The 361,191-nt window shown below is 41.2% G+C and carries 316 protein-coding genes, 18 tRNA genes and 1 other RNA gene (1 of these 335 running past the window's edge); 179 read left to right on the plus strand and 156 right to left on the minus strand.

Annotation, left to right across the window (positions count from 1 at the left end):
- From L1266_RS03110 to L1266_RS03125, 4 genes are all read right to left on the minus strand, one after another.
- A protein-coding gene (locus L1266_RS03110) for a ligand-binding sensor domain-containing diguanylate cyclase (RefSeq protein ID WP_235376837.1) crosses the window boundary here: on the minus strand, positions 1–710 show its beginning. Its footprint begins 2,197 nt before the window's first position; only the first 710 of its 2,907 coding nucleotides appear in the window; the start codon lies at positions 708–710; its stop codon lies off the left edge, out of view.
- Positions 711–840: 130 nt separating this feature from the next.
- Positions 841–1,497, minus strand: coding sequence for a CatA-like O-acetyltransferase (locus tag L1266_RS03115; protein ID WP_268842690.1), 657 nt, complete (start codon positions 1,495–1,497; stop codon positions 841–843).
- 133 nt (positions 1,498–1,630) lie between these two features.
- Positions 1,631–2,671 carry a Leu/Phe/Val dehydrogenase gene (locus L1266_RS03120; protein WP_055021514.1) on the minus strand — a complete coding sequence of 347 codons (1,041 nt, stop codon included), beginning with the start codon at positions 2,669–2,671 and terminating at the stop codon, positions 1,631–1,633.
- Positions 2,672–3,073: 402 nt separating this feature from the next.
- Positions 3,074–4,600, minus strand: a complete 1,527-nt coding sequence (locus tag L1266_RS03125; RefSeq protein WP_235376839.1) for a fumarate hydratase — start codon at positions 4,598–4,600, stop codon at positions 3,074–3,076.
- A gap of 181 nt (positions 4,601–4,781) precedes the next feature.
- Here L1266_RS03125 and pabB point away from each other — a divergent pair, with 181 nt between their 5' ends.
- From pabB to L1266_RS03140, 3 genes are all read left to right on the plus strand, one after another.
- On the plus strand, positions 4,782–6,125 hold the full coding sequence (gene pabB / locus L1266_RS03130; RefSeq protein WP_054551615.1) for an aminodeoxychorismate synthase component I: 1,344 nt from the start codon (positions 4,782–4,784) through the stop codon (positions 6,123–6,125).
- 17 nt (positions 6,126–6,142) lie between these two features.
- A complete protein-coding gene (locus tag L1266_RS03135) occupies positions 6,143–6,721 on the plus strand; it encodes an NUDIX hydrolase (protein WP_138602569.1) in 579 nt (192 codons plus the stop codon).
- 101 nt (positions 6,722–6,822) lie between these two features.
- Positions 6,823–8,199, plus strand: a complete 1,377-nt coding sequence (locus tag L1266_RS03140) for an L-serine ammonia-lyase (protein WP_054551617.1) — start codon at positions 6,823–6,825, stop codon at positions 8,197–8,199.
- A gap of 45 nt (positions 8,200–8,244) precedes the next feature.
- Here L1266_RS03140 and cysB read toward each other — a convergent pair whose 3' ends face one another.
- Positions 8,245–9,222, minus strand: coding sequence for an HTH-type transcriptional regulator CysB (gene cysB, locus L1266_RS03145; RefSeq protein ID WP_054551618.1), 978 nt, complete (start codon positions 9,220–9,222; stop codon positions 8,245–8,247).
- 297 nt (positions 9,223–9,519) lie between these two features.
- Between cysB and L1266_RS03150 the strand changes: the two genes are divergently transcribed.
- Entirely contained in the window at positions 9,520–10,278 is a 759-nt protein-coding gene (locus L1266_RS03150) for a hypothetical protein (RefSeq protein WP_235376840.1), read from the plus strand.
- 26 nt (positions 10,279–10,304) lie between these two features.
- Here L1266_RS03150 and L1266_RS03155 read toward each other — a convergent pair whose 3' ends face one another.
- Positions 10,305–11,597 (minus strand): NCS2 family permease, encoded by a 1,293-nt coding sequence (locus L1266_RS03155; protein WP_054551620.1) that lies wholly within the window; start codon positions 11,595–11,597, stop codon positions 10,305–10,307.
- Positions 11,598–11,718: 121 nt separating this feature from the next.
- Between L1266_RS03155 and L1266_RS03160 the strand changes: the two genes are divergently transcribed.
- Positions 11,719–12,183, plus strand: a complete 465-nt coding sequence (locus tag L1266_RS03160) for a sel1 repeat family protein (protein WP_235376841.1) — start codon at positions 11,719–11,721, stop codon at positions 12,181–12,183.
- Between the two features lie 23 nt (positions 12,184–12,206).
- Here L1266_RS03160 and L1266_RS03165 read toward each other — a convergent pair whose 3' ends face one another.
- From L1266_RS03165 to dnaQ, 10 genes are all read right to left on the minus strand, one after another.
- Complete coding sequence (locus tag L1266_RS03165) at positions 12,207–12,929, minus strand: helix-turn-helix domain-containing protein (RefSeq protein WP_235376842.1); 723 nt, start codon at positions 12,927–12,929, stop codon at positions 12,207–12,209.
- Between the two features lie 279 nt (positions 12,930–13,208).
- Positions 13,209–13,285: transfer RNA gene (locus L1266_RS03170), tRNA-Asp, on the minus strand.
- A gap of 50 nt (positions 13,286–13,335) precedes the next feature.
- A tRNA-Asp gene (locus L1266_RS03175) sits at positions 13,336–13,412 on the minus strand.
- A 31-nt stretch (positions 13,413–13,443) separates the two neighbouring features.
- Positions 13,444–13,520, minus strand: a tRNA-Asp gene (locus L1266_RS03180).
- 37 nt (positions 13,521–13,557) lie between these two features.
- Positions 13,558–13,634: transfer RNA gene (locus tag L1266_RS03185), tRNA-Asp, on the minus strand.
- 30 nt (positions 13,635–13,664) lie between these two features.
- Positions 13,665–13,741 (minus strand) — tRNA-Asp (locus tag L1266_RS03190).
- Positions 13,742–13,782: 41 nt separating this feature from the next.
- A tRNA-Asp gene (locus tag L1266_RS03195) sits at positions 13,783–13,859 on the minus strand.
- A gap of 27 nt (positions 13,860–13,886) precedes the next feature.
- Positions 13,887–13,963 (minus strand) — tRNA-Asp (locus tag L1266_RS03200).
- A gap of 98 nt (positions 13,964–14,061) precedes the next feature.
- Entirely contained in the window at positions 14,062–15,435 is a 1,374-nt protein-coding gene (locus tag L1266_RS03205; protein ID WP_235376843.1) for a TIGR03503 family protein, read from the minus strand.
- A 9-nt stretch (positions 15,436–15,444) separates the two neighbouring features.
- Positions 15,445–16,155 (minus strand): DNA polymerase III subunit epsilon, encoded by a 711-nt coding sequence (gene dnaQ, locus L1266_RS03210; protein ID WP_054551624.1) that lies wholly within the window; start codon positions 16,153–16,155, stop codon positions 15,445–15,447.
- Positions 16,156–16,223: 68 nt separating this feature from the next.
- Here dnaQ and rnhA point away from each other — a divergent pair, with 68 nt between their 5' ends.
- On the plus strand, positions 16,224–16,691 hold the full coding sequence (rnhA, locus tag L1266_RS03215; RefSeq protein ID WP_054551625.1) for a ribonuclease HI: 468 nt from the start codon (positions 16,224–16,226) through the stop codon (positions 16,689–16,691).
- Positions 16,692–16,780: 89 nt separating this feature from the next.
- A complete protein-coding gene (locus L1266_RS03220; protein ID WP_187490762.1) occupies positions 16,781–17,644 on the plus strand; it encodes an MBL fold metallo-hydrolase in 864 nt (287 codons plus the stop codon).
- Here the strand turns inward: L1266_RS03220 and L1266_RS03225 are convergent.
- Positions 17,615–18,373 (minus strand): class I SAM-dependent methyltransferase, encoded by a 759-nt coding sequence (locus tag L1266_RS03225; protein ID WP_054551627.1) that lies wholly within the window; start codon positions 18,371–18,373, stop codon positions 17,615–17,617. The genes L1266_RS03220 and L1266_RS03225 overlap by 30 nt on opposite strands.
- Before the next feature lie 53 nt (positions 18,374–18,426).
- Here L1266_RS03225 and gloB point away from each other — a divergent pair, with 53 nt between their 5' ends.
- Together gloB and L1266_RS03235 are read left to right on the plus strand one after the other, a co-directional pair.
- On the plus strand, positions 18,427–19,200 hold the full coding sequence (gloB, locus tag L1266_RS03230) for a hydroxyacylglutathione hydrolase (RefSeq protein WP_194441626.1): 774 nt from the start codon (positions 18,427–18,429) through the stop codon (positions 19,198–19,200).
- Positions 19,201–19,346: 146 nt separating this feature from the next.
- Positions 19,347–20,933 carry a LysM peptidoglycan-binding domain-containing protein gene (locus tag L1266_RS03235; protein WP_138601830.1) on the plus strand — a complete coding sequence of 529 codons (1,587 nt, stop codon included), beginning with the start codon at positions 19,347–19,349 and terminating at the stop codon, positions 20,931–20,933.
- 81 nt (positions 20,934–21,014) lie between these two features.
- Here L1266_RS03235 and speB read toward each other — a convergent pair whose 3' ends face one another.
- From speB to L1266_RS03260, 5 genes are all read right to left on the minus strand, one after another.
- Positions 21,015–21,938: an agmatinase gene (gene speB, locus L1266_RS03240; RefSeq protein ID WP_166338923.1), complete on the minus strand. Its 924-nt coding sequence runs from the start codon at positions 21,936–21,938 to the stop codon at positions 21,015–21,017.
- Between the two features lie 3 nt (positions 21,939–21,941).
- A complete protein-coding gene (gene speA / locus L1266_RS03245) occupies positions 21,942–23,855 on the minus strand; it encodes a biosynthetic arginine decarboxylase (protein ID WP_135924153.1) in 1,914 nt (637 codons plus the stop codon).
- A 262-nt stretch (positions 23,856–24,117) separates the two neighbouring features.
- Positions 24,118–24,564, minus strand: coding sequence for a hypothetical protein (locus L1266_RS03250; protein WP_138617787.1), 447 nt, complete (start codon positions 24,562–24,564; stop codon positions 24,118–24,120).
- Between the two features lie 61 nt (positions 24,565–24,625).
- Entirely contained in the window at positions 24,626–25,087 is a 462-nt protein-coding gene (locus tag L1266_RS03255; RefSeq protein ID WP_054551633.1) for a GNAT family N-acetyltransferase, read from the minus strand.
- Positions 25,088–25,595: 508 nt separating this feature from the next.
- On the minus strand, positions 25,596–26,573 hold the full coding sequence (locus L1266_RS03260) for a transposase (protein ID WP_235376844.1): 978 nt from the start codon (positions 26,571–26,573) through the stop codon (positions 25,596–25,598).
- A 271-nt stretch (positions 26,574–26,844) separates the two neighbouring features.
- Between L1266_RS03260 and cysZ the strand changes: the two genes are divergently transcribed.
- Positions 26,845–27,555 (plus strand): sulfate transporter CysZ, encoded by a 711-nt coding sequence (gene cysZ, locus L1266_RS03265; protein WP_206004105.1) that lies wholly within the window; start codon positions 26,845–26,847, stop codon positions 27,553–27,555.
- A 24-nt stretch (positions 27,556–27,579) separates the two neighbouring features.
- Here the strand turns inward: cysZ and L1266_RS03270 are convergent, their stop codons facing one another.
- From L1266_RS03270 to hemA, 14 genes are all read right to left on the minus strand, one after another.
- Positions 27,580–28,080, minus strand: a complete 501-nt coding sequence (locus L1266_RS03270; protein WP_235376845.1) for a hypothetical protein — start codon at positions 28,078–28,080, stop codon at positions 27,580–27,582.
- The gene (locus tag L1266_RS03275) at positions 28,080–31,655 is read right to left on the minus strand and encodes a PKD domain-containing protein (RefSeq protein ID WP_235376846.1); all 3,576 of its coding nucleotides are present in this window, start codon (positions 31,653–31,655) and stop codon (positions 28,080–28,082) included. The genes L1266_RS03270 and L1266_RS03275 overlap by 1 nt, the downstream gene beginning before the upstream one ends.
- A 16-nt stretch (positions 31,656–31,671) precedes the next feature.
- A complete protein-coding gene (gene rlmM / locus L1266_RS03280; RefSeq protein WP_138602676.1) occupies positions 31,672–32,757 on the minus strand; it encodes a 23S rRNA (cytidine(2498)-2'-O)-methyltransferase RlmM in 1,086 nt (361 codons plus the stop codon).
- Positions 32,758–32,766: 9 nt separating this feature from the next.
- The gene (locus L1266_RS03285; protein WP_235376848.1) at positions 32,767–33,135 is read right to left on the minus strand and encodes a DUF423 domain-containing protein; all 369 of its coding nucleotides are present in this window, start codon (positions 33,133–33,135) and stop codon (positions 32,767–32,769) included.
- Entirely contained in the window at positions 33,132–33,776 is a 645-nt protein-coding gene (locus tag L1266_RS03290; RefSeq protein ID WP_235376850.1) for an alpha/beta family hydrolase, read from the minus strand. The genes L1266_RS03285 and L1266_RS03290 overlap by 4 nt, the downstream gene beginning before the upstream one ends.
- Before the next feature lies 1 nt (position 33,777).
- A complete protein-coding gene (locus L1266_RS03295; protein ID WP_063706073.1) occupies positions 33,778–34,674 on the minus strand; it encodes a transcriptional regulator GcvA in 897 nt (298 codons plus the stop codon).
- 108 nt (positions 34,675–34,782) lie between these two features.
- On the minus strand, positions 34,783–35,637 hold the full coding sequence (gene kdsA / locus L1266_RS03300) for a 3-deoxy-8-phosphooctulonate synthase (protein ID WP_054561809.1): 855 nt from the start codon (positions 35,635–35,637) through the stop codon (positions 34,783–34,785).
- 9 nt (positions 35,638–35,646) lie between these two features.
- A complete protein-coding gene (locus L1266_RS03305) occupies positions 35,647–36,900 on the minus strand; it encodes a DUF819 family protein (protein ID WP_054551643.1) in 1,254 nt (417 codons plus the stop codon).
- 15 nt (positions 36,901–36,915) lie between these two features.
- Positions 36,916–37,743, minus strand: coding sequence for a tetratricopeptide repeat protein (locus tag L1266_RS03310; RefSeq protein WP_054551644.1), 828 nt, complete (start codon positions 37,741–37,743; stop codon positions 36,916–36,918).
- Between the two features lie 132 nt (positions 37,744–37,875).
- Complete coding sequence (locus L1266_RS03315) at positions 37,876–38,250, minus strand: SirB2 family protein (protein ID WP_235376852.1); 375 nt, start codon at positions 38,248–38,250, stop codon at positions 37,876–37,878.
- 21 nt (positions 38,251–38,271) lie between these two features.
- Entirely contained in the window at positions 38,272–39,810 is a 1,539-nt protein-coding gene (locus L1266_RS03320) for a response regulator (RefSeq protein ID WP_054551646.1), read from the minus strand.
- A 45-nt stretch (positions 39,811–39,855) separates the two neighbouring features.
- Complete coding sequence (gene prmC / locus L1266_RS03325; protein ID WP_235376854.1) at positions 39,856–40,698, minus strand: peptide chain release factor N(5)-glutamine methyltransferase; 843 nt, start codon at positions 40,696–40,698, stop codon at positions 39,856–39,858.
- 2 nt (positions 40,699–40,700) lie between these two features.
- A complete protein-coding gene (prfA, locus tag L1266_RS03330) occupies positions 40,701–41,786 on the minus strand; it encodes a peptide chain release factor 1 (RefSeq protein WP_054551648.1) in 1,086 nt (361 codons plus the stop codon).
- A 7-nt stretch (positions 41,787–41,793) separates the two neighbouring features.
- Entirely contained in the window at positions 41,794–43,050 is a 1,257-nt protein-coding gene (gene hemA, locus L1266_RS03335; RefSeq protein ID WP_054551649.1) for a glutamyl-tRNA reductase, read from the minus strand.
- Between the two features lie 83 nt (positions 43,051–43,133).
- Between hemA and lolB the strand changes: the two genes are divergently transcribed.
- The 17 genes from lolB to L1266_RS03420 all read left to right on the plus strand — a co-directional run bounded on the left by lolB (position 43,134) and on the right by L1266_RS03420 (position 50,795).
- Entirely contained in the window at positions 43,134–43,721 is a 588-nt protein-coding gene (gene lolB, locus L1266_RS03340) for a lipoprotein insertase outer membrane protein LolB (protein WP_235376855.1), read from the plus strand.
- A gap of 2 nt (positions 43,722–43,723) precedes the next feature.
- Positions 43,724–44,590, plus strand: coding sequence for a 4-(cytidine 5'-diphospho)-2-C-methyl-D-erythritol kinase (ispE, locus tag L1266_RS03345; RefSeq protein ID WP_235376857.1), 867 nt, complete (start codon positions 43,724–43,726; stop codon positions 44,588–44,590).
- 79 nt (positions 44,591–44,669) lie between these two features.
- Positions 44,670–45,617: a ribose-phosphate pyrophosphokinase gene (locus tag L1266_RS03350; protein ID WP_054551652.1), complete on the plus strand. Its 948-nt coding sequence runs from the start codon at positions 44,670–44,672 to the stop codon at positions 45,615–45,617.
- A 152-nt stretch (positions 45,618–45,769) separates the two neighbouring features.
- Positions 45,770–46,381: a 50S ribosomal protein L25/general stress protein Ctc gene (locus L1266_RS03355; protein ID WP_138619876.1), complete on the plus strand. Its 612-nt coding sequence runs from the start codon at positions 45,770–45,772 to the stop codon at positions 46,379–46,381.
- Positions 46,382–46,400: 19 nt separating this feature from the next.
- Complete coding sequence (pth, locus tag L1266_RS03360; RefSeq protein ID WP_082389177.1) at positions 46,401–46,985, plus strand: aminoacyl-tRNA hydrolase; 585 nt, start codon at positions 46,401–46,403, stop codon at positions 46,983–46,985.
- Positions 46,986–47,019: 34 nt separating this feature from the next.
- Entirely contained in the window at positions 47,020–48,111 is a 1,092-nt protein-coding gene (gene ychF / locus L1266_RS03365) for a redox-regulated ATPase YchF (protein WP_054551655.1), read from the plus strand.
- A 618-nt stretch (positions 48,112–48,729) separates the two neighbouring features.
- Positions 48,730–48,806 (plus strand) — tRNA-Met (locus L1266_RS03370).
- A 137-nt stretch (positions 48,807–48,943) separates the two neighbouring features.
- Positions 48,944–49,028, plus strand: a tRNA-Leu gene (locus L1266_RS03375).
- A 36-nt stretch (positions 49,029–49,064) separates the two neighbouring features.
- Positions 49,065–49,139, plus strand: a tRNA-Gln gene (locus L1266_RS03380).
- A 4-nt stretch (positions 49,140–49,143) separates the two neighbouring features.
- Positions 49,144–49,220 (plus strand) — tRNA-Met (locus L1266_RS03385).
- 163 nt (positions 49,221–49,383) lie between these two features.
- A tRNA-Leu gene (locus L1266_RS03390) sits at positions 49,384–49,468 on the plus strand.
- A 40-nt stretch (positions 49,469–49,508) separates the two neighbouring features.
- Positions 49,509–49,583, plus strand: a tRNA-Gln gene (locus L1266_RS03395).
- A gap of 70 nt (positions 49,584–49,653) precedes the next feature.
- Positions 49,654–49,738, plus strand: a tRNA-Leu gene (locus tag L1266_RS03400).
- A 40-nt stretch (positions 49,739–49,778) separates the two neighbouring features.
- Positions 49,779–49,853, plus strand: a tRNA-Gln gene (locus L1266_RS03405).
- A 66-nt stretch (positions 49,854–49,919) separates the two neighbouring features.
- Positions 49,920–50,004 (plus strand) — tRNA-Leu (locus L1266_RS03410).
- Between the two features lie 38 nt (positions 50,005–50,042).
- Positions 50,043–50,117: transfer RNA gene (locus L1266_RS03415), tRNA-Gln, on the plus strand.
- A 276-nt stretch (positions 50,118–50,393) separates the two neighbouring features.
- Positions 50,394–50,795, plus strand: coding sequence for a hypothetical protein (locus L1266_RS03420; protein WP_235376858.1), 402 nt, complete (start codon positions 50,394–50,396; stop codon positions 50,793–50,795).
- Positions 50,796–50,865: 70 nt separating this feature from the next.
- On the opposite strand, the gene L1266_RS03425 is transcribed toward L1266_RS03420, so the two are convergent.
- Entirely contained in the window at positions 50,866–52,035 is a 1,170-nt protein-coding gene (locus L1266_RS03425) for an FAD-dependent oxidoreductase (protein WP_235376859.1), read from the minus strand.
- Positions 52,036–52,293: 258 nt separating this feature from the next.
- On the opposite strand from L1266_RS03425, the gene miaB reads away from it, so the two are divergent.
- The 5 genes from miaB to lnt are packed head-to-tail and all read left to right on the plus strand — an operon-like array spanning position 52,294 to position 57,728.
- Positions 52,294–53,739, plus strand: a complete 1,446-nt coding sequence (gene miaB / locus L1266_RS03430; RefSeq protein ID WP_054551657.1) for a tRNA (N6-isopentenyl adenosine(37)-C2)-methylthiotransferase MiaB — start codon at positions 52,294–52,296, stop codon at positions 53,737–53,739.
- A 49-nt stretch (positions 53,740–53,788) separates the two neighbouring features.
- Positions 53,789–54,841: a PhoH family protein gene (locus tag L1266_RS03435; protein ID WP_054551658.1), complete on the plus strand. Its 1,053-nt coding sequence runs from the start codon at positions 53,789–53,791 to the stop codon at positions 54,839–54,841.
- Positions 54,838–55,293 (plus strand): rRNA maturation RNase YbeY, encoded by a 456-nt coding sequence (ybeY, locus tag L1266_RS03440; protein ID WP_054551659.1) that lies wholly within the window; start codon positions 54,838–54,840, stop codon positions 55,291–55,293. The genes L1266_RS03435 and ybeY overlap by 4 nt, the downstream gene beginning before the upstream one ends.
- Positions 55,294–55,315: 22 nt before the next feature.
- Complete coding sequence (gene corC / locus L1266_RS03445; RefSeq protein ID WP_054551660.1) at positions 55,316–56,200, plus strand: CNNM family magnesium/cobalt transport protein CorC; 885 nt, start codon at positions 55,316–55,318, stop codon at positions 56,198–56,200.
- Positions 56,181–57,728, plus strand: coding sequence for an apolipoprotein N-acyltransferase (gene lnt / locus L1266_RS03450; RefSeq protein WP_235376860.1), 1,548 nt, complete (start codon positions 56,181–56,183; stop codon positions 57,726–57,728). Before corC ends, lnt begins: the two co-directional genes overlap by 20 nt.
- Before the next feature lie 95 nt (positions 57,729–57,823).
- Here lnt and L1266_RS03455 read toward each other — a convergent pair whose 3' ends face one another.
- The 4 genes from L1266_RS03455 to L1266_RS03470 form a co-directional block, all read right to left on the minus strand.
- Positions 57,824–58,738: a hypothetical protein gene (locus L1266_RS03455; RefSeq protein ID WP_235376861.1), complete on the minus strand. Its 915-nt coding sequence runs from the start codon at positions 58,736–58,738 to the stop codon at positions 57,824–57,826.
- Positions 58,739–58,967: 229 nt separating this feature from the next.
- Positions 58,968–59,444, minus strand: coding sequence for an FKBP-type peptidyl-prolyl cis-trans isomerase (locus L1266_RS03460; protein WP_235376862.1), 477 nt, complete (start codon positions 59,442–59,444; stop codon positions 58,968–58,970).
- Entirely contained in the window at positions 59,441–61,843 is a 2,403-nt protein-coding gene (locus tag L1266_RS03465; protein ID WP_062564353.1) for a Lon protease family protein, read from the minus strand. The genes L1266_RS03460 and L1266_RS03465 overlap by 4 nt, the downstream gene beginning before the upstream one ends.
- A gap of 69 nt (positions 61,844–61,912) precedes the next feature.
- Positions 61,913–62,371: a zinc ribbon-containing protein gene (locus tag L1266_RS03470; RefSeq protein WP_054551664.1), complete on the minus strand. Its 459-nt coding sequence runs from the start codon at positions 62,369–62,371 to the stop codon at positions 61,913–61,915.
- A gap of 186 nt (positions 62,372–62,557) precedes the next feature.
- Between L1266_RS03470 and leuS the strand changes: the two genes are divergently transcribed.
- The 13 genes from leuS to lipA all read left to right on the plus strand — a co-directional run bounded on the left by leuS (position 62,558) and on the right by lipA (position 75,267).
- Positions 62,558–65,146: a leucine--tRNA ligase gene (leuS, locus tag L1266_RS03475; RefSeq protein WP_235376864.1), complete on the plus strand. Its 2,589-nt coding sequence runs from the start codon at positions 62,558–62,560 to the stop codon at positions 65,144–65,146.
- A 1-nt stretch (position 65,147) separates the two neighbouring features.
- Positions 65,148–65,636 (plus strand): LPS-assembly lipoprotein LptE, encoded by a 489-nt coding sequence (locus L1266_RS03480; RefSeq protein WP_062564351.1) that lies wholly within the window; start codon positions 65,148–65,150, stop codon positions 65,634–65,636.
- Positions 65,636–66,676, plus strand: coding sequence for a DNA polymerase III subunit delta (gene holA / locus L1266_RS03485; protein WP_235376866.1), 1,041 nt, complete (start codon positions 65,636–65,638; stop codon positions 66,674–66,676). Before L1266_RS03480 ends, holA begins: the two co-directional genes overlap by 1 nt.
- Positions 66,677–66,688: 12 nt before the next feature.
- Entirely contained in the window at positions 66,689–67,324 is a 636-nt protein-coding gene (nadD, locus tag L1266_RS03490; RefSeq protein WP_235376999.1) for a nicotinate-nucleotide adenylyltransferase, read from the plus strand.
- A gap of 56 nt (positions 67,325–67,380) precedes the next feature.
- On the plus strand, positions 67,381–67,698 hold the full coding sequence (rsfS, locus tag L1266_RS03495; protein ID WP_054551669.1) for a ribosome silencing factor: 318 nt from the start codon (positions 67,381–67,383) through the stop codon (positions 67,696–67,698).
- 27 nt (positions 67,699–67,725) lie between these two features.
- Positions 67,726–68,196, plus strand: a complete 471-nt coding sequence (gene rlmH, locus L1266_RS03500; protein WP_036967350.1) for a 23S rRNA (pseudouridine(1915)-N(3))-methyltransferase RlmH — start codon at positions 67,726–67,728, stop codon at positions 68,194–68,196.
- Positions 68,197–68,204: 8 nt separating this feature from the next.
- Complete coding sequence (mrdA, locus tag L1266_RS03505; RefSeq protein ID WP_138602636.1) at positions 68,205–70,085, plus strand: penicillin-binding protein 2; 1,881 nt, start codon at positions 68,205–68,207, stop codon at positions 70,083–70,085.
- Positions 70,082–71,188 (plus strand): rod shape-determining protein RodA, encoded by a 1,107-nt coding sequence (rodA, locus tag L1266_RS03510; protein ID WP_054551671.1) that lies wholly within the window; start codon positions 70,082–70,084, stop codon positions 71,186–71,188. Before mrdA ends, rodA begins: the two co-directional genes overlap by 4 nt.
- Positions 71,188–71,955 (plus strand): septal ring lytic transglycosylase RlpA family protein, encoded by a 768-nt coding sequence (locus L1266_RS03515; protein ID WP_054551672.1) that lies wholly within the window; start codon positions 71,188–71,190, stop codon positions 71,953–71,955. The genes rodA and L1266_RS03515 overlap by 1 nt, the downstream gene beginning before the upstream one ends.
- A 54-nt stretch (positions 71,956–72,009) precedes the next feature.
- Positions 72,010–73,170: a serine hydrolase gene (locus L1266_RS03520; protein WP_054551673.1), complete on the plus strand. Its 1,161-nt coding sequence runs from the start codon at positions 72,010–72,012 to the stop codon at positions 73,168–73,170.
- Between the two features lie 183 nt (positions 73,171–73,353).
- Positions 73,354–73,632, plus strand: a complete 279-nt coding sequence (gene ybeD, locus L1266_RS03525) for a DUF493 family protein YbeD (RefSeq protein ID WP_054551674.1) — start codon at positions 73,354–73,356, stop codon at positions 73,630–73,632.
- A 19-nt stretch (positions 73,633–73,651) separates the two neighbouring features.
- The gene (gene lipB, locus L1266_RS03530) at positions 73,652–74,305 is read left to right on the plus strand and encodes a lipoyl(octanoyl) transferase LipB (protein WP_082389180.1); all 654 of its coding nucleotides are present in this window, start codon (positions 73,652–73,654) and stop codon (positions 74,303–74,305) included.
- The gene (gene lipA / locus L1266_RS03535) at positions 74,302–75,267 is read left to right on the plus strand and encodes a lipoyl synthase (RefSeq protein ID WP_054551675.1); all 966 of its coding nucleotides are present in this window, start codon (positions 74,302–74,304) and stop codon (positions 75,265–75,267) included. The genes lipB and lipA overlap by 4 nt, the downstream gene beginning before the upstream one ends.
- A 56-nt stretch (positions 75,268–75,323) precedes the next feature.
- Here the strand turns inward: lipA and L1266_RS03540 are convergent, their stop codons facing one another.
- A complete protein-coding gene (locus L1266_RS03540; RefSeq protein WP_054561833.1) occupies positions 75,324–75,917 on the minus strand; it encodes a TetR/AcrR family transcriptional regulator in 594 nt (197 codons plus the stop codon).
- Positions 75,918–76,092: 175 nt separating this feature from the next.
- Here L1266_RS03540 and L1266_RS03545 point away from each other — a divergent pair, with 175 nt between their 5' ends.
- A complete protein-coding gene (locus L1266_RS03545; protein ID WP_235376868.1) occupies positions 76,093–77,112 on the plus strand; it encodes an MBL fold metallo-hydrolase in 1,020 nt (339 codons plus the stop codon).
- Between the two features lie 127 nt (positions 77,113–77,239).
- Complete coding sequence (locus L1266_RS03550) at positions 77,240–78,865, plus strand: M28 family metallopeptidase (protein WP_235377000.1); 1,626 nt, start codon at positions 77,240–77,242, stop codon at positions 78,863–78,865.
- A 61-nt stretch (positions 78,866–78,926) separates the two neighbouring features.
- Here the strand turns inward: L1266_RS03550 and L1266_RS03555 are convergent, their stop codons facing one another.
- From L1266_RS03555 to fabB, 4 genes are all read right to left on the minus strand, one after another.
- Positions 78,927–83,558 carry a FimV/HubP family polar landmark protein gene (locus L1266_RS03555; RefSeq protein WP_235376869.1) on the minus strand — a complete coding sequence of 1,544 codons (4,632 nt, stop codon included), beginning with the start codon at positions 83,556–83,558 and terminating at the stop codon, positions 78,927–78,929.
- A 321-nt stretch (positions 83,559–83,879) separates the two neighbouring features.
- The gene (locus L1266_RS03560) at positions 83,880–84,896 is read right to left on the minus strand and encodes an aspartate-semialdehyde dehydrogenase (protein ID WP_054551679.1); all 1,017 of its coding nucleotides are present in this window, start codon (positions 84,894–84,896) and stop codon (positions 83,880–83,882) included.
- Between the two features lie 32 nt (positions 84,897–84,928).
- Positions 84,929–86,050 (minus strand): 4-phosphoerythronate dehydrogenase, encoded by a 1,122-nt coding sequence (locus L1266_RS03565; protein WP_235376870.1) that lies wholly within the window; start codon positions 86,048–86,050, stop codon positions 84,929–84,931.
- A 145-nt stretch (positions 86,051–86,195) separates the two neighbouring features.
- Positions 86,196–87,410 (minus strand): beta-ketoacyl-ACP synthase I, encoded by a 1,215-nt coding sequence (gene fabB / locus L1266_RS03570; RefSeq protein ID WP_235376871.1) that lies wholly within the window; start codon positions 87,408–87,410, stop codon positions 86,196–86,198.
- A gap of 179 nt (positions 87,411–87,589) precedes the next feature.
- Here fabB and mnmC point away from each other — a divergent pair, with 179 nt between their 5' ends.
- Entirely contained in the window at positions 87,590–89,638 is a 2,049-nt protein-coding gene (gene mnmC / locus L1266_RS03575) for a bifunctional tRNA (5-methylaminomethyl-2-thiouridine)(34)-methyltransferase MnmD/FAD-dependent 5-carboxymethylaminomethyl-2-thiouridine(34) oxidoreductase MnmC (RefSeq protein ID WP_235376872.1), read from the plus strand.
- A 22-nt stretch (positions 89,639–89,660) separates the two neighbouring features.
- Here the strand turns inward: mnmC and L1266_RS03580 are convergent, their stop codons facing one another.
- Positions 89,661–91,118, minus strand: coding sequence for an OmpA family protein (locus tag L1266_RS03580; protein WP_235376873.1), 1,458 nt, complete (start codon positions 91,116–91,118; stop codon positions 89,661–89,663).
- A 142-nt stretch (positions 91,119–91,260) separates the two neighbouring features.
- Here L1266_RS03580 and L1266_RS03585 point away from each other — a divergent pair, with 142 nt between their 5' ends.
- From L1266_RS03585 to L1266_RS03595, 3 genes are all read left to right on the plus strand, one after another.
- Positions 91,261–91,896, plus strand: a complete 636-nt coding sequence (locus L1266_RS03585; RefSeq protein ID WP_235376875.1) for an SDR family oxidoreductase — start codon at positions 91,261–91,263, stop codon at positions 91,894–91,896.
- 248 nt (positions 91,897–92,144) lie between these two features.
- Positions 92,145–92,981 carry a substrate-binding periplasmic protein gene (locus L1266_RS03590; protein ID WP_235376877.1) on the plus strand — a complete coding sequence of 279 codons (837 nt, stop codon included), beginning with the start codon at positions 92,145–92,147 and terminating at the stop codon, positions 92,979–92,981.
- A 7-nt stretch (positions 92,982–92,988) separates the two neighbouring features.
- The gene (locus tag L1266_RS03595; RefSeq protein WP_235376879.1) at positions 92,989–94,467 is read left to right on the plus strand and encodes a methyl-accepting chemotaxis protein; all 1,479 of its coding nucleotides are present in this window, start codon (positions 92,989–92,991) and stop codon (positions 94,465–94,467) included.
- On the opposite strand, the gene L1266_RS03600 is transcribed toward L1266_RS03595, so the two are convergent.
- Positions 94,457–95,230 (minus strand): sulfite exporter TauE/SafE family protein, encoded by a 774-nt coding sequence (locus tag L1266_RS03600; protein ID WP_055020932.1) that lies wholly within the window; start codon positions 95,228–95,230, stop codon positions 94,457–94,459. The genes L1266_RS03595 and L1266_RS03600 overlap by 11 nt on opposite strands.
- A 205-nt stretch (positions 95,231–95,435) precedes the next feature.
- Between L1266_RS03600 and L1266_RS03605 the strand changes: the two genes are divergently transcribed.
- Positions 95,436–96,152 (plus strand): enoyl-CoA hydratase/isomerase family protein, encoded by a 717-nt coding sequence (locus L1266_RS03605; protein ID WP_199528685.1) that lies wholly within the window; start codon positions 95,436–95,438, stop codon positions 96,150–96,152.
- A gap of 87 nt (positions 96,153–96,239) precedes the next feature.
- On the opposite strand, the gene ssrA is transcribed toward L1266_RS03605, so the two are convergent.
- Positions 96,240–96,598: a transfer-messenger RNA gene (gene ssrA / locus L1266_RS03610) on the minus strand.
- A gap of 277 nt (positions 96,599–96,875) precedes the next feature.
- Between ssrA and L1266_RS03615 the strand changes: the two genes are divergently transcribed.
- Complete coding sequence (locus L1266_RS03615) at positions 96,876–98,501, plus strand: FapA family protein (protein WP_235376881.1); 1,626 nt, start codon at positions 96,876–96,878, stop codon at positions 98,499–98,501.
- Here L1266_RS03615 and rnt read toward each other — a convergent pair.
- Complete coding sequence (rnt, locus tag L1266_RS03620) at positions 98,485–99,165, minus strand: ribonuclease T (protein WP_138601594.1); 681 nt, start codon at positions 99,163–99,165, stop codon at positions 98,485–98,487. The genes L1266_RS03615 and rnt overlap by 17 nt on opposite strands.
- Before the next feature lie 216 nt (positions 99,166–99,381).
- Here rnt and L1266_RS03625 point away from each other — a divergent pair, with 216 nt between their 5' ends.
- Positions 99,382–100,260, plus strand: a complete 879-nt coding sequence (locus L1266_RS03625; protein ID WP_235377001.1) for a flagellar protein MotY — start codon at positions 99,382–99,384, stop codon at positions 100,258–100,260.
- A 21-nt stretch (positions 100,261–100,281) separates the two neighbouring features.
- On the opposite strand, the gene L1266_RS03630 is transcribed toward L1266_RS03625, so the two are convergent.
- Positions 100,282–101,187 (minus strand): DMT family transporter, encoded by a 906-nt coding sequence (locus L1266_RS03630; RefSeq protein WP_235376883.1) that lies wholly within the window; start codon positions 101,185–101,187, stop codon positions 100,282–100,284.
- 406 nt (positions 101,188–101,593) lie between these two features.
- Between L1266_RS03630 and L1266_RS03635 the strand changes: the two genes are divergently transcribed.
- A complete protein-coding gene (locus tag L1266_RS03635; protein WP_082389182.1) occupies positions 101,594–102,796 on the plus strand; it encodes an aromatic amino acid transport family protein in 1,203 nt (400 codons plus the stop codon).
- Between the two features lie 222 nt (positions 102,797–103,018).
- Here L1266_RS03635 and ggt read toward each other — a convergent pair whose 3' ends face one another.
- Both ggt and L1266_RS03645 read right to left on the minus strand, forming a co-directional pair.
- Positions 103,019–104,677, minus strand: a complete 1,659-nt coding sequence (gene ggt, locus L1266_RS03640; RefSeq protein WP_235376884.1) for a gamma-glutamyltransferase — start codon at positions 104,675–104,677, stop codon at positions 103,019–103,021.
- A gap of 76 nt (positions 104,678–104,753) precedes the next feature.
- A complete protein-coding gene (locus L1266_RS03645; RefSeq protein ID WP_235376885.1) occupies positions 104,754–105,299 on the minus strand; it encodes a GNAT family N-acetyltransferase in 546 nt (181 codons plus the stop codon).
- 49 nt (positions 105,300–105,348) lie between these two features.
- Between L1266_RS03645 and L1266_RS03650 the strand changes: the two genes are divergently transcribed.
- Positions 105,349–105,717 carry a hypothetical protein gene (locus L1266_RS03650; RefSeq protein WP_187490101.1) on the plus strand — a complete coding sequence of 123 codons (369 nt, stop codon included), beginning with the start codon at positions 105,349–105,351 and terminating at the stop codon, positions 105,715–105,717.
- A 41-nt stretch (positions 105,718–105,758) separates the two neighbouring features.
- Here L1266_RS03650 and L1266_RS03655 read toward each other — a convergent pair whose 3' ends face one another.
- On the minus strand, positions 105,759–107,981 hold the full coding sequence (locus L1266_RS03655; protein WP_055196989.1) for a TonB-dependent receptor: 2,223 nt from the start codon (positions 107,979–107,981) through the stop codon (positions 105,759–105,761).
- Between the two features lie 389 nt (positions 107,982–108,370).
- Between L1266_RS03655 and L1266_RS03660 the strand changes: the two genes are divergently transcribed.
- Positions 108,371–109,213, plus strand: coding sequence for a VOC family protein (locus L1266_RS03660; RefSeq protein WP_235376886.1), 843 nt, complete (start codon positions 108,371–108,373; stop codon positions 109,211–109,213).
- Positions 109,213–109,365 (plus strand): hypothetical protein, encoded by a 153-nt coding sequence (locus tag L1266_RS03665; protein WP_166338975.1) that lies wholly within the window; start codon positions 109,213–109,215, stop codon positions 109,363–109,365. The genes L1266_RS03660 and L1266_RS03665 overlap by 1 nt, the downstream gene beginning before the upstream one ends.
- A gap of 41 nt (positions 109,366–109,406) precedes the next feature.
- On the opposite strand, the gene L1266_RS03670 is transcribed toward L1266_RS03665, so the two are convergent.
- The 8 genes from L1266_RS03670 to rlmE form a co-directional block, all read right to left on the minus strand.
- A complete protein-coding gene (locus L1266_RS03670) occupies positions 109,407–110,351 on the minus strand; it encodes a general glycosylation pathway protein (RefSeq protein WP_235376887.1) in 945 nt (314 codons plus the stop codon).
- 197 nt (positions 110,352–110,548) lie between these two features.
- Positions 110,549–110,633: transfer RNA gene (locus tag L1266_RS03675), tRNA-Leu, on the minus strand.
- A gap of 76 nt (positions 110,634–110,709) precedes the next feature.
- On the minus strand, positions 110,710–111,057 hold the full coding sequence (gene secG / locus L1266_RS03680) for a preprotein translocase subunit SecG (protein ID WP_054551698.1): 348 nt from the start codon (positions 111,055–111,057) through the stop codon (positions 110,710–110,712).
- A 1-nt stretch (position 111,058) separates the two neighbouring features.
- The gene (gene tpiA, locus L1266_RS03685; RefSeq protein ID WP_235376889.1) at positions 111,059–111,808 is read right to left on the minus strand and encodes a triose-phosphate isomerase; all 750 of its coding nucleotides are present in this window, start codon (positions 111,806–111,808) and stop codon (positions 111,059–111,061) included.
- A 69-nt stretch (positions 111,809–111,877) separates the two neighbouring features.
- On the minus strand, positions 111,878–113,233 hold the full coding sequence (gene glmM / locus L1266_RS03690; RefSeq protein ID WP_235376891.1) for a phosphoglucosamine mutase: 1,356 nt from the start codon (positions 113,231–113,233) through the stop codon (positions 111,878–111,880).
- Entirely contained in the window at positions 113,226–114,074 is an 849-nt protein-coding gene (gene folP / locus L1266_RS03695) for a dihydropteroate synthase (protein WP_235376892.1), read from the minus strand. Before folP ends, glmM begins: the two co-directional genes overlap by 8 nt.
- A gap of 114 nt (positions 114,075–114,188) precedes the next feature.
- Entirely contained in the window at positions 114,189–116,126 is a 1,938-nt protein-coding gene (ftsH, locus tag L1266_RS03700) for an ATP-dependent zinc metalloprotease FtsH (RefSeq protein WP_054551702.1), read from the minus strand.
- 66 nt (positions 116,127–116,192) lie between these two features.
- A complete protein-coding gene (rlmE, locus tag L1266_RS03705; protein WP_054551703.1) occupies positions 116,193–116,822 on the minus strand; it encodes a 23S rRNA (uridine(2552)-2'-O)-methyltransferase RlmE in 630 nt (209 codons plus the stop codon).
- Between the two features lie 89 nt (positions 116,823–116,911).
- Here rlmE and yhbY point away from each other — a divergent pair, with 89 nt between their 5' ends.
- On the plus strand, positions 116,912–117,208 hold the full coding sequence (yhbY, locus tag L1266_RS03710) for a ribosome assembly RNA-binding protein YhbY (protein ID WP_054551950.1): 297 nt from the start codon (positions 116,912–116,914) through the stop codon (positions 117,206–117,208).
- A gap of 106 nt (positions 117,209–117,314) precedes the next feature.
- Here the strand turns inward: yhbY and L1266_RS03715 are convergent, their stop codons facing one another.
- Entirely contained in the window at positions 117,315–118,463 is a 1,149-nt protein-coding gene (locus L1266_RS03715) for a serine hydrolase domain-containing protein (protein ID WP_054551704.1), read from the minus strand.
- Positions 118,464–118,577: 114 nt separating this feature from the next.
- Between L1266_RS03715 and L1266_RS03720 the strand changes: the two genes are divergently transcribed.
- From L1266_RS03720 to L1266_RS03745, 6 genes are all read left to right on the plus strand, one after another.
- Positions 118,578–119,384, plus strand: coding sequence for a hypothetical protein (locus tag L1266_RS03720; protein WP_235376893.1), 807 nt, complete (start codon positions 118,578–118,580; stop codon positions 119,382–119,384).
- A gap of 163 nt (positions 119,385–119,547) precedes the next feature.
- A complete protein-coding gene (locus L1266_RS03725; protein WP_166338989.1) occupies positions 119,548–120,387 on the plus strand; it encodes a MipA/OmpV family protein in 840 nt (279 codons plus the stop codon).
- Complete coding sequence (locus L1266_RS03730; RefSeq protein ID WP_138601568.1) at positions 120,377–120,766, plus strand: DUF3019 domain-containing protein; 390 nt, start codon at positions 120,377–120,379, stop codon at positions 120,764–120,766. Before L1266_RS03725 ends, L1266_RS03730 begins: the two co-directional genes overlap by 11 nt.
- Before the next feature lie 13 nt (positions 120,767–120,779).
- Positions 120,780–121,487, plus strand: coding sequence for a response regulator transcription factor (locus L1266_RS03735; protein ID WP_235376894.1), 708 nt, complete (start codon positions 120,780–120,782; stop codon positions 121,485–121,487).
- A 12-nt stretch (positions 121,488–121,499) separates the two neighbouring features.
- Complete coding sequence (locus L1266_RS03740) at positions 121,500–122,810, plus strand: sensor histidine kinase (RefSeq protein WP_235376895.1); 1,311 nt, start codon at positions 121,500–121,502, stop codon at positions 122,808–122,810.
- 187 nt (positions 122,811–122,997) lie between these two features.
- A complete protein-coding gene (locus L1266_RS03745) occupies positions 122,998–124,350 on the plus strand; it encodes a sodium-dependent transporter (protein ID WP_166338993.1) in 1,353 nt (450 codons plus the stop codon).
- Positions 124,351–124,381: 31 nt separating this feature from the next.
- Here L1266_RS03745 and L1266_RS03750 read toward each other — a convergent pair whose 3' ends face one another.
- Complete coding sequence (locus L1266_RS03750; RefSeq protein ID WP_235376896.1) at positions 124,382–124,819, minus strand: GNAT family N-acetyltransferase; 438 nt, start codon at positions 124,817–124,819, stop codon at positions 124,382–124,384.
- 65 nt (positions 124,820–124,884) lie between these two features.
- Positions 124,885–125,628, minus strand: coding sequence for a sporulation protein (locus tag L1266_RS03755; RefSeq protein WP_054551711.1), 744 nt, complete (start codon positions 125,626–125,628; stop codon positions 124,885–124,887).
- Positions 125,629–125,849: 221 nt separating this feature from the next.
- On the opposite strand from L1266_RS03755, the gene L1266_RS03760 reads away from it, so the two are divergent.
- The 3 genes from L1266_RS03760 to L1266_RS03770 all read left to right on the plus strand — a co-directional run bounded on the left by L1266_RS03760 (position 125,850) and on the right by L1266_RS03770 (position 128,343).
- Positions 125,850–127,421, plus strand: coding sequence for a cation:proton antiporter family protein (locus L1266_RS03760; protein WP_235376897.1), 1,572 nt, complete (start codon positions 125,850–125,852; stop codon positions 127,419–127,421).
- Between the two features lie 283 nt (positions 127,422–127,704).
- Entirely contained in the window at positions 127,705–127,986 is a 282-nt protein-coding gene (locus L1266_RS03765) for a hypothetical protein (protein WP_054551713.1), read from the plus strand.
- A gap of 138 nt (positions 127,987–128,124) precedes the next feature.
- Complete coding sequence (locus L1266_RS03770) at positions 128,125–128,343, plus strand: DUF3820 family protein (RefSeq protein ID WP_054551714.1); 219 nt, start codon at positions 128,125–128,127, stop codon at positions 128,341–128,343.
- A 108-nt stretch (positions 128,344–128,451) separates the two neighbouring features.
- Here L1266_RS03770 and L1266_RS03775 read toward each other — a convergent pair whose 3' ends face one another.
- The 6 genes from L1266_RS03775 to ilvY form a co-directional block, all read right to left on the minus strand.
- Entirely contained in the window at positions 128,452–129,699 is a 1,248-nt protein-coding gene (locus L1266_RS03775) for an ATP-binding protein (protein WP_235372755.1), read from the minus strand.
- A 6-nt stretch (positions 129,700–129,705) separates the two neighbouring features.
- Positions 129,706–130,398 carry a response regulator gene (locus L1266_RS03780; RefSeq protein ID WP_235376898.1) on the minus strand — a complete coding sequence of 231 codons (693 nt, stop codon included), beginning with the start codon at positions 130,396–130,398 and terminating at the stop codon, positions 129,706–129,708.
- A gap of 14 nt (positions 130,399–130,412) precedes the next feature.
- Complete coding sequence (locus tag L1266_RS03785; RefSeq protein ID WP_054551716.1) at positions 130,413–130,799, minus strand: DUF3019 domain-containing protein; 387 nt, start codon at positions 130,797–130,799, stop codon at positions 130,413–130,415.
- Between the two features lies 1 nt (position 130,800).
- Complete coding sequence (locus L1266_RS03790) at positions 130,801–131,580, minus strand: MipA/OmpV family protein (RefSeq protein WP_138617086.1); 780 nt, start codon at positions 131,578–131,580, stop codon at positions 130,801–130,803.
- A 225-nt stretch (positions 131,581–131,805) separates the two neighbouring features.
- Positions 131,806–132,855, minus strand: coding sequence for a GGDEF domain-containing protein (locus L1266_RS03795; RefSeq protein WP_235376900.1), 1,050 nt, complete (start codon positions 132,853–132,855; stop codon positions 131,806–131,808).
- A gap of 179 nt (positions 132,856–133,034) precedes the next feature.
- Positions 133,035–133,937 carry an HTH-type transcriptional activator IlvY gene (ilvY, locus tag L1266_RS03800; RefSeq protein WP_054551718.1) on the minus strand — a complete coding sequence of 301 codons (903 nt, stop codon included), beginning with the start codon at positions 133,935–133,937 and terminating at the stop codon, positions 133,035–133,037.
- 146 nt (positions 133,938–134,083) lie between these two features.
- On the opposite strand from ilvY, the gene ilvC reads away from it, so the two are divergent.
- The 4 genes from ilvC (at position 134,084) to L1266_RS03820 (ending at position 139,736) form a co-directional block, all read left to right on the plus strand.
- On the plus strand, positions 134,084–135,556 hold the full coding sequence (gene ilvC / locus L1266_RS03805) for a ketol-acid reductoisomerase (protein WP_235376901.1): 1,473 nt from the start codon (positions 134,084–134,086) through the stop codon (positions 135,554–135,556).
- A gap of 144 nt (positions 135,557–135,700) precedes the next feature.
- A complete protein-coding gene (locus L1266_RS03810; protein WP_235376902.1) occupies positions 135,701–137,614 on the plus strand; it encodes a methyl-accepting chemotaxis protein in 1,914 nt (637 codons plus the stop codon).
- Between the two features lie 84 nt (positions 137,615–137,698).
- The gene (locus L1266_RS03815; protein WP_199528696.1) at positions 137,699–138,883 is read left to right on the plus strand and encodes a tetratricopeptide repeat protein; all 1,185 of its coding nucleotides are present in this window, start codon (positions 137,699–137,701) and stop codon (positions 138,881–138,883) included.
- A 7-nt stretch (positions 138,884–138,890) separates the two neighbouring features.
- The gene (locus L1266_RS03820; protein ID WP_235376903.1) at positions 138,891–139,736 is read left to right on the plus strand and encodes a M20/M25/M40 family metallo-hydrolase; all 846 of its coding nucleotides are present in this window, start codon (positions 138,891–138,893) and stop codon (positions 139,734–139,736) included.
- Here the strand turns inward: L1266_RS03820 and L1266_RS03825 are convergent, their stop codons facing one another.
- Positions 139,737–140,054, minus strand: coding sequence for a GIY-YIG nuclease family protein (locus L1266_RS03825; protein ID WP_235376904.1), 318 nt, complete (start codon positions 140,052–140,054; stop codon positions 139,737–139,739).
- 117 nt (positions 140,055–140,171) lie between these two features.
- Here L1266_RS03825 and L1266_RS03830 point away from each other — a divergent pair, with 117 nt between their 5' ends.
- Positions 140,172–140,534, plus strand: coding sequence for an outer membrane protein assembly factor BamE (locus tag L1266_RS03830; RefSeq protein WP_054551724.1), 363 nt, complete (start codon positions 140,172–140,174; stop codon positions 140,532–140,534).
- A gap of 41 nt (positions 140,535–140,575) precedes the next feature.
- Here the strand turns inward: L1266_RS03830 and L1266_RS03835 are convergent, their stop codons facing one another.
- The gene (locus L1266_RS03835) at positions 140,576–140,902 is read right to left on the minus strand and encodes an RnfH family protein (RefSeq protein WP_138601550.1); all 327 of its coding nucleotides are present in this window, start codon (positions 140,900–140,902) and stop codon (positions 140,576–140,578) included.
- On the minus strand, positions 140,899–141,339 hold the full coding sequence (locus tag L1266_RS03840) for a type II toxin-antitoxin system RatA family toxin (RefSeq protein ID WP_054551726.1): 441 nt from the start codon (positions 141,337–141,339) through the stop codon (positions 140,899–140,901). The genes L1266_RS03835 and L1266_RS03840 overlap by 4 nt, the downstream gene beginning before the upstream one ends.
- Before the next feature lie 133 nt (positions 141,340–141,472).
- Here L1266_RS03840 and smpB point away from each other — a divergent pair, with 133 nt between their 5' ends.
- Complete coding sequence (gene smpB / locus L1266_RS03845) at positions 141,473–141,952, plus strand: SsrA-binding protein SmpB (RefSeq protein WP_054551727.1); 480 nt, start codon at positions 141,473–141,475, stop codon at positions 141,950–141,952.
- A 265-nt stretch (positions 141,953–142,217) separates the two neighbouring features.
- Positions 142,218–144,743 (plus strand): TonB-dependent receptor, encoded by a 2,526-nt coding sequence (locus tag L1266_RS03850; protein WP_235377002.1) that lies wholly within the window; start codon positions 142,218–142,220, stop codon positions 144,741–144,743.
- Between the two features lie 68 nt (positions 144,744–144,811).
- Here the strand turns inward: L1266_RS03850 and L1266_RS03855 are convergent, their stop codons facing one another.
- Positions 144,812–145,417 (minus strand): peroxiredoxin C, encoded by a 606-nt coding sequence (locus L1266_RS03855; protein ID WP_054551729.1) that lies wholly within the window; start codon positions 145,415–145,417, stop codon positions 144,812–144,814.
- Between the two features lie 279 nt (positions 145,418–145,696).
- On the opposite strand from L1266_RS03855, the gene L1266_RS03860 reads away from it, so the two are divergent.
- On the plus strand, positions 145,697–146,578 hold the full coding sequence (locus L1266_RS03860) for an NAD-dependent epimerase/dehydratase family protein (RefSeq protein WP_199528700.1): 882 nt from the start codon (positions 145,697–145,699) through the stop codon (positions 146,576–146,578).
- 51 nt (positions 146,579–146,629) lie between these two features.
- On the opposite strand, the gene fadR is transcribed toward L1266_RS03860, so the two are convergent.
- On the minus strand, positions 146,630–147,343 hold the full coding sequence (fadR, locus tag L1266_RS03865) for a fatty acid metabolism transcriptional regulator FadR (protein WP_054561887.1): 714 nt from the start codon (positions 147,341–147,343) through the stop codon (positions 146,630–146,632).
- A gap of 232 nt (positions 147,344–147,575) precedes the next feature.
- On the opposite strand from fadR, the gene nhaB reads away from it, so the two are divergent.
- On the plus strand, positions 147,576–149,156 hold the full coding sequence (nhaB, locus tag L1266_RS03870) for a sodium/proton antiporter NhaB (protein WP_054551954.1): 1,581 nt from the start codon (positions 147,576–147,578) through the stop codon (positions 149,154–149,156).
- Positions 149,157–149,244: 88 nt separating this feature from the next.
- Here the strand turns inward: nhaB and tyrA are convergent, their stop codons facing one another.
- The 6 genes from tyrA to ffh form a co-directional block, all read right to left on the minus strand.
- Complete coding sequence (gene tyrA / locus L1266_RS03875) at positions 149,245–150,378, minus strand: bifunctional chorismate mutase/prephenate dehydrogenase (RefSeq protein ID WP_138601546.1); 1,134 nt, start codon at positions 150,376–150,378, stop codon at positions 149,245–149,247.
- Between the two features lie 268 nt (positions 150,379–150,646).
- A complete protein-coding gene (gene rplS, locus L1266_RS03880) occupies positions 150,647–151,006 on the minus strand; it encodes a 50S ribosomal protein L19 (protein ID WP_054551733.1) in 360 nt (119 codons plus the stop codon).
- 33 nt (positions 151,007–151,039) lie between these two features.
- Positions 151,040–151,807 carry a tRNA (guanosine(37)-N1)-methyltransferase TrmD gene (gene trmD, locus L1266_RS03885; RefSeq protein WP_054551734.1) on the minus strand — a complete coding sequence of 256 codons (768 nt, stop codon included), beginning with the start codon at positions 151,805–151,807 and terminating at the stop codon, positions 151,040–151,042.
- Entirely contained in the window at positions 151,807–152,340 is a 534-nt protein-coding gene (rimM, locus tag L1266_RS03890; protein ID WP_054551735.1) for a ribosome maturation factor RimM, read from the minus strand. Before rimM ends, trmD begins: the two co-directional genes overlap by 1 nt.
- Before the next feature lie 17 nt (positions 152,341–152,357).
- Positions 152,358–152,606 (minus strand): 30S ribosomal protein S16, encoded by a 249-nt coding sequence (gene rpsP / locus L1266_RS03895; protein ID WP_054551736.1) that lies wholly within the window; start codon positions 152,604–152,606, stop codon positions 152,358–152,360.
- A 240-nt stretch (positions 152,607–152,846) separates the two neighbouring features.
- Positions 152,847–154,223, minus strand: coding sequence for a signal recognition particle protein (gene ffh, locus L1266_RS03900; RefSeq protein WP_054551737.1), 1,377 nt, complete (start codon positions 154,221–154,223; stop codon positions 152,847–152,849).
- Positions 154,224–154,466: 243 nt separating this feature from the next.
- On the opposite strand from ffh, the gene L1266_RS03905 reads away from it, so the two are divergent.
- The 3 genes from L1266_RS03905 to L1266_RS03915 all read left to right on the plus strand — a co-directional run bounded on the left by L1266_RS03905 (position 154,467) and on the right by L1266_RS03915 (position 157,604).
- Positions 154,467–155,270, plus strand: a complete 804-nt coding sequence (locus L1266_RS03905) for a cytochrome C assembly family protein (protein WP_054551738.1) — start codon at positions 154,467–154,469, stop codon at positions 155,268–155,270.
- Between the two features lie 61 nt (positions 155,271–155,331).
- Positions 155,332–156,600: an HlyC/CorC family transporter gene (locus tag L1266_RS03910; RefSeq protein ID WP_138601544.1), complete on the plus strand. Its 1,269-nt coding sequence runs from the start codon at positions 155,332–155,334 to the stop codon at positions 156,598–156,600.
- A gap of 164 nt (positions 156,601–156,764) precedes the next feature.
- Complete coding sequence (locus L1266_RS03915; protein WP_235376905.1) at positions 156,765–157,604, plus strand: mechanosensitive ion channel family protein; 840 nt, start codon at positions 156,765–156,767, stop codon at positions 157,602–157,604.
- A gap of 44 nt (positions 157,605–157,648) precedes the next feature.
- Here the strand turns inward: L1266_RS03915 and L1266_RS03920 are convergent, their stop codons facing one another.
- Both L1266_RS03920 and gshA read right to left on the minus strand, forming a co-directional pair.
- Positions 157,649–158,257, minus strand: coding sequence for a transglycosylase SLT domain-containing protein (locus L1266_RS03920; protein WP_054551741.1), 609 nt, complete (start codon positions 158,255–158,257; stop codon positions 157,649–157,651).
- A 136-nt stretch (positions 158,258–158,393) separates the two neighbouring features.
- Complete coding sequence (gshA, locus tag L1266_RS03925) at positions 158,394–159,968, minus strand: glutamate--cysteine ligase (RefSeq protein WP_054551742.1); 1,575 nt, start codon at positions 159,966–159,968, stop codon at positions 158,394–158,396.
- 386 nt (positions 159,969–160,354) lie between these two features.
- Between gshA and L1266_RS03930 the strand changes: the two genes are divergently transcribed.
- Complete coding sequence (locus tag L1266_RS03930; protein ID WP_235376906.1) at positions 160,355–161,902, plus strand: methyl-accepting chemotaxis protein; 1,548 nt, start codon at positions 160,355–160,357, stop codon at positions 161,900–161,902.
- A gap of 59 nt (positions 161,903–161,961) precedes the next feature.
- Here L1266_RS03930 and clpB read toward each other — a convergent pair whose 3' ends face one another.
- From clpB to rluD, 3 genes are all read right to left on the minus strand, one after another.
- Entirely contained in the window at positions 161,962–164,538 is a 2,577-nt protein-coding gene (clpB, locus tag L1266_RS03935; RefSeq protein WP_138601533.1) for an ATP-dependent chaperone ClpB, read from the minus strand.
- Positions 164,539–164,647: 109 nt separating this feature from the next.
- Positions 164,648–165,370, minus strand: coding sequence for a peptidoglycan editing factor PgeF (gene pgeF / locus L1266_RS03940; RefSeq protein WP_235376909.1), 723 nt, complete (start codon positions 165,368–165,370; stop codon positions 164,648–164,650).
- A 5-nt stretch (positions 165,371–165,375) separates the two neighbouring features.
- Positions 165,376–166,353, minus strand: a complete 978-nt coding sequence (rluD, locus tag L1266_RS03945; RefSeq protein ID WP_054551746.1) for a 23S rRNA pseudouridine(1911/1915/1917) synthase RluD — start codon at positions 166,351–166,353, stop codon at positions 165,376–165,378.
- Between the two features lie 129 nt (positions 166,354–166,482).
- Here rluD and L1266_RS03950 point away from each other — a divergent pair, with 129 nt between their 5' ends.
- Positions 166,483–167,241, plus strand: coding sequence for an outer membrane protein assembly factor BamD (locus L1266_RS03950; RefSeq protein ID WP_235376910.1), 759 nt, complete (start codon positions 166,483–166,485; stop codon positions 167,239–167,241).
- A gap of 96 nt (positions 167,242–167,337) precedes the next feature.
- Here the strand turns inward: L1266_RS03950 and glnB are convergent, their stop codons facing one another.
- Entirely contained in the window at positions 167,338–167,676 is a 339-nt protein-coding gene (gene glnB / locus L1266_RS03955) for a nitrogen regulatory protein P-II (RefSeq protein WP_036967074.1), read from the minus strand.
- Positions 167,677–167,850: 174 nt separating this feature from the next.
- On the opposite strand from glnB, the gene L1266_RS03960 reads away from it, so the two are divergent.
- Together L1266_RS03960 and L1266_RS03965 are read left to right on the plus strand one after the other, a co-directional pair.
- Complete coding sequence (locus L1266_RS03960) at positions 167,851–168,402, plus strand: GspH/FimT family pseudopilin (RefSeq protein WP_235376911.1); 552 nt, start codon at positions 167,851–167,853, stop codon at positions 168,400–168,402.
- A gap of 80 nt (positions 168,403–168,482) precedes the next feature.
- Complete coding sequence (locus tag L1266_RS03965; protein ID WP_235376912.1) at positions 168,483–169,013, plus strand: GspH/FimT family pseudopilin; 531 nt, start codon at positions 168,483–168,485, stop codon at positions 169,011–169,013.
- Here the strand turns inward: L1266_RS03965 and L1266_RS03970 are convergent, their stop codons facing one another.
- The 13 genes from L1266_RS03970 to murJ all read right to left on the minus strand — a co-directional run bounded on the left by L1266_RS03970 (position 169,014) and on the right by murJ (position 183,999).
- Positions 169,014–169,436 carry a type IV pilin protein gene (locus L1266_RS03970; RefSeq protein WP_268842693.1) on the minus strand — a complete coding sequence of 141 codons (423 nt, stop codon included), beginning with the start codon at positions 169,434–169,436 and terminating at the stop codon, positions 169,014–169,016.
- Between the two features lie 16 nt (positions 169,437–169,452).
- Positions 169,453–172,650, minus strand: a complete 3,198-nt coding sequence (locus L1266_RS03975) for a PilC/PilY family type IV pilus protein (RefSeq protein ID WP_235376913.1) — start codon at positions 172,648–172,650, stop codon at positions 169,453–169,455.
- A gap of 1 nt (position 172,651) precedes the next feature.
- A complete protein-coding gene (locus L1266_RS03980; protein WP_235376914.1) occupies positions 172,652–173,182 on the minus strand; it encodes a pilus assembly PilX family protein in 531 nt (176 codons plus the stop codon).
- Positions 173,170–174,180, minus strand: a complete 1,011-nt coding sequence (locus L1266_RS03985; RefSeq protein WP_235376915.1) for a PilW family protein — start codon at positions 174,178–174,180, stop codon at positions 173,170–173,172. Before L1266_RS03985 ends, L1266_RS03980 begins: the two co-directional genes overlap by 13 nt.
- 1 nt (position 174,181) lies before the next feature.
- Positions 174,182–174,739: a type IV pilus modification protein PilV gene (pilV, locus tag L1266_RS03990; protein WP_235376916.1), complete on the minus strand. Its 558-nt coding sequence runs from the start codon at positions 174,737–174,739 to the stop codon at positions 174,182–174,184.
- A gap of 181 nt (positions 174,740–174,920) precedes the next feature.
- Positions 174,921–175,631 carry a LytR/AlgR family response regulator transcription factor gene (locus L1266_RS03995; RefSeq protein ID WP_268842694.1) on the minus strand — a complete coding sequence of 237 codons (711 nt, stop codon included), beginning with the start codon at positions 175,629–175,631 and terminating at the stop codon, positions 174,921–174,923.
- Positions 175,628–176,653 (minus strand): sensor histidine kinase, encoded by a 1,026-nt coding sequence (locus tag L1266_RS04000; RefSeq protein ID WP_138601504.1) that lies wholly within the window; start codon positions 176,651–176,653, stop codon positions 175,628–175,630. Before L1266_RS04000 ends, L1266_RS03995 begins: the two co-directional genes overlap by 4 nt.
- Before the next feature lie 38 nt (positions 176,654–176,691).
- Entirely contained in the window at positions 176,692–177,621 is a 930-nt protein-coding gene (gene ispH, locus L1266_RS04005) for a 4-hydroxy-3-methylbut-2-enyl diphosphate reductase (protein WP_235372772.1), read from the minus strand.
- On the minus strand, positions 177,621–178,061 hold the full coding sequence (fkpB, locus tag L1266_RS04010; protein ID WP_054551758.1) for an FKBP-type peptidyl-prolyl cis-trans isomerase: 441 nt from the start codon (positions 178,059–178,061) through the stop codon (positions 177,621–177,623). Before fkpB ends, ispH begins: the two co-directional genes overlap by 1 nt.
- Positions 178,058–178,558, minus strand: a complete 501-nt coding sequence (gene lspA / locus L1266_RS04015) for a signal peptidase II (RefSeq protein ID WP_054551759.1) — start codon at positions 178,556–178,558, stop codon at positions 178,058–178,060. The genes fkpB and lspA overlap by 4 nt, the downstream gene beginning before the upstream one ends.
- A gap of 9 nt (positions 178,559–178,567) precedes the next feature.
- Entirely contained in the window at positions 178,568–181,393 is a 2,826-nt protein-coding gene (gene ileS, locus L1266_RS04020; RefSeq protein WP_235376917.1) for an isoleucine--tRNA ligase, read from the minus strand.
- A 25-nt stretch (positions 181,394–181,418) separates the two neighbouring features.
- A complete protein-coding gene (gene ribF / locus L1266_RS04025) occupies positions 181,419–182,345 on the minus strand; it encodes a bifunctional riboflavin kinase/FAD synthetase (RefSeq protein ID WP_054551761.1) in 927 nt (308 codons plus the stop codon).
- A gap of 73 nt (positions 182,346–182,418) precedes the next feature.
- Positions 182,419–183,999 (minus strand): murein biosynthesis integral membrane protein MurJ, encoded by a 1,581-nt coding sequence (gene murJ / locus L1266_RS04030; protein WP_268795023.1) that lies wholly within the window; start codon positions 183,997–183,999, stop codon positions 182,419–182,421.
- 243 nt (positions 184,000–184,242) lie between these two features.
- On the opposite strand from murJ, the gene rpsT reads away from it, so the two are divergent.
- Positions 184,243–184,503: a 30S ribosomal protein S20 gene (gene rpsT, locus L1266_RS04035; RefSeq protein ID WP_036967030.1), complete on the plus strand. Its 261-nt coding sequence runs from the start codon at positions 184,243–184,245 to the stop codon at positions 184,501–184,503.
- Positions 184,504–184,600: 97 nt separating this feature from the next.
- Here rpsT and L1266_RS04040 read toward each other — a convergent pair whose 3' ends face one another.
- Positions 184,601–184,984: a response regulator gene (locus tag L1266_RS04040; RefSeq protein ID WP_054551762.1), complete on the minus strand. Its 384-nt coding sequence runs from the start codon at positions 184,982–184,984 to the stop codon at positions 184,601–184,603.
- Between the two features lie 151 nt (positions 184,985–185,135).
- Between L1266_RS04040 and L1266_RS04045 the strand changes: the two genes are divergently transcribed.
- From L1266_RS04045 to smrA, 3 genes are all read left to right on the plus strand, one after another.
- On the plus strand, positions 185,136–185,579 hold the full coding sequence (locus L1266_RS04045) for a hypothetical protein (protein ID WP_054551763.1): 444 nt from the start codon (positions 185,136–185,138) through the stop codon (positions 185,577–185,579).
- Positions 185,580–185,679: 100 nt separating this feature from the next.
- Entirely contained in the window at positions 185,680–185,925 is a 246-nt protein-coding gene (locus L1266_RS04050) for a hypothetical protein (RefSeq protein ID WP_054551958.1), read from the plus strand.
- A 409-nt stretch (positions 185,926–186,334) separates the two neighbouring features.
- Positions 186,335–186,916, plus strand: coding sequence for a DNA endonuclease SmrA (gene smrA / locus L1266_RS04055; protein ID WP_054551764.1), 582 nt, complete (start codon positions 186,335–186,337; stop codon positions 186,914–186,916).
- Positions 186,917–186,977: 61 nt separating this feature from the next.
- Here the strand turns inward: smrA and L1266_RS22235 are convergent, their stop codons facing one another.
- Together L1266_RS22235 and L1266_RS04060 are read right to left on the minus strand one after the other, a co-directional pair.
- Positions 186,978–187,112: a hypothetical protein gene (locus L1266_RS22235; RefSeq protein ID WP_262387613.1), complete on the minus strand. Its 135-nt coding sequence runs from the start codon at positions 187,110–187,112 to the stop codon at positions 186,978–186,980.
- A 95-nt stretch (positions 187,113–187,207) separates the two neighbouring features.
- A complete protein-coding gene (locus L1266_RS04060; protein WP_138616949.1) occupies positions 187,208–188,128 on the minus strand; it encodes a 2-hydroxyacid dehydrogenase in 921 nt (306 codons plus the stop codon).
- Positions 188,129–188,252: 124 nt separating this feature from the next.
- Between L1266_RS04060 and L1266_RS04065 the strand changes: the two genes are divergently transcribed.
- Entirely contained in the window at positions 188,253–189,971 is a 1,719-nt protein-coding gene (locus L1266_RS04065; RefSeq protein ID WP_138616947.1) for a lysophospholipid acyltransferase family protein, read from the plus strand.
- A gap of 47 nt (positions 189,972–190,018) precedes the next feature.
- On the opposite strand, the gene dapE is transcribed toward L1266_RS04065, so the two are convergent.
- Positions 190,019–191,197: a succinyl-diaminopimelate desuccinylase gene (dapE, locus tag L1266_RS04070; RefSeq protein WP_235376918.1), complete on the minus strand. Its 1,179-nt coding sequence runs from the start codon at positions 191,195–191,197 to the stop codon at positions 190,019–190,021.
- A gap of 70 nt (positions 191,198–191,267) precedes the next feature.
- Entirely contained in the window at positions 191,268–192,668 is a 1,401-nt protein-coding gene (locus tag L1266_RS04075) for an MATE family efflux transporter (protein WP_235376919.1), read from the minus strand.
- 233 nt (positions 192,669–192,901) lie between these two features.
- Here L1266_RS04075 and L1266_RS04080 point away from each other — a divergent pair, with 233 nt between their 5' ends.
- The 9 genes from L1266_RS04080 (at position 192,902) to L1266_RS04120 (ending at position 213,943) form a co-directional block, all read left to right on the plus strand.
- Positions 192,902–193,555, plus strand: a complete 654-nt coding sequence (locus tag L1266_RS04080) for an OmpW/AlkL family protein (RefSeq protein ID WP_054551769.1) — start codon at positions 192,902–192,904, stop codon at positions 193,553–193,555.
- Between the two features lie 327 nt (positions 193,556–193,882).
- Positions 193,883–196,096, plus strand: a complete 2,214-nt coding sequence (locus L1266_RS04085; RefSeq protein ID WP_235376920.1) for a CapA family protein — start codon at positions 193,883–193,885, stop codon at positions 196,094–196,096.
- A gap of 9 nt (positions 196,097–196,105) precedes the next feature.
- Positions 196,106–198,016 (plus strand): hypothetical protein, encoded by a 1,911-nt coding sequence (locus L1266_RS04090; RefSeq protein WP_138601489.1) that lies wholly within the window; start codon positions 196,106–196,108, stop codon positions 198,014–198,016.
- On the plus strand, positions 198,016–201,129 hold the full coding sequence (locus L1266_RS04095) for a poly-gamma-glutamate biosynthesis protein PgsC/CapC (RefSeq protein ID WP_235376921.1): 3,114 nt from the start codon (positions 198,016–198,018) through the stop codon (positions 201,127–201,129). Before L1266_RS04090 ends, L1266_RS04095 begins: the two co-directional genes overlap by 1 nt.
- Entirely contained in the window at positions 201,116–203,380 is a 2,265-nt protein-coding gene (locus L1266_RS04100; RefSeq protein ID WP_235376922.1) for a hypothetical protein, read from the plus strand. The genes L1266_RS04095 and L1266_RS04100 overlap by 14 nt, the downstream gene beginning before the upstream one ends.
- Positions 203,370–204,116: a hypothetical protein gene (locus L1266_RS04105; RefSeq protein WP_235376923.1), complete on the plus strand. Its 747-nt coding sequence runs from the start codon at positions 203,370–203,372 to the stop codon at positions 204,114–204,116. The genes L1266_RS04100 and L1266_RS04105 overlap by 11 nt, the downstream gene beginning before the upstream one ends.
- Complete coding sequence (locus L1266_RS04110) at positions 204,101–208,378, plus strand: hypothetical protein (protein WP_235376924.1); 4,278 nt, start codon at positions 204,101–204,103, stop codon at positions 208,376–208,378. The genes L1266_RS04105 and L1266_RS04110 overlap by 16 nt, the downstream gene beginning before the upstream one ends.
- Positions 208,368–212,459 (plus strand): poly-gamma-glutamate synthase PgsB, encoded by a 4,092-nt coding sequence (locus tag L1266_RS04115; protein ID WP_235376925.1) that lies wholly within the window; start codon positions 208,368–208,370, stop codon positions 212,457–212,459. The genes L1266_RS04110 and L1266_RS04115 overlap by 11 nt, the downstream gene beginning before the upstream one ends.
- Before the next feature lie 242 nt (positions 212,460–212,701).
- Positions 212,702–213,943 carry a DUF642 domain-containing protein gene (locus L1266_RS04120; RefSeq protein ID WP_235376926.1) on the plus strand — a complete coding sequence of 414 codons (1,242 nt, stop codon included), beginning with the start codon at positions 212,702–212,704 and terminating at the stop codon, positions 213,941–213,943.
- A gap of 60 nt (positions 213,944–214,003) precedes the next feature.
- Here L1266_RS04120 and L1266_RS04125 read toward each other — a convergent pair whose 3' ends face one another.
- On the minus strand, positions 214,004–214,534 hold the full coding sequence (locus L1266_RS04125; RefSeq protein ID WP_138601468.1) for a thioesterase family protein: 531 nt from the start codon (positions 214,532–214,534) through the stop codon (positions 214,004–214,006).
- Positions 214,535–214,644: 110 nt separating this feature from the next.
- Here L1266_RS04125 and L1266_RS04130 point away from each other — a divergent pair, with 110 nt between their 5' ends.
- Complete coding sequence (locus tag L1266_RS04130) at positions 214,645–215,133, plus strand: hypothetical protein (RefSeq protein ID WP_054551777.1); 489 nt, start codon at positions 214,645–214,647, stop codon at positions 215,131–215,133.
- 62 nt (positions 215,134–215,195) lie between these two features.
- Here the strand turns inward: L1266_RS04130 and tyrR are convergent, their stop codons facing one another.
- Positions 215,196–216,752: a transcriptional regulator TyrR gene (gene tyrR, locus L1266_RS04135; RefSeq protein WP_054551778.1), complete on the minus strand. Its 1,557-nt coding sequence runs from the start codon at positions 216,750–216,752 to the stop codon at positions 215,196–215,198.
- Positions 216,753–217,251: 499 nt separating this feature from the next.
- Between tyrR and L1266_RS04140 the strand changes: the two genes are divergently transcribed.
- The 5 genes from L1266_RS04140 (at position 217,252) to L1266_RS04160 (ending at position 223,441) form a co-directional block, all read left to right on the plus strand.
- Entirely contained in the window at positions 217,252–218,715 is a 1,464-nt protein-coding gene (locus L1266_RS04140) for a peptide MFS transporter (protein ID WP_235376927.1), read from the plus strand.
- Positions 218,716–219,163: 448 nt separating this feature from the next.
- The gene (hppD, locus tag L1266_RS04145; RefSeq protein ID WP_194441700.1) at positions 219,164–220,210 is read left to right on the plus strand and encodes a 4-hydroxyphenylpyruvate dioxygenase; all 1,047 of its coding nucleotides are present in this window, start codon (positions 219,164–219,166) and stop codon (positions 220,208–220,210) included.
- A gap of 143 nt (positions 220,211–220,353) precedes the next feature.
- Positions 220,354–221,667: a fumarylacetoacetase gene (gene fahA, locus L1266_RS04150; RefSeq protein ID WP_054551781.1), complete on the plus strand. Its 1,314-nt coding sequence runs from the start codon at positions 220,354–220,356 to the stop codon at positions 221,665–221,667.
- A 150-nt stretch (positions 221,668–221,817) separates the two neighbouring features.
- Positions 221,818–222,969, plus strand: a complete 1,152-nt coding sequence (locus tag L1266_RS04155; RefSeq protein WP_054551782.1) for a M23 family metallopeptidase — start codon at positions 221,818–221,820, stop codon at positions 222,967–222,969.
- A complete protein-coding gene (locus L1266_RS04160) occupies positions 222,959–223,441 on the plus strand; it encodes a bactofilin family protein (protein ID WP_235376928.1) in 483 nt (160 codons plus the stop codon). Before L1266_RS04155 ends, L1266_RS04160 begins: the two co-directional genes overlap by 11 nt.
- Here L1266_RS04160 and L1266_RS04165 read toward each other — a convergent pair.
- Positions 223,438–223,914: a hotdog fold domain-containing protein gene (locus tag L1266_RS04165; RefSeq protein WP_194441701.1), complete on the minus strand. Its 477-nt coding sequence runs from the start codon at positions 223,912–223,914 to the stop codon at positions 223,438–223,440. The two genes, L1266_RS04160 and L1266_RS04165, sit on opposite strands and share 4 nt — an antisense overlap.
- A gap of 177 nt (positions 223,915–224,091) precedes the next feature.
- Between L1266_RS04165 and L1266_RS04170 the strand changes: the two genes are divergently transcribed.
- The 4 genes from L1266_RS04170 (at position 224,092) to L1266_RS04185 (ending at position 228,531) form a co-directional block, all read left to right on the plus strand.
- Positions 224,092–225,264: a multidrug effflux MFS transporter gene (locus L1266_RS04170; protein WP_235376929.1), complete on the plus strand. Its 1,173-nt coding sequence runs from the start codon at positions 224,092–224,094 to the stop codon at positions 225,262–225,264.
- 222 nt (positions 225,265–225,486) lie between these two features.
- Positions 225,487–227,328: a S8 family serine peptidase gene (locus L1266_RS04175; RefSeq protein WP_235376930.1), complete on the plus strand. Its 1,842-nt coding sequence runs from the start codon at positions 225,487–225,489 to the stop codon at positions 227,326–227,328.
- Between the two features lie 97 nt (positions 227,329–227,425).
- Positions 227,426–228,058 carry a LysE family translocator gene (locus L1266_RS04180; protein ID WP_138601443.1) on the plus strand — a complete coding sequence of 211 codons (633 nt, stop codon included), beginning with the start codon at positions 227,426–227,428 and terminating at the stop codon, positions 228,056–228,058.
- Between the two features lie 8 nt (positions 228,059–228,066).
- Positions 228,067–228,531, plus strand: a complete 465-nt coding sequence (locus L1266_RS04185; RefSeq protein WP_054551787.1) for a methylglyoxal synthase — start codon at positions 228,067–228,069, stop codon at positions 228,529–228,531.
- A 32-nt stretch (positions 228,532–228,563) separates the two neighbouring features.
- Here the strand turns inward: L1266_RS04185 and yegD are convergent, their stop codons facing one another.
- The 6 genes from yegD to L1266_RS04215 all read right to left on the minus strand — a co-directional run bounded on the left by yegD (position 228,564) and on the right by L1266_RS04215 (position 236,402).
- A complete protein-coding gene (gene yegD / locus L1266_RS04190) occupies positions 228,564–229,931 on the minus strand; it encodes a molecular chaperone (RefSeq protein WP_235376931.1) in 1,368 nt (455 codons plus the stop codon).
- A 67-nt stretch (positions 229,932–229,998) separates the two neighbouring features.
- The gene (locus L1266_RS04195; RefSeq protein ID WP_235376932.1) at positions 229,999–230,838 is read right to left on the minus strand and encodes a DNA ligase; all 840 of its coding nucleotides are present in this window, start codon (positions 230,836–230,838) and stop codon (positions 229,999–230,001) included.
- A 92-nt stretch (positions 230,839–230,930) separates the two neighbouring features.
- Positions 230,931–231,587 carry an HAD family hydrolase gene (locus L1266_RS04200; protein WP_235376933.1) on the minus strand — a complete coding sequence of 219 codons (657 nt, stop codon included), beginning with the start codon at positions 231,585–231,587 and terminating at the stop codon, positions 230,931–230,933.
- 48 nt (positions 231,588–231,635) lie between these two features.
- Positions 231,636–231,935, minus strand: coding sequence for a hypothetical protein (locus L1266_RS04205; protein WP_054561952.1), 300 nt, complete (start codon positions 231,933–231,935; stop codon positions 231,636–231,638).
- A gap of 109 nt (positions 231,936–232,044) precedes the next feature.
- On the minus strand, positions 232,045–234,339 hold the full coding sequence (locus L1266_RS04210; RefSeq protein ID WP_199529110.1) for a TonB-dependent receptor: 2,295 nt from the start codon (positions 234,337–234,339) through the stop codon (positions 232,045–232,047).
- 368 nt (positions 234,340–234,707) lie between these two features.
- On the minus strand, positions 234,708–236,402 hold the full coding sequence (locus tag L1266_RS04215; protein ID WP_235376934.1) for a mechanosensitive ion channel family protein: 1,695 nt from the start codon (positions 236,400–236,402) through the stop codon (positions 234,708–234,710).
- Positions 236,403–236,558: 156 nt separating this feature from the next.
- On the opposite strand from L1266_RS04215, the gene L1266_RS04220 reads away from it, so the two are divergent.
- On the plus strand, positions 236,559–237,107 hold the full coding sequence (locus tag L1266_RS04220; RefSeq protein ID WP_054551794.1) for an HdeD family acid-resistance protein: 549 nt from the start codon (positions 236,559–236,561) through the stop codon (positions 237,105–237,107).
- A 22-nt stretch (positions 237,108–237,129) separates the two neighbouring features.
- Here L1266_RS04220 and L1266_RS04225 read toward each other — a convergent pair whose 3' ends face one another.
- Positions 237,130–238,002 (minus strand): mechanosensitive ion channel family protein, encoded by an 873-nt coding sequence (locus L1266_RS04225; protein WP_054551795.1) that lies wholly within the window; start codon positions 238,000–238,002, stop codon positions 237,130–237,132.
- Positions 238,003–238,200: 198 nt separating this feature from the next.
- Here L1266_RS04225 and L1266_RS04230 point away from each other — a divergent pair, with 198 nt between their 5' ends.
- From L1266_RS04230 to L1266_RS04260, 7 genes are all read left to right on the plus strand, one after another.
- The gene (locus L1266_RS04230; RefSeq protein WP_138616917.1) at positions 238,201–238,410 is read left to right on the plus strand and encodes a hypothetical protein; all 210 of its coding nucleotides are present in this window, start codon (positions 238,201–238,203) and stop codon (positions 238,408–238,410) included.
- A gap of 217 nt (positions 238,411–238,627) precedes the next feature.
- Complete coding sequence (locus tag L1266_RS04235; RefSeq protein WP_235376935.1) at positions 238,628–240,766, plus strand: M3 family metallopeptidase; 2,139 nt, start codon at positions 238,628–238,630, stop codon at positions 240,764–240,766.
- 147 nt (positions 240,767–240,913) lie between these two features.
- Complete coding sequence (locus tag L1266_RS04240; protein WP_235376936.1) at positions 240,914–241,792, plus strand: amidohydrolase family protein; 879 nt, start codon at positions 240,914–240,916, stop codon at positions 241,790–241,792.
- Positions 241,789–242,340 carry an amidohydrolase family protein gene (locus L1266_RS04245; protein ID WP_235376937.1) on the plus strand — a complete coding sequence of 184 codons (552 nt, stop codon included), beginning with the start codon at positions 241,789–241,791 and terminating at the stop codon, positions 242,338–242,340. Before L1266_RS04240 ends, L1266_RS04245 begins: the two co-directional genes overlap by 4 nt.
- Before the next feature lie 98 nt (positions 242,341–242,438).
- A complete protein-coding gene (locus L1266_RS04250) occupies positions 242,439–243,296 on the plus strand; it encodes a carboxylate/amino acid/amine transporter (RefSeq protein ID WP_235376938.1) in 858 nt (285 codons plus the stop codon).
- A 35-nt stretch (positions 243,297–243,331) separates the two neighbouring features.
- Entirely contained in the window at positions 243,332–244,561 is a 1,230-nt protein-coding gene (locus L1266_RS04255; RefSeq protein ID WP_235376939.1) for a glycerophosphodiester phosphodiesterase family protein, read from the plus strand.
- A gap of 89 nt (positions 244,562–244,650) precedes the next feature.
- Positions 244,651–245,388 carry a dienelactone hydrolase family protein gene (locus L1266_RS04260; protein WP_138601422.1) on the plus strand — a complete coding sequence of 246 codons (738 nt, stop codon included), beginning with the start codon at positions 244,651–244,653 and terminating at the stop codon, positions 245,386–245,388.
- Here L1266_RS04260 and L1266_RS04265 read toward each other — a convergent pair.
- Positions 245,385–246,296: a LysR family transcriptional regulator gene (locus L1266_RS04265; protein WP_138601419.1), complete on the minus strand. Its 912-nt coding sequence runs from the start codon at positions 246,294–246,296 to the stop codon at positions 245,385–245,387. The two genes, L1266_RS04260 and L1266_RS04265, sit on opposite strands and share 4 nt — an antisense overlap.
- Before the next feature lie 134 nt (positions 246,297–246,430).
- Here L1266_RS04265 and L1266_RS04270 point away from each other — a divergent pair, with 134 nt between their 5' ends.
- Both L1266_RS04270 and L1266_RS04275 read left to right on the plus strand, forming a co-directional pair.
- A complete protein-coding gene (locus L1266_RS04270) occupies positions 246,431–247,117 on the plus strand; it encodes a type 1 glutamine amidotransferase domain-containing protein (protein ID WP_054551802.1) in 687 nt (228 codons plus the stop codon).
- A gap of 112 nt (positions 247,118–247,229) precedes the next feature.
- Positions 247,230–247,820 (plus strand): rhomboid family intramembrane serine protease, encoded by a 591-nt coding sequence (locus tag L1266_RS04275; protein ID WP_235376940.1) that lies wholly within the window; start codon positions 247,230–247,232, stop codon positions 247,818–247,820.
- A 22-nt stretch (positions 247,821–247,842) separates the two neighbouring features.
- Here L1266_RS04275 and L1266_RS04280 read toward each other — a convergent pair whose 3' ends face one another.
- Positions 247,843–248,862, minus strand: coding sequence for an endonuclease/exonuclease/phosphatase family protein (locus L1266_RS04280; RefSeq protein ID WP_235376941.1), 1,020 nt, complete (start codon positions 248,860–248,862; stop codon positions 247,843–247,845).
- Positions 248,863–248,870: 8 nt separating this feature from the next.
- On the minus strand, positions 248,871–249,245 hold the full coding sequence (locus L1266_RS04285; protein ID WP_054551805.1) for an STAS/SEC14 domain-containing protein: 375 nt from the start codon (positions 249,243–249,245) through the stop codon (positions 248,871–248,873).
- Between the two features lie 111 nt (positions 249,246–249,356).
- On the opposite strand from L1266_RS04285, the gene yghU reads away from it, so the two are divergent.
- Genes yghU through L1266_RS04300 form a run of 3 tightly spaced genes read left to right on the plus strand, consistent with a single transcriptional unit; the run spans position 249,357 to position 251,975 of the window.
- Positions 249,357–250,196 (plus strand): glutathione-dependent disulfide-bond oxidoreductase, encoded by an 840-nt coding sequence (yghU, locus tag L1266_RS04290; protein WP_054551806.1) that lies wholly within the window; start codon positions 249,357–249,359, stop codon positions 250,194–250,196.
- A gap of 35 nt (positions 250,197–250,231) precedes the next feature.
- Positions 250,232–251,530: an MFS transporter gene (locus L1266_RS04295; RefSeq protein WP_054551807.1), complete on the plus strand. Its 1,299-nt coding sequence runs from the start codon at positions 250,232–250,234 to the stop codon at positions 251,528–251,530.
- Positions 251,531–251,588: 58 nt separating this feature from the next.
- A complete protein-coding gene (locus tag L1266_RS04300; protein ID WP_235376942.1) occupies positions 251,589–251,975 on the plus strand; it encodes a hypothetical protein in 387 nt (128 codons plus the stop codon).
- Between the two features lie 52 nt (positions 251,976–252,027).
- On the opposite strand, the gene L1266_RS04305 is transcribed toward L1266_RS04300, so the two are convergent.
- On the minus strand, positions 252,028–253,950 hold the full coding sequence (locus tag L1266_RS04305; protein WP_054551809.1) for an alpha/beta hydrolase family protein: 1,923 nt from the start codon (positions 253,948–253,950) through the stop codon (positions 252,028–252,030).
- Positions 253,951–254,136: 186 nt separating this feature from the next.
- Here L1266_RS04305 and L1266_RS04310 point away from each other — a divergent pair, with 186 nt between their 5' ends.
- Complete coding sequence (locus tag L1266_RS04310) at positions 254,137–254,736, plus strand: FMN-dependent NADH-azoreductase (RefSeq protein ID WP_235376943.1); 600 nt, start codon at positions 254,137–254,139, stop codon at positions 254,734–254,736.
- 43 nt (positions 254,737–254,779) lie between these two features.
- On the opposite strand, the gene L1266_RS04315 is transcribed toward L1266_RS04310, so the two are convergent.
- On the minus strand, positions 254,780–255,247 hold the full coding sequence (locus L1266_RS04315; RefSeq protein WP_235376944.1) for a hypothetical protein: 468 nt from the start codon (positions 255,245–255,247) through the stop codon (positions 254,780–254,782).
- Positions 255,244–255,531 (minus strand): EF-hand domain-containing protein, encoded by a 288-nt coding sequence (locus L1266_RS04320; RefSeq protein WP_054551812.1) that lies wholly within the window; start codon positions 255,529–255,531, stop codon positions 255,244–255,246. The genes L1266_RS04315 and L1266_RS04320 overlap by 4 nt, the downstream gene beginning before the upstream one ends.
- A 169-nt stretch (positions 255,532–255,700) precedes the next feature.
- Here L1266_RS04320 and L1266_RS04325 point away from each other — a divergent pair, with 169 nt between their 5' ends.
- From L1266_RS04325 to L1266_RS04340, 4 genes are all read left to right on the plus strand, one after another.
- Positions 255,701–257,197, plus strand: coding sequence for a cryptochrome/deoxyribodipyrimidine photo-lyase family protein (locus tag L1266_RS04325; protein WP_235376945.1), 1,497 nt, complete (start codon positions 255,701–255,703; stop codon positions 257,195–257,197).
- A complete protein-coding gene (locus L1266_RS04330; protein ID WP_138601387.1) occupies positions 257,187–257,339 on the plus strand; it encodes a DUF2256 domain-containing protein in 153 nt (50 codons plus the stop codon). Before L1266_RS04325 ends, L1266_RS04330 begins: the two co-directional genes overlap by 11 nt.
- An 89-nt stretch (positions 257,340–257,428) precedes the next feature.
- Entirely contained in the window at positions 257,429–257,857 is a 429-nt protein-coding gene (locus L1266_RS04335) for an OsmC family protein (protein WP_054551814.1), read from the plus strand.
- A gap of 126 nt (positions 257,858–257,983) precedes the next feature.
- Entirely contained in the window at positions 257,984–258,775 is a 792-nt protein-coding gene (locus tag L1266_RS04340) for a putative porin (RefSeq protein WP_235376946.1), read from the plus strand.
- 65 nt (positions 258,776–258,840) lie between these two features.
- Here L1266_RS04340 and L1266_RS04345 read toward each other — a convergent pair whose 3' ends face one another.
- On the minus strand, positions 258,841–260,331 hold the full coding sequence (locus L1266_RS04345; protein WP_235376947.1) for a dipeptidase: 1,491 nt from the start codon (positions 260,329–260,331) through the stop codon (positions 258,841–258,843).
- 156 nt (positions 260,332–260,487) lie between these two features.
- Here L1266_RS04345 and L1266_RS04350 point away from each other — a divergent pair, with 156 nt between their 5' ends.
- Positions 260,488–260,634, plus strand: a complete 147-nt coding sequence (locus L1266_RS04350; protein WP_082389188.1) for a DUF2986 domain-containing protein — start codon at positions 260,488–260,490, stop codon at positions 260,632–260,634.
- Positions 260,635–261,740: 1,106 nt separating this feature from the next.
- Here the strand turns inward: L1266_RS04350 and L1266_RS04355 are convergent.
- Positions 261,741–263,876 (minus strand): TonB-dependent receptor, encoded by a 2,136-nt coding sequence (locus L1266_RS04355; protein WP_235376948.1) that lies wholly within the window; start codon positions 263,874–263,876, stop codon positions 261,741–261,743.
- 104 nt (positions 263,877–263,980) lie between these two features.
- Positions 263,981–264,832: a universal stress protein gene (locus tag L1266_RS04360; RefSeq protein WP_235376949.1), complete on the minus strand. Its 852-nt coding sequence runs from the start codon at positions 264,830–264,832 to the stop codon at positions 263,981–263,983.
- 267 nt (positions 264,833–265,099) lie between these two features.
- On the opposite strand from L1266_RS04360, the gene L1266_RS04365 reads away from it, so the two are divergent.
- The gene (locus L1266_RS04365) at positions 265,100–266,299 is read left to right on the plus strand and encodes an MFS transporter (RefSeq protein ID WP_235376950.1); all 1,200 of its coding nucleotides are present in this window, start codon (positions 265,100–265,102) and stop codon (positions 266,297–266,299) included.
- Positions 266,300–266,385: 86 nt separating this feature from the next.
- On the opposite strand, the gene L1266_RS04370 is transcribed toward L1266_RS04365, so the two are convergent.
- Together L1266_RS04370 and L1266_RS04375 are read right to left on the minus strand one after the other, a co-directional pair.
- Positions 266,386–266,577, minus strand: a complete 192-nt coding sequence (locus tag L1266_RS04370) for a helix-turn-helix transcriptional regulator (RefSeq protein ID WP_054551820.1) — start codon at positions 266,575–266,577, stop codon at positions 266,386–266,388.
- Entirely contained in the window at positions 266,574–267,002 is a 429-nt protein-coding gene (locus L1266_RS04375; protein WP_054551821.1) for a hypothetical protein, read from the minus strand. Before L1266_RS04375 ends, L1266_RS04370 begins: the two co-directional genes overlap by 4 nt.
- 238 nt (positions 267,003–267,240) lie before the next feature.
- Between L1266_RS04375 and L1266_RS04380 the strand changes: the two genes are divergently transcribed.
- From L1266_RS04380 to L1266_RS04395, 4 genes are all read left to right on the plus strand, one after another.
- A complete protein-coding gene (locus tag L1266_RS04380; protein WP_235376951.1) occupies positions 267,241–270,495 on the plus strand; it encodes an nSTAND1 domain-containing NTPase in 3,255 nt (1,084 codons plus the stop codon).
- A gap of 23 nt (positions 270,496–270,518) precedes the next feature.
- Positions 270,519–270,896 (plus strand): DP-EP family protein, encoded by a 378-nt coding sequence (locus tag L1266_RS04385; RefSeq protein ID WP_138619565.1) that lies wholly within the window; start codon positions 270,519–270,521, stop codon positions 270,894–270,896.
- Between the two features lie 150 nt (positions 270,897–271,046).
- Complete coding sequence (locus tag L1266_RS04390) at positions 271,047–272,027, plus strand: GGDEF domain-containing protein (RefSeq protein ID WP_316247573.1); 981 nt, start codon at positions 271,047–271,049, stop codon at positions 272,025–272,027.
- A 135-nt stretch (positions 272,028–272,162) separates the two neighbouring features.
- The gene (locus L1266_RS04395) at positions 272,163–274,682 is read left to right on the plus strand and encodes a TonB-dependent receptor plug domain-containing protein (protein WP_138619563.1); all 2,520 of its coding nucleotides are present in this window, start codon (positions 272,163–272,165) and stop codon (positions 274,680–274,682) included.
- Positions 274,683–274,740: 58 nt separating this feature from the next.
- On the opposite strand, the gene L1266_RS04400 is transcribed toward L1266_RS04395, so the two are convergent.
- The gene (locus L1266_RS04400; protein WP_212751208.1) at positions 274,741–275,586 is read right to left on the minus strand and encodes a dioxygenase family protein; all 846 of its coding nucleotides are present in this window, start codon (positions 275,584–275,586) and stop codon (positions 274,741–274,743) included.
- 204 nt (positions 275,587–275,790) lie between these two features.
- Here L1266_RS04400 and L1266_RS04405 point away from each other — a divergent pair, with 204 nt between their 5' ends.
- From L1266_RS04405 to L1266_RS04415, 3 genes are read left to right on the plus strand one after another with little or no spacing between them, the layout of a single operon-like run.
- Positions 275,791–277,263, plus strand: coding sequence for an ATP-binding protein (locus tag L1266_RS04405; protein ID WP_235376952.1), 1,473 nt, complete (start codon positions 275,791–275,793; stop codon positions 277,261–277,263).
- 4 nt (positions 277,264–277,267) lie between these two features.
- Entirely contained in the window at positions 277,268–277,963 is a 696-nt protein-coding gene (locus L1266_RS04410) for a response regulator transcription factor (RefSeq protein WP_235376953.1), read from the plus strand.
- 59 nt (positions 277,964–278,022) lie between these two features.
- Complete coding sequence (locus L1266_RS04415) at positions 278,023–278,571, plus strand: hypothetical protein (protein WP_054551827.1); 549 nt, start codon at positions 278,023–278,025, stop codon at positions 278,569–278,571.
- Here L1266_RS04415 and L1266_RS04420 read toward each other — a convergent pair.
- Positions 278,568–279,437 (minus strand): hypothetical protein, encoded by an 870-nt coding sequence (locus L1266_RS04420; RefSeq protein ID WP_235376954.1) that lies wholly within the window; start codon positions 279,435–279,437, stop codon positions 278,568–278,570. The two genes, L1266_RS04415 and L1266_RS04420, sit on opposite strands and share 4 nt — an antisense overlap.
- A gap of 306 nt (positions 279,438–279,743) precedes the next feature.
- Positions 279,744–281,096, minus strand: coding sequence for a magnesium transporter (locus L1266_RS04425; protein WP_054551829.1), 1,353 nt, complete (start codon positions 281,094–281,096; stop codon positions 279,744–279,746).
- A gap of 259 nt (positions 281,097–281,355) precedes the next feature.
- On the opposite strand from L1266_RS04425, the gene L1266_RS04430 reads away from it, so the two are divergent.
- From L1266_RS04430 to L1266_RS04440, 3 genes are all read left to right on the plus strand, one after another.
- Positions 281,356–284,115, plus strand: a complete 2,760-nt coding sequence (locus L1266_RS04430) for a cadherin-like domain-containing protein (protein WP_235376955.1) — start codon at positions 281,356–281,358, stop codon at positions 284,113–284,115.
- A gap of 258 nt (positions 284,116–284,373) precedes the next feature.
- Positions 284,374–287,031 carry a TonB-dependent receptor plug domain-containing protein gene (locus L1266_RS04435; RefSeq protein WP_235376956.1) on the plus strand — a complete coding sequence of 886 codons (2,658 nt, stop codon included), beginning with the start codon at positions 284,374–284,376 and terminating at the stop codon, positions 287,029–287,031.
- On the plus strand, positions 287,024–288,094 hold the full coding sequence (locus L1266_RS04440) for a cytochrome-c peroxidase (RefSeq protein WP_235376957.1): 1,071 nt from the start codon (positions 287,024–287,026) through the stop codon (positions 288,092–288,094). Before L1266_RS04435 ends, L1266_RS04440 begins: the two co-directional genes overlap by 8 nt.
- A 36-nt stretch (positions 288,095–288,130) precedes the next feature.
- On the opposite strand, the gene L1266_RS04445 is transcribed toward L1266_RS04440, so the two are convergent.
- Together L1266_RS04445 and L1266_RS04450 are read right to left on the minus strand one after the other, a co-directional pair.
- On the minus strand, positions 288,131–289,129 hold the full coding sequence (locus tag L1266_RS04445) for a helix-turn-helix domain-containing protein (RefSeq protein ID WP_235376958.1): 999 nt from the start codon (positions 289,127–289,129) through the stop codon (positions 288,131–288,133).
- Entirely contained in the window at positions 289,113–290,030 is a 918-nt protein-coding gene (locus tag L1266_RS04450) for a GGDEF domain-containing protein (RefSeq protein WP_187489936.1), read from the minus strand. The genes L1266_RS04445 and L1266_RS04450 overlap by 17 nt, the downstream gene beginning before the upstream one ends.
- A 284-nt stretch (positions 290,031–290,314) precedes the next feature.
- On the opposite strand from L1266_RS04450, the gene L1266_RS04455 reads away from it, so the two are divergent.
- Together L1266_RS04455 and L1266_RS04460 are read left to right on the plus strand one after the other, a co-directional pair.
- Positions 290,315–292,615 (plus strand): TonB-dependent receptor plug domain-containing protein, encoded by a 2,301-nt coding sequence (locus tag L1266_RS04455; RefSeq protein WP_187489937.1) that lies wholly within the window; start codon positions 290,315–290,317, stop codon positions 292,613–292,615.
- 58 nt (positions 292,616–292,673) lie between these two features.
- Positions 292,674–294,602 (plus strand): phytase, encoded by a 1,929-nt coding sequence (locus L1266_RS04460; RefSeq protein ID WP_187489938.1) that lies wholly within the window; start codon positions 292,674–292,676, stop codon positions 294,600–294,602.
- A gap of 56 nt (positions 294,603–294,658) precedes the next feature.
- Here the strand turns inward: L1266_RS04460 and L1266_RS04465 are convergent, their stop codons facing one another.
- The 3 genes from L1266_RS04465 to L1266_RS04475 form a co-directional block, all read right to left on the minus strand.
- Positions 294,659–296,245, minus strand: a complete 1,587-nt coding sequence (locus tag L1266_RS04465) for an L-lactate permease (RefSeq protein WP_235376959.1) — start codon at positions 296,243–296,245, stop codon at positions 294,659–294,661.
- Between the two features lie 94 nt (positions 296,246–296,339).
- Positions 296,340–296,924, minus strand: a complete 585-nt coding sequence (locus L1266_RS04470) for a YqaA family protein (RefSeq protein WP_235376960.1) — start codon at positions 296,922–296,924, stop codon at positions 296,340–296,342.
- A gap of 59 nt (positions 296,925–296,983) precedes the next feature.
- Positions 296,984–297,892, minus strand: coding sequence for a GGDEF domain-containing protein (locus L1266_RS04475; RefSeq protein ID WP_054551839.1), 909 nt, complete (start codon positions 297,890–297,892; stop codon positions 296,984–296,986).
- 236 nt (positions 297,893–298,128) lie between these two features.
- Between L1266_RS04475 and L1266_RS04480 the strand changes: the two genes are divergently transcribed.
- Entirely contained in the window at positions 298,129–299,361 is a 1,233-nt protein-coding gene (locus tag L1266_RS04480; protein ID WP_235377005.1) for a TMEM143 family protein, read from the plus strand.
- Positions 299,362–299,502: 141 nt separating this feature from the next.
- On the plus strand, positions 299,503–301,542 hold the full coding sequence (locus tag L1266_RS04485; protein WP_138599923.1) for a S9 family peptidase: 2,040 nt from the start codon (positions 299,503–299,505) through the stop codon (positions 301,540–301,542).
- A 32-nt stretch (positions 301,543–301,574) separates the two neighbouring features.
- Here the strand turns inward: L1266_RS04485 and L1266_RS04490 are convergent, their stop codons facing one another.
- Positions 301,575–302,705 carry an ROK family transcriptional regulator gene (locus L1266_RS04490; protein ID WP_235376961.1) on the minus strand — a complete coding sequence of 377 codons (1,131 nt, stop codon included), beginning with the start codon at positions 302,703–302,705 and terminating at the stop codon, positions 301,575–301,577.
- Between the two features lie 155 nt (positions 302,706–302,860).
- On the opposite strand from L1266_RS04490, the gene fucP reads away from it, so the two are divergent.
- The 8 genes from fucP (at position 302,861) to L1266_RS04530 (ending at position 312,617) form a co-directional block, all read left to right on the plus strand.
- On the plus strand, positions 302,861–304,138 hold the full coding sequence (fucP, locus tag L1266_RS04495; RefSeq protein WP_235376962.1) for an L-fucose:H+ symporter permease: 1,278 nt from the start codon (positions 302,861–302,863) through the stop codon (positions 304,136–304,138).
- 150 nt (positions 304,139–304,288) lie between these two features.
- Positions 304,289–304,669 carry a hypothetical protein gene (locus L1266_RS04500; RefSeq protein ID WP_171041543.1) on the plus strand — a complete coding sequence of 127 codons (381 nt, stop codon included), beginning with the start codon at positions 304,289–304,291 and terminating at the stop codon, positions 304,667–304,669.
- On the plus strand, positions 304,669–305,049 hold the full coding sequence (locus tag L1266_RS04505) for a hypothetical protein (RefSeq protein WP_054551843.1): 381 nt from the start codon (positions 304,669–304,671) through the stop codon (positions 305,047–305,049). The genes L1266_RS04500 and L1266_RS04505 overlap by 1 nt, the downstream gene beginning before the upstream one ends.
- A gap of 84 nt (positions 305,050–305,133) precedes the next feature.
- The gene (locus L1266_RS04510) at positions 305,134–305,892 is read left to right on the plus strand and encodes a substrate-binding periplasmic protein (RefSeq protein WP_138619536.1); all 759 of its coding nucleotides are present in this window, start codon (positions 305,134–305,136) and stop codon (positions 305,890–305,892) included.
- Positions 305,892–308,108 (plus strand): tetratricopeptide repeat protein, encoded by a 2,217-nt coding sequence (locus L1266_RS04515; protein WP_235376963.1) that lies wholly within the window; start codon positions 305,892–305,894, stop codon positions 308,106–308,108. Before L1266_RS04510 ends, L1266_RS04515 begins: the two co-directional genes overlap by 1 nt.
- A gap of 160 nt (positions 308,109–308,268) precedes the next feature.
- Entirely contained in the window at positions 308,269–310,152 is a 1,884-nt protein-coding gene (locus L1266_RS04520) for a propionyl-CoA synthetase (protein ID WP_235376964.1), read from the plus strand.
- A 112-nt stretch (positions 310,153–310,264) separates the two neighbouring features.
- Positions 310,265–311,932, plus strand: coding sequence for an asparagine synthase (locus tag L1266_RS04525; protein WP_235376965.1), 1,668 nt, complete (start codon positions 310,265–310,267; stop codon positions 311,930–311,932).
- A 115-nt stretch (positions 311,933–312,047) separates the two neighbouring features.
- Positions 312,048–312,617, plus strand: a complete 570-nt coding sequence (locus L1266_RS04530) for a DUF2799 domain-containing protein (protein ID WP_187489945.1) — start codon at positions 312,048–312,050, stop codon at positions 312,615–312,617.
- Here the strand turns inward: L1266_RS04530 and L1266_RS04535 are convergent.
- The 5 genes from L1266_RS04535 to L1266_RS04555 all read right to left on the minus strand — a co-directional run bounded on the left by L1266_RS04535 (position 312,603) and on the right by L1266_RS04555 (position 321,397).
- A complete protein-coding gene (locus L1266_RS04535; RefSeq protein WP_235376966.1) occupies positions 312,603–314,285 on the minus strand; it encodes a sensor domain-containing diguanylate cyclase in 1,683 nt (560 codons plus the stop codon). The genes L1266_RS04530 and L1266_RS04535 overlap by 15 nt on opposite strands.
- A 130-nt stretch (positions 314,286–314,415) precedes the next feature.
- A complete protein-coding gene (locus tag L1266_RS04540; protein WP_235376967.1) occupies positions 314,416–315,729 on the minus strand; it encodes a DASH family cryptochrome in 1,314 nt (437 codons plus the stop codon).
- A 96-nt stretch (positions 315,730–315,825) separates the two neighbouring features.
- Positions 315,826–316,299: a VOC family protein gene (locus L1266_RS04545; RefSeq protein ID WP_054551851.1), complete on the minus strand. Its 474-nt coding sequence runs from the start codon at positions 316,297–316,299 to the stop codon at positions 315,826–315,828.
- Positions 316,300–316,438: 139 nt separating this feature from the next.
- Complete coding sequence (locus L1266_RS04550; RefSeq protein WP_235376968.1) at positions 316,439–319,999, minus strand: ImpA family metalloprotease; 3,561 nt, start codon at positions 319,997–319,999, stop codon at positions 316,439–316,441.
- Positions 320,000–320,143: 144 nt separating this feature from the next.
- Positions 320,144–321,397 carry an MFS transporter gene (locus L1266_RS04555; protein WP_235376969.1) on the minus strand — a complete coding sequence of 418 codons (1,254 nt, stop codon included), beginning with the start codon at positions 321,395–321,397 and terminating at the stop codon, positions 320,144–320,146.
- Between the two features lie 251 nt (positions 321,398–321,648).
- On the opposite strand from L1266_RS04555, the gene L1266_RS04560 reads away from it, so the two are divergent.
- The 3 genes from L1266_RS04560 (at position 321,649) to L1266_RS04570 (ending at position 325,836) form a co-directional block, all read left to right on the plus strand.
- Positions 321,649–324,018: a TonB-dependent receptor domain-containing protein gene (locus L1266_RS04560; protein ID WP_054551854.1), complete on the plus strand. Its 2,370-nt coding sequence runs from the start codon at positions 321,649–321,651 to the stop codon at positions 324,016–324,018.
- Positions 324,019–324,176: 158 nt separating this feature from the next.
- Entirely contained in the window at positions 324,177–325,097 is a 921-nt protein-coding gene (locus L1266_RS04565) for an alpha/beta fold hydrolase (RefSeq protein ID WP_235376970.1), read from the plus strand.
- Between the two features lie 43 nt (positions 325,098–325,140).
- Positions 325,141–325,836 carry an ATP-dependent Clp protease proteolytic subunit gene (locus tag L1266_RS04570; RefSeq protein WP_138599910.1) on the plus strand — a complete coding sequence of 232 codons (696 nt, stop codon included), beginning with the start codon at positions 325,141–325,143 and terminating at the stop codon, positions 325,834–325,836.
- Here L1266_RS04570 and L1266_RS04575 read toward each other — a convergent pair.
- From L1266_RS04575 to L1266_RS04590, 4 genes are all read right to left on the minus strand, one after another.
- Complete coding sequence (locus tag L1266_RS04575) at positions 325,833–326,909, minus strand: hypothetical protein (protein WP_235376971.1); 1,077 nt, start codon at positions 326,907–326,909, stop codon at positions 325,833–325,835. The two genes, L1266_RS04570 and L1266_RS04575, sit on opposite strands and share 4 nt — an antisense overlap.
- Before the next feature lie 142 nt (positions 326,910–327,051).
- Positions 327,052–328,419 carry an alkaline phosphatase PhoX gene (locus L1266_RS04580; RefSeq protein WP_194442746.1) on the minus strand — a complete coding sequence of 456 codons (1,368 nt, stop codon included), beginning with the start codon at positions 328,417–328,419 and terminating at the stop codon, positions 327,052–327,054.
- A 112-nt stretch (positions 328,420–328,531) separates the two neighbouring features.
- Complete coding sequence (locus L1266_RS04585) at positions 328,532–329,185, minus strand: hypothetical protein (RefSeq protein ID WP_235376972.1); 654 nt, start codon at positions 329,183–329,185, stop codon at positions 328,532–328,534.
- A 15-nt stretch (positions 329,186–329,200) separates the two neighbouring features.
- Entirely contained in the window at positions 329,201–330,013 is an 813-nt protein-coding gene (locus L1266_RS04590; protein ID WP_187489952.1) for a MipA/OmpV family protein, read from the minus strand.
- Between the two features lie 404 nt (positions 330,014–330,417).
- On the opposite strand from L1266_RS04590, the gene L1266_RS04595 reads away from it, so the two are divergent.
- The 9 genes from L1266_RS04595 (at position 330,418) to L1266_RS04635 (ending at position 340,648) form a co-directional block, all read left to right on the plus strand.
- Complete coding sequence (locus L1266_RS04595; protein WP_235376973.1) at positions 330,418–331,314, plus strand: sensor histidine kinase; 897 nt, start codon at positions 330,418–330,420, stop codon at positions 331,312–331,314.
- Between the two features lie 3 nt (positions 331,315–331,317).
- On the plus strand, positions 331,318–331,953 hold the full coding sequence (locus L1266_RS04600; protein WP_054551862.1) for a response regulator: 636 nt from the start codon (positions 331,318–331,320) through the stop codon (positions 331,951–331,953).
- Between the two features lie 89 nt (positions 331,954–332,042).
- Positions 332,043–332,513: a DUF4920 domain-containing protein gene (locus tag L1266_RS04605; protein WP_138619679.1), complete on the plus strand. Its 471-nt coding sequence runs from the start codon at positions 332,043–332,045 to the stop codon at positions 332,511–332,513.
- A complete protein-coding gene (locus L1266_RS04610; protein ID WP_054551864.1) occupies positions 332,506–333,075 on the plus strand; it encodes a PepSY-associated TM helix domain-containing protein in 570 nt (189 codons plus the stop codon). The genes L1266_RS04605 and L1266_RS04610 overlap by 8 nt, the downstream gene beginning before the upstream one ends.
- A 464-nt stretch (positions 333,076–333,539) precedes the next feature.
- Positions 333,540–335,084, plus strand: a complete 1,545-nt coding sequence (locus L1266_RS04615; protein WP_054551865.1) for a pyridoxal phosphate-dependent decarboxylase family protein — start codon at positions 333,540–333,542, stop codon at positions 335,082–335,084.
- Positions 335,077–336,369 carry a lysine N(6)-hydroxylase/L-ornithine N(5)-oxygenase family protein gene (locus tag L1266_RS04620; protein WP_054551866.1) on the plus strand — a complete coding sequence of 431 codons (1,293 nt, stop codon included), beginning with the start codon at positions 335,077–335,079 and terminating at the stop codon, positions 336,367–336,369. Before L1266_RS04615 ends, L1266_RS04620 begins: the two co-directional genes overlap by 8 nt.
- Complete coding sequence (locus L1266_RS04625; protein WP_235376974.1) at positions 336,366–337,553, plus strand: MFS transporter; 1,188 nt, start codon at positions 336,366–336,368, stop codon at positions 337,551–337,553. Before L1266_RS04620 ends, L1266_RS04625 begins: the two co-directional genes overlap by 4 nt.
- A gap of 19 nt (positions 337,554–337,572) precedes the next feature.
- Positions 337,573–339,972 (plus strand): GNAT family N-acetyltransferase, encoded by a 2,400-nt coding sequence (locus L1266_RS04630; RefSeq protein WP_054551868.1) that lies wholly within the window; start codon positions 337,573–337,575, stop codon positions 339,970–339,972.
- Positions 339,947–340,648, plus strand: a complete 702-nt coding sequence (locus L1266_RS04635) for a (2Fe-2S)-binding protein (protein ID WP_235376975.1) — start codon at positions 339,947–339,949, stop codon at positions 340,646–340,648. The genes L1266_RS04630 and L1266_RS04635 overlap by 26 nt, the downstream gene beginning before the upstream one ends.
- A gap of 46 nt (positions 340,649–340,694) precedes the next feature.
- Here the strand turns inward: L1266_RS04635 and L1266_RS04640 are convergent, their stop codons facing one another.
- Positions 340,695–341,144 (minus strand): Lrp/AsnC family transcriptional regulator, encoded by a 450-nt coding sequence (locus L1266_RS04640; protein WP_054551870.1) that lies wholly within the window; start codon positions 341,142–341,144, stop codon positions 340,695–340,697.
- A gap of 99 nt (positions 341,145–341,243) precedes the next feature.
- Here L1266_RS04640 and L1266_RS04645 point away from each other — a divergent pair, with 99 nt between their 5' ends.
- A complete protein-coding gene (locus tag L1266_RS04645; protein ID WP_235376976.1) occupies positions 341,244–341,834 on the plus strand; it encodes a LysE family translocator in 591 nt (196 codons plus the stop codon).
- 59 nt (positions 341,835–341,893) lie between these two features.
- Here the strand turns inward: L1266_RS04645 and L1266_RS04650 are convergent, their stop codons facing one another.
- The gene (locus L1266_RS04650) at positions 341,894–343,075 is read right to left on the minus strand and encodes a hypothetical protein (RefSeq protein WP_054551872.1); all 1,182 of its coding nucleotides are present in this window, start codon (positions 343,073–343,075) and stop codon (positions 341,894–341,896) included.
- A gap of 254 nt (positions 343,076–343,329) precedes the next feature.
- Positions 343,330–343,995: a penicillin-insensitive murein endopeptidase gene (locus tag L1266_RS04655; RefSeq protein ID WP_235376977.1), complete on the minus strand. Its 666-nt coding sequence runs from the start codon at positions 343,993–343,995 to the stop codon at positions 343,330–343,332.
- 177 nt (positions 343,996–344,172) lie between these two features.
- Between L1266_RS04655 and L1266_RS04660 the strand changes: the two genes are divergently transcribed.
- The gene (locus tag L1266_RS04660) at positions 344,173–344,916 is read left to right on the plus strand and encodes a hypothetical protein (RefSeq protein ID WP_138599894.1); all 744 of its coding nucleotides are present in this window, start codon (positions 344,173–344,175) and stop codon (positions 344,914–344,916) included.
- A 47-nt stretch (positions 344,917–344,963) separates the two neighbouring features.
- Positions 344,964–345,878, plus strand: coding sequence for a hypothetical protein (locus tag L1266_RS04665; protein ID WP_235372868.1), 915 nt, complete (start codon positions 344,964–344,966; stop codon positions 345,876–345,878).
- Here L1266_RS04665 and L1266_RS04670 read toward each other — a convergent pair.
- Positions 345,875–347,161, minus strand: coding sequence for a S8 family serine peptidase (locus L1266_RS04670; protein WP_235376978.1), 1,287 nt, complete (start codon positions 347,159–347,161; stop codon positions 345,875–345,877). The two genes, L1266_RS04665 and L1266_RS04670, sit on opposite strands and share 4 nt — an antisense overlap.
- A gap of 170 nt (positions 347,162–347,331) precedes the next feature.
- Here L1266_RS04670 and L1266_RS04675 point away from each other — a divergent pair, with 170 nt between their 5' ends.
- The 5 genes from L1266_RS04675 (at position 347,332) to dps (ending at position 350,320) form a co-directional block, all read left to right on the plus strand.
- Positions 347,332–347,823: an RNA polymerase sigma factor gene (locus L1266_RS04675; protein WP_235376979.1), complete on the plus strand. Its 492-nt coding sequence runs from the start codon at positions 347,332–347,334 to the stop codon at positions 347,821–347,823.
- Positions 347,820–348,512, plus strand: coding sequence for a hypothetical protein (locus L1266_RS04680; RefSeq protein WP_054551884.1), 693 nt, complete (start codon positions 347,820–347,822; stop codon positions 348,510–348,512). Before L1266_RS04675 ends, L1266_RS04680 begins: the two co-directional genes overlap by 4 nt.
- Before the next feature lie 11 nt (positions 348,513–348,523).
- On the plus strand, positions 348,524–348,988 hold the full coding sequence (locus tag L1266_RS04685; RefSeq protein WP_235376980.1) for a CC0125/CC1285 family lipoprotein: 465 nt from the start codon (positions 348,524–348,526) through the stop codon (positions 348,986–348,988).
- Positions 348,989–349,154: 166 nt separating this feature from the next.
- On the plus strand, positions 349,155–349,574 hold the full coding sequence (locus L1266_RS04690) for a CBS domain-containing protein (RefSeq protein WP_235376981.1): 420 nt from the start codon (positions 349,155–349,157) through the stop codon (positions 349,572–349,574).
- Positions 349,575–349,801: 227 nt separating this feature from the next.
- Positions 349,802–350,320 (plus strand): DNA starvation/stationary phase protection protein Dps, encoded by a 519-nt coding sequence (gene dps / locus L1266_RS04695; RefSeq protein WP_054551887.1) that lies wholly within the window; start codon positions 349,802–349,804, stop codon positions 350,318–350,320.
- Between the two features lie 60 nt (positions 350,321–350,380).
- On the opposite strand, the gene corA is transcribed toward dps, so the two are convergent.
- Together corA and L1266_RS04705 are read right to left on the minus strand one after the other, a co-directional pair.
- Positions 350,381–351,337: a magnesium/cobalt transporter CorA gene (gene corA / locus L1266_RS04700; protein ID WP_054551888.1), complete on the minus strand. Its 957-nt coding sequence runs from the start codon at positions 351,335–351,337 to the stop codon at positions 350,381–350,383.
- An 86-nt stretch (positions 351,338–351,423) separates the two neighbouring features.
- On the minus strand, positions 351,424–352,197 hold the full coding sequence (locus tag L1266_RS04705) for a GGDEF domain-containing protein (RefSeq protein WP_235376982.1): 774 nt from the start codon (positions 352,195–352,197) through the stop codon (positions 351,424–351,426).
- A gap of 181 nt (positions 352,198–352,378) precedes the next feature.
- On the opposite strand from L1266_RS04705, the gene L1266_RS04710 reads away from it, so the two are divergent.
- From L1266_RS04710 to L1266_RS04735, 6 genes are all read left to right on the plus strand, one after another.
- Positions 352,379–353,188 (plus strand): heme/hemin ABC transporter substrate-binding protein, encoded by an 810-nt coding sequence (locus tag L1266_RS04710; protein ID WP_054551890.1) that lies wholly within the window; start codon positions 352,379–352,381, stop codon positions 353,186–353,188.
- Positions 353,185–354,243 (plus strand): FecCD family ABC transporter permease, encoded by a 1,059-nt coding sequence (locus tag L1266_RS04715; protein WP_235376983.1) that lies wholly within the window; start codon positions 353,185–353,187, stop codon positions 354,241–354,243. The genes L1266_RS04710 and L1266_RS04715 overlap by 4 nt, the downstream gene beginning before the upstream one ends.
- Positions 354,236–355,024, plus strand: a complete 789-nt coding sequence (locus L1266_RS04720; RefSeq protein ID WP_235376984.1) for a heme ABC transporter ATP-binding protein — start codon at positions 354,236–354,238, stop codon at positions 355,022–355,024. Before L1266_RS04715 ends, L1266_RS04720 begins: the two co-directional genes overlap by 8 nt.
- Positions 355,021–355,743 (plus strand): HugZ family pyridoxamine 5'-phosphate oxidase, encoded by a 723-nt coding sequence (locus tag L1266_RS04725; RefSeq protein WP_235376985.1) that lies wholly within the window; start codon positions 355,021–355,023, stop codon positions 355,741–355,743. Before L1266_RS04720 ends, L1266_RS04725 begins: the two co-directional genes overlap by 4 nt.
- A gap of 24 nt (positions 355,744–355,767) precedes the next feature.
- A complete protein-coding gene (gene azu / locus L1266_RS04730) occupies positions 355,768–356,208 on the plus strand; it encodes an azurin (RefSeq protein ID WP_235376986.1) in 441 nt (146 codons plus the stop codon).
- Positions 356,209–356,424: 216 nt separating this feature from the next.
- A complete protein-coding gene (locus L1266_RS04735; RefSeq protein ID WP_138599884.1) occupies positions 356,425–357,075 on the plus strand; it encodes a tellurite resistance TerB family protein in 651 nt (216 codons plus the stop codon).
- 204 nt (positions 357,076–357,279) lie between these two features.
- Here the strand turns inward: L1266_RS04735 and L1266_RS04740 are convergent, their stop codons facing one another.
- Both L1266_RS04740 and L1266_RS04745 read right to left on the minus strand, forming a co-directional pair.
- Positions 357,280–357,507 carry a hypothetical protein gene (locus L1266_RS04740; protein ID WP_054551896.1) on the minus strand — a complete coding sequence of 76 codons (228 nt, stop codon included), beginning with the start codon at positions 357,505–357,507 and terminating at the stop codon, positions 357,280–357,282.
- 91 nt (positions 357,508–357,598) lie between these two features.
- Positions 357,599–357,847 (minus strand): hypothetical protein, encoded by a 249-nt coding sequence (locus L1266_RS04745; RefSeq protein ID WP_054551897.1) that lies wholly within the window; start codon positions 357,845–357,847, stop codon positions 357,599–357,601.
- 157 nt (positions 357,848–358,004) lie between these two features.
- Between L1266_RS04745 and L1266_RS04750 the strand changes: the two genes are divergently transcribed.
- Positions 358,005–358,451 carry a carboxymuconolactone decarboxylase family protein gene (locus L1266_RS04750; protein WP_138599883.1) on the plus strand — a complete coding sequence of 149 codons (447 nt, stop codon included), beginning with the start codon at positions 358,005–358,007 and terminating at the stop codon, positions 358,449–358,451.
- Positions 358,444–359,214 (plus strand): AraC family transcriptional regulator, encoded by a 771-nt coding sequence (locus L1266_RS04755; RefSeq protein ID WP_187489969.1) that lies wholly within the window; start codon positions 358,444–358,446, stop codon positions 359,212–359,214. Before L1266_RS04750 ends, L1266_RS04755 begins: the two co-directional genes overlap by 8 nt.
- Here the strand turns inward: L1266_RS04755 and L1266_RS04760 are convergent.
- The 3 genes from L1266_RS04760 to L1266_RS04770 are packed head-to-tail and all read right to left on the minus strand — an operon-like array spanning position 359,211 to position 360,714.
- A complete protein-coding gene (locus tag L1266_RS04760) occupies positions 359,211–359,417 on the minus strand; it encodes a helix-turn-helix domain-containing protein (protein ID WP_054551900.1) in 207 nt (68 codons plus the stop codon). The genes L1266_RS04755 and L1266_RS04760 overlap by 4 nt on opposite strands.
- Complete coding sequence (locus L1266_RS04765; protein WP_235376987.1) at positions 359,417–359,974, minus strand: DUF2975 domain-containing protein; 558 nt, start codon at positions 359,972–359,974, stop codon at positions 359,417–359,419. The genes L1266_RS04760 and L1266_RS04765 overlap by 1 nt, the downstream gene beginning before the upstream one ends.
- Complete coding sequence (locus L1266_RS04770) at positions 359,971–360,714, minus strand: alpha/beta hydrolase (RefSeq protein ID WP_235376988.1); 744 nt, start codon at positions 360,712–360,714, stop codon at positions 359,971–359,973. The genes L1266_RS04765 and L1266_RS04770 overlap by 4 nt, the downstream gene beginning before the upstream one ends.
- A gap of 101 nt (positions 360,715–360,815) precedes the next feature.
- Between L1266_RS04770 and L1266_RS04775 the strand changes: the two genes are divergently transcribed.
- Positions 360,816–361,191 (plus strand): transposase (locus L1266_RS04775; protein ID WP_235376989.1); only part of this gene is annotated, 376 nt, incomplete at its 3' end.

Consider the following 361,191-nt stretch of genomic DNA (forward strand, 5'->3'; position numbering starts at 1 on the left):
GGATTAATAGCAACAAACTTATTTTTTTTCTTTTGCCATGCCCCTTTTTCAGTGCCGACAATTAAAGTGCCTGACTCCGTTAGTAACAAGGTAAACACAGAAGCATTTGGAAGCCCTGAGTCTTCATTGATCTTACTAACTTGCTTATTCTCTATTTGATAAAGACCATCACTGGTCGCAGCCCAAATCACGCCTGTTTTGTCTTGTAAAAGGCGGTAGGCACTTAACTTATCAAGCCGTTTTTGCTCAGTGGCAGTTTCAGAAGCGCGGTATACAATACCTTGCCCTTCAAGTGCCAACCAAAGCTCACCTTGTTCAGTAACAAGTGCATGATTAACCATGGCTGATGAGCTTGGTAATGCGCGCCACCCTCCTTGTGAGCGAAGCGCAATGCCACCACGGGCGCCCACGATATATAAATCGCCATTTTCCATTGCAATAAGGCTACGTAGGCCAGAATCAGGTAAGCCAGGTATTTCTGTTCGAGTAAAGAGTTTAAACTCGCGACCATTAAAACGGGCAAGCCCTTCCCAAGTTGCTATCCAAATGTAACCATCTTTGGTTTGCGCTACACCATTGATACTATTGTGAGGAAGGCCGGCGCGAGTACTCCAAGTCTCTGTAAAATAGTCACTTAAAGAGAGGCGTGCAGATTCTGCAACTGCGCTGAAACATAAAAAAAGGAAAATACAACTAACTACCCGCACCATTAAACTAAAACCCTGATATTTATTATCGTTCTATTCAGTGATGTAGTTATGCGAAGTAAAGTCATCCCTAACTTCAGATAACACTACATTAGTTGCAATTTTTACTTACTTCGATAACATTTAGCAAGAATCAATTACAAAAATTCGTAATTTTTTCTTGCAGTATTTTCACAAATCTTGCTACATGCAGGCCATCCATCAAAGCATGATGCACATCGATTGAAAGCGGCATCTTGCCAGTTTGTACGTCATATTGGCCAAACACAAACTTGGGTATACCTAGACCATGCCCTTCACTCACCGCATGCGAGAAGCCGGTAAAATTAAGCCATGGGAGCACTGAGATATGAATAAGATCAGGCTGCCCTTCTGTTGCAGCAAATGCATCAGAGAAAAATGGTTTTGCTTTACTTGTTTTACCCACAGCAATCGCGTGCTTTGAAAAATCTTCCATCGACGCTTGTTTTTCAAAATAACTAAAACGAAAAGTTTCATCTTCTGCAAGCTCTACCACACTGCCTCTTACCGATGACAGTTGTACCGGCAACGAATCAATAATACGTTGGCGCATTGGTGCATAGTCATGACATGCTTCAAGTGTTAGGTAAACATAGCTGTGAAAGAACGAATACGGTTCTGCTTTGCACTTGTTATACAGAGCCGCCATATCGAGTGAAACACATACATTAAAATATGGCAGAGAAAATTCTTTGAAAAAAGCGAAATGCTGCTTACGAGGCCAAGTATCAAGATTGATTGGGGTTATTTCACAAGGCTGAGTTTTCATTAGGCGTCCTCGAGATTTAAAAACCGAGTGTACCGAGATAGTTAGCCTTCGTCATTTTGTTGCGATAAATAACAGAGACAAAAAAGGTGCGACTTGCGCACCTTTTTACCTGTAAATTTATCGATTTACTAAATTATAAGCCGTTTTCGATGATTTCTAATGCGAGTTCATCGGCAATTAAATGCGTCGACTTTTGCTCTTTTTCAGAGCGAGCAAAGATTTCTGTTAGCGTATCAAAAATGCCTTCAACGTGCTTCGTTGATGCTTCTGCACTATAACCTTCTGGTGCAGTTTCGTAATAAACGTTGATGATACCACCTGCGTTAATGACGTAATCTGGTGCGTATAAAATACCTTTTTCGCGGATGATCTCACCGTGACGAGACTCTGCTAATTGGTTATTCGCACAACCTGCAATAATTGTTGCTTTTAAACGCGGGATAGTCGTGTCATTCACCGTTGCGCCAAGTGCACATGGTGCATACACATCAACATCTAAGTCGTAGATTTCATCAATACCCACAGCCGTTGCATTGAAGTCATTTACAACACGCTCAACAGCTTGTTCGTTGATATCTGTTACAAATAATGTTGCGCCCGCTTCATGTAGGTGTTTACAAAGGCCATATGCTACTGCACCTAAACCTTGCACCGCTACTTTGATACCAGCAAGATCTTGATGACCTCGTTGATGTTGTAACGCCGCTTTAATACCTAAGAATGTACCATATGCTGTGAACGGTGAAGGGTTACCACTTTTACCTTCAAGGCCTAATACATAGTTAGTTTCTTTATTCATGATAGCCACATCATCACAAGTGATGTTTACATCTTCAGCTGAATAGTAGCTACCACTTAAACGCTCTAACTGACGACCAAATGCACGGAAAAGTTGCTCTGATTTAATTTCTTTAGCATTACCGATGATCACTGACTTACCGCCACCAAATGGTAAACGTGCCACAGCATTTTTGTAGGTCATACCTTTTGATAAGCGAAGTGCATCAGTAACAGCATCTTCATCAGTTGTGTAGTCCCACATTCTGCAACCACCAACCGCTGGACCTAACTTGGTATTGTGAACCGCGATAATAGCTTTTAGGCCTGATTCTTTATCTGAACAAAACACCACTTGCTCGTGGTTATCAAAGTCGACTTTATTAAATACAGCCACAGTTAAATACTCCGAAATTTTCTTACCCTAAAGGGGTGTGAGCGCTGAAAGTGCCGAGACTTTATCACTTCGTATGCTCCCTTACCACTAAATGAGATGATAAAACTAAGCAAAGTTCTCAGGCCGAAATAACAACTCAAAAACTAACACTTTATGGAAAAAATATACCAGTCAACGTACGCATTAAGCATTGTTAATTCAAAACAAAATATTAACATCGCCAACTTTATTACGTGAACGTAAAGGTAAAGTATAGCGTAAAGAAAAAATGACAAAAAAATTATGCCGATAAAGCCAAGTAAAATCAGCTTTTAAAGAGATGTTAGAGAAATAGCTGAGACTGGTCAGAGCTGAAAAAAAACGGCGCAGGTGCGCCGTTTTATGAAAAGAGTTTCAAGATAGTTACTTTAATTTGCCATCAAGTTCTTCGATTTTTGCTTTCCAAATAGCAGGGCCTTGCGTATGCGCATTGGCACCTTCACTATCAACAGCAACGGTTACTGGCATATCTTCTACTTCAAACTCGTAGATTGCTTCCATACCTAAATCTTCGAACGCAACAACACGTGCTTTCTTGATTGCTTTAGATACAAGGTAAGCTGCACCACCTACTGCCATTAAGTAGATAGATTTATTGTTTTTGATTGATTCTACTGTAGCAGGACCACGCTCTGCTTTACCAATCATACCGATGATGCCCGTTTTTTCTAACATCATATCAGTGAATTTATCCATACGAGTCGCAGTTGTAGGGCCAGCAGGACCTACCGCTTCATCACCCACTGCATCTACAGGGCCAACGTAGTAGATAAACTTGTTATCAAAATCAACGCCTTCAGGTAAACCTTCACCTGATTGGATCATATCTTGTAAACGTTTATGCGCGGCATCACGACCCGTTAAGATAGTACCAGACAGAAGAACCGTTTCACCCATCTTCCATTCTTGCGTGTCTTCTTTAGTCAGTGTGTTTAAATCAACACGACGTGTACCTTCACCTACTTCAAATGTAACTTCTGGCCAATCTTCTAGTTTAGGCGCTTTAAGATCGGCTGGGCCTGAACCATCTAACGTGAAGTGTACGTGACGCGTTGCTGCACAGTTCGGGATCATTACCACTGGTTTTGATGCTGCGTGAGTTGGTGCCGTTTTAACTTTCACATCAACTACGGTTGTTAAACCACCAAGACCTTGAGCACCAATACCTAACTTATTAGCACGTTCGAAGATATCGATACGCATTTTTTCTTCAGTTGTTTCAGCGCCGCGCTCAATTAGCTCGTGAATATCAACCGGATCCATTAATGATTCTTTAGCAAGTACCGCAGCTTTTTCTGCAGTACCGCCAATACCTATACCTAGCATGCCAGGTGGACACCAGCCCGCCCCCATGGTTGGTAATGTTTTCTCAACCCATGCAGCCACATCATCAGATGGGTTAAGCATAACCATTTTCGTTTTATTTTCTGAACCGCCGCCCTTCGCTGCCACCATTACTTCTACTTCAGCGCCTGGCACTAAGTCAATATGAACAACTGATGGTGTGTTGTCTCTAGTGTTTTTACGCGTACCAGCTGGGTCTGCAACAATTGATGCACGTAATGGGTTATCTGGGTTTAAGTATGCGCGACGTGTACCTTCATCAACCATTTGCTGTACAGTCATGTCTGTTTTATCCCACTTAACATCCATACCTACTTTTACGAAACAAGTAATGATACCTGTATCTTGGCACAGTGGACGTTTACCTTCAGCAGACATACGAGAGTTAATTAAAATTTGCGCAATGGCATCTTTTGCCGCTTTGCTTTGCTCTTTGTTGTAAGCTTTTTCTAAGGCTTGTACGAAATCGAGAGGGTGATAAAAAGAAATGTATTGCAATGCATCTTCAATGCTATCAATGAAGTCTTGCTGACGAATTGTACTCATTACGGGTTCCTTAAGTTTTTATCGCGTAGCGCTGTACGTGATCCTGAGTAAACCGGTGACGAAGATTTACTCTACGGGTTAGTCATGGCATCACTATAAAGGAAATCATAACGCTGCCAATCAAATTTAACTTATGATACCCTCCTCGCCCGTTTCGGGCTAGTTATTCAGGGCAATGTAGATGATAAACGATGAAAATTTGTGCATAAAATTAGATTTAAGTGGTGATTGCATCGCGCTATTTAGTCATTTTGCTCATTTGCCCCATGCCGTGTTGCTCGACTCAGCCAATAGCGAACATGTGAATAGCCGCTTCGATATCATCGCTATTGCCCCATTAAAGCAATTAGAAGTGCGTGAAAATACCTGCTTTGTCGACGGTAAAGCACAATCAAGTGATTGTTTTAGCTTGATGAAAGAAGGCCTTCAGGAATTTAATCACACAGCAAACTCTAATAACCTGCCTTTTACAGGTGGTTGGCTTGGCTATTTTGGTTATGATTTAGGTCGCGTGATTGAAAGCATGCCAACTACTGCCGAAAACGACATTAACATGCCGCAAATGGCTATTGGCCTTTATCCAGATGCCCTTATTTATGATAAGCAACAGCAAAGCTGGTTTTACGTCTGTCAGCCAAATCATAATCGCTTAGCGCTATACCAGCAGCACCTAAACGAAACACCAGCAAGTGCAGAGTTCGCGCTACAAAGCGACTGGCAATCAAACATGAGTAAAGCCAGCTACAGCGAAAAGTTCGAGAAAATTCAAGCTTATTTAAAAAGTGGTGACTGCTATCAGATCAACCTTGCACAGCGTTTTAAAGCTGAGTTTTCTGGTTCAACATGGCAAGCCTATAAACAACTTCGAGAAGCGAATAAAGCACCGTTTTCAAGCTATATAAATCACCCTGATGGCGCTATTTTATCTATCTCCCCTGAGCGTTTTATTGCTATTAATCAGGGCCAAATAGAAACCAAGCCAATTAAAGGAACCCTCCCTCGTTTGGCTGACTCTGAACAAGACCAAGCGCAAGCAACCCGTTTACAACAATCTGAAAAAGACCGCGCAGAAAATGTCATGATTGTTGATCTGCTACGCAACGATTTAGGCAAAGTGGCTCGCCCAGGTAGCGTCACCGTTCCCTCGTTATTTGCCATTGAAAGCTTTCCGGCTGTGCATCATTTAGTAAGTACTGTGCGCGCAGAATTAGCGGATGGCAAAGATGCCGTTGACCAAATTCATGCCGCTTTCCCGGGTGGTTCAATTACCGGAGCGCCGAAGATTCGCGCTATGGAAATTATAGAAGAGCTCGAGCCGCATCGTCGTAGTGTGTACTGCGGCTCAATTGGCTACTTGAGTGCCTGTGGCAAGATGGATACCAGTATCACAATCCGTACTTTAGTGTGTCACAAAGGTGCAATCTATTGCTGGGCTGGCGGTGGCATTGTGGCTGATTCAAAGGTCGACTTGGAGTACCAAGAAACTTACGATAAAGTAAATAAAATACTACCTTTATTAAAGTAAAAGTTGAAGTAACTACCTTGAATAGCCAGCAAATAATTGCCCGTTTTAGTTTAAGTCAAACCACAGAGCGCCCAGCTAGCATTCGCTTTAATGCCGAAAAGCGTGCCAGTGCCGTAATGTTACCTCTGCTTGATGTTAACGACGAAGCGCATTTGTTATTGTGCAAGCGACCAAGTTATTTACTTCATCACCCGGGGGAGATTTGCTTACCAGGTGGAAAGTATGAAGAACAAGATGACACGTTAATGCACACAGCCCTTCGAGAGCTCAATGAAGAGCTTAATATTGGCAAACATCAAGTGACTGTCCACGGTAAATTACATCAATACGCGACTCTAACCGGTTTCACTATTGAACCTTTTGTGTGTGTCCTTAGTGAGGGCACAACATGGCAAGCAGATCCCAACGAAGTTGCTGCCAGTTTTTTACTACCCTTATCTTATTTAAGTAATCAACAAAATTGGCAACCCCTCCCCTTTGAGCGAAATGGTAAAACCATTACTTTGCAAGGCTTGATGACCCCCCATGGTCTGCTTTGGGGAGCAACAGCAAGCATTATTAATAACTTTATCAAGCAGCTCGCCCTACCAGTTTAATTATCCTGCTTTTAGGGTTACACAGACACGTTTAAACGTTATCATGTGGCACCGTTCAAAGGCAGGTAGTATGCCGTTAATAGAAAAATGAGTAGCAAATTATGATCAGTGCATTCGATATGTTTAGTATTGGTATTGGCCCATCGTCATCTCACACAGTTGGTCCGATGCGCGCTTCGCGTTTATTTGTAAACGAACTAGAAGAAAAAAACTTACTTGCAAACGTCACCGATATTAAAGTTGAGCTATTTGGCTCACTCGGTCAAACAGGTATTGGCCATGGCTCTGGTAAAGCTGTGATCTTAGGCCTTGCCGGTTATGATCCAGAAACCATTGATGCTGATTTAGTCGACGATATCCTCGCAAAAATCGAAAAAGAGCAGGTTATTTATTTAAACCAAAGCCATAAAGCCAATTTCCCTAAGCAAGGTGCGATTGTATTTCATCGTCGTAAAACTCTACCAAAACACTCAAATGCAATGGAAATCATTGCTAGCCAAAATGGCGAAAAGTTATTCAGCAAAGTGTATTACTCAATCGGTGGCGGCTTTATCGTCAGTGATGAAGAGTTCGAGAACGAAAAACAAAAAGCACTCGAAATTCGCGAAGAAAACCCAGCGCCTTATCCGTTTAACACAGCTAAAGAGTTATTAGAGCTATGCCGTGAATCAGGGTTTAGTGTATCAACACTTATGATGCATAACGAAAAAACCCTGCGCAGCGAAAAAGACATCAAGGATGAGCTGTTTAATATTTGGCAAGTAATGAAAGCCTGTATTGAGCGTGGCATGCGCACAGAAGGGATTTTACCCGGTGGTTTGAAAGTAAAGCGCCGTGCCCCAAGTTTACACCTTAAATTAAATATTGAAGTAAACAACGACCCATTACGTGCTATGGATTGGGTTGATTTATTTGCCCTTGCAGTAAACGAAGAGAACGCTGCCGGCGGCCGTGTTGTTACCGCACCAACCAATGGTGCTGCAGGTATTTTGCCAGCGGTATTAATGTATTATCACACTTTCATTAAAGAAGTAGATCGTGATATTGCAACACGTTACTTATTAACGGCGGCAGCAATTGGTATCTTATATAAAAAGAACGCGTCAATTTCGGGTGCTGAAGTTGGTTGTCAAGGTGAAGTGGGCGTTGCTTGCTCAATGGCAGCGGGTGCACTAACTGAAATCATGGGTGGTAATGTTGTACAGGTTGAAAACGCTGCCGAAATCGGCATGGAGCACAACCTAGGCTTAACCTGTGACCCGGTTGGCGGTCTTGTACAAGTACCATGTATTGAACGTAATGCAATGGGCTCAATTAAAGCAATCAATGCGTCACGCCTTGCTATGCGTGGTTCTGGCGAGCAAAAAGTGACCCTTGATAAGGTCATTAAAACCATGCTCGACACAGGTAATGATATGAAAACGAAATACAAAGAAACCGCTCGCGGTGGCTTAGCAGTTAATATCATCGAGTGTTAATTTAAGCACAATAAAAAAGCCGCTTTAAAGCGGCTTTCTTATCTCTTATTTTACTGGTAACTCAATGTTTTCGAATAGCTTATCAACATCTTCTTGGTTACGTAATAAACTTGCTCGTTCAACCAGCTCTTTCGTTAAGTGCGGGGCAAAACGCTCAATAAAGTCATACATGTAGCTACGTAAGAAGCTGCCTTTTCGAAAACCAATTTTAGTGGTGCTCGCTTCAAATAAGTGACTTGCATCAATACAGACTAAATCAGTATCTGTTATTTGATCAATCGCCATAGACGCCACAACACCCACACCTAGCCCTAAACGAACATAAGTTTTAATGACATCAGCGTCCGTTGCAGTAAAGACAATATGCGGCTCAAGGCCATGAGCATTGAAGGCTTTATCTAATTCAGAACGACCAGTAAAACCAAACACATAAGTTATCAGTGGGTATTTAGCCACATCGGCAACCGTTAAGTTATCAGCCTTTTGCGCAAGCGGGTGTGTTTTTGCCACAACAATACTGCGATTCCAGTGATAGCACGGCAACATAACTAAATCAGAGTATAAATGTAGTGCCTCAGTCGCAATGGCAAAGTCAGCATCACCGCGTGCTGCCGCATCAGAAATTTGCTGTGGCGTTCCTTGATGCATATGCAGAGAAACTGCCGGGTACTTTTTCATAAAGCCTTGAATAACATTCGGTAATGCGTAACGAGCCTGAGTATGAGTAGTCGCAATGTTAAGTTTACCTTGATCAGGCAAAGTATGCTCATTAGCAACCGCTTTAATACCTTCAACTTTCGACAATATCTCTCGCGAAATATTAATTATTTCGTTACCGGCACTGGTTACATGGGTAAGGTGTTTGCCACTACGGCCAAAGATCTGTACGCCCAGTTCGTCTTCAAGCATACGAACTTGTTTCGAGATCCCCGGTTGCGAGGTAAATAAACTTTCGGCTGTCGCTGAGACATTCAGTTTATGATTTTGGACTTCGACTATATATCTGAGTTGTTGTAGTTTCATGGCTGCATTGTAAACGTTGTTATTGTTTATTTATAAAGGCTGCAAAGCGCAATGCCAAGCGATATTTCATCGCGCTATACATTTATATCGATTGTTTCTAAGGCTAACACATTAAATTAATGCTCGGTAGCCGTGTTTACTCGCAAAATATTCAATAAAGATGTTAGTTTAGCGCTATACTCATTATAAAGTAGTAAACTTAATAAGTTTATTCGAGATAACTACCGCAAAACTGTTCAGATCTAATCTTTTTAAGGTAATATAAAAAAATTAGATAGTTAAAACTGAGATTTAGTAATGATTGTTTCTATCATCATCATGCTCATTGTTGCATTAATTGTGATCGCATTATGGGTCAGTGCTGTGCAACAACACAAAGAAAAACAAGAAGCAGAGCGCCGCAAAGAGTTAACTAAGCAAAAGAAAATCATTGAAGAAGCAGAAGACGTGCTGCTTAACAGTGCCAATATTCCCATGTCTGAGAATATTCTACGTATTATTCAGCGCCGTATATATGATGCTCTTGCAAGTATGGTACAACTCTCTCCAAGTTCTAAGGAACTCAAAAGTCGCTTAAATGAAGCTAAACAGCGTTTAGGGGGTCCAATTGAGGCGAATAATAGCGACTCATTAGTGTTACCAGACAACGATAAGCAGCTTATTTCTTTAATTCAAGGAATAAAAAAACTAAGGGCAGTGCTACGCTCTGAACATAGTAAAGGTAAAATCGAGAGTCAAATATTTGTTGCCGAAGATAAACGCCTTGAAAAATTGCAGTTAAGAATCAATGTAGAAAGCCAAATTAAGCGCGGGATTTCAGCTCGCTCAGCAAATATGGTGGGCTCTGCCAGACAGTATTTCGAAAAAGCACTGGCAACGCTTAACTCAGTTAGCTATAGCGATGAATATGTAAACTCGAAAAGACAAGAAGTTGAAGGTTATTTAGAGACGATTAGCTCTGAGTTGAAAGCATCAAATGCGACGTCACTAAAGAAAAAAGCAGAACAAGAGCAGGACGATTTAGACGTGTTATTCGCACCAAAGAAAAAGTGGTAAACCACTTTTTCTTTGCTTTGTGAAAATTAAGATAAAAACGCAAACTTAACAATAAACAGCGCTGTTAATACCCACACACTAATACTGATTTCATCTTTTTTACCACATACCAACTTCACTGCAGTATAAGAAATAAAACCAAGCGCAATACCGTGAGCAATCGAGAAAGTTAACGGCGTCATTAATAATACTACGCTCACTGGAATGGCATCTGTCATATCATCCCAATTTACCAGCTTTAAGTTTTGCATCATTAACACAGCTACATATAAAATTGCACCTGCCGTTGCATAAGCTGGGATCATGCCAGCAAGTGGCGCAAAGAACATCATTAACAAGAAACAAATGCCTACAACAACAGCAGTTAGACCTGTACGGCCGCCCACAGACACACCTGCTACTGATTCAATGTAAGACGTTGTTGTTGACGTACCAAGCATTGAGCCTGCAATGGTAGCTGTGCTGTCAGCGCTTAATGCACGACCTAAACGAGGCATTTTACCTTGTTCATCAGCAATACCTGCTTTTTGCGTTACAGCAACTAAAGTGCCTGAAGTATCAAACAAATCAACAAATAAGAACGCAAATACCACTGTTAGCATTGAGATTTCGAATGCTGCTGCAAAATCCAATTGCATAAAGGTTGGTGCAATTGAAGGCGGCATTGAAATAATTCCTTGATACTCCACAAGGTCTAAACCAAGCGCAATTGCGGTTACTAATAAAATACTGATAAGTACGCCGCTTTTCATATCGCGGTATAACAGTGCTGCAATAACAAAAAAGCTAAAAATCGCAAGTAGTGGACCTGGGGCTGTGATATCGCCTAACTGCACTAAGGTTGCAGGGCTTGCTACGATAATCCCGGCGTTTTTCAATGCAATAAGCGCTAAGAAAGCACCGATACCTGTGGCAATGGCTCGCTTTAATACCAGTGGAATAGCGTCTATGATCCACTCTCTCACCTTAAATAGGCTTAAGAATAAGAAGATACAGCCAGACATAAAAACTGCACCTAATGCAGCTTGCCAAGTGTAGCCCATGCCCAAAACAACACCATAAGTGAAGAAGGCGTTCAAGCCCATACCCGGAGCCAGTGCTAATGGGTAGTTTGCCCATAAACCCATGATAAAACAGCCAATTGCAGCAGCAATACAGGTTGCTACGAATGCCGCACCTTGGTCCATTCCCGCTTCTGCAAGCATTGCAGGGTTAACAAATACAATGTAAACCATGGTAATGAATGTTGTGATGCCAGCAATAGTCTCGCGGCGCACAGAGGTGTTGTTTTCAGTGATTTTGAAAAGTCTTTCGAACATGTTGAACTTTAAGTTGAGATTAATTGGCTAATTTTATCATATTTTATCTCAATAAGAGGACATTTTACCTTGCAATGTTCTAAACTAATAAGGTCTTTTATTTCAAGAAAATAACTAAACTATGTCTGATAATTCGCCAGTAGGCTTAGATTTAGAGCAACAGCTTGATAATGTACTTGCCTTTATTACCCAACCCGATAAAGGGTCGGCGCCAAATAAAAGTACTCAATCTGTTGAAAACGTACTAAACAAAGCTTTGTATTATTTAAAAAATGAACAGCCTCCCCTTGCTGCCAAATGGATGCGCTTAGCAGCTATGGCAGGTAACCATAGGGCGCAATTTTATATGGGGCTGTTTTTCATCAAAGGGCAAGGTGTACCGCACAGTGTTTTTCATGGCGCGGTGTGGTTAAGTCTGGCAAGTAGCCAAGGTTATGAACCTGCAACGGCTGCACTTGATGATCTTAGAAAACACATCAGTACGCGTAGATTACATGATGCGCGAAGCTATGCAGCTACACTATATGAACAAATCCACCAGCAACAGTTTGCTCATTTAATTCCTCGTGATCCTGACGCCAGCTAACACGCGTCAGGTTCTACAACTCATTAATGCTGTCTTGTCAGTTTACTCTCAAATGTGATGAGACCTGCACCAACCACAAACAATAAGATACCTATAAACTCAAGCCACACATGACCTTTATGGGGCTTGATAATAGGTGTTTTTGAAGTAAGGCTATATAAACGCCTGCCTTGCTCGCCAGATTCTACAAACGAAATACCTTTATAGTCCGCTGAGATAATAAACTTAAAATCATGCCTGCTGATCATTTCTCGACGTTTTGCATCTATTTTCTCGCGGCTTTGTTCTACGAGTAGCGTTCGCCAATCATGAAAAATGCCATCTGGTTCATTATCTTTTACTACACCATATGATTTGTACTCATAGAACGTTGTATTGAATAGCTTTTCTTGATGCCCTAAATAAAACATGGCACAACCTAGCGCACTTAACAGTATCGCAATATAGATTAATGAGCGCTGTTTAATGAATTGCTTATTACTTTGTTGCTTATACCAAGCTTCAATGTCAGGCACATTAATCAATCTCGCTTTATCTACAGAATGTTTTAATGGCTCCATAAAGTCGCAAATTGTTAGATTGAGCGCCGTTAATATTGAACGAAATGTGTCGTTTGAAGGCACTGATTTATCGTTCTCAAGTTTTGAAAGGTAGCTTTGCTCTATTCCAACTTGCTCAGCAAATTCTGGTTGGCTTAGTTTTAGCTCACTGCGATAGTGTTTTAGTTGTGTTCCGAATGTACTCATAACGCATTTCCTTTTTGTTGTGGAGCCGCCATTCTTTGCTATTCATGCTGATATAAGAAGCTGAATAAATAGGAATAATGAAGAATATTAGCAAGATAGGAAGAAATTTACGAGATACGAGATACGAGATACGAGATACGAGATACGAGATACGAGATACGAGATACGAGATACGAGATACGAGATACGAGATACGAGATACGAGATACGTTTTCAGTATAAGGAAATTCTAAGGCGTAGTGTAAAGACTTATATAATCATTTGCTTGAGGAAAACAAATGGCGGAGTGGACGGGACTCGAACCCGCGACCCCCGGCGTGACAGGCCGGTATTCTAACCAACTGAACTACCACTCCGCAGTGGTATGTGCATGGGGTAATGCACTTAATTTGTTTATGATATCAAATGGCGGAGTGGACGGGACTCGAACCCGCGACCCCCGGCGTGACAGGCCGGTATTCTAACCAACTGAACTACCACTCCGCAGAGATATCATTGTTATTACTTAATTTGTTGGCGGAGTGGACGGGACTCGAACCCGCGACCCCCGGCGTGACAGGCCGGTATTCTAACCAACTGAACTACCACTCCGCGATACAAATTTTGTAATAAAATAGCGTTTAAATAGTGGCGGAGTGGACGGGACTCGAACCCGCGACCCCCGGCGTGACAGGCCGGTATTCTAACCAACTGAACTACCACTCCGCAGTATTTAATACTATTTATTTTTCCTATTGGCGGAGTGGACGGGACTCGAACCCGCGACCCCCGGCGTGACAGGCCGGTATTCTAACCAACTGAACTACCACTCCGCAAAGGAAAATGTTTTACAACCATAAGTTGTGCAAGTAATTGGCGGAGTGGACGGGACTCGAACCCGCGACCCCCGGCGTGACAGGCCGGTATTCTAACCAACTGAACTACCACTCCAGCGCATACTTACAAATTGTCGAAAATTGGCGGAGTGGACGGGACTCGAACCCGCGACCCCCGGCGTGACAGGCCGGTATTCTAACCAACTGAACTACCACTCCACATTTTCGTTGCTGACTGAGTCTCCCCTGACAGCGGCGTGAATAATACGAATCACCCTCTAGTTCGTCAAGGGGTTTTTTGTATTTTTACAGGTTTTTTAGTCATCTGACATCGAAAGGTTTAAAATTTCACCTGATTTATCATTTTTTGAGCCGTTTTTGCCAACTTCATTTTCATTCGTTGCTTGCTCATCATTTTCGGTTTGATTTTTTTTCTTTAAAAACGGTAAAGAAATTTTAAATTTCAGCGGTTTCTTCTGAACAAAAATTCTAATTGCCAGCCAACCTAATAAAAGTACGGTTAAATTTCCAACAACAATTAAGGTCACCATCAGCATGGTGGACGCTTTTTGTTCTTCTTCAAGAATTCGTTGTTGCTCAGCTTGCGCTTCTAAATCAATTTCAGGGCGAACAATTTCTGGAACAGCTTCAATTGGTCGCTCAATTTCAAATTTATACGTCGGTAACGTCGCCATAAATTCACGGTCATTTATGTTGCTACCAAATACAGAGAGCTCAACACTGTATCGTCCCCAATCATAATTTTTAATGGCCAGTTCCCGTGTCTGCGATTTATCAGCATCTAAAGAGAACATTTGCTCTTCATTATTGGGGTAATAAATTTTCCCTTGAATGAGCACAGTTTCTGGTTTGACGATTTCAGGGTTTAAGGTGATTGTTAAAATGTGGTCATCTTCATCTTGCTCAGCAAGGGCTATTTCATAATCAAAAGGCGGCTCATGCACGACTATCGGTTTTTGCACCACGGTACGCTTTAGTATAGGTGTTTCTATATATAGCTCTGGCTGCCACTCACCTGCCGGAAAGACCAGTTTAAACTCACCGGTAAACACACCATCAAGCGGACGCTCATCAAAGCCACGGCCATCATCTTTAAAGTCAGTAACACTTTGCGTACCGGCACCAAAGTTTGCGTAATCACTATTATTAGTGCTGACAAAATCAACGTGCAAACTAATCACATCTCTAAACTGACCAACTTCTATTGGCTCACCGTCATTTAATACGCGGCCCGTTAGTTTTACTGTTTCGCCACGAAACAGCATGGGCGGGAGTGGATCAACATTAAGCTCTATTTCACCCAGCACCATAATACGGCTATCAGGCAAGATATTGCCGACCACTTGCCAAGGGCCTGGCATTGGGTTGCTTATCGTTACCAGGTCATAGCTCAATTCATCATACCAGTCGAGGTCATCATTTTTAACTGAGTCAGTCGCATAATACTTAGTGCCGTCAGGGCGAACTAACACAACGGCAGGGGCACCGCGCTTACGAAAGAAGAGTAAAGTTACTTTATCGATTTTGTGATCGATACGAAAACGGTTCTCTAGCAGGGGAATTTCATTTTGCACCCCATCACGTTCTAATGGGGTTATTTTATTTTGCTCATTGGCAAATCCCGTGAAGGGAATTAAACACACTAATCCTGCTAGTAGTTGTTTTCTCATTTTATTACCTTATTCTGCACGCCATAGGCATTGGCCACCCTTTGCAACCAAGTCTAAACGCTCTTCGTGAGCGGCGTGCTCTTGTTCTGTTGCTCTTAATACTACAAGTGGTGCTCTATCAGCACTTAGTCGGCGAATACCACCAGCTTGTTGAGTTGAGCCTTCATCTTTATTTTGATTAAGATTCAGCTTTACTTGCCCTCCCGTCATCGACAGGTAAACATCGGCTAAGATCTCAGAATCCAGTAATGCGCCGTGTAAAGTACGCTTTGAGTTATCTATATCGTAACGACGACAAAGTGCATCAAGGTTATTCTTTTGACCTGGGTGCAAGTCACGCGCCATCTTTAACGTATCAAGTACACTACATACATCGGCAGTATTCGGAAAACCTTGATTTAACAATGCAAACTCATTGTCCATGTGGCCGATATCGAACGCTGCGTTATGAATAACAAGCTCTGCACCACGAATATACTCTAAAAACTCATGGGCAATTTGGTGGTACAGGGGTTTATCACGCAAAAATTCATTGGTGATACCGTGTACGTCTATTGCTTCTTCTTCTATTTCACGTTGTGGATTGATATACACATGAAAGTTGTTGCCAGTAAGACGGCGATTTACAAGTTCAACACAACCGATTTCAATAATGCGGTGGCCTTGCTTTGGGTCAATACCCGTGGTTTCTGTATCTAAAACTATTTGTCTATGTGCCATATCGTCTTAAGCCTGACTCTGGTATCTTTCTATATTCACTTTATTGTACACAATATCAAGGTAAAACAGTGCAGAAAACCGTAGAGATTTACACCGATGGATCATGTTTAGGAAATCCAGGGCCTGGAGGGTATGGCATCGTGATGCGATACAACGGTCACGAAAAGCAATTAAGCCAAGGCTATACCCTAACAACAAATAATCGGATGGAAATGCTCGCTGCTATCGTTGCACTTGAAACCCTCACCCGCTCTTGTCACGTCATTTTGACAACCGATAGCCAATATGTGAAACAAGGTATTGAGTCATGGGTTGATAATTGGAAAAAGCGCGGCTGGAAAACCGCGGCTAAAAAACCAGTCAAGAATGTCGATTTATGGAAACGACTCGATGCGGCCTGCCAACAACACAGCGTAGAGTGGCGTTGGGTAAAAGGCCATAGCGGCAATAAATACAATGAGATTGTTGACGATCTTGCCCGCGAAGCAGCTGGCAGCGATCAATTACTTGAAGATACTGGTTACGACGGTAATTAAAGCCCCTTGAAATAAACTTGGCGCAGGTCGTTTTATATTTTTGTTATATGTTATAAGATTTGGCTATAACAAAATATAAAGGATTCATTATGGCTCTGCGCATTCACTCTTTTTTTCATCAACAAAGCGCCACTCTCTGTTACTTAGTCAGTTGCGAAAGCACTAAGCAGTGCTTGCTGATTGATGCGCCAGCTGATTTTGATATGCCAAGTGGTGAGTTAAGTTTTATCACAGCCAATGAGATCATCAGCTACATAAAGACTGAGCAGCTGACATTGCAATGGCTCCTTGAAACTCATGCCCATGCTGACCATATCACCGCAGCAAGTTATATAAAGCAGCAATTACACGACACACACCCTTGTAAACTCGGCACGGGTGAAGGGATCACACAAGTGCAACAGCACTTTAGCCAACTTTATAATCTTGATATGCCATGTAATGGTGAACCTTTTGATGCTCTATTTACTGATAAAGCACAATTTCAATTAGGTGATTACACAGTAGATGTAATTGCCACACCGGGCCATACCCCTGACAGCGTGTGTTTTCACATTGATGGCAATGTATTTGTTGGTGACACCTTCTTTATGCCAGACAGTGGCACTGCCCGCTGTGATTTCCCAGGTGGCAGTGCCGGTGAGTTATATGACTCACTACAGCGAATTTTAGCGTTTCCTGACGATACGGTACTTTGGATGTGTCATGACTATCAACCAGATGGCCGACCGCTGGCGAACAAAACCACAGTGAAAGAGCAGCGTGAGCAAAACATTCATTTAAAAGGCGATAAACAAAGCTTTATTGCGACTCGGGAAGGCCGCGATGCAACCTTGGCAGTACCAAAACTGTTGCACCCTTCTATTCAATTAAATATTCGTGCAGGTCAGTATCCAAGTAAAACAGACACGCAACAACACTATTTAACTATCCCGCTCACAGTGCTGCTTTGATGTTTGCCTGAGCCCAGCTCCTTTCACTGGCGAAAATTGCGGCCTTGCATGCCATTTAGGTTTAATTGGTGTCAGCGGGGCCACACGTTTTCGAGCCACCAGCATATACACACTGCCCATTGGCTTTAAATATTGCTGGCCAAAACTGCGCCACGCCGCAAAACGTGACAAACGGTTGCCTCTTGCAAGCGATGAATGGATAAATCGCTCGTCCGAAATAATCTCAAAGCCTAATAGATTCAACCAGTCTTTTACTCGTGATGGCGTAAAAAAGCGCCCTGTCCAAGGTAACTTTTGGCGACTAAAAGGTAAAAGCTGCGCCAAGCCACACAAGCTAAACGGATTAAAGCCCGTGATCACCAGATAACCACCGGGAATTAAAGTACGATGTGCTTCGCGTAAGATGTGGTGTGGATCAGAATGATATTCTAAGCAATGCGACAATATGCAAGCATCAACACTGTGCTCATAAAAAGGTAGCTCGTCTACATCAGCAATAACACCGGTAAATAACCCCTGCTCTGCGACACAAACTTGATGCTTTATAGGACTTTCACTGGTTGCCAGCTCACCACTTAAATTACCAAGTTTGAGCATGTGATAGCCAAACATGCGTGGCAGCCATGGCGTTAGCTTACGTTCAATTTCAGCACGTAAATAGTCACCATGAGGGAACTGCTGCCAAGTGTATGGCTTAGGACCTTCTTGAAAACTAAGGGCTGGTTTCATTTTCTGAGCTCGTTATACTGTGTGTTAACTGTCACTTTATAGAGCAATTAAACATGGTGCAAGTTAAAGCAATTAAAGCCTTTTCTGATAATTACATCTGGTGCATCAGCAATGAAGCTGAGCAAACAGCCTGGGTCGTCGACCCCGGTCAAGCAGAGCCTGTTTTAAACTATCTGAGCGAGCATAACTTAACACTTAGCGGTATTTTGATTACTCATCACCATTATGATCATACCGATGGTGTGGCTGCACTGGTTAAGGAATTTCGTGATATTCCGGTTTATGGGCCAAGACATAGCCCTTTTAAAGGTATTACTCATGGCGTATCAGAAGCGGATAAAGTCACTGTGTATGATTACACCTTTACCGTGCTTGCAACACCTGGTCATACCCTAGACCATATTTGTTACATTAACGACGAATTAAGTTTTACTGGCGACACCTTATTCAGTGCTGGCTGCGGACGATTATTCGAAGGCAGCGCAGAACAAATGTGGCACTCGTTATGTAAGCTAAGAGCCCTGCCAGATGAGTGTAAAATCTACTGCACCCATGAATACACGCAAGCCAACTTAGCCTTTGCAAAAGCCGTTGAACCAAACAATGAGTACTTACTCAGCTACAGTGATGAAGTTGATACTCTGCGCGCCAAAGACGAAATAAGCTTGCCAACCCAGTTAGGCGTGGAAAAACAAATAAATCCATTTTTACGTAGCAATATAGCAACAATCACTGATGAGCTGCCTGATGAGCTAAAAATTAATTTGGATCTGAATGAACCTTGGCAACGCTTTGCAGGTCTCAGAGCCTGGAAAGATAACTTTTAAAAAACGTAAACGCCGGTAGTTACAATTTTGTATATTTAGATCAGCATCTTGCAATAATAAGCTGACATAAACTGGTCATAAAGTGGCAATATGTTCTCAGAGCAGGTAATATTCGCCGAGTTTTTTTACCTGATGTATGGGTATATATGTATAAGTCTCCTTTAGTTTTATCACTTGCGCTGATTTTAAGTGGCTGTCAATTAACAGCTTCTGATTCAGCAAGTACAGATGTTGCGAGCAATAATGTTGAGCAACAATTAGACGGCGCAAGTCCGAGCGACATCAATGATGCATTGATGATCAACGCTCAATATCAACAATTAACCGATATTGATGAGCCGCCTCCTGTATTTGATGATGTGTGGGAACGTATTCGTTATCAGCTTTCGATTGATGTGCCACAAAACCGCCCAGTTGTTGCTGAGCGTAACTATTATGCACGTCATCAGGCCTATTTAGATCGTATCTCTAAACGCGCTGAGCCTTACTTATACTTTATTGTAGAAGAAGTCGAAAAGCGTCAAATGCCAATCGAAATTGCGCTTTTACCTATTGTTGAAAGTGCGTTTGATCCATTTGGTTATTCACATCGCAGTGCTTCTGGCATTTGGCAATTTATGCCACAAACCGGTGAGCGTTTCGATTTGAAACAAAACTGGTGGTATGACGGTCGCCGTGACATTGTGCAATCGACCCGTGCAGCGCTAGATTACTTATCATATCTACACAAAACCTTAGAAGGCGATTGGCTAAATGCCATTGCAGCCTATAACTCAGGTGAAGGTCGTTTACTGCGTGCCATTAAAAAGAACCGTAAAAAGCATTTACCAACGGATTTTTGGTCACTTGATTTACCAAGAGAGACCACTGCCTACGTACCTAAGCTGTTAGCGCTGTCTGATCTGGTAAAACGCAGTGACGAATTTGGTGTTAAGTGGCAGCCAATAATTAATGCTCAAGTCGTTGAAGCAGTTAATGTAGGGAGCCAAATTGACTTAGCACTTGCCGCTGACATGGCAGGCATTAGCTTAACAGAGCTTTATCGTTTAAACCCTGGCTTCAATCGCTGGGCGACGGATCCTAATGGCCCACACTTTTTATTATTACCGTCTGATAAAGTTGAAGCGTTTACTGACAAGCTAGCTAAAACAGAGCAAAAAGACCGCCTACGCTGGCAGCAATATATTGTTGCGCGCGGTGACAGTTTATCTGTGATTGCGAAGAAGTTTTCGACAAGCACAAACGCGATTAAAACACTGAATAAGCTTTCATCGAATACTATTCGTGTTGGTCAGCAATTACTTGTGCCACTAAGCGATGGTGAGATTAATAGCCAGCATTTACCAAAGTCAGTGCGTATGGCAGCTAATAAAGCAACACGTAAAAAACTTAGCCATAAAGTGGCCAGTGGCGATACACTGTGGGATATCAGCCGTGAGTACGATGTCACCATAGCTGAACTTGCAACATGGAATAAGCTGAAAAAAGACGCGGTACTGCGTGTTGGTCAAAAGCTAACTGTGTATAAACAGGAAAAGTCGCAACTTGCTGCTACACAAATCAAAGAGCGCACCATTACCTATAAAGTTCGTCGTGGTGACTCGTTAGCGCGCATTGCTGCTAAGTTTAATGTGTCTGTAGAAGATATTATTAAATGGAATTCATTAGCTGGGCAAAAATACATTCAACCTGGGCAAAAGCTTAAATTAAAGGTTGATGTTCGAAGCGCTTAATTGCTTAATTGCTTAATTGCTTAATTGCTTAATCTAATATCAAAAAAAAGAGCGCCTAATGGCGCTCTTTGTCTCTCTCATTTAGTATTTATGCTTCAAAGTCCATAAGTGTAATAACTCATTGGCAATGGTCGCTGCAGCAATCGCTGTTAGTTCACTTTGGTCATAGGATGGAGATACTTCAACCACATCCATACCGACCATATTAATGCCTTTCAATGCACGAAGTACTTTGAGTACTTTATCGCTGGTTAAGCCACCACATACTGGAGTGCCTGTCCCTGGAGCGAATGCGGGATCAAGGCAGTCAATATCAAAGGTTAGATACACAGGTAAGTCACCCACACGTGCTTTAATTTGCTCTGCGATATCTTGTGCAGGCAAATCATTAGCTGCCATTGCATCAATCACTGCAAACTCATGTTTGCTTTGATCAAAATCAGTACGAATACCGATTTGAATACTGTGATCAACATCAATAAGCCCTTCCATCGGCGCATGATAAAACATGGTACCGTGATCATAGCGAGAGCCATTGCTGTAAGTATCTGTATGGGCATCAAAATGCACTAATGCCATCTTACCATATTGCTTAGCATGGGCACGCAGTAGCGGCAAAGTCACAAAGTGGTCGCCACCTAAACCTAATAATGTTTTACCTTGACGAAGAATTTGCTCAGCGGCTAATTCTAACTGCGCGGTAAAATATTCTGGGTCGCCTACTGGGTAAGTAAAATCACCCGCATCAGCTAATTTTAAACGCTCAAACAACGGAAACGTCCATGGGTACTTGGTTTCTTCCCATGCCAGGTGCACTGAAGCTCGACGAATTGCGTCAGGCCCTAAACGTGCACCAGGGCGACCTGAGGTCGCCAAATCAAAGGGTAAACCTAGCACCACTACATCCGCATCGATTGCAGTGATGTTTTGCACCATCGGCTGACGTAAAAACGTCATGCCGTTTGAATATAATGAATGATCTGTGTGGTCAAACAATGTCGACATTGCTTATAACTCTTCTAAATAAGTGTAACCATTTAAGCCAGTTTGCAGCTCATCTAATACGCTTTGCTGCTCAGTTTCTGGCAATTTAGCTGCCACCAGCTGGGCGTAAGACTGCTGGAAGCTTTCTACATCTAAATGTACGTAACGCATCATGTCTGCAACGGTATCACCTTCGTTAACTTCAGTGATTTGCGCTTGACCTTGCTCATCCATTTTTATAATTGCACTGTGTGTGTCGCCAAATAAGTTATGCATATCACCTAAAATCTCCTGATAAGCACCCACTAAGAAAAAACCCATTAAGTAAGGTTTTTCTTCGCTAAATGCTGGCACAGGTAATGTGCTTTCAATACCTTGGCCGTCTACATAGTGCTCCATAGCACCGTCTGAATCGCAGGTAATATCAAGTAACACGGCGCGTTTTTGTGGTGCTTCTGTTAAACCACTTAGCGGTAGAACAGGAAACACTTGGTCAATACCCCATGCATCCGGTAATGACTGGAACAATGAAAAGTTCACAAAAAACTTATCTGCTAAACGCGCATTTAATTCATCAATAATCGGGCGATGAAAACGGTTTTTGTTATCCATATGTTTGTTAAGTTCATAACATACACGTAAGTTAACTTGCTCCGCCCATGCTCGCTCTGTTAAATCTAACAAACCAAGTGCAAACTGATTATGTGCTTCGGCTAAATCGCCTTGGCTATCGTGATAGATTTCGATTAATGCACGGTCGTCATTGTCATCACTTAACTGCTGCCATGATGTCCACATGTTTTTTAATAATAGTGGTGCATCAGCGGCTGGCGCTTGAATGTCTTCAGGTACATAGCTTTCGGTGCCGATAACATTCGAAATCAATACAGCATGGTGCGCTGTTAACGCACGACCTGACTCAGAAATAATGCGCGGCATTGGTTGCTCATATAACTTACAGGTATCACCAATGGTGTATACGATGTTATTAGCGTATTCACTTAGGCTGTAGTTCATTGAGTTATGTGACTGGCTACGAGTACCGTCATAATCTACCGCTAAACCGCCACCCACATCTAAGCAATCGATTTGTGCACCTAATTTACGTAACTCACAGTAAAAACGCGCAGCTTCACTCACACCTAAACGAACATCGCGGATGTTTGCCATTTGCGAGCCAAGGTGAAAGTGTACAAGTTGGATCAGATCAAGTTGATCAGACGCTTTTAAGCGATTGACCACACTGAGTACTTGCGATGCCGACAAACCAAATTTTGATTTTTCGCCACCACTTGCTTGCCACTTGCCCTTACCTTGCGACGCTAAACGTACACGAATACCAATGCGTGGCTTTACGTTTAACTCTTTTGCTTGGCTAAGCACCATGTCTAGCTCAGACAGTTTTTCAAGAACAATGTAAACCTTGTGGCCTAGCTTTTCGCCAATCAGTGCTAAACGAATGTATTCTTGGTCTTTGTAGCCATTACACACAATGACAGCACTGGTTTTTTCTGCCATTGCTAATACAGTTAATAGCTCAGGTTTACTGCCCGCTTCTAGGCCCAATTGTTTCTTTTCAATATCAGCTTGGCTTGCAACAATTTCTTCAACAACTTCACGCTGTTGGTTTACTTTAATTGGGTAAACAAGCAAATAGTCTTTCGGATAACCATAATTTTCAATCGCCGTGTTAAATGCCTGACATAAGCTATGTACACGATGATGTAAAATTTGTGGAAAACGAACCAACGCAGGCAAGCTTAAGCCTTTGTCTTGTAACTGCTGTGCGATATCAATTAGTGCAATGGTTTGCTCTGGGGCATGGGCCTTTGGCGCAACATACACATCACCTTGATCATTAATACCAAAGAAACCTTGGCTCCAATGACGAACATTGTAACTCGTGCGAGCTTGTTCTAGTGATGTTGTTTCTTTCATCTATCTTTCTCTTTTATTTTAGTAATGCCGAAATCGGCAAGGGTTGTTGCCGCGCATTAAAAGAAAAATAGTGACTCAAGTCCAACAAGAATTTTTACTCGTAACGAGTGATTTTTGATGTGAAAAGCTAATCAACATCCCTAAATGTTTTTAAACCATATTTCAAGGGACAGTCACTGAAAATAGTATTTAATAGGATCACATTTAAAGGGACAGTCACTGTAGAATATATGTACTGGTAAATTACCTTTTCATATTGATTTTAATGGGCTGGTATTACTTTTGTGATTTCATCAGCGGCTGAAGAATTTGACCCTAACCATCTCCACGCTTCATATTGCTCGTTATCATGCCAAGTAATACCTATGTACTCTTGCCAGTTTTCGAAGTCTTTTGTGCGATATTTTTCAACCCCGCAACCTCCTGCGCCAAAAGAGGTGCGGCAAATTCTTACAGTGAGATAGGTGCCATCAAAATTCAGCTGCGATTGCTTATCAGCGCAAATACTTAAAGGACGAGTAGGAAATATAAGAATAACTTTTGTTTTTATAGTGCCATTATGGTTGAAGACACCAGAAAGACTGTAGCATGAGTTTAAATAGAGCTTAGTACTATTAATAATAAGGTCTGGTTGCCTACTCTGAGAAGTAATGGATACCTGTGAACTATCACCACAAGCAGCAATCAGAAAGAGCGTAACAAAGCCCAATAGTTGTAAGGTGAATTTATAAATAAAGATGACCTCACTAAAACATAGCTTACCACCTAAATTACTGATTTAGCCCAAGCTCCATAAACAAACTTTGTGGATTTTCGTTGTAATTACCAAACGGACCACAACGATTAAAACCTAAGTTTTCATATAAGCTAATTGACTCTGTTTGTTTAGGACCTGTTTCAAGACGAATAAGCGGTATTAGTTGCTCACCAGCTTGATGTAATAATATCTGCATAATTCGACGTGATAACCCTTTACCACGGTAGCTTGGTTTTACATATAAGCGGCGGATTTCACCATAAGGAGGGTTGCCTTCTTGCATAACGATTGCGCCACATGCAACGATACCATCTTCATTTTTTAAGCCTATAGCATAAACATTAGGCTCAGCTAGCTCTTCAACACTTAAAGATTGAGCGGTAGCAACAGGGTATAGTGAGTTTATGAGTCGGTCTATATCAGAAAACACGCTTACTACTTCAGGATCATGTGGATTTAAATCGACTAACTGCATAAAACTCCCATTTTTATATGTCTTTTTTGTTAACTATGTGAACAATAGTATCGGATATTTCCATTATCCTCTACTGTAGTTTTCAATAATGATTTTATAGGTACTGTTCGGACCGACATACTATCTCTAAGTTCAACAGTATGTAACCAAAAAAACGCCAAGTTGATAAAAACTAAAGTCTAAACTACACCACACCATTCAAGGTTAATAATTTATACCTATAGATTTTTTCCCAGAGATCACTTCAGAGTTCGTAAAGCCTTTTTAAAGGGACAGTCATTTAAAACCAACAACTACTGTATTTTTAAAATCTGAAGGCAGTGATTTAAAAATATAAAGGTTGAGTCAAAAAAATTACTAAACTTATTCTGTAATTATGTTTAGCGAGTGTGCTTCAGAGAGAATAGAGCTTTGACTTTAGCCTTTTAGGGCTAATTATTTCAAACAATTAAATTTAAAGCGTGACGATACTAGCGATTTGAAATTACGTTAAAATAAACCTAGAAACTTAACTCGCTAATAAAGTTCGGCTATTTGTAATGTTACTTCGTCGCTTGCGAGCTGTTTTAATACAATAACTTTCAATAGCACCCACTCGACCTGCAGCTCCATGAAATAAGTTTTCAAACTGAGTTGTTAGCGTTAACCAGTTTTCAGCTTCGAAATTCAGTCTTTCAAGAATAGGAGGTAAATGATGCTCTATATATCCAGGCTTATCCGCGCTGATACAACGCCCAGTTTGCTCCACAAGTAGCAGGTATGACTTTAACTCAAAAGGTATTCCCTTTGATTTATACTTACTCATGCCACCAATAAAACGAGCTAGTAATTTAGGTTGCTTTAACTCCTTCGCGCTTTCGCATCGCTTTTTAAAACTGGTATAGTCCGATTGCTCCGGCGTGCTCGCAGCTTTAGCACGAACAGGGTTTAAATCAACATAGGCCATGCAGGCTAAAAGCGCTGATTCATCAAGGATAGCTTGGCTTTTAAAGCGCCCTTCCCAAAAATGCCCAGTACATTCATCTTCTTTATTTGCCCGTCTGGCAATATATTCATTTAGCATTCGCATGAACCAACTAATGCTCGAAAGGCGCGCTCTGTATTCTGCAACCTCTTTATTTAAGAAGACTTGTTGACCATCACTTAACGGCTCACCATGAAGGGCTTTTTGAACTAAAGGCGTCATTTTACTGAGCTTAAACCAGCGTAAAAGGATGGCTTTATCCGATAACCTATTTGCTTTTTTATCATCAACATAAAGCACAAGATGCGTATGATTGCTCATCACCGCATAAGCACACACATCAATGCAAAATACCTTTGCAAGAGCAAGCAGACGCTGTTCAACCCACCCTCTGCGGTGTTCATATGATTTGCCTGTGAGTGCGTCTTCTCCACAAAGGTAGGCACGTCTAACACAGCGAGATACACAATGATAATATTTGGTATTCGACAAACAGATTTGCCGCTTCCTTGCTAAAGCCATCGTCCACTCCTTGAACTGATAATCTGAAATGCATTAGCTGTAATTAAAGTGTAGACAAAGTTTTCTGTGCCGCAAGAGCAATAAATACAGTGACTGTCCATGTAAAGTTAAATTTTATTAAGAATTAGAGTGCCTATCCGACTTAAAGTGACTGTCCATGTAAAGAGTTAAACACTTTGTTACGGAAAAAAGCTGTTCAAATATCGTCAAAACCCTATACTGCAAACAACAAGAAATAAGATGAGGTTTTCTCGTGCAGTTCACTCAAGGTATGGAATACTTCTTTTCTGGCTTTAAGTTAATTAGCCAAAAAGGGTTGAAACGTTTTGTACTTATTCCTTTATTAATCAATATTCTGCTTTTTGGTAGTTCGCTGTTCTTTTTGTATGGCTGGCTCACCGATGGCTTTGCTTACATGAACTCGTTATTACCAGAATGGCTTAGCTGGCTCGAGTGGCTAATGTGGCCAATTGCTGTGCTGGTGATTTTATTTAGTTACAGTATGCTCTTCACAGTTATAACAAACTTTATAGCAGCCCCATTTAACGGCCTACTCAGTGAAAAAGTCGAGCTTTATCTCACTGGGCAAAAAATTAATGACGATAGTCTTTTCGATACAATGAAAGATGTGCCACGCATGCTCGGCCGTGAGTGGACAAAACTTTGCTATTACCTGCCGCGCGCTATAGGCTTTTTTATCTTACTGTGGATTTTACCTGTGATCGGTCAAGTTTTATGGGTGTTATTCACTTGCTGGATGTATGCAGTACAATATGAAGACTATGCGTTCGATAACCATAAAATTAGTTTTAACGAAATGAAAAATGACTTAAAGCAAAAGCAAACATTATCTTATGGCTTTGGTTTAGCTGTCATGATTTTAACTGCTATCCCATTCGTAAACCTAATTGTTATGCCCGTTGCTGTTTGCGGTGGCACACGGTTATGGGTTGAAAACTATCGAAGCCAATATCGAAGTTAAAATGTTTGAAAAGCCAGTAGAAAACTATTGGCTTTTCAATACACTATAATTAAATTTAACTGGTAAAGGATCTGATAACTCGGTGCCAAAGCGAGGTTCATCAAATTGACTAATAACCACCGTAAATCTTTCTTCCCCCATATTGAGTATAAATGGGGTCCCTATCTTTGCTAGCTCTGAAATTTGTTTGTGTTTATTTTCTAATAAAACAGTGCCTAAACCTTTATTTTTAACTAAAAGTGCATGTGCGTTATTCCCTAAAACAATCCTAGCTTGATGTGATTCGCGATATTCAGCCCGCCATTGCCCTCTTTGGTATAGAGTGTATATGATTGAGATCCCATCGGGTTCAACGATACGTCCCTCTTGAATTTTACAATGTTGGCAACCAATTACTGAGCCTGATTTCCAGTTTACTGGCTGCCCATCATAATTTAATCTAGATGACATATGCCATTGAGGTTCAACATCTGGTGTGCATGCAACACAACATATCAACATAAAAAATATAACCAGATACTTCACTACTTAATCCCTTGCTTTTCTCTAGCAGCTTTAATTTCACTAAGAAGTTTTAAAGGTGGCGCTTGCTCTTCAATCATTCGTTGTTGTATATGCTTCGACACATCCTTTTGATCGCTATCTTGCTGATGAACACCGAAGCGATTGCCAGAGAAAAAGGTATAAAAACGAAGTTCAATCAAACTCCACTCATCAACATCATTTAGCACAGTTACGGCGGTATCATCATTCGTATCTTGGCTTAGAGTTTCAGTCAAATCAGCATTACAATTAAAATCTACAGCAGCAGAGCCGGGATACCTTAAACCATTAGCCTCTATTATATTATTTTCGTCTATGGAACTTCCGAGTCCATGCGAATAAGACATTACAAAATTTTCAGGAGAGTCAAATGGGCTATTAGTCAAATCCGCAGTTTGTACGGCACAATTGGCATTCTCACGATAGCGACTCGAATAATAGCGATCTCCCTCATTATTCCCTATCGTCGGTAACCCTCTCAACTGATAAAGGTAATTCATAATACTCAAATGATTTGGTTTATAGTTTGTACTTTCATCACCACCATGCTCTAAACCTAAATTATGGCCAAGCTCATGCATTATCGTTGATGCTTGGTAGTTGAAGGTTAAATTTCGAGATATTTCGTTATCAAGTGATAACCCCCAATTCCCCATACTTATCATCAAATCGTTACCACTTAATTCAGCAACCCCTGAAGAACCCGCACTGCCATCAATGTTTCGACTATTAGCCATTAACATATAATGAAATATCGGCTTACGTCTCATGTCAAAGTTTGCCATTTTATAATGAAACAAACTCTCAACACCTTGGTTAAAGTTATAAGGTGTATATTGTCTAAAGGTTACTTGATCACCCCCACCTAAATCATGATCTTGTACAGATATTCCCCCTGCTTGGTGGTACAAATCCCCCACATCAAAGTGAACAACAATGCCTTGCTCAGCGAACGAGCTTACCACTTTTTCCAATGCTGTTTGGTGCGGTATTATTCCCGCATCACTGCTATCCATATAATCCACTTCAATAAAGATATCTTTTTGATTAACTCTAGCTCCCCAAGCATGCAGAGGTAGTCCAGAAAAAGTTGACCCAGGGAGTTCTGAACAGTCAGGAATACCATCTTCATCACTGTCATCTTCGCAGCTAACATCATTAACACCCGCCGGTGTCGTAAATTGGCTATAGTGCCAATCAGATGATGAATTAGTATCTGTGTTATCTATATCTCTTTTAATACTTGAGCCAGTTACATTAGAAATGACAGGTGCTGATCCTGTTTGCCATTGTCCTGCCGTCAGAGGCTCAGTAGTGTCATTGCCAAATCGAACAAAATCCACAGTACTTCCCGAGTCACGCGTTAGTAATTCAACAAACCCATTCAAAAACCAATAAGGGCGAACCGTTGAGTCAATATCACCAATAAAAGCGATAGATTTATTTTGCTCAGTTGTATCGTAAAATAATTGATCACCAAAACCACTATGAACTATGAGATATTCCTCAGGAGCAATCACTTGGTCAGGCAAATTAAAAATTGTTGCGGCCGAAATACTATTATCAGAACTGTCACGACTTTTTACTCGTACACTGTAATCAGCTAAATTAACACTACTATCGGTTCCGTTATAAAGTTCAAACCAAGGCGTGTCGTTGCTAAAACGAATAGCGACAACCTCAGTTATCTTTAAATCATTACTTCCAGTTGTAAAAGTAGAAACTACTTGGGCTAAAGCAGGTGTATCAGCAAAATTAACTAAGTCTTCGGTTAATCTTAACGCATATTCTGTTGCTTGATTAAAAGCAGCTGTAAACTCAATATTGTTAAAATATTCATTGTCATTTCCTTGTGGTCCCGTCATCTCTAATGAGTCGATTGCTAAGCAAGTTTCAAAATTATCAGCTGATAATTGCACACTTCCCTCACATACACCATTGGCGCTATTAACAACTAAACTCGATGACTTCATCACATCAGACATCGATAACATAACTCGAGCATTTACACTCACAGCAGAGGCTGCATCTTCAGGGCTTACATTTACAACAGTGGCTGCACTAGTATCTGTAATTGTCACGCTCACTGTCGCTTGGGCACTCTGAGTTCCATCCGATACAGTTACAGTAAAAGGCGCTTGCGATATGCTATTTGATGCAGGTTGATAAAGATAACGAAAAGTTGTTGCATCAACTAAAGTGATACTCGCCCCAGCTAACTGCTGAGAAAAACTAATAGTTAACTCATCCCCATCAATATCACTCGCGTCAATAGTAAATTCTCTACTTTCATTAAACTCTGTAGTAATAGCAATATCAGACACTGTGGGTGGTTTATTAACATGAATGATCATAAATGTGAGGCTTGCTGAAGATATTGCTCCTTGATCATCTACCGCAGTGATCCGAAATATCACCTCGGCATTTTCAGACACTTCTGGCGCTGTGAAAGTAATAGTTTCTCCATTTTGCACAAAATCTACTGATGGCCCACTTAACTGCTGCCACTCAATATCTGCTATAACCCCGTCGCTGTCTGTAACAACCACAGAGACAGAAGCTTGCGTTAACTCAGTAATATCAGCAATCGCATCGAGGGTAATGACAGGCGCAAGATTTATGTAATTTTCAACCACAACACTAAATTCTGCAGAGCTTGTAGCTCCATCATCATCAGTTGCTGATACTTGGAAGGTAATTTCATCATTTGTTTCTACTTCAGGGGCCGTATAATTTATTAAATTATCAGTTGCAGTAAAATCGGTAATCGGGCCTGAAGTTTGCACCCAACTATAGCTAATAATACTACCATCACTGTCTGTTGCCGTAGCTGTTAATACTCCTTCAGCCCCTTCTTGAATATTTTGCGAACCAGTTATACTCACTGATGGAGCACTGTTTGCGCTTACATCTATAGTAAAAAGCGCCGTGCTTTGTTCACCAAAACTATCAGTAACTGTCACCGAAAAAACAAGCTGAGTTAAGGTTGCAACATTTGGTGTGGTAAAACTAATTGTGCTCGATCCATTTTCAAACTCTACATCTGGACCAGCCGTTTGCTGCCAATCATAACTAATAACCTCTCCATCAGAATCTGAGGCATTTGCACTAAGAGAAATATTGTTACTAGAAGAGGATATCTGAGGGCCAGCAACCGATATTGTCGGGGCTTGATTAACATTAATAATGGTAATAGTGATACTGGTTGTAGCTGTTGCGCCTTGATTATCAGTAACGCGCAAAGAAAATGAGACATCTGTGTCAGTATCTACTGCAGGAATTGATACATTGATTTGTTGACCGTTTGCTGCAAAATCGATAGAAGGGCCACCAGTTTGCTGCCAAGAAAAGTCGGCTATAGAACCATCACTATCGTTGGCTGACGCACTTAATGAAAGTGTTGCCAGCTCATTGACCTCAGTATCACCAGAAATACTTACTTGTGGCGCTTGGTTCTCAGCATTATTAGACTCTTCACTCCCTCCACCGCCTCCACAAGCCGTTAAAAAAATGGAAAATAAAATACTAAGCCCAAGTAACTTTATTCTATTCTCCATTTTTAAGCCCTCGCGATTAACTGTATAAACTTTGTGGCACCTTAGTTACATTTAAATGAACCGTGACCTCTTCACGGTCATGGTATAAGTGCTTAGCTTGCAGTTCGTAACTTACGCCATATTTATCAAGCTCTTCTTTAATCATTTTTAAACACTCGTAAACGCTATCAAAACGTTTTTTCATCGGTAGTTTAAGATTAAAAATAAGCTCTTTTGCGTAGGCGTTCACCGCCCAATCAATCATAAGGTTAGTCACTTTTGCTGGCTTTTCCACCATGTCACAGACTAACCATTGGATATTGCGCTTTTCTGGACGGTATTTAAAACCATCGACCCTAAAGTGCTTAACTTGCCCTGTTTCCATCAAGTCATCGTTCATAGGACCATTATCAATTGCGCTTACAAACATACCTCGGCGCACCAATTGATATGTCCAGCCCCCTGGGCAAGCACCTAAATCAACGCCTCGCATGCCAGGTTGCATACGTTCTTCAGCTTCATGAGGTGGAATAAACACGTTAAAGGCTTCATCGAGTTTTAACGTTGAGCGGCTCGGCGCATCACTCGGCATACGTAAACGCGGGATACCCATAAAGAAAGGCGAATTATTGAATGTATATGAATAGCCAACATAAGCACTGTCGTTTGCTAAAAATAACACATGCATAACAGGTTTTTTCTCAGCAATTTCGCGTGTTACCTTCGAGCGCTTTTCAAGCGATTTTTTCAGAGGTGTAGAAATCTTTTTGCAGAACTTACTTAGCTCTTTACCTTCGTTGGTATCTGGCGTTTCTACGCGTAGGTCACCACATTCAGGAAACTCAGCGGCAGCATCAACAATAGCACTAACGCGGTCTTCAAGTGGCATGTTATCGACTAAGGCGCCAGTAAACCATTGGCGAGCAAATACCATATTTTTGAAATCGACTTTTTTGATGATTTCTTCACCGTGGCTTGCATCAAAACATTCGTAAACAACAATGCCCGTATTTGGTTTTGTTTTTACGTAACCTGCAAAGCCCTGTTCAGCAGCCTGAAAAGTAATTTCAGCAGCGGCATCATTTTCAAAACCACTGCGACAATAAATAACTACACTCGACATAGATAACCCTTAAAACTTATATCGTGCTGCTTGAACTAACAAAATAGCCCAACCAATAATAAAACAAACACCGCCAATTGGGGTGATAGGCCCAAGCCACTTCATGCCCGTTAGTGCGAGTAAATACAAACTACCGCTAAATAACACGGTACCTGCGATAAAAAATCCACCAGCCCAGCTTAAGTTCATGCCCCATTTAACTAAGATAGCAATTGCTATCAATGCAAGGCCATGCACCATTTGGTATTCAGCAGCGGTTTTAAAAATTCCAATCGCATACTCAGAAACGCGGCTTTTTAAACCATGAGCAGCAAATGCGCCAAGCATTACCGAAAGCATGCAAAATAAGCTACCAATCATTAAATAGAGTTTGATCATTGCGTATCTCCAGCCGCTAAATTCAAAATAAACTGCGCTGCATAATCTGCAGCTTGCTGTAAGTTTTCTTGTTCTGAAATGCCACTTTTTTTACGAGGTTTTAATGAGTGGTCACCATCTTTGAGAAATTTAATCTCTGGCGGATTAACCATTTCAAGTTCAGCGAGTTCTTGCTGATTCCCAAATGTATCACGCTCACCTTGCAGGACTAAAAAAGGGCATGGCATATCAACAAAATGATCTATACGCAGTTTATCGGGTTTACCCGGTGGGTGAAACGGATAGCCAAAAGCCACAACACCTGCAATTTGAGCTTGGTCTTGCTCAGTACAAAGCATCGAAGCCATACGCCCACCCATAGATTTACCCCCAATAAAAAGCGGCAATTCTGGCTGGCGCTCGGCTAAAACTTCACCAAAGTAGGCAAGTAACTTAGGAGCGCGCTCGGGTGGTCTACGCTTGCCTGTTTCTTTTGCAATTTGCATATACTGAAAATCAAACAAGGCTACATCAATCCCATGCTGACTAATCAAGTTAGCCATTGTTTGCATAAACTCAGAATCACTGCCTGCCCCTGCACCATGGGCAAATATAAACTGTGCACGCGCCTTGCCCGTTGTACTTTTAAACCACTGTAACATGTTAATACTCTTGTTCTTGTTCAACTAAGCTCAGCATCCAGTCTTTGAAAGACACTATTTTGCCAAGCTCTGTTTGCGATTCGCGGATCACTAAATAGTATGCATTTTTACTTTCTAATGAGTGATTAAATGGAATAACTAGACGACCCGCATCAATATCAGGTTTTGCTAAAACGCTATTACCAATGGCAACCCCCTGTCCATGCACCGCGGCTTGCAATACCATAGATGAGTGACTAAAAATCGGCCCTTGGTTAACTTGTACATTACGCACACCAGCCGTTTTCATCCACGTTTTCCAATTTTTACGGGTGGTATCATGCAATAAGGTATGATTTGCTAAATCACTGGGTTGATTAAGTGGCTTAGGACCCGTTAACAGCAATGGGCTACATAATGGCACTAGATATTCAGTATGCAGCTTATATGTCTGTACCCCACTCCAGTGGCCACGACCATAATAAATAGCAATATCTACATCGTCAGAAAGTGAATTTTCATCCTGATCTTGCGCTTTAATTCGCACGTCGATTTCTGGATGTAATTCATTAAATAAACTAAGTCTAGGTACTAACCATTGAATCGCAAAACTTGGCGTTAAACTTACCGTGAGTGACCCTTTCGCACCGCGGGCTAGCAGTTTTTCTGTGGCATCAATGAGCTGAGTAAAAATTTCTTTTATATCTAAAAAGTAACCTTGCCCTTCTTCAGTTAACAGCAAAGAACGATTTTTACGTAAAAACAGCTTTAAACCTAAATGCTCTTCAAGGGTTTTAATTTGATGGCTCACCGCAGCCTGCGTTACATATAGCTCTTCTGCTGCTTTGGTAAAGCTCAAATGGCGGGCAGCGGCTTCGAATGCTTTTAGTGCATTTAAAGGAGGTAAACGACGAGACATAGACACCAAGCTTAGAATTAGTTTTTCTTATGCGTCGATTATAGCGATACAAATAAAAAAAGGCGACCATGGTCGCCTTTTTCATACTTAAATACTTATATATTTAAATTATAAATCGCTTGCGCTGGTATCGAGTGGTGCAAAGCTCTTAACTAAGTCATCAACCGCTTTCATTTGCGATAAGTAACCTTCTAGCTTGCTTAGTGCAAGTGCACATGGGCCGTCACATTTTGCTTCATTCGGATTAGGGTGCGCTTCAATAAATAAACCCGCAATACCTAATGCCATGCCACTGCGAGCAAGTTCTGCAGCTTGTGCACGGCGACCATCCGCAGAGTCAGCTCGGCCTCCCGGGCGTTGTAATGCGTGCGTTGCATCAAAGATAACCGGCGCCATAGGCTTCATGTCATCCATACCAAGCATATCAACCACAAGGTTGTTATAACCAAAGCTTGTGCCACGCTCACACAGTGCAACATTGTTGTTGCCCGCTTCATTAAACTTTTTAATGATATGACGCATTTCGTGTGGTGCTAAAAACTGTGGCTTTTTCACATTGATAATAGCGCCAGTTTTTGCCATGGCTACGACTAAGTCAGTTTGACGAGCTAGGAATGCCGGTAACTGAATTACATCAACTACTTCAGCTACAGGAGCTGCTTGATGCGGCTCATGTACGTCAGTGATCAGTGGCACATTGAAAGTAGATTTAATTTCTTCAAAGATTTTTAAACCTTCTTCCATGCCAGGGCCACGGTATGAGTTAATTGAAGAGCGATTAGCTTTATCAAAAGACGCTTTAAAAACGTATGGAATGTTTAGCTTTGATGTTACTTCTACGTAATGCTCCGCAATTCGCATCGCTAAATCACGTGATTCAAGTACGTTCATACCGCCAAACAATACAAATGGTTTGTCGTTGGCTAATTCAATCTCGTTAATTTTAATTAACTGGTTGTTCATTTCTATTCCTTAAGGTGCAACAGCTTGTAGCATTAATCCACAAATATAAGCCATGTAAGTACCAACACCATAGCCTAAAACAGCAAGTAAAACACCTACTGGCGCAAGTGATGGGTGGAATGCTGATGCAACAACAGGTGCTGATGCTGCGCCGCCTACATTGGCCTGAGAGCCTACCGCCATATAAAACAGTGGTGCTTTAATTAGTTTCGCCACAATAAGCATTAAGCTTGCGTGAGTAATCATCCAAATAACACCGAGTACGAAGTACATTGGTGAATCAAAAATCGCGGTAATATTCATGTGTAAGCCAATTGAAGCAACAAGAATATATAAAAAGCTTGATGCTACTTTTGACGCACCAAAAGCTTCAATATGGCGAACTTTAGTAAACGATAAACTAATACCAATTGTGGTAGAGATAACGATTAACCAGAAGAATTTACTGTTTAAACTATACTCTTGTGCCCACGGGAAGTTAGCCCCAAAGAACGGACCTAAAAAGTCAGCACAAAAATGTGCAAGGCCAGTAATACCAAAGGCAATTGCGATAATCGTCATGTAATCATTTAGAGTTGGCATGCGCGCATGCTCAGCATGATACTTTTCTACGCGCTCTTTTAAATCTTCAATTGCACGCGTATCTGCGCCTGTTTTAGCATCAATCGCCTTATGGTTTGCTGCCATTAATAACAGTACGGCCATCCATAAGTTAGCCACAATCACATCAACTGTCACCATTGCAGAGAAGATATCGCCGCCTACTTCAAACATTTCTTTCATTGAAGCTTGGTTTGCGCCGCCACCAATCCAGCTACCGGCGATAGTCGTCATACCACGCCACACTGCGTCAGGGCCATGGCCCCCCACCGCTTCTGGGTAAACTGCGCTCATTACTAAGATAGCCAAAGGGCCACCAATAACAATACCCAAGGTACCTGTTAAAAACATGATTAATGCTTTTGGTCCAAGGTTTAGGATCGCTTTTAAATCAATACTGATGGTAAGCAAGATTAAGCAAGCTGGCAGTAAATAGCGTGACGCTACAAAATATACATTCGAAGAATGACCATCAACAATCCCAAAAGTATTGAGTAATGATGGTAAAAAGTAGCAAAGCAATAATGCTGGTACATATTTATAAAATTTTTGGCAGGCAGCATTATTACTGTGCGAGGTTTTAAAAATAAACCCCAAAATAACGGCAAGCAAACCAAGTACGACTGCGTCATTGGTAATTAGCGCACTGTGGGCGTCAGTCATAAATGTTCCTTTAAATTAGTGGTGTGTATTATTGTTGTCTTCTATTTCAGCTATCTGGTGCTGAATTAATTCGATAGCGGGATCATCTGGGCACTCATTAATAAAGTACTGCAAATCATCACGCGCCATTTTTGGGCAATCTAGCTGATTAAGTAAATAGCCGCGGTCACGACGCTCATAAGGGTCATCACCAAGTAATTCCATCAGCATATCAACACAATGCAATGCATGACCAAATTTACTTTCGCTGATGAACGACCATTTTTGCTGTGCTAGATACAGCTTATAAAGCTCTTCTTCAAAAATCAGTTCAAGCGGTTCTTGCTCATCGCCATTTTCTTCACAGGCATTCTCAGGTGTTATATACCAGCTCTGCTGACCTGTGCTTGGCTCAATTAAATAGCCCTCTTCATCACTCATCCCAACGTGAACGTGCACGTCTCCCTGACTAAGTGTGACCGTGGCATCAAGTTCAGCATGCTGTAATAAATGACAAAGTAAAATTGCCAGCGTGGTTTGCGTGCCACTGCGCATAGTAATGGTATAGCTAAAGCTATTTAACGTGTACTCTGGCACTTTTAAGCTTGATGAGCTAAACAGCCATTGCTGATAAAAGGTATCAAGTAACTTATCGAGACGCTCATGTGGCTCTTTTAATTCGGCGCAAAGAGCTGTTACCGTATTTTCAAGCTCATTAAGGGTGTCATAACAGGCTGTTAAATCAGCTTGTTGATCCCACTTTAATTCAGCGTCGATACAACGATAAAGCACTTTAGAAGAAAATGCGTCAAAGGCCTCATCTTGATAGGATTCATTTTGATCTTCAAACCAAGGGGTGGTCATTTATACTGCTACATCTCTTTCAAAAACGAACAGCTAGTTTACCTACTTTTGCTTTAAGTTACCAATACTGAGCGTTGAGATATAAAAAAGCGGTACGACAGCCAATGCAATCAAATACCGCTCAGAGATTTGTTATAAAAGAAGTGCTGTTTTTGCAGATGCTAAATAACCAATTGCTAATAAAATAAGCGTGGTAATCGCAAGTAATACAAGCTTCGCGCTTTTTGCACTTTGCTTAGCGGCAACCACACCGAGTAAAATATAAGCAACCACTAAGATTATCTTTTCTAATAACCAAGATTGTTCAAGCGGGTTAAAACCGGCCATTACAATTAATGCCACTGCAGAAATAAGTAATAAGGTGTCGATACTGTGGCTGCCAATAAACACTACTTTGTTTTTTGCCAGAACGCCCGTCTTTAAGCGAGAGAAAGAACGAACGTAGAATAAGATAATACTCAACACGGCAAATAACATGTGAGTATGTTTTACTGCTAAATAATCCATATGCCCCTAATTTTATTTTAATTAATCTGGATAACGTACAAGTACGTCTTCTATTTCTTTAATTCGCTGATTAAACACATCAATCAACTTTGGATCAAATTGTTTGCCCTGTTGCGCGTTAATTTCTTTCACAACATCGTCAAGCGACCACGGCTCTTTGTAGCAGCGCTTATGACGTAGTGCATCAAATACATCAGCTAAAGCAACGATGCGACCTGCAATAGGGATGTCTTCGCCTTTCAACCCTTTCGGGTAGCCTGAACCATCCCAACGCTCATGGTGTGACAACGCAATCACTGCGCCAGTATTAACAATGTCACGATTGGAGTCTTTTAAAATTAAATGACCTTTTTCAGCATGAAGTTGCATGATAGCCCACTCTTCATCGGTCAATGGCCCCGGCTTATTTAATATAGCGTCGGGAATACCCACTTTACCCACATCATGCAATGGCGCAGCTAAGCGAATAAGCTCTGCTTCGCGTTTTGATAGACCATAGCCCATGGCAAGTTCATAACAAATGTGCGACACACGCTTTACATGGTTACCTGTTTCTGTTGAACGTTGCTCTAACGCTTCACTGAGCCTAAATACTAACTCTTGTTGTGTTGCTTCGATTTCAGATTGTAACTGTACATTTTCATACGCCAGCTGCACATTTTGCGAAAAGATTTCAATCAAGTGACGCTGAGTGTCGGTTAAATGCTTAGGGATACCTGAAATAAACAACATGGAATTATGATTATATTCACTACTGCAATAGGCAAATAAATAGTTCTCACGATAAACAATGGTTTTTTCATTTAAGGCTTGCTGACAGGCTTGAAGCTGATCGTGACTTAACACCTCTTCAATCGCCTTGCCTTCACTGCGTTCAAACTCACCTCGGCCCGAAAACACCACTAGCTTCTTTTGGTTATCTTGCGGGTTACTCGCAACTAAACTGGTTGCATACATGGCCTGATCAACGGTTCCTAATAATGAGGTAAGTTGTTGCATCACCCCTTCAATAAAGCTTTCAAGAGAATGAGTTGAAAAGATATCACGTGAAGCTTTAATAATTTTTTCAAGGCCTTGACGAGATTGTTCTATCGACAAAATATCACGATATGAACGCAAGCTCGACATCACTACTGTGAACAGTTTTTGTGCTGTTAATTCAGTTTTTGATTTGTAGTCATTGATATCGTAATTAACGATGACTTGACGCTCTGGTGCTTGCCCAGGCTGACCAGTGCGAAGAATGATACGAATATGATTATTTTTTGCGGTTTCACGAATAAACTTGGCAACTTTAAGGCCGGCATCGTCGGTTTCCATAACCACATCGAGTAATACGATAGCCGCATCTGGATGCTCTTGAATAACCTGCTTAGCTTCTTCACCCGAATAGGCGCTAATAAACTCTAAACGTTTATCTTGAAATTCAAAGTCACTCAACGCAAGCTTTGTTACGGCATGTACTTCTGGCTCGTCATCAACGACGATGACTTTCCAACTACCCTGAACCACCTCATTAACTTCGTCAAGTGCTTCATCCGAAAACAAAAAATCATCCATTCTATGGGATCCTCAAAGGCTATGTACGCACAGTGCGCTTTATTGTTATTTAGGCCATTGTGCTAACGTTACACGGTCATTACCGCCAAGATCTTTAATTGTAAGTATATGGCTATACGACATTTGTGCAAAAAATTCTTGTACCTTCACACTTTGTTTGTAGCCATGTTCAATTAAAAGATAGCCATTTGTTGCTAAATAGTCACGTGCGATAGTAATAATTTGTTTAATATCGGCCATACCGTCGTCATCTGCAACTAATGCAGAGAGCGGCTCAAAGCGAACATCACCTTGGCTTAAGTGCTCATCATCATGTTCAATATACGGAGGATTGCTAACAATTAGGTCAAACTTTTGTCTACTTACTGCACTAAACCAATTGCTCAACGCAAAAGTGGCGTTGTTAATATTGAGTCGTTGTTTGTTCTCTTCTGCAAGCTCAACTGCAGCAGCCACTCTATCAACCCCTGTCACCTGCCAATTAGGCATTTCACTGGCTAATGCCAAGGCAATTGCCCCTGTGCCAGTGCCTAAGTCAAGCACGTTTGCAGCAGAAGGAAGCTCAAGCCCTAAAGCATATTCAACTAATGTTTCGGTATCAGGTCTTGGGATCAGAGTTGTTGGATTAACCTTTAAAGGAAGACTCCAAAATTCACGAAAACCAACAATATGCGCAACTGGTTCACCATTTAAACGACGCTGACATGCTTGTTCAAAATCAAGTTGTTGCTGTTCGGTAAGTTGTTTTTCGGGCCAGGTAAATAAGTAGCTACGAGGTTTATCAAGAATGGATAATAACAGGACTTGTGCGTCTAACTTTGCACTGTCGCTGCTAGGCGTTAATAACGCCGTTGCAGCAACAATTGCTTGTTCAATGCTTTGTGGCACGATTATTCATCGCCCATCGCAGCAAGTAAGTCAGCTTGGTGTTCTTGCATTAGAGGTTCGATAACACTTCCTAAATCACCGGCAACAACTTCATTCAAACGATAAAGTGTTAAGTTAATACGGTGATCGGTAATACGACCTTGCGGGTAGTTATAAGTACGAATACGCTCAGAGCGGTCACCACTACCTACTAAATTACGACGTTCTGACGCTTCAGCCGCTTGACGCTTTTCATCTTCAGCCTGTTGTAAACGTGCACCTAGTACAGACATCGCTTTGGCACGGTTTTTATGCTGTGAACGCTCATCCTGACACTCTACAACCACACCCGTTGGAATGTGTGTAATACGGATTGCTGAGTCAGTTTTATTTACGTGCTGACCACCGGCACCTGATGCACGGAAGGTATCGACTTTAATATCTGCAGGGTTAATCTCAATTGCTTCCGCTTCAGGAATTTCTGCCATAACGGCTACAGTACAAGCTGAGGTATGAACACGACCTTGAGACTCAGTCTCTGGTACACGTTGTACACGGTGCGCACCTGATTCAAACTTAAGCTGACCATACACGCCTTCGCCAGAGATATGCGCAATGACTTCTTTATAACCGCCGTGCTCACCTTCGTTAGTACTTACTACCTCTACTTTCCACTTTTTAGTTTCAGCGTAGCGGCTGTACATACGGAATAAATCACCTGCAAAGATAGCAGCTTCATCACCACCAGTACCGGCACGAACCTCTAAATAGACGTTATTATTGTCTTTAGGGTCTTTTGGTAACATTAGAATTTGGATTTCATCTTCTAATGCAATAATTTGTGCTTTTGCTTCTTTGTATTCTTCTTGCGCCATTTCACGCATATCAGGATCAGAGTCTTTTAACATTTCTTCAGCTGTAGCAACATCATCTTGTGCTTGTTGGTACGCTAAAAATGCTTTTACGATTTCTTCTAATTCTGAGTATTCTTTAGATAAGGCACGAAAGCGATTTTGGTCGCTGATCACAGAGGGGTCGCTTAGTAGCGCTTGCACTTCCTCATAACGCTCAACTAAGGTTTCTAATTTTCTATAAACAGACTCTTTCATTTAACGACTATTCCTGATCAATACCTAACATTTTCTTTAATTGGCTTAACTCCGCTGCTTCACCTTTTTTAGCAGCATCTTGAATGGCACGGGTAGGTGCGTGCATCAAGCGGTTGGTCAGTTTGTTTGCCAACTCGAGTATTACTTTTTCTGCCTCTTTACCTGCTTGTAGCTGGCCAAGGGCTTTTTCGACAAGTTCTGACTTTATATCTTGTACATCGTTGCGATAATGGCGAATAAGATCCACCGAATCGAGTGAACGCAACCACATAGCAAATTCATCGGTACGTGAGCGAATAATAGCTTGCGCTTGCTCCGCAGCCTGCTCACGGGCCGCGATATTCTCGCTTACTATGGCTTGTAAGTCATCAACTGAATACAAATAGGCAGCATCTAATTCGCCTACTTGGCTTTCGATATCACGCGGTACCGCAATATCGATAAATAACATTGGTTTGTGGCGGCGCTTTTTCAACGCCTGTTCTACCACCCCTTTACCAATAATAGGCAAGGTACTGGCGGTTGAACTAATAACAATATCGGCGTCGTGTAAACGCTCAGGTAACTGGGCAAGTGCAATCACATCCGCGTCAACCTCACTCGCTAAAGTTTTAGCGCGTTCAATAGTACGGTTTGCCACCGTTATTTTTTGCGGATCGTTTTGGTATAAGTGCTTAGCAACGAGTTCAATCGTTTCACCTGCACCAATTAGCAGTACATTGGTTTTATCTAGTTTGCCGTAAATATGTTTCGCAAGATTAACCGCGGCATAAGCAACAGATACTGCGCTAGCACCAATATCAGTTTCGGTACGAACTTGTTTTGCAACAGAAAATGTTTTTTGAAACAAGCGGTCAAAGGTTACACCAATGGCATCGTGAGTTTTTGCATTATGGTAGGCTTGTTTTATTTGCCCTAAAATTTGCGGCTCGCCGAGTACTAACGAATCTAGACCACAAGACACCCGCATTAAGTGATTAATTGCTTCGTGATCTTCATGATAATAGATATTGTTGCTCAGTTCATGTTCATCCAATCCATGGAAACTGGCTAACCAGTGCAACAGGGTTTGGGAATTACGCTCAGCAAGGCTACAATAGATTTCAGTTCGGTTGCAGGTCGAAACAATAACCGCTTCATTAAAATGCGCATGACCACTTAATTGCTGTAACGCCTCAGACATTTGCTCAGGCGAAAACGCGACTTTTTCGCGTAATTCTACGGATGCGGTTTTGTGATTTATACCAAGTGCTACGATGGTCATATGTACCAAATATTGCTAAGCCCAGCTGTAAAGGCATTAATTTTACCAAAAATCAGCGGAATATGGAAAGTAAGGAACGACATTTGATTAAACAATATTTGATTTTATTCATGTTTTTTTTATTTATCGGCGGTTGTGCGCAAAAAATTTCAACAGTTGATTACATTTATACTGACTGGAAAAGCCGATTAGAACAACAAGCTCAATGGCAAGTGCAAGGCAAAATGGCATTTATTAGTACAGAGCAGCGCCAGTCAGCCAATTTAAATTGGCAACATGATGAGCAATACAGCGAAATGGTACTTACCAGTTTTATTGGTACCCGTATTCTGTCTTTAAAGCAAAATGCACAAGGTGCTGAGCTTGAGTATGACGACAATGTATATACCGACCGTGATGCCTCAATGTTGTTATATCGTTTAACCGGTTTTTCAATCCCATTAGATAATGCCGCAAAGTGGCTAAAAGGTACCGTCGAGAGCGACCAAGCAAGCTATGATGAGCAAGGCCGTTTAAAAAGTCTTATTTGGCAAGCTCACAATGGTCAACAGTGGCAAATAACCTATTCAGACTTCATCAAACAAGATGGTTATTGGCTTCCTGTTAAGCTAAGCCTTAAAAACAATAAAATTCGTATTAAAATTCAACTTAATGATTGGCAGTTAAATTAATCATGACACACGCTTCAACCGCCCCGCTAACGTTAATAGCACCTGCAAAACTTAATTTATTCCTTCATATAAATGGTCGCCGTAAAGATGGCTACCATGAACTCGAAACCTTATTTACCTTTTTAGAATTTGGTGATGACTTAACATTTACTGTCAACAACGAGCCAAATATTACAGTAATCGGTGATACAAACGGTATTGAGCTTGCAGATAACCTTATATATAAAGCAGCCCGTTTATTACAACAGCACTGTGATTGCCAACAAGGCGCTTCAATAAAGCTATTAAAACGTTTGCCTATGGGCGGCGGTGTTGGCGGCGGCTCATCTGATGCCGCCACTACCCTGCTTGCTCTTAATAAACTATGGGGTTGTGATTTATCACTTACAGAATTAGCTCAGCTTGGGGTGAAATTAGGCGCTGATGTACCAGTATTTATCAATGGTCACACTGCCATTGCCCATGGGATTGGCGAGCAACTAGAAAATATTGAATTACCGCAAAGTTGGTTCTGTGTAGTGCATCCAGGGCAGCATGTGAGCACTGCGAAAATTTTTAGCCACCCAGATTTAAAGCGCGACACACCTAAGCTAAAAGCAGACTGGCAAACAGAAAATTTAGGCAATGATTGTGAGGCTTTAGTTAAAAAGCTCTGCCCCGAGGTTGAAAAAGCCCTGCAGTGGTTGCTAAAATACGCCCCGTCAAAGATGACTGGTACAGGCGCTTGCTGCTTTGCTGAGTTTTCAACCGAGGCACAAGCACAACAAGTTTTAGCTCAATTACCAGAAAAATGGACAGGTTTTGTTGCAAGTAGTGCTACACTTTCTCCTGCTCATACAGCATTAAATGCTCACTTTGAAATGAAGTAACGTACAAGTAAATGTTAACCTGCTTTGGTGCCTACCATAGCCTGTTAGTCCCAAAATTCAGTGCCTGAGGAACCCTACCGTGCCTGACATGAAGCTCTTCGCTGGTAACGCAACACCTGAGCTAGCTCAAAAAGTTGCAAAACGTTTGTATATTGAATTAGGCGATGCTGTTGTTGGCCGTTTTAGTGACGGTGAGATCAGTGTTCAAATTAATGAAAATGTTCGTGGCTCTGACGTTTTCATTGTCCAATCAACCTGTAACCCTACTAACGATAACTTAATGGAGCTTATCGTTATGGTTGATGCCCTACGTCGTGCGTCTGCTGGACGTATTACTGCCGTTATCCCTTACTTTGGTTATTCACGTCAAGACCGCCGCGTGCGTTCTGCGCGTGTACCAATTACAGCTAAAGTAGTTGCAGATTTCCTTTCAAGTGTTGGTGTTGACCGCGTTCTAACGGTTGATTTACACGCTGAACAAATCCAAGGTTTCTTCGACGTACCAGTTGATAACGTATTTGGTAGCCCAGTTCTACTTGAAGATATGAAAGAACGCGACTTCGATGACGTTGTTGTTGTTTCTCCTGATATCGGTGGTGTTGTTCGTGCTCGTGCAATCGCTAAGCTATTAAACGACACAGACCTTGCAATTATCGACAAGCGTCGTCCACAAGCAAACGTTTCACAAGTAATGCACATTATTGGTGACGTTGAAGGTCGTGACTGTATTATCGTTGATGACATGATCGATACCGGTGGCACTTTATGTAAAGCAGCAGCAGCGCTTAAAGAACACGGTGCAAAACGCGTATTTGCTTACGCCACTCACCCAGTACTTTCTGGTAATGCAGCTGAGAACATTCGTAACTCAGTCATTGATGAAGTTATCGTGACTGACTCAATTACACTGTCTGATGAGCTTAAAGCAATTGATAAAATCAAAGTGCTTACACTTGCAGATATGCTTGCTGAAACAATCCGTCGTATCAGCAACGAAGAATCTATTTCAGCGATGTTTGAACACTAATCAACATTACTGTAATACTAAAAAAAGCACCGTCTAGGTGCTTTTTTTGTAGTCGTTATTTATTTTCCCTGAAAGGGGTGGTATGATAGCGCGCCTTTTGGCTAGGGACCTTGGTCGCAAAGGCCCTAAGACTATTAATTATTGGAGACATTATGTCAACTTACACATACAATGCAGAATTACGTACAGAAACAGGTACTGGTGCGAGCCGCCGCCTACGCCGTGAAGATAAAGTTCCTGCAATCCTTTACGGTGCTGACAAAGAAGCTGCATCAATCGTTCTTGCACACAAAGATATGATCAAAGCGCAAGAAGACGAAGGTTTCTACACGCACATCCTTACTTTAAACATCGGTGGCGAGTCAGTTGAAGCTATCCTTAAAGATATTCAACGTCACCCGTACAAGCCTAAGATCACTCACTTAGACTTCCAACGTGTAGATGCTACTCACAAACTTCACACTAAAGTGCCTGTACACTTCATCGGTGAAGAGAAAGTAACTAAAGCTGGTAACACTGTTGTTCACCAATTAACTGAAATCGAAATCACGTGTCTTCCTAAAGCACTTCCTGAGTTCATTGAAGTTAACGTTTCAGATTTAGTAGCTGGTGATTCAATCCACCTTTCTGACCTTAAACTTCCTTCAGGTGTTTCATCTGTTGAGCTAACTAAAGGCGCTGATCACGATCAGTCAGTTGTTACTGTTAAAGCTAACAAAGCAGCTCCAGCTGAAGAAGAAGCTTCAGAAGACGCTGCAGAATAATTTTTAAGGTGTAAACACCTTGAATTCTATTCAAATGCTTGTGGGCCTGGCTAATCCAGGCCCCGAATACGCAAACACACGCCATAATGCAGGTGCTTGGTTCATCGAAGAACTGGCTGCACGTTATAACTGCACACTCAAACATGATCCTAAATATCACGGCCTCACCGGCAAAGTGATTATTCAAGGCCAAGAATTTAAATTACTGATCCCTACAACTTATATGAATTTAAGTGGTAAGGCGGTGAGTAGTCTCGCTAATTTCTTTAAAATCCCTGTTGAGAACATTCTCGTTGCTCATGACGAAATGGACTTAGATCCTGGGATTGCAAAACTTAAAAAAGGTGGCGGCCACGGCGGTCATAATGGTTTAAAAGATATTATTGCGAAAATGGCAAACCAAAAAGATTTCATGCGCCTTCGCATAGGCATTGGTCATCCAGGTCACCGAGAAATGGTAACGGGCTGGGTGCTAGGTAAAGCCGCGAAAGACGATCAAGAAAAAATGGACGCCGCCGTTGACGAAGCAGTTCGTTGTATGGAAATACTTGCAAAAGATGGTGTGTTAAAAGCACAAAACAGACTACATTCATTTAAACCTTAATCCGTTTTAATGAAATTACACAAGGTATCTTACTATGGGTTTTAAATGTGGCATCGTTGGTTTGCCAAACGTTGGTAAATCAACTCTATTTAATGCACTAACTAAAGCGGGTATTGAAGCCGCTAACTTCCCTTTCTGTACCATTGAGCCTAACACGGGTGTGGTACCAGTTCCTGATGCGCGCTTGAATGATTTAGCCGCTATCGTAAATCCTCAGCGTATTTTACCAACGACGATGGAATTCGTTGATATTGCCGGTCTAGTAAAAGGCGCATCGAAAGGTGAAGGATTAGGTAACCAATTCTTAGCAAACATTCGTGAAACAGATGCGATTGGTCACGTTGTTCGTTGTTTTGAAGACGAAAACATTGTTCACGTTGCTGGCACAATTGACCCTGCTGATGATATCGATGTAATTAACACTGAATTAGTACTTGCTGATATGGACAGTGCTGATAAAGCGATTGTTCGTAATGCTAAAAAAGCAAAAGGCGGCGACAAAGACGCTAAAGAGCAAAATGCTGTTTTAGAAAAAGTAAAAGTACACTTAGATGAAGGTTTAACTTTACGTTCTTTAGAACTAACAAAAGAAGAAAAAGCAGCGATTAAGCCGCTTAACTTCTTAACAATCAAACCTACCATGTATATTGCTAACGTGGCAGAAGACGGTTTTGAAAATAATCCTTACCTAGACAAAGTACGTGAAATTGCCGCTGCAGAAGATGCGGTTGTTATTCCAGTATGTGCAGCGATTGAATCTGAGTTATCTGAACTTGAAGAAGAAGATAAACTAGAATTTATGGCTGACCTAGGTTTAGAAGAACCAGGTCTTAACTTAGTGATCCGTGGTGGTTACGAGTTACTTAAATTACAAACCTACTTCACAGCGGGTGTTAAAGAAGTACGTGCATGGACAATCCCAGTAGGTGCGACTGCGCCACAAGCTGCGGGTAAAATCCACACTGACTTTGAGCGTGGCTTTATCCGTGCACAAACTATTGCATTTGACGACTACATTGCGTTTAAAGGCGAAAGCGGTGCTAAAGAAGCTGGTAAGATGCGTCAAGAAGGTAAAGAGTACATCGTTAAAGACGGCGATGTGATGAACTTCTTATTTAACGTATAAGCATATTTACTCATTCGATTTTAAAAGGCTCGTTATTACGAGCCTTTTTTATTGTCTAAGAATTACTAACTCCTTCCCTAAAACATCAAAGCATGGTGAGTAATACTTCTGCTTGCTCTTTTTAGTGATGTATTATGTTACTCAAGCTGAACTGTGAGTTGTATTATTAAGAGTGATAACGACCGTTAATTGAGGGAAACTTCAAAGCTCGCTCCCCATTTTGCAAACTGTTGACTACTCGATTAGCAAATTGTGGTTATTTTAAAAGTAAAAACAAGCCCCCTTAGTAACAAAATGGCCTATATAAATTCATTCGCTTTCGCTTTTTTATGTTCAAATCACCTAAAAGATCACACTAACTAATTTTGAAACTTGATTTTTGTATGAAAATCAAGCAGCTTTAAATGTGCGTTTTAAAACTCTTACTATACGTTTGGGAATTAAACTCATAAATTGCAGTCAAAAAAACAGCAAATTAAATGAAATTTCGCCACTTAGCTTAATTTTAATGCAAACAAACACTGATAAGCATTTTTTTGCAAAAAAGGTGTTGACGGATTTAGGTCATATCAGCATAATACGCCCCGCACTCAGCGATGAAGTGCTAACAAAAAAGATGGCTAAGTAGCTCAGTTGGTTAGAGCACATCACTCATAATGATGGGGTCACAGGTTCAAATCCCGTCTTAGCCACCATTCCTTTTGTTGCTCAATGAAGAGTTTAAAATAACTACCAGTACTTTAAGTACGAATGATGCGGGAGTGGCGGAATTGGCCGATGTCTTGATTAAGACGCTGGATTTAGGTTCCCTTACTACGAACGCAAAAGGTATGCGGGAGTGGCGGAATTGGTAGACGCGCTGGATTTAGGTTCCAGTAACTTCGGTTGTGAGAGTTCAAGTCTCTCCTTCCGCACCATGTTCTTGATAAGAACTCAAACTATCAAGCTTTTGTTGGGATATCGCCAAGCGGTAAGGCAGCAGGTTTTGATCCTGCCATTCCCAGGTTCAAATCCTGGTATCCCAGCCACGATGGCTAAGTAGCTCAGTTGGTTAGAGCACATCACTCATAATGATGGGGTCACAGGTTCAAATCCCGTCTTAGCCACCATTCTTTCTTAAGAATGGCTCTGCAGGAGTTAAAGCTGCACTCAATGAAGAGTTTAAAATAACTACCAGTACTTTTAGTACGAATGATGCGGAGTAGCGGAATTGGCCGATGTCTTGATTAAGACGCTGGATTTAGGTTCCCTTACTACAAGCGCAAAAGGTATGCGGGAGTGGCGGAATTGGTAGACGCGCTGGATTTAGGTTCCAGTAACTTCGGTTGTGAGAGTTCAAGTCTCTCCTTCCGCACCATGTTCTTGATAAGAACCAAAACTATCAAATTATTCTTTGTTGGGATATCGCCAAGCGGTAAGGCAGCAGGTTTTGATCCTGCCATTCCCAGGTTCAAATCCTGGTATCCCAGCCACTTTCTCAAAGTGTCAAAGAATGCTCAATGAAGAGTCTAAAATAACTACCAGTACATTAGTACGAATGATGCGGGAGTGGCGGAATTGGTAGACGCGCTGGATTTAGGTTCCAGTAACTTCGGTTGTGAGAGTTCAAGTCTCTCCTTCCGCACCATGTTCTTGATAAGAACTCAAACTATCAAATTATTCTTTGTTGGGATATCGCCAAGCGGTAAGGCAGCAGGTTTTGATCCTGCCATTCCCAGGTTCAAATCCTGGTATCCCAGCCACTTTCTCTACCAAGAGAGTGAGTAAGAAAACTCACGCTAAGAGTTTAAATTAGCAAACCTTATGATGCGGGAGTGGCGGAATTGGTAGACGCGCTGGATTTAGGTTCCAGTAACTTCGGTTGTGAGAGTTCAAGTCTCTCCTTCCGCACCATGTTCTTAAGTAGAACTAAAACTCTTCAAGTTTAGCGTTGGGATATCGCCAAGCGGTAAGGCAGCAGGTTTTGATCCTGCCATTCCCAGGTTCAAATCCTGGTATCCCAGCCAACTAACTCCCTTTTTAAACATATAATTTCTGACTTCTAATTTCTGACTTCTAATTTCTGACTTCTAATTTCTGACTTCTAATTTCTGACTTCTAATTTCTGACTTCTAATTTCTGACTTCTAATTTCTGACTTCTAATTTCTGACTAAATAAATATTCCCAATAAGAAAGAATCAAAAAAATTAACTTTTATGCAACTTTTTATTGACAAAGCTACCCTTATTGATACTCTAAAAGTGCTCAAAAAACGAGCTTATATTCTAATAAGGAAAGTTATATGAAAAAGTTATTTACAATTTTAACGCTAGTTAGTGGTCTATTTGCTACAAATGCCTTTGCAAATTCTGTATCGTGCTACGTAGATACAATGGCTTACGATAACTATACCCAAAATCATTGTTTTGGTGGTGAGACAAATCCTAACTGGGCACCGAAAGTTGCTTTTAAGGTTAATACCTCTAAAGAAGTTTCACGCGTTGAATGGGTATTTAGCGGTACTTACAACAGTGCAAGCGTTGCTGATTGTACTGGCACTACTTGTTTAGTTGATGTATACAAAGTTGAGAGTTCAGTAAGAGGATGTGTAGATAAAATTTATTACACAGACTACACATGGGCTGATGTAAATTGGTGTGCAGATGCGGAGTATATGTACTCTAGAAGTGGCAATTGGAATTAAAAGTAAGCTGTAAGGTACAAGTGCTATTAGGCACTTGTACTTCAAAATTTAAATTTTTAAAACAATGAATTTAACTTAATGTCCCGCTAATCGCATATTTTAAAACCCAGTTCTTTGCAGGGCCTGTGTTATTAGCAAGCTTTAAAAACTTACTGCGCACCCAGCTCAGTGGTTTAATCTCGTTTGAAAAACCAAAATAACATGCATCCATCATGCTCATCATTAGTAAATTAGCGTGGCGGCGTTTTTTCTCGTAGCGCTTTAATAATGCTTGCTGACCAACATCAGGTTGATCTGCCAAAATATCTGCCAGTGCTACCACATCTTGAAAGCCTAGGTTCACACCTTGCCCAGCAAGCGGGTTAATTGTGTGCGCCGAATCACCCACTAAAACTAAACGTCCGTACGAGTAATCATTGGCGTGTTGGCGTGCAAGTGGAAAAACAGCATGCTCAAGTAATTCAAAGTCGCCCGGTAGTTCAGGAAAATGTTCAATGAGTTTTGCTTTAAGTTGCTCATTCGACAACTTTTGCCACTGCTTTAAAACCGCAGCATCGTGATAACAAATTAAATTAGCATAAGGCGCCTGCATCGGTAAAAATGCTACTGGGCCGCTTGGCGTAAATTGTTGCCACGTTTTTACCTGCTGCGGGGCATCTAATTTGATTAACACGCCCATGCAATGCTGGCCATATTGCCAACCCGTTACACCTAAACCAGCTTTAGTTCGCAATTGTGACTGTCCACCATCTGCAGCAACAACTAAATCAGCGGTATATTGAGTATCGCCATAATGTAAGGTGATTGAATCAGCCGTTTGAGTAATATCCGTAATGGCTGTTAGTTGCTCTATCACTTCGATATTGTACTTGGCGAATTGCTGCCAAAGACTTGCTTGAATTAAATTATTTTCGATTAAATGACCTAAATGCGTTTCGCCAATTTCATGGCAATCAAACAATAAATTCTCGCCTTGTTGCTGGTAGGCCTCTAATTGTTGATAAGGTGCGATACGATTTTGTCTTAGTAACGGCATTGCACCAAGCTCATCGAGTAAATTTTCTGAAAAACGATTAATAGCCGAAATGCGAATATCTACCTTATCTGAGCTTAAAATATGATCAGCATCGATAAGGTGCTTTTCGATAACGGTGACATCCCTACCCTGCTTGGCCAGTTTTACAGCAGTAGCAGCACCTACCATGCCGCCACCGACAACAATTACCTTATTTTTATTCATTTAATATTCGCTCATTTGGCTATTTAAATACGGGATAAATTGTAACGTAATTCAATATTGCGTGTCAGTGCATTTACCGCTTATGAATTTCAAAACAGTGACTTGTTTGATTTCACACCACAAAGATAAAAACTATACTTGGATCTGTGCGGGTATCCAGCTAAAATACGCGTCCTTTAAGTCGGCATACTTGCCACTTAATCCTGTTTCTAACACATTTTTGTGTCACTACCGAATTGAAAACGAGGCTATATTTCAATGAGTAAAAAGCTGCATATTAAAACCTGGGGTTGTCAGATGAACGAGTACGACTCTCAGAAAATGGCTGATCTACTAGATGCGACTAACGGCTATCAGTTAACTGAAGAAGCTGAAGACGCTGACGTGATCTTACTCAATACCTGTTCAATCCGTGAAAAGGCACAAGAGAAAGTATTCCATCAGCTAGGCCGTTGGAAACTATTAAAAGACGACAAACCAGAGTTAATCATTGGTGTTGGTGGCTGTGTTGCATCGCAAGAAGGTGATTCAATTCGTCAACGTGCACCGTTTGTTGATGTAATCTTTGGCCCGCAAACATTACACCGCTTACCAGAAATGATTAAGCAAGTGCAAAGTGGTGACAGCAGCTCGGTAGTTGACGTTTCATTCCCTGAGATTGAAAAGTTCGACCGTTTACCTGAGCCAAAAGCGGAAGGCCCTACTGCGTTTGTATCAATTATGGAAGGTTGTTCTAAATACTGTACATTCTGCGTAGTGCCTTATACGCGTGGTGAAGAAGTAAGCCGCCCTCTTGATGACGTATTACTTGAAGTTGCCCAACTTGCAGAGCAAGGTGTTCGCGAAGTAAACCTACTTGGTCAAAACGTAAATGCGTATCGTGGTGAAACTCACGACGGTGAAATTTGTTACTTCTCTGATTTATTACGTTATGTCGCTGCGATTGACGGTATTGACCGCATTCGTTATACCACATCGCACCCAGTAGAATTTACGCCAGATATCATTGATGCGTACGCAGACGTACCTGAGCTTGTTGACCACCTACACTTACCAGTGCAAAGTGGTTCAGACCGTGTTCTTAACCTTATGAAACGTGGTCACACTGCACTCGAGTACAAATCTACGATTCGTAAGTTACGTAAAATTCGCCCTAACCTAAGCATGTCTTCAGACTTCATCATTGGTTTCCCAGGCGAAAGCAAAGCGGACTTTGAAGCAACTATGAACCTTATCAATGACATTGGTTTTGATATGAGCTTTAGCTTCATCTACAGTGCGCGCCCTGGTACGCCTGCTGCTGATTTACCAGATGACGTAACAGAGCAAGAGAAAAAAGAACGTTTATACATTCTGCAAAACCGTATCACGCAAATGGCGCAGCAAATCAGCCGCCAAATGTTTGATACAGAACAGCGTATCCTAGTTGAAGGTCCTTCTAAGAAGAACCCAATGGAATTACGTGGCCGTACTGAGAACAACCGAGTGGTTAACTTTGAAGGCCCTCACTCAGTGATCGGTCAATTCGTTGATGTACGTATTACAGAAGCATTGCCAAACTCTTTACGTGGTGAATTAATTCGTACAGAATCAGAAATGAACTTACGCCGTGATGTGGCACCTTCAGCTATTTTAAATAAAGCTGCTGAAGCTGAGGCCGCTACGGCCCCTAACGAAATTGGCGTTGCTACTTTCGTACCTTAGGGTGACACTTGGTGCAGGCACAGCCTGCACCCATCAATAGGAAGCAATTTTGAGTAATCAGTTAAAAACATTAGAGATTTATTTAGAACCCGCCGACAACAAACGCCTTTCATCTTTATGTGGTCCGTTTGACGAAAACATTAAGCAAATTGAACGCCGCCTTGGTGTTGAGATTGCACACCGTGATAATTTCTTCAGAGTAACCGGTAAACTGCACCTTGCAGCAGCGGCTGTTGAGATACTAAAAAACCTCTATATTGAAACTCAACCTATTCGCGGCCTGATTGGCGAGATTGAACCTGAAGCCGTACATTTGGCAATTAGCGAATCAAATGCGCTTGAGCAAGATGAAAACCCAGGTGTATATGGCAAAGACATGGTGATTAAAACTCGCCGTGGCGTTATTAAACCGCGCAATGATAATCAAGGCGTGTATGTTGCAAATATTTTGCACCACGATATTACCTTTGGTATTGGCCCAGCCGGTACAGGTAAAACTTATTTAGCGGTTGCTGCAGCCGTTGATGCCTTAGAGCGTCAAGAAATTCGCCGTATTTTATTAACTCGACCTGCGGTTGAAGCTGGTGAAAAACTAGGCTTTTTACCAGGTGACTTAAGCCAAAAAATCGACCCGTATTTACGCCCTCTATACGATGCATTATTTGAAATGCTGGGTTTTGAGCGTGTAGAAAAGCTAATTGAGAAAAACGTGATTGAAGTTGCGCCACTTGCTTACATGCGTGGTCGTACGCTAAATGACGCGTTTATTATTCTCGATGAAAGCCAAAACACCACAGCAGAACAAATGAAAATGTTCTTAACCCGTATTGGTTTTAATTCAAAAGCGGTGATCACCGGTGATATTACACAAGTCGATTTACCACGCGGTGCCCGCTCAGGCCTACGTCATGCCATCGAAGTATTAAACGGTGTCGATGAAATTAGCTTTAACTTCTTCCAATCACACGATGTGGTTCGCCACCCGGTTGTTGCTCGTATCGTTGAAGCTTATGAGCGAAACGATGAAGCAGAACGTTTAAAACGTGCAGAGAAGCAACGTGCGAAAGAAGCGCAAGCAAACCAACAAGAAGCAAACTCGTGACCGAATTAGATTTACAAATAGCCTGTGAGTTTGACGACTTACCAAGCTTTGAACAATTCCAGCTATGGGCTGACAAGGCCCTTAGCAACTACCGTGAAGATGCAGAGCTGACTATAGTGATCAGCGATGAAGCACAAAGCCAGCAGCTCAACAATGATTACCGCGGCAAAGATAAACCGACTAATGTCTTATCTTTTCCATTTGAAGCACCACCGGGCATTGAGTTACCTTTAGTGGGTGATTTAATCATTTGCCCAGCTATTGTTTTAGCCGAGTCAATTGAGCAAGAAAAAACCTTTCACGACCATTTTGCCCATATGGTTATCCATGGATGCTTGCATTTACTTGGATTTGACCATATAAAGGACGAAGATGCACTTGAAATGGAAAGCATAGAAAAGCAATTACTTGCCGATCTGAACATCGCTGACCCATATCGAGACGATATTTAAATTAACGGAGCAATTAGACGCAATGAGCGACGACAACTCGCAAACTAGCCAGGGTTCTTCTGGCAAAACGTGGCTGGGCCGCATAGCCCAAATGTTGCAAGGGGAACCCCAGAATAGAGAAGAGCTGGTAGAAGTAATTGCCGATGCGCAAGAACGCGACCTTATCGACCCTGAAACCAAAGATATGATTGAAGGGGTGCTAGGTGTATCAGAGCTAAAAGTGCGGGACATCATGATCCCACGCTCGCAAATGGTAACCTTAGAGGTTGATACACCATTAGAAGAGCTATTACCTATGATGGTTGATTCAACACATTCACGTTTTCCCGTGGTATGTGAAGACAAAGACCATGTTGAAGGTATTTTATTAGCAAAAGATTTATTACCACTGATCATCAACAAAGATGAGCAACTGCCTTCTTTACGTGAATATTTGCGTCCTGCAGTTGTAGTGCCTGAAAGTAAACGTGTAGACACGCTGCTTAATGAGTTCCGTCAACAACGTTACCACATGGCGATTGTTATTGATGAGTATGGTGGTGTGTCTGGTCTTGTCACTATCGAAGATATCCTTGAAATCATCGTGGGTGAAATCGAAGACGAGCACGATGAAAGTGAAGACCTACAAGATATTCGCCAAGTTGCAAAGCACGTTTACGCTGTGCAAGCACTGACTGAAGTTGATGACTTTAACGAGTATTTTAAAACTGGTTACAGCACCTCAGATGCTGACACTATAGGTGGTATTGTTTTACATGCATTTGGTCACATGCCAAGTCGTGGTGAAACAATCGAGGTAGAAGGCTTACAATTTAAAGTCACTAACGCAGATAACCGCCGTATCTTACAATTGCAAGTCACCATTCCAAAGGCTGATGATAACGACAGTGAAGAAACTGCTAACTAACCTAAGTCACCTTGCAAAAGATAAAAAAGCCTGGCTCGCACTTGTTGCGGGCCTCTTTTTAACCTTGAGTTACGCCCCCTATAACCTATGGTTTATAACTTTTCTTTCCATTGGTGCTCTACTCTACTGCATTAACCCTCTCGCAAACGGTAAATTAGCAGCTAAGCAAAGTGCTAAATATGGCTTTATATTTGGTTTAGGTTGGTTTGGTGCAGGTATAAGCTGGGTGCATGTATCAATAGCGACCTTTGGTGGCATGCCATTAATCGCATCACTTTCGTTAATGGTGCTGCTTTGTGCTTATTTAGCCCTTTATCCTGCATTAGCTACTTGGCTGGCAACACGCCTTGCTACAGGCCCATACAGCTTTATATGTTGGTTACTTGCCGCTGTAGCTACTACAGAGTACTTACGTGGCACATTGCTAACAGGCTTTCCGTGGTTGAGCTTTGGTTACACACAAACCGATAGCCCACTCAATTTTTTAGCCCCAGTAATTGGCGAGTTTGGTATTACACAGGTATGCGTGCTTATTGCATTTGCTTTATATCGCCTAGCAAATAAAGATGGTAAACCTCTTATCGCCTCTGTAGCCCTATTAGCTGGCTTATATACGATTGCAAGCAGCAGCCAGCTACACTACCAAGATAAAACTATTAAAACTGTACTGGTGCAGGGTAATATTAAACAGCATCTTCGCTTTGAGCCGTCTGAGTTTTGGACGACGATGAGCAAATACCAAGATATGACTCGCCTGCATTGGAATGCTGATTTAATTGTTTGGCCAGAAGCTGCTGTGCCGGAGCTTGAAGCATTATCAACCGAGTATTTAACAGGCCTTGATAGTGCTGCAACGTTTAATGACACAGCACTTATTACCGGTATCGTTGATTACCAATACGACACACGTAACATTTTTAATACCTTAATAGTGCTTGGTAAAAAAGAACACGATGACAGCGAAGGCCACTATCAATATTTAGGTAAAAACCGCTACCAAAAGCATCAGTTATTACCTATTGGTGAATTTGTGCCGTTTCAGGACTTCTTGCGTCCAATTGCGCCACTGTTTGATTTACCTATGTCATCTTTCACTCGCGGTGATGAAGTGCAAAACAATTTACGCGCAAATGGTTTAAATATTTTACCGGCTATTTGCTATGAAATTGCCTTTGCCGACTTAGTTCGTGGTAATTATCGCAGTGACTCCGACATTTTATTCACTGTGAGTAACGATGCATGGTTCGGTGACTCACATGGCCCGCATCAGCACATGCAAATAGCGCGTATGCGCGCCTTAGAGTTACAGCGCCCGCTAATCCGCGTGACGAATAACGGTATTAGCGCCGTTTACGACCCTATCGCTAAATCACAATTATCTATGCCACAATTTAAAGCGGATGTACTTGAGGCCAATATCACTTTGATTAAAGGCGATAGTATCTATAGCCAATACGGCAATTGGCCAGTGTGGGCAGTAGTGATATTACTGAGTGCTGTTGGTGTATTTGTTAGGGTTAAGAAATAACACCTAAGAAATGAACATTAATAATTTTTGGTCAAATCTTAACCGACAACCACCTACTAAGTAGGTGGTTCAAAACCAGAAAACCAATCTCAATACTAGCATTGATAAGTATAAATTGTTCTATTTCCCTTAGTTTCAGTTTTAACAACTCGACAGCCGCCACCACCGCCACCGCCACCGCCACCGCCACCAAATGAAAGAATATAGTATCCGAATTTAACCTGCTCACCGCCACCATTTGAAAATACGAATCCTTTTCCATTTACCTGACTACGATTTAGTGGGATGGAATTATTGTCCCCATCTCTACCACCTAAGATATTGAATGACTCTGTTGTTTGATCTAACGTTACACTAATAAAGCCATTTCCAGTCTGTGCTAAATCATCACTGTAAAAGTTTATACGGACGTATACCTCTAACTTATTCATATTAGGAAACTTAATTGTTCGCATTGTTTGTGACAATATTCTGGTGAGTCCAGACGTTTTCCCGCCAAAATAAAAATCATAAACATCATTTCGAACAAAACTGTACACTAAAAAATCATACGGACTACCTTTTACATCTATTTCCTTTCCTAACGCATAATTATCATTAGAGCTGGGGCTAGATTGCATGGTCGTATGATTATTTTTCCGCATGTTTGTCCCTTGAGCGAGCATGCTTTTTTCAGAAGCCTGTGTTACCACACGGACTAATTCTTTCCGATATTCGTAAAGGAGCGCTAAATCGTGAAGCTCATTACTGCTCAAGCTAGTTTCATAAACATCTGCAACTGGTTCACCAAAGCGGTCCTCAGAGTAGTAGGTATCGAACTTTGTAGCCCGTTCATTGATCATATCAACAACAATTATTGCTTCAGTATTATAATTAGTACTAAACCTTGCTACTCTTTCTTGTTGGCTCTTTGAACAATTGTTACAAATTTCAACATTTGCCTGACCAAATACAGACAAAGATACACCAGTAAAAAGACCAACAATCAATAACATTATAATTTTGTTCATAAAAAATCCCTTATATTTTAAAAACGAAATAAATAAAACCATCTACATATACATATACATATACATATACATATACATATACATATACATATACATATACATATACATATACATATACATATACATATACATATACATATACATATACATATACATATACATATACAATCAGAATATTCCTAAAATCTGAAAGTCAGCGAACAAAACGATAAATTGCTAAAAAAGATATTTATTCATTAATCTTTATCAACTCTACATCAAATATAAGTAGCGAGCCTGCTGGAATACTGCCGACGCGTTTACGGCCGTAAGCAAGCTGAGGCGGGATATAAAAGGTAAATTTATCTCCTTCGCTCATGAGTTGTAAGCCTTCGGTCCAGCCTGCAATGACTTGGTTTAAACCAAAGCTAATTGGTGAGTTTCTTACCACTGAACTGTCAAAAACACTGCCATCCATAAGCGTACCGTGATAGTGAACCTTTACTTTACTGGTTGCACTTGGCTTTGTGTCATTACCAGAACTTTGCTCAATTTTGTATTGCAGCCCAGATGCGGTTTCATGAACATCGTCAGCTTTACTATTATTCGCTAAAAAGTCCGCGGCGAGTTTTTCATTTTCAAGGGCTTGTAGCTTCGCTTTTTTACTATTTTTAAAGATTAAAAAACAAAAAATACCAATGATCAGTAAAAGTATTAAATTAATCATTCTGCGTCCTTCTCATCGTCATTGTCGCCATTTACGATATCTGCAATATTGGCAAGCCTTGCTAAGGCTAGCGCGTTAATAGAGCCTTCAGGGTAACCTTCTGCGGTCATTTCACCTGCGTCTTTATCCATTAATAAGCTGAGAGCTTGATCAACCGTTTCAACGGCATAAATATTAAAGCGCCCTTTTTCAACCGCATCGAGTACTTCGTCATCAAGCACTAAATTAACTTGGTTTGATTTAGGAATAATCACCCCTTGCTCACCGGTTAAGCCACGCATTTTACAAAGCTTGAAGAAGCCTTCTATTTTCTCGTTTACACCACCAATTGATTGCACATCACCATGCTGGTTAATTGAACCTGTCAGTGCAATAGATTGGCTAATAGGTAAGTTTGTAATGGCTGATATAAGCGCACAGAGCTCTGCTAATGAGGCGCTATCACCGTCGATGTAGCCATAGCTTTGCTCTATTGCGATATTGGCACTGAGCGTTAGGCTAAATTGCTGAGCATACTTATTACCTAAGTAACCGGTTAATAGCATCACCCCTTTTGAGTGAATGGCTTTACCCAGCTCGGCTTCACGTTCAACGTCAATTACGCCATCTGCACCTGCGTATACAGTGGCTGTTATGCGTGCAGGTGTACCAAATGAGGTATCGCCAATGTGCAGCACAGTTAAGCCATTTACTTTGCCCACTGCGTGACCTTCGGTTGCAATTAAAATTTGCCCTTCTTTGATATCACTCAGCATAGTTTCTGAAATTTGCCCTGTGCGGTATTGCTTACCAACAATGGCTTCATCTATGTGATGAGCATCAATCACGGTTTGGCCATCTTGTTTGGCATAAAAACTGGCTTCTGCCACTAACTCTAATACATCTGCAAAGCGAGCTGAGAGCTTGTTATGGTGCTCAGCTTGGCGATAACTAAACTTTAGTAATCTTGCCATTGCAGCTTCATTTACGGTGCAATTAAGTGTTTGCTGACAATATTCAGTCACCTTGGTAATGAACTGATATTGCAGTTTATCGCTACTTGGTAAGTAATAATCAAAGTCAGCAAGTACACGGAATAACTCTGCAAACTCTTCGTCATATTCACCAATGGTGTAATAAAGGTCGCGAGAGCCTAGCAGCACTATTTTTACATCAAGAGGAATAAGCTGCGGACGTAACGTAAAGCTACTTCCCACAGAGCTGTCTTGATAGGGTAAGTCGTTTTTGATTTGATGCGTTTTTAGAGAAAGCTTAAGGCCATCCCACACTTGTGGGTTCGCCATGACTTTTTCAGCATCCATAATCAAATAGCCACCATTAGCACGGTGCAGTGCACCTGGCTGAATTGAACGGTAACTGGTGATAAGCGAGCCTTGTGAGGTCGCATATTCAATTTTGCCGAAAATATTGCCAAAGGTCGGGTTTGGCTCATACACCACAGGGGCTGCATCGCCCTCTTTGTATTCGACTAGAATATTTGGCGCAAAGAAGTCTGTGAGCATCCCTTTACGGTCAAAGTCTTCTTTATTTTCGTCGTTTTCATCATCGTCGAGCCATTCAAGTACCGCATCAATGATTTCTTCACGAATATCTTTTAAATAACGCAACACACCGATGTGCGTCGCGTATTTATGTTCAAGGGCTTTAATGAGTGGCTTAGTGGCAAGCTCAGCAGTTGATTTTTTAAGGTTACGCAGTTTTTCAGATGACTCTCGCTTCCAACGAGGAAGCTCAATTAATGCTTCGATTAACGCATCTTCAAGCTTTTCGATAACCTCATAAAATTCGATACGCAGTGGCTCATCAAGGGCTGAAAATTCACTGTCGCTCAGTTGTTTACCATTCACTAAAGGCGCAAATCCCACAACACCATTTTCTTCAATCAGTGCCACACTTTGCTCAAGTGCTGCAATTTCAACAGCAGTAATTGCCGCATCGTAAGTATCGGTAAACTCACGGTCGATTGACTTTTTCTTGCGTTGATAACCTGGGTTATCAAAAGCCGCTGGGAATGTATCGAGTACTTCGTCGATAAATGAATCTATATCGTCAGCTAACTGCTTTGATTGGCCTGCTTGCATGAATAACGCGATTGGCTCGCGGTGGTCATCATAGTTGTTAACATACAACCACTCATTAGGCGTTGGGCGGTCTTTTGAATGGGCTGTGAGTTTGTCTTTTACTAAGGTGTAACGACCATGAGCCGCTTCACCCATCACATAAACATTGTAACCCGGTAATTCCATGCCGAGTGAAAAGTCGAGGGCACTTTGTGCACGTTGCTGACCAATAAATGGCAACGCTTCTGGATATGGGTTTTGCATACAAGTCGCAACATGACTTGCTGCAATCTTAGGCGCTAACGCAGAAATAGGTAGAGGGATTAGTTTTTTTGTCATTCTAACTTCTTATTTCCCAGTCTTGACTGGGCATTATAGGTAACGCCCAGCACAAGCCTGCGTCACTGATTAAGGTTGTAATGCCTTACGGCGAAAATAAATACCGCCACATTCAGTACAAGGAGTAATTTGCGTAGCATGGTAAACATCGTAACTATGCTGACAATTTTTACATACTAATGTGCCCATGGCTATCCATTCTCCTTCCTGATAAACACCATTGTGTTGAAAATCTTGGTTTAAGGCCTGCCATTCGAGCTGAGTTTTATCTTCAATGTGCGATAACTCGTACCAAAGCGACTCTTTAAGCTCGAGCCATGCGAGTGAATCATAGTGACTGTCGTTTTCTTTGATGTGGTCGATATCGCGTTGTAGATAGTCACGATACTGATTGAGCTTTTCTTGCCCTAAGTCTTTAAGTGCTTGCTCTGATTCAACAAATTTTTCCATTGCATCTTTTAGCTCATGATCTTTTACGTCTTTGAGCCATGCACTTAAATCGCTAAGCCAAGATTTATAATCTGCCATCGTTTACTCCTTCAAAAATGATGAAAAATCAACCGTTATTCTAGTTGAGTATAGGTTAACCTGCCCTGAAAATATATTTCCTTGGAAAATTAACAAAAGCGCCTATTTGCCGCTGTGATTAGCATGTATTTTGGGTTATCCTTATCGACAATTTTTTATTAATTTGCAAGAAGTCTGGAATCGTAGATGCAAGAGCAATATAACCCGCAAGACATTGAGTCAAAAGTACAAGCCTATTGGGAAGAAAACCAAGTATTTAAAGTCACTGAAGATGAGAGCAAAGAAAAGTATTACTGCCTATCTATGTTCCCATACCCAAGCGGCCGACTCCACATGGGTCACGTTCGTAACTACACCATTGGTGACGTAGTATCACGCTTCCAACGCTTGCAAGGCAAAAACGTAATGCAACCTATGGGTTGGGATGCGTTTGGTCTACCAGCTGAAAATGCAGCAATTAAAAACAACACGGCCCCTGCTAAGTGGACTTACGAAAACATCGATTACATGCGTAACCAGTTAAAGCAACTAGGTTTTGGTTACGACTGGGATCGTGAAATCGCAACATGTCACCCAGAATACTACAAGTGGGAACAGTGGTTCTTCACTAAGCTTTACGAAAAAGGCTTAGTATACAAAAAGATGTCAACAGTTAACTGGGATCCAGTTGACCAAACTGTACTTGCTAACGAACAAGTTATTGATGGTCGTGGTTGGCGTTCAGGTGCAATTGTTGAGCAAAAAGAAATTCCACAATGGTTCATCAAAATCACTGATTACGCACAAGAGCTACTAGACGATTTAGATAAACTTGACCACTGGCCTGAGCAAGTTAAAACCATGCAGCGCAACTGGATTGGTCGCTCTGAAGGTTTAGAAATCGAATTTAAGCGTGCAGATAACGAAGATACATTCAGTGTTTATACAACGCGCCCAGATACCTTCATGGGTGTGACGTATGTAGCGGTTGCTGCCGGTCACCCAATTGCACAAGAAGCCGCTAAAAACAGCGACGCTGTAGCTATGTTTGTTGATGAGTGTAAAAACACGAAAATCGCTGAAGCAGACATGGCAACCATGGACAAAAAAGGCATTGCAACTGGCTTTTATGCTATTCATCCATTAACAGGTAAGCAAGTACCAATTTGGGTCGCTAACTTCGTATTAATGGATTACGGCTCAGGCGCTGTTATGGCTGTTCCTGCGCACGACCAACGTGACTACGAGTTTGCAACAGCGTATGGCCTTGAGATTGCTCAAGTTATCGCGCCAGCTGCAGGTTCTGAAGAAACGGTTGATTTAGACAACCATGCTTACACAGAAAAAGGCGTGTTAGTTAACTCGGGTGAGTTCGATGGCCTTGAATTTGAAGCAGCGTTTAATGCCGTTGCAGACAAACTAGAAGCGCTGGGTGTAGGTGAGCGTAAAGTTAATTTCCGTCTACGTGACTGGGGTGTTAGCCGTCAGCGTTACTGGGGCTCTCCAATCCCAATGCTTAGCGACGAAAATGGTGATGAGCTTGCAGCAACAGAAGACATGCTACCAGTTCGCTTACCAGAAGACGTAGTTATGAATGGTGTGACTTCACCAATCAAAGCTGATCCTGAGTGGGCTAAAACAACGGTAAATGGCGCGCCTGCATTCCACGAAACTGATACCTTCGATACCTTCATGGAGTCGTCTTGGTACTACGCTCGTTACTGTAGCCCACGTTTTGACGAAGGCATGATCGAGCCAGGTGCTGCAAATTACTGGTTACCAGTAAACCAATACATTGGTGGTATTGAGCATGCAATCTTGCACTTACTTTACTCGCGTTTCTTCCACAAACTATTACGTGACTTTGGTTTAGTAAACTCAGATGAGCCATTTGAGCGCTTATTATGTCAAGGCATGGTACTAGCTGATACTTTCTATCGTAAAGATGAGAAAGGCGGTGATATCTGGATTTCACCAACAGACGTTCAAACTGAAACAGACGACAAAGGTCGTGTTGTTAAAGCGTGGCACAAAGAAGATGGCGAGCCGGTATTTTCTGCGGGCATGAGCAAAATGTCGAAATCGAAAAACAACGGTATCGACCCGCAACAAGTTATCGCCCAGTACGGTGCAGATACAGTTCGTTTATTCATGATGTTCACTGCACCACCAGAGCAAACTCTTGAATGGTCTGATTCAGGTGTTGAAGGTGCAATGCGTTTCTTAAAACGTATTTGGAAATACGCTGTTGATGTTGAAACAGTAGGTTATCAAGCGCTTGATAAATCAGCGTTAAATAACGACCAAAAAGTACTTCGTCGTGAACTTCATAAAGCAATTGCAAAAGTGACTGATGACGTTGAACGTCGTCAAACGTTCAACACTGCAATCGCTGCAATCATGGAAATCTCGAACAAGTTACTTAAAGCACCACTTGCTGATAAACAAGATGTGGCAATTGCTAATGAAGCACTTGAAGCATTACTTATCATGCTTGCGCCTATCACACCGCACATGTGTCACCAGTTATGGCAAGACCTTGGCAAAGAAGGCGATATCTTAGATGCAGCATGGCCAACAGTTGATGAGTCAGCACTTGTTGAAGATGAGAAGCTAATCATTGTACAAGTTAACGGTAAGCTACGTGCTAAGTTAACAGTGCCTGCAGATGCAACCAAAGAGCAAGTTGAAGCATTAGCATTTGCTGAAGAAAACGTGACTAAGTTCACTGAAGGCGCGACTATCCGTAAAGTAATTTACGTACCTGGCAAACTACTTAACGTGGTTGCTAACTAAGATGGCAGCGCTTCAAGCACTGAAAAACGGACTAGCCCTTGCGCTAGTCTGTTTACTGCTGACAAGTTGTGGCTTTCACTTAAAGAAAGCCTCTAACTTGCCTGACGACTTGAAAGTAATCACCCTTGTTGGTGATGATGAAAAGTCAGCCTTATTCGAATTAGTCGAAAAAGAACTGATTGCGAGTAAAGTTGAGCTTAACCAAGTTGGTAAACATCCTGAGTTAAAGATTCACAGAGATCGTTTAGAGCGTCAAATTCTGTCATTGTTTGATAATGGTCAGGTTGCTGAATATGAACTTGCCTACAGCGTAAGCTATACCCTGAAGCGCCCTGGACAAAAAGCGATTAATCAAAGCTTTGAATTGTATCGTAACTACCAAGACGACCCAGACAATGCCCTTGCAAAAGCAAAAGAGCTTGATTTGCTATTAGGCGAAATTCGTAAGCAAGCGAGTCGTCGTATTGTTCGTGAGTTATCACAACTGTAATGCGTTGTTATGCAAACCAGCTTCCTAGCCAGTTAAAAAAAGGCCTCGCGCCTTTTTACATGGTGTTTGGTGAAGAGCCTTATCAAATTGCTCAGTGCATCATGCAAATTCGCCAAGCAGCTAAACAGCAAGGCTTTGACGAGGTAATCAAATTTACCTTAATGCCGGGTTTTGATTGGCAAGAAATTGTTGCTCAATATCAAAGTATGTCACTGTTCAGCGCTCGTACCTTAATTGAGTTTGATTTAAACGAGCAAAAACCTGGTACGCAAGGCAGCCAAATCTTTAAGCAGCTTGTTGAGCTTGCTAACCCCGATACTATTTTGGTTTTAAAAGGTGCCAAAGCCAGCCAAGATATTCAACGCAGTGCTTGGTTTAAAGCCCTCGATAAGCAAGGCTTATTTGTTCCTTGTTACCCATTAACAGGTAATCACCTGAGCCGCTGGTTAGATGAGCAATGCTACCGTTTAAACTTAAACCTTCATAACAACGCGAAACAAAGCTTAATTGATGCCACTGAAGGAAATTTACTTGCCTGTCATCAAGAGTTAGAAAAACTGTCTTTGCTTTATGGTAGTGAGCTAATTGACCAACAAGCTGTGATGCAAGGGCTACTAAATCAGTCAAAATTTGATATTTTTGATTTGAGTGATGCTTTATTAAATGGCCACGCCGAACAAGCAGTTAAAGTAATGACTAAGCTGGCTGCCGATAACACTGAAGCCATGAGTATTTTTTGGGCCATCAATAAAGAAGCAGCTAACTTACTGGCAATGCAACACGGGCGCTTGAATGGTGCCAATATGGCTGATTTATACAAAAAGTATAATATTTGGAAAAACCAACAAGCTGTTGTACAACAGGCCTTAAACCGCTTGAACATCCAAGTACTCGAACAAATTACCAAACAATTAGCTCAGTTTGATGCCGCATATAAACAAGGCAACCTTGTAGCCCCCTACCAAGCATTAATGCAAATATGCTTAGTGTTTTGCCAACCTGTGGCGATACCTTTACCTTGCCACCCGGTCTTTAACTAAGAGTAACAATTGATGATTGCTATTTTTGGTGGCACCTTTGATCCAATTCACTTAGGTCATATTAATATGGCCCAGCAGTGTGTTCAGCAGTGCCAACTCGATACCCTTTACTTCATGCCTTGTGCTATTCCTGCTCATAAAGCCAAGCCAGGAATAAGTAATGAGCATCGCATTAATATGCTAAAACTTGCGATTGACGACAATCCGCATTTTGCTATCGATTACCGCGAACTAAACCGAGAAGGTGCGTCTTATTCTTTGCTGAGTTTAGAAGAGCTTCGTGCAGAAAACCCAGCAGCGCCGATTATGTTTTTAATCGGCATGGACTCATTCAATAGCCTAGATAAATGGTTTAAATGGCAAGAAATTGTCAAACTTTGTCATATTGTGGTGTACCAGCGTCCGGGGCAGCACTGCCAAGTATCTGGTGAACTTGCAGCTTATAAAGAGAATGCCGTAACAGAGCAACTTAGCCAGCTACAACAAGCCCCTGCGGGTAAGTTATTCTTTTTAAATGGCTTACAAGTTAATGCCGCCTCAAGCGAAATAAGAAAAAAGCTGCATTTAAATAATGATATAGCGGAACTTTTACCTACCAATGTAAGTCACTATATTGCGCAGCATCATCTTTACCAAACAGATGAATAAATACTGCCTGCGTGATAAAATAACAAATTAAGATTATTTATTTTTGAGAAAACACTTTGGATTCTAAACAACTACTCGCATTTGCCCTTGATAAAGTCGACGATATGAAAGCCCGTGATGTGGTACAGCTTGATGTTCGTGGTAAGTCTGACATTACTGATTACATGTTAGTGTGCTCAGGTAACTCTAAACGCCATGTACAATCTATTGCTGATCATGTTGCTAAAGAAGCACGCCATGCTGGTGAAGAACCTCTCGGTTACGAAGGCCAAAACGAAGGTGAATGGGTGCTTGTAGACCTAGGTGATGTGGTTGTGCATGTTATGCAAGACCAAACTCGCGACTTCTATGATCTAGAGAAACTTTGGGGCTAACCCTTAGCAAGGACATAGGTAACCATTTTGAAAATACAATTGATTGCTGTTGGCACCAAAATGCCAGCATGGGTTGAAACCGGATTCACAGAATATCAACGTCGCTTCCCGCGTGATATGCCTCTTGAGCTAATTGAAATCCCCGCAGGTAAACGTGGTAAAAATGCGGATATCAAACGTATTTTACAACTTGAAGGCGAAAAGACCCTAGCTGCGATCCCTAAAGGTAACCGCATTGTAACGCTAGAGGTGACGGGTAAACCAATGGATACCCATCAGCTGGCAAAAAGTATGGAAAAGTGGCAGCTTGATGGTCGCGATGTTAGCTTATTGATTGGTGGACCAGAAGGCTTAGCACCTGAGTGTATTGCAGCGTCTGAGCAAAAGTGGTCATTATCAAACCTGACACTACCGCACCCGCTAGTGCGCATCATTGTTGCAGAAAGCCTATACCGAGGCTGGAGCTTGAATAACAACCACCCTTATCATCGCGAGTAGTAAAGCCAATGCGAAAACACAGACCCACGATTCGAGACCACTCGGCTGAAGCAAACTTGTTTGCTCGCCGAGCATTTGTGGGTTTTGTGTTTGTTACACTGTTAATTGGTGTGTTGTTATCTAACCTATACAACATCCAAGTTATCGAACATCAAGATTATCAAACACGTTCGAACGATAACCGCATCAAAGTTATTCCAATTGCCCCTAACCGTGGGCTTATTTACGACAGAAATGGCGTATTACTGGCTGAAAACAAACCTGTTTATAATTTAGAAGTAATACCCGAGGAAGTTGATAACCTTGAAGAGGCACTGAGCGAAGTTGAAAAAGTTATTAAAATAACTGAGCAACAAAAAGCTGACTTTCTAGATGACATTAAGCACAATCGCCGCTTTAAAAGCCAAGTATTAAAAGCCCGTTTAGACGAAACCGAAGTTGCAAAGTTCTCGGTTAATCAGCATAAGTTTCCTGGCTTTAGTATCGAAGCGCGTTTAGCTCGCTATTACCCTTATGGTGATACCCTTACCCATGCCCTAGGTTATGTTGCCAAACTCAACAAAAAAGAACTCACCAAACTGGAAGCAGAAGACCAAGCAACGAACTACCGTGCAACCCACGACATTGGTAAGCTGGGTATCGAAAAGTATTACGAAGAACTTCTTCATGGTGTGGTTGGTTCGCAGCGCGTTGAAGTGAATAACCGTGGCCGAGTTATCCGCACTTTAAGCCTCACGCCACCTGAGCCTGGTCACGACTTAGTACTCACTCTCGATATAGGCTTACAACAAATTGCTCAACATGCCTTAAAAGACATGCGTGGTGCCATTGTAGTGCTTGATGCTAAAGATGGCGGCGTTTTAGCGCTTTACTCCAACCCAAGTTATGACCCGAATTTATTTGTCCATGGTATCAGCAGCACAGATTACAAAAAGTTGTTAAACCCAGACCGACCGCTAATTAACCGAACCACGCAAGGGCGTTATGCACCTGCCTCAACGGTTAAGCCTCATATGTCAATTCTTGCCCTTGAAGAAGGACTGGTAACCGAGCAAACACAAATTTGGGATCCGGGCTTTTTCCAAATTCCTAACGTGGAGCACAAATGGCGTGACTGGAAACGTTGGGGCCATGGCCATGTTGATGTTTATCGTGCTATTGAAGAGTCATGCGATACCTATTTTTACGATGTTGCTTACCGTTTAGGGATCACCAAAATCAGTGACTTTATGACGCAGTTTGGCTTTGGCGAACTCTCTGGAATCGATATTCACGAAGAAACATCTGCCATTATGCCATCGCGAGAATGGAAAGAAGCCCGCTTTAGAGAGTCATGGTGGCGCGGCGACACCATTTCTGTAGGTATCGGGCAAGGTTATTGGACCGCAACACCAATGCAAATAGCTAATGCAACTAACATATTAGTGAACCGTGGACTCGATCATCCTCCGCACCTTGTACAAGTCGCTAAAAAAGAAAACGAAGTAACGCAAATTAATAATGATGAAAAGCCACCTGTAGTATTAAAAAATCCACATCATTGGCAAATTGCGCTAGATGCGATGCACAACACCGTACATAAAGTCACAGGTACTGCACATAAAGCATTTAAAGGGGCGAATTATGACCCAGCAGGTAAAACAGGTACTGCTCAGGTTGTGAGTATTGCTCAAGGTGAGCGTTACGACGCAAAATCACTTAAAGAGCGCCAACGTGATAACGCTATCTATGTTGGTTTTGCACCCTATAACGATCCACAAATTGTGGTCTCTGTGGTGGTTGAAAACACCGGTGGTGGTAGTACAGTTGGTGCGCCTATTGCGCGTCAATTAATGGATTACTACTTCTCAGCGAACCCGATTCAAATAGCCCAAAGTGACGCGCCATGATCCCATTAAATAAAAAACGCTCAATTTGGCAGCGCCTACACCTCGATTTACCACTCCTTATCGCCCTTATGACGATGATGGTAGCCAGCCTAGCAATTGTTTACAGTGCTAGCGGCCAAGACTCTGCAATGATGATACGCCACGCAACACGTATGTTTGGCGCTATCTTAGGTATGTTTATACTCGCGCAGTTTTCACCTAACACATTAAAGAGTATGGTTATTCCGCTCTACTGCGTGGGGCTTTTGATGCTGGTTGGGGTGTTGTTATTTGGGGTTAGTTCAAAAGGCGCACAGCGTTGGCTTGATTTAGGAGTGACCCGTTTCCAGCCGTCAGAGTTAATGAAAATAGCCGTGCCAATGATGGTTGCATGGTATATCGGGCGTAACCATTTACCGCCAAGAATCATTCATTTAATTATTGGCTTTGCGATTGTAATGGTGCCAACCATTTTAATTAAAGAGCAACCCGACTTAGGTACCTCTATTTTGATTGCCAGTTCAGGGATATTTGTATTGTTTTTATCTGGGCTAAGTTGGCGTCTTATTGGCTTTTTATCTGCTACTGTTGGTTTGGCAGCATGGCCGTTTTGGCATTACGTAATGCTTGATTATCAAAAACAACGGGTACTGACCTTTTTAGATCCTGAAAGCGACCCGCTTGGCTCGGGTTACCACATTATTCAATCGAAAATTGCGATAGGTTCTGGCGGCATTGAAGGTAAAGGCTGGCTACAAGGCACCCAATCACAATTAGAGTTTTTACCTGAGCGTCATACCGATTTTATCTTTTCTGTACTGAGCGAAGAGTTTGGCCTGTTTGGGGTTTGTTTATTACTTTGTATGTACTTGTTTATTATTGGCCGTGGCTTATATATTGCGGTCAATGCGCAAGATGCGTTTGGTAAACTGCTTGCCGGCGCATTAACACTGACCTTCTTTGTTTATGTATTTGTAAATATTGGCATGGTTTCGGGCTTACTGCCTGTAGTAGGTGTTCCGTTACCTCTAATAAGCTATGGTGGCACCTCAATGGTGACCTTGATGGCCGGATTTGGCATTATCATGTCTATCGCCACCGATAAAAGGATGCTTTTAAAATAATGACACAACGAGTCAATTACTTACTTATAGCGTTATTTTCTGTGCTGCTAGCAGCATGTAGTTCTTCATCTCAGCAAGGCCGTTATGCTATGGAGCATGATGCAGCCCCGCTTCGAAAACCAACCGAACTTGAAATGCAAGATGCCATAGTCACGGCGGTTGTTAAAAGTGCAAGCGCTAGTCGCCCTTACGAAGTCCGTGGTAAACGCTACACGCCGATGCTCGATGAAACTGGCTACTCTGAAGAAGGCATTGCTTCGTGGTATGGTCGAAAGTTTCACAATTATCACACCTCAAACGGCGAAGTGTACGATATGTTTGCGATGACAGCAGCTCATAAAACACTGCCGCTACCGAGCTTTGCCAGAGTAACAAATTTAGATAACGGAAAATCAGTAATTGTTCGTGTAAACGACCGTGGCCCATTTCATGATGACCGGATTATCGATTTATCTTATTCTGCGGCCTATAAATTAGGTTATTACCGACAAGGTACAGCCCGTGTTAAGGTTGAGGCTGTTACCCTTGCCAATTCTGCCCCTCGTTTAAGCTACATTCAGGTTGCAGCGGGAAGTACTCTTGCTAATGTTGAAGCGCTCGCGTTTCAACTTCGTCAGCAATATCATGTGCCAACAAACATTGTTGAAAAAGATGGAATCTATCGGTTACGTCTTGGTCCAATAAAAGATGCCGCAGAAGCACAAGCAGTTTTAGAAAAGCTAAAACAAAACCAATTTCAGAACGCGTTCTTGCTTTACAGTGAGTAAGACCTTTAGAATAGGTCAACGCAACATGTTTAACTTTAACCATTAATGAGTACGATGAAATCTATAAAATATAAAATCTTAAGTGGCGTTTGTGGCCTTGTTTGCACTGCTAGCGTATTTTCTGCAACAGCCCAAATTATCCCTGCCCCACCTCAAGTTAATGCGAAAGGTTATTTCTTGGTTGATTTCACCACAGGTAAAGTGATTGCCGAAGGCGAAGCAGATACAAAATTAGCACCGGCTAGTTTAACCAAAATGATGACCAGTTATGTAATTGGTACTGAAATCAAAGCAGGTAATATTGCACCAACTGATATGGTTACAGTCAGTGAAAAAGCCTGGGCAAAGAATTTTCCTGAATCATCAAAAATGTTTATCGAAGTAGGTAAGCAGATCAGCGTTGATGACCTTAACCACGGTATTATTATTCAATCAGGTAACGATGCCTGTGTAGCCATGGCTGAACACATTGCTGGTAGCGAAAGCGCATTTGCTGATTTAATGAATGCCCACGCTGAAAAACTTGGCATGACTAACAGCCACTTCGTAAATAGCCATGGTTTAGATACTAACGAACACTTCACGACACCACGTGATATGGCAACTTTAGGTGCTGCACTTATTCGCGATGTACCAGATGAGTACGAAGTATACGCGAAAAAATCATTCACTTTTAACGGTATCAAGCAATACAACCGTAACTCATTGTTATGGGATGAAAGCATGAACGTTGACGGTATTAAAACTGGCCATACATCAGAAGCGGGTTATAGCTTAGTAACTTCTGCAACTAAAGATGACATGCGTTTAATCGCGGTAGTAATGGGCACTGAAAGCGAACGTGCTCGTAAAGTTGAAAGCAAAAAACTATTGAACTACGGTTTCCGCTTTTTCGAAACAATCACGCCATATAAAGCAGGCGACAGCTTTGCTGAGCAACGTATTTGGATGGGTAACAAAGAAAACGTATCGTTAGGTATCTTAGAAGACACACCTATTACGATTCCACGTGGTCAGCGTAAAAACTTAAAAGCGAACTTCGAACTTGATAAAACATTAGAAGCACCGCTTGCTAAAGGCACTAAAGTAGGCACGCTATTCTTACAGCTTGAAGGTGAAGAAATTGCACAATATCCACTAGTTACACTAGAAGAAGTGGAAGAAGGCAGCTTCTTTAGCAAGATCTACGATTACCTACGTTTACAAATTCAGTAATCTGGTCATAAAGTTTATAAACGCCTTGCACCGCAAGGCGTTTTTTTTTGTCTGAAAAATGATAGAATGCGCCCCATATCAGTCGCGCTGGGTCGAGTGCGTCGTAATCTAAGTTTGCTTAACGCCAAGAAATGGCAGAGAACACCTCTATTAAGCACACTCACTGTTTGAGGAGTCACCGTCGTGGTTCAACCTGTAAAAAATACTAAGTTTGACGAGTATTTAGATTTCCCATGCCCATTCACATTTAAAATCATGGGCTTAGCTAACGTAAATCTAACAGATCAGATCCTAGAAAAGCTGCAACCAATTGCACCTGGCGATTATGCGCCAAAGGTAAAACCAAGCAGCAAAGGTAATTACGAATCTGTAACGCTTGTAGCAACGGTTACAAGTAAAGAGCACATTGAAGAAATTTATAACGTGATCAGCAACATCGATGACGTACGTCACATGCTATAGGCCGATTACGGAGTAACTCGTGAGCGAAAGAGAATTAATCGTTCGTCAACTAGGTCGTCAGCGTTACATGCCAATTTGGCAAAAAATGCAATCTTTTACCGACACCCGTGATGAGCACACAGCAGATGAAATTTGGCTTGTAGAGCACGAGCCAGTATTTACGCAAGGCCAAGCAGGCAAAGCTGAGCACTTATTAAATACCGGTGATATCGAAGTGATCCAAGTGGATCGTGGTGGTCAAGTTACCTATCACGGACCAGGCCAACAAATGATGTATGTGCTATTCAACTTACGTCGTTTAAACATTGGTGTAAGGGAGCTGGTAACTTGGCTTGAAGAGTGCATTATTGATACGTTAAAAGACTACGACATTGATGCCTACGCGAAAGCGGACGCACCCGGTGTTTACGTTAACGACAGCAAAGTTGCCTCACTAGGCCTTCGCGTTCGCCGCGGTTGCTCTTTCCACGGTTTAGCACTAAATGTAAGTATGGATCTAAGTCCATTCTTACGTATTAATCCATGCGGCTATGCTGGCATGAACATGGTGCAAACAACCGATCTAAACGGTCCGCAAAACCTCGAGCAAGCAGGTGCAGGGCTTGTAAAACACATGATTAAAAAGCTTAATGCTACTGTGGTTAAGCACACTGAAGGGTTTGAAAACGAATGAATAAACCAGTCAAAATGGAACCAGGCGTAAAACTGCGTGATGCAGAAAAAATGGCACTGATCCCAGTTAAAGTTTTACCGACTGAAAAAAACGAAATGTTGCGTAAGCCAGAGTGGCTAAAAATTCGCTTACCAAAATCAACTGAACGTATTGATGGTATTAAACAAGCGATGCGTAAACATGGTTTACACTCAGTGTGTGAAGAGGCTTCGTGCCCTAACCTATCTGAATGCTTCAACCATGGTACTGCGACTTTCATGATCTTAGGTGCTATTTGTACTCGTCGTTGTCCATTCTGTGATGTTGCCCATGGCCGTCCATTAAAGCCAGACGCAGCTGAGCCAGAAAAGCTAGCGCTGACTATTAAAGACATGAAGCTAAGCTATGTTGTAATCACGTCAGTAGACCGTGATGATTTACGTGATGGTGGTGCACAGCACTTTGCTGACTGTATTCGTGAAATTCGTAAGCATAACCCAGAAATCACGATTGAAATTCTAGTACCTGACTTCCGTGGTCGTATGGACAGAGCCCTTGATATCTTAATCGAGACGCCGCCAGATGTATTTAACCACAACCTAGAAACAGCACCGCGTTTATACAAATTAGCGCGTCCAGGTGCTGACTATAAATGGTCACTTGAGTTGTTACGCCGCTTTAAAGAAGCACATCCAGATGTGAAAACTAAATCTGGTTTGATGGTAGGTTTAGGTGAAGAAATTAGCGAAATCGAAGAAGTATTACGTGATTTACGCGAGCATAACGTTGATATGCTAACAGTAGGTCAATACCTACAACCTTCTAAGCACCACTTACCGGTTAAACGCTATGTGCCGCCAGCAGAGTTTGATGCTTTAAAAGATTATGCAGACGAAATTGGCTTTACACATGCGGCCTGTGGTCCATTTGTTCGCTCAAGCTACCATGCTGACCAACAAGCAGCTGGTAAAGAAGTGAAGTAATACTTTACAACTATTTAAAAGCCCGCATTAAGCGGGCTTTTTTATGTTCCAAAATATCAGCGCCCATAACGCGCTAAGAACATTTTTACAGTTTCGCTTATTACTTTGTTATCGGAGTCGCCTTCTTGGCGCTCAAAGCCATACAGCAACGGATAGAAGATCAGAGACTTTAACTGATACACAAACTGTTTTGCTGCAAACTCAACATCATCAATCGTTAAAACCTGTGCTTTTACACCTGCTTCTAAAAACGCCACCAGATCTTGCATACAGCCCATGTTATTACTGGCTAATGATTTTGCTAAATCAGGCTGCTGTAACATCTGCATGAAAGCGACTTTCGCTACTTTTAAAAACTCTTCAGAGGTCAAAAGTGCCACTTCTTGTTCAGCAATGCGTGTTAACTGCTGTGCAATTGGCACAGCGGCATCAAATACAACCGCTTGCTCTTGGCGGACTTTTTCAAACATAAACACTAGAATTGCTTGAAACAACACATCTTTATTTTCAAAGTGATTGTAGACGGTACGTTTTGAGGCACCTGCTAAGCTTGCAACCTGATCCATACTTGTATGCTCAACGCCCTGCTGAAAAAACAACGTTTCAGCTGCATTCAAAATATCTAATCGTTTTCTCTGTGATAATTTCATGGACCCCTCCGATAAGGGTTACTAGTGTAACGCAAAAATAAAAAATGCACTAGATAGTTTACTTTTATAGCAAACCATGAAAAACTACACCGTGTAGTTTACTTATGGTGACGATATGAAATTTCTAAAATGGCTCGCAATCGCCACTCTATGCATCGTGATAGGAGTGTTTATTATGAATAATCAATTAGCCGCTGATGGCGTGAGTGATAACAGCCACTCTGCGCAATTATCTGATGGCAAGTTCCACAATAGCGCCGAGGTAGAAAGACCCAGCTTTAAGAAAACGCTAGGTATCTTCAAACGCTTTATTACTGAAAAGAAAATTGATGCAGAGCCAACAGGTGAACTGCCTATGCATTCTGTTTCTCATGCACAGCTTGAGCGTTTATCTAATGACACAGTGCATTTTGTAAAATTAGGTCACTCCTCTATTTTAGCGAAAGTGTATGGCGAATACTGGCTATTTGATCCGGTATTTTCAGAGCGCGCTTCGCCTTTTTCATTCATGGGGCCAAAGCGCTTTCAGCCAACACCTATCAGCATTAAAGAGTTACCAAACATTGCCAAGGTATTTATTTCGCACAACCATTATGATCACTTAGATAAAGCGGCGATTAAACAGCTTGTTGGTAAAACAGATTCTTTTTATGTGCCATTAGGAGTCGAAAACGACCTGAAAAAATGGGGAGTTGATGAACAAAGAGTCCATAGTTTTGATTGGTGGCAAGAGCAAAATATGGCAAATAGCCAAATTGTATTTACACCAACCCAGCACTTTTCTGGCCGAGGTTTAACAGATGGCAATAAAACTCTTTGGGGCTCTTGGGCTATTAAAGTAAATGACAAGCGCTTTTATTTTAGCGGTGACTCTGGTTATTTTGCTGGCTTTAAAGAAATTGGTAATCGCTATGGGCCATTTGATATCACTTTTATTGAAACCGGTGCTTACGACAAAGATTGGGCTGACATTCACATGACACCAGAGCAATCAGTACAAGCTCACCTCGACTTACAAGGTGATGTGATGGTGCCCGTGCATAATGGTACATTCGATCTTGCCTTTCATGCTTGGTATGACCCACTTAAACGTGTCGCTAAAAAAGCAGGACAGGAGCAAGTGTCACTGAGTACTCCGTTAGTTGGTGAGGTATTTAAAATTCAAGATACCGCCATTGATAAAGCGTGGTGGTAAAATTGACAGGATGAAAGGTGCATTATTATCCTTTCATCCTGAATAATTAGTTATTTGTAGACTCTTTCTGGACAGCCCCCCTTCGTGTCCCATATAGTGAAACCCTGTGCAATCAACCAGAAAAACTATGACAACTCACCTTAAGTATGCAAGCTTGGCACTTGCAATTGGTTTATTCGGCTGCTCTGAGCAACCAACAACAAGCACTGATGAACCAAACGCTGAAAGCAATGCAGCCGTAAACATTGCCAATGTACGCTCACATATTAAAACCCTCGCCTCTGATGAATTCTTAGGCCGTGGCCCTTTAACTGAAGGAGAAACGCTCACTATTAACTATTTAGCCGATGAATATAAAAAACTCGGCTTAAGCGGTAGTTTTAATGGCGAGTTTTTACAGCCAGTTACGATGGCAAAACTCACTCCAGATCAAAACATGACCTTACAAGTGGGTGATTTAAGCTTTAATGCTGGCAGTGATTTTACCGCCCGTACCCAACAAATTAACCCTGAAATCAACATCGATGGCTCTGATGTTGTATTTGTTGGCTATGGTATCAATGCACCTGAATATAATTGGGATGACTTTGCAGATATTGATGTAAAAAACAAAACAATTATCGTGCTTGTTAATGATCCTGGGTTTGCCACCCAAGACGACGCGCTTTTCACCGGTAATGCTATGACCTATTACGGTCGTTGGACTTACAAGTATGAAGAAGGTGCTCGCCAAGGTGCAAAAGCAGTATTTATCGTTCACGAAACTGCTCCTGCCGCATACCCTTGGGGCGTTGTAGAAAGCTCGAACACGGGTAGCAAATATACCTTAATCGACCAAGATAAGAATGCTTCTGACATCCCTGTAATGGGTTGGATTGACGAACAAGCGGCAAATGAAATTTTTGCTCAAGCAGGCCTTGATTATCAAACTGAAAAAGCCAACGCACTAAAAGCTGACTTTAAACCTGTCGACTTAAAAGCGAAAGCAGCGCTGACACTGAAAAGTGATATCTCTCAAGCGCAATCGCATAATGTTGTTGCAACGCTTAAAGGTAGCGAAACCCCTGATGAGTACATTGTAATTGGTGCGCACTGGGACCACTTTGGCACCAAGCAAACTGATGACGGAGTGAAAATCTACAATGGTGCTGTTGATAACGCATCAGGTAGCGCAGCAACGGTTGAAATAGCCCGTATTCTTACTGAAATGCATAAGAAAAAACCATTTAAACGCTCTATTATCTTTGCCAACTTTACGGCTGAAGAAACAGGGCTTATTGGCTCAGAGCAATTCGCAACTGGCGAGATTGTACCAACCAAGCAAATGGTCGCGCTGCTTAATATTGATGGTATGAACGTGCTAGACGGCGTTGACTACATATTACAATACGGTAAAGGCATGTCTGAAATGGAAGACTACCTTGCAGATGCAGCGAAAGCACAAGGTCGTCATGTAAAAATGGACCCGCGTCCTCAAAATGGTTTGTTCTTCCGCTCTGATCACTTCTCGCTGGCTAAGAAAGGGGTTCCTAGTTTACTATTTATGAGTTTAGGTGATACAGATCCTGATTACATCGCGCACAAATATCATAAAGAAGCTGACGACTATTCAGCAGATTGGTCTATGGGCGGTGTTGAGCAAGATATTGAACTGATTGTTGATATTGCCGCCAAACTTGCTGATAACGGCGATTGGCCTAAGTGGAAAGCCGAGTCTGATTTCAAAGCTCGTCGCTTACAAGACAAGCAATAACCTTCGCTTAGATACAAAAAACCGAGCTAGTTGCTCGGTTTTTTATTGTCAGTTTTACTTATTACTCGTTAATTTTAGCCTTAAGTGATTGTGCTTCTTCTTGCACTTCCTCTGGGCCATTGGCAATAACATCTTCAACGGCTTGCAGAGCTGAGTCAAAGTCGTCTATTTCGATATATGCCCGAGCTAAGTCCAGTTTTGCTGAGTAACCACCACTTTCGGCATCAACATCAGTTGGGTTATCACCTGCTAGCAAGTCATTAAAATCACTCAGCCCTACATCCATATCAACCTCATCATAAGGTTCATGGTCGAGTGCTTCATCGTCACTTTGTTCAAGTAATGAATCGATATCTACAAACTCATCCGTTGAAGTAGTTTGTTGCTCCTCGGCATCTAATACCTGTACTTCAGGTTCAACTGGCTGTTCGCTTTCACCCTGTAAGTCTTCATTTAATAGTGCATTAAAATCAACGTCGAATTCACTTGCATCAGCAATATCAGCTTCATCTGGCTCTGCTAGTTCATTTAACAGTGCATCAAAGTCTGTTTGAGTAAGGTCAGCCATAAAATCATCATCGATTTCATCGTCTGACAGCTCACTTAAATCAGCCTCGTCAGCTAAATTAGACTCGATATCAGCTAATGTTTGCTCAGCTTCTACGGCATCATCAAGTTCAATATCGTCCAATTCGAATTCAGGGAACTCTTCTAATTCGTCTTGGCTATCAGCCACCTCATCGTCAATTGGCGCTTCGCTCGTTAACTCTGTTGTGCCTTCACTCTGTGATTGATCCGATAAGTCGTCCTCAGGGTCAAGAATATCATCTTCTGTAAATTCATTATCAAGCAAGATCCCATCATCAAAATCATCGTCTAGCTGATCAAGCTCATTACCCGTTGCTAATGAATTAGCAAGGTCTTGCTCTGCCTGACTTAGCTGTAATGGTGCATCTTCATCTAACTCACCAGAAGTGTCTTCATCAGATTCATCCAATTCAAAACCGGCTTCATCTAGCTCAAGCTCTGGATACTCTTCCAACTCTTGGCTAGGAGTCACGGTATCTTGCTGTAATGGCTCTTCGTCGGCGGTTAAATCAAATTCATCAGTTAGGTCTTCATCTGCTAGCGGATCATCGCCTAAATCAATTTCAACTTCTTCTATGTCTTGCTCTGGTTCATCTATTGACCAGTCTGGTGCTTCGACATAGTCATCTTCTTCACCAATTTCATTTAATAACTCATCAACACTTTTCAGTGACGGATCATCAAACTCGTCAAGGCTATCATCTTCATCTAATAGCTCATCGCTATCTTCATTAAACTCTTGATTAAGCGCTTCATCGATATCAACTTCGTCACTATCATCCGTATCATCAACCAACTCTGATGCAATCGATTCAACATTCATGTCATCAACCGCTTGATCAGCATCGGCTAAATCTTCTAGCGACTCTTGTAGATTCTCATCATGCTCTGCACTGTCACTCTGTTCATGACTTAAATCTGAGATCTGCGCTTCAGTGTCTTGCTTCAGCTCATTTGTTTGCTGAATAAGCTCTTCAAGCTCATCATCAACGTCAGAGTCCTGCTCATCACTAGCATCTTCATCAAGTAATGAGTCGATGTCATCGACATCTAAATCATGATCAAGCTCATCTTCGTCAATTAAGTCGTCTACACTAGGTTCTTCAATTGACTCTTCAACCAACTCTTCAGATTCAGGCTCTTCTTGAGCTTCATCTAATAGTGAGTCGATGTCATCGACATCTAGGGCATCATCAAGCTCACCTTCATCGATTAAATCGTCTGCACTTGGTTCTTCAATTGACTCTTCAACCAGCTCTTCAGGTTCAGGCTCTTCTTGAGCTTCATCTAATAGTGAGTCGATGTCATCGACATCTAGGGCTTCATCAAGCTCATCTTCATCGATTAAATCGTCTGCACTTGGTTCTTCTACAAGCTCTTCAGACTGCTCTTCAACAAGCTCTGCTTCAGGCTCTGTCTGAGCTTCATCTAATAATGAATCAATGTCATCGACATCTAAATCATCATCGAGCTCGTCTTCGTCGATTAAGTCATCTGCGCTTGGTTCTTCTGTAAGCTCTTCTGGCTGCTCCTCAACAAGCTCTGCTTCAGGCTCTGCTTGTGTCTCATCTAGCAATGAATCAATGTCATCAACATCGAGGGCATCATCAAGCTCGTCTTCGTCGATTAAATCGTCTGCGCTAGGTTCTTCTGCTAATTCTTCAGTTAACTCTTCAGGTTCCTGTATTTCTTCAGGCTGTTGCTCATCTTGAGCTTCATCTAGTAATGAATCAATGTCATCAACATCTAAGTCATCATTAAGCTCATCTTCGTCGATTAAATCGTCTGCGCTAGGTTCTTCAACAAGCTCTTCAGGCTCTGGCTCTGCTTGTGCTTCATCTAATAATGAATCAATGTCATCAACATCTAAGTCATCACCGAGCTCGTCTTCGTCGATTAAATCGTCTGCGCTAGGCTCTTCAATAAGCTCTTCAGGCTGCTCTTCAACAAGTTCCGCTTCAGGCTCTGCTTGTGTCTCATCTAGCAATGAATCAATGTCATCAACATCTAAGTCATCACCGAGCTCGTCTTCGTCGATTAAATCGTCTGCGCTAGGCTCTTCAATAAGCTCTTCAATAAGCTCTTCAGGCTGCTCTTCAACAAGTTCCGCTTCAGGCTCTGCTTGTGTCTCATCTAGCAATGAATCAATGTCATCGACATCTAAATCATCATCAAGCTCGTCTTCGTCGATTAAATCGTCTGCGCTAGGTTCTTCTGCTGGCGCTTCTTCTTGAACTTCATCTAATAGTGAGTCAATGTCATCAACATCTAGCGCATCATCAAGATCATCGTTTTCTAATGCATCGTTAGCTTCAGCGGCTGGCTCTTCTGTTTGTGCTTCATCGATTAAGCTGTCGATATCGAAATCATCTTCATCGATGAGTTCATCCGCGCTTGGTTCTTCGGCTGGCGCTTCTTCTTGAGCTTCATCTAATAGCGAGTCAATGTCATCAACATCCAGCGCATCATCAAGATCGTCGTTTTCTAATGCATCGTTAGCTTCGGCTGCTGGCTCGTCTGTTTGCGCTTCATCAATTAAGCTGTCGATATCGAAATCATCTTCATCGATTAGTTCTGCTTCTACGTTAGTTGTTGAGGCATCATTATTTTCATCGAGTAAGTCATCAATATCGTCTAGGTTTACGTCTTGATTAGAATCCGTGTTGTTTTGCTCATCAATTAAGCTATCAATGTCAAAATCATCTTCAGCGTCATCTTCTGCGAGCTCTTCACTAAGCGCTGCCATTTCATCATTAGCGTTATCTAACGAGTCACCTTCATCAGTATCAAATAGGTCATCAATGTCATCAGCACTTAAAATATCACCCGATGAATCTGCTGGAGACTGTTCACTATCTAGGTCTATTTCATCACCTAAACTGTCGTCATCGGTTTGATCGAAATCTTGCTGTAAAAATGCATCTAAATCATTATCGTCAGCGCTATTAGATGAATCATCGCTAAACTCAATATCATCACTTAAAAGCCCTTCTAGCTCATCTTGATTTAAAACACTGTCATCTTCATCGAAACTATCATCAATGCTGTCGTCAAAAATGATGTCATCATCTGGCAGCATGTCTTGGTCTAAGTCGTCATCTAAACGCACACTCAAGTCATCATTGTCTTCGACTGGATCAGGAACTAGTGGATCAGTTTCTATAATTGGTTCTAAATCATCATCAGCATTATAACTTGGGCTTTGAGGTAAAAATTCATCGTCATCGCTGGCATCTGTATCATCATTGGCGCTGTTGCGTTTTTTCAAAAACATCACAACGGCAGCAATGATCAGTAATGCCGGAATAAACATTAATGCACCGAGAACAAATGGGTTGCTCAGTAAACTCGAAAAACTAAACCCACTGTCCTCTTCAATCTTTTTTGCTCTTTGCTGCTCTATGATTTCATTTTGTTTAGTGATCAGTTCTTTCAGCTGCTTTTGAATTTCACTGTCTTGACCAAGCTGATCGCGAACGGTTTCAAGCTCTTTAGAAATACCACTCAGTTGTTTTTTGAGTTTGTTGTTCTCAGCTAAGATTTCTTCAACATTTTCAACCGACGATTTAAACTGCTTTTGAAGCTCGACTAGCTGCGTACCCTGCTCTGTTTTAATGGTGTTGATTTCTTGCTTAAGCTCTTGCTTTGCTTCGTCTACATCAACTTTACGGGCTTGGGTTACTTTCTTTTGCGATTCATTAATTTCAGCAGTAGTCAGCGTGCCGTTTTTCTTTTTCTCCCATAGCTCATCATCTTGTTCAGAACGCGCTTTTGCTAACGTTGGATTGACCGCGCGCATTTCAGCAATGGTTGGGATTTTTAGGTATGCGCCATCGCGCATATGGTTAAGGTTTTGGTCTAAAAATGACGATGGGTTTTTGTCATACAGAGCTTGCATGACCTGATAAATACTTACAGAGTTGTCAGGGCGAATTTTAGCGGCAATGCGCCACAGTGTATCGGTCGGTTTAATTGGACCAATAGAGCGCCCCTGCGCACCATAATCGACACCTCTAGGGCCTTTAAGTGTGGTGCCTTCATCAGAGTATGTCGGTGTTACCACCAATGCAGACGCTAATATGAAGAGTGTTGCTAAACCGCGCATGCTGATCCTTTATGTTTTAAATGTTAACGCAGCAACCCTGGTTGCTTAAACATCAAGTAATTCTTGCAGAATTGATTCTTAATTATGTTTTCTTGCAAGCTCTATTCCAGCTGCAAACTATAACTTAGTTGCCTTGCAATATCTATTGCAACACCTTGATAGTAAATAGCTTAAATATTAGCGGCTGAGAGACTTTTTTATTGTTATCGTTAAGTTTATACGCTTTTACAACGTATGCGGCAATAATTTGGCAGTGAATTCACAAAAAAAGCGGCAAATTGCCGCTTTCTGTCAAATTTAGCTCAGTCTAAATCATCAGATTTATAAATAATTTGCGATAAGCTCTTCAGCAATCTGCACACTATTTGTTGCTGCACCTTTGCGCGTATTATCACTTACAACCCACATATTTAAACCATGTGGATGCGAAATATCAGCACGTAAACGCCCTACGTATACTGTATCGTTACCACTTGCATCAGACACAGCTGTTGGGTAATCGGCTAAGTCTTCAATAAACTCAACACCTGGTGCATCGTTTAATAGCTGCTTCACATGTTCGATATCTACTGGCATACGCGTTTCAATATTGATCGCTTCACTGTGACCAAAGAACACGGGAACACGAACACAGGTCGGGTTAACCACAACACTGTTATCACCTAAGATCTTTTGTGTTTCGTTAACCATTTTCATTTCTTCGCGGGTATAACCGTTATCTTCAAAACTGTCTATTTGTGGGATCACGTTAAAAGCAATTTGTTTAGGGAAAACGGCATTATCCATCGGACGCGCATTCATTAAGTTTGCTGTTTGCTTGGCTAGTTCATCAACGGCTTCTTTACCCGCCCCCGATACAGCTTGATAAGTTGATACGTTAATACGGTCAATGCCATAAGCATCATAAATTGGTTTTAACGCCACCAGCATTTGAATCGTTGAGCAGTTAGGGTTTGCAATGATGTTGCGGTTTCTGAAATCCGCTAAGCTTGATGCATTCACTTCAGGAATAATGAGTGGCACATCGTAGTCATTACGAAAGTGTGAGGTATTATCAATTACCACACAGCCTGCGTCCGCCGCAATCGGTGCGTATTTTTCAGAGACACTGCCGCCTGCTGAAAATAAACCAATGTGAGCTTGGCTAAAATCAAACTCTTCAACATCGATTACTTCAATGCTCTCACCGCGAAATTGAATTTCTTCACCAGCACTACGGCTGCTTGCGAGTAAAAATAACTGGTCTACCGGAAACTTACGATCTTCTAACGTTTCGATAATCTGACGACCCACTAAACCTGTGGCACCTAATACGGCTACATTAAATTTTTGCGACATGTATTTTCCTCTTTTGAATAAAGCAAATGGCTTTATTCGTTAATTCTAAATCCCAGTGCAGCTAATGCGCCTTCGCATGCACTGTTGGCAGCCACCGACAACGTACTAAACTCGCGTCGTGGCGGGTAATTCTTACGTAAACTATCAAAGCCTTCGCTTGCTAATTTACTGCGTAAAATGCCATCGTCGCGACGCACATCATAAATTAAGTGCACTAAGCGACCTATATCATCTAGGTTAAAGGTTTCACCTAGCGTGACAGAGTGGCTAATTGGCTCTGGTAAAAAATCGTCCAGCGACTTAAGTGCTGCGCTGCCTTCAAGCTCACATACTTGCTGATACAGCATTTGTGTACCGCGGGCTTTGCCTTCAAGTGTATGCCCTGCAATATGCACGCTGGCATAACGTACATAATCAAGCAGAGGTGTCAGTATATTGGGTTCGTTTTCCCAAACATCAAGCACACAATCTAATTTTGCGCCTTGCTCAAACAATGCTAGCAATGCTTGGTTATCAATCACATCACCACGGCTTGCATTGATAATCGTCATGCCCGGCTTAAGTGCTTTTAAGCGTGTTTCGTCTAGCATGTGCAAGGTTTTATGTGGCCCTTGTTTAACCAATGGCACGTGAAAAGTCACAATATCAGCTTGGGCTAGTAATGTGTCTAACTCAATATGCTCTGCAAGCTCACCGGCTTCATGTTTTGGTGGATCACATAACAATACATTCATGCCTAGCAAGCTTAACTTATCACGTAAACAGCTACCTATACTGCCAACACCTACTATGCCGATGGTTTTGCCTTGTAACGAGCTGGCATTTTCTTGGCTCAAGGCATACAAGCAGCTAATAACATATTCAGCAACCGCCACAGCATTACAACCTGGTGCGCTGCTAAATGCGATATTTCGCTCAGCAAGTAACTCGGTATCAATGTGATCAACACCTATGGTTGCTGTGCCCACAAATTTTAATTTATCTGCTTGAGTGAGTAAGGCTTTATCTACATTAGTAACTGAACGGGTTAACAAAATATCGACCCCGACTAGCTGCTCGGGTTGAAGATTACGGCCATCAAATCGCTCAACATTACCAAAATCGGCAAAGTACTGCTCAACCAATGGCATATTTTGATCTGCAAGAATTTTCATTTGTGTGTCCGAGAGGCAGAAAGTGGCGCTATTGTAGCGAATTTATCAGTATTCGGATAGGTAACAACTAAGACGATTTTGGGGTTATTTATAACAAATGAAAAAGCCGAGCTATTGCTCGGCTTTAAGCAAATACTGGAGAGGTTTAACCTTTATATTTGCTCATTACTAATGTGGCGTTAGTGCCACCGAAACCGAAGCTGTTAGACATAACTGTATTTAGTTCAACGTCTTTACGCTCAGTTACAATATTTAGACCTGCAGCTTGCTCATCTAGTTCATCAATGTTGATAGATGGAGCAACAAAGTTATGCTCAAGCATTAATAGCGAGAAGATTGCTTCATGAACGCCTGCTGCACCTAAAGCGTGACCTGTCATCGCTTTAGTTGCACTGATCATTGGTGAGTTACCACCAAATACTTCTTGAATAGCGCCAAGCTCTTTCACATCACCAACAGGTGTAGAAGTACCGTGAGTATTTAAGTAATCAATACCGCCTTCAAGACCTTGCATTGCTTGCTTCATACAACGTACAGCGCCTTCACCTGATGGAGCTACCATGTCGTAGCCGTCAGACGTTGCACCGTAACCAGTGATTTCTGCATAAATGTGCGCGCCACGAGCAAGTGCATGCTCAAGCTCTTCAACAACAACGATACCGCCACCACCAGAGATAACGAAACCGTCACGGTTTGCATCGTATGTACGTGATGCTTTCTCTGGTGTTTCATTGTACTTAGTAGACAAGGCACCCATTGCATCGAATTCCATTGCTAGCGTCCAGTGAAGCTCTTCACCACCACCTGCAAAGATTACGTCTTGCTTGCCTAATTGAATTTGCTCAACCGCGTGACCGATACAGTGTGCAGATGTCGCACATGCAGAGCTTAGTGAGTAGTTAACACCTTTAATTTTAAATGGTGTTGCAAGACACGCTGAAGTCGTGCTCGCCATAGTACGTGGTACCATGTAAGGACCAACACGTTTTACGCCTTTTTCACGTAAAATGTCAGCCGCTTCAACTTGCCACTTAGATGAACCACCACCTGAACCCACTAATAAACCAGTGCGCTCGTTTGAAACTTGATCTTCACTAAGGCCTGCATCTTCAATCGCTTGTGCCATAGAGATATAAGCGTATGCAGCAGCATCGCCCATAAAGCGCATTGCTTTACGATCAACAAACTCTTTAACATCAATATCGATTTTGCCAGATACGTTACTACGTAGGTTGTAGTCAGCAAACTCTTGGTTGAACGCGATACCACTACGGCCTTGTTTTAATGATTCTAATACTTCTTCTTTGTTGTTACCGATGCTTGAAACAACACCGATGCCCGTAATAACGGCTCTTCTCATGGGTAATTACCTTAGCTCTATACTAAATTGTGTTCTATTTTACGCTGAAATTACTTTCGAAGTGGTCAGCTTTCTAGCGTACACATGTACTCTGAATGTCTAGCTTATAAATAACGCCAGACTATTTCAAAGAAAACACGTAAAATAATGAAAAAAGTTTGTAGTTAATTAGTTAAACCATGATCAAAAACGCACATATTCATTTTAATCACCTTGGTACCCCTGTCGCCGATCAGTTTGACGATGTTTATTTCTCTAATGACGATGGCTTAGCCGAATCACATTATGTGTTTTATCAACAAAACCATATCCCGCAACGATTACAAAATCATGACCGTAACCACTTTGCGATTGCTGAAACAGGCTTTGGTACGGGGCTTAACTTTTTAAATACCTGGCAGCACTTTGCTGCTCATCTTGATAGGCAGCATGCAGAGCAAGAAGTTCAAAATCAACCCGACCATAGTGGTAAAAATAGTGTTACCCGCTTGCACTTTATCTCTTTTGAAAAGTTTCCAATTAAGCGTGATGACCTTGCTCAAGCACTCAAAGCTTGGCCTAGTTTAAGCAAGTATAGTGAGCAACTAATTGCTCAATACCCAATTAATTTAGCCGGCTGTCATCGCCTAGAATTTGCAGGCGGAAAACTAATACTCGACCTTTATTTTGGTGACGTACAAGACAGCATTGATGCCATTAGTTACCCAAGTGAAGGAGTTGTCGATGCGTGGTATTTAGATGGTTTTGCTCCGAGCAAAAACCCAGACATGTGGCAACAGAGTTTGTTCAACAAGATGCGTATTATCTCAAGAGCAAATGCCACACTCGCCACTTTCACTGCCGCAGGCTTTGTCAGAAGAGGACTCATCGAAGCTGGCTTTAGCATGAGTAAAGCAAAAGGCTATGGTAAAAAACGCGAAATGCTAATTGGCGAGCTCACTGAGCCTAATGAGCAACAGTCAGGGCCAGCGTATTTTGCACATCAGCAAAGTGAACTGAGTAATGTGGCTGTTATTGGGGGTGGTATTGCCAGTAGCAGTGTACTGTATTCACTAGCAAAAAGAGGCCTAAAAGCCACGCTTTTTTGCCAAGATGAAGCGCTTGCCATGGGCGCTTCTCACAATGTACAAGGGGCTGTGTATCCGCATTTACAAGCGAAAAATTCACCACACAGTGAAATGTTCGCCCATAGTTTTTTATATGCGATGCGTCTATACCAACAATTACTTGATGATGGTTTTGACTACCCTCACAAATGGTGTGGTGTATTACAACATGCAGTTAAACAAGGCCTAGCTGATAAACATCAAAACCTTGCTGAAAAAGAACTTTGGCCAACAGAATTAATGCGTAATGTAAGCGCTGAAGAAGGCGACGAAATTGCCGGTGTCGATACAGGTTACTCAGGCGTATTCTTTGCAAAAGGCGGCTGGGTAAATCCACCAGCCCTGGTTACAGCACTCTTTAATGCGGCAAATTCGTTAACTGCCACTACCAATAATAAAATGGACAGTCACTTTAATTGCCATATTGAAAAGCTCGAAAAAACCGCTGACGGCTGGTTACTACACAGCAAAGAGCAAACATTCGGGCCATTTAGCGATGTGATTAATTGTGCAGGTGAACACAGTGACCAGTTTAGCCAAACTCAAGCTCTACCTGTTGTTGGTGTGCGCGGCCAAGTCTCGCATGTGCAAGCAAGCGAGCAGTCAAAACGCTTAAAGACCGTGCTTTGCCATAAGGGCTATTTTACTCCTGAATATCAGGGCCATCATTGCATGGGCGCGACCTTTGAAAAAAACTCAAAAAGCCGTGAAGTTAAAGAGCAAGACAACCACATCAATCGCGAACAACTGTTAAGTTTTTACACAGACAGCGAGTTTGCAACGACCTTAGGTGAGATAACAGCCGCGAAAGCAGCTGTAAGGTGTACCTTCATTGACCATCTACCTATGGCTGGTGAATGGGCCGAACAAAGTGATTATGTAAGCGCGTTTGCTAATCTTCGCTTGGGCAAGCGTTATCAGTACCAAACGTTAACAAAACCTCAGCAAGGCTTGCATGTACTCACAGGCTTTGGCGCAAGAGGGCTGTGCAGTGCCCCCCTTTGTGCTGAACATTTAATTGCTTGTTTAAACAATGAACCAAGACCATTTAGTGAACGCGTGAGTCAAGCTATTCACCCCGCCCGCTTTATTGTTCGTGACCTAATTCGTAATAAAATTTAAGGGGCTAAAAAGCCCCTTTTGATTAATTACTTAATCGCTCAACTAGCTCTACGCGCCGGTTTAACTGACGACCCAAATCATTTTTATTATTGGCAGCTGGCGCATAAGGGCCTACGCCATAACCAATTAGACGCGACTCTTTAATACCATATTGACTCACGAGCGCTTTAACAACCGCTTTTGCTCGTTTAGATGACAACCCTAAATTATATTCTGGACTTCCTTTATCATCAGTATGACCAACAACGTACAAATTTAAGCTATTGTTTTTATTTAAAACATCCGCAATCACTTTTAATGACTCGGCTGACTCAGGTTTAATGTCTGATTTATCATGGTCAAAGTAAATGCCATAAATGGCTGCTTTACCTTTTTGCTCTAGTTGCTTTAACACCTGATCCGGATTGGTTTTAACTAAATCGCCTTGTAAAGGCTCTGTTCGAATTATAACAAGTTGCACTCGCGTAGTGCCTTGGTAATTACCCACAAAAAATGCGACAAAGGTTGTTTGATTTTCTATGGTGTTTTTCATTAACTGATAACGCGGCTGACGATAATAGTTATAAACTTGTTTTACCGACAAGTGATCACCAAGTGCTTGTATTGCCTTACGGTCGTCACCACATGCTTGACGTTCGCAACTAAAAACCGTTTCAAAGCCTTCTTTTGTTAAGGCAGACACATAGTTATGAAAAACCTTAAGGGTTGATACTTTTCTAATTTCATAAGTAATACGAGTGATATCGCCTGTCACATCTTCAACAGGTAGCGCTTTGTTCTTACGGTTAAATATTCCTGTTGGTAGTGAAAATTCTTCGTAATCAATTTGCTCGTAGTCTTCAATAAAACTACCAGGATAACGGCTAAGTAATGGATGATCGCTTGAGCCTCTAATATCGTCTTTAGGTGCTTTGGTAACTGGATTTGATTGCTGTTTTGCAAAAGCAGCTGTATTGGCTTTTATCAGACCTGTTTCAAGCTCCTTAATCGCAATTGAGCTACTCATAACACGCGTTTTACTGTTGTACTGGCCAACAAATAACGACACAGCAAACTCAGACTTTTCACCTTTAGTAGCAAGCAGATAATAAGGCTTACGATGATAATTATAGAGCTGAAAGTAACCGACTTCCTCTGCAAAATCACTGCTGTCACCGCAAGCATCTAGCTGACAAGAGTAAACAATATTAAAACCATCAGTGAGTAGAGCGTGTTTATAGTTTTCAAATACTTTGAGAGTGGCAACATTGTTTATTTCGTACAATGTGTGGTTTACATCGCCAATAAAGTCTGTGTAACTAAATCGCTCTGACGACTTTTTACTGTCATCAAACTGGCTCATTAATTGTGTCTGTTCGCCACTGAGTTTAACCGACTTTTCAACCTCACTATTTGGATAAGGCGATAGCCATTGATTGGCAGATACCGCATTGCAAAATGCTAATGTTACCACCACCAAAAGATTAAAATATATTTTCACTTTAAGTCCTTTTAATTGAGTTTGTACCTAATTCAACACTATGCCAAATAATACTTTTTTATTCAAAGTTTGCTTGTACCCCTTTAAAAATAAATCCACACCCCAAGGTCTTTAGTTACACAGCAATTAGAAGGAGTTTGATATGAAGACCTTAATCATTGGCGCAACGGGCCAAATAGGTAAAATGACCACCGAAAAAATGCTGGCAAGTGGCCATGACGTAGTGGCTCTGGTTAGAGACAAAAGCAAACTGACTGCGCTTGAAAGTAATAATTTAACGATTGTAGAGCAAGACCTCGAAAACGATTTTAGTCGTGCCTTCGAGGGTGTTGAACAAGTAATTTTTAGTGCTGGATCTGGTGGTGCAACAGGTGCAGATAAAACCTTACTGATAGATTTATGGGCCGCAGTTAAAGCGATTAATTATGCGGTAGATGCCAAGGTTAAGCACTTTATTATGGTGAGCTCAATCGGTGCTGATGCCCCAGACAACATTGAGAGCAGTATAAAACCGTATTTAGTTGCAAAGCACATGGCTGACCAACATTTAATCAATAGCGAATTAAATTACAGTATAGTCAGACCCGGCACGCTATTCGATGATGCAGCTACGGGGCGATTAACCACCACGCGCCCTGCAACGCGCCAAGATGCGGTTATCAACCGTGAAGATGTAGCAAATACCCTGCTATACCTTGCTGAACATACACCGAAAAAACCACAAGTGTTTGAATTGTTTAATGGTGATAAGTCAATCTATGACTTACTGGATGCCTAATTTAAACTATAAACTTTAGCTGGATAAAGTTAACTTTATCCAGCTCCCTCCTTAAATACCCACCCAAAAAATTAATTTTTTGTAAGTCGCAATGAATAAAACTTTATATTTCAATGCTCTAATTATTTTTATTTTAAATTAGCTTACAAATAAGCATTGCTGTGCCCTATTTAATGATAAAGCAGTAATGACATTAAACGCCACATGGAATTAATATATTATTTACAAAAACACAACAATGGTGTCCAATGCATTACACCCTCATTATTCTATGTCTGGCCTTTGCTTCTGTAAGTTATTCCCAAGAAGTTAAGATACAAAGTAATAGTAGTAACACTTCTTTACCCTATAAATTGTTAACCCAAGCAATTGAGCGAGCGGGTTTAAGCTACTCGCATCCATATAATAACTTTAAAGATATTACCGATGCTCGAATGTTAAACGACTTACAAAATAAGCAGCTTGACGTTATCTGGAGCATGACTTCAAGACAATTAGAGGAAGATTACCAAGCCGTTTATATTCCTTTGTTTCGTGGCTTACTTGGCATGCGAGTAGCATTAGTGAAAGCACAAAATCGCGAGCTGTTTAGCTCGGTAACTAGCTTGCAAGATTTAAAGCGCTACACCGCAGGGCAAGGTAAAACCTGGCCAGATACGAAAATATTAAAAGCGAACCAACTGCCCGTTGTTACCACATTAAAATACCCTAACTTATTCCCAATGCTTGAGGGTGAGCGCTTTGATTATTTCCCACGTGGTGTAAATGAACCTTGGGATGAAATTGCCAATCATTCGGAGCTTGACCTCATTGTTGAGCCGCACTTGATCATAAAGTACACCGCACCTCTTTACTTTTTCGTCAATAAAAACAACCTTACACTACACCAACAACTAAGCGATGCCCTTAACGAGATGATCGATGATGGCACTTTTAACGCGATGTTTTTGGCAGACAGCCAAGTACAAACTGTTTTATCAAAAGCCAACTTGAGCTCGCGTCGCGTCATTGAGCTTGAAAACCCAACGTTATCGTCGAACACACCAAATAAAAATAGCCCTTTGTGGTTTAACCCATTTCAATGAGCGCATAATGAAATCACTAAAATATAAAATGACCTTAGCACTATCTTTGTGCCTTTTCTTAAGCGTGATCTTCGTGATCAGCGCAAACTATCTGCTTGCAAAGTCGAGTCAAACACAACAATGGCAAGACGACATCACTGCCCTTAATGAGCAAATGCAGGTTATTTTAGCTGAGCCGGTATTCTCTTATGATGAGCCGTTAATCAATCAGATTATTAAAGCCTTTTCGCAAAACAAACATATACATAGCATTTCAGTGACAGACCATCGTAATAAGCTTCTTGCCTCAATCATCAAACAAAGTAACAGCGCATCGGTTAGCAAAACTATTGATTTGCACTATTTAGATAATTTAATTGGCCACATTAAAATTGGTTATTCACAACAAGCGCTGCATAGCACCATTGCTAATTCGACACGCACTATGTTTATTACCCTGCTGGTCTCATTTATCACCCTAGGTACCGTGATTATTTATATCGTGCGGCTTTTAGTGATAAAACCAATCGATAGCGTAAACAGCCTTGTTGATGAAATTGTCAAAGGTGAAGGCGACCTTACAAAACGTATTAGCTATCAATCTAATGATGAAATAGGCTATTTGGTTAATGGCTTCAACCGATTTATAGCGCAAGTACAAGAAATAATTACTGAGTTAGGCAGCACTGCCAGCGAACTTGAAATGATTGCCAGCACAGTAAACGAAGCATCTGTTCGCTCAAAAAATGAGGCCGAACTTGGATACAACCGCACTGATTCAGCAACCAATGCGCTTAGTCAGTTAAGTGAAGCAACCAAAGAGATTGCGCAAGGAGCCAACCAAACCGCGCAGCAAACAACCGATGTACATCGCTTATGCCAACAAGGCGAACAAAACATGAATGCCAATGGCAATATTGTTGATGAGTTAACTGCACAACTAGACCACACTTCAAATGTAGTTAAACAATTAAACGCCAGCAGCAATGAAATTAGCCAAGTGCTCGATGTTATAAAAAGCATTGCCGAGCAAACCAATTTGCTGGCTCTAAATGCTGCTATTGAAGCGGCTCGTGCTGGTGAATCTGGTCGAGGCTTTACCGTGGTCGCCGATGAAGTAAGAGCGCTTGCTAGTAAAACCTATGATTCAACATCTGAGATTGAGTCGATTATTGTATCGCTACACAATAATACTTCTGATTGTGTAACCGCAACGGAGCAAAGTAAGTCACTGAGTGATAAAGTAAGCCAAGCGAATCAAAAAAGCCAAGCGGTGTTTAAAGATATTGCTAAACAAATCAATACCATTAATCAAATGAACGAGAGCGTGGCAGCAAGTTCTGAAGAGCAAACCAGTGTCACCGCTGATATCTTAAATACTATGCAGCTTATTAACCAAGGCGCTAAGAGTCTATCGCAAGAAGCTCAGCACCTTGATAACACTATAGGCCAGCTCAATGAATTGGAACGCGGCATCGTTGCTAAATTGGGTTTGTTTAAATACTAAAAGCCATGATCCCCTGCCACGCAAGTTGCAGGGAAAGCACTGTTAACACTAAACGAAAAATCTTTTTAAATTTATCTGACGAAATGCGGTGCAATAACTTAAGGCCAAGCCAAGTACCTAAAGCACCGCTCAATATCATGAGCATAACCAGCGGCAACCACTGCCAAAATGCAAAGCCCACAGCCCCATATAAAATCGCTTTTAAGGTATGTTGTACTGTCATGCAGCTTGAAAATGTGGCGGTAAATTTAAGCTTATTATAATTATTTACATATAAGCAGCTGCCAACCAAAGGCCCGCTTGCCCCTACAAACATCGAGATAAACGTGGTCCAAAGCCCTGCAAGAACACGCCATAACTTTGAAGTTTCTCTGAGCTTTGGCGTCACACCCCAAAGTAAATAAAGCACAAAGGCAGCGACCACTATTTTCATTAATTCAAGGGGAATTGATGTGACAATCGTTGAGGCAACCAGCGCTCCTATGACTCCCCCTAAAGAGAAGTACACAAACATAGCACCATCAATATGTTTAAACGTGAACAAAAAGCGGTTTGCATTAGAGCCTAACTGCACTAACCCATGAACAGGAATAACCACACTCATAGGAAGCATGGATGCCATGATCACTAGCAGCATTAAGCCGCCACCCGCACCAAAAGCTGCTGAAATCATTGAAGTAAAGCCCGCAACCACAATGAGCATTATAGTGCTGATCGGACTTAATAAATCTCCACCCAAAAACTGCCAACTGATCAAATCCATTGTTACGCTTTAAATAGTGTGTTTGAGCTAACGCTATCATGACTCACCACTATTAGCGATATATTGGAAAATAGTTTCGACTAAAAGACCATATCAACCAAAAGAGAAGTGCCCCTAAATTCACAACTGGTCAGACTTGTTGTTTATTTTGTTAAACCTATGGGTTATAACTATGCCCACAACACAATAAAATTGAAGGCACAGCATGACACTGATGAATGTAAGTACACAAGGATCTGTTGCTATCTTAACTATGACAACAGCTGAAAATCGCCATAATCCTGCTTTTGCAGAGGCTTTTTTAACTTGCCTTGACGAAATCGAACGTAATCCTGAACACAAAGCACTCGTGATCACTTCAAGCAGCGAAAAATCATGGAGTTTGGGCATAGATACCGATTGGCTAATGCCGGCATTAAAAACACAAAAATTTGCAGAAGTAAGTGGCTTTATGCACTCGATGGATGCGGTATTTAAACGCCTATTACTCTTCCCAATGCCAGTAATTGCAGCAATTAATGGTCACGCGTTTGGTAATGGCGCCATTTTATCGTGTGCTTGCGATTTTAGGTTTATGCAAAGCGACCGTGGTTTCTTCTGCTTTCCAGAAGTTGACTTATCAATCCCGTTTTTACCGGGCATGCTCGCCTTTATTAAAAAAGCCATTCCAGACTATCGTTTTAACGAGATGATGCTAACTGGCCGCCGCGTTACCGCAGGCGAACTTGCCACGGATCATGTTATTGAACAAGCTTGCCCAGACAACGAAGCTTTATTTAATACCGCCCTCGAATTTGCCAGCCAGTTCGATAAAAAACGCGCGATTTTCGCCGAGCACAAAAAGCGCCTACACAAACACATCATCGACACCATTGATATAGAAAACAAACCGATTATTGATGCTGTTCAGTTGGTTGTTTGATTCTAGACTCTGGACTTCTTTAGAGGAGCTTTAGAAAAAAGTTTTAGCAATAAAAAAGGCCGCTCTGAGAGCAGCCTTTTTCATATTTGGTGGAGCTGGGGGGATTTGAACCCCCGTCCGAAAAGCCTCGACCTTTGGTACTACATGCTTAGTATCGTCTTTTAGTTAACCTTATACAGCTCGGACGAACACGATCTGCAAAGGCGAGGCCGCTTAATTTTAGCCCTTCAACCCCGGCCAGGGTTTCCGTAGCGAGTCCGTGTAGGGTGACACTTCAGAACCGGGTCCACAGACATACACCGGAGAAGTGCTAGCGGGCTATTATGCCGCTAGAGCGTAGTTATCGTCGTTTGCGATTACTTTAAATTGCGGCTTTTTTACGAGGCCAACCGCACCTCGACATGCACCTCGGGCGTCTTGAATTCCGTCGAATCCTAATCAGCCCCTGAATTTGGTATCTCATTCAGAGTGTTTTTGCAGTATAACTGAGTAGCCTGTTCAGACTCAAGGCATTAATCGGGAAATTTTTGCTAAGTGCCTTTGACTGCTGAAATTTCAAGCAGGAAAAGTCAGTTTTATACATATTTTCACATTTTAATCATACAAATCCTTAACATAGTACAAAAGTTGTGCTGAAATAGGAAACGTTGTTACCCTTCTCCAAAAATAACCTGTAACAACACATAACTATAATAAAAGGCAGTTTTTTACAGGGCTTTTCAGATGTCGATGTTTTCATTCGATGAACAAAGTGGCTATGTCTCTTTGTGTGAGCATCCTAGGGATGCGGGTTTTCCTACTACGAGTTCTCAATTAATTGAATTACTTGAGCAGTCGCCTTATGCCAACTACGAATATATTGATGCCAATATAGGTAAGTTGTTTATACCTAGCAGCCAATATCAAAACCAATCGTTAGTGGTTGCTAAAGCCGTTGATGCTCACCTTGAAGTGAAAGTTGATGCTAAAAACATGGTGGTTGAAGCAAGCCTAACAACAGCCCGTGGCGGTAAAATTGTCAGCATGGATATGGCGCAAGAGGTGCTTGCAGAGGCGGGCGTGATTAAAGGCATTAGTTTACGTGCTCTCGATACCTTCTTAGGCCAACAATTTAAGCAACCACCCGGCGCCCATTACACCGCGATTGTTGCCCATGGCCGAATGCCTAAAGAAGGCACTGATGCTAAATTCGTGCGCTTATGCTCAACAGCACAAGACCGTGTTCTTAGCCCGCAAGCGACCTCTGGCGGTAAAGTCGACATGCGTAATTTAGGCGCCATTATTACCGTTAAACCTGGCACGCCATTAATGCAACGAGTCCCTGCAACACCCGGAGAAGATGGTTTTACGGTGTTTGGTGATGTGATGCCAGCTAAGTCCGGTAAAGACTTACCTCTTGAGCCATTTGAAGGAACGCGTATCGATCCAAACAATAGCAATATGTTAATTGCCGATGCTAAAGGCGTGCCTGTTGCCCTACCCCGCGGTATGCGCGTGGACGATGTATTGTGCTTTCATCATGTTGATGTAAGTACGGGCCATGTCGAATTTGATGGCAGTGTTATTATCAGTGGTGATGTAAAAGATGGAATGCGCGTCAAAGCAACGGGTGATATCACTGTATTAGGCTTTGTTGAATCAGCCACAATTGAAAGTAAAAGTGAAGTCACCGTGATGCTTGGGGCTGTTGGCAGAAAGCGTGAAAACGTTGAAAACTTTACCTGTAACATCACGGCATCGCGCACTATCTCTGTTGGTTATGCTCAGTACTGCCATATAAAAACAGAGCAAGATTTATTCATTGAACGTCAGGCTTTGCATTGTGATTTAAGCGCTCGTCGCCTTATTCGCGTTGGCAAAGCCAATAATCCGCGAGGCAAAATTATTGGTGGCAATATTTTAGATGCGATGCGAATTGAAACCGGCGAGCTTGGTGCGCCGTCAGGCACTAAAACACGGGTTTTCATTGCTCAGTACTGGCATGATTTACGCCAAAAGCAGCAGCAAATTAATGACTTCGAAAAGTTATTAGCGACCAAAGCAGCTGCCTTACAACAGGCTCGCAAAAAGGCCAATAAAATACCCGACCCAGCTCAACGTGCGCATTATATTAAAAAGATCACTGCCAGCGAGCAGCAGATTAAAATCAAAACAGCCAGCACAAAGAAAAAGAAACACTTAGTGAAAATTAAGATTGCGCGCTTATTAGCAACAAGCCGCTTAAAAGTGAATGAATTAATGCATCCTGGGGTGGAGCTTAAGATAGCGCAAGAGAGTAAACAGTTTTCACGTATTTACCCTCCTAACATGGTACGATTTTTTGAAGGCAAAATTACTCAGTCGTTTTAACGGCTGAGTCTTGCTCCTCTTCTGTCGCTTCAGTTTCAGGCAATGGCCAACCGCCGAGTTGTTGCCAGCGATTAACGATTAAACAAAACAGTTCTGCTGTGCGCTCAGTATCATATAATGCTGAGTGAGCTTGTTTATTATCAAACTCAATCCCTGCCGCCCTACACGCTTTAGCTAATACTGTTTGCCCTAGTGCAAGGCCTGCCAATGATGTGGTATCAAAGCTAACAAATGGATGAAATGGCGTGCGCTTAATTTTACAACGCTCAATGGCGGCATTTAAAAAGCCGTGATCAAACGCTGCATTGTGTGCTACTACCACTGAACGCTGACAACCCGCTGCTTTTTGTGCCTTGCGCACGACTTTACAAATTTCTTTAATCGCTTCTTCTTCAGGCACCGCACCACGCAGCGCAGAAAAAGGATCAATACCATTAAACTCAATGGCCGCTTGTTCAATATTCGCGCCTTCAAATGGCTCAACATGAAAATGCACAGTATGATCAATACTTAACACGCCGTCGTCATCCATTTTCAGTACAGATGCAGCAATTTCTAATAACGCATCGGTCTCTTTATTAAAACCTGCGGTTTCAACATCAATCACAACAGGAAAAAAGCCACGAAAGCGTTTTGCGAAAAGAGTTTGTTCAGTATTTTCCATAGTCTTCTTGGTTTGCCAGTGTAAGCTGGCTATTATGTCAAAAACCACGGCTACTCTGCTAGAGTAAATAGTGTGAAATCGCAGATTCTTACTGAGTTTTTAGGCACATTACTTGCTTTATATTAATCAGCTAGCCCTGTGTTTAGTGTGCTAAAGCAATTAAACACAAAAATTGCCAATTATTTGGCATTGATGATTTGTTGGAGAATTACCGTGATGAAGCTTTCATTACTTCCTTTAAGCCTAGGCCTATTAACCTCAGTTGCAAGTATAAATGCGCATGCAGCCATGCGTGAGTATACCGCTAATGCTGATATGTCGAACTGGCAAATGGTTAAAACTTCTCGCTTAGAATGCCAATTAAATCATGAAGTTCCTTACTATGGTGAAGCAATTTTCAGTACCACTGCCAGTAAAAATAAAGACGTAAACTTTAACCTTGATATGGTCGTACGCCCAGACAACTACAGTATTGCTGGTCTAAAAGCCGTACCACCTAGTTGGCGTGCAGGTATGCCTGCTCGCGACTTAGCAAACATGAAGCTATTACGTAAGTTTGACGGCGAGCTTGGTAACAAAACTGCTTGGGAAATGCTGACCGAACTAGAAAAAGGTTACCAACCGACATTTTATTACCAAGACTGGCAAAACAGTGCCGATAAAATTGCCGTTGGTTTATCGAGTGTCAACTTTAAGCAAGCCTATTGGGCGTTTTTACAGTGCCGAGATGCAATGCTGCCATACAGCTTTGAAGATATTTCGTTCACAGTGATGAACTATGAGCCTAATACCAGCAAACTGACTAAATCATCACAAAAACGCTTAGATAAAATTGGCGAATACTTAAAGTACGACACCAAAATCGAATCTATTTCAATATCTTCTTACACCGATAGCTACGGTGGTCGCTGGAATAACCTCGAATTATCAAAAAAACGTGCTAAAGCGATTAAAGATTACATTGTTAGCTTAGGGGTTGATGAAAGCAAAGTAGATACCGATGGTTACGGTGAAAAGCGCCATGTTGCTAGCAACGACAACATTTTAGACCGAAACAAAAACCGTCGTTTAGTCATTCAAATTGCAAAAATGTAGCCGCTTAAGCGGCTACTAGCTTTAACTCAGTTCTATTGACTTCACACGCTTAAAGCGCTTAAGCCACTTATCGCCAAACTGAAAAAATGCGAGACTAATCATAATGATGGTCGCGCCAACAATCAGAGCTTGGTCAATGGGCTCATCATTAAGCAAACCACCTAAAGCAATTGCAAAACTTGGTGTGATCAAGGTTGTTAATGCGACCGTGCTGGCGTTCAACTTTTGCAATACATGAAAATACGCCAGCGCACCAATTAATGATCCAAACACGCCTAAGTAAACAATTGAGTACAGTGATTTTGCACTCCACATCTGGCTATTAAGTTGGCCATCTACCAGCAACCAAGTAATAAAAAACAGAGGCGTTACAAAAACCAACGCACCAAATGTGGTGGCCATTGGATGAATAGCAATTCTTACCCGTTTGATCATCACACCGCTCAAACTAAAAAAGCACACTGCCATAAATACATATAACAGGCCACTAAGCTGCTCTACTCCCCCTTGAATATGGCGCTGGCTTACTAAAAATAAACCAATTAAGGCACAGCCAAGTGCGCCAAGCTTAATGGCGCTGAACTTAGGTTCGTTCAAGATCTTTTGCGCAAGTAAGCCCGATAAAATTGGCGCAAGACCAAACATCAATGATATTAACCCTGAAGGCACTGTTTTAGCGGCCATGTAGCTTAATAACATACCGCCAAAAATACCTATGCTTGAATAGCCATAAAGGAATAAAGCACGGCGATGCCAGGGCACTCGGATATTGGCAACAGCAACGACAAACGAAGCCAACACCAGCCCCACCAGCATGCGTAAAAACACAGCCAGGGTTGGTGCTACCGTTTCACTACTCCAAACAATACCCAGTGGTGTTGTTGACCAAATCACCACCATTAAAAAATATGAGGCTTTAACAGGCACTAGCTTATTCCTTTAAAAAGGCGAAAAAAGCGGAAGAAAATTTAAAAGGGAAATAACCAACCGCTTAGAACGCGGTTAGTAAAACTTACTTAATTAACCGCAGCAAATAACAGACCATACGACTGATGAGGTCAGGCGCATACAATTGTTTGTTGGTCGTTGGTTTAGCTGCATCATGGTATTTAATAAAGTAAGTTGAAGAAGCTTAAGAATCCGCCTAAATGGTGATTTTGTCAACACGAATACTCATGCTATTTGGCAAAAAGTTATTTGCTGATTTCAACTGCCTGTTTGCACATGTAAATCATAGGTTACATTTAATTTCTTTGATTTATAACAAAACTATTTAAGTTTTGTTAAACAAGTTATATCTTGCTTGCCTCTCACGAAGTTTAAGGGGCAAAAAGTGCTTAAAAATAAAACAATAGGTAGCATGTTAATTGTTGCTGGCACCACCATAGGTGCAGGGATGCTGGCATTGCCTATCGCCTCCGCAGGGCTTGGTTTCACAACAGCGTTATCACTTATCTTACTTACATGGGTTTTAATGACCTACACAGCATTACTGATGCTAGAGCTACATCAATATGCCGACAGAGATGCAACCCTCAATACGTTAGCTAAGTCATGGTTAGGTAAACGTGGCCAATGGGTCGCTAACTTTTCAGTGATGTTTTTGTTTTACGCATTATGCGCTGCCTATATCGCAGGTGGTGGTGCGCAATTACAAGAAAAGCTCAACAATGGTTTATCGCTTTCTTTAGCGCCGCAAGTTGGCTCAGTTATTCTGGCTGTTGTGATTGGTACTGTGGTGACACTCGGTACCAGCAAAGTCGATAAGCTTAACCGCGTACTGTTCACTATTAAAGTATGCGTACTAGCCAGCTTATTTTATATGCTGACACCTTATGTACACGGCCAACACTTACTTGAAATGCCGATTGAACAAGGTCTGATTTTATCTGCAATCCCAGTGGTGTTTACCTCGTTTGGTTTTCATGGCTCTATTCCGTCGATAGTGAAATACGTGGGTTTAGATATCAAAACACTTCGTAAAGTAATGGTGGCAGGTGCAGCATTGCCTTTAGTGATTTACATTTTTTGGCAATTACTTAGCCAAGGCATGATGAGTCAAAGCGACTTACTACAAAGCCAAGGGTTACCCGGTTTTGTAAGCAGTGTTGCTAGCATTGCTCACAGCCCACATGTTGCCACCGCTGTGAACATTTTTGCTGATTTAGCGCTGGCCACGTCTTTCTTAGGGGTGAGTTTAGGTTTATTCGACTTTTTTGCTGATGCATTTAAAAAAGGTGATGGCAGTAAAGATCGTATCAAAACAGCCTTGATCACCTTTATTCCACCCCTAGGCTTTGCGCTATTCTATCCACAAGGGTTTATTATGGCACTTGGCTACGCCGCCATTGCGCTGGTTATTTTAGCGGTGTTTTTACCGGTTGCTATGGTCTATAAGCAACGAAGCAGCAAACCTGATGCAGGTTACCAAGTTAAAGGCGGCAATATTGGCTTAGCACTGGCCGCCCTGTTTGGTGTGCTTATTATTAGTGCTCAAGGTTTACAAATGGCGGGGCTTATTCCAGCGATTGGTTAAACAGCCCATCAAAAAAAGCACCCTCGGGTGCTTTTTTTGTACCTGTGTTTAAGGTGTAATGCCAATTCGCTTAATTAAGTAGTCTATTTTGAGGCAAGAAAACCTTGTTGATAACAAGGCAAAAATTTCGTTATTTAGTTGTTCTAAATGAGAAATTTTTAACGCAGGTAGCGACAGGTTTAATCCCTCAAAATGATTAAATATTATTGCGGATTGGTATAATTAAAACACCATCGCCTTACCTCGGCCTGATGCTTCAGAAGCTGCATCTAATTTACCGTCTTTATTGATGATCACATGCATATCACCAAAATGGCGTTCATCAAGTGTATAACCCATCTTCTCAAGCGCTTTAACAACCTTTGGTTCAAGACCTGTGTGGTATCTAATCACATTTTTAGGCCATAACTGGTGATGGAAGCGTGGGCTGTCTACCACTTGCTCTGCAGTCATATCAAATTCAACCGCATTTAAAATTGACTCATACACAGAGCTAATAATCGTGGTACCACCCGGAGAGCCAGTTACCATTTTAACTTTGTTATCCTGAAGTAGAATGGTCGGTGTCATTGAGCTCAACATGCGTTTATGAGGTTGGATTTCGTTAGCTTTACCACCAATTGCACCAAATACATTCATCACACCGGGTTTGGCACTAAAGTCATCCATTTCATCATTCAAAATGAACCCTGCGCCTGATACAACCACACCGCTACCAAAACTTAAGTTGATGGTCGTGGTATTCGCAACGGCATTGCCCCACTTATCTAGAATAGAAAAATGCGTTGTTTGCTCACTTTCGTGTAAACCAGGTTTGATGTTCTCGGTAGTTGAAATGGCATCTGGGCGAATTGTACTTGCACGATTACTAAGATAATCATCTGCAAGTAGAGCTGTTTTTGGCACCTCATAAAAATCTGGGTCACCTAAATATTCAGCTCTGTCGGCAAATACGCGTTTACCAACTTCAGCCAAAATATGAACATAGGTGGTTGAGTTGTGCTCAAGCGTTCCTTCTGGCTTTGCCAAGTCGTACATTTTTAGCCACTGTAAAATAGCAATACCACCTGAACTTGGCGGTGGTGATGTGAGCACTTCGTAACCGCGCCAATTACCTTTAATCGGTGTACGCGATTTAGCTTGATAAGCTTTTAAGTCTTGCTCAGTAATAATGCCGCCGTGTTGCTTCATAAACGTCGCAATGATCTTCGCTGTCTCACCTTCGTAGAAACCTGCTTTACCTTGATCGCGAATACGTTTCAGTGTGGCGGCAAGTTCCGGCTGCTTAAATACCTTATTTGCTTTGGCTTCAGCAAAGTAATCAGCAAAGTTAATGTTTACCGATTTTTTAGCCATTCGCGCAATGTAACGCTCGATACTCGCAGCTAACTTAGGGTGCACAATAAAGCCCTGTTCAGCTAATTTAACTGAAGGTTCTAGCAGAGTCTTCCACTCTAAGCTGCCGTGCTTTTGATGGGCAAGCCACATTCCAGCAACACTGCCCGGTACACCACTTGCGTGAATACCATACACAGACATGTTATCAATAACATCGCCTTTATCATCAAGGTACATATCGCGATGAGCTGCAGCAGGGGCTGTTTCGCGGTAATCAATAAAATCACCTTTGCCATCTTTTTGGATCAGCATAAACCCGCCACCACCAATGTTACCGGCTTCAGGTAAAGTAACCGCTAATACAAACTGTGCCGCAATTGCCGCATCAACGGCGTTACCGCCTTGCTCTAAAATAGCGCGCGCCGTATCACTGCTGTAGCTATCAGGCATCGCGACGGCCGCTTGCTTTGCAAAGCTTGATGGATGAAAGAATATCGCGGTAACGATAAATAGATGTGCCGCGTATTTGACTAAACTTGCCATGGTACTTCCTTTTTCTTGATGTTATTTTAACCATTTAGACATGTGAAGCCCATAAGGTCAATTAGTTACGATTAACTTAGCTAAGCTGCTCTTTAGGACATGAATAAAGTACTGCAGGTAATTCACCTTGCTCATCTTGATGGGTATAGTTTTTTACAAACTTAAGGCCTAGTTTTTCCATCACCTTTATTGAGCCTAGGTTATCTTTAAGTGCTGTGGCACTGAGCGACTTTATTTCTTCTGGCTCGCTTACGGCTTTAGTAATGGCAAGTGCCGCCTCAGACGCATAGCCTTTGCCCCAGCTCATTTTTTTAAAGCGCCAGCCAATTTCTAAATCACTAAAATCAGGCTGTTCAAAAAAGCCCATAGGCCTGACTAATACCCAACCGATAAATTCATTACTCTCGATGATATTTACTTGCCAAAGCCCCCAGCCTTTTTGCTCATTTCGATACGCATTCAAGCGTGGAATAAACACCTCTTTAATGGTCTGCATAGTGGATACTTTGCCGCGAGTGAGATGTTTCATTACTTCTGGGTCGTTATCGAGCTCATAAAGTAGCTCGGCATCATTTTCATCCATTAACCGAAAACTTAATCGTGCTGTTCTAGCTATATTCATTTTTTATTGCTTATACTGCTTAATAGTTAATTAACCATTAGAGAAAAATATGAACAAATTAGCAAGCTTAGTTTTATTAGGCTGTATTGCCTTAACAGGTTGTGATGACGCAGAGCAAGCCAAGAAAGATGCCAGCGAAGCAAAAGAGGAAGTAAAGCAAGCGCTAAGTGATGCTTGGAGCGACGTAAAAGACGCCACCAATGAGTTTAACGACGACTCACTGCAAGAGTTACTCGAAGAGAGTAAGAAAATGGGCTTAAGCATGTATGACGACGGTAAAGAAATTGCCTTAGATGCATGGATTGAGAGTAAAGAAGCGGCTGGTGAACTGTCTGAGAAAACCAAGCAAAAAGCAAAAGAACTGGCTGAAGAATTAAGAGAAGCGCGCGAAAAACGCGAGCAAGAGAAAAATAATTAAAAAGAAAGGGCAAGTATTTACTTGCCCTTTTTTGTTAGTAATTAAAGCTCAAATTCTTTTTTGAATTTTAAGCCAAATTCACTGCGGTCATTGCTGCGCATTACGCCAACAAAACCAGATTGTTGTAAACGACCCACATCGTATACTTCGTTTAACACGTTCTCACCGTAAAGAGTCACTTCAAAGTCACCGTTCGGGTTTAAGTAAGAGATGTTGAAACCCACTAATTCACGAGAGTCAATGTGTTCACTTTGGTTGTATACTGATTGACCTTGCATATCGCTACGGTATGAGTAGTTAGCGTTTACTGCCACTGTGCCACCGTTACTTAAATCAATGAAATAAGAAGGTGCGACCATAACAGTCCAACGTGGTGTTAGTGCTGGTGAGTCGCCTTTACCAATACCTAATACACCGTCATCTACTTCTGTGATTTCTGAATCTAGGTAACCAATCGCGCTACGTAGCGTAAAGTCATCTGTAAATGCAATTGTTGTTTCAAGCTCGATACCTTGTGCTTTAGACTCACCCGCATTTTCTACGATAGTAACGAAACCGCCACCTGCAGTTGGATCTGAGAATGGTAATGCAAGGTCTGTGTAGTCAGTAACAAACACCGCAAGCATCATAGATACGTCTTCGTGTACTTGACCTTTAAGGCCTAGCTCGTAGTTAATTGCTTTTGTTTCATCGAAAGAAACAAATTGATCAGGACCACCAAATGGACGCGGTGGGAAACCACCTGTTTGATAACCTTTTTGGATTTGGCCATACACGTTCATGTTATTGCTAAGCTGGTAAGACGCATTTAAATCCCATGTTACTGCATCAAAATCAGCACTTACGTATTTGCGTGTTGCAAACGTTGGGAATAAGGCATCGGCTTCTTTTTTATCTTTCGAATAACGCAGACCACCGCCCACTGTTAAATCGTCGCTTAGGTCATAGCTTGCATTGATATAAGCTGCGTATGAGTTAGTCTCTTGGTTGATATCAAAGTAACCATAATCACCAAAAGACGCTGTAGTACCATCATTCAAAAGGCCATCAGGTGTGTTGAATGGGCTAAATACAAACGGACCAGAACTTGTGAAGCCATCTTCATTAAAGAAGTATAAGCCAGACACAAAGTCCATATTATCGAAGCTACCATTTAACTGGATTTCGAATGAATATTGATCTGCACCGCCTTCTTCAGGGAACTCTGATAAGTTAAGGGCAACAGCGTCATCATCAAGACCCCCTTCGTATTCTGAGCTACGGTAGCTTGTGATAAACTTAGCTGTATAGGTGTTATTGATATCCCAATCAGCTGTTAATGAAGTACCCCAGCCTGAGTAAGCCGTCGACTCAATACCCGCTACCGTCGTTGCTAAATCATCAGGATCGCTCGGTAACATGTCTTCTGTAAGTAATGGGAAATCACCATTGAATGGGTCATTCGGGTCAAGTGGCGCCGTTAGCTCAATTGTGTATGGTGATTGGCCTGATTCGTTATCAACACCATCAATTGAGAACACAAAAGATAAGTCGCTGTTTGCTTGCCATTTAAGCGCCATACGACCACTTAACTCTTGCTCTTCACCAATTTCTTTCTCTGGGTTAGCAAGGTTAATCGCTTCACCTACACCATCGCGTTGTTTATAAGACACGCTTGCCGACATGCTTACAGTGTCTGTAAGGCTGTTATTAAAGTAAACGTCACCGGCTAAACGACCACGGCTACCTACTTTTGCATTTGTAGTCACAATGCCTTCATCACCCGGTTGCTTAGTAATAATATTTACTGCACCACCTAATGTGTTGCGACCGTACAAAGTACCTTGTGGACCACGTAATACCTCTACACGCTCAACATTTGGTAATGATAAGTTAGAGCCCATTTGGCGACCAAGGTAAACGCCATCTAAGTAAACACCTACACCCGGATCAGTTGTGATCACATGGTCTTGTAAACCAATACCACGAATGAATACAGATGCATGTGCCGCATTACCTACACCGTAACGAGTGATGTTTAGGTTAGGTACGTATTTACCGATGTCTTCTAGGTTGCTCATGTTCGCTTTATCAATCAGGTTTTCACCGATTGATGTCACTGCTGTTGGCGACTCAAAAATGCTTTCTGTACGCTTACGCGCTGTTACTTCGATTTTTTCGAAAGCATCTTGTTTAGCAGTGGTTTTTTCTTGCTCAGCAAAGGCTGAAGTAGATAATGCAGCAACAATAGCTACAGTTAACTGTGAGAGGTGACGTAATTTCAATTAAAACTCCAAAGGATACCGTGTGTGTGTATTTTTACCCGTAAATTTCAGGCATAAAAAAAGACGCTTAGGTGTAAGCATCTTTCCTCTGGAGGGGTATTATATGTCAGTTTTGTGAAAATATGTATAATTTTTTTAATTTAATGCTGATTATATTAATTTAAACAATTAAATGTATGACAATTTGAATAATCTCTTCAATTAAATGACTATTGCAATTAAAATTATTGCGCAAATTCAAAGAGTAACATAACAGAAGTATAAATTTATCCTATTCCCACGCATTTAGTAGTAGTTAGATTATTCTATCGTAACACTTCAATGTGATTGAATTTCAAACAAGTAATAGTCTATGCTTTTATTTGATCCCATTTTGCAAGGAGCAAATTTTGAAATTACTCACCCCCTTACGTGCTGCAATTTTAATGGCAGTCGCTGCGGTCTCATTGGCCGGTTGCCAGCTTTCTTCAAGCGAACTACCCGCAATCAGTGATTCAGGAACAAAGAACTCAGGTCACGTAGTGTGGCATGATTTGATCACACCTAATTTGGCACAATCTCAAGCATTTTATGCCAGCGTGTTTGGATGGCAATTTCAAGCCGTTAACGACAGCTACACGCTGGCATCATTAGATGGAAAATTAATTGCAGGTATGGCAGAACTCGATAATAAACAAAATGCCAGCCATTGGCTGAGCCTTATCAGTAGTAAAGACATCGCTGGCGTTAGTGAAAAAACTATCAAAGCCGGAGGTAAAGTCTTAGTAAGCAGTACCGAAATTAAAGGCCGTGGCACTATTGCTGTATTAGAAGATCCACAAGGAGCTGTTTTTTCACTGATCAATGCCGTAAATGGTGACCCTGAAACTCAGCAAACTGATAACGGCTGGATTTGGCAAGAAGTATGGAGTGATAACCCAGAGCAGAGCAAAGCCTTTTACCAATCACTTGGTAATTATTCAGCACAAAGTAAACCGCTTAAAAATGGCAATTACAGCTACTTAGCCTTAAATGGCACACCTGCGATTGGCTTTGTAAAAAAACCAGATGCCGAGATTGGTAATACATGGGTGAATTACATTAAAGTAGCCGATATTGATGCAACCCTATTAAAAGTAACCTCGGCAGGCGGCATCGTATTGATGGCACCAAGTGACAAAGTACGAAGTGGCAGTGTCGCAATTATTCGTGATCCAGCGGGTGCTGGTATTGTTATTCAGGAGCAAATGTAATGAATAAAAAAATAATTCGCCTAGCTGCTCTTGCGGCTGTAGTGTTAGTTTTAAATGCCTGCACCCCCTATGCAAGCCTAGATATTAATGCGCCGTTTAAAGTAGGCCCTGTGTACGTTAACCCAAGTATTGGCATTGGCGGTACACTTTAATCAATTTCAGGGCGCTGCGTTTTAAACAAAGCGCCCTATCATTAGTGTTTTACTTTTAAGCGCTGTACCTGGGTCAGCACATCTTCAGCTTTGGCGCCTAGGTAAACGTAAATTGCCAGTGCAATCAACAAACCTACCACAGCAAACATCATCAATACAGCAGGTATAACATACTCAGTTTGCCCGAGTGCTGCTTTAAACATGGTTAGTAAGGCTTCTATCGATACTGCAATCAAAATTGTTGAGATAAAGCGTGTGATCGTACGTCTTGTTGAACTGTGGCGAAAAATATCCTTATGCATGAGGATTTCTTCTTCTAGAATTGTTTTACCTAAATCAAAAATAGCCAACGCTAAAGTAACAAAGATAATAATAGTAAATGGTTTAAGCGGGTCTGACTGGGTGTCTTCGCTAATCACTAAGTCCACCATTCCGGCAAACACTTTATATAACAGATAGAACACCAAGCAAAACAAACAAGTGACAATCAAGCCATAACCTACCTTAAAGTAAGGTGTCATTCTGGCTCGTTTGGTGTCTCCCATAATAAATTCAATCAGTTCTGTTAAACACACATCGATGACTAAGAACTGCTGCAAATTATTACCTGCAGGAATTGTTTTAATAACAGAAATACACAAGTGCTTTGTCGCCGTGGAAATATAGGGCGATGTAAAGTGCGGCTCCGGCGTAGCAGAAGCTAGTAAAAAATAAGGTCGAGCGCTTAAATCCTGCCCTGCACCAATATGAGTGAGTTTCTTTTTATATTGACGCTTAAAGCAGACATTATCACCTTGCTGAATGCCTTGTTCATTCAAGCAATATTGCAATTCTAGAAATGGATATTGATTGACGAGCTGTTGATAGGCTTGCTTGTTAGTCAACGATGCCTGAACACTGGCAAGTATAGAAAGAAGCAGTTCATGAATAAGCTGTTGTTGCTCTTCATATCGTTCTATAGCACTTAAATAACTCATTCTGGCCATCTTGCTTCCTCAAAGTAATGATATCAACTCTAGTTAAGCAAGGAAGACTCCAATTTTTATTTCTATTAATAATCAATTAGTTAATTTCGTGCACGGGAATGACATTAGAATAAAAGCACTATAAAGGTGCGCATTTTGTTTTATGAAGCACTAAAACGAAAAAAGCTGTAACTCAGTGAGTTACAGCTTTTTAATTTTGGTGCGGATGGGGGGACTTGAACCCCCACGGCCGAAGCCACCACCCCCTCAAGATGGCGTGTCTACCAATTCCACCACATCCGCATACAATTCTGTATGTTGTTAAGCTTTAAGTTTACTTGAGGAATGAAAACTGCTTAACGCTAATTAGCAAAGCTAATTAGTTAGGTACGTCAGACGTTTTATCTTCTGTCGCAGGCACATCAGATTGTGCTGGCGTTACAGTTTCAACAGCTGGCGCAGCTTCTAGGTTTTCCCACTCATCAGTCTTTTTGATTTGACCTGCAGTAAGGTTACCTAGAACAATACTTAGTACGAAGAAGATCGTTGCTAAGATTGTTGTTGTTTTAGTCATGAAGTTACCAGCACCTGATGAGCCAAACACGGTACCAGAAGCGCCAGCACCAAATGATGAACCCATATCTGCGCCTTTACCTTGTTGGATTAAAACCATACCAACTAATGCTAAAGCAACAATTAAATAAACTACTAATAAAATTTCGTACATCTTATACGGTCCCTTTTGCACTTTCACAGATAGCAGTAAATGAATCTGCTTTAAGACTGGCACCACCAATAAGGCCGCCGTCTATATCTGGTTGTGCAAATAATAATTCGCTATTTTTTTCATTCACGCTACCACCATATAAGATGGTTAATTGCTGTGCTACATCGCTATCCGAAGAAGCAACCTTCTCGCGGATAAACTTGTGCACGGCTTGCGCTTGCTCAGGAGAGGCAGTCTTACCTGTGCCAATGGCCCAAACGGGCTCGTATGCTACCACAGAATTCTTCAGTGCTGCTACACCTAATTTGCTAATTACAGCATCAATTTGAGCTGCAACCACTAATTCAGTTTCGTTTGCTTCACGTTGCTGCTCGCTTTCACCCACACATAGGATAGGAGTTAAGCCAACTTGCTGCGCTCGCGCAAACTTATCTGCAACAACGTCATCTGACTCACCGTAAATGCTACGACGTTCAGAATGGCCAACTAACGTATAAGCTGCGCCTAGGTCTTTGACTAGCTGAGCATCTACTTCACCCGTAAATGCGCCTGCTTGATTTTCAGAGACTGTTTGCGAACCAAACGTGACGTTTTGTTGCTGCAAAGAACTCAACAATGGGAATGGTGGAAACACCACTATATCCAGTTCATCCGATTGAACATTTTTGATAGCAGTTGATAACTGTTCAACAAGCTCTAAAGAGCCGTTCATTTTCCAATTACCTGCGACCATCGGCTTACGTGTTGCCATTATTCCACTCCACATTAGAAAGCGGGCAAGATACTAACTCGACTTGCCCAAAGTTACAAGAGGTTATTGTTATGCCTGGGTTTGTTTGCTCACAGTTTCGACAACTTCAGCTATTTTACGTGCACTATCAAGCACAACTTTTTCCTGCTCAGCTTCAACCATTACTCGCACAACAGGCTCAGTTCCTGATTTTCGAAGTAATACTCGGCCTGTATCACCTAATTGCTCTTCAACCTGCGCTACCATATCAACTACAGCTTGATCTTGCGTCGGATCAGTACCTTGTGGGTAACGAACATTGATCATTTTCATTGGGTATTTTGTAAAACCAGCCCCTAAGTCTTGCAACGTTTTATTCTGTGCAACCATTGCAGCTAACACTTGCAAGCTTGAGATAATGCCATCACCCGTGCTGATTAAATCAAGATTTAATACGTGACCTGAGCTCTCACCGCCGATTTTCCAGCCATTTTCTTGCAGTAGTTCCATCACGTAACGATCGCCTACTTTACTGCGAGCAAAACCAATACCTCGCGCTTTTAAGGCATTTTCAAGGCCCATGTTTGACATCACAGTGCCAACGACACCACCACCTAAAATATCGTCATTTGCAGCTTGGCAAGCAATGATATAAACAATGTCATCACCATCAAATACACGACCATTATGGTCAACCATCATTACTCGGTCACCATCGCCATCGTAGGCAATACCAACATCAGCATTATGTTCTAATACTTTGCGTTTAAGGGTTTCAACATGGGTTGCACCACACTCTAGGTTGATATTTACCCCGTTTGGCTCACAGGCATGACAGATTACTTCAGCACCTAACTCACGCATTACTGACGGTGCAATGTGGTATGTAGCACCATTTGCGCAATCGAGTACAATTTTTAAACCTTCAAGCGATAAGCCTTGTGGGAATTGGCTTTTACAAAACTCAATGTAGCGACCATCCGCTGTCTCTAAACGACGCGCTTTACCAAGCTTGTCAGAGGCAACACAGGTCATTGGCTCATCCATCATGGCTTCTATTTCAAGCTCGACTTCATCAGGTAGTTTTAAGCCTCTGCTTGAAAAGAATTTAATACCGTTATCATGGTAAGGGTTATGAGATGCACTGATCACAATACCCGCTTCAGCACGGAACGTTTGCGTTAAATAAGCAACCGCCGGCGTTGGCATTGGACCTAACAAAACAACATCAATACCGGCAGCAATCAAGCCTGCCTCAAGTGATGTTTCAAGCATATAGCCAGAAATACGGGTATCTTTACCAATAATGACCTTTTTAGTGCCGATTTTTGATAATACACGGCCTGCAGCCCAACCAAGCTTTAGCGCAAATTCTGGAGTGATTGGGTACTCACCAACCATGCCTCGTACACCGTCCGTGCCAAAATATTTTCTTGTTTTACTCATTTGTAATTCCTTTAGTACATGCTTGCCAAACGTTAAGCACATCAACTGTTTCTTGTACGTCATGAACGCGAATGATTTTAGCACCATTTTGTGCTGCAATCAGCGCGCCGGCAAGGCTTCCCGCTAAACGTTCATGTGTGTCTCTTTTTAATAAATTACCGATCATTGATTTACGAGATAACCCCGCAAGTACCGGTAACTTGAATTGGTTAAATACATCAAACTTATCTAAAATTTCGTAATTATGAGCCAGTGTTTTACCAAAGCCAAAACCTGGGTCTAAAATAATACGCTCAAGCTGAATGCCCGCTTGCTCACACGCGGCTAAACGCTCTGCAAAGAATTCGTTAATATCAGCAAATAAATCATCATAGTGTGGGTTACTTTGCATCGTACGAGGCTGACCTTGCATATGCATTAAGCAAATTGCTACTTCTGGGTATTGTGCCAATACCTCTATCGCACCAGGCTCTTGCAAAGCTCTGACATCATTAATGATATCAGCCCCTGCAATTATCGCTTGGCGCATTACCTCACTTTTGCTGGTATCAATAGAAATAATACAGTTGCTGGATGCTCTTAGCGCTTTAACTAAAGGAATAACGCGATCAAGCTCATCCTCAAGAGATACATCAGGTGCCCCAGGGCGGGTTGACTCACCACCTATATCAATTATTTTTGCGCCTTGATTTAATAACGTTTTAGCTTGTTTGACAGCGCTGTCGAGTTGGCAATAACTACCACCATCAGAGAATGAATCAGGAGTGACATTTAAAATCCCCATAACAACAGGGGAATCGAGGCGTAAAATGCGACCTCGCGGTAATTTAAGAGCGGTCATTTTTACTTAAACTTCCATGCATTTGCTTCACTGGACTCCACTGGAATAGTGAGCCAATTTTATGCTACAAAAAAGCCCCGGCATCCGGGGCTTTTGCTTTTTATATTCTAACGATTATTCAGCTTTGTCATCAAGGCTTGTTTCATCCTTTTTTACTGAATCATCAGATTTAGTTTCATTAACTACAGGCTCAGCTTTCGCACTCGGCTTTTTATCGTCTGAACGGCGGTCATGAACATCACGTGGCTCACGTACAGGCTGACGTGCCATTAAGTCATCAATTTGACCCGCATCGATCGTCTCATACTTCATGAGTGCATCTTTCATCGCATGTAAGATATCAATGTTATCTTTAAGGATTTGCTCTGCACGTTGATAGTTACGGTCTGAGAATAAACGAACTTCGCTGTCGATAACTTTTGCTGTTTCATCAGACATGCTCATAGCACGGCTACCGCCGCCACCCATGTACATTTCGTTTTGATCTTCAGCGTAAAGTAACGGACCAAGTTTTTCACTGAGGCCCCATTGGGTAACCATTTTACGAGCAATATCTGTTGCACGTTCAATATCGTTACTTGCACCAGTTGTCACTTTATCTTCACCGTAGATAAGTGCTTCAGCGATACGACCACCGTAAAGACTCGAGATCATTGACTCTAATAGCTCTTTTGAATGGCTTACACGATCTTGCTCAGGCAGGTACATAGTGACACCTAAAGCACGACCACGAGGAATGATAGACACTTTATACACTGGATCATGTTCAGGCACCATGCGACCAACAATCGCGTGGCCCGCTTCATGGTAAGCAGTCATTTCTTTTTCCTGCTCACTCATCACCATGGTCTTGCGCTCTGCACCCATCATGATTTTATCTTTTGCAGCGTCAAATTCTGCCATGCTTACAACGCGTTTATTACCACGAGCTGCATATAAAGCGGCTTCGTTAACTAAGTTTGCAAGGTCAGCACCAGAGAAACCAGGCGTACCACGTGCAATTACCGCAGCTTCTACGTTGTCGCCTAGTGGCACTTTACGCATGTGAACTTTAAGAATTTGTTCACGACCACGAATATCAGGAAGACCAACAACAACTTGACGGTCAAAACGGCCAGGACGTAATAACGCAGGGTCTAACACATCTGGGCGGTTCGTTGCAGCGATAACGATAATACCTTCGTTACCTTCAAAGCCGTCCATTTCAACAAGCATTTGGTTAAGTGTTTGCTCACGCTCATCGTGACCACCACCCATGCCAGCGCCACGTTTACGGCCTACTGCATCGATTTCATCAATAAAGATGATACAAGGTGCTGCTTTTTTCGCTTGCTCGAACATATCACGTACACGTGAAGCACCAACACCTACAAACATTTCTACGAAATCAGAACCTGAAATTGTGAAAAACGGCACTTTAGCTTCACCAGCTACCGCTTTAGCTAGTAATGTTTTACCTGTACCAGGAGGACCAACCATCAACACACCTTTCGGGATGCTACCACCTAGCTTTTGGAATTTTGATGGGTCACGTAAGAAGTCTACAAGTTCAGTTACATCTTCTTTCGCTTCGTCACAACCAGCAACATCAGCAAACGTTGTTTTAACTTGGTCTTCACTCATCAGGCGCGCTTTACTCTTACCGAAAGACATCGCGCCTTTACCGCCACCACCTTGCATTTGACGCATGAAGAAAATCCACACACCAATAAGCAGTAACATCGGGAACCAAGAGATTAAAATGCTGGCGAGGAATGACTGCTCTTCTGGCTTAACGCCTTTTACATTAACGTTGCTTTTTAAAAGATCATTCAAGATGTCTTTATCATACATAGGCATGATGGTTTGAAAGCGCTCACCATTTGTTTTAGTACCAGTAATCGTACCTGTGGTGCTTTCAATTGAGACTTCTTGGATAGCGCCACTGCGAGCGTCGCTAACAAATTGAGTGTAACTTGTTTGGCGATCTGCCTGATCACCACCATTAAAGCTCTGGAACACTGACATTAGCACTACTGCAATGACCAGCCAGAGTATTAGATTTTTCGCCATATCGCTCAAGGAGTTAACCTCTTGTATCCAATTAATTTAAATTCAACTTAACGCAGCACAACTGTACTACAGTTTGTAACCTGTCGCCACTATATATACTTCCCGAGAGCGGGCACGTGACGCATCGGGCTTTCTAATTTTCACTGCTTTAAAGCTATTACGTACTTCTTGTAAGTATTGATCGAATCCTTCACCTTGGAAGACTTTGACACAAAACGCACCATTTTTCTTTAAAACTTGGTGGCACATATCTAATGCTAATTCGACTAAATACATACTACCCGCTTGGTCCACTGATGTATTACCACTCATATTGGGTGCCATATCAGAAAAAACTACATCAACATTTTTTCCGTCAATACGTGTTAATAGTGCATCAAGTACCGCTTCTTCACGAAAGTCACCTTGCAAGAAATCAACACCTGCTAAGGAATCCATAGGCAAGATATCACAAGCAATAACCTGACCTTTATCACCAACCTTTTCAGCTAAATACTGTGACCAACTTCCTGGCGCAGCACCTAAATCAACCACCGTCATCGATGGTTTGATTAATTTATCTTTGTTTTGAATTTCGTCTAATTTGAATACCGCACGAGAGCGCCAACCTTTCTTTTGCGCTTCGTGAACATAAGGATCGTCGAAATGTTCCTTCAGCCAACGCTTAGAACTGGCTGAATGTTTTTTATTTGCCATAAAATTAATACGTAACTAATTAGTAATATTCTCTAGATGGCGTTAGAATACCCTTAATTCAAGCCATATTCAGCAAAATTTGTAACATGATGAAATTATCGAACAAACAAAAGCAGTTTTTAAAAGGCCAAGCGCACAGTTTAAAACCTGTTGTATTACTTGGTGCAAACGGATTAACCGAAGGCGTTTTAGTTGAAATCGAAAGCGCTCTAGAAATTCATGAGTTAATCAAAGTTAAAGTTCCTACAGATGAACGTGAAACTAAAACATTGATTTTTGATGCAATTGTTCGCGAGACAGGCGCAACAAAACTACAAACAATTGGTCATACAATTGTACTGTATCGTCAAAGCGAAGAGAAAAAGATTCAATTACCGCGCGGTTAATCCTGCCTTGTGGAGTTTCGAATCAGAAAAAGCCAGCAAATTTGCTGGCTTTTTTGTAGGCAAAAATAATTTTCCATTAATTTGTAACTAAACTTTTTTACCTAAGCTATTTTTGCTCTCGCGTGAATTTAAGAACCCGATTGATAAACTCGGTAGTAAGCTCGTTAATTAACCCAGTTTCGGCATTAAGAACTAAGCTAAACCCGATGTTTAGATGCGGAAATACAACAATATCGCTGCGATAACCTTGTACCCAACCGCTATGGTAGTAAAGCACTTCATCATCATAATCATAAACACGCCAACCTAATCCATAATAAGCATCTTTTACATGTTCACGCCAAACCCTACGACGAGTTTCTTTTTTAGTATGTGTGTAAGGGCGGGTTTGTTTGATCAATGCCTCAAGTGGTAATACGTCAGGGTATTGCCCTAACTGTGCATTCAACCAAATCGCCATGTCATTTGCGCTGGCGTTCACTCCTGCAGCCGCAGGCACTTTATAATAGTTTTTCTTCAAGCGTGATGTATACCATCGTTTTCTGCCGCGCACATGAGGGTGAGCATAATTATCATCTTTCACCATCCCCTCAAAACCAACACTCGCATCCGCCATTTTTAATGGTGCAAAAATATACTCCGAAATCCAGTGTGAGTAATCCATCTGTGTTGATTGATAAATCACAGAATCAATCAAGCTAAACATCACATTTTGATAACCGTAACATTCACTTGGTTTGCAGATAGGCTCAACAGTCAATAGCCGCTCGACAATATCTGGGTAGCTCATACGCGACTCAATTAGGTTATCGTATGCGTTAGGTACCAAGCCACTAGAGTGACTCAATATGTGATAAATTTTTAAGTCATCTTTATAAGCAGTATTAGCAAAAGCAGGAATAAACTTACTGATAGGGTCATCAATATTAAACTCCCCTTGTGCTGCCAGTTTAGCGGTTAATGAACCCGCAAAGGTTTTTGAGACGGATGCCAATCGAAAGCGGGTATGTTTATCGACTCTGCGGCCTTTTTCTATTTTTGTTCGACCAATACCGTTAATAAAATCATCATGACCAATATTTACAATTGCCAATGAGCCACCTGGGATCCCTTTACTTTTTAGTTTTCGGGTGAGGTGTTTATTATAATCAGCAACGAATGTTTGCCATTGCTTATCACTCGAAGCAGCTTCACCACTAACAAAAAGCAGTGTTAAAGAAAAAAGAAAGGAAATTAAAAATAAGCTGTACTTCATTATTTATTTTTTAAGTCTGTTTAGGAAGTTTCTTATAACATAATATCATGAACTTTTGCCTCGACTAACGTACAATACGCTTAATCTTAATTATTTATGGGTAGATTATTTTTTATGCGCTTATTCGTGCTTTTATTTTTTGTTTTAATTTCAGTCGGTTGCGCCCTTAAACCAGAGCCAGCGCCGTTACTTACAATGCCAAAAAAACCGAGCTTACAGAGCCAGCGTTTTCAAGTTGAGTATCAAACAGAGCATGCATCACCTAAAGTGAAATCGGTACAGCTGCCAGCTCATACAGTAAGTAAAAATCAAACCGTCATGATAGTTGCTGACAAAACCAGTGTCACAGATACACTGTACTCTCAACTAACTGAGGCACTTACAGCTAAGCAGTTAAAAGTCGTAGCCGAAGGCGCACAAGCAGATTATACCCTATCTATCCATCAGCTTGATCTTGAGCTTATTGAAGAAACAGAATACCAATTGGTGAAACCAAAAAAGCCACTTTCTTTATTCGATGAAGTCGCCAAGCAATACCCTGTTCAACAATGTGCGACTATTTTAGGCCAAGTAAGTATGCGCCTAACTCATAAAAAAACAGGTGACGTTGTCTGGTTTGCAAAATCGTCAATTGATAGCGCAAGCTTTCACCGCGAGCCGCTAATCTACAGCTTTGAGCAACAACAACTAATAAAGAATGAACTTGAAGTAGCCAGCTTTGTGCATGAGCAAAATTCAGAGCAAGCACGTATGGCACGTGTGAATAAAGGCGTGACGATACCTGAGTATCAGACCATTACACGCATGGACATGTTAAAAAAAGAACAAGGCCCGTGTACCCGTACTGAAGTTAGTGCTCTTACGCCTATGATGCAATACTATCTTAGCAGTATCTTAATCGATAAAATCAAAGTTCAATAAATAACTTTCGCTGTTTGTCTGCCCATAGGCAAACAGCGCCCTTCACCATCTCCTCAACATCATTTCATTCGTCTGTTGCTACATTTTTTTACAGATTACAGGAACTCATTAACAATATACTATATGCTATTACCCTTTCTTACAGACAGACAAGGAAGCCACGTTGCGAGCTCAAAGTACCCTATTTTTAATATGTTTAACCTTGCTAAGTACCCCAAGCCTAGCAAGTAATCGCTATTATGCCGACAATACACTAGAGCCTAGCCAAGGCTTTGCATGGGATTGGGGCATAGGCGCTGGGTATTACATTGAAGACTCGTATCTAATAGGCATGGACTCTTACAATGATGGCTTTGAACCAGATATTCACCTTGCCGTTACTTACAACAATTTTTACCTTGATTATGATCAAAGCCAACTTAGTGGTGGTTTGACTCTGGGTTATAGTGTTATCGACAAATTTGAATGGGGCTTAGACCTAGTAGGCACAAATGTTCAATCTGGTTTTGATGATACAGGCTTAACTTTTTACGGTGACGAAGTCATCGCAGAACTCGAAGGTATAAAAAGCCGTAATTATGATTTTGATGTTGGCCTTCGCCTATCACGCCGTTTCGAAAACTCACAAATCTCATTTGAGTATTTACATGATGTTTCTGGTACCCACAACGGCTGGGTGATGAATTCATTTTTTAGTCAGATTATCCCTTGGCGAAATTGGGAGTTCCGCTCTGGTGTTGGCTTAAGTGCTTACTCTAATGATTTTACTGACTATTACTTTGGAATTTCACCATCAGAATCTTTATTAACACGCCCTGTCTATGATCCTGATACCTCGTACAGTTTAATTTTTGAATTCCATGCTGAATACCCTATAAATAGGCATTGGGTGTTTCTAACTGGCTGGCTTTCAACCTGGTTTTCTAAAGACATTCATCAAAGCCCAATTATTTCGCAAGAGTATCAGCATAAAGCCAAGGTAGGCGTGCGTTATGTTTTTTAAGTATTGTGTAACGTTAACAATATTATTTGCAAAACCCGTGTTTGCCCAAGATCAAGCAAATACAGATAATGCGTTAGTTGCATTGCCTGATACATGCGTAGCCTTACGTGAAGGTAGAAATTGCTTTGCCGAGGTGGATATAACCTGGCAACAACATAATACTGGCAATTACTGCTTACGCAACGCTCAAAGTAAGCACATCATGCAATGCTGGTTAATGCAACAAAAAGGGCTATTTAGATACCAGTTTGATTCTGCTGAAAGTGTTGGTTTCGAGCTAATAAATAGTAATAACGGTAAAGTTGTCGCAAGCACAGAAATACAATTGCAATGGGTCTATAAAAATCGTCAGAAGAAACGACGCTGGCGATTGTTTTAACTAGGAGTGAATAATGGAACATTATGGGACCATCTTATTGGTTGAAGATGATATATCTCTTGCCAACTGGGTTGCAGAATATTTAATCGAACAAGGCTACCAAACAACACTATGTCAACGCGGTGACCAAGTTGTTGAGCAAGTACGTAAAACAAACCCAGACTTGGTTTTGTTAGATATTATGCTACCAGGGCAAGACGGTATTAGTGTGTGCCGTGACTTAAGGCAGTTTTATCAAGCCCCAATTATTATGCTAACCGCTCGTGATGATGAAATGGATGAAGTGATTGGTCTTGAAGTGGGTGCAAGCGATTATATGATGAAGCCCGTTCGTCCCCGTGCATTATTAGCACGTATTAAAGCGGCACTGCGCTCTAAAACTGATACGCAAGAGTCAACAGCCAACTCTGAACTAATAAATGTGGGTAAGTTATCAATTAATACTGAATCACGTACCGTTTACTTGGCAGATGAAGAAGTTCATATTTCAAGTGCTGAATACCTTCTACTCCACTACTTAGCAAGTAATGCAGGCCAAGTTGTATCCCGCGACTCTGTGTTTAAAGCGACGAAAGATCGAGAGTATGATGGCTTAGACAGAAGTGTGGATGTGCTCATTTCATCGTTACGTAAAAAATTTAATGATGACCCACAACACCCTGAAAAAATTAAAACCATCTGGGGCAAAGGCTATTTACTTGTTGCCACGGCATGGCAATAGCATTGAGCGCCTGTGAAAAAGTTTTATCTTTCGCTACTTGGTAGTGCTTTACTTTCAATCATTGTTTTGGGTTGGCTAATTGATGCTTTCAGTCAGCAAACCCAAGCTCCTCAAGATGTGTTTTCTAGCGAAACACAAATGATTAAAGGGTTTGCAAAACAAATCGCCAAGCTTGACGCTAAACAGCGCGAGCAAGCTATCACGGATATTAATCAAGACTTTGCAGTGCAACTTGAGTATCGCCCGACGCAATCGCTTGCGCTACCTCATTCATTGTTAGCACAAATGACCCAACCTAGCGGTCTGATCCTCGAAGATCAACAAGGCTACTATTTACTTTATAGTGAAGCCGCTTTAGGCACGCACCACTTAAAAATGCGTTTAGATAAAGACTTAACACACGAACAAGGCAACGATGTGTTACTCACCTTGTTGTTCTACGCTGGGTTATGCGTATTTATGGGCTTTATCATTGCGCCACTAGCTAAACGTTTAACCGTTTTAAACGAAGCAGCAAAACGCTTTGCCAAAGGCGATTTAAAAAGTCGTATTCACTTATCTCATTTTACCTATATCAAAGATGTTGAGCTAACATTCAACCGTATGGCTAGCCAAATCGAAAAACTGCTTGATGAGAATAAGTTGATGGCATCGAGTTTATCTCACGATATTCGCACACCTATCGCCTGCTTGCGGTTTGGTCTTGAAGCAGCGCAAGATTGTAGTAGTGAAGAAAAGCGCCTTGAGTATCTTGCTCGCATGGAAAACGACTTAGATCAAATGGAGTCAATGCTAAAAAGTTATCTGGCATTTGCTACCCTTGAGCAAAAAGCGAATCAATTGACCTTCAATCATTCTGATTTAGAAACCTACATCCTTACACTCATTCATCAAATTGAACCTAAAGTAGAACAACATGGCTTACGCATTAATCACCGCGTTGAAGGGGGTGAGATCTTTGCAGATTTACACTGGTTAGCTCGGGCCATTGTTAATTTATTAAGTAATGCCTGCGACTTTGCTGAATCTGAAATTTTACTCAGTGCAACCAGTATCAGTGAATCCATTATCATTAAGATTGAAGATGACGGCCCGGGTGTTAGCGAGCAAAACTGGCAAAAAGTTTTTAGTCCATTTTTCCAAGAACAGACACACCGCAACCGAGATGGAGAAAGCTATGGGCTTGGCCTTGCTATCGCTGCGAAAGTGGTTGATTGGCATCATGGCACGGTCGAAGTATCAAAAAGTAAGCAGCTAGGTGGCGCGTGCTTTACTTTATGTATACCCAAACCACCTCAAGGTGCGAGTTTCAGTTGGAATTAAAAGCGATTTAGGCAAGGCATTGATTGCAAGTAATAGGGGTTCTATTGTTAGAATCAATTGCACGAAATCTAAGCTGACAACTCGCACATATCGAAGAACAACGAAAATGCGGATGATTAACCCTTTTTATTTAGCGTTAATTCAAGTAGATTGTCAGCGCCGTCACAAATAGAGAAGTAACAACAATATGAGCGCATCACGTGGGGAGTTCAGCTCCCGCTTTGGATTTATTATGGCTGCAGCAGGCTCTGCTGTTGGCTTAGGAAATATTTGGGGTTTCCCAACACAAACTGCAAGTAATGGCGGTGCCGCATTTTTAGTGGCTTATTTAGTGTTAGCATTTTGTCTTGCTTATCCTGCTTTAATGGCTGAGTTAGTGATTGGTCGTCATGGTCAAGCTAATGCAGTTACTTCACTTCGAAAAGTAACAAATCAAGCATGGCAAAAAAAGTTTGCCTTCATAGTTGGCTTTGGCGGTATTATTTGTGCGGGCCTAATCCTAAGCTTCTATGCGATAGTGGCTGGCTGGATGCTGAGCGCTACACTTGAACCCGCAGCACAATTAGTGGGGCAAGAGCAAGCTAGCACTTGGCTTAGTGAGCAGTCACTATCAAGAAACCTTATATTTACTGCTACATTTATTATTTTAACCGTTGCGATTATCTCTAAAGGCGTCGAAAACGGCATTGAAAAATGGTCGAAGCGCTTAATGCCTGCCCTGTTAGGTATTTTGTTTATGCTGATCATCTATGTAATGACTCAAGATGGCGCAATGGCAGGCCTAAAAGCGTATTTAGTGCCAGACTTTTCATCGATTTTAAACCCTGAGTTATTAGTGAATGCGTTAGGGCAAGCATTTTTCTCACTATCGCTTGGTACTAGTGTGATGATCATCTACGGCTCATACATCAGCAAAAAAGAGAACTTAGTATCGTTAGGCGCTTATGTGACTTTAATCGATGTGTTCATTGCATTTGTTGCCGGTTTACTTATTATTCCTGCGATGTATGTAGCCCAGGCACAAGGTGTTGAGATTTTCTCTGCAGAAGGTGCACTACTTTCAGAAGATACCTTAGTATTCCAAGTGCTACCGGCGCTTTTCACCAGCATGGGTGATGTGGGTATTTTTGTTGGTTTTGCTTTTTTCGCGTTAATGAGTATTGCAGCATTAACGTCATCAATTTCGATGCTAGAAGCACCTGTTTCTTATGCTGTTGAACGTTTTGCGCTAAAGCGAGTACAAGCGACTTGGATCATTGGCGGTATTATTGCCCTTATCAGTTTTACAATTGTCTTTAACCTAGGCACCTTGTTTGGCTTTGTGATCACCTTAACAACTAAGATTGGTCAACCTATTCTAGGCTTAATGTGTTGTATTTTTGTTGGTTGGATTTGGCATCGCGGGTCGTTACTAAAAGAAATTCAACAAGGGTGCCCAGAAGCTGCTAGTAGTTTCTTTTGGAAAGTATGGCCATGGTATATCAAGTTTATTTGCCCACTCGCCATTGCACTCGTATTCGCGAACTCTTTGTTAAGCTAGTAAGCATTTATGTTTGAAGTGGCCCCATAGGCTACTTCAAACACATATTCTGATGTGGAATACCATCTTCTAAGTAATCATTCCCCACATTTTCAAAACCAAATTGCTGATAAAACCCTGTTAGGTAACACTGAGCACCAATCATAATCGCTTTATCAGGCCAATGCCTCTTACATGTATCAATCGCGGTTTGCACTAGCTTGCTTGCGAGTCCTTCACCACGAAATTGCTCTGCAACCAGCACTCGACCAAATGCGCTAAATTGCTCATTCTTTTTATAACATCGTGCATAGGCTGCCACCTGCTGACCTTTAAACAAGAACACGTGTTGGGTCAGTGCATTGTTATCCACTTCGTCAATTTCTGGGTAAGGGCAAGTTTGCTCTACCACAAATACATCAACCCGCACTCGTAAAATGGCAAATAACTCATCTTTACTGAGTTCGCTATAACTTTTAACAGAAAACATAACGCTCCTTTTTGAAGACAAAAAACCCAGCCGTAGCTGGGTTTCTAGCTTTTTAATACATGAGTTTAAGCAAATAATCGTTCTAACTGATCACACAGCTGCGATAGGTTTACATGATCATGCTCAATAGTTAAATCGACATAACCGTCCCCTCTAAAGGCACGGTCAAGCTCGATTAATACATGAGTTTTATGTGCTTCAGGCACAAATGATAGTTCAATCTCTTGTAAGCCAAAAAGGCTTCGGCTGTTTGGACGATATTCAAGTTCTTGATAACAGCCTGAATGCGATTGAAAAGTAGGCGCTTTTAAATAACCCTTTTCTACATCTGCTTTCACTAAGCTAAAACCAAGTCTATCCATCGCTTCCATTAACGTGCTTACAGCGTCATTAGGATAAATGTGTAATGCATCACGATCAGTTGGATCAAGGGCTAGATCAATGTCTAAGCCTGTTTCAAGCCAAACATGCGATTGGTTATAACCAGCGTTAATTTCAGTGATCGGGGTTTCAGAATGTAGGCGTGCTTCAAATGGGATATGCTTTTCAGCGCCCGCTGCAATCATGCCAATATCTGTAATTCGCCATTTTTCTATCACATGGTTTGTAAAATACTCACCGTCATCACTTTCAACTTTCACACGGGTCATAAGTGCTAGGTCTAAACCCGAAATTTCTTGATCAACATCACCACCTTTGATGACTATCACGGCATTAAATTTTTGACCAGGTTGTAAATGCTCTGTCTCAAGTACAGTGTCAACTTTTGCTGCACCAATACCTACTGATGCAAGGATTTTCTTAAACATCTATTCTCCTTAAGCCAGCTTCTTAGTTATGGCTTAAATTCCTTTGTTAATGCATCTTAACCACAATTAAAAGCTATTGTCAGCGAAAAAATGTTGCTTTTGGCGGATTAATCAATAAATCATGGACAAGTGCTTATTTTTTGAACTCTTCTTGCTCGATATTGTTTTCCAATAACGAATATTTCGCTACACTGCTAGCAAATGAAGCTAAAAGAACAATTATGGAACTTATCTACTTTGCTACCGCTTTCGTGTTTGGCTTTGCCATATATCAATTAAAGCTACCTCCTCTCATCGGCTTTTTATTAGCAGGCTTTGCGCTTAATCTTTATGGCTATAAAACAACCGAACTACTAAATACATTAGCAAACCTCGGTGTAACACTATTACTTTTTAGCATAGGTCTAAAACTTAAAGTGTCTAATTTAATGAAACCGCAAGTGTGGGCGCCTGCCTCAATGCACATTGTTCTGAGCAGCACGCTGTTTAGTGGTTTTATGTTACTGCTAGGTGCCCTTGCACTGCCTTTATTTAGTGAACTTACTTGGCAAAGTGCATTGTTAGTCGGCTTTGCTTTTAGCTTTTCAAGTACCGTATTTGCCGTAAAAGTATTGGAAGAACGCGGTGAGATGGCAAGCCTGCATGGTAAAATCGCCATTGGCATTCTAGTTATGCAAGATATCTTCGCTGTTATCTTCTTAGCCATCAGTACAGGTAAAGCACCGAACATGTGGGCACTGGCATTATTAGTGGGATTGCCTATTTTACGTCCAGTGATGTTTTGGGTATTAAATCGCTCAAAACACGGTGAACTATTACCTTTATTCGGGTTTTTCTTTGCATTAGTTTTAGGTTACCAAGCATTTGAATTTGCAGGTCTTAAAGGTGATTTAGGTGCGTTGATTATCGGTATGATGTTCGCATCACACAAAAAAGCAGGTGAGTTATCAAAGTCATTACTGAATTTAAAAGATGTGTTACTGGTTGGCTTTTTCTTAAATATTGGTTTGAATGCCGAACTGACAAGTCACGCAGTGATTGTTGCACTTATCATTATACTCGTCTTGCCACTAAAAGTTGCACTTTATTATGTACTGACAAACGCATTTAAGTTACGTGCTCGTACTTCGTTATTAAGTGCATTTAGCTTAGCCAATTACAGTGAGTTTGGCCTGATCGTTTGCGCAGTTGCAGCTACCAGCAATTTAATTACTTCTGAATGGCTGGCAGTTATGGCTATTGCAGTTTCAATCACATTTGTTTTAGCCTCGCCTCTTAACAAACGATCTAATGAGATTTATGTCAAAATCGAACATTGGCTACTTAAATTTGAAAGTGACAGCCGTCTTGCTGAGGAACTACCTGTTAATTTAAATGATACTAAAATCGTGATATTTGGCATGGGCCGTATTGGCACGGGTGCTTATGAAACGATTAGCCAAACCCATCCAAATCTTGTCGCGGGTATTGATATCAAACCTGATGTAGTAGAAAAGCACATCAAACGCGGTCGTCGGGTATTACTCGCTGATGCAACAGACCCTGATTTTTGGCAACGTGTAAATCATTCACATGTAGGTATGGTAATGCTCGCTATGCCTAAACATATGCAGAATATTTTTGCTTTGGAGCAACTACGAGCCTCAGGTTATCAAGGACAAGTTACCGCAATTGCCAATTATCCAGATCAGCAAAAAGAACTAGAAGATATGGGCGTTGACTCTACTTATAACTTTTATTTAGAGGCAGGAAGTGGTTTTGCAGAGCATGTAAAGCAAAAACTTTTTTATTAGCACCTAAAATTATTATTGGTACTTAAGGATGGTACCAATAATTATCTCTAAAATTTTCAGCAAGTTGCATAGTCAGGTTAAAATCACCTGTTTTTTAGTTCCCTTTATTAGGTCAACTCTATTTACAAAGCTTTACATGTAGATTAGCAATCACCAATAAAAAAAGAGTAGAATCCTAAGAGTACTAATAGCTTAGTATCTATTTTTAACACAAAGAAGTGACACAGTATAAGCATATTACGACTAGCATATGCGTAACTGTAAACTGATTAGGGTTGTTTAAATGAAGAATAAGTTTACCAACGAAGTTTTGGCAGACACGGATGATGCGCGTTCTGGGAAACTTTCAGACATTCAGCAGCAGCTTGATGAATTACAACAAAATGGCATGACCCCAATGGATATAAGGGCGGTGCTTTTTAACAAGATGCTCGATATCTATCAGGTACCTAATGATCACTTTCTGAGAGATGCAGAAACACCAGAAAGAATTGATGATCCGTCTATTGCATTGCAATTGCAACAGCTCGGTTTTTCAAAAAAACCTCGATATCAATTACACTAACTACTAGGCATTACTCTAGTAGTATCTATTCTGAGGGCCTACCTCCCTCACTAAATAGGCTGTTTCTTGCCCGTCACAGCCTATTTTCTCTCTTATTTTTACCGTATCATCTAACTTTAAAGTTTCTTTGAGATAAAGATGGATACAGCTGAACTCAAACGTGCCATAAATACTAAGATGCCATTTGGAAAGTATGCTGGCCGTCCTTTATTGTTACTCCCTGAGCCTTATTTAGTTTGGTTTAAACAGCAAGGATTTCCAGACTCTAAATTAGGAGCACAACTGGCGATGATGTATGAAGTGAAGCTAAATGGCCTAGAAAAAATGCTCATGCCATTATTAAATGAAAATAATTAAACTTTTTACGAACTTTTATAAATTGGTGCGGTCTATTACTTTGCTACTTGTTTATTTTTGGTTTTAATCTTTAAAAAGCGCCCTAGGCGCTTTTTTTATGCCTGCAATTTAAAGCGAGTTACTTTTAAATAAATGAATAGTAAATTTAGCTCCACCTAATGGTGAATCACACACCTCAGACTGCCCTTGATGCCAACTAACAATTTTAGCAACAATCGCAAGGCCTAAGCCAAAGCCGCCGGTTTTCTTGTCACGGCTTTTATCTAGACGAGTAAATGGCTTAAAAATACTTTGCCACTCAGACTTAGCTATCCCTGGGCCGTCGTCTTCAACACTTATTTGTATTGAATCACCCAACTCTTCAAGGCTGACATGAATTTTATGGTTTGCGTATTTTTGTGCATTGCCTAATAAATTTTGAATACAACGCGCCATAAAATGCTCGTCACACTCATAGTAAAGCTGCCTAGGCGCACTCACTGCCACATCGATATCAGTAGCAAATTCGAGCTTATTCACGACACTGTTAATAAGCGCTGTAAGGTCACACGAACGTGGCTTTAAGCTTGGTTGATGCGAATCAAGTCGTGCGTATTCAAGCATCTCAGACACTAGCGCTTCAAGCTCAGCAATATCAGCCTGCATATTATCTATATAACTATAAGATTTCTCATTTTCAATTTGCTCTTCAAGCATAGCAACGGCAAATTTTAAACGCGCCAACGGCGTTCTAAACTCATGAGAAACAGAAGAAGTCAGTTCTTGCTGCGCAGCTAGTAGGTACTGAATACGCTCTTGCATAGCATTAAGCGTGCCTGTAATTGGCAAAAAAAATGATTTAGATGCATCACGCAACTCGAAATCTTGCGAGCCGCCTACCGCCTCACAAGCTAAAGTGAGTTTGTTAAAGTCTCGCCAAAGTAACAAGCTCCAAAGACCAATAGGAAGACCAATAATGGCTAGTAATAAAAAATAGGGCCAAACAGAGCTAAAGTTAGGATTTGATATTGAGAGTGGACCAACTTGTAATAGCTGAGTCTCATTAATAGTAATGTACCAAATTACCTTCTGCTGCTGATTAAAAAGATACAAGTAGTGATCATTTTGTAATTGTGTTTTGAGGTCTGTTGGTAGAGCGAGATCAGTTAAATCAATTAGCTCGCTATTAAACTCTTGCTGTAATTTAGCTAAGCCATTATCAGTTTGACTTAATAGCCATAATGATTTACCAAACTCTTGATCTAGAGCGATTTGTTGCTGTGTGTCTTCATAGGGCCATAACTGCTCTATGACCCCACTAACAAGAAACAGAGAAACTATTATGTAAAGATATAAGCTAGCAAACAGTTTCCCCATTAATGATTACATATCCCATGCATCAGAAACGAACAGGTAACCTTGCCCCCAAACTGTTTTAATTCGGTATGGTTTATCACTGTTATCACCTAATTTCTTACGGATACGCGATACACGTACGTCAACGGTTCGGTCTAAACCATCATATTGACGACCAATCATATGTTGATGAACATGCTCACGACTTAACACTTCACCTGCATTTGAAGCAAGCAACCAAAGCAGCTCAAATTCATGAGAAGTCAGTGTAATTTCACTGCCTTTAAGTGTAACAATGCGGCTAGTTTTATCAATGGTTAAATCGCCAAAGCTAAGCTCTTCTGGTGCTTTGTTTGCAGCTTGACCACGGCGTAACAATGCGTTGATGCGCGCTAATAATACGCGTGGTTCTGCAGGCTTAATAACATAATCGTCTGCACCTAGTTCAAGCCCAATTACTTGATCAAAGTCTTCACCTTTTGCTGTAAGCATTAGAATTGGTAAGTTGAATTTATCGCGTACCTGACGGCAAACACTAAAGCCATCTTTACCCGGTAACATGACATCTAAAATCATTAAATCAACTGGATTGTTCTCAAGGTATTCGAAAACTTCATCGCCGCGTTCAAGGACCGCAACATCCAATCCATTATGCTGAAGGTAATCGCGTGTTAACTGCTGTAAGCCGAGATCATCTTCAACAAGTAAAATCTTTGCCATTGGTTGCTCCTGATTTAAAAAAAGCTCCACGGTGAACGTAACCTACGCCTCGTTGTTTTTGCTTCAGTGCTTTGCACTTCGACTTTTGTGGTCGCAACTTTGCTCCCCGTGTGCGGATTGACTAAGGAGTATATTGTTTCAACCTGAACCCGCGCTTTATGGCTATAAAGCCCATTATTACTATCAGTCCAGCATTGAATTTGCTGGTTATTTTGGTATAAACACAGATCTTGAGGTTGAGCAGTTTTCCAGCTAATTTTTAATTCAAGATCACAAAATTCGTGCTGTTGTAATACAACACACACTTTTGGTGTGATATCAAACTGAGTCGCTTGTGCATAGCTTGGGGGAGCCCAAATAACAGCAACAAACACACACAGACTAAAAACAAAATACTTCATATTAAAAAATATGATTGAATCCTATAAAAGCAGTCATCGAATACGTGTGTTCAAAAAGCGGACTGTCATCCACGGCTGAGTAGTCATAATATGCTAAATGAAAACGAAGAGAGTTAGTCTCACCTAGAGGCCAACGGGCGTCGATTTTAGCATAAGGTTGCCAGCTACTGCCAACCTCTATTTCTCCGTATGATGATTCTTCGGCCGATAAACCATAAAAATAATCATTTAATTCGTTCGATTTATACCAAACACCTAAGCTCGGTGCGATACTTAAACGACCTAACTGATGGTGAGATTGCCATTGTAAGGCACTGCGAGCCCCTTTATAAACCCCGGAGACATCAGCTAGAACCTGAACAGAGAATACATGATTACTGCGGATATAGTGATAGCTCAAGCCCGCATCTAAAGCCCAGCGTCTTTTTTTTACGTCATTTGTTGTGACAACAGACTTTTCAACTAATTCATCACTACTCGTTGATTCAACAACGAAGCTATTTGACGTTTGCAAGGCAAATACATTACTAGGATGAAAATCTATAAAAAAACGGGTCTCGGGGTTAAATTCAGTGACAATGTTAACAACATGTGTGTCGCTTTCATGAAGGGAATAGCCTAAGCGACCATTATCAAAAAACCATTGTTCACCATAAAAAGCAACCTCTGGTAGCAGTATTAAAGGTAAATTGTCACCTCCATGCAATGGGTTTGTAATTACCCCAGCCCCAGTATTAACACTTAAGTGCCACTGCTCAGTATCAATTTGTTGATTTGCCATACGGCTTTCACGTTCAGTGCGAGTAGAATCATCAGCATACGCTTGACCCACACATACTAGCGCCAAAGCATAGAAAACTACGCAGAACCTGATCGTTAGAAACTTCATTATTATTTTACGACCAAAGAAAATTTTGCAATGTCAGCATAATATCAAGATGTGAACAAACTGTCCTCAGCAGGTTACAAGTATTCACAAATTTGATACATATTTCGATTAAGTTTGTTACTCCTCGACAATCTCTATGCGATTGCGACCATGTTCTTTAGCTAAGTAAAGCGCCTTATCAGCTTTAGCAATGAGCTGTTCAGGGTTACTATTTTTAGCTTTTATCGCAATACCAAAACTAGCCGTTACTTGACTCAACACCTTATCAGAATTTGGCTTCTTGATTTGTAATTTAGCGATAGTTTGGCGAAGTAGCTGTGTGAAATTAGTCATATCACTAATACTTGCAAACTGGGCCGTAAAGCAAAATTCTTCACCACCGTAACGATAGACTTGGCCAATACTGGAAACATGCTTTAATAGCTTAGCAGACACTGCTCGTAATACTTGGTCCCCTTTTTGATGTCCAAAGTTATCATTAAATGATTTGAAATGATCAATATCTATCATGGTTAATACTGATACTTGAGCTAATTCATTGTTTTTACAAAAACGCTTTATATCCTCATCAAACTTGCCACGATTCAATAACCCTGTTAATGGATCTCTTTGCGCTTTATCTTTCGATCTAATCAACTCTTGTTTTAAGTCGGTAATTTCTGCATAAGCTTGTGCTAGTTGATTTTGAAAGTCCTGTGCCCTACTTTGTAAGGTCGCTGACTCGTCACTTAGACGTTCTACACAATCAAGTACATCATCAAAGCCTGTTTCTTGGCTGATATCTGCATTTTTTAGTTTCAAATGGCATTCTTGAAGCGTTTGGTTAAACTCTGTTGAGTAATTTATTGCTTCATTGATGTCTTGATGTACCTTTCCAACAACATCATTAAAACCACCTGATAACTGATAAAACAATGCAAAATCATCACTAGATAGAAACTGGTTGAACAGCGCTTTAGCATGCTCGTGGCTGCACGTTTTAAATTCATCAATAATTTTATCTAAAGCATCATTAAGTTCGGGGGTTTTATTGCTGACATACGCATACCAAATCGCATAATTTAGCGGTGTTATTGGCATCTTGTACTTAACCATGAGAGGAATAGCTTGTTTTAAACAGTGACTTGAATAACTTAGTGAATGCTCGGCTTGCGCAGAAAGTATCATGATTCTAGGCCATGAAAATTTTATTATTTTAAATTACGTTAACAACACCTTGAAAAAAAGCAATAAAAATGGATTTTATCCATTTAAAACCAGTAAAAAACACGAAAAATAAATGCAAAAACCAATACTAAATAACTATCAAAAATTAAACCTTTTATACCAACATCAAATCGTTAACGCTAAATAGCTTGCTGAGTAAGTGATTGAGCAATGCTCCAGATAGCATTGAGCGCAGGATCATGGCGCTCTTTATTCAAAACAGCTAAACCAATTTCGAAACCAGCAACAGTCTGCTCAGCATCACTTACGATTTGCACTTTATCTTTAAGCGGACTGTTGTCCAAAACTATCTTAGGCACCATGGCAATACCTAAACCTAAGCTCACCATAGACACCATCGCTTCATGGCCTGCAACCTGAGCGTAAATTCGGCCGTGAATATTCTTTTTACGCCACCACTGCTCAAGACGTTGCCTTGATAATCCTTGCTCAGCAACAATAAACTCTAAATCTGACCAATCAATTTGTTCACTGGCAGAAAGCTTTTCGCTGATCGGGCACGCTATTTTTGGTGCTATCAATACTAATGGTGAGTACCCGACACTGGTAAAGGCAATTTGCCCAGGTAGCTTTAAAGGTTTTGCGGCAATTGCCATATCTTCATGGCCATCTAAAACACGGTTTATTGCAAGAGCGGGATCACCGGTATTAAGGGTAATTTCAATATATGGATGTTGCATTCGCAATTGCTCGAGTATTTGATGTAAAAAACTATATGAGGCAGTTACAGAACAATAAATACTGACATTGCCATAAACATGCTGTTGCGGCTCTTGCACATTAGCCTTAAAACGATGCCAGTTAGCCAGCGTCGCATTTGCGTACTCAATGAATGACTCACCTTCGCGAGTTAATTTGACAGTGCGATTATCCCGATTAAAGAGTACCACCCCAACCTCTTCTTCGAGCTGTTTAATATTACGGCTCAAAGTTGGCGCACTGATATGGCAAAGCTCACTCGCTCTGGCAAAGTGTAGCGTCTTGGCTAACGCTAAAAAGTAATTAAGATGTTTGTGATCCATACCGCCACCATTTCATTTTATGAAATACTTTAATTCAAATATATCATTTTACGCAAGGTAAAAAATTGCATAGTGTTAATACATACAAAGAACACCACGTCGGTTCTTTGATTTTCTAACAAAATTGTATTTATAGGACACTAACAATGGCGAATTATTTTAATACTCTTCCTTTGAGAGAGCAGTTAGCGCAATTAGCGCAGTGTGAATTTATGGACCCAGCAGAGTTTGCTGATGGTGTAGACGCTTTAAAAGGGAAAAAACTCGTTATTGTCGGTTGTGGCGCACAAGGCCTTAACCAAGGTTTAAATTTACGTGACTCAGGCTTAGATGTTTCTTATACATTACGTGAATCAGCAATTACTGAGCGTCGTCAATCTTTCTTAAACGCATCTGAAAACGGTTTTACTGTAGGCACGTATGAAGAGCTTATTCCAACAGCAGATGTAGTTTTAAACTTAACACCTGATAAACAACATACGGCTGTTGTTAATGCCATCATGCCATTAATGAAACAAGGTGCAACACTTGCTTATTCACACGGCTTCAACATTGTTGAAGAAGGCATGCAAATCCGTGAAGATCTAACTGTTATTATGGTTGCACCTAAGTGCCCTGGTTCAGAAGTACGTGAAGAGTACAAACGTGGCTTTGGCGTACCAACATTAATCGCGGTTCACCCAGAAAACGACCCTCAAGGCCATGGTTTAGCGCAAGCTAAAGCGTATGCAGCAGGTACCGGTGGTCATCGTGCGGGTGTACTAAAATCATCATTCATTGCAGAAGTTAAATCTGACTTAATGGGTGAGCAGACGATTCTATGTGGCATGTTACAAACTGGTTCACTACTTTGCTTCGATAAAATGGTCGAAAAAGGCATTGATGCAAGTTACGCGTCAAAACTAATCCAATTTGGTTGGGAAGTGATCACTGAAGCACTTAAGTATGGTGGTGTAACTAACATGCTTGACCGTTTATCAAACCCCGCAAAAGTGAAAGCATTTGAATTAAGTGAAGAGCTTAAAACAATCATGCGCCCACTTTATAACAAGCATATGGACGATATCATCAGCGGCGAATTCTCACGCGGTATGATGGCTGATTGGGCTGAAGATGACGCAAAATTACTCGCATGGCGCGCAGAAACGGCTGAAACTGCATTCGAAAAGCAACAAAATACCGACCAAGAAATCAGCGAGCAAGCATTCTTCGACCAAGGTATTTTAATGGTTGCAATGGTTAAAGCAGGTGTTGAGCTTGCCTTCGAAACCATGACTGCAGCAGGTATCATCGCAGAATCTGCTTACTATGAATCACTACACGAAACGCCGCTTATCGCAAACACCATTGCTCGTAAGAAGCTTTTCGAAATGAACCGAACTATTTCAGATACTGCAGAGTATGGCTGTTACTTATACAACCACGCGTGTTTACCACTTTTACAAGACTTTATGAAAGACATCGATACAGATGTGATTGGTAAAGGTCTTGATAGTGCAAGCAACCAAGTCGATAACCAAACCTTGATTGCCGTGAATAAAGCACTACGCGAGCACCCGGTTGAAATCATTGGTAGCAAACTACGTGGTTACATGTCAGCAATGAAGAAAATTGTTTAACCCTGGAAAGTAAGTTTCGCTTGTTAGAAACCAAGCCCAATTGCTTATATGCTTTGGGCTTTTTTTTTGTCCCTACATTGATTCGTCATCTGTAAAGTGTATGCTAAAATTACTGACTTAAATGTTGTAAACTAAGACACTTTCATGGCGTTAAATCAATTCACCATCACTAAAAAAATTACCCTACTTGGCAGTTCTATCGCCCTCATTGTTGCTGCGTTAATCGGCGCTACAGCGATATACAGTGCAAAACAAATCATTGAACAGCGAATGATTGAATCGGAACTACCGAGCAAACTACAAGCAATTGATAATTATATTACTCACGATATAAATCAAATGATCAGTGCAGCTGAGCAACTCTCCAGTAACGAGTTTGTATTAGAGTGGGCTAACTCTGGCAATACAGATGATAAAACACTGCTAAAAGAGCTTAACCGCCTTGTTACCCAGTACGATCTAGCAACGGCTTCTTGGGCTAACCGTGAAACAGCACAATATTGGAACCAAGACGGTTTCTTGCGCGTTTTAACTAAAGAGCAAGATGGTTGGTTTTTCGCGTTTACTAACACCGCACAACCCTTTTCGATCAGTATCTATCAAGAGTCACCGACTGATGTAAAAATGTTTGTGAACCACCAGCAAACTAATGGCATTGGTTTAGCAGGCCTTGCAAAAAGTATCGACGATATGCAGGGCATGCTTAAACGCTTTCAAATAGAAGAAACCGGTTTTGTATTTGTTGCAGATAAAAACGGCCTAATTCAGCTGCATAAAGACGAAAACAAAGTCGCTAAAGCTAAGTTGGATGACGTTTACAAAACGGACATCACACGGGCCCTACTAACGCAAAGCGACTTCAATTTACAAGAAATCAACCTTAATGGTGAAGCAACCTTAGTGGCGGCAAGCCCAATTAAAAACACTGATTTGTTTGTTATTGCCCAAGTGCCAAAGCACGAAGTGTTTTCGAGCATTCAAGTTTTACAATGGCAAATCATCAGCTTTGCGATTGTGATTGCGTTGATTGCAAGCTTTGCAGGTTTAGTACTGGCACGTACGCTTTCATCGCCGCTGTCGAAAATGGCTGAGTTGTTCACCCGTTTAGGCTTTGGTGATGCTAATTTAGCGTATAGACTTCCTGACTCTGAGCAACCTGAACTTGCAAACTTATCAGCGGGCTTTAACCAATTTATCTCTAAGATTGAAACAGCAATTAGCCAAGTTGCTCAAGAAAGTAGTGAAATTAGACAAAGCGCCGATCATGTGTTTCAGCAAGCACAAAAGAACTCAGTGGCGCTTGATAATCAAAAAGAGCAAACTATCTCGGTTGCTGCGGCGATTAATGAAATGGGTGCGACAGTGCAAGAAATTGCCTCAAGCGCAGCGAACACGGCTAAGCTCACTGAGAATAGCAAGCAAAACACTGAACAAAGCCATACTCAGGTAACGCAAAGTAAAGAAGCAATAATTGAATTGGCATGTGATATCGATAATATCACCGAGCAAGTAAACGAGCTGGCAAACAAAACACAAGCGATTGCCAGTATTGTCGACTCTATCAGAGGGATTTCGGAGCAAACCAACCTATTAGCACTTAATGCGGCAATTGAGTCTGCTCGTGCGGGTGAGCACGGTCGAGGCTTTGCTGTTGTAGCTGATGAAGTTAGAGCGCTTGCAAATCGCACGTCGCAATCAACAACTGAAATTCAAACCATGATCAGTGAACTAACAAATACGTCTGATTTAGTGGTTAATCATATCAATCATTCGAAATCACAAGCTCAATTGAGCGTTGATGCAATGCAGAGTTCTGTTGAATTACTTAATGCCATTAACGATGCTGCCAATGAAATAAACGATATGGCAACCTTAATCGCAACTGCAACTGAAGAGCAAAGTAATGTAGTGGCAGATGTCGGTCGTAACATTGAGCAAATAAGTGACATTAGTGATAACGTTATGCGTGAACAAATTGATAGTGAACAAGCAATCAAAGACTTAGCAAACAGTGCGCAAACCCTTGATGACCTTGTTGCAACTTTTGATAAACGCTGACACGTTTTGTAACAGTTAACCCTGACCCTTTTTCATTCACGGCCTATACTTTAATGGTATTAGGCCAAGAATTAAGAGGGTCAAATGAAATTACCTAGCATTGTTTTCGCCTCAAGCTTTTGCTTATTAACAGCGTGTAGTAGTACAGAAAATAACACCGCCCCACCACCACTTGCTTTGGTGCAAAGTAATACGTTTACCCAAACCTCAGTTGAAACCCAACAAGAAATTTTTGCATTAAGCAAACATGTCAAACAACAACTTGACAGTACTTTTCCCAAAGATGGTCGATCATTGCAAAGCACTAAAGGCTTACTCAGGTTTCTATTGCAAAATGGCGATGCGTCTTTATCTTATCAATCTGGTGCGACCTTAACGGCCAATCAAGCCTACGAAAATTTAAATGCTAACTGTTTATCGTTATCGATTTTAGCCTACAGCCTAGCTGACTACCTTGGCCTCGAAGGGCAATTTCAAAAAGTGCATATCCCAGAGTATTGGGCGCTGGATAATGGTTTTAACTTACTCACAGGGCATATCAATTTGAAAGTGAGTGAATCAACAAAACAAGTGTTAAATCGTAAAGTTATATACCCTCAAGAGCGCTCTTTGGTGATAGACTTTGACCCTAACAGTCGCCAAGAGGCGTTTAAAACCAGCAACATCAACAAAGCCCGCATCACAGCGATGTTTTATAACAATAAGGGCGCAGCTGCGATGTTAAAACATGATTACGACACTGCTTTTAGCTATTACAAAGCAGCAGTTGATATTGATAGCAACTACTCAGGTGCATGGGGCAACCTTGGGGTATTATTCAGATTAACGAGTGACTACCAAAGTGCTGAAACAGCCTATCAGTATGCGATTAGTTTAGATCCTGACAACAACACCGCGCTAGGCAATTTAGCAAGACTCTATAACCTGACCGATCGTAAAGAGCAAGGCCAAGCTATATTAGCCATGCTTGACAAGAAACGCCAAGCAAACCCTTATTACCATATTTCTTTAGGTAATGATGCCTATACAACCAGCCGTTACCAAGATGCCATAAAACACTACAAAAAAGCCCGTGACTTAAATTCAACCCTGCATGATACTGATTTTGGTTTAGCCAGAACCTATTATCAATTGGGTGACTTAAAACTGGCTAAAAAGTATTTAACTATGGCAAACAATAAAGCTGACTTTGATCATGATAAACAGCGTTACGAAAGTAAATTACAAGCGCTTCGCTCGCATACTGCAAAACTTATTGATTACCGCTAGTGCTGCAATGATAAGCACAGGGCACGCTTTTGCCAATACAAACTTAGCACAAGACGTTATAACGCTAACATCGCCTCAATTTGCTGGGCGAAAAACGAATACCGAGGGCGCTAAATTAGCCGCCGATTTCATAGCAGAGCGCTTTGTCGCTCTTGGCTATTCAGTAAATGAACAAATTTTTACTTATCAATCAGGTTTCTTTAGTGAGGCGGTTGGGAGAAACATTGTTGCGATAAAAAATAGCCCTTGTGAAAAGTGTAAAAAAATTATTTTTACAGCCCATTACGACCACCTTGGGCAACAAGGCAGTCGGCTTTACCCGGGTGCCAATGATAACGCCAGCGGCGTTGCAGCTTTACTTTATTTAGCTGACCACTTTGCACAAAGCCCTCAGCGCTATCAGTTAGTGTTTGTTGCAACCGATGCCGAAGAAAATGGCCTACATGGTAGCGATTACTTGGTATCGACACTTAATACAGACAAAATAAAACTTAACATTAATTTAGATATGCTTGTTGTGAACCCACGTAGACCTCGTATCTATGCATTTTTAGATAAGCAATCATTAGCGCACTATAAAGATGACATTAAAGCTTTGTCTGATGAGCAGCTAACCTTTATGGCAACTAGCTCGTCGGCGAGGCTGAATCGATTATTTGATCTCAAAGTTGATTGGCGCAGAGCAAGCGACCACTATTCATTCGCTAAAGCGAAGATCCCATACATTTACTTTGGTATCGGGCACGATAAACATCATCATCAAACTACCGATACAACAGAACATATCAACTTTATTTTATTTGAAGCTGCGATGAAGAAAATAGCTCTATTTATTGAAAAGCTTGCAAGTTAGCTACTTTGGTAGCTCAGAGGTTAAAACAAACTGCCTTTTTTGCGCTTTGCTAAGCTTTTTTACGTTTATTTCAAGTTTAGTTGCTTCACTACGGTTACCCACTTGCTGTTGATAGATAAGTGTTAAAGGCCCCTTGCCTTTGAGGTTTTTAGCCCCTTTTCCCGCTTGATGCTGCATAAATCGCTTTTCAACATTGGTGGTGATCCCCGTATACCAATGACCCAAACGTGTTTGCACTATGTACAAATGCCACAGACTCTCTGAATTATCATTGTTTTTTATAGGCTGCTGTAAACTTTCTGGGTTTGCTGTGGTCAAATTTGTGCCTCTTGATTGTTAATCGCATTTGTGTAAAAACAATTACTGAAAAGGGTTTTACCTTCAGTGACTAATCGGTATCATGCAGTGTATAAAAAATAAGGATTCAAACAAATAATGCAGTCGTTTAAAACTTTTTCTTTTTGGTTAGTACTTACCCTTACTTTAAGTGCTACAGCAGGGTGTTCAAGCTGGGTTTACCGAATCAACATTCCTCAAGGTAACTTCTTAGAGCAATCAGATGTAGATAAGCTACGTGTTAATATGACGCGCGAGCAAGTACTGTATGTACTAGGCAAGCCAGTCGCTGAAGACTCATTTGATAAAAATACCTGGCACTACCTTTACGTATTCAATCTTGGTCGTAGCAACGAGCAACGTAAATCACTCACTATTAACTTCGAAAACGATAAGCTTGTTTCGTTATCGGGTGACTATGAACAACCTAGCGAATTTAATACGCCGCTTGAACAAGAGTAATAGCAGCGCAAATTATTAAGGGTAGCCTAGGCTACCCTTATTTATGCCTTATTAAGCGGACGCCCGCCTGTAATTTTATTAGCTCGGCCCTCTTCTTTGGCTTTTTCAGCACGGCGCCTGCGTGCATCCTTTGGATCAGCAATAAGAGGTCGATAAATCTCAATACGATCGCCATCTTTTACTTCTTGATTCAGTTTGCAAGTACGATTCCAAATCCCAAGCGTTAAATTATTTGCGTCTATTTCTGGGCACTTCTCGATAATGCCCGACTTAATCACCGCTTGCTCAGCGGTAGTACCTACAGGCACTTCGACCAGTAAACTGGTTGCTGTTGTTGGTAAGGCGAAAACCACTTCAACAGTGATCATGGGCGAACTCCATATACAGTTTTAGCGCGTTGAGTAAATGCATTAACCATATTCTTAGCGACTTCGTTAAATACTTTTCCGAAAGCCAGCTCAATAAGCTTACTAGCAAATTCAAACTCAAGATGCAGTTGCACTTTACAAGCTTTATCGTCCAGCGGTAAGAAATGCCATTTACCCTGTAGCTTTTTGAATGGGCCATCAACTAGGCGTAGCGCAACCGTTTGCTCATCAATAAAGGTATTTTCGGTAGTGAACCACTTTTTTAAACCTGCTTTCGATATTTCTAGACTAGCTGTCATACCACTGGCTTGTTGTGTAATGATTTTAGCATCAGAGCAATGTGGTAAAAACTCTGGATATGCATCTACATCATTCACTAAATCAAACATTTCTTTGCTGCTGTACATTACCAGCGCACTTTTTTCTATTTGCGGCATATTCACTCCCAACTTTGTCGGCGAATTTTAGCAAGCTTTGACTATTTACCCAAATATTAGTGACGCGAAAATTTCTGCAAAGCCTTAAAAAAGCGATGTAAAAACGCTGTTTTTACGTATAATATGAGTCACTATGGCTAAGAAAAAATCATCTAAATCGACAAGTAATACCATCGCGCTAAACAAAAAAGCGCGTCATGAGTATTTTTTACACGATAAGTTCGAAGCAGGGGTTGAACTACAGGGCTGGGAAGTAAAAAGTATCCGAGCTGGTAAAGTAAACATCTCTGAGACTTATATTCACATTAAAAACGGCGAAGCATTTTTACTTGGCAGTCAAATTCAGCCTCTCAACAGTGCTTCTACTCACGTAATTTGCGATCCTTTAAGGTATCGTAAGTTACTTTTAAATAAGCGTGAAATCGATCGTCTTATCGGTGCTACAGAACGCGAAGGTTTTTCATTAATCGCAACTGCAATGTACTGGAAAAAATGCTGGGTGAAGTTGGAGTTCCACCTTGCTAAAGGTAAAAAGATGCACGACAAACGTGAAGACGGAAAAAATAAAGATTGGGCGCGTGAAAAAGAACGCCTGATGAAACATAAAGCTTAATTTATGAAATGAGCCTAACCTTTTTGTTAGGCTCGTACCCCCTACCAGTCCTGACTCTTACCACTTAAGAACCTTAACATCTTAATAAACCCATACTTTTTTGCTATTTCATTCACCGCTATTTACATGGTATCAATCTTTGTCGTGATTAATTCACAACACTTTCACAATTATACAAGGATTGAAATATATGAAGAACACCCATCGCTTTATACAACGACCTCTCTACGCATTTACAGTTGCCGCATTAGCAGGCACCAGTTTTATGTCTGTTGCTGCACAAGAAGATGGAGCTGAAAAGGTCGAGCGTATTGAAGTTACAGGTTCTCGCATCAAGCGCTCGGACATTGAGGGGCCATCACCGGTTCAATCAATCAGTCGTGCAGACATCGATAACATGGGCTACGACAACCTACAACAACTATTAGAGCGTATGCCTGTTGCCGGTAATGGTACTTTTTCTACTCGCGGTAATAACCAAGACTCTACAGCCAATGGTGCTGCAGCTGTTAGCCTTAGAGGTTTAGGCTCTGATGCTACATTAGTACTAATTAACGGACGTCGTGTATCTATTAGCGCTTTTGCTGAGAGCATTACCAATTCATTTGTTGATATCAACTCAATTCCAGTCTCTGCGATTGAGCGTATCGATATTTTAAAGGATGGCGCATCAGCTATTTATGGTTCTGATGCAGTTGCTGGTGTAGTTAATATTATCTTAAAGAAAGATATTAACGGCCTAGAGGTAAACCTTGGATATGGCGGCACTGATGGTCCTAACTACGAAGAAAAAACAGCAAGTTTAGTATGGGGTACCAGTACAGAGAAAAGCAGCGCATCAATTATTATTGATTACTTTAACAACACAGCACTCTCATCTGATGAAATGGGCCGCCTAGGCACAGCCAACCAAGAACCATACGGTGGTATGGATTTTCGCTCATCGCGTGGCTTTCCGGGCTACTTCTATGTAGATGGTGAAAAAACCATTGATCCAGCCTGCCCAGCAGAAAATGCAACCGCAAGTGGCAGCTGCTTATTTGACTACGGCCCGTATGGTTACGTAACCCCAGCATCTGAGCGTGTCGGTGCTATCTCACAATTTGAATATAACTTCGACAATGGTATTTCAGCTTTCTTAGAGGTTGCAGTACAACATAATACGTCGCAAGCAGCAGGTGCACCGACCCCGCTTGATGAAGATGCAGGCCTTACAGTTCCTGCAAGCCATCCTAACAACCCGTTTGGCCAAGATATCGAAATTGGTCGCTACAGAACCGTAGATGCCGGCCCTCGCCAATGGGATATTGAATCTGATACGCTTCGCTTTGTTGCCGGTCTAAAAGGTGAAATAAATGACTGGAGCTGGGAAGCAGCTGTTCAAAAAGGTCGCAGTGAATCAATGCAAACAGGTAATAGAAGCCAAGGTTGGGTGCGCACTGATTTCCTACAACAAGAAATCGATGCAGGTAACTATAATACATTTGGTGGCACCTATAATGACCAGGCAGTGATTGACCGTATCACCACAAGCTTAGTGCGCCGTGGTGAGTCTCATATGACCTCATTTGATGCAAATATTAGTGGTGAAGCATTCAGCTTTGGCGATGATGTAGTAATGATGGCTGCAGGTATTGAATACCGTGAAGAAGATGTGAGCGATATTCCAGACGACCAATTCCAGCGTGGTTTAATTTTTGGTACTGAGTCTGTATCAGCCGCTGCTGAACGCGACCAATACGCAGCTTACATTGAGTTTTCAATTCCGCTGGCTGATAACCTAGAACTGCAACTAGCTGGTCGATACGATGACTACAGCGATTTTGGCTCAACTACAAACCCTAAAGTAGCTGTTCGCTGGGCACCAACTGATTCAATCACTGTTCGTGGTTCGTGGGCTCAAGGTTTCCGCGCGCCTTCACTGGCACAAATTGGTTTAGGTCCGTCGGAAGAAAGTCAATTCTTTGTAGATACTTACCGCTGTCAGGCAACAGGGCTTGACTGTAACGCTCTAGATTACAATATCCAATTTGCAGGTAACCCAAACCTTGAAGCTGAGGAGTCAGAGTCATGGAATGTTGGCTTTATCTGGGCACCAACCGCTGAATTTGGTTTTGGAATCGATGTATGGAGCATTACACAAGATAATAAGATAGATGAGCAAGAGTTCGGCCCTATCTATGATGAAAACTGTAATGATCAAAACAGCACTGTCTGCGTGCGTTTAGCACCACAAAATGGTCAAAGCTTAGGTGTGATCCAAAAAGTTTATAGCACCTTTGAAAACGTCTCATCGCAAGAAGTATCAGGTGTCGATGTATCGGCTAACTACACACATGCGATGAACGATTACGGCTTCTTAAAATTCAATTTAGAATGGGCTTACCAAAACGAATTTAAGAAAGATGGCCGCGATTACACTGGCGAGTATCGTTATCCTGAAAACCGTTGGATTTTCTCAACAAATTGGGAAATGGGTGACTTCAACACGAATGTGAACGTTAGTTACACGGGCGAGTTTGAAGATACGCCAGATATCGACTTTGACGGTAATTTAGACTTTGATAGCAACACATCACGTATGGTTGATTCACAAACGCTGGTTGATTTACAAACAGCGTATAACTTCTCAGAGAAAATCAAACTTTCTGTGGGTGTGAATAACGTGTTTGATGAAGATCCTCCGTTTGCAATCGGTGATGGCGATGGCGACTTATATGGCTATGTATCAAGCGTACATAACCCACGTGGTCGTTATTTCTATACTAAACTAACGATGCGTTTTAATTAATCTTGTTGTGCTTAAAAACAAAAACCCGCCAATTGGCGGGTTTTTTAATTCTTTAACTAAGGCCTAAATTATAGGTCGCCTTCGTTTTCAGAAAGGAACTTAGCAACACCTTCAGGGCTTGCGTCCATACCTTTTTTGCCTTCAGTCCAACCAGCTGGACATACTTCACCGTGCTCGCTGTGGAACGCTAGCGCGTCAACCATGCGGATCATTTCGTCGATGTTACGGCCTAGAGGAAGGTCGTTAACTACTTGGTGACGTACGTTACCTTCTTCGTCGATAAGGAAAGAACCACGGAAAGCAACACCTGCTTCTGGGTGCTCAACATCGTATGCTTGACAGATTTCGTGTTTAACGTCTGCAACTAGTGCATATTTAACTTGACCAATACCACCGTCAGCAACGGCAGTGTTACGCCATGCATTGTGTGAGAATTGTGAATCGATAGAAACACCAATTACTTCAACGCCACGCTTTTGGAACTCTTCAAAACGCTTGTCGAAAGCGATTAACTCTGAAGGACAAACGAAAGTGAAGTCTAACGGGTAAAAGAAGATAACTGCTTTTTTACCTTTGATAGTTTCTTTTAGGTTGAAGTTTTCAACGATTTCACCGTTACCAAGAACAGCTGCTGCAGTAAAGTCTGGTGCCTGACGGCCAACTAATACACCCATTTTTATCTCCAAATATTTGAGTTTATTTCCAATTGCCTAAGCAATACTCACATAGATATGGTTACTAAAACGCAAAAACCAAGTGTAAGTATTGATAAATTGCAAGATAGTGTAATGAGGTTACAGACAAATGAACAATCGAAAAAAGCGATATGCCTAATCGGAAAAATTGATTTATTAAAATATTACGTAACTCTTGAAGCAAACAATCGCAAAGAGCTGCAAAATCAGCAGCTAAAATCTGATAAAATATGCCGAGCTAAGCAACTAGGTAGAAAAATGAAAGTTTTGATCACAGGTTCAGCAGGTCGGGTTGGCCGTGCAATTTATATCAAGTTAATGAGCAATTATAATGTCGTTGGGATGGATAAAGCGCCCTGCTCTACAGCTGACTTTGTGGGTGATATTCGTGACCAACACTTAATTCAGAGAGCTCTTCAAGACATCGACGTGATAATCCATACAGCCGCTTTACATGCCCCTCATGTTGGCCTGCACTCTGACGACGATTTTTACACTATAAATGTGGAGGCGACAGAACAACTGGCACTGTTAGGTATAGAAGCAGGCGTAAAACAGTTTATTTTTACCAGCACCACAGCGCTCTATGGTTCAGCTTCAACGCCATTAGGTCAAGCGGGTTGGGTAAACGAGGATATTATTCCGAAGCCAAAATCCATTTACCATAAAACTAAAATTGCCGCCGAAGCCAAGCTTGAAGCTATTTCAATAAAGCACAAATTACCAATCACAGTATTACAGATGTCTCGCTGTTTTCCTGAACCTGCCGATATTATGGCGCTATTTCGTAATAGCCGTGGCATCGACGCTCGCGATGTTGCCAATGCCCATTTATGTGCAATCGAGAAAAAACTAAGTGGTTTTAATCGCTTTATTATTTCAGGCGTTACGCCTTATTCAAAAAAAGATTGCCAGTCGCTTTATAAGCAAGCAGATAAAGTCATTATTGAAAAAATCCCAGCATTAGCAGAAGCATTCAAGGAGCGAGGCTGGCTATTACCAACGAGTTTAGACCGAGTATACGATTCAACTAGAGCGCAGCAGCAACTTGGCTGGCATCCCAAACATGATTTTAATAGTGTTTTAGCAATGCTTGATGATGAAAGCGCTGAAGTACTCCCGGTGCTTAAAAGTAACTAACAAAAAACCCAGCTTTTAGCTGGGTTCTTAAATGAATATCAATACAGACGCTTAGTCCATGATATCTTCTGGCATATCACCACGAATTTGTTGCCAAATTTCACCTGTTTGATGACCATATTTACGCATCATTGAAATCGCACCGTCGTGTTCACGACGCTCTGCCAGTTCTGTTAAATCTTTATAAAATTGACGCGCTAATTCACGAGTTCGAGAATCAGAGAAGTAGTGGCAGCCAATTTTTGAGTAGAAACCTTTAAAGCCATTTAGGATAAGAACGTAAATGCGGTTATTACCCGCAACTGCTAATTCATGGTGAACTTTATAATCGTAATCAGCAAATGCTTGCGCACTGTCTTCTAGCTCTTCACTTTGCGATAAAATTTCAATTACACGCTCAGGAGCAAGCTTAATAGCTGCACGGGTATAAATTGCGCTGATATTTGTGCGTGCAGAAAGTAATTGATCTGTAAGCTCTGGCATTTTGTCTTCATCTAGTCGCGCTAGCGTTTCTAAAATGTTCAGGCCCGAGGTTTCCCAGAAGTTATTTACACGGGTAGGTTTACCGTGCTGAATCGTTAGCCAGCCATCACGGGCTAGACGCTGAAGTACTTCACGTAAGGTTGTACGTGTAACACCTATCAGCTCAGATAATTCACGCTCAGCTGGAAGAATTGAGCCAGGCGGAAAGTCACCATTCCAAATAGATTCAACAATGTATTCTTCAGCAAAACCTGCTGGGCTTTTCGCTTTAAAAATTCTCATTCACTTTCCACTTGAGTTAGCAACTACTTTTACCGCATTTGGTGTTCAACTCACTGATTGTACCAGATGATAAGCAACTAACAAGTAAACTAACTCGGCAGTACATAAAAATCTATAAGATCTAGTTAAATAAATGGCCTTTTGGATTAAAAGTACATCAAATAACAATACTATCGATATAATCAATTTCTATTTATTAACAATAATAACCAGCACTGATATAGGTATGGCCATGCAGCAGCGCGTTTTACCAGCTCTATTTAAAAATTTTTTAGGAACTTCACCAAAGTGGTACAAATACACCATTATTGCGTTTTTACTAATCAACCCGGTGTTATTTCAACTTAATCCTTATCTGGCAGGATGGGTATTAGTGTTAGAGTTTATTTTTACACTCGCCATGGCACTTAAATGTTACCCGCTACAACCGGGTGGTTTACTGGCAATTGAAGCCTTGTTTATCGGCATGACAACAGCAGGTCAAGTTGAACATGAGATAGTACAGAATATCGATGTGATCCTGTTACTTATCTTTATGGTTGCTGGTATCTATTTTATGAAAGACTTACTTTTATATATCTTTACAAAGCTGGTTGTTTCGGTACGAAGTAAAACCGTATTATCTCTGTCGTTTACGATAGCTGCCGCATTTTTATCTGCTTTCTTAGATGCGTTAACGGTGATGGCCGTTGTTATTGCCGTCGCGATGGGCTTTTACAGTATTTACCACAAGGTAGCATCAGGCAAAGACTCCAGCAGTGAGCATGATATTAATGACGATAACCAAGTTCGCCCAGTCAATCGTCAAGAGCTTGAAGAGTTTCGTGCTTTTCTTCGTAATTTATTAATGCATGCATCCATAGGTACTGCCTTAGGCGGTGTCTGTACTATGGTAGGCGAGCCACAGAACTTGATCATTGCAGAGCGTGCAGGCTGGTTATTTGGCGAATTTTTCTTCCGAATGTTGCCTATTACTTTACCCGTTATGATTGCAGGTATTGCCACTACTTTCTTACTCGAAAAAACCAAAACCTTTGGTTACGGCGCAAAACTCCCTGCCCCCATCCACACGATTTTATCGGATCATGCTAAAAAGCTAGAGAAAAAACGCACTACACGCGACAAAGTAAACCTAGCGATTCAAGCTTTCATTGCTGTTTGGTTGATCATAGGTTTAGCCCTTCACTTAGCCACTGTTGGTTTAATTGGTTTGTCTGTTATTATTTTTGCCACGGCCAGTGCCGGTATTATTGAAGAGCACCAATTAGGTAAAGCATTTGAAGAAGCCCTACCATTCACAGCGTTACTTTGCGTATTCTTCTCAATTGTTGCAGTTATTATCGACCAGCATTTATTTACACCTGTGATCGCATGGGTACTTACTTTCGAAGGTCAGCTGCAACTGGTGATGTTCTTCATTGCCAACGGTATTCTTTCGATGGTCAGCGATAACGTGTTCGTGGGTACTGTGTATATCAATGAAGTGGCTGCTGCGTTACAGGCAGGTCAAATTACCCGTGATCAATTTGACCTATTAGCTGTGGCAATTAACACAGGTACTAATTTACCAAGTGTTGCTACGCCTAATGGACAAGCTGCCTTCTTATTCTTGCTTACATCAACATTAGCCCCTGTGTTAAGACTATCTTATGGACGCATGGTATACATGGCGCTACCTTATACCATAGTGTTGACGATTGTTGGCTTGAGCATGACCTTATTCAGCCTTTCAGATATGACTGACTTGCTGTATCAATGGGGCTTAATCAATCACCATAGCGGTGCGTTACCTGGCTCATTAGGTGGTCATTAAAACGATTATTTAAAACAAAACATTTGAAACTAAAAAGCCCGCTTGATGCGGGCTTTTTGATAGAGCTCTTTTTTGCTAGATTAGCTGTTTAATCAAGCACTTTCGCGTCGTTTGCTTTGTTGAGTAAGCTGCGACTTTGCGTTAAGAAATGTGCAGTTGCATCAGAGAAGTATTCTTTTGCATCAGCAAATGCGGCAATCAATGATGCTTTATCCCCTGCTTTTAGCTTTTCTAGCGTGTCTGCAAAAGTATCTTGGTAGTTGGCAAGCAGTGCTTCTACATCGTCGAATTGTGCTAACATGATGTCAGAGTAAAGCTCTGGCGATTGGGCAAATAAACGCCCGACCATCATTAACTCTAACTGATAAATGGGTGATGAGCAGCTGCGAAGCTCTGCAAGTGTATGGCTTTGCTTGGCAAGAAACTGGCCATATACAAAAGTTGTTAAGTGACGCATAACCTGAATGATCTGCATTGCTTCATCGTGTTTTTTAGCATCCATTTCAACTACTTGGCAGCCCCAAACTTGTAGTTGTGCCATTAACCCTTTAGCTACTTCATGATCTCGCCCTTCACACACGACCACCGTTTGTTTTACCCAATGTGAAATATCTGGGCCAAACATGGGGTGTAAGCCAACTACAGGGCCGCTATGAGCCGCCATAAGTGCTTTTAAAGGTTTTTGCTTAACAGAGGTAATATCAACCAGCAAACAGTCATCATCAAGTGTCGGTAGCGCAGCGACAACTTGCTCAAGTGCATTAATTGGCACACTGACAAGAACCAATTTTGCCCCTTTTAATATCGTCTCACTTTGTGCTTGCTGTGCTTTATCTAAAATACGCACTTCATAACCTGAACGAGTAAATTGTTGAGCAAATAACTGGCCCATGGCACCTTCACCACCCACAATTACAATGGGTGATAATTGGGGTGCAACACAGGCAAGGCTACCTTGTTGGTTTTGATACGCTTCACGCATCATACGACGCAATATATCTTCAACTAACTCAGGGTTAACCCCTTGTGCGACAGCTTCTTGACGACGAGCTGCAAGTAACTCAGCCTCGCGATCTGGGGCATGTAATGGTGCACCGATTTGTTGCTTAATTGCGCCTATTTTTTCTGTAATCCCATTACGCTTTGCCAGTAATGCCACCAATTGCGCATCACATTCATCTATTCCTGCTCTTAAATCAGCTAGATCATTCACTGTTACCACGTTACTACACCTCAAACCCTATAAACGTAAATATTTATATACAAAAAAGTAAAGCTTTTAATACAAATTATAGTAACAGGATAACAGCCAAAGCACAAAGCCCCAACGTTCTTGTAGCATAGCTTATAAAGGGATAAATAGGAGTAAGTAGATAGGTTAGAAGGGAGTATTTCTCAGAGAGGTAAATTATTTTTGTGGTATAAAAACCAAAACGGGTTGCAACCTAAGGCTGCAACCCGTTTTATTTTGCGTTGTAAAACAGCGCGTATTAGTTAAGTTTTTCTCTAATACGTGCAGATTTACCAGAACGCTCACGTAGATAGTAAAGTTTCGCACGGCGAACTGCACCGCGACGTTTAACTGAGATACTATCGATAAGAGGGCTGTGCGTTTGGAATACACGCTCAACACCTTCACCGCTCGAGATTTTACGAACTGTGAATGCTGAGTGAAGACCACGATTACGCTTAGCGATTACAACACCTTCAAAGGCCTGTAGACGCTCTTTGTTACCTTCTTTTACACGTACCTGTACAACTACTGTATCACCAGCGCCGAATGCTGGTACGTCTGTTTTAAGCTGCTCTTCTTCAAGCGCTTTAATAATATTTTGGTTTACTTTTGCCATTATATTTCTCACTTTCCTAGGTGTAACTGTCTTCTAGCCACAAGCTTGTTGGTACTCTTGCTGAAATTCAGCAAGGAGTGCCGCTTGCTCCTCAGTCAGAGCTAGGTTATGCAACAAGTCAGGACGACGAAGCCAAGTTCTACCAAGTGATTGCTTTGTGCGCCACTTAGCGATTTCTTGGTGGTTTCCGCTGAGTAATACAGCAGGCACCTGTTTATCATCCAATGTCTCTGGCCGTGTATAGTGAGGACAATCAAGCAAGCCATTCGAAAATGAATCCTGCTCAGCTGACTGGTTATGACCTAACACCCCTGGTACTAATCGTGCTACTGCATCAATTAGCGTCATCGCGGGTAGCTCACCACCACTTAAAATAAAATCACCAATTGACCATTCTTCGTCAACGTATGATTCTATGATTCGCTCATCTATACCTTCATAGCGACCTGCAATTAAAATCAGCTTTTCTGATTGTGCAAGCTCGCTTGCACCTTGCTGATCTAATTTGCGCCCTTGCGGGGACATATAAATTACTTTTGCACCATCACCTGCCGCTTTTTTGGCGTCAAGGATAGCTTGTTTCAATGGTTCAACCATCATTAACATGCCAGGACCGCCCCCGTAAGGACGATCATCCACAGTTCTATGCTTATCAGTGGCATAGTCACGTGGGTTCCAACAGTTAAAGTCGATTAGACCATTTTTAACTGCGCGACCTGTTACCCCTTGGGTGGTAATCGCATCAAACATGTCCGGGAAAAGGCTTATCACCCCTACCCATAGCGAACTCGTTTGTGACATTAAAACCCTGGGTCCCAGTCTACGGTAATTTCTCTTGCATCATGTTTAACTTCTTTAATAACAGAATCTGTTAAGAAAGGAATTAAACGCTCTGCTTGGCCAAATGCATCTTTTTTGTTTGCTTTCACAACCAAAACGTCATTTGACCCTGTCTCCATTAGGTCATCAACAGTGCCTAAGTTATAACCTTTATCAGTTATAACAGACATGCCGATCAGATCTCGCCAATAGAATTCACCTTGCGGTAATTCTGGTAGCTGCGCTGCATCTACTGAGATTTCTGCATTGGTTAAAGCCATTGCTTCGTCTCGGTCGTTTACTTGCGCAACTTTAGCGATAAAGCCTTTGTTGTGGCGACGCCAGTCGACCACTTCTAAGGTCTGCCATTTACCTTGTTGCCCTATCAACCATGGGCTGAAATCGAAGATCCCTTCGGGATCATCAGTAAATGAATGCACCTTAAGCCAGCCCTTTATACCATACGGGGCACCGAGCTTTCCTACTGTAATATACGAGGTGTTCTCTTGACTCATGGTTACTCTTACGCCTATTAAGCCGCTTTACGAGCGTCTTTAACTAACTTAGCTACGCGATCTGAAAGAGATGCGCCTTGACCTACCCAGTGATCAACACGAGATAAATCTAAACGTACTTTTTCTTCCTGACCAGAAGCGATTGGGTTAAAGAAACCTACTTTCTCGATGAAGCGACCGTCACGCGAGAAACGGCTATCCGCAACCACAATTTGATAGAAAGGGCGTTTTTTAGCGCCACCACGTTGCAAACGAATAGTTACCATACCGTCCTCTACATTAGATTGACTGTTTTCATTAATAAGATTTACTCCCCAATACGGGAAGCTGGGGAATTGTACGAGTTTTTTGCAACATTGCAAGTAAGAACTGCTGCAAAATGTAAGTTTAGTTGATTAAACACTGATCTGGGCCTTAAATCTTACATGCAGCTAACTACTACGCATAAATTATCTACAAAAAAAGGAGCTATATGCTCCTTTTTATACATTTAATAGACAGTACTATTAAAATTTAGGGCCACCACCCATCATCCCTGGTGGTAACATGCCTTTCATGCCGCGCATCATTTTCTTCATGCCACCTTTGCCTTTCATCTTCTTCATCATCTTCTGCATTTGCGTAAATTGCTTAAGCAGTTTATTGATTTCTTGCACCTGAGTACCAGAACCTGCCGCAATACGTTTTTTACGCGAGCCTTTGATGATTTCAGGACGGGCACGCTCTTTTGGCGTCATAGAGTTGATGATGGCTTCCATTTGTACGAAAGTTTTATCACCCATCTGGCCTTTTACAGCGTCTGGTAGGTTTTGCATGCCTGGCAGCTTATCAAGCATCGACATCATACCGCCCATGTTCTTCATCTGACGAAGTTGCTCAGCAAAGTCATCTAATGTGAAGCCATCACCTTTAAATACTTTTTCGGCAACTTTAGCTGCTTTCTCTTTATCTACTTTCATTTCGACTTCTTCGATTAATGAAAGTACATCACCCATACCTAGGATACGAGAAGCAATACGGTCAGGGTGGAATGGTTCAAGAGCATCAGTGCGTTCACCCACACCCATAAACTTAATTGGCTTACCAGTAATATGGCGAATCGATAATGCAGCACCACCACGGGCATCACCATCGGTCTTGGTTAAGATCACACCACTTAAAGGCAGTGCCTCATCAAATGCTTTTGCGGTGTTTGCCGCATCTTGACCTGTCATCGCATCAACAACGAATAAGGTTTCGATTGGGTTAATCGCGCTGTGAAGTGCTTTGATCTCGTCCATCATGTCGTTATCGACGTGTAAACGACCTGCAGTATCAACTAATACCACATCAATGAATTTTTTCTTCGCGTGAGAAATCGCATTGTTTGCGATATCAACCGGCTTTTGTGAAATGTCACTTGGGAAGAACTCAACACCCACTTCATCAGCCAGTGTTTCAAGCTGTTTGATTGCTGCCGGACGATAAACGTCGGCACTCACAACTAATACAGACTTCTTTTTACGCTCTTTTAAGAATTTAGCTAGTTTACCAACACTGGTCGTTTTACCAGCACCTTGTAAACCCGCCATCATCACTACCGCTGGCGGCTGTGCATTAAGGCTTAGCTCTTCGTTAGCTTCACCCATGGCTTTTTCAAGTTCTTCACGAACGATCTTAATAAAGACTTGGCCAGGGCTTAAGCTTTTTGTTACCTCAACACCTACGGCGCGTTCTTTAACTTGCTTAACGAATTCACGAACAACAGGTAATGCAACGTCCGCTTCCAAAAATGCCATGCGGACTTCGCGTAATGTATCTTTTATATTGTCTTCAGTTAGGCGTCCGCGGCCACTGATATTTTTTAAGGTTTTACCTAAGCGTTCTTGGAGATTCTCAAACATGTAAAGGTTCCGATAAAACGTGTTGCACCTGCAATGTACATAAATCAAACAAGTTTGGTGACAATACAGGCAATATTAAAATTTAATTCCTAGCAGTATACCGTAAATGGTGGTCGACAATACAGTGTTCAAGTGCGCAGTTTGAGTTTCTTTTTACAAACTCTATGCTTTTGCCTTGCTATAAAATACAATGGCATCAAAGAGACAAGGATTTATCGATATAAATTAAGTGGCCAAAACACGATGATTATTAGTTTAACTATTATTGCTAGTTTGTTTTATGTGTTAGCAACGTCACATGTGCTATCACGCCTTTTTCACAAACAAGGTCCAAGCCAAAAACTCACAGTCATTCTTAGCACTGTGGCTATCCTTGCTCATATGCTATTACTGGTTAATTCAGTTTTTCGTGCTGACGGCCAAGATTTAAGTATCGTCAACGTTGCTTTATTAACCTGTTGGGTCATTGTGGTGTCGGTAACTGCTGTGTCTCTCAAATTCCCTGCGACTTTATTGTTGCCAGTTGTTTATGGTTTTGCAGCCTTACTGACTCTTGCCAGCTTGTTTATACCACATCATGTGATTTTGCAATCAATCGATGTTGAGCTTGGTTTAGTTACTCACATATCGTTATCACTGCTAGCCTATTGTGTTTTGATAATCTCAACACTTTATGCTGTACAGTTCTACTTTATTGATAAGCGCCTCAAACGCAAAGACTTGGCAATTGTACACAGCCACCTCCCTCCTTTAATGGTGGTTGAGCGTCAGCTATATCAATTACTCACGCTGGGTACTATCTTACTGACTTTTGCTCTCCTTTCTGGGTTCATCTTCTTAGAGGGAATGTTTGCCAGTGAGTTTATCCACAAAACAGTCTTATCACTAATTGCTTGGCTCATTTTCACCGTGGTCACTGTAGGTCATTTACGCCAAGGCTGGCGTGGAAAGCCTGTGGTGTTTTCGATCATGATAGCCGCTTTTATCTTGTCACTTGCTTATTTTGGCAGCCGTTTCATCCAAGAAGTGGTTCTAAATAAGTTTTAACTTGACTCAGCAAGCTGTCTCTAGCTTAATATGCACTGATTTATAAAAAAAGGATCCATCCTTGGACGACATATCGACTAGTACCCTGTTTATTATATTGGGATTATTGATACTTATTTCTGCTTATTTTTCTGGTTCTGAAACTGGAATTATGTCAATCAACCGTATTCGCCTGCGTCATCTTGCTAAAGAAGATCACCGTGCAGCGAAGCGCGTCAGCAAACTATTAAGTCGCCCTGACAGACTCATTGGTCTGATCTTAATTGGTAATAACCTTGTAAATATCGCTGCAGCACAGGTTGCAACGATTATTGGTATTCGTTTGTATGGTGATCTCGGTATCGCTATTGCAACCGGCGCGCTAACGCTGGTTGTTTTAATCTTTGCCGAAGTAACGCCAAAAACACTTGCTGCGCTCTACCCAGAGAAGGTTGCTTTTCCAAGCTCAATTGTGCTTAAAGGCCTTTTGAAAATCCTTTTCCCGTTTGTGGTTATCGTAAACTGGATGACTAACGGCATGTTACGCTTGTTTGGTATTACCACAGCACAAATTGAAGAGCACAGCTTAAGCAAAGAAGAATTAAAAACTGTGGTGAACGAATCAGGTGCACTATTACCTGCTCGCCACCAAAGTATGCTGACTTCAATTTTAGATTTAGAGCAAGTCACTGTTGAAGATATCATGATCCCACGCAACGAAATTGTTGCTATCGATATCAATGATGACTGGAAGCTTATCAGCCGCCAACTTACTCATGCACAACACACTCGCGTTTTGTTGTATCGTGATCAAATTGATGATGCTGTTGGCTTTATTCACTCACGTGATGCACTGCGCCTACTAACTAAAGAGCAGTTTGATAAACCATCACTACTGCGTGCAGTACGTGAAATTTACTTTATCCCTGAAGGCACATCACTGAACACGCAACTACTTAAGTTCCAGCAATCAAAAGAGCGTATTGGCTTAGTCGTGGATGAGTATGGTGATATTCAAGGTCTAGTAACACTTGAAGATATTCTTGAAGAAGTTGTGGGTGATTTCACTACAACTCAAACGCGTACACCGAGTGAAGAAGTAACAGAGCAAGATGATGGCTCAGTACTTGTTGATGGCGGTGCTAATATTCGTGATTTAAATAAAGAAATGGGTTGGGAGCTACCGATTGATGGCCCGAAAACGCTAAGTGGTTTAATTGTTGAATACTTAGAGGACATCCCAGACTCAAACCTAAGCTTGCGTATTGCCGGCTACCCTATTGAAGTTATTGAGATAAAAGAAAATATGGTGAAGTTAGTTAAAGTTATTCCAAGTAAACGCACTGACTGACTGCTAACTAAACTTAAACAAAAGGAGTAGCTTACTACTCCTTTTTGTTACTTATAGCTCAATTACCTCTGAAGATTCACATTTTAAAAGCTAACCCGCACAACCAAACACAAATTCCTCTACTATTATTTTCTTTTGCATATATTGATATAAAAGGGAAAATAATGGACGAAATATCAATCGAGAAAATCTATAACCAAGCCATTGAATTACTGATGCTTTACGGGCCGAAGTTTATTCTGGCAATTCTGGTTCTAATCATAGGTTGGTGGCTAATTGGTCGTATTGCCAATATGGCTGAAAAATCAATTAATAAGGTCAAGTTCGAAGTTGGCCTTACGCACTTTTTAGTCTCTTTTATCTCAGTCATTCTAAAAATACTATTACTGATCTCTGTTGCTTCGATGATTGGTATAGAGACCACGTCATTTATTGCAATGCTAGGTGCTGCTGGCCTTGCGGTGGGCATGGCACTGCAAGGTAGCCTTGCTAACTTTGCAGGTGGCGTGCTTATTTTATTCTTTAAACCTTTTAAAGTGGGTGATGTAATCGAAGCACAAGGCTATATGGGGAAAGTTGTTGAAATACAAATTTTTGTCACCGTTTTACTCACCTACGACAATGAAAAAATCATTATCCCTAATGGCACGCTATCAAACGGCTGCGTTAAGAATAAGTTCGCAGAACCTCTACACCGTGTTGCAATCGAATTTGGTATTAGTTACGGAGATGATGTTCATAAAGCACGTGATGTGCTTATGAGCGTGCTTGATGATTATGATTTGGTATTAAAAGACATTGAAGATAAGAAACCATCTGTTCATGTTAGCCAGCACGGTGAAAGCCATATCGGCATGTTGGTATGGGCGTGGGTGGAGTCTGATAACTACTGGCCAGTGTATTTTGGCTTGTACGAGCGAGTTAAAATTGCCTTCGACGCTGCAGATATCACTATCCCATTCCCGCAAAGGGATGTTCATATTCACCAGTTTCCTGGTAAATAAAGAAAAAGAAGCCCGCTAATTGATGCGGGCTTTTTATTTATGTACTAACTAAATAAACGCTCAAACCAGTTCTTATCTAAATCTGCTTCACATTTTTTAAGTTGAGCGCCATAGCGGCTTGCTCGATGTTTAACTTTATTTGCAACACTCATTAGCCACTTCTTACTTTTGTAAGTGCCTCGCTTGTAGCCGCCCCACCCTTCGTGATAATTAAGGTACTGCGCATAGGCATCCCACTTTGATATACCATTTACTTTATGGGTTTTGTAAACGAACCAAGCCATAAAATCGATTGCATCGTCAAAATCATCTCTGTCTGCACCGCTATTACCTGTTTCGCGAATGTAATCAGACCATGTTGGGGTTTTTGCTTGTGAGTAGCCATATGCCGAGCTGGCACGGCCGATTGGAATTACCCACAAGAAGTACTCCATTGGCGGCGCTGCATCATGACGAAATGAACTTTCTTGATACATCATGCTCATCAGTACATGTTTTGGCGAGCCCCATTTTTCTTGTGCATCACGGGCATCGTAATACCAATCGGGTTTTTCTTCAAAAATTTTACAAATATCATGAGGTTGCTCAGGAGGAGCCGTTGCACAACCAGCCAATGATGCGGCCAGCGATAAAATAATTATACTTTTTTTCATTTTTTTATGGATCTCGCTGAACTTTTTCTCGTCAGGTCAGTCTGAACTTATGAATGCAGCAGTATAGCATTGTTTCATCCCTGAAGAATCTTTGACGCAGCCTCCCTAGGCTGCGTTTTTTTATGCCTACAACATACTAAGCTTTAGAAAAATAGTCATCTAAAAATGCAGTGAAAGATACACTGTCTGCCGCTTTAACTTCACGCTCTTTAAGCACCGAGTCAGCCGCTTGCTCTGCCAAAAATGCTTGATCATAAAATTGGTAATCTGCATCAAGGTGACTTTGCTTGTACTGCTGTGCAAGTGCTAAAGCGAAATGACCATTATCCTGGTTTTCATTTGCAAGTGCTGCTACATATCTACCAGAAAAGGTTTTACTAGGATCCTCGACCCAGGTTACCATTTCTTTTATAGTTTCAGAGTAATAGCTCACACCGTAAGCTTTATCCATGTACTGTGCTACTGGGTGTAATTTATCAAAAATAGCATGCGCCCACTCAGTTAAGCTAGTAGCCCGCCCTTCTTTTGTTAACATTAACTCTGGATCACGACCATCATTAACAACCGCATCTAAATTTGCAGTACTTAATTTTTGCTCTTGCCAATCCATTTCTGGAGATTCGCTTAATAGGCAATAGGTTAAGAAAACATCTAAGAAGCGGATTTGCTGTAGATCAATTCCAGTTTCACTAAACGGATTAACATCCAATGCACGTACTTCTATATATTCTATACCGCCACGTAACAACGCATCAGTGGGTGTTTCACCCGAAGCTGCATTACGCTTAGGACGAATTGGCGAGTAAAACTCGTTTTCGATTTGCAGTATGTTTTTGTTTAGCTGCTTTGGTTCGGCACTTTTATAATCATCAAGATGACCATACAAATCCGAAGATAAGTGGATTGCTTCTTTTAACCCAGCTACATATTCTTCTAATGAGTTATACATAACACGCAAAGACGATTGTGCACTATTTGTGTAGCCAAGATTTCCCAGACGTAGTGCTGTACCGACTTCTAAATAAAGCGTGCCTTTACCTAATTTTTTAAAGGGTAAATCTGTTTCACGCCCTTGTAGAAACGAATTACACAAAGCCGGTGAAGCACCAAACAAATAACTGATAAGCCAAAGCTCACGCTTAAAATTGCGGATCAGACCTAAATAACCTTGTGATATAAAGTCCGACAAGCTTACTTTACTTTCATTTAGCTGATATAAGCTCTGCCATAAGGTTTCAGGAAATGAAATATTAAAGTGAACACCAGCAATCGCTTGCATCATACTGCCATAACGATTTTTAAGGCCTTCACGATAAAGTGTTTTCATACGCCCTATATTTGAATCACCAAACTGCGCCAATACAATGTCGTCTTGATGCTCAATAAAACATGGCATACTAATCGGCCATAGAAGTTCATCATTCATATGTGACAATGTGAACTTTTGTAAGTCTTTTAGCTGGGCTAGGGTTTGCTCAGCTGATGTGCTCACTGGAGTGATAAATTCTAGCAAAGATTCAGAAAAGTCAGTCGTGATATGCTCATTAGTTAACGCACTCCCCACGCCTTTTGGATGCCCCAGCTTTGATATGTGACCACTTGGTTTGATCCTTAAAGCTTCTCGCTCGATACCACGTTTAATCCCATTAATTGCGTTAGGAAATTGAGCTGTTAACGCTGCTAGCGTTTTATTTAAATCATGTTTTATCAAAAATGCTTCCTCGAGCCAGGTGGCTTTAATCCTAACTGTATGGGGGCTAAAAATAATTACTCAAGAGCCAATTATAAGTTTCTGAAAAGTCCTTACACTGAAAGTTAATCTTGCCACTGTAAGTCATATTATACAATTGCTTTAGTGACCGCTGTGACGAGTATAAATTTTATTAGTGCAAACAAAGACCGAAACAAGATAACAATTCTTTCATCCAATACTAAAGAACTAGAGCAACCATATTTTTTCTGCTTCGTTATTGTTCTAGATCAATTCTCTTAAACAATTTTTAAAAGTTTAACAAAGATCAATCTTCAAGCTCTTCCCTTACATTTTTCTGAGTTTATAATCCGCGCACCATAAAAAAGTATATTTCAAGGACTCATATGCGTCGTGGGCAAGAAATCATTAATCAGGAAGTAACATACTCTGACAATCAAGAGCTTGTCTCTACCACTGACTTACGTGGTGTTATCACATACGTAAATAAGGAATTTTGTGCTATTGCTGGTTACAGCGAAGAAGAACTCCTCGGAAAAAACCATAACATAGTACGCCACCCTGATATGCCTAAAGCGGCATTTAAAGAGATGTGGGAAAAACTAAAACAAGGTCACTCTTGGCGTGGCATGGTGAAGAACCGCTGCAAAGATGGTCGCTACTATTGGGTCGATGCGTTCGTAACGCCAATTTACGAACATGGGCAGTTAGTTGGCTATCAATCTGTACGTACCAAACCAACTGAGCAATTAAAGAGTCGTGCAAAAGCGCTCTACACTAAAATTAATGATGGTAAATCAATCGCATCATTGCGAGAGAATATTTCACTAAGACAAATAGTGTCTGCGATTTTATTGGTTGCAGGTATTGTTGCTTTAGCTGTGGCCGCGTCATGGATGATTGCTTTAGCCGCATGTGCGCTTATAGCGCTACTTTTTGCTCTAAATTATGACGAACTGGTTGTTACGCCTAGCCATTTAAAGCAGCAACGTGCAGAGTTTGATTCAGTATCAAGGTATGTCTATTCAGGATCACATCCATTTAGCATTGCTGCCTTTAATCAGCAAATGCTGTTTGCAAAGCTCAGAACGGTGCTCGGTCGTGTTAAAGACTCTACTTACTCGTTTAAAAATATTGCCACCAGCTTAGATAAACAATCGTCACTAACTGAGCAAGGCATTGCTGCACAAAGTCAACGTTTGAGTGATATTGCCACAGCAATGACGCAAATGAGCGCAACGATTGGCGAAATTTCTGCTAATACTCATCATACAGCTGATAAGGTTAAGACAACTTATCAAAGCTGTAACGATATCAAACTGCATATTGAAGATAACAGTAGCATGGTGTCTGATCTAGCTAACCAAGTAGAGCAAGCTGCCACTACTGCTAACTCTCTTGCTAGTGAAGCTGACAAAATAGGCCAAGTAATGAGTGAGATTGAAGGCATTGCTGAACAAACAAACTTATTAGCGCTGAATGCCGCCATTGAAGCAGCACGTGCAGGTGAGCATGGCCGTGGTTTTGCGGTTGTAGCAGATGAAGTACGCGCACTTTCTTCACGTACTCAAAATGCGACAGCACAAATACACAGCTCAATTAAAGAAATTCAAGATACTTTATTTAGCTGGTCTAAAGTGATGCAATCAACTAAAGCGCAAGCAGATAGTTGTGTTGATACGACTGCTCACACTCAAACTGAGCTAGCGAGCATCTTCGCGCAAATTGATGAAATATCAGGCCTTGCGACTGAGATATCGACGGCTGCTGAGGAACAACAAGCTGTCAGCACCGATATTCGCGAAAATGTAGAAAGCATAAAAGGACACAGCGAAGAGAACTTAAAGCTTAGCTACAATGTGGCTAAAGATGCAGCGGGGCTTGTTGAAGGCTCACGCAAAGTTAACGATATGCTGTTAACCTTTAAAGTTTAAAGCTGATTAATACAAAAAAGCCGCATCATAAATGATGCGGCTTTTGTTTTTTAGGCTAATTAACGACTCGAGAATACAAGTCCATTCTCATCAGCATCAATATGAATGATGGCACCTGGCTGGTAATCCCCGCCTAATAATCGCTGTGCTAATGGGTTTTCAATGGTATGTTGAATAGCACGTTTTAAAGGCCTTGCACCATACACAGGATCAAAACCACTTTCTGCGATGCGGTCTAAAGCTGCATCTGTAACTTCAAGAATGTAGCCTTTTTCAGTTAATCGCTCACGTAGCTTACTTAACTGAATATCAGCAATTTCTTTAATGTGCTCATTAGCAAGTGGGTGGAATACCACGGTTTCGTCGATGCGGTTAATAAACTCAGGGCGGAACTGACTGACCAATACACCCATCACTTTTTCTTTCAACCCGGCATAATCATTTGAACCCGCTTGCTCTTGGATAATATCTGAACCCAAGTTAGAGGTCATGATGATGACCGTATTTTTAAAATCAACGGTGCGACCCTGACCATCTGTTAAGCGGCCATCATCAAGCACTTGCAGTAAGATGTTAAATACATCAGGGTGCGCTTTTTCGACCTCATCTAATAAAATGACTGAATACGGACGACGGCGTACCGCTTCAGTTAAATAGCCGCCCTCTTCATAGCCAACATAACCCGGAGGTGCACCCACTAAACGTGCCACCGAGTGTTTCTCCATAAACTCCGACATATCAATGCGCACCATGGCATCTTCAGTGTCAAACATAAAGCTGGCTAGTGCTTTTGTCAGCTCAGTTTTACCCACCCCTGTTGGGCCTAAGAATAGAAATGAACCGATTGGGCGATTTGGATCAGCAAGCCCAGCACGAGAGCGACGAATTGCATTCGCAACAGCGACAACGGCTTCATCTTGACCAATCACTTTGTGATGTAATTGATCTTCCATTTGCAGTAGTTTTTCACGTTCACCTTGCAGCATTTTCGATACCGGAATGCCTGTCCAGCGCGATAAAATCTCCGCAATTTCGTCTTCACCTACTTGGTTTTTAAGCAAGCTCATTTCTTGCATTTCAGCTTGCGAAGCAAGGTCGAGTTTACGCTCAAGCTCAGGTATACGACCATATTGTAGTTCAGACATGCGCTGTAAATCACTAGCACGACGTGCCACTTCTAAATCAAGGCGCGCTTGCTCAAGCTCAGCTTTAATAACTTGCGTGCCTTGCAATGAGGCCTTCTCGGCATTCCACACTTCGTCTAGCTCGCGGTATTGTGCTTCAAGTTCAGTGATCAGCTCTTGCATTTCGGTGCGGCGCTTTTGACTCGCTTCGTCTTTTTCTTTCGCCAGCGCATTGTCTTCCAGTTTTAACTGAATAATACGACGTTCTAGCTTATCTAAAGACTCTGGTTTTGAGTCAATTTGCAAACGAATTGAAGAACCCGCTTCGTCAATTAAATCTATTGCCTTATCTGGTAATTGGCGATCGCTGATGTAACGGTGCGACAACTGCGCCGCAGCAACAATAGCCGGATCGGTAATATCAACTGAGTGATGCAGCTCATAACGCTCTTTTAAACCACGTAAAATCGCAATGGTGTCTTCAACCGATGGTTCATCAACAAATACCTTTTGGAAACGACGCTCAAGTGCAGCATCTTTTTCAATGTATTGACGATACTCATCAAGGGTTGTGGCACCCACGCAATGTAACTCACCACGGGCAAGTGCAGGCTTTAACATATTACCCGCATCCATTGCTCCGTCTGTTTTACCTGCGCCTACCATAGTATGAATTTCATCAATAAAGAGGATGACTTGGCCTTCTTCTTTGGCAAGTTCATTCAATACTGATTTTAAACGCTCTTCAAATTCACCACGGTATTTAGCACCCGCAACCAAAGCACCTAAATCAAGCGATAATACTCGCTTGTTTTTTAAGCCTTCAGGTACTTCTCCATTGATAATTCGTTGCGCAAGGCCTTCGGCAATTGCCGTTTTACCTACCCCCGGCTCACCAATTAACACCGGATTATTTTTAGTACGGCGTTGTAATACTTGGATAGTACGACGAATTTCGTCATCACGGCCAATGACTGGATCAAGCTTACCTTGCTCTGCTCGCTCAGTTAAATCGATGGTGAATTTTTTTAATGCCTGACGAGTTTCTTCAGCATTTGGATCTTCTACTTTTTGGCCGCCACGAATGGCTTCAATTGCAGATTCAATCTTGCTAGAAGTAATATTCAGTGCTTTAAAAATTTCGCCTAATGGACCTTTATCATCACACGCGGCAAGGACAAATAACTCACTCGAAATGAATTTATCTTTTCGTTTTTGAGCGTATTTATCACATAAGTTAATTAACGAAATCAGGTTATTTGACAGCTGAACATCACCACCAATACCTTCAACTTTAAACAGTTTTTCGATTTCTTGAGATAACTTGGTATTTAACTCATCAGCACTGACACCTGCTTGTGCAAGTAGCGCACGCACGCTTGAACCATTTTGCTGAAGCAATGAATACATTAAATGCACAGGCTCAATAAATTGATGATCGCGCCCAAGTGCTAATGACTGCGCATCTGAAAGCGCAGATTGAAATTTACTTGTAAATCTATCTAAACGCATAAAGGGTTTACCTATTAAAAAATCTAATTGCTTAATTAATGGGTATGCTTAGTGATTTGTTCAAGTAAAAGAAGAAAATTTAATCGTATAAAATGCGTATAAAGGCGTATTAATTGCGCCAGATCAAGCTCGCCATTCGGCCTGTTTGTCCGTCGCGACGATAAGAGAAAAACTGTGATTTTTCAGTGACGGTGCAGTGCTCACCACCATGAATTTTGACCACGCCTAATTGTGCCAGTTGCTGACGTGCCAGTAAGTAGATATCAGCCATGTATTTTTCATGTTTGGCTGTAAAGGCTTGTTGATGCACAGGGTTTTGTAAGCAAAAGCTATCTTTAACGTCTTGCCCGACTTCAAATTGCGAAGGACCAATAGCAGGGCCTAACCAAGCAATAATATCGCTTGCTGGCACTTGAAAGTGCGATACCGTGTTTGCCAATATACCTTGCGCTAAACCACGCCAGCCACCATGTACAGCTGCGACTTCATCCCCTGAACTCGAGCAAAGTAATACTGGTAAACAGTCTGCGGTCATTATCGCCAGAGGCTGCTTTATTAAACGGGTGTAAAGCGCATCAGCAGAGCGTACTTGGCTTAAGTCAGACTGCTCATCAATTACGACTACATCGCTGCTATGTGTTTGGTTTAACCACACAGCAGGATTAGGCAGCTGATTTGTAAGTAAGGCGCGATTTGCAAGCACGGCTTGCTCATCATCACCAACATGTAAACCCACATTAAAACTATCAAAGGGTGTAACCGAAACACCGCCCTGTCGGGTGGTACTCAGCGCGCTAACAGTGTTTGGGGCAGTCCATGCTGGTGTGATCATAACGCTTAGAACTCGATATTTGGGTTTGCTTTAGTATCAGCGCGTAATGCTTCTGTCATAGCTGCCATATCATCTGGAATTGGCGCTTGCCAAGTCATTAGCTCACCCGTAATTGGGTGTGCAATTGATAGCTTAACAGCATGTAATGCTTGGCGTTTAAAGTCGCGTAGCATTTGAAACAGCTCTGGTGTAGCACCTTTTGGCGGGCGCGGACGACCACCATAAAGTTGATCGCCAACTAATGGATGGTTTAAATAAGCCATGTGTACACGGATTTGGTGAGTACGGCCTGTTTCTAGGCGTAAACGTAAGCGTGTATGTGCACGGAATTTTTCTGCAACACGATAATGCGTAACCGCTGGTTTGCCCATTTCATGCACGGCCATGTGAGTACGCTTTGTCGCATGACGACCAATTGGTTTTTCAACCATGCCACCAGCAGTCATTGTGCCATTACAAATTGCTTCGTATTCACGGGTGAAGTTTTCACGCTTTTGTAAAGCAGACACTAAATGTGTTTGTGCCGGAATAGTTTTCGCCACTACCATTAAACCTGTGGTGTCTTTATCTAGACGATGCACAATACCCGCACGAGGCACATTAATGATGTCTGGGTAATGGTGTAGCAAAGCATTTAATACCGTGCCATCTGGGTTACCTGCACCTGGATGAACGACTAATCCCATTGGTTTATTAATTACTAAAATATCATCGTCTTCATAAACGATGTTTAATTTGATATTTTGTGCCTCATATTCACGAGGGGCTTCGATGGTTGTTTCTACACTCACCATTTCGCCACCGAGTAGTTTTTCGCGCGGCGTGTTTAATATTTCGCCGTTTACAGTGATTTTATCATCCAAAATCCACGTTTTTATACGTGATCGAGAATAATCAGGGAACAATTGCGCTAATACTTGGTCTAGACGTTTACCGCCAAGGTCAATTGGAACCTCGGCTTGGAGAGAAATTTGCTCTGACATTAGTAACTTTACCCAATTTACCAGTGCAAGCTGTGCTCGACTGGGTTAGAATCGCTTTAATATAATACGTATAGTTTACTCGGTTTTCCTCACTTGGCCTAGCCGAAGACATCGAAGGTAAGAAATAAAATGATAAATAAAATAGGGAAACGTGCGTTCGCCATAGTTTTTTCAGTATCTGTACTTGGCTTAGGTGCCTGTTCATCAGCACCGGATCAAGAAGATATCCAACGCGTTCCTAATAAATCTGCGCAAGCTTTATATGAAGATGCAAAACAAACATTAGATTCTGGCTTATATGCCCGTGCAATTGAGCTATTAAGCGCTATTGATTCTCGCTACCCTTTTGGTCCTTTATCAAAACAAGTACAAATGGACTTAGTGTATGCGCATTATCAAGCAGGTAATACTGAGCAAGCACTCGCAACAATCGACCGTTTTATTCGCTTAAACCCAAACCATAAAGACTTAGACTACATGTACTACATGCGTGGCTTGGTAAACATCAAAGCGGATGAAAACGCATTCCAAGAATATTTTGGTGTAGACCGTGCTGACAGAGATGCAAACCGTACTCGTGTCGCATTTACTGATTTATCAACGCTTTTAAAACGTTTTCCTAACAGTGCCTACGCACCAGAAACGAAAAAACGTTTAGTGTGGCTACTGAATAAAATGGCACGCTACGAGTTAAAAGTTGCTGAATACTACTATGAGCGTGAAGCATACCTTGCTGCAGCAAACCGTGGTAAATATGTGGTTGAGCACTACTCACAAAGCAGCTACCTTGATCAAGCACTAGAGATCATGGAAAAAAGCTACAACAAACTTGGTTTGCCTGAGCTAAGTGAACACGCTAAAGCAACACGTGAAGCTAACAAGCGTTAAAATAGACTAAAAGCAAAAAAGGCGCCTTAGGCGCCTTTTTTAATGTTTGCGATCGAATATACCCAAACCACCCCAAGGTGCGAGTTTCAGTTGGAATTAAATCGCGTCTTCATCTTCTTCAGCGGTACGAATACGTACGACACGCTCAACGTCAGTGACAAAGATTTTACCGTCACCAATTTTACCTGTTTGCGATGTTTTAACAATAACATCGATAGCACGGTCAACATCTTCGTCGCTTAACACGATATCTAATTTCACTTTAGGTAAAAAATCGACCATGTACTCAGCACCGCGATAAAGCTCGGTGTGTCCTTTTTGACGGCCAAAGCCTTTGACTTCGCTAACCGTCATCCCTGTGATGCCCACTTCTGATAATGCTTCGCGAACATCATCAAGTTTGAATGGTTTAATAATTGCTTCTATTTTTTTCATTTTACGGGTACTTATTATTTCTCGATTGCCTCGATTTTAGACAATCACAATGCTTATGGCAAACAAAGCAATTGAATTCGCTGATAAAACAACCAAACATGGTATAATTATTTATAAGCCTGAATTATAAATCTTTTTCAACTAGCTATAATAAATGTAGTAGGTATAAATAATATGAAAAAATTCCAAACCGGTTTAACTTTATTAGAGCTTATGGTGGCAGTTGCCATAGTGGGTATTATTGCCTCTATAGCACTTTGGGACAGCAGCGATATGCTTGAGGAAAACCGTGCTGAGAGCTTTTTACTTGAACTAAAACGTAATATTAGTTTTGCCCGTTCGCAAGCTGCTAGTACCGACGAAATAGTTGTTGTATGCCCTACAGGCCAGGGGAAAATTAAAAACAATACAGATACATTTAGCTGCAGCTATAAATGGGATGAGAATAAAATTATTACCGTGTTTATTGATCTAGATAACGATGGCAATTTTAACAAGGCAACAGATACGCTTTTACGTGCTATGGAAGAAATATCAGATAACGACAAGTTAACCTTTACAGGGAATGACCTCCGCTTACGATTTAATACCAGTGGACGAATTACCACAACCCCTGGTGACTTTGTTTTTTGCCCTAATGGTGGCACTGAAAATAATAAAGCACTAACTTTATCACAATCGGGTACGGCTTTTTATACAGGTGATACAACTCAAACTTGCGGTTAAAAAACACACAGATTTATATTGTCATATTTCTATCATTTACTACACTGAGCTAATACATTTTTTGACTCAGGGCTTCAGGGATGAGGTTATCTACCCAAACTCAGGCTGGCTATACGCTTTTAGAATTGATGGCATCTATTGCTATTGTGAGTATTGTTAGCCAAATTTCTCTATCGGTTTTTCCTGACTTTTTAGCGAAAAACCGTGCCGACAATCATGTTAGTTTACTTCACCGAAACATAAACTATGGCCGCCTTTACGCCATTGAAAATGGCACTTATGTAACTTTGTGTGCTTTAAAAGATAATCAATGCACTAAAGATGAGTGGGATGGGCAAATGTCGCTGTTTATTGATAACGATAAATCGACCTCGTTAGATACAGACGACCTATTAATAAGCACTTTTGAAAAAATTCATGATGCAGATTCTATGCAATACCCTCGTAGTGCAATTACCTTTAGACCTGACGGCTCTTTGAATGGTTTTCAAAACGGAACATTTATATATTGCCCCAATAAAGATAAAGCAAACCTTGTAGGTTTGGCTTTATCTGTAAGTCAAACAGGCCGTATACGAATTAAAACAACCGATAAGTGTCAGAGCAACTAGTTAACGTCCCCAACAATACTCAACATCTGAGTTACCTTTTGTTCCTTTAGCGCCTTTGTAACCAGTGTCAGTGATTGTAATTTGTGTGCAATCACCGTCGCCTTTTACTGCACCCGCAATAGGTTTAGCTGTAATTATAAAGGTATTGTCGTCATCATCCACATCAATCGATAGCTCAAAATGGCCGTTTTCTGTGGTGTCTTGTATACCTAAGTCAGAAAATGTCTCTGTGTACTCACGGTTATCTACAAAGTACTGCTCTTGTTTGTTAGCAGCGTCTAAAAGCGCCGCTGCGGCCTCTGCCCTAGAAGAGCGTTTTACATACTCAGTATAATTTGGCAGTGCTATTGAGGCTAAAATCCCTACAATAGCTACAGCTATCATTAGCTCAATCAAGGTAAAACCACGTTGTTTTTTTATCATTTCAGCCGCCTTAATCTTATTCGTTCTGTATATTTTCATCATTTTCTTCGCGTTTATATATATACGTTTGCTGTGTTTTAAAACCAAACCCTAATTTTTCATCTTTTACAAGTTGTATTTTATCGTCTACAACTTTTAATCCTGGCCCTGTAATTTCAAGTGGTTCCAGCGGGTTTTCAGCATTTTGCCCTTTGATGCCTGGGCCAATTAAATAAAACTGACTTTTTACTTCTTCATCAGAATCATCATCACACTTTCCATTGCTGTCACTGTCTGCGCAGCTTGCACCAAAGTAAAGTTGCGGTGTATCTGGCACCTCAGTACTGGTAGTGAACTTCAGATCCTCATAAACTTTAGTGCCGTAATGCAAATGAAAAGCATAAAGTGCGCCGCCACCGCCACTTAAAGAACATTGATTTTTAGTTGATGATTCAGATGCAGGTGTGAAAGATGTAAAATAAGCAACGCCACCAACAACGGTAGCTGCAGCTAATGACTTTTCACCTTTCGCTAGCTCATAACGCCACCCTTTCTTTTTCGCCAGTTTAGCTTCAACAAGGGTGAAACCATCTAAGTCATCTAAAGTATTACCAAAGGGGTCATCATTCATCTTCATTAAATCAGCTGGCTTGATAACGGAAGGTTCTATGCCTTTAAATGATTGCGTAACCGTATTTTCATCTCTTATCATAAACAATTGATCTGAGGTTTTAGTATCATTAGGGTTCGTTCTTTTACCACTACCAATAACAATAGCATCATAAGGGGTATCTAAGCGGGTAGTTTCTCCACCTTTTATTGTCACCTTACTAAACATAGTTCTAGCAACTAAAGGCTTGTAAAAAAAACGCATATCGGCTTCAACACCTAGCTCAGCCAATTTGTGGTGGCTGAAGTCTGTGGTTTTATCGCTAGGCATATCGATGCGCCAGATATCCCCTCCAGTGTCTGCGGCGTATATTCTATCAATATAGCCATCATAATCAGAATCCAATAAAGTTACATCGGCTGCAATGCTATGTTTACCATTAAAATTGCCATCATCAAGCAACGACCATAATCTATTTCCATTATTTGCATCAACTATATATACATTATTGCCTACAGAATCTTGACCTGAACCTGTATCTTTATTCTCATCGTACCCACCACCAAAAACGAGTACTGGTTTATCCCCAAATGCTCTAATAAATGCTACCTGTGGTTTAGACCATGTTTGGCCAAGCTTAGCAAATTTTCCTTCACCACCTTGTATTGTCCATTTTAGTTTAGGGTCATCTGGGTCAGTAATATTAAAGCCGTAATAGTTTCTTCCACCACGTCGCATGCCAGCAAAAGCCCACACTTCCTCTTTCTTCCTAGCATCAATAATTCCAGTTCCACTATCGTCATCATCGCTAACTAGGCTTTCATTTTTAGAGTACACGCTTATTGGGCCATCCATGCCGTACTTTTTACCCGAGTCTTTATCTCGAAGTGGTTTCAAAATGTTAAAAAGTGCAGAAGGTATAAATGCCCAACTTTCCTCTACTTTATTATTAACATTATCGTCTTTAAACATATGCAAAAAACCCGCATTGGTACCAATCAAGATTCGTATATCGCCGTTACCATAATCGATGGCAACGGGTTTTGAATGCAATGGGTCGCCAAAAATATCATTGCGAACAGATGACGATGAATTTTTATTATCAACGTCTACACCGCGAGCCCATCTTATAAGATTCTCAAGCTCATCCACTTTAACTTTAAAGTAAGGTATATTTTCGTCAATTTCTTTTAGACTTGGCTGGCTACTAAGGCTACCGTAGTTAAAATCTCCCATATCTGTAAATATTTGACGATCATCAATATCATCCACAGCCAAGTCTGAAAACATAGCATTCACACCACCACTTTTCACTGAGTTACCATCCGCGGCCTTATCTTTGTCCCAAAATGTAGCCGCATCTGTATTTATTAAACCATCATCATCTAGTGCGGCATTATTTCTAGCATCTATAATTGTACTGCCAGACACTTTTAATTTTTTTAAATTACCACGCCAGCGCGTACTTTTATCGGGAAAAAACATGGCAAGATAGATAGCATCGCCACTGCGTGTTTGATCAACCATGTTGCTTGCAAAAGATGGGGAGGTAAATGTACTGTTTTCACTTCTAATATCAGAAACAGCTTGATTTAGCGACTTAGATAATTCTTCAGGTGTGCTTGCTGGTAAGTTTTTCCCCCCACCTAATAAAGCTGTTTGTCGCAACAACTCTTGCCCTTCGTCACTCATGCCTGACCCAAAACCTATGGTGTATATGCGGCCTGTTTCATGAATATCAGGTGTTGATGGATACAAATCAACTGTCGTATTACTGGTACCATGAATTATTTTAGCTAATTGGTGCAAATAATTATTATAAACGTAGTCCCCCTCGACCAAAGGTTGCCCAAAATAATTATTGTGTATTGCGCTTATTGACGCATCACTGCCATTATCACTATTTTCGTTAATGTAACGTCTTCCCCAACGATCATACACATATCGGGGAGAAGGGTCCCCATCCGTCATGTAAATAATATTAACTGAGTTATCACAACGTTTAGCTTCAGCTACGCTATCAGCAAAAGGAGAGATGTAAGTGTAGCTATATACATCTTTCCACTTCCGACAACTATACCAGCCCCATTGTTGGCATTCCCTACGAATAAAGGTTTTATTTTCAACACTACTATCCCTATTTGATTCACTAACTTGCTCGCCATAGTACACGCTTTGTCCTGTTATATATAAATAAGCCTCCCATAGTGTTTCAGCCAATGGAGTACCACCACTAGCAGGAAGATTACTTATTGAGGTTTTTATAGACTCAGGTGAGCTGCCAATACCATTTAAAATATAGCCACCGTCATTGCCGTTAAAGCGCATCAAGCCAAAGTCAATGTCTGGATTACCTGTAATTAAATTGGACATTGCATTTCTGGCCACACCTAATCGGCTGTCATTACACACTACCCAATCACCATTGTTATATTGTCCGCAATCCTTACCTGTCTTAGATGAAAATGCCATACTGCCAGAGGTATCAAAAATTAATAGTACTCGCGGTTTCTCATCAAGCTTTATATCTTTATTTACATATAACTCTATATCTTCTGCGGTAACAAATGAACTAAAGATAGAACATAATAATAAAGCGAATATATTTCTAAACGTGAATTCCATCTTAAATCCCCTTACCTACACTCGCCATTTCTTGCGCAATTCCTGTAACTATAGTGAGAGAGTGTTTACTTTTAGAGCCATACTCTATAGTAGTAGCCACTTGAATCATGTTACACGAAACCCCGGCAGTATAACTATAGCTACGAGGGCAGTTAAGCTCTAAGGAACCACGATTCATGTTCGTCATTATGCTTTTCATATCGTTTCCTGCCTCTGTAATATCTTTCTCGAATTTATATTTTTTATTGCCGTCACTATCAAACTTACCGGTATCTGTTTTTGTCTCATCTCGAGTAAGAAAAAAGTTACTATCAGCACCCTTTTTAGCTTCTGACGCAATCACTCTTAGCACTTCACCAATCAGTTGATTTTCTGCAACTTCTCGCTCTTGCGCTGCATTGGTAATTTTAATATCAATCGTACTGCTACTCATAAGAGTGACAGCAATACCAGTTACAGCTATTACCATTATTAATGCCGTGATAAGCACGACACCTTGCTGCTTAGTTGGTAAAGACTTTAGATTTTCCATAAATTACCTCCAACATTACTTAAACGAATAGTTGTAGTAAAAACTGTTCTTCTATAGTTATCATTAAAATTTAATTCTCGCTTTTCAGCTCCCTCACCTAAAGTATATTTTTGGTTTTTAAGTTTTATTCCAGGGTCTGGTTGAAGTGCACGGATTAATAAAAAAACTTGCACCGTTAATATACCTCTGCGGTTTTCCCATTCAGCAGCAGTAATTGTGCTGGGGCTTTTGTAAGTATCAACTCGACTGTCACTGTTCGTGTCTAACCCAAACAAAAAACGCATATTTTCGACTCCCTCCACTATCGTTTCAGAGGTCATTTTTCCATTAACTAATCGTTTTCGTCTTAATGCGGGAACTTTTATTTTTTGATTATTTACTAAATACTCTTCTTCTTTAATGTAATAAACATGATGGCTGTATGGCCAAATAGTTGCATTGATATTTGTCGGGATATATTTGCCGGTTACAAAACGTGCTTGTTCTTGTTCTGCGATAAAATAATTTATTTTATCGCTTGTTGTATTTGTACCTGCAACAGCATCATATTGAGGATCACCCTGTAAAAACTTTAGTTGAAGGATATCGGTTTCTTTATCATCGGCAGAGATAATGCCATCGTTAATACAATTTAGGTTATCTTTACTGGTAGTCGTTTTTGCATAAATAGTACGAAAATTACTACTACTGGTTAAATCTGGGAAGCTGCCGTTATTAGCTCCCTCTGAGCAATCACCGTCGACCCCTGTCGCGGTAACAGTTGTGTTTGCTGTAGTAAATGAATCATCGTAATAAGTTCCCCAAAAGCCCACTTGCTCTATATCGCGTTGCATAATATTAATGGCTAAGCGGCCTGACTCTTGAAGTTCACCGATGCTCATCGTGTCTTTTGTGCTTATTTTCATACTAATAAAAGTAAACATGACACCACCTAAAATCAAACCACCAATAAATAGTGAAATCATAACTTCTACAAGAGTAAACCCTTTTTGCTTCATGTTAGCTCCTCACATATATATAACTTGTTAGAACCACTAAACGGCGTTTATTGTTAGGATCATCACCACAGGTAACTTTTCCTGTAACTGCATTCGCATTAAACTCTTGGCGGCCTTGCCATGATATAATTACTTCAATGTTAAATCCTTTGCCTCCAGTATCTGCCACTGAAGTTGGATTTATACATATTGTCGCATCATCTAAAGTCCCTGTATTTTCGCTGGCTCGTATGGCACGCTTCCATTGCGTTATATCTAATTTGGCAATATCAGAAGAGCTACATATTGCACCAAAGCAACTCGAGTAAGTATTACTATTCGCTGAGCTTTTTATAACGGCTTTGTAATCTTTTATTATATCAACGGTGTCATTTGCTCTAATGCGTTGAATAATATCATTTCCTAACGCTATTGCTGCTGCGCGCTGCATAGAGTCAAAGCTTGCCTGTTTAGCTTTTGCTTGCAGTGCAACAGCGCCTAATAAGCCAAAGCTTAAAATAACAAAGGCAATAAGCACTTCTATAAGGGTAAAGCCTTGCTGCTCAGAATGTTTAATCATGGTAAGTTTCATGGATACTTTTACATACAGTAAGAGTATTACGGCACAAATAAATAACAATCTGTATATGGACGAGCGGTCAAAATGCGCGATAAACGGTACTTAAACTTTGCTCAAAGTTAGATAATGACTAATAAAGAAAGTAATTATTGAAGATAAGATGCTGCAATGAAGGTTTTTATTATTTACCCATGACAGCTTTAACATTTTTAAGCTCTCGGCGACTAACTGCCAAAGGCTCTTCATACTGCTTCATCGTAACTGTATGCCCACCTGAAGAAGGACTATTAAGGCTTACAATTTGTTGCTTATTGACAAGTGTATTACGATGAATTCTCAGTAGCCGCAGAGGATAGGTTTGCTCAAGTTGTTTTAAACTTTGCTCAACAAGTGCCTCACCTTCAAAAAACACCACCCGCGTGTATTTTTGCTCTGCAATACAGCAAATAACATCATCTATATTTACTCTTCTTAATACGCCTGCAAGTTGATAGCAAATATAGTTATTTTCAGGTGTTAATACTTGAGTTCGGTTTAATTTACTAAGCTGCGCCATTGCTTTTGTTAAAGCTTGCTCGGATACAGGTTTAACTAAATAGCCATCTACTGCGAGCTCAAATGCAGTTAACGCATACTCAGGATGCGCTGTTAAAAACATCACTGCTGGGGGGATCGAAAACTGTTTTAGTTCAGCAGCTACTTCAAGGCCCGACTGCTTGGGCATATTAATATCCAGCATCACTAAATCAGGCTGGAGCTGCTTACAAAGTTCAATCACCTGTTCGCCGTTACTGGCTTCACCTACAACTGTGCAAAGTTCGTTGGTAGCTAATAAACGTTTAATACGCGCCCTTGCTAAAGGCTCGTCATCAGCAATTAAAATTTTTATCATGCGCTTCTCTTCTTAGGTATCACCAGTTTCACCCTAAAGATCTCATCACGAACAGTCGTAGTCAGTTGCGCTTTTTGATGATAGAAAAGTGACAAACGCTGGCGGATGTTTTCAAGTGCCATACCGTTGCCTGCTCGTGAATGGCTCCCTTGCTTCGCTACAGGGTTAGTTATAATGAAAGTATAAGCTTTGTTCGATTGATACATCTCGACAGAAATGTTGCCCTGCTCTGCTGGCTCTACGCCATAAAAAACCGCATTTTCAATAATCGGCTGTATAGTTAGACACGGAATATCTATATCTGGCAACTCGTCAGGTAATTTCCAGCTTAATGCTAGGCGTTCGCCATAGCGCCAACGTTCAAGTGCCACATACTGCTGGCATAAAGTGATTTCATCAGCAAGCTTTATGGCTTTACCGCTGCGCATTGCGGCCTGCGACAGCGCCGCCAGCGCCAAAATTGCTTGTTCAGCCGCCTCAGCATCATAATGGGTAAGCTCAGCAGCAGTGTTTAAACTATTAAACAAAAAGTGAGGGCGTATTCTTGCTTGTAATGCATCAAGTTCAGCCTGCGCTAACGCTTTCGTTTGTTGCTCTTTTTGATTATGAATAAGCAGGAATTGGCTGAACAACGCGGTGACCAAAAATATGATTAGTAAATTACTGACAATAAAGTTAGCTCTCGACTCCATAGCGAACACATCTGAAAACACAGACAAAAACAGCCAGCTAAAAACAGACGTTAATGCCAGTAAAGTGGATATCAGAATGAATAACTGTTTAGGGTGCGACAGCTTTGTAAGTAGAGCCCGGCATACATACAGTAACGACAAGCTTGAAAGAAAAATTAGATGTAAAAAGCAGCTAAATATAGCTAGACGTAACCAAACATCACCTAAGCTCATTGGTGAAAAGGCGAGTAAAATAGCAATGACTTGGCTGACGATCAGTGTGGCAAGGACACCACGAGATTGAAAAAGAGCCGCAATCAGCAAGCCGTTTGAATTAGGCTGTTTGCTCATGGGCTCCTCTTTTAACTGTTGACTACTATTTGCTTAGATTAGCGTAGCTCAACAGGAACGGCAAATACTATGTTCTCTTCTTCGCCAGGATTTTCAACAACTTGATTGCCACCCAATTCTTTTAGACGAGCAATAACTTGTTGAACTAAAACTTCTGGTGCAGATGCACCTGCAGTAACACCCACCGCATTTACATTGTTGAACCAATCAGCTTCAACATTACTTGCATCATCAATCAAATAAGCCATAGTGCCCATTTTATCGGCAAGCTCACGTAAACGATTAGAGTTAGAGCTATTTTTAGCCCCAACTACAAGCAATACATCCACTTTATCAGCTAAGTCACGCACTGCATCTTGACGGTTTTGCGTAGCATAACAAATGTCATCTTTACGCGGGCCATCAATTGCTGGAAACTTAGTGCGTAATGCATCAATCACATCTGCTGTATCATCTACAGATAACGTTGTTTGGCTACAGTAAAACAGGTTCTCAGGGTTTTTAACCGTTAAGTTTGCAACATCTTCTGGCGTTTCTACTAAGTAAATACCACCCGCTTCGTTGTCGTACTGCCCCATTGTACCTTCTACTTCTGGATGACCATGATGGCCAATTAACACACACTCAGTACCTTTACGGCTTGCACGTGTTACTTCCATATGTACTTTTGTTACCAACGGGCAGGTTGCATCAAATACTTTAAGGTCACGACGCTTTGCCTCGCTTCGAACAGCTTGTGATACACCATGCGCACTGAAGATAACAATGCTGTCGTCAGGAACCTGATCTAGCTCTTCAACAAAGACTGCACCGCGATTTTTTAAGCCATCAACAACATATCGGTTGTGAACGACTTCATGACGCACATAGATTGGCTTTTCAAAGATATCGAGTGCGCGCTCCACAATACTGATTGCACGGTCAACGCCTGCGCAAAAACCACGTGGGTTCGCTAATAAAATATCCATTAACCTGTTACCTCTAAAATATCGACTTCAAAGGTTAAGCGTTGCCCTGCAAGTGGGTGGTTAAAGTCAATAGTAACTGACTCACCTTGCACTTCACGAACAAGACCTGGTAACTCAGTACCATCAGGCTGAGTAAAGGCAATAATATTACCTACTTCAGCAGGCGTGTCTGCACCAAACTTGCTGCGGTCAACATAGTAGATGTTATCTGGATTTGGCTGACCAAATGCATCTTCTGGCTCTAATGCAAATGACTTACTTTCACCAGCCGCTAAACCGAGTAAACACTTTTCAAAGTTTGCTGTCAGGCTGCCATCACCCATTCGCAATTTTGCAGGTTTATTATGTACTTTAGTTGAATCGGCTGCTGAGCCATCTTCTAACTTAATTGAGAAATGAAAGATCACTTCAGAGTTTTCACCAATTACAGCTTGGCTCATGCTTGTTGCTCCTTAGGACTTTCGCCTGTGAAGGCATCAAATAAAAGTAATGCGGCACCGATACAAATCGCACAATCGGCAATATTAAAAACAGGAAAGTGCCAGTTTTCGTAATATACATGCAGGAAGTCAATAACATAGCCATACGCGATTCGGTCGTATAAATTGCCTATTGCACCGGCTAAAACTAACGCATAAGCAGAACATAATACCTTGTTAGACGCAGGTAAACGTTTCAACCACCACACTAAAAGCACACTGATCGACACTGCAATCAAACTAAAGAACCAGCGCTGCCAGCCACCTGAATCACTCAAAAAGCTAAATGCCGCACCATAGTTGTGTACATAGGTGAAGTTAAAGAATGGCAGAATATCTATCGACTCTTGATAGGCCATGGTATTAACGACAAGTGATTTTGTCGCATAGTCTACTACCAAAAGCAGTAGACTAAGCCATAACCAAACCAAGCCACTTTTTCCGGCTAGTTTGCTCACAAACAACTCCTATGCGAACTGACGCTGTTCACCATCGCCATCAACATTGCTTACACAACGGCCACAGATCTCAGGGTGAGCAGGATCAGCACCTACATCATCACAGTAATGCCAACAACGCTCACATTTTTCAGCGGTTGTTGCAGCAACTTTAATGTATAAGCCATCAATTTCTGTAGCTTGCGTATCTTCTGGCTGTGCTGTCACAATTTCAACTGTCACGCCTGACGTTAATAGTACAAAGCGCAGTTCATCACCTAATGCAGCTAATTTCGCACTTAACTCTTCACCTGCATAGATGCTTACGTTTGCTTGTAGAGTTGCACCAATAACTTCTTCTTTACGCGCCGCTTCTAGCACACGGTTTACTTCATCACGAACGTTTAGGATTGTTAACCAATCATCGTTGCTGAACTTACCTTGTGAAGAAGCTTGTAAGCCATCGTACCACACAGAAGTGAATACAAACTTGTCACGCTCACCTGGTAATGCTTCCCAGATTTCTTGCGCAGTGAAGCTTAAGATCGGTGCCATCCAACGGGTCATTGCTTCAGCAATGTGATAAAGCGCAGTTTGACATGAACGACGCGCATGGCTGTCGCTTTTCGCTGTGTATTGACGATCTTTGATTACGTCTAGGTAGAACGAACCAAGCTCACCAGTACAGAAGTTCATTAGCTTTTGCGTTACAAGTAGCATTTGGTACTTGTCGTAAGCCGCTAAGATTTCATCTTGCAGTTCAGCTGCACGGCCCACAATCCAACGGTCAAGCTCAACCATGTCTTCAATAGCAACTTGATCTGTTTTTGGATCAAAACCACTTAAGTTCGCAAGTAAATAACGGCTCGTATTACGAATACGACGATAACGGTCTGCTGAACGTTTAAAGATTTCACCAGATACAGTCATTTCAGCTGTAAAGTCAGTTGATGCAACCCATAAGCGTAAGATGTCAGCACCTAGTTTGTTCATCACGTTTTGTGGTGAAATTACGTTGCCTAATGACTTAGACATCTTACGGCCATTTTCATCAACCGTGAAACCATGTGTTAGCACTTGCTTGTATGGCGCATGACCATTGATAGCAACCGATGTCATCATTGACGACATAAACCAACCACGGTGTTGATCAGAACCCTCTAAGTAAAGATCAGCAGGACCGGTTAAATCTTCACGTGCATCAACCACACATGCGTGAGTCACACCTGAGTCAAACCATACATCTAGCGTATCTTGAACTTTCATGTATTGCTCAGCGTCATCGCCAAGTAAAGTAGCTGGATCTAAGTCATACCAAGCTTGAATACCTGATTTTTCAACTAATTTCGCCGCTTCTTCGATAAGCTCTTGTGTATTCGGGTGAAGCGCACCAGTGTCTTTATCAACGAATAATGCAATTGGCACACCCCATGTACGTTGACGTGAAATACACCAATCAGGACGGCCTTCAACCATGTTTGCAATGCGGCTCTCGCCCCACTCAGGTAACCACTCAGTCTTTTTGATTTCGCTTAATGAATCTTGACGAAGGTTAGCTTGGTCCATACTTACGAACCACTGTGGCGTAGCACGGAAGATAATAGGTGTTTTATGACGCCAGCAATGTGGGTAGCTGTGCGTAAGCGCATGATGATGCAATAACGCATTGTTTTCAGTTAATACGTCAATGACGCTCGCATTCGCTTTGAATACGTGCTGACCTGCAAACATTGGTGTGTCAGGTAAGTAAACACCGTTAGCACCAACAGGGTTAGCTACTTCTAAACCATAAGCAAGACCTGCCGCGAAATCTTCTTGACCGTGACCTGGTGCAGTATGAACAACACCAGTACCAGAATCAGTCGTTACGTGATCAGCCACAATCACAGGCACTGTGAAGTCATAGAACGGGTGAGCAACCTGTAAGTTCTCAAGTGCAGCACCTTTTACATAACCGAGTACGTGGTAATGTTTGAAGCCATAACGGTCCATAGCATCTTTAACTAGCTCAGAACCTAAAATTAGACGTTGCTGTGCACCTTCGTCATCAATTTGAACAAGGGCATACTCAAGCTTTTCGTGAACGGCTACTGCACGGTTAGCTGGTAATGTCCACGGTGTTGTCGTCCAGATAACAGTACTAACTGCACCGGTACCTTCATGGCCTTCAGCAAGTTCAAACGCATTGATTACAGCATCTTGATCAGCAAACTGAAAACGTACATCGATTGCTGGAGACTGTTTATCTTGGTATTCAACTTCCGCTTCAGCAAGTGCTGAACCACAATCTGTACACCAGTGAACAGGCTTAGCACCTTTGTGTAAGTGACCATTTTTAATGATGCGACCAAGCACGCGAATTGCGTTCGCTTCAAAGTCAAAGTTCATTGTTAAGTAAGGCTTGTCCCAGTCACCGAATACACCAAGACGTTTAAAGTCTGTTTTTTGACCCTCGACTTGTTTTTTGGCGTATGCGCGACATTTTTCACGGAACTCAGCAGCAGACACTTTCACGCCTGGCTTGCCTACTTTCTTTTCAACCATTAATTCAATTGGTAAACCGTGACAGTCCCAACCCGGCACGTAAGGTGCGTCGAAGTCAGACAAGGTTTTTGACTTAACAATAATATCTTTAAGAATTTTGTTTACCGAGTGGCCTAAATGGATATCACCGTTTGCATACGGAGGGCCGTCATGCAAAATGAAGGTTTTTTTACCTTTTTTAGCGCTGCGAATTTGACCGTAAAGATCGTCTTCATACCATGTCTTAAGCATCTTTGGTTCACGTTGTGCCAAATTGCCGCGCATTGGAAACGCTGTTTCCGGTAAATTCAAAGTATGTTTGTAGTCGCTCATTAATCCTACTTTCCGTATCGGCTACCTAATTTAAACCAAAACACTGCTTAGCGGCGGTTACATCATCTGCAATCTGCGCCGTCAGTTGTGTTAATGTCTCGAATTTTTTCTCATCGCGAAGCTTTTTAATTAGCTCCACGTGCATAAATTGTCCGTAAATGTCTTGCGCAAAGTCGAAAATATGAACCTCTAACAATGCGCGTGTCCCATTAAATGTGGGTTTGTTGCCAATATTTGCAACCCCATATAATTCTTTATCACCCACTTTTGCTCTTACCGCAAATACCCCATTTACTGGGCATACTTGGCGTTTTAGCGCTATGTTGGCCGTTCTGAACCCTAATTCACGACCTTTCGCCCAGCCATGAATAACACGCCCAGAAATCGCATAGCCATGACCTAACATGGTTTTTGCATCTTCCAATTGCCCTGCAGCAAGCGCATGGCGAATAAGGGTACTACTTACTCTATCATTGAGTCTGCGAAAACTTGCAGTACTTTTCACATCCATGTTCAGCTCAGCGCCCATGGTTTTTAGTAACGCAAAATCTCCACGACGACGTTTGCCAAAACAAAAGTCATCACCAACAGTTAATGCTTTAACGCCTAGCTTTTCAACCAGTACTTGGCTGACAAACTGTTCTGCTTCCATGTTGGCAAATTGCTGATTGAAGCTAATACAAATCACTCGTTCCACGCCTAATTTAGCAAGCAAACTGAGCTTATCACGTAGTCGAGTTAAACGCGCGGGTGCATTATCTTTGGCAAAAAACTCTTGTGGCTGAGGCTCAAATAACATCACGGTACTTGGCAATTGATGCTTTTCTGCGTCTTGCAGCAAGCCTTTAATCACTTCTGCATGACCTAAGTGCACGCCATCAAAATTACCAATGGTCAACACACAGCCATAATGCTGCGCGCGAATATTGTGAATACCTCTAATTAACTCCATGCCACCTTTTTGCCTTTATCAGCGAGCCCAAAACATTGATATCGGGCTTGAAGCGCCGATTATAATCTTTTTTTTAGTTTGATTCAGTAGTTGCAACACTTTTTATCGTATTTAGTCGCACACCTAGAATGAATAAGGCCGCAAAGTAAACAAAAACCGCCAGCACTAATAATCCACTCAACAGCAGCACTTGCTCAGTAAAGTGCCATGCTTTCCAGGCAAATTGCTGGCCCACATACCATACAGATGCGGCCATTAATAAACTTGAAAACAAACACTTAAAGGTGAAACCAAGGCTCATCGCAGAAAACTGATAAACGCCTTCTTTACGTAGTTGATGATACAGCAAGTAAGCATTGCAACTGGCCGACATCGCGGTTGCTAACGCTAACCCCAAATAACCAATAAAGGGCGCTAACATAATGTTAAACACCATATTTAACACCAGTGTTTTAATACCAATTTTTACGGGGGTTTTAGTATCTTGGCGCGAATAAAAGCCCGGTGCTAACACCTTGATTAACATAAAGCTAACCAGTCCAACTGAGTAGGCCATGACACCGTAACTTACCGCTTTTACATGATCAATTTCACCGTCCTGAAATGCACCATGATCAAATAAAACCGTAATAATGAGCGGGCTTATCACCATTAAACCAAACATAGCAGGCAAGCCTAAGAAAATAACAAATCTCACCCCCCAATCCAGGGTTAGCTGAAAATCTTTTGTGCTTTTAGTGCTATGTAGCTTAGACAATGCGGGTAAAATTACCGTCGCGATACCGATACCGAATAAGCCAAGAGGAAACTCAATTAAACGGTCTGAGTAGTAAAGCCACGCGATAGAGCCGGTCATCAACATTGAGGCAATCATGGTGTCGAGCAACAGGTTTATTTGACTGATAGACACGCCAAACAAGGCTGGTAGCATGAGTTTTCGCACTTTTTTAACGTTTTCATCTTGCCAGCCCCATTTTGGGCGGCTCAGCATACGGGCACGGTACAAAAATGGCAACTGAAACAGTAACTGCACTACCCCCCCAACAAATACGCCAATGGCAAGGGCATAAGCCCCAACTGAAAATTTATCGTGCAATAAAACTGCGCAGCTAATAATCGATATATTCAACAGCACAGGTGTAAACGCTGCAACAGCAAAGCGATTATAGACGTTCATGACCGCACCGCTCAGGGCAACCAAACTCACGAAAAATAAATAAGGGAAAGTCAGTTTTAACAGTGCACTGGCCAGTACGAACTTCTCGGCATTTTCGCCTCCTTGCCACCAATCAATAAACCAGCCAGTTCCAAATAAGGCCGCTATAACTGGAGAAGCAATAACTCCGAACAGGGTAACAATTAATAAAATAGTTCCTAACGTACCGGCTGCTTGAGCCACAAACAACCGGACTTTATCATCACCTTGTTGCTCTTTTATCTCAGATAAAACCGGCACAAATGCTTGGGCAAAGGCTCCTTCAGCAAATAAGCGTCTTAGGAAATTAGGAATTCGATTGGCAAATAAAAACACATCCGCAGCAGCACTGGCACCTAGCAGATTCGCCACAACCGCATCTCTTACTAACCCTAAAATACGCGAGATCATCGTCATTGCACTAACAATCATCCCAGAACGAAATAATCCTTTTGCCACCTTAAACCCATTATCAAAAAACTTCTAAGATGGGCGATTATGCCTAAAATATCTTTAAAGCACTAGGCTCGAACCCGACCCTTTGTTACAATGGCGATATTAACTGCTAAAGCGGCAAATTGATGTTCGTTATAAGGAGCAGTTTTTCTTGAGATGTCAAAATTTCGTTGACATTCATGATAAAAACAGGCATATTCCACGGCCTTTAAATTAAGCTTATTTTAAGATTGTTAGGAGCAAACCTTGGCTAACATCAAGTCTGCAAAAAAACGCGCTATTACGAGCGAAAAAAATCGTCAACATAACGCAAGCCGTCGTTCAATGATGCGTACTTACTTCAAAAAAGTAGTTGCTGCAATTGAAGCGGGCGACAAAGAAGCTGCACAAGCGGCATTCGCTGTTGCAACACCTATCCTAGACCGTTACGCAACTAAAGGTCTAATCCACAAGAACAAAGCAGCTCGTCATAAGAGCCGTTTAGCAGCTAAAATCAAAGCGCTATAATTTGTTTTTGATGAATATGAAAAACCGGCTTTTGCCGGTTTTTTTTTGTTTGTAATTTAACAAGGCACCTGTTCTAAATGCCTCAATAGTTAATTAGCTAGACAATTTCTAGTTCTGGGTAAAACTTTTTCAGCATTGCCGCAATTTTCTTAGGTGTAAACGGTTTTACTACAAATCCTTTAGCGCCCTTTTCAATTGCTTCTTTAACGTTTTCTACTGTTGAATGAGCCGAAACCATCACGACATTCGCTTCGGGCGAAATTTCATTTATTTGCGTGATAATCTCTTTACCATCTCCATCGGGTAATTCAATATCTAGAAAAATTATATTGAACTCTTTCTCTTTACATGCGCTTAAACACTGTGCGGCTGTAGAAGCTTCACGTACATTATCGATACCAAGGTGCATTAATGTTTGATTTAGAAAACTGCGGACCGTACCTACGTCGTCCACAATTAGAATTGAAAGCTGCGTATCCATACTATTCCTCTTAAACTATGAAGATAAACACTCATTGCACTGTAGAGTGTAACGCATTTAAGCTATGAGTGATTTGAATTTGACTATTATATCAAAAACTTCGTTATAATCTCATTATAGAGACCTATATTTAAAAGGCCAGATAAGCTTTATGTCTAATAAAATAAAAAAACAATCTTTACTTGGTAAAGCTCCTGCACGAAAGAAACCAACACAAGCAAAGCGCCAAAGACCTGTAAACCAACAACAAGCGCGCGCACAAGCTGCTCAGCACAGTGCTCCTGAAGTAGAGCTCAAGAAAAGCAAAACACGGTGGTATGCACTCGCAGCAGTTGTATTAATTCTGCTAATTACGCCAAAACCCGTGTTAATCACTTACGAAAAGCTAGGTATGGTCTCACAAAGTATATTTTGGCCCGGGGTTTTTGGTTATGGTGCAAACTTATTTGATTCTACTCTTAGCCCCCGTGCTGACCTAAGCCGCAACATTATTTACCTGTGCCAAGATAAGCGTAAACCAGACACCTGTCAGAAGTACCGAGTTACAGAACAAAATGGATTTTTTGCAGCGATGAAAAAGCTGATAATGGATTAAAAAATCTAATCCGAAAATTTAAAATTACTTGGTTGAAAGCTGTGTAAAAGATCACCATAATGGCGCTCCTTTTTCAACACAGACACGATCAGATACGACCATGCTAAACGAGCTAGATTGGCTTTTGAACTTAACGTTACTTGCACTAGGACTAGGTGCATTTTTTATTAACCAGCTAACATTACTGCGTTTTGCAGCGATTAGCGCGTGTAGTTTATTATTTTTATCGTTTAGTTTAGATCTGATGTCATCAAGCGTAATATCAAACATGAGCTTGGTGTTGATCAACACATTTTATTTATTCAAGGTCTACACATTTGGCCAGTTGAATATTAATCAAGGTTAATCTTCCCCTAAGATAAATTGATAGAATAGGCTATATCATCTATCAGCATTTATGCCCAAGCAGTCCCCTGCTTGGGCTTTTTTTTGCTTACAAAATGGTTGAACTGAGATACCATAAACGGCGTATATACCCAAGCCACCTCAAGATGCAGAATTCAGCGTTTCACAGGTGCTTAATATCAAGGCGTTACTTTGCAAGAATGGTGGTCCCTTTTAAGAAGTAACAACGATGAGAGTAAGTGCCTGTGAAACGCCCAGAGGGTTGGTTTAAAAGCGATTTATACTGCGTTATTGATTTTAACAATAGAACCACTATTATTTGCAATCAATGCCTTGCCTAAATCGCTTTTAATTCCAACTGAAACTCGCACCTTGAGGTGGTTTGGGTATAATTAATTTGGAGGTACCTTATGTCATTAAACGACTTCGACTTATTTCTCTCATCTATGGAAGACGTAAAACCTCTTAAACATGACACTGTTCAATTTGATTCCACCAAGCAAGGCCCTTCTTTAGCGCAACAAGAAAAACGTAAAGCAGCTGAGTGTGATTTAGCAATTGATGAAAACTATTTGCGCAGCGAGTTCGTCGAGCTGTTAGATCCTCATGCCATATTGGCATTTAAAAAAGATGGCGTACAAGGCCAAGTATATAAAAACTTACGTTTAGCTAAATATCAACTCGATGCCACGCTTGATTTGCATGGTCAGCCTCTTCAACGTGCACGTAGTACGTTATTTAATTTTATCGATGACTGTCATAAACGAAATATTCGTGTCGTACTTATTCGCCATGGGATTGGTATCAAAAATAAATCACAGCCCGGTATTTTAAAGAGCTATACCAATAAGTGGCTGCAAGAAATTCCAGCGGTTTTAGCCTTTCACAGTGCCCTTAAGCATCATGGTGGTAGTGGTGCAACGTATGTGATGATTAAAAAATCTGACGAGAAGAAACACGAGAACAGAGAAATCCACTCAAAAAGAAGTTAGTTGAATAAGCGATTAAAGTGCAGCACCTAAACGTGCTGCACTCGATGAGCATGCCGTGTGGTTATGATTGACTAACTTCAATGTCCTGAACTGGTTGCTCCGATGCATTAGCTTGGTTAAACCATGCTGACACACCTAAAACGATAACTGACACGACGACCAGACTAAATTTAGCTCCACTTTGATTAGATTTCATAACGCCTCTTTTATTATTGTTTTTTTATTGAGCAACTCCAGAATAGCAAAATTACAGATGTTAACAAGACGTTTATTAAACAAATTTACAATGTGTCAATAACCTTTTGTTCTATCAACCTGATTTATTAACTCTTTACCTTCAGTTAATCTTTTAGCATTACCTGCAATTTGCAACGAGACAGACTCTAAATCTGAAATTGCAGCACAGTGAGGCGTTAAGGTCACCTTTTGATGAGACCAGTAAGAGTGCGCCTGAGGTAAAGGCTCTTCGCTGAATACATCAAGGGTGGCGCCACGTAATTGCTCACTATTAAGTGCCTCGAGTAAATCTTCATCGACAACATGTTTGCCTCTGGCAACATTAATTAGCACCGCATGGCTTTGTAGTTTACCCAGCAGTGATTTATTGATAATGCCCTGAGTGTGTTGGTTAAGTGGTAGTAAGCACACGAGATAATCAATTTGACCGAGCATGTCATCTAACCCCTGCTGTGAGTAATAGGTGCTTACTTCAACGTCGTGTTTTTCACTATTAGACCAAGCACTCACTTGAAAACCATTTGCGAGTAAACGCTTTGCACAGGCTTTGCCTAATTCGCCGTAACCTAAGATACCCACATGTTGATGTGAATACGCTCGCTTTGGCTTCCAAGTACCCGCTGATTGTTTTAAATAATATTCTTTGAGTCTCAGCTTGTGCGCCAATACATGACCCAATACATACTCTGCCATATCATTAGCAAGGTTATCATCAACAATTCTAACAACAGGAATATGCGCTGCTATCTTTGTTAAGTCGATGCTATCAACGCCTGCACCAAATGAAGAAACTGCTTTTAAATTTACTAGTTTAGGCCATAAATCAGCGGGCGCATTCCAGGCCAGTACAAACTCTACGGCTTCGTAGTCTGTGCACTCAGACCAAAGCTGTACGTCAATCTCTGGTAATAACGCTTGTAATCGAGCAATTAATTGGCTGCAATCTCGGCCTGTTACAGCTACAAGTAAAATCATTGTCTTCTCCATTTTAGCCTCGAACACGAAGCGCTCTTTAAAAAGTCACACAACTGCAACCTAACTGTCACAGCGAACTCTTACCCTAACCTCATCGCTAAATGCGTTTATGTTTGAGGTTTGTATGATCAGTGTTGATAAAGTAATAGAAGCAAATTTACCACAATTAGAAAATTCGCCAAAAGTAAAAGGCTTAGTAAAGAAAGGTCTGGGTTATTTATTACATGAGCAAGAATTTGTTGCCTTTGGTGATGCATACCCACACTTACAAGGACTTGAGTTTGTAGAGCAAGTACTTGATGAGCTTGACTTTGACACGCGCTACAAGCCAAAGCAAATGGAACATATTCCTAGTGAAGGTAATGTCGTTATTGTGGCAAACCACCCTATCGGCTCTCTTGATGCATTAGCGCTGATAAAAGTCTTATCAAGTGTGCGCCCCGACTTAAAAGTCGTTGCAAACCGCATGCTGATGTCAATCACTCCGATGCACTCGTTACTCCTTCCCGTTGATAACCTCTCTGGTACGAGTAAAAAGAAAGAACTCGCTAATATCCAGCAACACTTAAAATCAGACGGTGCATTATTAATCTTTCCTGCAGGTGAGGTATCGCGCTTAAGTCCAACAGGAATTAAAGACTGTAAGTGGAACAGTGGTTTTTTACGTATGGCAAAAAAAGCCAACGCACCTATTTTGCCTATTTACATCAAAGCGAAAAACAGCCCGTTATTCTACGGCACCTCAATGATCTACAAACCCTTAGCCAGTTTGTTATTAGTCAAAGAGATGTTCAAACAACGACAAAAATCATTAGAGTTTGAAATTGGCGCGTCCATCCCACCTGAGTCATATTTAATCGAAAATTTAAAAGATAAAGAAATAGCTCAGTTGATAAGAAAACAACTGTATCGACTTATCACAAAAAAACCGCTGCCGTTAAAAACGCAAACCCCCATTGCCAGTCCTGAAGCAACGAAAGACCTTAAAAAAGCCATTGAAGAGTGTGAGCTATTAGGTGAAACCTCTGATGGTATGAAAATTTATTTATATCAATACTGTGGTAGCTCACCGATTTTCCGTGAACTAGGACGACTTCGTGAAATTGCGTTTCGGGCAGTCGGTGAAGGCAGTGGTAAACGCCGTGATATAGATAAATACGACATGGATTATCAACACCTCGTTCTGTGGGATGCTAAGCAACTTGAACTAGTCGGCGCATACCGACTTGCCTGCGCACAAGACGTTATACAAAAACATGGCCGCAAAGGTTTATATACTGACAGCCTATTTAGCTACAGCGATGATATGACACCGTATTTTGAAAAAGGCATTGAGCTCGGTCGCAGTTTTGTGCAACCCAAATACTGGGGCAGAAAGAGCCTAGATTATTTGTGGTTTGGCATTGGCGCATTTGTGAACCGCTACCCGCAATATCGCTATTTGTTTGGCGCGGTCAGTGTGTCAAACGCGCTCCCCGAGCAAGCTAAATCGCTATTGGTTCACTATTACCAGCATTATTATGGTGCTAAACAAGTATTAGCCATTCCAAACAATGAATATCGCCATACCGAATCACAAAAAGAGCAATGTGCTCAGTTATTTGCTGGGGATGATATTAAAGAAGATTTTGTTGAACTTAAGCATGTGCTTGCCAATATTGGTGCGCAAGTCCCAACCTTATTCAAACAATACACAGAGCTTTGCGAGCCAGGAGGCGTACAGTTTTTAAGTTTTAGCATCGACCCTGAGTTCAATAATTGCATTGATGGATTAGTGCTTGTCGACTTAGATAAAGTAAAAGCGAGTAAAGCCAAACGATACTTAGGGCAGCCACGCGAATAGTCGTTATAAAATAGCTTAAAAAAGTCGGCATATTCGCCGACTTTTTTTTAACTAAATATATTTCTAAGCGCAGCTAAATATATTTGCTCAATAGCTTTTAAATCTGCGATAGGAACATGCTCATTAACTTGATGAATGGTATGGTTTCGCACGCCACATTCAATCACTTGCGTGTGCTCATTAGCAAAAAAGCGACCATCTGATGTGCCACCACTGGTACTAAGCATAGGGAAGCTGCCTGTTACTTCATGCACGGCTTGTTCAAGCTGCTGCAATAAGCAATTGCTGGCTTGATGCAGGGTATAAAATGATTCACACGGACGCTCCCAAACAAGCGTTAGCTGTGATGCTAGATCTGCCAATGCAAACTGAATTTCTTCTTTGATGTCTTTACTTTTGTAGCCATGACTATAACGTACGTTAAACGTGAGCTCACATTGAGCAGGAACAAGATTATCGACCACATTGGCAATATTAATTCCGGTCACTTGCAGTGTTGTAGCCGAGCTTGTTTCATCTTTGTGCCAGCTAATTGCCGTTAAGCGCTTTACGACCTCTGCACTTAAATGTGCAGCGTTTATGGTGTTTTCAGGGTAGGCAACATGCCCTGCTTTACCTTGAATAGATAATCGAGCAGACAACGCGCCTCGCCTGCCATTTTTAATGGTATCACCCACATGCTGATGACTCGTCGGCTCGCCAACTAGGCAACCATCAAGCACAACACCTTGTTTGGCTAGACGCTCAGCAATTAACAAGGATCCGTATTCAGCTTCGCCCTCTTCATCTGAGGTTATTAACCAGTAAAATGTGCCGCGTTTATTGCTATTTTGCGCTAAAAAACGTTTTGTTGCGCAAAGCATCGCAGCAACACCGCCTTTCATATCTGCTGCGCCACGGCCATAGACACTGCCATCGACTATCTCGCCACTAAAAGGATCAACTCGCCAATCACCTTCTGCAGCAGGGACCACATCAATATGGCCAGAAAAAGCAACGATAGGGCCTTCACCAAAGGTGATTTTAGCAATTAAATTAGTAACATGATTAAAGCTAAATACCTCACAATCAAAGCCGAGCTGGCTTAAGTTACCTTCAAGCCAATCAATTGCACCAGCTTGAGCGGGCGTTACCGATTTAAATCGGAGCAAGGTTTGTAATGTTTCAACCACCTCAGATTGCACCGACTGGTGCGTTACTAACTCTGCATTTGATATCAAACTCATAATAACCCTAATCAGTTAGAAAGCTTAGGTTATTACAACGAGAGATTATGACCGCAGTGTGAAACTTAAATTAATGATTTCCTTCTTCAATAAGGGTTTCTTGAGTTACCTTGGCAATGTCTTTGTCTTCTTTGGTTAATTGTGTTCGTTGCCAACGACCAGCTGCGAACCAAAGATAAGTAATGATTGCCACAAGTACATTGGTGATAGCAAAGGAATACCATATGCCCTGTGGTCCCAGTGAAGTATGCTTAGACAAAATATACGCGGCAGGAAATTGAATAACACATTGTGAAAGCAGTGACACAACCATCGCATTTAGCATGTTGCCTGAAGCCCTAAATGCAGCGACTACACAAAGCTGCACGCCTATTCCGCCCCAAGTTAAGCACATAACCCGAATGAACTCTGCACCACCCGCTATCACAGACTCATCATCAGGAATGAAAAAAGCCACCAAGTATTCAGCAAACAGATAAGCAACAACACCCACTATTGTCAGGCCCAGCAGTCCCCAAAGTGAGGCTAATCGAGTTATTTGTGCTGCACGCTGTGGATTTCGCGCCCCCATGTTTTGACCAACTAAAGTCGAAACAGCCATTGAAAGACCCATTGCCGGGATCATCACCATTTGTAAAATATTAGATCCAACACCATAAGAGGCAATCGTGTGCGTACCAAAGCTAGCTACCAAAAACGACATAATAATTAAACCAAAGGCTCGCGCAGAGAGTTCAACCGAGCCAGGCGCTCCTAAAAAGAAGGCTTGCTTCATATACTGCCAGTCTGGTTTAAAACTAGAGAGTTTAAGTTGAATGCCGTGACGCCCTCGCAAAAACACCCATACCCCGATTGCAGCCGCTAAGCTTTGCGTGATAAGTGTGGCTAGTGCAGCGCCCATTACGCCAAAACCAAAAATCAGTAAGGGGTCAAGCACAAAATTGAGTAACACAGTACCGCTTACAATATAGAGCGGCACCTTGGTTTGCCCTATACCACGCATTAAGGCTTGAAACATGGCATAAATAAATACAAACACAACGCCGATAAAAGATACATGCATAAATTTAAGGGCATCACCAAACACTTGATCTTCAACACCTAATAAAGTCAAAAAATATGGTGAAAGCATATAGCCTATTAAGCCAAGTATGGTTGCGGTAATTGTCACCATTAACATAGTTTGGGCAGCAACGTGATTAACCTTATCTTGCTGACCCGCTCCCATGTATTGAGCGGATAAAATAGCGCCCGCCATTGCCAACCCAGAGCCAATAGCAATCACTAAAAAAGTGACCGGCATACTGACAGAAACGGCAGCTACTTGCTCTGCCCCTAAGCGGCCTACCCAAAATGCATCGGTCAGTTGATAAGCCGACTGCAAAATATTGATTAAGATGATCGGGATACCTAATTTAAGTAGCGCTTTTGAAATCGAGCCATGAAGAAATAAGTGCTGAGGATCAGCCATGCAAAACACCTAATAAGCAAATAACACCGTTAGTTTACCAGCCGCAACTGAATGTAGAGTCAATAAGAGTCAATCTTTTTTTGATCTTCCCATTTAAAAACTTAATCTAAATCAAAAAATGGCTTCACTTAGTTCAAACATTTTTGAAACTTTGATCTAGAACAGGTTTTGTCCGCTGCAACTTAGTAATAATAGCCTCAACCAAATAAGACAAGTAGTTCGCGGAGAACAACATGAAAACTAAATTAAGCATTGCATTACTTACTTCACTATTAGCACTCTCTCCTGTTGCAAACGCAAACTTAAGCGTGAATGTAGGTGCAATTAATGTAAACCCTGATAACGACAGCTCAAAAATCAATGAAGCGCCAACGTTAGGACTTCGTGGCGATGACAATACCCAATTAGGTATTACGATTGATTACTCTTTTAATGACAACTGGGTTCTTGAATTAGTTGCAGCGACACCATTTAGCCATGATGTTCAAGGAACTGGTGGCTTAGCGGGCAATAAAATTGCCGATATTAAACAATTACCACCATCACTAATCGCCCAGTACCACTTCTTAGACTCAACTTATAAGTTCCGTCCTTTTGTGGGTGTAGGTATTAACTATACAACCTTCTTTGATGAGAAACCTTCTGCGGCTTTAAAAGCAACATTAGGTACTGACGATGTAGAAGTGAAACTAGATGATTCATTTGGCTTTGCAGCTCAAGCTGGTTTTAACTACATGATGAGTGAAAACTGGGGCCTACATGGCATGGTTTCACTAATCGACATCGATACAGACGCAACAGTTTATGCTGACGGCGCAAAGGCATTAACTTCAACGGTAGAAATTGACCCAGTTGTTGCTATGTTCGGTGTTAAATACAAATTCTAACTTTCATTTTGTGAAAGCCCATACGCACAAAAAGGCCATTTAATGGCCTTTTTTTTCATCTTCATTTACTCGATTACAAATTTATTCTTTAACTCTGGCATCATATTTGTTAAACCCTAGTAAACAAATTATATTTTTGAAAAAAAACATTTTTTTGAGCTAAACTTCAATTTAAGACGTATTTATTTTGCTAAATTTCAACGGACTAAGAAATATCTGAATTTTCAGAGCCAGCGGTTATTGTTCCCGATAACCAACAAAGATACAATATAGCAATAATAATATTGACCTATACAATGTAAAAAAAATGATAACTAGGCTTGCCTTTTGAAAAAGATTATCAACTATTTACTTATAATTTCATGTTTAACCTTAACAGCATGTAAAGTGAAAGACCCTGATGAAGATAAGCCGCAAGAGCAAAAGCAAGATTCCATCAGTGCTAGAGAAACTTTACTTGCTGGTAAGGCTGATTTATCCCTATCAGTGGTGGATGAGAGTAAAGCCAATTTAAGCAATGTTGTCATAAAAGTCGCAGGACAAAGCTACACATCAGATGCCAATGGCAAAGTTAACATTAGCGATTTGCCTTATGGTAACCATGCCTTAATGGTGCAACAAAACGGTTACTTTGCAAAAGCAGGGGTTATCGTTAATCAACCAAATTATGCAACTTCTCAAGTACAATTAGAAACAAAAGCTCAAAATAGTAAAAGCCTGATTTTTGCTGGAGATACTATGTTTGGACGCCGTTATTTAGATCCAAGCTTATCGACTATGGGAACAAACATCCCCGATGTTAAAAATGCACTTATTCGCCCTGAAACAGCTGGGGCAGATAGTGTTGCAATTACTGCCGATGTTGCTGAGCTATTTTTAAATGCAGACTTTGCTTCCGTTAACTTTGAATCACCAGTAACAAGCAATCCTAGTACCGTTCATCCAACAAAAGAGTTTAGCTTTTTTTCTTTACCTGATTCACTCCAAGGACTTTCAGCCATAGGCGTTGACTATTTGGGGCTCGGTAATAACCATGTGTATGACTATTTACAATCGGGTCTTGAAGACACACTTATAGAAGTAGCAAATGCGGGGTTCTTACACAGTGGTGCTGGAATAAATGACACTGACGCTCTTGCACCTGTGAATGCTAGTCTTGGGGACATTAACTTAACACTCTTTGCTGCAACCTCTATCACTGGAGATGAGCATGAATTTAATTATGTTGCAGAGCAGAGTAAAGGAGGAGCGGCAGATCTTACCAATGCAAATGCAGTAAATGATACTCTACAAGCTCTTGATACTAATAATTTTATAATTGCACAAATGCATGGCGGTGATGAATATAGTTACTCGCCAACAAGTTATATAGACGGTCGGTTCCAAGCTCTTTCTTCGCAAAATACTGATTTATTAATAGCTCATCACCCTCACGTTGCTCAGGGTTTTGCTGTTTATAATGATATTCCTGCAGTACTCGGCTTAGGTAACTTTGTGTTTGATCAACCTAGATTAGACACTCTATTAGGTGTTGCGGTGATGATTGACCTAAACGCAGACACACAAACAGTAAATCGTGCCTTTGCTTACCCTATTTACATTGAAGACTACAAGCCTCGTTTTACCACTGGCTTTTTAAGTAACTATTTAGTGCGCCGTCTAGCAGAGTTCTCAGATGACTCGGTAACGTTAATACCGCGTGACAATTATGCTGAAGTATATTTCTCTAAAGACCAAGCAACAAAGCGTACTTCACAAGTGACCGTTACACTCGATAGTAGCAGTGACATAATTGACTTACGTCAATATGCACCATCATCCGCTGCATACTTGTCTAATATTGAAGTGACTAGTGGTGAGCTTAGCAATAGTATTTTAGGCCGAGACATCATGGTATTAGGCGATTTCGAAGACTGGGATAACGACTCAGAAGCTTTTGAGGTAAGTCGCTGGGATCATACTAGTGATAGCGTTTTTCCTTGCACCGATAAACCCTACGCTGGGATTCAAGCTCTTTGCTCTAGCCGCGATGAGTTTGACAATACCCCTTCAATCATTCCTTTTAGACACACTATGCGAGTGATGGAATTGATTGACGAAAATGGAGCGCCATTATTGAGTAAAGATTTCTCATTATATGGCTACTTACAATCTGAGAATGGTGGCAAGCTAGAAAGCTTGTTAACTTATACAACCGAAATTGATGATCTTACTTTTTCGGAAAATGAAGTTGTTATCAGCAACGGAGGTGATAACTCGTGGCAAGTATTTAGCCATGATTTCAGCTTACCTTCTGACGACTTTACCCTTGGCCCAAAAAACTTACCGCCTCGTGGTATTAAGCTTCAATTTAGACAATATGCGCCAAGTAATGGCGAAGCAATAACGCGCTTAGACAATATCGCGATGATCACTTGGCAAAACCCAATCAGTCTTGAAAATAAGCAATGGCAAACCAGTAAAATGCATGGATTTGACTTTTTAAAAGTCTCTGCAAGTAATGATACGAGTATAAAGCTCACTTTCACTTTACTTGACTAAGGAGGAGCAGTGGCTGTATTTCAACAATTGTTACGATTGAGGCACCAACGTGCGTTTTGGTTAACAGTTAGCTTATTTGCGATTGTAATGTTCAGCAATTTACTGAACCTATTTCAGGCAAGTAATGCTTTTTTATACCAAGCACTTGAGCCATTAGGTCAAACACAGCAAACTAATATCGTATTAGTCAACAGTGATAATTTGAGCAATAATCACCAGCAGCTGGTAAGTAAACTTCATGATTATAAACCAAAAGCGATTATTGTCTTAGCCGATGAACCTTTGCAGCCCTTACCGATAGACAATGTATTCTATCCGTACTCAAACAAAAGCTATTGTGTCCCTCATGTAATTGCTTGGGCAACCTATCAGATTCAAATTCCTTCTCAAGAGGGTTTGAATTGCATAAGTATTTGGCAAGAAATATTTGATTATGAAAATAATCAAATAGCCTTGATTGACTTTAAGCTCGCCGTGGCCGCTTTACCAAAATTTAGTGCTCAAAGAGTGCTTAACTTTGATGTTATGAGTGAACAATTAGAAAATAAAGTCATCATTGTGGGTCAAAAAGCTTCCTCATTTAACGTGCAAATACACGCGCCAAAACTTAACGGCTTACATGACCCACTATTACTCACGGCTTACATGGCTGACAGTATTGATAAGAACACTGTAGTAACACTGCTAAAACCAACCTACTCTATTGTTATTGAATTAATTTTAGTGGTGGTTCTGCTTTTTAGCTTTCAGAAACTATCACTCTTTTACTCATTTTTCATTGCCTTCATGAGTATTTTTGTCTGGTGCACAATTGGTTATTTTTTCGTTGAATCAATGCAGATTTATATCCCAATAGGCCAGTACATTATACTTACCTTTATCACCCTTCTCTGGATCCTAGTTGTCCGCAAAGTAACAGAGGATGCAGAGCTTAATGTTGTGGTAAATAATATCCAACAAAAGATGATGGGACGCTTCATACCACAAAGCTTTATAGATCAAGCTTCGCCTTGGGACCCTATTATTCAGTTAATTAGTCAACAATTAGACTTAGAGAAATCAATTTTCCTTGCTCGCAAAGAAGATGATCACCGAGTTGTAGAAATTCGTGCAATGAATTGTAATTTAGATGACATACAAGAAATGCGCAGAGATTATCAACGAACGCCCTACAGTAATGCGTTAAAGTCATTGGGGATAGTGCAAATAACTCGACCTTTTTTTAAGCATGTTAGTGCGAATGAAATTGAATTTATGGTACCGCTTGTTTATGCCGGTGATGTACGCGGTTTCTGGGCACTTTCAGTGATCCCAAATACGCAGTTCAATCAACAAGCCTTTGAAAAGAATGTTAATAGATTTGCTGCTCAAGTCGCTGAATTGCTATTCCATTACCATATTTTTAAAGCCACTGAGAGAAAAAATAAAACTCTAATTAACCAACTACTTAACTTGAGACTGCATGAGCCTACGAGCCAGCGAGTTAAGCGCTCTATTGATGAAATGGAGCAAAAAATGACAACTTTAGAAATGGTATTCAGCCACACTCGTTCTGCTAATATTTTGTTTAACTTATTTGGCCAAGTTATTCAGACGAATGCCGCATTAGAGCAATTTGCAAAACAACATCAAATTGCTGTCTTTGAGATGACTGCATTAGATCTATTATGCCGCTGTTGCAAACTGGATACTGAGGTTGCCAAGGGCAAACTTCGTTATGTGACGTTAAACAAAGCTGAGATAAGTTTACCTGCCAAACTTAATAACCGAAACTATACGCTAAGTATTAAAGCACTGAACACCGACAGTTCGCAAACTGCCTCAGGCGAACCATTTCAAGTATCAGGTATCTTATTTGAATTTATTGATAACCATGCTGTCATAGACGAGCAAGAAGCCACTAAAGAGGACCAAAGTTAATGGACTTTGTACTCGCGCTTTTTCCTGCAGGCACAGGCTTAGGCCAGTCTGTTATTACTACCGTATGGGTAGGTACTGCGGTCGTCTGCTTGTTAAATTTGCGTTTTGGTTTCCCTCTGACGGGGCTTGTTGTACCAGGCTACCTAGTCCCTTTACTGATTATTAGCCCAACCTCAGCTGCGGTTATTATTATCGAGGCAATCGTTGTTTATGCATTAATGCGCTTTAGTGCTCATTATATGATGGAAAAGTTTGGCTATGGAGAAATGTTTGGGCGGGATCGCTTTTTCGCCATAATCTTGCTTAGTATTCTTGTGCGTGTCTGCATGGACACATTGTTTTGGCCTTTAATTGCCGCTCAGTTAAGCCAATGGGATATTACTTTTGATTATGCATCTCAGCTTTATTCTTTAGGCCTTATTATTATCGCACTAACAGCGAACGTGATGTGGAACGGAGGGTTTAAGTACGGGCTTAAAGTAACTTTCATTCAATTACTTATCACTTTCTTGCTAGTTCGTTTTGTCTTAATGCCTTTTACTAATTTTAGTATTGCTAATTTGGGCATTATGTACGAAGCCGTTGCCGCTTCAATCATCGCGGCACCAAAAGCATATATCATACTAGTCATCACTGCATTTATTGCTTCTAGAGCAAATATAAAGTACGGCTGGGAGTTCAATGGAATAATGCTACCGGCATTACTTGCACTGCAATTAACTCAGCCTTCAAAGCTTTTAACTTCTTTTATAGAAACGGCCGTTATTTTAATAATTGGTAGCTCATTGGTGCATTTTACTCGGCTAAGACATGCGAACATTGAGGGTGCCAGACTATTAATGTTCTTCTTCACTATAGGCTTTGTCTATAAGTTAATACTGAATTATGTCGTTGTTTGGTATTTTCCTACGCTCAAAGTGACAGACACATTTGCATTTGGCTACATGCTTGCAACTCTACTGGCACTAAAAATATATCAAAAGAACGCGCTTGGATTAGTAATCAGAGCAACATTTCAAACTTCGGTAATTGGCGGCATTTTCGCTATTACTGTAGGTTTCTTAGTGATGTTAGTGCCCTCTTTGCTGTCTAATCAGGATGTACATTCAGATATCGACAATCCACATGTCATCACCTTAAATCAACAAGTAAGCCAATATAAGAGCTACTTATACACAACTCGGACAGATAAAGTAACAGTCAGTAGTTATAAAGCTAATCAAGCAATTAATGATTTCAAGCATGCTGTTTACCAGTTAAATCAAGCACTTAAGAATAAGCAATCCATAGCAAAGTTTGGTTATTTATTTAGCGAGCTGGGTTTTTCGCTTGAAAGTGATGAGCAATATGTTTACTTGGTAGATACCTACGAAAGTCAGCAAAGAGGGCTATTTATTTTTAATAAAACGCCAAAGTCTCCTTTGTTGATAACTATTCCCTATCCAATTACAGAAAGTCTAGCGAGTGACTCTGCAAGCTTGATTTTTCAACATATGAATAATAAAGCAATGTTATTTGGCACTGCTAAAACGCCACAAAAGACGATTGCAACGGAAGATCAACAAAGCTTTTATTATCAAGCTTTCATTGACGCACTACAAAGTGACGAAATCTTACAAATTCGAGAAGCTAATCGCTTCACGGCAGCACTAGTTGAAAAGCCTTCTAATAAATTCGACAGCCAATATTGGATATATAACCAACTACCAACTTCAATTAGCCAAAGAGACATTCACCAATTTGTAGGCAGTGAGGCAACTTATTTTGGTGCAGCAACACAAAGCAGTTTGCCAACAGCGAATTACTCGGGCTCTATGCTTGAACTATTTTTAGATAGTGCTAACTATACTAATATTTTGGCTAACATTTATCGCGATAACTATAAGTACAATACCCCCCAAATTAGCGTTATCAATGAAGAAATAAATACTATTGTTGACGAGTTTGCTTATCAAATTAGTAAAAAAGGTAGTTTTGAGTATCAACCTCTATCAGAAAGCCAAATAGCGCTGTGGGAGTATGAAGTTTTAAAGCCACTCTATAAATTAATTACACAGATAGGTAATGCCCCACTGACAGAAGACAAGCTTAATCAGTTAAAGCAAATCAATGGCACAACCGAACTACTTAACTATCAATTGCAACTAATCAACAATAGCAGTGGTCGATATCTATTGTTAAGCCCACTTAAAAATAATGAAGCACGCTCACAAGGACAAGGGCTTTACGCTTTTAAATTGACTGCTCATGAAGCTATCACACTCAGTGTACCAAGGCCTTTATTTGAAAGTAATACGCTGAGTTTTGCAGCTGAATTATTCTCCGAGGCAAACACTGCCAATTTATTAATTGCGGGGGCTCACCCTTATGCGCACCCTAAAGCTAATGTACTTGGGGCTGATAATATTGACTCTTTATTTAATGTTATTCATCAAAGCTATTTGCGCTTTACAGCTAATCAGCCTAGTTTACACATTCAAATCCGCAGCCATAGCGCGCCGTCATGGGTACGCCCAAATGCAATTGCATTCTCAGCTACGCGCATCAGCGATGTGGCCTCGCCACTAATGAAACAAATCGACGGAAAACTGAATAACTTAGGGGTTGAATATCAAGTAGTATCAGGACAAAAATCAACGCGAGGTCTTGAAATAGGCAGCTCACCTCAATCAGGATACCAACAATTTAATAGCAATAGTGAGCTGGCAACATTATGGCTGGCATCAGACTTTAAAGAACAATTTTCAATCGACCAAAACAGCGTATTGCAACGATTATTGGCAATATCTACCAATACAAAGGTAAAAACTATAAATCTGGCTACCTTGTCGCCACTAAACTGGCAAGCAATCTCGACTAAAGAAAAGCAACGAATTCAAACTCTCGTTAAAAACTATATAGCTCATCAGCGTTTAACATCATTAAGCGGTTTCTGCGAGCAAATTAAAGATTGCTCTTTACACACCATTAAGCTGGAAAATGCAGACAAGTACGCGCTTATGATTAAGTACAATAACGATATTGTGGCAATCTACAATCCAACCAATAACCAGCTTATTGATCTGAGCTTATTTAATAGCATTATGGCTGGAGGCGCATATGTACTTAATTAAACGCCTACTTGCTATTTTAGCAATCACAATTGCTTTAGTGGCACTTTTTTATTTCTCACGAAACATAATGGTATGGATCAACTCAGCTGAACCCATTGATGCGCGTACTAGTCAAGAAACACGTTCAAATGTACAGTGGCTTAGTAGTAAAAAGCCACTACAGTTTACGTTTTCAAATCAACGTACTCACTCACTACGCATTTTATCAAATGCCGTGTTTGATCAGTCAGTTGTACTTGATCAACCGGTTAATTATGCAATTAAATACGTGCTATATGATCACGAAGGAGATGTCATTTTAGACAAGGTTTACCATCATGCATCTAAATTGGTTACAAACTCGCAAGAGCAACAAGTAAAACAAATAATTGAAAACAAACAATCATTGAACGTCGCATCTGGTCAATCTTTTTATTTACCTATTAAAGATTACCCTAATGCTGCGAGTCTCGATCTAACGCTTATCCCTGAACAAACTAACCTACAGGGTGTGGTTGTTAGGGTCCACGCTAAAACTCCTGAGCAAAGTATTGATCCGCTTAACAGCTGGCTTAAGCGTCCTTTAGAAAGACGCAGACGAGCAACTGATTACCTTACTATGGGAGAAAATACTTTAACTGATGGAGAGATTAGAAATGCGATGGCATTCTGGTGGCAAAAAATTGCACCACAGGGAATTCCTGACATAGATTTTAAATCAGACATATTGTATGAAAGTTTACCCTACAATGTAGTCACATATGACTTTAGTGAACAGCAACATGATCTAGGCTCTTATTTCACGAAACCGGGTCTTTGCGCGAGTATTCGCTTAGAGGAAACCGATAGCCTGATATTCAAAACAGACAAACAAGGGCTGCTTCCTTCGTTAATTTGGTATGACAAACTACAGTTTTCCCCTCCTTTACCTGTAAACTTTAGTGCAATAGACGAAGCTAATAGTTATCAAACTGAACCACTTAATCCGGGCTTAGTCACAATCTGCAGCGAAGATAATTTATTAACGCAATGGCGAACATTATCTGGTAATGCAATCTTAACTAGTTACTCAGGCAGTTACTTGGCTAACAGCCAATCCTCTGTAAGTTTTGATATTGAATCGCAAAGCCATTTAAATATTGAAGTTCGAGCTCTTGAGACAAGCCAACTAAATGTCACCTTGTTTGATGAAAGTAACGAGCAAATCGAGAGCTATTCTGTGACATTGAAAGGACAAGCTTCAGAGTTTGATCGTTTGATTGCCGAAAACACGCAACGTCAAGATGTTGGTATGTTAGTAACTTACTATTTACGCTCGCCAAAGAATGCAAGGCGAGTCGAAGTCAAGGCAGATAAAGATGTCTATGTTCGTCTGAAATCCCGCTTTGCTGATTTTAACTACCAAAGAACCTTAACTCACGGCTTGGTGACAGAATCACCTACAAACTTTCATGATATCGCTGCGTGGTATGAACAGCGCGCCAATAATCATTATGAACTTACATTGATGGGGCACTTTTCGAATATTCGGACTTTCACGCCACCAGCAGAGTTAGATCCACAAGTCACATACTATCAATCTAGGGAACTATTTGATCAGCTACCAATTTCAAATGTAGCACTGACACTAAGCCCCAATAAGTACTATTTACCTAAACAACCCGCTCAGGTTTTTAACTACGGTATTTATAATAAGAATAATTATACGCCGTATATTAACTCTGAAGATAACAGCCTAATTTATCGTTTAAAGGGTAATAGTGCTAAAGAAGCTAATATGGCGGATTTATCTGTTTCACAACTACAGCAAATCCAAGACAGTTCTCGCTCAATGTATCAAAATTGGTATGGTAATCGGCCTTGGGTTAAACAACGCCTGTACCAACTAAATAAAAAGACTCCTCTAACACTCAGATTTGATAAGTATCAGCGCCCTATTAGTCTTGTTTTCAAAGTTGCTAAATCAAATAATAAGGCTCCCGTTGAACTTAGTGTCAAACAAAGAGCAAAATACAAGTCAGGACTCACAAGCGAATACAGTATTAAAAAGCAAAAATATCAGCTTTATCCATCTGAACTAATTAATGCTTTTTTGATTCACCCAAAGAATAGCCGACTGAATAGCTATCCAAGTGTCACGCACTTAGTATCAAGTGATATAGATACTTTACACTCAATAACAATCGAGTCATCAGAAACAATCTGGCTATCTATTCTCGATGAATACCCTGCTCAAGAGCAAAAAGTAAGGTGGTGGAATAATGAAAATTAATGCTATGTTACTGGTTTTTTGCACTTTTATGGCGGCATGCAGTGCCGAGGAAACTAGCTTGCATGATTTAACAGAAGATTTTCATGCTTGGCTATTAAAACCGAACACTGAACTAACACACTTCAATTACAAGGATGGTGTTTTTAAAGCAAAAAAAACAATTACCTCCGGTGGCGAGATTCATTATAAGAAGACTGGTAATAACTGTATTGCTTATGCACCTCATCGCTATTTTGATAAACACACGCTAAAAATAGCCAAGGCAGTGTTTGCTGAATGTCAGGTGTTACTCACAAATTCAAAACATAGAAATACCCTTGATCAAAGTAATAATAAACTCGATTTTGGCAAATACAAAGTTAGTAGTGCGAATGCATTTATTCTTGCCTATGCTAAGACTGTAGAGTCTTTTTCTATTTATCAGGTACATGGGTTTGCAAAGGAAAAGCGAAAAACTTTACAAGGGCGTAATGCAGATATCATTGTTAGCAATGGCTCTAAAACACCGTCAAAAGCAACTGTAAAAATATCTGAATGTTTAAATAATCAAGTAGGCTCTAATGTTATGCTATTTGGTAGTGATGTTTTTGAGCTCGGAGGGACAAAAAATATACTTACCGACATGGCGCCTGTTAATAGCCAGTTTTTTCATATCGAGTTAAGCCGTCAAATGCGTGAGCGTTTAATAACTAATAGCCAACTTTTAAAGCAGTTTAGCCAATGCCTTATATCATAATAGCCTTAGTCACTTTTACATTATTCAGCATCAACATGGTGTATGCTGCTAAGCCTGAGCATGCGGTTCTTGAGCCCCCTATTTGGTTACAAACCACGCCAAAACTGGCCCCTTTAACGTCTACTCAAGAGTTGCAATTTGATGCCAAGCAGCATCAGTATTTATGGCTACCAGAAGGCCATTGGCTTGAGATAAATCCCGATTTATTAAATCAATTTATTATCAGCGCCGGAAACACACAATACATTCAGCAGCGTTTACAAGTTCATCGGGATCTACTTTGTAATTCGAAACGATGCCAGCTTCCGGCAACAGGCCATAATCGTATAATTGCCATTCAGAATCACCTTGACGAAAGCGCTAGCTTTAGGGCTCTTGTCGGTCACTATCAAGCAAAAAGAGATAGTTTTCGACGTGCACTCAAGCTAGCAAAACCATCTGTTTTATTGACCACACAGCAAGGCAATGAGCGTTATTATCAACTGCAAAAAGATGAAGAAGTTACGCTGTTTTTTCCTGCAGCAAAAAAATTAAAGCTATCTGTTAGGCAGAATATGCAACTTCCTGATCGAAACGGTGTTGTGTACGCCTATGTTGATAACGTTTTAACAGCAAAAGTGAATACGATTAATAGTCTCGCTGTTGAATATTCAGATAAGAATGTTGGTTTAGTTAACTCAGATTATTTGGCTATCGACGCAGGCCAATACCTAACCATTAAAAGCGCAACAAATTCACTGGTTAAAATAGAGCAAAGCCACCGCGCAATTTATGATGATGGTGCAGCCGCAAAAGAACAAGAAAAGCAACTAATGCCATATTGGCTAAATACTGCCAATGATCATTTAAAATCAATTTACCAAGAGCACTCGTTGGGGCCGTTAAGTAACACTGTTTTTTCTGAAAATGACCCACTTAACGTAAAGCGATACTATAATTTGCTTTCGATGATGAGCATCGATTCACAACTTGTTGGCAGCTATCGAAACCAATTGCCTGTAGAAAGTAAAAGTGAAACCATCACCGAGCTTGCTGAGCTGCGTTTAGTCGACCATCATTTTTACCCTCGTATCAATCATCAGACTAGACACTTAACAGCTCTGTCTCAATCTGCACAAGTGTTTGACTTAACGGTAAAAGAACGAGCTACGCCTTGGCTTACCCTAATTGCAAAAAGTAACAATGACACACAATTAAAATTCACCGCAGGTGAGCAAAGCTGGCTAGTTAACCTGAAAGCGACAGAACACTTTCAAACATTAACACTCTCTGTGCCTTTAAAAGAAAAATCACTTTCTATACAAGCACTTAAAAACACAGCGGAACATATTGATTTTGCACTATACGCAAGAAGTCTAGCTAATATCCCCATGGATGAAGTACTCTACCAGCAGCCGAACAAGTTAAGTGCAAAGAGCCCTACCACAGAGCTGATAATTAAAAACTACTTGCACAAGCAGCATGCGGACTATTTAGCATCAATTGAACCTTATACACCCGCACAGCAGCAATTAAACATAACAGATTGGGAACAGCTGCTAATGACTGCTAATGATTTAGCAGAATCTGCGCCATTGGATGCCCTTCGCTTTTTGAAAAAGCTAAGCCAGCATAGTAACCATCAAGTTGCGGAAAAAGCATGGCAAGCAAGAATTGATATTTTGAGGCAGCAAAAACAATTCCATTTAGCAAATAGCTATCTAGAAGGTTTATACAAAAGTGCAAAACAGGCTCAATTGCAGCATTTTGCAAGTTTAGAGTTGATTAAAATTTACCAAGAGCAGCATCAAGACTACAAACTATTTGCCTTGTGCGCTGGTAATTTATCGTCAATTTCCAATTGTAGAAAAATCTTGATCAGGCTTGCTGTTAAACAGCAGAAAAATCGTTTAGCGACGTGGCTAGCTCATCAGTCTGATCAGCAAAACATCGCAGAACCAAGTTTCGCAGCACTAAATTTTCAAAGTTTGGCTTCAAATACTAAACAAAATGACCCTTTATACCACTTAGTAACAGCAGAGCAAGCTGGACTTATTGATGGACAAGGCAAAATACAAAATACCGTGCTAAGTGATAAGAAACCGTGGAAATTTACTGCTACGCACCCTATTCATTTAGCGATCAAAGCTCGGGTAGCTGCGAAACAAAATGGTGAATATCAAACGGCTTGGCTAAAAGCCGATAGCCAATATCAGCATAAATTGATGCCAATTTTTAGTGATATTCCAGCAAATATTCAGTTTATAGATAATCAGCAACTAGCATCTATATCGGCAACCTTAATTATAAGCTTGCAAGTCGGAGAAACTCTGACTTTGAGCGCTGATCATATGACATATCTTGATGTAAGCCTGCTCCCTAATGATTTAGTTTCTCAATTTGACTACCAGTCTGATGCTGCCAATAACCTGACTGCAATAGACTTTATGTCATTAGTTTATTCACCTACCGCATCACAGTATGACTTATTAATTAATGGCTTATACCAATTAAGCAAAAGGCGTTTAAACGACAATCAATACACTCAGCTACTGCAACGTCTAGAGACCTTACCAGCAACAGCTAGATCGACCTTCATTAAGAATAGAATTGAAAGTTTTGGTCAGTGGCAACCTATTGAAAGCATGCTAGATTATGCTGGAACTCGACTATTTAAAATGCAAGCTCCTGCACAAAGTAGCTTTGCTGATCGTTTTACCTTGCTTAACACCCAGTCTGCGTCAGAGCAAGGGTTACAGTTACGACCATTCCATACTTTGCATATTGATCTAGCTCAAACTGCTGGACAACAAATCCGTTTTAAATTTCACTTCTCTACTGCAGAGTTAGCACGAGACAATGTCGCAAATGTTTCACTTCGCCTAGCTAATGAACTGAAAACCTGGTCAGTTTCACAACAACAAAGTGTGCCATTTACTTTTACTAAGCAAGAGCTCGATAACAACATAATCAGTATTAGATGGCTCAACCCTTACCTATCGCAATACTTAACAATAGAAGCAGAACAATATCTAGCCGGAAAATGGCAGCACTTAGAGCTACCAACCAAGTTATTATTCTACACGGTAATACCGGACACACCGCTAATAGCAACTTTATCGGCCGACAGGCTGATCAAGTTGGAAGAAATCGACGAACAAAGACGAACAGAACGTCGCTTTTTTCATCCTGCAGGAAAAATCGAAGTTAAAGCTGAAAAATTGGAATATGTCCGCCTATACAGTTGGCAGTTAAGCGAGCATAACAATAAAATTTCTGCTTACTCGCAGACTAAAGCTGCCCTGCCAGAGTTGATCACCTATCAAGCGCCTGAAAAAGTAGAAATCGTTAAGGAGCAAACAGAACTACACGCAGATGAACTCAACTGGCAAGTTTTTGCTCGTTATGATCAACAGCAAATTTTTCAAAGCGCTGAAGATATTCCCACCCGCGAAGAAACTGATATTGGCGCTAGAATTCGGATAAATGATGATAATCAATGGTATCAGTTAGAGGGATATTACTCATTCAGTGATACGCAAACTGATATTATTAATTTAAATGGATATTACTCTTGGGAGGATGAAACAACGCCTTGGTATATTGATAGCCAAATTAATAGTCGCTGGCAAATGAGCCGAGAGCAATTTGATAGTCAATACGCGATTGATGCCAGCATTAGTATTGGCCAAATATGGCGACAAGACTCAGTGCATCGCCATCAATGGCAAATAACTCCTTATGTTCGCTACAGCAGCGCTGATTTAGCTGACTACCTCGCTGATGATAAGCTTAACTCAGGTATTTTTAATTTTTACAGAGAAAATCATTCATCTGGTTGGTTAGGGCTCTACCAATATAGATATCAACCCTGGGTCGATAACTACCTTAATTTTGGTGTTTCTTCCGGTTCTAATGATGATTGGAGCAGCTTGGATTATTTACGTTTTAACTCTAGTTGGAATCAATATTATGAAGGCCATATTTTCCAGGTGGGGCTAGATAGTTATTACCGCTTCGCTGATGAACATCGTGCTACTGCCACATGGCAATATATCTCTCGCTTTGCATGGCAAAAGCAGATTGACTTAGGGGGCTTCTCACAAGGCTGGCTTAAAGTAAGCTGGCAACAAGATTGGGTTTGGAATAACCACAATATTAGTGTTGAGTTTTCATCTGGCAATAACTTGCATACGGGCTTTGCTCCCTATGCACACGATGAAATTATTTTTCCAACACTTCAACTTAACCATTTGTTAGAGCTGAGTGACTATGAGCAGTAAAGTTTTAAAAGAGCGCCTTGAGTCTCTACTATTTGCCGATATAGCCAATTTTTGGTTAGACCTTTATCGCCAAAAGTATAAGCAACTCGTTAACGAATTAAGTGAGTGGGAGCTCATAAAGAACCAGCCAGATGATAATGACGAAGATGATTGGTTGTTACTTCAAGCTATTGCTTTTTTAACTCACAAAATTGATAAGCTGCAAAACCAATTAACCAAACTTGATGGCGATCATCGTCGCTTTGTTGAGCGTTTGAGTCATGCGGAATTAAAAGCCGAGAGGCAATTTCATATCCTTGATTATGCAAAAACATTAGGGGCAAGTGAGTTGCAACTGCAAAAGGATCAAGATGCTTTTCAGCGTTGGTTTGATGAAGGGGCAATGATTAATCGTTACCAAGATAAAACCTCTGAACTTGAGCAATCATTAAAGTTTTTGATAGGAAAGCTCGGTGATTTAACAAACCGTTATTTACGTAATCACCAAAATGACATGGCTCAGTCATGGTCAAGGCTCGATTTAGAAGGCTTCTTTTTAAACCTACTAGAAAAAACAGACAATGAAGCAACACGAAACTCATTATTTAGAGCGTTAGCTAATCAGGTAAATTTGCTTAATGAATATGTCGAAGATCCTGAGTTTAATGCAGATTTAGTTGAAAACTTACTACAGTCATTAGAGAAGCCAACAACACCACACGCAGCAAAAGTCGATATTTTAGAAATACTAATTAATCTTAGACCCACTTTTACTCGCTACTTTATGCGCTCTCATATTGATCTGGACGTTGATAAAAACGGCAAAGTAGATCGCCAGCAGTTATTTTTAATTACTTCATTTGCCAAAATCATCAGCAAACAGTTTTCCTTAAATGAGGCAAACCGTAAACTGATTTTTTTACTTGCTAAACATGCTTACCCTCGTGTTCGTCAAAGTGTTATAGAGCAATGTTCCGTTTTGCCTTGGTCATGTGTAACCGATTTACTCAATGAGCGAATGCAACTTGAAAACAGCCCAGCTGTAAGACTAACATTAATTAAACAGTTATCAGACCCGCGCTTTAGTGAACAGCAATTAGGCTTTAAGTTATGGCAACAACTCCTTGAGGAAACTGATAACTTTGCAGAACAACGTCTATTACTTGAACTCACTCCGAGGATCATGTTTAACCTTCAAGTTGATAATGATAATCATGACTACACTCAAGATATATTTAAAGCGTTTATAAATGTATTAAACCGACAACTTGAAGAAAAAACTAACCTTGCAGTAAAACGTATTATTAGCCGTGTTCGAGAGCAGTTAGTCAGTTTTATGCATCAGCAACAAGTTGCACAATTAGAGGTGAGCTTAAGTTCAGACACATCCATTGACTGTAAAGAAGTAGATGAAGATTTGCTTGGCCGACTACTAAGTAAACAAGCTCAGCATTATGAAGCGTTCAATGTTAACCTAAAGAAAAAGTCATGGCAGGTGCAATTGGGTTATAAGCGTGGCTTTAGAATCTGGCGCTTATGGCATGAATTTAAAAACCCTAGTACCGGAAAAAGACAAAGCTATAACCATTTACAGGCCAGAAAGCCTAGTGCATTTATGCATGTACCAAGTTGCACTGTCGCAGAGATAAGCCAAACAGAAGTACCCGGTGAGCCTCGTTTTGATGAGCATCAATTTAGCTCACGACCACACTTGCCATTACTTGATTTCTTATTAAGTACCTTGTCTCAAGATAATTTAAAAGCGCCAGCTAAATCCTATACACCTGATGGCATTTTGATAGTTTCACCACCAACAAGTTTATTTAAGCGTTTATATGCATACTGTTGGATTTCATTGAACTACGAAAAATTGAATGAGTTACGAAATGGTACTGAAGTAGAACAACAACACTACCTAGAAAACATTCGCAGTAAGGGCTTTACGCTAGACTTCCAACCATATGGAATGTTGTTTGATGTAGCGTTTCCTGTCGAATCAGGTATTGCTAACCTTTATAAAAAGCTCGCAATTACACCCTTTATTTTTAACATTGGGTCAAGCTTTAAAGAGTATGCGTATTCAATTTACCAAAACAGCATTGGTCAGCTAATATTTTTTGTCATTAGCTTTATCGCTTACTTTTGGGCGAGGCATATAAAAATAAGCCGTCAGATTCAATCTGACAGAGCACTTATTCCTGTATCGATTGGCGGCTGGGGAACACGTGGGAAATCCGGAACAGAACGCCTTAAAGCGGCCCTTTTTAGCAGCTTAAGTCTAAAAGTAGTAAGTAAAACAACGGGCTGTGAGGCTACGATGATTTATGCAAGGGCAAGTGGTGAGCAGTTTGAAATCCCCTTATTTCGTCCATTCGATAAAGCCAGTATTTGGGAGCAAGGAGATGTTTTGCACTTTGCTAAGAATGTAAAAGCAGACGTATTTTTGTGGGAATGTATGGGGCTCACACCACGTTATGTGCGTATTCTTCGCAACTGGATGAAAGACAATTTCTCAACCATAACAAATGCCTACCCAGACCATGAAGATATACTCGGTCCGACAGGTATCGATGTTGCAAACGAAACCAGTCACTTTATTGGCGAGAATAGCTTAGTATTTACCAGCGAACAAAATATGGCTCCTATTTTAGACGTCAATGCCAAGCAGAAGAACTCAAGTTTGATCCAGGTGCATTGGGCCGATGGCTTGCAAATTACAGACGATATACGTTCTTTATACCCATACCAAGAACATCCAGCTAATATTGCGCTAGTTTGTAAAATGGCACAGCATATTGGCTTAAGTAAAGACTATGTTTACAAAGAAACATCGGCCAGAATCATTCCCGATATTGGTGTTTTACAACATTTTGAAAAAGCTAAAGTGGGTAAAGTAGAACAATCATTTATTAATAGCATGTCAGCAAATGAACGTTTAGCAACGTTAGAGAATTGGCAACGGTTAGGGATCTATGATTTAAATGACAACCCCAAAAAACAGGTTATTGCTTTAATCAATAACCGAAATGACCGTGTGGCTCGCTCAAAAGTGTTTGCAGATATTTTAAGTCACGATTTGCGTTTCGATAAAATAGTTGTAATTGGTACAAACGTTGATGGGTTTTATAGCTACTTTATTAACGCACTCATTGAGCGATTAGATAAAATTATTGCTAATAATGATCTAGAAGAATTTAATAAACTTTTATCTCAGTTCAACTTTTTAACTGAAGAACAATTAATTGCTCGTTTGAGCGACGCATACGATCTAACTCTTGCTAATAAGCTCATAAAATTAAACGGCGACTCGCTTAAGAAATCTAATATTAACGCTCTTTTGAAAGATGCTACCGGGAACTCAAATGAGGCCGAAGCATCGGCTATTTTACAAAATCTATTTGTTTATCAACAACGTCAAACATTAGAATTGCTTAAGCAAGATATCGTTAACAATAGCGAAAAGCTAAAAGAGGTTATTGTAAATACAATAAAATCTAACGTTGTGTTACATGAAAACAGTAGTTTATCTGCTGATGAACTAACGCGGTCAATTGCCCAATTAGGGTTAGTAAATAACCATCAAGTTATTGTTGGTATGCAAAACATTAAAGGCGCTGGCTTGAACTATGTTTACGCTTGGCATCAGTGGCAGCGAATAAACCATACTCTTGAACATCTATTTGACCAACAATGTACAGCTAAGGAGTTCAGAACAGCACTAACAAACCTCAACATGATTGTTTCCTTTAATAGGTTAGAAGTGGCCACATTAAAACAACATTTGAGCACATTGAAAAAAATGCACTTGGCGCAGAATGAGTTCTGCCAAGCAGAAATCACTAATCTACTTGAAAAACTTGAGGCATATAGTTCTGAAGATAACGTTGAGAAGCAGCAAGCATTGCCTATTCAATATTTAAATCAAGTGGTTGAGTCATTTCTTGATGCAGGAGCAGCTGTTAAACGTAAGAAAAGAGCAAATCAAATTTATAAAGATATAGCTGATCAGCGAATTACCTTAGAAAAGGCGATAAAAATATTAGGCAAATTAAGCCGCAATCAAAAATCAGGCTGGTTTGCTAACAAATCTAAACCCAATTAACTTTTAACCTAGCATAAAAACGCAAGGTAATCCAAAAGGATTGTTTTGCGTTTTTTATTATTTTCCCATCGAAAAATCAGAATTTTCCTACAAACTAAATTCTTATTAAAAATCAAATAATTAATATAAAAAATTAAAAAAGTATAAATTTAGATCTATTCCCTATTTGATAAACACCAGCAAAAAGCAGTAAAATGATACTATTAAATATTAATTTTATGTTAACAACTTCGGAGACTGTCATGAAAAGCTTAGTTTCTAAATTAGCAGTGTTACCTTTAGCTATCGCATCTGGTATGGCAATGGCAAGCACAAACCTAGTTGAAAACGGGTCATTTGAAAATAACACTGTAACTGGCCATGGTGGACAATGGCAGTTATTCAGTAATATCGATAACTGGAGCCGTAGTAACAATGCTAAATTTGAGTTACAAACTAATAAATTAGGTATTGTTCCAGCTCAAGATGGTAATCAACTTCTTGAACTAGACTCAACTGCAAACTATTTAATTTCACAGAGCGTAGCTACTTCAGCGGGTAAAAAGTACGAACTTACTTTTTATTACTCTGCGCGTGTTGAAGGTAATGCGACAACAAACGCTGCCAAAGTTTTATGGAATGGTAATGAATTAGCGACCATTAATAGCAGCACAAAAGGCTGGACTAAATATAGCTTTACTGTAGAAGCAAACGATACTAGTTCAGTATTGAGCTTTGCTGGTGCTGGTAAATCAGACTCTTTAGGCGCATTTCTTGATAATGTTTCTCTAACAGAAATTCCAGAACCTTGTGCAGTTGAAACAGGTCTATATGGTATTAATAACTTCGGTTCAGAAACTGAGGGCTATGTTTATCATTTCAACCCAGTTTCAAGCTCTGTCACTATTGTTGCAGGCCTAAATAACACAGCTTCAAATATTGCAAGTAAAGACGGTGTGCTTTATTTCATGGAGCAACTAGATAAGAGCAGCAAAGCATCTAAAATTTACAGCTTAGATTTAGCAACTAACCAACAAGCGGAAGTAGTTGATGCGACTTCATTCCCTATTTACCGCTCAACAGTCACCGCTGATGGTCTTGCTCTTCGTGCAACAAGTAAGACATATATGTACGACTTTGATTTAGAAACAGGTGATAAGACAGTTCTTGGTAAACTATCTTACCCTGGTGATACTTTCTCAGATGGTGATATTGCTTACTCAAATGACTTTAACGTACTTTACGTGTTAACAGGTAAAGCACTTTATACGCTAGATGAAGGTAGCTTAGAATTGACACTTGTTGGTGAGCATGGTGTAAATTGGGCATCAGGTATTGCGATTGCAGATGATGGTACAATTTATGTTTCAGGCCGCGAAAGTGGTGAAAATGCTAAAATCTACTCACTTGACCAAAACACTGCAGAAGCAACGTTTGTAATGGATGGTCCTTCGCATGTTAATGACTTAACATTTGTTAGTGAAGCAGTTTGCGCTGCAGAGTAAACTGTGTTTAAAACCATAAAAATGCCAGCTTAGCTGGCATTTTTTTATTTATCTTGGGTATCACTTATTTGTGAGTTTCTTTTGCTCTAACATTTCTTTCCAGTGCATTACTTCTGTTGGCAAGATAGGAGCTACACCTTCAAACCCAGCAACTTCAAGCATTTCTTCAACGCTCACAACACCTTTCTTACGTTTAAATACCCCTCGTACATAGGCAATCGCATGCAATCCACGCTCAGAGTGAAACTTTTGTTCGATGTAAAAGTATTTATGGTCCCAGCCAACTAAACGCGTACTAACAGTGTATTTTTGCATTGGTTTAATATCGCGAATATAGGTAATTGCAGTCGCATTAACGATCGGGAACCAACGACGTTTCATAATATGTTGAAGCAACCCTACTCTTTCTGTCATCCAAGTGCGCGCCAAATCCATCATTGCTAAATAACGGGAATTAGTCAGGTGCAAGTTAATATCGCAATCAGTCGGCAGTGCTCTGAATTCAATATCTATCGTGTCGAGTAAACCTTGATAGTCACGATTACGTTTGATTTTAAAAAACAATAATATTAGTCGAAAATATAGATTCACAATAAAAGGTCTAACCAGTTGATAATTCACAAAGTGTATCACAGCATATTGCTAAGGCGAATATTCTGCTCTAATCTGTGCATATATTATTATAAAAACAGATAAGCCTAATGAAACTATTCAGTTTGGTAACTCTATTTTCTGCAAGTTTATTTACCGGCTCAGCATATGCTGACTTCAACTTTCCAGGTAACGGTACTTTAAAATACCCAACGGGTGTGGAAAAAGATTTTAAATTTGGTTTTGCTTGGCAACAAACTGCCGAAAAATTCACTATTGGTGATAAAAGCTATGACATGTCTTTGCCTGAGTCATACTCCGTTGCGATTACACTGAGTAAAGACGAACAACAAGTTTGGGTACAAGAGTTTAATAATGGCTTTATTGAAGGCTTCAATTGGCAAATAGCAGATCACTCCTTAAAACTTGAAAAGCGCAAATTTAGCGACTCAGTCAAAGGCGATTATGTTATAAGCCTAGATAACCGAGATTACTTTTTTGCTCGCAATAACATAAGTATTGTTATCAAATTTGACAATGACGGTATCAAAAATATTGCCATTGATGGTGTCACCAAGGATATGGGTACCAAACAGTAGCAAAAAGCTTGGCTTTTCACTCAAGCTTTTTGCTTAATTAACGATTATTGTGGGGGTTACTTTTAAACCTTCACTGTCTTACGGTTAATGCCATAATCTCGAAGTTTGTTTGCCACTGCGGTGTGGCTCAAACCTAATCGCTTAGCAAGCTGTCGAGAGCTAGGATAAGCCGGATAGAGCTTACGAAGTAAGGTCGCTTCAAAGCGTTTTACCGCTTGATCTAAAGTTCCTTCAAAGTCAGACTCAAGATAACCTAAATCATGAGTAAAGGTTGGTAACTGCAAATGTTCAATACGCAGTTCGTTATCATCTAACAACGACACCGCACGGTAAATCGCATTTTCTAATTGGCGTACGTTACCCGGCCACGGATAATCTTGTAAAAAGCGTAAACAATCTTCAGACATCACAGGCACAGAATGACCATTTTGTTGGGCATACTTTTGAATAAAGTGTTCTGCTAACGGGCCAATATCAGCTTTTCTGTCACGTAATGGCGCAATTTCTAAGGTCAAAACATTAATCCGGTAATAAAGATCTTCTCTAAATGTCCCCTCTTGCACCATGGCCGGTAAGTCTTTTTGCGTTGCAGCAACAATACGTACATTCACTTTTACTTCGTTTTCATCACCGACTTTGCGAAATGTGCCATCTTGTAAAAATCGCAGCAACTTAGTTTGCAATTGAGTCGACATTTCACCAACTTCATCTAAAAACACTGTACCACCATCGGCTTGCTCCAAAACGCCACGTTTTGGTGCCGCGTTTTCTTCATAGCCCGCATAACCAAATAACTCTGACTCAGCCACGTCATCAGGTAACGATGCACACGATAAGGCAATAAAGGGTTTTACTGAACGGTTAGATGCATAATGACAAGCCCGTGCAAGTAGTTCTTTACCGGTCCCCGTTTCACCAGTTATCAAAATTGGCGCTTCAAGCTGTGCCATTTTGCGAGCTTCACGAACAACACGACGCATTGCAGTGCTAAAATTATGGATTGTCGCAAAACTTTCTTGGCCATATCGACGAAAGGCACTCACTTGCTGACCAAGTCGACTTTGCGATTTAATGTTAATAACGGCGCCCGCTAACACATCCCCTTCAGCACCTTGTGGAACTGAAATAGGAAGAATATCAGCAATAAAATCTTCGCCAGCAACTTCTACACGCGTTGTTTGACCAAGTACTTCTTTACCCTCTAACCAGCGAGTAAAGTTAAAGCCTTTCAGCAAGTTATTAATATTAGCGCCTATAACTTCACTTTCAGATAGCTGTAAATCGCGACAAGCTGCATCATTGCATAATCGCACCCAGCCTTTAGCATCAATAGATATAACACCATCAGGCAATGCTCGCAGTAATGTATTTAACTCATTATGCTCTCGCTCAGAAGGTAGAAATGCAGTTGTGCGAACATCCATCACGCCGTCAATTAAGCGAATAGAAGGCATGATCTTTTGGAATTGCTCAAATTCAATAGGAGGAAAACTGACATACATACGACAATTAACCGAATCTACTTCAATACCTTTTAAGTCAACCTGATAACTTACTAAGATATTGAGAATCTCTTGTGCGATACCGATTCGGTCAGCACAGTGGATATCTAAACGCATTACATCCTCAAAAAACGGGAACCTATAGTATGAGAATAATACGCTAACTACTAGCGGCTGAATAGTCTATTGTAAACAATTTTGGACAATTTAAAGTACTTGCTCAGCTATCCAGATGCCAAAAGATCCGCTTTCATTGCAATGAATTACACCTACCCAAACAAAAATAACTCATCACATAAACTTAAAATGAATTGCTAAGTATTACTGACAAGTATCAAGTAATCTTAAATTAGTTGTATTTGGTAAGGTTAAGTTAACGCAACAAATGGTGTACCTACCGCAAGATCTTCCCCTGACCAAGAGGTCTATGTATACTGTAGCGCACTTGTAGCTAGGATAAGGGTGTGTCCTATACCCTTAAGTTCATAACTTGAGCAACAAACCATTATCTTAGCTGCATCAAAAAAACATGGCCACCCGTTCATCAATATTAATTAACCAATGAGCAAAGCAATAATATAAGGCCAACGACAATTAAAATTAGGAAGTATAATTCATGAGTTCTCTACCAAAAGCTGGTGACTTTATGGGTCACCCGAAAGGGCTCTTCTTACTGTTCGTTACAGAAATGTGGGAACGTATGAGCTACTACGGTATGCGCGGTATTTTCGTGCTTTATTTATCAACAATCGCAACTGCAGCTGCTATGGGCTGGGATATGGCCTACTTTGGTATTGACCCATTATCTGCAGGTGCTGATGAAGCTTACCAAAAAGCATTAAACTCTAATGCATTGAGTATTTTAGGCCTCTATGCAATGTTAGTTTACGTAACACCAGTTATCGGTGGCTGGTTTGCTGATAATGTATCTGGCCAACGTAAAGCTATTATATTTGGTGGTGTTGTGATGGCTTTAGGCCAATTTGCACTTGGTACACCTCACGGTATGATCGAAGGTCTAGAAAAAGAGTTTTTATACCTTGGTTTAGCATTACTAATTGTTGGTAATGGTTTCTTTAAGCCAAACATCTCAACAATGGTTGGTGACCTCTATACTGAAACTGATAAGCGTCGTGACGGTGCATTCACAATTTTCTATATGGGTATTAACCTTGGTTCGATTTTAGGTTATTTCGTTGTAGGCTCAATTGGTGAAAAGTTTGACTATCAATACGGCTTCTTAACCGCAGGTGTTGGTATGTTAATTGGTGTAATTTTACAGTTAGCATTATCTAATAAATATCTTGCCGATATCGGTAAAGTTCCATCAGCTAAACAAGGTGATGACGCACAGGCTGCAAACAAACCTTTAACTTCTGAAGAGCATGATCGCGTTAAAGTTATATTAATCATGAGCTTTTTCACTATTGTATTCTGGGCTGGCTTTGAGCAAGCTGCAGGTTCAATGAATTTATTTGCAAAGTATAAAACTGACCTTGTTTTCTTTGGTTGGGAAATGCCAGCAAGTTGGTTGCAAGCTGTTAACCCAATCTTCATTATTATTTTAGCCCCAATTTTCGCAAGTGTATGGATCCGCATGGGAGATAAGGAGCCTGACTCTCCGCGTAAATTTGCTCTTGGTATGTTATTCCTAGGCCTAGGCTTCGTGTCTATGGTAGGTGCAGCCTTACAAATTGGTGATGATGCAAATACAAAAGCGCATGTAATCTGGTTAGTTATGGCATACGTATTCCACACAATGGGTGAGCTATGTCTATCACCAATTGGATTATCAATGGTATCTAAGCTCGCTCCGCTGAAGTTTACCTCACTATTGATGGGTATGTGGTTCCTATTCTCTGGTTTAGGCAACTACGCAGCAGCATCAATTGGTCAGCTTGTAGGTGAAAGTGGCCCTCTAAACACCTTTGGTGGTGTAGCAATTATGGCTTTCATCGCAGGTATTTGTTTATGGCTGTTGGCAGACAAACTTGTTGATTGGATGCATGATGCTGATACCTCTCAGGATGAGTTAGAAATTCTCGAAGAAGAATTAGAGATTACTGCTGACAAACAGTAACCTTAAGCCCCACAGTTTATGCTGTGGGGCTACGTACTTCCCGCCGTTAGATCTTTACTAGTAAACTACACTCGATATCATTTCGTACTTTCGACTTCCCTATTTAAATATTCACTGAAATTGACAACCACTAACTTTGTAAACAATTCGATACATTCACTCTAACTTTATTTGGCGAAAACAAAACGAATAAAATACAAAAAAGCTTATAAATATCAGTTCATTAAATATTTATTAACGGCGCTTTATTTACTCTTTTTGATCTTTATTTTTACTATTTTCACTTCACATGATGAAATTAAAACCATTGTCTCATTAAATTTACAAAAGGGACTTTGGCTAAATAACGCTGTGATCTTCCCCAAATTGAATTTCTGGTTAATCATCCGCTCATTACATAACAATAATTCTTTTTAGCGCAGTGCTTATAATTGCGGGAGTAATGACAATGAGCGAAGTAAATAATCCGTTAGGCCTAATGGGCATTGAATTCACTGAATACGCAACACCTGATGCAGATTACATGGACAAAGTGTTTACTGATTTTGGCTTCTCAAAGCTAAAAAAATTCAAAGGTAAAGACATTGTTTACTATAACCAGCATGACATTCATTTCTTACTAAACAATGAGCGTGAAGGTTTCTCTGCTGAATTTGCTAAAAGCCACGGCCCGGCAATCTGTTCTATGGGCTGGCGTGTAGAGAATGCACAAAAAGCATTCGAAGTTGCTGTTGAGCGCGGTGCAAAACCTGCGACAGACTCAACTCACAAAAGCTTACCATACCCTGCTATTTACGGTATCGGCGACAGCTTAATTTATTTCATCGAGCAATTTGGCGACAAAGGTTCTATCTATGAGTCAGATTTTGAAGATTTAAGCGAGCAAAACATTGTTGAAGACAAAGGCTTCATCCGTATCGACCATTTAACCAATAACGTTTATAAAGGCACGATGGAAACATGGGCTAACTTCTATAAAGACGTATTTGGTTTTACTGAAGTTCGTTACTTCGACATTAAAGGTCAAAAAACAGCGTTATTATCTTACGCACTTAAATCTCCGTGCGGTACTTTCTCGATTCCAATCAACGAAGGTAAAGATAACAACAACAACCAAATCGATGAGTACTTAAACGAGTACAATGGTCCGGGTGTACAGCATTTAGCATTCCTAACGAATGACCTAGTAAGCTCACTTGATAAGCTTGACCAATCAACGATTGCCACGCTTGATATCATCCCTGAGTACTACGACACCATTTTCGACCGTGTACCTTGGGTTAAAGAAGACAAAGAGAAGATCCGTAAGCATCAGATCCTAGTAGATAGCCAAAGCGAAAACTGTTACCTACTGCAAATCTTCTCGAAGAACCTATTTGGTCCTATCTTCATCGAGATGATCCAACGTGTAGATGACGGCGGTTTCGGTGAAGGTAACTTCCAAGCCCTTTTCGAGTCAATCGAACGTGATCAAGAGCGTCGTGGTGTAATCTAAACCGCCATATTGCGCTTAAAAAGCAGCGTTTAACACGCTGCTTTTTGTCGTTTTAAATTCTGTTTTAAACTAACTGTTTAAATTGCGTTGATTGCCTCCATATAGATAACTAATAAATCAGCGCGAACCAATAAGGAAAGAGTATGAGCCTAATTAACGAAACCCACGATATTAATCTAAAAAGCTGGGTTGCATCTGCTAACGAAGCGAACTGTGACTTCCCAATTCAAAACCTTCCTTTTGCAGAAGTACGTCGTAAAAATTCAGACGAAGCGTTCCGTGGCGCTGTAGCTATTGGTGATCAAGTTATCGACTTAGCAAAAGTAAATGAACTTGGTTTATTCTCAGGTGATGCACAGATTGCCGTTAAAGCTGCAAGCCAAGCTACACTCAATGAATTTATGGGTCTTGGTCAGCAGTATTGGTCTGCACTGCGTCTAGCGTTATCAAAAGCACTTCGTGAAGGTGCCAGTGAGCAAGCGCAATTAAGCGAAGCGCTTATCGCTCAAGCAGACATCGAATTTGCACTACCGTGCCGTATTGGTGATTACACTGACTTTTATACCTCTATTTACCACGCAACAGCGGTAGGTAGTCTATTCCGCCCTGATAACCCACTTCTACCTAACTACAAATGGGTACCAATTGGTTATCACGGCCGTTCATCGTCAATTGATGTATCTGGTCAAACGTTCCACCGCCCTAATGGTCAAACTAAAGCGCCAGATGCAGAAGTACCATCATTCGGCCCGTGTAAACGCCTTGACTACGAACTTGAGTTAGGTATTTACCTTGGTAAAGGGAATGAATTAGGCGATGCAATTGCCATCGAAAATGCTGAAAACCACGTATTTGGATTCTGTGTATTTAATGACTGGTCTGCACGTGATTTACAAGCGTGGGAATACCAGCCGCTTGGTCCATTCCTTGCGAAAAACTTCGCTTCGACAGTATCACCTTGGATTGTTACGACAGAAGCACTGGCACCATTTAGAACAAACTGGACACGTGACGAAAACGATCCACAACCAATGGACTATTTAGAGTCAGCTCATAACCGTGAGTTTGGTGCATTCGATATCAAAATGGATGTGCAAATTGAAACTGAAAAGATGCGTGCAGCCGGCGAAGCACCAACACAAGTATCTAAATCAAGCTTCAAGCACTCTTACTGGACAGTTGCGCAAATGGTGACTCACCACACTGTAAATGGCTGTAACTTTCAACCAGGCGATATGTTAGGTTCGGGTACGCAATCAGGCCCTGAGCACGAAGAAGCAGGTTCATTATTAGAGCTTTCTCGCGGTGGTAAAGAAAAGATCACCCTTGCTAATGGTGAGCAGCGTGCTTTCTTAGAAGACGGCGACAACGTAATTATGCGTGGTTGGTGCGAAAAAGACGGTTTTGCACGAATTGGTTTTGGTTCAGTTGAAGGAACCGTGCTACCTGCTAAATAAAAGTAACTCACTATTTTTATTTCCAGAACAAGTGTTAAGGGCATTTTTTGCCCTTTTTTTTGTGCTTTTTCAGCTGAGTTACAATTTTTTGCTGGCTTTTTTAACTGAGGTTGCTATCTTAACTCGGTTATTAGTTAAATTTTGTACGCCATGTTAGTTAAACTAAAGTCTTTTTATCGCACGTTTTTTCCAGCTCGACAGCTGTTGATCCGTCAAAATGGCGAAGTAAAACACTTGGTATTAGCGCCTTGGCTACAATTGACGACCTTAATGGTTATTTTAATAGCCATTGCTTGGCTTAGTATCTCAACACTTCAAATCATTTCACAAGCAGACAAGATAACCAGCATTGAGCAAAAACAGGTTACCAAGCAGCAAGAGTGGAAAAAGCAGCACTTTCAACAGCAAGCTGCCTATGAAAAACAATTAGAGCAACTAGCAATTCTTGAGCAAAAACAAGCGCTATTGCAAAGCATGATTGAATCACTACCAGAATCGATGAACAAACCCACCTTGCCAAACGATGCTGAACCTCTACTTTTACCGATTAAAGAAAATGCTGAAGATTTTCATGCTCCTTTAGAAGATGAGCAGCAACCAAAACAAGTAAAACACTTAGAAAGTATGACTGAGCGTTTAGCACGTCTTGATGCGGCTTATAATCGTAGTTTCGTAGTGCTAGATGAACAAATCAAATTACGCCATCAAGAAATTGTTGCCATGCTCGAAGGCGCTGGTCTTGATAGCAGTCTAGCCAATACCTCAATACTTGAAAGCTCAGACACAGCCCAGGGTGGCCCGTTAGACTTGTTTGACGAATCAAGAATTCCTGCTGAATTTTTAGCAATTGCCGACAACTTACTAGCGTTAAACAACCTAGAAAACTTGCTGAGTGAGTTACCACAAACACTCCCTGCTGCTGACTACTATATTTCTAGCAGTTTTGGCCTACGCAAAGACCCAATGAATGGCCGCCGTGCTTTTCATAAAGGGGTTGATTTAGCAGGTTGGCATAAAACCGAAATTTTTGCTCCAGCCGATGGCACCGTACTTCGTGCAGGTCGTAATGGCGGCTATGGCAACTTTATCGAACTACAACACAAAAATGGCTTCGTTACTCGCTTCGGCCACCTTAATAAAATTAAGGTTAAAAAAGGCCAAACAGTAACTAAAGATGATGTCATCGGTTTAATGGGTAGTACTGGCCGTAGTACCAGTACCCACCTACATTACGAAGTTTTAGTGAATGGCAAACATGTCAATCCAGTTAAAATAACAAAGGCGCTTTCTCGTGTTCGGTAAAAAAAAACAATCAACAGCTAGTTCGTCTGGCTCATCATTAAAAAGAACCAACCATACTCCTTCTATTATTTCTGAAGACGTACGCTTAACAGGTAGCCTTACCAGCCAAGGTGAGGTTCAACTTGATGGTCGTATCGAAGGCGACTTACATGTTAAACACTTAGTGATTGGTCACACAGGTATGATTGAAGGTGTTATCGAAGCAGACAGTGTGGTCGTAAAAGGTAAAATCATTGGTTCACTCATTGCCAACAAAGTGACAATTGAAAGTACTGCTGAAGTCCATGGTGATGTATTTCACGACACTTTAAGTATTGAAGCCGGAGCTATCATTGAAGGCAGCTTAAAACATCGTCACGAAGAAGATAATGTGGCGCCTATTAAGCCTGAAGAACAAACGACTACTTCAATATTGGCTGATGATGACAACGACTTGTCGTTTGTAAACAAACAAGCCGCTGATAAGTCTTAACGTTTTTTGGCGGTTACATACATAGTGATATCCGCGGTGAAGACAAGTTCATCGCGGCTATTGTAAACCTTAACGGGCACTAGCAAATCCTGCTTTTCTAGCCACTCACTCGGCACGTCTATCTGTGCAACTGCACGCATATCTGTGTCAATTTTTGCTAAGTAGTTCACTGTCATGCCTTTTGGGATCCAGCGATGCGTTTTTGCAGGTACCGTTGCATCAACCATTAAACCTGCGCATAGCTCTGCCACATTGCACTGTGCAATTGCATGGATGGTACCAATGTGATTATGGATCGCGCGGCGATTTTTAACAGTTGCACTGCAATGCCCAGCAGTCAAATTTGTGATCAATGGCTTTATAGACCCAAAGTAAGGTGCTTTAAAGCACACGGCTTTACTAAACAACCAGTTACCTTTCGGCAATGACTGACACTTAGTCCAAATTTTTAATAATGATGATGGTGAGCTCACGACGTTTATCCATTATTTTTATGATGTAAGATAAAAAACTAACACATCAGACCAGATAGCGAAATGGAAATTTTTTGTAAGCAGTTTTAATGATTACGTATGTATTACACTTTTAGCCAAGTGAACGCTTTTCTTTTCCTTTAGGGGCACATAAAATACCGTTTTAAAGGAGAGCGAATGCAGTCACGCCAGCACAAAAACCTCAGCTTACTATTTATTCTTGGCCTTCTGGTTATCTTTAGCCCGTTAGCAATAGATATTTACTTACCCGCATTTCCGACCATTGCAGAACAATTCAGCGCTTCAGAAAAGCAAATTCAGCAAACCGTCGCTATTTTTATGCTTACCGTCGGGCTTGGACAGCTCATTGCAGGGCCATTAGCAGATAAATTTGGTCGTAAGCCTGTGGCAATCACCGGTGTGACAATTTATGGTTTAGCGGCGTTTGGCGCGTATCTGGCACCTGATTTTGCAAGCCTGATGATTGCAAGAGCACTGCAAGGTTTGGGGGCCTGTGCCACATTTGTAGTAGCCTTTGCCATTGTAAGAGATCGATTTGGTAGTGAACGCAGCGGCCAAATTATTACTTATCTTAACGGTATCGTTTGCTTTATCCCTGCCCTCGCGCCAATTTTAGGCGCTTGGCTCACAGTACAGTTTGGCTGGCGCATGAACTTTTTATTCATGGCTGTATTTGCACTCATTGGTTTATTCATAACCTTGTTAATGTATAAAGAAACCCGCCCTGCAGATAGTGTATATAGTGGTCATATTCTTGACCTGCGCCGTTTTATGCCAATTATCAGCACACCATTGTTTTTATTCCATAGCTTAATTTGCTTGGTAACTATGTCGGCTATTTTAGTCTTCGTTACGCTAGCACCTGGCTGGCTTATTACAGAATTAGGTGGCAGTGTTACCGACTTTACTTTCTGGTTTACCTGTAATGCGGTATTGAGCATTGTGGCAAGCTTTATAATGCCACTGTACATCAAACGTCAACCAAAACGCGCGCTAAAAGCAGGACTCCTGCTGCTTGTAATCGCAGGAGCCTTAATGTTGGCCTTTAGCCAACAACGTACTGCGCTTGCGTTGATGTTTCCGATGTTTATTGCTGCGTTTGGTTTTGCACTGACACTTGGCTCATCAGCAGGCCGTGCATTAAGTTTGTTCCCTAAACAAGCAGGTACGGCTTCAGCACTTATAGGCTTAATGCAAATGAGTGGCGCAAGTTTATTAGTGTTTATAACGCAATTGTTAAATTTGACTACACCAGTATTAATTGGCGTGCACTTTTTAATGCTCATCCCATTTACCTATTTATTGTTCAAACATAAGCATTTGTCATAAAAAGTTTTATCATACTTTTAGTTATATCGGGTAAATGAGAATCGTTATATTCTATTTACCCGTTTAGACATCCTGTTATTTCCTACCGTTATAAAAAGCATCTTTCTAGAATAATTTATTCCAGTTTTGTGGATTATTTTGCTTGTACCTACTGCCCCATTAAACTATTGTTTACTCGCGTTAACATTTGGTTAACTCAAAAACAGGTTTGGGACACGAATTATGAAAAAGAATAAATTAGCATTAGCACTGATCATCAGTGGACTATGTGCAGCAGGAACTGCAAACGCAGCAAATGATCGTTACATCATCCAAGTCGACAACAATAAAAAAGGCGTAGTTAAAGCCCTCGCTAAAAAGCTTGGTGGTGATATTAAAGTTGATGGTAATGGCTTTATTGCAGCGCAATTTACAGGTCATGACCTTGCAAGTGTAAAAGGCTTATTAAACAACCCTCACATCAAACTGGTTGAAGAAGACCAAAAGCGTGTACCAATGGCGCTTTATAACGATGACGCTGGTAATGCAATGCAGCAGCAATTAACGCCTTACGCAGTTTACCAATCACAAGCTGATCAAGTTACCTTCGATGCAAATGCTGGCATGAAAGTATGTGTAATTGACTCTGGTTTAGATGCTACAAACCCTGATTTTGTATGGGGTAACATCACAGGTGATAATGACAGTGGCACAGGTAACTGGTACGACAATGGTGGCCCACATGGTACTCACGTAGCTGGCACAATTGGTGCAGCAGACAACAATGTTGGTGTGGTTGGTATGGCACCCGGTGTGGCAATGCACATCATCAAAGTATTCAACGCTGAAGGCTGGGGTTACTCTTCAGACTTAGCACACGCAGCAGATTTATGTTCTCAAGCAGGTGCAAATATCATCAGCATGAGCCTTGGTGGCGGTGGTTCAAATAGCACCGAGTCTAACGCATTTGCTAATTTCACAAGCGCTGGCGGTTTAGTCGTTGCTGCAGCGGGTAACGATGGTAACAGCGTACGTTCATACCCTGCAGGTTATCCATCTGTAATGATGGTTGGTGCAAATGATGCGGACAACCAAATTGCAGATTTCTCGCAGTTCCCTAGCTGTACAACTGGCCGCGGTAAACGTGCTACTACAGATGAAACTATCTGTGTTGAAGTAACAGCAGGTGGTGTTGATACTCTTTCTACTTACCCTGCAGGTATGGCAACGTCAGCTAGCTTAGCAGCTGATGGTACAGGCTTTGCTACTTCATCAATGGAAAACTCAGGCAATGCATCAGGCACGGCGTATTACATGGGTACTGCTGAAAGCGTAGATGCTGGCGCAGCGGGCAAAATTTGTATGATTGACCGCGGCAATATTTCGTTCTATGACAAGGTAAATAACTGCGAGAACTCAGGCGGTATCGGGGCTGTTATCATCAATAACGAAGCAGGCATGTTATACGCTACACTAGGCGAAACTAACGATACAACTATTCCTGCTGTTGGCGCTGCACTTGAAGACCGTTCAGCTCTTCTTTCAAGCACAACTATTGATATCGCAATTGGTACTAGTGATTATGGTTTCATGAGCGGTACATCAATGGCAACGCCTGCTGTTTCAGGTATCGCAGCGCTAGTGTGGTCAAATCACCCTGAGTGTACGGGTACAGAAATCCGTGATGCACTAAAAGCAACGGCAGAAGATCAAGGTGCTTCTGGTCACGATGTTTACTTCGGTCACGGTATTGTTAAAGCAGCTGACGCAGATGCATACCTAACAGCCAATGGCTGTGCAGGTGGTGGCGATAATGGCGGTGGCACAACACCAGGTGGTGATGATATTAGTCTTTCTACTTCAGGTTATAAGTCAAAAGGCACTAAATACATTGATTTAAGCTGGAGTGGCGCTGCTACAAGCACTGTAGATGTTTACCGTAATGGTAGCAAAGTAGGCTCAGTGGCAAACACTAACAGTTATACTGACACTATCACAACAAAAGGTGGTGGCACTTACACTTACCAAGTATGTGAAGCACAAAGCACAACTGTTTGTTCAAACAACAGCACTGTGACGTTCTAATACTTCCCCAACCCAAATTAGCGGGCATTGATTGCCCGCTTTTTCTTTTTCTAGAAGCTTGTTAAAATCAACTACCTAGCTTTTTATCTTTGTGCCGATGATCAATCCAGAATTTCTACTGTCGTTTTTAGGCGCCAGCTTTTTAATTGCCGTAGCTCCCGGCCCTTCTAATGCATTTTTAATGGCACAAACCTTTGCCAATGGCCGTAAAGCCGGAATGCAAAGTGCCTTTGGTTTTGCCTTAGGTGGTGTGGTGCATACTTTTTTTGCGGTGGTGGGTTTAACAGCAATCTTAAAAGCGTCGACTGTTGCTTATACCACGGTGCAGTATTTAGGTGCGGCGTACCTGTGCTATTTGGGCGTAATGACGTTAAAGGACACCTTCACACAGCCTGAGCCAGACTGCGACGAAAAACCCCATGTAAGTACCAGTAAAAAGCAAAATGTGATGTTTCAAGCAATGATGACCGAGGTACTTAATCCAAAAGTCGCCTTATTCTTTATTGCGTTTATTCCGCAGTTCGTCGATCCGAGCTTATCTTCAACGACCTTTCAGCTCGCTTTTTTTGGCTTACTCTACCCACTTTTTGCTTTTCCGATCGACTGCACGTATATTTATTTCGGCGATAAGATAGCCAGTTATTTTCGTGAGCACCCACAAACCCAAATTTGGATTGATCGGATCACGGGACTGGTGTTTATTGCATTAGCAATTAACCTATTGATATAAGAGCACTTATGGAACAAAAACAACAAGCCTTACCAGCCAAAAAGAATATTGCCCTCGTAGCCCATGATGGTAAAAAAGCTGCCCTTCAGGCGTGGTGTGAAAAACACCAAGACATTTTAAGTAAGCACACGCTATACGGTACGGGTACAACCGGTCATTTAATCGAGCGTACAACAGGGCTTGAAGTGATTAAGCTGCTAAGCGGCCCTATGGGGGGCGATCAACAACTTGGTGCTAAAATTGCTGAACATGAAGTGCACATGCTGGTGTTTTTCTGGGATCCACTTGCATCGCAGCCACACGACCCAGATGTAAAAGCATTACTGCGTTTAGCTGCGGTTTGGAATATTCCTGTTGCCTGTAATGAAGTCAGTGCCGATATGCTATTAAGCTCACCTATGATGGAAACTGAGTTGTGCCGCACGTTGCCAGATTACGAAAAATACCTCGCAACGCGCCAAGTGACTCTTTAGTTCTATAAGTCGATATATCAAAGTGGGGGCTATTAGCTATAAAGCTTGTGCGCCCACTTAGTTAAACCTGCAGTCACACTACCAAAGTGATCTCCGTTCAGCATTGCAATATCACCTAAATGGGCTTTTAACGCAGCCTTGATAAGCGGTGATTGTGCACTACCGCCCGTTAAGTAAATGACATCAGGCGTTGTGCCTGCTTCTTGAATCGCTTGTTTAGCTAGGCTTACTATCTGGCTTATCGAATCATCAACGGCTAAAGCGAGATCTTTTAGCGTTAAGCACTGCGTTAAGTCTGAATCTAAGAAGCGTAAATCTGTAGTAAATTCATTCGCTGACGAGAGCGCAATTTTTGCCGCCTCGCCTTGCTGCACTAATTGATGACCTTGCTTATTTTGCTGCAATTGAATTAAGCGTTTAAAAAGCGCAGGCTCTTTGACTTCACGAAGTTGAGTCAGTAACTCACGATGATGGGCATCGCTATAAAACTGACTTTGCAGATTTACATCATTGATTTTACAAGCTTGCCAAAACGGTTGATTCGGCAGTGGAAGTCCCGATTTAAACTCAGTGCCTAAACCTAGTAATGGCATTAAGCCATGAAAGCTCAGCGCAATATCTAAATCATTTCCACCCACACGCTTACCACTGTGAGCTAAAAAGTCATTGTCACGGCACTGCTTGTCACGAAAGCTCGGCCCCATTTGTACAAATGAGCAATCGCTAGTCCCCCCGCCAATATCGACAACCAACACTTTTTGGTCTTGCTGCAATGAGGTTTCATAATCAATCCCCGCCGCTAACGGCTCATATAAAAATGAGACCTCTTTAAAGCCTGCGCGTTTTGCTGCTCGCTCTAATATGCCGAGCGCTTGTTGATTAGACTCTTCACCACCGACTGATTGAAAGTTTACCGGTCGTCCAATTACCGTTTCTGTTAATGTGTCTTGCAAAGATTGCTCGGCGCGTTGTTTAATTTTTAAAATCATCGCCGTGGCAATGTCTTCAAAGAAGTTTATTTGCCCTTGCTTTAAGCCTACTGCACCAAAGAATGACTTAGGTGATTTTACAAAGTAACCTTCTTCAGGAAATTGCACATACTCGCTAATTGCTTCGCGACCTATAAATAAGGTCTCATCACCAGCTTGAATATCGAGGTCAGATTTAATCCGAGGAATGGTATTTAAAAGCGCTTGTCGCTCAGTTTTAAAGTCGTGCTCAAACGGGCTACCTGTCAGATTTTTTGTGACAAAATCGACAACTAATGCACTGTGATGAGTATAAAGTGTTGAGGGTAAATACTGTTTGCCTTGCTCAAGGGGTACTAAAGAGACTTGTTGCTCATTATCCATTACACCGATTGCACAATTTGAGCTACCGTAATCAAAGCCAGCAAACATTCTAACACCTATACATCAATAAAAAGGCCGCGAAATTTACCATAGTCGCAGCCATTTTTGAATGACGCTATGGCGTTTCATGCAAAAAGCTTGCAAAACGTGGTAGGCCATTTTTAGTAAAGCCATGATATTTGTAGGTAATAGTACTACCTATCGCTGGAGGCGATGTTCTTTGTTGATCGGTAAACCCCGAGCCAATTTTAAATTCGGTCCCATCACTGCTACGCACCTTGAGTGCACCAAGCATATTTTTATACTTACCCTTTCCTGCAATGTAACCGATTACAACCGCTTCAGCGTCAAAATAAGGCTTTAACTTTAACAATGCATCACTACGCCCTGTACTGTGCTTAGCTGAGGCTAAATGCAGCATGACGCCCTCAGCACCTTGTGCGACTAGCTCATCCATAAACAAACTAAGTTGCTTGTTATCGTTAAAATGTTTTTGCTCAACAGCTTTAATATGCTCAATTTTCAGCTGGTTTACTAACCTTGAATAGTTTTCATAGCGCTGACTAAACGACTTTGCGGCATCAGGCATATCAAATATCATGTAACTGACGGTTTGCCATTCAGACTCTACAGGTGTGACTTTTCGAACAATCCCGCTCACATTGGCAAAGTCTTGGCGCTTAGTCCAAAGCTCGCCATCAAGCCAAACATCTGGCAGCGGCGCGGTAAACCACTTGGGGGCATAAATTGGGTTACCATTTCGGGTTACTAATTGACTCCCAGTCCAAATAGCTCGAATGCCATCATATTTTTCACTAACTAAATAGTCGCTTACATTCACCTTTTCGGCTTGATAAACGTTTGCTAAAAGGACTGAAGGGGCTTGTTGCGCTTCGGCTGAAAAGCCTATAAATAACGTGATTGCGCACAAAAGCGCACGAGTGAATTTAACCATTTTTGCTTCCTTGCAAATTTGTAAGTTTTAAAGTGGCTATTCCTGCTTAATCATAACCACTTAACAATAGCTGTTTTGTGATTGCCAGCTAATTATAGTTTAGTTTCTAGCCATTTGAAAAATTCGTTCAAATCAGCAAACACGCCTGCCGCTTTACTAAAATCATGCTCTAACGTGAAATGATTCGGCACAGCAAACACAGCAACACCAGCATTGCTCGCAGCGGTGACACCGGTATAGGTATCTTCAACTGCTACGGCTTCATTAGCTGTAATATTTAACGTATCAAGAGCTAGTTGATAAGGGTCACCAGCAGGTTTAGGATTGTTAACATCATCTTTGGTAACCACACAATCAAACCAATCAAAAATGCCATAGCCTTTTAAAATAGGATAGGCTTCATTTTTTGCACTGCCTGTTACTAAAGCCATTTTTAAACCACTGGCTTTTACTTGCTCTAGCACTTCTTTAGCGCAAGGCATATAGGCGGGTAAATGAGTACTAACAAAACGGCCAAATGCCGCGTACTTATCATCCGTTAACTGCTCTGGATTGATACTAAGCCCATAACTTTCAACAACCTCCTTTGCGGCTTCAAATGTTGGTCTCCCAGAGAAACGCTTACAAAAAGTAGCTTCATCATACTGCACACCAAAAGGAGCTAATAAATCATTCCAAATAGTAAAATGCACACTTTCAGAGTCCACTAAAGTGCCATCCATATCAAACAATACTGCTTTTAAAGTCATCCTCATTCCTTCAAAGTAAAAAGGTGCCATAGGCACCTTTAAATATGATTATTCTGTTAAGCCCGCAGGAGGCTCAGCAAACGCTTCCTCGCCGGTTTCTACATCAACCAGCTCGTAGCCACGTTGCTTTCTTACCACTTTTAAAACCGGCTTAGAAAACGCTGTTTTTAAACGATCTGCATCTGCTTCAAGTTCTTCGACTGTATTACCAAATGGTGCGGCACCGGTTTCTGACCAGTTAGTCACTTTACCATTTAAGTTATATTCAACTTCATGAATTTGATATTGTGCCGCTTCATCTTTTGTTGCTTCACAAAAAATGACACGGTAGTTCCAAAATCCAGCCATAGCTATTCTCTTTCTCTTTAATTAATCCTGCCACTTTAGCAGTTACCAACGCGATTATAAACGAAAAAACCCGCTATACAGCGGGTTTTAATAGGACTTATTTTTCAGCTTAGAAGAAGCTTACTTTAAACTCAGCACCGATGTAACGCTCTTCGTTCACCATTGCTGTGTTGTTATTGAAGTCGATAGCACCGATTGACTGCTGCTCATCAAACATGTTACGAACGAATGCTGATACTTCATATTCGTTGTCGCCTTGTGCCCAAGCATAGCCTGCACGTAAACCAACTTCAGTTAAAGGCTTGCCTTCAAACTCAACTGACTCGTATAAGAAGTAGTTGATTTCGCTGCGGTAAGACACGTCAGCGTAAGTGAAGAATTCACCATCAGCTACTTCGCGGCTATAACGTAATGTAAGGTTAGAGATCCACTCAGGTGCGTGCGGTAAGCTGTTACCGTCTAAAATTGCACGATCTTCAGGACCAAAGGCACCAGGCACTTGGAATGTTGGATCAGTCACTGTACATTGACCACATACTGCAACAGCTAGGTTATCATCTTTAAGCTCTGTGTTGTTATAGCTTAAGTTAAACGTTGCGTTTAGGTTGTCAGTTAATACCCACTCAGTGTCTAACTCAAAACCGTAACCAGTTGTTTTATCAGCATTAACTAAGCGATTGAAGTTTGCACCACCACCTACAGCTGTTAATTGTTGGTCATCCATTGTGTAGTAGAACACTGTTGCGTTTACACGACCTTGGCCGTCAAGCACGTCTGATTTGATACCTGTTTCGAATGACGTCACAGTTTCAGACTCAGCAACAGTTACTTCATCACCGAATAAGATACGACCTTGGATACTTGGTGCACGGAAGCTGTTAGCTACACGCGCGTACCAGTTTACGTCATCGTTGATCTTGTAGTTAGCAGATAAATCCCAGCTAACATGGTCGTCACTTGGGTTTTCTGTTAGGTATAACGCACCGCCACCTGCTGGGCTTAAAGTACGGTTTGCAGAGAACTCTTTTTCGTCATCTGAGTAACGAAGGCCTGCAGTGATTTTTAAATCATCTGTGATTGTGTAATCTAATGAACCGAATACCGCCCATGCTTTGGTATCTTGCTGCTGGATAACATAGCCGTTTAACTCACCCGGTGTTGAACCGTATGTATCGTAGCTGAAGTTTTCGATTGTTAGCGCTTCATCAAAGTAGAAAACACCTACTTGGAAGTTTACGTCGCCAGCATAGTTGCTAGATAAACGAAGTTCTTGCGTGTATTGGTCTTGATCTGGAATGCCGTCAGCACTTTCAGAGTAGAATGGAATAAAACCTGGGCCCATTGGAGCTGAAGGATCGTCTTTAACATAAAAGCCGTAACCACCGTCGATGTCAGCGCGAGAATAGATTTCGGCACTTTCCCATGCAGAGATTGACGTAAGAGTTAAATCATTGATATCCCACTCAAGCTTTAAGCTTGCGCCTTGAGATTCAACTTGTTGTGTCGCACGAGAAGCCGCATCGTGGTAAACCACATCGTGCTCAAAATTATCTACTAAGTCGTTTGAACCCGCTTTAATAGCGTTACCACGGAATGCGATTGGCTTACCGTCCATATCACGAACGTGGTAGTTGAAAAGACCTGTGAAATCGTCACCTTCGTATAAAAACTGAATACGTGCCGCTTTTTCAGTGTAACCACCTAAAACGTCATCTTGTTCAAAACCTGGTGCACGGTTATCAATATAATCGTCTTTTTCTTGCCAAAGTACAGAAACACGCGTTGATAAACGGTCTGTTAAGCCACCGCCAACAGCACCTTCAAAGTCAACTGCGCCACGGCTACCGTATGATACTGAGCCATAGCCTTCAAATTCTTGTGATGGTTTAACTGTATCAAATTTAACAAGGCCTGCCGGTGTGTTACGACCAAATAAAGTACCTTGTGGGCCACGTAGAACTTCTACACGTGCTACGTCAAATACAGGGAAACCTTTTAAGATTGCATTCTCTTGAACAACTTCGTCTACAACTAACGAAACTGGTTGAGAAGCATTTAGGTCAAAGTCAGTGTTACCTAGACCACGAACATAAAAGCGTGGGAAAGAACGACCAAACGAAGATTCGATTGATAAGCTTGGGATCTTCGCGTTCATAAAACGAATATCCATACCAGCTGAGCTGTAAGCGTCTAAGTTGTCACCTTGTAATGCAGATACAGCAACAGGTACTTCCTGAGCATTTTCTACACGTTTACGTGCGGTGATTTGAATAACTTCTAGTTGGTTGTTTTTTGCTGCTGGCGCTTCGTCTGCAGCAAGAGTTGAAAATGAAGTACCTGCTACGGCAGAGAACAACGTTGCATTGATAAGTGTTGCTAACGTAGATCTTTTCATTGCTTTCATGTCGGGTTTTAACCTTTTTTATGCACTCTTATTCAACGGTGATGATGTTGCGTCAATTCATTTGACGGGCTCGGCCAATTTTTCGCGCCTTGTAATAAGCTGCGCGGACCTCTAAATCGAGAGTGCAAAACGAAGTGAAGAGGCTGAACGAACGCTGACGATTATAACACTTTATGACACTTTTACTGCATTAAAAGTTAGAAATATACAAATTTTTTACAACAATTAGCGGCAACATCGACGCATTTAGAAGATTTTATGCAATTATTTTTCAATAAAGCGGACATATGTCCTGTGCATCTAATTACAACAATGTGTAGACATTATGTACAAATGAGAGCCACTTTCATTTGCTCCTTTTTCAGTAACTAATCGGTAACTCGTGCGAATTCTGGGTTAGCTAATTCGCATTCATGCTCATTTAATAAGCCTAACACTGCTAAATTTAATTCTTCGATTACTTCCATATAAAATGCAAAGTCGACGGTCTCTACGTAGCTTAGTACATCCACTTGTAAAGCCCAAGGCGTAAAGCCTTTAAAGCGAACCCGACACGGTTCAAAGGCGATATGCTTATGTTGTTCTAATAACTCTCTTAGGGCCTGCATAAACGACATAAGATTTTGTTGCTTGGTGTTGGCACTGAGCATCAGTTTAGGTCGATAAGAAATTCGCTCTCGTTCAGAGACGTTCTCAAGCTGCATATCAACAAACTTAGCATTTGCTACATAAATGACAGAGCGGTCAAGGGTTCGGATACGCGTGGCTCTTAAGCCTATTTCTTCCACAGTCCCCAACTGACTGCCAAATTTACATAGATTACCTATTTTTACCGGCGCAGAAATATAAAGGGTGATTGCAGCAATGATATTCTCAACAGTTTTTTGCGCTGCAAGGGCAATAGCAAGCCCACCAATGCCTAAGCCAGCTAACAAGGTAGTAGCATTAAAGCCTAAATTTTCAAACCACATAAATAGCAATGAAATGACAATCAGAGTTTTTGCTACATTGCTTATAGGTCGTAATAAGAAAATCGCTTGTGGCTTATCTTGTTTAATAAAACGCTGGCTTAATCTGTGTTTGGCAAGATCAACTGCCCGTAAACAAATCCAACCCCACGCAATCAATAACACAGTTGCGCCATGGAATAGCGCCATTACAGCAATAGTGACATTTGATTGGTCGTTAAGTGAACGCGCCATAAACACAGCAAGTAACAGGCTAATTGGCCCATTAATAAAACCAATAACGTCATTTTCTACAGGTACTTTCAAATGTGCGAGGATAAATGTGATTAAGCGAGTAATGATAATCGCGACTAGCAAAAACAACACAAATGAGAAGGCAAAATAAATCCATTGCCAAAGCATCACCCCCAAAAACTCGATGTCTGGCAAGTTATCATATAGCCATTCACCTACTTTGTTATAACCATACTCTTTGGTGAGTAACGGTATTTGACTTACCGTTGCATTTGATATTTTCCAGATCCGATTATCTGTTTTATCATCAGGTACTAGTTGTAATAAAATTTGTACCTTACCTTGTGATGTACTGATTTCCCCCACCAAATCACGATAGCTAGGCACACTTTCTTTTTGTTTACCTTCAGGCTTATTACTCAAGTTATCAACATCAACCCATAAGGTACGATCCAGTACCACTGATAAATTTTCAGCAAGTTGAATTTTTCCTAATGCTTCAACGTCTTTAGGTAGATTACGATAGTCAAGATAATGGCTAGCCAGTTCAAAATCGCGAGCGCGAGCCGCTTTTAAGTAACCCTGCATTGAACTACGTGGCGTTATCCGGTCAAAGGCATCATAGGGCAAGTCATCTTCGAGAGATTCCTGCGCTTTTTCAGCTGTTGAAGGTGTATTGGTTTCTGATTCTTGTTTGACGGGCTTTTGTTCGACTTGTTCTTCCTTGCTGTCTTTATCAATTAAGGATTTAACGGTCACTTCTGGTGTGGTTGTTGCCCATAATGGCGCGTTAAACAACAGTAAAAAACACACTAATAACTTACTAAATTGTAATGAAAACTGGGTATTACAACGGCTCACGCTTTATTCCTTGTTCGATAAACATTAAATCGCTGAAATATTCAGCTAATTAAATTAGAGCATGGTTTGTGTAACTGTACAAAAAATAATTAAAAATCTTTGCAAGTAAGCGCTGAGATGATAGTTATATAGAGACTAAAGCAAAGGAAAACGATAATGCAGATTTCAAGTTCACTCATTCCTCATTGGTCGTCATTGATGATCCATGGCGCCATTGCCATCGTTTTTGGCTTGTGTGGTTGGTTTGCCCCAGAAGCTTCACTAGCGATTCTGATGTTTATTTTCGCCGCTTACTTTTTTGTCGATGGTGCCATTAGGACTTGGTTAGCTATTGCTTCAAAAAATGAAAACCCACTTTGGTGGATGCTATTAGTGGGTGGTTTAATTTCAATTGCTGCTGCACTTGTAACCCTGTTTGCTCCCAACGTAACGGCTATCTTAATGCTCTACTTTATTGCCGCATGGGCCATTGCTATCGGTGTAATTGAAATATTGATTGCGAGTAAACTACGTAAAGAGATCAGTAATGAGTGGCTGCTAATTGGTAGCGGTATTATTTCAATAATCTTTGGTGGTTATCTGATATTTAACCCAGGCGCAGGCATAATCACCCTCCTGTGGCTAGTAGCAAGCTATGCAATCGTGTTTGGCATAATGATGGTGTTACTTGCTTTGAAGCTGAAAAAACTCAATGAACAAGCATAAAAAAGCGGCTTAGCCGCTTTTTTTATTTTTGGCTGTTACGCCTTGTTAAAGCAATTTCACCATCAATATGAATATCGCGCTGCGGGAATGCGATAGTAATGTTGTTTTCAGCAAATACTTTATAGATGCTAAAACGCAGCTCACTGCGCACTTGGCGAAGCGGTGCTTCTGATTCAGCACATACCCAGAAAATAGCGCTAAAAGTTAAAGAGCTATCAGCAAAGTCATCAAACAATACTGACGATGCAGGTGTTTTTAAAATGGCTGGATGCTCATTAAGAATTTGCTTCATCAGCTTTTCAACCAATACCACATCTGAACCATAAGCAACGCCAACATTTACAAACGAACGAGCATTACGGTCAATTAAGGTCCAGTTAGTTACCGTGTTTTCTAATAAATGGCTATTAGGTACCAGCATATGCACACCATCGTTACGACGGATACGGGTTGAACGGGTATTAATAGTCTCGACAACCCCTTTTGCTGTACCTACTTCTAAAAAGTCACCAATACGAATTGGCCGCTCCCACATTAATATCCAACCACTAATAAAGTTATTAATAATGTTTTGCGCACCAAAACCAACACCGATAGCAATGGCACCAGAAACAAATGCAAACGCCGTCAAAGGAATATTGAGTACCTCAAGCGAGGTAAACACAAGTACTGCGATGGTCACAACAAGATAAATACGCGTGAACAGGTGAACTGTGTCAGGACCTAGGTTTTTTGCCTGCAATGCTTTTTTAATTAATCGACCAATCCAGGTGACCACAAACCACATTAAAAACAGTACCAAAGGTACTTGAATTACTTTTAGTACAGTAATTTGCACATCGTTGTAGGTGAACAAGACAAACGATAGTGCAGATTGCAGATCAGCAAGGGTCATAAATTAACATTCCTAGTAAAAAATGAGTTTGATTCAGTTGTGACTAAGTTTAGCACGGCATAATAGGTGAAAACTTGGTAAATACTAAGTTCTTTATGCGCAATATGCGCTAATTATTAACTATTTTAGACTACAGCTGCTATATACATAGAGAGAGCTTGAGGTTTCACAGGCTTTGAATAGCACGAGGAGAACACAATGTCACAAATGACGCTCACACAAAAACTTGCCACTTTACAACCCTTGGTCGATCTAAACTTATTTGAATCAAGTTTAGAGTACCGTAACCGCATCTTAAACTTACTTGCTGAGCAAGAACACTCACTGACTTTAATTAACAAAGAGTTTGGCAACGCTATGCCAGAAAGCTTTGGCTCAGAGAAAAAGTTTGTGTTGGGTTACAACTAACCTATGGTGATTTATTACCAACAAGATTTAAACTGGCAGCTAGTGCCACTTTTTACTTAAGTGAGCCATTAATACACAATTGATGGCTTTTTACGCACATTTATCCCCTCCATCACATTATTTGCGTTCAAATTCCCCATTCAGACGACAAACTTGATTGTTTCTAGCCAAAAATTTGATAAGTTAGAAAAGATTTATCCACATTTTTGGAGCTCTCATGCGTAAGACCTTAGTAGCAACTACGATTGCTAGTGTGCTTTTATTATCTGCTTGTAGTTCACAACAAGCCGACACTCAAACTCAAGTTGAAACTGCCGCTGAAACACAAACAGCTAATGTTGAAAACGTTCTTTTCAAGCCAAGCCCTTTACAATACATGGCCCCTGAGTTTGATAAAATTTCGACCAAAGATTACGAGCCAGCGTTTGAAGCAGGCATCGCACAGCAAAAAGCTGAAATTGCAAAGATTGCAAACAACCCAGAACCAGCAACATTTGAAAATACCCTTGTTGCTATGGAGTACTCTGGTGAGCTATTAGACCGTACGTCTGCGGCATTTTTTAATCTATCGGGTTTAATCTCTGACAGTGAGTACCAACGTGTCGCCGCGAAAATGGCGCCGATTATGTCAGCTCACACTGATGACATTTACTTAAACAAAGCTTTATTTGCTCGCGTACAAAGCATTTACGACAACAAAGCGTCGTTAAATGCAGAAGATCAACGTCTTGTTGATTACTACTACAAAAAGTTCGTTAACGCAGGTGCAAAACTAACTGAAGCTGAAAAAGCAAAAATGCGTGAAATCAACGCAGAGCTTGCCAAGCTTTCAACTGAGTTTTCACAAAACATCTTAAAGTCATTCAAAGAAGATGTGATTTTAGTTAAAGATAAAAGCGAGCTAGCGGGTTTATCTGAAGGTGAAATTGCAAGCCTTGCAGCTGCTGCCAAAAAAGCAGGTAAAGAAGGTTACATGATCACACTGGTGAACACGACTCGCCAACCTATCTTACAAAGCCTTGAAAACCGCAAGCTTCGTGAAAAGATTTGGACAACGTCTTCAACGCGTGCACAAGCAACAAACAGCCCTATCATCATCAAAGAAACTAAGCTACGTGCAGAAAAAGCGGCATTACTTGGTTATAAAGATTGGGCTTCGTATGTAATGACTAATCGTATGGCGCAAACAACTGAAAATGTTTACGGCATCCTTGATGACTTAGCACCGAAAGCGGTTGCTAAAGCAGAAGCAGAAGCAGAGCAAATCCAACAAGTAATTAAAAAGTCAGGTGAAACGTTTGCACTTCAACCTTGGGACTGGGCGTTTTACGCTGAAAAAGTTCGCCAAGAGAAGTACGACTTAGACCCAGCTTTAGTTAAGCCTTACTTTGAAATGCAGTCAGTGATCCACGACGGTCTATTCTTTGCGATGAATAAACTTTACGGTATTACCTTTAAAGAGCGTAAAGACCTACCGGTTTATCACGAAGACGTCATGGTGTTTGAAGTATTTAACGAAGACGGTAGCGCTATCGGCCTATTCTACATGGACCCTTACGCACGTGAAGGTAAACGTGGTGGTGCCTGGATGAGTGCCTATGTTAGCCAAAGCGGTCTTAAAGACACTATGCCTGTGATCTACAACGCACAGAACATTCCTAAGCCAGCTGAAGGTCAACCTACACTCATGACTTTCTCTGAAGTAACGACTATGTTCCATGAGTTTGGTCACGCTGCACACGGTTTATTCTCTGACGTTAAATACCCAAGTTTAGCAGGTACAGCCACTGCTCGTGACTTTGTTGAGTTCCCTTCACAAGCACACGAAGACTGGAATATTGAACCAACAGTACTGGCAAACTATGCCAAGCACTACAAAACAGGTGAGCCAATTCCAAAAGCGCTTTTAAATAAAGTACTTGAGTCACAAAAATTCAACCAAGGCTTTGATACAACTGAGTATTTAGCTGCGGCACTGCTTGATATGGAATGGCACTCATTTGGTGTTGATGCTGACGTTACAGACGTTCAAAAGTTTGAACATGATGCATTAGACAAGCACGGTATTGCTTACTACCCAGTACCACCACGTTATAAGTCTTGCTACTTCAGCCACACCTTTGCCGGTGGTTACTCAGCGGGTTATTACGCTTACCTTTGGACTGAAGTATTCGCAGCAGATGCGTTTGCACACATGACTGAAGAAGGTGGTTTAACACGTGAAAACGGTGATAATTTCCGTAAAGAGATTTTATCAAAAGGTAACAGCCGCGACTTAATGCAAAGCTACATTGAGTTCCGTGGTCAAAAACCAACAACAGACGCACTATTAAAGCGTCGTGGTTTAGTTGAATAATCACACTGTTGTTTAGAGTATGAGGGGTAACCCTCATACTTTTTAAGTATCAATTAAATTTTCACCCCGCTTTTATTCCTATTCACCTCAAAGTCGTTGTCAGTTAACTCGTTTTTGCTAATCTCAAAGAAAAACACGAGCTCACACATGAAAAACGCTTTACTTTTAGGACTTTGCTCAGCATTAGCTGCATGTTCATCACCCCCAGATGAGCGCGCTGACATCGTGATAGAAAACGCCCAAATTATTGATATGCAAACTGGGGCTATCGCAACACAGCAATCTCTTGCCATTCGCGATGGAATTATCATTAAACGTAGCGATAAACCTTTAAGTAGCCACTATCAAAGCTCAACATTGATTGATGCCAAAGGTCAGTATGTCATGCCTGGTCTATGGGATATGCATGTTCATTTTGGCGGTGGTGATGAGCTTATTGAAGAGAATAAACAGCTCTTGCCACTGTATTTAGCTTACGGCGTAACGACTGTTCGTGATGCTGCGGCTGATTTAAGTGAATCTGTACTTAGCTGGCGAGAACAAGTAAAACAAGGTCAGTTAGTGGGGCCAACTATTTTCACCTCAGGCCCGAAATTAGAAGGTAAAGGGTCTATTTGGCCTGGTGATTTAGAAGTAGAAACGACTGAAGAAATGCATGCTGCAATGGATCTGTTAGACAGCATGGACGTTGATTTTATCAAAATTACCGACAGCGCTTTAACGCCTGAGCTTTATCTAAAGGCAGTAAAAGAGGTTAAAAAACGGGGTTACCAAATTTCGGGGCATATTCCATTTTCATTGTCTGTGACTGATGTCTCCAAGGCGGGGCTTGATGCTATTGAGCATATGACCTATATGCTTAAAGCTGCGGCTAAAAACGAAGCGGATATTTCTGCAAAGGTTGCCTCAAAAGAGCTGAGCTATCGCACTGCGCTGCCCATTATCACCGCGCAGTTTGATGAACCAACAGCCATGAGAAGTTTACGGTTCTTGCTAACAACGACACCGCCGTGGTGCCAACCTTGATTGGTGGCAAAATAACGGCTTACATTGATGAAGATAATCATCAGGACGATGCCTATTTAGATTATTTAGGTAAGGGTTTAAAAGCGACTTATCAATGGCGAGTTGATAGAGCTAACAAAGACACCCCTGCACAAATCAAACAACGCAAAGAGCGTTTTATTAAAACCGCACAGTTACTCCCTATCGCCCAACAAGCAGGTGTGAGCATTATTGCAGGCACAGATGCAGGCTTTTTAAATTCGTATATTTATCCGGGGCTTTCTTTACACCAAGAACTGAGTATTTTTACTGAATATGGCCTAACACCACTGCAAACGCTGCAAGCTGCGACACTTGCGGGGCCTAAATTTTTAAAAAAACAACAGCAATACGGTGCCCTTAGTGAAGGCAAAGTAGCGGATCTCATTTTGCTTTCAAAAAACCCGCTTATTGATATTCGTAATACACAAACGCTAAAGGGTGTTGTCTCGCACAGCACGTTTTACGATAGCAACGCACTTGAGCTTTTAAAGCAACAAGCCAAAGCCTTTGTTGCCAGCCAACCCTAACCCCCCCATTGCCCATGACCGCGTATTATCCGTCATGGGCAATTTTAATTTTCAGCCATCTCATATACACTGCCCTTTTTGCACATAACTCGAATAACATGACCTACTTATTTGCTGTAACCCTGCTTTGGGCCTTTTCGTTTAGTCTTATTGGTGTCTATTTAGCAGGCCAAGTGGATGCATGGTTTAGTGTATTAATGCGTATTGGCTTGGCAACTTGCGTATTTTTGCCCTTTTTACACTGGCGTAAAACTCCTAAAGCCTTAGCCCTAAAGCTCATGGCAATTGGCGCAGTACAACTTGGTGTGATGTACAGCTTCTATTACCATTCGTTTTTGTACCTTAGCGTGCCCGAGGTACTGCTATTCACGGTAATGACGCCACTTTACATCACTTTGTTAAACGATTTGCTTGAAAAACGTTTTAATGCCAAGTTTTTATTCGCCGCATTACTGGCTATTTTAGGCGCCGTTGCTATTCGCTATGAAGGCGTCGATGAGAACTACCTTATTGGTATGTTAATGGTGCAGGCTGCCAATATTTGCTTTGCCACTGGGCAAGTAACCTACAAACGTTTAATGCAAGATGAGCAGCTCCCCCACTCTCGGGTGTTTGCTTGGTTCTTTGTTGGCGCTTTAATTGTCGCGCTGATTTGTTACGGTTTATTTGGTGATACCAGTAAGCTACCCACCACAACGACACAATGGGGCGTGTTAATTTACTTAGGCACGATTGCTTCAGGGCTTGGTTATTTTGCTTGGAATAAGGGCGCGACCATCGTCAATGTAGGTGCCTTGGCTGTCATGAATAATCTACTGATCCCAGCAGGGATCATCGTTAACATTGTGATATGGAATCGTGATGCCGATATCATCAAGCTTACCATCGGCGCAGCGATTATCTTATTAGCACTTATTATAAATCAGAAACTTAATAAAACTGCCATGGAGCAATGATAGGCTAAACTCGATTAGATTAGAGGAATGCTGTTATGCGCGCACTGGTTTTATGTTGTTTAGTTTTAATTATTCAAGGTTGTAAAAGTCTGCCTGAGGAGCAGGCAGTGCAAGTGGGTGCTAGGCCTTATTATTTAATCGACAAGATGACAGATGGACTTTTAAAGCAGCAACTTGCGGCATGCGGTAATGGCCCTTTCTATAAAACTGATTTTGTAATTGGTCATCGTGGCGCCCCTATGCAGTTTCCTGAGCACAGCAAAGAGTCATATTTGGCTGCTGCAAGAATGGGCGCTGGCGTACTTGAATGTGACGTCGCCTTTACTAAAGACAAACAACTCGTGTGTCGCCATTCACAGTGTGATTTACACACCACTACCAACATTTTAGCGATTCCTGAGTTGGCTGCAAAATGCAGCCAACCTTTTACCCCGGCCAAAGGCGGCCAACCAGCTCAGGCTAAATGCTGCACCAGCGATATCACCCAAGCTGAGTTTTTAACCTTAAAAGCTAAAATGGATGGCGCCAATGCAAATGCCAAAACCGTCGCAGAATATATGCAAGGTACACCAAGCTGGCGCACTGATTTATACGCAAACAGTGGCACTGTTATGACCCACCAGCAAAGCATTGAGTTATTCAAATCACTAGGTGTAAAAATGACACCCGAGCTAAAAAGCCCAGAAGTTAGCATGCCATTTAACGGTTTTAGCCAGCAAGATTATGCGCAAAAAATGCTTGATGAGTATCGGGATTTAGGTGTGAATAGCGATGATGTGTATCCGCAATCATTTAATCTTGAAGATGTGAAGTATTGGCTAAGCAATCACCCTGAATTTGCGAGCAACAGTATTTATCTTGATGGCCGAGATGAGCAAGCAGACTTTGATGCGATGGATGAAACAACTTGGCAGCCATCAATGCTGGCTCTGTATGACGATGGAGTACGCATTATCGCACCGCCAATGTGGATGCTTTTAAGCCTTGATGAGTCAGGTAAAATCGTGCCATCGCTTTATGCTATTAAAGCTAAACAAGCCGGACTGAACATCATTACTTGGAGTTTAGAGCGCTCTGGTCCATTAAATAATGGCGGTGGTTATTATTACCAGTCGATTGCCCGTGTAATTAAACAAGATGGGCAAATGATGAAAGTGGTAGACGTCCTTGCTAAGCAAGTGGGTGTGATGGCTATTTTCTCTGACTGGCCTGCTACTCTTACCTATTACGCAAGCTGTATGCAGTATCCTGCCTCAGAGAGTTAACTGAGCATCAATAAATTTCAAGGGCTTTTACTCGTCCAAAAGGTGGGGCTGAGGTATTATTCGCTAAACCGTTTTTTACAAGGATAAACATGATTATTCAGCACCATAGCCACGACATAGCGACCAACACAGGCGCAATGCGCACCAGTATTTATCGCCCTGTAGAAGAAGGTAAATACCCGTGTATTATCTTCTACTCTGAGATTTTCCAAGAAACAGCACCAATTGCACGCTCTGCGGCAATACTTGCTGGTCATGGCTTTGTCGTGTTAGTGCCAGAAGTTTTTCATGAGTTAAATCCTATTGGGACAGTACTTGCCTATGATGATGCTGGTAAAGACAAAGGCAATGCCGACAAATGGGCAAAACCGCTTGAGAGCCATGACTCAGACACTGACGCTTTAATTGCATTTGCACGTCAGCAAGATTACTGCACAGGGAATGTAGGTGCGATGGGCGTATGTATTGGTGGTCACCTTGCATACCGTGCTGCATTAAACCCAAGTATCAAAGCCGCTTTTTGTTTATACGCGACAGATATACACAGCGATACTTTACCAGCGCAAGCGGGTAATAACTCATTTGAGCGCATGGCAGATATTAAAGGTGAAATTCATTTTGTTTGGGGTAAACAAGACCCACATGTACCAAAAGAAGGCCGCCTTAAAATTTACAAACAAGCGGTGGCAACAGGCATTAATTACCAGTGGCAAGAAGTGAACGCCCAACATGCGTTTATGCGCGACGAAGGCGACCGATACGATCCAGCCCTTGCCATCAGCATGTATCAACAAGCCGTTGCTTTATTTAATCGCACACTTGTTTAAATCGTCATAGTGGCTACTTGATTAGTAAAATAATCCTTCAAGTAATCGAGTAAAACCCGCAGTTTTTTACTTCCCGCCGCCCCTGGCGGGAATACGCCATAAAGTTCAATATCAGCAGTTTTGTAATCATCTAAGATTGTGCGTAACAATCCTGCTTTGATCCTGGGTAGTGCATCATAAACTGGGATTTTCGCTAAGCCATGCCCAGCTTCTACAAAGGCAGTTCGTGCAGCAGCGTTATTGGTACTTATGCCACCACTAACAGCCACTTCAAAACGGCGTTTATCTTTTTCGAGCGTGACAACAGCACTACTTGGTTGATACACCACCCATGTATGATCTGCTAAATCGGCGATGCTCTTTGGTATAGGGTATTTTAAAAAGTAATCGACTGAACCGCATAAGCAAGTTGCCATACTTGCAAGTTTAGTCGCTTGTAAGTTTGAGCTTTCAAGGGCCACGCCTCTAATCGCTAAGTCAAAGCCCTCTTTGATGATATCAACCACATCATCACTAAGCTGTAAATCAATATCAATTTTCGGATACAAACGCTTAAACTGAGCCAGTGCCGGTACCACAAGTTGCAAGCCTACATTCACCGGACAACTCAATTTAATTACCCCAACCGGTTCACTCTTTAAGTTCTCAAGGTGTAAGTTAGCAGCTTCAGCGTGCTCGGTGATAGCCTGACAACGTTCATAATAAGCCATACCTGCTTCGGTGAGGGTCATGGTACGCGTTGAGCGGTTAAGTAACGTGAGCTTTAATTGCTGTTCTAATTTCTTTAAGTGATAACTAACTACAGCCCTTGATAAACCAAGTTGTTGAGCCGCTTTAGTTAAGCTGCCTTGCTGCACAATGTGGGCAAATACCACCATACTTTTTAGCTGCTCAAACGATACTTTCATACAAACTCCTAATCTAACCTGAATCATTGTATCAATTATTAAACCAATGAAGTCAAGTTTATCTGCGTTGTTTAATTCAACTCTCACCCCTATAGTTTTATCAACGATGTTTAATTCACAAAAAGGGATTCACTATGTCAGCTAAGAAAATTTTAATGGTACTTACTTCACACGATCAGCTTGGCGATACAGGCCATAAAACGGGTTTTTGGGTCGAAGAATTTGCAGCACCCTACTACGCCTTTATTGATGCTGGTGTAGAGGTAACTTTAGCCTCTGTTAAAGGTGGCCAACCTCCGGTTGATCCAAACAGTGCAGCCCCTGATGCGGCAACCGATGCAACAAAACGTTTTGAGCAAGACAGTGCGGCAAAAACTTTAATGGCTAATACTAAACCTCTTGCTGAAGTTAAAGCCGATGATTTTGATGCGGTATTTTACCCAGGTGGCCATGGTCCGTTATGGGATTTAGTTGATAACCAAGATTCGATTAGCTTAATTGAGCAATTTCTTAACTCAGATAAGCCAGTCGGTGCAGTATGTCACGCCAGTGCCGTATTACTGAATGCGAAAAATGCCGCTGGTAAATCTGTGGTATTTGATAAAAAAGTAACAGGCTTTAGTAATTCAGAAGAAGATGCCGTACAGCTTACCAAAGTTGTGCCATTACTTGTTGAAGATGAATTAATCAAACAAGGTGGTCAGTATCAAAAAACTGATGACTGGGGCGAGCTTGCGATTGAAGATGGCCTACTAATCACAGGGCAAAACCCTGCAAGTTCTGAGCTTGCTGCGAAAAAACTATTAACCAAATTAGGTTAAAATAGGTCAACATCCCCTAGACCTTTAGTAAACACCTTGCATATCAAGGTGTTTACCTTCACTTTTAATAAGTTATACTCATTCGGTCACATTGATTTAAGAGCTGCTCATCATGACTGAAAAAAAAGCTGTCAAAATTCCTCCTATCAGTAGTAAGCGATTCGCAATTTTAGGCATTATGCTGGTGTGCTTAGTATTGCAAATAGTTAATTCCCTACCCGGCATAAATTTAAACGGTTTAGGTATATTACCAAGGCAGATGTCTGGTTTATCAGGGGTGTTTTTTGCGCCATTTTTACATGGTGGCTGGGCACACCTTTTTAGTAACCTAGTGCCATTTGCTATTCTCGGCTGGCTAGTTTGCCAATTTAGCGTAAAACGCTTTTGGCTGGTGTTTGCAGGCACAGCGCTCATTGGTGGGTTATTAGTATGGCTATTTGGCCGCAGCAATATTCATGTAGGCCTAAGTGGTGTTATCTACGGTTTATGGGGCTACTTAATTAGCTACGGCATTATGCACCGCTCATTCAAAGCCATTTTAATCAGTATTGCGGTTGTTGTGCTATACAGCGGCCTGATTTGGGGTGTCTTTCCGCAGCGCATTCATATTTCATTCGAAAGCCATTTATTCGGTGCAATTAGCGGCGCATTCATTGGCTATATTATGGCAAAGCGTGATAAACAAAAGAGCCCTAAGCTTTAAACTGACAGCTTAAAGCTATAAGTTAGTCTCTTAACTTCATTGTCACCATCACGACGCCATGGTCGGTACTTTGATCATCATAGGCAAACTGTGGGTTGATTAAGTGCTGATCATAGGTGTGATAATCAACTACCTCGAAAAAGCTGCTCTGAAACCCGGCATCAAACTCACGGGATAACAAAATATAATCAAATACTGAGCTGCTACTACCAAAATAGTGGGTGGCTTCTCTGTCGTTCTCAGTGACAACATGGCGCTGATAGAGTTGCCAACTATCTTGTAGTTTAAACTCTGAACGAGATGGGCTATTTTGGCTATGACCGCTAAAACGAAGGTGGTCAGCGATTAAATGGTTAAGCACACCATCGTGTAACTCATTATTAAAGTCCCCCATCACAATCACAGGGTTATTGGTGTGCGCTCTGCGCTTAATAATTTCAACGAGTAACAGCGCTGCTTCACTGCCACGCTGCATACTTGATGCCCAGCGCCCAAGGGCTTGCGATTTTAACTGCATAACTAAGTTTTGCTGTTCGCTGTGGCTTTCATCATCTTGGTGATGGAGCATGCTGCGCTTAGATTTAAAGTGCACTACATAGCAATCGACGTGTCCTAAGTGAGGTACTTCAAGTGTCGCGCGAATAATACTGCGGCTAAAGTTAAAATTATCGCTCAAGCCCATCGCTAAAATATCATCTTGCTCTGCCTCAACCTGACTGACAGCAACAATTTTAAAGCGTGAGGCAATGGCCACAACCGGATCGCGATAAATAAAGTCATCAATCACCGTTGGCTCATCAACGACTGCAAAATAAGGGTAACCCTCTGCGTTAACTTGATGTTTTAGTTCATTGATACTGAACACTTCTTGAAAGCCAATAATATCTGGCTGCTGATTTTTAAGGTAATCGGCCAACCAGCGCTGCTTTTTGGCCCATTGCTCAGCGCTATAAATGCGCTGAAAATCATAAAAGGCGTCAGGTGGCGCTAAATAATTATATAAATTAAATGTCGCCACCTTTAATTGGCTGTTTTCTATCACTTAATTCCTTATTCGTGTAACCACTCAGAGGCAATAATCGGGTCTTCAAAGTATTTCACTTCGCCACTGATAAACCAGTTACCCACTTTGCTTGCCACTTGTTGCCAGTGTTTGTTACCAACTACTGCTATACGGCAAAACTCTTTGTTGTGTTTAAGGCCTAGCTTAAAATCATCCCACGCGGCTTGTAACTCCCAGCCTTCTAGTTCAGTAATATCAACATAGGCTCTTATTTTTGCACTCGGAACTGCCGCTACAGCATTATCTATAAGCGGAGTGAGAGTTTTATAATCCTCGTGGGTAAGCTTCCCAACAATTTTCATTGTGAGATAAAAAGTCGTGCCAGTGCGCTCAAGGCCAATGGCTAAACCATGCTTTTTCATGTCATCCTCCTTGTTATTCATAATTAATAACTGTACTTCCCTTGCTCTATCTGATCAACTAGGATGGTAGTCTCGTAATGACATTCATTAAAGCACAATTTAGGAGTTTCAATGAGTAATACCGACAGTTATACGCCACCTAAAGTGTGGCAATGGGATGCAGAAAACGGTGGTGAATGGGCGAAGACAAATCGTCCGGTCTCAGGTGCAACCCACGAGCAAGACTTGCCCGTTGGTAAACATGACCTACAACTCTACTCGCTTGCGACACCAAACGGCCAAAAAGTCACTATCATGCTCGAAGAGCTATTAGAGCTTGGTATTGATGAAGCCGACTACGATGCATTTTTAATTAAAATTGGCGATGGTGACCAATTTTCTTCAGGGTTTGTCAGTGTTAACCCTAATTCAAAAATCCCAGCCTTAATGGATCACAGTACCACACCCGTTACTCGCGTGTTCGAGTCAGGTGCAATTTTACAATACCTGGCAGAAAAGTTTGATGCGCTGATCCCAAGCGATCACGCCAGTAAAACAGAATGTCGTAATTGGCTGTTTTGGCAAATGGGCTCTGCCCCCTACTTAGGCGGAGGCTTCGGTCACTTTTATAGTTATGCACCATTTAAAATGCAGTACCCAATTGATCGCTTCACCATGGAAGTAAAACGCCAGCTAGACGTATTAAACCGTCATTTAAGCGACCATGACTACATGGCTGGTAGCGAATATTCAATTGCCGATATCGCTATTTGGCCTTGGTATGGCAGCTTGGTACTTGGCAATTTATATGATGCGGCAGAGTTCTTAGATGTTGAGTCATACAGCCATGTGATGCGCTGGGCAAAACAAATTGAGCGCCGCCCTGCTGTAAAACGAGGTCGTAGAGTCAATAGAACTTGGGGTGATGAAGCTGAGCAATTAGCAGAGCGCCACTCTAAGGAAGATTTTTAAGGGCTTAACGGCCCTTTTTCATAAAAATAAACAGTATGAAAAAGCTCAGTAAAGAAGATATCTATCAACGTCTTAGCAATACCGAAGATGCCCGTGCCTGTAAAGCGATTGATGAAGCTGCTTGTAAAGTGGTACCCGGCAATTTTATTACTTTATTAGTGAGCCAACTATTTAGTAAGTTTGCAGATGCCCTGCTAAACCCTAAAGTGACTCTGCCTTGGCTACTGCAAAGCATTAATGTACCAAGTAGTTTTATTGCTTGGCTTGTGCCTATTCGTGAGTCAGGCTCAATGTTGCCACAACTGGCCATCGCCAGTGCTATTCGTAGGCTCCCAGTTAGAAAGTGGGTTTGGGTGATTGGCGCCATAGTGCAAGCTTTGTGTATTGTAGGCATGCTTATTTGTGCTTTAACACTTCAAGGTGCAACAGCAGGTTTTGCTATCATCGCTATTTTGATTATCTTTAGCCTTGCTCGTGGCTTTAATTCCATTGCTGCAAAAGATGTATTAGGCAAGGTCATACCTAAACAACAACGAGGCAGCATTAGCGGTCTTGCTGCGAGTTTTGCAGGATTTGCAACGCTCACCTTTGGTCTTGGTTTATGGTATCTACAAAGCCTTGGCTATGAAAATGGGGTGTATGTTGCTTTAATGCTGGCCGCTTTAATGTGGCTGTTTGCAGCGCTCAGTTATAGCCGCATTCAAGAATACAAGGGCGCAACCGAGGGCGCTGAAAACGGCTTTTTGCATGCTTTATCAAAATTAAAACTGCTTTACCAAGATAAACAATTTGCTCACTTTATTATCACTCGTGCGTTGTTGCTATGTTCTGCTTTGAGCGCCCCGTTTTATATCGTTCTTGCTAGTGAACAGGCTTTCGACTTTTCACTACTTGCTACGTTTATGGCGCTTTCTGGGCTTGCCAGCTTAGTCTCTGCGCCTATCTGGGGTCGACTAAGTGACTTATCGAGCCGCAAGGTATTAGTGTTTGCTGCAATGCTCGTCACCCTCAACGGTTTCGCCGTTTATTTAGTTGCTTATCTGAGCCCACAAACGCTCAATGAGTTTTGGCTATTACCACTCTGTTATTTTTTACTCACCGTAGCTCATCAAGGGGTTCGCCTTGGTCGTAAAACCTACCTTGTTGATATGGCTGAAGGAAACAAGCGCACTGACTATGTCTCTGTTAGTAATACGGTGATCGGAGTTATATTATTACTGCTAGGTAGCGTCGGCTTACTAAATACCTACTTAACGACTGCTGAGTTAATTTTTTTCTACAGTATCTTAGGCTTACTTGGTGCAATTAGTGCGTGGTTTTTACCCGATGCCTAGACCCTCGGGTAAAAAAAGCGCATAATCGCGCTGATTTTATTTCCAAAAAGGACTTACTATGAAAAAGGCAGCGCTTGCACTTTTTACCCTACTTACACTTTCTGCTTGTAGCACCAGTGTGCCTATTCGTAACTTTGACGCAAACCCTGTACCGCAAATGGTATCTGGTAAACATGACCTTGAAAGTATCAAAACCAATATTTTAAAAGCATGTATGAAACTAGGCTGGACGTGTCGTTCAAATGCCGAAGGTCAAATCTTAGGTAAACTTGATATTCGTAAACACCAATTACGCGTTGATATTACGTTTAACGAGCAAGAATATTCTATTGATTACAAAGATTCGATAAACCTTGATTACAATGGCAAAAAAATCCACCGCCAATATATCAATTGGGTTACCAACTTAATGCGCAATATTGATGCTGAATTAGCCTATAAATAAAATTGACGCAGAATCAGGTATTAAAAAGGCGACCTAGGTCGCCTTTTCTCTGCTAGTTTTTTAAGTTCTTATCGAAGAACTCTAAAAACGCTTTCAACGTTTTAATTCTGTATGGCTGGTGCGATAAGTAATGATCGCCATCTTCAAGCTCAATGTAAGTAACATCTTTACCTTCGTCTTTAAGTTCATCATCCATTTCACGGCTATGATAAACAGGCACTACATTATCATCAGAGCCATGAACCAATAGCACCGGACGATTAATTTGCTTTGCAAAATTAACTGGTGAAACCTTTTCAAGTTTATCGCCATCAGTTCCAAATTGCTTACGCACAATTTCTTTATTAGTGAAATAACGCGCTTTACTAACAATACGCTCAAGATCAGTAACGCCAGCAAAGCTTGCTGCACATTTGAATGTTTCTGGGTGTTTAACCACCGCCATTAATGCAGCATAACCACCATAACTTGCCCCGCCAATACAGATTTTATCTTTATTAGCGATACCTTCCTCAACAAGCCAATTCGCCGCATCTTGCAAGTCATCTTGCATTTCTTTACCAAAACCTTGAACTGCAGCCATCTCAAATTCATGGCCATAGCCACTAGAACCACGGAAGTTTGGTTGCAGTACTGCATAACCATTATAAGCAAGTAATGCAGTCCAATAGTCAAAACCAGCGTAATCACGAGCCATAGGACCACCATGCGGGAACACAATAGTGGGTAGTTTATCGCCTTCTTTGTAACCCACAGGTAAAGTTAAATACCCTTCAATAGTTAAACCATCACGGGCTTTATAACTGATTTTCTTTTTACCGCTGTAAACTGTTTCATTTACATCTGGGAATGCGCTTGCAAATACCGTTAGCTCACTTGTATCGCGATTCCCAATCATGTAAGTTCCAGCACTATCATCACTTGTTAAATAAAGCACATATTGGCGCTGATCTTTACTGGTATCAATGATATCTATGTCAAATTTATCTTTTGGTAAAACAGCGCGTAAACCTGTATAGAGCTTATTTAAATCTTCATTCCAGTAACGGATCCCTTCATCTAATTGAGAGTGTGTAAAGCCTGCTACTTCACCTGTAAGTGGTGAGTAGAAAATATGACCGTCGAAGTCATAGTTATCATCGCTGAACACTAACTCTTTTTTCATGGTCGTTAGGTCCATTTTATAAAGCGCATCATAGCCATCTTTAAGAGCTTTGAAATAAAGAATATTAGGGTCTTTATCGAAGCCCAAAACAGTCACTACATCAGGGGTAAATGCTTTATATTTAAATAACGTTTTACGGTTATCTCTATCTTCATCGTAAAGAATATATTCAAATTCGTCTTCATCCATTTTAAGGGCAATACGCACATTACCTTGGCGGTCTGCTGTCCAATCAATCACTTTACTGCGTGAGCGCTGAATTTTTTTCTTACGAAGTGTATTTAAATTAAGTTCATACACGCCAGGGGCATTGGCAACATCAAAGTCACCTTGAACTAAAATTTTATCTTTTTGATCGGGTAAAAAGCTGATGACCTGATCACCAAATTGCGGTTGGCGTTCATCACGGTTAAAGTTCGGCTTTATAGCTAGTTTTGCCTTACCATCACCATTTATATTGTATGTATATAAACGCGTAGAGGTATATTTAGGGCCGCCAAATTGGCGTTGAATGTAGCGGGCTCCAAGTAACAAAACGTCGTCATTCGCCCACTCATACCAATCGAAGAAAATAGTGTGATTATCTGAACGAATAACAGCATCTGCTTCTTTAGTTTTGCGGTTATAAACCATTAAAACCAACTCACCATTCACATTTCGAATAAACGATATGTGTTCACCACTAGGCGAAAATTTTACTTGGCTAAAAGCCCGTAAAGAGGCAAATGATTCTACAGGGAGTTGCGTGTTTTCAGCAGCACGGGGCATTAAGCTCAGCACTGCAAAAAATGTAAGCAGTAAGTACTTCATAGTAAAGTCCATTTTTTTATTGTTCCGACAATATTAACATTAAATTACAAAAAAAGACTAACTCAAAAAAACTTAGGCATATCTTTCATTCGCTTAAAACGAACATAACACTCGATTAATAGCATTATTAATTTATTTTTTGATAATTATAATGGCTGCACTACTTCAGTTTTCTTAGGTGACATGATGAAAAAAGTACTTGTGTTAAGTTCATCTTTAAATGGTGAACAAGGTAATTCAACCAAACTTAGCCAACAATTTGTTGAGCAACTTGCTAACAACCAACAAATTTCAGTAACAACGCGCGATTTAAGCGACAATGCGATTGCTCACTTAACGCAGACAGAAATGGCTGCTTGGATGACTGATGCAAACGAGCGTAGCGATGAGCAAAAAGCACTTGCTGCAATTTCTGACGATTTAATTGCTGAACTTAACGATAACGAACTGATTGTTATTGGTATGCCAATGTACAACTTTGGAATTCCATCAACATTCAAAGCTTGGATTGATCGTATTGCTCGTGCTGGTATTACGTTTAAATACACTGAGCAAGGCCCTGTAGGTTTAATTGCAGACAAGAAAGTGGTGGTGCTTGCAGCACGTGGTGGTTTGTATCAAGGCACTGACATGGATACACAAACTAAATACTTAAAAGATGTACTTGGTTTTGTGGGTATGACTGACGTTGATTTTATTTATGCCGAAGGTCTTGCGATGCCGGGTGCAGAGCAAAGCTTAGAAGCAGCACAAAACGAAATAAAGACTTTTGCTGCAGCACTGTAATTAGCAGAGCATAAAAAAGCGGTCATCATGACCGCTTTGTGATTTACGCTGTGACCGATAACAGCGATTCACCTTCAGATAAACCAAACTTTTCTTGCACAGAGGCTAGAATCGCTTCTTTATCTTCTTCTCCCAGTTGATCAGAATATTGCGCTAACAACTCATCTAAATAACTGACAACTTCTTCAGTATCAACCTGCTCAAGTGAGTTACCACTAGGCGGAGGTGGTGGCGGACCAGGAGGACGCTCACCTTCAGGACGACCTAATTCACCGACTTCAGCGGCATCAAAGCCTGCTTCAGCCATAATTACTTCCATTTCTTGACCCGGTTGAATACCCGCATCTTTAAATGTTTGCATAATAGATTGTGCATCTTCTGCAGTTAAGTTTTCAGGATCAAACTGAGCTAAAGTTTCATTCATTAACTCTGTCTGTTCACTGGTTAACGGCTCTGCTTGCGGTCGTTGCATGGGCTGAAAATTCGCACCCGATGAGACACTGTTGATCATCGTTGATTTTCCTTACGTTTTGGTGGTTTATGGTTGTTGAACTCGTCTTCAGTTACTTCACCATTTTGATCAGTATCCATGTCATTAAAAATGGTTTGCAGCATATCTTCTGGCATAGGCTGTTCACTAAACTCAGTAAAATCAATCACCCCATTGCCATCAATATCAATCGTCGTAAAGTCAGGTCGCTGGGGTGGACCGCCTTGATGGTCGCGAGCAAAGCAAGCGGGCGCTGTGACTAACAACGAAATAGCTAAAACAGAAAGTGCAGATAAATGCTTCATAGCGAACCTCTTATGTCATTCAATTGACCATAAGCATAATCTGAATATCATTCAAAAGTGTGTGGGCAATATGCTACAAATGTGGAAACTTTGTGGATCGTTGTAGCAATTAATCGAAGTTGTAACTTGTTACGTATTAAGAGCAAAACACTTTTTCAACTCCACGTTTATGGCAGACTCAAAAAAACAAAAAGTAAATCTTGTTTGGTTCAAACGTGACCTAAGACTGTCTGATCATCAACCACTTGCCAGTGCGATTGCATCAGAGCTGCCTTGCTTACTCATTTATAATTTTGAGCCTCTATTACTCGACGACCCCCATTACAGCTTAAGGCACTGGCGTTTTGTTGCTCAGTCACTAAAAGACATCAACCAACAACTTGAAAAATACAACGCTGAAATCGCCATTTATAATCAAGAAATGATTACCTTGTTAGAAACCCTCAGTGAAGATTTTGATATTGCAGGGGTTTATAGTCATCAAGAAATAGGCCTAAACAATACATTTGAGCGAGATAAACAGGTCACACGCTGGCTAAACAGTAAAGCAATTCCATGGCACGAAACGCCACTTGGAGGTGTAAAACGAGCGCGGCCAAAACAGTTTGATTGGCAAGCACATTGGCATGGCGTGATGAACCAACGTCTTGTAACGCCAAATTGGCAAGCATTTAATGCAGTACTGCCCAATAATTACCAAGCAGCGACCTGTGTTGATGATTTTCTAAAGCACGACCCGCAGTTTCAATATGGTGGTCCTCATGCAGCTAGAGCTTGCCTACAGAGCTTTGTAGAAGAGCGTGCAAAGAACTACCAAAGTGGCATCTCGAGTCCTTCCAAAAGTAGAGATTCATGCTCTAGGCTTTCGCCTTACTTAGCCTTTGGCAACTTGAGCCTCAGACAAGTTTATCAAACCCTAAAATACTATTTAGTAAAGCAGCCTTTAAGCTGGCGTCGCTCATTACATGCTTTCGAGTCAAGGCTTCACTGGCATTGCCATTTTATGCAAAAGTTCGAAACTCAATGCAGCATGGAGTTTGCACCGCAAAATGCGGGCTACAAGCACTACCCTTATCGCGATGATGAACATGTTGCTGAGCACTTAAAGCGCTTTGAGCAAGGTCAAACAGGTATTCCTATTATTGATGCGTGCATGCGCTGCCTCGCAGCAACAGGTTACATTAACTTTCGAATGCGCGCTATGCTAGTCAGCTTTATGACTCATCATATGAACATTCATTGGCAATCAGTCAGCTTTATTTTATCGCGTTATTTTTTAGATTTTGAGCCGAGTATTCACTACCCACAAATCCAAATGCAAGCATCGGTCACAGGAACTAACACCATTCGTTTGTATAACCCAATAAAGCAATCTGAAGACAAAGACCCAGATGGTATATTTATAAAAACATGGTGCCCTGAGCTTAAAAACTTACCGATAGAAGATCTCCACCAGCCATGGCAACAACCGCCAATGGAAGCCTTGTTTAATAATTTTAAACAAAGCGAAGACTACCCAGAGCCCATGGTCGATATTGAACACGCAGCCAAACAAGCACGTGAGCGGTTATGGTCATTTCGAGAACGTGATGACGTAAAACGTGGCACAAAAGCCGTACTGCATAAGCATGTGATAAGCCTTAAAAGACAACGCCATGGCTCATAAAAAGCTGAATTTACCCAGCAAAACCTGCCCCGTTTGCGACAGGTCATTTATGTGGCGTAAAAAATGGCAACGTGACTGGGAGCATGTTAAATACTGCTCAGAACGTTGCAAGCGTGAGGCAAAAAGAAATATTGGCGTTTAAGTTGCACTTATATCGTGAACTCACCGTTTTCGGCACAAAACCCTGAAAGCCTTTCACGGTCGTCGAAAAAATTTACAAAGGAGATGACGATGACAATTAAAAAATCTGCACATACGAGTTGGTCTGGTGATATTAAATCTGGCAAAGGCTATATTTCTAGTCAAAGTGGCGCGCTTGAGAAACAGCCATTTGGCTTTAATACTCGCTTTGAAGATAAGCCAGGTACTAACCCTGAAGAACTGGTTGCAGCGGCACACAGTAGCTGTTTTAGCATGGCGCTATCGCTGGCACTAACTGAAGCAGGCTTTGTCGCTGACGACATAACGACCAAAGCAACAGTGAGCCTTGATGAGGTTGATGACGGCTTCGAAGTGAGCCACATTGCACTTGATGTCAGCGCAAAGATAAAAGAAATCTCACTCGAAAAGTTTGAGCAACTTTGTGAGCAAACCAAGCAAGGCTGCCCTATTTCTAAACTGATGAATGCCGAAATATCACTCACCACAACGCTTAATTAATCTCTGTAGGCCAAGCACTGCTTGGCCTTTTCACAAACTAACAGACCCACAACACTTTATTACATTCTTTTTACCGCCTCGTTGTATTATCTTTATAAAGCAAAACCAAATACAACAAGGATATGTATGATTAAAAAATTAGCCCCGATCGCTCTTGCAACACTTGCTTATTCAAACTGCTCAATCGCCACAGAACAACAAGTAAGTAAACAATGGTTCAACAGTATCGAATACACTCATATTAATAATGACTATTATGACTTTGATGGCTATCAATTAGTAAGCCATTACTACTTTGAAGAGCAGCAAAACTCGGGGGTGCTCGATGATTATGGTTACCTAGATACAGATACAAACTTTCGAGTGAATTACTCAGGAGGAGACTATTACAACGATATTGGTTTATCAGGCGAGTATTTTTTTAACAACTGGTTTGCTGTAGCTGATATGAGGGACGTGAGGGATTTAGACAATTACACGCTAGGACTTGGCTACTTATTTGCCGATGCCTTAAAAGTCTCTGTAAATAGGGATGTGCGTAGCTATGGTGATGATTATTTCCGCTTGAAAGCGCAGTATAACCTCCAAATCAACGATAAGGATTACCTTGGTTTTAGCGCAGAAACAGATGATGAACTCGACGTTTGGAATGTCTCTGCCAGATACTTTAATCATTTAAGCGGTAGCCATTACATTACCGTCGATGTTGGCCATCAAGACAGCCTTTATAATTCAGCAAGCAATGCCATGATCAGCTACTACTTCGGCGATCACTATGCCATAGGTGCAGGGTTGGATGATTCTGAACTCGTTTTACAAGGTAAGTACTTTATTAATGATAAATACTATTTAACCGCGAATTACACTGAAAGCGGCTCTGCTGAACTTTATAACCTTAAGTTTGTTGCCCAATTCTAAATAGGAATGAGTCACCAGTTTTAAACAAGAACGCCGCTATAAAGCGGCGTTTTCAGTTTATAGAATTACATATTACCTAGCTTCATAATCATTGCAGTATACATTTTTAAGTTCAGTGCTAACTGCTCTTCAGTAATAAACTCATGCTCTGAGTGACCTGTGTACTTTTTACCTGGCATTGATGGACCAAATGACACCGCATTATCAAACAGCTTAGCATTTGTGCCACCACCAATTGACACAAAGCCCGCGTCCTTATCGCCGGTAAAGTGCTTAAAGATATCGAGTAATGCTTCTGCATGAGGCGCACCATCTAACAGCATTGGCGTACCAATAATAACTTTAGTGTCTTTTAACGTAGCACCATTAGTGGTTTGCCAAGCACTAAGTGCTTCATTAATTTGCTGCTTAAGCACCGCTTCTTGTTTACCTACCGGACGACGCATATTAATCGACAGTTTAATGTCGTTACCGTCGCGGCTTAATAAGGTAGGCGAAACAGTCATCGGGCCCATAAAGTCATGCTTGTAACCAATTTCACCGAATTGCGCGCCGTATAAATCAAGGCCAATTAGTTGATTGATAAACTCAATGGCTTGACCATCACTATTGTTCTCAAGATCAATACCTTTAAAGATTTCTGCAAGGTGCGCAATGGCATTTTCACCCGCTTCTGGCTCAGATGAATGCGCTGAAATCCCCTTCACTTGGACTAACAAGCCATTGTCTTGCTCTGTCATCGCCACTTTGACGTTTTTAAGCTTAGCGACATTGTCGTGTAATTTAGCCACTGTCGCCGCATCAGCGTTATGCACTAACACGCTGGCATCTTCAGGGATTTGGCTAACAAAGGCGCCGCCTTTTAAATCACTGACATATAAGCCTGTTTGTGCTGAGGTCGCAGAGAAAGTCGGCGCAATTAGGCTCCAGCCTTTTTCTGCAACAACCACAGGGTATGAAGCATCAATAGTGACAGCATATTTTGGTTGCTGATAGGTTTTCATGAACTCTTCGAGTGGTGCCCAGTCAGACTCTTCTGCAAGGTAAACCATTAATTCAATACGGTTATTTAAGGTAATACCCTTGTCTTTAATCGCCTTCATTGCATGCAGTGCAGTCGCAATTGCGCCTTTATCATCTTCTGTACCACGAGCTATTAGCTTTCCTGGCTCAGAGGTTTTATCCATTTTAAAAGGACTTTGCTGCCATTTACTGGCATCTGCAGGTTGCACATCACCATGGGTTACTATGGTTACTTTGTCAGCTTGGTTACCCATGCCAATTAACACTGTGTAGCCTAAATCTTGATAATCAAAACCAAACTGCGCCGCTTTCATTTTTAAGAACGACTTAAAGCCAATAAAATCTGGGTTATCAGGAGTCGCTAGACCTTCTTTATTTACCGTTGGATACGAAACTAAATTCTCTAAGGTATGAATTTGTGCTTGTTGATATTGCTCTACCGCGTAGCTAGCCAGCTTTTCACTTTGCTCAGACACAGTTGCCTGACTAGAGAAAGCACTTAATAAAAATGCAGCAAGTAATGAATGTTTCAAGATAAGCTCCAGAGTTTAAGAAGGTTTTTAGAAATTCACCTTGATTGTAACGCTTATAACGCCGACATAACATCTCTAATTAAAGCAAAATAGATCGATTAAAAATACCAACAAGGTACAATAGCCACTCACCCTATTAATTCGTTTGTTAGACTCATGAACCGCAGAAAAAAGATCTTCACTAAACTTAAGCAAAAAGATAAGCGCGCCAATGCAAAATTGCATAAAAGCAATAAACCGGCCTACATCTCAAAAGCAGAACGCGAAAAATTAGCACAGCAAGAAGCTGAGCAGGAAAATTAAAATACCTAGCGGTAAGCGGTAAGGTTGTAGGCGCGATTTTACATCGCGCAACATGCAAAATAAATTTCACGCCTACGGTAAAGACATTTATTTTCACAAAGAGGATAAGAGGCGCTGCGCTTTAGAGGAAAACAACAAGTAATCCAGTGTTTTCCCTCATTGTCTTCTCATTCTGTTTTCTTTGTGCAATTTGTTTTAAAGCGAAATAAATTTCACGCCTACATCAAAGACATTTATTTGCACAAAGAGAATATGAGGCGCTGCGCTTTAGAGAAAACAACAAGTAATCCAGTGTTTTACCTCATTACCTTCTCATTCTGTTCTCTTTGTCAATTTGTTTTAACGCGAAATAAATTTCACGCCCACATCAAAGACATTTATTTGCACAAAGAGAATATGAGGCGCTGCGCTTTAGAGGAAAGCAACAAGTAATCCAGTGTTTTACCTCATTGTCTTCTCATTCTTTTCTCTTTGTGCAATTTTTTAACGCGAAATAAATTTCACGCCTACGTCAAAGACATTTATTTGCACAAAGAGAATATGAGGCGCTGCGCTTTAGAGGAAAACAACAAGTAATCCAGTGTTTTTCCTCATTGTCTTCTCATTCTTTTCTCTTTGTGCAATTTGTTTAAACGCGAAATAAATTTCACGCCTACGTCAAAGACATTTATTTGCACAAAGAGAATATGAGGCGCTGCGCTTTAGAGAATACAACAAGTAATCTATTGTTTTTCCTCATTGTCTTCTCATTCTGTTTTCTTTGTGCAATATGTTTTAACGCGAAATAAATTTCACGCCTACATCAAAGACATTTATTTGCACAAAGAGGATAAGAGACGCTGCGCTTTAGAGGAAAACAACAAGTAATCTATTGTTTTACCTCATTGTCTTCTCATTCTTTTCTCTTTGTGCAATATGTTTTAACGCGAAATAAATTTCACGCCTACGACAGCTTATGTCACATTTATATCGGACACGTGATCTGACTCGCTAACTTTACTCTCGTAACTAGAAACTCTGGTTTTAATCTGAAAGCTGACAGCTCTCTTCACTCTTTACCCTAGCAGCTTGCTAACTTAACTCTAGCAACTCGCTAACTCCCTAACCTAAAACCTATAACTCACACTGGCATTATACGAACGGCCTTGTCCGGCAAGTTGCTCAAAGCCATTGCTCATATCTTGCTTGTAATTAGCAATGCTTACACCGCCAAGTGGCTGTTGGTAATATTCATCAAGTAAGTTGGTAATTGCTAACTTAAAGGTTAAATTTTGCCACGTTTTCTGGCTTGAGATAGCCAGTAACTGATAACTGTCGGTTTGGTTTTCTAAACGGCGCTCATCAACATGAGTTTTACTATCAACAACCCATTGCCAGCTCAGTGCGTTTTGCCAGCCTTTGTATTCGTGCTCTAGGCTCAGCTCAGTGTGCAGTGGCATAATTTGATATAAGTCTTCATTGCTATCATCACGCTCACCATGAGTACTGGTTAGTGAGCCTTTTAATTGCCATTTTCCTGCTTGCTTTGAGTTGTAAAGCTCTACCAAGCCCGCCAGTTTTGCACCGTAAAGAGTGGCATCTAGGTTCGTAAAAGTAAGAATATTACGCTTGGTATGCGCCATGTCGGTGCGATTAAAGCTCTTAGTCACTTCAGCATCAATATAATCATTTACTTGCGTGTACCAAACATTTGCCGTTACTTGCCAGCTGTCGTCTTTGGCTAATTTGGTGTAGCTAGAGCTTAACGTATGAGCTGTTTCAGCTTCTAAATCTGGGTTACCAATATAACCATTACCATCACCAAACCAACCAATCATGGTGGTTGCCATCGTACCTACACCCCAGCTATAACGCTCATATAAATTAGGGGCGCGGTTTTTACGAGCTAAACCAAATTGTAGCTCATCGTTGTTCGATAATTGATAGCGAGCAAGTAAAGTAATATCAACTAAGGTGTCGTCACGTTTACGGTCTAATTGGTTAAATTCCATCGCAGCTTGGGCGTCGGTTTTTGACATATCCATCATTGAGCCCATATTAGCCATACCGCTCATGCCACCTTCGTTATAAGCCTGCACTTCGCCAGTATCTGTGCTGACTTGCTCAACTCGAACACCTGCCGACACCCACCATGCTTGGTTTACTTGGTTTTGGTACTCCGCAAATGCCGCAAGGCGGTCACGTTTGCCATCGTTAATGTTTACGTATTCATTTGGGCCCATCATCATTGACCCTGTAACCGCTGGCCACCAATCATCAATTCGATAACCGTAATATTCTTGCCCTAGCATTAGTGATGACTGTTTTGATAAGTCAGTGCGCCAATGAACTTGGTAACTGTAATCTTGTGCATCGGTATTCATCGGCATCATGCCGGTTTTCTCATTACTGAAAAACCCCATTTCGTGTTTTACATCATGCGCATTCACTTGCACCTGCAAATCACCATTTTCAAGCTCACGTTGATACTGAGCAACGAAACCATAGCTGGTGTTATCGGTCATATCCATGTATTGATTTGCAAAGCCTTGGTAAGGAATTTTTTGATGCGTCAGCTTAACCACAAGCTGTTGTTTCTCATCACGAACAGCGCCCGTTAAGGCATGATTTTGCACTCGATATAAGGTATCAAGTACACGCTCACCATGCCCATCATCATAGCTGTTAGCATCTTCAAAGCTGCCTTGGTAAGACAAGCTAAACTGTTTGCTCGCAAGGCTGGCACCTAGCGCGTATGCTTGGCTATCGTTAACGCTTTTGTACTGAGCGGTAACATAGCCTGCGCGCCAGTTCACTGAGTCTGTATCACTAAATTCAGGGGCAATCGTATTAACTCTAATAACACCGGCAATATTATCACCGCCACTGCTTACCGGTGATACACCAGCAACAACACTGTAAGAGGCAATTTGGTTTGCCGACACATAAGAGAGTGGCGGGTTCATTTGGTTAGCACACGCTGCTGTAACATCAGCACCATCGACTAAAACTTTAACTCTATCGCCCATCATGCCGTTCATTACTGGCAAATTAGACACACCTCCGGCTGCTGAAAAATCAACACCTAAATCTTTCAGTAACGCATCTGCAGAGCCAACTAGTTGATGGTTATTTTGGGCATGACCTTGTACTTCTATCACTTCAATAGAATCATCAGCAAAGGCAGAAATACTTAAAACACAGCTAAGTGCTGCAGCAATTTTGGAAAATAAAAAACCAGGGCGAGAAGATTGCGTGTTCATAACTCTTTTAAAATCAAAGCAAATAATTAATGACGCCGATTATAAAACTCATTAATTAGTCTGAACACGTGACATATTGTCGCACCCTGTCACAGGTATATAACTTAGCGCAAAACCACTAAAGGAATACGGCTATCTTCAAGCATTTTTAAGGTCGTGCTGCCTAAAAAGAATTGTCGCCATTTAGAGTGACCAAATGCGCCCATCACCATTAAGTCAACGGCGTGGTCACTTTTATATCGCCACAGCGCTTGGTAAACATCGCCATCGAGCATGCGCGCTCTCACATTAAAGCCGTTTTCAGCCAACCTTGCTGAGGCAGTATCGAGTTTGTCTTGGCTGTGACCGTCTTGTTTATCAACCATCACCAAGTGGCAATCTAAGCCGGATAAAATCCCGCCATTGATAATTTGTGTAATCGCTTTGTCGGTACTTTCGCTGCCATCATAAGCCAGCATAAAGTTTGTGGGCTCATGAAATTGCGGCGGCACAATCGCAACCGGGGTATGCACCTGACGGATCAGCGTTTCAATATGTGAGCCTAGTACTTTAAAATCATCGTAATGGCCTTTACCAGAGCGGCCAATAATCATCACACGGGCATTGTCTTCATGTTCAAGTAAAGCATCAACAAGACTCATTGAAAGCTGCTGTTGCTCAATCTCGTTTAAGCCTGCATGCTCGGCTTTTTTCATTGCTTCATCTAGCAATAATTGACCGTGCTGCGACGCTACTTTGTTGCGCTCTTGCTCAAGTTTTGATAATTGCTCTAACAATGAAGTTTGCGAACCTAAACCAATAATTGCGGTTAAATCATCACTGCCCTGCGGCAAAGGTGGCTCTAAAGCATGCAGAAAATTAATTGGATGGCTGGAGCGCTTAGAAATCCAAATAGCCGTTTCTGTCACCGCATCGGTCATGCATGAACCGTCGATACAAGCAAATATCTTTTTCATTGCGCTCTCCTTTAAACCAATTTAATTCACCAAGTATAGTTGGCTTTTTCTCTGTATTTATTTTGAACAGCAAAGACTTAAGAAGTTCAGGTTATTTTCTTATAGCAAACAAATATAGAACGTTCCAAAAAGTACTGTATCAACCCCATTAATTTGTATTACAATAGCGCTGGGCACACATCTCTACTCCAGAACAAAGTATTTGTTACTGGCACTTTCAATTATCAAAAATCTATTTTGTTTTTAAATTTATTTTAAAGGAATTACATGACTAACGTAGCCAACTCCCAAGGCAACGCAAGCACGTTTACCATTCTGATAGTATTGGCTTTAGGCACATTCATTTTAGGCCTATCAGAATTTTCTATGATGCCAATGTTGCCCCTGATCAGCGAAACATTTTCGTCTACGCCAGCGCAAAGTGGTTATGCCATCAGCGCTTACGCGATAGGCGTCGTCGTCGGTGCACCGCTATTTATGATCACAACCGCCAACATGCGTAAGCGCAATGCACTGTTGATGTTTGTCAGTATGATGTTTTTATTCAATGGCTTAAGTGCTTTTGCAAACTCGCTTGAGCAACTTATTTTATTTCGCTTTTTAAGTGGTTTACCACACGGTGCCTACTTCGCCGCTGCTATTTTATTGGCTGCCGACATCGCCCCTGCCGATAAACGCGCAAGCTTTATGTCAAAAGTGTTTATGGGTTTAACCATTGCCACTATCGTTGGTGTGCCCATGGTCACCTTAGTGGGGCAAAACTTTAGCTGGCGTTATTGTTTGGCAGGCACCGCTGTACTTGCGTTAGTTGCCTTGGCATTGATTGTGAAATACGTACCTAACGTAAAAAATACCGCGCCAACATCGATTCTCGATGAGTTAAGTGTATTAAAGAACAAGCTCGTATGGACCATTCTAGGTATCATCATTATTGGTTTTGGTGGTGTATTTTGTGTTTACACTTACATTGCCGACACTATTTTAGAAGTCACCCATACCCCTGCTTACACTATCTCTATTGCTATGATCATGTTTGGTATTGGTTGTACATTAGGTAACTACCTATTAGGTAAAGCCGCCGACCACTCACCGCTGAAAACCACAGGGGCTGCGCTAATTGGTGCTGTAGTATTTGCAGCCAGTTATGTAAGCGCAAGCCATAATATTTGGCTGTTATACGCGGTGATTTTCTTTATTGGTTTTAGTGTTGGTTTAGGTACCGTGATCCAATCGTTATTAATGGATGTATCACCACAAGGGCATGCCATGATTGGTGCGCTAGTACAGTGTGCGTTTAATACTGCCAATGCCATAGGCCCTTGGCTTGGCGGCATGGCTATTGCTGGGGGCGCACTCCCTAGTCAAACAGGCTATGTTTCGGCGGCATTATTCTTAGGTGGCTTTTTAATGTGGTCGTTAAGTGCGATGCAGATGAAAAAACAAAGCTGTAAGCTCTCAAAAATGTAGTAGCGATTTTATATCGCGTAGGATAAATGGCGTTTAACCTGAATGATTTAACATTCGGCGTTAAAACGCCTCTTACGCTATCAGACTTACTCATCCTGAAATATCTCTTCGATACTCAGGTTAAATAAACGCGCGGCTTTAAATGCTAATGGCAAACTTGGGTCAAATTTACCTTTTTCAATCGCATTAATGGTTTGCCTAGACACATCCAAAAGCTCTGCGAGTTTCGCTTGGGTGTAGTTGTGCTCAGCACGAAGCACTTTCAAGCGGTTTTTCATTCTTCGCCCTCGTCGTTTAACTGCTTATTCATCATTAAAAGACTCACCAAATAGGTTAAGCCCATAAAGAGCACGAGGTGCGATATATCTTCTTTAAAGCTTATTAAACCACTTGATTGCACCACCGAGTAAGCTAAACCAAATACCAAGCTTGCACCCAAGGTAATGGCCATTGCATTAAGGTGCATACGCTGCTGCAGCTCATCCATTCCTTGTAGTTGTCGTTTGTTCGATAAAATCATCATGATGCCAACTACTACATTGATTAAGATTGCCACAACACTAAAAATAGCCTGCTCTTGCCATAAAAAATGCGGCCCAAATGAGGCAATTGCTAATGTAATCACCCATGCTGATGTCCATTTAGCGAGGTTTAGCGTGTTCTGCTTATTACGTTGTTTAAAGGTTAATCCTGTTTGATTCATTATTCTCACCTTAAAAGTAAAGTAAACTTGACTAAAGATTAACCTAGTAACACAAAAAGTCAAACAAACTTTACAAAAAGTTTTATATACACGACATCAATATGATTTTTTAATGTCAGAAAAGGCAAGGCGCTTGCTGTTGATCTCATAATATTGTATTAATCAAAGTATCCCGTAATCTAATATAAAATCGGTCCAATCGGACTGCGTTTCTAACAATAACAATGAAGATAACACTATGAATACGGCGCTGTTTTTCGTTGGCGAATGGCAAGTTACTCCGGCTACTAATTCAATCAGACGCGGTGAACAAACAAAGCATCTTGAACCCAAGGCGATGGATGTATTACTGCTGCTTTGCGAAAAACAAGGTGAGCTACTAACAAGTGAAGAAATTATCAGCCACTGCTGGCCAAATGTGGCGCTCGGTGACAACCCCCTACATAAAGTGATCACCCAATTACGTAAAGCCTTTGATGATAAAGCAAGCGATCCGCATTACATAGAAACCATTCGTAAACGCGGTTATCGGGTTATTGCCGAAATCAACTTTCCACTCAACGAAGAACAAAAAGCCAGCCAAACCAGTTGGCAAGGTGATTCGCCCTTTGTTGGCTTAAGTGCATTTGCACCAGAGCAAGCCGATGTGTTTTTTGGTCGAAACAAACAAATTGCCACTTTGCTACAGCGGGTATCGGCTCAAATAGAGTTTGGTCGCGCATTTTGCTTAATTTTGGGAGCCAGTGGTTCAGGTAAATCGTCGTTAGTTAACGCAGGTGTATTGCCCGCTTTAATGTCGAGTAATGGCTACGATGGCATTAGAGTACATAGTTACTGCCAACTCGACTTTGCCGATGTCAGCAAAGAGCGCTTACTGCTTGATTTAGCCTCAACCTTGCTCGATTTAGAAATAAACGACGCACCTGTACTTAGCGATATAAGCGCCGATGCGTTGGCTGAATTGTTATTAACAGATCCAGAACAGGTTATTTCCCGCTGTAAAGCAGCACTTGCAACGCTAAATAAAGAGTGCACTACACCCTATTTATTTTTATTTATCGACAGGCTCGAAGTGCTATTGTCATCACCTTTATTTAGCGATGACGAGCGCAACCAGCTGTTAGCACTTATTGAGCGCTTAGCAACAAGTGGCTGCATGATCATTTTTAGTGCCTGTCGTAATGACTTTTACCCGCAAGTAGTGAGTCAACCAAGTTTAATGGCAGGTAAAGCCAACGGCGCACACTTTGATTTATTAGCGCCAACTCGCTCTGAGCTTAAGCAAATGATCCGTTTGCCAGCACTTGCAGCAGGCTTAAGTTGGCAACATCACCCAGAGCATCACACACCGCTTGATGAACAACTTTGTAACGATACTGCCAATAACCCAGATGCATTGCCAATGCTGCAATACACCTTGCAACAGCTTTATTTACAGCGAAGCCCAGGCAACGAATTATTGTTTTCTGAATACCAAGCGCTTGGCACCATCGAAGGAGCTATCGGCCAAAAAGCCGAACAGGTATTTTGCCAATTACCCAAAGACCAACAAACTGAACTTGCTGCAGTTCTTTCAAAATTGATCACCTTAAACCCAGATGGCGAAACACTCACCAGCCGTGCAGCACATTGGAGCGAATTAACCAGCCCAGCTGCGACCAAGCTTGTTCAGGCTATGGTCGACAGCCGCTTGTTTGTGTCACACCTTAAAAATGAGCAAGCCTGCTTTAGCCTTGCCCACGAAGCGCTGCTGCGCCATTGGCAACGCGCCATAGATTGGGTGCAAGAGCATCAACAAAGCTTAGCAATTCAAAGCCGTGTGCAACTTGCCACCGAGCGCTGGCTGCTTGAACAAAAGCACAGCGACTTTTTATTAGCGCAAGGCAAACCGCTGCAAGAAGCACAAAGCCTTGTGAGTAACCCTATGTTTAGCTTATCGAGTGACGAGCAAGCGTTAATTAAAGCTTCTAACAACAAAGCCAAACGTAAAAAGCGCGTGTTACAAATAACGGCGGCTGCACTTGTGTGCTTAACCTTTATTGCCACATTTATGAGCGTGCGCAGCTATCACGCCGAACAAGTAGCAAAACAAAAACGCCAAGAAGCTGAGAGTTTATTGGGTTTTATGGTCGGTGAATTTGCCGACAAACTCAGAAGCGTAAGGCGTATGGATTTACTGGATGGTATTAGCAACAAAGCCCTTGAGTATTTTACCAATCAAGACGAGGAAGTTGCCTCGTTGTTTGACTTTAGCGATAAACAAGCCCAGTTTAATAACCGTTTTCAATACGCTCAAACCTTAGAGGCCATGGGTGAAGTGGCCTACTCTCGCGGCAAAACCGACGAAGCCTTCACCGCCTTTGAAAATGCGCGAACGCGCCTAGAATCATTACTAAAAATTCAACCCAATAACCTAGATGTTTTAATGCTCGCAGGGGTCAATGCCTTTTGGCTTGGTAATTTAACTTATGAGCAAAGTAATTATTTAGCGACTGAGCCAATGTTCAAACGTTACTTGGCTTACAGTGAAAAAATGTATCAGCTTGCCCCTAATGACTTTAATTCAATTATGGAGCTATCTTACTCACACAATTCACTTGGCTCGCTGTATTTAAAGCAGTTTAATTACGCGCTCGCAAAGCAGAGCTTTACTGAATCTTTAAAACTTAAAAACCAAGCCCTTGAGCTTAAACCTAATAACAAAAATTTATTACGCGATAAGACAGATACTATCAGCTGGATTGCAACCACAGAAGAAAGCCAAGGGAATCTAAACGCTGCACTTGAACTACTTGAGCAAGCCTCTCAAGAGCTAATCAACATGCTTGAAACGTCACCGAATGATGCAAGCATATATAATTATTTAGCAAACACTTATATGCAGCAAAGCTTTTTATTGAGCTACTTCCCAAATAAGAAAGCGGCATTTTTAAAAGCAGAAAAAGCAACCAATGCGATTAATCAAGCAAGAATACAAGATCCAAAAAATCAAAAGTTTCAACGCACCTTTTATAGATCACTTGCATACCAATTAATGCTGTTAGATAAAAGCAAAAAAAGTGAAAGAGTAAAAGATGTTTTGAGTTACATTAATAACCAAGGGTTTTCAGATACAACCTCAATAAATATTCAAATTGGGGTGATTCATTATTATATCAATCGAAACCTTTTAAGAGAAGCCGAAGACCTTTTGTTAAAGTTAGAAAGCAACTCAGACTTTATAGAGAGAATTTCTGACACTAGCAAAATAGAAAACCTCGCTGCTCTGATAAAGGTTAATTTAATTAAAGCAAAGCTTGCTGAAGACAAGATAGCAAGACAACAAGCATGCCAAGAAGCTATTAATGCAATTGAAGAAAATAATAACGGCGATAAAAGTATAAAAAGAACTTACCCACTTATTAAAGCCTACACCTGTTTAAACAAGGAAAGTGAGGTAGGTACAATTAAAAGTAAACTAATAGAGTTAGGTATTACTAACTTTGATCTATAAAAAACAACTAGAAGGTAATAACAATGAGCGAAAGTCAAACTTACAATTTTTCAGTGAATATTAAACTTAACACTGAAAATGAAGCTTTATTCACATACTTCCAAGACGGTCAGCAAGTTTCTGGAGGCGGCACTGTGAATGAAAGAAACAGCCTAGGTATTTATACACTTGATGATGCAACAGTGGATGCTGGCTTTCAATTTACAGGTGCTAAATTTGCAAACCTTGAAGGTGATTGCGAGCAAGACTTTAGCTTTAAAGTCACTAACAATGGTCAAACAATTGAGATTGCCGATTCAGATGAAAATAGCGGTACTGCGTGTATGATTTTCATCGTAGAGTGCAATGGCACAAGCTATGAAAGTGCAGATCCACAAGTTGAGAACGAAAAAGAAAACTAAAAGCCTCTCGTGAAAAGCTCCTTTTTAGGAGCTTTTTTACATTATAAAACAACAAATTAAAACCAGAAGATTACCGGAAGGTTAATTTGCACTTTTTTAAGTAACTTTATAGACACCAAAATCGTTTGCATCGGTAAAAAGGAAACGAACGTGTCTACTAATAAAAATGAACAACCAAGCACTGCTAAATCAGAAACGAAAAGCGCACTTGCGCAGTCTATCAATTCAGAGCAACTTGCACTGATTGCACAAATGTTTCAGAGCATCCCTGAAGGAGTGTTTATCATTAATGGCCAAGGCACGTTTGAATTTGCAAACCCGATGGCAGCACAGCTTTTAGGTGACAACCAAGAAGCGTTAATTGGGCAAAACATTTTACATTACCTACACGACACCGACCGTGATAAATACATGTATACCCTACTCAGTTGGTTAGACCATAAAGACTCGCCGATAAGTCTTGGGCCAAACGAAGTTAAAATAAACCGTGCCGACAGTAAAACCCTTGAGGCGGATTTATGTATATCGAGCCTGCCAAAAAACATTGCCGTTGCAGAAAATTTATTTATTTGTGTATTACACGATTTATCATCACACAAAGAGCAATATAATCGTTTAATTAAACAGGCTACCACTGACCATTTAACCGGCCTTGCAAATAGATTAACCCTTGAAGAGTCATTAAAAGAGCATTGGCAAGAAAGCGTACAAACTAATCAAGCTATTAGCACTATATTAATCGACATTGATTACTTTAAATTATTCAACGACCGATTCGGTCATGTAAAAGGCGATAAATGCTTACAAAAAGTAGCAAGTATAATCGCAGAGTCACTCCCTTCTCGCGATTGTTTAGCAGCCCGTTATGGCGGTGAAGAATTTGCTATTATATTACCCCGTTGTCAAAAAGACACAGCCGCCGCTATTGCTAAACATATTCAAATAAAAATAAATAACATGCCATTTACTGACATAGGATTACCGAGTGATTTTAGAATAAGTGTAAGCCAAGGAATTGCTTGCGAGTTCAATAATCAATATCGTACTTCAGAAGCATTAATTTGCGCTGCAGATACTGCTTTATACCGAGCAAAAACAGAGGGCAGAAATAAAATAAGCATTAGCGCGTAAACATAATAGTAACAATAAAAACATAAATTCAACAACAATCATAAGTAACACATATACTATATTTTAATGTTATTTGTTTGTTCCCGTTTCGTATTATAGACTAAATTCAGTTAGATAAGTCAGATGGGAACAATAATGACATTATTCAAAAAATTACCTTTGCAACTTGCAATCGCAAGTACGTTAGCTGCATCAGCGACTGCAATCGCTGCTGAGCAAAATACAGAAGATACAGCAAAAGATATTGAGGTTATCTCTGTTACAGGTACACGTAGGAGTTTACGTAGCCTTTCTGAAAGTACAGTGCCAGTTGATCTACTAACAAGCCGCGACTTAGCAAGTACTGGTCAGCTTGAAATTAGCCAAGTACTTGCTTCACAGTTACCAAGTTTTAATTACCCTAGCGCCACTCTTGCCGATGGTACTGATCATGCAAAACCAGCCGTTTTACGTGGCCTTGCTCCTGATCACACTCTGGTATTAGTAAACGGTAAACGTCGCCATGCAGGTGCACTATTAAATTTAGGTGGCACAGTGGGTCGTGGCTCGACGGCCGTTGATTTAAACAATATTCCTACTTCAGCTATTAAGCGCGTTGAGATTCTTCGCGATGGTGCTGCAGCACAATATGGCTCTGATGCCATTGCTGGCGTGATCAATATTGTACTAAAAGACGCTGATGAGGGCGGTAGCGTTAGCTACACTTACGGTGAATACGACACGCAAATGGCTGGCTCGCCGCAACTACTAAGCACAAGTGCTGATAACGATGGTAACTTGAGCTTTGCAAAAGGCAGTGATCGTAAATTAAACGATGGTATTTCGCGAACAGCAAGTGCGAATGCCGGTTTTGCTTTAGGTGATAGCGGCTTTATAAACATCTCTATTGAATCTCGCAATAACGAGCCAACAAACCGCTCGGGAATTGATCAACGCGAGCAATACAGTCGTGATGAAAATGGCAACCTAGACTCACGTGAATTTGATTTCGACCGTTACAATCATCGTTTTGGTAAAGCCGATATCGAAGACTATGCACTTTTTTATAATCTAGGTTACGAGTTTGATAACTCACTATCACTTTACTCGTTTGCTAGTTACTCAAACCGTAAAGGTAATTCGGCAGGCTTTTATCGCCGTGCCAAAGACTCTCGTAACTTAACCGAAGTATACCCTAACGGCTTCTTACCTGAAATAGATACGGATGTTGATGACTATTCATTTGCGATCGGTGTTAACGGCGAAACCAATGACTGGGCATGGGATGTAAGTACCAATTATGGTCGCAACGATTTCGGCTTAGGGGTCAGTAATAGCTTAAATACGTCGATGGGTGTTAGCAGCCCAACTGAATTTGATAACGGCGCCCTTGTTTATGAGCAATACTTAATTAACATGGATGCCAGCAATACTCTTGACCTTGGCTTACCTGATGATGTGTTTGTTACCGTGGGCGCTGAGTATCGTCACGAAAATTATCAAATCAAAGCAGGTGAAGAGGCTTCATACATCACCGTATTGGATGACGATGGCAACCCTGTTGCTGCTGGTGGCGCACAAGTGTTAGCTGGTTTCTCTCCAGAAAGTGCAACTGACGAAAGCCGCCATAACATTGCGGTATTTGCTGAGTTTGATACTTACCTAACAACAGATTGGAATCTAGTGTTGGCTGGTCGTTTTGAAGATTACAGCGATTTTGGCAGCACTTTTACCTCTAAACTAGCTACGCGCTACAGCATTAACGAGTCATTGTCGTTACGCGGTGCAATTAGCACAGGTTTTAGAGCGCCTTCACTTGCACAAACTTCTTATAAATCAGTAAGTACTGTATTTGAAAACGGTATTCCAAGTGAGGTCGGTTTATTCCCAGTTGATGAACCTGCAGCCCAAGCTCTAGGGGCACGCAAACTTGATGCTGAAGAATCAGTTAATATGACGGCGGGTTTTATCTTTACGCAAGGCGGTTTTAGCCTGACGCTTGACGCATATCGCATTGAAATTGACGACCGTATCGTATTGTCTGAAAACTTAAGTGGTCCCGAAGTTGAAGCGATTCTAGCTGCAGCTGGTGAACAAAACACTCAAAGCGTTCGATATTTTACAAACGCTATTGATTCACGTACGCAAGGTGTTGATATTGTAGCTACCTACTCATTAGGTTTAGAAAACTATGGTGATTTACGCTTAAGTGCTGCGGTTAACTTTAACGACACAGAAGTCACACACGTTAAAGAAAACCCAGCAGAGCTAGAAGCACTAGGTGATAACTATCAATACTTCGCACGTCGTGAAATCACTCGCTTTGAAGAAGGCACTCCTGCTGATAAGTGGAACCTATCTGCAACATGGGATTATGAAAACTTTCAGACCACATTACGTGCAACCCGTTATGGCGAAGTCGTTGACACTTCAAGTACGCCTGAAGGTGATGAAATTATTGATGCTAAATGGATCACTGACTTAGAGGTAGCTTATCGTCCCGATGAGCAGTGGAAATTTGCATTAGGCGCTAATAACCTATTTGATCAGTACCCTCAAGATACTGTAAGCAATATAGGTTATAGTGATTTCAATCAGATTTTTACCTACAGTGCATTTACGCCATACAGTTTAGATGGTCGTTTTGTTTACGGTAACATCACTTATAGCTTTTAAAAAATAGGGCGTGAAAGCAGTAATTGCTAACACGCCCTAACCTACAATGATGGGTTGCTTAATTAATCTGAATAGTGTGGTAGGCCAATAAAGTGCCATCACTATTTTGTGCTGTATTTAAAATAAACTGCTCATAATCACTACCAAACACGTTATCGTTGCTAGCAAGGGTTGTATCTTGTTCACCACGTGATTTGTAATCGCTATGAGTGGTACAAATTTCTTTTGCAAACGCATCTGTAAAACAAAACTGACTAATTACATAGTCGTTATTGTTGTTCGACACTTTAAAATGAATATGAATAGTTCGCCCCGAATACCAACCTGGAAAATGCGTTTTAAAGTTCACACGACCACTACTATCTGTGATCAATGAACCTCGGTACCAGGTGCTTGCCTCAGCTTCGGTATCGCCATCAGTACAGAAATCACCCGCAAAACGTGAGCTATCAGAACTACTACTTGTATCACCCGAGTAAATACCGCGGGTATCACAGTGCCAAACCGATATTTCGTAATTTGCTAGTGGGTTACAGTCACTATCAATTAACTGTAAACAAAGCATCATAGGCAAACCAGTTAAGCCATCCGAAATATCTTCGTCTGAATCAGCTTGGAAGTAACAGGGGCCTTCTGTTGTTGCTTTAGTTAGTGCTAACACACATGCGGTGGATGTTTCAAAAATACTGTCATCCGGAAAGTCATCAGTAATAAGCGCTGTTGTGCCCGATACATATTCACTGTCGTTCGTGGTTGTTGTATCGCCTGTATCAGTGCTGGTGCCTGTGCCCGTTGATGTGTCGGTGCCTGAGGTTGTGTCCGTTGACGATATTGTGTCTGAGTTACAGCCTAAAAATGCCAACATAGGCACAGTAGCAAGAGAAACCCCTAATGTTTTTAGCATTTTCCTACGAGTATATAGTTCAGGTTTTAAAGTCACCTAGTGCCCCTTCGTTAACTTGAATAATTAGCGTCGAGTATAAAGAACAAATGTAGAGACTTTGTGTAGAAAAAGTGGTGCTTTTATAGAGTGATTAGGATGCACATGCCAAAAAATAGACATTTATAGTATATTCAATTTTGGCTATTACATTTTACTATGATACCTATGAAGTTAATTCACAAACTCTTAATTACCAATCTTATTATTACGTTACTGCTGGTACTGACCATGTTTGGTCTTAATGCAATAACTAATAAGCGTATGCTCAATAATGTATTTGAGGATATAGACAACGAAGCATTTAACCTTATAGCCACTGAAATTAGCCAGCAGTATCAGCAAACGGGTTCGATTGGTATGTTTATCGACTCTAAAGCTCTGTGGTATGAGCTAATTAACCGCAATTTTCACTCAAGCCGTTTATTGTTTTCGCCGAACAGACCAAAACCAAGAGAGCCCAGACCTTTCTCACTAGAAGGCCCCCCTCAAAAGCACATGCAAAATGAGGGAATGCCACCACCTCGCAATAAACCGATGGCTGATGACTTTATGCCTTTTGAAAAACGCCTCAGCTTGCTTGATGCAAAAGGCAAAATATTGATTGCAGGCAATACCGATACTGAGGTCGTGAACGAGCAAGAAATCACTCACAATGGTGCCGTTATTGCAGTGCTGCAGTTGCATGCTAACGGTAACCATGTCAGCGCGCTTACTCAGCATTACCTTAATACACAAATTAATATCAGTTTGTGGACAGCGGGGATTGGTTTATTAATTGCTTTATTGTTTAGTTACTTACTCGCACATCATTTTACTAATCCTATTTCACAACTAAAAGAAGGTGCAAAAGCCCTTGCTGAGCGCGAGTTTGAGACCAAAATTACAGTAAATAGTAGCGATGAATTCGCCACCTTAGCAGAAGATTTCAACCGTATTGCCACAGAGCTTAGGCGTTTTGAATCACAGCAAAGTCAATGGATTATGGATATTTCTCATGAACTGCGTACGCCTTTAACTATTTTAGAGGGCGAACTTGAAGCAATTAACGATGGCATTATCGAGCCCAACCAAAAAGCGATAAGTTCACTACAAGAAGAAGTGGCGCTGTTAAGTCGACTTGTGAACGACTTACATAAAGTCAGCACACTTGACAGATACAGCTTCAACTACCAGATGGAAGAGATTGATTTTAATACCTTAGTAACTTTACAAGCGCATAAATATGCCTTTAAATTTCAATCAAAAAACATCACCCTCAATGCCACCTTATCTGAGCAACCCGTAATAATTTTGGCTGATCAGAATCGTATTACACAAGTACTACAAAACATTTTAGAAAATAATTTACGCTATACCGATGAACAGCAAAAAGTCTGGTTAGATTTAACCGTGTCTAAGCATCATGTATTTTTGTCGATAGAAGATTCTGGCCCCGGTGTCCCCGATGAAGCCCTTGAAAAACTGTTTGATCGTTTATATCGCACCGATAGCTCTCGCAACAGAAAAACCGGCGGTTTTGGCCTAGGCTTGGCGATTTGCCAAACAATTATTGAAGCTCACCATGGAAGCATAGATGCAACTAAAAGCCGTTTAGGCGGTCTGTGTATAACGTTAAAACTCCCGCTTGCAGAGGCGTAATAATATGTCAGAAACCATAGCAAAACAGCATATTCTCGTTATTGAAGACGAAGTTAAAATTGCCGAATTAATAGAAAAGTATTTATATCTTGAAGGGTTTAAAACAAGCTTAATTCACGATGGTACCTGCGCACTGGATGCTGTTAATGAGCTAAACCCTGACCTCATTATTCTCGATATCATGTTGCCAGGCACTAACGGCATCGAGCTGTGTAGCAAGATAAGACAATACAGTGATGTGCCTATTATTATGCTTACGGCACGGGTTGAAGAAATTGACCACTTAATTGGCTTTGATGTCGGTGCCGATGACTATGTTACTAAACCATTTAAACCAAAAGAGTTAATGGCACGTGTAAAGGCTATTTTAAAGCGCCGCCGAATACCAACTACCGCACCAAATACGCTCAAAGCGGGCAATATTATTGTTGATCCGAGCGAATACAAAGTACTGGTAAATAATGCAGAGCTAAAACTAACAATTAATGAATTTAGCTTATTAAAAATATTAATTGCCTCACCCAATAAAGTTTTTTCACGCCAAGATTTACTAACCATGACCCAAGGGAAGTACTTTGAGAGCTACGAGCGTAGTATTGATTCACACATTAAAAACTTGCGTAAAAAGCTGACACAAGCCGACCCTAATAGTCATTACATTGAGTCAATTTATGGTGTGGGATATAAATTTAAAACTTAAACAACCTTTTTCATACTTGCGACGACTAACTAAATAACATAACCCTGTAGGATATCATTATGAATTTAGTACGCATCAGCGCAAGCGCACTCTTAATTGCTGCCACTACCGCTTGTATCGGCCTCTCTAATGCCAGTACAGCGAACGACCAAGGTGATTATCGCGTTATCACTTTTAAAGACTGTAAAAAGGTGAGCGAAATTACCCTCAATAACGAACAGATTGCTGCATACCTAGAGCTTAAACATGAGCAAGTAAAACTAGAAGCGCTAGAGCAACCAATTAGCAACATAGAACAACAAGTGACTGAGTACTCTGAGCAAATAGAAGCGATCGCCGAAAAAGCTATTATTGAAAACGAGAATCACCTGCGAATTAATAAAAGCTTATTAAAAGAGCAAGATAAGTTGGCTACAGAGCTCAATAAACTGATGGCTGCTCATGATGCCGATTTTAAAGCGCTAGAGCAGCAAGCAAAGTTAATTGAACATGCCGCTAAGCAGTTTGATAAAACTATGAAACCTTTGATGGAGCAAGGCGATTCAACCCATCTACAAATTTTAGCGCCAGGTGAAGATGAAAAATCTGGGTGTTTTTACACTATCTAAAGCACATTACTAAGATGTGCATAAAGTTTCGCATGTGATTGACGAATGTCTTCTTTATGCACTTGTTTAAACCACTTTAAAGCCTGTGCTGGCTTGCCAGCTTGCCAATTGATTTCAGCAAGGCGTAATTTATAAATAGCAACTGCGTTGCGATCTGAGTCCGTGTCCATGAATTTGAGTGACTGCACATAAACATGATCAGCTTTCACATAATCAGCAAGAAGTTGATGAGTACGGGCTAAGTTACCTAATGCTACAGAAATCTTACGATTATGATTAGTTTTTAAAATCCAATCAGCTGCAATTTGTCGGTTTACAAGTGCACCATCTATATCCCCTAATGAATGAAAAATGGGGTCTTTGCTTTTGCCAAAACGGCGCTCTGCCCTATCAAGAATTTGCAACGCTGTTTCTTTATTACCAAACACAAATTGCAAATTGGCCAGTTCGACCATACGCATCGGATTACCAAACGAATCAAAAATAGCTTGTAGCTTTTCAAACGCTTTCGTCGCATATTTATGACCAGTTTCTGAGTCACCTAAATAGTGTGTTGATTTTGCGTAATAAAAGTAAACTTGTACTTGAAAGACGACTGGCGATTCTTCACTTGTAATAAAAGGCTCAGCGCTTTCCTTTAAAGCTTGAAATTCCATTTTGTCGTAGAAGTAATCTAACTGATACGATTTAATCTCATACCAACGCGCAGAGCCAATCTCGCTGCTGGCAAGCTGCTGATTAATGTAATCTAGACAACTAATTTGCGATTGCCGCTCACAAAACATCTCATGATCACTAAAGTTTTCAGAGGCTGAGGCATTAAAACTAGATAACCCCAGCAATAACATGGCTAACTTTTTCTTCATCCACAATTATCTCAGTGATAACACCTTCAGAAAGCTAACAAAGTTTAATGCTTTATAACAGTATTTTTTAACTAAATTAATAAATGTAACCGACAATAGTTCTAATCCAGTATCTTAATAGAGACGCTAAATAATGAATAAATTCGAATAGTCACTTGTATAAGTTAGAACAATTCAACTTGGACCTTTGATGGCAAAACAAAACGTCGTGATATTGGAATTGTAGGTAATTGCAACCAATACCCGTAAAGAAACAGCATAATCGAAATGAAGCTGGCTAATTATCTTAGCCAGCGCATTAACCACTTAAAGTAAAAGAAGACTACCCAGGCCAAGGAAAGTGACAAAACCAACAATATCGGTGACTGTGGTAAGGATCACAGAACCTGAAAGGGCTGGATCAATTTTAAGCTTATCTAAAATCGATGGGATCACCACCCCTGATAACGACGCGGCAACTAAGTTAAGTAAAATAGCGATAGTGATTGTTAAACTTAACATACCATCGTTGAACCAAAAATAAGTGAGTACACCAATCACAAAGGCCCAAACACAGCCGTTTAATGCCCCTACTCTTAGCTCTTTCTTTAACAGTGCTTTGCGGTTGGAGTCGGTAACCTGACCAAGTGCTAGACCGCGTACAATAACCGTTAACGTCTGACTACCTGCAATCCCACCCATAGAGGCAACAACTGGCATCAGTACCGCCAGCGCAACCACTTGCTCTATGGTTGCGCCAAACAAACCAATAAACCAAGATGCTAAAAATGCCGTTGCTAGGTTTATACCAAGCCAAATACCGCGGTTTTTTGCCGACTTAGTGACACTTGAGAACAGATCCTCGTCTTCACGAAGACCACCGGCTTTTGCAGCGGCTTCGTCGGTCACTTCTTGACGCAATTCATAAGCAGATGACACTGACAATCGGCCTAATAATTTGTTATCGGCATTCACAACAGGCATCGCCATTTGTTCACTATGAATAACCACTTCAGCAGCTTCGTATAGGTCGTCATCAGCATGTAAAGCCGATACATCAAGGTTCGCGTAATCAAGCAGGCTGTCGTTATCATTGGCTTTGAATAATGCATTAATTGCCACTTCACCAATTAATGTACCTTTGCGACTGACCAAATAAATCACCTCGGTGTATTGCGGTAAGCCTTTTTGAAAAATTTTACGCGCGCCAGCCACGGTGAGTTTTTCTGATACTTTTAGCGCATCAAAATCGAGCCAGTGACCTAACTGCTCTGGGTTATATTGCTGTGCAAGGTCGTACTGCTTTGTTTGAACTTCATCAAGTTGTTTACGTGCATAATCAACAAAGCGCTCAGGAATAATTTCTTCGAGTTCAAGTAATTCTTCTACGCTCACTTCGTCAAGTAGCTTAAAACCTTCAGCTTCATCTAAGCTTTGCAATAACCAGCGACAGCTATCACCGCCTAAGTTAATGAAGATTTCATGTTGCGTGTCTTCATCGAGTAATTGCCAAATCTCTAGACGTTGCTCTTTAGGTAGCGCTTCAAACAATAAAGATAAATGTTCTGTAGAAAGCTTTTCTTTAGCATCAGCGAGTAACTTATTTTTACGCGTTGTAGTGTCACACTGAAGCAAGTCATCAATTAACTGGGGGAGTTGGTCAACAGGATACTCAATCATTTGAGACCTCGGTTAATTACATCAATAACAATAGTCTAACGCAGCTCGGGAAAAATAACTGCTATGAATTAGCTTTAATTTTCAATGATGCGATTATTCTCAGATGGAAAACATAGTTTCTACCTAAGCTTTCAAGTCTGAGTCACTACAGTTGCATAAAAATGCACAAATAAACGCTATTAAGATCTATTATCATTCGTATTATAATGATAACATTCCCTCCCTTTTGAAATTACCAATAATAAATGCGGGTATAAACATGACTAATAGAATAAAGTATTTACCACTTGTGATTGCATTTGCACTCACTGGCTGTGGCGGTTCAGATAGTAATAATGCACCTGAGTTCACCAGCAACTCAGCGTTCACTCTAGATGAAGATACATCTATTACAGGTCAAGTTGTGGCAACAGGTGATAATGCTGTTAGCTATACCCTCGGCTCTGCAGCAAGTAACGGGATATTTGCTTTAAATGCTGATGGTAGTTTTAGCTATACCCCAAAAGAAGATTTTGCAGGCCAAGACACAGTAACCGTTACCGCCACTGATGGCAGCTTAAGTACTGATGCAGTACTTACTTTTACGGTTAATAACGTTAACGATGCACCAACGCTTACGAGCCAGTCAATCACTGTAACCACCTCAACAACGACTGAAGGCACATTAGTATTTAATGATGTTGACGGTGACACTGTGACTGTTTCTTTAGTAACGGCCCCTGCCAACGGCACCCTTACTCTAGATGAACAAACGGGTGAATTTCTATTCACAGCTGATACGTTGTCAGAAATTAATGACAGTTTTGTTATCGAATTTACCGATGGCATTATTAGCTCGCCTATCAGCGCAACCATTGAATTAAAACCGTCCTATGTGACTAACGAAGATAAACTTAATTACTACTACAGCTCAAATAACTCTCATTTAAAACAAGCACAAGCGATTAGTGACAATATCAATGATGATGTTTACATGGACGAAGTAAACACACAATTAGCTATTGGTTATCTTATTGCAGGCTTTGCTGAGAAAGCAGACGAACACTTCAGCAAAATTTCAGCAATAGACACAAAAGCAAAAGCCTATTTAGATGCAGCTAAATCTCTTGATTTAGTAAGTTTAAGCGAGAGGGCTTTAACGTTTAGACAAGATGCTGCAACTCTTTACAATCAGTACCTTGCTGAAAAAGGCCTAGATAACATCAGCAGCTCAGATCCGGGGTTTTATCTGACTCTAACCAATCAATACAACACAGCTGGCCAAACCGAATACGCTCAAGCCATGTTAGACACACTTAAACTTTATGCAAATGAGGTTTATACAGAAGAATATAATGCGACTTATATTAGATTTATATCTGCAATCAAAAAAACCGTTGAATCTTCTAAAGATCAATACGCAGCGACTCACACAGAAACAGTAAGAAATGAAGGAGTAAAAGTCACCCAAGCCATGGCCGAGTTAAGTGAAAAAATCGGTTATTTTACTCAAAAATCAGGTGACTACAAAGGCCAACCAACTGAGCGTATGAGAGTGCTTTACATTGCATGGGCTGCTCAATCTTTTATACAGCTCAATGAAGTTGATTTGGCAAAATATTATACGAACTTAGCGCTTTCATATTATGGTGTTGTTGGATTCGATAATACATATAGCTTTACTGCAAGCCCATATGCAGAAGCAACTTTAGCGACATACACCTATCCATTAGAAGTGTTAACAGCAAATATTAAAGCTTTATATGATGTAGAGCTTTCAAATAACCCAGCCTTTGCTTTACTTACAGATCAAGATGACAAAGATGATGCTATTGAATTTTCTTTTGCTTATGAAGTAGCTAACAAACTACAAGCGGGTATCTCCATAGAGGATGCGGTGCAAAACGCTAAAGAATACTTTATGAGTGGCGAAACACCTAATGCAAAAAGTTTCTATCAAACACTTATAACTTCATCAGGCCAACCAGGTGCTGCTGATATTCTTCGAGTTCGAGGTGAAAATGAACTTGGCCTAATTCTGACGGATTACGCCGCAAACATCCTATTTTCTGAAGAGTATGTGTTAAATGAAACTAACGCATATTATGTCACCGGAATATTCGGTTGTGGCGGCCTTGTCGACTTTACCCTTAGTTTAGGTGGGGAAGAACAAGCAAATATTTTTGCACAACGCTGTGCTGAGGTTATAGATTCTTACTTTATAGAAAATAACACTAACTTTAGTACTTCCTCTGCTGCTTATGCTTTAAATCAGCAGTTAGCTATTTTTGGATTTGTATCTCAGAATGACTCGGTAGCCATCACCGCAGAAAGACTTAACACTCAAATTAACTTAATTGAAGAAAAACAAACACAAATAGAATGGCGATTGAGTTCACTCGGATACCTTGTGCAAGCTGGGCTAATTGATATGGCGTTAAATTGGTTAGATATCAGTTTAACCACACTGCAATCAGAACAATCAAACCTTGATATTAATGACTATAAAACTCTACTTGATAAAGTACTTTACGCGACACTTAGTAATAGCGAAACAAGTGGTGGACTATTCAAAAGCTATTCTCTCACCTCATCATTAGCTAGATTCCAAGTAAATAACGAGCAGTATGCTTCAGCTTATGCTGAAACAATTGAAATGTTAAAGCCATTCGTAGCCAATGCAAATACGTTTGTACTCTTACAAACCGATAAAGTTATTCAAAGTAACCTTGAAACATTGCTTACTTTTCAGGCCCGACTTGGCAATGATGCCGCAGTAAAAGAATTAATCGATCACTCAGTCAATGCAGAAGCAGATAAGCTATCACTTACAGCCCTTTATGCTAACTTAGTAGCTAAAAAAGATGACTTCCCTGCATCTTCGATCGCAAGTATCGATACAGACCACGATGGCAAACCTAACTTCTTCCTATCCAGCGCATCAGAGCAAGCAATTGCTGAATCGGGCTTAATTGCTGATAACGATGCCGACAATGATGGTATTGAAGATAGTATCGATGTGACTCCTTTAGGAGAATAACAACATCACAATAATGCGAGGTCGCCTTGCCTCGCATTATTATTCAATAACATTAAGAAAAAAATTTTATATTCAATAGAAAGTCAAACTTTAAAACACATCCGAAATCTCTTCGTATGTTTAGCATTGTAATTTTTCATCATTTACTTTTATGTGTAATGCGCAATAAAAGCAGCATTTAAAAAATGCAATGAAGCCTTACAAGTCATTTGACTGTTCCTATTTTAATCTAATCACTTGTATTTCAGGAGTTTTACCATGCAAATGCGCTACTTATCAGCGTGTTTGATGCTTTTACTTAATGCCCCTATACACGCTAATGAAGTAAAGCAACAAGCAACAAATCCTCAATGTAATGATAAGAACAATAAGCAATGCTCAGATCAAGAGGTAGAGCGCATTACCATTAAAGGGCAATACATAGGGATTGAAGTACCTGAAGTAATTGGTCGCGCCTATTTAGATAGAAACTTTATTGAAGCAACTCCAAAAGGTAATGGTGATATCAACGAATTGATTGCCTTACTGCCGGGCGTGCAATTAAGTGAAGACTACTACTCGATTGATAACCTTGCGGAAATTAGTGCCCCTGAAATTAGTATTTCGGGTGCAAAGCCTTGGCAAACAGGCTTTATGATTGATGGCATGAACTATAACAATCGTCTTGATCCTGCCAGTGCGAGCCGCATTGGCGCCTCTGAAAATGAGGTGTCAGGCGGTGTGCAAAGCATGAATATTAACAGTCAAATCGTAGAGTCAATTACTGTGTACGATCACAACATTCCAGCAGACTTTGGCGACTTTTCTGGTGGCGTGATTGATGCCGAAACGATATCTGCTTTCTCTAGAGAAACACGTGTAAGCTTAGGTATTCGTGGTAATCGCAGTGATTGGGGGGAGTACCATATAATCGATAATGATGAGCCAGATGACACCGCTGAGGGCAAAGACGCCCTTGAGCCACCAACCTATGAAAAAACCAATATCGATTTTTCAATTCAAAAAGAGTTGACTGACAAGCATGCCTTATTGCTAAGCGTAAGCTATTTAAAAAGTGATATCTCAGATGTTTCGCTTTCAGCACAAAAGGTCGAAAGTAGAGAAAACATCAATGCATTACTTAAATACAGCTATCGCGATGGCTGGGTTGATTCACTCGATTTAAGCGTTATGTATGCCCCTTATACTTCAGATTCATACTTGAAAGACGTGCTTAATAGTGACTACCAAGTCGAAGGAGGAAGCTTTGGTTTTACGGCTAATTTAGCTGAAGAAACACGCTTTGGTCACTTCAGCAGTAAGTTTAATATGAGCCAAAGTGATAATAATCGCACAGGGCCTGCGCATTTTTATACTTGGCTTCAAGCAAAAGGCAAAGAGTGGGGTCAATTAGCCGATCAGAGCCCTGATTCAACTCCTGTTTCAAGATACGGCGGTTATGGCAATCTTGATAACACGCAAACTAGCTTTAATTGGCGAAATTCCCTAACACTTGAGCGTAAAAGTTGGGGCAATACTGAGCACGCAATTCGCGTGGGCGCTGAACTCAACCATCAAAACTATGAGCGTACCCGCCAACAAAACTATTATAAGTATGACTCGCCAATTCAATACTCATCAACCAACGCACAACTAAACTGTAGTGGCTATACCCTTGATTGTGTTGAGCAAAATTTTTATGTTGATTTAGATACCCTTGCCGAGCAATTAGGTGGCAGTATCGATTTTAATAATCCAGAGCACTTACTTGCCTACTCGAATAACGTAGCGACAACAGCTCAGTATTTTAACTCACGTTTAGTCACACCCAGTGAACAAATAGACGTAAGCTTAAATAAAGCGGCACTATATGCCACCGATGTGATCACCTGGAAACAGTTTGATTTTCATTTAGGTGTTAGATACGACTACGATGATTTTTTCAAAAATCACAATATCGCGCCACGCTTATCAATGGGTTATGACGTATTTAACGATGGCAATACACTATTGACCGCGGGTTTAAACCGTTATTACGATGCGGGCCTACTCGGTTATAAAATTAAAGAGCAACAAAAGTTTGCTTATCGTGAGTATCGCCCTATTCAAAACGGTTATTTACAAGCTTGGCTTCCTTCTTCTTACACAGGTAACTTCCGCTATATCTATGACGACGTAAAAAGTCCTTACGATGATGAAATTGCCTTAGGTCTTCGTCACGCGACAGAAGATTTCGGTAACTTTGCATTAAAATATGTGCACCGTAACAAAAAAGAACAATTAGCGAGAAACGAAGAAACCAACCTAAAAAATGACGGTTTTAAATATATTACTATTTATAATAATGGTACAGGTGAAAGCGAGCGTTACTCGCTATCTTGGGATGCCAAATTTAACGACCATTCAATATGGGCTAATGCATCTTATAGCCAAAACAGTGAAAGCAATAGCGACTACACTGCAACACCCGATAACACGCCTGTTGAAACACTGGTTTACTATGAGGGTGAGCTGATGAGCTTATCTGAGTTAGATACCCTTAAAGCGAATTTTGGTCGCCCAGTAACTGCTAACTTTGGTTGGAATGCCAACTGGACTGATACTTTTTCAACTGGTCTAACAGCAACCTACAGCGGTAGTTATACAACCGCTATTAAGTCTAGTAACGATCAAAGAATAGGCATTGGAAGTGAATGTGCTACGTGTGGTTCGACCGATATATATATATCCAAATATGAAGCACATACCTTTGACGCTCGTATTATATTTGCCTTAAGTAGCCGTTGGGAGTATCAGGTTAGCCAATCTCAATCTCTTGAAGTTCGACTTGATGTTAGTAACTTATTTAATGCCAGAAGTCACGCTATTACAGAAGGAAATTCAGGTATTGAACCAGGTAGAATGTTTTGGTTAGGGGTATCTTATAACTATGAATAAATGGTTATTTCTCTTAACTTGCGGCATTTTTACAACGAGCGCCTTCACACAAGAGCAATCATTACGCAAGTTATACGCAAAGCCACAGCATGAGTGGCCTGCGATTATTAGCAGTAAAGATGTGCCAGCTGCCCCGCTCAAACCTTTAAAAGCTAAACCGTTTAATCAAAGTGATGAGATCATCACATTAGGCGAAAAGCTATTTAACGATACCCGTTTGTCACGAGATAACACGGTAAGCTGCGCAAGCTGTCATGAGTCTCGTTTAGCATTCTCAGATAGGCGAAAACTAGCTGTCGGCATTGATGGCCAAGTGGGCACCCGAAATACCCAAGCCATTATTGGTGTTGACCATTGGCAAAGTTTCTTTTGGGATGGCAGGGCTAAAACTGCGACAGAGCAGGCATTAATGCCGATTGAAAACCCGATAGAAATGGGCACTTCTGTTGATCTTGTGCTTAACAAAGTAAACAGTGCTGAGGACTATAAAAGCCCAGTATTCAATGCCTTTGGCAAAGAAGCACTAAACAAAGAACTATTGGCTCTTGCGCTTGTTGCCTTTGAACGTACCTTTGATATTCCAGAATCATTATTCACACGCTTTATCGATAAAGCGCAAACGAGTCCTAGTGAAGCGGTTGCACTTTTAGACGATCAACAACTTGAAGGCTTACATCTATTTAGAACCAAGGCGAGGTGTATGACTTGTCATGAAGGTGCTTTACTCAGCGACAATGAATTCCATGTTACAGGGCTGCATTTTTATGGTCGAAAACTTCAAGATTTAGGCCGTTTTGATGCCACCCAAGACCCAGCTGATATAGGCAAGTTTAGAACCCCTTCTCTTTTAGCGTTACAACAAAGTACGCCTTGGATGCACCATGGTGGCTTTCAAAGCTTGCTAGGGATAGTCAACTTCTACAACGCAGGTGGAGCAAGGCCAAAACCGCAAAAAAAATTTAAAGATGATCCAAACTACCCACAGACAACTGAGTTACTGCATAAGTTAGAGCTCAGTAAGGATGAAAAAAATGCACTCATCGCATTTTTAGAAACCCTTTAACTGCACGCTCGCTCTTAGCGATAAGAGCGGGCTTTCTTACCCCTTCAATTGACTTGGCGTAAGCCCGGTCCAGCGTTTAAACGCTCGTCTGAAATTAGCAATATCATAAAATGATAAGCGCATGGCAACTTGCTCATTGCATTGCTCGCGCATGGCAAGTAGGTAAATCGCTTTGCGCTTACTTTGCTCATCATACAAGGTAGAAAAACGTACGCAATGAGCTTTTAATTTACGCTTGAAAGTTGCAGGGCTCATAGCAAATTGGCTGGCGACTTGGTCTAAATTTAACGCCGGATTTTGATAAATTAATCGGCTTACGGCTTCCACAAAAGTGCTATTTGCTGAATCTAATGCCGCTAGCTGCGAGTTAATTTGTGAGAACCGAAAACTACTAAACGCGGGGTTAGTAAGCCTAAGCGCGTGTTTATTTAATACCCAGCGGGTTATAGGCTTTTCAAAAGCAACTTTAAGGCCCAAATGCTGCTCGTATTCTTGGCTATGTCTGGCACGTTTATAGGCAAACTCAAACTGACAAGGTACTCGCTCACCCGCCACTTTTTTAAGAACTTGGTAAAACGCGGCGCTGTAAATTTCCATAACGTACTGGCTTATTTCATCATCCAAGCCCACAGCATTTTGCAGCACAATGTAGTACTGCTCGTTGTGTACATAACTGTAACTAAATAACAAAGGGGCTAGTTGCATGCGTAAATTGTGTAACTGCTTTAAAGCTTGGCCGATATGCGCTGCATGTAACACGCCTTGGGCGGCAACAGAGGTATCGTTTGCTAGTTGACTGCCTAATAAAAAGCCACTGTCGGCGGATTTCATCAACTGCTTAAACTGCGTCAATAAGCGTACTTGCTGCGAAATACTAAACTGATGCTGCACACTCATTAAGTCTTGCTCAAACACCCCTGTGCCTCTGAGTAACTTATGCAGTGCAATGCCGCGACTTAAGGCCAGCTCCACCAGCGTGGTGATCAGTCCCTGTGCGGTGAGGTATTTGTCATCTTGATTAAGATACGGCTTCACAGTGGCTGACTCTTTGTTGTTTTTGTTGTTGTAACTTAGCGTGTAAACGCGAGCTTAAACTTTGTGGTGTATCGCCTTGCATACTTCCTACTAAGGCCGCTGTTACATCTTGAAACTTAGCGTGTTTTTCGCCTTCGACCTTAAATGCACAATGGCTCAGCGCCGAAGTAATTTGCGCCACCAGCTCTTTCGCTTGTGCTGCACTGGTATTTGGCATTAGCACCATAAAGCAGTCTCCTGCATAGCGGCACACCACATCGCTAAGGCGACAATTCATCAATAAAAGCTCGCTCACTTCACGGAGTAAGCGGTCGCCTTCGATAAAACCAAATTCAGCGTTAAAATCAGCAAAACCACGAATATCAATAGCGGCCAGTTGCAATGGCTGCGGCTCACTTAATTGCTCTTTTAGCACTGCTTGTAAGTAATTAGCCTTGTAAAGCCCGGTTATTGAGCACACTAATTCATGCTCCCGATGCTGTGCTTCACGGCGTTTTAGTTGCCTATTCAGTACGTATTGCTCTTGATGCCATTGATACAGCCCAAGGCTTGTGAAAATCATGCCTATCGGCGCAGGCAATGATTCAATCCAAGTAAGCCACGTATTGGCTGGTTGATGTAACCACTCATCAAATAAATCAAGGGAAGCTGAAAACATAAAAAGCCCAAGCCCTAGCACTAAAAAGCTGGTGACTTTGCCGGGCGGCCTCGAAATAAGCAGTGCAGCTATCCAAGTCAGGGTCATCAGTACAATGCCCCCCTCGCCTAAAATATCTAACCATGCGATATCAGCAAGAGGCTTTAATTCTCCTGCTTGCGCGCTTAGCAAAAACGCAATTACAAACAGAGCAATAACGGCATTGGTTAAAAACCGATGATGAGTAAAAGGGTTATATCGCATTCTCAGTACCTAACAATAATTCACGCTGCCATGCTAACTCGTTAGCGTTTAAAGCAGCAGGGTCATATTAGCTCAATGATGTGACAGCAAAGCGACAGTCAAACCTTGTTAAACCCCTTAAGCACTGTATTTACCTTAAAAATATGGGGTTATTGCAGCTCAAAAGTACTTTTAAAGCCCGCTAATCACTTGTTTTTACAGGCTGTTAGCGATTTTCTGTCACATTAGCGTCATTTAAGCTGCGTACTTTGCTCATCAAACCAAGGACAACCAGGAGCAACCCCATGAAACAATTTAAAACGAAGGCGTTAGTAAGCGCCCTCGCCTTATGCCAATTTGCTGCTTACGCACAAGACGAACAAAGCAGCGATGAGAAAAAAGTAAAAGTCTCTGAAGAGCTTGTTGTATATGGCGAAATCGGCTATCGCAACCGCTCACAAGAGCTGGCACCGACGCTTGAATACTCACAAGAATACTTTCAACGTTTTGAACCGCTGACTGCCGGTGATGCATTAAAACGTGTACCGAGTGTGACGTTTTTATCGGATGTTTTAGAGTCTGATGGCGCACGTATGCGTGGCTTAAGCCCAGCTTACACAAAGGTGCTTATCAACGGTGAAGAAGTACCTGGTGCAGGTGCTGACCGCTCATTCTTTGTTGACCGTATTCCTGCCGAGCTAATTGAGCGTGTAGAAATTATTCGTGCTTCAAGTGCAAACCGCTCTGCCGATGCCATTGCCGGCACGCTAAACATTGTATTGCGTGACGGTTACAGCCTAGATGGTGGTTACTTGCGTGCAGGTGGCCTGCGTTATGACGATGGCGAATTAAAAGAAAGCTTTGCTGGTGTTTACGGCACTGAGTTTGCTGGCGGCCGTTTACTACTTGGTGCGAACTTACAAGGTCGTTATAACCCAAAACAAAAATCAAGCCTACGCTATGGCGACAGCCCAGAGAATAACGCCAATTACAAAACCGAAGAATTCGATAACCGTGAAGACCAAACAGACACGCGCGATGGTGACGACACCTCGCTAAACGCCAGCTACGAAATAGCTTTTGATGACGGCAGCAAGTTCGATATCAGCGCGATTTGGGTTGATACCGACCGTACTGAAGATGAGCGTTCATTCGAATATGACGATCCAACAGCAATCAATAACTCAATTGTTGAAGGCGGTAACCTTGAGACCGACAACGCCAATGTATCTTTCATCGATCAAACCAACTACAACATCAACTCGGGTTATGAGTTACCCCTTTTTGGTGGCACCAGTAAATTTAAGCTTGGTTTTGCAAGCTTTGAAGAGTCTGTTTACGAGCAAGAAGTAGAAATCGATACCTCTGAGCTACCTATGGTGTTTGAGGAAGAAGAAGAAACCGTAGACCTGGATGACAAAGAATGGTCATTACAATGGCAACATAGCTTATTTGCAGGCGAGAACAAAACGATTCAATTCGGTGCCTTTGTACAAGGTAAAGAGCGCGATACTGCTGTTTATCAAGCCGAAGGTGAAAGCGAACAAAGCTTTACTAGCTGGGATCAGTTCAACAAAACACCACTGTCACTGGCAGGCTTTAATAACGAGTTTGAAGCAGCCGCTGGTGGTGTCAATAAACTCGAGGAAGACCGCCTAGATGTATTTGCATTAGTTAAGCACGAAGACCAAGACTTCTCATGGGAGCTGGGTGTGCGCTACGAAACAACTGATTCAACCATTACTGACAAAGTAGAAGGTGTAAGCGCTAAAAACGATTATGACTTCTTCTTACCATCGGCACATTTACGCTATAACGTCTCTGAAAACGGCCGTGTTAGTGCATCGGTTGCACGTAGCTTACGTCGTCCTGACTTTGATTACATCACCCCTGCTCTGCTTGAAAAAGAGCTAGGCGATAACGACTTTTTAGGTAACCCAGACCTACAACCAGAATCATCGTGGGGTATGGACTTAGGCTATGAATATCGCTTAGGTAAAAGCGGCGTCGTGGGTATTAATGTGTTCTATCGCGATGTCACTGACCTTATCGAAATAGCCAATACAGGCCAACAAGGCTCAGAAGGTGATGGTACTTACATTTTGCAACCGCGTAACACCGGTGATGGCAACGTAAAAGGTATCGAGCTTGATTTATCAACGCCGCTAAGCGCTATTAGCATGCCAAACACAGGGGTATTCTTTAACTACTCATGGCTTGATTCAGAAGTAGATGACACTTTCGGTAGCCGTAAATTCAACGACCAATCAGACTACGTGTTTAACGTTGGTTTTATTCAAGACCTACCTGATTTAGGCGCTTCGTTCGGTGCAACGTACCGTAAACAAGGTGATGCTTATGGTCGTATCGTGGGTGAAGAAGTAACCACACACTACGGCGCAGACCTAGAAGTATTCGTAGAAAAACGCTGGCAAGACGTCACGCTTCGTTTAGTGGGCTCAAACCTACTTGATGCAAGCAAAGACGAAACCTTTAACAAGTTCGACACGGTTGATGATCAAATCAACCGCGACTTTGACGAGTATGAACTGGAGTCTGAAGAAGCAGGCCCTGTTATTCAGTTAATGCTGCGCTACGCGTTTTAATACACATAATAGTTATTAAGGCAGCGCATTGCTGCCTTGTTGTATATTTGGGGATCCCATGAATTTTAAAAAACTACTTAATCTTGTTGCCAGTGCAGTGATGCTAAGCACCCTAGCAGCGTGTAGCCAAACAACGGCAACTGAGGCACCAAGTAAAAACCAATTAACAGCCTTTGGCACAACTGAAAATATGCAAGGCTCACAAGCAGCAGCCCTTGCTGATGACGCTTGGCTATTAAGCTCACAAAGCCAAGGCCTACAACTTATTGATGTCACTGGTAAACAGCACGCATTACAAAAAGGTAACTTCGAAGCGCTATCTGTTAAGGCGATCGACAAAAACAGTTACCTTGTTGCCAGCATCGACAACGAAGCCGACCAAGCGGTGATTTTTAGCTTACAAAAAGCAGCTAAATGGCAACTAACTGAAATTAGCCGTATCAGCCCACCAAAAGCAAAACCTGAGGCGGTGTGCTTATTTGCCAACCTGACCACTCAAGCCGTGTCAGCATTTGTGGCAGACGCTCGTGGTCTTATCCGCGAATCACTGGTGTTTGATATGGCAAGCAAGCGCGCGTTAAACCTTGAATTACGTGAGTTTGCCGGTGTAAGTGAAACATCAGGCTGCGCGGTTGATGATAACAGTAAAACTCTTTATTTAAGTGAAGGCGAGCTAGGCATTTGGCAAATTAACGCCGACGCTGAATCGCGCGCCGATAAAAAGCCCCTTGCTATGATGTCGCCATTTGGCAGCTTAGCGCCTGAAGTTGGCGGCTTAAGCACAACAGAAGATGGCAGCTTATGGTTTACCACCTCTGAAGATAACCAATTACATCGCTACGAAAGCAGTACTAAACGTTTTAGCAGCTGGCAATTTGCTGGTGAACTGGCGATTGAATCTGCCGCAGTGCGCTTTAACAATAATCAAGCTGATATTGTGCTATACGATGATGAATCAGGTCATTATGTAAAAGGTCAAATAGATGGGCAGGCTAAACAACATAATAGCGCTAAAACAGCGGCTGTTACTTACATCAATGCACAAGCGCAAACCGATGCTGTTCGTGCTTTTGGTGATGCCGCCGATGACCCTGCTATTTGGGTAAACCCTAAAAATGCAGCAAAAAGCCTGATCTTAGGTACCGATAAACGCCGCGGTTTAATGGTGTATGACCTTGCAGGCAAAGAGCTACAAGCGCTAGAAACAGGCCGTTTAAATAATGTTGATGTGCGCCAACATGCCAGTATCAACAACGCAACGAATACCTGGATTGCAGGTAGTAACCGTACTCATAACAGCATCAGTGTTTACAGCGTCGATACTCACAATCAGGTGCAACATTTTGCTGAGCTGCCAACGACTCTAAACGAAATTTACGGTATGTGTATGTACTCATCAAACACAGGCAACTATGTGTTTATGAATGACAAATCAGGCCTGTTTCAGCAATACAAACTAACAGGTGATAATGAGAGCGTATCAGCACAACTAGTGCGCGAGTTTAGTGTTCCAAGCCAACCAGAAGGTTGCAGTGCTGATGATAAAACCGCACAGCTATTTTTAGGTGAAGAAGACGAAGGTATTTGGTTTATTGGCGCTGAGCCAACAGCAGGAAATAAACCTGTAATGCTACAAACCGTGAACGATATGCTGGTTGATGATGTAGAAGGCATGGAAATCTACCACGCAAAAGATGCTCGATATTTAGTGGTTTCTAGCCAAGGTGATTACAGCTATGTGCTTTATAAAATTATTGATGGCAATACCCCAAGCCTTGAGTTTGCGGGTAAGTTTGCAATCAGTAATAACCTAGAGTTAGCAATAGATGGCGTATCAGAAACCGATGGCCTAACGGTCACACCGGCTGCACTACCGGGCTACCCTGAAGGGGTGCTAATTGTGCAAGATGGTTACAACCGTATGCCACAGGCACCGCAAAACTTTAAGATTATTGACTGGCGCGAGGTAAAAAAAGCTATTCAATAAGTTACTCTGTAGGGTGCTCGGTTTATCTGGGCACCTTTTTATCTGAACATGTTTAATCAGTAAAATAGATAACTAAAACACCCAACTATTGCACCGTAAATTAGCATAGGCAAAAAGGTTTTCTTAAGCACGGGCCCTTCTTGATTATTCACTCCAACAATACTGGCTACAGCAATAATATTGCTAATGCAGATCATATTCCCCATCGCCGCCCCCGTTGATTGCAACGCAAGCACTAAGGTTTCTGACAAGCCCACTTGCTGTGCAATACCATATTGAATACCGCCAAAGGTAAGATTAGATACGGTTGCAGAGCCTGAAAAGAAAGTGCCGAGTGCCCCCAAGTATGAGGCAAATAACACCCAGTGCTCACCGCTTAAATCTGCAAAGGTGCTCGCCATATAAAATATGGGCGCATTATGGCCGCCTTGCATTAAAACATTCACCATCACCAGCGCCCCGATCAAAGCAATACATGGCATAGCTATACGGCCTAAGGTGTCGGAGCACATTTGCTTTACTTGTGGCTTGCTCATTTTAAGTAACGGCACGCAGATCAGCACCACCAATACAAACGGGATCAAGGCTGGTACAAACAAGGTTTTATACGACCACCCCACTGAGGTGCCAAATATCTCATGTAAAGATAAGATCAGCGCTTTGCTTAATTCAAATTGTGCAAAGCCCAAATGAATACTCAGCCAGAGCGTTTCGTCGTTAAGCAATGCTTTAATGCCCAACTGATGAATACGGGTTATCACCAGCACAACAATCAAAAGTAATAACGGGAATAATGCTAAAAATAGCGCTTTGGGTGTGAGCTCAGCTTTGCCTTTCGTGCTTTGTGCATTTACAGCTGACTTATCTAACCCCACTCCCCGACTTGCTAAATAGATAGTAACTAATAGCCCCACCGCACCACCAATCAGTGATGGAAACTCATAGTTCCACTGGGCAAACAACCAATAAGGTAAGACACATGAAAACACACTTAAATAAATGAATATGCTATTTTGACGCACCTTTTTTAGTGGTAAAACAAGACACAGCGCAATCATAGGAATAACCAAAGCAGCAACAACATGACAAAGCGCCGTCCATCTTGAAATAGCCAGCACTTGCCCATCATCTAATTGTAGCGCTGAAAAGCCAAACCATGTTGGTGTGCCTACTGCACCAAAAGATACGGGAATCGAGTTTAAAATAAGAGTGAAAACAATCACTTTAAAAGGCGAGAAACCAAGCCCGACCAAAATAGGCGCAGCGATGGCCGCAGGCGTGCCAAATCCCGATGCACCTTCGAGCATAAATGCAAATGCCCAGCCGATGATCATCAACTGTGCAACTTGATTACTGCTAATAGATTCGAGCCAATGTTTAATCGTGGTTTCGGCCCCTGATATTGCCAACATGCGGTTAAGTAAAATAGCCCCAGCAATAATCGAAATAGGCGTCATAACAGACAATACACCAGCAAACGAATTAGCAAGCAACAGCCTTAAATCAGCTTGAAAGTAAAACAGTTGCAGTAAAGCAGCGAGTAGCGCTGTTATGGGTAAGGCAATATAAGAGGCGATGGGGCTGCTTTTTACCATCATCCAGATCAGCACCAAAATAGGCAGTGCAGCCACTAGGGTATTCATGGGTCATCCTGTTGTTTTTATTGAGCGCTTTCCTTAATTCAAAGTATAGACAGGATAACCCTAATCAGTATTTTTTATTTGTTAAATGAGTGTATTAAATGAGTGTACTGAGCCACCAAAGTAACAGTACTAACACAGAAATAGCCACTAAGGCTTTGGTTTTGTGCTTTTGAATAATTCGCTCAGCCTGATTACCCGCGTAATAAACAACGGCAGCAAGAGCAAAGTAGCGAATTGAACGCGCAATGACCGTTGCCAGTAAAAATAGAAAAGTCGAATACTTAGTAGCCCCAGCGGCAAGCATGGCAATTTGAAATGGGATGGGCACAATACCGAGCGTCAATACAAACCAAAAGCCTTGTGCCTGCATTTTTTGCTTAACTTGCTCGAATTGCTCAGGGTTTGAGAAGGTATTAATCACCCAATCGCCCACTACATCAAATAGATAATAGCCAAGGGCATAGCCAAAAATAGCACCGATTATACAACCTATGGTCGCCATTAAGGCAATTAACCAAAGCTTTTCACGGCGGGCTTGCATTAACGGAATAAGCACAGCTTCAAGAGGAATAGGCACTATGGTTGACTCTAAAAATGATGCCACCGTAATCGATTTAAGCATATGTTTTGAGTCAATAAACTGCCGTGTTTTTTGCTTAAGCTTTTTTGCAATCGCCATTATTCATCCTTAATCGTTTTGTTGCATTTTAGGTTACAACAAAAAGTCTTAACCGTCCCTTACGGTTTATGAACATAGCGACTACGACCCTGATTTTTAGCCAAATAAAGCGCTTGATCAGCACGTTTCAAGGTACTACTAAAGGTCTCAGTAGCACGTTTGATCGCTGAACCAACACTCACGCTGAGCGTTTTACTCGGTGTCACCATCACATTACTGGCAAGGCTCAGCAGTTGCTCGCAGGTAGCATGTAATTCATCTGCATCATCTGTGGCAACATACATTGCAAACTCCTCACCACCAATTCGCGCAAATAGAACGTCTTCTCCTAATGCTTGGTGACACTGATAAACAAAGTCTATCAATACCTGATCGCCTACATCATGGCCATATTCATCATTAATCGCCTTAAAATGATCAATATCGGCGATCACTAAACTATGTGGTTTACTTTGGTTTTGCTGCACATAATGGTAAAAATAACGACGATTGTACGCCTTTGTTAATACATCGGTTTTTAGCTCTTCTTCGAGCTGCTCTCGGGTTTTAGCTAAATCAGTAAGCGCTAAATAAAGACCAAACCCAGTGATAAGCATCCCTAAGGTGCGGGTAATATCTTCGATATAAATGCCGACCCAGATTGGTTGGAACACCAGCTCATCTAAAAAATCAAATGTAAGTCCGACACTCCAAAGGAAGATACCCACACTTAAAAATAAGTAACTGCGCTTAGCAACCACCGAAGTTTGCACAAACGCAAAAATACAAATCAAAATGAGCAAATTAATAGCATCACTGAGCACACCATTTAAGTAAACATCACTTTCAAGCCGATTAAAGTTATACAAATAAGTCACGACTATCATCAATAAAACGACAACAAAAAAGCTAATAAAGAATTGCTTTACTACAAGAGGTACTGAATTTAACTCAGCCTTTACTTCTGGAGGGGGTGCTTGCTTATTCATAATTAATCACGACAACTTGCTGCAATGAATTAAACATTAGCAAAGCAAATTTAAAAGTGCATGATAAAGCCACTATAAAGGGGAAAAACCAGCGTTTTTACTGGAGTAAATATTCTAAATATAAGCCGTTTTAGTCAGTAAAAAAGTCTAAGTTCATGCCATTTGCCACTAACGGTCGCAATTTTGTCGTTATTTTTTTATTATCCCAGCCAGTTTTAATGACATTACACAAATCTATGAGCAACGCGCGATTCATCCCTTTTCGAAAACACGACATCATAAATCTTTGCCAAGCTTACTTGGGTGAGCCGCAATCAGCTTCGTTTATGGAGTTTGCTACTCTTTTGCAAAGCGTGACTCATTATCAATATCACGAGCTGCTGGAGTCTTTAAAAAATAACTATGCGCCATTTGACCCAAATAGCGATACCCGAACGCTAACACCGATTACCAACGAGCAACGTGCCAGCTACCAATCTGCCTTTGCAAAAGAGTTTGCCAAAGTACTCAATGCTGCCAATTTTGAAACCATTACCAATCAAGACTTACAAGATGCACTGAATGAAGAGTCTTTATTTAAAGTACGTTTAGCCGTTGAGTTTGATGACTTTGCAGAAGTGGTCTTTTACCGTCGCGGCGAATCGCAAAAAACCGAGACGCTACGCAGTTTTTGGGGGCTTAAGAAAAAGCAGATTCAGTTTACTAACTATGACCGCGTTGCCATATTCATCCGCTTTAAAGACGAGCAGTACTTTTTAGAAAAAGGCAAAATGCCGCTAGGCTTTGAGCCAAACTCAACCATCGTCAAATTATTCCAGAATGTGCCAAAAGCCGATTTAGAAATGCTGTTTCCGAATAGCGAAGTAAAAATGCGCCCGATAGATAAACTGATTATTGGTTCATCAGCACTGATTGGTGGAGCTGTGGTACTGGTAACAAAATTAGGTGCGTCAATTTTACTCCTGATTGCTATGATTGCCTTTTGGGGTGGTTGGCGTAGTGAAGAAGTGCATATGAGTCAGCAACACTTTATTACCTTTGCAATCGGCATGGGGGTGTTTGGCAGCTTTATTTTTAAAGAATGGAGCAAGTTTAAAAACCGTAAAATTCGTTTTATGAAAGCATTAGCCGACAACTTGTATTTTAAAAACCTCGATAACAACGCCGGGGTTTTTCATACCCTAGTCGATGCAGCTGAAGAAGAAGATGTTAAAGAAGCGCTACTTGCCTACACCTTTTTACTAAAAAGCGAATCAGCGATGACTGCAGAGCAATTAGATAGTCAAATTGAACAGTGGTTTAACGCGCAGCATCATTGCCAGCTCGACTTTGAAATTGATGACGCTTTAGACAAACTCGTCAAGCTTGAGCTGGTTCATCAACAAAATAACGTTTATACAGCCGTTGATTTAACCAAAGCCAAACAGCGCTTAGATAGTCGTTGGGATGACTATTTTAAGTTTGCCTAAGCCTTTAAAATCAGGTACTAGCAAGTACACATTAACTTCGAGTCAATTCAACTGGGGTAAATGCAACTTTATCTCAATGTGCTTGCGCAGCGAATGCTCTGCTTTTAGGATAAAATTTTACGGCTAAAAAAAGACCATTCCATGCAATTAAAAAAAACAATTCTTATTGGAGCAAGTTTGCTGTGCGCAGCAACGACGGCTCAAGTATATGCTAACGACAAGTTTGTCTCTGAAGATATTTTTCAACTTGAATACGCAGGCGACCCACAAATAAGCCCTGACGGTAAAAAAATCGTTTATGTGCGCAGCGGCTACGACATCATGAAAGATGGTAACAAGCGTAGCTTTTGGCTGTACGATATAAAGTCAGGTCAACACACGCCGCTGTTTTCTGATGAGCATAACTACAGCCAACCCACTTGGTCTCCAGATAGCAAGAAAATTGCTTTTACCAGCAACTCAAGCGGCTCAAATCAACTTCACGTTTATTGGTTAGCGCAAGACAAACAAGCATTATTAACGCAACTACCAAAATCAGTACGAAACTTAACGTGGTCGAATGACTCTGCACAAATTGCCTTCACCATGAGCATTCCTGAAGGTAAATCTGCGTTCGCTAAATCGGTAAAACTGCCGAAAAAACCAAAAGGCGCTGAGTGGTCAAAACCAGTGAGAGTGTTTGAAAAAGCACGCTATCAAGCTGATGGCGCTGGCTTTTTAGAGCCTTCATATCGTCACGTTTTTGTTATTCCGGTTTCGGGTGGCACACCACGCCAATTAACATCGGGCGATTATCAGCACTATGGCCCACTTGCTTGGGATCCAAGTAACACAAAACTAGCTTTTTCTGCTGATCGCAATGATGAGTGGGAATATCGCACAACTGAGTCAGACCTCTATGAAATCAATGTAAAATCAGGCGAGCTTACGCAACTAACTGATTTACCGGGCCGTGAGAGTAACCCGCGTTACGCTGAAGACGGTGATGAACTAGCCTTTGTTGCGCGTGACAACGCCCCTGTGCCTTATATTAACTCAACACTATCTATGCTCGATTTAGACGATAAATCAATCAAGCATATTACTGAAAAGTTAGACCGCTCAGTGGCTGATTATAAGTGGTCAGGCGATGGCGACTTTGTTATTCAGTACGATGATTTTGGCAAGCGTAAGCTCGCTAAAGTAAACAGCCGCGGTAAGGTCACTGACTTAACGGATACGGTATCGGGCACTTCAATTGGTCGTCCGTATATCAGTGGTAGTTTCAGCATGGCCAATAATGGCGCTATTGCGTACACCACAGGCAGCGAGTACCGCCCAGCTGATTTAGGCTACCTATACAAGGGTAAAAGTAAAACGCTAACTTCATTAAATGAAGATGTGTTAGGCCATAAAAAGCTTGGTAAAGTGCACGAACTAAATGTTAAGTCACAGTTCGATGGCCAAGCTATTCAAGGTTGGTACATTACGCCACCTGATTTTGATGAAAACAAACAATACCCATTAATGGTTGAAATTCACGGTGGCCCACATCTTGCCTATGGCCCAAGCTTTACTGCTGAATTACAACGTTATGCCGCAGAGGGTTATGTGGTTGTGTATGTGAATTACCGTGGTTCAACAAGTTACGGTAAAGACTTTGCACTACTGCTAGATGGTAAATACAGCTCTGAAGAAGACTTTGCCGATCACAACTCGGCAGTTGATGCCATGATTGCTAAAGGCTTTATCGACAAAGATAACCTATTTATTGCGGGTGGTTCAGCAGGTGGTATTGCAACGGCTTATGCGGTTGGTTTAACAAACCGCTTCAACGCTGCGGCAATTACCAAGCCTGTGATCAACTGGTTAAGTAAAACGCTTTCAGCTGACAGCTATATTGGTCAAATTCGTAACCAATTCCCTGGCATGCCATGGGACAATGTTGAGCACTACTGGAAACGTTCGCCACTTTCATTAGTAGGTAACGTCACCACGCCATCATTGATCATGACAGGTGAAGAAGACCGCCGTACGCCAATTTCAGAATCAGAGCAATTCTATCAAGCATTAAAACTGCAAAAGGTAGATACCGTGCTTATTCGTGTACCGGGCTCACCCCATGGTATTGCGGGTCGTCCTTCACGTATGATTTCGAAAATTGAATACACCCTTGCGTGGTTCAAACAATATCAGAAGTAATGAATTAAGTAGGAGTGAGGTGCTCACTCCTCTTAAAAGTAATGATGACTAAGCGCAAGTTGAGCAGACCCTATCGACTGCGCTTTTTCCCCGCACACGCCTAAACTCACTTCACAGCTTCGTAGTCCACGACTATCTAAACGTGCAAATGCGGCAATTGATAACTGCTTGAGCTGTTCAAGTGCTTTACTCGGTAACGGCGAATCAATAATCACAGCTTGCATATCTAATAAACTTAAACTGTTATGCATGGCAATACTGATAGCCTCAGCGGCATTTTCAAGCCAAGGCAGAACAAGTCGTTTATGATCTGAAAACTGACTGTCTGTTAGCTCATACACTGAAATGCCAAGTTGCTGCTTATCAAACTCGCTTTGCAATGATAGTAATGAACATTGACTAAGTAACTGCTCCCGATCAGCGTTTAGCATTGAGCCAATAGCACCGGCATTACCACTTTTACCTTCGAGAAGTTGCTGGTTAATCACCACAGCCCCACCTAAAAAAGCCCCCAAATATACATACAAAAAATCGCTGTAGTTATTAGGGTTACCAAGGCTTAGCTCTGCACAGCAGGCAGCGTTATTGTCGTTACTAATATAAACAGGGAGCTGGAACTGGCTTTCTAAGTAACCTTTTAAGTCGAAGTTTTGCCACTGACTAAGTGTATTGGTTGCTGAGCCTGAAGCGGCTTGCCATTGCCAAATATCAAACGGCATAGCGACCCCAAGCCCACACACATGTGAGCGCAGTTCAGGTTCTAATTGACTGATTAATTTTGGAATATATGTTTCTAAAAATGATTTAAGTTCTTCAACCGATGCTTCATTCACCTCAACAGATACAGACGCTCTTTGCGTGCTTTGTAAGTCAACGAGTATCAGATCAAAGCGTCGCCGCCCGATTTTCAAACCAAAACTAAATGCACCATCTGGGTTGAGCCTAAACGGCACACTTGGCTGCCCTACTCGGCCTTTAACAGGTGGATCACGAAGCAACAGCTTATCTTCTTCAAGCTTATTGATATTCACTGTTGCCGCCTGAGCAGACAAGGCTAACGCTTTTGCTATTTGTGCTTTAGGCATGCTTTGCTGTTGCCTAATTAAACTTAAGATTGCGCGCTCGTTATTGCTTCTTGGTGCTCGCGATAAACTGCTCTTCATAACATCCTTCTTGATACAAGCTTGATAAGCGGCCTATTAGACCTGTTTGCAGTACTATCTACCAGTCAAAATAATAAATCAACTAGGTTGATTTATTATTTATAGTCGTGAATACTGTCGGCCACAACAATATGAACACATTAACCTGGTGAACTATGCAAACACAGCCTGCTATTGTAGCGCGCCAAATGCTTTGGCCTTTTATTCTGCTTACGATTTGCTTTGCTGCTTGGGGTACTGCGGCCAATATGACAGACCCATTAGTGAAAGTTTTTAGCAAAACATTTTCTATGAGTGCGTTGCAATCAGCACTGGTGCAGTTTAGTTATTACGGCGCGTATTTTTGCTTAGCTTTACCGGCGGCCATGATCAATAGACGGTTTAATTATAAAACAGGGCTGTTAATGGGTTTAGCCATGGCCGCTTGTGGTGCCTTATTGTTTTACCCTGCTAGTCAAACCATGCTCTATAGCCACTTTTTATTGGCCTTGTTTATTCTTGCTGGTGGTTTGTCTATTTTAGAAACCTCTGCCAATCCCTACGTCATGCAGTTAGGATGCGAGCAAACAGCAACCCGCAGACTTAACCTCGCGCAAGCTTTTAACCCTGTTGGGACTAATATTGGTGTGTTTTTAGCGGCGACGTTAATCTTACCGAACTTAAATCAAGCTGATAGCGCAAGCCGTGCCCTGATGAGTGAAGCGCAATTAAAAACCGTTGTGAGTGCAGAGCTCGATGCTGTGATGGTGCCGTATGTGGGTATGGCCTGTTGCTTAATCTTACTATGGCTATGCATCTTCTTTAGCCGCTCTCCTGCAACAGAAACAAAAGTAACAGCGCAGCCGCGTAAACTTAAAAAGACCTTTCAACATTTGTATCAAAACAAGCATTATCGATTTGGTGTGCTGGCACAATTTTTTAATGTTGGCGCGCAAACCTGTGTATGGACCTACACCATTGGCTACACCATGGAAGCACTTAACACTACAGAAGTTACCGGCGGCCAAGTCTTACAATATTCGATGTTGGTGTTTTTAGTATCTCGTTTCATTATGACATGGCTAATGCGCTTTATTAGCGGCGCTAAATTACTGCGTTTTATGGCTTTAATTGCAGCCGTGCTGTGTTTTATTGTTACCACACAAGTGAATTTAGTGGGCGTAGTCGCACTTGTAGCTATTTCAAGCTGTCTATCTTTGATGTTTCCAACCATCTACGGCACAGCACTTGAAGGCCTTGGCGAAGATGCAAAAGTTGGTGCGGCTGGTTTAGTAATGGCAATTTTAGGGGGCGCATTTTTACCTCTGATCCAAGCCGCAACCATAGATGCTTTTAACACTGCGGTTTCGTTTGTTGTACCACTTGGATGTTTTCTTATCGTATCTCTTTATGGGCACCACAGCATTAGGTCACCACGACACCAGCAATCATAATTTTTGAAGGCATCTTGCAAAGTCAGATGCCTTTTATAATTGTACTTTGTGGTTAGATAATGTGAAAATCACTATCTTTCTAACTACCTATAAGTGAGTATGAAATCACTTAAGCTTTTTATCTTAAATTACACAGCAAAGCTTAAAAACATGAGTAGCTTTGAGCACTTTCGGTTTTTTTTAATAAAGTATATTTGTTTCTTTTTTGGCTGCTTTATCTGTTTCGTCTTACACGAATATTTTCGTGTTCCTATTGTTGTAGCCGCTGCTGCGACAGGCTTAATCGGTACGTTTTTACCTTTTTCAAGAACGTTAAAATCACACCCTTATGCGGCCATTTACGCTGGTAGCTTTGCTGGCATGTGCTCTTCAAGTTTAATAAACAGTTATTGGGAGCTAAGTCTTATTTCATTGATCGGTGCCAGTCTTTATATTTTGACTATGAATCTATTTGCAGGTTTTGGCGGCCGACTTGGTAGTGTGGCTTTTGCCAGTGTGGCGCTTTATATGCTTGCAAAAGGGATTTTTTGATGAATATATTTATTGCGATAACAGCGTTATTAGGTGCTTACTCAACCTACTTTTTAGCACATCATAATCGCTTCGACGGCATTCGCGCATCAGCGGCCACCAGCATTATTGCATTTGCAATTTTGAGTCTATTCCCCGTTGATGTTGAGCTATACAGCGTGGCATTTTTCGGCGGTACTTTCATCGGTATGAGCGCACCAAAACGCTTTGGCATTTTTACATTAGCCATTGCGTCATTACTATTTGCTTTGTTGTTTGAGTACCTCGTGCCGCGCTTACATGGCTACGGCGGTGCATTAGGGTTGAGTGCGTTTTTATCTGTCTGTGTTTGCCACATCGGTATTTTACTCGGTGCGCCACGAAGCAAAAAGAACAACTAATTCCGATTCACCGATTAAAAACCTATACCTTTTTATTAATATTCATTACTATGTTAACAATATGTTTAAAGGTGTAGGTTCTTTATGCTTCTTCGTTCATTGCTGATTGTTATTATCTTCTGCTTTATCAGTAGTGCTACGACGGCGAAAACACTGACCTTTATTGCCGAAGATTTACCCCCATACCATTTTAAAAATCAGCAAGGTAAAGCCGATGGTGCGCTTGTTGAAGTGATAAAGTCTGCCCTAGCGAAAACAAACATCGCTGGCGAATTCGCAATTATGCCAATGGCCCGAGCTTTTCATGAGTTTCAAAATGACCCAAGCATATTGATGATTTCATTGCTAAAAAATGAGTCTCGTGAATATAAATTCCAATGGCTAGCACAAACCTATTTTGCCGATGCTTATTTAGTTGGGCTTGCCAAACAAAACCACGAAATAAAAAGCTTAAAACAAGCAAAGAAATATCGTGTGGCAACAATTCGTGGCTATTCAAGTGAACATTATTTGAAACAAGCCGGCTTTAATGAAAATAAAAATTTGGTGCTGGTCAGTCATTACCATCAACTTTGGCAAATGCTAGAGAAAGGACGAATTGATTTTGTACTAACCAACACGCTTACCTTACAAAACGAACTCGCGTTATCAGGAGTTCTCCCTAATGACATTAATAAGAGCCTCCACTTAGACGACTACCCATCAGGCCTTTATTTAGCCGCGAATCTAAAATTGGACAAGCAACTTGCTATGCAATTGAGTGATGCCATAAAAGCATTGAAACAAAACGGTCAATACCAAGCAATTTTACAAAAATGGCATCTGCCTTTACCTAGATTATAATGAAAAACACGCAATCACCTTACAAAGGCTTAGCTTTAGCTATTTTGCTTAGCTGCTTATCGCTAAATACCCTTGCTATTACCCCTGAACAAGCTTTAGAGAAGCTTAACGAAGCACAATTGTTACGTAACAGTAATCCAAACCAAGCCACTAAAATATTTGAGCAATTAACTAACGACTCGACCCTTTCCAATGAACCTAACATCATACAAGAGGCATTCGAATCGCTGGCATTTATGAATATGGGCAGTGGCGATTATGACCAAGCTCTTAGCTATGCAGAGCAGCTGCTTGATTATGGGGAAAAGCACAATAACCAGTCAGTAACAGTACGAGCAATGCTTATTCAAGGTTACGCGCAAGGCAGAAAAAGTAACTTTCTTAAGGCAGAGCAACACTACCGCGATGCATTATCCATTGCCAAACAGATAAATAACTCAGTGCTGATTGCCCAGTCCTATGAGCGATTAGCAGCCATTTTACGCTGGCAAGATAAGTACATAGCTGCCCTCAATGAAGCACAAAAAGCAGTCAATATTTTACAAGAGTTTGATGACGATAAATCTTATGCCTCTGCATTGCAGAACTTAGGTATTATTGAAGCAATTATTGGTGACCACCACGACGCACTAGCCAATCTTACTTTGTCGTTTTCTTTACATCAAAAACTTGACGATAAAAAAGGCATTGCTGATGCACTTTATGAAATTGGCGAAGTTTATCGACGTATGGGTGACAGTGCCCAATCGTTAAAGCACTTTAAAATGTCGCACGTTCTGGATTTAGAAATTGGCTCTAAAGTCGATATCGGTAATAGTGCCATGAAGGTCGGCTATGCAGCGCTAAAACAAGGTGAGCTTACAACAGCCACAGACTATGCAGAAAAGTCGATTAGCTATTATCTACCCTCATCTTCAAACACAGGATTGTGCCGTTCATATAATTTAATGGCGTTAATTGCTCTAAAACAAAATAACATTAGTGAAGCGCAAGCCTATATTGATCGCGCCATGGCAATCGCCACTGACTTTAATTTTCGCTCCCATTTAGTGTCTTTAGCGATCACCCAAACACGTATCTATCAAGCTCTTAATGACCATGCAAAAGCAATTAAAACCGCAGAACAGGCCTTAAACCAGGCTAATGAGTTACAAGATGTCGAAGATCAAATTAGCTTAAATAAATTACTCACTGACTCTTACCTTGCATTACAACTTTATAAACAGGCATTTGAATCGCAAAGCCGCTATCAAACCCTTGAAAATAAAACGGGTAAAAATCAGCACGACTTAACTGTGGCCGCGATGCAAAGCCAAGTCGCCTTTATGCGAAATCAGCAAGAAATAAACCAATTAAGTGCAGATAAACAAATTCAAGCAGCACAACTAAGCGAAAGTGAATGGCAATTTAAAGCCTGGTTACTCGGCCTAAGCTGTGTGATTTTATTGATATCAGGCTTTGGTTACCGCTCATTTAAAACGCGTAAACTTGCCAGCGAGCGAGCACAACTATTACAAGAAGTCGTTGATAAGAAGAACCGCTTACTAGCCGATGTATCCCATGAAATTCGCACACCACTCACAGCGCTACAATTGCAAGTTGAAGCATTGCAATACAATATCGCAAAAGACGTTGATGCCTCTTACGATGCCATTAATCGAAAGCTAACCGATATCAATGTACTGATCCGTGATATCCACCAACTAGCACAAGCAGACTCAGATAGCCTATACCTGAACCTAAAACCCTATTTACTTGCTGATGTATTATCCGTTTGGCAGCAAGACTTTGCTGCTTTTGTACAAAGCAAAGGCTTTGAATTTACCAGTGACATTCATGTTACTGCTGATTTAAAGGTGACATGGGATATCGATAAAATTAAGCAAGTACTGGCTAACCTTTTATCAAACAGTACCTTTTATACTGATAAACCCGGCAAAATTAAATTTATAGCGACAGCCTCAGCGCAGAGTATTACTTTTAGTATTGAAGATACCCCACCCGGTGTGACCGACAATCAGTTAGTTGAAATATTCGAACGTTTATACCGCGTTGATAAATCACGTAGCCGCCAAACGGGTGGCTCAGGCCTAGGACTGGCGATTTGTAAAAGCCTAATAGAAACGCACAAAGGTACTATCAAGGCTGAGCACAGTGAGTTAGGTGGCGTTAAGATCCTCATTTGCTTACCGCTTATTAGTGAACAACAGGTTTAATTAGCACCGTGATTCCCTGAAATCGCCTCAAATCCGGGCGAATTAACGACATTTAGCCCAATTAATGCCGACCAAGGTCGCATATTATTTAATCAAATATCGCCCTATATTTTTTAGTACGTTGTACAAATCTCTCACTAAAAAGTATAGGAGCCTCACAATGGCGGGCGAATATCAACAACAATACCAACAGTTCCAGCGCGATCCGGGTCAGTTTTGGCTTGAGCAAAGTAAACGAATTCCTTGGTTTAAAGAGCCAAGTGCTCCTTATCAATATGACGATAATGATTTTTACCATTGGTTTGCCGATGGTCAACTAAACACTTGTTATCTAGCCCTCGACCAACATGTCGAAGCAGGCTATGGCGACCAAACTGCACTATTTTACGACTCCCCTGTTACCAATACTAAACAACAATACACTTATGGCGAGTTACAAACTCAAGTTGCTAAATTTGCAGGACTCATGCAATCCCTTGGCGTAAGCAAAGGTGACCCTGTAGTCATTTATATGCCAATGATCCCACAAGCGGTTATTGGTATGCTAGCGTGTGCTCGCCTTGGTGCCATTCACTCCGTTGTATTTGGTGGTTTTGCACCGCACGAACTCGCGGTGCGTATTGATGATGCAAAGCCTAAGCTTGTGCTTACTGCGTCTTGCGGGGTCGAAATCAATCATGTGATTGAATATAAACCACTGCTTGATGAAGCACTCGAAAACGCCCAGCATACTGTTGAACACTGTATTGTCTTTCAGCGTGAGCAAGCCATTGCCGAGATGCAAGATGGCCGAGACATCGATTGGCAATCAGCCTCTGATGCAGCAAGTTCAGTCGATGCCGTGCCGGTTGCAGGTGACGACCCGCTTTATATTCTTTACACCTCAGGCACCACAGGCACACCTAAAGGGGTGGTTCGAGAAAACGGTGGTCACGCTGTTGCAATGCATTACAGCATGGAGACCGTGTATGGCATGAAACCCGGCGAAGTATTTTGGGCTGCTTCTGATATTGGCTGGGTGGTAGGTCACTCATACATTGTATATGCACCGCTTATTTATCGCTGCGCTACCGTACTTTATGAAGGCAAACCCATAAGAACCCCTGATGCCAGTGCGTTTTGGCGTGTTGTAGAAGATTATAAAGTCACCGCCTTATTCAGTGCTCCTACTGCGTTTCGCGCTATTAAAAAAGAAGACCCTACCGCCGAGGGCTTTAAACAATACGATACTTCGAGTTTAAAACGTTTATTCTTGGCCGGTGAACGCCTAGATCCTCCCACTTATGAATGGCTAAAAGACAACACCGGCTTGCCCGTACTTGACCATTGGTGGCAAACAGAAACAGGTTGGGCCATTGCGTGTAATCCAATTGGTATTGAACAGCTTGCCACTAAGGCGGGTAGCTCAACAGTGCCAACACCAGGCTTTGATGTACAAATTCTTGATATGAATGGGCAGCAGTGCTCAGCAAACGAAAATGGTGCGGTGGTAATTAAACTGCCCTTACCTCCTGGCTGCTTACCAACAATTTGGCAAAACAATGAACGCTTTCAAGCGGGTTATTTAAGCGAGTATCCGGGTTATTACCTCTCTGGTGATGGTGGCTATATTGATGACGATGGTTATCTATTTATTATGGGTCGTACCGACGATGTAATTAACGTTGCGGGTCATCGCTTATCAACCGGTGAAATGGAAGAAATTGTTGCAGCCCACCCTGCTGTTGCTGAATGTGCAGTATTTGGCGTTAACGATGCACTCAAAGGGCAATTACCTATGGCGATGATAGTGCTCAAAGACGATTACCTTGGCGATAGCAAAGAAGTCGAGCAACAGCTAGTCCATTCTGTAAGGCATCAAATTGGTGCCATTGCCTGCTTAAAGAATGTTTTGCATGTTGAGCGCCTACCAAAAACCCGTTCAGGAAAAATACTCAGAAAGAACTTACGCCAATTGGTCGATGGTGAAGAACTACAAATTCCATCTACCATTGATGATGCGAGTATATTTGATGAAATCAACCAACAACTTAACAATCGCTGATCTGCGTTTGTAATTTTGTAATGTTACCAAAGGCCTTGTTTAAGGCCTTTATTCGTTTTGGCCTATGGCTTGCAACTTTACTAATAAGTTAGCAAACGAAAAGGTGGTTAACATGGCTATTATTGCAGGTTATTTCCAATTCAATGATTCAGATAAAACTGACTTTAAGTATATAAATCAACTAGCTAATGTATTTAGTAACTATGAAGAAAAACATGTTCGTTTTTTTAATTGCGAGTATGGAGCCATTTTTCAGTATGATTTTGATGCCTATCAGCAGTCGAGCTGGTTGCGAACTGAGTCGCAAATTGCAACACTCATTGGACACCCTCTCATATCAAGCTCTAGAACACAGGACCTAATTACACTTGCGGGCTGCGAGTCTCTCGACTTTTCTTTGCAGCAATGCGAAGGAGTATTTAGCTTTTGTCAATTTGATCTGCAGAGCCAGCGCCTAACATTAGCGACTGATCCACTTGGATTAAAACCTTTTTATACCTTACAAACACAGTATGGTTTACTATTTTCCACTAACCTTAATTTATTCAAGCAGTTGGATATCCAACTACAGAACAATCCGGATGCATTAACTGAGCTTGCCGTGCTTGGTTATCCTCTTTTAGATCATACGCCGTTTAAAGACGTAAAATGCTCATACCCAAGTGAAATGCTATGCTTTAATGCAAAACAGGGTGTAACTAGAAAAAGATATTTTGATTGGGTAACACTTGCAAAACAAAAGCTCGTTGCACCAGATGCAATTGAAGGGATCTCAAAGGCTTTTAAAACTTTAGTTGCAAAGGCAAAACATAAAGATAAAACAATTCTTAGCACTTTATCTGGCGGTTTAGACTCTAGGCTTATTAACAGTGAGTTATTGCGCCAAGGCGTGCAATTGAAGTCGTTTAACTTTTCGCAATCTGATAGCCAAGATCTATTTTGTGCTAAACAATATGCATCACAAAATGCAGTACCATTAGAAGTAATACAAGTTTCAGACACCCAGCGGCTATCTGTCGAACAGCGCCTTGGCAAATATTGGCGTAAAGCGAAACATCAAGATTTCACTAACGTATGCAGACCACAAATAAGCTGGTCAGGAAATGGCGGTAGTGTTGGGGTCGGGCTTATTTATTACGGTGATGAAATTTATGCTGCAGCAAAAGAAAACAACTTAGATAAACTAATCAGTGCTTACCTCAAACAACAATACGCTTTTTTACCTAAGTCAGTTGTTCATAATGCTGAACAATTACAACAAAAACTGATAGCTAACTTAAAAATTAGCTTCGAACCACTCGCTGAATTACCACTTGAAAAAGCATTTCAATTATTCTTGCTGCTTAACGATCAACACCACCATTTGAGTGTTCCTAACGAGCAGGTTTGCGAATTTAAAATGGAGTTTTTCCATCCATTTTATTCGTGGAAGGTCCTACAGTATCCGTTGGGTTTACCGGTGGAGTACGTTCGCAAACACCGTTTTTATCAACGATGGTTAAAAACCGATTACCCACGAGCTTTACTTGCGCCTTGGCAAACTTACCCAGGACACTTGCCTTGCCCAATAACCGTCAAGCATCAAACCCAATGGCAATTGAATAGCGCAAAACTTATGTCGCCCACAGAACTATTAAAGCTATGGTTTAAAATTATGTTTTTTGACCGCCATTTATTGATAAAGCGCTGCCATTTCACTTTACTTTGCATCTTACAGTTAACTCATTTAAAGAATGTTCAGCCTAATTTACGTGTTGCTCAGAAATTCTGCCAATGGTGAATGAAGTTCAGGCCATCATTTTGAATTAATTGCTTTGAAGTAAAAACAGCTTTCTAACAACGAACTTTTCGGGCTAGAATCTATTAGGTTATTAATATCATAAGCTGAGATTTTAATGAGAAAATGGACTCTTCCTCTACTGCCCCTAATCGTATTAGCAGGCTGCACCTCGGTTAGCAAAAATGAATGTTTACAAGCTGACTGGTATGGTATTGGTTATAAACATGGTGCAGATGGCACTGAGTATCGCGATGGCATAGATGCACTATCACAATGCAGTGAGTATGGTGTAAATGCTGACATTGCTAAATATAAAGTGGGATACGATCAGGGCCTCGCTACATACTGTGAACCGGAAAATGGCTTTACGTTAGGCATGCAAGGCGCGTCATACAATGGTGTCTGTAATAGCACAGCGTTTCGTAAAGCATGGCAAGAAGGTAACGATAGATATCAAGTGCAACAAAGACTGAGTTATATTGATAATCGCATTGACGATATCGACCGTCGATTAAAAGATATTCGTGGCGAGCTTAACAGTAACCAACTTAATAATACTCAGCAAAAAGAGCTTTATCGAGAACGCAAAGATTTAGAAAACGAGCGTAAAGATTTGCGCAAAGAACGCGCATTACTTCCGCTTTTGAATAAACTGCCTAGTGTTGAAATATCAACCGAGTGGTGAGACTTTTAGAGCCAATTTCATTTCATACATTTGTTTATCAGCGATGGCCAAAAGTTCCTTTGCACTGTGTCCGTGTAAAGGATACATGGCGATACCAAAGCTCGCACTTACCGGCTGAACCGTTTCATAATCTTGCGCTACTTTTTTAACCGCCTGCTGACATCGTAGCGCTATATCTTGGCACAAACTAGCCTTTGTTAATGAAGGTAAAACAATAACAAACTCATCACCACCAATGCGCGATAGCACATCTTTATCTCTCATTTGTAAACGCAATTGCTGACTAATGTCCAGTAACAAATTGTCCCCCTGTTCATGACCATATGTATCATTAACGAGTTTGAAATTATCAAGATCAAGATAGATCAATGCAAATTGGTTATGCTCTGCTGGCGTTCTTTGTGAGAAAGCACGCAATTGAATATCGAGTCCTCTGCGATTCAATAGCTTAGTAAGTGGATCTTGATTAACTAGCTCATTGAGAAGCTGGCGCTTTTCTACCGCCGAAGAGATATCATCAAATGCACCGATATAATGAGAAACCAAGCCATTTTCATCATACAATGCATCTATGGATAATTGCTCAGGAAACACCTCTCCGGACTTTCGCTTATTCCATACCTCTCCTTGCCAACAGCCTTTATCGAGCAACTCAGTCCACATTTGTTGATAAAACTCATCTGGTTGCTTCTTTGCAGAAAGTATTGAAGGTTTTTTACCTATTACCTCATGCTTCTTAAACCCTGTTATTTGCTCAAAAGCAGGATTTACATCAACAATCACAGACTCAGCGGTGGTGATCAGAATCCCTCGGCTAGTTGTAGAAAAAACAGCCGTTAATAGTTTAATTCTCTCATTACTTTTAACTTCCTCTGTAACATCCTCAGAATAACCATTCCATTCTACACTGCCATCAGCTCGGGCTATAGGAGATGATTTTGCCGAAATCCAGATCTGTCCTTTTATGGGGTGGTTAACGCGAAACACTTCACACCAATCAGTTAGCTCTGCACGTGAATGCTCAATACTTCGTACAATACGTTCCAGATCATCTTGATGTATCGCTTGCATAACTCTATCTGCTGATGACTCAATATCTTTGGGAGAGCAGCCATAGATATCAAATACTTTTGATGTAGCAAATGGGAAAAACGCTTCATCTTTATTGTCTATTACATATTGATAAACAAAGCCTGGGAGGTTATCAGTGAACTTTTTTAGTTCTTGATGTAGGAATTCAATTTCGCGTTCTTTTTGCCATTGTTCCGTAATATCAATATGTATTCCAACCATCCATTCTGGATTACCGTTTTTATCCCACGTTTGTACTTGGCCTTTATCAAGCACTTTAACCCAGTGGCCTCGTTTATGTTTCATACGCGCTTCACAGACATATCGCGCTGATTCACCTTCGAAGTGCTCATTTAATAATTGCTCAGATTTCACTAAGTCTTCAGGGTGAGCAAAGGTAAGCCAAGTATCAATTGAAACGGGTTCAAGTTCGCACAGAGAATAGCCAATGATATCTGCCCATTTATCATTAAAAATTGTTTCGCCTGTTTGCACATTCCAGAGCCAAACTCCCACATCACCACTTTCGAGAAGCAACTGTGCAATATCTAGTCCTAGCTGCGACTTTAGTTCATTGTAAGCTTCACTAAATGCCATAATCTGCCTTAATAACTAGCCTAATGATAAACAATTAAGTCTTATTCATTATTTTAGTTAAAAAGGCAAAAAATACTAAAATATAATCAAATAAATATACTCTTACAGATTTATTGCGGATTGGTATTTTTCACCTTGACGGCCAGTCAACCTCATCAACCGAGTCAAAAAGCGTTGTGGTCGTTTGCTCGCCATTCCATTTGCGAATGTAACGTGACAACGGATCATAAAGCGCTGTTTGCTTATTGATATGAAAGTGACGCCCACCTCTAGGGTCGACACCGACACCCGCAATATATTGCCAATTGCCCCAATTTGCAGCCACATCATAATCAATAAGTTGCTGTTCGAAGTAAGCTGCACCATAGCGCCAATCAAGAGCTAACTCATTAACAAAACAACTTGCCGCAATCTGCCGCGAGCGGTTAGATATAAAGCCTGTTGTGTTGAGTTCATGCATTATCGCATTTACCAATGGAAATGGAGTGCAGCCATTACACCAAGCAGTGAAACGCTGGCTGTTAAACGTTGCTAGCGGCGCATTTTGCTTTTGACCTTTGAATAAAAAAAGCTTTGCTCCCGCTTGCAGTGCATGCCATTTGAAATATTCGCGCCATAGCAATTCAAACTTTATCCAATAGCTCGACTCATTTGCACCGTTTTGATGCTCATATTTTTCAACTTCGTTATACAGTTGTTTAGCACTAATTGTGCCTCCAGCGAGCCAAACACTAAACTTAGTGCTGTTGCTAAAGCCATCTAACTCATTGCGAGTCTCTTTATAGCTGCTTGGTGCTTTTGAGGAAAAGTACGCACTGCAATGTTGCTGAGCTGCAAATAAACCTCCTTTAAAGCTAGCTGACTGGGTAACTACGTCAGCAATATTGTGTTCAGCGCATAACTGTACTGGGTGAGGTAATCGGCTGACCGCAGGTCGCGGTGCAGCTATAAAGGTTGGCTCAGCTTCTACTTTTTTACGAAAGGCGGTAAAATTTTTTGGTAATTCATCAAGCTGAAAAGGTAAGTCCGCTGCTTTAAACAAGGTATCTTGCTGATAAGTTTTCACGGCAGCTTGAGGGCATATAGCTTTAATTTTTTCGAGCTGTTTTTGCTCATAAACGCCAACTTGCTCGGTACAAACCAATGTTTCAATATTATATTTTTGCAAACGCTGGCTGATTACATACTCAGGCTCACCTGTGATCACATGAAGTGTTTGGCCAAGATTCTCAACTGCGTTTGCAAATGCAGATAGGCTCTCAAGTAAAAAGTTGTACTTATGTTCCCCATATGGCTTCTGTTGGTAATTAGTTTGCCTAAACCAACGCGGTTCAATCACAAACACTAAATCAAGCTCGCCAGCAAAATCTGCTAATTCAGATAAAACTTCATTATCAGCTAGGCGTAAATCATTTTGTAGCCAATATAAAACTCGTTTTTTCATGGGATAACTCATATGTTTTAACATACATACGAATACCCTTCTTATCCGGATTTAAATATCAGAACAAAATGATTAACTATAATTTGCAGATAGGTATTAAGCATCCTGCTCTTTACTCATAAGCTCGCTCATACGCTGCATAAGCTCTTGCTCACTGAGGTCTTCTTTGTGTGTGCCTATAGTCCAAATGTGGCCAAAAGGGTCTTCTAGAGTCCCTGACCTATCGCCATAAAATTGGTCATGTACTGGGCGTAGCTCTTTTGCCCCAAGCGATAAGGCTTTAGCAAAAACAGCATCGACATCTTCAACATACAGCATAATGCTCACCGGTGTACCGCCGAGTTGTTGCGGCGACTTAAATTGCACATCAGGGCAATTATCAGAAAGCATAATATGAGAGTCGGCTATTTTTATTTCAGCATGTGCCACCCCACCATCAGGCAGAGGCATTTGCATTACAAGTTCAGCAGCAAAAGCTTGTTTGTAGAACTCTATCGCCTTAGTGGCACCTTCAATAACCAAATACGGGGTTACCGCATGGTAACCTTTTGGGATTGCAGAAACAGCCATGTTACACCTCAACGTTAAATGTGTGAGTTATAAAGGTAGCAGTTGTAGCTAATTTCACTAATCTAATAATAAAAACGCCAGCGAAATCTTTCGCTGACGTTTTAGATATAAATACCAATCAACTTAACAACGCGGTGTATTATTCAGGCCAGCTTTGCGTCCCATCAATTGCAACTTCTGTTTGATTTAACGTCGTACAATAGCCGGTGGCAGATGAGGCATAGTAAACATCACCTAATACCATGTAGTTTTTCGCTTTAACTTGCTGTTTTGCTTTGTCTGACGTTGCCATACCCCACATGCTGAAGTAGTTGCTCAAATCGAGCTCGGTTGCTTCTGAAAGTGCGATTAGGAGCCAATCATTGTTGCCTATGCTTTGTGCCTCCGACAAGCTGTAGCTTGAGAAGCCAAGTGCATCTTTTTGTGCCTGCCAATTAGTCTCGCTGTTATCAGCTAGATTAAACGCACGCTCCAAAATGTGTAAGCGAGGGTATAAATGCCAGCTGTTTTCAAGCTTATTGTGTGCCTGTGCGGCCATCATAATTTGTAAATAAATAGCGTGGCTTTGCGACCACTCTGACATCGCTAAAGCTTGCATATAAGCAAATGCATCTGCGCTTTGTTTACTGGCTTGCAAATGATCAAACAAGTTCTCGAATGGTAAGTTTTGGCACGATGCCGAAAAGCCGGTTTCATCTTCAAACTTCGACTTACTGTAGTAGGAGTAAAAGTTGGTATTTGAATGGCCACCAAACCCTTCGATACGAAAACGCCCTCTTTCAAGACCATGCCCTAACTCATGGATATCGCCATGCCCTGTTGGATTAAAATTCCAACCTGCGTCATACGGATTGCCCGAACAGCCCCAACCACAGGTCGGCTGGTCAGCATTCATATGTTTTACAATATCAATTGTTTGTACTTCAATATTGCGTTCACTCGCAAAGTCATGAATTTCGCTAACCACATCGATGCCCGGCCCTTTGAAACCAGCAAGTACATGCGGATAGTTATGGGTATAACGCTCTACAGCATGGGCGAAGTCAGACGCTACAGGCCAATAACCATCGTTAATTGAAATACGCATTTTCTCGAGCTTTGAATGCACCTCAAAACCACCGGTTGCGACCTCAGCCCAATCATAATCCCCTTTTTCAAGCAACTCAGCAAAGCGCTCATCATCACTGCTGCTACGCCAATACGGGTGCTCACCTACATTGCTAAATTCAAAGCTGACATCTAAATCATTTTGATCAAACTCAATTTGAATTGGTCCACCATAAGGTGACGTAAAATAGACCGTTTCATTTGTCTCTATAGGGACATGAACCGACTGCAATTTAGCGGGTCGATTATAGCCATTGCTGCTCATGTAATGTGTTGCGCCATCGCGCAAAGTATTAACAAATACCTTGGTATTCACTGCTTGATTATCGGTGCGTTTGATAGCAAATGTTTGACCCGGCAAGGCATACACACCCGTTGAGCGAAAATACGCCTTACTCTGCATATTCACGGTGACGGTTTTAGGTGTTACATGACTAAAATCACTACGGCTGAAATTCCCCATATCAACTTGAAGTGGGTTAACTTTACGTATATTTAATACCGCATGATCAGTAAACAGGGCACGAAAGAAGCTTGTATTATCGGTGCTTAGTTTATCCATCGGGAAGCTCACTACTTGGCGATAATGATCTGCAAGCAGCGCCAGTAACTGATAAAAGCGATAGCCTTGCTCAGTAAAGATATCTGTTTTAGCTTGGTCAAAACCTCTAAACACCGAATTAATGATCGTTGCCGCATCACTAAACTGTTGCTGATATTGGCTTTCAGCTGGACAGCTTCGATTATCGCAAGCACTTAAATCAACACTAAATTCGCTGCTTTTAAAGCGGCTGAGTAAGTCTTTAATAGTTTGCGCATCAGTTGGCAAGCTGTCGTTGATAGCAATTGGGTTCCACTGTGCCAGTTCTAACCGGTGCCAGTAGTTATCACCTGCAACGCTCACATGGAGTAATTCAAATAGCGCTTTACCTAGTGCCGTTTGGCTACCATCACGCTGAATATAGATCACTGCAATATCATTTGCTTGCGCTTGCTTTACTGCAGCCACAACATTATCAATTTTTAATCCTTCACGCTCATGCTGAGAGATAATCAGGATATCCATGTCAGATGTTAAACACGCTGCTAAAGCGTCGTTATCACAACTTGCATTGTCGTTATAGCTCACCATGCCTTCATATTGACTATCAAACCACTCTCGCGTTTTGATCCTATCTTGAAAGTAATAGCTTTGATCTAGTTGTGCTAATACAAGTTTGAGTGGCTGCTCTGCGGTTATTTCTCTGCCAGCTAACCATGTGGTGCTGTTTTTCAAAAACTGAGTCATTTGCTCGTTAATGGTATTTCGATAAGGATTACTACCAAATACCAAGTAACGGCCTTGCTCACCATCACTAGTCCCGACTACAGCAAGATTTCTAATTTTTGTCTCGTAGCCATCTTGCCAACTATTGTTGGTAAGTAGTACCGGCTCATTGAATGGATACGTGGCATTTAATAGCGTTGCATCCCAGGTTGGATACCAGCTTAATTCATCAAGGGTGGAGCTTGAGCCAAACCCAAATAAGCTATTTTTAATGCTTTGAAAGCGCGCTTTGTGGGTATCAATTTCATTAAGTGTCGCATCAAGAAGTAATTCGCTGTTTGGCACAACCAGCGCATTACCCGTTTCGAGTGCCTCGGCCACATAACTTTGAGTAATGTTTAACACAAACTCAAAGCTAGTCTCTGTACGTGAATCAGAGGCTGTGATTGTGAATTTATGTTCACCAAGTTCTTCATTACTCGCGGTGCCAGATAAGATGCTAGTTTGCTCATCAAAATTTAGCCACGTTGGTAAACCTGTTACGGTTAAGCTCACATCATCGTTGTCTGCATCGTTGCTGACTAACTGCACACTCAATGCCTGCTCAGCACGCACTTCACTACTCAGTGGAGAAACCACCGGCGCTGAGTTTGCTCTGGCAGCGATGTTAAATGTTTGCTCTGCCTGCTGCGTCACTTCGCCATCTGAATAACGAAAACGAATTTGCTGTTCGCCCGTATTCGCAAACAAGGGCGTGCCGCTAAAACTGAGGTTAGTCGCATCAAAGCTAAGCCAATCAGGTTTACTAACTTCACTTATTACCACAGTGTCATTTTGTGCATCAGTAAATGTTAGCTGGTAAGTATAAGCTTGGCCTTCATTGCTATCCGATGGTGTAGACGTGAGCGTTGGCGGCGTATTTTCAATAAGCTTGGCTTCTACATTAATATCAATCAAAAGCTGGGCAGACAGCTGCCCATCAGTGACCGTAAACTCAATGTTTGCATACTTACCTGCTTGCTCTGGCGTGCCACTGATACTTGCTGAGGCTTCATTAAAACTTAGCCAACTTGGTAAGTTTGTTACAGACAAAGTAAGAGGGTCATTATCTGGATCAGAGACTTCAGGACTAAAGCTTAAGGTTTCACCAACACGTAAAGTCTGTGATTGACCACTGATTTGCGGCGCTTGATTTTGTGGTGTTTCGGTTACAGGAGGGGTTGTTGTTTGTTTTTCATCTGAGCCTGAGCCGCCACAAGCAGCAAGTGTCAGCAATACAGCCGAGCATAATAGCGAGCGTTTGCACAAAGAGTAAGGTGCGTTCATTGAGTTCTTATCGGTATGGTAAACAATTTTTTAACATTATAAGCCGATACTACAAACTAATATCTCGGAAAAAATACGTAAATTGATATCGCTGTCATTAATTGTTTAAACCATAAAAAGCCCCATGAAGGGGCTATTTAAAGGTTACGAGCTTGGGTTTGCAAAATCGGGGCTGGGTAACTTTTCGAGTATGGCGTATAAATAAATCACCACAATGCAAAGCCCTCCCGCTGCGAAAAATAACGTTGGGCCATCATAATAGTCTAAAATTAAACCACCTCCTAGTGGCGCTAAAGCAAACCCTAAATCATAAAACGAAGCTGCGCCAAAGTAGGCACCACGAAGATGTGAAGGCGCCAACCTATCAAGGTGAACGTTCATCGTCGGAAACAAAATGGTTTCGGCCAAACTCATCACCACTATCGCACCAATCCAGCCCCAGAATAAATCGATTGGATTAAGTGCTAGCCAAAACTGCGACACCATCAATAGCACCAAGCCAATTTGAATGCGCACCGTTAGGCTAAATCGCGCCATCATTTTTAACAGCAGAAATTGACTTGAAATGATCACTAACGCATTGGTAAAAATAAGCGCAGAAATCAATGCAAGTAGGTCGGGTGCCTCTGCACGAGTTAGGTATTGTATGAGTGAACTATCCATTTGCGCATAAATAAACATGCACATAATATTGGCTAAAATTAAACACTGCAGCAGCTTATCTGCAAATAGAATACGTAAGATTTGCTTGCCTTGTACAGCTGGTTTTTTCTCTTCTGGCTCGTCGATTGCGGCAGTACTTTTGGCGGCTTTATCACTAAAATTAAAGCCCCAAACAAGCAGCACTAATAAAATAGCAAATGCCCCTGCGGTAATATAAAAGCTCGACTGCTCACCGGTTAAACCTAGCCATACCCCAGCTAATGGGCCCACCGCACAGCCCACATTAACAATAAAGTACAGCGACTGCATGGCCAGCTCACGAGTTTGTGCATCATCAATAATATCGCCAATTGCCGCACTGGTTAATGGTCGCCAAAGCGCAGTCGCAATCGAGCATAAGGTCATCACAATCACATAACCGGCCACGGTTTCTACCTCAGCCAACAGCGAGAAAGAAATGATATACAGCACGCCGGTAATGTACATCAGCGTATGCCGGCCCACTTTATCGGATAGGCTACTGCCAATAAAACTGGTAAACACCGAAATCACCGCAGCACTGGTAAGTACCAACCCGACTTCTGTTGCCGATAAAGCAAACTTTTCGTACAAAATCACCGCGAGAAATGGCCATACCATGTAATAGCTGCCACGGGTAATAAACGAGCCAAATAAGAAGATCCACATAAGCACAGGAAACTGCTTAAAGCGCGCTAAAGAGATGTCTGAATTCATTATTTTAATTTTTATGGTGATGATGGAAGCACTATACATTAACAGGCTTTAAGATTGTAAATTGACTTCGCTTTAATCATCTTATTTTACTAATCAACAAAAACATAAATAGAAAAAAGTTGTAATAACTGTAAATGCAACTTGAAAAAGATTAATCTAAATAAGAATAATTATTGATTGTATTTTTCATTTCTGTACTATACGCAGCGTCCCTCAAAGGGATAACCTACAAAAAGAACTGGAACCCTACAATGAAATCAATAAAACCAAGCTTACTGGCACTTGCCATAGCAACACATTTTTCAGCCTTTGCTGATGACGCTAAGCCGAAACAAGATATGGAACGCTTAGTAATCACTGCAACAGGTTTTGAGCAAAAAGTTACCGAAGCACCTGCAAGTATTTCAATTATCACCAATGAAGATATTAAGTCTCATGCCTTCACCTCAGTACTTGATGCTGTGCAGTATTTAGAAGGTATCGACATTGGCACAACTCGTGATAAAACGGGCCAAGGCAGTGTGAGTATGCGTGGTTTAACAGGTGAATACACCCTGTTACTAATTGATGGTAAACGCCAAAATAACCATGGCGACATTTACCCAAACAATTTTGGTGGCAACGCGTTTAACCACGTACCACCGGTTGATGCGATTGAGCGAGTTGAAGTAATTCGCGGTCCTGCATCAACACTTTATGGTGCAGATGCGCTGGGTGGTGTAATCAATATCATCACTAAAAAGCATACTGACAGCTGGAGTGGTGCAGTATCTTTTAGCCGTTCACTACAGCAAAACGATGATTTTGGTGATGACATTACCACTGACTTTAGTGTGATGGGCCCGCTAATTAAAGACGTATTAAGTTTAGGTGTGCGCGGCAGTGTTTACGAACAACAAGCATCATCGCCAACATTTGAACCTGCGACCGATCCTAACGGTGTTGTACATACTCGTTCATTAGGCTTTGGCAGTGGCGGTCGTACCGTTGATAACACAAATGAGCAGTATGGTTTTACGTTAACTTATACCCCGTTTGAATCTCATCATTTACGTTTTGATTATGACAATTCAAGCCAAGTGTACGACAACACACCTAGCTACGACATTGAATCAGGCACCATTACTTACCCACTTGGTACTAAAGATAACATTGAATCAATTTGGCAAGATCGCCGCGGCCAAGTAAACCCGCGCGCAGGTTACGCGGCAGACCAAGAGTTTGACCGTGAATGGTGGTCACTCAGTTATGATGGCGATCTTAACTGGGCAACGGTAAAAGCCTCTGTGTCTTATGTTGATACGCAAAACAATGGCCGTACTTTACCACTGAGTGTAAGCGAGCGATTAGAGCTGCAAGCTATGTACGATGGTACTGGCGAATACGAAGGAATGGACGAGCAAGCACGTAAAGACTTAGCTGAAGAAACATTCTTACCACGCCCTGCTCGCCCACTTGAAAGCAGCCAATATACCTATGACTTACGTTTTGATATTCCAATCGAGGGGCGCTTTGGCAGCCATAACCTAGCAATTGGTGGCCAGCTTATCGACGGTGAATTAAAAGACGGTGTATTTGGTCTTGAAAGTGATCAAGCTGGCAAAGTACAAGAGCAAAACATGTACTCAATCTTTGCCGAAGATAACTGGATGGCAACTGATAACTTCACCTTTACACTTGGTGCTCGTTACGATGACCACGATGTATTTGGTAGCCAAGTATCACCTCGTGTTTACGGTGTATATAACTTATCTGACACTTGGACCTTAAAAGGTGGTGTAAGTACAGGTTACAAAACACCAAAAACAACTGACCTTTATGACGGGATCACCGGATTTGGTGGCCAAGGCACAAGCCCATTTGCAGGTAACCCTGAATTAGAACCAGAAACCAGTGTTAACTCAGAAGTTGCACTTTACTGGACTTCACTTGATGGCGATCACAACATTAACGTGACTTACTACAACACCAAGTTTGAAGACAAAATTGCCAGCGGCGATACAATTTTAAGCTGTGAACAAACTAACGACGTACGTCCATGTGTGAACCTAGGTCAATATGATCAGCTTGGCTACGATAGCTACAGCCAAAAGATCAATATCGACGAAGTAGACCTTCAAGGTGTTGAAATTGCTGGTCAATACACAATCACTAAAACAGTGTCTGTTAACGGTAACTACACCTGGACTGATAGCGAACAAAAGAGCGGTCCTGAACAAGGTCAACCATTAACTAACTCAGCTGAGCACATGGCAAACCTTACCCTAAACTGGGAAGCGACAGACTTTATGAACTTATACCTACAAGGTGTATATCGTTCAGACCGTTACCGCGGTTGGGATAACGTGCACGATAAAGCGCTGTATTACAAAAACTACAACCTACTTAATTTAGGTGCGCAGTTTTATGTAAATGAGTACGTGCAAATCAATGCCCGTGTAAACAACCTATTAGACGAAGATTTCACCTCTTATAGCACAAGCTATACCGACCTAAATGGCGATGGTGAGTACGAATACCTAACAGGTCGCGGTGTAGTTAGCGAAGTTACATTCACAGACGACTACAACGTTAAAGATAAAGGCCGTAACTTCTGGATTGGCGTTACCGCTTACTTCTAAGTAAACTCCCTGAAAATAGACAGCATGTAGTCATATGCTGTCTATTTTTCTTACCGTCCCTATTACTGCTCCTATTATCAGTATTCTTTTTACTGTCACTAAATTGCCAACTTCACACATTAAGCTGATGGTACCTGCGTAAGCCTATTTGTCAGTCTATGGAACATATCCTTACAGCCAGCGGTATCTGTATTAGTTATCAAGATGAAGGCGATAAAAATGCGCCGGTGATCATCTTAATTATTGGCTTAGGTGCTCAATTTACCGTTTGGCCAGAGTCGCTATATTTTGGCTTGGTCGAAAAAGGCTTTCGGGTTATTCGTTTTGATAATCGTGATGCAGGGCTATCCTCATCGTTAGATGAGTTAGGCAAGCCGAGTCTAGTAAAGCATTGGCTTAGCCGCCGATTACCCATTCGCGCAAAGCTGCCCTATTCGCTCGATGACATGGCTCGCGATGTAAAAGAATTAATGGATGCACTGGCTATCAAAAAAGCGCACTTAGTGGGGGCGTCGATGGGTGGCATGATTGCGCAAATTGCCGCGGCAAAGTATAAAAAACGTGTACTGAGCTTAACTTCAATTATGTCGAGTAGCTCGCCGTTATCGTTTTCGGGTTCAAACATTAACCTGTTGGTAAAGCTCGCTAAAATACGCCCCCGAAGCAATAATAAAGAAGCCGCGATTGATTACAATGTTAGGCTCAACCAACTCATTGGCAGCCCAGCCTACCCACAAGATGAACACGCTTTATACGCCAACGCTGAACGCTATATTGAGCGGGCCCACACAAATCAAACAGGCTTTAAACGTCAGCTTGCAGCCATTGCCGCAACGCCTTATCGCGAGCAATTACTAAAAAAGATTAAAGCGCCCACGTTAGTAATTCACGGCAGTGCTGATCTTGTTATGCCGCTGTCTGCGGGTATCAACACCGCCCTGTTAATAAAGCGCAGTAAGTTAAGAGTCGTGCCCGGAATGGGCCATGATTTTCCGCCCGCTTTAATGAAAAAAATGACTAAGTGGATAGCTAAACATGCAGCTAAAGTCAGCGCCAAAAAAGCCGCTAAAAAACCCTAAAAGCATGATAGAATTATCATATAATTTATAAGGTTAGCGTTTTATGTTACGTGTATTTTTTAGTCTGTTTTTAATCATCCCTTGGTTAAGCTTTGCCGGTGTGTCACTGAGCGAGCAGCGCATTATTTATCAAGGCGAAATTAATGCCAAAAACAATCAACATGTTGCACAGCTTTTGGCTGAGCAGCAAAACATAAACAGCATACAAATCACCAGTGGTGGCGGAAACATTGATTTAGGTATGGATCTCGCCGAATTGATTTTGGCGCATAATTTAAAAGTTCATGTAAAACAATTTTGCTTTTCGTCGTGTGCTAATTACGTATTACTTGCAGGAAACCCTACCACCATAGCTAAGAACGCCATTGTCGGTTGGCACGGCGATGCCGCTTCAGCTCGCTGGCGAGATAGCGATATTGATGCCATGGTAAGCCATTTAAAAGAGCCAGAAAAAACAACCAAGTGGCAGGCTTTGCGCACTCAATACGATGAAATAATCGCAAAAGCCATGGCTCGTGAAAAAGCCTTTTATGCAAAACGCGGAGTTAATCATGACTTGCTAACGATTGGTTTATCTAAAGAGCTAAAACGTGCAGCTGTGGCACAAAAAGCCAGAGGCTGGAGCTACTCAAAAAAAGCACTCAATACACTGAATGTGAGTAATATTGAGTTTGCAGATTGGCAGCCCCGCTCAGCAAAGAACTTTCCGTTACTAATAATTAGTGACCTTGGGGATTAGCTTTTGTAATCACGGATATAACGGTAATCAAATTCGGTGTCATCTAGAATGTCGCAATAATCACGAAAATCATTACTCTGCATTTGCTGAATATCGATGATCACCGACTGCTCTGTTACGAGTTTTTTAAAGCTTTGCAATAGCGTACGTCCTTGCTTTGCATCTATATGGCAACCGAATTGATAAATATCATATAGCCGAGCGAACTGATCAGCGCTCTGCCTTGAGCTTGCCATGAGTGCTTCACCACGCTCAAAAGCAAGCATTCTTCCCAGAATAAATTGCGCTCTAGGTTCATTTTTATGTTCAACCAGATAACGTAAAATAGTTTCTGATTTAAATGTATCTTGTGGAAAATTCCCCTGATAAACGCCTCGCTCATCAAAGTGACGACCCGAATAGTAGGCAAAAGCATAGCTAAATGCTTTTTTGTCAGACAAGGTTGCAAGAAACTCATCATCTGTTGGAATATGTTTTGCTCTAAACTTAGCTGCTTGATGTTGCTCTTGCTCCACCTGTTTTTCAACAAATAAATACTGCTGGTGAGCAAATGCACCAACGGCGCCTGCAAAACTCAAACATGATGTAGCAATTAGGGTACTCGGTAATACTACCAACCAATGATTTTTAATTTTTTTATACCCTGCCAGCTCACCGGATTCATACACCTCAGCAAATAACTTATGGTCAATAAATGGAATGCTCTTACGTGCAATAAATGCTGCTGACCAAGAGCCAAGTGCAAATAACAAAGCATAAATTGATAAAGACAATGTACCGCTGATCAAAACCTCTGAATTGAGCGCAACAGCGATTACAGATAGGTATGCAATAAGTGAAATAACTGAAAAGATACGATCATAGCCACGCCCATGAATACGAACGGCTAGGCCAACGAGTACGCCGCTAATCACTAACATTACTGGCCCAATAGCACTTTTAATTGAAAATACTGTGATCCATAAAATAATGATTGGGATACTCCAGCACGCTACGCCGATTGCGGCTGCAAGTGGACTTTGCTTAACTAGTTTTGCTTTAACTTGCTCTCGACTCTGCTCAGTAACAGACATATCAACTCCGTTTTCGTTTTATTATTATTTTCCTGTGAAACAAAGTGATTCTAACTAGAACAGCTGATTATAAAAAGAGGAACATAAATTTTCGTGATACAAAAAAAGCCACCTCGCAGTGGCTATTTAAAATAGACTTTAATTAAACACTAAATTGATGCCATGGGCCTGTTATAGCAAGTGTTTTTGAAGGTGAGTAAACGTTCACAAACAAAGTGCTACCATCTGGTGAAAAACAGGCACCTGCCAGCTCGGTTTGCGCCACTAAACGGGCAAAATTATAAACTTGGCCTTGGGGTGTCACACCACGAAGGTGATTATCAACCACATCAGTGTATTGGTCTTCACAAACAATTAAATGACCATTAGGTGACACAGTTAGGTTATCGCCAAAGTTGTAGAGAGTTTTGCTGGTACTTTCTACAAACAACGAGATTTTACCAGGCTGCTGTGCTTCTTTATCTGTGCCCTCAAATTCTGATGGCTGATATTTCATAACCTGACCAAGTTGTTTTTTACCACCATTGGTACAGCAAAAATAAAGCTCTTTATCACCCCAGTGAATACCTTCACCGCGAGCAAACAATGCTGCACCTTGTTTGTAGCCGCGTAGGCGTAGGTCGTCTTTCGGGCTTTCAGGGTTATCTAGATTGACCCACTCAACCTCAAGCTCTTGATGTAGCCCCATGGCTTTATTATTCCAGTTACGGCTATCGAATTGTGGCTTACCTTTTACCACCATCGCTTGTAATTGCCCGCCTTTATGCAGCTTGCCATATTCATTTGGAATAAAACGATAAAAGACGCTATCACCTTTATCTTCAGTTAAATAAACAATGCCCGTACGCGGATCAACGGCAGCCGCTTCGTGGTTAAATCGACCCATGGCTTTTAATGGCTCAGGTTTAATTAAGCCTTTGCTATTTGCGGGTACTTCAAAAATATAACCATGATCTTGGTTAAATCCATCGGCTTTAGTATCGGTGGTTTCTTCGCACGTAAGCCAGGTGCCCCATGGCGTAATACCGCCAGAACAGTTACGAATAGTGCCGACCAATGACAAGTACTCTTGCTCTTTTTGATGGGTTTTTAAGTTATAAATGATATGACTTGTGCCACCCGGTAACGCCACACCGTCACTGTTAGTATCAAAAGCCAGAGGTGTTTTATGATTGGCAATACTTGCTTCAGCTTTCGCTAAGTCTTTTGGTTTCAGCTCATGGTTTCGCACTAATGCAACACGGTCATTACCAAGCGCTAGACAGCCCATGCCATCAGCTTTGTCCGGTACTGTAAACCCATCAGACATTTTCTCACCTAGGCTTGAAACTACTTGATAACTAAAGCCCTCGGGTAAGTCGAGCAATTTATCTGGATCAGGAATTAACGGACCAAAGCCCACAGCCGTTGTTTTTAAATCACCTAACGACACTTTACCTATGGCACTTTTTGATAATCCTAAAAAGGCTAATGTGCCCGCCCCTACTAAAAATTCTCGACGTGAAACCATGCTAACTCCAAGCTAAAAACCAGCTTTATCATACAAATAAAAAAGGCATTATAAAGCAATGAAACAATAAAAAGTTACATTATCACAATATTCACGAAATTGTCATAAAGCACTACTCTTTGATGATTGCTAGTTGCTCATTAGGTAGCAGCACAATTAAGTAACCACGCAGCTCTAAGTTACAAAAATCAAATTCAAAACCGGCAATTTGTAAGTCACTAGCGCAATGAGTTAGCGGTATATAAGCTGTTGCTGTTGCTTCAGTTAATTCACTATTAGCAAGTTTATAGCTGTAGTTCGTATTGCCGATAAAACTAACCAGCCTAACCACAGGGTAATCACCACTATCTACAGCCTCAGTGCGTGCTAAAAAAGCCAGTTTCAGCGTTTCGCCATCCATATAAATGATCACATAATTAGCTATATCACTAACAACCCACTTTTGTAGATGAGCTTTTATTTCAGCATCATAAAAAGCTGCGAAGCCAACCTTTCCGACCACAGAACGCTTAAAGTTAAGCTTTTCAAAACCACCGTAGCCATCGATTGATTGTTGGAAGTTCTGCTCCTTATAAATTGCGCTTGTTGGTGTGTTGTTTCGTAGGTTCATCATATAAAAATCAACCGGGTACTCGCTAAAGTTATAAACATAATAGTCACTTTCATAGACACCTTGGTATAAATCGTCTTCGTCAAACACTTCCTCTTCAGCGCTATTGCAACCAGTTAGTAAGAGTAAAATGCATAATCTCAGTAGATAATTCATTGCTCATCCCTTTTTCTAAAAACGATAATTTATAGTTGCAGTGAATTGCTGCTTGGCAGTTTCTCCCACGAGCGGGCTTTTTTTGATAGTTGAGTCAAGTTGCTCATACCGAAAGCTCGTAAAAACAGACCACTGCTCATTAAAAACATAAGTCAGGTTTAGCGAGGTAAATGGGTTAAGGGCTGCACTTGGCTGATATTCATATCTGCCAAACTCAGGGGCGATATTGCCATTAGCTATGCCATACAGGTATTGAGTGTATTTTTTATCTTGCCAATAAAAACCGAGATCAGCACTTAGCTGTAACCCTAATCCTTGGCCATAAATCGGTAGGTTATAGCGGGCAAGAAACGTAAGTCCATCGGAGTGATTCGAAATATCTTGCGCTAAACGAACAAAAAGCTGTTTATACTGCAGCTGAGTTCTGAAAGTTAGCTCACCTTTGCCGTCTTTATAGTCAGTGAAAACCTCATCATCCGACAACTCATCACTAAAGATTAAACTGCTATCGTAGGTTTCATCTCGGAGACTAAGCCCCATTGACGCTTCAAATTCTGCGCCTTGTAAAAAGGCATATTGCACTAAGCCATATTTAGGCCCTATGCGCCAGTTGCCTTTTCGGGCGTTGAAGTATGGCAAGACCATGGTTTGAATATCGTGATCTCGCCATGCTGTATCAATAGCCAATTGTGCAGCACCGACCTCCATTTGCCATTGCTGTGATTGCTCATCGGCCTTGGCATCATCAACAAATAATGCTGCTAAACAATAAGTTGCAATCAACAGATAAGAAAAAAGACTATTTCGCAGAAATTCATGTTTGGTCATGATAATGTCCCTATATTGGTGTTTTAATGCAGTTTAACGCCTCACCATTAGGACTGACTTGCTGCAAATGTCACATATTTAATCGTGACATTTGTCATATACATAAACGAATAATTGCGGATTAAACTAAGCGTATGAACAAACTCTTGCAAACGTTGATACATCGAAGCGATTTTATACTCTCAGCAATCACCTGGGGGTTTGTGTTTATTTATACTCTGCACGCTTGGTCGCAAAGAGCAGAGTCGGCGCAGCTAAGTTTTAGTACAATAAATACGTTTTTGATCAGTGTGTTATTTATAAGCTTTTTTGCTTTTTTAATTTATTTTGAGTTTTTCAGATCACGATTTAAGCACTATCAAACCCGTATTTTGAACTTCACTATCGCTAATGTTGTGCTATTGATGTGGCTATTTAATATTGGCTTTGTTGCAATTCTATTGATCATCTTCTTAGTTAAATTCAGCGATTACGAGCCAAACAAAGCCAGCCTCTATTTACTCATTTGCCTGCCCTTTTTGATGGCGCTGACGCTTCACTATGGCTTTGATAAGCAATTTGTATTGCTCAACGGGTTGGCTTTCACTTTATACAATAGCTTTGCCTATCGCTTTGCTACTCGGCTTATTTCTGAGCGTAAAGCCAAAGAACAAGCAGCCCATTTATTACGTGAATTAAAAGCAACTCAAGCGCTTTTAAACGATACCGCAACTCGCGATGAACGTATTCGTATTGCCAGAGATTTACATGATACCCTTGGCCACCACCTTACAGGACTCAGTATTCACTTAGAAGTCGCCAATCACTGTGCTAATCATGAAGCACCAAAACACATAACTAAAGCACAGCAAATTACCCGCTTGTTATTAAATGATGTGCGTGACTCTGTCTCGTCAATGCGAGAAAACCAAACCATTGATTTACATGCATCGCTTAATTCACTGTGCAGCCATGTTACAGGCTTAAATGTCACACTCAATTACGATGAAAATATAAAAATAAGTGATACGTTATTGGCACAAACGTTATTTCATACTGTGCAAGAAGCGATTACGAATTGTATTAAACACAGTGATGCGACCGAGCTGTCGGTAAGCTTAGACCTCCAAGCTGATTCAGTGCGTCTCACTATTTATGATAACGGCGGCGAAATGCCCAAGCTGAACTTAGGCAATGGCTTAACAGGCATGCAAGAGCGCTTAGCTTTAGTGCGAGGGGCAATCGAGTTTGAACAAAATAATAATGGGTTTGCGATTGCTGCAACGTTACCTCATAAACTTAATCCACATACTTTGGCGTAAAAAATGATTAGGGTATTACTCGTTGATGACCAAACATTATTAAGAGAAGGCTTAAAAAGCTTACTCGCCCTTAAAGCAAGTATTCAAGTCGTGGCTGAGGCTGACAATGGCCAAACGGCTCTTGAGATGCTCAAGCAACATTCTATTGATGTTGTACTCCTTGATATTCGCATGCCTATTCTAGACGGTATTGGCGTACTGAAAAGTATGCAAGCACAACAGCTGAGGCAACCAGTACTGGTACTCACGACCTTTGATGATAGTGAACAAGTGCTAGAATGTATTCGCTATGGCGCTAAGGGTTATGCGTTAAAAGATATTAATTTAGAGCGCTTGGTCAGCGCCATCGAAACACTTGCTAAAGGTGGCTCAGCGCTAGCTCCTGCGATCACCGAGCGAATTTTGAATAAGCCCACTAAAACAACCGATACTTCTTTAGCAACTCCTGATAAATTAAGTAAAAGCGAGCTTAGAGTGCTCAATTTAATCGCTGCAGGCTATTCAAATAGTGAAATCGCCGAGGCACTTTATAAGTCTGAAGGGACTATCCGTAATCAAGTGTCTTTTATTCTCAGAAAGCTAGATGTACGTGATAGAACCCGTGCAGCATTAAAAGCAATTGATCTAGGTTTGATATAATTACAAATCATTTTTAATCTCATTAAGCTTTTATCATACAAGTAAATCGCTTAAACTAAGGCTTAAATTATTTTTAAGAAGCAACCGCTATGTTCCTAAAATCAAAAACATTTATTGTATTCTCATTGGCGCTTTTAAGCTTTAGCCAGCACGCCTTTAGCTTACAGTTTGGCAATCAAGTCGACAGTGACAAACTCATTAAAATTTCGACTGTTATGGCCTCACCAGACGATTACCTTGCAAGTCCAATTACCGTGGAAGGGACTATCACTGGGGTTTGCGAAAAACGTGGTTGCTGGATGACGCTCGCATCAGACAAACGCTTTGAAAACTTACGTATCAAAGTTGAAGATGGCGACATGGTATTCCCGATGACGGCTAAAGGCAGTAAAGCTATCGTAACTGGTAAGCTCGATAAAATTCAGCTTAGCCTTGGCCGCACTAAAGCGTTACTTGCTCACAAAGCGCAGCAAGCCGGCGAAAGCTTTGATGCAAATTCAGTGACTGAAGCAATGGCTATTTATCAGCTCGTACCGAGCGGAGTTGAAATCATTGAGTAATAAATCAAGTATCAACTGGTTTAAGTTAAACAGAAACTTACACCGCGATATTGGTTATTTTTGTGTTGGTTTAGTGATTATCTTTGCGGTTTCTGGCATTGCAGTGAACCACAAAGATGATTGGAACCCAAACTACAAAGTAAGCCACCAGCAAATCAGTGTGAGCGATGAAACTTGGCAATTAGATAATGACGAGTTGCTGATTGAACAAATTATCTCTCATGCTGATGTAAGCGAGCCGGTAAAGGCCTCTTATTGGGTGTCGCCGCAAGAGTTTAAGGTGTTTTTAAAAAACGGTAACAATCTCAGCCTTAAACTTAATAAAGATATCATAAGCTATGAAGCCATTGAGCCTCGTCATGTATTTCAAGCATTTAACCGTTTACACTTGAACGAGACAAACGAATCGTGGGTTATTTTTTCTGATATTTTTGCAGGGCTGCTGCTGTTTTTAGCGATCAGCGGCTTGTTTATGATCAAAGGTAAAAATAGCCCATGGGGCAGCCGCTCAGTTTTAGTCATTGGCGGTATGCTGCTCCCCGCTGCTTATGTGTTTTTATAAACTAAAGTTCCCTGTTGCCATTCTCGCTAAGAGCGATGGCAACTTTTTTAATTAATTTAATACTCACCAAATTTGTAACACAGTCTTTCTTAAAATAACTATTCGCAGAACCCTCCCTTTGCTTACGCATTTTATAGCAGCTCAAAGTGTGTTTACTTAGCTCTTAAAACCTCTCACCTACCTATTATTGTTTTTTTAAATGATGGCTTTATTGCTTTTATTTGTGAGCATTTTCATCGAAAAAGCAAAAAATGCTGTCAAACAGAACCTGAAAAAGGGACTAACTTAGTCATAATTTATGACTAAATGGCAATTATTTATTACTAGATAAATTTAAAAACAAAACACTTTCAACTTATTAAAGGTAATTAAATTGTAAAGTAAATTAATGATTTATTATTATTGATATTGATAATCACTATCATTACGATCCCGATTCAAATTAACCAAGAAGGAATTGAGTCGTGAATCAATTAGCCCCCGTGCTTAATGCTCATTCATCAATAAACGTTGATGAACAGCCCCATGCGTTTATTTTTAACGAAAATAATTTACTCAAATATGAGATGGCTTCAATGCAAACAATGTCGCTCATCCATCAAGCGCTGCGTTCTGCAAAACAAGTTCATTCTGGCGTCTGCCACAAAGAGCTCAGTAAACAAATAGCCAGAGTAGAACTAAATCAACCTCTCAATAACGTTGAGCAAGCGCTAAATGAAGTAAAATCGTTGTATTTAGATCATGCTGTCTATTTTCATCATCCAAAGTATGTTGCCCATCTAAACTGCCCCGTTGCTTACCCTGCGGTGATAGCCGAACAGTTATTAACTGCTATAAATTCTTCGTTAGACACCTGGGACCAAAGTGCTGGCGGGACGCTCATTGAGCAAAAGATAATTGACTGGAGTATCGAACGCATTGGCTTAAGTGCTACTGCCGATGGCATATTCACAAGTGGCGGCAGTCAATCTAATTTAATGGCATTGTTACTTGCTAGAGACCATGCAGCAGAGCGCTTATCAGGGCACCTTATTCGCGATTTTGGTTTAGGTCCAGATGCTCATCGCTACCGTATTTTTTGCTCTGAAGTCAGCCATTTTAGTATTCAAAAGTCAGCCGCTTTACTGGGCCTTGGCTATAACGCGGTTGTTCCGGTTACAGTTGATAAAGAGTTTAAAATGGACCTAGCCGCACTAGATGCAGCGATTGATGAATGTAAAGCACAAGGCAATATTCCGATAGCACTTGTTGCCACCGCAGGCACAACTGACTTTGGTTCAATAGACCCTATCGATAAGCTAAAAACGCGGTGCAAAGCTGATAATTTATGGCTTCATGTCGATGCCGCTTATGGCTGTGGACTACTTGCCGCTGATGATCACCGTCACTTACTCAATGGCATTGAACTGGCTGACTCGGTGACGTTAGATTACCACAAATCATTCTTACAACCTGTCAGCAGCAGTGCATTTATTGTTGCTGATAAAAAACAATTTAAACATTTAACTCATCATGCTGATTATTTAAATCCGTTTAACGACAACCCACAAGCAGCGCCAAACCTTGTTGATAAAAGCATTCAAACTACTCGCCGTTTTGATGCCTTAAAACTTTGGCTAACTTTACGCATTATGGGCCACGAACAGATTGGCAAAGTGTTTTCTTCTGTTATGGCATTAGCCCGTAGTAGTTATGTGGCGCTCAAACAAGACCCTGAATTTGAGCTAATTCACCAACCTGAACTGAGCACTTTAGTGTTTCGCTTTAAGGATAAAAACCTCTGTGATGAGCAATTAAACCTGCTTAATTATCAAATTAAAGATGAGCTATTCAAACAAGGTGAGTGTGCCATTGCTCGCACCAAATTTAGAGGTATCAACTACTTAAAGTTCACGCTACTTAATCCAAACACACAGATTGAAGACATTAAAAGTATTGCAGCTGATATTAAAGCCTGCGCCTACAGCATCAAGGCACGCCTAAAAGTTGAGGAAACTAGTCATGAATAAAGTATACGATTTAATTGCCGTGGGCCTTGGTCCGTTTAACCTCAGTTTGGCATGTTTAGCTGAGCCAATTGAAAAACTTGATTCGTTATTTTTAGAACAACGTGATGAATTTAATTGGCACCCAGGGCTGATGCTCGATGGCGTTACATTACAAACACCGTTTATGTCTGATTTAGTTACATTGGCAGATCCAACCAATCCATACAGCTTTTTAAACTATGCGAAACAACAAGGTAAGCTGTATCAGTTTTATATTCGAGAAAGTTTCTTTTTACTGCGCGAGCAATACAACCAGTATTGCCAGTGGGCAGCAAGCCAATTAAGTAACATACAATTTGGTCATAAAGTCATTCATAGCCAGTTTGATCACACTAAGCAGCTCTATGTACTCACTGTCGAATCTGCAAAGCAAACTAAAACGCTTTATTGTCGTCACTTGGTACTGGGCACAGGTCCCTCACCTTATTACCCACCCGCTGTTCAGGCAGAAGATACACAGCTCTGCCATGCCACTGAATATCTGTATAAACGGGATGAATTAGTAAATAGCAAGAGCATTACTGTAATTGGCTCAGGGCAAAGTGCTGCTGAAGTATTTTATGATTTGTTGTGTGACATTAAACAGCATAACTACCAACTCAATTGGGTAACGCGAGCGCCGCGTTTCTTTCCTCTTGAGTACACGAAACTCACGCTTGAAATGACTTCTCCTGAGTATGTTGATTACTTTTATAACCTAGAACAGGCCACCAAACAGGAGTTACTAGCCAAGCAACGTAATTTATACAAAGGCATCAACTCAGAGTTAATTAATCAGATTTATGATCAGCTCTATCAACTTGATATTCAAGGGGTAAACCGCGCAAGGTTATTGACCAACAGCGAGCTCATTAAAAAACAAGGCAGTAAACTAGTTTTTAGACACAGTGAACAGCAGGCTGAATTTAGCTTACATAGTAATCACGTCATCATGGCTACGGGCTTTAGTTATCAGCTACCCGATTTTCTAAGTGGCTTAATGAGCGAGATAAATTGGCTAGATAACGGGTGCTTTGCTGTTGAGCGGAATTACAGTATCGACAAGCTACAACGGCTGTTTGTACAAAATGCTGAGCTGCACAGTCATGGTTTTGTAACGCCAGATCTGGGCATGGCCTGCTATCGAAACAGCCATATTTTGCGCTCAATTTTAGGTTATGCCCCCTACCCTGTTGAAACACAAATTGCCTTTCAAGAGTTTGGTTTACCCGATGTTGTCAACGAAAAACAGAAGCAAATAGCATGAAACAACCCGCATTAAAATCAAGCTTGGTGCTGCTGACGATTATATCTGTTGTTTGCGACACCATGATTTTGCCCTTTTACCCGCAGTTTTTTAGTGCCCAATTTGGTTTGCAATCAAGTAATCACATTGGTGCCTATATCGCTGTTTGCTGCATCACTGTGATGTGTGCTTTTCCTGTATGGGCGAAAATAGCGCAGCACGTGCACGAGCTGTATTTATGGGTGATCACCCAAATAATGGCTGGGCTATTGGGTGTTGCGTGCTTTTACAGCGAAAACGTTTGGAGCTTTTGGCTGTTATCACAGCTGATGCTGGTATTTAAAGCAAGTTACCTGCTTATTTACCCCTTTGTTCTAAGTATCGAAGAAAAACAACAGCACCTCGGTGTCGTTGCTTTATTTAGCGTGCTTTTACACTTTGGCGGTATTGGCGGTGCTTTATTAGGTGGCTTGATCATTCAAAGTATTGAGCCGCGCTTTTTATATTTAGTAATGGCTGCGGGCGACTGCTTACAGGTTATGCTCTGCTTGTATTTAATTTACTTATTAAAAGTAAGCTACAAGCCAAGGGAATTAACCGCATCATCAGTAAAACGGCAGCGTTTCCCTGGCTACATTATTCGCTTAGGGGTTATATCTATGGGCGTGTACTTCAGCATGTTCTTAGCAACGCCATACTTTACGCTACTTTGGCAACAAGTAAGTGATTTCAGCAATGCACTGTTAGCTGGCGCTGTGTTTGCTATCCCTGCTTGGGTTGCACTTGTCATTTTGATTGCAACCAGAAACAAACCTGCAACCAATCAACACAGTAAGACAATCGCCTATGCACTTATGTTAAGCAGTATAGGCCTATTTATACAACTTAGCTCACACTGGCAATGGCTTGTGCTCGGCCGTGTTGTATTTGCTATTGGGCTATTTTTACTGACCGTGCGTCTGCAAGTCATGTTGTTTGCAATGAGCGAACCACGCTTTTACTCAAGCGACTTTGCCAAGCTTCATTTTATGCAAAATATCGGCGTCATCTGCGCCTCATTTTTAGCGGGAGATTTAGTCTCTCGCTTTGAACTAAACACCCCATTACTGACGGGCTCTGTTGGCTTTGCCATCACTTTATGTTTGTTTTATCTGCTTTTTTTACGCAACAAACATACCTCAACAGACCCTATTCACAGTTATTAATTTTTAAGAGAACACGACTATGAAAAATATTACTGAAACTCATATTAAGCACGCTTTGCTTGGTGATGTAAAAATCAGAACATTAAACCCTGAACACGATCTAACGACGATTACCCCTTGGCTTAAACATCCCCAAGCTCAATTTTGGGGAGCAATGGAACATTCTCCCGAAGAGATTTTAGATTTTTATACAACACTTAATAAAGATGAGGCTCAACAAGCCTATTTGCTTGAAATAAACCAAACACCGATTGCTTTAATTGAGATTTACAAACCACACATACTAAAACTTGAGAACCACCTAGCGCTTAAAAACGGCGATTTAGGCATGCATATTTTACTCGCTCCAAAGCAGTTCTCTGTGGCAGGGTTTAGTCTTGCTGTTATGCAGTCGGTGTTAGAGTTTATGTTTAATACCCTCTCATGTGAGCGAGTGATTGTGGAACCAGATGTAGCCAATCATAAAATTCATCGCCTTAACTTAAAGGCAGGTTTCAGCCATCATAAAGTTATTAAATTAGGTCAGAAAACTGCATTACTAGGTAGTTTAGAAAAAGATCATTTTAATTACTTACAGCATCTTTCGTCTCGCTTCGACACTTCACAGCAAGGTCCCGCAGTGCAACAAGCAACGCCATCTTGCAGTACCTCACATCTAGACCAACAAGCGTGGCAATACGCAAACCGTTTACTGATTGCCAAAATGCTCAGTGAGTTTTATCACGAACGACTATTTAGCTACGACAGTGAAAAACCAAACCATTACGTGTTGCATACCATGGGTGGGCAAAGCTATCAGTTTAAAGGTGAATCAATGCTGCTTAATCACCTACAAGTTGAGCCAAATAGCATTACTAAAATGGCGCTTAACCACAGCCAGCCATTAGACGCTATCGCGTTTGTACTTGAGTGTAATGACAAGTTAAACATAGACAAATCAATGCTTGGCACCTATCTCGAAGAACTCGCGAGCACACTCAGTGGCTTTACATTTAAATTTAAAAATAATCGCTATAGCGCTCAGCAATTAGCAGACGCAGATTTTCAAGTGATCGAAACCCAAATGACCATGGGTCACCCAAGCTTTATTGCCAACAATGGCCGGATTGGTTTTAACTCACAAGATTTTCACCAATATACGCCAGAAGCCGCAAACCCATTTCAAATTATATGGCTTGCCTGTCACAAACAGCACACCACCTTTAAAAGTACCGATGATTATAAATACGAGAGCTTGATTGCCGATGAGCTTGATTTAGCTGAGCGTTTACGCTTTGAAAAAGCACTAACTGAGCAAGGTTTAAAGCCAAGTGACTATCTGTTATTTCCTATGCACCCATGGCAATGGTTTAACAAATTAGTCCATGTTTATAGCTATCACATCTCGCAAAAACATATTGTCTGTTTAGGCTACTCACAAGATAGTTATTTACCGCAGCAATCAATTCGTACCCTGTATAACATCAGCAAACCGCACAAATGCTATGTTAAAACCGCCTTATCGATTTTAAATATGGGCTTTATGCGGGGCTTATCGAGCGCCTATATGAAAGTAACTCCGGCAATAAATCAATGGTTGTTCGACTTAGTAAACCAAGATAGCTATTTAAAATCTCTGAAGTTTCAACCTTTAAGAGAAGTCGCAACCCTTGGCTTTGATGAGCAGTATTACACTCATCCAGCGCTTGGCGATAATCCTTATAAGAAAATGATGGCGGCTCTTTGGCGTGAAAATCCAGCTCAATACATGGACGAGAATGAAAGCCTTGCCACTATGGCAAGTCTGCTTCATATCGATAGCGAAGGCCGTTCATTTGTAAGCGCTAAAATTGCCAAGTCGGGGCTAAGTGCTGATAAGTGGCTAGCCCACTACTTACAGGCTTATATGACACCATTGCTACATTGTTTTTACCAGTATGATTTAGTCTTTATGCCACATGGTGAAAATCTCATCGTTCGATTTAACAATCATGTTCCGGTAGGCGTATTCATTAAAGACATTGGTGAAGAAATTGCCTTATTAAATAGTAATATCGAGCTGAATGATGAAATAAAGCGGATTAAGGTAACCATTCCAGAAGGCGTTGCCGTGTTATCTATTTTTACTGATATTTTCGATTGCTTCTTCCGCTACCTTTCGGCAATTTTAGTAACTGATGGCCTTTTGACCGAACAACAGTTTTGGCAAGCCGTCGCCGATACAATTGTTCAGTATCAGGCGAGTCATCCCGCACTTAAAGACAAGTTTGCTGAACATGATTTATTTGCTGAGTCATTCCCATTGTCGTGCTTAAACCGCTTACAGCTGCGTAACAATCAACAAATGGTTGATATTACCGACCCAGCTTCAAGCTTGCAGTATGCAGGTGATTTACAAAACCCATTGGCGCAATATGCACTTGCAAACACAACAGCATAATAAGCTTGAGTTAGCCTTACGTCAGCAGTGCTCACTGCTGACGTTCTTAACTCCAACAATCGATGAACAATGGTTTAGCAGTCAATGTTTAACTAGCAAGCAATTAACCGATTTAGCTAACGCTATAAAATTAAGGGGAGCAAATGTTACTGAGGGATATGTCGCAATCAATCTCTACTTACAACTGAACTGGCAAGTTATTTACTTATTAGTAGCCTGTGTAGAGCAGCTTGGTTGCATTCCTGATCTGGTCAATATTAAGCAGCGGGTAACAGGCTCACATATTTATGGTTTGGCTAATTTAAATATCATGGCTCAACAAGACTCTTTTAATAATGCAGATTTGATTGAACTGGCAGCCAATCATTTATTTGACCACCAGCAAGCTTGGTATAATAACTTGCCATTGCAATACAGGCTAAATAAAGGATTATTAAAACGTTTACAAAGTGATACTTTCCACGCAGCGTTAATCGCTTGCTGGCCAGACAAATCGATAAAATTTATAGCAAAGCGTTTTCAACCATGGCAAAAGCTATGTGGTAAACATCGCTTTAGTGATCAAAACAATAAGCTGACATTTATGCGTAAAACCTGCTGCTTACACTACCAACTTGTAACCACTGATTATTGCGCTAACTGTCCGTTAAACAAAAAAGGCACTAGCGCTTGCTAATGCCTTTTTCCAAACGTTTTCTATATAAAGGCTCTAAACCTATTTACTAAGCGCGTTCATCCTTCGGCGATTCCATCACTACATGAGTTGTAATGGTTCGTACTTGTGGGATTGAGCCAAGTACATCAGCATGAAATGCTTTATAGGACTTGAGATCCGCCGTCTCAACTCTCAACAAATATTCAAACGAGCCAGTTACATTGTGGCACTCTTTTACTTCATCAATAAACTCAAGAGCGTGTTCGAATGCTCGCTGAGAGACGGTTGAGTGCTCATTTAAACCAACCCCAACATAAGCGATAAACCCAAGGCCAACAGCCTGATTATTAATAACCGCCCGATACCCCGCAATAACCCCAAGCTTTTCTAGCTCTTGCACTCTACGAAGGCATGCCGATGGCGATAAACCCACTTTATCTGCCAGCTCGGCATTGGCAATTCGGCCATTGCGTTTAAGCTCATGCAATATTCTGTCGTTAATTTTATCTTTTTTCATTTTTGATTGTGAACTTTAAATATACACAACAACATTAAGCGCAAAAATTGCGCGCATTACAACTTATAATTGCATCTAAATTCAAATGGAGAGATAGCGATGAGTTTTGAAATTTTATCAGCCTTGGCATTATTTGCTTTGGTGTCATCAATTACCCCAGGGCCAAATAACTTAATGTTGATGAGCTCAGGTGCTAACTTTGGCTTTAAAAGAACCACACCACACTTACTTGGCGTAACGTTTGGCTTTATGTTGATGTTAGTTTTGGTGGGCCTTGGCATCATGCAGCTATTTGACTTGTTTCCACCAAGCTACTTGATATTAAAGGTATTTTGCATTGCTTACTTGCTCTATCTGGCGTTTAAAATTGCCACAAGTAACGCACAACAAAAAGCCAGTAGTGAAAGTAAGCCGTTTACTTTTATTCAGGCTGCACTATTTCAATGGGTGAACCCAAAAGCGTGGGCAATGGCATTAAGCGCGGTTAGTTTATATGCCCCAGATAAAAACCTCACCTCAGTGTTAATCGTAAGCCTCGTATTTGGTTTAATTAACCTGCCTTGTGTCAGCTCGTGGACTCTACTTGGCGAAAAGCTACAACACTGGCTTGCCAGCCCAAAGCGCTTAAAAGCATTTAACTACCTAATGGCAATACTGTTAATCGCTTCAGTGATGTTTAGTTTGTTTTAAATAATTATTAAGATTGAAATACCAATTCACTTGATTAAGTGAATTGGCTTGGATCTAAACTACATAAATTCAAACTGCTCAACAGTTGCGAGCTTTAATTTGTCTATGTCTTTTTTGGCCGCTTTACAATGACGACGTAACTTTGAAGGAACATCTTTATCTGCAACAAGGCTTTTTAGCATAGCTTGATAACGCATCGTTTGTGCATTGGCAATAATTTTACAATAGTACGCGACACCATCTAGCATACGCCCATCGACAGTATATTTATTTTGCCAGAGCTTATTCGCTAATGCGTCTAGGTATTGCTCTTTATAAACACCGATATTATAAAATTTCTTACCAAGGATTTGAGTTTCGGTACCATCAGCTTGGTTCACTACATCAACAAACTGATAATGCTCTTGGCTATTAACATTATAAGTTAACTTTGAGTAAAACTGCCCATCTGCAGGTGACTTAACCATTTGAACACTGCCAAGATCTGTGAAATGAAATATTTGTATTTCAGGCTTGTTATTAAAAAAGCCTTTTTCAATATAACGAATATGATCAGGCTCACCTAACTTCTTAATAATAGCTTCTGCGCTTAGCCCCTGCTCAAGAAAAAACAATGGGTTATCAAATGACTCTGTTGTGATAGCAACCTGCTTTTTAATAGTCGCTTGCGTTTTTGGCGGCTCGGGAAGTACAACTTTACCCTTAACTAATTTGGCGATTACAGCTGTACTCTTATCAGGATCACCTTTTAAAACAACAGCATCAGATACTTGCTCACCAGCGCTATTTACAAGCCAAACAGACGAAAAGTCACTACTCAAATATCCCTTTACTAGATAGCTTTGTCCTGCTTCTGGAATAAAAGATACATCACCTGTAACAATGTAATTCGTTCCTGAATTAAACATATAGTTAATAGGTGCGGCATGATGGACCTGCGCTACTAGTGTTAGTGTCATTTCCTCTGCTGGTACTTTTCGACTAAACCCCACTGGTGACAGAACCATACCTTGTCCATAAGTAGCTTGGTTTGTTGCCCTAATAGCGTTATTGACATCTTTACCATTCACTTTACTCAAGTAAAAGAACCGTCCTGTACTAGTTGCCATGGTTCTGAAGGTGTCATCTATAGTTGCTGTTTCGCCCTGATATCCTTGAGGAACAGGGTTATAAGTTGTCATACAAGCAGATAAAGTTGATACAAAGAATAAAATAGCAAAGATTTGTATTAATTTTTTCATATTTTTAAATTCTATATTTAATAGTAAATTCTAAATTAAAATGCTTAAGCTATGTGCATAGTGAGGCTTTAAGCATATTAAATACAAACAGAGGCATGATTCTATTTTTCTTAAAGAAAACGTGAGGGACTTACTTAAAAGTGGCACAAGTTGAAACATCCATGTTTTGCGCAACGTACTTTATCAGCTTTCAGCTGCTTGTTCACTAAAACCGTATAATCTAATTAACAACTCTAACCGTAATGAATTGAAGACTATTTTTCACACGGCACTAAAAAGTCAACATGGTAATGCTCATCATGTCGCACCCAGGATGTTTTAGTCGAAAACTGAATATGCTCTTTTAAATAGTCGGCATACTTGGTTTTATAAAGCCCAGCTTGCAGGCTTGGGTCAAAGATCACGCGCCAAAGATCGTAACCTTTTGCTGTTGCCGATTTATGTAGCTCAACAATATGAGCTGCTAAAGCGGTGTAATCAACCTTAAACTGTTCAAACCAGCCTTGTTTATCAAATTCAATATCGTAGCCAAAACGATTAAATACATGAGTTGGCAAATGAACTGATTGCCCCTTTTCGTTGATAACAGGTGTCATAAAATCAACCGACAAACCATTTTGATGGGTTTTATGCGGGCTAAATTTCCCGCCATTTTCTAAGCCCGTTTCAGCGTATTTGTATCGTTTATCAGGATGGGATTTCTGGAGCGCTTGGTAGGTATCAACAATGATGTTTTTTACCTGCGAATGAACATACGTACGCCCTGCCAGCTCTGCCATTTTGCTGTAACTGGTAAAGTTATCACCCTTGCTGGGTAGTTTTACTGCATTACGCACATAGGCAGTCGTTCCACCACAGACGCTATTAGCCAAAACCGATCCAGAGCAAAATAATAAGGCTAAAACTAAACATGTTTTCATTGCAGTAGCTTCTTTAAAAATTTAAAGCTTAGTGACCTGTGAATGAACAAAAAGTGAAAACTCTGTCTAGGTTTCAATAAGTTAGCTAATTTGATGGAAAAAAGTTAAAATTTTTTGGAATAAACCTTTCGCCCACTCGTTACCTCTATGTCAATTCGCAAAAAAGAGGACGAGACAATGACAAACTTCAAACAATCACTTATCGCAATCTGTGTCGTAACTGCAACAGGCTTTTCAGCGGCTTCATCAGCAGCTGACGTGCAACTATCAGTAGCATCTGAGCAGCAAACAGCAAATAATAGTCAAGTTTCGACTGATTCAAACCAAGCAACGTCGAATACGACACTGATACAATCAACTCAAGTGTCGGGCTCGGCAACAACACAAAATTCATCAGCTGGTGTGAATACTGAAAGCTCAAATAGCGGACAAGCAAATAATCAAACAACGCTTGAAAACGATGAGCAGCAGCCTGCGGAAACTATGCCCGAGCTTGGTTTAACAAACTCAGTATCAAGCGCTTCTCAAGCAGCCAATACCGTAGCGCTAGCAGGTGAGTCAATGCTGTCAACTGCGACAACTGCTGTTAGTAATGTGGCCGTCGCGAACACAAATTCGAACACAACTAACGCAATGCAAAATCAATTGACTCAGCAAACAGATGTATTAGCGTCTTTAGAGCCTAGTGAGCTAAGCTCTGCTGGTCTAAGTCAAGCCTCGCAAATCACTAATGACCTGCAATCATCACTGATTAGTAATGTACAACAAGCTGCAATGAGCTCTGTACAAAGTAGTGTTGAGCAAACCATTTCATCAACTGTTAGCAACAGCGTCAATCAACAAGTTGCTGAGCAAGTATCCGCAGCGACGACTACCGAAGTCGTTAATAACATTCAAAACAGCTTGAACTTAGGCCTTTAACCAATAGCGTGCCGGGTTATCCCCCGGCGCTCCTTTAGGAGATTATTATGCGTACAATTAATAAGCTCATCACCTTAAGTGCGTTAACCACAAGCATTCAAGTATTTGCTTCGGATGCAACTTTTCATGCTGATGCACAAATTGGCTTAACGACTAACTCCGATTTAGCCATTAAAGAGTTAGATGATATTTCTTCACAAAGTGATACGGGTTCAATACTTAAAGCTGGCGTTAGCGCTGAGTTACATGCAACTGACAACCTTAAGTTCACACCAAGTTATCGATACGAGCAAACCAATTATAATCAGCTTGACCAGTACGACTTGGCATTGCATCAATACAGCCTTGATTCTAGCTATAGCCTTTCTGGTACTGATGTAGGTATTCGTTATGACGGCGCTTTAGCAAAAGTAGCAAAAGAAACATTTTTAACCTTGGATCAAGCAAGTTTGTATGTGGGCCACTACTTTAATCCAACAACCTATCTGCGTACTGCAATTAGGGCATCAGATAAACAATTCGCCACACAGTCAATGCGCGATGCAAAAGGGTTAGGGCTTGATTCGAACCTGTATTACTTTATTAATCAGGGTAAAACGATGCTGCTTTTAGGCGCTAGTTTAGATAAAGAAAATGCTGATTCAGAGCAATTTAACTTTAAAAGTTGGGGCTTAAATACAGGCATCACTCATCGTTTTAAAGCGTTTGATATAAGCAATAAAGCAGGATTAAGCTGGCGCTATCAAGATAAAAACTACCAAGAAGTTATCAACCAACCACTTACACAAAGCGAGCCATCTCGGGATGAAAGTCGCAGTGTAGTCAGCGCATTTTGGCAGCTTTCTGTTTTTGACTCTTTGCAAATTGTTACTGAAGCAGAGTACGGCGATTATCAATCTAAGCTGGCAGCAAACACCTATACCCAAAGTATTGCTTCGCTGTCATTAAAAGCCAGCTTTTAATCGATTACGCCATGTCCAAACACCGCATCTTTGCCTACTTCACCTAAATCATTCGCTTGTTGCTGTAACGCCTGGTAAATATTTTTAGGAGAAGCATTTGGCTTTGCCGCTAAACATGCAGCCGCCGCTGAAATACGCGGCGCGGCAATAGAGGTTCCAGATTCCCGACCAAGATCCCCTCCAGCTTTTAACGTCATGACATTGACGCCTAATGCCGCAAAATCAATATAACCACCTCTGTTTGACCAGCGATAAATTCGGTTTTGACTATCCAGTGCCGTGACAGCAATGACATGTTGGTATGCCGCAGGATAAAGTGGCAGCGCAGCAGGTCCTTCATTGCCTGCAGCCGCCACTAAAGTTACTTGTTTAGCCGCTGTGGCATTAATTGCTGCCGCTAAAATAGCGTTGTCGGGCCCTGTAAAACTCATATTGATAACAGGCACCTCGTTAGCAACCAACCAATTAAGTGCTTCAACTATTGCTGCTAATGTCGCCCCTTGTGAAAAATCAGACTGCTGATAAAACACCGCCGCGCTGTATAATGTTGCCTCAGATAATAACGGCATGAGCTGCCCATACTTACCTACCAAAACGCCAGCAACCGCAGTGCCGTGCAAATCGGGTGAAACTAAGTCATTTGCAAGAAATGACTGCATTTTTATCTGTGTGTTACTAAATCCCGGATGAGTCGTATCTATCGCACTATCAATCATGCCAATTTTTACAGACCAGTCACACATTGCTGTAAGCTTTGATGAAGACGCATCTTGCTGAGAACCATTTTGCGCTTGATAAATATGATTTCTGTCCAATAACGCTGCATCATCGAGTGAAAGTAAACGTTGCAAATGCGCTTTTGAATCGTAATTGGTCGGGACAACAAACCGCACTAATGACAAACCCAATGACGTGTATTGTTTAGTGACGATAATTTGCGCGCCAATTTGCAACAGTTTTGCCTGATGCTGTTCATTCGCAAGCATTATCCATTGCCTTTCAACTGCACGAAAACCATGCTCAACATCGACTTCAACAAATGCAGGAGCCTGTAACTGATTGAGTATCTCTAGCCTTTTAGGTAGCGAGGTCACAATGGCTGTTGCGTCGTCGATTAACTCATGTTTGCGTATGCTTTCTACTTGGCTGGTTATGCGCGGTTCAAGTTGATTAATAACAGGATCTACCTGTTCTATCACACCATTTATTGGCTCAATAATCGCTGCTGATAGCGTACTTGAAGTAAACAGCAAACTACTTAAAATGACTGATTTCAATTTCATGTTACAGTGACTTCTCATTTAGTTAGGTACTACTATAACGTTTCAGTGAAAGAAAAATTGCATTTATTGGGAATAAAACTTTTTCTTGCTCGTTATAGTAGTGTGAGTTGGCTGAATCATTGATGAGTTATTTCATTAATCGGCCCTTGCCCTAACCAATAAGGGAAACTATGACAAATACAGTAACCAGTTTATTACCAGCGCTGCGACGTTTTGCATTTTCGCTTACCGGCAATCAAGCAGATGCCGATGATATTGTACAAATGACCATCGAGAAACTTTTACAAAAAGGCATGCCCGATGATATTGAACCACTAAAATGGGCTTTCAAGATCTGTCGCAATGTTTGGATCGACGAATACCGCTCGCAAAAAGTGCGCTTAAAGGCAGTTCAAAATACAGAACTTCAAGAACCCATCTGTGACGATGAACAAGAGAGTTTCGCAACCAAAGAGACTTTGCAGCGGGTAAATAACGCTTTAACAACCTTGCCAGATGAACAACGCGCTATTGTATCCCTCGTGGCAGTGCAAGGTATGGCTTACAAAGATGTTGCGCACACCCTCGAAATACCTGTTGGCACCGTGATGAGTAAATTGTCACGAGCCAGAGCTGCACTTTATCAATTAATTAAGCCTGATTTCACTAAGGAAAACGCATGAAGATTGATGACCAAACACTCAGTGCTTTTTTAGACAATGAATTACCAGCAAACGAAATGGACGCAATACGTAATGCAATTGCTGAAGATGAGCAACTCGCTTTACGCCTAGCTGAACTATCTGAAGTTGACATGCTCGTTAAACAACACGCAGCACAGATTGATGCAATGCCCTTGTCTGATGAACTTGCACAAACAATCGAGCAACATAATAAAGAGAATGTCGTTTCGCTATCTAAATGGCAGCAAATTAAACTAGCTGGTCGCAAACAAATGGCCGTTGCAGCAAGTATTGCGGTGCTTTTTACAGTCGCTATTGCTAGCTTTGTTCAACAACAAGGTTTGGAACAACCCATTGCCAACGCATTAGATCAACAACTGAGTGGCGACAACACACTATTAGATACAAACAGAAGCCTAACTGCACAGCTTAGCTTTGTTAATACTAATGGCGATTTTTGCCGCCAATACACGCTGTATTCTAAAACTACCCAGCAAACACATATTGCTTGTAAACAACAAGGAATTTGGCAGCTTCATGCATCGAGCGAGCAACGCGCAATTTCAAGCCAAAGCTATCGCTTAGCAAGTAAAACACCTGCGCTTGATAGTTACATCGACGAGCACATTCAAGGCCAACCGTTAGATCGTAACGCCGAACAACAAGCGCTAACTAACCATTGGCAATAAGCGAGACAATCATGAAACACGTATTATTAGCTTATTTTGCCATTGTATTAATTGGCTGCACCAGCAGCCAACATTCGAATGATAAAAACATTCCTGGCCTAACAACTAAGCAGCTTGCGGATAATCAATATATCCTTCAATACGAGACTCGTCACGGTTCAAAGCGCTCAGCGCTTGAGCAAAGTATGCTGCAAGCCGCCAACATTACGATAGACACCGGTTATGACTGGTTTCTCGTTGCCGAGCAGGCAGTTGATGTTGAACGCGCCAAGCCCACTAACAAACCACGTTTTGAGCAAAGAGCACACTGCGGTTTATTAACCTGCACAAGTCAAACTTCGCCAGCACTGCATGAGTCAACGTTATTAGAGCGCACAATCGTCATACAATTAACAATCATTTTAGGAAAAGGCATAAAACCAAGTGAAAAAGCGCATGATGCTTATACGCTAATTGAACAAGCTAATAATTCATAAAATTAATATTTAAAGGTAAAAATTATCCTCATTACATCTTTTTGCCTACGGCTGAACTGCATAAGTAATTACACCGTTAATCACTAATACTTTGATCTCACTTAAGTGAAATTAACTAGATAAGCGCTAAACTTACCGCAACTTGATTAATTGTAAGGATGTAGCCATGACACACCTAGTTAGTGATTTAATGACGCCAGACCCATTTGCTATTAGCGCGCAAAATACCCTGCATGATGCTCATAATCTAATGAAAGAGAAAAATGTTCGTCATATCCCTGTGATCAATGAGCATGGTGGTTTGGTTGGCATGTTAACGCAAAAAATCATGATTGCTCAGGTAATGAATATCATGGCTAATTACAGTGCCAGCGCCCTCGAACGCAAGGAAAAGCAAACTAATGTGGTTGATATTATGGCTACCGATTTTACCAGTATCTCGCCAGAGCAACCGCTACACGAAGTTGCTAAGTTTTTTGTTGAGAACCGTCATGGCTGCATGCCTGTGGTTGATAAAGATAACAACCTAGTGGGCATTCTAACCTCATCTGATTTTGTTCGTTTAGCGGCGGCTTTACTTTCTTAAGTCGTAAATTAGTATCTGCACACTGAATTTTTTACAGAAGGTGTGCAGAGTTTTCATACTTCTTCTTAACTAGTATCACCCTCCCTCAAGACTTAAATAAAATTAATCTATTAAATTCAGAGCCTTATAATTTAAAAGTTATTAGGCACAACGCTTGCTTCTGTGTAATTACACATGCTTTTTAGATTAAAAGCGAAAGGAAATTTACAGATAATCTCGGAGGAGTAATGAGTAATTCATCATCAAAAATCGCAGAATTTACAGCACCGGGTGTTAAAGACCAAGCTGCAGCGGACACGATTGCTATTCTAGACCAACGCATGGTCGCTTTAATCGATTTACACCTCACTTTAAAACACATTCATTGGAATGTTGTTGGTCCTAATTTTATTGGTGTACACGAAATGCTTGACCCACAAGTAAGCGCAGTGCAAGAGATGACTGACACGATTGCAGAGCGTATTGCAACCATGGGCGGCGTACCTGTTGGCACACCTCAATCAATTGTAGAACGCCGTACTTGGCAAGATTATTCAATTGGTAAAGGCTTAGTTACTGACCACCTAACAGCGCTTGATAAAGTGTATAACGGTGTTAATAAAGACCACCGTGCAGCTATCGATAAGCTTGGTGAGCTAGACCCAGTTTCTGAAGATATGATCACTGGCCAACTGGCTGATTTAGAACAATTCCAATGGTTTGTTCGTGCACATATCGAATCGTCTACCGGCGAATTGAAAGGTTAAACCCCCTAGGTCTATCCGAAGACCCTTTGCCCAGCATTTGCTGGGCTTTTTTATGCTTTGTTACAACCAACCTTTATGTTTAAAGAACAAGTAAGGTGCAAAGCCAGACAGCAACATAATGCCAATTGCAAACGGGTAACCCCATGCCCATTGCAGTTCAGGCATACTGTTAAAATTCATCCCATAAATACTGGCGACAACGGTTGGAGGTAAAAACACCACTGAGGCGATAGAGAAGGTTTTGATAATTTGGTTTTGTTCGATGTTAATAAAACCCTGAGTCGAGTCCATTAAGAAATTCACCTTATCAAACAAAAATGTACAGTGAGACATAAGGGTATCAATATCGAGCACAATTTCACGTAGTGATTCGCGGTCTTCTGTCGGCGCTCCTAGGTGGCGCAGTAAAAACGAAATATTCCGGCGCGTATCCATCAAACATAAACGCACCTTACCGTTATTATCTTCAAGGCGAGAAATTCGGCTAACGGCTTCTTCTAAGTCAGAGTCATCCTCTTCAAGTACATAGGCACTGAGTTTTTCTAACTGATGATGCATGTCTTCAAGCATATCAGCGTGGTTTTCGACTTTTTGGTCAAATAAAGTCACCAAAAGTTGCTTTGGATTATCACACGCCACTTGCCCTTTCCGAGCACGTAGTCGTAATAGACGAAAATCGGCTAGTTCATCATCGCGGATTGTCAGCAAACAGTTGTCTTGTAACAAACAAGCTACGGTTACCGTGTTAAAGCGCCCTTCGTTTGGTGACATGAAAAGCGCATGCACATGCAAGCCTTCATGGTCGATAAAACAACGGGAAGAGGCCTCGATTTCTTCAACATCATCAGCGCCGGGTAAGGTGATATTAAGGGTGCTTGCCAGCGCTTGTCGTTCTTCTTCAGTCGGATTTATAGTATCAATCCAATGGGCATTCTTAATAGCGGTTGCAAGAGGCATATCAGCAGCTGGCTCTGTTTCTGTGATCACACCTTGGTCTATAGAAAAAAATCGTAACATGCGCCCTACTTAAAAAATAAAATTATTTAAAGAATTTAGATGTTTCAAAGACAAACAATATATCAGTGTTTTTATGGAGCAAGCCATTAAAATAGCTTGGCAAATGCAAGCTGGTTTCGCCCAGATGATTTAGCACTATACAGTGCATTATCAGCTCTTTTCATTAACGATATTAAGTTTTCTTTATGAGGACGGTCCCAATCAGCTACCCCTAAACTAACTGTAATCTTTAGCGGTTGCTCAGCGTAATTAATTGTCATCTTTGCGACAGTTTTACGGAGCAATTCTAGCTTCTGTTTTGCCTCTACCACTCGCGTGTTTACCAAAATTAGAGCAAACTCTTCGCCCCCTAAACGACCTAGTAAATCCTCTTGCCTTAAAGTTTTCTTGACTAGGTTTGCAAAACTTACCAATACCTCATCTCCAGCAGCATGACCGTATGTATCATTAATTTTTTTGAAGTGATCTAAGTCTAAATAAGCAAATACAACTGGTTGATTATTACTTTGACACATTTGCAATAGTTCATTCCCTTGAGCTAGAAACTCTCGACGAGATAGCAATCCTGTTAAATGATCATACATTGCTAGTTTTCGATGTGTTTCCTCTAATTTTTGAACTTTAATCATCAAACCACTAATAGACCATGAAACGATTGGTGCAGTAACTGCAGGAACAATTGTCGCTATAATAAAAATGACAGGCATCATTTCTGTCCCTGTAGCAAGAAGAGTCAAGAAAGTAATCAGTAAAGAAATTGCAATACTAATCACAGTAATAAAAAGCATCCTAAGCCAACGGCTTTTTTCTCTTTCTCGATAATCCATTAAAGTTCGTTCTGTTTCATAAAAACGCCTCATGCAAGCCTCCCGCCCTCAAAGTGATAGATGATCGAGTATAATCTAAATTTCATCCAACAAGACTAGCACAAAGAGTTGAACTACGAAGTTACCCCCCCAAACACATATTGATTGTGATAACTATTTTCATTTGCATTTAATTAATTATAATAGGGCTACTATCATTCAAGTGAGTGCAAATATGAAATACTTAAGCGTCATGTTATTACTGCTTTCAAGCTCAGTCTTCGCTGAGCAACGAATAGTAAGTGCCGGAGGAACATTAACAGAAATTATATTCGCGTTAGGTCAGCAGCAAGAGCTAGTAGGTGTTGATCAATCGAGTATGTATCCAAAAGCGGCCACAGAGTTACCTCAGGTTGGGTATTACCGCGATCTTGCTGCGGAAGGTGTACTTTCTTTACGCCCAACGGCACTTTTTGCACTTGAAGGAACTGGCAGACCTGAAGTATTGAAACAAATCAGTTCGACTGGTGTAACGTTAAAAACCTACCCTAAGCCAGACTCTATCAGTGAGCTAAATAGCTTAATTACTAATTTAGGTAATGAATTAGGTGCGCAAGAGCAAGCACGTGCTTTAAATCAAAAAATCCAAAATAGCTTACCTGAAAAATCTTCGCTTACTGGTAAAAAAGCACTTTTTCTATTATCGGCCAATGATAGAGGCTTAGTTGCTGCCGGTACTGATACCGTGCCGCAAATGTTGTTTGAATATACTGGAATTAAAAACTTAGCGCAGACTCACTCAGGCTTTAAACCATTAAATAGAGAGATCCTTGCCGTAGAGCAACCCGATTTTATTATTGCACCTGCTCATGTCGTTTACTCATTAGGTGGTAAAGATGCATTTTGTAAGCTGCCCGCTTTATCTTTATTAAAAGCAGCACAAAACTGTAAGTTACTGGTTATGGATAGTTTATTATCATTGGGGTTAACACCAAGAATAGCGATTGCCATTGAGCAAGTTAGTGAATATCGCAATAAGCTATGAACGATTCAATTACTTTACCAATAGTGCTAAGAACAAGGCTTTTTCCTAATAAATGGATAGTCCTTTGCGTTCTGAGTATTGCCGCCTTATCTTTACTAAGTATTGGTTTTGGCCCCGCCGGCTGGGACTGGCGTTTAGCTATTGCTTGGCTTGCGCCAGAGCACTTTACACAGTTTGACCCGTTACAAATTAATGTTGTTACGCAAATTCGTTTACCACGTTTTATGTTAGCTGTAATGATTGGTTTAGTGCTGGCTCAAACAGGAACGGCGACTCAAGCCCTGTGCCGTAATCCACTTGCCGACCCATCTATTATTGGTATTAGTTCAGGCGCTGCAGTTATTGCAGTGGCATTTATCGCACTGGGTGCGAAATTTGATTTTCAAGCCGATAAATATTTACCTTATGCCGCATTTTTAGGTGCATTGGCTGTCACGCTTTTTGTTTACCTGATCGCTAAACAGGCCGGTCAAGTTAATGTGACGACCTTGATTTTGGTCGGTGTAGCAGTAAACGCTCTTGCCTTTGCATTAATAGGGTTATTAAGTTTTTATGCTGATGACAGTGCGCTGAGGTTAATAAACTATTGGACTATGGGCTCACTTGGCGGTGCTACGTGGGCTAATTTAAATCAAGCATTACCACTGTTACTTATCAGTGCAATTGGCCTGTGGTATTTAAAAGAACCAATGAATTGTTTACTGCTAGGTGAATCACAAGCTCAGTATTTAGGAATAAACACGCAAACTCTTAAATTTCAAATCATTATTTTAGTTGCATTAGGTGTGGGAGCAAGTGTCGCAATGACAGGCTTAATCGGGTTTGTTGGTTTGGTTGTTCCGCATATTGCAAGGCTTATGGTGGGTCCCCATTTACGGGTTATGATGCCTTTGTGTATGTTGCTTGGCATTATCGTTTTATTACTCTCTGATTGGCTCGCACGCACATTAGTCATGCCAGCAGAGCTTCCTATTGGGATTATCACCGCCCTACTTGGTGCGCCTTTGTTTATCTACCTTATTTTAAAAAGTAAGCAAGGAGGCGCAATTGCTTAGTTTTAATAACTTAAGTGTTAATTACGGCGAAAAAGCCATCTTGCAAGATTTAACTGGTAAGATTAAAGCAGGTCAATGTGTGGGCTTAATTGGTGAAAATGGAGCTGGAAAATCCACCTTGCTCCACACTCTAGCCGGAAGTCATCCTTATCAAGGTGAAATACTGCTACACAACCACCCCTTAGCAAAATTTAGCCAAGCTAAACTGGCCCATCAACGTGCCGTTGTTATGCAGTCTCAGCAGCTAGGTTTTGCATTCACAGTGCAAGAGCTTGTCGCAATGGGGCGCTACCCTTACAAAGAAACAACGCAGCACTGTGCTAAAAAAGTAGCTCAATACATTGATTTTATGGAGCTGGGTCACTTGAGAGATCGTCGTGCCACGGCTTTATCGGGCGGCGAGTTACAACGAGTGAGTATGGCGCGTTGCTTAGCGCAACTTGATGCATTTAGTGATGATGCTCAGCCGAAGCTCATGTTATTAGATGAGCCAACTTCAGCGCTCGATATGCGCCACCAGCATGCTTTATTGGGTTGGGTTAACAAGTTTGTTAAGCAAGGCAATGCCGCCATTATTGCAATCCACGACTTAAATTTAGCAAGTCTTTATACCAGCGACATTATTATGTTGCATCAAAAACACATTTTGGCGTCTGGCAGAACATCAGATGTCCTCACTGAGCATAATTTAAAACACATTTACGCCATGCCTTTGTATGTTAAGTCACATCCACTGCATGACGCCCCAATGATTTATTCTCAACGTCAGGAGTTTTCATGAGAACACAAGCCGTCAACGACGCCAAGCAATTGGTATACAAAAAAAGTAGCGGAGTAATGTCTACCCTTTCATATAATTTACGCGGCTATCCATTTGGCTCTGTAACTCCTTACATGTGTGATGAGCAAGGAAAACTGTATTTTTTTATCAGCGATATTGCTCAACACACTAAAAACCTAGTTCACGACAAGCGCATGAGCCTAACAATATTTGATGCAGCGCAAACAGGCGATCAAAACGAACATGGTCGAGTAACCATCGTGGGTGATGGCTCATTAGTTCCAGCAGAACATGCTGAAGTATTACTCAACAAATATATTGCTTTATACCCAGAAGCTGACTCTTATCGTAGCGCTCATGACTTTAACTTATGGCAATTAGACCCTGTTCGCATTCGCTATATAGGCGGCTTTGGCAAGATTTTTTGGATTGAAAAAGATGAATGGCTTACATCAGAAAAAGCATGGGATGACAACCAAGAGCTGCATATGATCAATCATATGAACGAAGACCACAAAGATGCAATGTCCTTAATTCTAAACCATCACTACCATGTTGACGACACAGCACCCGTTTTGAATGGTTTGCTACCGCAAGGCTGCTACATCAGAAGCCATAATAAGAACTACTACATCCCTTTTAATGAGGTATGTGATAACCCTCAAGCAGTACGAAAAGCACTTGTTCAACTAACTAAAGATGCACGTGCCACTGTGTAAATATGTTCATTTAAGGAGAATACCATGAAGAAAATTTTAGGCTCTATTTTGTTTATTCTTGCAGCTTCAGCAAATGCTAATGAATGTGAACTAACAATTGAATCAAACGATATGATGCAGTTTTCAACTAAGTCATTAACTGCCCCAAAAAGCTGTAAAGAAGTGACGGTAACACTAAAACATACTGGCAAATTACCAAAAAATGCCATGGGCCATAACTGGGTGCTTTCTAAACAAGCAGATATTCCAGATATCGCCAGCGATGGCATGGGCGCAGGGCTTGACAAAAATTACCTAAAAGAAGGTGATAGTCGTGTACTTGCTGCAACTAAAATTATAGGGGGTGGCGAACAAACCAGCGTAACCTTCGCAAGCAACCTTTTAAAAGAGGGCGAAAATTATGCACTTTTCTGCTCATACCCTGGTCACTACGCAATTATGCAAGGGACGTTTACCTTAATTTAAACCTTATATTTTCACCAATAGATAGCCAGCTAGTTTGCTGGCTTTCTTGACTTAAGTTAATCCCTATTCACCCCAATAGCAGGTTTTAATATTGCCGATAGAATACCCAATAAAAATATACCACCAATTGTTAACTGATGTGTTTTGTAACATTTATCTCGTTTCCTTTTGATTTTAAATCACCTAATCTGGGCACATATCTGCAAGGAGAGAACAATGAAAGACTTACAAAAATTAGTGGGTAATTTAAATAAATCAGGCGCGCTGAATGGCTTTTTGGGTGGTGTTGCCGGCGGTGGGCTAACGAGCTTGATGGGCGGAAAAAGTAAAAAGAGCAGTAAAAAAGCCGTAAAATATGGTGCGCTTGCTGCTGTCGGTGGCCTTGCTTGGAAAGCCTATAAACAATACTCAGAACAAAAAGCGGCTCCAGTTCAGCAAACTAGTTCTCGTGGTTTTGATTTTACCCCCGCCACGCTGCCCGAGCAGTCATTCACTGATGCAATCGACGATAATCACAGTGATGGGCAATTATTACTCATGCGCGCTATGATTGCAGCTGCCTATGCTGATGGCCACATTGATGAAACCGAAAGACAAAAAATCTTCGCACAAGTTGAAACAATGCAATTGTCAGTGCAAGAAAAAGCCATGCTGTTTGATGAGCTAAGAAAACCAATGCAGCTATCAGAGTTAGTTGCCGCTGTGCCAAACGCACAAATGGGTATTGAAGTATATGCAGCCAGTGCCAGTGCAATTGATTTGAACCAAACAGTTTCTAAACACTACTTAGACACGCTCGCTAACCAATTATGCATTCCTAGCGAACTGGTAATGAGTATTCATAGAGAACTTTACACGATTAGCTAAACCATTAACATTATTAGTTATTAGATACAAAAGAACGCCAGCAAAAATTAAACTTAGTTCTGTTTATATGAATATTTTGCAAGTGACGTACAGCAGCGTCATCGCACAAAATAAAATATCAAAATACAATCAAAAAAAATGGCCACAATTAACATGTGGCCATTGAAACGCTAAAATACTATAGAGCTTATTGCAGCCACTAATTCATTTTATTGTATTAGTGCTATTTCTTTGAATATCACGAATCCCTTGCTTACCTTCTTTTTCCAAAGCAGCAATTTGTTCAGGTGTACGACACACGCGAGTAGCAATATTGCTGCCAGTCGGTTTTTCCATTTTACAAATTAAGCCATCGTTACTTGCTTGTTCTTTACCTGAGTTTGCGCATCCAGATAAAACTAAACCAACCAAGGCCAACATTAAAAACCTCATAAACAAATTTCCTTTTAAAACTAACTAAAACTAATAGATAATCATGAAAACGAGCCGCCACTATAGCAATTCATTATCAACAAGAAAAACGCTAATGTGCTTTTTTAGTCCCATAACGGATCATATCTTTACCGTTTTCATAAACATCATTACTTACGTAACGACCCAGTAGCAGCTTATGACTATCATCAAGCACCGCAACAAATGGGCGACCATCACTATTGTTTGTAGCAAGTGCAACTCCGGCTACGTTCTCAAGCCCTAAACCGCCATTTTCAACTAGGCGTAAAAACGTTTCTAACTCATCTAATGTTTCAATTACATCGTTATCGTTAATCATCTCAAATACTCAGTGTTGCAAATGCGCGTAGCATAGCAGGATTCAAAATAAGGTGCTAATTGGCGTGTCTAAGAAACTCTATAAAATGTCGTTTTTTTGCAATATTAAACAATGCATAAGCACTAAGCTCGTTGAAAATATTATTTAAGGATCATTTATGAAACGAGCTAACTATTTTTCTTTACAACCACTGCTAATAAAGCACCTAATGGAACAAGAGCAACTTATAAAACAGGCTGCCGAAACGACTTTCAGCTTAAAAACATGGGAGCTTATTAAATTAAGAGTGTCGCAACTTAATCAATGTGCTTTTTGTATTGCGATGCACACACAACAAGCAAAAGACTATGGTGAAACTACGAACCGTATTATTGGTTTATGTGCTTGGAAAGATATGCCCTTTTACACTAACCAAGAACAACTTGCGCTAACTTTGTCAGAAAAATTGACACAAGCACAGCCAATTGATGATACTTTCTACCAATCGCTAGTTAAAGAATTTACAGACGAAGGGTTAGTCGCTCTCACAATCGCTATTAATGCCATTAATAGTTGGAACCGTATTGTGAAAATGTTTAAACCTGAAGTGGAGTTTAATGAGTAACCACCTTACCTTAGAACTGATGACCCCTAAAGGTGATATTGCCCAAAGTATTCAAGCTATTTGGTTTGCCAGGGCGAATTTTCAAGGGGAGCAATGGCTTGCTTGTGACGGAGCTACAGGTGTTATATTTCCTGTTGCAGGTGAGCTACTGCTTGATGACCATCAGTTGCTCCCCCCTTATGCATTCCAACAAACATCTACACATGCTTCTAAACTTACTTTTTCAGAAAATGCTGTGTTCTGTGGTATTCGTTTTAACCCGACCGTATTGCCTGAACTTGAACGCTCTGCACACCCTATCGTCGCAAAGAGCTCATTAAATGCTATAGCAAAAACCTTGCAACAGAGTGCCAACCTCGAAAAGTTTGTGACCTTGGTCAAATCGTATTTCACTAGCCAGCACAGATTAAATCAACATAATAAACACTCAAAACATTTAATCCGTAATCTCATTGAGTTAACGCCTCTCGAAACGGCTTATCAGCGTGCCCCACTGAGTCAACGTCAGCTTGAAAGGCAGGTTAAGGAGCAATGTGGTGTCACACCTAAATATTTTGAACGTATTTACCGAGTAAAACTGGCTAAACAAGCAATTAAGGAAAACCCTGAGCAAAGCTTTGCAGATATTGCTGTAGAGTGTGGCTTTACCGATCAGCCCCATTTAATCAAAGAGTTCAAAGCAATAATGCACGTCACCCCGGCAAAATACCGCAAGTTATTAAAAGACGCTCAAACTAAACAAACAAAACTCATTTTGCGTTAGTCATCTTCAAAACGCAGAATATCACCTGGCTGACAACCTAAGTGCTTACAAATTGCATCTAAGGTTGTAAAGCGTACAGCTTTAGCTCGCCCAGCCCTAAGAACGGATAAGTTTTGTGGCGTAATACCTATCGCTTCAGCTAATTCTGTAGATTTCATTTTTCGCTTAGCTAACACAACATCTAAATCAATAATAATCGCCATTAAATCACTAACTCTTGCTCTTCTTGTAGTTGCTGTGCTTGGCCCATAATCCAACCAATAACATAAATAATCAACCCCACCACTAAACCTATAATATCAGTATCTTGTATCGTCACGACTCTTCCCATATCAGTTCCTGTTGCAAAATTAAGAAGAGTTATAAGTAGTGGTGGATAGCATACAACTAGTGCAAATTGCGCTAATAATACGCCACCTAACCATTTAAAACATTGGATATTTTCAATAGTGAAAAAAGATCCACATCGGTAAAGCAGAAATAACCGAATCAAAATTATATTGATAAGAAAAAACGGCAGCAATTGCACAAGACCCAGCCATAAAACACTATCAAAGCCATGCTCACCCAATGTCTGAGCGATTCCTTGCCAAGATCCACTGACTTCAAGGCCAATCCACAAATGCGCACCGTTACTTTGCGTAAAACTTAACACATCACTGTCACTGAAAAGGACAATAATACTTGTTACTAACAAACTAATAAGCGTAAAAAGTAGCAAGCTTAGGATCAGCGTACTCATCCACACTATTTTTTTCATGACGATTTACTCAGTGTTATTTGTTTTAAAAGTTGCTCATAGTGAGTCGCTAACTGCTTACCTGTCAACGCATTTGAATGATGCTTACCTTTTGCAATGTAAAGCTGCTTTTGCTGAGATTTTGCATGTTGATATAAATCTTCCGCTAACTCAGGTGGCGTTTGTGTGTCTTTTTCACCGGTGATTATTAATAGCGGTGCTTGGTAAACTTGTAATACTTTTAAATTATCAACTTGATTAATCTCTTCACTAAATTCAACACTAACAAACGGTTTAGCAAACCACGGAATTCGTGCTGCTGTCATCTGCTCAACATTTGTCACACTGCCTTCGAGTACGAGAGCATCGACGTTGCGCTGACTGGCAACATAACCTGCGATCATACTTCCTAAAGAATGACCATGGATCACCACAGGCAAAGTACTTAGATCGGCTCTGCTTTTCACATAATCAAACACCAGTAATGCATCAGCTTTTAGATTAGCCACACTGGGTACTCCAGAACTCAGCCCATAACCGCGATGGTCCATCATTATAATATTTACCTGAAAAGGTAAAAGTAGCTTGGCAGGATCCCCGCCTGCGGCACTAACGCGAAACTGGTTGCCACCAAAGTAAATAACTGTTGCGCGTGCATCTGCAACTTTAATTAGGGTGCCTTTAAGAGTGATGCCTTCATCGGTGGATAAAGTAACTTCTTGCTTTTTGGCTGTCGCATCAACATTTTGTATTTCCTGCATCGTTATTTTTTTATCCGGATAGGCGTTGTTTCCTAAAAGTTTGAACTATCTTGCCAGCCTGTGATCAGATCATCTATATCCTACTAGCCCGTGCAACAACAATGAGCAAAATCACAAACTGGTCTCACTATAATCAAGCCCTCGTTAACCGCGGTAATATTCGCTTCTGGTTTGACGAAAAAGCAACGCGTCATTGGTATAACGAATGTACTCACGGCGGGCGTGGCCGCTCTAATCATTTCTCTGATCTTGCTATTGAAACTTGCTTAACACTCAAAGCTGTCTTTGGCTTGTCGTTCAGGGCACTACAAGGGTTCACACAATCGGTATTATCTTTGATGAAGCTTCCGCTTGAAGCCCCAACCTACAGTTGTCTGTGTAAGCGCAGTGCTGAGTTGAATATTAAATTTCGCAGTAAAGTCCGCACCACTGGATTTGTAGATATTGTAGTTGATAGCACAGGACTTAAGGTGTTTG

Origin of the sequence: Pseudoalteromonas sp. Cn5-37 (genome assembly GCF_021532495.1) — a bacterium.
In the GTDB taxonomy this organism is placed as follows: domain Bacteria; phylum Pseudomonadota; class Gammaproteobacteria; order Enterobacterales; family Alteromonadaceae; genus Pseudoalteromonas; species Pseudoalteromonas simplex.

Coding starts and splice junctions, on each gene's coding strand:
- L1266_RS03115 (WP_268842690.1), bottom strand. CDS start 1,497: ATGAAAACTCAGCCTTGTGAAATAACCCCAATCAATCTTGATACTTGG.
- L1266_RS03125 (WP_235376839.1), bottom strand. CDS start 4,600: ATGAGTACAATTCGTCAGCAAGACTTCATTGATAGCATTGAAGATGCA.
- pabB (WP_054551615.1), top strand. CDS start 4,782: ATGATAAACGATGAAAATTTGTGCATAAAATTAGATTTAAGTGGTGAT.
- L1266_RS03140 (WP_054551617.1), top strand. CDS start 6,823: ATGATCAGTGCATTCGATATGTTTAGTATTGGTATTGGCCCATCGTCA.
- cysB (WP_054551618.1), bottom strand. CDS start 9,222: ATGAAACTACAACAACTCAGATATATAGTCGAAGTCCAAAATCATAAA.
- L1266_RS03150 (WP_235376840.1), top strand. CDS start 9,520: ATGATTGTTTCTATCATCATCATGCTCATTGTTGCATTAATTGTGATC.
- L1266_RS03155 (WP_054551620.1), bottom strand. CDS start 11,597: ATGTTCGAAAGACTTTTCAAAATCACTGAAAACAACACCTCTGTGCGC.
- L1266_RS03160 (WP_235376841.1), top strand. CDS start 11,719: ATGTCTGATAATTCGCCAGTAGGCTTAGATTTAGAGCAACAGCTTGAT.
- L1266_RS03165 (WP_235376842.1), bottom strand. CDS start 12,929: ATGAGTACATTCGGAACACAACTAAAACACTATCGCAGTGAGCTAAAA.
- L1266_RS03205 (WP_235376843.1), bottom strand. CDS start 15,435: ATGAGAAAACAACTACTAGCAGGATTAGTGTGTTTAATTCCCTTCACG.
- dnaQ (WP_054551624.1), bottom strand. CDS start 16,155: ATGGCACATAGACAAATAGTTTTAGATACAGAAACCACGGGTATTGAC.
- L1266_RS03220 (WP_187490762.1), top strand. CDS start 16,781: ATGGCTCTGCGCATTCACTCTTTTTTTCATCAACAAAGCGCCACTCTC.
- L1266_RS03225 (WP_054551627.1), bottom strand. CDS start 18,373: ATGAAACCAGCCCTTAGTTTTCAAGAAGGTCCTAAGCCATACACTTGG.
- gloB (WP_194441626.1), top strand. CDS start 18,427: ATGGTGCAAGTTAAAGCAATTAAAGCCTTTTCTGATAATTACATCTGG.
- L1266_RS03235 (WP_138601830.1), top strand. CDS start 19,347: ATGTATAAGTCTCCTTTAGTTTTATCACTTGCGCTGATTTTAAGTGGC.
- speB (WP_166338923.1), bottom strand. CDS start 21,938: ATGTCGACATTGTTTGACCACACAGATCATTCATTATATTCAAACGGC.
- speA (WP_135924153.1), bottom strand. CDS start 23,855: ATGAAAGAAACAACATCACTAGAACAAGCTCGCACGAGTTACAATGTT.
- L1266_RS03255 (WP_054551633.1), bottom strand. CDS start 25,087: ATGCAGTTAGTCGATTTAAATCCACATGATCCTGAAGTAGTAAGCGTG.
- L1266_RS03260 (WP_235376844.1), bottom strand. CDS start 26,573: ATGGCTTTAGCAAGGAAGCGGCAAATCTGTTTGTCGAATACCAAATAT.
- cysZ (WP_206004105.1), top strand. CDS start 26,845: ATGGAATACTTCTTTTCTGGCTTTAAGTTAATTAGCCAAAAAGGGTTG.
- L1266_RS03275 (WP_235376846.1), bottom strand. CDS start 31,655: ATGGAGAATAGAATAAAGTTACTTGGGCTTAGTATTTTATTTTCCATT.
- rlmM (WP_138602676.1), bottom strand. CDS start 32,757: ATGTCGAGTGTAGTTATTTATTGTCGCAGTGGTTTTGAAAATGATGCC.
- L1266_RS03285 (WP_235376848.1), bottom strand. CDS start 33,135: ATGATCAAACTCTATTTAATGATTGGTAGCTTATTTTGCATGCTTTCG.
- L1266_RS03290 (WP_235376850.1), bottom strand. CDS start 33,776: ATGTTACAGTGGTTTAAAAGTACAACGGGCAAGGCGCGTGCACAGTTT.
- L1266_RS03295 (WP_063706073.1), bottom strand. CDS start 34,674: ATGTCTCGTCGTTTACCTCCTTTAAATGCACTAAAAGCATTCGAAGCC.
- kdsA (WP_054561809.1), bottom strand. CDS start 35,637: ATGAACAACCAGTTAATTAAAATTAACGAGATTGAATTAGCCAACGAC.
- L1266_RS03305 (WP_054551643.1), bottom strand. CDS start 36,900: ATGACTGACGCCCACAGTGCGCTAATTACCAATGACGCAGTCGTACTT.
- L1266_RS03310 (WP_054551644.1), bottom strand. CDS start 37,743: ATGACCACCCCTTGGTTTGAAGATCAAAATGAATCCTATCAAGATGAG.
- L1266_RS03315 (WP_235376852.1), bottom strand. CDS start 38,250: ATGGATTATTTAGCAGTAAAACATACTCACATGTTATTTGCCGTGTTG.
- L1266_RS03320 (WP_054551646.1), bottom strand. CDS start 39,810: ATGGATGATTTTTTGTTTTCGGATGAAGCACTTGACGAAGTTAATGAG.
- prfA (WP_054551648.1), bottom strand. CDS start 41,786: ATGAAAGAGTCTGTTTATAGAAAATTAGAAACCTTAGTTGAGCGTTAT.
- hemA (WP_054551649.1), bottom strand. CDS start 43,050: ATGACCATCGTAGCACTTGGTATAAATCACAAAACCGCATCCGTAGAA.
- ispE (WP_235376857.1), top strand. CDS start 43,724: ATGACACACGCTTCAACCGCCCCGCTAACGTTAATAGCACCTGCAAAA.
- L1266_RS03355 (WP_138619876.1), top strand. CDS start 45,770: ATGTCAACTTACACATACAATGCAGAATTACGTACAGAAACAGGTACT.
- ychF (WP_054551655.1), top strand. CDS start 47,020: ATGGGTTTTAAATGTGGCATCGTTGGTTTGCCAAACGTTGGTAAATCA.
- L1266_RS03420 (WP_235376858.1), top strand. CDS start 50,394: ATGAAAAAGTTATTTACAATTTTAACGCTAGTTAGTGGTCTATTTGCT.
- L1266_RS03425 (WP_235376859.1), bottom strand. CDS start 52,035: ATGAATAAAAATAAGGTAATTGTTGTCGGTGGCGGCATGGTAGGTGCT.
- miaB (WP_054551657.1), top strand. CDS start 52,294: ATGAGTAAAAAGCTGCATATTAAAACCTGGGGTTGTCAGATGAACGAG.
- corC (WP_054551660.1), top strand. CDS start 55,316: ATGAGCGACGACAACTCGCAAACTAGCCAGGGTTCTTCTGGCAAAACG.
- L1266_RS03455 (WP_235376861.1), bottom strand. CDS start 58,738: ATGAACAAAATTATAATGTTATTGATTGTTGGTCTTTTTACTGGTGTA.
- L1266_RS03460 (WP_235376862.1), bottom strand. CDS start 59,444: ATGATTAATTTAATACTTTTACTGATCATTGGTATTTTTTGTTTTTTA.
- L1266_RS03465 (WP_062564353.1), bottom strand. CDS start 61,843: ATGACAAAAAAACTAATCCCTCTACCTATTTCTGCGTTAGCGCCTAAG.
- L1266_RS03470 (WP_054551664.1), bottom strand. CDS start 62,371: ATGGCAGATTATAAATCTTGGCTTAGCGATTTAAGTGCATGGCTCAAA.
- leuS (WP_235376864.1), top strand. CDS start 62,558: ATGCAAGAGCAATATAACCCGCAAGACATTGAGTCAAAAGTACAAGCC.
- L1266_RS03480 (WP_062564351.1), top strand. CDS start 65,148: ATGGCAGCGCTTCAAGCACTGAAAAACGGACTAGCCCTTGCGCTAGTC.
- holA (WP_235376866.1), top strand. CDS start 65,636: ATGCGTTGTTATGCAAACCAGCTTCCTAGCCAGTTAAAAAAAGGCCTC.
- nadD (WP_235376999.1), top strand. CDS start 66,689: ATGATTGCTATTTTTGGTGGCACCTTTGATCCAATTCACTTAGGTCAT.
- mrdA (WP_138602636.1), top strand. CDS start 68,205: ATGCGAAAACACAGACCCACGATTCGAGACCACTCGGCTGAAGCAAAC.
- rodA (WP_054551671.1), top strand. CDS start 70,082: ATGATCCCATTAAATAAAAAACGCTCAATTTGGCAGCGCCTACACCTC.
- L1266_RS03515 (WP_054551672.1), top strand. CDS start 71,188: ATGACACAACGAGTCAATTACTTACTTATAGCGTTATTTTCTGTGCTG.
- L1266_RS03520 (WP_054551673.1), top strand. CDS start 72,010: ATGAAATCTATAAAATATAAAATCTTAAGTGGCGTTTGTGGCCTTGTT.
- lipA (WP_054551675.1), top strand. CDS start 74,302: ATGAATAAACCAGTCAAAATGGAACCAGGCGTAAAACTGCGTGATGCA.
- L1266_RS03540 (WP_054561833.1), bottom strand. CDS start 75,917: ATGAAATTATCACAGAGAAAACGATTAGATATTTTGAATGCAGCTGAA.
- L1266_RS03545 (WP_235376868.1), top strand. CDS start 76,093: ATGAATAATCAATTAGCCGCTGATGGCGTGAGTGATAACAGCCACTCT.
- L1266_RS03550 (WP_235377000.1), top strand. CDS start 77,240: ATGACAACTCACCTTAAGTATGCAAGCTTGGCACTTGCAATTGGTTTA.
- L1266_RS03555 (WP_235376869.1), bottom strand. CDS start 83,558: ATGCGCGGTTTAGCAACACTCTTCATATTAGCGTCTGCATTGGTGGTA.
- L1266_RS03560 (WP_054551679.1), bottom strand. CDS start 84,896: ATGTCGCAAAAATTTAATGTAGCCGTATTAGGTGCCACAGGTTTAGTG.
- L1266_RS03565 (WP_235376870.1), bottom strand. CDS start 86,050: ATGAAAATTCTTGCAGATCAAAATATGCCATTGGTTGAGCAGTACTTT.
- fabB (WP_235376871.1), bottom strand. CDS start 87,410: ATGAGAAGAGCCGTTATTACGGGCATCGGTGTTGTTTCAAGCATCGGT.
- mnmC (WP_235376872.1), top strand. CDS start 87,590: ATGATCAAAAACGCACATATTCATTTTAATCACCTTGGTACCCCTGTC.
- L1266_RS03585 (WP_235376875.1), top strand. CDS start 91,261: ATGAAGACCTTAATCATTGGCGCAACGGGCCAAATAGGTAAAATGACC.
- L1266_RS03590 (WP_235376877.1), top strand. CDS start 92,145: ATGCATTACACCCTCATTATTCTATGTCTGGCCTTTGCTTCTGTAAGT.
- L1266_RS03595 (WP_235376879.1), top strand. CDS start 92,989: ATGAAATCACTAAAATATAAAATGACCTTAGCACTATCTTTGTGCCTT.
- L1266_RS03600 (WP_055020932.1), bottom strand. CDS start 95,230: ATGGATTTGATCAGTTGGCAGTTTTTGGGTGGAGATTTATTAAGTCCG.
- L1266_RS03605 (WP_199528685.1), top strand. CDS start 95,436: ATGACACTGATGAATGTAAGTACACAAGGATCTGTTGCTATCTTAACT.
- L1266_RS03615 (WP_235376881.1), top strand. CDS start 96,876: ATGTCGATGTTTTCATTCGATGAACAAAGTGGCTATGTCTCTTTGTGT.
- rnt (WP_138601594.1), bottom strand. CDS start 99,165: ATGGAAAATACTGAACAAACTCTTTTCGCAAAACGCTTTCGTGGCTTT.
- L1266_RS03625 (WP_235377001.1), top strand. CDS start 99,382: ATGAAGCTTTCATTACTTCCTTTAAGCCTAGGCCTATTAACCTCAGTT.
- ggt (WP_235376884.1), bottom strand. CDS start 104,677: ATGGCAAGTTTAGTCAAATACGCGGCACATCTATTTATCGTTACCGCG.
- L1266_RS03645 (WP_235376885.1), bottom strand. CDS start 105,299: ATGAATATAGCTAGAACAGCACGATTAAGTTTTCGGTTAATGGATGAA.
- L1266_RS03650 (WP_187490101.1), top strand. CDS start 105,349: ATGAACAAATTAGCAAGCTTAGTTTTATTAGGCTGTATTGCCTTAACA.
- L1266_RS03665 (WP_166338975.1), top strand. CDS start 109,213: ATGAATAAAAAAATAATTCGCCTAGCTGCTCTTGCGGCTGTAGTGTTA.
- L1266_RS03670 (WP_235376887.1), bottom strand. CDS start 110,351: ATGGCCAGAATGAGTTATTTAAGTGCTATAGAACGATATGAAGAGCAA.
- secG (WP_054551698.1), bottom strand. CDS start 111,057: ATGTACGAAATTTTATTAGTAGTTTATTTAATTGTTGCTTTAGCATTA.
- tpiA (WP_235376889.1), bottom strand. CDS start 111,808: ATGGCAACACGTAAGCCGATGGTCGCAGGTAATTGGAAAATGAACGGC.
- glmM (WP_235376891.1), bottom strand. CDS start 113,233: ATGAGTAAAACAAGAAAATATTTTGGCACGGACGGTGTACGAGGCATG.
- folP (WP_235376892.1), bottom strand. CDS start 114,074: ATGACCGCTCTTAAATTACCGCGAGGTCGCATTTTACGCCTCGATTCC.
- ftsH (WP_054551702.1), bottom strand. CDS start 116,126: ATGGCGAAAAATCTAATACTCTGGCTGGTCATTGCAGTAGTGCTAATG.
- rlmE (WP_054551703.1), bottom strand. CDS start 116,822: ATGGCAAATAAAAAACATTCAGCCAGTTCTAAGCGTTGGCTGAAGGAA.
- yhbY (WP_054551950.1), top strand. CDS start 116,912: ATGAAATTATCGAACAAACAAAAGCAGTTTTTAAAAGGCCAAGCGCAC.
- L1266_RS03715 (WP_054551704.1), bottom strand. CDS start 118,463: ATGAAGTACAGCTTATTTTTAATTTCCTTTCTTTTTTCTTTAACACTG.
- L1266_RS03720 (WP_235376893.1), top strand. CDS start 118,578: ATGCGCTTATTCGTGCTTTTATTTTTTGTTTTAATTTCAGTCGGTTGC.
- L1266_RS03730 (WP_138601568.1), top strand. CDS start 120,377: ATGTTTTTTAAGTATTGTGTAACGTTAACAATATTATTTGCAAAACCC.
- L1266_RS03735 (WP_235376894.1), top strand. CDS start 120,780: ATGGAACATTATGGGACCATCTTATTGGTTGAAGATGATATATCTCTT.
- L1266_RS03745 (WP_166338993.1), top strand. CDS start 122,998: ATGAGCGCATCACGTGGGGAGTTCAGCTCCCGCTTTGGATTTATTATG.
- L1266_RS03750 (WP_235376896.1), bottom strand. CDS start 124,819: ATGTTTTCTGTTAAAAGTTATAGCGAACTCAGTAAAGATGAGTTATTT.
- L1266_RS03755 (WP_054551711.1), bottom strand. CDS start 125,628: ATGTTTAAGAAAATCCTTGCATCAGTAGGTATTGGTGCAGCAAAAGTT.
- L1266_RS03760 (WP_235376897.1), top strand. CDS start 125,850: ATGGAACTTATCTACTTTGCTACCGCTTTCGTGTTTGGCTTTGCCATA.
- L1266_RS03765 (WP_054551713.1), top strand. CDS start 127,705: ATGAAGAATAAGTTTACCAACGAAGTTTTGGCAGACACGGATGATGCG.
- L1266_RS03770 (WP_054551714.1), top strand. CDS start 128,125: ATGGATACAGCTGAACTCAAACGTGCCATAAATACTAAGATGCCATTT.
- L1266_RS03775 (WP_235372755.1), bottom strand. CDS start 129,699: ATGGGGAAACTGTTTGCTAGCTTATATCTTTACATAATAGTTTCTCTG.
- L1266_RS03780 (WP_235376898.1), bottom strand. CDS start 130,398: ATGGCAAAGATTTTACTTGTTGAAGATGATCTCGGCTTACAGCAGTTA.
- L1266_RS03785 (WP_054551716.1), bottom strand. CDS start 130,799: ATGAAGTATTTTGTTTTTAGTCTGTGTGTGTTTGTTGCTGTTATTTGG.
- L1266_RS03790 (WP_138617086.1), bottom strand. CDS start 131,580: ATGGCAAATCAACAAATTGATACTGAGCAGTGGCACTTAAGTGTTAAT.
- L1266_RS03795 (WP_235376900.1), bottom strand. CDS start 132,855: ATGATACTTTCTGCGCAAGCCGAGCATTCACTAAGTTATTCAAGTCAC.
- ilvY (WP_054551718.1), bottom strand. CDS start 133,937: ATGGATCACAAACATCTTAATTACTTTTTAGCGTTAGCCAAGACGCTA.
- ilvC (WP_235376901.1), top strand. CDS start 134,084: ATGGCGAATTATTTTAATACTCTTCCTTTGAGAGAGCAGTTAGCGCAA.
- L1266_RS03810 (WP_235376902.1), top strand. CDS start 135,701: ATGGCGTTAAATCAATTCACCATCACTAAAAAAATTACCCTACTTGGC.
- L1266_RS03815 (WP_199528696.1), top strand. CDS start 137,699: ATGAAATTACCTAGCATTGTTTTCGCCTCAAGCTTTTGCTTATTAACA.
- L1266_RS03820 (WP_235376903.1), top strand. CDS start 138,891: ATGATAAGCACAGGGCACGCTTTTGCCAATACAAACTTAGCACAAGAC.
- L1266_RS03830 (WP_054551724.1), top strand. CDS start 140,172: ATGCAGTCGTTTAAAACTTTTTCTTTTTGGTTAGTACTTACCCTTACT.
- L1266_RS03835 (WP_138601550.1), bottom strand. CDS start 140,902: ATGATCACTGTTGAAGTGGTTTTCGCCTTACCAACAACAGCAACCAGT.
- L1266_RS03840 (WP_054551726.1), bottom strand. CDS start 141,339: ATGCCGCAAATAGAAAAAAGTGCGCTGGTAATGTACAGCAGCAAAGAA.
- smpB (WP_054551727.1), top strand. CDS start 141,473: ATGGCTAAGAAAAAATCATCTAAATCGACAAGTAATACCATCGCGCTA.
- L1266_RS03850 (WP_235377002.1), top strand. CDS start 142,218: ATGTCTGTTGCTGCACAAGAAGATGGAGCTGAAAAGGTCGAGCGTATT.
- L1266_RS03855 (WP_054551729.1), bottom strand. CDS start 145,417: ATGGGTGTATTAGTTGGCCGTCAGGCACCAGACTTTACTGCAGCAGCT.
- L1266_RS03860 (WP_199528700.1), top strand. CDS start 145,697: ATGAAAGTTTTGATCACAGGTTCAGCAGGTCGGGTTGGCCGTGCAATT.
- fadR (WP_054561887.1), bottom strand. CDS start 147,343: ATGAGAATTTTTAAAGCGAAAAGCCCAGCAGGTTTTGCTGAAGAATAC.
- nhaB (WP_054551954.1), top strand. CDS start 147,576: ATGCAGCAGCGCGTTTTACCAGCTCTATTTAAAAATTTTTTAGGAACT.
- rplS (WP_054551733.1), bottom strand. CDS start 151,006: ATGGCAAAAGTAAACCAAAATATTATTAAAGCGCTTGAAGAAGAGCAG.
- trmD (WP_054551734.1), bottom strand. CDS start 151,807: ATGTCACAAACGAGTTCGCTATGGGTAGGGGTGATAAGCCTTTTCCCG.
- rimM (WP_054551735.1), bottom strand. CDS start 152,340: ATGAGTCAAGAGAACACCTCGTATATTACAGTAGGAAAGCTCGGTGCC.
- rpsP (WP_054551736.1), bottom strand. CDS start 152,606: ATGGTAACTATTCGTTTGCAACGTGGTGGCGCTAAAAAACGCCCTTTC.
- ffh (WP_054551737.1), bottom strand. CDS start 154,223: ATGTTTGAGAATCTCCAAGAACGCTTAGGTAAAACCTTAAAAAATATC.
- L1266_RS03905 (WP_054551738.1), top strand. CDS start 154,467: ATGATTATTAGTTTAACTATTATTGCTAGTTTGTTTTATGTGTTAGCA.
- L1266_RS03915 (WP_235376905.1), top strand. CDS start 156,765: ATGGACGAAATATCAATCGAGAAAATCTATAACCAAGCCATTGAATTA.
- L1266_RS03920 (WP_054551741.1), bottom strand. CDS start 158,257: ATGAAAAAAAGTATAATTATTTTATCGCTGGCCGCATCATTGGCTGGT.
- L1266_RS03930 (WP_235376906.1), top strand. CDS start 160,355: ATGCGTCGTGGGCAAGAAATCATTAATCAGGAAGTAACATACTCTGAC.
- clpB (WP_138601533.1), bottom strand. CDS start 164,538: ATGCGTTTAGATAGATTTACAAGTAAATTTCAATCTGCGCTTTCAGAT.
- pgeF (WP_235376909.1), bottom strand. CDS start 165,370: ATGATCACACCAGCATGGACTGCCCCAAACACTGTTAGCGCGCTGAGT.
- rluD (WP_054551746.1), bottom strand. CDS start 166,353: ATGTCAGAGCAAATTTCTCTCCAAGCCGAGGTTCCAATTGACCTTGGC.
- L1266_RS03950 (WP_235376910.1), top strand. CDS start 166,483: ATGATAAATAAAATAGGGAAACGTGCGTTCGCCATAGTTTTTTCAGTA.
- glnB (WP_036967074.1), bottom strand. CDS start 167,676: ATGAAAAAAATAGAAGCAATTATTAAACCATTCAAACTTGATGATGTT.
- L1266_RS03960 (WP_235376911.1), top strand. CDS start 167,851: ATGAAAAAATTCCAAACCGGTTTAACTTTATTAGAGCTTATGGTGGCA.
- L1266_RS03965 (WP_235376912.1), top strand. CDS start 168,483: ATGAGGTTATCTACCCAAACTCAGGCTGGCTATACGCTTTTAGAATTG.
- L1266_RS03970 (WP_268842693.1), bottom strand. CDS start 169,436: ATGATAAAAAAACAACGTGGTTTTACCTTGATTGAGCTAATGATAGCT.
- L1266_RS03975 (WP_235376913.1), bottom strand. CDS start 172,650: ATGGAATTCACGTTTAGAAATATATTCGCTTTATTATTATGTTCTATC.
- L1266_RS03980 (WP_235376914.1), bottom strand. CDS start 173,182: ATGGAAAATCTAAAGTCTTTACCAACTAAGCAGCAAGGTGTCGTGCTT.
- L1266_RS03985 (WP_235376915.1), bottom strand. CDS start 174,180: ATGAAGCAAAAAGGGTTTACTCTTGTAGAAGTTATGATTTCACTATTT.
- pilV (WP_235376916.1), bottom strand. CDS start 174,739: ATGATTAAACATTCTGAGCAGCAAGGCTTTACCCTTATAGAAGTGCTT.
- L1266_RS03995 (WP_268842694.1), bottom strand. CDS start 175,631: ATGATAAAAATTTTAATTGCTGATGACGAGCCTTTAGCAAGGGCGCGT.
- L1266_RS04000 (WP_138601504.1), bottom strand. CDS start 176,653: ATGAGCAAACAGCCTAATTCAAACGGCTTGCTGATTGCGGCTCTTTTT.
- ispH (WP_235372772.1), bottom strand. CDS start 177,621: ATGGATATTTTATTAGCGAACCCACGTGGTTTTTGCGCAGGCGTTGAC.
- fkpB (WP_054551758.1), bottom strand. CDS start 178,061: ATGAGCCAAGCTGTAATTGGTGAAAACTCTGAAGTGATCTTTCATTTC.
- ileS (WP_235376917.1), bottom strand. CDS start 181,393: ATGAGCGACTACAAACATACTTTGAATTTACCGGAAACAGCGTTTCCA.
- ribF (WP_054551761.1), bottom strand. CDS start 182,345: ATGGAGTTAATTAGAGGTATTCACAATATTCGCGCGCAGCATTATGGC.
- L1266_RS04040 (WP_054551762.1), bottom strand. CDS start 184,984: ATGGATACGCAGCTTTCAATTCTAATTGTGGACGACGTAGGTACGGTC.
- L1266_RS04045 (WP_054551763.1), top strand. CDS start 185,136: ATGTCTAATAAAATAAAAAAACAATCTTTACTTGGTAAAGCTCCTGCA.
- L1266_RS04050 (WP_054551958.1), top strand. CDS start 185,680: ATGCTAAACGAGCTAGATTGGCTTTTGAACTTAACGTTACTTGCACTA.
- smrA (WP_054551764.1), top strand. CDS start 186,335: ATGTCATTAAACGACTTCGACTTATTTCTCTCATCTATGGAAGACGTA.
- L1266_RS22235 (WP_262387613.1), bottom strand. CDS start 187,112: ATGAAATCTAATCAAAGTGGAGCTAAATTTAGTCTGGTCGTCGTGTCA.
- L1266_RS04060 (WP_138616949.1), bottom strand. CDS start 188,128: ATGATTTTACTTGTAGCTGTAACAGGCCGAGATTGCAGCCAATTAATT.
- L1266_RS04065 (WP_138616947.1), top strand. CDS start 188,253: ATGATCAGTGTTGATAAAGTAATAGAAGCAAATTTACCACAATTAGAA.
- dapE (WP_235376918.1), bottom strand. CDS start 191,197: ATGAGTTTGATATCAAATGCAGAGTTAGTAACGCACCAGTCGGTGCAA.
- L1266_RS04075 (WP_235376919.1), bottom strand. CDS start 192,668: ATGGCTGATCCTCAGCACTTATTTCTTCATGGCTCGATTTCAAAAGCG.
- L1266_RS04080 (WP_054551769.1), top strand. CDS start 192,902: ATGAAAACTAAATTAAGCATTGCATTACTTACTTCACTATTAGCACTC.
- L1266_RS04095 (WP_235376921.1), top strand. CDS start 198,016: ATGGACTTTGTACTCGCGCTTTTTCCTGCAGGCACAGGCTTAGGCCAG.
- L1266_RS04100 (WP_235376922.1), top strand. CDS start 201,116: ATGTACTTAATTAAACGCCTACTTGCTATTTTAGCAATCACAATTGCT.
- L1266_RS04105 (WP_235376923.1), top strand. CDS start 203,370: ATGAAAATTAATGCTATGTTACTGGTTTTTTGCACTTTTATGGCGGCA.
- L1266_RS04110 (WP_235376924.1), top strand. CDS start 204,101: ATGCCTTATATCATAATAGCCTTAGTCACTTTTACATTATTCAGCATC.
- L1266_RS04115 (WP_235376925.1), top strand. CDS start 208,368: ATGAGCAGTAAAGTTTTAAAAGAGCGCCTTGAGTCTCTACTATTTGCC.
- L1266_RS04120 (WP_235376926.1), top strand. CDS start 212,702: ATGAAAAGCTTAGTTTCTAAATTAGCAGTGTTACCTTTAGCTATCGCA.
- L1266_RS04130 (WP_054551777.1), top strand. CDS start 214,645: ATGAAACTATTCAGTTTGGTAACTCTATTTTCTGCAAGTTTATTTACC.
- tyrR (WP_054551778.1), bottom strand. CDS start 216,752: ATGCGTTTAGATATCCACTGTGCTGACCGAATCGGTATCGCACAAGAG.
- L1266_RS04140 (WP_235376927.1), top strand. CDS start 217,252: ATGAGTTCTCTACCAAAAGCTGGTGACTTTATGGGTCACCCGAAAGGG.
- hppD (WP_194441700.1), top strand. CDS start 219,164: ATGAGCGAAGTAAATAATCCGTTAGGCCTAATGGGCATTGAATTCACT.
- fahA (WP_054551781.1), top strand. CDS start 220,354: ATGAGCCTAATTAACGAAACCCACGATATTAATCTAAAAAGCTGGGTT.
- L1266_RS04155 (WP_054551782.1), top strand. CDS start 221,818: ATGTTAGTTAAACTAAAGTCTTTTTATCGCACGTTTTTTCCAGCTCGA.
- L1266_RS04170 (WP_235376929.1), top strand. CDS start 224,092: ATGCAGTCACGCCAGCACAAAAACCTCAGCTTACTATTTATTCTTGGC.
- L1266_RS04175 (WP_235376930.1), top strand. CDS start 225,487: ATGAAAAAGAATAAATTAGCATTAGCACTGATCATCAGTGGACTATGT.
- L1266_RS04180 (WP_138601443.1), top strand. CDS start 227,426: ATGATCAATCCAGAATTTCTACTGTCGTTTTTAGGCGCCAGCTTTTTA.
- L1266_RS04185 (WP_054551787.1), top strand. CDS start 228,067: ATGGAACAAAAACAACAAGCCTTACCAGCCAAAAAGAATATTGCCCTC.
- yegD (WP_235376931.1), bottom strand. CDS start 229,931: ATGTTTGCTGGCTTTGATTACGGTAGCTCAAATTGTGCAATCGGTGTA.
- L1266_RS04195 (WP_235376932.1), bottom strand. CDS start 230,838: ATGGTTAAATTCACTCGTGCGCTTTTGTGCGCAATCACGTTATTTATA.
- L1266_RS04200 (WP_235376933.1), bottom strand. CDS start 231,587: ATGACTTTAAAAGCAGTATTGTTTGATATGGATGGCACTTTAGTGGAC.
- L1266_RS04205 (WP_054561952.1), bottom strand. CDS start 231,935: ATGGCTGGATTTTGGAACTACCGTGTCATTTTTTGTGAAGCAACAAAA.
- L1266_RS04210 (WP_199529110.1), bottom strand. CDS start 234,339: ATGAAAGCAATGAAAAGATCTACGTTAGCAACACTTATCAATGCAACG.
- L1266_RS04220 (WP_054551794.1), top strand. CDS start 236,559: ATGCAGATTTCAAGTTCACTCATTCCTCATTGGTCGTCATTGATGATC.
- L1266_RS04225 (WP_054551795.1), bottom strand. CDS start 238,002: ATGACCCTTGCTGATCTGCAATCTGCACTATCGTTTGTCTTGTTCACC.
- L1266_RS04230 (WP_138616917.1), top strand. CDS start 238,201: ATGTCACAAATGACGCTCACACAAAAACTTGCCACTTTACAACCCTTG.
- L1266_RS04235 (WP_235376935.1), top strand. CDS start 238,628: ATGCGTAAGACCTTAGTAGCAACTACGATTGCTAGTGTGCTTTTATTA.
- L1266_RS04240 (WP_235376936.1), top strand. CDS start 240,914: ATGAAAAACGCTTTACTTTTAGGACTTTGCTCAGCATTAGCTGCATGT.
- L1266_RS04250 (WP_235376938.1), top strand. CDS start 242,439: ATGACCTACTTATTTGCTGTAACCCTGCTTTGGGCCTTTTCGTTTAGT.
- L1266_RS04255 (WP_235376939.1), top strand. CDS start 243,332: ATGCGCGCACTGGTTTTATGTTGTTTAGTTTTAATTATTCAAGGTTGT.
- L1266_RS04260 (WP_138601422.1), top strand. CDS start 244,651: ATGATTATTCAGCACCATAGCCACGACATAGCGACCAACACAGGCGCA.
- L1266_RS04265 (WP_138601419.1), bottom strand. CDS start 246,296: ATGAAAGTATCGTTTGAGCAGCTAAAAAGTATGGTGGTATTTGCCCAC.
- L1266_RS04270 (WP_054551802.1), top strand. CDS start 246,431: ATGTCAGCTAAGAAAATTTTAATGGTACTTACTTCACACGATCAGCTT.
- L1266_RS04275 (WP_235376940.1), top strand. CDS start 247,230: ATGACTGAAAAAAAAGCTGTCAAAATTCCTCCTATCAGTAGTAAGCGA.
- L1266_RS04285 (WP_054551805.1), bottom strand. CDS start 249,245: ATGAAAAAGCATGGTTTAGCCATTGGCCTTGAGCGCACTGGCACGACT.
- yghU (WP_054551806.1), top strand. CDS start 249,357: ATGAGTAATACCGACAGTTATACGCCACCTAAAGTGTGGCAATGGGAT.
- L1266_RS04295 (WP_054551807.1), top strand. CDS start 250,232: ATGAAAAAGCTCAGTAAAGAAGATATCTATCAACGTCTTAGCAATACC.
- L1266_RS04300 (WP_235376942.1), top strand. CDS start 251,589: ATGAAAAAGGCAGCGCTTGCACTTTTTACCCTACTTACACTTTCTGCT.
- L1266_RS04305 (WP_054551809.1), bottom strand. CDS start 253,950: ATGAAGTACTTACTGCTTACATTTTTTGCAGTGCTGAGCTTAATGCCC.
- L1266_RS04310 (WP_235376943.1), top strand. CDS start 254,137: ATGAAAAAAGTACTTGTGTTAAGTTCATCTTTAAATGGTGAACAAGGT.
- L1266_RS04315 (WP_235376944.1), bottom strand. CDS start 255,247: ATGATCAACAGTGTCTCATCGGGTGCGAATTTTCAGCCCATGCAACGA.
- L1266_RS04320 (WP_054551812.1), bottom strand. CDS start 255,531: ATGAAGCATTTATCTGCACTTTCTGTTTTAGCTATTTCGTTGTTAGTC.
- L1266_RS04325 (WP_235376945.1), top strand. CDS start 255,701: ATGGCAGACTCAAAAAAACAAAAAGTAAATCTTGTTTGGTTCAAACGT.
- L1266_RS04330 (WP_138601387.1), top strand. CDS start 257,187: ATGGCTCATAAAAAGCTGAATTTACCCAGCAAAACCTGCCCCGTTTGC.
- L1266_RS04335 (WP_054551814.1), top strand. CDS start 257,429: ATGACAATTAAAAAATCTGCACATACGAGTTGGTCTGGTGATATTAAA.
- L1266_RS04340 (WP_235376946.1), top strand. CDS start 257,984: ATGATTAAAAAATTAGCCCCGATCGCTCTTGCAACACTTGCTTATTCA.
- L1266_RS04350 (WP_082389188.1), top strand. CDS start 260,488: ATGAACCGCAGAAAAAAGATCTTCACTAAACTTAAGCAAAAAGATAAG.
- L1266_RS04355 (WP_235376948.1), bottom strand. CDS start 263,876: ATGAACACGCAATCTTCTCGCCCTGGTTTTTTATTTTCCAAAATTGCT.
- L1266_RS04360 (WP_235376949.1), bottom strand. CDS start 264,832: ATGAAAAAGATATTTGCTTGTATCGACGGTTCATGCATGACCGATGCG.
- L1266_RS04365 (WP_235376950.1), top strand. CDS start 265,100: ATGACTAACGTAGCCAACTCCCAAGGCAACGCAAGCACGTTTACCATT.
- L1266_RS04370 (WP_054551820.1), bottom strand. CDS start 266,577: ATGAAAAACCGCTTGAAAGTGCTTCGTGCTGAGCACAACTACACCCAA.
- L1266_RS04375 (WP_054551821.1), bottom strand. CDS start 267,002: ATGAATCAAACAGGATTAACCTTTAAACAACGTAATAAGCAGAACACG.
- L1266_RS04380 (WP_235376951.1), top strand. CDS start 267,241: ATGAATACGGCGCTGTTTTTCGTTGGCGAATGGCAAGTTACTCCGGCT.
- L1266_RS04385 (WP_138619565.1), top strand. CDS start 270,519: ATGAGCGAAAGTCAAACTTACAATTTTTCAGTGAATATTAAACTTAAC.
- L1266_RS04395 (WP_138619563.1), top strand. CDS start 272,163: ATGACATTATTCAAAAAATTACCTTTGCAACTTGCAATCGCAAGTACG.
- L1266_RS04400 (WP_212751208.1), bottom strand. CDS start 275,586: ATGCTAAAAACATTAGGGGTTTCTCTTGCTACTGTGCCTATGTTGGCA.
- L1266_RS04405 (WP_235376952.1), top strand. CDS start 275,791: ATGAAGTTAATTCACAAACTCTTAATTACCAATCTTATTATTACGTTA.
- L1266_RS04410 (WP_235376953.1), top strand. CDS start 277,268: ATGTCAGAAACCATAGCAAAACAGCATATTCTCGTTATTGAAGACGAA.
- L1266_RS04415 (WP_054551827.1), top strand. CDS start 278,023: ATGAATTTAGTACGCATCAGCGCAAGCGCACTCTTAATTGCTGCCACT.
- L1266_RS04420 (WP_235376954.1), bottom strand. CDS start 279,437: ATGAAGAAAAAGTTAGCCATGTTATTGCTGGGGTTATCTAGTTTTAAT.
- L1266_RS04425 (WP_054551829.1), bottom strand. CDS start 281,096: ATGATTGAGTATCCTGTTGACCAACTCCCCCAGTTAATTGATGACTTG.
- L1266_RS04430 (WP_235376955.1), top strand. CDS start 281,356: ATGACTAATAGAATAAAGTATTTACCACTTGTGATTGCATTTGCACTC.
- L1266_RS04435 (WP_235376956.1), top strand. CDS start 284,374: ATGCAAATGCGCTACTTATCAGCGTGTTTGATGCTTTTACTTAATGCC.
- L1266_RS04440 (WP_235376957.1), top strand. CDS start 287,024: ATGAATAAATGGTTATTTCTCTTAACTTGCGGCATTTTTACAACGAGC.
- L1266_RS04450 (WP_187489936.1), bottom strand. CDS start 290,030: ATGCGATATAACCCTTTTACTCATCATCGGTTTTTAACCAATGCCGTT.
- L1266_RS04455 (WP_187489937.1), top strand. CDS start 290,315: ATGAAACAATTTAAAACGAAGGCGTTAGTAAGCGCCCTCGCCTTATGC.
- L1266_RS04460 (WP_187489938.1), top strand. CDS start 292,674: ATGAATTTTAAAAAACTACTTAATCTTGTTGCCAGTGCAGTGATGCTA.
- L1266_RS04465 (WP_235376959.1), bottom strand. CDS start 296,245: ATGAATACCCTAGTGGCTGCACTGCCTATTTTGGTGCTGATCTGGATG.
- L1266_RS04470 (WP_235376960.1), bottom strand. CDS start 296,924: ATGGCGATTGCAAAAAAGCTTAAGCAAAAAACACGGCAGTTTATTGAC.
- L1266_RS04475 (WP_054551839.1), bottom strand. CDS start 297,892: ATGAATAAGCAAGCACCCCCTCCAGAAGTAAAGGCTGAGTTAAATTCA.
- L1266_RS04480 (WP_235377005.1), top strand. CDS start 298,129: ATGAGCAACGCGCGATTCATCCCTTTTCGAAAACACGACATCATAAAT.
- L1266_RS04485 (WP_138599923.1), top strand. CDS start 299,503: ATGCAATTAAAAAAAACAATTCTTATTGGAGCAAGTTTGCTGTGCGCA.
- L1266_RS04490 (WP_235376961.1), bottom strand. CDS start 302,705: ATGAAGAGCAGTTTATCGCGAGCACCAAGAAGCAATAACGAGCGCGCA.
- fucP (WP_235376962.1), top strand. CDS start 302,861: ATGCAAACACAGCCTGCTATTGTAGCGCGCCAAATGCTTTGGCCTTTT.
- L1266_RS04500 (WP_171041543.1), top strand. CDS start 304,289: ATGAGTAGCTTTGAGCACTTTCGGTTTTTTTTAATAAAGTATATTTGT.
- L1266_RS04505 (WP_054551843.1), top strand. CDS start 304,669: ATGAATATATTTATTGCGATAACAGCGTTATTAGGTGCTTACTCAACC.
- L1266_RS04510 (WP_138619536.1), top strand. CDS start 305,134: ATGCTTCTTCGTTCATTGCTGATTGTTATTATCTTCTGCTTTATCAGT.
- L1266_RS04515 (WP_235376963.1), top strand. CDS start 305,892: ATGAAAAACACGCAATCACCTTACAAAGGCTTAGCTTTAGCTATTTTG.
- L1266_RS04520 (WP_235376964.1), top strand. CDS start 308,269: ATGGCGGGCGAATATCAACAACAATACCAACAGTTCCAGCGCGATCCG.
- L1266_RS04525 (WP_235376965.1), top strand. CDS start 310,265: ATGGCTATTATTGCAGGTTATTTCCAATTCAATGATTCAGATAAAACT.
- L1266_RS04530 (WP_187489945.1), top strand. CDS start 312,048: ATGAGAAAATGGACTCTTCCTCTACTGCCCCTAATCGTATTAGCAGGC.
- L1266_RS04535 (WP_235376966.1), bottom strand. CDS start 314,285: ATGGCATTTAGTGAAGCTTACAATGAACTAAAGTCGCAGCTAGGACTA.
- L1266_RS04540 (WP_235376967.1), bottom strand. CDS start 315,729: ATGAAAAAACGAGTTTTATATTGGCTACAAAATGATTTACGCCTAGCT.
- L1266_RS04545 (WP_054551851.1), bottom strand. CDS start 316,299: ATGGCTGTTTCTGCAATCCCAAAAGGTTACCATGCGGTAACCCCGTAT.
- L1266_RS04550 (WP_235376968.1), bottom strand. CDS start 319,999: ATGAACGCACCTTACTCTTTGTGCAAACGCTCGCTATTATGCTCGGCT.
- L1266_RS04555 (WP_235376969.1), bottom strand. CDS start 321,397: ATGAATTCAGACATCTCTTTAGCGCGCTTTAAGCAGTTTCCTGTGCTT.
- L1266_RS04560 (WP_054551854.1), top strand. CDS start 321,649: ATGAAATCAATAAAACCAAGCTTACTGGCACTTGCCATAGCAACACAT.
- L1266_RS04565 (WP_235376970.1), top strand. CDS start 324,177: ATGGAACATATCCTTACAGCCAGCGGTATCTGTATTAGTTATCAAGAT.
- L1266_RS04570 (WP_138599910.1), top strand. CDS start 325,141: ATGTTACGTGTATTTTTTAGTCTGTTTTTAATCATCCCTTGGTTAAGC.
- L1266_RS04575 (WP_235376971.1), bottom strand. CDS start 326,909: ATGTCTGTTACTGAGCAGAGTCGAGAGCAAGTTAAAGCAAAACTAGTT.
- L1266_RS04580 (WP_194442746.1), bottom strand. CDS start 328,419: ATGGTTTCACGTCGAGAATTTTTAGTAGGGGCGGGCACATTAGCCTTT.
- L1266_RS04585 (WP_235376972.1), bottom strand. CDS start 329,185: ATGAATTATCTACTGAGATTATGCATTTTACTCTTACTAACTGGTTGC.
- L1266_RS04590 (WP_187489952.1), bottom strand. CDS start 330,013: ATGACCAAACATGAATTTCTGCGAAATAGTCTTTTTTCTTATCTGTTG.
- L1266_RS04595 (WP_235376973.1), top strand. CDS start 330,418: ATGTGGCTATTTAATATTGGCTTTGTTGCAATTCTATTGATCATCTTC.
- L1266_RS04600 (WP_054551862.1), top strand. CDS start 331,318: ATGATTAGGGTATTACTCGTTGATGACCAAACATTATTAAGAGAAGGC.
- L1266_RS04605 (WP_138619679.1), top strand. CDS start 332,043: ATGTTCCTAAAATCAAAAACATTTATTGTATTCTCATTGGCGCTTTTA.
- L1266_RS04620 (WP_054551866.1), top strand. CDS start 335,077: ATGAATAAAGTATACGATTTAATTGCCGTGGGCCTTGGTCCGTTTAAC.
- L1266_RS04625 (WP_235376974.1), top strand. CDS start 336,366: ATGAAACAACCCGCATTAAAATCAAGCTTGGTGCTGCTGACGATTATA.
- L1266_RS04630 (WP_054551868.1), top strand. CDS start 337,573: ATGAAAAATATTACTGAAACTCATATTAAGCACGCTTTGCTTGGTGAT.
- L1266_RS04635 (WP_235376975.1), top strand. CDS start 339,947: ATGCACTTGCAAACACAACAGCATAATAAGCTTGAGTTAGCCTTACGT.
- L1266_RS04640 (WP_054551870.1), bottom strand. CDS start 341,144: ATGAAAAAAGATAAAATTAACGACAGAATATTGCATGAGCTTAAACGC.
- L1266_RS04645 (WP_235376976.1), top strand. CDS start 341,244: ATGAGTTTTGAAATTTTATCAGCCTTGGCATTATTTGCTTTGGTGTCA.
- L1266_RS04650 (WP_054551872.1), bottom strand. CDS start 343,075: ATGAAAAAATTAATACAAATCTTTGCTATTTTATTCTTTGTATCAACT.
- L1266_RS04655 (WP_235376977.1), bottom strand. CDS start 343,995: ATGAAAACATGTTTAGTTTTAGCCTTATTATTTTGCTCTGGATCGGTT.
- L1266_RS04660 (WP_138599894.1), top strand. CDS start 344,173: ATGACAAACTTCAAACAATCACTTATCGCAATCTGTGTCGTAACTGCA.
- L1266_RS04665 (WP_235372868.1), top strand. CDS start 344,964: ATGCGTACAATTAATAAGCTCATCACCTTAAGTGCGTTAACCACAAGC.
- L1266_RS04670 (WP_235376978.1), bottom strand. CDS start 347,161: ATGAAATTGAAATCAGTCATTTTAAGTAGTTTGCTGTTTACTTCAAGT.
- L1266_RS04675 (WP_235376979.1), top strand. CDS start 347,332: ATGACAAATACAGTAACCAGTTTATTACCAGCGCTGCGACGTTTTGCA.
- L1266_RS04680 (WP_054551884.1), top strand. CDS start 347,820: ATGAAGATTGATGACCAAACACTCAGTGCTTTTTTAGACAATGAATTA.
- L1266_RS04685 (WP_235376980.1), top strand. CDS start 348,524: ATGAAACACGTATTATTAGCTTATTTTGCCATTGTATTAATTGGCTGC.
- L1266_RS04690 (WP_235376981.1), top strand. CDS start 349,155: ATGACACACCTAGTTAGTGATTTAATGACGCCAGACCCATTTGCTATT.
- dps (WP_054551887.1), top strand. CDS start 349,802: ATGAGTAATTCATCATCAAAAATCGCAGAATTTACAGCACCGGGTGTT.
- corA (WP_054551888.1), bottom strand. CDS start 351,337: ATGTTACGATTTTTTTCTATAGACCAAGGTGTGATCACAGAAACAGAG.
- L1266_RS04705 (WP_235376982.1), bottom strand. CDS start 352,197: ATGAGGCGTTTTTATGAAACAGAACGAACTTTAATGGATTATCGAGAA.
- L1266_RS04710 (WP_054551890.1), top strand. CDS start 352,379: ATGAAATACTTAAGCGTCATGTTATTACTGCTTTCAAGCTCAGTCTTC.
- L1266_RS04715 (WP_235376983.1), top strand. CDS start 353,185: ATGAACGATTCAATTACTTTACCAATAGTGCTAAGAACAAGGCTTTTT.
- L1266_RS04725 (WP_235376985.1), top strand. CDS start 355,021: ATGAGAACACAAGCCGTCAACGACGCCAAGCAATTGGTATACAAAAAA.
- azu (WP_235376986.1), top strand. CDS start 355,768: ATGAAGAAAATTTTAGGCTCTATTTTGTTTATTCTTGCAGCTTCAGCA.
- L1266_RS04735 (WP_138599884.1), top strand. CDS start 356,425: ATGAAAGACTTACAAAAATTAGTGGGTAATTTAAATAAATCAGGCGCG.
- L1266_RS04740 (WP_054551896.1), bottom strand. CDS start 357,507: ATGAGGTTTTTAATGTTGGCCTTGGTTGGTTTAGTTTTATCTGGATGC.
- L1266_RS04745 (WP_054551897.1), bottom strand. CDS start 357,847: ATGATTAACGATAACGATGTAATTGAAACATTAGATGAGTTAGAAACG.
- L1266_RS04750 (WP_138599883.1), top strand. CDS start 358,005: ATGAAACGAGCTAACTATTTTTCTTTACAACCACTGCTAATAAAGCAC.
- L1266_RS04755 (WP_187489969.1), top strand. CDS start 358,444: ATGAGTAACCACCTTACCTTAGAACTGATGACCCCTAAAGGTGATATT.
- L1266_RS04760 (WP_054551900.1), bottom strand. CDS start 359,417: ATGGCGATTATTATTGATTTAGATGTTGTGTTAGCTAAGCGAAAAATG.
- L1266_RS04765 (WP_235376987.1), bottom strand. CDS start 359,974: ATGAAAAAAATAGTGTGGATGAGTACGCTGATCCTAAGCTTGCTACTT.
- L1266_RS04770 (WP_235376988.1), bottom strand. CDS start 360,714: ATGCAGGAAATACAAAATGTTGATGCGACAGCCAAAAAGCAAGAAGTT.